This window comes from Exiguobacterium abrahamii (genome assembly GCF_015645365.1).
In the GTDB taxonomy this organism is placed as follows: Bacteria; Bacillota; Bacilli; order Exiguobacteriales; family Exiguobacteriaceae; genus Exiguobacterium_A; species Exiguobacterium_A abrahamii.
On sequence record NZ_JADOYC010000001.1, the window covers coordinates 112262 to 573634 of the forward strand.

Sequence of the window (461373 nt, forward strand, 5' to 3'; positions counted from 1 at the left end):
AACTCGAAGCAGTCGACGTCAAGACGATGCCACACCCAGGCTTCCCGACAGATGTTCAAGCACAAATGATGGCACTCGTCCTCAAAGCAGGCGGCACATCAGTCATCACGGAAACAGTCTTCGAAAACCGCTTCATGCACGTTGAAGAATTCCGTCGCATGAACGCTGATATCAAGATTGAAGGTCGTTCATCGATCATCAACGGTGGCGTACAGTTGCAAGGTGCAGAAGTTCTTTCGACGGACCTTCGCTCAGGTGCAGCACTCGTCACAGCAGGATTGATTGCTGAAGGCGAAACACGCGTTGGGGCGCTTCACCACATCGACCGTGGATACGTTGACTTCCACTTGAAATTACAAGCACTTGGTGCAGACGTAGAACGTGTGACAGAAGAAGCGGCAGTCGTTGAAGAAACAGCTGCAACAAAACTGTAAGCACTTCGATAAGAGCATCATCCCATTTTACGGGATGGTGCTCTTTTTGTCGTCTTTTGAAAATGACGACAATGAAATCCGAAAAGCAGAAAAAGAAAGTCGTTTCATGAGGGGGCATATGCTAGAATTGAAAGGTATGTATACATAAATGGGTTAGACGTCCAAACGACGTTCTATATTTTGGAAGAATAGCCAGTGGGTAAAGGAGAGCACACGAGATGTTTTCAAGAGATATCGGAATCGACTTAGGGACGGCGAATGTCGTCATTCATGTCAAAGGAAGAGGCATCGTCCTCGATGAGCCATCGGTCGTCGCGATTGATAAGGCAACAGGTAAGATTCATGCGGTAGGTACGGAAGCACACTTGATGGTAGGGCGGACACCGGGGAACATCGTGGCCATTCGACCACTTCAAGACGGTGTCATTGCTGATTTTGAAATGACGGAAGCAATGCTTCGCCATTTCATCGATAAGATTGAAGTCCGTAAGATGTTCGGTGGAGTCCGGATGTTGATCTGTACACCAGCGAGCATCACGACGGTTGAAGCGAAGGCAATTCGTCAAGCCGGTGAAAAATCAGGCGCAAAGACGGTCTTCCTCGAAGTCGAGCCGAAGGTCGCAGCAGTTGGTGCCGGTATGGACATTTGGATGCCAGCAGGGCACATGGTCATTGATATCGGTGGCGGAACGACGGATGTTGCCGTACTTTCAATGGGTGATATCGTATGCGGGGAGACGATCAAGGTCGCAGGAGATCGCTTCGACCACGACATCATCCGTTCGATCAAGGATACACATAAGCTCATCATCGGGGAACGGACGGCACAAGCTGTCAAGACGACGGTTGCCACTGTATCAGAAGATGGACGGAGCGAGCAGATGGACATTCGCGGACGCAATCTCGTGACGGGTTTACCACACAACATCACGGTGACATCGGAAGAGATGCACGATGCGCTGGCGGAAGCAGCGATGGAGATCGTCGAGGCAACGAAGCGTGTGCTCGAGAAGACACCACCGGAACTTGCGGCAGACATCATCGATCGTGGCATCATCTTAACAGGTGGGGGCGCGTTGCTGGACGGAATCGATCAACTGCTTGCAAAAGAACTTGGTCTACCAGTTCTGATTGCAGAAGATCCGATGTTATGTGTCGCACGCGGTACAGGAATCATGCTCGATAATCTCGGGAAGTAAGAGCGTGTCAGCGTAAAGGGCATGATCACTCGTAAAAGTTCATTCCTATAACGACTGTCTTGTCCTTCTCGCTTTCCACAGGCGGGAGGTAAGCCGCGACAGCGCACATTTCATGCGAGTTGTCGGGTCTTACCTATCCCTGACGAAAGTGCTGCTTGCACTTTCTTTTCCTGCAGGAGTCGAGAATGGACAAGTTCGTTCGATATGAATCAAACCAATAGGGAGTCCGGTTTCCGAAGTACGTATCGGAAACTGGACTCCCTTTGTTTTAAACATAATGCAATGCCATGGTACTAAATGATCATGTGCCTCCTTGTGCTTCATCCGACTCCTACAGGGAAAAGCGCGATTTTGCGCTGTCAGAGACAAACAAGACCAGTCTTCACTGTTATACGAACAGTGAAGACTGGCTTGTGTCTCGCCTGAGGAAAGCGGATGAAAAGCAAAGGGGGCAGACAGATGAAGATAGTTCACTGCGTACTACGCATGAATGTTTGGTATGCCTCAAAGTCATGATAGACGATCGCACTTGGCGGCAGTGAACTAGCCATCGTTTGATTGACGAGCTGATTCAACTGCGTCCGCGTCTTACCATAGAACGTGATGTCCGATGTCTCCGGGAGTTCGGTGAACTCGATCGCATACGATAACGTGTGATTGTTGCTTGCGGCATAGAGTGCGTCCGTCATTGTAATGGCACCAAGTCCATTCCCACCACCATAGACAGTCCGGTAACTCATCAACGTGACTTCATCGGCGAGGTCCATTGCCCACTCGCTAAGAGGGCGATCGCTTTCATCCTGTACGGTATGGAACCAGAACGGAAGAAACAGTTGCAGCGGTAATCCTTCAAAAGATGCTTTCTCGCGAAAGGCGAGTAAGATGCGTTTGTAGGAGGCAATGACACGTGGTTGGTCCGTCTCCCATTCCGGTAAGGCATACGGTTCGAGATCAACGCTGATGCCGTCCGGATGACTGATCGTTTCTTGCTGATAGGTCGAGATCCAGGCGAGTGGATCTTCAACGTTTGGTCGAGCTGTCGTTCCTTCGTTTGTGATCCAGCGCGGCTGTCCGAATAGAAAATAGACTTCGATTCCGACAGCGTGCGCTTTTTCAACGAATGTTCGGTAGAGAGTACGATCACCCTCGACAGCGACATGCAGATAGACACGTTTCATCTGTCTGTTTGCCAGCTGATTGATCTTCGTTGAAATGGATTTTGCCTCTGGGATGGACCAGAGGACCGTGTGACGAGTGACGGAAACGGCAGCTGAACTCTTGAGTGGTAGTCCGAATTGAAGCAACGACAGGCAGACTACGCCAATCAAAAAGCGTTTCATTTCAATTTCACTCCTTCGTGTGGATTACCTTACTATCGACCGTCAAGCAGTTGCTTATATGCATCAAAGGTCCTGTTCTACACTTGGACAGTTCAAATCCTAGACATTTCACAATGTGAAGTGTATATTAAAAGTTGTTGCATTGAAACGAACTGTCAAATAAAAGGAAGTGATGCCACAATGCCATTGTGGAAAAGAAATTTAGTCGTCGTTTGGTTTGGTAGTTTTTTGACCGCCGCCGCCCTCAGTCTTGTATTACCGTTTTTGCCCTTATTCATTGAAGAACTCGGTGTCGACAGCCGACAAGATATTACGACCTGGTCTGGTATCGCCTTTGGTGCAACCTTCCTCGTCGCTGCAATCGTCTCACCGATCTGGGGACGTCTCGCCGATCGAAAAGGACGGAAGCTGATGTTGCTTCGTGCAAGTCTTGGTATGTCGATCGTCATGTTCTTGATTAGTTTTGTTCAAGACGTCTATCAACTCGTCTTTCTACGTCTTGTCATGGGAGCCGTATCCGGATTCATCTCAGCCGGTATCACACTCGTTGCTTCCCAAACCCCAAAAGAGAAAAGTGGCTGGGCGCTCGGCACCCTGTCGACCGGCGGGATTGCCGGTGGATTGCTAGGACCTCTCATTGGAGGATTCCTCGCCGACGTTGTTGGGCTTCGACCCGTTTTTCTCTTTACGAGCGTACCGCTCTTCATTACCTTCCTCGTGACCTACTTCTTAGTTAAAGAAGAATTCGTCCCAATGGAAGTCAAAAAGATGGCGTCCGCGAAGGAAATCATCCAGTCGCTCCGTCATCCGGAACTCATCTTGAGCCTCTTTTTGACGACGTTCCTGATTCAGTTCGCGGCACAATCGATCAGTCCGATCCTGTCGCTCTACGTCCGGGAACTCAGTCCGGGTACAGAACGTCTGGCGTTATTATCCGGGATCGTCGCTTCGGCACCTGGTATCGCGGCCTTGATCGCAGCGCAACGACTCGGTCGTCTGTCAGATAAGATCGGGGCAGAGCGTGTCTTGTTCTTTGCATTACTCGTCTTTGCTGCTTTCTTGATTCCGCAAGCGTTCGTCACGGATACAAGTCAATTGATCGTCTTACGGATGGGAATCGGTTTTGCGACAGCAGCACTGATGCCGTCGGTACAAGCACTGCTTCGGAAGAACACACCAGCCAATGCGTCAGGACGTATCTTCGGGTACAACCAGTCCGCGCAGTTCATGGGGAACTTCCTCGGACCACTCGCGGGTGGACAGATTGCTGGTCACTTTGGTTTTGAAGCCTTATTCCTCTTCACCGGCTTGATTGTCATCACGAATGCCGTACTCGAGCGGACGCAGACCGCTGTCTTGAAAAAGAATCCGAATAACTAAGGAAAGCTTCCATTCCCGTTTGATTAAGGGGATGGAAGCTTTTTTCATATAGTCGATTGTTCGAAGAAGTCGTCGACGCGAGAATGATGGGAATGATTCAACTGTTCTTGGACGATGAGAGACAAGGCGCGGACTTGGAAGTCAGCGACATAGTAGAAGAGACCGTTATCGAGTTCCGAAATCGACGTCGGTTCAATGAAGATGTCGGGATGTGTCAGGTGATGCAGTTGCAGGGAGAGTTCCAGTTTATGCTTCACCGGTAGACGAATCGAGGAATAGAAAGAAATCGTTCGATTCGTACAACGATTGATTAAAATCGGAGACGATCCTACTTGAATCGGCTGTCCATTCAGCTTCGAAATCGTCACCTTCGCATGGAGACTGAGAATCGGCTCCTTCGGTGGAGCGGTGCCCGTATCTTTCGGATAAAGAGTACCGTTCTCAAGCAGTTGCTTAAATGTCTCGATATCGACGGGTTTACTGAAAAGATAGCCTTGGATCATGTCACATTCTAGATCTCGATACAGATTCAGTTGTTGCATATTCTCGATACCTTCCGCAACGACGGTCAAACCGAATTCCTTCGCCATGTAGATGACACTTTTAATGACAGAGAGACTCTTTGGATCGTGTTCGGCATGGATCGCGAACGATCGATCAATCTTCAGGCAATGCACCGGATAACGCTGGACATAAGAAATCGATGAATAAGCCGTTCCGAAATCATCGAGTGATAGTTTGACACCGAGATCAACGAGACGCTCGAGTGTCTCGAGGACTTGTCCGCCTTCGAGTAGTACATCGGACTCAAGCAGTTCAATCTCTAACAGATGTCCAGGAACACCGTGTTTTTTTAAGTGTCGTTCGACGATACTCGCAAAATCACCGTAGAACAATCGTTTCGGTGATAAGTTGATCGATAGCGGAACGACATGTTCCGGTTGTTCATCGAGTAAATCACGAATCAATCGACAGGCTTGATCAAGTACCCAGTCACCGATGTGGATGTAGAGATCACTTTCTTCTGACAGAGATAAGAAATCCTTTGGAGCCAGTCGCCCCCACTCCGGATGTTCCCAACGAATTAACGCTTCCGCACCAACGATACGTCCGCTCCAACTATCGACTTTCGGTTGATACTCAAGGAAGAGCTGGTTTTTTTTGATGACATGACGCAAATCGCGTTCGAGTTGATAACGGCGGTACATCGTGATGTCAAGTTTCGATGAATAGAACTGGAAGTTACTCTTTGAGATCGACTTGGCACGGCGGAGTGCCGTGTATGTCTGTTTAATCAACTCTTCTGCCGTATGATCGTGATGGACGGAATAGGTGATGCCGATGAAGACCTTCGAAAACAGTTCATAGGACAAGACGTCGAACCGATGATGAGTCAGCTCGAGTAATTGATTAGCAAGTCCGATTGCCCGTGTTTCGTCAATCTTACCTTTTAAGATGATAAGGAATTTATCCCCGAATAGATGACCGATGAATACTTCTTTTTTGATAAGCTTTTTCACGGCTGCACTCGTCTGACGGATCCATTCTTCCCCGATTTCGTGACCGAATCGCTCAGCGAGACGGCTGTGTTGATTAAACGTGACCGTTAATAAAGTGAAAGGGGAACGATGGGTCAACAACTCGCGAACCTGTTCTAACGTGAAAGCATGATTGGGTAAATCAGTGATCGGGTCATGCATCGACAAGTGCCAAATCTCATGCTGTTGTTCCTTTAGACGCGTGATATCGGTTGAGACACCATAGTGACCGAGAACTTCCCCATGTGCATCGATGATCGGGATACACGTCTCTTCGACCCAGAATTGGCGGTCGGGATAGTTTAAACGATAGACGAGTCGAACGACTTCCCCTTGACGAATTTTCGGATATGCCTCTTTCATAAGAACGAGATCTTCGGATGAGACGAGTTTCGTCCACAGTTGATGATCTTGCTCAATTCGCCGGAGATAATCGGTATACGGTTCAAGGAATCCGGCAGCATGAAATGTCACGGTATTGTCTTTATAACGATGCTCATAAGCGGTCGTATGCAACGACGTGAAGAACTTTTTAAGAGAGGCAATCGCAAGATCCCGTTCTTGCTCGAGTTGGATGAGCGGTGTCGCATCCTGAAGAATAAAGAGGAGTGAACTCGGGAGCGTATCCGTCTGAACGACCCCTTCACAGTGGACGATCTTTTGGAATTGACCTCTGCGACCCATCCGTAACTGCATCGAGAAGGTTGGAATTTGTCCCATATGCAACGCAAGAGTTTGTTCGCGAAAAATCGTTCGATCCTCTGGGTGGAGTTCTTCCAGAAAGTCGTAGGTGTCCATCTTCGCTATATGTTTCTTAGAAAGTTGTAATAGTGTAGCGAGAGAGGGGGATGCGACGATTTCTTTTGACGTTGGGAAGTATTCAACGAAACTGACCCCTTCGATCGCATCCGTTAATCGATCTTTCATCAATAAGCGCTGATAATCGGTTCGGAGTTCCTGTTGCTGTGATACATCACGGGCAATCCCATAAAGACCGATGATGACACGTTGATCGTAAATCGGGATGTTCGTGACGTTCAACGTCAACCAATGCCCATCTTTATGACGAACCGTCGTCGTGAAGTGGACAGTTTCACCCGAATAGACGCGTTTCTTGAACTGCTTGACTTCCTCTACATCATGGGACTTTAAAAACGTTTCGAAATGGAGTTGCTTAAGACTATCCCGATCGTAACCGAGCATTAGTGGGAATTTATTGTTGAAGGAAATGAAGTGACCTTTTGTATCCATCGTATAAACGGCATCCGGATGGTTCTCCAAAAAATAAGTGACGTCGGACAGTGTGTGTAAATCTAAAGACCCAGGCACAGTTCGTTCAGTGGCACGTTTTTTAAAGAAGCTCATAGGTTTCACCTCGAGGATCATGTTTTTGTTAGCTACAGCATAACAATTTTTGTCAATTTTGAATATGTAATCTATTGAAAAAAAGGAGAACGTGATTCTAATAGGTCTTTTGATTCATCTCTGTCGGATATTACCTTTTTGTTCAAAAAAACTCATAATTCAAATCAAGTCGACCGATATACTGAGAGGAAAGAATTGAACATGAAGTCAATGAGGAGATGAACGCATGCTACGAGGAATGTATACGGCGTCGAATGCGATGCAGGCATTACAACGCCAACAGGAAATGCTCAGTAACAACTTGGCGAATGCGCGGACGCCGGGATTCCGCGCTGATCAAGCGTCACTCCGGACGTTTCCGGAGATGCTGATCCAGCAGACAGCAAACAATGAACGGACAGGTGTGCGGGGAGTCGCGACGGTCGGAAAGCTTGCGACCGGTGTCTTCATGCAGGCAGCGACACCGAACTTCACGCAAGGTTCAATCACGGAGACGGGCAATGCGACGGACTTGCAGATTAGTTCGCTTGAAGGGGCACCCCTCTTTACGATTCGTCACCAGGATCCGTTGACGGGAGAGGAAGAAACCCTTTATACGACGAACGGACAGTTCGCAGTCGGACAAGACGGGTTACTCCGGACGACGGAGAATGATCTCGTCCTCGATACGAACGGTCAACCACTCGACGTTGTCAATGAAGATTTCCTCGTTGACGCGAACGGTGCCGTCACGGACGGAAACGGTCAAGCGATTGGTAACCTCGGTCTCGTCGTGACCGATCAACCGGAGACGCTCGAGCGGACAGGCAACGGCTTGTTCCGATCAGCTAATCCGTTGAACGCTGGAAACGTCCGGGTCGATCAAGGTGTACTCGAACTTGGGAACGTCGAGGTCGAACAGACGATGGCGGAGATGAACGCCGGTCTACGCCAGTTCGAAGCCAATCAAAAAGTCATTCAAGCGTACGACCGGACAGCGGAGAAGGCTGTTTCCGAAATCGGACGCGTTCGCTAATAGGAGGATACGATGCAATCAATCTATACATCCGCAAGTACGATGGGACAGTTGCAAAAACAACTCGACACGACTGGTCAAAACCTGGCTAACGTCGATACGAACGGTTACAAACGCCGAGATGCCCAGTTCAATGAATTGCTCGTCCGTAACATCAACAACCAAGCGACAGGTTTTACGCCAGGTCCGTTGACGACACCAGAAGGACTTCGACTCGGTGTCGGAGGTTACGTCGCAAACGAAGCGACGCGCTTTGGCGTCGGAACGTTCCGGACGACGGATCGGAAACTCGACGCAGCACTTGGGAATCCACATCATTTCTTCGGTGTCATCGATACGGATGGCGTAACGAAGTTCACGCGCGACGGAAACTTCCAGTTATCACCGCAAGCAAACGGACAAGTCCTGCTGACGGATGATGCCGGACGTTCTGTCATCAACCAGGCGAATGATCCGATCGTCTTGCCGGCGAACGCGACGGAGATTGAACTGAACAAGGATGGCAACATCACGGGGATCATAAACGGGGATCGACGTGTCCTCGCTCGAGTGGGTGTCGCAGACATCCCGAACTACGGTGAATTGACGGAAGTCGGTGGTGGTTTGTTCACAGCAACCGGACAATACCAGAATGCAGCGGGCAATCCGTTGACGGTCGGTCGGCTTGAGACATCAAACGTCGATATGGCGCTTGAGATGACCAACTTGACGCAGCTACAGCGGGCGTATCAGTTTAACTCGAAAGCCTTGATGACGAGTGATCAGATGATGGGAATCGTCACGTCTCTTAAATAATCTCATAGCAAAAGGGTGATGCTTCTCATATCGAGAGGCATCACCCTTTTCATCATTTTTCTTGTAACGCGAGATAAATTGCTGCCATGTCCGCATCGCCGTAAGTCGGTTTTGCTTCAGCGTAGCTAGCGTCCGTCGCTTGCGCAAGTGGCAGCTTGAGCTGTTGGCGTCTCGCTTCAGTCGTAATCAGACCGAGATCCTTTGCCATCAGACGGAGTGGGAAGGCTGACGGGAAGTCATTCTTCCGGTACATGTCGCGTTTTCCGGTAAATAGCGGGGTATTCATCCCGGAAGCACTGATCATCTGAATCAGCTTCTCTTTCTCGAGCCCCGCACCTTCTCCAAGCAACAACGTCTCCGCGACCCCTTGCCCGACGACGGCAAGCAATAAATTAATAGCGAGCTTCGCTGCACTGCCTGAGCCATGTGGTCCGAAATGAATCGTTTCTTTGCCGAGTAGGTCGAGATAGGGCTGACAGGTCGCGATGACTTCTGTGTCACCACCGGCAAGTAAGACGAGCTGACCGTTTTCAGCGACCGGAACGGATCCCGAGACCGGTGATTCCAAGTAGGTGCCACCGCTTTTTTCGACGACACGCGCCATGTCCTTCGTTTCTTCCGGTGAGATCGTACTTAAGTTGACGATCATTTTACCGCTAAGAGCGGGTGTGATGTCTTCGATGACGGATGCGACAGCTGGTCCGTCCGCGAGCATGACGAAGATAATATCGCTTTGACGCACGACGTCCTGTGCTTCTTTGACAGCGGTTGCTCCTCGTTCAGTCAGCGGGGCTGTCTTTTCATACGTCCGATTGTAGACGGTCAAGCCATGACCACCGTCAAGTAGACGTGTTGCCATCGGTACCCCCATATGTCCTAACCCAATCCATCCAAGTTGCATGTCGATTCCTCCTTAAAATAATGCGCTTTTGACTATACCCCGCGCCTAACCGAATCTAACGACAAAAAAGACCGTCCACATGATATGAACGGTCGAATGATTAATCTTCATACGTGAGAATCGTCGAGATGACAGCGATCGGGAAACGAATCGTAAAGGTTGATCCGACACCGACGACAGATTCGACGTCAATCGTTCCGTTGTGGTGTTTGACGATTTCCTTACAGATCGAGAGACCAAGACCAGTTCCACCGATTTTTCGCGTCTCGGAGTTATCGACACGATAGAACTTATCGAACAATTTCGGAAGCGCGTCTTGCGGAATCCCGATACCCTCATCTTGGATCCGGATTTGAGCGAAACCGAGTTCATTTGTAATCCGTATCAAGACCGTACCACCGCTCGGGGAGTACTTGACGGCATTACTGAGTAGATTGTTCAGCAACTGCTTCATCTTTTCCGCATCACCGTCAATCATGATCGGTCCACGGGCTTCGAAATCAATTTGATGCGTCTCGTGCGAGACATCATAGAACTCGATCAAGTCCTGGGCGAGTTCGACGACATCGAACGTCGTCATCTCATAGCGATGTTCACTCGACTCCATGCGCTGAACGTCGAGGAAGTCATTGACGAGCGTCGTCAGGCGACCGGTCTCGGAGTGAATCGTCTGCAGATATTTCCGTTGTCGTTCTTCCTCGAACCGTTTGTTGAGCATCAGCTCCGTGAAGCCATAAATCGAAGAGAGTGGTGTCCGCAATTCATGCGAGACAGTCGAGACGAACTCTTCCTTCATCCGCTCGGCTTCTGTTTCTTTCGTCACGTCGCGAAGAACGAGCATCGTACCGACCCATGTGCCGTCGACTTCGATCTTCTCAGCGTAAATCTGGATATAGGTACTGTGCTTACGGATCGAGACGATCAAGCTATCTTTCGGTAAATCGAGTTCAACGATCTGTTCGATGTAGCGTTCGAATGCTGCCGGTTCATCAATGATGTCAGCTAATGACTGCATCGCTTGCTCGAAGGCAGAGCGTTCTTCGTCTTCGAACGATGTCGGAACTTCCGGGAACAACGTCATCAACGGTTCGTTGACGAGTAACGCATCTGTCTCATGTTCGATGTAGACGACAGCTTCCCGAATCGAGTTCAATAGTTGCGTCGTCTTGTTTTTCTCACGGATCATTTCTTCGTAGATCCCCATCCGGAGGAGGGAGAGCGACAGTTGATGCGAGAACGACAGGATGTCATTCATCTGTTCCGTCGTGAAGGCATCACGATAACGAACGAGATAAATGCAGGCAATCATATGCTCTTTTGACGGATCCATGACCGGAACTGCGACCTCATACATATAGTACGGATACGGCAGTGGACTCTCGTGTGCGACCTGTTTTGATGAATGGACGGGACGCTTCAAGAGACGTGCCCGGTGCAAGAGGGACTGATCGTCAGAGACAAGACGACCGACCATCTCTTCGGTCATTCCGTAATCGATCGTCGAGCGGACTTCTTGTTGATCGAGGAACAACAGGGCACCGATTTCGGAATGCGTGATGGAGACGAGCTTTTCGATGATTTCCGGATAAGCCGTCAACGTCTCACGAGAAGCGAGCGTCTCCGTCAATTCATTGCGATACTTCAGGTGTTGTTCACTGCGAAGTGTAATATCGAGTGCTTCTTCGAGTTCCTCCTGCTGCGCTTGCAATTCTTCTTGCTGGGCGACGAGTTCTTCTTGTTGTGCTTGAAGTTCTTCGTTCTTCGCCAGCATATGGACCTTGTTATCGGCAATCGATGCCGCCATCTGATTGAACGATGTCGTCAGCGTATGCAGCTCGTCCTTCCGTTTAGGCAAGGGGATTGCTTGGATGTCTTCCCCTGTCGCAAGTAAGGCGCTGTCGCGAGACAGTGTGTTGACCTGCTTCGTGACGCGGCTGATGAACGGGCGTACAAGCGAGAAGAGAACAAGAATCAAGACGACGAGATTCGAGAGCCAGATGAACTGAGCAACGCGCATTTCGCCTAGAAGATCGTTCTTCGCATCGACTTCTTTCCCTTGGATCAGTGTCAGATAATCAGCAAGTAACGTATCAATCCGTGTCATGTCGACATCAGCGTCTGATAAACTAACCGATCCGCGTAACGTACCGTTTTCAGTGAACAAATCTTTTCCGTTCGATAGGGCTGCGAGTGTATTCGGATCAACAAAATCTTCGTTGATTTTCCCTTCTTTTTTTCCTTCGACGTATTCGTTGAGGAGCGGAAGCGACGTTCCGAAATAATCGTCATACATTTGACGTGTCGCGGTTGCATATTCTTGACCTTGCTCATATACCGCATATTTCTCAAACCATGTCGTCAAACGGTTGATCTCCTGTTGGTTTGTCTTGACGGCATCAAGTGTTTCCTGTGAGCCGGTCAATAAGTAAGATTTGACATTACTTTGCGCGACGGTCCACTCATTCGCGAGCGCATTCGCATTCGTCCGTCGTTCACGTAAATCATCAAATGTCGCATTCGCCTGATCGATCTTTTGTTCCGTGTAGAAATAAACGATTCCGGACGTGATGCTGAGAGCGACGAACACCATATAGAAGGCGAACATCAATTGGCGACCGATGGTATGATTGATCCATTTCACTGGGGTATCCTCCGTATTCTATTTTTACATGTATGAAAAAGATTGCTTAAATGCCGAATAATCTTATCTTACGCAGATTCGATGGTCTCGGCAAATCTGAATCTGCAAAATTGACTAAAACAAATATATCATATATGTGTTAAACGATAACGAACTATATATTTTCTAAGAATAAGGATTAAGAAGTATCGTTTTAAGGAAAACTATAGAGGATATTGAACTTCATTTTTTAAGTAGGGAAGTGGTTAGATGCAAAAAATGTTTGAAAACAAATGGTACCGATTCGCCTGGTGGGTCATGACGTTACTGATCATCGTATGGATTGGCGATCACGTTACGTTCCTGTTCCGACCAGTTGCGATTCTGCTTCAAATGGTCGTACCACCCCTTGCGATCGCCGGGATTCTCTATTATGTCCTGCTACCGATCGTCGAGTTACTTGAGAAGAAGATGAAACGTCGCCCGGCCGTCTTGATCGTCCTCGTCGGACTGATCGGGATTTTGACGACACTCGGCTTCATCTTTGGTCCGATGCTGTCGGAGCAAATCACGCAGTTCGTCAATTCGATTCCGACGCTCGCGACACAGTTTCAGCGCCAATTGATTGATGTCCGGGATCAACTGGAAAATAGTAAAGCTTTTTCACGATTCTTGTCAGGACCAGACAACTTGTTCAATAAGTTCTCTGGTAACATCTCGGAATATGCGACGACGTTCCTCAAGAACATCGGTACGGGTGTCGGCGGTTTCGTCAGTGTTCTGACGACGACGGTCGTGACGATCGTCATCATTCCGATCATGTTGATTTATATGTTGCTTGATGGGGATAAGCTGAAAGGCAATCTCGTTAAATTGATGCCGTATGAGTATCATAAGGAAACGAAGAAAATCCTCGGGGACGTTCACTTGACGATCATGAGCTATATCCGCGGGCAAGTCATCGTCAGCATTGGTGTCGGAATCATCGCCTATATCGGGTATTTGATCATCGGGATTGATTATGCGTTGTTGCTAGCGCTGTTTGCGACATTGACGAATATCATTCCGTTCCTCGGACCGGTACTCGGTGTCATTCCGGCATTGATCGTCGGGTTCATTCAGGATCCGATTCTTGCGATTTATGCAATCATCGTCATGACAGTCGCGCAACAGATTGATTCGCATATCATGTCACCACTCGTGCAAGGGAAGACGCTTGACGTTCATCCGCTAACGATCATCATCGTCTTACTCGTCGCGGGGAACATCGCTGGTTTCTTCGGCGTCTTGCTCGGTGTTCCGTTCTACGCTGTCATGAAGGTCGTCATCTTGAACATCCGTCGTCTCTATCATCTTCGGTCGCAAAAGAAGATGGTCATCACGGAGGAAGAGAAGACGTTCGATACGATCGTCACGGAGCGCGATTGAGTTTTGAAATTCACGTAAAAGTGCGTCATACTGAAGAGGTAGTTAAGAAAAGGGGGCAGGAATCAGATGGATTCACGTCATACCGAAGAACAAGCCGATTTACTCGCATTACAGAAATTCCAGCACAACTTCGAGAACAGTCTGAAGTCGAGCATCATTTATCTTTTGCGTGATGGTGCCTTGACGATTGGGGAACTCGAGCAACGAATCGATCAATCGCACGGTCAGATCCTCGAGCAATTACAGGAATTAATCGAAGATGGACTCGTCGTCCAGCAAATGTCCGAGAAAGTACACGGACTGGCTTATTATTTGACGGCACCGGCTGAAGATCTCGTTCGACAGTTCAAGGAATCAATCCGCTGGAGTAAACAGCACATTCGATACTAACAAGCAGGTTTCTAGACCTACGAGCAGACGCTCGTAGGTCTTTTTACTTTTTTTAAAATTATGGTCATATAAAATTGAATTAAGTCGTTTTTACACAAAATGGATAGAACTAGTATGAAATAAAATTACAATATATTTTAGTGGTTGATTATTGGTAATATATATTATTTATATTTTTATGGTAAATTAATATCTAAAATACTGGTTAATAATAACTATTTAACCATTGTTTTTGTAAAAAATTGTATATTTTTATGGGAATTGCATGCATAATAATAGGTGTACGATTATTTTTTCCGTAGAAAAGGAGTGTTGAAATGAAGAAAAAAGCACCTGATTTTCGAAAGAAGATGAATCGACACCATAGAAACCACACACGAAGACTAGTGAAACTGCTGGCAGCGTCCTCTCTCGCCCTCTCTCCGATCTCATTCACCTATACAAAAACCGAAGCAGCTGAGAATTCTGAAAAGAAATTTCAGACGCAACAAAGTCAATTCGCAAACTCGGTTCGAAACTCGCTTGTCCAAGGACCGAATCGAGTCAGCTTAGCTGAAGTTCAACTATTGACGGATGTCGCGGTCAATGCAAATCTGACGGAACAACCGGATAACTATGATTTAGCCCTTAATTTAACCGGAGTCGGATTAGCCGATGCGGAAGTATTGAACCCGGACCGGGTGGCCGTCTTCAACATTCCAGATTTAGCGGGAAAAATGCAGGCGAACGGTAATGCGTCAGTCAGTGTTGAACTATTACCGATTACACTTGAAGATTTACCGACGCTGAAAGGTCAACTCGATCCTCTGACGGGAACAGTAGCAGATACTGTGACTGACCTATTAGCGGGTATCGATCGATTACAACGTACTCCAGTCGTAGGTAGTTTATTGAGAGTAGAAGGGCTCACAGAATTAACCGATGCACTCGATAATCTACAGAATTTAGATACGGCATTGTCGAGCCTTTTGGATTACGAAGGCTCCGCTGATGTTGTTGTTAATCCAGATGGCTCAATCGTCATCGATTTTAGTGATGGTTTAGGGCAACATCTGGATGAGTTAACGCAACAAGTCGTTCAAGACGCCTTGACTGATTTGGTCAATGCCATCACGAATTTAAAGTTATCCGGAATAGCAGGAAATTTAATTGATCCTGTTTTAAACCCGGTTAAAGCTCTTTTACCAGGTGTAAATAATGTTCTGACTGCTGTAACGAACGATACGGTGAACTTATCGAATGAACTCGCAGGTGTACAAGTACTTGGACCAACTTCTGTTAGTGCCAATATCATCGTTGATAAACCGGCTGGGGTTGCTCAAGACGAAGTTATTGTTACAGGATCCGTCGTCAATACGTCTGCAATCGATGCACAACTGCTGGCTGATCTAGATGGTCAAGATACGATCGTCTTTGATGAAGAGGCAGATGGAGATGCGGATGCCGACGCGGACGCTGATGCGGATGCCGACGCGGATGCAGATGCTGACGCCGATGCCGATGCTGACGCTGACGCGGATGCCGATGCCGATGCCGATGCGGATGCCGACGCCGACGCGGATGCTGACGCTGATGCGGATGCCGACGCCGATGCTGATGCGGATGCTGACGCCGACGCTGATGCGGATGCCGATGCGGATGCTGACGCCGACGCTGATGCGGATGCCGATGCCGATGCCGACGCTGATGCTGACGCCGATGCCGACGCGGATGCTGACGCCGATGCGGATGCCGACGCTGATGCGGATGCCGACGCCGATGCGGATGCAGACGCCGACGCTGATGCGGATGCCGATGCGGACGCCGATGCTGACGCTGATGCGGATGCCGACGCCGACGCCGACGCGGATGCGGATGCGGATGCGGACGCGGATGCGGATGCGGATGCCGATGCTGACGCCGACGCTGATGCCGACGCTGATGCGGATGCCGATGCGGATGCCGACGCCGATGCGGATGCGGATGCCGATGCGGATGCTGATGCGGATGCGGATGCCGATGCGGATGCCGATGCGGATGCCGACGCTGATGCGGATGCGGATGCCGACGCCGATGCCGACGCTGATGCGGATGCGGATGCCGATGCCGATGCGGATGCGGACGCCGATGCCGATGCTGACGCTGATGCGGACGCTGATGCGGACGCTGATGCCGATGCGGATGCCGATGCGGATGCGGATGCCGATGCGGATGCTGACGCCGATGCGGATGCTGACGCGGATGCGGACGCTGACGCTGATGCTGACGCGGATGCCGACGCCGATGCGGATGCAGATGCGGATGCAGATGCGGATGCTGACGCAGACGCGGATGCTGACGCCGACGCGGATGCAGATGCCGACGCTGATGCCGATGCTGACGCTGATGCAGATGCTGACGCTGATGCCGACGCAGACGCCGATGCGGATGCCGATGCTGACGCCGATGCTGACGCCGATGCAGATGCCGACGCCGATGCGGATGCAGATGCAGATGCCGATGCGGATCAAGATAATGATGGTGACAATGATAATAACAATGGTGGAGACAAGGATAGCGACAATGATGGGAAAGAGGATCCAGACAACGTCTCGAATCCGAACGATGATAACGACAATGACAATGTCATCATCCCAATCCCGGTCGTCACACCACCAACGACTCCACCAGGAAATGGACCAGGTGTCACACCAACTCCTGGAACGAGCCCTGTCTCAGGTCCGAACGTCAAACCAGCTCCTTCGACTGGCGCTGTAAATGGACCAAGCGTCAAGCCGACATTGCCAGCGAACACAGTCGGTGCACCGATTAATAAATCGCCACTCGTCTCAAAACCAATCACTCAACCTGTTAAACGAATCGTTGGTGGTACGTTACCGAACACTTCGGAAAATCTGTTCTTGATCACCCTCATGGGAATGCTTGCGACAGCTGCCGGATTGTTCACGAAACTGTTCCGCCGCCGTCCACAAGAGTAAGTCATGCTGTAGTTGATCGTAGTGGGGCCATCTGTGCCTCACTGCGATTCATCCTTTTAGAATAGGAGTGAAGCTGAACATGGATCTGCTCAATCGATTCACCACTGCCATCGATGTACTGGAACAACATATGAAAACCGATGATATCTATTACTGGAATCGTCAGATGATGTTATTCGTCTCACTCGGACAAGCATCAGAGCGGGCTCGTGTCGTTCGATTTCAAGGCAAAGGGCTACAATCCGTAAAAGATCAAGCACGCAATTGGCTCCGTAAACAACCAGAGATGGAGTGGTTAAAACTCGATATTGCCCGAAACTTTGAGGCACTCTCATTTGAGACCTTAAACGAGCGGGTGAAAGACACTCGGAAAAATTACTTCCGACACGGAATCGCATTTGATCGGAAGATGCAATGTGCTTATCTAGAAGAAGAATTAAATGGCAATGCCGTTTTGACACAAGATCCGACGCATCAAGAACTACACATCAATCTAACGAACTTGAGCAATTATGCGCACCAACAAGGGCGGACGGAGCGGATGGACTTTCATCCGACAAGTCCATGCCTCCTCTTTGATACACTCGGTGTTTTCGCAGACGAAACACCATATGTACTTGAAGTCATACGTGATGTCGAAAAAATACGTGAGACGACAAGCCCACTTCCTTCTGAAATCAAGACGATCGTCGCCCAGTCGAGTGAGTATCTTGCTCGCCAAGTCCGGGCGAATGGTCGCTTCCAATATGGTTACTTCCCATGCTTTGATAAACCGATCAAGTTCTACAACAGCTTACGTCATGCAAGCACACTCTATTCAATGATTGAAGCCTATCGACTGACATCAAGCGAACGATTACGCCAAGCAATCGATCGAGCAAAACGCTATTTGATCGAGGAATTGATCGTACATGAAGGGGAGCGTTCCTTCGTGCTTGATCGTGAATCGAACGAAATCAAGCTCGGCGCGAATGCTGCAGCGATCTTAGCATTGACGGAATACATGCAGACGTTTCAGATGACGGAGGATCTACGACTCAGTCAACGACTCGCAGCCGGCATTCTTTCACTGCAACAACCATCAGGTCAATACCTGCATGTACTCGAGTACCCGTCGTTTGCGTTGAAGGATGCCTTTCGGATCATCTACTACGAAGGAGAAGCGACGTACGCCTTGATGCGGTTATACGCACTCGATTCCAATCCACGTTGGCTCGACAGTGTCGTCCAGTCATTCGAGCATTTCATCGCTAAATCGTACTGGAAGTTCCACGATCACTGGTTGAGCTACAGTGCGAATGAGTTGACGAAATGGTTGCCGGAAGCGCGGTATTTCCAGTTCGGTCTCCAGAATGTCTCCCCGAAACTCGACTTCATTCATCACCGGGAGACGACGTACCCGACGTTCCTTGAACTGATGCTTGCGGCACGCGAGATGATTGACCGGATCGAAGCGCTCGGACGAGCCGACTTGTTAGCTGATTTTCCGCTCGACTGGCTCGACCAGACGATTGAACGACGGATGATTTATCAGCGAAACGGCTTTTTCTATCCGGAAGTCGCAATGTATATGAAGAAACCCGGTCGGATTCTCGGAAGTTTTTATATCCGGCACCATTCGATGCGGGTCCGGATCGATGACGTCGAGCATAATTTATCTGGGTATTGCCGGGCATGGACACGAATGCTGAAGGAGGTGCCGTCATGATGCGACGCGTATCCACGCTGTTACTCGTCATCGGACTTGCCTTACTTGGATACGTCGGGTATCAAAAACTGACGGTCCAGCAAACCTTGACGACGGAACTCGCAAAAGCAAAAGATGTCGTGCAGGCGGAAGGAACGTCTTCGACGACATCAAAATCAGCAGCAACGAGCAAACCATCAAAGGAGAAGACGGAGGATGTCCTCTTCCAAACCGGTGAGACGGTTGGTTATTTAAAAGTGCCGTCACTTGAAATGGAGTTACCGGTGCTTGAAGGCGTCGATGATGCGACACTCGCAAAAGGCGTCGGACATCATCCGGAGACTGCCTTTCCAGGTCAAGGCGACCGGATTTTCCTCGCCGGGCATAACGATACGACATTCTCGAAAATCAGTAAGTTGAAGAAGGGCGATGAGGTCGTCCTCTATCTGGCGAACGGATCCTATCGCTACGTCATGCAATCGAGCGAGATTGTCGATTACAAAGACACGCGGGTCCTTGAGTCAACGAAGCAGGAGTCGCTCGTCGTCTCGACCTGTTATCCGTTTTATAACGTCACGGACAGTACGGAACGTTATTTGATCTACTTTGAACCCGTCGAGGAGGATGCGTCATGACACGAATCGGAATTTTACGCTTGAACGAGAATCCGCAGTTTCGCGATAAGATTGCCTGCGTCATCGGTGCCTCGATGGGCGTTGACATCTTCTTTTTCCGACCACGCGATGTCGATTTTGAAAATCGGACGATCCGCGGACTCTTCTTTGACGAAGATGCCTGGCATCCAAGCATGTATGAATTTCCGGACGTCATCTACAATCATTTGCCGCTCAGTGATGCAGACAAGGAATTGTTTAATCGTCTCGCAGCCGAGATTCCGTTTACGACGCACCGAATCGGTAATAAAAATGTCGTCTTACGTCAACTCGCGCAAGAAGGATCGTTTCAGGATGTCTTGATTCCGATGCACCGGGTAAAGAAAGGGAAGGCGATTTTCCCGCTGATTGAGAAGTACGGAAAAATCGTCTTCAAGCCGGCGAACGGAAAACAAGGGCAACGGATTTATACGATCGAACCGGAGGGAGACCAGTACCGGTTCAGCCATCTGCTCGAGTCGATCGTCTGTTCGACAGGGGAATTGATTAGCCGCATCGAAGAAGAGACGAGACGGAATCCGATGATCGTCCAGCCGTTCATTGCCTCACAAACGATCCATGGGCATTCGTATTGCATGCGGATCCATGTCGCGAAGGGAGCGAACGGTCGATGGAAACTCGTCAAATATTTTCCGTTCGTCAGCAACAATCACCAAGAATCGGTCAGCCATCTCAGTCACGGAGCATTCTCGACGACGCGGATGGACATCTTCATGAAGCAGAACTATCCGGATCAACATGAAGCGATTTCGCGACGGATCGTTGACTTTGCGCGACGATTCCCCGTTTATTTCGAATCGTTTTATGCCTACCCGCTCGATGCGCTCGGGATCGATGTCGGGATCGGGGCGGATGGGAAAATCTATCTCTATGAGGTCAACAGCTTGCCTGGTACGCGCTACGTCGAGTTTCAGGCAGAGTATCTCGCAGTCCAGTATTGCCAGTACCTTGCGACACATGGGCGTCCCGGTGTACATGGGCTCGATCAGGGATGGATGAAGGAACGGATCGAGGCTTAGAAAAGAGGCGACGTGTGAAGACAGTATTGTTTTATGTGATGTCGGGCTTGCTCGTCCTCATCATCGTAACGAAATTCATGGTCCCGCTCTTCGGTTGGTTTCAGGCAGAGGAGCCGGTAAAAGAAACGAAACCACGGACATCGATCCGACTCGATGAAGCACAGCTGAAGCAGTTCGATCGCGAAGATCGACTCGGTGTCGTCTATGAGATGGCAGGATTGAAGCTGAAGACGCTGGACGTCGATACGACGGAAAAAACGCGACAAACACCACTCGTTCAGATGAAGGTCGAAAAACAAAAGCTCCTCCAAGTGATGGGGGAGCCGGGGCGGTTGCTTGCGATCACGGTCAAAGTGACGAATCAGTCGGCGGACGAGATTGAAATCTTACCAAAGATCGGGGAGTATGAGACAGAGGACGAAATCGTGACGATTGCAGATCAATTTAATGCCTTGAACGGTAAATATAAACCGGATGAGAGCCGGATTGGAATCGTCTTCATCCCTTCGGAGCAACTCCGTGTGACGGAAGGACGACTCAGTCTGTTCTATGAGACGATGTCCGGTAAGAAAGAACTCCGGATTGCGTTACCGGCAGCAAAATAAAGAACGGGATGCCTCCGACTTGGAGACATCCCGTCTTGTCATTTCTGGACGGCGCTGAACGCGTCTTCTGATTCGATACCTGCTTTACTGACTGCTGTGACGACGAAACGACCTGTTGCATCTTCAGGAAGTGGGAACGCTTTACGCTCGATCGATTCTGTCGTACCGAGTTTTTTGCGTTTTCCATCCTTCTCTTGATAGATGTTGTACTTGACGACATCTTCATCGGTTGACGCATACCAGTTGATGAATCCACCACTGACGCGAATGTTCGTCGCCGGTTTTGGTGGTGTCTTGACTGGATCCGATGCTTTTTCGTCAAGTTCCGTGAAGACGACGAGTCGATCGTCGTACGTGCCTTGGTTCTGATCATACGTTCCGATACAGGTGATCAAGTTCAAGTTCCGGGTATCGGCTGGACCGAAGATTTTCTTCAGTGGTGCCTTTAAGTGATCGTACTGGACGAGCTCTTTGACGCGGAAGACGAGCTTCCGTCCGGACGCATCGGTGATTTCGACCGGATCACCTTTCTTCAGTTCATGTAATTTATAGAAGATCGCTGGACCGGTCTTCGTATCAGTGTGACCATCGATGACGGCGTTGCCGACGTCACCCGGACGCGGACCGAACTTATACCAGCCAGCTTGTTGTTCGTTTTTAGGTGTCGCCATCGCACCATCCTTATCGAGCCCGACCTGTTCGACTTTCGTCTTGATGTCGTGCTTCGGGATGACGAGTTGTTTCGGAAGCTCGACCTCCGTTGCCGAGAGGTCCTTGAACTCCTTCTTGAAGATTTCAGACGGCTTGAGCGGATCTTCTTCCTTCGTCTCGGAAGAGGCCGCGGATTCTGTTTTTGGATCACCTTGCGTGATGTTTGATGTATCCGGTTTTGTTTGACCGAACAAGAGGAACAATAACGTTCCGACCGATGCGACCATTAAGATGATGCTCGCCGGTAATAACCAACGTTTCATAAACGCGTATCTCCTTTCCGAGAGAAGGGATTCCCTCTATGTACAAAAATAACAGGATAGCATGTCGCTATCCTGTTATTGATTATACCCAATTTCTTAGGCGTTTTGACGTTTACGTGCGAGGACAAGACCGACTGCTCCGAGTGCAAGACCGAATACTGCGATCGCACCAGTTGTTGCAGCTGAGTTGTTGTCGCTCATTCCACCATTACCTGTGTTAGGCATTGATCCTGGTGTACCATCCATGAATTTCTCTGGTGATTGTTTAACGATTGCATCACCGAGGTTAGCTCCTACGCCGTACATGTAAGCGTAAGACTCACGGAATGTGTCGACAGAACCTTTGTAGTCGCCTTCAACATACTGCATGAACGTATCTTGGACGTAAGTCTCGTGACCTGATACCGCTTCTTGTGCTGCTTTTGTTGGAAGGTTTTCTTCTGTCGCTGCACCGAGGAATGCACCGAAGTCGTTCGAGAACATTTTGAGCATGTCTTGTGCGTCACCCATCAATTTCTTGTCGTCATTGATTGCTGCTGTGACGAGGTTCGCTTGTGCTTCGATGTGGTTTTTCGTCCAAACTTGCTCGAATTGATCTGCACCGGCTTGACCGTAGATCGATTTGATGGCTGCTTTGAAGTCAGCTGTGTGCATGTCTTCAGCCCAGTTTGCTGCATCGTAGTCTTTCGCTTGGTCGACGCCAGCTGTCATGCTGAGGTTTGCAAGAGCAACGTGTTCAGCTGCAAGGCTGTTGAGTGTTGAACGAAGATCTGCTGCTTTTGAGTCAGCTTTCGTGTTGTCGAATTTCTCAGGCATCTGTGTTGTGATTGCAACAGAGAGAGCTTTTGAGATATCGTACATGCGGCTGTAACCTTCACGGAACGTGTTGTACGATCCTTCGTAGTCACCAGCTGCATATTGCTGGAATGTTTTGTAGACGTCTGCTTCGTGAGCACGGAGGACTTCTTCAGCTGCTGCTTTCGGGAGTTTACCTTCCGTAGCTGTATCGAGGAAACTTGAGAGATCTTGAACGAACTCTTCTGTTTCTTTCTTCGAAGCGTTGATACCGTCTTGGTCGTCTGCTTTTACAGCTTTGACGAGGTCTGTCGTATATTTGTTGTGATCAACGAAGATTTTCTCGAACTGTTTTGCGCCTTCGTCGCCGTAGACTGAAGCGATTGCTGGAGTCATGTCGAGTGCGTTTTGTTTGAGTGCTGCTTCGTAGTACTGTGCGTCTTTTGAGCCGTCATATTGTTTCTTCATGTCCATGACTGCGAGGACGAAGTGCTCAGAGAGTAATTGATCGAGTGTGGCACGAAGGTCAGCGGCTTTCGTTTTGACCGTGACGTTTTTCGGTGCATCTTGTTTCATGTCTTCTCCGCCACCGGAAGCGAATGCTGCCGTTCCTGGTAGTACGAGTGCTGCTGCCATTGCTGATGCTGCGAATTTTTTCGTGTGTTTCATCTTAAATCATTCCTCTCATTTTTTGGTTTATTTGGTAGGTGTTTCTTGCCTGTTCTGAATAGCTTACGCAACGTCGGGTGATTTGGATTGCATAAAGTTTTAAATTTTTTAAAAAGTTATTGAAGTGATGTTTCGTGCCATCCAAGGACCGTTGTTGCGTCGTTCTGGAAAGCTTACGCCGGACAGTTTCATTTGGATTTAAAAAAGTGTAAAAAAACCGCAGAACGTGGGAAACTGTTTTTCGCCTTCCTTATATACACAAACTAAAATTTTTTAGAGGAATTGCCTGTCTCATCGTGTTACACTAGTTGCGGAACACGTTTTGTAGCGAATTTGGAACTATTTAATACCAGGTACTAATATGCTATACTGTTCTCAGACTGAATCAATGAAAGGTGATCAAGATGGTACAAAACCAAACAGGCACGGATCAGCCAACGCGTGAACGCCTGAAGAAGAAGCAACAGGCTTCAAACCAGGAAACCGGCAATCCGGAGCACAAATCAGAGCGACGTCTTCGTGCATATTCGACACGCCGAGTTCCGATCATCGTACGTGTACTGATCGTTCTCGTTCTTATCGTCGTAGCACTGATCGTCGGCGCAATGGTGGGTTATGCGACGTTTGGTGGTGGCGAGGCAATGGATGTGTTAAAGCTCGACACATGGACCCGCATCACCGATTTTTGGATGAAATCTTAATTTAATCAGTGATGGGAGCTGTCGAATATGTATACGATCGAACAAATCAAGGAAGTCATTCCGCATCGGTATCCGTTTTTACTCGTTGACCGCATTTTGGAAGTCGAAGAGGGAAAACGTGCCGTTGGAATCAAGAACGTCACGGCGAACGAAGAATTCTTCAATGGCCATTTCCCAGAATACAATGTCATGCCCGGCGTCTTGATCGTCGAAGCACTCGCCCAAGTCGGTGCCTTCGCCGTATTGAAGATGGAAGAGAACCAAGGAAAGCTCGCCTTCTTCGCAGGAATTGAAGGATGCCGCTTTAAACGTCAAGTCGTGCCCGGGGATCAGCTCCGCCTCGAAGTCGAATTGACGAAGGTCCGCGGACCAATCGGTAAAGGTCGTGCCACAGCCACAGTCGATGGGGAAGTCGCCTGTGTCGCTGAACTGACGTTTGCTATGAAGTGATGCGAACATGAAACGCTGGCTTCTCCCCCTCGCGATTTCCTTACTCATCGTTCCTGGTTGTCAGCGCGCAGAACAAGCGAAGACCGCTTCCCCGACGGTCATCGTGGATCCTGTTAAGCGTGCAGGACAGACCGAGAACATTTCCGCGCAGGTCACCCTGACGGAAAATGACCGGATGCGTCTCGTCATCCGGACAGCGAATGACATTCGACTCGATGACCAACAGGTCGATATCCGACTCGAAGTCGCCAACCAATCGATTCCGTTTCCGTTCGTCTCCTTCGAAGCGAAGAAGATGGGGGAAATCCGGACCTATACGTCCAATACGACGATCGAAAAAGAAGTCTTCGATGACCAGCGTCTTCCGGTCCTCATCATTGATGCAGGAGCAGGGCGTGGAATCGAGATTCCGCTTGAAATCGTCAAATAAGACAGCATAGTGAGCGTTTCGCTCCATGTGCTGTCTTATTTTTGTTTGATTTCGGCTCGTGAGGGAACAGTAAATAGATAAAAAGGAGGAATCAATATGGATCACACTGTACAGCAACGACTAACAGATTGTATTCTTGCTTGTAATCATTGTTTTGATGCCTGTCTGAAGGAAGAACATGTCGGGCATATGGCGGATTGTATTCGACTTGACCGGGATTGTGCTGATATTTGTAGCCTTTTGCTACAAGCAATCGCTCGAAACAGCTCGAATGTCGCAGTCCTCGCAAAAGCATGCCAGGAAATTTGTGAAGCATGCGCCGATGAGTGTAGTAAACACGATCACGATCACTGCCAAGAGTGCGCGAAAGCGTGTACGGCATGCGCGGAAGCGTGCAGTCAGCTCGTCTAAGACCTTGTCTTTCGACAAGGCTTTTTTATTATAAAAAAATAGCAGGAATTCAAGAATTCTTCTGGTTATTTTTGGCGGATTTGTTTACTATTTAGGGAGGTAATATTAAATCACGATAGGAGCATACATACACTCATGAAAAAACTTAGTTTACTTTTGATGGCACTCGTCGTCGCGTTCGGTCTGAAGTTACCGGTCTACGCAGAAACCGTCGAGTGGGACGTCACCGGAACGGGCACGGGTCCGTATACGTTAACGTTTGAAGGCACAGGCATCGTTGATATCACGTCGGAGACGGCACTCGTCTTTGAGGATGGCGTGACAGGGGAAGACGTCAACATCGAAGAAACACCTGTCGTGACGTTCACGGCAGAGACGGCACCTGTCGTCAAGGTCGTTTCAGCAGATGGACAACGGACGATTCTCGTCCAGTTCGGTAAAGTCGTCACACCAGAAGAGCCGACGACAGAAGAACCAACGCCAGAGACACCGGTAACAGAAGAGCCGGTTAAAGAAGATCCGGCAACGGATGAACCGACGACAGACGAACCGACACCGGAAGAGCCTGTGACGGAAGAACCGGTCAAGGAAGAGCCGACGACAGACGAGCCAGAGACGGGTGATGATGCGACACCGACACCGGTCGAAGCACCAACGACGGCAACGATCGAAGGAACGATCTGGTTTGATGAGAACGAAGATGGCATTCGCCAAGAGAAAGAAACACGTCTCGATGATGTCGTCGTTTATTTGATGGACCGGAATGAAGATGTCATCGACGAAGCCTACACGAAGAATGGTCTATATAGCTTCAAGGACTTAAAACCAGGAACATATGAAGTCGAAGTCGACGGATATGATATGGGGTACTACTTCTATGCCGAGCAAAACGTCGGTGACGACCGGACGATCGACTCCGATGTCGATGAAGACTTTGGGATGAAGAAAGTCCGTCTCGTCGCAGGACAGACGGAAGTGATTGACGCCGGGATTTATGGCGGTGAAGACCTCGACGGTGCGTTCGAGCATTGGTTAGCCGTCGTTAACTTCTTTGATGCGAACGGCAACCAAAAGCCAGATTTTGACGAATCAACGGTTCCTGCGACGTATACGGTGACGGATGCGATCACAGGAAAAGACGTCTATCAGGAAAAAGTCGCGAAAGATGATTCGATGGAAATCCAACTCGAGCCAGGGACGTACACGATCAAGACAGAAGTCGCAAAAGGCTATACGGTCAAAGCGATGCACCATCTTGACATGGATGCCTTACTGGAAGACATGGAAGAAGAGATGTTTGAAGAATATGAGTCATTCGCTAAGCAAACGAAAGCGATGAAACTGATGGCGAGTGACGAAGAAGCCTTATCGCCAGAAGAGCAAGAGATGATTGATGAGTTGTTAAAATACGTCGTGCGGAAATCACCGGAAGCGGGTGTAACGATCGAAGAAGGTAGCATCGGTACAATCGTGTTCGCAGAAATCGCGAAAGCAGCACCGGTCGCGAAACCGACGCCAACTCCAACATCAACAGAAACACCAGTCAAAGCAGTTGATGCTGCGACGAAACAGTCGACGACATCAACAGCAACGGACACATTACCACAAGCAGGTGAAGACAAGCCGTTCCCATATGCAGCAACGGGAGCAGGACTTGCCATCGTCGGTCTTTGGTTACTCGTTCGTCGGGGAGCATAACAATCAGAGAGACCTTCTATACGAGGGTCTCTTTTTTGATGTGTGTATACTTTGACACACACGCACACATGTGTGTATAGTAAAGATACTACTAGAGGGAAAGAGGGATGACGATGTTAACGACAAAACAGATCAGTGAATTGTTACGTGTCTCAGAAGAAACGGTCCGTCGCTGGATTCGGACAGGCGAATTGCATGCCGAACAGGACGGAAAAGGCTATCTCGTCGATGAATTGGCGCTCAAACGTCTCGTCGATGAAAAGTCGCAGATTCCAGGAACCGCGATGAACAAGATTCTCCCACTCATCCAAGACATGTTCGGACCGGAAGCGGCTCAGTTCGCGAAATCGAACTTGTTTGATCCACTCCGTCAATCGATGGAGCAAGCCCCACCGAAGCCGGAAGCATCGAACGAGTCACTCGCAGAAGAACTCGATCGTCTCAAACGCAAAAAACGTCGTCTCGAACTCGAGCACGAACTGAAGTTGCTTGAGATCGAAGAGAAAATCGCAGCAATCGAACGGAAAGTTCAGTCCTGAATACGAAAAGCGATGTCCCCAATTAAGGAGACATCGCTTTTTTCGTTCGACCATAAGAAAAACCCACTTCACGAGTCGGAAGGGGTTTTGTCGTTTGCTTGTTTCTTTTTACGGTACCAGTACCAGTAAGCAAGTCCCAGTCCAATCGGGATTGCAGCCAGGTACGGGTTAGCTTCGATGAAGCTGATCATCTCAAAGAGCGCGAACCATCCACTGATTAAACCGAGGATGAGTAAAATCGTCCGTAGTGCTTCGGGAAGCTTGCGGATCCGATACGCAATGAGACAGACGAGGCAAAAGATAATGATAGCCACGAGCATTCCTCCCATTCCCGTAATTCAGTATAGCGTATTCGGAAAGCTTTTTCGATGCACAAATCTTCTGCTCTCCCGTATAGTGGAGACAGAGAAACTATCGAAGGACGTGATGAAATGCAACTGACAGTGATTGGAACAGGATATGTTGGTCTTGTGACCGCAATTGGACTAGCGGAAAACGGACACGACGTAACGTGCGTTGACTTGAATGCAGAACGAATGGCGCAACTGACACGAGGTATCCCGCCGATTAAAGAAGAGGGCATCGAAGAAGCGCTAGTCGCGAATCAACAACGAATGACGTTCACGACGGAGTACCCAGTCGCAAAGGCATATCTTGTCGCTGTCGGAACACCGGAAAAGGTGGACGGGAGCTGTGACTTATCGGCAGTAGAAGCCGTCGTAGCCCATATTGAGAGAATCGCACCAACTGCAGCAGTCATCATTAAATCAACAGTTCCACCTGGTACGACGATGCAACTTGCTGAACAGTATCCGGGACTACGCTTTGCGATGGTCCCTGAGTTTTTACGGGAGGGTACGGCTCTCGCTGATATGCGGAATCCTCATCGGGTCGTCATTGGAACGAATGATGATGAGTTGTCAAAAGAACTTGCAACATTATTTGCGACGACAGCACCTCTTGTTGAAGTCGACCCGACGACGGCTGAGTTAACGAAATATGCAGCGAATAGTTTTCTGGCAGTGAAAATCAGTTTTATCAATGAGATCGCGCGACTAGCGGATGCTGTTGGGGCTGATGTATCGGACGTCGCAAAAGGAATCGGTCTTGATCCACGGATCGGTTCCTCGTTTTTACGAGCTGGAGCCGGATACGGGGGGTCTTGTTTCCCGAAAGATATCGCAGCGCTTACGACGCTTGCCCGTGAGCATGAGCAACAACTTCATGTCATTGAAGCAGCAGATAAAACGAATGAAGCCCAGCTGGATTATGTCTTACAAAAAATCCAACCGCGGATGGGAATGCGCGTGGCGCTACTCGGTCTAGCCTTTAAGCCAGGAACGGATGATTTACGAGACGCGCCAGCACTCCGCCTCGCAACACGTCTGGAGCAACTTGGTGTCAGCGTAACCGGATATGATCCAGTTGCCCGGACGTTACTCGATCAAAAACAAACGGTAGAAGAAGCATTGAAGGATGCAGATGTTGCAGTTATTATGACGGAATGGGAAGAGCTCCGTAATATTAAACCAGAGCAATTCGTTCGTCAGATGCGTCAACCACGTGTCGTTGATGGACGTAACTGTTGGTCATTCACGGAACAACCGGGAGATGTTCAATACGAAAGTATTGGAAGACCGGCTAAATCATTTTCGAACAATCGAACCGTTTGACCTGTCATGATAGGTGAGCCCTTTGCGGACTCACCTATTTTTGATGAAAAGGAGCAGATACATGGTCATTGATTATTTCGCAGTTTTACCGAGTGGAAAAAAAGGCGCACTAGAGCCACACTGTCTGACTCAAGGAACATGGTATCAGCGCATCAATGAGGAATTGTTTCGAGCCATTCATTATGGGGCCGGGATCATCCGAATCCGTGATAAAGGAGCGGAACTGAGGATTCCGATCGAGTTCGGATTCGGTTATGTCTTGCAGTACCTGCGTCAGTTCACGGAGGCGGAACGACAGGAAGGACGAAAACGTCATGTTTTGCAACGACAGCTCGATTGGATTGGTCGCGGATTACCGATTGAATTAAAGCGACGCGGAACGAAGATCGAAATGTGGGCTGATGATGTCCATCGCCTGCATCGGGAATCATTTCTTCGAGCAATCGAAAAAGCAGATCATTTCATCTCATAAAATCGAAACTTTATTTTAGTAAAATGAAAACGAGACAAAAACTTAGTGAAATGTAAGCGTTTTCTTAGAAAGGGTAAATCCAAAAATTAATTTCCATGCACAGCCTATGTAAATATATTTAGATTTACTACTATTCACCTATTTTTTACAAAAAATCTATTGTGGCGTCCTTCCCAGTTTTGTATATTTGACCTGTAGCGTTCTTACCGATTCTCAAAAACGAAACGGTGGAGCGCACGAATCTACAATCAGAAATGGCTTCTTGAAGCGATTTTGGCAGTTTCTTTAGTTCATCCCAATCGGATACATAATGGCTCACGAATGGATCGTCTTGATGATAGACGAAAAGTCGCACGTGAAACAGAACGTACTCCTCCTAAGACGACTAAAGAATTTTTTAACTGCTTTAAAGTAAAATATTTCTATATTTTACTTATATTGTAGATTTAAAATTGGGATTTGCGCTTTTGATTTGTTAGAAAAGAGGAGGAATAGTAAACATGGGTTATTCGAAGAAAACGAACAAATTGTACGCTGCTGCAGCTGCGCTCGCAGTCACGGCGTCTGTCGTAGCACCGGTTGCTGCTGATGCAGCATCGAAGGTCTCGGTTAAATACATCTCTCCAATCTTGATGAAACACGCTGGTGGTTCGAAATATGCAGTCAAGAAATTGACGCTTCCGACGAAAGTCAAAGTCAAACTCTCAAACGGAAAGTACGAAATGCGCTCAGTCAAATGGAGCGGTTCTGTCAAATTCGAAAAGAAATACATCAACAAATACCAAGTCCTTTACGGTAAGGTAGCAGGTACGACGAAGAAAGCAATCCTCAAGGTCGAACTTCAAAACTACCCAGTTGATGTCCTCGAACCAGTCCTCGAGCCGGTCGCTGTTGGCGAAAAAGTTCAATTGCCAAGCACGATCAGCATCCGGTACAAATCAGGGATCATCGTGAAGCGTCCAATCAGCAAGTTCAACCTCAAAACACCATCGACTTCAAAAGCAGGCAAATATAAACTGGCGTATTCGTATAAGGGTGCGAACTCTGTCGTTAAAGGGTACATCAACTACGAAGTCAAAGCAGCGGACATCTCGAACGTCATGGGAAGCGTCGATGATCAGATGCTTTCAGTCAAAGCGGACGTCATGTACCCAGCAGTGGGCGCAATGGCAGAACTCTTGATCTACCCAGGCAAAGACATGTCAGCAACTCCAATCGTTGCAAAAGGAACGCTCTCGAAAGGGAAGTTCATGGCATCACAAGGTGGCATTCCAGAAGGAACACACAGCTACGTCGTCAAAGTCGGCGATGTCAAATCAGCTCCGATGGACTTCACGATTGCCAATACGGTTCTCGCTTCAGCAAAAGCAATCGGCAAAGAGAAAGTTGAAGTCTCATTCTCGCGTGCAGTTGACTCTGTCTCAGCAGACAACTTCAAAATCGCAGGTGCGACAGTCAAGTCAGCGACACTCAGCGCAGACAAGAAGTCAGCAGTTCTTGAAGTCGAAGGACTTGAGTACGGTATGGACTACTCAGTTGACGCAAAAGGCATCTTAATCGGTGGCGTTGCGAAAGACCTCGGTTCACTCAGCTTCATGACGCAAAGCGTCGAAAACATCTGGATGCTTGAAGTGACACCAAAAGCGTCTTCGATCCTTGCAAACGGATCAGACAACACGGAAGTCACATTCCAGTTGAAAAACAAAGCAACAGGTGAAGTCGATACGAAAGCAGACGATATCGTCTTGAAATTATCGACATCATTCGGATCACTCGCGAAAGAACGCGTCACGATCCAAGATGGTAAAGCGACGGTTCTCTTGACGTCTGAGTTCAGCAACACAGACATCGAAGCAACAATCGACGCGCAAATCATCGAGACAGTCAACGGTGAGTACAAAGACTTGATCGGTAAAATCGATGGACAAGCGAAAGTCAAGTTCAGCACGGTCATGGTTACGCCAGCACCAGTTGAATTGATCAACGTACTTGCAGCGGAATCGAACCAAGCGGATCGTGTGACGATCTTCCTCGATAAAGCTGTCTCGCGTGATCTTCTCTTGAAATCGTTCGGTCTCGATAAGAAATTACCGACGGTTGACGAGAGCGAATACCTCGCAAACGACAACATCCAAATCGAGCAATTCGATGGTTCGAAACGCGTCATCGGTATCAAATCGATTCCTTCGAATCCAAAAGCATTCGAATTGATCCTTGATAAAGAAACACCACTCCAAGACAACGCAACTGTTAAAGTGCTTGCGAAAATCACAAGCAGCACGGATACAGAAGTGAAGTCAAAAGCAAGCTTCAAGTTGACAGATGCTCGTCAGCCGGAAGTCACTTCGGTCAAACCAGTTGGTCTGAACCAACTTGAAGTGAAATTCTCTGAAGCAATCGCAGATGCGAAGTTCAAAATCGATGGTCAATACGGCGAGAAGTACTTCAAAGTCGAATACCTCGGATTTGATAACAAAACAGGTGTCGATCGTCGTGATACAGTCATCATTGCGTTGAACGATGAGCAGATGATGATGGGTGCAAAAGCAGAAGAAGCTTACCCAGGACCGAAGAAAGGCTACTTCACACCTGGTAAACACTCACTCCAAATCTGGAATGCGATGGACTTCGCAGCCCTTTCGGATGAGTCGAACATCGGAACGACACAAAACCTCGACTTCACAGTTGCTGCTGATACAGTCAAGCCAACTGCAGGCGTCGTTGTTGAGTCACCAGAACAATTCCGTATCATGTTCAGCAAACAGCTCAAAGGTCTCGACCTCGATGCAGTCAAAGCATTGCTTGCTTCGAAAAAGCTGAAACTCGAGCGTTACAACTCGAACACGAAGTTGTACGAAGACTTCAGCCAGTATGCTGATGTCACGTACTACGATGAAGAGACAGGTGAAGTTCTCCTCGAACTCAACCAAGACTGGACAGCAATCTACGACACAGTCAACACGAAAGAGAACTACTACAACGATAAGTTCAAACTTTCGCTCGCAAAAGATTCTGTCAAAGCAGAAGCAAACGGCGAGAAAAACGACGCGTTGTCGCTTGACCTCAACTATGCTGGTTCACCGCTCAACTCTCCAGATCTGAAGAGTGCGGAAATCACGACGATTGACCGTTACCTCATGACGAATGACTTCACAGTCATGATGAGTGAGCCGGTTAAACTCCGTGGTATGGATGAGGCAGATACGCCACTCATCAACGCAGAAGGTACAGTACTTCCACCGAAAACAACAGTTGAGTTCATCGGTAAAGACAAAAACGGTAAAACCGTTACAATCGATGGATCAGTCGTTGAATACACGGATAGCTCAGATATGAACTTCCGCGTTAAAGCGAACGAAAGCCTTCAGTATCTCGTCGACAAAGACGGTTACGGAGAAGAGTGGAAAGTCGTCGTCAAGTCACTCTCTGACGATGTCGGTAACACTGTCGCTACAGCGACACACGACTTTAAAGTTTCGAAAACGCCAGTCACACCAGTGGCTTCGCCATTCAAAATCGATAAAGTCACTGCAAACGCAAAAGATGAAAAAGACGTCATCCGTATCAAGTTCACAGAAGGTGTTCAATACACTGGAATGTACGATGCAACGAACACTGCTCAGTACACGTTGAACGGAAAAAATCTTCCAGTCGGCACAAGCATCTCGCTTGCAGACTCGGATGATGATATCATGAACGGTCTCGACATCGTTAAGATCAAAGTTCCAGAAGGAACACTCAAAACATTGTCGAACGTCATCACGGTCAACAAAGAGCTTCAGTCGTATGACAACTCTGTCTTGACTGGTGGTTATGAGAAAGCAGTTCTTCTCGGACTATAAGATACGCTAAAGCCTCTTCCTACTTTGGTAGGGAGAGGTTTTTTTGATTCACATCAATGTTTCTCTATATCCCACATAATTCCATATAATCCGGGTATTAGTAAGAAAGACCTAGAGGGAGGAACAATGATGCGAACATGGATAGCAGGGAGCTTAGCGCTTGGTTTGATCTGTAGTACGGTACCGGTCAATGCGTTTGAAAAGCAAGAAACGATTCGTCCGGCAACACTAATGAAAGCAAAGGAAGTTCCAGCGTTTTCGAAACAAGCCGGCAGTGCCTTGACAGGTCGCTTTGACTCGGATGGATTTGCCGTCTGGTATTTTGATGCGAAGGATTTCGTCGCAAAAGGAACGCACTTTGAGTTTGAGCTCGACTACGATACGTACGGAACGATGTTCGCCAGTAAAGCTGACGCGGAAGCAGGTCGCGTCTACAACCGCTACTATCAAGTCACGGATGATACACTCTACTTCCCACTCAGTTGGAGCGGACGGCAGTACTTAGTTCTCGAAGGCTATCCGGGCGATCGTTATTCTGTTCCCGCCTACATCTCGCGTTATGAACCGATTGAGGAATCAATGACAGCTGCCGTCAAAGCAGTCAAACCGGCGTTACTCGTGCAGACACGTCCTGGTGCAATGCGGGCGCAGTCGTTCGGTGCCTCCAAAGTCGAATCACTAGCGTCCGAGCTCCGCATCGAACGACTCGTCTATGAATCCTATGCTGACGCTGAAGCAGCGAAGAAAAAGTTCGAGCGATCGAATAGTGTTGCGTTCGCAGAGTTTGACGCACCGATCCAAGCCTTCGGTGTCGACGCCTATCAAAAACATCAATGGTCCTTGCAGAACACGGGACAAAAGAAGGGACTGAAGGGAGCAGACATCGGCTTCGTCGCCATGCAAAAACGCATCAAAGGCAAGAAGCTGTCTGCAACGAAAGTCGCAGTCCTCGACTCCGGCATTAATCCGACGTATGCGGACTTCGCAGGTAAAGTCCGGATGGATCTCGGCTATGATTTCATCAATGGCGATAAGACAGCGTGGGATGATAACGGACACGGTTCACACGTCGCCGGGATCATTGCTGCAGGTGGAAATAATACGTACGGGATGACCGGTATCAATCCGATGACGACGTTGATTCCGATCAAGGTGCTTGATGAGTCAGGGGCTGGTTCAGTCTCGGGACTCGTCAAAGGCATCCAGCATGCGACAAAACAAGGTGCCCGAGTCATCAATATGAGTCTCGGCGGTAGTTCTTCTTCGAAATCGATCGAGTCGGCATTAGCCGCGGCGGTCAAGAAGAACATCCTGATCGTCGCTGCTTCCGGGAACGAAGGACGCGGAACGATTGCATACCCGGCCCGTTCGAAATATGTCTTGTCGGTTGGTGCAACCGGACGAAAAGATACGAAAGCGTCGTTCTCGAATTACGGGACGGGACTGGACCTCGTCGCTCCAGGCGTCTCGATCCCAAGCTACCTCGCAGATGGGGAGCTGTTATATGGAAGTGGTACTTCGATGGCGACACCACACGTCGCAGGTGTCGCGAGTCTCTTGATTAGTCTGAAGCCGTCCTTGAAGGCGAGCAGTGTGGAAAGCATCCTCAAGAAATCAGCGAAGGATCTCGGTAAAAAAGGCTATGATACGAGTTATGGTGCCGGTCGTTTGAATGCCGATAACGCCGTCAAACTAATCCCTTAATGCAGTCAAGAAGTCCTGTGCGAACAGGGCTTCTTTTTTTCAGTCAATTCATTGATTGATAGAGGTAAAAAGAACTAGGAAAATCAATTTTTTCCATTATAATGAAAAAGGATACAACGAAAAGGAGTGAAACCAAATGAAAAAGGTCATCGTCAGTGCTCTCCTCGTGAGTGCATTTGGTACATATACATGGGATACGACAGAAGCTGCGACAACGGCGAAAAAAGTGCCGACCATCGAAGCCGAAACGAAAAAAGGCTACATTAAGGGAACGTTCGATGCGAGCGGGAAAGCCTTATTCTATTTTGATACGAAGACGTATCTGTCAGGTGGAACACACTTGAAGTTCGCCTTTGACGCTTCCAAAAAAGCGACCGTTTATACGTCGCAGACGGAATACAAACAAAAAGATCCATATGCGCGGTATGCGAATAGTAAAAAGACACTCTTTTTTCCACTGACATGGAGTGGGCGACAATACATCGAAGTAACGGGAACGAAGAATAAAGCATTTACGATTCCCTATAAACTCGAACGCCTTGAACCCATTCGCGAATACGCGACAAAATCAACGACAACCGGACAAGCGACGAGTCTCGTCGTTCGTCTGAACGGGGCGACGAAAGCGAGTACGTTGTCACAGACGTCACGGGCCACTGATCGCGAAACAATCGACAGTACGTTACGTCTTGAAAAGTTCTCCTACAACAGCTTCATCCAAGCGATGGCAGCTAAACGGCAACTCGAAAAAACGAAGGGCGTCCGGTACGTCGAACTCGATCAACCGATGAAGTTACTCAGCACCGATCCATTCCAGTCCGTCCAGTGGGCATTAAAAAACACGGGACAACGCGGAGGCGTCAAGGGAGCGGACATCGGTTATCACGCGATGGTCAAACGGATTGCCAACAAGTCACGTTCGACCGTTCGTGTGGCAGTCGTCGATACGGGGATCAATCCGACCTATGCGGATTTCGCCGGACGCGTCCGGATGGATCTCGGATATGATTTTGTTCATAAACGTCAACTTGCTTATGACGATCACGGACACGGAACACATGTCGCCGGTGTGATCGCTGCAACATCAAACAATGGGTACGGGATGACGGGGATCAACGATCGAGCAAGCATCATTCCAATCAAGGTCATCTCGCGCAATAACTATGCGTCGAACTCGAATATCGCTAAAGGCATTCTGTTCGCCGTGAAACAAAAGGCAAAAGTCATCAACTTGAGTCTTGGTGGTGGCGGTGTTTCCTTAGCGATTGAAGATGCGCTAGCGGAAGCACGCAAGAAAGGAATCTTCGTTGCAGCAGCAACTGGTAACGAAGGCGCATCGAAACTGTCCTATCCGGCACGCTCGAAATATGCGTTCTCGGTCGGGGCGACGAACCGATTCGATAAACGAGCGTCGTTCTCGAACTACGGCGAAGGACTGGATCTCGTTGCACCGGGACAAGACATCGCGAGTTACCTGCAAGATGGCGAATCGATCTTTTGGAGTGGTACATCGATGGCGACACCGCATGTCGCTGGCGTCGCGAGTGTCCTCTATAGCTTAAAGCCAAGTATCAAAGTGACGGACGTCGAATCGATCCTCCGCAAGTCAGCAAAGGACCTCGGCAAAAAAGGTCGTGACACGACGTACGGATACGGTCGCTTGAATGCTGATCGTGCCGTTCAGCTCGTGAAATAAGGAAAGTAGGTAGAACGATGAAACGTATCCTATGTGTCTTCCTCATTGGTGTTCTCTGTATAAGCGGGACACTCGAAGGACAAGCAGCATCAAAGGAAGCACTGCAGATCAAACAAGCGTACAAAGCACTCAAGTTCGGTATGACGCTGACGGAAATCGCGAAGACAATATACGGAAAAGAGTATCGAAAATACATCAAGACACAAAATGGTAGAGTCGTCTTTACGAAAAAACCGGGAACGACCGATAACGAACAAGGGTATCGGTCCCTCGGATACGTACTGGATCGCCCCTCCAAAAACCTTCCAACGACAACGCTTCTTGAATTTAGTACGAAACAGCACCAGAAGACATATTATCTGACACAAAAAGCGCTGTACTACCAAGCCGATACAGAAAATGGGTTGTATGAAAATAGCCGGACACTCATGAAGCCGGCGTCATTACGCCACGGGATGACGGAGAAACAACTCGACCAACTGGTGTCCGGCAAAAAGCTCGGACAGGTGTCAATGTATTGGAGTTGGAACGTTTCGTCCGTCATCAAAAAAAGTCCGATGAAAACGGGACGCTACAAAATCTATCAATTCCACCGGTCGCATTCGAAAAAGATGCAGGTCGTCACCTTGTCCTATAACAAGCAGAAAAAGCGATATGATGTGGATACAGAAATCGGGATTTCATTGAAATACGAAAAATGAATAAAGATGATTCATGGAGTCATCGAGGAGAGTAGGAAACAGGTATGAAACGCATCATGATATGGTCACTCTGTTTAGTACTGTTGTTTGGTCTGTTTGTTCCAGGAACAGTATCTGCAGCAACAAAAGCAGAAACGCTTGCGACGACACAGTACAAGGGCTTGAAAAATGGAATGACGATGCAACAAGTCGCTCAAGTGTTGTATGGCAAGTCGTATCAGAAACACCTGAAGAAAAGAAACGGATCGACTGTCTTGAAACTTTCAATCAACTTCGAAGGGGACGAAGACGGACATAAGCAATTAATCCACGTCCTCTCCGATTCGGCAACAAAACATTCTCCGACTGAACTAGTCTTACAATTCATGACGAAACAGAAGAGTACGAAGTACCGCTTGGTGACGAAAGGCTTGTTTATCGAACGGAAGACGAAGACAGGGTATCGCGAAAGTACACGATCGCTCGTCAAAGGTGCCGCGCTTCAGAACGGGATGACGGAAAAAGAGCTCGATGCGAAATTGACGGGGAAGGGTCTTGGCAACTGGACGATGCTCGGTCATATGGATACAGCGTCTGCTTATACGCTGGACGAACAAAAACGAGGATTTGCTGAAGTGTCTCGGATCAAGGAATACATCTTTAAATCGACGACAGACAAATGGAAACATGTCGAACTGACGTATAACGAACAAAAAAGAACCTATCAGGTCAGTAATATTCGGACGATTAAGACAAAAAAGTAAAGCACGTGCAACAGAAAGTGAGTGAAATGGATGCATAAGTGGAACGTAAAACGATGGCTTCTCATGGTACTTGTCGCAATAGTTTCTTTACATCCAATAACGGCGGGTGCTGCAACGAAGGCTGAGACGATCGCCACGAAACAATATCGTGCTTTAAAGCATGGGATGACGGTGGAACAAGTCGCCAAAGTCCTCTATGGAAAGACATATAAGAAGCAACTGAAGATGAAAAACGGTTCACAAGTTTTACGATTGAACACAGAAATCGAGATGGAGGAATGGGATCGGAACGTCCTACTTTATGATCTCGTGAATCGAAAAGTAGAATTCCCGTCAGCGATCGGTGTCCTGATGTTCATGACGGAGACAGGTGGAACGAAGTATCGGCTGACGATGAAACAAATGGAGTTCAAGCGTGACTCGGCAGCCGGATTCCGGACGAGTGATCGCAAACTGATTAAGAGTGCGAAAATCAAGAACGGGATGACGGAGCAACAAGTCGATCGATTACTGACGGGGAAAGGGCTCGGGGAATTCGGGACACTCGGTCAAGTCGATACGACATCCGTTCTTCGAAAAAAAGAAGTCAAAGCAGGGAAAGTGACGATCATTCATACGAAATCATACGTTTTTCCGACAGCAACAAACAAATGGCAATACATCTTTTTCATCTATGATACGAAAAAGAAAGCGTATCGTGTCGAAGATCATAGTCAGTATTAAAAAGGAGAGTAGAGTATGAACACGACATTCATGAAAATCACAGTGGCGACAATCATCGCGGGATCAACACTCTTTAGTGGAACGGCATCGGCGGCGACGAAAGTCGAGACAACAGCGACAAATCAATACACAGCACTCAAAGCGGGTATGACGATGGAGCAAGTCGCAAAAGTCTTATACGGCAAAGACTACAAAAAACAATTAACGACGAAAAGCGGTTCACAAGTATTGAAGACGAAAGAAGAGTTTAAGGACGTTGAAGATAAGCGTAAAGAAATTTATTACGAAATCTATGATCGGAAGGCAAAGATTCCTCCGACTTTGATGTCGTTCGGTTTCATGACGAAAAAGAACGATTCCGTGTATCGTCTTATTTCGAAACAAGTCGAAATGGGACGGAATACATATTCTGAATACCGCGAGAGTACACGGAAATTAAGAGCGGGCGCTAAAATCAAGACGGGAATGACGGAGAAACAACTCGATGGTGTGCTTTCGGGGTCTGGTCTTGGTGAATGGGCTGGACTAAGTGAGGGAGATGCGCGGAGCGTCTTCAGTACAAAGGAAATCAAAGAGTATAAGATCGAGACGCATAAAGGAAAGCTTTATGTTTTCCAAAAATCAACGAAATCACGGATTTATGTTGATTTGGCCTATGATGCAAAAAAGAAAACGTACGTCGTTGTGGATCACGAGACAGCGACATTCTAAAAGGGGGATTTACAGATGAAAACAACATTCACAAAGATTGCTGTAGCGACGGTCATCGCAGGATCAACACTTTTTAGTGGTACGGCTTCTGCAGCGACGAAAGTCGAAATCACGGCAACGAACCAATTTGAGGCACTCAAAACCGGTATGACGATGGAGCAGGTTGCAAAAGTCCTCTACGGTAAAAGCTATAAAACGCAGCTAACGAAAAAAGATGGATCAACAATTTTAAAGAAAAAGCCAGAGTTTGCGGATAAAGAAGACGGTCAGAAGTTCGCAACTTACAATTTTTACGATACGAAAGTGAAAGTAGCGCCAACCTATACGGCGTTATCATTTACGACGAAAGCGAAGGACTCGGTTTACCGTCTGACTTCAAAAGTAATTAACATAACGGCTAAAACAAAATTGGGTGCCCGGGAAAGCAAAATGCAACTAGTAAAAGGTGCGAAACTGTCGGAAGGCATGACAGAACAACAACTCGATGCCGTTTTGACTGGTAAAGGGCTAGGTGACTGGATGGATTGGGCAAACTTTGATTATTCAATGGTCGCTTCAAAAGTGGAAATCAAGCAGGGACTCGCTGATCCGATCATGATGAAAACATATGTTTTCCAGACGACAGATCCAAAAAAACGGATGCTTGTCAGCCTGGATTACAACTTTAAGAAAAAAATCTATGAAGTCTTTCTGTTTGAGAAAGTATCGGCAACAGAATCGTTGCTATGATGCGCCGCAGTAAGAGCTTACAAGATTGATGTGAAGCAAAAAAGAGTCTGCCAATTGGAAGACTCTTTTTTTCATCTTTTCCCGTTTTTGACAAATCACCCTTAAATTTCGTTATACTCGGACTGTAAGTCTTGTCATACACGACCGATATTAACGAGAAGCAAAACACAGAAGGGAATGGACGCAGTTGGAACGAGTTAAAAAAAGACGTAAGGTAAAAAAACGTTGGACGCCACTTAAAATTATGCTATTGATTGCACTTGTCCTCGTCGTCGGTGTCGGCGGATTCATCGGCTATACATACTATCAAGTCGACCAGACGGTCAAAAAAATTCAGTCACCCGTCAAGAATACGGGAGACAAAGTCGTCGAAGAGCAAAAGCCGGTTTCGGTTTTATTACTTGGTGTCGACCAACGACCAGGAGAGCGAGGACGTAGTGACTCGATCATGGTCATGACATTGAACCCGACACGAAACGAAAGCCGATTGATCAGTATTCCCCGGGACACGAAGGTTGATATCGTCGGAAAAGGAACAAACGATAAGATTAACCACGCCTATTCATTCGGTGGACCAGAGATGGCAATCAAGACAGTCGAGAAATTCCTCGATATCCCGATCAACTACTATGCAGAAATCAACATGGAAGGATTTACGTCTCTGGTTGATGCGGTCGGTGGGGTAACGGTCAATAATGATTTGGACTTTACCGTCAGTGGGACACATTTCCCAGTCGGTAAAGTCAACTTAGACGGAAAATCTGCGTTGAAGTTCACACGGATGCGTTATGAAGATCCACGAGGTGACTTTGGTCGTCAAATGCGGCAACGGGAAGTCATTGCCCAAGTCGCGAACAAATTGTCGTCCGACGTTTCAGTCAGTAACTTTAACGCCATCATGGACGTCGTTGGCAAAAATGCACAGACAAATGTTTCGTTCAAACCAATGCGGACACTGGCCTTTGATTACATGGATGCTTTCCGTAATCAAAAGAACCTCAAGCTTGAAGGAACGGGTGGAAAAGAAGGCGACGGGATTTATTACTGGCATCCGACAGAAGATTCATTAAAAGAGACACAAACGGCATTACGCTATTCACTCGATATGGAATGATAAAAAGCACCGACTCCACTATGAGTCGGTGCTTTTGTTTAAAACGATTGTTCCGCTAGACGAATCCGACTGATCGTTCCGTCTTTTGCAAAACGTTGGAGACGATACGAGTTACTCGTGACGAGTCCTGTCGATTCCGTTTCTAGTTGAAGTGGGGAGAGTGAGGCTAATTGCTCATTCGTAATAGTCGTCTCCGTCCAGTCAATGGCGATGACCTTGTTGTCCTTCAAGACAAAAAAGTGATTTCCGTAAAACAGGTAGTCATGCAATTCATCATTGAAAGTCCGATCGGCTGGTCCATAAAGACTATTCAGTTCTTCACTACTTTTGCCGATAAGGTCAATGAGGGTGCCGGTCACAAAACTCGTATCGAGGTTATCATTCGCCCACGTCAAGAGTGTCTCGTCAGCAAGCGCTTCACCTTCGAGTCGTTTTGTCGTATCAGACGTTTTAATAAATCCTGTTAAATCATCGGATAATTCAATTTCGGTCACGCCGTCTGTTTTCTTGACGATGCGATACCCGTCTCCGAAGTCTGCTTCATAAAGTAATGTCGTCATCGCTTCTTCTCGATAGATATTGCTTGAGCGTGTTTTAACATACAATACATCATCAACAGCTGCAGTCTCTTCTGCTGCTTTTGGTTTCTTTTCCTTTGTTTTCTCCACCGTGACTGGTTTTTCGACAGTGGCTTTTGGGGTCGTATCTGCAGAACCTGCGAAGTAAGTCGAGTAAACATAGGTTCCACTGGCGCCAAGTAAGAAGCAAAGAATCAACAGAGCGATCCAACCCCAAGGTAATGGTCGTTTTGCTCCAGCATGCTTAAATTCTTTCACTTTTTTTCGGCGTTTTGGTTCCGGTTCGCGATGACTACGTGAAAGTGTCGGTAATGGTTCTTTTTCCTTATCTGGAAGCGGACCATCTTCATCGAGAATGGGGCGTGCGACCAACGTACCATAAAAGTCAGCTAACGTTTCATGATGTTTTCCGGCGAGGAATGCATTCCATTCGTCGACCGTCACAGTATCTTCGTCATAAGGAATCAGTGGGGGCTGCCCGGTGATTCGGATCATCGTATCCGTCAAGGATTCAGTTGAAGCAAGACTCGAACGAACCCGTTCATGAAGTCGAGCAATATCCTCTTTTGAGTGAGACGTATAAAATTGAAGCGCTTGTAGCGAGCGATGCATAAAGAAATTCCTCCTATGTCGAGATACGGAAATGAATGTAAAAAGTAACAATTCATCTTTTATTATACGCAATGTTTTTCAATAAACGTATGACATTTCCTAAAAAAACATCAACCATTTCCCAAAATTTTGTTATACTGAGTCCTAGTTGATGTAGGAAGTCACTGAATTAGACAAATAAAGGAGAATAATTAGACCATGAATGAAACGATTAGCTTGCAGGAATTATTTTCGATTTTACGTAAATCGTTCTGGCGCATCTTGGCGTTGACGATTGTCGCCGCTCTCATCTCATTTGCCGTCAGTAGCTTTTTAATTAAACCAACGTATCAAGCAGGAACACAAATTCTCGTCACACCAAAGAAACAAGAAAACGAAGTTATCGATGCACAGTCCGTCCAGTCGTCTGTCACATTAGTTAATACATACCGGGTCATCATCAAAAGCCCAGCGATTTTAGAACAGGTTCAGAAGGAAGTGCCGAACGCACCAACAAACGTAGATGCTTTGAACAAGATGGTCACAGTCGAAAGTGAACAAAACTCACAGGTCATTAACGTGTCAGTCCAAAGTACGGATGCGGCACTTGCATCAAACTTGGCAAACTCGATCGCAGAAGTCTTTAGTTCAGATGTGCAAAAATTAATGAGCGTCGATAACGTTACCGTCTTGTCGACATCCGGCATCCCAACTTCACCTGTTAGTCCGAATATCATTTTAAACACAGCGATCGCAGCAGTCGTCGGATTCTTACTCGGTGTCGGTCTTGCTTTCTTACGTGAAGTACTCGATCGTCGCATCCGAACAGAGGATCAGGTCCAACAAATTCTTGATCTCCCGGTGCTCGGTAGTATCCCGGATATCGACAGTAAAGTATTCAAGTCATCGTCAAAAGCAGCAAAACGAGAGGCGGTCCAACAACATGGCTAAGAAGAGTAAAATGAATAAAGACGCACGGAAGCTGATTACGGTCACGCAACCGAAGTCACCTGTCGCTGAACAGTACCGGACGATCCGGACGAATATCGAGTTCATGGCCGTTGATCGTGAGATTCAAGCAATTCTCGTTACGTCAGCAACACAGGGTGAAGGAAAATCAACGACGTCATCGAACTTAGCTGTCGCTTACGCCCAACAAGGGAAAAAAGTTTTGATTATCGATACCGATATGCGTCGTCCGACGGTCCACTATACGTTCCGTGTAGCGAATGGTCTTGGACTTTCGAGTCTCTTGACACGTCAAGCGGAAAAAGAAAAAGCCATCTTACCGACAAAGGTCGATAACTTATCGATTTTGACAGCGGGTCCGATTCCGCCGAACCCAGCGGAGCTTTTGTCGTCACGTGCGATGGAGCATCTTGTTGCACAACTCCGTGAAGAGTTCGACGTTATCATTTTTGACGCACCACCACTTTTGCAAGTCGCCGATAGTCGCATTACTTCGAAACTAACAGACGGTGTTGTCCTGGTCGTCGGTTGTACGACATCTGATCGTCAACGGGTCTTGAAAGCGAAAGAACAGCTTGAACTGGCGGAAGCAAAAATACTCGGCGTCGTCTTAAACCGTCGTGAACTGACGGATGATTCAGCATATCAATACTACTATTCTTATGAGTGAGGGACATCCACATGGTTGATATCCATTGTCATATCTTGCCGCTCGTCGATGACGGTCCGGCTAGTGTCGAACATGCCTTACAGTTGGCTGAGCAAGCTGTCGCAGAAGGGGTGTCGCGAGTCATCGCGACACCGCACCTCTATCATCCGCAATTCGAGACAGAAGATGTCGATGTAAAGCTGACGGTCAACGAGTTCAATGTTTTGTTGAAACAACGTGATATTCCATTGACTATCTATCCAGGACATGAGATTCGCTTGATTGGTGAGTTGGTGGAAGCATTAGAAGCAGGACAAGCACTGACACTTAACGAGTCACGTTACATCTTGATTGAGTTTCCATCAAGCGGAATTCCATCGTATGCACGCCAAGTCTTTGCGGAATTGATTTCCGATGGCTATATTCCGATCGTGGCCCATCCGGAAAAGAACAAGGCAATCATTCAGAATCCATCGTTACTGTTTGAATTGATTTCAAACGGTGCGATCAGTCAGGTGACGTGTGCCAGTTTAATCGGTAAATACGGGAAGGATGTTCAGCGGTTTGCGATTGCTTTACTCGAAAATGGGTTAGCCCATCTTATTGCAAGTGATGCCCATCACTTTGAGAAACGTCCGTTCTACTGGAAGCAATGTGAACGAATGCTTGAGAAAACATTCGAAAATTGGTTGATCGATGAGATTTATGAAAATAATGAAGCCGTTCTCTTGAACCAACTCGTGACAATCAATCCCCCGAGTCCTGTCGAGAAGAATTGGAAAGGACAATGGGTATAACATTTTTTGTCAAGGTAAGGGAAAGAGAGTGAAATAGCACTCTCTTTTTTCTATGTTAACGCTTACATTATTAAAATATGGAAAACTTTATGGAAAATGACATGCGTCCTATGTTATTGTATTTTACATAAAGAATGGAACTATAAATATAAATTTCCAAAATAAAAATCTTTCAGATGAAGTTACTGAATTTATGTTTAGGTTATTAGATGACAGAAAGGAAGATTACTGTTTGGAAAATAGTATTTTAAATATTAGTTGAGAGGAGTCAAGTTGCTATGAAAAAGTATTATTATTATCGTACTATTTTACTCGCGTGGATGGACGCTTGTGCATTAGTTGCAGCAATGAGCTTTACATATTTTTTCTTATACCCAAAAGAATTATTTTTATTAATTGACGGTCGTATGCTAATTCAATCTGCACTATTTTTTGCTTTGTTATTTATATCAGTAGCCTTTTTAATGAAGCTTTATCGTGTGAACTGGAAATATGCAAGCGTTCAAGAAGCGATAACATTATCTTTATCATTAGGAATTAGTTCATTAGGCTTAATAGTGTATCAAGTTCTATTCTTTGAACAAGTATTAGAGCGAATTGTACTATTAAGCTTTTGTATTGCTTTGTTGTTACTAGGAGCAATCCGAGTAGGGCTACGCTTGTTAGGAATTGGTCAAAACTGGCGCAAGTATTCGACTTCGAGACGATCGATAAAGAATAGAAAAAGGACACTAATCATTGGTGCAGGAAGCGCTGGAAGAGCACTCGTCCGTCAATTATATGCTTCTCCTTTCCATGAATTAAAACCAGTAGCCTTTGTTGACGACGATCCTAAGAATAGACACTTTTTAATCCAAGGATTAGAAGTGTCTGGAACAACAGCTGATTTAAAAGATGTAATTGAAAGACACAAAATTGAAGCAATTGTATTAGCCATTCCTTCACTCTCTCGGCAAAGACGTATTGAATTAATTACCGAATCAAAAGCTTTATGCAAAAATGTACAAACACTTCCAATGATTGAAGAACTAGTGACTGGAAAGGTATCGGTCAACGCGATTCGAGAGGTATCGATTGAAGACTTACTTGGTCGAGAAGCAGTGGAACTTGATATCTCTGGAATTAATAACGAAATTAAGGGGCGCACTGTACTAGTTACAGGTGCAGGTGGTTCAATAGGATCAGAAATATGTAGACAAATTGTACAGTTTTCTCCTGATAGATTGCTGTTATTAGGACACGGAGAAAACAGTATTTATTTGATCGAACGTGAATTGAATTTATTGAAAACTTCCATAGAATTTATACCTATTATTGCAGATGTTCAAGATATCGATCGATTAAAAGAAATTTTTAGGTTGTATAGACCAGATGTTGTGTTCCACGCTGCTGCACATAAACATGTTCCATTAATGGAAGCTAATCCATATGAATCTGTTAAAAATAATATTTATGGCACAAAAAATGTTGCTGAAGTATCAGATATGTATAAGGTAGAACGATTTGTGATGATTTCAACGGATAAAGCTGTTAATCCGACAAATGTAATGGGATCGACAAAGCGTATTGCTGAGATGATTGTTCAAGACTTTGGACACAAGAGTTGCACAAAATTTGCAGTTGTTCGATTTGGTAATGTGTTAGGAAGTCGTGGGTCGGTCATTCCATTGTTTAAATCTCAGATTGCAACGGGAGGACCGTTGACAGTAACACATCCAGAAATGACACGGTTCTTTATGACAATTCCAGAAGCTAGTCGCCTTGTAATTCAGGCTGGAATTTTAGCAGACGGTGGAGAAGTGTTTGTTCTAGATATGGGAGAACCAGTAAAAATTGTTGATTTGGCGAAAAACATGATCAAGTTAAGTGGATTTACGGAAGAGGAGATGCCGATCACATTCACAGGCATTCGACCAGGAGAAAAAATGTACGAAGAATTGTTGAAAGAAGGCGAAGTTGATTCAAAATCAATAGCACCTGGTATTTTTGTAGGTCGATCTTCGTATAATCCTATTTTATTTCAAAAGTTAAAAGAAATTGAAGAACGAACTAATAGTAACGATTTAAAGAATTTCTTGATTGGATGGGCGAACGAAGAATACGTAAATAACGTCGAGGAGATTAATGCTTAATGAAGCGACTATTTGATTGTGTAGTAAGTTTACTGGCATTGATTATCTTATCTCCAATAATTGTGATAACTGCAATGATTGTTCGTGTGTTTATAGGTAATCCAATTATTTTTAAGCAACAGAGACCGGGTTTATTTTCAAAACCTATTTATGTTTACAAGTTTAGAACCATGACAAACGAAACGAATGACGAAGGTGAGCTATTACCAGATCAATTGAGATTAAAAAAATCTGGAATCATCATTCGAAAGCTAAGTTTGGATGAGCTTCCTCAACTTATAAATGTAATTAAAGGTGATTTAAGTTTAGTTGGTCCAAGACCCTTATTAATGGAATACTTACCTTTGTATAACACTAAACAATTAAAACGGCATGAAGTACGTCCAGGTATTACAGGTTGGGCACAAATTAATGGAAGAAATGCGATTGGGTGGACTGAGAAGTTTGATCTTGATGTTTGGTATGTAGAAAACCAGTCCTTTTTATTAGATATAAAAATACTTCTGCTTACAGTAAAAAAAGTTTTATTGAGCAAAGACATATCTAGTGATACATCCGTAACGATGGAAAAATTCACTGGAAATAATTAATAAAAGGATGTGCCGATATTGAAAAAACTTCTTATTTTAATTGGTGATTCTGGTCATGCGAAAGTCATTGAGCATATTGCTATAAGAAGTGGATGGACTATCTTAGCCAAACTTGATGATCGACATCATGAAATGAGAGTTGCTCAAAACGGAATAATTTTAGGGAATACAGATTTATTACATAAATTAATGAGTGATTATGAAGATGTCAAAGTGTTCATCGCCATTGGTGCGAATCGAGTTAGAGATTTAATTTTTAATAAGTTGAATCTTCCTCATGAATCTTACGCAACTCTAATTGATCCATCTGCGATTATTTCTGATGATGTTGAAATTGGCTATGGAACTTGCATTATGCCAAATAGCGTGATTAATCCATCATCTTTAATAGGGAATCAGGTCATCATTAATACAAGGGCTGTCGTAGAGCACGATAATATCATTAATGATTATGTTCATCTTTCACCTGGTTGCGTGTTGACTGGAAATGTTCAGGTTGAAATGGGATGTCATATTGGAGCAGGTGCTACATTAATTCCAGGGATTCAAGTTGGTTCATGGTCTATTGTCGGCGCTGGAAGTACAGTTATTAGAAATGTAGATAGTGATGTTACAGTAGTTGGTTCCCCTTCGCGCGTACTATTAAATGTAAATGGAGGAAGATAAGATGGAAGAACGTATATTATTATCATCTCCTCATATGAGTGGTAGAGAAAAGAAGTATATCGATGAGGCGTTCGATACGAATTGGATTGCTCCACTCGGAGCCAATGTAGATAATTTCGAGAAAGAGTTGGCTGAATATGTCGATGTAAAAGCTGCTACAGCAGTTTCATCTGGTACAGCAGCTTTACATTTAGCTCTAAAATTAATTGATGTGAAAGAAGAAGACTACGTCTTTTGCTCCACATTTACTTTTGTTGCAAGTGCAAATCCAATTCTGTATGAAAAGGCGACTCCAATCTTTATAGATTCAGATCCGGAGACGTGGAATATGTCACCGAAAGCACTTCAAGCAGCATTTGATTATGCAAAGAGTATTAATAAACTTCCTAAAGCTGTGATTGTAGTTCACTTATATGGTCAAAGTGCACAAATGGATGAAATCTTAGAGATTTGCTACGAATATAACGTACCAGTGATTGAAGATTCAGCTGAATCACTAGGGTCAATATATAAAGGTAAAAAAAGTGGAACCCATGGGCTTTTCGGTATTTACTCGTTCAATGGAAATAAAATCATTACGACATCTGGTGGTGGAATGCTTGTATCTAATCATTCAGAAATGATTCAAAAAGCTCAGTTTTTAGCGACACAGGCAAGAGATCGCGCTTTGCACTATGAGCACTCGGAAATCGGATTCAACTATCGAATGAGCAATATTTCAGCTGGGATTGGTAGAGGTCAATTAGAGGTTCTCGATCAGCGAGTGCAAGAAAGACGGAAAAATTTTGAGTTGTACGAAAAGCATTTATCAGAAATTGAAGCTATTGAATTTGCACCAGAGTTGAAAGGTACAACTTCAAATAGATGGTTGACTGCACTGATTCTAAATCCTGAAAAAACTAACGTTTCTTCAAACGATATTATTACCGTATTAGCTCAAAATAATATCGAAGCAAGACCTCTTTGGAAACCAATGCATCAACAACCCCTTTTCGAGGGTGCATTGTATTTCAATCATTTTGAAAAGGAAAACTTTGCAGAATATTTATTTGAGAATGGATTATGTTTGCCTTCTGGATCGAATCTGAGTAAAGCCGATGTAATCAAAGTTATTAATACCATCCGTTCCCTTTTTCACTTAAGCAAAGTTGAAGAGAAAGAGCTAACAGTAAATTGATGAAAAAAATTATTCAGGTCACAGCAATTGATATGAGTATGTATAAGTTATTAGGTGAATTAAACCGGACAACTGTGAAAAAGGGGATTGAAACAATTGCGGTGTGCTCTAAAGGTAATTATCAAAAGGAAATAGAGCATGATGGTGTGATTTATAAACCTGTTGAAATCAATCGATCTATTGGATTAGCTAATATAAAAACTGTTTTTAACTTAGTAAAAGTATTTCGCGCAGAAAAGCCAGATGTAGTACATGTTCATACGCCAATTGCTGCCGTTTTAGGGCGTATTGCTGCCAAAATTACTCGTGTGCCCGTTGTTGTATACACTGCACATGGTTTTTATTTTCATGAAAACATGTCTAAATTAACCTATTCTTGTTGCTATTTGATTGAAAAAACAATGGGTCGGTATTTTACGGACTTAATTTTTACACAGTCGCAGGAAGATGCTGATGTAGCAATTAAGGGTGGTTTTTTAGATAAAAAAAATATTCGTTGTATTAGTAACGGAATTGATGTGCAAAAAACATTCAATCCCTTATTAAAAACAGATGAAGACTTAGAAACTTCACGGAGTGAATGGGGCATTAAAGAAGAAGATGTTGTTTTAACTTTTATCGGTCGTTTGGTGGAAGAAAAAGGGATCTTAGATTTGTTAGAAGCAATTAAACTTGTGAACAACGAAAATTTAAAGGTTATATTGATTGGAGACGTCATTCAAGGAGATCGAACTAAAAGTGAATTATACAAAAAATTGGAATACTATAAAGAAACGTTATCAAATGTATTTTTTGTAGGGAATCGAAAAGACATTCCAGACTTGTTACATATAAGTGATATTTTTTGTCTCCCTTCCTATAGAGAAGGTATGCCCCGATCTATTATTGAAGCAATGGCGATGGGAAATGCAGTCATTGCAACCGACATAAGAGGCTCCAGGGAAGAGGTTGTAGAAAATGAGACAGGTTTTCTTGTCCCGTTAAATGAACCAAAGAAAATTGCAGAAAGAATTTCGTTATTGATTCATGACCGTGCTTTAATGAGTCGCTTCAAAGCAAATGGGCGAAAACGTGCTGAACAACTTTTTAATGAAGAAAAAGTTGTTGAAAAGCAATTACTGTATATCGATCAAAAGATAAGGGAGAAAATAAATTGAAAATATTAGTTACCGGAAGTGCAGGATTTATTGGGTTTCATGTTTCAAAGCGGTTATTGAAAGAAGGAAATGAAGTAGTTGGTCTAGATAATATTAACGATTACTATTCCGTACAACTAAAAGAAGATCGACTGAAACAACTTCTGGATCATCATAATTTTACATTTTATAAAAATGACTTAGAAGACTTAGCTTCTATGCAAAACATTTTTACGAAAGAAAAATTTGACGTTGTCATTAACTTAGCCGCACAAGCTGGTGTACGGTATAGTCTAGAAAATCCACATGCCTATATTAATAGTAACATTGTCGGATTCACGAACATTTTAGAATGTTCACGTCATCATAACATTCAACACTTAATCTATGCTTCAAGTAGCTCGGTATATGGCGCAAATGAGTCGTTGCCATTCTCGATTCACGATAATATTGATCATCCAATGAGTTTGTACGCGGCAACAAAAAAGTCTAACGAATTAATGGCACACACATATAGCCAACTATTTAATTTACCAACAACTGGATTGCGATTCTTTACAGTATATGGACCGTGGGGACGACCGGATATGGCATTGTTCCTATTCACTAAAGCTATTTTAGAAGGAAAAGAAATTGATGTTTTCAATAATGGTGATATGCTACGTGACTTCACATTTGTAGATGACATTGTAGAGTCAATTTTCCGATTGACACAACGACCTGCGAAGAGTAATCCGGAATGGAGCGGGTTGAATCCGGATCCTGGAACAAGCTATGCACCATACCGTGTCTATAACATTGGAAATAATAGTCCTGTAAAACTATTAGATTTCATTGAAGCGATTGAGAAAAAGCTAGGAATTGCTGCAAAGAAGAACTTCTTGCCCCTTCAAGCTGGTGATGTTCCGCAAACCTTTGCTAACGTAGACGATTTAATCAATGATATTCAGTTTAAGCCAGAAACAAAAATTCAAGATGGAATTGACCAATTCATCGAGTGGTATATTAGCTATTACAAAAAAACTATCGAATCAGGAGTGACACAATAATGAATACCTTGAATAATACAAGTACGGTTGTTCCTTTATTACCAGCAAAAGATCGTTCAATCGGAATTGTTGGATTAGGATATGTAGGATTACCTGTTGCAGTGGAATTTGGAATGAGTAAGCAAGTTGTAGGCTTTGATATTAATGAATCAAGATTGAATGAATTAAAGAATGGGCTAGATCAAACAAACGAAGTAGAAAGCGATTATCTGAAAAAATCTGAAGTAATATATACAAATGAAATCAGTAAGTTAAGTGAATGTGACTTTATTATTGTAGCAGTTCCAACACCAGTAGATGATAGTAAGAAACCAGATTTGACACCATTATTAAAAGCTTCGGAAACGGTCGGAAAAGCACTTAAAAAAGGAACAATTGTAGTATACGAGTCAACAGTATACCCAGGTGCAACAGAAGAAGAATGTGTACCTGTTCTTGAGAAAATGTCTGGATTAAAGAGTGGAGAAGATTTCTTTGTTGGTTATTCACCAGAGCGTATCAATCCGGGTGATAAAATACATACGTTTAAATCAATCATCAAAGTTGTTTCAGGGCAAACTCCAGAAGTACTTGAAATTGTGGCAGAAGTCTATGAAAGTGTTGTAGAAGCAGGTGTACATCGTGCTCCTTCAATTAAAGTTGCAGAAGCAGCAAAGGTTATTGAAAATTCACAACGTGATATCAACATTGCATTTATGAATGAGTTATCTATTATCTTTAATAAAATGAATATTGAAACGAAAGACGTGCTAGAAGCGGCGTCAACAAAATGGAACTTTTTGAACTTCTCACCAGGTTTAGTCGGCGGTCACTGTATCGGAGTTGATCCCTATTACTTGACGCATAAAGCAGAGCAACTCGGATACCGTTCTCAAATCATTTTATCCGGACGCCGAATCAACGATGATATGGGTAAATACGTAGTTGAAAATTTAGTGAAAAAATTAATTCAGCAAGATGTATCAGTCAAAGATGCAAAAGTAGGAATTTTAGGATTTACGTTCAAAGAAAATTGTCCAGATACACGTAATACAAAAGTTATTGATATTGTAGAAGAACTAAAAGAGTATGGAATTAATCCATTGATTTCAGATCCAGTAGCAGATCAAAGCGAGGCGGAGCATGAATATGGAATTTCTTTCGTTGACTTAAACTATCTAAAAGAATTAGATGCTTTGATAGTTGCCGTTTCACATGATGAATTCAAATGTTTAAATTCGAAGCAATTAAAAGAAATGTATGCTAATGAAAATAAGACAATACTTATTGATATTAAATCAACAATTCCATCACAAGTGACAAAAGAAATGAGCGGTATTGTTTGGAGTTTGTGAAAAGGTAACATTAAACCATTTATTATAATAATAAATGGTTTAATGGTTTAAAGGAGGAATTTACATTGAGAGGTAGAGATAAATTTAAAAAGTATAAAAAGTTAATAGCAATGCTAACTCTTTTAAATAGTAAAGTACCTAAGCGATTAAATAAAAGTTTATTTAATATGATTCGTCCTCTGGACGGAAAGATTATTATGCTGATCAGGTATATTTTATTAAAAAATCTAGCAAAATCTTGTGGAGATAATGTATCTATTCATTCCAATGTTTATTTGAACAACATTGAAACTATTTCGATTGGAGAGAATGTGTCTATTCATCCCATGTGCTATCTAGAGTGTTTAGGTGGTATCGAAATAAAAGATAATGTTTCAATTGCTCATGGTGTAACGATTATGAGTACAGAGCATAAGCATTCTGATGTCGAAAATGATATTAATAGCCAAGGGGTATATTTGGATCGCGTTCTAATTAAAGAAAATGTTTGGATCGGAGCTAAAGCTACTATTTTATCTGGTGTAACAATTCACAGCGGAGCCATAGTTGCTGCTGGAGCAGTTGTAAATAGCTCAATACAAGAAAATGTGATAGTAGGAGGTGTTCCTGCAAAAGTGTTAAAGTTCAGAACAGAAAATTATGTCACGAGTAAAATGGATAAGGAATTGGTACACAGTCATACTTAAATAAGAAAGAAAGGAGGTTTAATATGAAAGAACTTATTGTCTTAACTCCTACCTATAATCGTTCCCATACACTTTTTAAGTTGTATGAATCTTTAATAAAACAGACTTTTAAAAACTTTACTTGGCTAATCATTGATGATGGAAGTACAGATAACACAGAATTACAAGTTGAAAGTCTGGTTAAGGAGAACTTAATTGATATTCAGTACGTTAAGCAAGAAAATGGAGGCAAAGCAAGAGCTTTAAATAAAGGATTTAATCATATTAAGCATGATTGCCTATTCGTCATTGTAGACAGTGATGATCATTTGTTATCCGAAGGATTGATGAAAGTTAAATCGACTCGAGATAAGTATCGTAATATTAATAAGGCAGGTGGATATTTCTTTCATTACCAAGAGCAATCAAAGGGATTAATTACTGCAAAGCAAAAACTTGAGAAAGAATTGATGCTATCACCTTTTGAATATTTTAAGGTCTATGGAAAAAATGATGGATGTCTTTGTTATGAAAAAAAAGTAGTGCTTAAATATCAGTATCCAGAATTTGAAGGGGAAAAATATGTTGGACCAACTGTGCTACAAATGAGTATGGCGAACGAATTCAACATAGTGTATTCACCTAGTGTAGTGGGAGTTGCAGAATATCAAGAAAACGGATTAACAAGATCCGGTCGAAAACTAAGAATGAATAATCCCAATGGAATGATTGTTTACAATGAATTAAAGTTGAAGAAGGAAGAAAAGTTAATAGAAAAATTAAAATTTGCTATTTCAATTTGGGCTTATTATCTTCAATTAGACAAATCAGCAAAATATTTAATTCGAGACAGTGATAATCCATTTTTATTAATGTTCACGTATTTTCCAGGACTATATTTGAATTTAAAATGGATGAGACAGTAATTCACATTTACTTTTAATAAGAAAAAGGTGATTTTTTTGGAAATTGCTAGAAAAAATCCTGTAAGTTATTTTGGACTGCAAATTATTTTAACTATATTTGTAATTTTAAGTATTGTTATCTATAAAGAGTATGTAGTAGGTTTTTCAGCTGTTACACTGGATAATTTAAAAGTTTTATCAATAATTAGTATAGCTTTTTTTGTAATACAACTAACGTTATTAATTTCTATTTTGAATGGACTGAACAATCCGCTAGTTTATTTTTCAATAATTTTATACTTGTTTTCTTCAGGACAGACCTTTTTATTAGTACTTAATTTAGATTTTGCTAATTACAATGTTTTTGAGAGAATAAACAACAATTTAATAGTAAGTGACTCCATTATTTTCTATTCTATTTCATATGTATTTTTTCATTTTGGTGTTTTAACTTATGTATTTACTAAAGATAAAGTCAGAAGTTATAACTTATTGAGTAGTATTAATTTTGATGATGATAATTTTGTGAAAACTCTTAAATTAACAGGTTTAATTATGGTCTTAATCGGAATAGTGCCTTTTTTAACCACTTTATATAATAACATAAATGTATTTATTAATTATGGTTATAGCGGTTACTATAAAATGGATGATGTTAGGGTGTCTAACTTATTCGGTGGTTTTCTTTATTATGTATATACAGGTGTTGTTTTTTTAATATTATCATCATCACGAAACATCAAAAAAATACTAATTTTTTTAATGATATTATTTTCAGTAATAAAATTCCTTTTAGGGGATCGTGGGGATGGAATTGTTTTCGCGTTAGGGAGCTACTTATTATATTTAAATTTTGTTCAATTAGATAAAGAGAAAAAGAAAGTTAAAAACTTTTTTATGGTATTCATACTCTCAATGGTATTAATGACACTAATCCCATTAGTTTCAATATATAGACATGGTAATATGACATCGAGTTTATTTATAAATACTCTGATTAATGAGAATCCAATAATTAGTACTCTTCAAAATTTGGGTTCCACATTGTATCCTCTCGCTAAAACGATGGAAATAGTGAATAACTTTCAAGATCCGATTTATGGCAGTTCATATCTCACTGCATTTCTTTTATTAATACCTAGTATTTTTAGAGTCGGAATAATTAGTGATATTACGTCTAATTTAATAAACTACTCACCTGCAAATTGGTTGATGGAAACAATGAATATGAGTTATGGACCAGGTTTTACCCCTTTTGCAGAAGCATATTTAAATTTTGGTTGGTATGGTATTGTATTTATGATTTTATACGGTTATTTAATGGGTAAAATGTTAATGATAACAGTTTCAGAAAATCAAAAAAAATCTGTGAAGACAAATTTCTTCACAGGATTAAATATTTTATGTTTTTTATTTTTTGCTATGTCTTCCAGAGGATCATTTAACTTTATTATTTCATATTACTTTAGATACATAATTGTGCCCATTTTAATTTTATATCTTCTATATATATATGCTAAAAGAAAAGGTAAGAGGTGATATTTTGAAAAAAATATTATTTGTTTTAAGTAATGATAATATCGGAGGTCCACAAAAAAGTCTAATCGCATTATTGGATAAAATTGATTACTCAATTTTTGAAGTAGATTTATACACTATTGATTCCGGAGGGCATCTTAATTCTTATTTTAATGAAAACGTATGTGTACTAAAAAGTAGTCCGTTAATTTTATCATATACACTTCCGAGTAAAAATATATTAAAGCATTTAGCATGCATGATTTCAAATTTAAAGTATAATGCAGCAAAAGACTATATATTATCAATCTTTAATAATAAAATTTTGAAAAAAAATATGAGTTATCAAAGGCAAGAATTTTGGAGAAAACATAAAGAGGAGCTATCAAGCTTCTCTAAAGAATATGATATTGCTTTTGGAATACTTGGTATGTCAACTTATCTCATTACTGATTTAGTTAATTCCTCTAAAAAATACCATTGGGTGAGAAGTGATAGTAGGATCCTTAAACGCAATCAAAAAATAGAGGCCGAGTACTTCAGGAAATTGAATGGCTCTTTATCGGTATCAGATGAGTGTACAAAAGTCTTTGTGCAAATGTATCCTTTTATGAAAGAAAAAACATATACCTTTTTAAATCATATACCTACGAGTTTTTATTCAAAACTAGAACATGATGATACACTTATGAAGAAAAATGATGAGACGCAAATCAATATTTTAACTGTCACACGATTAGATCCATTAAAAGGAATTGAGATGGCGATTGATGCCTGCGAAGTGTTAATTAGAAAAGGATATAATATTAAGTGGTATGTATTAGGCGGGGGGAAATTCAAAACAGAAATTGATAAGTTAATCAGCGATAAAAATTTGAAAATGAATTTTGTTTTATTAGGGTTTCAGTTAAATACTTTATCATTTATTAAACAATCTGATATATTTGTTCATCCTTCCAGAACAGAAGGGAAATCAAATGCAGTTGATGAAGCTAAGTATATTGGTAAACCAATTGTTGTGACCAATTACGATACAGTTGGAGATCAAATTGAGCATGGAAATACTGGCTTGATTTGCGATATGAATGGTGTAGCTATCGCAACTGAAATTGAAAAGCTAATAAACGATAAGCGATTGTCTGAACAATTATCAAAAAATTGTAAGGGACAGTTAGATGGTAGTGAAGTTAATGAATTTTTCTTAGGTCTTTAAAACGGAATGGAGTATGGAGATTGAAGTTCTTAATGAAGAATGATTACATATTTAATTTACTTAATAAAGTTTATGTTATTTTGATGGGACTAATAACGTCCATATTTATTACAAGATATTTAGGAGTAAGTGATCGAGGAAACTATGCTTACATAATCCAAGTGGTTTCAATTGCTGCTATCGTACTAAATTTAGGCATTCATCAATCTTATTCTTTTTACTATAGAATGCTTAAAGAAGAAACATTTAATAAATATGTTCAAGTAGTTATAATACAGTTTTTTTTGTATACGTTAATAAGTATAATTTGTATGAATTTTGTTAATGATCAATTAATTGTATTTATGATTATTCTAATTCCTATTAGTGTACTTTCACAGCAATTGGAAAGCATAATGGCAGTTGAAAATATTAGATTGAAAATTAAATTGCATATTTTTAACGGGACATTAAGAACAATCGGTTTTGGTTTTTTGTTTTTTTCTGTCAAAAGTAATCTAATATTTCCTATCATAATTACGTTAATTTTAAATATTATTACTATAGTTTCGTTTTTATTATTTTCTTTAAAAAAAGTTAAATTTAAGGAAGAGAAACTAAACTTAAAGTTTGCAAGTGAAATTATAAAGTTTGGTTGGTTACCAATGTTAACTGCGCTTTTAATCACTATAAATTATAGTGCTGACGTCATATTTTTAAAACATCTAGGCACTTCGTATGATTTAGGGATTTATTCTACTGCTGCTGGGTTAATTACATATTTTTGGTTGATACCAGATTCATTTAAAGAGGTACTCGTTTCAAGAGTGGCGAGAAGCAATAATATTCATTCAACTATTTTTGTTATTAAGGTTTCTTTAATAATAATTTGTGGAGTTATAATCGCGTTTATTATAGTAGGGGAATATGCAATTCAAATTATGTATGGAATGAAGTTTTTAGAAGCTTACAATATAACTTTAATTTTATCAATAGGAGCAATCAGCATGATCTTTTATAAGATGATTGGTACTGTCTTGCTTGCTGAAGGAAGAAGGTGGGTTTATTTTATAACTTTATTAGTGAGTGCTATTACTAACTGTATAGGTAATGTAGTTTTAATACCTGAGTATGGAATGTATGGATCGGCTATTTCTTCAGTCATTTCCTATAGTATTTGTGGTTTAGCATTTTTAATATACTTTTCAAAAATTAAAAATGTTTCGTTATTATCATTTTTTTATATAACTAAAGATGAGATTGGTGTATTAAAAAAGATAGTTATGAAAGGAAAATAAAAAAGATATGACAAACATTAGAACTTACGACATAGCAAGATTTTTATATAATAAAAAGATACCTTTGCTCCCTAAAGTCTTCAGCAGGTTAACTCGAATTATATATTCTTGCGAAATTCCTTATACAGCTAATATACACTCTAGTGTAAAATTTGCTCATAAAGGCTTAGGAGTAGTAATTGGACACGATACGATTATAGGTAAAAATACTAAGATTCTACAAAATGTAACTATCGGTGGCAGAAGTGGCATTAGAGCAAATCCGGTTATTGGAGAAAATGTATTAGTAGGGGCCAATTCAAGTATTTTGGGTAAAGTTGTTATCGGTAATAATGCTCAAATAGGTGCACATGCACTTGTTTTAAGTGATGTACCTCCAAATGCAACATTTGTAGGAGCACCAGCGAAAGCAATAAAGAAAAAGTAAACAATTTATATTGTAAGGCACTTTAAATCTTAGTAAAAATATCAAAAGTTGACTTAAAAACTAATTATCTATTCTATATTTTTAAATAAGATAAATTGTAACATTATGTGCAACACCCAACTGAAAACACGATGCTTGGTTGATTTAATTGCAAGTATTGGAGAGCACTTGGATCCATGAATCCAAGTGTTTTCTTTATTTTTAAAGTTAGGTGATTATCAAAATTGTTCAACTATGGAATTCATGGCGAAAAATTAGATACTTCTGCTCGATCGTAATAGATTTAAATATCCAAAAAGATCTTCTTCCTTTAGCGGTCGACTGAAATAATAGCCCTGGAAATAATCGCAACCTTCTTGCGCGAGCCAATCTGCCTGCTCCATCGTTTCGACCCCTTCAATTAAGACCTCCATCTCGAGATTATGTCCAAGTTGAATCATCGATTGAACGATGGCTTGTTGATTCTTGCCGTCAAATAACGAACTGATGAACGAGCGATCAATCTTTAACAACTGAATCGGTAATGAACGAAGCTGCTTGAAGGACGAGTATCCGGTACCAAAGTCGTCGAGGGAAACACGGATACCGAGTTCTTGCAGTCGTGCTAATTTTTCATAGGTCGCTGTCTCGTAGGATAAGGCGGCGGACTCCGTGATTTCGAGCTCCAGGTATGCGGGATTCATCCCTGTCTCGTCAATAATCGTTTCGACGCGACGTAAGAATTTTTGACTCGCGAACTGAAGTGACGAGACGTTAACGGCAATCGAGAACGGTTCCGGAGTCAGGTCTTGCCACGCGACCCAGCGTAGGCAAGCGGTACGTAACACCCAGTCACCTAAGGCATGAATTGCTCCCGTATTTTCAGCGACGGGAATGAACTCGGCTGGTGAGACGAAGCCAAGCTCATCATGCGTCCAGCGTGCCAACACTTCAACACCGGTCATGCGTTTCGTAGCCACTGCAATCTTTGGTTGATAGACAAGCTCGAACGCTTCTGCTTCGAGTGCCTCCGTCATGAATTTTTCAATCTGAACGGTTCGTAAGATATCGTTTCGATTCTCGACCTTAAATTCCTTGATCGTATTTTGCGCTTCAGTAAACGAAGCGTGTAGTGCCAGTTTTGCATACTCGATCAGTTCTTCTGCTATTGTGGCGTCTTCCGGGTAATGACTAATCCCGGCGCGCATCGTCAGCGTAATGACCGTTCCATCGATATCAAATGGTTGCGATAAGGCAGCGTAACACTTCTCGGCTTTTTGTGTCGCCAGTTGACTGCGTTCGTCAACGAGGAGAACAAGGAATTCAGATGAGTCGAGTCGTGCTAGGACATCACGCGCGTGAATCGTCGCTTGCAAACGCTCTGCGATCTGCAGCAACAGACTCTCGACGCCTTTATGTCCGAGCATATCACTCAGCGAACGCCAACGATCCATACTGAGCGCGAGGCACGAAATCGGAATTCCTTGTCTGATCTGTTCTTCGATGAACAGCGTAATTTTGTCTCGATTCGGTAAATTCGTCAACCGGTCATGAAAGGCAAGGTGTTCGAGTTGTTGCTGGGACGAGACTTGATCAGTGACGTTGCGGAAGAACCACAATGTCTGATTCAAGTTCTCGCCTTTTAGCGGGTGATTGACGACTTCAAGGATACGTTCGTCGACGTGTAGCATTTGTTTCGTATGATCGGGCACATCAAGACGTAACGTCGCGTCATGCTCCGTTAAGTATGGATGACGTTCCGGGAAAAAATCATGGAACAGCGAGTTCGCATATTGGATCAGACCGTCAGGATTCGTCGTCACGACACCATCTTCGGTTGATTCAAGAATCGTCGCTTGGATGAAGTCGCGTTTACGTAACTGGAGGTCAAACAAGACGGAAGCGAAGAAAACGATGAACAAAAAGAGCGTGACGATTGAGACAAGTGTCAACAGCATCGTTGGTTCGATGACTTGATTGTTCGTGAACGATGGAATCATCTGAAACTCTAAGCCGAGCATCCCAACATGATGCATTCCGGAGATCGCGATGCCCATGATGAGAGCAAAGAAGACTTTCGTCTGCACCAACATCTGTTGCTTTGCGTAACGCGAAAAGAAACCGATCCAGAGTGCGGTCCAAGAAGCAGCAATCGCAATCAAGATTGAGAGCAACACATATCCTGTATGATACTGCAGAGTCATCCCCTGTAAAGCAGCAATCCCAACATAATGCATGCCGGCAATCGCACTTCCCATCAAAAAACCGCCGAGAACGAATGATTCACGGGACATGCGGCGGGCGACGAGATAAAAGCCAAGGATACATCCCGTCATCGCGATGAGAACCGATAGAAAGACGAGCGAGAACGAGTAGGTCGCATCCTTTAAGGTACCGTGACCAAGCATCGCGACGAAATGCATCGACCAGATGCCGAGACCTAAAATCGATCCACCGGCAATCAACCAAAGATGTTTCGAACGATCGGTCGCCGTTTTGACGCGTCCCGCGAGTTCAATCGCGATGTAGGCAGATGTTGCGGCAATCAGATAAGATAACGTGACAAGTAAAAAGTCAGTATGAGCATGCATCGTATGGTTTGGCATGATAGATGGAGTCACCTCGGCAGAGTGGAATGTTTAATCGAATGGTAAAGGTGTAATCTAGATACCCTTTTTCATTCAATCATATACATTTTTTTCAAATAACATCTGCCTGGTGCGGAAAAATCAAAGCATATTGATTATAGGTGGAGACCGACGAGGATTTTATGGTCCATTAATTTCGTATACTGGAGCGTATGAAAAAACGGATTTCCGAAGTCGCATGGTTGAAGATGGACATGAATCATGTGATAACTGTAGGACAAGTTGGGGTTTGCCTTTAGCAGATTCAAAATCGTCTGTTCTTGGGATGCTGGGCTGATGTCATAGATATGAAACGAGATGATGTTATGACGGATGCGAAACGGGGCAATCGTGAGGGTGAACGATTTATGATGGGCAAATCGATGTTCTTTTGAGACGGTCGATCCGGTAATCACGAGCTCATGTGGCGTGATGCGTAGTTTCGGGTGCCAAAAATCTTTAAATTCGGTTGCGATGATGTCGCGCAAGTCTTCTTCCGTCACATACGTCGTGACGAGAATATCTGATGGATTGCCAAGGTAGTCGTTATCCGTATTCATATGTAAGCTCCTTTATCGATTAGTGGAGGGAATCAATGCGCTGTCGTTCAGGGTAAAGAAAGGTATGCTTTTTCTGCTCTACAGAACATCGATTCAATATGATTGTAACTTTTTTCCTTATTTTTGTTTTTCGTGCATTGATTGTTTAGGGAAAGCGATTCTTGATATTTCATCGAAAATCAATCATGTACTCCATCGGCTGTCACGTCAGTCCCTATAAGAAGGAGGAACCAGCTATGACCCACTATGACTATCTCGATCAGTATTTATTGACCGACTTCTCGCGGTCAGCCCATACGATCAAGGCATACCGGAGTGATCTTCGGCAAATGCGTTTGCATCAAATCGATTGGTCAGTCGCGTCCTTACGACGCTACTTCCACTGGATGAAAGCACATTATAAGCCGTCGACGATCCTTCGACGGTATCACGTCTTACGCCGGCTCGGAAATGTCCTCGTCGAGCGACGACGGATCAAAAAGAATCCGATGGTCGAAATCCGTCCGATTGTCCATCAACGTCTTCAAGATGAGACCTATCATGATAGTGAAGAGTTGATCCCGGTGATTCGACAGATTCAAGATCCAACCTATCGCCTCTTCTTCGAGGTGCTCAGCCAAACGGGCCTCCGCTTCATGGAGGCCCGTTTGTTGACGGTGCAAGATTTTGATCTGGCGAAGAATGAACTGTACGTGCGTCACGGCAAAGGTGGGCGGACACGGACCGTTCCAATCGGGGAAGCTCTTCGCGAAAAGATCGTTCTGTTTCTTACAGGTCGCACGACCGGCTATTTGTTTCAATCCGTCACGGGACGGATGATCAATGAACATGCGGCAAGGAAGGCACTTCGCGAGGTCGGATTTACGTCCTTGAAGCGTCACGTCCGTCCGCATATGTTACGGATCGCCTATGCGACCTATCTCTATCAGCAGGCAGGATTGAAGTTACTCGATATAAAGCGTCTGCTTGGTCACGCCAGCATCTCAACGACGGAAGGATATATCCGTAGCCAGACGAATCACGTCCGGGACGTTCTTAATCGTCTGTCCGCTTGAGGCGATTGACTGACGTATGGGCAATATCGTGCAATGGTAGGACGTAGTGCTGGGTCGTCCGGACATCGCTGTGACCGAGTAAACGCATGATGGTCAGAATGTCCGTCTGGTGCACGTGATAGAGCGTCGTTGCGAACGTGACCCGGATGTCATGCGGTCGCAGGATCCGTCCGAGACATCGTTCACTTGCTTCTTTTAAGACACGGCGAAACTTTGCCGGATTGACCGGTCGTCCACTATCTTCACAAAACAGCGGCAGGACATCAGGACGAATCGTCTCGATATAACGCGTCAGGACATCACGCAACGCATGATGCAGCGGAACTTGACGGGATTGATCGCCTTTACCACTTCGGACGAGCAACTGATCGCGCGCAAAGTCGACATCTGCGAGCTGTAAGTCACGGGCTTCCGAAAACCGCAGTCCCGTGTGCAGGAGAAGAAAGCTAAAGGCGTAGACGGTCTCATCACGAATCGTCTCGAAGACACGGTGGACGTCGTCGTACGTGAAGGCAAGTCGTCGGTAGGGTGCAGGAATCGGTTTTTTGACGCGAACAAACGGATTCGCCCCGAGCGAACGTTCGGCGACCAGTTGATCGAACAGGATGGAGAGCGCATGTAGTCGTCGAGCGGCAGTTGCTGGAGCGTACGTGTCGCGCAGGAACTTACCATAGCGTTGCAGCGACGGAAAATCGATTCGTTCGACGTGGCGACAGAGATGCCGAACGTCCGAGCGATAGGCTTTTTTCGTCAAGGGACGATAGTCCGCCTGTTCGATGATCGCGAGTAAGCGTTCTTGATAGTAGGTCATCATCCGAGGAGGAACTGGACTTTCTGCCGGAGTTCCGACTTTAATGAACGGAGTCGCGCCGGGGAGTAACCGAGCGTCTCTTCCGTACCGTGCATCAAGGCTTCGAGAAACGTGTACTCTTTATTCGACAGATCCCGTTTGAGTTCGCTGAGGAGATAATGAAAGGAGACGTTCGGTGTCCGAGGGAGTTCCGGCATCGTCTCGACCGCGACTTCAGTCGCAAGCGTTCGGTTACGGGTCGCTAAGTAGTCGAGCATCGCGCCTTTTGCCCGGATCCGGGCGAAGGTGACAGTCATGACCTTTCCTTCTTCAATTGATTTCCAAAGTCGGAGGAGGGCAGCTTGCCGGCATTCATCATGTTCATTCGGGTGGATCGAGAGGCGGGACAGGAGGGAGTTGACGAGGGGAATCCAGTTACGTAGTAAATCGTTCATGAGTATCCGTTTCTTCAGATATGCATATCTGTTATGTATTCCGCGGTAGTTTTAGTATAAGTAGAGTTATCCTGAAAGCGATCGCGCTAGAATGCGGGTTTATCTGAAGCGAATGGACGGAAGGATGGAAAATCATACGGCTTACGCTCATCGAAAGTTAAAGAAACCGTTGGTATGATTGAAGAAATGGAGCGTTGCGCTCGGCGGATAACTCTACTTATCCGCTAGGGTGTTCGGGATAATCGGACATCAAATTCCAGAAAATAAATTTCAAAAATAGATTGATGTTTTTTGAAATAGAATGATGAAATAAAAATGGATAAATGTTACAGTAAGCGTAATCCGTGACAAAGGAGGAATCGTCAAATGAAATGGATGAAAGGGCTCGTCGTGCTTGTCATGATGCTGGTGTTGCTCGTCCCGACTTCGATTGATGCCAAAACCATGTCAAACGCCAAGTACTTAAAGAAACAATTCGCAGCAGCAGAAAAAGGAACATTGCTGGATGCGAAAGCAAAACTGTATGATCGCTTCACCATCAAAGGAAAAGACGCCAGTTATGGGGTCGACGAAACGGACTGCTGTGTGTTCGGGAAGTTGAAAGGAAAGAATCTGTACTCGGATTTTCGTTTTAGCGCGAAGTATCCGGAGCATGTCGGTGTCTTGATGACGTTACCGAAGCTCGACGATCGGAAGATCAAGTTAAGTGAGGTCAAGAAAGCACTCGGTAAACCGGATGAGCATGAGAAGCTGAAAAAAGGCGAAGTTCCGACGAAGATGATTTTCCTGATCAAAAAAGAAAAGTATCTCAACTTCAAGCAAGAAGGTACCTACTATTATAACGTCAGCAAAAAAGCACTGCTTTGGTTCGACTACGATACAAAAGGATATGTCCGCGCAATTGGTGTTTCTGCGACGGATCGATGATTCATCTTTAACCTTTGCTCCCTCAGGAGTAAAGGTTTTTTTATATTTACAGACTATTAGGAAAATATAAACAAAATAATTTTTACAATAAATAGTAAATGAAGAAGAATCGTGTTAGAATTTTCTATGGTTATTTTTTACTAATTGAAATTGAAAAATAGAGAGGGAGGCTTATCATGGCATGTATGAATTGTTCGGATGCTGCAAAGCGTGGATTGAAATTCTGTCCGAGTTGCGGTGATGCCTTAGAACAGCATGTAGAACCTGCAGAACATGTAGAGAAAGAACGCGATGTCAGAGCAATTCGTTCTAAGAAAATGAGTAAATCTGCAAAAGCGATTCTATTGACGGTCGGATTGTTGGTCGTTGCCGGTGGTGCCTATTATGGACTCGCGACACAATGGTTCACGGTCGAAGCGACGACGAATCAGGTCCGTGATGCGATTCAATCTGGTGACGCTAGGCTACTCGCTGAGCATACAGAGTTCAACGGAAAACCGATTGATCAGAAGATGGCGCAACGCTTTTTAGATGCCCTGAAAGAGACGCCGGAGCAAAAGGAATCATTCATGGATTATTTATTGATGGCCGGTGCATCGATTCAAGCAGAAAACGATAGTGATGTTCCTGGTCAAATCGTAGCAAGTGGTCGTCAACTCGGAATCTTCAAAGATTATCGTTTACGCCTCGATAGCGTCAAAACGGAAGTCATCAGTAATTTTAAAGGAACGAAGGTCACGCTCGTGAATCCGGTCGGAACGGAAAGTAGTAAGGCATCGGCGGAAGGTATCATGATGGACGGTGTCTATCCGGGATTAACGGATGCGAAGATTGCCTACGATGGCGAATACGGTAAAGAGTCGAGTGATGTCACGATCAATCCATTGACGCTCGACGCTGCGGACCGAAAATTCGAAATCACATTAAAAGGAAATGCGATTGAGATCGATCAAACGTATCCGGATGCCTTTTTAATCGTCGACGGAAAATCGACATCGAAACAAGTATCCGATTTGAAGAACTACGGACCAATTCCGAAGAACGGCATCAAACTGTCGATTGAGAATTCATTCCCATGGGGAGAGGAAACGTCGGATGAGATCGTCGTCAAACCAGATACGAAAAAAGCGACGTTCACGTTTGAACCGTCTGAAGCTGTTTTGAATCAACTTCAAGGCGTCGTTGAACAGCATGCTGCTCAGTGGGTAGAAGCCGCAAAATTCCAAGATACTTCTAACTTCTATTTGATTGATGATGCTTCATATATTGCGAAGCAACAAAAAAACTATGACGAGTGGTATAGAAAAGACATGGCTTGGGATGGAGAGTTCATGAATGCATCGATTGATCGTTCTTCAGCGAAATTCGTCGAGTATGGGGATACGACCGGTATTGAAGTCATGGCGACGACCTATATTCGTGGAGAACTCTACACCTATGGAAGTGAGTATCCAGGTAAAACAACCTCCAAATCACTTTTCCGTTATCTCTTCACATATGGTAGTACACCAGATTCTGATAGCTACGAGGAAAGTTTCCGGATTCAACAGGCAACGAGTATTAAATAAGAACAAGGGAGGCTACACAGATGATGGATTGGCAATCAGTCAAATCACTTTTTCAAGGGATGACAGCAAAAGAATTACAGGAGCAGGCGGAGCAAGCACGACGTGAAAAAGGACGCTTGCTGTACGAAATCGGAGAGCGTCATTATATGAAGCTGCGGAGCGAAGGGCGTCGTCAAGAAATCGAGGACATTCTTGCACAAGAAGTACTCGTATTCGGTGCCTTATCACGGATTGATGAGATGGAAGTCGAAGCTGCGCAAAAGCAATGTAAGTCATGCCGGACGCCACTTGAGCCAGGCGCGAAGTTTTGTGGGAAATGCGGCACGTCCGTTCCACGCGAGAACGAACAAGCAAAAGTCGCCTGTACGACATGCCATACGCCACAACGTAATGATCAGCATTTTTGTACATGCTGTGGATCAGAAATGGGGCAACGCGTATGAAGTATTGTTCGACCTGTGGTCAAGTACATGCTCCGCACGCCCAGTATTGCGAAGTAGACGGAACGTCACTCGATAAGCAAGCCCGTCCGATCCGCTTCGAACAAGCTGCGCATTTTTGTGTCGGGTGTGGTACACAGATGGATGGTCGTGCGTCGTACTGTCCGAATTGTGGACATTCGCGCCTCGTCGCAGCGACGTCAGAAGGCTCACTTGTAGACCGTCTTCCGGGTATGGACGACATTCGTAAGAAGTGGAAGTCACAGGATTGGAACGTGAATCTCCCGTTGAAAGAGCGGGGACGCGCATTTATATCACGATTCGATTTCTCGCTTGAGAATCCGAGCCTTGCGATCGGTAGTATTGCTGCCGTCATCTGTTTTGCTGCAATCATCGTTTTATTGTTCGTCATGCTTGGTCTACTCAGTGATAACCCGGCATTAGAAGGAATCAAAACTGTTCAACAAAACATGGGGGATGATTTTAGTACGTTCGGTATGTTCTTCTTCCTTGCTTTCGTCGCTCTTGCTGGTCTAAATCTCACATCCAGTGAAGACTTGAAATCACGTTTCCTGACCGAAGTGGTAGGCAACGATGCGGAACAGTTCTCTGATATTCAAAAAGCAATCGATCAACTTGATTTTCATATTTTCTCAGGACACTTCTTGCTGTCTTTACCAGGGTTAATTTTATTAATCGGTAGTGCCTGGTTACTGGAACGAGGTGGTGTCATCGGAATCAAGGCGATATCGTGGAATGAACGGATCGAACGTGCTGTTGTCTTTGCCCTGACGTTATCGGTGATCACACTGGTCGTCGGATTGTTTGCGACGGATTTTGGCATTTTCAATCTACATCTGATCACGGGGATGCTTCGAATTTTCCTTCTAGCGCTCGCTGGTGTTCTGTTATTCCAATTCATCGGTCAAACGAATCTAAGCGGTTCTTGGCAAGTCGGACGGGTCGCTGCGACAACATTGATGAGCGTTTATTTGTTCGGCGTCCTACTGACGTCATTTGGACAAGTGTATTATCTAAACGAGCTCGATGAAATGGACGAAGTCGAATTTGGTGAATCGGCCAGTCTCGTTCTCTTAAGCGGTGCATCTCCGCTTTACGCGATGTCACAAGCAGGACAAGTCGATTTCAAGATGACCGTTTTGACGGAAGACTTCCGTTTAGGTGCGGCCTTATATGGTGAAGATCGTTTGAATGATCTACAACGACCAGTCGAAGAAGCGGGAGAAGCTTCGAATCTGAGTCGGATTCAAGGAATCATCGGGAACCAGATTGAAAACGGAGAAGATCCAACACTTGATCCGAAAGTAACGCGTTTTGATGAGACGGTGGATATTGGACTCTTGACACGCTTCGCGCAAATCGCGAATGCCTCCACTTCATTTGAAGAAGAACAATTGCTTAGTTCAAGTGTTGCTCCGTACGGCTTGATTGCTCTTATTTGGATGTTCGTCATCCATGTCGGAATCGGATTCCGCTGGATTCGGACGTTACCGAATGTCGCGATCTATGCTGGAGTCTTCATGATTGGTGGACTCATTCTAGCGTACTTCACACAAACGCGGTTTGAACTGCAATGGGATAACGATGTCCTAGCCGGTGTCGTCGTTTCTACTTTGACATGGTGGAATGCGTTCATGCTGTTCCTCTTCCCGTTCCTCGGTGGATTAGTGGGATACGGATTGAACCGCTTTAAAGATACAAAAGGATGATTCCCAAAAAAACGCTTGTCTCCGGTTTCGAAGACAAGCGTTTTATCATAAGGACTGTTTGGTCGTCTGTTCAAAGTCGACCGTCGAATCTTTTTCAACGCCGGAATTGCGGAATGTCAGACCGCCGTCGTCATTAAACTGGATTTCTAAAGAAGACTCATAAAAGTAAAGCATCAAGCTATTGTCGGAATTAAAGCGTCCACTATACGTAAAGTCATCAAGTGGTTGTCCTTCATAATCTCGAGCATCATGGATTGTCAGTGTCGCCTCACGATTCGGATGCGTCACGACATCAATCGTCGCATCGCTATAATCTTGCTCGTACTCGCCTTGATCACTCGTCGAGTATGTGTAGGTACCCGCCACGTCACGAAACGCTTTTTCGACCTTACCAAGTGTGCGGTGGTAACGAGCCGCTTCATCCGCGAGTGCTTTGTCACCGAACGTTTGATTCATAACTCGTTCCGCATGACGAAGGGCGTCCGTCGTCTGATTCATGAACAAGGCAGCTTTCAAATCGTGAAACGCCTCTTGTTGTTGCGCTAGGGCGATCAGGCGTTTGTCTGTCGCGCCTTCCGTCCGAGCTTTTTCGCGCCATTGTTGTTCTTCGAACAGGTCTCCGGCGAGCGAGCTTTGAGCACTTTGCTTTAAGTAGAGATCCGCTGAGTCGTTACTACAGCCACCTAGTATGAGAGCTGTCAAAAGAAAAGGCAGTATGCGTGGCATCATGATGTCGTCTCCTTCTTGAAGGTTCGTTTCACAGAGGTGATGCTGTATCGGTCGTCATCGAACGTAACCTCATATTCGACGATGGCGCGATAAAGTAGTTTCTTTTCTTCATCATTACTAAAATGAACGCGAGCGTATGTCTCGGTCGTTTCTACTTTGAATTCACTTTCACTGATGGCTTCCATACGATCGAAGGTCATATCCTTTAATGTGAGGTAACTATACGGATCCTCTTCAGACACCTTCAGTCGATCACCGAAACGATCTCGCTCATCTTCAGATAAATCGTCTTCACCGTAGAATAAATCAGCATAGGAACTATAATCCTCAATCGTGGAGTCATAATAATCCCAACCACCATCTTCTCCATTGTTGAGCAAGGGGAGGCGCTGGGCATAACTATTTAGGAATTCGTACAAGGAATCGGGTGAGGCAGCATCAAAAATGAGGTAATCCTCAAGGTCCTCATCAGCTAGTTGATTAAGTTGTGTCGCTGAAGCACCTTCTGGCAAGACTTGATCGATGTCAGCCGCTGCATGCGTCAGTTGACTCGTCTTAAATAATGGTTGTGCCGCTTGATATTTGAGATAACCGAACGTACCTCCACCAATGCAAAGCATCACGATCACCAATCCGATGAACCAGGATTTTTTGACGGAACGGGATTGCGATGAACGATTTTTTTGACCGCAGACCGGACAATAAATCATCTGGTCATTCATCGGGGTTCGACAATTCGAACAATGTGACATTAAAAAGCACTCCTTTCTTAACTTCGCTATTATAATGTAAAATAAAGATAAAAAATAACAAATTTTTGAACAAAAGGAGAGGGAATCATGGATCCATATGAACGATTAGGGATATCGCGGACCTCATCGATGAAAGAGCTCGAGCGAGCGTATGCTGAGAAGCTAGAAGCACATCCGGAGGAATCCGAGGAGCGGACAGAAATCGAACGAGCATACGTCGTCATCAAGTACGAAAAGAAACAAAAGAACAAACGCAATAAGCGAACGGTCGGGATTAGCGCAATTGTTCTCTTACTCGCTGCTGGCGGTGGAACGTATTTCTTTTTGAATCAGGAAGAGACGCCTCAAGCGGTCGAACAAAAGAAGCAGAATGCTTCATTCGTCATTGGTGAAGAAGAGAAGACGAGTCAGGACAAATCGGAATCGAAACCAACGGAAGCGACGAAAAAGTCAGATTCAAAGGAAGTGTCCCATCAGGATTATAAGAATATCCAGGATATTTCGACGCTCTTTTTCCGAGAACTCGAAGATGCTCTGACGGAGCGGAGCGTCAAAGGGCTGTCTGTCAGTACGAACACTTATAATCAAAACTTCCAAAGCAGTTTGAACGATCTTGTCACAGGGGGTTATATCTTTGACGGTGAGCTGACGGTCAACGATATTCCTCAAAACGATATTACGATTAAAGGAGATAAGGCGACGGTCAAAGTAAAGGTCGACTACTCCTCACGGTCTTATCAGCCGTATCTACACGAACGTCCGGATGGCAGCACGATTGTCTGGGAACTAAATCTTGTGAAATCGGGACAAGACTGGCTCGTCGATCAACGGAAGTCGCTCTCAGATTCAGCGACAGGCAGAGGCATGGAAGTCCGAGAATCGGTTAAAGAAGATATCGTTAATACCGTATATCAACATGCAAAAGAATGGGAGCAAGCATATATCGATAAGGATACATCTGCTTTCACGTTGTTCACATCTTCTGCTTATTTGAGTAAGCAACAAAGTTATTACGCAAGCATGAACAAGAAAGGTGTTTATTGGGAAGGGTACTTGGATGATGTCGAATATTCACCTTCATCTATTAATGTCAGTGAAATAGCAACTGATTTGACGGCGACCGTAGAAGCCATTTGCTACTACGAAGGTGACTATTACAAAGAAGATGACGGTTCACTCGATGAGCGTGATCCTGGAGATGACGTTCCCTTCAAGTATTACCTGAAGTACAACTTAGATGATGAACGATGGTACATCGTTGATTCGGAACAACTGAAAAGCTTTAGTCATAACGATACGACGATGTATTAATCATAAGGAGGAATTCAAATGAAAAAAGTAGTTGTAGCAACAGCACTCGGTCTCATTATCAGCACACTACCAGTAGCGAGTGACTCGGTAGCAGCACTCAGTAAAACAGAGAAATCAATCGTTGATCGCCAAATCGCGGCGTTAAAGAAAAGTAAACTATCTGGTGGTTATAAACCAATCGATGTCCGGTCCGTCTATATACTTGGTGGCAAGTATCCTGAAACGTTTACGCTGTATGAACGATTCAACACGAAGACGTATATGAACGATGTCATCGGTAAAGCGCAGAAGTATGATGCGAAGAAGAAAAAATGGACGACGATCTATACGTATACGGATCGAGATACAGCTTATTATGATGTGTGGGCTAAAGGAAAATTAGTCGATACGAAAAAAGAACAACTCGTCATCGGACCAGTCGAGGGGAGCGGTAGCTTTCTAACACCAATTCTGATTGGATCAACGGATGGTAAGGCAATCAAGAAGGTGTTTGAAGCAAAAGAAGCGTATCCATTCGGTCGCGCGTTGATTAAAGACAAAAAACTCTACCTCGGTTCGATGACAATCGTCCATGATGTCTACTCTTATAAAGGGAAGACGTTAAAACATCGCGTCGGTACGGGGGCGGATGATCGAGCTGCTGTTGGAAAAGTCTCAAAATACATGACGCTCGATGAATACGGCGGATCTACACATCTGACGAGTGGTAAATCGATGACGCTCAAAAAAGGACAACGTTTCGGAATCGTTCGTAAGTCGACGAAGGATACGAATCCATATGTCTACCGGGCGCTCTCATCAGGAGAAAGTAAACTGAAACTTGATGGCTATGGCTTCAAAGCAATCAAGACGGGTGTCGAGAAATGGCATTTCGAACCAGAAGCATACGGTAATTCTGTCACAGTGAAATTTACGGTGAAATAAGTAAAAGCCAGTTCCTGATTATTTTAGGAACTGGCTTTTTCATTTGTCCCGCTGGTGTGATTGCAAACGATTTCATGATACGCTAGGGAACAGAAAAACTTGTTCAGAAAGAAGGAATTCCCATGCATATTCTTGTCATTGATGATGAGGCGAGCATCCGGCATCTCGTCAAATTGCAACTCGAACTTGATGGTCAGACGGTCGAGACGGCAGCCGATGGAGCAGCAGCACTCGCCTTGCAGGCAAGACAAACCTTTGATTTGATCGTCCTCGATTTGATGCTACCGGATACGACCGGTTTCGATTTGATTCCAAAACTGCGACAGACGACGCCTGACTTACCGATTTTGATGCTGACAGCGCGTGATCAGATGAACGATAAAATCATCGGTCTGCAGCTCGGAGCGGATGACTATATGACGAAGCCGTTCAATGGAACAGAGCTCGTCTTGCGCATCAAAAACCTGTTGAAACGCACGAAGACGGTCGCGCCACCCGTACCTGTCGCAAGTGATCCATTCTTATCGGTTGATCCCGAAGAACGGGTCATTCGGCTCGACGGTCAACCATTACCACTGACGTACCGGGAGTATGCATTGCTTGCACTTTTCCTGACGCATCCGAAACGGGTCTTTGAGCGAGACGAGCTGCTCGAACAAGTCTGGGGTTTTGACTTCTCCGGTCAGACCCGCGCCGTCGATATCATGGTCCAGCGCTTACGGAAAAAACTTGGAGCGCAAGGCGAACGGATCAAGACGATTTACGGTGTTGGCTACAAGTGGGTCGACGCATGAAGCTACGCCAGGTCATCACGGAAAACTTCGTCTTGCTCCTCGTTCCGGCATTGCTCGTCCTCTTCTTGATTCTCTATGCCTTCATCCAATCGAATCTCTACGAGAACGCCGTCGAGTCCGTCCAAAAACTGAGTCGGGAAGCGGAGCTCTACACGATGAACTACCTCGCAAGTGAAGAGACGGACTCGCTCGCCGATACGGCAGTCCCGATCGCTTCCTATCTTGCAGACCGCTTCGATGCGCGCGTCCAATTATTCGGACCAAATGCGGAACTACTCGCTGATTCGGAACGCGATCAATTGCCGCTCCTCGCGGGAGACATCGATCAAGCGTTAAAAGGGAAGTCGAGTTATCTCTTTCTGAAAGAAACCGATGTTCCGGTGCTGTTCTTCTCGAGTCCGCTGTATGGCAAAACGGACGTCATCGGCTCGGTCCGTTTTCTTGTTGATCTGCGGACAGAAGCCGAACTGCTGCGACAATTCACCTATGTCTTCACGGGCGTCTTTCTGATCTTGATCGTAATTGCCGTTTGGACAGCACGGCGGATGGCAAAGACATTAATCGGACCGATCGATGATTTACGGAGTGTCTCGCACGCCTTGACGAAAGGACACTATGCGCATGCGCTACCGGCGTATCCATATGAGGAATTGAACCGACTGGCAGCGGACTTCTCGACGCTTGCTGACGCAATTCAGCACAATATCGGACAGCTCGAACAACAACGAAGCGACCAACAGACGTTCATCGATCACATCACTCATGAACTTCGGACACCGATGACGGCGATCATGGGCTATGTCGAATTGATCCCTAAGCTACCCCCAGATGAAGCGGCGCATTGTTATCACTACATCGAAGTCGAGAGTCGGCGCTTGTTACGACTCGTCTCGCATAATCTCGAACAGGCGAAACAACAACGCAACGAACGTCACGTGACGTCGACAATGTTTGCGCTCGATGCCTTGCTCGCCGATGTCTTATTCATCATGCAATTGCGTCTTGATGGACAAGGAATTGAAGTTGAACAGGATGTTCCGCCCATCTATGTGCTCGGTCAACCCGACCAGACGAAACAAGTCTTGTTGAACCTTCTCGAGAATGCCGTCAAATACAGTGACGCGATGACGGTGACGTTTTCGAGCGTCAGTACGGATACGACCCTACAACTCCTCATGACGGATGACGGGATCGGTGTTGATCCAGCCGTGCTTGCCGAATGGAAGAAGGAGCAACATAGTCTGACGACGGCGAGTGGGAATGGACTCGGTCTACCGCTCTGTCGGCGTCTGATGCAGGAACAAGGTGGCGATTTTGCACTGGATAGCGATGTAAGCGGCACACGTATCACACTCACCTTCCGATTAGCCGACCAAATGTGATGTAATCGCTTACAAATGATACATTTACGAAACAATTCGACCGGATTTACGAAACAATTGCCCCGTAATCTAAGAATCAAGCAAGGAGAGGAATCATGAAAGCATCGACCATCGCTTATCTCTTCCTAATGGGCATCTTGTTTGCCCTCGGTCTTCTTTTGCTTCAGCAGACGGTCTTCGGACGCTTACACGTCCTCGATGGACCGAAGCGACTGAATGCTTCCGATGACTCGCTCCCGACCGAGTTGACGTTACGTCACCGGGCATGGGGGGAGCAGACGGTAGAAGACGGAACGGAAGTCCAGCGCATCACGACGCTATTGAAGCAAATGAAGACGGTGACAAACGGGACTTGTCCGGCGGGTACGGCGACGTTTACCGGAACGCTCCGTTTCTTGAACGGAACGACATGGACGTTCTCGCTCGGAGAAAGTATGACGCTGAATGGAAAATGTGTCGCGCAACGTCCCAGCACCCAGACGACGACATTAAAAGCACGCTTCTTGAACGCGTATCACGAACCAGAGCAGCTCGCGCGTCAGTTCGCTGAGGCGGAAGTCGTGACCGTGTATGCAGCAGGACGATCTCGTTCTTTGACTGCACGCGAGCGAGAAGACGTCAAGCGTCGCCTGGCGCAGGCGGAGCCGATGACGGACTATGAAGAAGTCGGTCAGGCACTCGATGCGAGTCAGCGGCAGCCGCGCATTCTCAAGCTTCAGCGATTCAAGAATGAGCAGAATACGCGTGCCAACTTAATGAATATTACCGTGTATGAGACATTGTTCAGCGTCCAGTACATGGATGATGACAATGGAAACACCTTCTATTTAAAAGGACAACTCCTGCCGACCGGGAAGGAGGCAAATCGATGAGAAAAGGAATGCTCTTCTTGCTGAGTATCATTTGTCTCATGAGCATTTGGATCGTCCGCAACAATGAACAGACGAAGCAGGGAACAGCCGCGCGGGAAACCGTTCCGCATTTGACGGCGTATGTCTCTGCGAAAGAGGATATCGGTCGCGCCTTGCTGTCGTCATATTGTGAGCAGGCGGGTTGTACGTATGAGTTCGTGCGCCTGTCGACGGAAGAACTCGTCCGGCGTGTGACGAAGGAAGCAGATCATCCGCGAGCCGACGTCATCATTGGCGGAACGTGGGATGCCCACCAGACGCTTAAGCAACGCGGATTGTCGACACCGTTCCCGAGCGACATGGATCAAGCGGAACTACAAGATCCGGACCGCTACTGGATCGGCTATGAAGTCGAACGCCTCGCGATTGTTATCAATACGGACGTCTGGAATGAGCGGTTCGGGGCAGCAACTTATCCGAAAACGCTCGCTGACTTGACGGCGAAGCGATATCAGAACGAGTTGATTTTGCCGGATCCGAATCATTCCGGTACCGGTGCGACGATCCTGCAAGCGGTCTTTGACGGATACGGAACGAAGGCGGAAGATGTCTTACGCCAGCTAATCGAGCGAACACGACTATTCACGGCGAACGGCTTTGCACCGACGTCGTATGTCGCCAGTGGGGAAGCGATGCTTGGGGTCAATTTCATCGGAGATCAACAATCGCTGCGTGAAAAGTATTATCCGGTCAAAAGCATTCCACTCGATACGTACTCGATCAACGCGATTTCAAAGCTGAAAGGACGGACGCAACAAAAGCAGGCGAATGACTTCATGCGTTTCGTACTCTCGGCGGACGGTCAGGCTATCTTGCGGAAAGTCTCATTCGGTACGCCGACCTATGCGATCGCGAAGACACAACCGATTCAGCAGAACGTCGGGCAGGACATCGTCGCCGATTACCGCGACTATCTCCGTCGATTCAATCAGCTCCAGGACAAATGATGCGAAGACTCTGATTCAGATAGGGGAAATGGAAGATGGGCTTCTTCAGCATCAAAAAATTGCCGAATGCCGGCATACCAATCGAAGTACAACGGAAACAATGGTTACAACAATTCTTAAAGGCCTTCTTAGTCGTCTTCTTCTCATATATGGCGATGTATCTCATCCGAAACAACTTCAAGGCAGCGCAACCGCTCTTGAAAGAGGAACTGGGCTTTACGACGACGGAACTTGGTTATATCGGCTTCGCCTTCTCGATTACATACGGAATCGGAAAAACGTTGCTCGGCTACTTCGTTGACGGAAAAAATACGAAACGTGTCATCTCGTTCTTATTGATCTTATCTTCTCTAATTGTCACTGCGATGGGACTGTTGATGAGTGCCGGCGGAAGTCCAGTCGGTTTATTGATGGTTTTATGGGGACTCAGTGGGTTCTTCCAATCGGTCGGGGGACCATCATCGTATTCGACAATCGCTCGCTGGACACCGTTTGAAAAACGTGGGCGTTACCTTGGCTTCTGGAACGTTTCGCACAACATCGGTGGAGCAATTGCCGGTGGTCTCGCACTGTGGGGAGCGAACGTCTTCTTTAACGGAAGTGTCGTCGGGATGTTCATCTTCCCAGCTGCAATCGCGCTCATCATCGGAATCGTCGGTCTATTCATCGGGAAGGATGATCCGGAGGAACTCGGGTGGAATCGGAGTGAAGAAATCTTCGAGGAACCGATCGAACCGGAAAACATCGCTGCTGAAAGTATGACGAAGTGGCAAATCTTCAAAACGTACGTCATCTCGAACCCCTGGATCTGGACGCTCTGTATCGCGAACGTCTTCGTTTATATCGTCCGGATCGGGATTGATAACTGGGCGCCGCTCTATGTCACTGAACACTTGCACTTCAGCACAGAGAGTGCAGTCAATACGATCTTCTTCTTTGAGATCGGCGCCTTATGTGGCAGTATGATTTGGGGTTACGTGTCCGATTTACTGAAAGGACGCCGGGCGCTCGTCGCAGCGATCTGTCTTTTACTGACGGCCGTCGCGGTCCTCGGTTATCGTTACGGTACGAGTGAACTTATGATTTACGCGTCACTATTTGCACTCGGTGCGCTTATCTACGGACCACAGCTCTTGATCGGTGTCTCGGTCATCAGCTTCGCACCAAAACAAGCGACGACGGTCACGAACGGGATGGTCGGTACGTTCGGTTACTTGTTCGGTGATTCAATCGCAAAAGTCGGTCTAGCGAAAATCGCTGACCCGGAAACGAACGGTCTAACGATTGGTTCGGTTACGTTACACGGCTGGAGTGATACATTTGTCATCTTCAATGCGGCGTTACTATTCGGTTTGATCGCCCTTGCGATCGTCGCCGTCGTCGAGGAGAAAAAGATTCGTCGCCTCGGACTGTTAGAGCGTCAAGCGGATAAGTTGAGTTCGTAACAAACATGAGCACCCTCGCCTAATGTAGGAGAGGGTGCTCTATTAATGAGACAAATAAGCAAGCAGAAAACCTTCTTCCAGTTTAACGTGACGAATCGAACGGTAACGAGCATGACGGAAAGGAAAATAGAAGGAAAGATCGACGGTCAGAAGTCGATTTGCATAACGCAGATAAGGTGGACGAATGAGATAGGTTTCATTAAAGGATTCGGTATCATGAGGACAGACATCAAAGACTTCGAACGTGATGGTGCGTTTATCGACTGCCCGCAATCGGAGCGTCAATTCGACCGGTAAGTCACGCTCTAGACCATAACGTGTCAACGGTACAGCGGCTTGAAGGTGAAGGTGCGTCGGTCGAATCGTGACGCAGATATCTGTCAGTTCTGGAATTTCCTTTGTCAGCACACTTGCAAGGTCGTATTCATCAATACTTGCTGCAAGCGTAAAACGACGAAAGGTCTCAATTATATGGCGCCCCAGTTTCATGAAGTAAACTCCTCTCTTATACTTATTAACTGTAGTATAAACAATAATAAACCTAATTATTCCATATTATTTTTCATTAAAGTAAATTAATTCCTTTGAATTAGAGCTTCTTTTTAAAACAATATGATTTATGCATGTTTTTGCGTCGTTCAGGGAACGATTAACCATGTCGATCTGTCGTATTTTTTCGAAAGGAGTTTTTTGATGCCTTACTTATCTGGATTTCCCTCGTCTTATTGGAAACAAAGCGCACCTGTTACTTCCTATCCTGCTTTAAATCAAGATACTAAGCATGATGTCGTCATCATTGGGGCTGGGATTGCTGGACTCATCACGGCCATGCAATTGACGGAATGGGGATATGATGTCGCTGTGATTGAAGCAGGTGACGTTGCTGCCGGTACGACAGGTTATACGACAGCTAAAGTTTCCTCGCAACACGGTTTGATTTACGACACGCTAATCCAAACCGTTGGCGAGGAGTCAGCGCGACTGTATTATGAAGCGAATGAAGAAGCAATCACGTTTTTACGTCATCAAGTGGAACGGCTCGATATTGATTGTGAACTTGAAAGCCAAGACGCCTATCTCTACGTTGCGAACTCAAAAGAGCAAGCGATGGAACGGGAAGTCCGTGCCTATGAACGATTAGGATTAAACGGTGGTGAAGCGACGGAAGAGGTCCGAAGTAAGTTGCCGTACGATATCAAACGAGCTGTCGTTCTGCGCGATCAAGCGCAGTTCCATCCCGTCAAATATCTTCAAGGACTTGCGCAACAAATCGTTCATCAAGGTGGAAAATTGTATGAACAGACACGTGCCGTATCGCTCGAATCGAATCGGACGCCAACGGTCATCCTGGAGAACGGTCACCGAATCGAGGCGAAGAAGGTCGTCATCGCGACCCATTTTCCGTTTCATGACTTCAAGGGCTTATACTTCTCAAAACTCGAAGTCCATCGCTCGTATATCGTGTCGGGTCAGGTTGATGAGACGTTTCCAGACGGGATGTTCATGAGTGCCGATCAACCGAGTCGTTCTCTGCGTCACACGCGAACAGAAGACGGGCGTCTGCTTGGTCTGTTTGGCGGCGAGAATCATTTGTCCGGTCACGAGACGGAGACGATGCAGCGCTATGAACATCTTGCTGACTTTGCACGTAGTGAATTTCATGTCGAGTCGTTCGAGCAGTTTTGGTCAGCGCAAGACTTGATTACGCTCGACAAGATCCCCTATATCGGACAGATGACAGCGGATGACCCGAACGTGTTCGTTGCGACCGGCTTTGCGAAGTGGGGGATGACGAACGGTATCGCAGCCGGATTGTTGCTGAGCGATTTGTTGACGGGAACACCTAATCGTTTTCGTCATTTATTTGACCCGACCCGTTCGAAACTTAAAACGAAAGATGCAACACAGTTCGTCAAGAACAACGCGGACGTCGCCATCGAGCTTGTCAAAGGGAAGCTGACGAAAGCACGTCGTCGTGCTGACGAATTACAGCCGGACGAAGGTGGACTCGTCACCCATCACGGCAAGACGGTCGGTGGATACCGCGATTCGGAAGGGAACCTTCATCTCGTCTCGACGACATGTACCCATATGGGATGTGATACGAAATGGAATGAGGCGGAACGATCATGGGATTGTCCGTGTCATGGTTCACGATTTGGTCCGACAGGAAAGGTGCTAGAAGGACCAGCTGTCAATCCACTTAAATCAATCGAGTAAGCAGAGGCACTTGTCTCTGCTTTTTAAATTTTAAAAAAATATTCCGTAGACAATTTGTTATATGTGCTATAATTACCTGGTATTAAAAATATTTTAGCGCTAAACAATTAGAGTGCCGCTTTTGAATCGTGTTGTAGAGGCACCGTCACGACCACCGCTCACTGGTTTCATATTTTAGTTTCACTATTTTACTTAGCGTCGTGAACGCTGAAACAACCCGAGGAGGAAGCACCACTATGAGTAAAGAAAAGATTGCCCAGCTGCGCAAACATGTGTCGCCGTTTGAAAAGGCGGACATCAAAGCCAGCGTCCGGCAGATGATCAACACGATTCTGCCATTTCTCGTCCTATGGTTTCTGGCATATCAGGCCCTGAAGCTATCTGTGTTTCTCGCGATTCCTTTGGCGATCCTCGCCGCTGGATTCGTCGTCCGGATGTTCATCATCTTCCATGACTGTACGCACGGTTCATTCTTCAAGAATAAGAAAGCGAATGCGATCGTCGGAACGATCACTGGTATTTTGACGTTATTCCCGTATGAGAAATGGAAGCGAGAGCATTCAATCCATCATGCATCAAGTGGAAATCTTGATAAGCGCGGTGTCGGTGACATCTGGGTCATGACGATTGAGGAATACATCGAAGCGTCACGCTTCACACGCCTCAAGTATCGTCTGTACCGGAATCCACTCGTCATGTTCGGTCTTGGACCGCTCTTGTTGATTCTCGTCTCGAGCCGCTTCAATCGGAAGGATGCTCGCAAAAAAGAACGCATCAACACACATGTCATCAATGCGTCGCTGATCGTCCTGTACGGTATCCTGATTTACTTCATCGGCTGGCAAGCCTTCTTGATCATCCAAGGAACGACGATGTTCACAGCAGGCGTCCTTGGAATCTGGTTATTCTACGTTCAACATACGTTCGAAGACTCGTACTTCGAGGATGAGAGTGAATGGGATTACGTCAAGGCGGCAATCGAAGGTAGTTCGTATTACGAGTTGCCGAAGGTCTTGCAATGGGTGACAGGAAACATCGGCTTCCACCATGTTCACCATCTCAGCCCACGTGTCCCGAACTATCATCTCGAAAAAGCACATGTCTCGACACCACCACTTCAGAAGGCGACGAAGATCGGTTTATTCTCGAGCCTGAAGTCGCTTCGCTATAAACTATACGATGCGAAGAACAGAACGTTCGTGACGTTCCACGACATCAAACACCTCTTACGCGAACCAAAGACGTCATCGTTGTAAGGAACTGCACCTCGTCCACTTGGATGGGGTGTTTTTTGTTGTGGTGGAAGCAAAAGAGGGAATCAACAGGTAACGAGAGTAAGATAAGTCCGCCTTTTGGCGTATGTTCACGATGAGCATCCATGATAGGATGTACTAATAGAAAGGAGAGTGCAGGATGCGCCGGATACCCATTTCCGTTTATATAGGAGGAGCCATCTTACTTTCCTTATTCGTCTTCAGTTCGATGACGTACCAGCAACAATCCTTGATTCCGTTTTTGACGCAGCATATCCCACTCGACTGGGTGTATGCATTTTCCTTCGTATCGTTCCATTACGAAGTTCCGATCAGCGTCGCATCACTTGGACCTGCAGCGTTCCTTGAGTTTTTCGTTCGGAAGGGGATGCACGCCGGATTGTTCTTCATCCTTGGGATCAGTATCGTTCATTTCTTACGTGGACGAGGCTACGCGGCATTACCAGCTGCCTTTTTTTCCTTCACGACAGCGATGACGATTGGTGTCATGGATGAATTTCATCAACAATTGACGGGTGGACGAACGCCACTTGTCGGTGATGTGTTGATTGATGGCAGTGGAGCATTGATTGGTATCGTATTGTACACAGCGATCCGTCTTTATTTGAAAGCTGATCAGATTGTGCGAGAGCAAGAACAAAGACGTGCATGAAAATAACCCATCGTCTCAATCACATGACTGAGGCGATGGGTTATTTTAGCGATTAGAATCGTTGTACCCATTCAATTTTATACTGAGTGCGTCCAAATTCTTTTCTTAACATGTTGTCGGCTTTTTTTCGTGCTGTCGTGTGATCGCCTGCGCGTACGTTCAATCGATCTGTATCGATGATCTCATCACCGCGTAAAACTTGATATTGGACAGTATAGTCCTTTTTCGTAAAATTAAATAATCCCAAGAATTTCACTCCCATAATCTTCTTCCTGTTAGTTATTATATGGTATCCCAAATATTTCTGCAATCAAAAAAAGTGACTTTTGTCCTACCTATCAATAAAAAGATAGTGGTCCGAACGACGGGTTGCTTTATTATGAGAATTGCGTATGAATGCTGAAAAATCAATAAAAATCGCTCTAAAATAGAATAAATGAAATTTTATTCCATATATAATAAATAATCAGGGAAAAAAGTTACGTTATCAAAGGATAGGTGAAAATATAAGTTATCTGAATATTCTTTTGGTATGTCAGGAAAGGATTCCCTTGGAACTTCGAGGGAATAACCGTTAAGATAAGAAGGAAGAGAACACGGTGAATTACGTGATAGATGAGGGAGATGACGCATGGAGCAGGAGACGAACGAACGGATTGATCCCGCGCACCGGATCAGACGAGCGGTGACCCGTAAGGAGACCACCTACTTTAGTTTGTTGTTAGGCATCGCCATCGTGACGGTCGGTACGATCATTGGATTAGTCTTTGAAACAGGGCAGCCTGGTATTTATGTGATGGTGGGTCTTGTGATCCTATTGTTAATACTCTGGCTACGACAATGGCAACGGGTCTCCCGAATTCGAAGTGAAGGAGTTCGCTTGAGTGCCGAGCAGTTTCCAGAGTTGTTCGAGCAAATCCGTATACATACAGAACAGTTGCAACTATGGCGGATGCCAGAAATCTATTTCCAAGATGACGTGAAACGACCGCACGTCATTGGTCTATTCCAAAAATATTTGATTGTCTTACCGACATCGTATCTAGAATTGACAGAGATTCGTCGTTTCCGATTGTTACTTGAACTGGCACGAATCAAACGGAATCATCAGGAAAAGCAAATCTTACTATGGATTGGCAGCTGGATTCCGTTTTTACGTCCGGCTTACATGCGGGCATGTGCTCGGACCCGTCACCAGATGGTCCTACCACTTGTTTCGCCTGTATACGCGCAACAAGCCATGTTTGAGGATGTGCTCGGACCAACACTTCTAGCAACGACAGATACAGCTATCTATGTCGAGGAGAAACGGCAACAACGGACGTTTTCCATCTTATTGTATGAAGCGTTACGAACCGAACTTTCTTTACTCGAACGGTTGCACTTAACGGGTGAGTCAATCGAACGTCCGCGACCACTCTTTCGATATAGTCAAGGTTTCGTCGTCGCAGGTAGTGTTCTACTCGCAATATTCCTCGTTAGCACGACGGCAGGTATGCTGTTAGACGGAGGGGCGATTGAGGCTAAAAAAGAAGCGAGTGACGAGAATGTCACGGCGAAGACGGGCGGTCAAGATCTCAACGAGACGGAGTTGATGGTAGCGATTCAAAAAGGGAAACTCGAAGACATTCATCGATTGATTCCGGAAAGTGATATGAAGGCAGTCGATGCCGATGGCGATACGGCGTTGCATTATCTCGGGTACCGGAAATCCAGCACAGGACTCGAATCGGTCTTTAAGGAGTTGCTTGCAGCGGGCAGTGATGTCGATGCTGTTAATGAGTTCGGCGAACGACCGTTCATTACGGCAGTCTTCAGTAACAACGATGAGCTCGTCGACCTGTACCTAAAGCGAGGCGAAAAGGTCAATCAACAAGATGCCGACAAGTTCACGCCTCTTCATCATGCTGTTGAAGGGGAAGGGAAAGAGACCGTCAAGCTCTTACTCGACCATGGTGCCGATCCGTCGATCAAAAATGCGGATGGCTTTACGCCACTTATGTTGGCACAAGAGTATGAACTCGATGAAATCATTGAGCTGTTGAAGCAAAACTCAGCGCAGACATTATAAAACAACAACCGCAGGCGTTCTCGAACGAATCGAGAAGACCTGCGGTTGTTTGTTGTGTCTAATTAGTTTGGTAATTTTGAAGTGTCGACGATGCGACCTTCGATTTTGTAGTCGACTTGACCGAGTGATTTCGTGAAATCACGTAGGTTTTCCCAGTCCGAGAGACCGAGGTCTGTGACGCGACCAGCTTTGTAAGCCGTCTCGAATGGCGTGAGACCATCGCCACCTTTAGCTGTGAAGGCATTCGTTGCGATGACATACGTCTTCGCTGGATCGATGACTTCGAATGTGCCGTTGTTGTTGACTTCCATCTTCGTGACGCGTTCGCCTTTAGCTTTTGTGCTATCGTATTCGAACTTCATCCCAGAGACGTGGAGGAAACCACCGTTTTCGACCGGTGCCACGCCAACACTGATTTCGAGGAGAGCCTTAATTTCTTCTCCTGTCATTTTCGCTGTCGCAAGCGTGTTACCGAATGGAAGCGTCGTTAAGACTTCACCGACTGTGAGTGGTCCGGCATCGATAGCAGCACGGATACCACCACCGTTTTGCATCGCGATGACTGTATCTTTATTGTATTCTTTTGCTTTTTTGAGCATCCCGTCCGTGATCAAGTTTCCGAGAGCTGTTTCGCTGTTACGGACACTGACTTCACCACGTGGGTTTGGAAGAGCATTGACGATGTTCGCACCGACTTCTTCGTTTTTCAATTCAGCGATTTGATCGGCATATGGTTTAAGGATTTCAGCTGCACGGACGTCTTCAGCTGCTTTTGAGACGTCGATCAGTGATCCGTTGTACTCCGTCAACTTCCCTTTGTAGTCGAACGTCAAATCAAGATTTCCGAGGAAATCACCGTATTGGTATGCTTGCGCGATGATCGTTGGTTCTGATTTGCCTGGTACGACTGTTTCGTCGACAACGACTGGTTTTTCAAGTTTCGTATGCGAGTGACCACCGACGATGACGTCGATGCCGTCGACGTTACGTGCGAGCAATTGATCGTTATCGATCGCTTCGTTGTCATCGAATCCGATATGTGTCAAGGCAACGATTTTATTGACGCCACGATCTTCGAGCTTTTTCACGGCCGCTTTCGCACTCGTGATGTAGTTCGCGAACGCCACCGTACCTGGGCTTGCGATATCAGCTGTTTCTTCTGTCGTCAAACCGAAGAAGCCGATTTTTTGTCCTTTGTATTCCTTGATGATGCCTTGATAGATTTTGCCACGCTCTGGTCCGGCTGTGATCGTTTTCTTTTGTAGACCGTTGAAGAGTTCGTTTTTACTGAAATCGACGTTCGCCGTGATGAACGGGAATTTTGCTTTCGTGACGAAGTTTTTCAAAGCGATGTTGTTGTCTGTATCGCCGAGATCGAACTCGTGGTTACCGAATGTCATCATGTCGTACTTCATGTAGTTCATCAGTTCAAGATCCGCTTGGCCAAGGAACTTGTTGAAGTAAAGTGATCCTGAGAAGACGTCACCAGCATCTAAAAGAAGCGATGGTTTACCTTCTGCGCGGTAAGCAGAGCGAAGTTCTTTAATGACAGTGGCCCGCTTCGGTGCTTTATCGAGGTTCGCATGCGTGTCGTTCGTATGCATTAAACCAATTGAGAAGTCATCCGTATTGACGTCGAGCACCGTGATTTTTGCTTTTAATGTAATCGTCTTGCCAAGACGCGTATAACTTGCGACCGCATATTTCACACCCGCTTCGCTCGTATCCACCTTCGACCAACGGACTGGTTTGTCATAGATGCGACCTGTCGCATAAAGAACAGCTAGTGTTTTCGGCAATTCTGGTTTTTGATCGACATAGATCGTCTGATCCGCGACCTTCTCGACGAACTTCACGGCGTAGTTCTGAATGTAAATCTTGATTTCGATTGGATTCTTTTTCTTGCCGTATGTGCCTTTGACCGTTTGATAACGGTTGAACGCATGGCGATCGTACGATTTCCACGTGATCTTCTCACCCTTATATGTAGCAGGGAGTTTGACCGAAGCACCTTTCGTGAAGACGAGTGACTTGAGTTTGACCGTTTTGACTTTGACATGCGTTGCAGCCGAAACTGTCGTTTGAGCAACTGGCACGATTGCCGATGTCGTCAGGGCGACAGCCACAGCTGCCGCGTAAAGCGGTTTTGATTTGTACATACGTAAAAATCCTCCTTCAAGAGTGGGGTATGAATGCAAGGTCGCGATGCGATCGTTGACCTCTTCTTCTACTATAAAGGGTTCGGAAAGCTTCGTGGGATGAACCTTTTGTAAATAACGTAAATTCTTAGGTCCGACGACAAGACAACCCACGGAAGTCGTTTGCTCGTAAGCTTTAGAATCCGAACGTTCGCCTTCCTAAGAAAATGATAACGCTTTCATTATATCTTGTCTTAAATAAAAATGAAACGAAATAATATTACCAATCGTTAAACATTCCCATTTAATGTCGATTTTTTAGTAGTCCTGAATTGCTAAATATTGTATGATATCAGTATACAGACAGTTCGGATGAAAAGAGGCAACGATAGATGAATGATACGATTCGAGGCAGTGTCCTCGTCGGCATTATTTGTGTGATCACCGTCCTCCTCGTATGGGGGCTCGCATCACCACCGACGACGATTGAGTTTCCACATTTTAATCATGCGTAAGGAAACAAACTAGGAGATGACCGGTGGTGGACCCGCCGGTTTTTGTCGTGCCTGAAAAACTACAGTTTGGTGTCGGTTCGTCCAATACATTGACACGCTTTTTCACGATAGCTAGAATTGATTAAGTGTATATAGGAAGTATTGCTTCTGCCATGCACGAATGAGTGGACAAAGGAGGCGAGTCGGAATCGACCGGGCAAGGACCCGTTCACGCGGAGAGAGCGTTCGTTTGAGCAATCGCGGACGGCATCTGTCTTTTTTTGAGTGGAATCAACGAATATGAAAATAAAATACATGTATCATGAATCGGAAGGAACTTACACTTATGCTGAAAGAAATGAGAAGTATCATCCGGGAACAGGTGGAGAATTTTCCACTGATTCGCCGGTTGGCGCGATATGAAATCAAATCAGCGCATGCAGAGCAACGCCTTGGCCTTTTATGGGAGCTCCTCAATCCGGGTCTCCAAATCTTCATCTATTGGTTCGTCTTCGGGGTCGGTCTTAAAGGAAATAAGAACGTAGATGGCGACATTCCATTCATCGTTTGGCTCCTTTGTGGGATCGTCGTCTGGTTCTTCATCAATGACGCCTTGCTCCGTGGCTCGAACTCGATTAACAGTCGTCTCGCAATGGTGACGAAGATGCGTTTCCCGATGAGTGCGATTCCATCGTATGTCATTCTATCGCGGATGTACCAACATTTTGCGATGCTCTTGATCGTCTTCATCGTCATTATTGCAAACGGTATTCCGATCACATGGAAGTTACTCCAGTTGCCGTATTATATGATCGCGACGTACATTTTCGTCTATGCGTTCTCACTTTGTTTTTCAACACTCATCACACTCGTCAAGGACATCCAGCTCTTCTTGCAATCAATGATGCGGATGCTCTTTTATATGACACCGATCCTCTGGAACATTGAACGGTTCCCGGACTTCTTACACGGCGTCCTTCGTTTGAACCCGGTCTTTTATCTCGTCGAGGGATACCGAGCAAGCTTGCTCGGAGGGCATTGGGTCTGGCAGGAGTGGCCGACCGGTCTGTATTTCTGGAGTGTGACGCTCCTGTTGTTCACAGCGGGAACATTCTTGCACATCAAGTTCCGTAAATCATTCACAGAGCTCGTTTAAGGGAAGGAAATCGCCATGTCTATGATTAAACTCGACCATGTCACGAAACGCTTCGACATGGTCACGACTACGAAAGAAAAATTCAAGCTCTTGTTCAAGAATCAAAGCAAGAGCGTTAAAACATTCACTGCACTACGCGATGTCTCGCTCGAGATCGGATCGGGAGAAGTCGTCGGACTCGTCGGTATCAACGGATCCGGTAAATCAACGTTATCGAACTTGATCTCAGGCATCATCTATGCAAACGAAGGAGACGTCGCAATCAATGGTGAAGTTGCGATCATCGCCGTCTCACAAGGGTTGAAGAACGTCCTGACGGGGCGGGAGAACATTCGTTTGAAGTGTCTCATGCTCGGAATGGATGATGCAGAAATCGAGCGTCGGATGCCTGGCATCATCGATTTCGCGGATATCGGGGACTTCATCGATCAGCCGATCAAGAAGTACTCGAGTGGGATGAAGTCGCGTCTCGGCTTCGCGATCGCGGTCAATGTCGACGCCGACATCCTGATCGTCGATGAAGCGTTATCGGTCGGGGACCAAACCTTCTACAACCGCTGTATTGATAAGATGAACGAATTCAAGGAAGAAGGAAAGACAATCATCTTCGTCAGTCACTCGCTCTCGCAAATCAAGAGCTTTTGTGAGCGGGTCGTCTGGCTCGAGTACGGTCAAGTCCGCCTCGACGGAACGACGAAGGATGTCTTGCCGGAGTATAAGAAGTTCCTCGCTGAATATAAGAAGTGGTCGAAAGAGGAACAACATCAATACCGTCGCGATCGCTTGAAAGAACAAGCAGCGAATGCGCGGTCGGGTAAAGAGAACGCGGATTCAGCGGACACAGTCAAGCATCCAGGTTGGATTTTGTCGGGTCTTGGTCTCATCGTCCTCGCAGCAGGGAGTTTGATGGTCATTGACGAGACACCGTCTTTGACGAACCTCAGCGACGCGATCTTGAAGTTCTTTTAATGTTAAGCCAGATGCATGCGCATCTGGTTTTTTTGTGCAATAAAGTAGGATTCTTACGTCAGTGTAGAGAACATGAGTAACGAGAGAGAAGTAGAATCGGAAGAGCTAGGGCATCCATACAAAAAACGGAGTCGAGGACTCCGTTTGCATCAGGTTTGTGAGCGATCCATATAGGTTTTGACGTGTGGAGCTTCATACGTCGCGAAGCGTTCAAGAAGACGATCAGGATCTGACTCGACGATCAGCATCGCACGGTGCTCCGGAATCAGGAACCCTTGACGTTCCATCGTGTCAAATAGGGCGATCAAGGGATCATAGTATCCGTCGATATTGAGTACACCACACGGTTTTTCGTGTAGACCGAGTTGTGCCCACGTAAAGACTTCAAAAAATTCCTCCATCGTACCGGGACCACCCGGAAGAATGATGAAGCCGTCAGCGAGTTCCGACATCTTCGCTTTTCGCTCGTGCATCGAGTGAACGAGATGCAATTCAGTCAGTCCGGGGTGGGCAAGTTCCTTTTCTTGTAGAAAATGAGGCAAGACACCGATTGCCTGACCTTGAGCAGCAAGCGTAGCGTCCGCGACAGCCCCCATCGTTCCAACACGGGAACCGCCGTATACGAGGCTGATGCCGCGCGCGGCGAGCGCTTGACCAAGCGTACCCGCGGCCTCGCGAAAGACTGGGCTAGCACCATCTTTGGAACCACAAAATACAGCAAGTCTATTCATGAAACAGAACCTCCTTCGTTATCTTCACCATAGCATATTCGGTGATCGGACGGCAGAGTAGACCAGAAAGGAGATCGATATGCGACCACGTACGATTGTTTGGCTCGTCCTAATTATCGCAGCAATCAATTTAGGACTTGGGATATGGATGCCGGATACGTCGACGCGAACGACGATTAGTTCAATACTACTAGGTGTGATCGTCGTCCTCGGTATCTTTTACGTCATCGCGTTACGACAATCCTCAAAATAAAGAGAGCTCGTTCGACTCGTAGGAGTTGGACGGGCTCTCTTTTTATCTGTTATAGAATTTCATTGTGATGGAATATTCAAAAAAATCTATTTTCATACACAAGTTCGACACATTGATGGATGATTTGTAAAAAACACACAGTATTCAGGACATATGACTCGAGTCAAAAGTCATATAAAATGAAAATAATGTGTAAAATACCATAATTATTCGTATTCGAATATTCAGAGGGGGTCTAAGGTTATATGATGTTGTTACGAAGCCATACGAAAAATAATAGGAGGTAATTTAAATGAACTTGAAAAATAAATTAGTCGTAGCTAGCGCCAGTGCTGTATTAGTATTAGGACTTGGTGTATCGGTATCAAATAGTACTGTACAAATTGCAAAGAACGATCTTCCAGCAGAGTTTTCAGTGAAGCAAGTCGCGAAGAACGATCTTCCAGCAGAGTTTTCAGTGAAGCAAGTCGCGAAGAACGATCTTCCAGCAGAGTTTTCAGTGAAACAAGTCGCAAAGAACGATCTTCCAGCAGAATTTTCAGTGAAGCAAGTCGCAAAGAACGATCTTCCAGCAGAATTTTCAGTGAAGCAAGTCGCAAAGAACGATCTTCCAGCAGAGTTTTCAGTGAAGCAAGTCGCGAAGAACGATCTTCCAGCAGAGTTTTCAGTAAAACCATTTGCTTAATCTGTTATTGCTCAATGAATTGACCTTTTCCAGTTAAAAGAATTTGTTTATACTCATTCATTTGCAGTATGTCAAATAGAAGATAAGCTTTTTGATACGAGTCTTTTATCAAGCTTAGTTCTTCTTCCATGAGTTCTAAGGCATAAGCTTTTTGATAATAGAGTTGACCTAGTAATGACATATCTTTAAATCGTAAACATTGTAAGATACCATCATTGATGTATTTTAAAGCATCAGTTGGTCTTCTTAAATCAATCAAGACTTTTGAAGTGTTGTATAAAATTCGTATTTTTTCTACCAGTAGTTCGTCACTATCAAACTTCAAATTAATTAATTCTTCATATACTTTAAGACCATACAAATAATTCTTTTTTTCATAATAGAGAGTAGCGATTGCTGATTTTAATCGAACTAACATTTTAGGTGAAAAATAGATAGTTGAATATTTTTCTGCGAGTAATTGCAATTCTACTATACAAGTTCGGTAATCTATTTTATTCATACGATATGCACTTATGTGGAGATAGTATGAGTAAAGTGATCTTAATTCTTCGTCAAAACTGATTGTATTTACTTTTTCTTGAGCTTCTCGATAGATCATTTCGTACTCTTGATTTTGAAAAGCAGTCAATAATCGATCATCCGTTAAACGGAGAGAGTCGACATGAGAACTATTATTAAGAAATGCAGTGATTGGCACCTGTAATCGACGCGATAACGCATACAGCAATTCGACTGTCGGTGAATGCGTGCCACTCTCGATCTTACTGATCTCTGCTTGACTGCAAATTCCGTTCGCTAAATCCTTTTGTGTCAGATTATGTTTCTTCCGCAGTCGGCGTAATGCTAAGCCGATTTGCGGTGACATGAATTGATCCATCGGCTCCTCGTCCTTTCGTGGAGATTGAACTGGTATAGGGTACCAACTTCTATTATAGAAGCGAACCAAACTAGATACTACTGATTTACTCGATTTCGTATCAATGTTTCAACGACCATCTCACTTGATTCAGAAAGGGGTACACCCATGACACTCATCCTAAAAGAAACGCGACGTAACATGACTTCATGCGCTTGGTGTCTCAATCCTGCTACCGTCTCCGTCGCCCCCCTCGCTCATCGGGAAATGGATCGGACTGCTACGAAACCTAAGGCAAACGTTAAATCGGCTTAATCCACACAAAAGGACTTCATTCGGCTATTAGAATGAAGCCCTTTTTTCAATCATTTGATAAGAAAGGAGAGAGGACATGATCGGATTATCGCTTTTATCGGAACAAGATGGCTGGCTGCAACGTTCTCTACCATCGCTTGATCTGCAAACGTTTTGTGAGACGCACCGTATTTCGCTCGACGCGTTTGATTACGACACACACACGTTCCATGATTTACTCGATTATATGGATTTTCAGGAGTATGAGCATTACGTCTTCGTCCTCCAAGGGGAAGGCGAACGGACGTTACGACTCGTCGCGTATTTGCAACACGAGATGTTGCATGTCCAGTTCCACTTGATTCGTCCAAATGGAGAAGTCTTGTTCGGACAACCGGATTTCCTGAATGGTCTCTTCTTACCGCCGGAAGACATGCCTGCTTCTGCATCCGTTCCAGCTGTTCATCATGCGCTCCTCTCATTGATGACGGGTGTGTACCCAGCGTCGGTGCCACATCATCCGCAACCGTTACGTCATGTCTACATCGAGGACAGCTCATTACTGGAGAAGATTCCGGCAAGCAATTTCCATGCGATGACGATCAACAGTGTCATCTATTTTGATCATCCGATGCGTCACGATCTACCGATCATCGAACTGATGAGCCGGACACCGATTCTGTTGACATTTTCAGATCATATTTCTCCCTCGCTTGATTCGCAACTAACGGTCTTATCGCGTGACGCGCTAGCAGAGCGATTAGTGAACTGTCAACAAACGGGACGGATTCAAAACGATCAATCGATGGGGATCCTCGATTATGCGACGTTAAGTGGATTACGCGTCTCGCATCGACTGTTCTTCTTTGCGGACGGAATTTACGCTGATCGACAGAAGACGATTCAATTGAGCGCAGACTTATCTGTTGATATCGAGTCTTTCCGGGAACAGCAACCTCAACCTGACGCGCTGGCATCACAAACTGAATTAGAGCTGTTTCCGTTGCTGTATCAACTTGCCGGAACGTTTCAAGGAACGAGTCGTTTCATCACACCGTACTCTGATCTCGAATTGCCTCGGACATCCGGGCGAATCGGACCGTTGACGTTGATCGGCATTCAAAACGAGGAAGGCTGTTTTGCTTTTGACCGGACGACGTTACGTCTATTTGAGACGAACGAAGCGTTCCTTTGGATTCTCGAAGCGGATCAAAAGGAGCAGTTCGACGTATTACCGGAACGACTCGGCGCAGATTATGCAGAAGCGATTCAGCACTACAAGGAGTTGATGTATCATGGGTGATGTCTTATTTGGTCCATTCTTGCGTAAAGGGAGCTACTCGCGCGTCGAGGTGCTGAATCATGTTCAGGCGGATGAACGATTCGGTCAACTGTATCAGGAAGCGCAACAGTTAACTGAGGTCGATGAGCTGATGCTGTATCGGCGTTATTTACGAAAAGGGGAGCGGATCCTGTTTCATGGAACGTTTGATCCATCGCTTTTTAATCTCTTGTCGGATGAAGGATACGATCTTTATCTGATCGAACCGGAAGCTGCGCGGACGAAACAGATTTCGGAGAAGTATCAGCATAAGATTTACGGCTGGAGTCATGACGTGACGGACGTCGTCGGACCTGAGTACTTTGACCGGATCATCTTACCGGGAACGACGATTTTACGTTATACACGCGGGGAGCTGCTGTTGTTCTTCCGCAACATCCGTCAATTGTTACGACCAAGTGGACGACTGCTCGTATCCTTGTATCGTGTCGATCATCTAAAATCGATCGCGCATCCGATCGCGACGCGACGTTTTCAAAAGACGTTGCTGTTTTATGGCTATCAAGTCGACGGTGAACGTTTATTGTTCAACGCTTACCTCAAATCGGGGAAAGAGGAAAAAGTCAGTTATGCGGTCGAGTACTTGTATGAGCCGAACACACTGTTTGAATTTGCGACGTTATCACGCTATCAAGGACAATTTCTTTATGAAGGAAAAACGATGCTGGTACTGGAATTCGAAAAACAGTAGTCAAATAATATAATGTAACGATATAATTAAAAACATATGTAATATATTGGTTTGGATAGGTCTAAAGACTGGGTAATGTGATAGAGTAGTTTCCTTTTCACGATTCGAAGTACATCATGAGAAAGAGGAGCCGGACACATCATGGAAAATCAGAGCGGAAGTACCTTTCAGCAAAGCTGTTTATCGTTCATTGAGACCTTGTTTCCAGATGAATCTTTTTACTTCTTAGAAGAATCGAAAGCAATGGACGCCTTTGGGCATCCCGGTCGACAATTGTTCTTCTCTTCACCGGTCCGTACCCTGAAATTCAGCGTACTCGCGCAGGCGCATCAGCGCTACGCACGCGTATTCGTATCCGAGAAAACAAGTGAAAATACGTTTTTTCGTCAGTTACTAGAAGCGACATATGAAGACGGACAATTGTACATTGACCATATCGTTCAAACGGAATAAGAAAAAGGAATCAAAATCAACTGATTTTGATTCCTTTTTTTACGCCTCGATGGAGGAAAGCCCTCGTTTTAGTGCCTGATCAATGGACGTCGCCATCTCACCTCGGACGTCCGCTGAGACGAGGCGACCATCGAAATAGATTTCCTTTGATAGACTGAGGTGAACGAGTAAGTCCTCGAGAATGAGCTTCAGATCAAGCGGTTGCGAGGGTTCAAGCGCTTGTTGCATGAATTCATTCAACGAAGGATGCTGTACATACTTCGGATCGATGAGATCAATGACCGTCGTGTCTAAGGCAAGAGCCAAGCGTTCCAGGACTTGAGGAGAGGGCATGCGCTGACCACGTTCGTAAGCGGAGATGTCCGTTGCTGATTCACCACATCGTTCAGCTAAAAACTTTTGAGTGTACTTGTGTTGTTTGCGCAGTTGCATGATTTTTTTACCTAGTGCACGATTCATGGCACTCCACTCCTATTCTTCAGGTCATCGTGTATAGTACTAATTAACCACTTTCATTATAAAAGAAACCTTCGAAATGTAAAATATCGTTTTTCAAGGAAACTAAAAAATTAATTTGGGTTAAACTAGAAATTGAATTTTAGAAAGAATCCGCCAATTTTTTGAGGTCCATGCTATTCTAAAGTGATATTAAAAAAGGAGTGTCTTCATGAAAAAAATCACGTGGTCCGGCTACGTCGTCCTTGCCGTTCTATTGATCCTCTTCATCTCGAGTTCGATGCCGTATCAAGCGCAATCCATCAAACCAGGGTTATCCCGATTCATTCCGTTAGGATTCGTCGATCATCTGCGCTTCATCTCTTTTTCCTATCATGGAGAAGTCAGTGTCGCCGCCCTTGGACGAAGTGGCTTCATTGAGTTTTTCATCCGAAAAGCAGCCCATGTCTCGACATTTCTTGTATTAGGGATCGGATTGATCGATTTGACACGTCGTCGTCTGACACCAGGACTTGCCATCTTGTTCGCCTATTCGTTAGCGATCATGGTCGCTGTCTTTGATGAATTCCATCAAATCTTGACAGGAGACCGGACGGGACTCATCCAAGATGTCTTACTCGATGGAACGGGTGCCTTAATTGGAATCGGATGTTATGTACTCATCTATAGGAAAAAAGTACGACGCCAAGCAGGAAGTCTTTCTTTCCAGCACGAAAAGAACAGGCATCACTTTTAACGAAGGAGACTGCCTTATGAAGACTTCCCATTTGTTGATGACGAGCGTTGGTCGCCGGACGAAGCTGGTCGAGTATTTCGTCCGTGAGATGCCGGACGGTCACGTCATTACCGCGGACTGTAGTCCACTCGCACCGGGTCTCTATATGACAGAACGCCACCATCTCGTTCCTCGCATCGATGCACCGGATTATATCGATCACTTACTGGAATTGTGTCAGCGCGAACAAGTGACGGCGCTCTTGTCATTGATTGATCCTGAACTGGAATTGCTGGCAGCGGCGACGGAACGATTTGAAGCGATCGGTGTCACAGTCCTTGTCTCACCGATGGATGCCTGTCGTCTCTGTTTCGACAAATACGCGATGTATACGTATTGTGTCGCGGAAGGAATCGCGCATGCGCGGACATACGTGACGCTTGAGGCTTTCCGAAATGCACTTGCGCAAAAAGAGGTCCAGTTCCCGGTCTTAGTCAAACCACGCAATGGGAGTGCCAGTCTCCATGTCCAGGCAGTTTCTTCACTTGAGGTCGTCGAAGGATTATTCGCTACCTATCCCGATTTATTGATTCAAGAATACTTAAGGGGACAAGAGCTCGGTGTCGATGTCTATGTCGACTGGTTGACGCATGAAGTGACCGATATCTTCATTAAGGAGAAACTCGTCATGCGTGCAGGGGAAACCGATAAGAGTCGCTCCGTTAAACGCGACGATGTCTTTGAACTGGTCGAGCAGGTCTTAGATGGAACCGGTCTCGTCGGACCGCTTGATTTCGACCTGTTCGATGTCGAAGGAACGCTCTACCTATCGGAGATCAATCCGCGATTCGGTGGTGGGTATCCGCATGCCTATGAATGCGGCGTCAATTTTCCGAAAGCGATTCGAAACAATCTGCAGGGACGACGTAATCCTCGACGGATCGGAGCATATGCGGAAGACATCTATCTATTGAAGCACGACACGGTGACGCTGTTGCCTGCGTCTCTGCTTGAGCAAATCAAAAAACCATAAGCATACGAAAAGGAGTGACTCGGTAGTGATACCGGGTCACTCCTTTTAGGTAGAAGAGCAGAATCAAGAAAGAGAGACGCGTGCACGCTTGAGGCATTGCACGGCGGAGGTCCAGCTACCGAAGAGAGCGTTGATCGTCGAGGTGCTCGGAACCGAGCGACCTTCTGCCCATTTCCGGTAATGAATGATACTGAGGGAAGGTAATTCTTCTTGTGCCTGCCGCAATGCTTCAAGGACATCTTCTTCGACCCATTTCCGGCGAGGCGGTGCGATGTCGAGGCAAGCGAGGGCATCTGCCCATGAACCGTATTTACGGGCAATCGTCGCGACTGTCGGATGACCATTTTCCTGTGCCCAAATTGCATACGTCTGTGTTGTCAGACGGGGGAGGACATCAGAAGCTTCGAGTAAGGCTGTGATGATCCGTTCTTCCGTCATCGAGATGGAGCGTGTCATCTCGATTTGTGCTTCTTCGAGCGCACGTGACCAAGAACCGAAACGTAAGTTGATCAATGTCAAGGAGGGTCCATGTTTCGCCTTTGCCCATTCCCGGTAGCTGTTGCTATGGAACGGGTGTAAGCGTGTCGATGCTTCCTTGATGAAAGCAAGGATCTCTTCATCTGAAAAGTACGGACGGATCGATGAGAGACCGGCCGCTTGGAGTGCTTCACGCCAAGAGCCAAATACATTGATGATCGTCGTGATCGATGGAATGTCTTTTCCGACCGACCAGCGTGCATACGTCTTTGCGTCGAGAGCGGGATATTCGATACTAGCTTCGATTAGGCTATCGATGACTTGTTGTTCTGTCCATTTCTTCATGATGTCATACCCCTTTCATGTAGGTGCTCTAGGTGTGGGTACTGTCGTGAGGTGGAAGTCGACGAAGCGACGTATAAGCGAGAAGACTGAGCCAAATGAAATAAAATCCACTCGGTCTGACGAGAATGCTTTCCGTGAATTGAAGTAGTCCGAGCCAGCTAGCAAGCAACAGTGCGAGAAAAGCGAGATCCGTCGTCTGAATCCGAAACAGTCGATAGAACAGATACAGAAAGACTGCACCGTACAGCAAACAACCGATGAGTCCGAATTCATAAAGATAGGTGATCGGTGTGCTGTGGAACGTATAAAGAACTTGTTCGTTCAGTTGTTCCTGCAGTCCGCGTGGGGCACTTCCGATTCCGTGACCGAACCAAAGTGAATCAGCGGAAGCGCGCCATCCTGCTTGCCAGAGCGTAAATCGTCCGTTGAGACTGAGCAAACGGGGAAGCAGTCCTTGAAACGCAAAGACAGCTAGGAGGATCAAGCCGCCCATGACGTAACACGCCGTCACCTGCAACCGTCGTCTCGTTCCCGGAACCATTCGAATACTCGTCAGCAGAGCAAGGAGGAGAAAAGAATAGATACCTGTCTGCGAACCGCTTCTGAGTAACGCGATGATGATGAGAAGGAGAAGTACGGCGTGCAGAAAGCTTTGCCGACGCGGGAACTGTCTGAGCAGATAGAACCAAGCAAACAGTCCGCCTGGAACAAGCCACGCTGCAAACGTATTCGGATTGTTCATCAGACCAGCGAGACGAAGGAACGAGCCTTGTTCCCCGACGTACAGTTGAGGAAATGACAAAGGACCGATTCGAAGCCATTGCAGGTTTTCGACCGGAACATAATCTGAACCAAATGAGACGATGAGGGCGTAGGAAGCGAGAAAGACGGCTTGTCCATAAAGAAAGTGACACAACAGCCGTTGCCATTGTTCGATCGATGTACGCGAGAGCGAAGAGACGATGCCAACGAACAGCCAAGTCGAGATGAGGTAAAGCGAAGCAAGAATACGATCCGTATTCGCGTTAAAAAAGAAAAAAACGATATGAAATGTCAGATAAATCAGAAAAATAAATGCAATTTGATGTCCAGTCGCTCGGTTGGTGCGATAGAACGGTCGTAAGATGAGCCAACAGACGCTGAATAGAAGGATATAGACGGGAAGCAACCACAGAGACCACTGTTTCGGCAACACTTCGTCCGTGAAGGATAAGGGACGAATCCAAGCATCGAGCATGATCCAAACGACTAGGATGGATAAGGCAAACGATGTGGGTATATTGGCTGATTTTAACATGATTTCTAAAGACTATCCACCCTTCATATAGGACTTATTACCGATTTACATACTTTTTAATCATCAAATTGGTATTTACCCTTATCTTTCAAAACATCATGCAGATAAATGAAAAAATATTAAGGAAAACGTGATCATTTTTTCGTGAATCGCGTTTTTTTTCGTGACATGAATTCATGCTGTGAACTAGTGTCACGCAAGCGAGATAGCTACCGAAAAAAATATAATCATTTCCACCAAGCTCTAATTGTTTTGGGAGTCGATTGGAAATAAGGTGTAGACATAACCAATGTCCATCCATTCGGTCAAGCCAGAAAGAGGTGAACAACAGTGAGCTCGATGCATCAAAGAAAAACCTTCGGAGATCATTTGACGACACTCCGACGCGGCTGGTGGTTACTCGCACTCTTCATGATTCTCTTTGCGGGAGCCGGATATGCGCTTAGCACGTATGTCATCCCGAAGACATACGAGGCGACGGCCTACATCCTCGTCGTTCCTCAAGCGAACGCAGAGACGACATCGACGCCGACACTCGTCAGTACCTATCAAGATATCCTACGAAGCCCAGAGGTCGTCGATCAGGTCGCCCAAAAAATGGACGTCACCGACAAGCGGTTATTCGATTTGACGGATCGTCTGACGGTCTCGAGCAATCTGGATTCGCAAGTCATCGCCTTATCCGTCACGGATCGTTCGGCGGAGCAGGCAGCCATCCAGGCGAATACGATGACGGAAGTCTTCCAGGATTATCTCCCAAAACTGATCAACACGAGTAAGACGGAAGTATTCTCGAGTGCACGGATTCCAACGAACCCCGTATCACCGAACATTCTGATGAACACAGGAATCGGTGGTGTCCTTGGTCTGATGCTCGGACTCCTGATCGTCTATTCTCGCTCGTTAAGCAAAAAGGAAGCGACACGTGAATCCACTGATAATTATCCGAAAGCGATTCCCCGCAGTCATTCATGAGAGAGGAGAGGAGACACCGTCATGCAGCATTCCCCGCTCACCCCGTATCGTCGACAGTTGAAAATCGGACTCCTTCGCCTGATCGACGCCGGAGTCATCGCACTCGCGACTGTCGTTACGTTCTACTTCTTTAATCCGCTCCATCTCACTGTCAACTTCGAATTGCAGGACGCACTCGAAATCGCTCTCATCCAGTGGGTCGCCCTCACGTTCGTCGCACACTGGATGCGCTTCTATCAAATCATCTGGCGTTACGCAAGCCTTCGTGATCTCGCCGTTCTCCTCGTCGTCGTCCTCGCCAGTAGCTTCGTCTTACTTGGTCTTGAATACGCATTGTTCGACTTCGCGGTCGAACGAGCGATCTTCTTACAGACCGGACTCGTTTTAAACGGTATCTTATTCGTCCGGTTGTTGATTCGTGGACGTAGCTTAAGACTCGTGCCTGACAATAAGACGCTCGGTAAACGAACGTTGATCATCGGTGCCGGTGCCTCCGGTCAGATGATCACAAAAGAGCTGAAACAAAAAAAATCGCACATCTTAAACGTCGTCGGATTACTTGATGATTCGCTCGAACTACGCGGGATGCGGGTTCACGGTGTTCCCGTCATCGGAGCGATCGAACAACTCGAATGCATCATCGAGGAACAAAAGATTGAAGCAGTCGTCCTCGCAATCCCATCGTTACCGTATCCGCAGCGGGTTGAATTGCTGAACCGGATCAAACAAACCCAAGTCGAAGCGCATACGTTACCGATGCTCGTCGAACTGGCATCCGGAAAGGTCTCAATCAAACAAATCCGTGAAGTCTCGATCGCTGACTTACTCGGTCGGGAACCGGTCGAACTCGATATTACGGAAATCGAACGAAGCGTTCATGGCGCGACCGTCCTTGTCACCGGTGCTGGTGGTTCGATTGGTTCCGAAATTTGCAGGCAACTGATTCGCTTCCGTCCTGAACGGCTCATCCTTCTCGGACACGGTGAAAACAGCATCTACCTGATCCGCCGGGAGCTCGAATGTCTCAGCCGGGACATCCAGTTCGAATCCGTCATCGCCGATGTGCAGGACAGTGACCGGATGCTTGAAGTCATGCGACGGTTCGAACCGGATCTCGTCTATCACGCGGCAGCTCACAAGCACGTGCCACTGATGGAGGATAACCCGAGCGAAGCCGTCAAGAACAACATCTACGGTACACGCAACGTCGCTCGAGCGGCGGAAGCAGCTGGTGTCAAACGCTTCGTCATGATTTCGACCGATAAGGCCGTCAACCCGACGAGTGTGATGGGGGCGACGAAACGAATCGCCGAGATGGTCATCCAGCAGATGGCGCGTAACAGCGAGACGACGTTCGCCGTCGTCCGGTTCGGAAACGTCCTCGGGAGCCGCGGTTCCGTCATTCCACTGTTCAAGGAACAAATCGCCAAAGGCGGACCGATCACAATCACCGATCCCCGGATGACACGCTACTTCATGACGATCCCGGAAGCGAGTCGTCTCGTCATCCAAGCGAGTGTTCTCGCAAAAGGTGGCGAAGTGTTCGTTCTCGATATGGGTGAACCGGTTCACATCACGACACTAGCGAAGAACTTGATTCACTTGAGTGGCTTCACGGAAGAGCAGATCCCGATCGTCTATAGCGGCATTCGAAAAGGCGAGAAACTCTACGAGGAACTGCTCGCCCGTGATGAAGTGCATGATGAACTCGTCTTTGACAAGATCCTCGTCGGTAAGACACGACCTTTTGGATCCGTCGACCCGTACTTGCGGGAGATCGCCCAAGCGCTCGACCAAGATGAGGCACTCCGCCAGTATTTATTAGACGTCACGAACGAAACCGAATCGGATCCAGTCGCACCAACGATGCGGATCGCGCGCAAATAGAGAGGAGGGGAAACGATGAAAACGGCCCGGCTGTCCCGCTTCAATCTCATCTTCATTGCCGATACGGCGTATTCGCTCCATCAATGGATGATTTTGACGCTCCTGATCAAATGGAGCACACCGCTCAACATCGGTTATTTCAACTACGCCCTTGCCATCACCGCACCGATCGTCATGTTCTGTTGGCTGAACGCCAGTACGATCCTGACGGCAGAACGGGCTGGACTGACGAACTTCTGGCTCTTCATCAAGACTCGTTTTTCACTCCTCTCGGCAGGTGTGTTCGTCCTCCTTGGAGTCTATTATTTCTTCGGTGAAGCGGACATCTTACTCCTGACACTGCTTGTCTATCTCAACAAGTACATGGAGTCATTCGCTGATCTCGCTTATGGTTTTCTGCAAGGACACACTGCCTTCAAGGAAGTCGCTGTCTCGAAAATCTTCCGGAGTCTCTTGAACGTGTCGGGTGCAGCACTCGTCCTCTTTACGACCCATTCGATTCACGGGTTCGTGCTCGCCTTGATCGCCGGAAACTTGATCATGCTACTCGCATACGACTTACCGACGATTCGCCGCGTCGGTCGCGGCTTTGACAATCAAGCACTCGACTTACGGTACCGGTCAGGCAAGGAGTTGTTCCTTAAAGCGATGCCGCTCGGATTCGTTGCTCTCCTGATCGCCTTGAATGCAAACATCCCACGATTGTTCGTCGGTCACGCAATCGGAACGGAAGAGCTTGGTTACTACGCCAGTATCGCTTATCTACTCGTACTTGGCAGCCTGTTCATCCACTCCTTGATTGCCGTCTTGCTGCCGAACTTCTCATCTGAGACGGGCGAACGCCAAAGTTTACCGGAACTGCGCAAGCTGACCCGCTCGATGTTACTGATGACGAACATCGTCGGCATCCTGTTGATTGTCGGAGCGATCTTCTTCGGCAAGTGGGGCTTGACGATTTTCTACAACGCATCGTTCGTTCAATACCATCTGATTTTCGTCTTGATGATGGTCGCCTCACTCTTTTTCTACAACTCGACCGTCATTCAGGCACTCTTGACCGGCTTCCAGCAGTTCCGGATCCAGACGATCTCGATCTTCGGCAGTGTCGTCGTCAACCTGATTGCCTGCAGCCTGTTGATTCCGCTGTATGGTCTGTACGGTGCGACGATCGCTTACACCCTCTGCGCTGTCACTCAGATCGTCCTATTGTTACCGGCACTGTATCGGTCCTTATATCCACGGGACGTCACGCTCGTCGTCGAACAAAGCAGTTAAGGAGGGAAGAAGATGCGACCAATCCTACTACTCATCGTCATCGAAGCGCTCGTTTGTCAATTCGCCCGGTCGCTCTTCCCGGACACCTACGTGACCGCCTTGCTGCTCATCAACTCGGTGTTGTTTCTCTATTATCTGCTCCGTCAAGCAAAGACGACGCCACTCTTTCTCGTCTTCATCACCGCTTTCTTCGTCCGACTGGTCCTGATGTTCATCGATCTCGAGTTATTTCGTTTACCGCCACACAGCGGGGACGATACGGAAGCCTTTCATCTCGAAGGTGTCCAAATCTTTACTGATCCGTCGACCTTCAATGATGTCGTTCGCGGCACCTATTCCAAGTTTCTCGGAATCTTCTACCTGATGTTCGGTCCGGAACGAATTCTCGCTCAGTTCTTCAACGTCATCCTCGGCGTCGTCGCCGTCGTCATTCTAGCGAAGACGCTGCAACGGTTACGCTTACCGGAACGTTATGTGTTCGCAGCAACACTGATCTTCGCATTTTTCCCACAAGGATTGTTACTCTCACCGATTCTCTTGCGTGACCAGATCGTCGCCCTGGGCATCGTCTACACACTCTACTACATGGTGCGCTGGACGGAAGAGAAGTCCGGATGGTATATGACGCTCGCGTATCTCGGCTACTTCGTCAGTACGATGTTCCACTCCGGTCTTGCTGTCGGCATCATCGTCTTACTCGTCTACTTCTCGTTTTACAGTCATGAGACACGACGAATGGACTTTGAACCGACGAAGGTGCAACGACTGATCTTTCAAGTACTGATCGTCGGCTTCATCGTCTACAGCTTCCAGGACGTCTTGTTCGCGAAGTTCACTCACGTCTCAGAAAACGGACAGTTGTTCAGCGGAATGAGTTACGACCGTGGCGGTTCCGCTTATCTGAACGGATTGACGGTGACGGGTCCAGGTGACATGATTCTCTACTCACCGATCCGGACGATTTACTTCCTGTTCTCACCGTTCCCGTGGCAATGGTCGAGCGTCATGAACATTCTGATTTTCTTCCTTGATGCCATCTTCTACTTCATTGCCTGTTTTGCGATCGTCCGGTCCTTTAAACTGATCCGTCAGCATCCATTCGGCAGCGTTCTCTTCTTCTTTTTCCTTCTCTTTGCGCTTAACGCGGTCATCTTCGGTCTAGGAACCGGCAATGTCGGAACGGCCATCCGACACCGGTATAAGTTGTTCCCGATGTTACTCATCGTCTACACATCCGTTCACTACATGCGCTGGCAAGCGCGCCACTACTTCGAGGAGGTCGAACACCGTGCCGAATAAAACGATCTTAATTACAGGTATCGCAGGCTTCATTGGATTTCACGCCGCACGTCGTTTCATCCGGGAGGGTTACCGGGTCATTGGACTCGATGAAGTAAACGACTATTACGACCCGACGTTAAAAGAAGCCCGGCTCGCTGAACTCGGAACGAACTACACGTTTTACAGGGTCTCACTCGAAGAGACGGCAGCCGTCGCACGGATCTTCGAACAGGAATCGATTGATCTTGTTCTCCACCTGGCAGCACAAGCAGGGGTACGGTACAGCATCGATCGACCGGACGTCTACATGACGTCAAACATCGTCGGCTTTCTCTCGATTCTAGAGGCGTGTCGGCATTACCCAGTCGAACAATTGATTTACGCTTCCTCCAGTTCCGTCTACGGATCGAATACGAAGATGCCGTTCGCGACGACGGATGCCGTCGATCATCCGCTAAGCCTTTACGCCGCTTCAAAGAAAGCGAACGAACTGATGGCTCACACTTACAGCAGTCTCTACGGGATCAAGACGACAGGCCTTCGCTTCTTCAGTGTCTACGGTCCTTGGGGACGCCCGGATATGGCACTGTTCAAGTTCACAGAGGCGATTGCGAAGGGCGAGCCGATCGATCTTTACAACTACGGCGAGATGGGGCGGGACTTCACTTACGTCGACGATATCATCGAAAGCATCTATCGCCTGTTCCAGACCGAACCGGAAGTCGATGAAGCGTTCGATGCCTCGAATCCCTTACCGGACCGCAGCAACGTTCCGTATCGTGTCTACAACATCGGCAGTCACAGCCCGATTCGACTGAACGAATTTGTTGCCTTGATCGAACGCCGCCTCGGCAAGACGGCAATTAAAAATGGCATGCCGCTTCAACCAGGCGACGTTCCCGAAAGCTTTGCTGACGTCTCCTCACTGTTCGAGACGATCGGCTACCGTCCACAGACGACGGTCGAAGCCGGTGTCAACGCATTCATCGACTGGTATGAGAGTCACTACTTGCTGAAGGAGGAAATCCAAGATGGCGCTTAAGGAGGAATTCTACTACCGCTCTCCGATCTTCATCCAAAATTGGCTGACATCGTTATACGGGCGTAAGTTGATGCAAGAACGGTACGGTCCCTTTTACGAACAGAAGATGAGGGAGCTCCGGATGAAGGATCGGACGCAGGATTATAAAGCGGAACAACTCGATCGCCTGAATGCCTTTCTCGCCTTCGTCGTGACGCATACACCGTACTACACGAAACTCTTTTACGAACATGACATCCAGTTACCGTTGACATCACTCGAGCAGCTGAAGACAATCCCGATCCTTGAAAAAGAGACGCTTCGCCAAAATAACGATGCATTCATGTCCCGCGTCGATGCGCCGGTAAGAGGACGGACGGGCGGAACGAGCGGAAAGTCGCTCCAAGTCGCATTCATGCGCGAGGATGTCCAGGAACGGATGGCGCATCTCGACTACTTCAAGGAACGTCACGGCTTTCACGCCGGGATGCGGCGGGCGAGCTTCACCGGTCGGACGCTGACAGCCGTCGATCAAAAGAAACCAATCTTCTGGCGGATGAACCGACCACTCAATCAGTTATTGCTTTCAATCTTTCACATGAAGGAAGAGAATTTCCCAGCCTATATCGAGGAGCTGAATCGCTTCCAGCCACGAGCGCTCGACGGTACACCGACAGCGATGGTCGAAATCGCCCGCTACATGCTGAAGCATCACATTCGACTGGAGAGTCCGCTGATTGCGATCTTCCCAACATCGGAAACGGTGACGGAGGAGATGCGCTCAATCCTTGAGGAAGCGTTCGGTGTTCCAGTTTTCGATCAATACGGTTCCTCAGAAGGCGCACCGATCATCTCAGAATGCAGTCATCGAAAACTTCATCTGCATCATGAGACGGGCATCATCGAACCATATGGAGAGGACGGCGAAGTCGTCGTCACGTGTTTTACGACACGGGGAACACCGCTGATTCGTTACCGGATCGGTGACCGGATGACGCTCAGTGACGAGACCTGCAGCTGCGGCTTAAACGGACCGGTCATCGCTTCAATCGATGGACGGGGAACGAGTTATATCGTCAGTGAAAAACGGGGCAAAGTGTTCGAAGGAGACATTACAACGATTGCCCGTGAACTACCGAATTCGGTCTTACGACTCCAAGTCGAGCAGCACGCGCTCAATCACGTGACACTCCGGTATATTCCGGATGCGAAACGTTTCCATCCGAAACACGAACAAATCCTTTTGAACGAGATGCGTAAGTTACTCGGCTCCGAGATGAAAATCGTCCTTGAGCCAGTCGAACAAGTCAAACAAGAGCCTAACGGAAAAACGTTGATCGTCAAACAGTCGATGAAATAGGAGGAACCCACCATGAACAAGGCAGTCAAACACATCGTAGATACGACAGCAGCCCAAACTGGTTCACTTCCCATTGCCAACCGTTCGATTGCCGTCGTCGGACTCGGATACGTCGGTCTTCCCGTCGCCGTCGCCTTTGGCGAAAAAACAGACGTCGTCGGCTTTGACATCAAGGAACAACGTGTTCAAGAACTGCAAGAAGGTATCGATGCAACACTCGAACTGAGTCCGTTCACACTGAAGAATGCAACCGTCGATTATGTCTCGGATCCAGCAGCACTGCAAGCAAGCGACTTCATCATCATCGCTGTTCCAACACCGATCAATGCGCAGAATCAACCGGATTTAACGCCACTTTTACGGGCCTCACACCTTGTTGGTCGCCAGCTCAATAAAGGCGACATCGTCGTCTACGAGTCGACGGTCTACCCAGGGGCGACGGAAGAAGATTGTATCCCCGTTCTTGAAGAAGCATCCGGCTTACGCGCTGGCGTCGACTTCTTCGTCGGCTACTCACCAGAGCGGATCAACCCGGGCGACCACGAGCACACGTTCAAGACGATCAAAAAAATCGTCTCTGCCCAGGATGAACAGACACTCGACATCGTCGCAGAAGTCTACGAAGCGGTCGTCGAAGCCGGTGTCCACCGTGCTTCATCGATCAAGGTCGCAGAAGCGGCAAAAATCATCGAAAATACACAACGCGATCTCAACATCGCCTTGATGAATGAACTGGCGATCATCTTCGACCGGATGGACATCGATACGCTCGAAGTCCTCGAAGCAGCCGGTACGAAATGGAACTTCCTTCCGTTCCGTCCGGGTCTCGTCGGTGGTCACTGTATCGGCGTCGATCCATTCTATCTGACGATGAAAGCTGAGTCACTCGGCTATCATCCGGAAGTCATTCTCGCTGGACGCCGTATCAACGATACGATGGGACGCTTCATCGCAACAGCGCTCGTCAAGAACTTGATTAAACAGAACATGCCGGTCCTCGGCGCTCGCGTCACGATCCTTGGCTTATCGTTCAAGGAGAACGTCAGCGATATCCGCAACTCGAAAGTCGCGAACCTCGTCCGCGAAATCGAAGAGTTCGGCATCGACGTTCAGGTGACGGATCGACTCGTCGAAAAGAGTGAAGCAAAACGCGAGTACGGCATCGACTTGCTCGAGATGAGCGAACTCAAACCAGCCGACGTCGTCATCTTCGCTGTCTCACATGAAGAATACGTCGAAGGCGGTTGGAATCTTGCACAACATCTACTCAAAGTCGGACGCGGCATCGTCGTCGACATCAAAGGGATGTTGCCACGGTCAGAACAGCCAGAGGGGGTCCACGTATGGCGCCTCTAAAGATTCTTCAAGTCTGTGCTCTCGATACGACGGCAGAGACGATGTTGCAGCCGCTCTTACTTGCTTTACAAAACGCCGGGCACGACGTCGGCATCGCTTGTGCCGACACTGGTGCCTCGGCAAAACTGGCAGCGAAAGGCTTCCGGATGCACGACATTCCGATCGAGCGCCGGATCGACTGGACGAGTAACTGGCGGACGATCCGGGAAATCACACGAATCTTGAAGGAGGATGGCTACGATGCCGTCCATGTCCACACACCGGTCGCCGCCGCCCTCGGACGTGTTGCCGCGAAGCGGGCCGGAACGAAGCATATCGTCTATACGGCACACGGCTTTTATTTCCACGAGAAGATGGGGCGGATGACCTACCAGCTGACATACTCCGTCGAGAAGTGGCTGGCGCGTTTCGCAACTGATTATCTGCTCCTCCAAAGCGAGGAGGATTATCAACTCGCCCAGCGCAAACGCTTCAAAGCGAATACGCGCCTGATGCACCTTGGAAATGGAATCGACTTAACCCGCTTCTATCCACGCCCGCGTGAAGCAGGCGCACCGTTTACGTTCTTGTTCATCGGTCGGATTGTCGAAGAAAAGGGGATTCTCGAACTGCTCGATGCGTTCGAGGATGTCGTCTATCGTCATCCGGAAGCCCGTCTCGTCATTGCCGGTGAGATGATGGCAAGCGAGCGCGATCAGACGACGAAGCATCTCTTCTTACGACGGATCCGTGAGATTCCGAATGTCGATTACCTCGGATTCGTCGAAGATGTACCAAGCTTGTTCCAACAAGTCGATGCCTTCGTCTTACCGTCGCATCGCGAAGGCGTCCCACGATCGATCATTGAAGCGATGGCGAGTGCAAAACCGGTCATTGCGACAAACATCCGCGGCTGCCGCGAAGAGGTTGTCGAGGGAAAAACGGGGTATCTCGTCGAAGTCCGCGACATCGCGAAGCTCGCCAAACGAATGAACACGCTTGTCGAACATCCGGACCGTGCCAACGAGATGGGACGGAATGGATTTGACCGTGCCATGAAACATTTCAACGAAGCCGACGTCATCAAACGACAACTTGATCTCTTTTCAGCTATGTAAAAGGAGGACGTCATCATGAAACGCCTATTCGACTTCACGGTTAGTCTTATCGCCATCCTGATTCTACTTCCTGTTTATGCCGTCGTCGCTTTAGTCATCTATACGAAACTCGGACGACCAATCTTCTTCAATCAAGTCCGCCCCGGTTACAAGGGCGAGTTATTCAAAATCTATAAATTCCGCACGATGACGAATGAAACGGATGCCGAGGGGAATCTTCTTCCGGATGCTGACCGGATTCCAGCATCGCTTGAATGGATCCGTCGCTTAAGCCTTGATGAGATCCCGCAGTTCGTTAACATCCTTCGCGGACAGATGAGTTTCGTCGGACCGCGTCCGTTGCTCGTCAGTTATCTTAATCACTATACGAAGGAGCAGATGACACGGCACGACGTCTTGCCTGGTCTGACAGGATGGGCACAGATTCACGGTCGCAATGCAACGACGTGGCAGCAACGCCTCGAGCAAGATCAATGGTATGCAGCCAATCATACGTTCCGACTCGATCTCTACATCCTGTTTAAGACGTTCAAGATGGTCATCTCGTCAGAAGGGAACTCGACGGCTCACCAGACCGGTATGGGTGAGTTCAAGGGTCTCGACGGAGGTGTTCCCCATGATGTCGCTAAGCGATGAACGATTGATTCGGGATCCGCGCGAATGGGATGCGCTCGTCGCAACCTATCAACTCGATTGTTATTACGAACATGCTTACTTCGAACTTGCGAAGGAGCACGATGAGATTCCTGAATTATTTTATTATCCGACGGAGTTCGGAACGTTGATCTATCCGTACTTGCGGCGACCGATTCCAGGAACACGCTTTGAGGACATCACGACACCTTACGGCTATGGTGGTCCTTACTTCACAGGCATCTGGTCACTCGATCAGATTCGCGAAGCCCGCGCGCGATTCGAACAATACTGTAGTGAAACCGGAATCGTCACCGAGACAGTTCGTTTCCACCCCTTGCTACACAACCAGGAACTTGGTCAATACTGGTGCCATCAAACGAATATTTTGCAACCGACCGTGACACTTGAGCTGACGGATCCGTTCGAGACGATCGAAAATGGATTCTCGCAAATGACACGGCGCAACATCCGGAAGGCACGCCGCGAAGGGGTCACGATTCGCCTCGGACGTCCGGAAGAGTACTCGGACTTCGCCCGTCTCTACCAGATGACGATGGATAAACATCAAGCCGATGCGCGGTATTACTTTGATCAGACCTACTTCGATCACTTCGCCGAAGGACGAATCAAAAATGTCCTGTTGCTTGCCGAACAAGAGGGGCGGATCGTCGCTGGATGCATCGTCTTGACGGGTCGCCAGTTCGCACATTATCATCTCGGTGCTTCAGATCCTGCTTACTTGTCGCTTCGCCCGAATCACCTCTTATTCGCGGAGATGATTCGCTGGGCAAAACAAGCTGGTCTGCAAGCGTTGCATCTCGGTGGCGGAACGACACGATCCGATGCAGATAGCTTACTCGCCTACAAACGATCCTTTGGTGAAGCGAATCGAACGTTTTTCGGACTCGGGACATCGATTCTTGATTCAACGATTTATGACCGGCTCGTACGACAAATGAAACGACAACATCCGGAAGTCGAGACAGGACAGTGGTTCCCGATCTACCGGACGCCGCTCCGTCAGCTGTCACCTCGAAGGGAGGAAACATCATGAAACACATCCCGCTCTCCATCCCGCACTTAAGTGGTCAAGAAGCACGTTACGTCACGGAAGCACTCGAGACGAATTGGGTCGCACCGCTTGGACCGAACGTCGACGCCTTTGAACGAGAGATGCGCGCCTACACGGCAGCTCGCGCAGCGCTTGCGACGAGCAGTGGTACGGCAGCGATTCACTTGGCACTCGCGACGCTTGGTGTCACGACGGGGGATGACGTCTTCTGTCAGTCCTTGACGTTCATCGCTTCGACGAATCCGATTCGCTACGTCGGTGCCCGTCCCGTCCTGATTGATTCGGAAGAGGAGACATGGAACATGTCACCCGTCGCACTCCGACGCGCGTTGATCCAGGCGGCAACGCGAGGAAAACTTCCGAAAGCCGTCATCGTCGTTCATCTATACGGGGTCGCGGCACAAATCGAGGAGATCGCTGCACTCTGTGAAGAGTACGATGTTCCGTTGATCGAAGACGCGGCAGAATCACTCGGAACACGCGTCAACGGACGGATGACGGGGACATTCGGGACGTTCGGGATCTATTCCTTCAACGGTAACAAGATCATCACGACGTCAGGCGGCGGAATGCTCGTCGCAAATGATCCAGCCTTGATCGAACGCGCCTTCTATCTTGGAACACAGGCACGACAACCTTTCCTCCATTACGAGCATACGGAAGTCGGCTACAACTACCGGATGAGCAATGTCGCTGCTGGAATCGGACGCGGACAACTCGAAGTGATTGATCAACGCGTCGACGCACGGCGAAAAATCTTTGATCGTTACGTTCGTGCCTTTGCGCCGGACGGCGTCACGTCGCAAGTCGAGCAGACCGGAACGTTCGCCAACCGTTGGCTCAGTGCTTTTCTTTTACCAGGCGGTCAAGTGCAACGCGACGAAATGATTCAGACGCTCCAACAAGCGAACGCCGAATCCCGTCCGGTCTGGAAACCGATGCACTTACAGCCCGTCTATCGCGACGTACCATTCGTCACAGCAGAAGGAGATGATATCAGTCGTCGCCTATTTGAAGACGGAATCTGCCTCCCGTCTGCTTCACAAATGACGTTCACCGAACAAGCCGTCGTCATCCGAAACGTTCGTCACGCCTTGCAGACGAACGTACGCCGGAACGTCCAGTCATGAATATATGGGAAGGGGACATCGTCATGCGCGATATGGAGGAAGCGATCCACGCACTCCGTCTCGCTGCGAACGGGAAAAATGAATTGACGGCCAATACCTATTTCCGCTGGCAATTGAACACCACTCATCCAAGCGTCGCGGAAATCCTGATGCTGTTTGGGTCGTGGCAAATCGCCTTGGAACGAGCTGGCATCGGACATGCCCGCTTGACGTTCACGAAGTCGGAAATCATTGACGCCTTGCGTCAGGCACGGGAGGAACTCGATCCTTTCACGAGCGCGACGTACCGCGAATGGGCGCAACAAAAGCAAGCACCTAGCCTGACGGATATCGTCCATCAATTCAACTCGTGGCAGCAGGCATTGTCAGAAGCGGATATCTTGAAGGAACGCGTCCAGGAAATGGAACAACGGATCATCGAGTCATTACTTGAAGCGCAAGGTGCCTTGCCGGTCTTGACGAGCCAGACCTACACGAAGTGGGCGGCTGGTCAAAATCGTCCGACCGTCGCAACGATTGCCCGCCGGTACGGCTCTTGGTCAAACGCCCTTGAAATCATCGGCATCGAATTCCCGCGGAAACGTTGGCGAGAAGAGGAAGTACTCGACGTACTTGCTGCAGCCGCAAAAGAAACGGAACATCTGACGATTGCAAGTTACCAACGGTTCAGCATCGGGCGTGATGCACCAAGCATCGGTGTCATCACCGCCTTGTTCGGTAGCTGGCGTAATGCGTTGCTCGTACTTGAAGCACAACGACCGTCCTGAATTCAGATCGAAGAAAAGGAGAATGGATGATGAAGAAGTGGAAATGGATCGTGTTGACACTGACGGGGATATGCCTGCTCCTTCTCTTCGGTTCAGGCGGATACGTTTATCAAAAAGCGAGTCGGACGATGCAAGAAGTCCAAGTACAGGTCCCCGTCAAAGCGAGCGTCGAGACAGAGAAAGCCGTCGAACAGAAAAAAGGACTCTCCTTCCTCTTACTCGGGGTGGATCAACGAAAAAACGAGACGGGACGCAGTGATACGATCATCGTCGTGACGATTGATCCGAAGACGAATAAGAGCCAGATGATCAGTATCCCGCGTGATTTGAAGACCGAAATCATCGGCAATGGATCGAACGATAAGATCAATCACGCGTATGCGTTTGGTGGTCCACAGATGGCACTCGATACAGTCGGTCATCTGCTAAAGATTCGTATCGACTATTTCGCAGAAATCAATCTAGCTGGCTTTACGGATCTCGTTAATGCCGTCGATGGGGTCAGGGTTAATAACGATATCAATTTTTCGTACTATGAGATGCAGTTTCCAAAAGGGGAACTATCGCTGAACGGGAAGGAAGCACTTGCCTATGCGCGGATGCGGCATGATGATCCACGCGGAGATTTCGGACGACAGATTCGTCAACGGCAAGTCGTTCAGGCGGTCGCTGATAAGATGACGGAGGACTTTTCGATTCGTCGCTTCAATGCTGTCCTGGAAGCACTCGGGAAAAACGTCAAGACGAACGTGCCGTTTTCCGTTGCCCGGACCGTCGCGACGGATTACCGGGATGCCTTACGCAACGTCGAGACCTTATCACTCGACGGAAAAGGTGGGATCGAATCGGACGGGATCTACTACTGGCATCCGACAGACAAGTCGTTGAAAGAAGTTCAAGCTCAACTGCAGGAAGCATTGGAATGACATGAGGGAAGAACGAGCGTACGCTTTGTTCGTCTCGCATCGTTTTCCTGGGACAAGCATCGTGCCGCTTCGCTACGCTGCAGGGTCACTCTTGCTTGTATTTCCCTAGGAAGCGATGTCGAGCGAACAAATTACTTTGCTTTTCGTTTGTCGTGTACTGCAAATAGAACAAAAAAGATGTCCATCTCCGATTCATAACCGAAAATGGACATCTTTTTTTGATGGATCGATTAACACGTTACGACGAGCGAATCGTCCGAAGCATCGAGAATTTCATCATCGTATAGAGGAAATAGACAGCAGTCAGAACAGCAGCACCGCTCCATAACCACTGGTATGCCGAACTGAAGTAGCCGAATCGAAGCCCGATCAGTGCCGGTACGATCAACGTCAACCAGCTCAAGACGAGGGCAACACGGGCAGTGATTGCATCAATCGGGCGATTCATCCCCATGCCGAGGAAGAACAGGCTCCAGAGCAATGCCCAGAACAACCAGGTTACACCACCGATGATATCATTTGTCGTGAAACTGACGAACGCATAAAACAATGCAGCAATCGCAACGAACAAGGAAAACCAACCGACCCCGCTCCCGTCGAGATTGAACAAGAACGTGATCCCGACGTAAACGTACGTAAAGGCAAACAGATAGATGCTCGCGTATCCGAACGTCAACGCCGGATCACCAGCGGCACCGATGACGAGATAGGTCGCGATGAACGTCTGCAATAAACCGGTGATGAGACTGAAGACACCCGCGCTACGGAGATCGACTTTTCCGAACAAGGTCAAACTATTTAAAAAGAGCGCGACGCCCCCAAATAACAAACTGACATTTCCCACGTAAAACTCTCCTTCATTAAGACGTCAGACGTCTGATTCTAAACTTAACTCTAAGATGAATTCGTTTTCAGCGCAAGCATAATTTTAGAGGCAAAACGAAAAACAACCTGACTCCCGGAAAGGGAATCAGGTTGTTGATTAAAAGATCATTGGTTCAAGACAGAGCGGAGTGTCGTCTCGGTTTGAGACAACGATCCTTTCAGTGTGACAAGACCATATCGCGTCGAGCCTTTTTTGATGAAGAAGACACGTGTGTAGCCAGATTCCGGAGTGTAACCGGTCTTGCTCGCATAAACACGTGTATCACCTGGAAGTGACGTGTTCGTGTGATACCACGTCAACGTCCGTGCATACGGTCCTTTGACAGTCGTCTGGTATGATTTTCGTCCACTGATCGTCATGAGCGCGCTGTACTTCGCATATGTATTCGCGAGTTTTTGCATATCAGCAGCCGTCGTGTAATGACTTGGATGATAGAAGCCGTGTGGGTTCATGAAATGGCTCGCACTCATCCCGATCGAACGGGCGCGACTGTTCATGTATGAGACGAACTTCGATTCAGAACCTGCTGTCCGGACAGCAATCGATTTTGCTGCATCATTACCAGAGCGGATTAGCATCCCGTTCAAGAGTTGACGCATCGTGACTTTATCGCCAGCACGGAAGCCGGCGACACTGCTACCTGCAGGAACGGATAACATCGAAGACGTCAGGGTGAACGTTTGATCAAGCGTGCCTTTACGTGCCGCTTCGTCGTACGCGACGATTCCCGTCAACAGTTTCGTCGTACTCGCTGGATAACGGCGGACGAAGCTTTCTTTCGTCAATTGATAACTTGACGATCCAAGCTTGAAATACCGCATCGAGGCAACCGGATAACTGCCACTCGATGGTTTAGGGCTGCTCGTCGTCACTTTTCGGGCAACTTGGCTAGAGACGTAATAATAATTGACTTTCCCTTTGACCTTATACCAACCGTTCGAGTACGAGACTGCATTAAACTTCGAATTGTAGGATGCGAGTCGTTTGATGTTCTTTGATGAGGCCGTGCTTGGTGATGTCCGGACGTTCGCTCCAGCTTTCGAGTAGACGACGATTTTGTACGTCTTTACGGAACTACTCGACACTTTTTTAGCGACTTGGTTCGATAGATAACGATATGTACCTCCGTCCTTGATCTTATACCAGCCATTCGTATACGAGACGGCTGTGAATTTTGCCTTGTACGCGGCACGTCGGACGATCGTCGCAGACGAGGCTGTACTCGGTTTTGAGCGGATGTTCGCTCCAATCGTCGAAGTGACGACGACTTGGTAACTGGCTGCCTTTGCAGGTATGGCAGGAAGACATAAAGCGAACAATAATAAGAGCGTAAGACTAGTACGGAGCAAGCGCTTCATAAAAACTCATTCCCTCCTTGTTCAAATATGGTTTTATCATAAAACAAAAAAAGGAAATTCACTTCTTTTCAAAAAAAGGAATTCGAATCCTGTAACGAGCTGATTTCCATCTTTTCGTGTCAATTGACGTATCATAGGGAATGTAAGCAACAGAGGAAAAGGAGGAGTTCACATGAAATTAGCAGTCATCGGTCTAGGGGACATCGCACAAAAAGCCTACTTACCCGTCTATGCCGAACGATCCGATATCGAGGTGTATCTGATCTCGCGAGATGAAGAGAAAGCAAAACGATTGCAAGCAGCCTATCGCTTTGCAGGAACATACGCGACGTTTGCTGACGCCGTACAGGAGGGGATCGATGCGGTCATGATTCATTCAGCGACTGTCGTCCATGCGGAGCAGGCACGGCAAGCGCTTGAAGCAGGAATCGCCGTCTACGTGGATAAGCCGGTCTCGATGGAAATCGAAGAGATTCGTGAACTGACACGTCTGTCAGAGGAGAAACAGTTACCATTCATCACGGGATTCAATCGACGCTTCGCTTCAGCGCATCAGCGCTTGCTTGAGGTCAACGATCCGAATCTCGTCCTCATGCAAAAGAATCGGACGTCGTTCATCGAGGACGCTAAGCCGTTTCTGTTCGACGACTTCATTCATGTCGCGGATACGCTGCGTTTCTTGACAGGACGCGGTGAGATTGAAGACCTACATGTCAAGAGTAAGCAAGACGCAAGCGGTCTGCATCACGTAACGATTCAATTCGTCTCAAACGGTATCACGGCAATCGGTGTCATGAACCGCAATAACGGCATCACGGAAGAACGCGTCGAAGTGATGGGACCGGAAGAAAAACGAATCGCAACGGATGTGACGACACTCGATCAATTGACGAAACAAGGTACGCTTCGGTATCCGCTCGATAACTGGGAAGCGACGCTAAAGCGTCGTGGATTCGTTGATATGCTGGATGCGTTCCTTCGGACAGTCAAAGGGGAACCGTCCGAGTCGGTCGTAGCTTCTGACAGCCTCGCGACACATGAATTATGTCAACAGGTGTATGAGCAGGTTCAAGCAACACGTTAAATTAAAATCATAAAAAAACGCCGCTTCGCTCGAGAATCGTCTCAAGTAAAGCGGCGTTTTTACTGGTTATTTATCTGACATTTGTTTGAGTTGATAGATTCGCTTACCGCCTGGTCCTTCGAACGTCACGCGGAGTGTCGAACGGACGAAGCGATAGCTGACTTGTCCTCCAGATAAATTGACACGAGCAGAGAAATCCGGTTCAAAACGAATGATTTCTTCGTCGTTTCGGAGTGCATCCGGGAGACCGAACTGATCAAAGCGAAGCGTCGCGATGAACGTATCTTGCTCGTCAAAAGAGACATGGATGCGCCCGGTTCCATCGAACGGCTCGTCTTCGAGCGTACTTCGTTCGACTTCATACGTACCTTCGAACTGTTTGACCTGTTGTAACATTTCTCTTGCACTGAGAGCAATGGCTTCTGCTCGTTTTCGGACAGGGTGATCCGTTGCGAGTTGAAGACGTTCGATCGCCTCCGCCGTTTTTAAGACATCACGCAGTTGATAACCGGCAAGCTGTCGCTCAAGCTGAACCATCAGCCGAGCAGCCGGTTCGTCGATGTCTTGTTTCGATTGTTCGACGGCGCGGGTGTAAGTTTGCTGTTCGAGCTGTTCTTGAATCTTGGATGTTTCGGGCGAACATGCCATCAGGAGACAAAGGGGCAGACAGAGGAGCACTCGTTTCATGAAGTCACCTCCGTTCGATTGACATCAATGATTTGCAGATGATCCGTATGCACTTTCAAACGATAATGGACGCGGTAGGTCACAGGCGTTGCACCCGTTGCTGTCGCGATTTGATACGTTTCCTGTGTACGCAAGTGATACGTGGTGCCTTTTGACGTGAATTTTTGGAATGTCACGGCAAGAACACTTGGAGCGACAGGAGCATCAACGGCATTCGTCAACCGCTCGAGATGATCGAACTCGGATTCGAACACCTTCAAGGTCGTAAACTGGATGGCGGAAAACGTCTCGATGGAATCGTATTTCTTGGAATACGTCGCAAGCTCTGGAATCGTTCGTGTGTATTGGCGGACGAAACGAAGGACATCATAGGATGTCGGAGGCCGATCTTTCGAATACGTTTGATTGTAAGCCGTTTGTTCATCGGACCATTCAGAAAGAGCGAGTGCTTCGACGCTAGGCGTCTGACCGGCTTCCGGCGAAGCAGGATCTTTTAACGAATACCACAGGAAACCCGCCCCTCCGACGAGAAAGAGCAAAAGACAGGTGCTGATGAGCCAAGTCCGTGAAGAGGACGGAGCGGGTGGTTCAGCTGGTCGTTCTTTCTTGATGACAGGATGTTGGCAATGAGAACAAGTCGTATCGTGTTGACGAAGTGGTGTACCACATAACGAACAGCGTTCCATGAAATAAGACCTCCTGTGTATGTAAAATGAAATGTCAAATAAGGTAATGGTAATTTGAAATTAGTATCATCGTAACATTAATTGGAAACGCAATCAAAACTTGATATGAGTTTTTTAGGGGGAATGTACAGATGGGACGTCACTTGATTTTGATGGATGCATTCAAAGGGAGTATTTCTTCGAAAGAGGCGGCAGAAGCGGTCGCCTCCGGAATCCGAGCGTATGATCCGACAGCGATCATCGATTCTTCGCCTGTTGCGGACGGCGGGGAGGGAACGCTCGATGTCTATCTCGCACTCGGATATGACGTGAAGACGGCGATGACGATGGATTTGGCAGGTCGTCCGTGTGAAGTAGAGTACGCTGTCAAGGGTACTGACGCCGTCATCGAAGTCGCGCGTATTTGTGGACTGCCGATGCGGCGAAGAGAGGATGATCCCGTTCGAATGAATACGCGTGGTGTCGGTCGTTTGATTGCTCAGTTACGCGATCAGGGGATCACGCAGATCCGACTGGCTTTAGGCGGGACGGGTACGACGGATGGCGGACTCGGTTTGCTCGCGGAAGTCGGTTGTCGGCTTGAAGATGCCTCAGGTGTTCCGATTTCGTTTCAAACGAATCCGTTACTTGAGACGCATGCTATTCAATGCCCGGCGTATCCTGTTCAACTGGAAGCGCTCGTCGATGTGACAGCTCTTTATCATGGTCCAGATGGTCCAGCGTATCTGTTCGGTCCCCAAAAAGGACTGCTTTTAGAAGACATCGTAAAGCTTGATCAGCAACTTGAACGGATCGGACGGTTACTTGGACTGGAAAATGTTAAAGGAGCTGGAGCAGCCGGTGGACTCGGGGGAGCGGTCTATGCGCTGGGCGGCACGATCGTTCCGGGAGCCAAGACGATCTTGCAACATCTTCGCGTAGCAGAGCGGATGAAACAAGTCGATTATGTTTGGACGGGAGAAGGACGCGTTGACCGTCAAAGCCAAATCGGTAAGTTACCAGGTGAGGTCACGCGGATGGCGAAAGCAGCTGACGTTCCTTGTCTGATCCTTGCTGGAATCGTCGAAGAAAACATGCCGCAGGCACTCGATTGTCGCTCGATCCATGCCGGACAAGCAATCACGCTCGAGCGAGAACAGACGATGGCTCGTATGAGCGAACAAGCACGTAAGTGGCTCGGGGAACTTTCACTGAAACAGGGATGAAGTCGGAAAAGTTTGGGTAAATAACTGTATATTGCCATACTTTTAGAGAAGGTAGGTCATCGTATGATCAATCAATCGATTCAATTATCGTTTCGCCAAGTCCGAGCACTGGTCGAACATACCCTGCTATTATTCAAAGAGCTCGATCAACAATTAGCAAATCGTGGATACGAACCGATTCTCCCGGAAGTCGTCCAAACGGAACATGGTCTGAGCATCCATCAGACGAAGGAGAGTGCGGAGTCACTCGTGCCGCACTTTTTAACACGGACGTATGTCCGGCAACAAGAAAAAACGAACCAACATGGATTGCTGATCTCTGTTCAATATACGCATCCGCTCCATGAACGATTCGATCCGGTCGTCCTCGTCGGCGATGTTGCGTTCAAGCAAGCAAAACATGCGCAAAAAATCTTAAGTGAAAAGTCGTGGCTCCTGAAATACGCAGCTTTTGAATCTACGATTGCGCAAGAGTTCGTTGCCGATGGTACACGCTATACGACGCAACCGATTGAAGAAATCGAAGAGCTGATCGTCTGGGGGCATCCGTTCACGGAAATGCGCGACATCGATGACGTCAAACGATTGGCGGAAGAGATGATCAGCCGTCATCTTGAGCCGGGGACAACATAAAAAATAAGCTTCCGTTCCTTCAAGAGAGAAGGAAGGAAGCTTGTTTTTTAGACTTGAACGAGTAATCGTTCGATTGCTGCCGTCAAATCAGTTGGATTCGTTTTTGGTGAGAACCGCGTCACTTCTCCATCACGGGTCACGAGGAATTTCGTGAAATTCCACTCGACGTCTGTTGCACCGTCCGTCGTTGGTGCTTGTGCTTTCAGTTCCTCAAATAGGGGATGTGCTTGCTCACCGTTGACATCGATTTTTGAGAAGACGGGGAATGTCACGCCGTAGTTGACTTGGCAGAACGACTGAATCTCCTCGTCCGTTCCCGGATCTTGATTCGCGAACTGATTACATGGGAAACCAAGTACAGTCAATCCTTGCGAACGATAGTCTTGATGCAATTGCTCGAGTCCTTCGAACTGTGGCGTTAAGCCACATTTGCTGGCTGTATTGACGATCAACCATGCTTGAGCTGGGTAGTCACTTAAGGATGCCGACGTTCCGTCGACGCGTTGAAATGAATGATCTTGTAACATATCGATTCCCCCTTTTTAAGTACTTCTCCAGTGTAACAAATCCGTTTTCTCGTCGTCTTCTCTCGTTACTTGCGAGATGACAGAAACATCACAATCGGGTGTCATCGACGCTTTTTCGATGAATCTTTGTTACGATAAAAAGGAATATGGAAGGAAAGGAGAGATGCCACATGAGAAAAATGTTGAAACAATCGCGGTTCGTCATGATCGCGACGCTTTGTCTCGTCCTGGTCAGTAGTTGTATTACCTTACTGACGCTTGGGTTCGAACGCGATATTGTGATTCTTGTTTCTGGAGTGGTTGCCCTATGGGTGACGATGCTAGCTCCTTTGACGGTCCATGCCAAAATGAATCAGCAATCATAATCATTGTTTGTTCATGAAACCGCGGAACGATTCTCGCTAAAATGGAGCTCCTCCATTTTAGATGAAGGAATCGATTTCTGCGGTTTTTTTTCTTCTATAGCATAGAGGTGAAAAACGCTATTTTTCGAAAGTAAGTCATTAAAAAATCAGACTATTTTTTTTTCAACTTTTCTATTTACAACCTGAAAAAATCGGAGTAATATCCATCTCATCAACGAACACTAACATGTTAATGCTTCGATCTCAAAGTACGCCGAATTCATGATTGAAGCGGGGGACCCAACCGTCACGACACGTGACACGGGGTGAATCCTTTCCGAACGGGAAAGGTAGGGCGAATTCCTAGGTATGCCCGAATCCGACAGCTAACCTCGCAGGCGTTTTTAGGAGGGAACGACTCTTTTTCAGTATGCCAAAGTATAAAGGCGATGCTGGGGCCGTTTATTGCCTCACATCGTCTTTTTGTCGTATTTAATTGTAAAAATATTGAATAATATGGGGGTATTTTCATAATGGGAGAGCTGTGGAGTATCGTATTGCTTGCTTTCTTCTTCGGTACGACGTTCGGGATGATTCATCTAATCGAGCGTGTCCAGTGGAGAGCAGGTGACCGCAAATGACATGGTTTTTACTGGCGACGGGCTGCCTCGTCTTCTTGTATCTCGGTTATTGTCTGATGTATCCAGAAAAATTCTAATCGCATAGGGAGAAAAGAAAAACATGTGGACTCAATTCATGATCCAATTTTGGATCCTACTCGTCATCGCACTTTGCGCGGCGGTCTTGCTTGGTCGCTACATCGGGATATACTTCGCACCTGTCGCAGAACGTCGGGTCGATAAAATCGGTAAGGTCGAACGACGACTGTTGTTGTTACTCGGCGTTGATGAAAAGAAACACGATCAATCGTGGGTCGGCTATTCGAAAAGTTTGTTGCTTGTAAATATTTTCTTCTTCATCGGTGGTTATTTGCTACTTCGTTTCCAAGGCAGTCTACCCTTGAATCCGAACGGTGCTGTGAATCTCGATTGGTCGACAGCGCTCCATACGACGATCAGTTTCATGACGAACACCGATCAACAACACTATTCAGGCGAGGCACTCTCATATCTCTCGCAAACGTTCGTCCTTGGAACGATGTTGTTCGTCGCTCCAACGATGGCGTTCACGGTCTGTATCGCTGTCATTCGTGGTCTTGCGAACAAACCGCTCGGTAACTTCTATGCCGACTTCGTTCGCTTCATCTTGCGGGTCCTGATTCCGATTTCACTCGTGTTCGGGATGGTCATGATCGTCTTCGGTGTACCACAGACATTTGGTGGTGCGGTCAGCGTCACGACGCTCGAAGGAGCGAAGCAGTTGATTTACCGTGGACCGGTTGCTGCGTTTGAAGTCATCAAACAACTCGGGAACAACGGTGGTGGTTTCTTTGGTGTCAATGGTGCTCATCCATTCGAGAACCCGAACCAATTCGTCAACTTCATCCAGATGTTCTTGATGCTACTGATTCCGATGTCTCTTCCAATCGCATACGGAAAAATCATCGGTTTCGCGAAACAAGGGCGACTGTTCCTTGGTGTCATGACGCTTCTCTTCATCATGATGACGGTCGGGATGGCAGGGAGCTTACTTGCGAATCCAACGGCGCATGGTCAGGAATTACGATTTGGTCAAATCGGAACGGCGCTCTACAGTTCGATCACGACAGCAGCTGAAACCGGTGCGGTCAACGCGATGCATGACTCACTGCATCCACTTGCTGGATTGATCCAGCTCGGTAATATGATGCTCAACGTCGTTTACGGTGGAGCAGGTGCAGGATTCCTGAACGTTTTGCTTTACGCCTTCGTCGCAGTCTTCCTGACAGGTCTCTTGATCGGTCGGACACCGACGTTCCTCGGGAAGAAAATTGAAACGTTCGAAGTAAAGATGATCGCGATCGCGCTACTCGTGCCGCCCTTCCTGATTCTCGTCGGAACGGCAATCTCGATGTACGCTGCACCAGGCGTCGCCGGCATCTCGAACCCAGGCTATCATGGACTGTCGCAAGTCTTGTATGAGTTCACGTCCGCGACAGCGAACAACGGATCCGGTTTTGAAGGACTCGGCGACGCAAACGTCTACTGGAACGTCTCGACGTCATTCGCATTGTTCTTCGGACGCTACATCCCATTGATCTTGATGCTTGCAATCGTAGGTTCGCTTAAAGCGAAGCAATCGGTTCCGCAAGATGAATTTTCGTTTAAGACAGACACACCACTCTTCGGAACAGTCTTCCTCGGTACGGTCGTACTCGTCGGTGCATTGACATTCTTGCCAGTGCTCGTACTTGGACCGGTCGCGGATTGGCTGACGATGTGAACAGGAGATAAAAGCATATGATGGAACGAATCATGCATCCGACGCCCGAGGAACACCAACCGAACGGGGAGCCGGAACACCAAACGAAGTCAGCAATCAGTGGCTCGATCGCGCGTCAAGCGACGATCGATGCCTTTAAAAAATTAAATCCCATCAATATGGTCAAACAACCGATCATGTTCGTCGTCTGGATCGGCTGCTTGCTCGCAATCGGCTATACGATCTTCATTGATGAGATGCGTGGCTTTAACTTAACGGTCAGCATCATCCTTTTCCTGACGGTCTTGTTCGCAAACTTCGCGGAATCGATCGCGGAAGGACGCGGGAAAGCCCAGGCGGACTCATTGAAAGCGTCAAAAGCAGATGTCATGGCACGCAAACGTGTCGGACAACTGATTCAAAGCGTTTCGTCGGCGACTCTCCGCAAAGGCGATATCGTCTTCGTCCGAGCAGGAGAGTATGTACCGGGTGACGGTGAAATCATCAAAGGACTTGCTTCGATTGATGAATCAGCGATCACCGGTGAATCCGCACCGGTCATCAAGGAAGCGGGCGGTGATTTCTCCTCGGTCATCGGCGGAACACTCGTCGTCAGTGACGAGATCGAAGTTCGAATCACGAGCAATCCAGGTGAGTCATTCCTCGATCAGATGATTGCCCTCGTCGAAGGCGCAAGTCGTCAAAAGACACCAAACGAACTCGCGTTATCAACGCTCTTGACGAGCTTGACATTGATTTTCTTACTTGTCGTCATGACATTACCGGTCTTTACGAACTACCTTGGATTTGATCTGTCAGGTCCAATCTTGATCGCCTTACTCGTCTGTTTGATCCCGACGACGATCGGTGGCTTGCTGTCAGCAATCGGAATCGCCGGAATGGACCGAGTCACCCGCTTCAACGTCATCGCGATGAGCGGGAAGGCGGTCGAAGCAGCAGGCGATATCCAAACGATCATCCTGGACAAAACAGGAACGATCACGTTCGGGAACCGGATGGCGTCGGAGATCACGCCGGTCGGCGGGCGTACTGCTGAGCAGGCGTTTGAGGGGGCGATCCTCGCCTCACTCGCTGATGAGACACCAGAAGGACGTTCCGTTCTTGAACTCGCGGAACTTCGCGCGATGCTGGTGGAACAACACTGGTTAGATGGAGCGGAAATCGTACCGTTTCGAGCAGAGACACGGATGTCCGGACTCGACTTAAGAGATGGTCGCCGCGTACGCAAAGGGGCAGGGCAAGCGATTCAAGAATGGGTCAAGGAACAAGGCGGCGCCATTCCGAATGATTTGCAAGAGAAAGTAGATGCAGTCTCTCGTCTTGGCGGCACACCACTTGTCGTAGCGATCGACGCAACGATCCTTGGCGTCATCTATTTGAAAGATACGGTGAAACCGGGCATGCGCGAACGATTCGATCGGTTGCGTGAGATGGGAATCAAGACGGTCATGTGTACGGGTGACAACCCGTTGACGGCAGCAACGATTGCCCGCGAAGCAGGCGTCGATGATTTCGTTGCCGAATGTAAGCCGGAAGATAAGATTCGTGTCATCCAGCAAGAACAAGCAGCCGGTCACCTCGTCGCGATGACAGGAGACGGTACGAATGACGCACCAGCACTCGCTCAAGCTGATGTCGGTCTCGCGATGAACAGTGGGACACAAGCCGCAAAAGAAGCGGCGAACATGATCGATCTTGATTCGAACCCGACGAAGATCATCGAAGTCGTCGAAATCGGGAAACAGCTCTTGATGACACGAGGGGCATTGACGACATTCTCGATCGCAAACGATGTCGCGAAATATTTCGCGATCATCCCGGCAATGTTCATGGTGGCGATTCCACAGATGGAAGTGCTCAATATCATGCGTCTTGATTCCCCGACGAGTGCAATCTTGTCTGCCTTGATCTTCAATGCGATCATCATTCCGATGTTGATTCCGCTTGCGATGCGGGGGGTTACCTACAAACCGATGACGGCGGATCAATTACTCGGTCGTAACTTACTGATCTACGGTCTTGGCGGTGTCGTCGTTCCATTCATTGGGATTAAAATCATCGATGTCTTGCTTGCAAGCATCCTCTAAGGAGAAAACGAATCATGAAACAAGCCATTCGTGTGACGGTCTTCGTCGCAGCGTTATGCGGGATCGTCTTTCCCGCTTTATTGACTCTGTTCGGTCAACTACTCGTACCGGATAAAGCTGAAGGTTCTTTAGTACAAGAAAACGGAAAATTCATCGGATCGGAATTGATTGCCCAGCCGTTCACGTCGAAACAGTATTTTCACGGACGTCCATCAGCGGTCGATCAATTAGCGGGAGCGTCTGCTGGGGATAACCTAGCAGCATCGAACCCGGAGCTTGGCACGAAGATGGCGGAATTACAGAAACAGAACCAAGAGGACGGCGCTTCGCTTCCGGACGATGCCCTCGTGACATCCGGTTCTGGCTTCGATCCGCACATCTCAGTCGATTATGCTTTGGTTCAGGCGAAGCGTATCGCAACCGCGCGCGACCTGTCACGTGAAGAAGTACGGAAATTGATCACGAAGGAAGCGGGAACCCATGATTACGTTAATGTACTGCGCTTGAACTTAGCACTTGATCGGAGTAAGTCATGACACGAGGAAAGCTGAAGCTGTACATCGGCTCAGCTCCTGGTGTCGGAAAGACGTATAAGATGCTTGCCGATGCACGAACATTGACGCTTGAGGGCAAGGATGTCGTCATCGGTCTGATTGAGACGCATGGTCGAAAAGAGACGGCGGAGATGGTCGGGCAACTCGAACAAGTCCCGCTACTTGAAGTCGTCTATAAGGACAAGACATTCCCCGAGGTGAACGTGGACGCGATCATTGCCCGTCGCCCGGATATCGTACTGATCGATGAACTGGCGCATACGAATGCGCCAGGATCGGTACGAAAGAAACGCTATCAAGATGTCGCAGCATTGCTTGAAGCGGGAATCAATGTCTATTCGGCCGTCAACATCCAGCATTTCGAAAGCTTGCTCTTTAAAGTCAAAGAAGTGACGGGTGTCGAAGTGCGGGAACGCATCCCGGATCCGTTTCTCGGGGAAGCCGATGAGATTCTACTCGTCGATGTCACGCCACAGACGTTACGGGAACGACTCGAGCAAGGAAAGATCTATAAGAAGGAAAAGATTGAACAGAGCTTGAATTCGTTCTTTTCGCTTCAGAATCTTGCGAGCTTACGTGAGTTATCGCTACGTCAGGTCGCAGACGAAGTCGACGATCAAGTCTATCAATCACGCTTGTTGATTGAAAAGGATCCGGCGTCGCTACAAGAACGGATTCTCGTCTGCATCCAGCTCAACGACAACGCACGGAAGTTGATCTATCGCGGCTTTCGCATGGCAAGTCGTCTAAAAGCGGATCTTTATGTGCTGACGATTTTACCAGCAGCGGAAAATCAATTGAATGCGAAACAAAAAGAAGTCTTAGCGATGGTACGCGAGAGTGGTTCCTTGTTCGGAGCAGAGGTGCTGATCCGAATCCAAGGGGAGCGCTCGATCGCCCAAGCGATCACGGCAGCTGCCAAGCATCATCGCATCACCCAAATCGTCCTCGGTCAATCTGCGCGGACCCGTTGGCAGGAAGTCCGGCGTGGATCGATCATCAATGAAATCATGCGTCATGTTCGCGGGATTGATATTCAAATCGTTGCCGATGACATGGAACGCTAGGGGAGCCCTTCCGCGTAAATGCAGGGGTTCTCTTCGAAGTTTGTCGTTTCACAAGACGAACGAGTCGGTCATTCTCCCTTTCCTCAGGCGGGAGGTAAGCCGCGGCATCCCCGCATTTGATGCGGTCTGCCGGGTCTTACCTAACCCTGACGAAAGTGCTGAGCGCGCTTTCTCATCCTGTAGGAGTGGAGGATGACTTTTTTCGTTCTACATCAATCAAAAAGGAAAGACCGTTCCAGTGAAGTCACTAGAACGGTCTTTCCTTTTTTGTTGGAATCATTTCGTTGATTCAAATACTCAGCTTCATCGTCTCCTTAACGAGCGAAGACCGGAATATCGAAGGTTGCCGTATAGCTATCCATCTGTTGATAGAGTGAATAGATCCGTGACGTCTGTTTGACGGCCCATCCCATGTCTGTTGCGTACTGATGGCTGCCAGGGCGCATCGGACTCCAACGCATTTTGTAAAGCGTATTTTGTCCATAGACATTGTGGATGTACTTCGTACTGATGAATTCAGCACCACCGACAATCGCGGCTTCTGGAGTGAACCAACCTTGACTGTACGCATAAGCAGCACCGGTGTTGATTGCATCGTAATCATACGCACCAATGCCGTACATGTTGTAGACTTTGCGTCCCTTCCATGTCACACCCATCGCAAGTGTCGATTTTCCGTTACCTGTCTCAAGCAAAGCGTGGGAGATCAAGTAAGCTTCGTTGACGCTGTACTTTTGACCAGCATCGATGAACGCTTGACCACAACTACCATTGCTACACTTGTTAAAGATTCCTTCACCTTTCGTCACGTTCGCTAACATCTTATCGAGTGTCGCAGGTGTTGCACCTGTTGTTTTCGATAAATCAAGGAACTGATAGAAGTCTGAAGAATTTCGGTCGACCTTGAGTGGATCAGCAGCGTTACGGACGTCTGTTTCGAGTGCATTTAACCACTGGATCGTCGAATAATTCGTTGCGTTCGAATAGACACGTGGATACGTCGTATAGAAGCCACTGACGGATTGATAGACACGAATCATTCGACCAGGCTGGAACTGACCATAGACGTGACTGGCTGTCGAAGCGCCTGAACGAATGTTGAGCGGTGTCGTCGCTGTGACAGTCGCAATCGTTCCATTGACGGGATCGAGTGCACCACCGAGACGGACGTAACCCGTACTGACGTACATCAATTTGTTTTTGTAGATATCCGTTTGCGGTGGTGGATTCAGTTTCATCTGTGCGCTGATGAAGTTATCGAACGTATATGGTGTCGCGACGGAGTTATAGACGTTTAATTTAGAAGAAGTCGTCACGAACGCCCCCTTATACGCATATCCACTTTTGCCATCGTAGGAAATCTTATACCAATCACCGATTTGACCAGAGACGGTGACGACGAGATTTTGAGGAATCGTCTTGATGACATTGTATGAGCTACCGACGTAAGAGCGTAAAGCAACGTTTGATGTAGCCCGTACGTACAATTTTTGTTTTGCTTCGTATTTGATTGATGAGGTATTTTGTCCGGTGCGGATATAACCCGTTTTGCCATCAATCGTTACTTTGTGCCACGAGGTGTTCGTGTACGACGTGATCAAAGAAGATGTGTAATAGACATTTCCGAACGAAAGTGTTGTTACAGTTGCTGCTTGATCGTCCGGTGCTTGTTTGACGACAAGTGATTGATTCGCCAAGAATCGTGCACCCGTAATCTTTTTCGTTTCCGTGTACGGTGTCAGTGTTGATTTTAAGACATAGCCGTTTTTACCAGCGTAGCTGATTTTTAACCACTGATCGAGACTACCTGTTACTTGAACGACGGCTGCTTTTGGCAGCTTCGTCACCGTCGCATAAGCTGAACCGGCATCCGACTGGAGTGTCGTATCCGTCGTCGCTTGATAGCGGTGGTTATTGACGCTTTCGTATGTGACAGGTGAACCTTGATTGATTTGGATGTAACCGGTTTTCCCATCAACCGTCAGGCGATGCCATTGCTCTGAACGACCAGTCGTGACGACTTGATTCGTCGTGTAGACATCTCCAGAAGAGAGGCGAACAAGAGTGTCAGCTGTCGCTTGGTGCGACGTTTTTACTTCGACGGTACGTCCAAGGCGATAAGAAGAAGATGGAATCGATTGCGTCATGACTTTTTCCTTAGCGTAACGTGAAGCGATATAACCTGTTTTCCCGTTGTACGTCACACGATACCAATCATCGATCATTCCAGTGACCGTGATGCTCGTACCAGAAGGAATCGTTTTGACGGTCGCGTAAGTGTTTCCAGCATATGAACGTAGAGGCGTCGAAGTCGTCGTCTGCATGACGATCCGGTCCGATTGATAACGAACGCTCTTCCCTTGACCGACAGGAATGTAGCCGGTCTTTCCATCCTTGCTCACACGATGCCATTGCTGACCGTTTGACGTCACGAGTTGTGTCGTGTAGTAGATATCACCGCTCTGTAGTGTTTCAAGCGTGGATGCTTTTGCATCTGGTGAAGATTTGATCGAAACCGCTTTTTCAAGCTCAAAGCGTGCACCTGCAATTTTCTGCTTCGTTGCAAGCGTCGTAAAGGTGCTAGAAGCAGCATATCCCGTTTTACCGTTATAACTGACCCGGTACCAATTGCCGATCCGTCCGGAAATCTTGATGATCGTATTGCTCGGGATCGTTTGTACTGTTGCATATGATGGACCTGCATACGAGCGGATCGTTGTTGCGGCTGTCGTTTTCAATGAAAGGTTTGATTGTGACTCGTAAGCGATAGGTGTTGCCTGATTCGCTAATACGAAGCCGGTTTTACCTTCCTTCGATACTTGATACCATGTTTCACCGAGTGGATTCGTCACACGTGTCTTCGTGTAGTAGACGTTTCCGGCACTTAGTGTCGCAAGTGTTTTTCCATTAGTTGCAGGTGTCGTCTTGATGGCGAGTGATGCTGTCAACAGGAAGCGTGAAGACGGAAGCTTCGTCTTTTCTGTGTACTCTGCCAATGTAGCGGATAAGACATAACCCGTCTTACCAGCGTATGTGACTTGATGATACGTTGCTGTCTTAGCGCTTGATGTGACAATCGTGCCTTTCGGAAGACTGGCTAAGCTGTTCTTCGCTTCCGCTTGGCTGTAAAGGGGTGTCACACTTTTCGTCTGATACCGTGTTTTTGGGATCAGGGTCACACTTTGCTTTTCAGAAGAGGCGAACGCATCTTGGTGCATGTAGCCTTTTTTCCCATCGTACTGGACGCTGACCCAGTCCTCGATCCGACCGACGATTTTGACGTCTTTTCCAGATGGAATGGTCTGAACTTTTGGATAACCAGTTCCAGCGTATTGGCGCAAGATATAAGCGTCGACCGTTCTTGACGTCGTGTTCGTCACCTTTTTATAGGCAACTGCTTTTGCACCGGCAGCGACATAGCCCGTCTTCCCATCATATTTGACGCGGTACCATGTTTCGCCATATGGATTCGTCACACGTTGTGACGTGTAGTACACATCCTCTTCGTTCAACGTACCGATCGTCGCTGCAGTATCCACTGCCGTCTTTTTGATCGGTGTTTTTTTGAGGACGAGGTAGCGCTGCCCAGAAACGGTTTGTTTCTTTTCGTACAGCGTGAGGTATTTCGACGCGACATATCCCGTTTTACCAGCGTACGTCACTCTTCTGAAATAGCCAGAAGCAGAGGTGTACGTGGATGAAACGACAGTTCCGGTCTTGATCGTCAACAAGCGTTTCCGAGAAGATGCCGTCTTGTCGTACAGATAACTATCGGTAGACAGACGGTAGGTCGTTGCTTTCGTCGTCGCTGCTTCAGCTACAGGTAAAGATGTTAAAACGATGCTGAAAACGATGAGAAAGCTCGCGAACACCTTCAAGGTCTTCGAGAATGATGTCGTGTTCAAAGTATCTTTCCTCCTAGTAGATATTCGTCCGGATGGACGGAATCGGCTTCTAGGATGTCTAAGTCTAAGTTGTGGAATCTATTGCCTATCCTTACTATCGACAATATCGGATTTTTATGAATAAGATATTGAATTATTTTGAAAAAAGGGGTCTGGTTTTTTGAAAAACCCTCCTGTTTGTTTAAACAAGAGGGGATAAGGTCAGATGTTGAGACGAGCGAGGAGTTCTGTCAGGTTCGTCGTTGGTCGTTCACATGAAAAATCATGACAGAGATAAGCGGTAGGTACGTTGGGTTCAGGATAATCTGCGAGCAGCGGTACAAGCGGTAGAAGGTCACACTTCGTCCCAATCAACAAGGCGACTTCCGGTAAGCGCATCTGTTGCAGATGATTGATTTCAATTGGGATCTCCGACTCTTCAGGAATCAAGATGATCAATTCCTTCGGTTCCATCTGCCGATAGGTGAACGTACTGACGAGTGAGGCAAAGCCCGTTGGTTGTTGCTCGACTTCTTCGACTAATGCCGCAAGAGCCCGTTCGGCACTTTCCTGATAGACGAGATTTCCGGTGAGGCGACTGAGCGTGAAGAAGGCATGTAAGGCAACGCTGTTTCCGGCAGGTGTAACCCCATCATACAGATCAAGTGGACGAACGAGTAGCTCGTCGGAGCGTGAAGATGTCAGATAAAAATAGCCATCTGCTGTCTGGAACTGATCTTGTAGCACATCTGCAAGTGCTAAAGCTTCCTCTAGATGAAGCGCCCGTCGTGTTGATTGAAACAGTTCAAGATGTGCGTCAATCAAATAAGCGTAGTCATCGAGGAATCCGTGTCCGGTCGCTTGTCCTTCGCGGTAATGAACGGCAAGTTGCTGTTCGGTACGAACGAATCGTTCAAGTGATGCCATCGCACGCGTTGCGATGCGTGTATAATACGGTTCATTAAAGATGCGACCAGCTTTAGCGAACGTCGAGATCATCATCGCGTTCCACGATGTCAAGCGCTTATCGTCACGAAACGGACGCGGACGTTCATTTCGCGCACGAAGAAGAATTTGTCGCTCGCGTTCGAGTTGCGCCGCTGTCTCAGCAGGCGACAAGTGAACAGAACGTGCGAATGTCTCGAGTGTTCGTCCCGTCCGGTAAAAGACGTTTCGTCCTTCGAAATTTCCTGACGGTGAAGCATGATAGAAGCGCGGGAACAGTGCGCCTGATCCGAGTAAGTCCGTCAGTTCAGTTGCTGTGAACGTATAATAATGCCCTTCGCCCCCATCGCTGTCCGCATCCAGTGCGGCGTAGAAGGTACCGTCCGGGGCAGTCATCTCATGCTCTGTGAACGATAGGACTTCTTCCGCGTAACGTCGGAAGCGGATTTGTCCAGTCACTTGATACGTCTCGATGCATAAGGTCGCGAACCAAGCATTGTCGTACAGCATTTTCTCAAAATGAGGAATCAGCCATTCGGCATCGACCGTATAGCGGAATAAACCGTAGCCGACTTGATCGGTCATCCCACCGTCACGCATCGCGATCAATGATCGCATGACCATATGGAGCGCCGTCTCGTCTTCCGCGAATTGATAATAATCAAGCAAGAAACGAAGCAGGGCGGGCGACGGAAATTTCGGTGCCTCGCCAAATCCACCATGTTGACGGTCGAATTGACGCATCGCCTGATCAAAGGTCTCGTGAATGATGGATTCATTCCAAGTATGGGTAGACGTCGCAGGCTGCAATACGTCGCGAAGTGTTTGCGACATGTTCTGACCGACTTGTGCGATTTTCTCTGGTGAACGGCGGAATTGTTCGCTGAGTTGAAGTGTCACTTGACGAAAACTCGGACGGTTGAACTGAGGCGTCTTCGGAAAATACGTACCGATATAAAACGGTTGCTGGTCCGCTGTCATGAAGACACTCAGTGGCCAGCCGCCTTGTCCGTTCATGACTTGAGCCGCCGTCATATACAAGTGGTCGATGTCAGGACGTTCTTCCCGGTCGACCTTGATTGCGATGTAGCGTTCGTTCAAGAGGCGTGCCGTTTCTTCATCCTCAAAGCTTTCGTGAGACAGCACATGGCACCAATGGCACGTCGAATAACCAATTGATAAAAAGATCGGCTTGCCGCTTTCCCGAGCGGCAGTGAAGGCATCTTCGCCCCACGGGTACCAATCGACAGGCTGATGAGCGTGTTGCAATAGGTAGGGACTCGTTTCATGGATAAGTCGATTCGACATGATGGATTTCCCTCGTTTCTTCTATAGTAATGAGTCCTCTTCACGATACTCGGCTTTTACGGCAGGTGCAACTCCAATTCTAAGACAGGAGAAAACGATTTTTAAAAAGAAAGATTGACTTTATAAAAGAAAGTGTGATAGATTGGTATAAGTCATGAATCGGGGATGATCACTCATGTGAGAATCTTCAATCCATATCATACAATTAAATCGACAGGTCAGGATTTTTAGACCGCTACTGACAAATGAGTCAGACATAAGTCATCGCTTTTATTTTGTCCTTCTTCATACTACGAGGAGAAGTTGACCCAGCAAGATAAACCTTCCAATCGATACTTTTCCGCTCATTCCCGAGCTATTTCTAAAAATCCCAGTATCATGCGTCCGTTGCAGACGCATCACGATTCTTGCTAAAATGCTTGATTCAGCTGGCGCGGCCAAGGAGCCGTAACAACGAAAGAGAGGTAGGGCTTTCGTCGTTTCAGGTGTTTTGATCACCTGTAATCCTCGATTCTCATGACAACCAAAAACAACGACACGCTGATGAGGCGTTTTTTTTGTGCCTTTTTTCGGGTAATGCTGAAATAAGGGGGTGACGACATGCCATGGAGTGAGAACGACTATCCAGAGTCATTCAAGAACTTTGATCCGCCGCTTCGAAAGAAAGCGATTGAGATCGCGAACGCATTATTAAAAGACGGATATGAAGAGGGACGCGCCATTCCGATCGCGACATCGCAAGCTGAAAAATGGTACGAAAGTCACAAAGACGAACAATAAAAAGTTGTAAGCGATACCATTTCTTTCATTTACGAAGGATGGTATCTTTTTTTACGAAAAATATACACTATTGAGAATATAATCTGATATTATTAAGAAGTGTCAGAAAATTCAATAGGGGGTCTCATCATGAAATACGGCAGTACGTTTGGAAAGTGGGCATTGGCCGGAGTGTTAACAGCAGGAATCCTTCCACAAGCGGGTCTTGTCGGGGCAGAAGGCGAAGGCGTCATCTTGTCTGAATACATAGAAGGAACAAGTAACAACAAGGCGATCGAGCTGTACAATGGGTCGGGGCAAATCATTGATTTAGCGGACTATACCCTCGTTCAATATACGAACGGTGGACCGTCAGAAGCGAAAATTACACTATCAGGGAAAGTAGATCCAGGAAAGACATTCGTCATCGCGAATTCAAATGCGAATGCGGACATCAAAGCAAAAGCACAATTGACGACGGGATCATTGAACTTCAACGGGAATGATCCCATCGCACTGAAAAAGGGCGATGTCGTTCTTGATATCATCGGACCACTCGGTTCATCAACGGATTTCGCAAAAGATACGACACTCGTGCGAAATGCGGGCGTCACGTCTGGTGCTAAAACGTACGAACCATCACAGTGGACGAGCTTCCCGGTCGATACACTGACGAATCTCGGCAGTCATCAGACAGAAGCGGGCGACGTTCTTGCAGCACCTACAGCTTCTCCGGTCGGTGAAGTCGAACGTGGAGATCAAGTGACATTATCAGGTGAAGGAACGATTCATTACACGGTCGATGGCACGACACCGACTGTCGACAGTCCGGTGTATACGTCACCGATCACGATCAACGATGAAGTGACGATTCAAGCAGTTGCCGTCAAGGACGGTAAAACGTCAGCTGTTTCGACATTCAAGTACTATATCGCACCACCAATCACGAAAATCAGCAGTATCCAAGGCGTTGCGCATACGTCGCCTTACGCAGATCAACTCGTCCGGACGACAGGTGTCGTCACGTACGTCGTCGATGCGAACAACTTCTACATGCAAGATCCGAATCCGGATAACGACAGCCGGACATCGGAAGGGATTCTCGTCTATGCGAAAAACCACGGTGCTGCCGTTGGACAAAAAGTTGCGACGACAGGATATGTCAAAGAATGGTTACTCGGAGGCTACAGCGATAAGTTCGATACAGACTTAGCGGTCACGGAAATCAGTACAGTCAATCTCGTAAAAGGTGCGCTCAACGAAGGATTACCAGCAAGCATCGTTCTTGGCGATGAAGGCGTCTTGATTCCAACACAAGTCGTCGACAACGATTCGTTCGCTCAGTTTGATCCAGAAGAAGATGCAATCGACTTATACGAAAGCTTAGAAGGTATGCGTGTCGCTTTACCAAACGCGATCGTCACAGGACCACAAGCGAACCGGACGATTCCAGTTCGGACGCAGACAGCGGATAAGGTCTATACGAAACGTGGAACGCCGATCCTGACGAAAGACAACGTCAATCCGGAGCGTCTCTTCGTCGAGATGGGAAGCTCGTCGTACCGTGCAAAAGCTGGTGATACGTTCAACGGAACGATTGAAGGTGTCATGAGCTATAACTATTCGGCGTATAAAGTCCTTTCAAAAGCAGCTGATCTTCCGCCACTCGTCACGCGCGAAGCAGATCGTCAACCAACGAACATCGAAACAGGTAAATCACGTTTGACTGTTGCTTCGTACAACGTCGAGAACTTTGCTTCAACAGCAGACGAAGGAAAAGTCGATCGCGTCTCAGAAGGAATTGCAACGTTCTTGAAGACACCGGACATCGTCGGTTTGACAGAGATGCAGGATAATGATGGCGCAACGGATAGTGGCACAGTCGATGCTTCGAAATCATTCGAGACATTGATCGCGGCAATCGAAGCGAAAACAGGTGTCCGCTATGCCTATACGGACATCGCACCAGAAGACAAGAAGGATGGTGGACAGCCGGGCGGAAATATCCGTGTCGGATTCCTCTACAATCCAGCACGCGTATCACTCGCACCAGGTGAAAAAGGTGGCGCAACGGAAGCTGTTGCGGTTGAGAACGGCAAGCTGACGAAAAACCCAGGTCGCATTCAGCCGACGGATCCGAACTTCGCGAGTTCACGGAAACCGCTCGTCGCGGAATTCCTCTTCAATGGTGATTCGTACCATGTCATCGTCAACCACTTCAACTCAAAAGGTGGCGACGGAGCTGACTTCGGTAAGAACCAACCGGTTGTACGTAAGAGTGAAGTCCAGCGTCATGCGATTGCGAACATCGTCCAAGATTTCGTCTCTGAATTGAAAACGGAAGTCAAAGACTCGAACGTCGTCGTTCTCGGTGACTTGAACGACTTCCAGTTCTCAGAAACACTTGATATCCTGAAAGGGAAAAATCTCTGGAACACGGTCGATGATCTTCCTGAGTCTGAGCGCTACTCGTACGTCTATAACGGAAATGCCCAAGTACTCGACCATATCCTGATTTCAAACAACTTAAAACGTTACACGTCTTCAGATATCGTCAATATCAACTCAGAGTATATGGAAGCAGATGGTAGTGCGAGTGATCACGATCCAGCGATCATCTCGATTCAAGGTGCAGAGACGGCCGTACCGGTCAAAGGAAAAGCAGAAGTCGGCATCTGGCGTGCTGTCCAAAAAGGAAAGCATATCTTCATTGAGCGTAAATTAGGTCGTCACTGGTTAAAAGCCAGTGAAACGCATAAAGATCAACAAGGCGAATTACTTGCCCTCCGTGTTTCGCAAGGACGTCCGTACATTCAAGTGAAAGTTAAAAAAGGCAAAACCATCTGGCTTGAATTATCGAACAAGTATAAGTTGAAAGAAACAACAAAATATCAATGAAATTAAAAAGCGGACTTAGCGGTCCGCTTGAGACTGAAGACAAAGTGCAATTTTTCTCTAACGAGAAGGATTGCGCTTTTTTGTTCTTCTCGCATCGTTTTCCTGGGACAAGCATCGCGCCGCTTCGCTGTAGGGTCGCTCTTGCTTGTTTTTCCCTAGGAAGCGATGTCGAGTGAACAAAACGCTCCTCAAATCCTTCGGTATAAAAAGAATGACGTGTCACACGCCACTCCTACAGGAAAAAGCGCCATTTTGCGCTGTCAGAGACAAATAAGACCCGTTTTCCTGCTCGAATGGAGCGGGAAAACTGGCTTGTGTCTCGCCTGAGGAAAGGGTGTGAAAAGGCGCGTCATTTTTTTGAGTCAGCCAGCCCATTCGTCTACAATCTGAAGCGGACTTAGCGGTCCGCTTTTTTGCGTGCTGGAATAAAGAGCGAAAGAAGTGAGAGTGTACTGATCGAGAGTGTCGAAATTAAAGCAATCGGTAGAGGAATAACGCGGAACATATACGTGAAGTGGATCAAGATTAGAAAAAGGATGATAGCAAGACCAGGGATGAATTTCTTAGAGAGTAGCATACCTGATCCAGGTACGAGCAACTCAAAACCGAGCCGTTGATTCAGCCGAACATCTTCATGTGCATTAGCCAAGCTAAACGATACGGTCAACGCGACGAGAATCATCCAGCCGGAAAATAAGTATTGTTGAATCGGTAAAAAAGCAATGGATTCATAAATGAAATACAGTAAAACCATAGGTCAACTCCTTCATATCATTATGTTATTTGGAAAAGCATTGAAAGTTTGGCTTACGAATTCTAATGATACCGAGTCGAGAATCGGAGAGCAATCAAAAATCGTTTAGAATGAAATAAAAGAATGTTCACACATTTTAATAAAAGGGAAAAATCATTTAGTAAGTATATTAAATACTTTCAAGAATCGTTTAAACAAAAGCTTTTTTAAGATGAGAGCGTTCTCACCAAATGTGTCGGATTTATGGACGAAAGATGTGATTTAGACAAATGAGAGCCGATGACTGTTCGAAGGAATGATTTTCTTTTAAAATAAAGGTAATGAAGTAGAAGGAGGCGAAACGAGGACATGAAAAAATGGCTAATCATCGGAGTAGCAGCAGTAGCCTTTTTCGGCTACGAAAACATTCCAATGGAACAAGCAGAAGCCGATTATCCGAAAAGTGGCGGCAAGCTGATTGATCGATATAGCAGTGAGTATCCAGGATACGACTGGGAAGTCAGACGGACATCAACGGAGGAATTCGTCGCCTTGACGAAGGACGGCAAGGATTACGGGAAGTATCGTTTCAAGAACGGGGTGACGACGCAAGGCGCGGTCTTGAATAAGGATACGGAATCTTCCTTGAAGAAAAAAGGGTGGACCGCAGTGAAGTCCTACCGTAAAGGCAACACGAACTACATGTTGAATCTGGATCATGCCGCCGTCTACGAGAAGAAAGGCAATTACGTGACGTATTTCTTCGATCAACATGACGGCAATAAAGTCAAAGCAACGCTTGCGATTCCAAAAGACGTCGAAGCGAAGAAAAAGGGCTTCTACGGTACTGCATCGAATGCGTTACGAACGACAGATGAGAAACTGATGCTTCGGTTGATGAACTGGGAACGGGCCGACTATAAGTTGAATCCGTTAGCACCGTACACAGCACTGAAGCCGGTCACACGTGGTCACAGCGAAAACATGGCGAAGAATAATTTCTTCTCGCATACGGATCCACAAGGGCGTGACCCGTTCGATCGGATGGAACAAGGGGGTATCAAGTTCATGGGAGCCGGTGAGAATCTCTCAATGGGCTATCCGAACGTCTTTGCGGCGCATTGGGGCTTGATGAACTCGAAAGGACACCGCGATAACATCCTTCAAAAGAGCTTTAAGCAGGCGGATGTCGGTGTAGCATTCCGAGACAACGCACCGTACTTCACGATTAATTTCCGAACACCTTAAATAGAAGAATAGAGGACGATATCGCTCGATGTCGTCCTCTTTTTTACGAGTAAGTTCGTTCTATACTACAGGTAGGGGGTGGAGCAGTTGAAAATACGTCAATTGACGGCAGAAGATGCAACTCGTTACAAAGCATTGCGGTTAGAAGCCTTACGAAACCATCCGGAGGCATTCGGCTCTGATTATGAAGCAGAAAAAGATCGACCCATCGAACGGTACGCAACTCGTCTTGAAAGCGAACAGTCGATGACGTTCGGTGCGTTTCATGAAAATGAACTCGTCGGTGTCGTCACGATTGTCAACTTAGAACCAGTTAAGGTGAAACATCGAGCGAATTTGTTTGCGATGTACGTCACGCCACACGTCCGAAAACAACAGGTCGGACGACAACTCGTAGAAGAGGCATTACGTACATTAAAGCAGCATCCTGTGATTGAGCAAGTCCATCTCTCGGTCGTCCGGACGAATGAAGCTGCTAAAGCGTTGTATCGATCACTTGGTTTTGAATCATACGCGATTGAACCACGGGCGCTGAAAATCGATGATACCTATCATGATGAAGAACTGATGTGGTATCGGTTCTAACACAAAACGACCGGAATTCAAAGAGATGATCTCTCCTTGGAATCCGGTCATTTTTTACATCAGTTTGCCCATTCAGGCTTGCTGAAGCCTTTGAATGATTTTTCGATGACTGTATTGAAGGCGTCCGATTCGACGGCTGCCTTCAAATCTTTTGCGACTTGCTTGTCCGCATCTTTCGTTTGGACAGCGACGAGGTTGCGGTATTGTTCGTCCATCGTCTCAAGCGCTAGCGCATCGAGTAAGTCGAATTTCGCAGCAAGTGCGAAGTTCCCTGGAACGGCTGAGATGTCGACACTTTCAACAGCGCGTGGCAGTTGAGCCGCTTCGAGTGGTTTGATGACGAGTTTCTTCGGATTCTTGACGATATCTTTTTCTGAAACGGTTAGTGGATCAGCGTCCGGCTTGAGTTCAATCCAGCCTTGTTCTGCCAAGAGGTTCAGTGCCCGTGCTTGGTTCGTTGGATCATTCGGCGTCGCAACTTCAGCACCTGTCTTGACGTCGTCAAGCGTCTTCGCTGTCTTGCTGTATAGTCCCATCGGTGCTGTCGGAACCGTGATCAGTCCTTTTAAATCGAGGTTCTTTTCTTTAGAGAACGTCTTCAGATAGATCGAGTGTTGGAACAAGTTGGCGTCGATGTTCCCACTACCGAGGGCGATGTTCGGTTGGATGTAATCGCTGAACTCGACGATTTCGACTTTATAGCCTTTCTTCTCGAGTTGTGGCTGGATCGCTTGTTTGACCATGTCGCTATACGGACCGCTCGTCGCACCAATCTTGATCGTCTTTTCTTTTTCATCAGCACTGCTGTCTCCACATCCCGCGAGGACTCCTGCACCGAGTAAGGCTGTTGCTAAAAAGGCATATCGTTTTTTCATGATTCCACTCTCCCTTTGTATGTATGATTAGCGTTTATCTGTTTTTCGCGCCAGTTGATTGCCAAGTGCTTGAATACTTTGAACGATGACGATGAGAACGACGATCGTCACGATCATGATGAGATTATCGTAGCGATAGTACCCGAAACGGATCGCGAGGTCACCAACACCACCGCCGCCGACGATACCAGCCATCGCTGAGAAGCCGATCAAGCTGATCGTCGTTAATGTGATGCCCTGAATGATGCCAGGAAGTGCTTCCGGTAAGAGGACACTGACGATGATCCGCAATGGTTTCGCCCCACAGGCTTCCGCTGCTTCGATTAGACCAGGCGGAATTTCGCGGAGTGATGTTTCGACGAGGCGTGCGAGAAATGGAATCGCTGCGACACTAAGGCTGACGGACGCTGCCGTCGGACCGATCGTATTGTCGAGTAAGAACTTCGTCAACGGAATGAGGGCAACGAGCAAGATGATGAACGGTAGCGACCGGACGATGTTGACGACGAAGTCAAGAACACGGCGGACGGCAAGGTTTTGAAAAAATAATCCGCGGTCGGTGACGAACAAGAGAATCCCGAGCGGAATCCCGACGACCAATGCGAAGGCAAGTGAAATTCCGACCATCCACGCCGTCTCACCGAGCGCCTTCAAGAGCTCCGGTAACATCGTTTGAATACGATCAAGCCACATCCTGAATCACCTCGAGTGCATGAAGTTCCGTCGCGAGCCAGTCGAGGGCAGGAGCGATTTGGTCGGATGAGCCCGTCAAGCTGACAATCAGGACACCGAAGGCGACGTCTTGAATGTAGTCGACCTTACCGTGCAAGATGCTGACCGAGATATCGTAACGGCGTATCGCTTCTGATAACGTACTCTCACCGGTCTTCTCGCCCGTGAACTGTAAGCGGATGATCTTACCCGGCGTTGCCTGTAAGATGCGTTCCGGCAATTCGATTTGTAGTGCCGTATCGACATAATGTTGCGTCACCGGATGCTTGGCTTGACTGAACAAGTCATAGGTTGAGGCGACTTCAACGACTTCACCTTGCGACATGACCGCGACGCGATGGCAAATCTGTTTGACGACATCAATCTCATGCGTGATGAGGACGATCGTCAATCCGAGTCGTTCATTCAAATCCTTCAGCAGTTCAAGGATCTGAAGTGTCGTAACAGGGTCAAGAGCGGATGTCGCTTCATCACATAACAAGACGGTCGGATTGTTTGCGAGTGCCCGGGCAATCCCGACGCGCTGTTTCTGTCCACCGCTTAATTGACTCGGGAAGTTCGTCTCAAATCCTTCAAGTCCGACGAGCGAGACGAGCTCGCGAATTCGCTCCGGGAAATCTGCTCGTTTGACGCCAGCGGCCTTGAGCGCAAAAGCGATGTTATCCGCGACGTTGCGCGACTGGATCAATTGGAAATGCTGAAAGATCATTCCTGTCCGCAAGCGAAGTTGACGCAAATCTGCTTTTGACATCCCACCGAGCGAGACACCGTCGACCTTGACGGTTCCTTGTGTCGGATGCTCAAGCCCGTTGATCAGGCGAAGTAATGTACTTTTACCGGCACCGGACTCACCGATGATTCCGAAGATTTCTCCTTTTTGAATCGTCAAATCGACATCCCGTAAGGCAAAAATCGGGGTCCGATCTCGAACGAACCGTTTTGTAATGTGTTTGAATTCAATCATCCGCTCATCTCCTCATACAAAAAAAGTCGCTTTTTCCTAGTAGCGGAGCAACCAGAAAAAAAGCGACGAAAGTGTAAGATTTCGTAACTTATCTCTCAGAATGAAGATCATTCTGTAGGATGTGGCACCGTTCCTTACAGGTGGTTGCCGGACGTCGTTGGGCCTAATCCCTCGGTCGCTCTCGATAAGTAGTTATGCTGTTGGGATTTACTTTAACGGAAATGATTCCCATCTGTCAAATGTTTTTTCAGAATTATTCCGCAACAGGTGTCCGGAACAGGTTGAGCGTTCCGATTCGATCGACGGCTTCTTCTAGACGTTCGACGTCAGCAATTAAGCTGATTCGCACGTAACCTTCACCGTATTCGCCGAAGAAGGATCCAGGGGTCACGGCGACGTGTGCTTCGTCAAGCAGGTGATCGGTGAAGCTTTGGGACGTGTAACCTTCCGGAACAGGAAGCCAGACGAAGAAGGAACCGCCCGGGCGTGGACCACTCCAACCAATCGCATCGAGTTTTGCGAACAACGCATCGCGTCGTGTTTCATACAAGCTACTTAACTCACGGACGCACGTTTGGTCACTCGTCAGAGCGACGGTCGCCGCATGCTGAATCGGTGTGAAGGCACTGACGTAGAGATGTTCTTGGTATGTTTCGATGCTTGAGATGACGGACGGATTTCCGATCGCGAAGGCAATCCGGAAGCCGGACATGTTGAAGCGTTTTGAGAGTGAGAATAGCTCAATCCCGACGTCTTTCGCCCCTTCCGTCTGCAGGAAGCTACGTGTCGGACCATCGAAACTGATGCCACCGTATGCTAAGTCATGGACGACGCAGATATCATGGGCATCGGCGAAAGCGACTGTCTGTTCGAAGGCTTCTGCCGTTGCGGTCGCACCCGTCGGATTACTCGGATAGTTGAGGAACAACATCCGGGCACGCTCGACGTCCGTCGTATCAAGTAAGTCGTAATCCGGTAAGAAGTTATTTTTCTCAAGCAACGGAAGCGTGATCGGGTAAGCACCAGCAAGTGCGGCGCCAGACAGGTAATCCGGGTATCCTGGATCCGGAACGATGACACCCTCTCCAGGGTTGACGATCGTCTGCGGTAAGGCGACGATGCCGGCTTTACTGCCGAGGAGAATTGCGACTTCCGTTGCCGGATCGATCGTGACACCGAATTCAGTCGCATAAAAGCGCGCGACGGCTTGTTTTAGAAAATCATGTCCACGAAACGGTGGATATTGAAGGTTCGTCGGTTCATCGATCGCCTGTTTCAGTGCGTCGAGAATATGTACGGGCGTCGTTTGATCGGGTGTTCCTTGACCAAGTGTGATGACATCGTGACCTGCTGCTTTGACAGCGCCAATTCGATTCGCAAGTTCAGCGAAGACGGGTGCAGGAAGCCGGTCGATGGCGATGGATGGAGCGAAATGTTTCATGGATGCGTGCCTCCTTCGTGGTATTGTCGTCAAGGATAACGAATATTCAGTCAAAAGAAAAGAACTTTTTCGAAATTCAAAAAAATTGTCGGATAAACAGGTACAGATAAGTGGAGCGGGAATAAAGAGTAGGGAGAGGAGTGGGAAGATGAAGCGAGCTAAATGGAAAGAGTCAGTCGTCTATCAAGTCTACTGGCGTAGCTTTAAAGATTCGAACGGGGATGGGATTGGTGATTTACGAGGTGTCATCGACAAGCTTGATTACATCGCTTCACTTGGTGTCGATGTCGTGTGGTTGAATCCGTGTTATCGTTCCCCAGACGTCGATAACGGCTATGATATTGCCGATTATTACGAGATCATGGAAAAAGCGGGAACGATGGGAGATCTAAAGGAGTTGATCACGGCCGCTCATGCCCGTGGATTAAAGGTCATTCTCGATTTAGTCGTGAACCATACGAGTGACCAGCATGACTGGTTCCGTCAGTCGCGAGAGCGGATCAACGATAAGGATGACTGGTACATCTGGCAGGAAGGCACGAAAGAGACGCCTCCGAACAACTGGCGCTCGTACTTTGCGCCAAGCCCGTGGACGTGGAGTGAAGAACGCGGGCAGTATTATTTTCATTCCTTCGCCAAAGAGCAGCCCGACTTAAATTGGGAGCACCCAGCTGTGAGGCAAGCGATCTACGACATGATGAACTGGTGGATCGCTCAAGGAATCGACGGCTTCCGAATGGATGTCATCAACTTGATCAAAAAACGATCGCTTGAGGATGTCGCCAATCCGTTTGATCTCTCGTACCTTGGAAATCAGCCCGGCGTGCATGACTTTTTGCAGGAGATGCATGCGAATGTTCTCGCTGGTAAAGACTTGTTTACAGTCGGTGAGATTCCGTTCGTTGGTCCAGAAGACGGACTGTTATATGTCAGTGAAGACCGAAAAGAACTTCGGACGCTATTTCACTTCGAAATCGCGGATGACATGGAGGCGATGGATCTCTTACGATTCAAGGAGATTCAAAAACGCTGGTACGACGTCTTATACCCATTAGGTGTCAATTCACAGTTCCTCAACAACCATGATCATACACGACAAGTGACGCGCTTCGGCAGTGAACGATACCGCGTCGAGAGCGCGAAACTACTCGGTTTGATGTTGCATACGTTACCGGGCATTCCATATGTGTATCAAGGAGAAGAAATCGGGATGACGGGGATTCGTTTCTCGGATCCGTCGCTTTATCAAGACGTCGCCTTTCGAAATCGATACGAAGAGCGCGTCGCTGGTGGAGAGGACCCAGAGGTCGTACTCTCGTCGATGCAGTTACTCGCGCGTGATAATTCCCGTACGCCGATGCAGTGGGACGATACACATGCAGCTGGCTTTACGAGTGGTAAACCGTGGTTAGCGGTCAATCCGAATTATACGGACATCAATGTCGCGCAAGCAGAAGCCGATCCATCGTCCGTGCTTGCTTTTTACAAGTCGCTGATTCAGATGCGAAAGGATCATCCGATCATGGTCTACGGTACGTACCGCGACTTAGCACTCCATGATCCGTATCTCTATATCTATGAGCGGGAATTAGAGGGAGAAGTCTGGCGGATCGTCCTCAACGTACATGATGAACCGATGCAGACCGCCCTTGTCTTACCGCGGGAGAAGTTGCTCGTATCAAATTATCCGGATAGCCCGGATATCTTGCGTCCCTACGAAGCACGCGTCTATCGTTATTCTGTTGCAGAACAGACATGAGTCGTCTGTAGAAAAAAACATCCGCGGACATGTCAGGAACACGTTCGCGGATGTTTTTTCATATGCGTCCATTACTTGAAAGGTGATGATTTTTTCGTCTGCAAGACCTGAGTGAATCGATCGACGGCTTGTCGCATCTCGTAACTTGGTCCAAGGATTAGTGGACCATGTCCGACGGCAAGAATATCTGGAGACAGTTCCGTCAATTGATCAGCCGAGCGAAGGGCGACGTCAGGATCCCATGTTGCAAGTGCAGGAAACGGGAATTGCCAGCGGACGTCACCGGAGACAGCGAGTCCTCCTTGCGTCTGAAAAGCATCGCCAGCAATCAACGTCCGGCTTCCTTCATGCCAAAGCGAGATCGAACCAGGTGTATGCCCGGGTGAGGCGATGACACTGAGACTACCGACTTGTTGACCACTCTCGAGCAAGCGATCCGGTCGTGTTTTGATGTTTTTTGGAATACCCCCTTTTAAGGGTGTCGTTTCGCCTTCGCGTAGCGTCTCATCCCCACTGAGTAGGGCGGCATCGCGATAACTGATACAGACTTGAGCAAGTGGGAAGGCGTTTGCAAGGAAATCCAGTGAGCCGACATGATCGGCGTGCGCATGAGTCAGGATGATTGCGCCGAGTGGTTTCTCTTGCTGTCGAATATAGTGATAGAGCGCCTTTGCGTTAATTCCGAGTCCAGCATCAATCAATGTTAAACTGTCTGCTTCTTCAAACAGGTAGCAGTTGACCGGGAAAAAGGATGGGGTCGTCTGCAGTTGATGTAAACGTTCGATTGTCGTGACACGCATCGGCTTCACTCCTTCAAAAAATGAATAGTCTTCTTCTTTAGTATCGTCTGTTTTTTTAGAGGCGTCTAGACGAATTGTGTGGAAAAAGAGGCATCACCTCTAAAAAAGATGATCCCTCCTCTACGAATCATTCAAATGTTACAGCGAAGACGGCACCGGCGTGTGGCGCATCATCTCCGTTTGCAGCTGTCGTGACGAGCAATCGATCTTCGTAGAAAATCGGGCACGTCGGATTTGCTACTGGGAAGTCGACATGATTGAGTTTTTCACCAGTCGCAAGATTCCAACGGGTGATGCATGACCCAGCATAATGCGCGATCCAAGCATGACCTTCCGCGTCCTTCGTCATACCATCCGGGAACCCTTCTTCTTCTTCAAGGTCAACGGCGACACGCTTGTTCGAAAGTGGTGCGTCCGGAGCATAATCAAAGGCATAGACTTTTTTCGTCGGTGTATCGATGTGATAGAGCGTATTGCCATCTTCTGACCAGACGAGTCCATTCGAGTTCGTCAAGTCTTCGTGCAAGACATCGATGGAACCATCGTGACGCAGACGGAACAATCCAGCGGTCTTACCGTCTTCTTCATTAATGCTACCGGCGACATATTGTCCGGTTGGATCAAGCTTTCCGTCATTCATCCGGTCGGAATCGGGTAGCGACAGTTGATGCTCAAGAGACAGATGTCCTTCTTTGAGATCAAACGTTCCGAATCCGTGTTCTGCCGTGACACGCAATAAATCGGGTGCATCCGTTAAGGCAATCGACGTGATGGCACTTGGTAACGTGTACGGCTTGAGTGCTTCTGTGACGAGATCATATGAAAAGAGAAGTTGATTCGGAATATCAACGAAATAAAAGCGCTTTGTTTTTGCGTCGTAAACAGGAGATTCGCCTGTCTTACATGCGACATCAATGAATAGGGAAACGGTCATAAGTACTCTTCCTCCTAAGTGGACGTCTTTTACGAGCAGTCCAGATAATAACAATTTAGTATACCTGTTTTGACGCGCAATCAAACCTGGATCAAACAGCTGATATACTAAAATAAACGTTTAAAAAATAGTCTGCTATCCAAGCAGACTATCCGTACGAGCGTTATATCAGCGGCTCTTAACGAGCAAGTTTACCGCTTCCTTGACGAGTTCTTCGGTTTGTCCATCGCCGTTTTGTTCGGCGTCCTTGACGCACTCAATTAGATTCGAACTGACGACGACGCCGATCGTCCGGTCAATCGCAGAACGGGCAGCGGAGAGCTGGGTGATGACATCGCGGCAATCTTGCCCTTCTTCCATCATCCGTAAAATGCCTCGTAGCTGTCCTTCGATCCGACTAACACGGTTCTTCATCTTCCGATCATAATCCATTTTTATTCCTCCGATTCCCGTTGACCTGACGTCATGTAGTATCTTTATGCTATGCCCATTACGGTATAACTGTCAATTCAACAGAATTTTAAGCTATACTTTTATTAGAATTAGGGAATATGGATGTGGTGAAGTTTTTACTTAGAAAATGAATAAAATAGAAAACGATTTGGTGTCAGCTTGCGTATACTATATGATAAGGCTGACATCAGAAGGAGGAGAAGGATGCACACTCAATCCGATGAATCGCTTTATCACCTGATGCGTAGCGGTGATGAGCAAGCCCTCGAGACGTTGTACGATAAGTACGAGAGGCTGTTGTTCTCATTCGCCCATCGCTTTACGAATAATGACCGGTTGTCCGAAGAAGTCATACAAGAAGTGTGGATGAAGATTTGGAATGGTCGTGTTGATTTTGATACACAAAAAGGCAAGTTTTCATCGTGGATTTTAACGATTACACGTAACGCGGCACTGGATTGTCTCCGTCGTGAAAAACGACAGCCGACGATCGAAGTCGAGGAGCGAGATGGTGGATATGACGAGCCGGTCGAGCGGACGGTCATGCAGCGGGAAACGGCTGCTGAAGTGCGCGGGGCGGTCAGTGAACTGAAGCCCGAGCAGCAAGAGCTGATTGAACTCGTTTACTTCCAGGGTATGACGCAGCAACAGATTTCAGAGCGACTCGATTTACCTCTTGGAACGGTCAAGACGCGAATCAGGAGCGCGATTCAAGCATTACGAAAACGAATGGATGGGAGGGAACGAGATGGAAGAACGTTGTCATGACTTAATCGATTATTTCAATGGAACATTATCCGCAGCAGATCGCGACGCGTTCGAAGCGCATCTTGCGACGTGTGAAGAATGTCGCGAAGCGCTTTTAGAAATGGAAGAACTCATGCTTCCCATCGCTGAATCGCTTCCGGAGCGACCCGTTCCTGCAGGTATGAAAGCACGGATTCTTGGAGAAGTCCTTGGTTCAGCAGAGACGGCGTCTCCGAAGGAAGCACCGATGACTACTCCGGTAGACATCAAACAAGCACGCCAGCAACAAACGAAGAAAAAGAGTGTCCCACTCGGCTGGTTGATGAGTATCGCCGCCGCCTTGATTCTCTCACTTGGTGCGAACGCCTACTTCCTCTCACAGGAAGAAAGCACGGATACACCCGAGACGTTAGCCATGGATGAGATCAAAGGGATGGGGAACTTCGAAAGTACCGAAGCGATCAAAGGATCAAGTATGATTTTCACGCAAAACGATAAATCGTACATGCTGGTTCAGTTGAAAGATTTACCGCCACTTCAAGAAGGGCAACTTTATCAGTTATGGACGATCGAAGGCGAAACACCTACTGCGAACGGTGTCATCGAAAAAGATGGAGAGGCAGCAGCTGTCTTCCCACTTAAAGGAGACGGCAAGGTGGACGCGGTCGCCATCACGGTCGAACCCGAACCAGATTTAGAAAAACCGACGGGCGAAATCGTCGCATCGGTCGCATTATAAGAACGAAGTTTAGCGGATCCGTCTCGTACGGATTCGCTTTTTTTTGTGCAAGGTGCTCAATGGAATAAGTAAATGCGCGTTGAAATGATAAGAAATCGAATGAATTTCTAATTTTTACTGAAGAAATGAGACCGAGCAGACGATAGTTAGGAGAATGACAGTCTATTAAGGAGAGGCCTCATACAATGAATGAATGGATCATCTTAACGAAACATTATGAAGTGACACTCGTCGTAGTGTCGGTGCTCGTTGCCATCATCGGATCATATGGTTCACTAGAGTTAAATCGGCGTCTCGCGAAGGCGACTTCCTTGAAGAAGCGTGCCTTGTTCCTCTCATCATTGACGATGGGATTATCAATCTGGGGAATGCATTTCGTCGGGATGGGGGCATTCGCCCTGTCGGTTACGGTTCGCTATGATTGGTTTTTAATGTTCTTATCCGTCATTCCTGCCATTTTGGCTGCTTTCATTGCCTTCCATCTCTTGTATTCGTCGACGATTACGAGAAATAAGGTGATTTTAGCGGGGGCACTGATGGGAGGCGGAATCGCCACGATGCATTATCTGGGGATGATGGCGATGCAGTTCGGTGGAACCGTCCGATATGAGACAGGATTATTCCTCTTATCGGTTCTGATTGCCGTCACGGTCGCGTATATCGCATTGCTACTGCTTCATCGCTTAAGACATGTCAATCAGAAACGGATCTTGATTCCCATCGCGGTCGTGATGGGGTTTGCCATCTCGTCGATGCATTATGTCGGAATGCTCGGTACATCGTTTTGTATCCCAGCTTCCAATGCCGGGATCATCGGTGATGCTCCCATCACGTCGAACATCTTAAACGAAGTCGCCATCCCCGTCTTCTTGATCGTCATCTTGATTGCTGGACTCTATATTCATTTGGAGCGACGTGCTTTACAAATGATGGCGTATACCGATCATTTGACCGGACTGCACAATCGCCGGTGGCTCGATCATCATATGGCGAAGGTCGATACCCATTACGGTCGAGCGAAACAAGAGATGGCGATGGCCTTGCTTGATCTGGATGGATACAAGTGGGTCAATGACACATTCGGTTTTGATAAGGGGGATGCCGTCATCCGCCAGTTCGCAGAACGGATGCTACGGACGCTAAAGGAAGATGAAGCATGTATCCGTTACAATGGTACGCAGTTCTTCCTGATCAAACGTGTCTCGCAGGAAGATATGACGGAGGTCTTCGAACAGATTTTAGAGGACGTGCGTCAACCGATCGACCTCGAAGATCAGGCAGTCCATCTGACAGCGACGATGGGCGTCATCTTACCGGATACGAAGGAATCGCTTGAGATGCGGATCGGTCAGATGGAGAGTGCGCTGCGTGCTGGTAAGAACGAGGGACGCGATCGTTTCATCGTATATGATGATGCGCTACACTCTGATCGTAGAGAGCAATTGATCGTTGGCTCCTTACGCCGGGCGATGACGGATTTCAAGGAGTTCGCTCTTGTCTATCAACCGAAGATCGCACTCGCGACAGGAAAGGTGGATCAGGCGGAAGTTCTGATTCGCTGGAATCATCCGAAGTTCGGTTTCATCTCACCGGCGGAGTTTATCCCGCTGGCTGAGAAATATAGTCTAATTCATCGTTTAACGGAGTGGGTACTAAAAGAGACTGTCGCACAGATGGAGATTTGGAAGAAGGAAGATTATTTCATTCGCCAAGTTTCTGTCAACTTGTCCGCGATGCATTTCCGGTCCGAGTCGCACAACGTAATGATCAAAGAAATCGTTCACCATTCCTTAAAGAATGGAAGTGAATTGCAACTACAGCTCGAAATCACGGAAACGTCCGTCATGGAGAATCTGGACCGAGCGATGACGATGCTTGGTGAATTGAAACAGCTTAGTCTGACGATTGCACTTGACGACTTTGGAACCGGTCTATCATCGCTAACGCACCTGAAGCATTTGCCGATCGATATCCTGAAAATCGACAAGTCGTTCATCGATGAAGTCCCACATGACGAACGGGGAACAGCGATCACGGAAATGATCATCCAGCTGGCGAAGAGTCTTGGGATCGAAGTCGTCGCGGAAGGTGTCGAGACACTCGAACAGCATCTCTTCTTGAAACGCCTCGGTTGTGATTATGGACAAGGCTACTACTATAGTAGACCGATGCATGTGAAGGATTTGAATCAGCAAGCGATCGAAGAAACGGTTCTAAATGTCGGATGAGGCAATCCAAACATGATTTTCGTTCGTATACTAGATAAGCATGCGAGGATGATGCATGCGACGTCTGGGGGGACGCAAAGCGCTGGAGTTTTTCACCAGCTCGTGCACGATGCAGACAGACATCCAGTACATTCGACTATACTCAGGCAATCCAGCTTTCAACGCAGCACCTGTCTGTTCGAACACAAACAAAGGCAACTTCCACGACGGAAGTTGCCTTTTTCATTTGTGCTTATGAACGAACCGTCAGAACGCAGCCTGTTTGATCCGTCACGAGCACATTCGTATTGAAGTATTGGCCATCACTCTTTAGGATGAGCGCTTTTTTCTCCGCGTTGTAATCGAGTGTCATTTCTTGATCGAGGAAATGACTCGACCACCGCTTGACGAGAACGGGACCGACGTTCGAATCAATCGTCATGTCTTCCGGTGTCGCTTCATCAACGATGCGAATACTGAAAATACCAGAGTTTCCGCAACCACAACCCTCTGTATCGTAATAGAGATGCAGTTGACCGGATACTTCACCGCGTAATTGGCGGATTCGCTCCTGAGCAGACGGTGTAAATGTGATGTTCATGGTCATTCACTCCTTTTCTTTAGTATACGCCGTTTGAACGAGAAAGGAACGTCACTTGCTCACGCTGACTTGACGGCGCATCCGGACGAGAAGGAAGATATAACCGGCTAACAATAAGACAACGCTACCGAGAACCGTCGTATCAACGAGACCATTATCGGACTCGAAATTGATCGCGATATACGCCCAGACGAAGACAAGCGGATAAATCGGATCACGGTTCGCAAACATGAAGAGAAGAGCGATGATGACTCCGACGACGAGTATGATCATCGTCCAACCCGCATCTCCAATTCCAAGCCAAGATGTCACGCCTTCTGCGTTGATCGTCAGGAAGATGTCGGCAATCGTCGCGACTGATACCCAGCCGAGATAAAGCGAGAACGGTAGCTTGAAGCGTAATCCTTTCGTCTCACGATCAATTTTTGAGTAGATGACGATCAAGGACAACAAGAGACCAACGATGACGACGACGGAGACAACGAACAGTTCAAACGTGAAGGAAACAATCCAGCCAGCATTAAACAGACAGCTGATCAAGAACCACGGTCCGATTTTCTTCGCCAGTTCGTGTTCCTTAAATTTCGGAATCGATTGTAAAATCAACCAGATGAGTAGAATCGTATAAATTAATCCCCAAATCGAGAACGCATACCCAGCCGGTTTGAACAATGTGATGATTGAATCAGAGATTCGTCCTGTCTTTCCACCATCAAGGGCGTTCACAGCAATCGTGAAGATGAAGCCGACCCAGTTGAGCCAAATCCATTTATTATTTTTCAAACAAAAAACCTCCTTTATTCTCTAAAGAAGGTTTACCCAAAAATCAAATTCATTATTCATCACGGTCGGCGTGTCGGGTTCAAAAAGGACATACCGATTGCTGGATTCCCTGTATGCGAACCGAGAACCGGCGTTAAGTCATCGATTCGGACACGCACATCGTATTGCGATTCGAGGCGTTGTTTCCACTCGAGTGCAAGATCATACGCTGTCGCGTGGAATAGTGAAATATCCGTGACCTGCCCCCGTTCAATGATTGCGACAAGATGATCAAAAATCTTTGAATGCGCTTTTTTAAACGTCCGGACGGTTTGGTAAGGAACGATCTTTCCTTCTTCGAAGTGGAACAACGGGCGAAGTTGCAACAAGTTACCGACGAATGCCTTCGTCGAAGAGATGCGTCCGCCTGCTTGTAATTGATCGAGGTTCGCGACCGTGAATTCAATGTGATGGTCGAAACGACGCTCGAGAATGATCTGTTCGACGGATTCGATCGAGTGTCCCGCTTCGACGAGTTCAATCGCTTCTGCCAGAAGTTGACCAGCCGGATAAATCCCACAACGGGAATCAATCGCAATCAGACGAAAGCCAGCAATCTCTGCCCCTTGAACGGAAGCGCTGTACGTGCCACTCAGTTCACTCGATAAGTGAACAGCGAAGCCGACGTCGTAATCCTCTTTCAACCGTTCATAGTGCTCGGTGAAACTCCCGATCGAAGGTTGGCTCGTCGTTACCTTGTGTTTTGAGTCAATCCAGCTATAGACGGTCTCCGCATCAACGTCGACACCATCGACGAAACTTTCGCCATCCTTCATGACAAGTAAAGGGACGACCGAAAGATCATCGCGCTGAGCGATCGTATCCGGTAAAATCGTTGTACTATCAGTGATCCAAGCGATCCGCATAACAAGTTCCTCCTTAAATTAGTACCTGATATTAATTGTAGGTGTAAGCGTTCTTACTGTCAAATGAACATTAAAAAATATTGAACGTTTTAGTTGATTAAATAATGAAATACGCTATAATCGGTACGTGATTAGTAAACTTTTAGTCATCTTATACTAAACTAAGCCGATGAGAGGAGGACGTCGATTGTACTCAATCGGACAAAAAATCAAGAACCTCCGTCTTCAAAAGGGATTGACGCAAGAGGAACTAGGGGAAAGAACAGACCTGAGTAAAGGGTACATCTCGCAACTCGAACGGGAACTCAGTTCACCGTCGATCGAGACGCTGTTTCATCTCCTCGAAGTTCTTGGCATCTCACCGAAGGATTTCTTTGATGAGGATACACTCAATCAAAAAGTCATCTACGGTGAAGAGGATGTCACGACGTATGCCGATGAGGAACAAGGGTATCATGTCACATGGCTCATTCCGGAATCGAACGAGAAAGAGATGGAACCGGTCCTATTGACACTCGCGCCAGGGGGAGCATTCAAGACATATGAGCCATCGGGTGCTGAGACGTTCGTCTATGTGCTTGCAGGAAACGTCACATTGACGCTCGGACGTCAGTCTTTTGTAGCAAAACAAGGAGAGACACTTTACTATAAGGCTTCAGAAATCCATCAACTACGCAATGAGTCAACACAAGAGACGAAGGTCCTCGTGACCGCGACTGACTCATACTTATAAAGGAGGAACTAGATTGGCAGATACTACGATTATTCAATTCAAGGACGTCACGAAACGATACGACGATCAGACCGTCCTCGACCAAGTCAGCTTTGAAATCGAACGCGGGAAGTTCTATACGTTACTCGGACCATCGGGTTGTGGGAAAACGACGATCTTACGACTGATTGCCGGCTTTTCGGAAGCGACAGAAGGAGACATCATCTTCAACGGAAAACGGATCAACGATGTACCGGCGAACAAACGTCAAGTCAATACGGTTTTCCAAGACTACGCACTCTTCCCGCACTTGAACGTCTTCGAAAACATTGCCTTCGGTCTTCGCATCAAGAAGGTGAAAGAAGCAGAGATCGCAAAACGTGTGACGGATGCATTGAAGTTCGTCAACTTGTCCGGTTATGAGAAACGAGAAATTACCGAGATGTCAGGTGGACAGCGGCAACGTGTCGCGATTGCCCGGGCAATCGTCAATGAGCCGGAAGTCATCTTGCTCGATGAACCACTGTCAGCGCTCGACTTGAAATTACGGACAGAGATGCAGTATGAGCTCCGCGACTTGCAACGTCGTCTTGGCATCACGTTCATCTTCGTCACGCACGACCAAGAAGAGGCACTGGCGATGTCAGATGAAATCTTCGTCCTCAATCACGGTGTCATTCAACAATCGGGCACACCGACGGATATCTATGATGAACCGATCAACCGCTTTGTCGCGGACTTCATCGGTGAGTCGAACATCATTCCAGGACGCATGGTGGAAGACTATCGGGTCTGGTTCGCCGAGAAGGAATTCGAATGTGTCGACCGTGGTCTTGAATTGAACGAACCGGTCGAGATCGTCATTCGTCCGGAGGACCTTGAAATCACGAACGTGGCACAAGGGAAACTGCAAGTCACCGTCGATTCGCAACTTTTCCGTGGCGTGCACTACGAAATCGCTTGTATGGATGAAGTCGGTAACGAATGGCTCGTCCACAGTACGAAAAAGGCGACGGTTGGTGAGCAGATCGGACTGACATTTGATCCGGAAGCGATTCACGTCATGCGACTGAACGAGACGGAAGAAGAATTCGATAAGCGTCTGGAATCCTACGACGGGGTGTTATGATGCAAAAATCACGTAACTGGTATCTCATCCCGTATCTATTCTGGATTGCCTTGTTCGTCATCGCACCAATCGTACTCGTCGTCTACTATTCATTCCTTGATTTGGACGGCAACTTCTCATTTGAGAACTACCAGAACTTCTTTACGTCGACCTATTTGACGATGACACTCAGCTCGTTCTGGTATGCGTTTTTGATTACGGTGTTTTCGCTCTTGATCGGTTATCCGACTGCTTACTTGTTGACGAAAACGAAGCATAAACAGCTGTGGCTACTTTTGATCATCTTACCGACGTGGATCAACTTGTTGTTGAAAGCTTATGCCTTCATCGGGTTGTTCAGTACGTATGGTCTTGCGAACCAAACGCTTGAAGCGATTGGGATTGGACGACAACAGATTCTCTTTACCGATTTCAGTTTCGTCTTCGTCTCGGTGTACATCTTCATTCCGTTCATGATCCTTCCGATCTTCAATGCGATTGAAAAATTGAGTCCGTCACTCGTCTTCGCTGCACGTGATCTTGGAGCGTCGAACTTCACGACGTTCCGACGTGTCGTCTTCCCGTTGACGCTCGATGGTGTGAAGTCAGGCTGTCAGCTCGTCTTCATTCCGGCATTATCGCTGTTCATGATTACGCGTCTGATTGCCGGAAACCGCGTCATCACGCTCGGTACAGCGATTGAACAACAGTTCCTCGTGACACAGAACTGGGGCATGGGAGCGACGATCGCTGTCTTCCTCATCATCGCGATGGCGATCATCCTTGCCTTGACGAGTACAAAACGGAAGAAAGGAGCGACGACTTGATGAAACGTCTGAAACTAGCAAATCTTTATCTGATCGGAGTCTTCATCATTTTGTATGCTCCGATATTCTACTTGGCATTCTATTCGTTCAACAGCGCTGACAATATGACGAACTTCGATTCGTTCACGTGGGATTGGTACAAGGAAGTCTTCCAAGATTCACGCTTGTTGATCATCGTCTTGAACACACTCGTCATTGCCTTGTTATCCGCCGCAATCTCGACGATCCTTGGCGTATTCGGAGCAATCGGGATTCAAGCCGTTCGCAAAAAACGGGTCGAGACGTCATTACTAACACTGAACAGCATCTTGATCGTCAGTCCGGATGTCATCATCGGAGCATCGTTCTTGATCTTCTTCACGCTACTTGGCATCCAGCTCGGTTTTACGTCGGTCTTACTGTCCCACATTGCGTTCTCGGTACCGATCGTCGTCATTCTCGTCCTGCCGAAGTTGCAGGAGATGAGTCCAACGCTCGTTGATGCGGCGCGTGACTTAGGCGCAAGCCGTTGGGACGTTCTGACGAAAGTCATCTTGCCGTACATCACTCCCGGTATCTTTGCTGGATTCTTCACGGCATTGACGTACTCACTGGATGATTTTGCGGTGACGTTCTTCGTGACAGGAAACGGCTTTACGACATTGTCCGTTGAGATCTACTCACTTGCCCGTCAAGGGATTTCGATGAAAATCAACGCCTTGTCGACTGTCATCTTCTTGTTTACGTTCCTGCTCGTCATCGGCTACTACTTCTTGAACCAACGAGCTGCTACGAAGCTTTCGCGACCGGAGGTGAAATGACCGTTGAAAAAATTGATTCAATTATTCGCCGCGATTTTCTTGATTTCAGGTGTCATCCTATTCACCTTGAATCAGTTGAACGAGACACAAGGGTATTCGGGTAAAAATGTCCTGAATATCTACAACTGGGGCGATTATATCGACCCGGCACTGATCAAACAGTTTGAAAAAGAGAGCGGCATCAAGGTCGTCTATCAAACGTTCGATTCAAACGAAGCGATGTTGACGAAAATCGAGCAGGGAGGAACGACGTACGATATCGCCGTTCCGTCTGACTATGCGATTGCGAAGATGATCGATGAGAAGCTCGTCGTTCCAATCGATCATCAAAAGATTCCGAATCTCAAGAACATCGATTCGCGCTTTTTAGATTTGTCGTTTGATCCGAACAACAAGTACTCGATTCCGTATTTCTGGGGAACGGTCGGTATCGTCTACAACAAAGACCTGATTGATGGGAAGAAACCGACGAGCTGGAAGGATCTCTGGGATCCGAAGCTGAAGAATCAGATTCTACTCGCTGACGGTGCCCGTGAAGTCATGGGGATGAGCTTGAATAGTCTCGGTTATTCGTTAAATGAAACGGATGAGTCGAAACTGCAAGAAGCAAAAGCGAACTTGATGCGCCTGACGCCAAACGTCAAGGCGATCGTCGGGGACGAGATTAAGTTATTGCTCGCGAATGAAGAAGCAGGACTCGGTGTTGTCTGGTCGGGTGATGCAAACGAGATCATGAGCGAAAACGAAAATCTCGACTACGTCATTCCAAAAGAAGGATCAAATGTCTGGTTCGACAATGTCGTCATTCCGAAGACCGCGAAAAACGTCGAGGGGGCACACGAGTTCATCAACTTCATGTTGCGTCCTGATATTTCAGCGAAGAATGCGGACTACGTCGGCTATTCGACACCAAACAAAGAAGGTTTGAAATTGCTCGATAAGTCGGTTCGGACCGATGAGCGATTCTATCCTGATAAACAAGTTACCGATACGCTTGAAGTCTATGAGAACCTCGGAAAGAAAATGCTCGCGCATTACAATGAGTTGTTCCTAGAGTTTAAGATGCATAAGAAATGAGGTAGAACCTAGTGTCATGCGACACTGGGTTCTTTTTTTATTTCTCATCAAAAAAATAAATATAAGTTCCCAGAAAAAAACTATAAAAACTGAATAATTTTTTGAAATAGGGGAATCAGTTTATTATTAACGCTTTTTATAGGCGCCGAGGAGGACATCATCATGAAACAAGTCTTAGGAATTATCTTAACTGCCGCACTCACTGTCAGCATCGTGTCAGGCACTTCATATAACCAACCGGTCGAAGCAACAAAACAGACAGACGTCAAATGGCTGCAAGAAATTCAAGCACAAGCGAAAAAAGCACGTTCACTCGATGGAAAAGTTGTTCTTGAAAAAACAACACTTGCCCAAGTACATAAATCCTATAAGGGGGAAAAGAACTCAAATTGGTGTCAAAGCGGAAATGGTCTTGCCTCAGCGGATCGTGCCCTTCATTACTGCTCCACGTATGGAGTGAAGGACACAAAAGCGAAAGTCAGTGCTATCGTTTATGATCCGAAACAGGTCAAGCGAACTGTGACAGTCAAGGAAGTCAAAAAAGCGTATCCGACAGCGAAACTCGATAAAACATTCAACGTCATGACCGTTTCCTCAAAACAGGTCAACATTTATCTAAATTTGAATTCCGACCGTACACAAGTCATGTCAATTCTAGTAAAATATAACTAATGTAAAAAGGATGACCGATTCGGCCATCCTTTTTATTTAATCGTTTTATAGAGTGGTACGAGATGCGAATAGGTATTTCGAATCATTTCCAGTAATTCTTCGCGTGACAGGTGATGCACTTGTTCTGCCGGAATGTGGCGACCAACAAGGAATTCTGCCTTTTTGACGTCGTGGAAACGTTGTAATCCTTTTTCGATATCCGTCTCATGAACGGAGACGGCGTCTTTTTTCATATGATCGTATGAGACGACGAAGTCATCCGGAAGGGATGTCAGCAGTTCTGTATGCTGTAACAGTTTCGATGCGTATTGTTGTTTATTCGGCAACTCATAGATGTAGGCGAGCCAAATGAACAGATGATCATCAAACAGACCGACTTGGAAATGCGGATGTTTTTTGTATCCACGTTTATCGGGGGAGAATGCCATCCATGTATCCTTCGGAGGGTTGACCTTCCGGCGGGCGTGTTGCGCGATATGAACATGGACATCTTCTGCTGTTGCGACCGTTAAATCAGGTGCGACTTCCTGACCGATGTCTCGAAAGACCGGCTGGATGCGTTCGCGAATCGCTTCCATCCGTGGTTCTAGTCCATCAATCTGAAATGTATCAAATGCGTGTTGCGTGAATGTATTTGTCATAAAAAATCACCTCGCGTCAATTGTATCAAAGGAAACCATCGAAGTTCGACTTTTTGCTCGAAAAGTAGAATAATAGACATATCGATTTCCAGTAATATACAACTACATAATTTAAAGGAAGGGGAATGTTTTGTGCGTCGTTTTCAACAATATCTCCTTCGAAGCTGGGTCGTTTTTTTCGTAATCGTCATAGGCATCGATCTTTTTGCGAAGTCGAGAGATTATAGTCTCAGCGTCGATTTGTTTACGTTCTTATTGATTGCCGCCTTATCGACGATTTTCGTCGTCGATCCTGTCCGTCGTCGTCATATGAGTTTTACTTTCCATTTTGGATTCGTCCTCTTTACATTCTTGACGTATGGATTACTATCAGCGATTTGTGTCGGGCAGTTGACGATGCTCATCTATCAGTTGCGAACGATTCATACACCAATCGGACGTCGGCGGATGTTACATAACTATCCCTTCAACGTCGCACTCGAATTGTTTTTAATCGTTCCAGCAGGTCTTGCCTATAATGCACTCGGCGGGACACATGGCGAAGCATTCGTGCTGACAGAAAACATCGTGCCGTTACTGGCGATGGTCGCGATCCTCTGGATCGTCCTCTTATTGCAATATCAGTTATCTCGATTTCTTCTTGGAGAAAACATTCCAAATGATGTCATGTTCCAGCTGCTACGTTTCGAAGCGGTCGTCATCACGGCAGAATTGTTATACGGAATCTTCAGCACACTCGTTGTTCAAGGAAACGGGAATAGCGGACTCGTCATGGCGGCGTTTGCCTTATTCATCATCAAGCGTGCACTGGGAAGTTCCGTTGAGGCGACAGACCGGATCGAACATTGGGAGCAGATTGAGCGATTAAAAGAGGCGGCTTGGAAAGACGGTGATGCCCAGTTCATCATTGAGCGGTATTTACGACAGCTCAATCAATTCGTCAAACCGGATATCGCTTGGATTAAATTTGATTTCAAAGAAGGAAAGCAGAGCGTCTACTATTCGTTGAAGGACGGACGAAAGTTAAAAGCCGATCATGTCGAAGGGCGAATCATTGAAGATATCATCGAGAAAGAAGAAGTCCTTCTTTACGGGATGCAACAGGAGTGGGATATTCGTCTTTACGATAGCTTGCCGGAAGAGACACAGTCGGTCCTTTTTATTCAACCGGAAGCGACGGAGACGATCAACTGCTCGTTGCTCCTTGCCTCGAATGCAAGTGGTGAGTTCACGCAGGATTTTGGTTATGAGCTATATCGTGCCCTACGTGTTCTGTCGTGGGCAGTGGAACGGGCACACGAGCGAGAGCGCTTGTTGACCGACAGCCGGACGGATGCGATGACGAAACTACCGAACTATCGTGCCTTGCAAGAGTGGGGCGATCGTCGTATTAAACAACGCGATCTTTATCCGTTCTCAGCCTTAATGATCGACTTAGATCACTTCAAACAAATCAATGATACGTACGGTCATGAAGTCGGAGACGTCGTCTTATTTGAAGTGGCGAAGTTACTAATGCAAGCAACACGCATCACGGATCTTGTCGCGCGTTACGGAGGAGAGGAGTTCGTCATCTTACTACCGAATACGGATCTTGATTCAGCCCAAATCGTCGCAGAACGAATCCGCGAGACGTTGCATGCGAATCCGATCTTAGTCGAAGGGCATACGCTCCGGATCACGGCTAGCATCGGCATCGATACATTAAAGGAACTTGGTGATCTCGCGAGTTTGATTCGAAATGCCGATCGTGCGATGTACGTCGGAGCGAAGTTCCAAGGGCGCGATCGTGTGGCATCGTATCAGGAGTGGAAAGAGAAGGTCATTTAAATCAAGTAGAAGAAGGTAGCAGAGACGCTATCTTCTTTTTTGGTGAAAAAAATCCTCCCAGTTCAGATGAACGAGAAGGATCGAAAAAGAATAAGTTCATTGTGCTTGTTGTTTGCTGAGACGAATCTCATTTTCAATCGCATGGATCGCGGCTGACCAAGAACCGTAACGATGAAGTAAGGCTTTCGTCGATGGTTTGTTGTTCCGTTTTGCCCATTCCCGGTACGCTTCAAAAGAGAGGGCAAAGCCGACCTCCTCGATGGCTTGACGCAGAGAAGCAGCAAGTTCAGCTTTCGAATAAGTGACGCTTGCTTCAAGTCCTGCAGCGGTACACGCATCGTGCCACGAACCGAACATCTTGACGATGTGATAGTGACTCGGTGCATGATGGACAGATTTACGCCACATCTGGTACTTCTTGAGTGTGATCGTAGAGCCGACGTCTTGTGCGTACCGTTCGAATGACTTTAAGATTTCGTCTTTCGTATATTTCGGTGCCCGCTCGAGCTCCTCCGGCTGTTGATCGACATTCCACTCATACCCAGCAGCAGACAAGGCTTCCGGCCATGATCCGAATTGACGAATGATGTTTTCCGGTTGAGGCCAGTCATTAACTAAAGCATAACGGCGATAGACAGTACGGCGTGGACGGTCCTGGATGAGTTCACCGACCGCACGGATGGCTTCAATCATCTCAAGCTGCTCTTCTGTATAACTCTGTTGACTCGTAAGTACACGTTGCTTCATGAGTGAGTCCTCCTTCCTAGTTCGATGTAGTATTGAGGCAAAAGTCCTCTGTATTAGATATATCGGTACATTTCCATTAATTATGAATAATTCCCGCAAAATATTGTAAATAAAGTGAATCGGATTCTTTGCTTAGTATAAATGGAAGTCATGGAAATGAAAACAGAATGACACGAAATTTTAATTCTATTCAGAAAAATAGGACAAACGGCTCATATGGAAAAAAAGACCAGACACGCTCGTCAGCGAATCTGGTCTTTTGATATAACTTATTTTCCTTCGATGTAAGCCCATTTGTACGAAGTATCGGCACCGACTTTGTGGTTAACGATTCCTTTGACGTATGGTTTACGAAGAGAAGAAACACCTTTTTGGTACATGACGGAGATTGCTTGATCGTCTTCAAGGAGTACTTTTTCAGCATCTTTGAGGGACTGCCAACGTTTTGCTGCGTCAGTCTCTTTTTGAGCTGATTTGATGAGTGAATCATACTTATCGCTTGTGTATTTACCGCGGTTGTATGGTCCACCAGTTACCCACATATCGAGGAATGTCATCGGATCCTGATAGTCAGGTCCCCATCCTGCGAATGACAGTTCGAACTCACCTTTCGATTCGAGCTCTAGCTTGTTCTTGAACGGTTGTTGTTTGATCGTGACTTCAAGACCTGGAAGGTTTTTCTCCCACTCGCCTTTGAGGTACTCTGAGATTTTCTTCGAGTTGTCATCATCATATGAGAGTAGCTCAAGTTTGAATGATTTCTTACCAACTTCTTTAAGTCCTTTTTCGAATGATGCTTTTGCAGCAGAAGCATCGAATGAACCGAAGCCTTCGTTTCCATCACGGAAGTCTTTACCGTCTGGACCTTTCGCAAAGTCTTTTGGTACATAGTAGTAAGCAGGGATCGAACCGTTGTTCAAGAGAACCTTTGCCATCTGCTCTTTATCGTACCCAGAGTCGATCGCTTTACGGATATCCTTGTTCTTCAAGAGTTCATTCTTGAAGTTCATTTGGACGTAGAACATGTTCGCATCGAGACGAGTTATGAAATCGTCATCATCTTTATATTGATCGACAAATTCACTCGTTAAGCCAGCTAAATCAACATCGCCTTTTTCATACAAGTTGACACCTGTAGAGACTTCTTTAACGATTTTCGTGTTGATTTCTTCAAGTTTGACGTTATCTTTATCCCAATACTCATTGTTCTTTTTGTAACTCCAGCCGACATCGGTCTTCCAATCCGAGAGGACGAACGGACCGTTGTAAAGGAAAGTATCTGCATTCGATGCGAAGTTCTTGCCTTGTTTTTCGACGAATTCTTGTTTCAATGGCATGAATGAACCGAAACCAGTCAACGATTTGAAGTATTCAGCCGGTTGTGTCAACTTGACTTCAAGTGTCTTGTCATCGACCGCTTTGACTGCGACATCTTCTGCTTTCCCTTTACCTGTGTTGTATGCTTCTGCACCCTCGATGAGGTACATGATGTATGCATACTGCGAACCACTCTTCGGATCAAGGACGCGTTTCCATGCGTATTCGAAGTCTTTTGCTGTGACATCACTGCCGTCCGACCATTTCGAATCACGAAGTTTAAATGTGTATGTAAGTTTATCTTCTGAAATGTCAACACTTTCTGCGACACCCGGTGTTGCTTCTTGTTTGTCGTCAAGGCGGAACAGTCCTTCTTGAACGTTGTTCAAGACTGTAAACGATACTGAGTCCGTTGCGACGGTTGGGCTAAGTGCCGGGATATCCGAACCGTTGATCAAATTCAAGACTTGCTTGTCTGAGGCTTTCTCTCCTGACGTCGAACTGCCTTCTTTTGAACCTTCATCTGTCGTCGAACATGCCGCAAGACTTGATCCAGCGATTGTCAGTGCTCCGACGAGTGCAAGTGCCTTTTTCTTCTTCATAAAGTAAATCCCTCCCAAAAGAAATAGATATATCTGGTGAAACGATAAGAACCGATAGGATAGCGATCCGGTGTCCGACTAAAAATAAGAGGGGTCATCGCCTTTTATTCTTAAGCTGTGGAAAGCACCGGATCAACTTGTTATCAATAATAAATACAATATTCAGAAAAATCAATAGAATATTTTCAGATTATTTCAAAATCATTAAATTTATGTGTGATACCAACGTTTTTCTCGCGAATTTATTTTTATGTAAGGATAAAATTAGGAATTATTAGAAGTATTTAATACAAAAAGAACCAGTTGTATGAAACAACTGGTTCTTGAACTTATTTCTTTTCTTGGACGTACTGAAGTGCTTCTGCGACATGATCTTTTACTTTCACACTGCGCCATTCTTTAACGATTTCACCAGATTCATCGATTAAGAAAGTTGAGCGAACAATTCCATAATATTCCTTACCATAGTTCTTTTTCAGTTGCCAGACACCATATTGCTCACACACTTCGTGATCGACATCTGATAACAATTGAAACGGTAATTCGTATTTTGCGATAAAATTTTGATGCCGTTTCTGACTATCAGCAGAAACACCGAGAATGACGGTGTTGTTCTCTTCGAACGCTTGCGTCGCATCACGGAAATCACATGCCTCGGTCGTACAACCAGGCGTTGAATCCTTCGGATAGAAATAGAGTACGACTTTTTTTCCACGATAATCCTCGAGGGAAATTGATTCTCCTCGTGCATTCGGAAGGGTGAATGTAGGTGCTTGCATGAAAATTCCTCCTTATCCTAATTCCATGTTTAATTGATCCGCATATTTCTCAAGCTTCTTTTGAAGACTTTCTTTTAATGGATCGAGTGCGATCAAGTACTTCTCATAATCCGTACCAGCTTTCGCCGTCTTCATGAGGAGTGGCTGTTCTTCTTCATACCAGTCTGCGTAGTCTTGATAGTAATCAACGAGCGTCTCAGGGTTTCCTTCGTTCTTGAGCGCCTCACCGTAAATCATCAGAATGTTACTGTTCATCTCGAGCGCCATATAATCGGTTTGTGCATTGACGCGAGAAAAGACGGCATCCTGCTCTTTTTCATCCGTTTTTCCAATCTCGTCAGCTGCCTTCGCATTGACACCATACTCATCAGCGTTGAATCCGGTGAACATATCGCCAAGCGTCGAGAAGACGGCTGGGTCGAAGGTCGTCGGTGTCAGAACGACCTTCCACTCGTCGTCTTTCTTCAATAACAGCTTCGATCCTCGGTTCGGGAGAATCGATCCTTTTGCATCCTTGAATTCGTGGATGATATAGGCGACGTCGCCCTTTTGGAACGACTTGACGACCTTACCGGGAACGACATTCAAGTTTTTCGCACCAACGGCAAGCGGTTCAAGTTGTTTTTCGTCACCCGTATATTCAATCGATGCGAGATCCTTCGCATCTGCTCGTCCGGATTGACCGAGCGTTTTTTCGTATGTTTGATAGACGTCAAGAACGGCTTGTTCAGCCTTCTGTTGTTTCGTTTCCGTCGTCTTCGGGGATTTGGTATCTGTAGAAGACGGAGAATCGTTTCCGCAACCGACGAGTACGAGACTGGTCGCAAGCAGCACTACGAGCGATCGTTTCATTCGAATTCCTCCTAAGATGAATGTTTCATGGTGATTCCATAGCTAATCTTGTCTCTACCATACAGGAAATTCGCTTTTTTGAGTAGGATATCGGTACACTAAACGAAAGGGGAGTGATAGATATGAAAATTCATATTACAGATGAGGCATTGCAATACTTTAAAGATGAGATGGAAGCAAAATCAGGCGATACGATTCGCTTCTTCGCAAAATATGGTGGCTCAACGGATTTAACACAAGGTTTCTCGGTTGGTGTTCATATGGAAGAAGTCGAACGGGCAGCAGTCGAAGAAGTCGTCGACGGCATCCACTTCGTCGTCTCGGATCAAGATGATTGGTTATTCCAAGGGCAAGACGTTAAAGTTTCAATTGAACACGAAGAGATCGTCTTTTCACAAGCGAAGGAATAATTGAGAACGGAGGAGCGACCAAATCGGTCGCTCCTCTATTTTTTTGACTAGAATAATTGTAAGCGGACTCATGCTTCTGTACAATGGAGAATGTAAGCGATTTAAAGTAGAGATTAAAGGGGGAATAGAGATGATTCCGTACAAACACGAACCATTCACGGACTTCTCACAAGAAGCAAACAAGAAAGCGTTCGAAGAGGCACTTGCACTCGTCACGCAAGAACTCGGCAAAGATTATCCGCTCGTCATCGGTGGAAAACATGTGACGACGGAAGATAAAATCGTCTCCGTCAATCCGGCTAACAAAGAAGAAATCGTCGGACGTGTCTCGAAAGCGACACAGGAACATGCAGAAGAAGCGATGCAAGCAGCAGTCACAGCTTTCGAAACATGGAAATTCGTCAATCCGTCTGTACGTGCGGACGTCCTATTCAAAGCAGCGAACATCATCCGCAAGCGGAAGCATGAGTTCTCTGCCTACCTCGTCAAAGAAGCAGGGAAGCCTTGGAACGAAGCCGATGCCGATACAGCAGAAGCAATCGACTTCCTCGAATACTACGCACGTCAGATGCTCGTCTTAAAAGACGGCAAAAAAGTCGAGAGTCGTCCAGGCGAATACAACCGTTACGATTACATTCCACTCGGTGTTGGTGTCATCATCTCACCATGGAACTTCCCACTCGCGATCATGGCTGGAACAGCTGTCGCAGCAATCGTGGCAGGGAATCCGATCCTCTTGAAACCCGCATCGACGACACCGGTCGTCGCAGCGAAATTCGTCGAAGTGATGGAGCAGGCTGGTCTTCCAGCTGGTGTCTTGAACTTCGTACCCGGTTCAGGAGCAGAAGTTGGTGACTACCTCGTCGATCATCCGAAAACACGTTTCATCAGCTTCACGGGATCACGTGATGTCGGTCTTCGCATCAACGAGCGGGCATCGAAACTAAACGAAGGTCAAATCTGGCTCAAACGCGTCATTGCGGAAATGGGCGGAAAAGATACGATGGTCATCGATGAGTCGGCTGACCTCGATTACGCAGCGGACATGATCACGAAAGCGGCATTCGGATTCTCGGGTCAAAAATGTTCAGCTTGTTCACGTGTCGTCGCACTCGACTCTGTCTATGACGAGTTGCTCGAAAAAGTTGTCGCGAACACGAACAAACTGAGCATCGGTAACCCGACAGATGTCTCGAACAATGTCGGACCGGTCATTGACGCAGCAGCATTCAAGAAAATCACGTCGTACTTCGACGTCGCAAAAGAAGAAGGACGTATCGTCGCAGGTGGTACGGCAGATGATTCAACAGGATTCTTCGTCTCACCGACAGTCGTCGCTGACGTTCAACCAACGGATCGTTTGATGCAAGAAGAGATCTTCGGACCAGTCGTCGCCTTCACGAAAGCGAAAGATTTCAAAGAAGCAATCGACATCGCGAACAACACGGAATACGGATTGACAGGTGCTGTCATCACGCAAGACCGGACGAACCAAGAGTACGCGCGTGCGAACTTCCACGTTGGTAACCTCTACTTCAACCGTGGGTGCACAGGCGCAATCGTCGGCTACCAACCATTCGGTGGATTCAACATGTCTGGAACGGATTCAAAAGCAGGCGGACCGGATTACTTGACTTTACATCTTCAAGCAAAAACAACTTCAGAAATGTTCTGAAATGGTGTTTAATAGATGAAACGGGTGTGCGACCTGCATGCCCGTTTTTCTTATATCACGAAAAAAGGGGGAGCAAGGATGAACGGAATGTGGTTCGCGATTTTGCTGTATCTCGGACTGATGGTCGCACTAGGCGTCATTGCGTATTATCGGACGAAGAACATGAATGACTACATGCTTGGGGGACGTACGATTGGTCCCGTCGTCACGGCGCTCTCTGCAGGGGCAAGTGACATGAGTGGCTGGCTGTTGATGGGATTACCGGGTGCGATGTATGCAACTGGTCTGTCCAGTGGATGGATCGTCGTTGGTTTATTGCTTGGCGCATACGCCAACTGGTTACTCGTTGCGCCGCGTCTGCGTGCGTATACGGCACATGCAGGAGATGCGATCACGATTCCCGATTACTTTGAAAAACGATTCCACGATAAAAGTGGTGTCTTGCGTACTGTTTCAGCTGGAGTTATCTTAATATTCTTTATAATGTACGCATCAAGTGGTTTTGTCGCTGGTGGTCGTTTGTTCGAAGCCGTCTTTGGTCTCGAGTACACGAAGGGTCTTTGGATTCTTGCGGGCGTCGTCATTGCATATGTCTTCCTCGGCGGTTTCCTTGCTGTCAGTTGGACGGACGTCGTCCAAGGGATGATCATGGTCATCGCGCTGTTGATCGTACCTGCTATTGCATTGACTTTAAGTGGTGGGATCAACGACACACTCGAGACGATCCGGTCGACGGACGGCTCTAAATTGGAACTCTTCAAAGGGACGACGACGATCGGTATCATCTCGCTCCTCGCTTGGGGACTCGGGTATTTCGGTCAACCGCATATCATCGTCCGTTTCATGGCAATCCGGAACTTACACGAGATGAAGTCGGCACGTCGCGTCGGAATGATTTGGATGACATTCTCGATTGTTGGTGCGATGGTGACAGGTTTGATTGGTTATGCCTACTTCACGCAACAAAGTGCTGGACTAAAAAATCCAGAGAATGTCTTCATTCAACTATCACGTGATCTCTTCCCAGGATTCATTACGGGACTGTTGCTGGCAGCCTTACTCGCTGCGATCATGTCGACGATTTCGACGCAACTCCTCGTCTCTTCGAGTGCGGCGACGAATGATTTCTATCACCGTTTCTTTAAACGGAGTGCCTCAGACCGCGAACTGATGATCATGGGTCGCGTCATGGTTCTCGTCGTTGCGGTTCTCGCGATTCTCTTATCGTTTGGCGCGCAGAAGTCGATTCTGACGCTCGTCGGATATGCGTGGGCTGGTTTTGGTTCAGCGTTCGGACCAGTCGTGCTGTTCAGCTTACTATGGCGCCGGATGAACAAGACTGGAGCACTTGCTTCGATGATCACGGGATCCGTCGTCGTCATCGCTTGGATTCTCATCAATCAGAACGTTGCTGGATTACCATCCTACATTTCGGAAATGTACGAGATGATTCCGGCGTTCATCGCTTCTACGATTGCGCTCGTCATCGGCAGTCTCGTGACGAAGGAACCGAGTCAAGCCATCTATGACGAATTCGATCAGGTACAAGCGCAACTAAAAGGTGCAGAACCTGAGCGGAAAATCGTCTAATTAACCAAAAGGGGTGTTTCCTGATTACAGGAGACATCCCTTTTTAATTCACTTCATATGTTGTTATTTACCATAAACATATTTGTTGCACTTGCGCAATATGAGCGTATAATGAAAACAAAAAGTGAGGTGAACGAGATGGCGACACAGCCACTTACACAAGATTTACCGAAAAAACGGACATATATCGGACCGGCGTTCGTTGCTGCCGTCGCGTATCTCGATCCGGGAAACTTCGCGACGAACATGACGGCAGGCGCCCAGTATGGCTATTTGCTGCTCTGGGTCATCGTTGCCTCGAACTTGATGGCGGTCGTCATTCAGTTCCTGTCAGCCAAGCTTGGAATCGTCAGCAATCTCAGTTTAGCGGAAGTAATCCGGGAAGAGTTATCGCCGGTCACGCGCTTCTTCTACTGGGTCCAAGCGGAACTTGTAGCGATGGCAACCGATCTCGCGGAGTTCGTCGGCGCGGCACTCGGATTTCATTTACTGTTCGCGATCGATTTACGGATGGCGGCGCTGTTGACGGCAATCCTATCATTCGTCATCCTCGGCTTCGAGCAAAAAGGGCTTCGACATTTCGAAGCCGTCATTGCCGTTCTTGTTTTAATCATCGCCGCTGCTTTTGCGATTGAAGTATTTGAAGTCCATCCGGTCTTTCGTGATCTATCGGCAGGGTTGTTACCGGGATTCGAAGGTACGTCGAGTATCGTCCTCGCTGCCGGAATGCTCGGAGCGACCGTCATGCCGCACGCGATCTATCTCCATTCCGATTTAACGAAACGACGGATGGGGCACGTTGCGAATAAATTGTCGATGTTACGCATCCAGCGTTTCGACATCTGGGGAGCGATGTTGATTGCTGGAGCGGTCAACGGAGCGATGCTCGTCATCGCCGCCAGTGTGTTTTACGGCACGACGTATCAAGCGGGTTCGCTTGAAGCAATCTACGAGGGACTTCATGTCACGCTCGGTGGTAGCGCACCGTATCTGTTTGCGATTGCTTTACTCGTCTCGGGTCTTGCTTCTTCAAGCGTCGGAACGATGTCAGGGGACGCGATCATGCGTGGCTTCCTCCATCTTCAACTGCCATTGTTCGTTCGACGGACCGTGACGATGTTGCCGGCGATTGTGTTGCTGTTCTCCGGTTTTGATCCGACACGGGCACTTGTCCTCAGTCAGGTCGCCTTATCGTTCGGGATTCCGTTCGCGCTCATTCCCTTGATTCGGGCGACAGCGAGTGAACGGTACATGGGGGAACATCGGAACAGTCGGTTCATGAACACGTTGGCCTGGATCATCGTCTCGATCGTCATCGTCTTCAATGTCTACTTGCTCGTCGATGTATTAGTATGAATATTCAGTATTTTTGTTTCGTCTGATTTAAAGCGGGTATTTCATAACTAGAAGCTTTCCGCCCGGAAGCTTTGCTACCCCTATAGGACGATGGTGCGGACCTCCCCCCGATGCACCATCGTCTTTTTTGTCTGGACGAAAAGTGCTATGATTAGAAATAGTGTAAAATATATCGCAAAAGTTCCGGAGGTGGAATGACATGGCAAAGATTAATGAGGAGCAAGTCCGCCACGTGGCGCATTTGGCACGCCTTGCCGTGACAGATGAAGAAGTAGCACAATTCACAGGACAACTCGAGAAGATTCTCGGGTTCGCTGAACAATTAAATGAACTCGATACGACAGGCGTCGAACCGACGACTCACGTCCTCGATTTAAAGAACGTCCTACGTAAGGACGAAGTACGTCCATCACTTCCGCGTACGGAAGTAGAACGACTCGCACCTGATTGGGAAGACGGACAAGTCCGCGTCCCAGCGGTGTTCGAATAAGGAGGAAATGACCCGATGTCACTTTTTGAACATGGTGTCAAAACACTACACACACTCATTCAGGATGGCGAAGTCAAAGTTTCTGAACTCGTCCAAGAATCCTTTGATCAAATCGACCGCGTCGATGGAAAAATCGGTGCGTTTCTTTCATTGAACGAAGAAGCATTCGAGCAAGCAAAACGAATGGATGATGTCGCGAAACATGAAGCAAATCCATTGTTTGGTCTTCCAATCGGCGTCAAGGATAACATCGTCACGAAAGGGATGACGACGACATGTGGTTCGAAATTCCTCGAGAACTTCGTACCAGCGCATGACGCGACGGTCGTCGAGCGTCTGCATGAAGCAGGGGCGATCACAATCGGGAAATTGAACATGGATGAGTTCGCGATGGGTTCTTCAAACGAGAATTCAGCGTACAAACCGGTTCGCAACCCATGGAATACGAAACACGTTCCAGGTGGTTCTTCGGGTGGTTCAGCAGCAGCTGTCGCAGCAGGCGAAGTCTTGTTCAGCCTTGGTTCGGATACAGGTGGTTCGATTCGTCAACCGGCTGCCTATTGTGGTGTCGTCGGGTTGAAACCGACATACGGTCTCGTCTCACGCTTCGGTCTCGTGGCGTTCGCGTCGTCGCTTGACCAAATCGGTCCGTTGACACGAACAGTCGAAGACAACGCATATCTCTTGAGCGCGATCGCAGGACACTGTGAGATGGATTCGACGTCTGCGAACGTCGCAGCAACGGATTACACACAAGCGTTGACAGGTGATATCAAAGGTCTGAAGATTGCTGTTCCGAAAGAATACTTCGGTGAGGGTGTCAGTGAAGGTGTCAAAACCAACATTCGTGAAGCGATCCAAAAACTCGAAGCACTCGGTGCGACGGTCGATGAAGTGTCACTCCCGAACTCGAAATATGCGCTTGCGACGTACTACTTACTCGCTTCATCCGAAGCATCCTCGAACCTTGCGCGCTTTGACGGTATTCGTTACGGAGTTCGTGCGGAAGCAGATGCACTTGAAGATGTCTTCAAGTATTCCCGCTCACAAGGATTCGGAGACGAAGTCAAACGCCGGATCATGCTCGGAACGTATGCGCTCAGCTCAGGTTACTACGATGCCTACTATAAAAAAGCACAACAAGCGCGAACGTTGATCAAAAAGGATTTCGACGATGTCCTCGCGAACTATGACGTCATCATCGGACCAACAGCACCGACACCAGCATTCGAACTCGGTGCACAGCTCGATGATCCGGTCACGATGTATGCGAATGACATCCTGACGATTCCAATCAACTTGGCAGGTGTCCCAGCCATCTCGGTTCCAGCTGGATTCGTCGACGGTCTTCCGGTCGGCTTACAAATCATTGGAAAACATTTCGATGAGGCGACGATCTATCGCGCTGCGCATGCGTTTGAGCTTGCGACAGGTGGATTCGCGCTTCCGAAGTTATAAGGAGCGAATGTATCATGAACTTTGAAACGATCATCGGGATCGAGGTCCACGCCGAGCTGAGCACGAACACGAAGATGTTCTGTGGTTGTGCGCGGGAATATGGCGCGGAGACGAACACGAAAACGTGCCCAATTTGTCTTGGACATCCGGGCGTCTTGCCGAAAATCAACGAAAAAGCCGTTGAGCTCGCTGTGCGTGCAGCAATGGCACTCAACTGCCAAGTGGCCGATCAAACGAAATTCGACCGGAAGAACTACTTCTATCCAGATACGCCAAAAGCGTATCAAATCTCACAGTTCGATCAACCGATCGGCTTCGATGGCTACATTGATGCGGAAGTCGATGGCGAAACAAAACGCTTCCGGATCGAACGTGTCCATCTGGAAGAAGATGCTGGTAAGATGAACCACACGGGTGCGAATCACTCAGTCGTCGACTTCAACCGGACAGGCGCACCGCTGATTGAGATCGTCAGTGAAGCGGACATGCGCTCACCGAAAGATGCGGTCGCCTACCTCGAACGTCTCAAGGAAGTCTTGCAATATGCAGGCGTCTCGGACGTCAAGATGGAAGAAGGATCACTTCGTTGTGACTGTAATATCTCCGTTCGCCCATACGGACAAGAGAAGTTCGGTACGAAAACAGAACTTAAAAACTTGAACTCGTTCGGAAACGTCTTAAAAGGTCTTGAGTTCGAAGAAGATCGTCACCGCAAATTGTTGCTTGCGGGTGGTGTAATGCGTCAAGAAACACTCCGTTTCGATGAGACGAAAAAACAAACCGTCCTCATGCGTGTCAAAGAAGGGGCGTCGGATTATCGTTACTTCCCAGAGCCTGACCTCGTCAAGCTCGTGTTGGATCACGATTGGAAAGAAGCGATCCGTGCCGGTATCCCGGAACTTCCGGATGCACGTCGCGTCCGTTACCAAGAAGAACTTGGTCTTTCGGCGTATGATGCGAAACAACTGACGGTCACACGTGAGATGGCAGAGTATTTCGAAGCGACTCTCGCAGCAGGCGCAGAGCCAAAAGCAGCAGCCAACTGGACGATCGGTGAGATCCAAGGTCACTTGAATAAATCGACGGAAACGTTCGAAACAGTCAAGATGACACCAGCTCGTCTGGCAGAGATGATCGACTTGATCGCAAGCGGCACGATTTCTTCAAAAATCGCCAAACAAGTCTTCACGGCCGTCATCGAAGAAGGTGTCGAGCCACGTGCATACGTCGAAGCAAACGGTCTTGCACAAATTTCAGACGAAGGATTGCTACGTGGTCTCATCGTCGAGATGTTCGAAGCGAACCCAGCCGTCGTCGAGGAATTACTCGGTGGACGTGACCGGAAGAAAGGTTTCGTCATCGGTCAAATCATGAAGAAAACAAAAGGAATGGCGAACCCTGCTCTCCTTGATCAACTCTTCTATGAAGAGCTTGAAAAATTAAAATAAGTAGCTGATCGAACAGCGTCCGTTTCTCCTTTACTTCTGCGAGGAAACGGACGCTGTCTTTTTTGGCTTTGTAATGTCTCGAGAGTTCATGTAAAATAAAACAGTTATGTATCAAATGAACGGTTGAGTCAAAAAGGAGAAAATCTTATGAGACCTAGAGCGCGCGTGATTTATAACCCGACTTCCGGGAAAGAGATGGTTAAACGAAATTTACCGTATATCCTCGACCGACTCGAAGCAGCGGGTTATGAGACATCTGTCTACTCGACGAAAGCGGTCGGCGATGCGACGTATGAAGCAGCACGAGCATGCGAAGCAGACTTTGATCTCGTCGTCGCAGCAGGCGGCGATGGTACGTTGAACGAAGTGATCAGCGGAATGGCAGCTTATAGCAAACGTCCAAAGCTTGGTGTATTACCTGTTGGAACGACGAATGACTTTGGTCGGGCGATGCGTATTCCATTGACGATCGAAGGAGCGATGGATGTCATTTGCACAGGACATACGATGCCGGTCGATATCGGTAAGATCGAAGGGTCGGCAGGCGTCCATTACTTCATCAACATCGCTGGTGGTGGCATCATGACAGAACTGTCGTACGAAGTGCCTTCGAAGCTGAAGACGGCACTCGGACAGCTCGCGTACTACGTCAAAGGGATGGAGAAACTTCCGCAAATCCGACCGACATATGTCGAACTGGAGCATGAAAAGGGTATATTCAAAGGAGAAGTCATGCTGTTCTTGACATCGAACACGAACTCCGTCGGTGGATTCGAAAAGCTGTCACCGAACGCGTCACTCAATGACGGTCGGTTCGATCTCTTCATTCTGAAGAAATGTAACCTCGTCGAATTGATTCGTGTCATGCGCCTTGCCTTAAAAGGGGATCATTTCTCAGACCCTTGCATCGAGCATGTCACGACCTCATTCGTCCGCATGAAGAATACATCAGAGATGAGTTTGAACATCGATGGTGAGTTTGGCGGCATTTGCGAAGGCGAGATGACGAATCTTCGCTCTCATTTCGAAGTCATGACACCAAAGTTCCGGATCGAAGAGATGGAACAAATCAATACACAACTACAAGAAGCAGAAACGAACCTCGCGTGAAGCGAGGTTTTTAAGGAGGATATTCATGATTCCAGTACAAAAGAACGATGAACACGTCGTCGAGATCGTCGACCTGACACATGAAGGGTCAGGGGTCGCGCGCATCGATGGGTACACGGTCTTCATCCCGGGCGCATTGCCGACGGAGCAGGTCAAGATCAAAATCACGAAAACGACGAAGTCTTACGGGTTCGGTCGTATCATCCGTCAAAAGACGAAGAGTGTCGATCGTGTCGAGCCGCCTTGTCCGGTTTACAACCAGTGTGGCGGTTGCCAATTGCAACACTTGTCATACGATGCAGAACTCAAGTTCAAGCACAACCGTGTCCGTGACGCTTTCGCGCGCCTGGCAGGTCTTGAAATTCCCGTCCACGAGACGATCGGGATGGAAGATCCTTGGGGTTACCGCAACAAAGCACAAGTACCGGTCGCCTTCCAATCGAACAAATTGATGGCTGGCTTCTATCAAAAACGAAGTCACCGGATCATCGATATGGACTACTGCTTGATCCAAAATAAAGAAAACGACGAAGCTGTCCAAGCGGTGCGTAAAGTCCTCGCTGATTTAAAAGTTCCAGCGTACGACGAGAAGAAAAAAGCGGGCGTCATCCGTCATATCATGGCACGTCATGGGTACCACACGAACGAGTTGATGGTCGTGCTCGTCACGAAGGTCAAACAATTGCGTGGGATCGATAAAATCGTTGAAGGAATCTTAAAGGCGTTACCAAATGTCACATCGATCCAGCACAACATCAACCCGGATGATACGAACGTCATCCTTGGGAAAAAGAACGTCGTCTTGTACGGACCGTCCGTCATCCGCGATCAAATCGCTGGATTGACGTATGAGATCTCACCGCATTCGTTCTTCCAAGTCAACCCGCTGCAAACAGAGAAACTCTACGCGAAAGCGCTCGAGTACGCTCAGTTGACAGGCGATGAGACTGTCGTCGATGCTTACTGTGGTATCGGTTCGATTTCCTTGTCACTCGCGAAACAAGCGAAGCACGTCTACGGCATCGAAATCGTACCGCAAGCAATCGATGATGCACGCCGGAACGCACAAGCGAACGGCATTGAGAACGTGACGTTCGAGTATGGTGCAGCTGAGAAGGTCATGCCGGATCTCGTTAAAGCCGGTATTCAACCGGACGTCATCGTCGTCGATCCACCACGTAAAGGCTGTGACGAAGAATTCTTGCGTGCTGCTGCGGGTGTTGCACCGAAGCGAATCGTCTACGTCTCATGTAACGCGTCGACTCAAGCGCGTGACGCGAAGTTGTTGACGGAGCTCGGTTATACACTCGTCGAAGTGACGCCGGTCGATATGTTCCCACATACGACACACGTCGAGAGCGTTGCCTTGTTCGTCCGTAACTAAAAACGTTCATATGACTGACTAAAAAAAGAATGACGCGTCTTTTCACGCCCTTTCCTCAGACGAGACACAAGCCAGTTTTCCTGCTTCATTTCAAGCAGGAAAGCGGGTCTTGTTCGTCTCTGACAGCGCATCAATGCGCTTTTCCTGTAGGAGTGGCGTGTGACGCGTCATTCTTTTTATTATGAGATAGGGGTGGCAGATCATCATTCTGCCACCCCTATCTTTGTAGAGATGGACTTTTGAGTCAGCTCCATTTTTTGATTGACCTAATGTATAAATGAAAGTAAATAAGAACCTCTATATGGTAAAATAATCAAGTTGTATATAAAAGTATAGGAGGGTTCATGATGACGACTAACGGTGTTCAAGTGTATGCGACATTCCGGCTAGAGCAAGACGTATTGTATCGCTATCATACATATATCCAGTGGGGTGAGAGTGAGACGTCTCTCGGTGCGTGCCTGATGTTGAATCCAGGTTCTGCGACGGTGGATCCTACATTACGTCAGCAACTTGATACGGCAGGGCAAGCGACGGGTCAAATTGGTCGATTGGATGAGACGATGCGACAAATCATCCGGATCGTAGAAGGTATCTACGAAGGACAAGCCTTATCGGGACGCTTCCATCTATACAATCTATTCCCGATGCAACATGGCAATGATGTCACATCGATCAATCGTTTCGAAGAACTCTGTCAGGAAACCTCTTTTGAAAAGCAGACGTTGTTTGCGTCAGTCGAAGAATTGCGTCGACATCCTTTCGTGATTACAGGATGGAGCGTCCGAAGTCATCTTGTTCGCTGGACACATCTGCGACAAGCGAAAGAAGAATGGTTGAAGCGTCTTGAAGCGTCGGGTATTCCGCACTTTGGTATCAAGCATCCACGAACAGATGATTTTTATCATCTGTGTCCGAATCTCGTTGCTAGCCGGGAAACAATCAAAGAGCAAATCATCGCGCGACATCATGAAGTCATGGTACCGAGTCGGAAGCGTCAATGGGAGCGAATCCTTCTATACCGGATGGAAGGTGGACGTATCACCCTGATGGGGCGCAAACGATCTGATGATACGTGGGTCTTCATGAGAACGACGGATGAGACAGCATTACTCGAAGAGGGGGATGTATCTGCGAAGACCTCTTCTGAGATCGTCGAACGATGGGACGACGTGGTAGAACATCTCCTCGGTGAGGTCGTCTTATCGTTACGCCCTAGTTTCGTTCACCCTGAATTTGAAGAGCGGATTGCACCGTATCGTAGACGATGATACGAAAAAGGAGAAAGAGCGCAAAAGCGCATCTTTCTCCTTTTTCATTGTGTCTCCTTATTCAGCATCTTCAGCATCTGCTGAGCTTGCATTCGGGAACAACTCAGCAAGAACACGTTCACTTGCCGTACCATCGTCAAGACTACAGAATCGCTCGAGGAAGCGATCGTATTTTTCTTGGTAAGCGACGGATTTCGTATCGATCTGTTCGATATAATCGATGACTTGGTCCGTCTCTTTCAAGAGTGGTCCTGGAACGACTTCTTCGAAATCGAAATAGAATCCACGTAACGTCGACGCATATTTCTCCAGGTCGTACGTAAAGAAGATCATTGGACGTTGTAAGTGGGCGTAATCGAAGAAGATAGACGAGTAGTCAGTGATCAAGACGTCACTGATCAAATACAACTCTGCGATATCGCCATACGAAGAGACGTCGTAAGCGAAGCCTTCGTGTCCACTGATGTCCATATTTTGCGCAATCAAGTAATGCATCCGGAGCAAGACGACATAATCGTCACCGAGTCGGGCCTGCATCTCATTCAAGTCAAGTTGGAGATCGAAGCGGTATTTTCCGCGCGCGATGAACTCATCATCCCGCCATGTCGGTGCGTACAAGACGACTTTCTTGTCAGCCGGGATATCAAGACGTGCTTTGATTTCGCTGATGAGACCAGCTTGATCGTCCGCATACAAGAGATCGTTTCGTGGATAACCCGTCTCAAGCATCGTGTTTTGGAAACCGAACGCACTCTTGAAAATTTCGCTCGAATAGGCATTCGGAGAAATCAAGTAGTTCCATTCCTGTGCTTGATTGTAGAAGTTTCGTTTGTAGCGTGTCGCGTTCGTTCCTGCCATATGGACTTCTTCCATGTCGAGACCTAGTCGTTTTAATGGTGTGCCGTGCCACGTTTGAAGGTAGATCGTTTCTTCGCGTTTCGTTAAGCTGAGCGGTTGACGTGTATTGAAGATCCAGTACTTCGCACGTGCCATCGCTTGGTAATACGCGAAGCTGTTTTTGAGCACCCAGTTTGGGCAAGCTTCCTTGACGTCATCTGAAGGCTCATTCGCGAAAATCCAGACGAGCTCAAGTTCAGGGCGTTGTTCTTTTAATTTCAGATAAAGAGCCTTCGGATTATCGGAGTAGCTTCGTCCAAGGAAACTCTCGAATAAGACAAGGTTCTCTTTGACCGGCATCTTTTGGAACAGACGATAGAGCATGAGACCGTTCTTGATTTTTTTACGTCGTGCCGTCCGTAATGTCTGTTTAGTCTTAACAGCAGTGATATATGAACGGAACATGATATACGAACCCGTTGACCATGCTTGCAGATACTTGCTTTGTGTCTTCGCCCGTCTCAAGTCGTAAGCGACATGACGGAAGACGTCGGTCTGCTGGCTTTTTGATGTACTGCGCTCAAGCAATGCTCGACCACGTTTTGAGATGAAACGTTTGTACCATGTATTTAAGAATTTTTGAACGTCGTTATCCTTCGTATGGGCAGATAACATACCGTAAATCCGTGAGATATCGGACAATGTCGTGATATCACGCGCTTGGTAGAGCGATTGTCCTTCAAGTGGCGTACTACGTGAGTTTCGACCATAGACGACATAACTGACCGATGTCAGGTTCGTCAGTTTCGAAATGATGGTATGGGCGATGATCGTATCAGCGAACCATCGTGTCTCAAGAACAGGTAGATCATTGAGCAAGTCCTTTTTAATCATCCAGCCATGAATCGTCGTCAAATGACGCGAATTGAACTTCGTACGAGTATAGAAGAAATAACGATCATCATCGATCGGCATGAGCCATTTTTTCTTGTTGTAGACAGGTGAGACCTTACCGATGATGACTTCACCGCGTGATTTCTCATAGGCTTTGATATACGTATAGAGTGCACGTGGTGCGAGGATATCATCACTATCGAGGAAGGTAACGTAGTCACCTGTTGCAACTTCAAGACCGCGTCGACGTGCTGCGTACGTTCCTTGATGCGCCTGTTCTACGATCGTACATGTCGGATAGAGAGAACGGAGCTCATCGATGTATGTGCTTGGTCCGTCAAAGACGACGACGATTTCCACCGGGATCGACACCTTCTGGTCGAGAACGGATTGAATGGCTGCCTTCGTTTGTGATTCAGTTTGATAGACAGGAATGATGACACTAATTGAGTTCATGTTGATTCTCCTTTTTGATGAAAGAATCCGTCAAAAACGGATTCACGAAAATAGTTCCTGTTGAATAGGATATCACAAAACGAAAAAAAGGCACGACTCTCTTAAAATTCACTTCGTTGCCGGTAATGCGTCGGCGTCTCGCCAGTCGTCTGTTTGAAGGCTTGACTGAAATGGCTTTGACTTGAGAAGTGTAACTTATTTGAGATCGTCAGCAACGAGTCGTCGGACGAGCGCAGGAGACGCTTCGCTTCCCGAATGCGTTCCCGGATGACATACCGGGCGAGTGGCAAACCGGTCTCATCCTTAAACAGAACGGACAAGTAATTGGACGAGACATGAATGGCTTGGCTGATGGATGAGACGGACAACGGTTCATACAAATGTTGCTGAATATAGCGAATCGCAGCGAGTACATGAGGCGAGTGACGCAGCGCTTGGAGTTCCTTGACGGCCTCTGCGAACGAGACCGTGATGCGGACATGACGATTCCGGAGTTCGGCAATGCTCGTCGCGGCTTCGATCGTCTCAATCATCCGGTCGCTTAGAGAGAACGCTTCGTCCGGTTCTAGTCCACCGCGAATCGCGGCGCGTGCGCTCAATAGGACGGTTCCGAGCAACAGGTTCTTTTCTGCGCGTAACGGTTGATGCCGTGCGAGTGTGCCGAACTCACCGTAGGCAGGTAATGAATAAGTCGTTGCGAGTCGCTCGCTTTGACCCGTCGCGATCCAGTCGATGATTTGTTGCTCCCGTTGCCATGCTTTTCGGTACGCGGTCACCCCTGTATGGGACGGTGCATCCGCAACGAGTGGGATTTCAGCTTCCTGAATATCAGACAGTTGTTCGATTTCTCGTTTCGGCAATGCTTCCCCGTGCAACAAGCGATACATCAGGTGAGCACAGTCAATCAATCGGTTCTCCGTCGTACGCGGCAAGACTTTATAAAACTGATGATAGGCTTCATCCTGGATATGCGCCCGAAAGAGAGCGGATTGTAATAAAACAGGACCAATTCGATACATACCTTGTTCCGGAACGTCCAAAAAGAGGTAGGCTGTACCATCTTTCAGGGTATAGAGTAAAGGAGTCTTTTTAAGGACGGGCCATTCATTCTCAATCGGCAGGGTTCCCGGATGAGGTGGAGCTTCTGGGCGTAGTGCAAGCGGAGTACCATGACGATCTCGATACGTGACGAAAAAACCGGTCATCCCGTAAAGGTGCTCTGCGACTTGCGTCAAGTCGGATGTCGACAAGCGATTCATGACACGACTCCTTTCGAAATAAAGTGGATTGCTTCTAGTGTATGTCCTCTTTCACGGATAGTCGAGAACGAACCAAGAAAAACCGAAGTCTTCCGAAAAAGGCTTCGCTACAAAATCAACCGTGTGGCACTGGAGAGTCTTTCGAATCGGAATCGTGTCGTTCAATGATCAGTAACGTGTTAGTTGCTCCTTCATACTTCTGCACAGATGATATCTGCAGGGCGTTCATCCGCTTATCAGTACGTAAACGTCAACGGTCAGTTCTTTTCTCTATTTGGAATAGCGGGATATGGCATAACTAAATATGAAGGAATTATGTAGAGATTTTCATCATTTGAGAAATGAATCAACGCGGGGTTCATGATAAAATGAAAAGGGTGTCACAGAGTGGCTAGGGAGGAACAGAAATGAATATTGCTTTTTTCTTATTACCTAAAGATGAGGTGAAATATTTAGATCCTGAGTCAACGGTCAGACAAGCACTGGAAAAGATGAAACATCATCGTTTTACGTCGGTCCCACTCGTTGACAATAAAGGGAAATACGCAGGAACGCTGACGGAAGGCGATATCTTGTGGGCACTCGAAGCAAATCTCGAGCATGCCGATTACGACCACGTCTTACAGACACGATTAACTGATATTAAACAACGTGTCCGTTATAAACCGGTTTCAATTACAGCGCAGATGGAAGAGATGATTGAAGTCATCACGGATCAAAACTTCGTGCCCGTCATTGATGATGGCAAACATTTTATCGGCATCATCCGACGGCGTGATATCATCGATTATTTTGCTAAAAAAGTAGCGCGGGAGAACGTCAGTTATTAAAAATGAATAAAACTAGTAAAAAAAGCACTGATTTTCACAGAAATGTGGGAAGAAGTGCTTTTTATTGACCCAAAACGACTTCACGAAATGGGAGGAGGCGACGATATAGAAGCATAATGACAATTTAGGGAGGACGATGTGTTGCGACGTTTATCACCAGTCTTCATCGTAGAAGCCTTTCGAAGACGCTCCTACTATAAAACGTTCTCATGGATGATTGCGATCATCGGTCTGGTAGCGTTGATCGTCGCGTGTCAGCATTTGACGAAAACGTTGGATGAGGGGTATCGCTTCAAGGCATCGGGTAAAACGATTGCCGAAGTGACACCTTTTAATCATGCCGAACAGGAAGTGACGCGCTACTATCTTTCGTCTTTGAATGGCGATGCCGATTTGACGCAAGCTTCAGAGCAAGCGAATCGATCGCTTGAACAATTGACGGACCGGCTTCCGAATATGAAAGCGACCGAGTCGACACGCGAAGAAGTCCTGACAGAAATCAAAAAACTGCAACGTCAAGGATACGAATCGAATCATCGTTTTTTCACGACGATGACGAACTTCAAAAGTGAAATCATCTTCAATCAGCTCGTGCTGAGTAAAGAAACAGGGTCTTATTATAATGTGTTCTCCAATCTGATTTTAATGGAAGAACAACTGGGTAAATCCGCTGAAATCTTGAAGGATGCTCGACAAAAAGAAGAACCTAGTTCCATTGATCAGTTACGGATTCAACAGATGCGGATTGATTTACCTTTGCGACAAGACTCGCTCATCAAATCCTTGTATGACGTGATTCCGCTTCAAAATGACACAGGACGTCAGGATATCGCAATCATGCGGGAACAGATGGATGCCTACACACAAACGCTCGATGACCTATTGCGTGCTCCGAAAGATTCGACGTACGTTGCGTTAGCGAATCAAGCCGAACAGTATGAATCCAGCATGTATCGTCTATACGATCAAGAACTTAAGCAAGTCGCGCAAGAAATGCAAGATCGAGGCAATCAAATCATTCGTAATGCCTGGCTTCTGTTTGGCGCGACCGGTATCTTGATTCTTGGATTGTTGATGTTGACCTTATCGTTATTACGCGCGTTTCGCCAAGATCTTTCTTTATTGAAGGGAGAAGCGAATACCTTTGCGGAAGACCGTCGACAATCCGGTTATCACGTACCGGCGCGAAATGATTTCCAACCCGTCGTCCAAGCCTTTCGGACGATGACGGCCATCATCGCCGGGTTGCTCGATTACAATGACGCGAAGACGAAAGAAATCAAACAGAAAAAAGCGGAAATCGAATCGCTCTTTTCCCAAAATACCGATCCAATCCTTGCGATGTCATCGGATTACACGATCGTGAACGGAAATGAACGTTTTCGACAATTAACGAACGCAACAGTGGGGTGGACGATTGAAGAACTGATTCATCCGGCTGATTTGAACCGAATGCGCCGAGCGTTGAGACGATCGCTGGAAGGGCAGAGTCAGACGATTCGTTGTAAGATGCTCTTTGATGAAAAGATTTTGAACATGTTCGTCAATATCATCCACGTCGCAAACAAAGAGGATGATACAGGCGTCGCACTCTACTTATCCTGTCATGATGAGACGGATCAGTTCCGACGGGAAGAACGGATCACACAACTCGCACTCTTCGATATGTTGACGGGCTTGTTGAACCGGAATGGTTTCGAGCAAAAGATGGCAGATGCCCTAAAAGCACCTCAACCGGGAGAACTCGTCACGATCAGCGTCCGGCAATTCCGACGAATCAATGACATCTACGGACATGGGGCGGGAGATCAGATTCTAAAAGATCTCGCAAATCGCCTCAAACACCATTTCATCGGAACTGGACAAGCGGCGCGGATTGGTGGAGATGAATTCGCTGTGTTGGTCGCACAACAGGATATCGTCGATTACCAGAAATTAAAGCAAGTCATCGAACATGTCTATGAAATCAACGGAGAATACGTCAATGTCAGCATCAGCATGAGTATGGTCCGTTACCCGGATGATGCGGTGGCCGTCACCTCCTTATTATCCTCAGTCGATATCGCGATGCAGCATGCGAAACAACAGACAGAGGGGGGACCGGTCTGGTTCGAGTCCTGGATGAGTGCGGAATATCTTGAATCGGTCGCCCTCGAAGCGGAATTACGAGAAGCGATCGAGAAGAACGAGCTACAATTGTTCTATCAACCACAGATTAATCTCGCAACAGGTCAAGTCGATGGCTGTGAAGCACTCTTGCGTTGGTTCCATCCTGAACGAGGAATGATTAGTCCAGCAATCTTCATTCCGATTGCTGAACGATCGATGTTGATTGAAGAGATCGGGATGTGGGTCGTTGCCGAGACGGTCCGACAAGTCGAAGAGTGGAAGGATACGGAGCTCGGAGTACTACGTGTCTCAGCGAATTTATCCGTCAAAGAACTCGTCTCTGGTCGGATCGTCGATTATCTGACCGATGTCCGAGAGATTCATCCAGGGATTGAACAACGGATGGAACTTGAAATTACGGAATCATTCGGTGTCTTTTCAGACACACGCGTATTTGATGCGTTACAGACGTTGCACCAGATGGGATATCGTCTTGCGATCGACGACTTTGGTACGGGGTATTCTTCGTTGTCGTACTTAAGTCGATTACCGATCCAGCGGTTGAAAATTGATCGTTCGTTCATCAGTGGTCCGGATGCCTGTTCAAACGCACCGCTCATCGAGACGATCATCAAGCTTGCTCATACGTTGAAGTATGACGTCGTCGCTGAAGGAATTGAGGAACTTGAACAAGCGGATCATTTACGAGTGCTTGACTGTGAGTATGCGCAAGGATTCTATTATTCAAGACCGATTCCAGCCGACGAGTTTCGGGTCTGGTACGGGAAGTATCATGAAAAGCTTCTATCTGAATGACATGAGTTTACTATGCTTGATGTGTATGTGTCTTAAAATGAAAAAGGGGCTGACTCAAAAAAGAATGACGCGTCTTTTCACGCCCTTTCCTTAGGCGAGACACAAGCCAGTTTTCCTGCTTTATTTAAGCAGGAAAGCGGGTCTTGTTTGTCTCTGACAGCGCATAATGCGCTTTTTCCTGTAGGAGTGGCGTGTGACGCGTCATTTTTTTACGAGAAAAGGGTGGCAGATCATCATTCTGCCACCCTTTTCTTTATAGAGACTGACTTTTGAGTCAGCTCCTTTTATTTGATAGATAGAGAACGTGAATGTTCATCCTCGACTCCTACAGGAAAAGAAAGCGCGATTTCCGCTTTCGTCAGGGTTAGATAAGACCCGGCAGACCGCATGAAATGCGAGGTGCCGCGGCTTATCTCCCGCCTGTGGAAAGCGAGGATGACAGAAACGTTCGTTGTAAGCGTGACCTTACACGCGAAGAATTAAACGCGATCGAGCACGAGGTCGTCTGCTTGTTCAAGATACGCTTTGACCGGTGCGACTGCTGCCTCGACCGTACCTGGAGCGAACGGAGACTTCAATCCAGCGCGTTCGACGAGCGTGAGGAAGCTTTCCGATCCGCCGGCACGACAGAGATCGAGATACGACTTCCAAGCCGCTTCCCGGTCTTGTTCCATCCATGCATAGAACTGGAAGGCACAGACTTGAGCGAGCGTGTAATCGATATAGTAGAACGGACTTCCGAAGACGTGTCCTTGCTGATGCCACCATGCGCCTGAGTCGAGATAATCGTTCGCTTCGTAATCACGATGCGGCAGGTATTTCTTCTCAATCGTCCGCCATGCTTCGCGACGCTCAGCTGGTGTCAATTCCGGTTGATTGTAGATGACGTGTTGGAACTCGTCAATCGCAACGCCGTACGGAAGGAATGTGACGCTTCCTGCGAGGTGATTGAACTTGTATTTCGCTGTCTCTTCACCGAAGAACTCTTCCATCCACGGATAAGCGAAGAATTCCATCGACATCGAGTGAATCTCACACGCCTCATACGTCGGGAAAGCACTCTCTGGAGCTGTCAGGTGACGGCTCTCATAGACTTGGAAGGCATGTCCGACTTCATGCGTCAGGACATCGATGTCGCCTGCCGTTCCATTGAAGTTCGAGAAGATGAACGGGAGTTTTTCGTCTGCGATGTAGGTACAATACCCACCGCCGGCTTTCCCAGGCTTCGCCGTCAAATCGAGTGCTTCCCGGTCGAGCATGTAGTTGAAGAACTCGTTCGTCTCCGGTGACATCTCTGCGTACATCTTTTTGCCGCCTTCGATGATGAACGACTCTTCGCCTTTCGGTGTCGCATTCCCAGACTTGAAGGCAAATCCTTCATCGTAGTAATACAACTGATCGACGCCAATCCGTCGTTGCTGGCGCTCTTTGAGTTGTGTCGCGAGTGGAACGATCGTCTCGCGGATTTGTTCGCGGTACTGTTCGACCATCGATTGGTTATAATCGACGCGGAGCATCCGTGCGTATCCGAGCTCGACGAACGATGGGAAGCCGAGTGTCTTCGCGATGTCGGTCCGGATGCGGACGAGTTTGTCGTAGATTGCATCGATTGCTTCACCTTGTTCTTTTAAATAGCCGTAGCGTGCCTCTGAAGCTGCTTTACGGACATCACGATCAGGTGATTGAAGATAGGGACCGAACTGCGACAAGTTGAGCGTTTTGCCATCGAACTCGATTTGAGCAGAAGACATCAGCTTCGTATATTCACTCGAGAGACGGTTCTCTTCTTGGAGTTTTGGAATGATTTCTTCTGAGAACGTCTTCAGACTCGCTTCCGCAATCAGGAATAACTGTTTACCTTGCGTCTGTTCGAGTTCACTGCGGAGTGGGTGTGTCGTCAATGCTTGATAATAGCTTGAGACATATCCTTGATAGATCGCACTCGCTTCATCAAAGAATCCTTGTTCCGTCTCATAGAACGTATCGCGTGTATCGATCGTGTGACGGATCTCGACGAGCTGGCTTGCCGTTTCAAATTGATTTCTGAGGGTATTAATCTCAGTGATGGCTGCGTTTGCTTCATCTACCTGTGTGGCTTCCGTCAGTCGAGCGATCGCTTGATTCATGGATGTTTCAAGCAAGGCAAGGTCAGGACGGACATATGTAATTTCTGAAAATGGTAACATGTAAGCGCCTCCTTATGATTTCTAACTATTATCACACAAAAATACTTGCAAAACCAGAGGGACAAACGTATGCTTTTTGTGAGAACGTGAGCGAGCTGTCTGACAGCTTACTCCTATAAAAAATCGAAACTTCCATTTGGAAGAAAAACGATCGAGAAAGTAGAGGGATAGTATCATGGGATTCTTAAAAAAATTGTTTGGTGGTAACGACGCAGGAAACGCGAAAATCGCTTCTGCACTTACAGGTAAAATCGTCAACATCGAAAACGTACCCGATCAAGTTTTCTCTCAAAAAATGATGGGCGACGGTGTCGCGATCGAACCGACTGAAGGTAAAGTCGTCTCTCCGATCAACGCAACGGTTGAAACGATCTTCCCAACAAAACACGCAATCGGTCTAAAAGGTGAAGATGGTCTTGAACTTTTGATTCACGTTGGTCTTGATACTGTTAACCTTAAAGGTGAAGGCTTCACGGCTCATGTCCAGTCAGGTGACAAAGTCAAAGCAGGAGACGTCCTCGTCGAGTTCGACCTTGACTACATCCGTGCGAACGCACCATCGACGATCACACCGATCATCGTGACAAACCACGATCAATTTACGCTTTCAGCTGTACCAGCGGAAGGAACTTCTGTTGTCGCAGGCGACACAGAGCTCTTCAAAGCAACACATAAATAAGATACGACACGCCTCCATTCCTTGCGGATGGAGGCTTTTTTGTCGTCTCCTCCCTTGCCTTACCGTTTTGTAAGAGAAGTGAAAGCAAAGTCCATTTTGAGAAAAGCAGGGAAGGACTAGACTGAGTGTAACGAATCAAACACAGGAGGCATTACAGATGAAAGCAATCTTACAAGCAGAACAGATTTCAAAAACGTATCAAACGAAAACGGCGCGCCACGAAGCACTGCGTCCGACGACGCTCCGTGTCCACGAAGGAGAATTCGTCAGCATCATGGGTCCATCCGGTGCCGGGAAATCGACATTACTCAACCTGCTGTCGACGATCGATCAGCCGACGGACGGCTCGATTTTAATCAACGGAGCAGACGTGACGGCGATGAAGGAAAAACAATTAGCCCGCTTCCGCCGGGAACAACTCGGCTTCATCTTCCAGGATTTCAATCTCCTCGATACGATGACGGTCCGGGAAAACATCGCCTTACCGCTATCGCTCGCAAACGTCGATAAAAAAACGATTTTAGAACGTGTCGATCGTGTGGCGCGTCAACTTGGTATTCACGACTTAATCGATAAACGTCCCGTCGAACTATCGGGTGGACAAAAACAGCGGACGGCTGCCGCTCGTGCGATCATTCATGATCCGTCACTCATTTTAGCCGACGAGCCAACTGGTGCGCTGGATTCGAAGTCAGCGACAGGGTTACTCGAAGCGATGCAATCACTCAACGATGAAGGCGCGACGATCCTGATGGTGACACACGATCCGATGACGGCGTCTTATGCGGAACGGATTTTGTTCGTCAAGGACGGGGAGCTGTTCAAGGAAGTCCATCGCTTCGGTTCGCAGAAAGAATTCTTCGAACAGATCATGGAAGTCCAGCGCGAACTCGGAGGTGCCGTCCGTGAGCTTGTCTAAACTGGCGTTTCAAAATTTGAAGAACATCCGTCAAAACGTGATGTACCTCGGTGCGGTCACGTTTGCGATTCTCATTTACTATACGTTCCTCGCGATTCGATCGAATGAAGCGATGCTTCAGGCGAACGAATTGTACGGAAAACTGGGAACGGTCTTTACCGGAGCAAGTGTCATTCTAGCGCTTTTCTCTGCTATCTTCATCTGGTATTCAAGTGACTTTTTCTTACGTCGTCGTAAGAAGGAAATCGGACTTTATGCATTACTCGGTTTAGAACGAGGGCAGATCGCCCGACTGATTTTCCTTGAGACGATGGGGTACGGAGTGATTGGTTTGGTTCTCGGAATTGCGATCGGTACTGTCGCTTCGAAATACTTCGTGCAGTTGCTTGCTTCCGTCATGGCGATGCAAGTCGATGCGACCTTTACGATCAGCGGATCTTCCGTCCTGCAGACGATCGGTGTCTTCCTGTTGATTTTCTTGATCATTGCCTTACGTTCGGCTCGGACGATTTATCGTTTTACATTAATCGAATTGTTCAAGGCAGAACAACAAGCGGAATCGCTTCCGAAAGTCCATCCGATCCTAGCTGTCCTTTCGGTCATCTTGATCGGTGTCGGTTACTATTTGACAGGACAACCGTTGATGGATCACTTTACGATCGTCGCCCCGCTCTTGATGCTCTGTGTCATTCTTGGGACGTTCGGAACGATGAGTTACTTTACGATCTTCTTATTGCGCGTCTTAAGTAATCAAGCGCGACATTTCAAAGGAACGAATTTGATTTTGCACGGGCAATTGTTGTCACGAATCAAATCGAATGCCGTCATGCTGTCGACGATCACAGTCATCACTGCCGTCACCTTGACGACGGTCGGTACAGCGACATCGATTTATTATTTCATCGATCAGACCGTCGAGGAACAAGTTCCGTACAGTCTATCGATTGCGAGCAAACAAGCAGAAGCGGAACAGCTGATTGCAAAGTCCGACCAGAAAATCGACAGCCGGACGATGGTCAACGTCAAGAACGTCGACCATGAGATGACCGATCTGCCGAACCCGCTGACGTTCACACGTTACTACGCGACGTATGCGTATGAAGACCAGCCGGGACAATTCAGCTACGTCAACTATTCGGACTACGTCAAGCTTGCGAAAGCGAACGGGAAAACGGTCATCAAAGAACCGAAACAAGGCGAAGCAATCGTCCTTGAGACATTCAAAGGAAACGATTTGTTGAAGATGAAAGTCAAATCGCCGGTCGGTGTTGAAATCAAGGACGTTCATGAGTCCTTTCGCATCACCGCTGCGACGAATCTACCGATCGCTCAACTTTATGAGAAACAGCGGCTCGCTTTCGTCGTAAACGATGATGCGTTCGCGAAGATGCCGGAAAAAGGCTTCACGCTGACGAATTATCAGTTCTCAGATGAACGTCATGACGATGGATTGATGAAACAGTTGACGCAATTATATGGAAAACAAGCGGACACGGAGATGGCGGCGTATTATCCTGTCTACGCGATGACGACGGCAACGACAGGCTTACTCGCGTTTGCTGCCGGCTTCCTCGGTCTCGTCTTCTTGCTTGCGACGGGTTCAATCATCTACTTCAAGATGCTCGCGGAAGCAGAAGAATCGAAACAACGGTTTGCCATCATCCAGAAAATCGGTGTCGATGAGAAAGAACAGACGGGTATCATCCGTCGCCTTGTCGGATTCGTCTTCTCCTTACCGTATGTACTCGGACTTGTTCATAGTTTAGTTGCGATGCAAGTCTTGCAGAAACTGTTGAACTACAACATCGTTCGTCCGACATTACTTGCGATTGTTTGTTATACGATCGTCTATCTGATCTACTATATCGTCACGGTTCGTGCGTATCGCCGCATCGTCACGTGATGAACTAAATAGGAGTACACAGAACTGGAAACGGAATAATCGTTTCCAGTCCTTTTTGAGTTCGTTATGATAAAGGGAGAAGGAGTTGAGAGGAACGATGCATACGATTTTATTAGTCGAAGATGACATGAAGATTGCTACTTTATTAAAAGAACTACTTGAACGCTATGATTTTAGAGTCGTCGTTGAAGATGGGCGAGGAGATGTCGTCGCGGTCTTTGAAGAGACGAATCCGGACGTCATTCTATTAGATGTCAATTTACCGAAGTTTGACGGTTTCTATTGGTGTCGGCAATTGCGGATGAAGACACGGGCACCCATCCTGTTCATCTCAGCACGGGTCGGGGAGATGGATCAAGTCATGGCGCTTGAATACGGAGCGGATGATTACATCGTCAAGCCGTTCCAAGGAGCGGTCGTCATCGCGAAGATTAAAAGTCAGATTCGCCGGGCCTATGGCACACTCTCGAACGAGACGGATGAGCGGACAGTGACGAAAGAAGGGGTCACGCTGTACTTGGACCGTTATATCGTCGAGTACGGGGAACAGTCGATCGAGCTGTCAAAAAAAGAGGGGCTGATCCTTGAGATGTTGCTGACGGCAAGTCCACGAATCGTCAGTCGGGGCGATCTACTCGAACGGATTTGGGACGACGAAGCGTTCGTCGATGAGAATACATTGAACGTCAACATCACGCGTGTCCGTAAACGGCTTGCCGAGATTGGTGTCGCTGGACTTGAGACGGTGCGAGGCGTCGGTTATAAACTGGTCCTTGAACCATGAAGCTCTTTTTACGGCACGCGATACCAGGCATCCTCTTTTTTACCGGACAAATGCTCATTTTATATGCCGTCTTATGGCTCTATGATCTTTATCGTCCAGCAGCCTTCTTTTATATCGTGCTCCTGAACAGTATCGGTCTCTTGATTTATCTCAGTTATCGTTTCTTCAGCATGCTTCCGTTGCTACGACGGATGCAACAGCCGGTTCAATCGGTCGCAGAACCAATTCGCAGTGATAGTGAAGAACCGATTTCCGTGGCCGTCGAACAATTTTTAGAGCGACAACAGACTTTGTTTCGAAACAGTCTGTTTGCTGAGCGACGAAAGGAAAAGGAACGCCATCGGTATGTCGATCAATGGATTCACCAGATGAAGACACCGTTGTCCGTCATCGAGCTGATCCTCGAACATCCAGGAGAACACTATCAGGCTGATTTACGGCAAGAGGTCGATCGATTGCGCAGTGGACTCGACCAGATGCTCTATTCGTCACGTTTAGAAGCAATCGAGACGGATTTGAAGGCAGAACGATTGGCACTGAAGCCGCTCGTCACGAGCATCATCAATCAAGAAAAACGATTATTCGTCAAAAATCAGGTCTTTCCGAAACTCGATATCGCTGAAGACGTGTATGTCTACACGGATGCGAAGTGGTTTCGTTTCCTCGTCTTACAGCTTGTGACGAACGCCATCAAATACACGACGGGACATGGTCGTGAAGTCGCTCTGACGGCAGAAGTGACAAAGGGGCAAGTCGTCCTTTCCGTTCAAGACGACGGTGTCGGAATCCCAAGACGAGACGTCCCACGTGTCTTTAATGCATTCTTCACTGGTGAAAACGGACGACGATACGGGGAATCGACCGGAATGGGATTGTATTTCGTCCAGCAGGTCTGCTTGAAGCTTGGGCATGAGATTGAGCTCGAGAGTGAAGAAGGAGTCGGTACGACATGCCGGATTCGATTAGTAGGAGGTCGCGCACATGATTGAGGTTAAACAATTAGGGAAGGTCTATCCCGGAAAGGTGACGGAACAACCGCTGACGGATGTGAATTTCCGAGTCGAAGAAGGTGAGATGGTCGCGGTCATGGGACCGTCCGGTAGTGGCAAATCGACGCTGATCAACTTGCTTGCGACACTCGACGAACCAAGTTGGGGATCAATTCTGATTGACGGCGTCGACACAGCGACGTTCAAACGAAAAGAGATGACACGTTTTCGGCGCGAGACGCTCGGCATCATCTTTCAGGAATTCAATTTACTCGATTCGTTGACACTTGGTGAGAACATGCTCGTCCCGTTGATGCTGTCAGGGAAAAAAGCAAAGCTCGCGCGGGAAGAGATGGAAGAGTTGGCACGCCGTCTACAAATTGATGATCTGCTTGATAAACAGGTCGATGAGGTCAGTGGTGGACAGCGACAACGGACAGCGATCGGTCGTGCCCTGATCCATACACCACGTCTGATGCTTGCGGATGAACCGACGGGAGCACTCGACTTCCAAGCGACGAAACACGTCATGGATGTCCTAGCCGAGTTGAATGCGACGGGGATGACGATGGTCATCGTGACACACGATCCGCAAGTCGCGTCGTATTGTAATCATGTCTTATTCCTAAAAGACGGTAGTATTCAAACGGAGTTGTTCCGCGATGAGCCACGCCGTGTCTTTTTCCAACGGGTCATCGAATCGCTATCGTTGTTAGGAGGGGATGAGCATCAATTATCTGCAATACGCCCTACGTAACATCCGGCGCTATCAGCGCTTGTATTACGGCTATGCCTTGACGATCATCATCGCGATGACGATCGTGACAAGTTATTGGAACTTGTTGACGAATGGATCATTCCAAAACGTCGCCAAAATCCTCAGTCAATTGAACCAAGTCATCGAGATGACGATCTTCTTCGTCTTCATCGCGGAGCTGATCATCCTATTTTTCAGTGTACTGTTCATTTATTCGACGACCTATACGATGCTAGAGCACCGTAAGAACGATTTACGGACGATGCGGACGCTCGGCAGTGGACTGTCACACTTCTTAAAGTATTTTTTAATTGAAGTCTTGATCGTTGGTGGTCTGGCGATCACTGCAGGAATGATTCTAGGTAATGTCTTGACGAAGATGCTGTTGCTGTCCGTTGTCAAAGTCATGTTCTTACCAGCAATCGAATTCGAATTATCCTTTTATGCGATTCTTGCGTTGATCGGTGGCGCCTTCCTTGTGTTGCTGACAGCAACGGTCCTTGCGATCTACCGCTTTCGTCCCGATCGACCGACACGTTCCCGTTCGCTATTTCGAAAACGAGCCTGGATTCTGACGCAAATCGGAGCGTTACTCCTGTTGATCTATGGTTATGCCTTAGCCTTTGTTCGGACGGAAGGATTTTATATATTTTTCCCGCTTGTCATCTTCATCGGATCGTTTTTTATTTGCCGATATGTCTTACCGTGGTTGACCAAGTTATATCGACCACGTCGCTTGTCGCTGCGGAAACTGATCGTCTCGGAAATCGCCAATCAATTGCGAACGAATAGTACGCTCATTGCCCTCGGAACGATTTTGACGTCGTGTGCGCTGACAGCAGTCGGACTCGTCTTCTTGTTTCAATTGATTGGACTCGACTTATCATCACAGAACCAATTCGGGCTCGTCTATTACGAAGAATCCGCTCAACCGACGAAACGATTAAAGGATATCAAGCAGACGATGACAGAGGCATTCCCGGATCGCTACCAGCAGGATATCCAAGTGAAGGCAGAAGGAACACGCGTCCTCCTACCGATCTCGTCGTACAACAAGATGATGCGGCAACTGGATATTAAGGAGCGGACAGCGACGGGACGCCAAAGTTTCTTTGTACCTGCACGCCCGGTACAACTCGAAGAGAACACACCGACGATGAAAAAAGCGAAACAGGCGATGGAGAAAGAAGACTTTGAATTACTTCCCGCTGCTTCTCACGATTTAGTATTTGGTTACAATTATCAAATCGAGACGATCTTCGTCGTCAGTGATGCCGTCTTTCAGACACTCAAGCAACCCGTCCGGCAAATCGTCGTCTTCGATACGCCAGCCTACCATGATTACGGGACGAAGGACTGGAAACAGTGGATGAAAATCGTTCGCAACATCCAGTCAGCAGCAAAGCTCGATGAGAAGCAACCGGTTCCCTATCAATTGATCAATGAGACGGAAGATGAGATTGACGGGATCCGAATCGTACGACTCGTCACGTTCGTCGTCGTTCTCCTGACAATCTGGTTGTTCGTCATCAATGCCAGTTTTCTGCATGTATGGATGCAGATGACAGCGGAACAGGAGCAAAAACGGATGAAGACGCTGTTTGCGTTAGGATTCGGTTCCGGGAACATCCGCCGCTACTTATTAATGAAATATGGCGCTGTTTTGCTCATCCCGTACTTGATTTCTGTCTTTCATGCTTTCTTATTGTTCCAAGTCGTCGTCACACAAGCCGGACTACAGACGGGATCATTTCTTAACTTAGCTGTCTTTTGGATCAGTATCGTCACGGTCGGCTACTTCTTGAGTGTCCTACCGATTTGGTTGCGTTACCCACGGCATCTGTTTCGGAATTCATCCGAAAGTTCGATGTATCCGACACCGGATTCAAGGGTATGATGATACCATAGGAATAAGGGAGGGAATCGTATGCTAGACCATTCACCATATCGGGGTTACGGTGACCGGATTCGTATTTTACGGGAGCGTGCCGGGATTACGATCGAACAGTTGGCTGAACGACTCGGCGTCGCACCATACTTCATCCGCCGGACGGAGCTCAGCGAAGTCTATCCAACCAAACCCTACATCGAAGCATTGGCGGACGTCCTGAACATCGACGCTAGTTATTTGGCACGGCATATCTGGACGGGGGAGTCATTGAAGTTCATCATGCAACAGAACACACCGCTCGAAGAGATGAAACTTGCCTATGAACAGACGCTCGGACAAGACGGGTCGTGGGTCGAAGAACAGCTCGAAGAACGGATGCGTCTGTTTGATTTAATGTATGATGAGGACGTCAAACGGATCGAGCAGACGATGAGTGCGACCGAGCAACGGATCTTCCATGAGCTCGTCGAAGCTGTGATGGAAGCCGGGGAATTGCAACGCGATCAAGCGGAAGAGACGTATGAGTTGTTTGAGGATAAATTACCATCGATGATGCAACTGGATGAATACCTCGATCGCATGACGGACGGTGTTTCTTTATCGAGTTCCACCTATTATGCGGATTACAGCGACCGGAAAAGTCGTTCCCGCTATCATCGCAAATAAAAAAAAGTCGCTGTCTTCTGATTGACGTTCAGAAGACAGCGACTTTTTATTAACGTTGTGGCATCGGGCGTGGACGACGCGTCTTTTGACGGATCCGACCGATGATGAAACCAATGATCGCATTTGCAATGACGAGTACCCAACCGACATAGCCGAAATTGAGAGTTAAGCTACCGAGCATCGCTTGCCATTTGAAAATCATCATCACATCACCACGCAAGACGAATCGCGCGATACAGACGAGTAAGACAGTCAGTCCGGCGATGAAGACACCAACCCAGCTTCCGTATAAACGAGAAGAGTGGCGGCGCACCGCAACGAAGGACCAGCAAAAGAGGCTAGAGACGAACGCCATGCCTCCATAGGCAAGGACGAGTTCCCATGTCGCACTCGCTTGCGGGAATTTCGTGAACATGACAAGTGACGAGACCATGGCAGCAGCTGTGAAAAGGATCGCTGCCCAAAAACGAGACCGCATAACGTAGTTCCTCCTAAAGGCTTTTTCTCACCTAACGATAGCGGAAACGATTCGTCTTGTAAACTGTTACCGGCGACCGCTTAAGATCCGGCGCAACTGTTTGAGTGGATTCGATCCATAGAACAGAACACCACCCCGGTAGAATTTTGTTCCGACGAACAAGGCAAGCGAGATGCTGATCAGCATCAAGATGAGCGAAATTGACACTTGCCATAGCGGTACATCGGTCAACATGACGCGCAGGAACATGACCATCGGTGTGAAGAACGGCACGAACGACAGGACGACGACAGCTTGGTTCGTCGGTGCATTCAGACTAAACATCGAAATCATGAAGGCTGCGACGATCAACAAGATGACTGGTAACGTCACTTGCTGCGCGTCCTCGACCCGACTGACGAGCGAACCGAGTGCCGCGAGTAACGTTGCGTACAGGAAGTATCCGAGCAGGAAGAAGACGAATAGATAAATGATCGTCCGGGCACTCAAGGAATCAAGTGATAACTGATCGAATAAACTGCTGTTTTGAGCACTGTAGTAGCCGACACCGACGAGAATCGATAATTGTACGAGACTGACCGTCGCGATCGAGAGGATCTTCGCCAACATATGTTGAATCGGACTCGCTGCTGAAATCAGCAATTCCATGACGCGTGATGACTTTTCGTTCGCGATTTCCGTGACGATCATCCCGCCGTAAATCGCAATCGTGAAGTACATCAAGAACAGCAACACATAGACGAGCGCCGAGGCAGCAAAGAGTTCATCCTCACTTTTCCCACCCGTCGACGTCAACTCTTGTTTAACAGGAACAGGTTCAGCGAGAGAGGCAAGGACGTTCGGATCGATTTCAGCATCCGTGATGACGGCCTGGTCACGGACTTGTTTGACGACCGTTGCGACCTGTGTCTGTAACTCAGACTCAGGACTAGCACTGACGAGTGTCACGTCATATGAATCCTGAACGATTGCCACGGCATCGAATGTACCGCGGTCGACGGCCTTTCGTGCTTGTGCGACCGTATAGTCCTTCGTCGTGATGTCTGAAGTGACACCGGCCTTCTTCAAGGCAGGACGAAGATCGGTCGACAATTCACTAACGAGAGCAACTTTCGGATCGTCACCCGAAAACCAGTCGAGAATCCGTTCGATATTACCGAAGCCGACGAGGAACAGGACCATCAGGACCGTCGAAATCAAAAAGCTTTTAGCACGCAATTTTTGTAGTAGATTGAAGCGATATAAAGTCAGGAATTTACGGTTCATAACGTTTGCCGACCTCCTCGATGAAGATATCCTGCAGGGATAACTGATCCCAGACGAAACGATCGACATGGTGTCCTTGACTGACGATATGTTGAAGAAGTTGATCAGCCGTTTCTTTTGAAGAGACTTGAACGATATGTCCATTATTGTCTGACTCGACTTGTAGAACACCTGGCAAGCTATCCCACAAAAGTGGTGGGGCATCTGTCGTCAAGAGGACACGTGTTTTTCCGTATCCCGCCTTGATGTCAGGGAGATAGCCAGCAACGACGGGTTTTCCGTGATCAAGGATCGCGACGTGTTCGCAGAGTTCTTCGACGTGATCCATCCGGTGACTTGAGAAGACGATCGTCGTTCCGTCGACGGTTAACTTTTTGACAGCACGTTTTAATTGTTCAGCATTGACCGGATCGAGTCCGCTGAATGGTTCATCTAAAATCAGCAGTTCAGGTTTATGTAGGACGGCAGAGATCAACTGAATCTTTTGTTGATTTCCTTTTGAGAGTTGTTCGACGCGCATTTTTTCATACTGCGGAATTTGGAAATACTCGAGCCATTCCTTCAGTGCTCGTTTCGCATCCTTCCGTTTCATATCGCGGAGTTCTGCGAGGAACAAAAGTTGTTCGTCGACGCGGACTTTTGGATACAGCCCCCGTTCTTCCGGAAGGTATCCGATTTTTGAAGTCGGGATGCGCTCTCCGTTCCAGGTGATCGATCCTTCAGTCGGTTGCAGTAGACCGAGCAGCATTCGGAACGTCGTCGTCTTCCCGGCACCGTTCGCACCAAGCAAACCAAAGATTTGCCCGCGTGGCACCTCAATCGTCAGAGCATCTACGGCTGTAAAATCGCCGAAACGCTTCGTGATGTGTTTGATTTCTAACATATGAACCTCCTTTAAAGACGTCTGTTGCACGACAAGTGTACCATTGTTACCTAGTGTCCTACGGTTTAAATTGGATAAAGGTTCCAGAAAAAACGAGGAAAGGCTTATTAGTTTACTTTTTGTTCTTTAGTTACTATTATTGTGTTAATAGATACGACTGAAGGAGGAACGCATCATATGAAAACGCAAGGCATCCATCATATCTCAGCAATGGTCGGCGATCCACAAGAAAATCTCGATTTTTACGGAACCATTCTCGGACTACGATTCGTTAAAAAAACGGTCAACTTTGATGATCCAGGAACATACCACTTCTATTTTGGAAACGAATCCGGAGCACCGGGAACGATCATCACGTTCTTTCCGTTTAAAGGCATGGCAAAAGGGAAAGTAGGTGCCGGACAAGTCGGAACGACAGCGTACGCGATTCCGGTCGGTGCAGCAGATTTTTGGAAAGCGCGGCTGACAGAAAAAAACGTCTTGTTTGTAGAGACGGTTCGATTCGGAGAGCAGCAGATCGCCTTCGAAGATCCACATGGTCTCCAGATTGAACTCGTCGAACGCAAGGGACCAGACAGTCGCTATGAAATCGACGGCATCACACGTGAAGTCGCGATCAAAGGATTCGCGGGAGCGACGTTACTGTCGCGGGATCCATCAGATACAGCAAAATTACTGACAGACACATTTGGACTAGTACTCAGCAAACGGACGGAAACCGTTGACCGGTACATCGCAGAAGGCGAGTTCGGAAATGTCGTTGACGTCGTTCATGGTCAAATGCCAGTCGGTCGTCCGGGAACGGGAACGGTTCACCATATCGCGTGGCGGGCGACGGATCAAAAGGAACAACTCGACTGGATGAAAGAGATCAACGCGTTCGGTTTACTGACGACTGAAGTGAAGGACCGCAATTACTTCACATCGATCTATTTCCATGACCGCGGTCGGATCCTCCATGAAATTGCGACCGACAATCCAGGATTCGCGATCGATGAAGCGTTCGAGATGCTCGGAGAAGACTTGAAGTTACCGGAACAATTCGAAGCACATCGCAGTGCGATCACAAATCATGTAACACCTATTACTGTACCGAAGGGGAGACTCGTATGATTCATTTATACCAAGCACCAAAAACAGCAGACGCACCGATCTTTTTATTCTTACATGGCACAGGCGGAACGGAACAAGATCTCGTCGGACTTGTCTCATTGCTCGATTCGGAAGCAGGCTACTTGTCCGTCCGCGGGGAGGTCTCGGAAAACGGGATGCCACGATTCTTCAAACGACTCGCGGAAGGCGTCTTCGATGAAGAAGACCTCGCTTTACGGACAGCGCGTTTAATTCAGTTTTTACGTGAACAGGCAGCGGAGCGTGACTTTGCGCTCGATCGTCTGATTCCAGTCGGATACTCGAACGGGGCGAACATCGCGGCGAATATGTTGTTTGAAGAAGCTTTGTTCAAACAAGCGATTCTGTTGCATCCGATGGTACCACGTCGTGGTGTGACGTTACCTGATTTATCGGACGTGCGCGTTTTCATCGGCGCCGGCAGCAATGACCCGATCTGTCCGGCTCAGGAAACGGAAGAATTATCAGCACTCTTGAAACAAGCCGGTGCATCAGTCGACGTCACGTGGTCGAATTATGGTCACCAACTCGTCATGCCAACGATTGAAGCGGCAACGGATTGGTTAAAACACTAAAAAAGGGCTGTCCCATCTGCTTCTTTCATAGAAGATGATGGGGCAGTCCTCTTTTCGTTTCAAGCGGGATGATCACTTTTTGGTCGAGAATAGACGATGAGCACACCACGCTCGACGAGCTGGAGGGCGAGCGTCTGTTTCACTTCTTCCGATGCTTTCGTCTTGGCAAGTTGCCGGTAGAGCAGGCGAAGTTCACGGCGCATCGTCTTACGGATCAGCCACATGCTATCAATCGTCGTACACCACCCGGTCACGGTCTCGTGTCCGATGTAATACTGCGTCTGACGTTCGAGATAACGAATCCACCACTCGTCCCGCGCCATTTTCAGTACGACACCCGTGAGGCCAAGTACAAGGATGGCGAGGGGAATGCTTTCATATAAAGGAAGACGACCAAGAACGGTACCAACATTCGTGACGAGGGCAAGCATCACCCATCCTATGCATCCGATGACAAGCCAATATCCAAAGTTGAGAGTACTTCGATGTCGTAACGTCACTTTCGGCGTAAGCAATGAAGTGGCCATCAGAAACACCTCCTTGTTAAATAATCGAATTTTCTGACAATTTGTAGTTGTCCTTCTACTATAGTTACTTTTTCCCGAATCGTCTAGTCATTAGACATGGAAAATGTGTTTCTTTCTTGACGAAATTCGTGTACGCTAAATGTAGAAGTGAGCGGTTACATAAAGGGGGATATAAAGAAATGATGGATCAAGTGATTTGGATTGCTGTCGGTATCGTTGCCGTTGCAGTTTTCTCAGCATCGAGCGTCGCAGCGTACATGGGTGTCAAAAACCAAGAAGACTAATAATCGAAAGCGGCTCATCCCGGAAATCGGGATGAGCCGCTTTTTCATTTAGTTATTTGCTGTCAAATCGGTTTTGAGCGCATAGGGTTTCAGCGCATCACTCCAGCGCAGATAACCGCCACCGACGAGATGGAGTCCATCGTACGTCATCCGATTTTGCAGGTAACCCTGTTTATTCGTCAAGACGGGTCGCAGATCAACGAATGGAACATCCACCGATTGAGCAAGGTTTTGTAAATTCCGGTTCAACGCTTCGACGTCCCGATTGATTCGGACGGAGTCCGAATATTTCGGTGCGACAGGAACGGTTGACTGAATGACGACGTCGATGTTATTTTTTCGAAGTGTCGTCACGATTGTCGTCATGTTCTCAGTGATTTGCGGAATCGGTGTATAGTGACGAATATCATTGATACCACCCATCAAGAAGACGCGTTTTGGTTTCATCTCGATGATCAAGTCGAGTCGGGTCAAAAAGCCTTCTGTCGTATCACCTGGAATCCCGAAATTGACGATCGTCGGGTCTTCCATCAAGATACGCCAATCGGCAAAATTCGTCATCGAGTCGCCTAACATGACAGCGTTCGCTGATTTTGGGTATTGATAAGTATGGAATAGACTATTCAGACGGACATAGTTCGGGTTCTTATCGTATTGGAAGGTCGTGACTGGAGTCGTACTCGTTGCAGGTAAGACGCTTTCGAATAGTTCGAGCGGTTTACGTCCCAGTAACAATGCAAGGAGAACGACGTTCAAGACGACAGATAGAATCAGGAGTGTCTTTTTCATAAACATTCGTTCCTTTCGAGGGAGTATAAGGGGTAGTGTAACATGAATCGGAATCCGTGGTTTGATAATATCAAAGGTTTTCTTGTCATTTTCGTCGTCATCGGTCACATGCTGACGGATTTACGGTTTGAATATGACGGAAAATTGCTTGAGACGGTTTATCTGTTGATTTACTCGTTTCATATGCCATTATTCATTATTTTAAGCGGTTATTTCTTCCGCGAAAACAAGTATTTACGTGTCATTCAACTATTTGCCGTCTACTGTGTCTGGCAAATCTTAATTGGATCTTGGGCGACGCTTGGGGAAGGATTGCCGCTCTTTTCTGGTGAAAACATCGGCACGCATCTCCTACGTCCCTACTGGGCACTTTGGTACTTGTTCGTCATGGTCGTCTGGTATATCGTGACGCCATATGTCGTTCACTTGCGTGGATATGTCTGGTTCGGTCTTGCCTTCGCCTTGCTGTATGGATTCGAACTCGAGAACACGGGATTCTTGGCGCTTCGGAAGCTGATCATGTTCTATCCTTATTTCTTGCTCGGGAACTATCTATCGGAACACGAATTCATCCGCATCTTCGAGATGCCGAAGAACTTCAAGCGCCGAATGAACGTCCGCTTGATTGGTGGTGTGACGTTCGCAGCCGTCATGGGCTTCTTATTGTTTGAGGCGTGGCGTGACACACCGCAAGAGATTGTCGATTTCGCGAATGCCTTCAAGCATCGTTTCCCGTACGCTGAACAGTATGACAGTGATACGTGGATTGGGGTACTCAAGCATAGCGTCATCTATGTCTTGTCGATCGCGGCCTCGCTCGGTTTCATGATGTTGATTCCGATGCGTCGCCTTCCGCTCATCACACGGGCTGGGGAACTCAGCCTCTACGTCTATCTACTCCATGTCTTCTTCGTCATGGCGTGGCGTCAATACGTGACGGATGCATTCGTACCGCAACCATGGCTCGCCTTACTGATCATGATTGGCGTCGCCTTGTTGATCGTTGGTATCATCATACACCCGCTCGTCGTCCGTGTCCTCCGTCCTTTGATTGAGATCGACATTCGCCCGATCGTCGAGAAACGGGAAGACCTTTCAAAATAAGGCGGAATGCATTACACTTTAAGATAGATGGATTACTAGACGAAGGGCGTGGAAGGTATGTCATATAATTTAAATAATGCGGACGGTGTCGTGAACGTCTCGCAACAAGTCATCGAGGTCATCGCAGGGGTAGCCGTTCAAGAAACGGAAGGCATCGCCTTTACAGCAGATGATTCGAAACTGCAGGAAAAACAGATGGTCAAACTCGTAAAAGTCGAAGATGTCGGCGGCGACATCACGGTCAGTCTGTCCGTGCATATCAAATACGGTATGTCGATCATCAAGACAGCTGGAAAAGTCCAAGAACGGATTGCACAAGACATGGAAAACATGCTCGCGTTCCAACCAAAAGCGATCAACGTCCGCGTCATCGGACTCTTAAAAGGATAAGCAAAACGTCTCGGCATCTTGTGCCGAGACGTTTTTTTTAGGAAGAGGGAGGAAGATAACGGAGACCGAATGCAGGGACATCTGTTACGGTGCAGGCGAAACGGAGACGAATCGCATGTTGGCTATGAGCAGGTAAAGACAATCCAGGATGATTGACGTCTGCGAGTGGCGTCTCGCCATCCATCAGTTCGAACGCTAGCGCCTCGAGCGTCAGTGTCTGATCGCTGGCATTACGGACGAGGACGGTCGCCGTCACAGTATCCGGCTCGCGCATGATCGAGACCGGTAAGAGAGACCAGCCATCTGCTGGAGGTGTCGGATGCGAATAAGCGACTTGACGAATCATCCGTTGCTCGGGTTCCGTGAAGTCATCGTCGATGAACAGCTCAGTCAGCGTCTCGCTTGAGAAGACGAGTTGCAGCGGTTCCGTTAACTGTTCGAGGTCGACGAAACAGTCATCTTCTTCAAACGTCAACCAGAGCGGCAACATCGCCATCGGGAGTATGACGGGAACTTCTTCGATACTGAGGACTTTGCGAGCGACGAGTTCATCACCGGAGAGCGCAAGGACGACAAGATCATTCAGATGGAACGACCGAGACAACGTGTTTTGGAATAATGCGATGACTTGAAGCGGACGACGCGATAAGACTTGAAACAGATGGATCGCCATCTGATTGACCTGTAACTCAGGTAGTTGTTTCGCGACGTGACGAAAGACGTATTCATCTTCCTTGACGATCGGCATGTCCTCCGTGAAGTAGAGCGGGGGACGGAACACTTCATTCGACGTGTGCATGATGCAGTTCTCCTTCGCTATCGTGTGTCTGTTCGGCGCGGCAAATGCCAGAAAGGACCTGCTTTTCGAAACTCGCAATGGCATATTCGAAGTAATCCATTCCTTCCCGCTCAAAGATGCGGACTGGTTGCTCTTGTCCGTAACTTCGGAGGTGGATTCCCTCTTTTAAACTGTTCATGGCTGTTAAGTGGCGCGTCCATTGCTCATCCAGTGCAAGGAGGATGAAGCGTTTGACGGTCTCTTTTTCAGCCGCAACATGGGCAACGAGTAAGGCTTCAGTGTCAGCAATCAGCGGCTCAAGTTGGCGTTTCATCTCGTCGATCGTTTCCAGTCGTTCCAACGTGACCGGTTGATGCAACAGTTGCTCGAGTTCCGTCGTGACGAGAGCCAGTGGCCATTCTTCCGGGACGAGATCGTCAGAAAGTGTTTGGTCGATGAGCGACGGCAAGACACGTCCGGCAAACGGTTGGACGATGTCTTCAAGTGACGTCGCATCAACGATTCTGTTGCGGAGATGATAGATTGCTTGCCGTTGTTCGCTGATGACTTCTTCGAGCTGGACGAGTTCATCCCGAACACTTCGATTGACGGATTCACACGTCGACTGAGCGAACTGCAATAGATCCCGAACGTCACGTGAAGCCAGTGGACCGGAAGCATCTCGTACTTTTTGTTGCACGCGTGCGAGACGATCGCGCGCGAAACGACGAGGCAGTTCATCTTCGAGCGAGAGATAAAATTGCGTCAATCCGGGATCGCCTTGGCGACCTGCCCGACCACGGAGTTGGTTGTCGATCCGGATCGATTCATGGCGTTCGGTTCCGATGACGAACAAGCCGCCTTGTTGTTGTGCCGTTTCATCAAGTAAAATATCCGTTCCACGACCTGCCATGTTCGTTGCGATCGTGATTCGACCGGCTTGTCCGGCTGAAGCGATGATCCGGACTTCCTGATCGACGGTTTTTGCGTTCAGGATCTCGTAGGTGAGTCCGTGTGTATCAAGTGTCTTCGCGACGCGTAAGGACTGTTCAATCGACGAAGTACCGATCAGAACTGGTCGTCCCGTGACGTGTGCCGATTTCGTCGCCAGCGCGATCGCTTCTAATTTTTCGTCACGCGTCGCAAAGAGGACGTCCTCCGCATCGATCCGGATTTTCGGACGATTTGATGGAATCGTCACGACATCCATCCCGTACGTCTTTTGGAACTCCTCCCGTGACGTCGCCGCTGTACCCGTCATTCCTGCCACCTGATGATAAAGACGGAAATAATGCTGAATCGTGATTTGTGCCGTCGTCCGGTTCTCTTCCGTGACGGGAACACCTTCTTTTGCTTCAAGTGCCTGATGTAACCCGTCGGATAGACTGCGTCCTTCCATCAGACGACCCGTGAAGAGGTCGACGAGCGCGATTTTTTGATCCTTGACGATATAGTCGACATCTCGCTTGAGAACGACATGAGCACGTAAGGCTTGAATGACGTAATGGAAGAGGACGGAGTGCTCAGCAGCAAACAGATGATCGATTGCGAATGCTTCTTCGATCGTCTCGATCCCCTGGTCAGTCAAGGCGACCGCTTTAATCTCTTCGTCGAACGTATAATCCCGCTCGTCTTCGAAGGTCTGGACGACATGACGGACGAGTTGCTGTAACCCTTCGTGGACACTGTCTCGTTCCGCCATGATTAGTGGCGTTTTCGCTTCATCGATTAAAATGCTATCGACTTCGTCGATCAAGGCGAAATGAAGCGGACGTTGCAGACGCTCCGTCGGCTCCATGATCAGATGATCGCGCAGGTAATCGAACCCGAATTCAGTCCCGACACCGTATGTAATGTCTGCTGCGTAGGCGATCCGTTTTTCCTCAAACGTAGCTTCAGCGGAATTGATTCCGACCTGCAACCCTAAAAATCGGTGAATCTGACCGATTTGCTCCGCATCACGTTGTGCCAGATACTCATTGACGGTAATGACGTGGACACCTTTTCCGTGAAGCGCCTGAGTGAAGCTCGCGAGTGAAGCAACGAGCGTCTTTCCTTCACCGGTCGCCATCTCGGCGATTTGTCCTTCAAGTAATGCCAGACCGCCCATGAGCTGCACGTCGTAATGCCGTAAGCCAAGCGTTCGTTTACTCGCTTCTCGGACAAGGGCGAATGCCATTGGTGTGATCGCATCGATTCGTTCCCCGGCTTGTAGCCGCCCACGTAATGAGGCGGTCAATTCACGTAACGCTTGATCGGATGTTTGTTCCATTTCTCGTTCTAGGCTATTGATCGTCGTTACGATTTTTTCATAACGATGAATTCTTCGACTTTGATCATTCAACAACTGTTTAACACGTTGAAACATCTTCGTCACTCCCTCATATGCTATGAGATTCATTATAGCAGTTAAAAAATGTAAAACGAATAGTAAAGAACGAAATAAGTAAAACATTCCCTTAAAATTGAAAGCGTTATCAAAATTAATGTGTTTCGCGCTTAAAAATAGAAAATCAGAAATATTTGATAACGCTTGCAAAGATTCGGAAGAACCAGTAAAATTATTCATAAGGCAAGTGCAATCGTTTGCGCAAAGTCATTCGATTTCTTGCCTTTCATGGACGATGGAAGAAAGGATGGATGTCGGATGGCACCAACGATCGAAGCGGTCATTTTTGATTTAGACGGCGTAATTACCGATACAGCAGAGTATCATTACTTAGCGTGGAAACAACTTGGAGAGGATTTGGATATCCCGTTCGACCGGGAATTCAATGAGACATTAAAAGGTGTCAGCCGGATGGATTCACTCGAGCGTATCCTTTCGCTTGGTGGGAAACAGAACGCTTTTTCGGAGGAAGAGAAGCTAGCACTTGCTGCGAAGAAAAACGAACACTACGTCACATTGATCCAACATATTTCTGAACAGGATCTTCTTCCTGGAATCACTGCATTCCTCGATGAAATCCGAAACGCTGGGCTGAAGATCGGAATGGCGTCCGCCTCTAAAAATGCGCTGATGGTCGTCGAGGCACTAAAGGTCCGACACTATTTCGATGACATCGTAGACGCTGCGACCGTTGCACAATCGAAACCACACCCTGAAGTGTTTCTCCGTGCTGCAGAAGCACTCGACGTCGAACCGAGCCGTTGCATCGGTGTAGAAGATGCGACAGCTGGCATCACTGCCATCCACGCTGCCGGCATGTATGCCGTCGGAGTTGGACCGGAGTCGGCGCTCCATGAGGCAGACTATCGTGTCGATTCGACAGATTTGCTATCCCTTGAGCAAATCCTCGCTAGTCGCTCCCTTGTCTGAACCATTCCCTGATGGTGAAGGACATTCCTTGAAAGTTATGTGTATGCAAAAAGGATCGCTTCCCTGAGCGATCCTTTTTGATATGGCGTTGATTTAAAGTGAGGCGAGAATGCCGTCTGCGATCGCTTGCGCGTAACGTGACTGATACGATACGTTCGTCAGTTTCGCGCGATCTGCGCTGTTCGAGAGGAAACCGAGTTCCGCTAGAATCGACGGTGCTTTCGTACCACGAATGACAGCGTAGTTCGCATAGTGGACGCTTCGATCGCGCATGCCCGCGTAGGAGACGAGGCGTTGTTGGACGTTACGAGCGAGGTTGATCGAAGAGGCGCCTTTATAGTAGAAGGTCTCTGCTCCGTATGCTTGCGTACTCGTTGAAGCATTGATGTGGACACTGACGAAAGCAGTCGTCGCATGACTGTTCGCAAGGGCACTCCGCTCTCCAAGTGACGGATAGTAGTCGTTCGTATAGCGTGACATCGTCACATCGACTTTTCCGGCAAGACGCTCGGCAACTTGTTTCGTGACAGCAAGGACGATGTCGCGTTCAGCAACGCCGTAACGAACTGCACCTGCGTCGTGTCCGCCGTGACCCGGATCAAGGACGAGAAGTGGACGGTTCGATGGTGCCGGTTGGAACAACGTCAGATATGTCGCATCGACATAACCGCTTTGACCACTTGCTGTCCGGACAGCAACGAACCCTTTTGTTTGATGACGCGAATTCGTGACAACGACAGGAGTACCGCGTCCAAGACGAGCGATTTGACCACTGAGCGTCGACGCGCTCGCACGAAGCGCGACACTATTGCCTGACGGGATCAACACATACATCTTTGATCCACTATAATCAACGTTTCCAGTCGTCGAGGCAGGAACGGAAGTCCCTTTTTTCAGGTACGTTCCCATGACATACCCCGTTTTCCCTTGGTACTGGACCGTGTGCCAGTTTGCTTTAACGGCGAGGGAATGGACGGCAGTTCCACTTGGAATCGTCGTCAGGACTTTTCCGGATGTCGAAGGAGATGAACGGAAATTCAAACGATCCGTCGTCGTATAGACAGTCGTTTTGACTGGTGTGGTCACTTTCTTTAAATAAGAACCAGAAACATAACCCGTCTTATTTGCATAGGTCACTTTATACCAATTCCCGCTTTTGAAACTCGATTGTACACCGGCTCCTTTAGGAATCGTCAGTAATCGAGTAGAAGATGTCGTTGCCGCACTGCGTAAAGATAGCGCATCCGTTGTCTTATAAGACGTCTTCGAAAAAGAAGAGCCACTCTCGATTTTTTTCAGATAAGATCCGGTCACATATCCCGTCTTTCCTTTATATGACAACTTATACCAAGAGCCTTTTCGATAGCTCGACGTGACTTTCGTCGTCTTCGGGATCGTCAGTAATTTTTTAGAAGACGTCGAGTTCGAACTGCGTAGATTCAAGGCATCCGTCGTCTGATACGAGGTTTTCGTAAAGGTTGTACCAGAAGCAGCCGATACAGTAGAAGAAGTAGAGGCGAAGCAACCGGATACCAACGAAAGTACTAGAGCGGTCCGAAGTGTTTTAGGTAATTTGCCCATTAAATTTCCAGTCTCCTTTTCGGTAAAATAAGAAAGATATATATTGAATTAGTAGAACTTAAGTATTATTAAAATAGTTAAATGTCGAAATTATATGTTCCGTTTTCATTCCTTTCTGTTAATATGAGGTGTAGCCAATTTATCGGTAAGGATATGAAAATATTACAGGATAATTAAATAATTAAAGAAATTATATATTATCAAGACAAATTATAGTTTAAAATATTTCAAAATACATACAATTGAAACATGATTGAAACATTAATGTATAAAAAAGGAAAGAGGGGCAAGGAATGGGTAACAGTGAACATATCTACCGCGAACTAATGGAAATCGAAGAGGAGTACCGTCGTCTGCAACGACGTGCCGAGTATCTGATCTCGGAATTAAGCCGTGGAACGGGAGAACATTCGCAAGAAGTCGCCGTCACGCATGAGCGTCCGTTAAAACAACGTCGTGTCAACCAACGATACCCGCTAGAAGTCTACGTGCACCAAATCAGCGATTTGATGCGCGAGCGTGAATCGATGACAGCACGTGACATCCAAATGGAACTTGAATTGCGTTATCGTCATCAAATTAGTAACATCTACCAATTAATGGCGAAAGTCGAACAGGCAAACCCTGCCATCAAAAAAGTCGGGCGCGGTATCTATACATATGATCCAGCTGCTGAAGTACCGATCTTCATGTAAGAGCCGCTCGTCGGCTCTTTTTTTTTATGATATAATTCGCGCAGGAGCGTGATGTTACTATGTTATGGACTGCGTCCATCGTCTGTTTTATCGCCGCTTTACTGATCACACCCGTCGTGAAACGCTTTGCGATTGCAGTCGGTGCCGTTGACAGTCCAGACGCGCGAAAAGTACACGTCCGAATCATGCCGCGACTTGGCGGATTAGCGATCTATATCGCCTTCATGATCGGTTATTTCATCTTACAACCTTCGAGTCCGTACGCGACGCACATTTTAGTCGGTGGGTTCGTTATCATTTTGACCGGTGCACTGGATGATCGATTCCAACTCAATGCCCGTTTGAAGCTGATGGGGCAAATCGTTGCTGCCGTCATCGTCCTAAACGGTGGGATCCGGATCGAGTTCATCAATCTACCGTTCGACCAGCAGTTATATCTCGGATGGTGGAGTGTTCCGCTGACGTTCCTTTGGGTCATCGGGATCACGAATGCCGTCAACTTGATTGATGGACTAGACGGATTAGCAGCGGGTGTCTCGAGTATCGTCTTGTTGACATTGATCAGTCTTGCCGTCATTCAAGGAAACGTCTACGTGACGATCGTCGCGATTCTCTTATTGATGAGTACGTTCGGTTTTCTGTTTCATAACTTCTACCCAGCGAAGATTTTCATGGGTGATACCGGTGCCTTGTTCCTCGGCTATATGCTCGGTGTGTTATCGCTCCTTGGATTCAAGAACGTGACGTTGTTCTCGCTTGCCGTTCCGGTCATTTTGCTTGGGATCCCGATTTCCGACACGTTGTTTGCGATCGTTAGACGGGTATTGCAAGGAAAACCACCATTTGCGCCGGATAAGGCCCATCTGCATCACCGATTGCTTGATCTCGGCTTTACGATGCGCCAAGCCGTGCTCGTCATCTATGGACTCTGTGCCATCTTCGGCATGACGGCGATTCTGTTCTCGCAGACGAATTCGCTCGGTGCCCTCGTCTCACTCGTCATGTTATTGCTCGTTCTTGACATTCTCGTCGAGTCGCTCGGTTTGCTTGGCGAACGTTATCGACCATTGTTGAATTTGTTGGAACGTTTTACATCGAAATAACGTATATCAAAAAAGACCGCTCATCCGTGTGAGCGGTCTTTTTTCAGAAAGGGGAGTGTTGGAATGAATCAATCATTGAATCAACGCATCGTCTATTTGGATGTGTTGCGTGGTTTTGCATTATGCGGGATTTTATTCGTCAACATGCCGAGTTTTCTCGGTGATCGACCGAATGCGATGATGGGGGAGATGGATCAAGCGATTCGTCTCATTTTCGATCTCTTCATCCAGACGAAATTCTATACCCTGTTTAGTGTTCTATTTGGAGCCGGTTTTTATCTGTTCATCAATCGGTTGCGACAACGTGGTCTACCGATGACGATCTTCGCAAGGCGTCTCGGAATTCTGCTCATCATTGGTCTTTTGCATCTGCTCGTCTGGCAGGGAGATATCTTACATACGTATGCGTTGACGGGCTTCATTTTGTTATTGTTCGCTAAAACAAAGCCAATCACGAAGCTCTTGTTTGCGATAGCATTTCAAATCTATGCCATTTTTCTCTACCTGCTTATTTTCTTTGGGGCTCGTCAACTCGGCGACGCTCCCGTCGTCGAGCTGGATAAGACACTTCAGTCGTTCGTCGCATCGCGCGATCTTCTCGGATTTTTATCGCATCACGCGACAGTTCAATTGCCGGAAGCCCTCATGAATTCTGGTGTCATTTGGCCAGAAATTTTATCCCTGTTCTTGATCGGAGCGTATTTGATGGAACGCTTCAGCGCAACGCCTCCAACGAATCGTTTCCTGTGGTGGACGCTCGGGATTAGCTTATTACTGACACTTCCATCGTTCGCCGGAATCATGCAGGCGCATGCTGACGTACCAGACGGATCAATCAATCTATTTTACGTCTGGCTCTCAGGACGCACGCTTGCAATTACCTATGCTTGTGCCGTCGCGTTACTCGTTCGTGCTGGACGTATGCAATGGTTTGCTGGACTGGGGCGGATGGCATTGACGAATTATTTGATGCATACACTCGTCTTTACCGTATTTGTCTTTTTCAGTGGACAACATGGAACGACACCGTTATGGCAAGGACTGTTACTCGTTTTCCTGCTTTTGATCGCACAAGGGGTTGCATCAAACAGATATCTCCAGTCTCATCCACAAGGTCCCATGGAGAAATTGTGGCGAAAAGGGACTTATGGAAAGAAAAACCGTTGAAGTTCACAAGAACTTAACAAATGTTTTATATAATGAGAGATGGAGGTGAAGCATGCATCGTCTAATCGAAATCTTTCTTGTATCGTTCAAGCTCGGACTGACGTCGTTCGGAGGTCCGGTCGCCCATCTCGGGTATTTTTATGAAGAATATGTCAAACGGAAAAAATGGATTGATGAGAAAGCGTATGCTGACTTAGTTGCGCTCTGTCAATTCCTCCCGGGTCCCGCTTCGAGTCAGGTCGGAATGGGAATCGGTCTGATCCGTGGAGGAGTAGCAGGCGCGATCATTTCCTTCGTCGGCTTCACGTTACCGTCGAGTATCGCTTTGATTCTATTCGCGATTCTTGCGACACAATTCGATGTCGCGGAAGCCGGATTCATTCATGGCTTGAAACTCGTCGCTGTCGCGATCGTTGCTGACGCCGTCCTTGGCATGGGAATGAAACTTGCGACAGGCGTCAAACGGATGACGTTGATGCTACTAGCGCTAGCAGGGGTACTGTTGATCGCACATCCACTGGCGCAAGTCGGTGTCTTGTTGCTCGCAGGTCTTCTTGCGTTCTTCTGGTTCAAAGAAGAGACGGAGACGGGTGGATCCTTGTCGATTCGCGTACCACGTCTACTTAGCATCACAGCACTCGTCTTATTCTTCGTCTTACTTGCCGTCACACCGTTTCTCGCGCAATCTGCGACGGGAACCGTCCAACTGACGAGTATCATGTACAGTGCTGGTGCCCTTGTCTTTGGTGGCGGACATGTCGTCTTGCCATTCCTTGAGCAGACACTCGTACCTGGATTGATGAACACGGATACGTTCCTTGCTGGTTACGCTGCTGCACAGGCGGTACCGGGACCACTCTTTACGTTCGCGACGTATCTCGGTACGATCGTCTCTGGTGTATCCGGTGGTCTTCTTGCGACGCTCGCCATCTTCCTGCCAGGATTCCTACTCGTCATCGGTGTTTTACCGTACTGGGATCGTATTCGGAAGAATCAAGCAGTCGGACGCATGTTGATCGGCGTCAATGCTGCCGTCGTCGGTATCTTGCTTGCTGCTCTTTATGATCCAATCTTTACGTCAAGTATCAAGAGTGGTCTTGATTTCTTGATTGCCTTCGGTTTGTTCTGTTTACTTCGTTTTTATAAACAGTCGCCGTTACGAATCGTGTTAATCGGAGCCGCTCTCGGATTTCTTTTCTTCTAAACAACAAAGAAGCAGTAGACCCGGTGTCTACTGCTTCTTTGTTGTTCCTAAAAGTCAGGTGCGTGTTAAAAAGATAAGTTCGATCCCGCTACGCCACTCGCGCCGGACTTCCGTGAAGCCGAAACGAGTGTAGAGCGAAAGCGCTGGCAGATTACGTGCACCGGTCATGACGTGTCTTGTCTGATGTTGCTCCATCACGTGATGCAGCAAGGACTGTGCGATTCCTTGACGGAAGTATGGCGGATCCACGACGAGTCGAGTGATCGTCTCGTCATTAATCGTAACAGCACCAACAATGTCGTCATCAATGACGTAAACGAAACCGATTGGCGCTTCAACGTCAATCTCATCGATCGTTTCGCGTAAGGGCGGGAAATCAGTCGCATTGAGTAATGCGGCTTCTATCTGATAAGCGCGACGTTGTACTTCCAGTAGTGACGCATGATCAGTTGCTTGGAGTGAACGAATCATCTGCAGCCTCCGACGTGATGCTGTCTGTCGTCTCATCAATTGGCAAATTGAGTTGTTCCTTCAATGTCGTCTTCGCGTCAGCCAATGAAGTTTGATCAAGCTGGTAGTAATAGACCCCGTTAATTTTCGTGTCCGTTCCTTTAAGATCGATCCGGTTGATGGAACCGATTTTTTTGATGAACGGTTGCAGTTGGAACGCTTCCGTCAACGACATGTTCGTCCGGAAATTGTCTCCCGTCGCGTCCATCAGCGTATTTAGTTTGGTGATTGAACCGAACGATGTCGACTGATCAACGATGGCTTCGACAATCTGTTGTTGACGTTTTGTCCGACCAATATCTCCTTCAGGATCTTGATAACGCATTCGGGCATAGGCGAGTGCTTCCTCGCCGTTCAACGTCTGTGGACCCGGTTCCAATTTAACGCCATTGCGCTTATCGGATGAGTCGAGTGTATCGATCGGTAACTTGACGTCGACATCGATGCCGCCTAATGCGTCGACGATCGCGACGACACCATTGAAGTTGATCGATGCATAATAATCGATTGGAATATCGAGCAACGTCTCGACCGTTTCAATCGTTGAATCGATGCCACCAAAGGCATAAGAGTGATTGATTTTATCCTCGTAACCGACAGAAGGGATCTCGACGAGTGAATCACGGGGAATGCTGACCATATCAACGGTTTGATCGTCCTTGTTGAATGTCGCGACAATCATCGTATCAGCACGGGATGAGGTGTCGCCAGGTCGTTCATCCGTCCCGACGAGCAGAACGGAAAAGTGATCTTTCGTCAAATCAATGGCTGCTTCTCGTTTCTCGGACTTGTCACCGCGCGCTAAATCGACATTCGCATCATTTGCAGTCTGGAACGTCTTATACGCGACGTAAGCGAAGGTCGCACCTCCACCGACGAGCACGACCAGAAAACTGATCACGAACACCTTGAACCACGAACGTTTTTTCTTTATCTTTTTTTTATTACTGCGGGTTCGCTCTTCCACCTTTATTAACTCCTAACTTTAACTGAATTTTTAAAAAACTTTAAAATTCTTTACAATCAGTATAGCAGGTCAGGAAATAATGTCACGTTCGAGGTAACGAGTAGAGCCGCTTGACAAATTGGCTTGACCGTTCGTCATGTTCGTCATCCAGTCGAGAAAATCGGGGACATCGGCTGTCTTGACGAGGACGTCGATCTGGACTTGATCGAGGTAATGGATCTGATCAATCGGATGAACACTCGCTCGCAATTCGTTCTCGAGCTTTCCGAGCCATGTATAGTCGACATTGACGGAAACGACGGTATGTTCGATCCGTTCGACGACACCGACTGCGTTCAGTGCTTCAGAGACACTTGAACCATACGCGCGAATCAATCCACCACCACCGAGCTTGATGCCGCCGAAATACCGTGTCACGACGACGACCGTATCGCGCAAGTCACGCTTCTTCAAGACTTCAAGCATCGGAACACCAGCTGTTCCGCTTGGTTCACCGTCATCATTCGCTTTTTGGATCTCATTACGCTCACCGATGACGTAGGCGGAGCAGTTATGGTTCGCATCGTGATGTTTTTTTTTCAGCTCGGAAATGAACGTCTGGGCTTGTTCTTCCGTCGTTGCGCGAGCCAAATAAGTGATGAATCGAGACTTTTGGATAATGATTTCGTGGAAACCGTTTTCTTTTACTGTATAATAATTAGATAATGTCATAATCAAAAATGTCCTCCTCGTTAACTAGTTCTTTCTAGCATAACGACGTTCCAAGAGAGAGACAACCGTAGACGACTGGCAAGGAATGGAGGGAATACCATGACGAATGAGATGAGGGAGCGGCTATCCTTGAATGATATCGTACAGAACATCATCGGCGTCGTAGAAGAGAGTCGGGAAGAAATCGTCCGGATCACGGAAAGTTCTCGCGAACAATATGCCGAAATCCAGCAAGAACTGCGCGACCTGAAAATTCGGGTGCACGACTATATAAAAGAAGCAGAACGACTCGAACGCCATATCAAGGATGCAAAGGCGCGACTCGTCGTCGTCAGTAAGAACTTCGACAGCTACTCGGAACAGGATGTCCGGTCGGCCTATGAGACAGCGAACGCGTTGCAACTCGAATCGTTCATCAATCAACGAGATGAGATGAATTGCCGAAAGCGCCGCGATGAGCTCGAACGCCGATTGATTCAGCTCGATGAGACGATTGAACGGGCAGATCAATTGATTGGACGTGTCTCGGTCGTCCTCAACTTCTTGACGGACGATATGCAGATGATGAATGAAAAATATGAAAAGGCGATGCAAAAACAGGAGATGGGTCTAAAAGTCTTCCAGTCCGCCGAAAATGAACGCCGCCGCTTGTCGCGCGACATGCACGATGGTCCGGCGCAGACGCTTGCCCACGTCTTGATCCGGGCCGATTTGATTGAAAAGATTCACCAGCATAATGGGGCAGAGGCAGCTTTTGAAGAGATTCACCGTTTACGGACGTTGATTCGGGATGGGCTTGCCGATATCCGCCGTATCATATACGATTTACGTCCGATGACGCTTGACGATCTCGGATTCGTTCCGACGCTCGAACGTTATCTTCGCCATATTCAAGAAATTTCGAATATTCCGGTTCACTTCAATTATCTAGGAGGCGGTGAACGGATCGATTCGACGTATGAAGTTGCCGTCTTCCGAATCGTCCAAGAAGCCGTCCAAAATGCAGTTAAGCATTCCAAAGCGAGTGACATTCGTATTATCATAGAACAATATCAACATTCCGTACGAATCCATGTGAAGGATAATGGCGTTGGATTTGATTTCGATTCCATCGTCGCATCGTGCGACGAGTCATTCGGACTCGTTGGTATGCGTGAACGGATCGAATTGATCGATGGTGAATTCGATATCGAGACGCAGCCCGGAAAAGGTACGGTCATCAAGGTCAAGATTCCAATCGAGGAATCCGAAGCGAGAGGGGAAACACTGTGAACAACGAGCAAGTGAAAGTAGTCATCGTCGACGATCATCAGTTATTCCGCGAAGGTGTTAAACGAATTCTTGATTTCGAAGAAGAATTCGTCGTCGTAGCGGAAGGGGAAAGCGGAGCAGAAGTCATCTCGCTCGTCGAAACCCATCAACCGGATATCGTCTTAATGGATATCAACATGCCGCAAGTCAACGGTGTTGAAGCAACAAAACGTCTGATGGAAGTCTATCCGGACGTACGTGTCATCATCTTATCGATTCATGATGATGAGACGTATGTCATGCACGCCCTAGGTGCCGGCGCAGTCGGTTATCTCTTAAAGGAAATGGCGACGGACGAACTCGTCAATGCGATTCGTTCCGTGTACCGCGAAGGTGGATATGTCCACCCGAAAGTCACACCGAACTTATTGCAGGAATACCGTCGTTTGATGAAGATGAAACAAACGATGGCGTCACAACCTGTTGAAAAACGAGTCGCGGAAGCACCACTCCACGTCTTGACGCGTCGCGAATGTGAAGTCTTGCAATTGTTAGCGGACGGTTTCTCGAACCGTGCAATCAGCGATACGTTATACATCAGTGAAAAGACGGTCAAAAACCACGTTTCATCGATCCTCCGGAAGATGAATGTGCCGGACCGGACCGGTGCTGTCGTCGAATCCATCCGTCGTGGATGGGTCGTCGTTTAATATCTCGAAAGACAGGAGCTCCCGCTTCCGTCTTTCTTTTTTTATCCAGTAAAAAATGCTACACTTAAAAGCGATTGTGGCGTGTCACATTTGGCAGCGTCACGACGGAACTATAAAAGCGAGGAAATTCACGGATGAGCCAGATTGTGATCTTAACGGATAGCACAGCCTATCTGCCAACTACCTATTGTGAAGAACATCAAGTGCACGTCGCACCACTTAGTGTCATCTTCGACGGTGACGCCTACCGGGAAGGGTTTGATATCTCGGTAGCGGAATTTTATGAACGCATCCAGACGGGCAGTCTCCCAACGACCTCACAACCGAACATCGGTGATCTCGTGTCGTCGTTCGAGCAGTTGCCAGAAGGAACGGATATCATTGGTATTACACTATCAAGTGGGATCAGCGGAACGTACCAAGCGTTACATACGATCAACATGATGGTGGATCATGTCAACGTCCATCCAGTCGATTCACGTATTTCCTGTATGCCGCAAGCGTTTCTCGTCCAAGAAGCCGTTCGTTTGCGAGATGCAGGAGCGACGGCAGAGACGATCGTCCAGCGTCTTGAGACGTTAAAAGAACAGATTCGTGCTTATTTCGTCGTCGACGATCTCGAACACCTCCAGCGTGGAGGACGTTTAAGTGTCGCGCAAGCATTCGTCGGTTCGTTTCTGAAAATCAAGCCGGTCCTTCATTTCGTTGACGGAAAAATCGTTCCGTTTGAAAAGATTCGAACGTTTAAGCGGGCAGTCAATCGGATTGAGGAAATGATGAAGGAAGATATTCGCGGTGACGGTACCGGTTATGTCATCGGTGTCATCCATGCCGAGGATTCTGCGAAAGCAGAAGCAGAGATTGCTGAACTGAAGGCACTTTTCCCGCAGGCACGCATCGAGATGAGTGTTTTTGGACCCGTCATCGGTACACACCTCGGACCAGGGGCAATCGGTGTCACATGGTATCACGCAGCAGAATAAGATAAGAGCGAAAGCAGTAGGGATTCTCTTCATGAGGATACCTGCTGCTTTTGTTTTGTCAAAATCCTCAAAAATCATAGATGACTATATGGAAACGCTTGTTGAAACCGTACCGTATGACGTTACCTCGAATTCAGCGAGTCAAAAGCTCAAGTTGAGTAGTGGAACGCTCACAAGGAGATGACGGACGTCCGCGAGAAAGAGACGAAACAGAAAAGGAGAGATGACGATGGATCTTCGAGGACGACTCGTACCTGTTGAATGGATCGACACACCACAAGTGACATACCGATTCAGACCAGCTGTGACATGGCGTTGCCAACGATGTGGCGCGCTTCCAGTGCGAGGAGACTGTACATGTGGTAAAGCCTGTTATTATTGTCGGAAATGTCTTGCTTACGGCAAACTACGAAGCTGTGGACGACTCGTGACGGATCAGCGGGCACTTGATCCGGTGACACCGGCACAACATGGACCATTGACGTTGACGCCGGCACAACTACGTGTTGCTCAAGCGATCCAACGAACGGTTCTAACTAACAAGCGGCTTCTCGTCCATGCCGTATGTGGTGCCGGGAAGACACCGATGCTTTTCCCGGGAATCGCAGACGCTCTCGCTAGCGGACGTCGTGTCCTTGTCGCAGCACCACGGGCAGACGTCGTCCGGGAATTGACGGGACATTTGAAGCGGGCATTCGCTGACACTTCCATCGTCTCCTTGTACGGTGGTTCATCGGACCGTCTTGAACTGGGGGACATCACGGTCAGTACGACACATCAATTGATTCATTACCGGAATTGTTTTGACGTCGTCTTTTTAGATGAGGTCGATGCGTTTCCGTACCGGCTCGATCGGACGTTACATCGATACGTCAAGCACGCGATGACGAAAGATGCCGCGCTGATTTTATTGAGCGCCACCCCTTCGTTTTGGCATCGACGGTTTCCGACGGTTCGGCTGATGCGACGCTATCATGGTTATCCGTTACCGGTCCCAAAGCTCGTCGTACCGTATAGCGAACAGATCGTGTTCGATTGGTTGGCGCGTCATAGCACTGTACCCCGGCTCGTCTTCGTCTCACGGATCGCGGAGCTCGAGCGATGGCAAAACCGATTCGCGACAGCGGGCTATGACGTCGAGACCGTCCATGCTGCAGACTCGGAACGAGTCGAGAAGGTCCAGCGTTTTCGACAGTCGACAGGAATCTTACTGACGACGACGATTCTTGAGCGGGGTGTGACGATCGAAAACGTTCAAGTCGCGATTCTGGATGCGGATCAAGGATTCAGTACGGCAGCCCTGATTCAAATCAGCGGACGAGTCGGACGATCGGCGGCATACCCGGATGGTGACATTTTATTTTGCGCCAATGACCGGAGTGATGCGATGTACGAAGCGATCCATCACATCAAGAAAGCGAACGCTGTACGATCATGAATCGATGTCTATTCTGTCAAGAGGTCTATTTACCTAGTTGGGAACTCGGAAATCTCTGGACTAGGCAAGTGACCTGTCCGACCTGTAAAATAAAGTTTGTAAAAAGAGGGGAATGCGTCGATTGCGGAAAGCCGGGTCCAGTGTGCTGTTCAGACTGCGCAGAATGGCGAAGACAAGGGCTGACGCTCCAAACAGCACCTCTTTATCTATACAATGATGCAGCGAAGGAGTTCATGCATCGCTTCAAGTTTCTCGGTGATAGTGCGTTGCTTGAGATGTTTACCGATGACTTGAAGAAGGTAAAAATCAAGCAAGCAGTTCTTGTGCCGATTCCGTTAAGCGCGGAACGTCTCTCAGACCGCCGTTTCAATCAAGCGGAGCTGATCGCACGTCGGATGCGCGGAAAGATCGTTCCGTGTTTAAGTCGTTTGGATGGTCCAGAACAAAGTAAGGCAGGGCGACAAGCGCGACTTGCGCGTAGCAATCCGTTTTGCGTAACGAGTGACGTCAAAGGGAAGAACATCGTACTTGTCGATGATGTCTATACGACAGGTGCGACGCTTCGCCAAGCGATGTTTCGACTCAAGGAAGCGGGAGCAAAAGAAATTTCTGCTGTAACTTTATTTCGAAGTGTTTAAGAAAGCAACATTCCTGCCGATACTCTATGTGAGGTGAAGGAAATGGATGTCATCAATTGTAAATCTTGCGGGAAGTTAGTCGTGCGTCAATCTTCAGAACTGTGTATTGATTGCATACGAAAGGATCATACGGATTTTGAGAAGGTACGCGAATTTCTGCGAGAACGACGAAAAATCCGGACTTCACCTAAAGATGTCGAGATCGGAACGGGTGTTAGTCGAGATACCGTCTTCCGTTACATCAAGGAAGGGCGCTTATTGATCTCCGAGATTTCCCAAATGGAAATCATGTGTGAGAGTTGCGGGAAGCCCTCCCGTGAAGGCACGATTTGTGCCGCATGTCGTGATCGTTTACGACGTGACCTCGCCCAGGCGATGCTTGACTCTTCTGACTCTTCGAAACCAAGGACGTATCGGACTTGAACTAAGAATCTTGTAGTCTAGAAAGCAGGTGTTCACATGCGAATTGATTCTACGAAATGGGTGAACATGCCCAAAACGTACGAAAGAACTCAATCAGTAGAAGGAACAAAAAACCAACGTACGAATCGTCCGGACGAAGTCAGTATCTCTACAGAAGCGCGTGCGCGTTTCAACGAGACACAGTCGTCACGGACTGAAAAGATTGAATCCCTCAAACAGGCGATCCAGGATGGAACCTATAAACCGGATGCGAAAAAAATCGCGGAACGTTTCTTGAACCTGTAAGTTGGACATCGTAGACAATGGAGGCGACTCGGGGCACGGATGCGCGGGTCGTTTTTTATATGAATGGAACCTTTTCAATTCGGAAGGAGAAACCGAATGCAACTCATCAATCAACTCAACGAGGCGCATGCTCATTTACTTGCGCTCGCAGAAGAAAAGAAGCAGGTCTTGATTGCAAATGACATGCGTCGTTTATCTGAAATCGTTAAAGAAGAACCGGTACATATCAAGCGGATCGAAGCACTAGAACAAGAACGGCTCGCACTGATGGGGAGTGTGACGATGACGGAATGGATTGCGACGCATCCGGAAGATGTCGACTCACTCCGAACGTTGTTGCAGACGATCGGTCAATTGCGACAGCTCAACACACTAAACGCGGAGTTGCTAGAGCAATCCCTGCATTATTTGGATTGGCATCTCCAACTCTTGATTCCAGAAGCGGATGACTTCACATACGGACAGTCCGCACTAAACCAGACACACTTCAATCGAAACGCGTAAGGAGGAATACGGATGGGATCGACTTTCATGGGGCTTGAGACAGGACGTCGGGCATTAACGACGAACCAGTGGGCTCTGCAATCGACTGGAAATAACATTGCGAACGCCGGCACGGAAGGATTCTCTCGTCAGCGTCTCGTCATGGGAACAACGGAACAACTTTCGATTTCACTTGGATCTGGACGAAATGGACAAGTCGGAACCGGAGTCCGCGGAGAAATGCTCGAGCGAATTCGGGACGTCATGCTCGATAAGCAGTACCGGGATGAAGTGACGAAGGTGTCTTACTACGGTACGAAACAAGCGGCATTCGGACGGATGGAAGATATCATCAATGAACCGTCGGAAACGGGTCTTTCGAAAGCGTTCGACGGATTCTGGGAATCCTTGCAGACTTTATCGACGAATCCGCAAGATTCAGGTGCACGCAGTGTCGTTCGTCAAAAAGCGGAGACTCTCACGCAGACCTTCAATTACATGGCGAAAGCAATCAATCAAGTCAAAGCGGACTTGAAGAGTGAAGTTGAGGTCTCGACGAAAAAAGTCAACGACCTGTTAAAGAAAATCAATAACATCAACGTCGAGATTCATACGGTCGAACCGCTCGGTGCCCTTCCGAATGCGCTCTACGATGAACGTGATCGCTATTTGGATGAGCTTTCGCAATATGTTGACTTCGAGAAAGTATCCATCGACGCGCAGGCAATCGGGAGCGGAGATATGGGAAATGCGTTACGCAACGCAGAAGGACGGATTGATATTGAACTAAAGATGCCTGACGGAACGAAAATCAAGGCCGTTGATGGAAAAGCCTCGACAGCCGTGACGCTTCGTTTCACCGAAAATGCGGACGGAATCTACAATGGTCTTGAAGTGAACGGAGTAGCGCAGACACTTGATAAAACAAATGGTTTTACGACGGGTCGCTTATCCGGATTACTCGAGATGTATGGGCAAGAACGAAATGGTCAAGCCGTCGGGGAATATGTCAAGATGGAAAGTCAACTCGATGAGATGGCAAAGACATTCGCTGATGCGTTTAATATCGCCCACGCAAAGAACTCAAAAAAAGACGGCACAAATGGCACAAATGCTTTCTTCACGTCAACCAGTGTAGAAATCACGGCAGCAACGATCTCCGTCGGTTCAGAGATCAAGGCGAGTCTTGATAACATTGCGACGTCAACGGACGGCAACATCGGAGATAGCCAAGGGGCGTTGAATCTAGCGAAGATGAAGACAGCGAGCATCACGTTCGTGAAGTCGAACACGACGACGACAATCGGTTCGTTCTATCAGAACGTCATCGGCGACATGGCAGTCTCGACCGATCAGGTCGGACGCCTGGGTAAGAGTGCTGCTGTCTTGATGGAAAGTGCGGATCAGCGCCGGATGTCGATGTCTGCCGTCTCGATTGATGAAGAGATGACGATGATGATTCAGTATCAACACGCTTATAATGCAGCAGCACGAAATATTACGACCGTCGATGAAATGCTTGATAAAATCATCAACGGTATGGGACTCGTAGGACGGTGATGAATAGATGAGAGTAACACAAACGATGTTGACGAAAACGAATATCGGGCACTTATCCTCAAGCTATCAGCGCTTGAGCACGCTTCAGGAACAATTGATCAGCGGCAAGAAGATTCAGCGTCCGTCCGAAGATCCAGTCGTTGCGATGCAAGGCGTGCGTTACCGGACGGAAGTACGAGAAGTCGAACAGTTCAAGAAAAATGCCAGTGAAGCAACCGGCTGGATGGACTTGACGGATTCGGCCCTTAACGAGGTCACGTCAGCGATGAGTCGGATTCGTGAGTTGACGACGCAAGCGGCGACGGATACGTATGATGCGACACAACGTAAAGCAATCCAGAGTGAGGTCGGTCAATTGATTGAACACATCGGGACGCTCGCGAACACGAAATACAATGAAAAAGGAATTTTCAACGGAACGAAGACGGATACACCATTCGTCTCGATGGACGGATTGCGTAATTATTTGGCAAGTACAGCGGGACCGATCGAAGGCGTCTTCACGGATGGTGATCCAACAGGGAAAGAGACGGAAGCGATTCAGTATGAAGTCTCTTCCGGTATCGAGGTCCAAGTCAACATTTCACCACTCAGCGTCTTTGGACCGGGAACGTTCCAAACGTTGAAAACAGTCTATGACGCACTCGGGACGAACGCTGACAACAATGGAGCTACCTTATCCGGGATGTTAAAGGATATTGATGCGATGCTCAACGGAGCGGTCGAGACACGCGCTGATCTCGGGGCACGGGTCAACCGGATGGATTTGAACACATCACGTCTCGAGGACCAGGAAATCATCGCGAAGACGGTCATGTCGGATAACGAAGACATCGAGGCAGAAAAAGTCATTATGGAGCTGAAGTCATACGAGACGTTACACCGCGCAGCGCTCAGCGCCGGGGCACGAATCATTCAGCCGACATTACTCGATTTCCTACGATAAGGGGTGAAGGCAGATGAATCTTCCGCATCTTGAAATGCGTCAGACGGCGGCACGAATCGGAATGAACATCACGCGTCCGCAAATCGAGCAGAAGCAGACACCTGCCTCCCTATCGATCGAACAACCACGTGGGGAATTATCGATTGAAACCGTCGCGGCACGCCTTGAGATCGATTCGACGCAAGCCTGGATCGAGATGGGGCGCGTTCCTGCGCTTGAATCCGTTCGGCAGTATGCTACTTATGGACGACAAAAAGGACAGGAAGCTGTCGCAAAAGGAGCTTCCGAAGGCGATCAACTGATGCGGATCGAGCAGGGCGGGGGAACTGTCGCGCGAATTGCGAAAGCCAATGATACACCTCCTGCTGAAGTGACGACCCTCGGATTCATTCCGCGGAGCCTCGATCGAGTCAAGACGACCTATACACCGGCTGAGGTACGGTTAAGTTATACCGCGAATCGTCCGAAGATCGATGTCGAAACGCATCGACCGGAACTGACCGTAAAAGAAGGTCAGGTCGAGATTTATCTACAAGAACAAAATCAACTGAATATGTGGCCGGTTGGCGGCATATTCGATGGGGAAGGATAACGACATGCAGATCGAAACGGATTTTTTTGGAACCATTACGATTGACGAGACGGAAATCATCACCTTCGCGTCTGAATTACCAGGTTTTCCGGAAGCAAAACGCTTCATCTTGCTCCCGTTCGGAGAAGGCGTCCCGTTCTGGTCGTTTCAATCGATTGATCAGCCGGAGTGTGCCTTCGTCGTGACGAACCCGTTCTGGATTGATCCGGAATATGTTTTCGAGTTACCAGAGGCAGCAAAAGAGCAACTCGGAATCGAGGATACGGCGCAAGTCGCTGTCTACACGACGGTCACATTACGGGATCCGTTCACGACGTCGACGACGAACTTACGAGCACCTTTCGTCATGGAGACGAAACAACGGCTCGCGAAACAAATCATCCTGGACGATACATACGCGAATCGTCATCTGATTGGTAGTCTGACGGAAGTAGGTGGTCGCTGATGCTCGTACTGAAACGAAAGACGGGAGAAGCGATTCAAATCGGTGACGACATCGAACTGACGATTCTTGCAATCGAAGGCGATCAAATCAAGATTGGTATCAAGGCGCCACGGCAAGTCGATATCCACCGGAAGGAAGTCTACTTGTCGATCCAAGAAGAGAACACGGAAGCGTCCCGTAGTACTGGATTGATTGGACAACTCTTGAAACAACAGGAAAAATGATTCCATTTGAATGTCATCGGAACGTATCTTTTTAACGAACGAGGCACTTCAAACGAGGACGAAAAGACTCCCTTTGCCCGAATGTGCTGCAAAGGGAGTCTTTCTTATCATGAAACAAATGCTGAAACGCGTTGAATCGTGTATAGTAATGAAGAGAAAAGAAACCTTTTGAGCCAAAGAGGGAGTTGTCAGGAATGAATGAGACGAAGCAGCTGAAAAAAGACGCGAACCGTGTATTAAAAGCGACGAGTCGCACCTTCTATATCCCGATTAGTCGACTATCGCAAGACTTACAGGAAGCGGTCGGTGCTGCTTATCTATGCATGCGTGCCATCGATGAGATTGAAGACCATGAGGACTTGGCGACGGACGTCAAGACGATGTTGCTTCGCGAGACGGCGTTATTGATGCGGGGCACGTTCTCCGCTACGACCTATCTCGAGTTGATTGCGCCTTACACGGCGTATCTCCCTGAAGTGACACTCCGTCTACCGGAGTGGATCGCCTATTGTCCGGCCGCGATTCGTCCGAAGGTCCTCGATTCGACGGCGGAGATGGCAGAAGGGATGGCGGTCTGGGCAGAGCGTGACTGGACGGTCGAGACGGAAGCGGATCTTGACGAGTATACGTATTATGTCGCCGGACTCGTCGGTGTCATGTTATCCGACATTTGGTACTGGAAGGCTGGTATCGTCACTGATAAACAGCAAGCGATCGGATTTGGTCGTGGTTTACAAGCCGTCAACATCCTGCGTAACCAACAGGAGGATGCGGAGCGTGGTGTCGGTTACTTCCCACCTGGTTGGACGACGGATACGATGTTTGCTTATGCGCGTGAGAATCTCGCAGAAGCCGATGCCTACCTTGCGTCCATTCCAAAGGAAACGACGATTTATGAATTCTGTCACATTCCACTTGCACTCGCACATGGAACGCTGGATGCCCTTGCAAAAGGGAAAGAGAAACTTAGTCGTCCGGAAGTCTTGAAGATTGTCGGCGCTGCCGTACTAAAACGATAAGCACACACAACAGCCGCTCGTTTCCATCAAGGAAGCGGGCGGCTGTTCGTTTAACGTAATAAGTAAAGGGCTAGTCCGATCAGGGCGGAACCCGTCCAAATCAAGGCGATCGTTCGTCCGTACGGCAAACGATAGCCGGCACGGCGGGAGACGAGCAGTCCGATCGTCATGACTGTCAGTGCGACGAAAAAGGTCAGGAACAACGATAACTGTTGCATGTCAATCTCCTTTCATCAATGCAGATCTGACAAGTACGTCATGACTTTCTCTTCATACGCTTTTCGGTCGTGCGCATACGACTGGACGTGCCCACCGTTTTCCGTCACATAGAGCTCGGAGCGCGGCGCCGCCTTTTGAATTTTCATGCTTTCCGTGACCGGAATCGCATCGTCGTCTTTCCCGTGGATTAACAGGATTGGATACTCAATCCGTCGAACCGCTTCAATCGGTTTCACCCGTTCTGGATTGAGACCCGTCAGAGGTGGCGTGATCTCCAGAATGATCGGGGTGAACGGGAAGTTCGGTAATCCGCTCCAGACAGGCAGGTTCGTTGCGAGATAGTTCTCGAGATCGCTAAACGGGCTGTCGGCGATGACACCGACGACGTCCGCCTTTGGAGCGGTCACGAGTGATGTTGCAGCGCCCATCGAGATACCGTAGAGGACGACTGGTTTTGAAGACCGTGACTTCGCGTAGCGAACGGCCGTCAGCAAATCATCTTGTTCCTTTGCACCGACTGTGACACGTTTTCCGTCCGATTCACCGGACCCGCGGAAATCAAACGTCAGGACGTTATAGCCCGCGTCGTGGAACTTCTTGAATAACGGGAAGATCGGAACATCTTCTTGTTCCCGGTTCTTGCCGTAACCGTGGGCGAAGACGACCGTCAGTTTTGCGTCCTCGCTAGGCATCCACCAGCCAGACAAACGTGTCCGGTCTTTATAGGAGCGGAAGGTGACGTCTTCATAGTCGAGTCCTTCCGCTTTTTTTGGTGTTGTCGTCAAGGCTTCCCGTTCCGGTTGCGTCAACGAGGAGCCGACATAACCGGAAATCCCGATGACGACGATGACAGCAAGCGTCACGATGACGATCACGCCACCGATGATTTTCTTACGATGTTTTTTCCACACCCGTGTTCCTTCCTTTCGTTCGGTTAATGGATATCTTTTTTCTTGAAGCGACCGCCATGGACATCATGGATATTGCCGATCGCAATGAAGGCTTGTTCATCGAAGTCACGGACGATGTCTTTGAGTTTTGATTCCTCGAGGCGACTGATGACGCAAAAGATGACTTTTTTACCGTCGCCGGTGAAGGCACCTTCTCCGTTTAAGTACGTCATGCTTCGACCGAGTCGATCCATGATTGCAAGACCGATCTCTTCGTAATTCTCCGAAATGATCCAGACACTCTTCGACTGATCGAGTCCATCGATGACGACATCAATCGTCTTGAAGGCAACGAAATAGGTGATCAACGAGTACATCGCCCGGTCCCAACCGAAGACGAAGCCAGCGGCGCCGAGGATGAAGACGTTGAAGAACATGACGATCTCGCCGACTGAAAACGGCGTCGAGCGGCTGAAGGAGACAGCAAGAATCTCGGTTCCGTCGAGTGATCCACTCGAGCGAATGACGATGCCAACGCCGATTCCAAGAATCAAGCCACCGAAGACGGTCGCGAGCAAATCCACGCTCGTCAGCGGACCGATGTGTTCGAGGAGTTTCGTTGCGATCGCCATGACGAAGATGGCGTATAACGTCGACAGGGCGAACGTCTTTCCGATTTGTTTGTAGCCAAAGAAGATGAATGGAATGTTCAAGAAGAACAACCATAAGGCGAGCGTCGTATCGGTCACTTTTGAACCGATGATCGAGATTCCGACGATTCCGCCATCGATGATGTTATTTGGAACAAGGAATCCTTTTAGTCCAAGCGCGAAGATGATGGCACCGATCGTCAGCATTAATAATCGTCGGAAAAGCTGACCTTTCGTAGAGCGGCGATGATGTTTCGTAGGTAGTGGTGACTGCATGCCATTCCTCCCTTCTGAAGTAAAACGCTTTACGATTACTATAACAAAAAAGCACGAAGACGTGTGTGAACGTCTTCGTGGAGAGGTCAAGGGCGATAGCGTAACGACTGGAAGAAGCGCATGATCTGTTCCGCTTCTGTCGGATTCGTGTATTCGCCGATATATTGTTCATCTTCCTGTCCGGTGATCGTCACCGTACACGTGACGAGTTGTAATCCTTCACTTAAGCGAATCTCAAACGTCGCATCCGACAACGGTAACGGTGTCTTCGTTGAAAAGTAGAGCGCCCGCGTACTCGTCTGATGGGCTTCGATGTCCGAAAAAGGCAGTTCGAACGGGCGTTCATGATGCGTTAACATGCGAACCTTTCCTGAGACAGAGAAGCGAGGAACCGTATCGCTCGACAAGGAACAGGCTTCGATCGGATACAAGATCTCGCGCAGGAGGAACGATTCCATGACGTCCGCTGGAACCGGGCGACTAAACAGGTAGCCTTGGATACTCGGACAATTGAGCGTTCGGAACGTATCGAGCTGACGAAGCGTCTCGATGCCTTCTGCGACGACCGTTAGATTGAACTCACCTGCCATGTAGAGAATGCTTTTGACGATCGCTTGGGCTTTGGCGTCATCCGTGATGTGGGTCGCGAACTGTCGGTCAATCTTGATGACGTTGATCGGATACCGTTGCAGATAGACCATCGAGGAGTAGCCTTTCCCGAAGTCGTCAAGTGCGATTCGAACACCGATCCGACTGACGTATTCAAGTGTCCGACTCGTCATCGGGTCATCCATGATCAAGGCCGCTTCCGTGATTTCGAGTTCGAGTAATTCAGGTGCAAGCTGATACGTTGAGAGCATCCGCTCGATATGATGTTCAAAACCAGGAATCAAGAATCGTTTTGGTGAGACGTTGACGGAAATCGGAACGAGCTCTGCGCCTGTTGCTTTCCAGTGCTGCATCGAACGACACGCCGTCTCGACGACCCAGTCCCCGATTGCGACATGTAAGGCACTCTCTTCAGCAAGCGGAATGAAATCATTTGGTGGAATCCGTCCCCATTCCGGGTGTTGCCAGCGAATCAATGCCTCGAGACCGACGATTTTTCCGGTCCAGCTATCGACTTTCGGCTGATATTCGAGGAACAGTTGATTGCGCTCGATCGCATAATGCAAGTCCTGCTCAAGACGATAGCGTCGGTAGTAATCGATATCAAGATTCGATGCGTAGTGGTGCATCGTGCTGTGGTTTTCACGACGTGAGCGACGTAAGGCAGTGTAGGAATGCTTCAATAATTCGACAGCGTCCGTACTGTCTTCCGGATACCGGCTGACCCCGACCGAGATTCGCGCGAACAAGGCATACGGTTCGATCGAGATCGGTGTTTCTGATAAGTCGAGTAGTGCCTCAGCACATGTCGTCACGTCCTGTTTATAGCTCGTCGGTACGAGCAAGGCGTACTCATCGCCACCAAGGTGCCCGAGAAACGTCTCGTCCGGTTTTGTTTGTTGTAATAAGGCTGCCGTTCCTTGTAGCCACTGGTCACCGGAACCGTGTCCGAAGGCGTTGTTGATCTCAGCGATCCGGTTGAAGGAGACAGTGAGAACGAAGAACGATTGATTCTTTTCTTGCCATGCGTCGATCGTTTCGATGAGTGCCTGCCGGTTCGGCAGATGTGTCACGGCGTCACGCAAAGCAAGCTGGCGTAATTGTTCTTCGTACGCTTTTTGAAGCGTGATGTCATGCATGATGCTATTCGTGTAAGCAATCGTGCCGTCCAGTTGGAAGACCGGGATCTGTTGGTCCTCGATCCATTTGACGCGACCATCCGGGAAGTGAAGGCGGTACTGGATCGTGCCAGCCTGACCGTCGACCAACCGTCTAATGAACTGTTTCATCGCCGCGTGATCGCGGACGTCCAACCGCTCGAACAACCACTCACGACTGAGAATTAAATCCTTCGGTAATTCTTCAAAGATGTGCAGAAACCCTTGAGAGTGAAACAGGATTCGTCCTGAGAACAAGTCGATTTGTGAGATCGCGGCATTAACGGCTTCATAGATTTCACGTGCCTGTGCCCGTTCGGTGACAAGTTGACGTCGTGCTTCGTCGACTTCCGATAAATCATAGAGGACGACCGATAGATGATCTGGATGATGTGGACGGTGGAATGCTTTCAAACGCAACAGCTGATAGGTATCATCAGCGGTCAGCAGGGAGACTTCCATTTCAAAACGTTCCTTTTCACCTGCAATCAAACGTTCCATCTCGAACCGGAGCGGATCGAAGTCACGTGGATGAATCCGACTAAATAACTGTTCTTGGTCGAGCGTCGTCGCGTCGACTTCTGAAAGACCTAAAAAATGCAGTAAGGCAGGGGAGAATTCAATCGTTTGCTTTTGAACATCGAAGTGAAAGACGACGAGTTCCGGAATCTGTTCCGTCAGTTCAAGTTGAGAACGAATCGACGAGACATCTTCTTCGAGTTGTTTCTCACGTGTGATATCGCGCGCAACTCCGTAGACACCGATGACTTGTCCGTCTTGTTCAACCGGCATGTTCGTAATCTTCAATGTGACCCGGTGTTGGTCAGCATGAAGTCCTTGCGCCGTATAATGAACGGTCTCACCGCTTAAGGCACGCGTGAAAAAGGCAGTCACCGCTTCAATCTGATCTGGCGGATTGAACACGGCGAAATGCTCATAGAGCGTCTCAGCGGAATAGCCGAGCATGTCTGGTAACTGTTCATTGAAATAGATGATCGTTCCAGAGGCATCGAATAAAAAGATTGCATCTGTCTGTTGCTGAAAGAAGGCTTCCGCCGTTTCCGGACGGGACACTTCCAGTCCACCGATATAGAGTGGGGCTGTGTCGGATTGACGAATCCGATTCATCGCTTCATGAAAAGCCATCCACGTCACCTCCTTGCAATACTAGCGTTCTCTTTACTAGTATCGGGTGTAGGAAATGGAAATTGCAACCTTCGTTCAAGGAATAGACTTATTTTTCAAAAAAGTAAACCAGTATATAAAAATCATGATTAAAAGACATCTGTCCTAAATCGAACACAAAAAAGCCGAAACTCTCATGAAAGAGCTTCGGTTTCATCCTTAAATCGCTAAATCGACGGACGTATCACTGGCATTGGGATCCGTATCCGTTCCTTGGTCCGGTGCGCCCGGCATGTCACCGTCCGGACCAGGTCCGTGTCCGCGACCATGACCACCATCGCGTGCTGGACCTTTCTTGAGATCAGCGTAGCTTGAAGCTTCATCCGCGCGGGACTGGATGTGTTCCTTGATCTGCTTCGCTTGTTTTTCTGTCAGCTTACCATCTTTGACTTGTTGATCAATCGCAGCAGTTTGTGCTGTCAGGACGGCTTTCTCGAAATCGGCATAAGCGATCTTGTTCGCTTCTGCGAACTCAGGCAGGGATTGCTCTGCAGCTTCGAATTTCGCTTCATCGAGTCCAAGTGCTTTTAAAATCGCGGATGTCGAATCACCGAAGACACCACCCGGTCCATGGTCACCACGCTTGCCGTGTTCGCCGCGATCCGGAAGATTGTCGTAGCTCTTCGCGTCCTTATATTCTTCGGTCAGACGAGACTTGATTTCCGTTGCTTGCTTTTTCGTCATCTTCCCGTCTTTGACGAGTTGATTAAGTTCGCTTGTTTGCGCCGCAAGCAATGCTTTTTTATAGTCGGCGAACTTGATCGACTGTGCCTTCGCATAAGCAGCAAGCGATTGATTCGCTGCATCGAACTTCGACTGGCTCAGTCCGAGTGCCTTCAGAACGTCAGCAATCAATGATTCATTGAAGAAACCTGGTCCACCGTGGCGACCCATCGGCATCTTGTCTTTGAGTTCAGCGTAGCTCTTAACGTTACTGAACCGTTCCGTTTGGCGCTTCAACATGTCGTCTGCTTGCGTTTGCGTTAAGTCGCCTGATTTGACGAGACTTGCGAGTTGTTCCTTCGCTGCTGCGAGTTCTGCCTTCTTGTAATCAGCGAACGAGATCCCTTTTGCTTTTGCGAGATCAGCGATCGATTGTCCTTTCTCCCGGGCAGCATCTGCCTCGGCTTGTGTCAGGTTCAATTTTTTCAAGAGTAACGTCATGTCGTGCTTTTTCATACCTTCGAAGTGGTGCCCGTGTTTCGCTTGTTTTGTTGTGTTCGAGTCGTCGTTCGTCGCAGCGTATGCTGATGCGCCTCCGACTGTTAATGCGCTAATTGTCAATGCAGTGATCCATTGTTTTTTGAATGTCATGGGTTGATCACTCCTTTCACCTTTTATGGTAGAGGGTGACGAAAGAGAAGTTGTGAGGAAGTTGCAAAGAAACTGCGAAGAAAGGCAAATGTAGGCAAAAAGGCGCTACACTAAGAGTGGAGGGATGACCATGAACGTACTATTGATTGAAGATGAACAAAAATTAGCGCAGGTGACGGCACGTTTCCTCCGGCACCATGCGTATGAGGTGACGATTGCCGGTTCATTAGCAGAGGCGAAACAGTGCCTGACGAGGGCATTTGATGCCGTTTTGATCGACGTCCGCTTACCGGACGGAGACGGTTGGTCACTTGTACCAAGTATCAAATCACAAGTTCAGCCGCCGGTCGTCTTCATGATGACGTCGCGCGGCGAGGCCGATGATCGCGTCTTCGGACTTGAACTCGGTGCCGATGACTATCTCGTCAAACCAGTCGTCCTGAAGGAGTTGACGATTCGGCTTGAACGGGCATTAAAAGTCCGTCCGGTCGCTCGCCATACGTTCGGTGACTTGACGATCGATGAAAAGGGACGCCAAGTCAAAGCGGGAGAGCAGGCGGTCAATCTCGCAAAGATGGAATTCGAACTGTTGCTCTATTTCATTGAACATCTTGGTGAGGCACTCAGTCGGGATCAGATTCTCGACGACGTCTGGGGCTATGCATTCGGTGGTGATACACGGACCGTCGACACGCACGTCAAACAATTGCGGGATAAGTTACCCGTCATTAAACAACAGTTGAAGACGGTCCACCGGGTCGGCTATCGATTGGAGGCGATTGAATGAAACGACGTCCTTTGATGCGGAAGTTCTTATACGCTGTCGTCGGTCCCTTGCTGGTGATGGGGATTCTCAGTTTCGTCTTGACGGCGTTTCTCGTCAATCGGTTCGCAGAAAATGAACGGTACGATCAACTTGCCCGGGAAGCGAACATCATTAAACAAGCGATTGAAGCCGACACGCCGATACCGCGTGACATCCAAGGATTTTTGACGACCGACGGGTTGACGCAACGGATCGGGGCGCGCGGACCGGCGGGGCGGTTGCCACTTCTTGATAATCTCAAGAAGGAAGATGTCATTGAAGTGCAAGACGAACGGTTGCTGACGTATCAGTTGACGGTTGACGGAACGCGCATCACGACGGTCCGGCAAGCACCACTAGCGAGTAGTGCCCTGAGTGGTGTTTATCTCGCGATCGGACTCGCGTTACTCGTGACCCTATTACTCGCATCGTTACTCGCTTACTATATGGGACGACACCTGACACGACCGATCGTCACGCTTCGATCCGTTGCTCAAAAGATTGGTGCTGGCGAAACGGACGTCGTCCTGCCGGCGCGACCGAAGGATGAAGTCGGGGAGTTGATTGACGCGGTCGACGAGATGCAGACGCAACTCAAGCAGAAGGATCATCTACAGAAGACGTTCATTGCCGGCATCACCCATGACTTGCGGACGCCGCTCGCGATTATTCGAAACGAGACCGAAGCACTTGCGGCAGGTGTCATTCCCGTCGCTGAACTGCCCGACGTGACGACGAGTATCATCGAGGAGACGGATCGACTCGGTCATCTGATTGATGAGACGTTGCTTTATTCGAAGCTTGCCGGTGGACGGATGCCGCTTGAAAAAACGGATGTGGCACTCGATGAACTCGTGCTTGCGACAGTTGAACGCCTGCGCGGGACGTTCACACAAGCAGGACTGACGTTGGCGACGGAGCTACAACCGGTTAGGCAGTCCCTTGATCCACGCATGTTCGAACGTGTCTTGATCAACTTTCTGATGAACGCCCGTTTCGCTTCACCCGTCGGCGGGGCGGTCACGGTTCGCTTAACGCATGACGAATTGACGGTCGAGGATGAAGGAGCGGGAGTCCGAGCAGAAGACCGGGCGACGATCTGGGATGTCTACGTCAAACAAGAAGGCAGTGCCGGGCATGGACTCGGTCTTGCGATCAGTCGGATGATTCTCGATAGTCATCAATTCGATTATGGTGTTCGCGACCGAAGTGGTGGGGGAGCAGTGTTCTACGTTCGGTTTTGATGGCATAGAATGGTAGAGGATTCTGACGAACGATTCCGTCATCCTTGTTTTCCGCAGGCGGGAGTAAGCCGTGGCATCTTGCACTCCGTGCCATCTGCCGGGTCTGACTAATCCCTGACGAAAGTGCTATTGGCACTTTCTTTTCCTGTAGGAGTCGCGGATAAGCTACTTCGTTCTGGAATAGGTACACGAAAAAGGAGAACAGTTTCCGTATCACACAGAAACTGTTCTCCTATTAATGTTGGTAGAATTTAAAAATCATTCGCCTTCGTTCGCATGAACAAGACTTGGTTTGACGAGCGTATAGAACTCATCGCTCATCCCGACACGGCTACCCATCTGGCACGCGAGTTCGAGTGTTTCTTTATAGAAGTTCGCGACGAGATCGTGATTCTTGATGTGCTCATCTTGCATCGCCTTTTTGACCCCAAGGACGACCTTGTCGATTTGCTCATCGGCATCATTACGGACCGGGACGACGTTTTCCGGAAGATCGACTTCCTTATCATGACCGTTGAAGCGGAACGAGGCCCCGAATCCGAGGTGCTCGAGGAAGAAGTGTGGTAACAGTTTACTCGCGAAGAACTGATGCCATTCCGTCTCTTTCATCGCTTCCATGTCACGCTTGAATGACGTCGTTGCGAGTGCATAACGATCGTGTGTATCCTTCATGAACTTCTCGAGGATCGGAACCTGCATTGCAAACGCATTCTTGAGCAAGTTATCGAGCTGTTCTTGCGTTAATTGTTCTTGTTCAGTCATCGCTTTAACCCCATTTCGTTTCGTTATCCCTATCGTAAGAAATTTAGACAATTCCGTCAAATCTTTTTCGAGAATAGAGTTTACCTATTTCACAAAAGGGAATCCATTACTATCGATCATTTTAAGGGGGAGTCAGCATGAAACGAATCGCAATGACAGGAGTCTTACTCGGAGCATGTCTGACTCCGGTGACGGGCTTTTCTGCAAGTAACGTGACATACAGTAAAGGGGTTGTCGCGAACGAATCGTTCGGCTATACCGTCAAAACGACGGACGCGTTAAAAAAGGCGATCCAACAAGATAAAGTCGAGCTCGTCAAAAACAAGACGGTCAAATCGAAATACGGTGTCGTCACGCGGAGCGGCACGTTCGCGTTGTACTATAAAGTCAAAGGAGCGGATCAGTTGCTCGTCAACTTGAACTACGAGCCGAAGAAGCTCTCGAAAAAACAGTTCGACCGTGAAATCGGATATGGTACATATCTCGGGACGAAAGGTAGCAAAACGTACTACTACGTCTTACCGACGGAAGCCGTCAAAGGCGCTGTCGGCAAAAAAGCGATCGAAAACTTGATCGTCAAGGACGTCCCGCAGATGATGAAGACATTCAAACTGCAATGAGCACTAGCTTTTGCTAGTGCTTCTTTTGTTCGTTCGGTATAGTTGAAAATGAGGTGAATGAATATGGAATGGAACGTCACAGACGTCAAACAAACAACAGATGTATTACAACTCGAAAAATGTGTCAACGATCATGATGGCATTGAATTAAAGGTCGCAGCCGATTGGGTCGGCGAGAACGATTTCGCAATCTATGATGGCGAGCAATTGATTGGATATTTACAAGCATTCGCGTACTTACCGACGGAGTGGGAATTGAATGTCTTCGTTGATCCAGATTACCGGAAACAAGGCATCTTCACGGCACTCGTTGAAGCAGCACGGGCGCGGGCAACGGAAGCAGGCGTTGAAGCATTTATGTTCGTTATTGACGATGCAAGTGAGTCAGGTCAAGCTGTCCTCGAAGGATTAGGTGCTGAGTACCGGATGACGGAGTACAATATGATTTTGAAAAAGGCGCAGTTGTTCTTAAAAGCCGATCCGGATTTCGAATTACGAGAAGCGACAGCGGACGATCGTCCGTTCATCGTCGAGACGCTTGGTAAATCGTTCGGCAATACGGACGAAGAAGCGGAGTCAATCTATCAAGCGATTGAATCTGACGACCGGATTACGTTCATCGGTGTCGCAAACGGCAAACCGGTCGGTGTCATCCGTGCTTACCTTGCTTCCGATACACAAGCGAGCATCCATGCGTTTGCGGTTCGTCCAGAAGCGCAAGGTAATGGTTACGGCAAAAAGATGCTGAAGTTGATGGTTCAAGCGTTGTTCCGGACAGGTCGGACACAACTTGAGCTCGACGTCGAGACGGATAATGATCGTGCGCTTGATCTTTACAAAGAAGCGGGATTTGTCGTACATCGTGGCTATCAGTTCCACGTATTGGCGGTCTAAAATAATGAGCGATTGACGGATATTCCAGTGCATGCTGGACACTCAAGGTGCTCCACTCCTACAGGAAAAAGCGCAGTTGCGCTGTCAGAGACAAACAAGACCCGGCTCTTTGCTTGAAGCGAAAGAGTCGCGGCTTGTGTCTCGCCTGAGGAAAGGGAGCAAGACTTGAGTACATTCGTCGATTGCTTTTTTTTTATGATTACTATTACAGAAACTAAACAAAAACGTTGGAACCTTTTCTGCAATCCGTCGTATACTAGACATATGGAAAAAAAGAGGAGGCGACGTCATGGAGAGTCGACAGGATTCATTGCGGACGTTGAAGTGGGTATCAGGTGGAATGGAAGCGGTGCTCGGGATTCCGCTCTTAGGTGGTTCAATCGTCATTTTCTCAGGTTACAATGCCCTGTGGTTGATGCTCGCGTTTCACATCGTCGTCGTCGTATTGACGGCACGTGCCGGGAATGTCTCAAAAGGGAACATCGTCGGGATTGTCGCATCAACGGTCGGTGTCATTCCGGTCGTCGGGATGCTCTTACACATGGCAGCAGCAATCACGATTCTCGTCGATGCAGCACTCGGTAACCGAATCGTTACACGAACACATGTCAAACATGTCGAACCGATTCGACCACGTCCGGTCCGTCGGGAGCAAGAAAAACAAGAAGATCATCCGTTCTGAGTTTTTTTTCGTTGACAGCGAAAAACAAGCCGTGTAAAGTAAACAACAAGTTAAGCCATATCAATTACATCGACGACGCGGAGTAAGTATCGTCAACACTGCCGACCAAGCGAGTCAGGAATGGTGAGAGCCTGACACGGTAAGCTGAACGAGAATGGACCGCTGAGAGCCTGTTGAACCTTCGAGTAGACAGGACGGTTGCCCCCGTTACCGGGCTAGCTGGTTGTTGGACCAGCGACAAGTGGAGACGATTTTTCGTCTCAATCAGAGGTGGCACCGCGCGGATACAGGCGTCCTCTATGCATTAGCTGTTAGCTATGCGTAGAGGGCGCCTTTTGTTGTACGTCAAGGTATGCCGAATCATCCAACGCTCATCATATTTCTCAGGAGGCACTACACATGAAAAAGACATTGATCGCAGCGGCGAGTACGGCAGTCCTATTAGCAGGATGTGCAACGACAGAACCAGCAGAAGACAAACAGGCGGACAAAAAGGTCCTGCATACGATGGAGAGTTACGACCTCCTGTCGGTCGACCCGGCAGACGCCATCACATCAAATATCTTCAACCAAATCTACGAAGGACTCTATCGCTTCGATGCGAACAACGAACTTGTTCCGGCGGCAGCGAAATCACATAGCGTGTCTGAAGACGGAAAAGTCTATACGTTCAAGCTTGACCCGAATGCGAAATGGTCTGACGGAAAGCCCGTCACAGCAGAGAACTTCCGTTATGCGTTCGAGCGTGTCATTAAAACGAACTCACCGTTCGCTTACTTGCTCGAGCCAGTCGAAAAAACGACAGCGGTCGACGATGAGACGCTCCGAATCGAATTGAAACGTCCGACACCATATTTCCTCAGCATGACGACGTTCGGCACGTACATGCCGGTCCGGGAAGACATCGTCAAAGCTGAAGGCGACCAGTTCGGAACGGATCCAAAGACGAACGTCTACAACGGACCATTTACATTCAAGAAATATCAAGCCGAGCAAGGCTATACGCTCGCGAAAAACGCTGAGTACGCAGACCGGAAGAACGTCAAAATCGACGAAGTCGACGTGAAAATCATCAAGGATCCGATGCTTGCGATCAACTTGTTCGAGTCAGGTGAACTCGATGTCGCGCCACTCAACTCGGAGAACGTCGTGACGTACAAGGATCAAAAAGAGTACAACACGTTCAGTGATTCGCGGATGTTCTTCATCCGGATGAACGAAAAGACGGATGCCTTAAAAGATAAACAGACACGCCAAGCAATCGACGCGGCATATGATAAAAAAGCGATAACGGAAACGTTGCTCGGAAACGGATCACTCCCTGCTGACTACATCGTGCCAAAAGAACTTGATCCGAAATACGATAGTGCGCGTCAAATCGAATCGTCATATGATGTAGCAGCGGCAAACAAAGTGCTGGCGAAGCAAAATCTTGAGTTGACGATGTTGATCGAAGATGACGACGTCTCGAAAAAAATCGGGGAGTATATCCAAGGCGCGTTGAAGAAGCAGAATGTCGACGTGAAACTGTTGTCGCTTCCGAAGAAAGAGCGTCTCGCCCGTGAAGGACGAGGGGACTACGATCTGTCACTTGCGAGCTGGGCTCCGGACTATCAGGATGCGACGACATACCTGAACTTGTTCACGACCGGTAACCCGTTCAACATGATGGACTACTCGAACAAGCAGTATGACCGTCTCTTGAAACAGGCTGAAAGTGAACTCGATCAAGACAAACGTCTTGCGTTACTCAGTAAAGCGGAAAGCTTGTTGCTCGACGATCAAGCGATCTCACCGGTCTACCAACGGAAGAACGCCTTCTTGCAAAACACGGAAGTCAAAAATCTCGCCCGTCACAATGTCGGAACGGATATCTCGTATAAGTATGTTGAGATTGAGCGGAAATAAGAAAGAGAGAGTGATGGACGATTTGGTCCATCACTCTTTTTGATGTATTTTTGTCATCTCGCTGGGAATCGTTTTTGAAAATCGGGTCAACTGACTTAAAACGGTTACAAAAGAAACCGATAGAGAGGACGGTGAAAGAAGATACAGGAAAGGGAGTTTCGGTTATGCGTAAATTACGAAGCAACTTGAAGGTACGGTTATTCTTTTGGGTCTTGGCCATCTCAGTCGTCACGAGTGGTATCTCAGCCCAGCTTGTGCTTTATCTCCACCGGGGACTTGATGTCGCGGATACGAACGCGATTTGGATTGGAGCAGGGATTGGCTTATTGTTATCGTTGATTGGAACGTCGTTGACGCAATTAATCCTACGTCAACCAATCAAAGCGATCGAAAAGGCAACAGAGACGGCACGCGAAGTCGCAAACGGCAACTTCAACGTCGATTTCGAGGAAGCGAAGCGCGGCGATGAAGTCGACCAATTGATGCATGAACTCGAAGTCATGGTTCTACATATTCGCAAACAAGCGACACAGATGGGCAATTCAAGCGATAAGCTGACAGCGTCCGCACAAGAAATCGCAGCAGCAGTCCAGGAAGGTAATGCGTCAGGTGAAAGCATTCGTTCAGCAATGGCAGAGTTATCCGCGAAGATGAACGAAAATGTCGATCAAGCCTACTTGTCGATGGATGCCCTTGGTGCCGTCAAACGGACGATGGATGAAGTCGCAAAAGAGATGAACGAAGCGTTGAAATCAGCGACGGTCATGCAGACGGAAGCCCAGAACGGGAAGACGCTTGCGACAGATTCTGTCGAGGCGATGCATATGATTTCGAAGAAGATGGAACAATCAGCGACACTGAACGGTCGACTGACGGATATGACAGGTGAGATCTCACGAATCACGGATGTCATCAGTGACATTTCGGCACAGACGAACTTGCTCAGCTTGAACGCATCGATTGAAGCGGCACGCGCAGGCGAAGCGGGACGTGGTTTTGCCGTTGTTGCAGCAGAAGTCAAAAAACTTGCGGAACAGACGGCGACCTCTGCAAAAGAGATCACCGATTTGATTTCTGGCGTCAAGCGTCTTGTTAACGATACTGCGAATGCAATGACCGATGTTCAAAGTGAAGTCGCAACAGGTGTCGGACTCGTTGAGCAGGCAGGATCGTCGTTCGAAGAGATTCATCATTCGACAGAGAACGTCTACTCACGAGTTAAATCGGTTGACCAGCTCGTCGTCAAATCGGATCAAGAAATTGATCAGGTCGGTTTAACGACAGCAAATATCCTTGCAATGGTTGAGGAAGCATCGAAGCACGCAGAGCAAGTCTTGCAGGCGTCAAGCCATCAAGCGGCATCGCTTGGTGAAGTCAATGGAGCAATGGAAGAGCTTGTAGCAGTAGCAGAACAATTACAGGAAGAGACTGGAGCGACACGTCTCTAAACTATAGGGAAATCGTACATCCAAACCAGATGTGCGATTTTTTTGTATTTTTTTGAAGAAAGTTGTTAAACATTTCGAGTGGACGACGATATATAAGGTGGAAGCAGTCATCGACTAATTCTACCGTGTCACCCTTGGGCCGGCCAGGGGACACATCTCGGAGAAGACGGATCTTCAAAGAGACAAAAAACTTATCCTATGGAGGGAAATTACAATGATTATCAATCACAACGTAACTGCGCTTAACACGCACAACAAATTGTCTGCAGCTTCTGCAGCACAAAGCAAGTCAATGGAGAAACTCGCTTCAGGTCTTCGCATCAACAAAGCAGGAGATGATGCAGCTGGTCTTGCAATATCTGAAAAAATGCGTGCTCAGGTTCGTGGTTTAGACCAAGCTGGACGTAACGCACAAGACGGAATTTCATTGATTCAAACAGCTGAAGGTGCATTGAATGAAACGCATGACATTCTTCAACGGATGCGCGAACTAGCAGTTCAGTCTTCCAACGATACTAATACATCGACTGATCGTGGTGAAATTCAAAAAGAAGTTGACCAACTTGCTAAAGAAGTTACACGTATTGCAAATAATACAGAGTTCAACACTAAAAAATTGCTAACTGGAGCTGCTGATGGTTCTAGTACTGCTGTTACTGGTAGTGATTCTTTAACTTTCCATATTGGTGCAAATACAGATCAAAATATTGAACTAGAAATTAAAGCTATGGATGCAAAAACTCTAGGTGTTGCTGGTTCTGCAACGTCGAACGTTGCTGCTTCGGGTACTTCTTTAGCTGCTACGACTTCTGGAATTGATGTATCTACACAAAGTACTGCAAACTCTGCAATTACTTCAATCAATACTGCAATCGAAACTGTATCAGCTGAACGCTCTAAACTTGGTGCTAACCAAAATCGATTAGACCATACAATTAACAACTTAAAAACATCTTCAGAAAACTTAACAGCTGCAGAATCACGAGTGCGTGATGTTGACATGGCTAAAGAAATGATGAACCAAACGAAAAATTCAATTTTAGCTCAAGCAGCACAAGCAATGCTTGCACAAGCGAATCAGCAACCCCAAGGTGTACTCCAGTTACTCCGTTAATAGCTGAATTTATAATCAAAAAGTAAAATATTTAGGACTCTCTAAAATTTAAAGGGAAAGTATTTTTATACTTAAACACTTTAATTCTTTAGAGAGTTTTTTTATTGATATTTGAGGAGAAAGAAATCATGGAGAAAAATAGTATTTCAGCATGTATGATTGTTAAAAATGAAGAAAAACATATTGAAAAATGCTTAAAAAGTTTAATAAATCAAGTTGATGAAATTGTAATTATAGATACTGGTTCTACAGATAAAACAATTGAAATATCTAAACAGTATACACAAAAAATTTATAAAATTAGATGGGAAAACAATTTTTCAAAAGCAAGAAACTATTCACTCAAGTTTGCTTTAAAAAAATATATTTTGATTATAGATGCAGATGAATTTTTGGATGAAAAAATAAATATAAAAGAGAATTTAAATGCTAGAAATGCTGACATTTATAAGGTAAAAATAAATAATGAATTATCAAACGGAGGATCATACAGTCACTTTGCTTATAGAATATTTAAAAATAGCATTGGATTAAAATTTGAGAACGCACTTCATGAACAATTAAACTTAAGAAATAATCAGTATACTATAGATGAAATACCGATTTGTATTACTCATACAGGATATTTGCATGAAACTCAAATAGAAAAACGAAAAAATGAAAGAAATCTAAAAATTTTAAAAGAGGATATCTTACGCGAGGAGAATGATTATAATACTTATAATTTAGGAAGAGAATATTTAATTTCAGGAAATTATAATTTAGCATATAAGTTATTTGAAATATCATGTAAATTGAACAGTCAATCACTTTTTATGCCGGACTTATTAAACAAAAAAGCAATTTGTCTTATAGAAATGAACAAGAAAGATGAATTTTGTAATTTAATAGAAAGTTCTATTGAAAAATTCCCAAATGAAACAGAATTATACTATACAGCTGGAAATGGTTATTTAATATTTAAAGACTATGAAAAAGCAAAAGAAAAGTATTTAAATTGCATACAAAAAGGTGAAAATGGTTATCAAACGACAAGAGGTATAAGTAATTACATATCTTATTTTAAACTAGCAGAAATTGCTTATCAGGAAGAAAATTTAATTGAAGCGTTTGATTATATTGTCATGTCACTAAAAATTGAAAATAATTATATACCATCAATTATTAAATATTTCGAAATTACTGACAAAGCGAAAATTCCTAATGAGAATATAATTTTGACTTTTGAAATTTTATATAAAATAAATAGTAAAAATGATTTAAAAAAAATTATAGAAATTTTATATCATATTCGTAATATAAATCTAATTCATTATCTAGAAAAATATAATGTAAAAGTCGAAAAAAATATAAAAGCTGTAGCTTTGTTACTTAATAGAAAAATTGATTGTGCGTACAAAATTTTTATGGATGAAAAAAAAATTCCAAATGATAATTTAATCGATATATTTGTACTATGTTTAATTTATAAAAATTACGATTTACTTAAACAAGTAGATATTGATCAAAACAATAAATCGAAAAAAATATTAAATTCAATCTTATCTGATTCTGCAAAAAGTAATTTTAAAAATGAAAACTATAAAAAAATAAGTGATTTAGAAATTGTTAGTGATAGTGTTTCATATATTTTGAAATTGAATCAGGTAACTGTATTAGAAGAGTTGATTAGAGTATGTAGGCATTCATCGATTTTAATAAATACCATTACTCAGCAGTTAATCAAAATTAATGAATTAAATATAGCCAAAATTTTAATGGATGAATATGTTTTAAAATTTGAGATGGATCATAATACTAACCTTACCATCGAGCAATGGAAATATAAAATCAGTAAAAGGACGTGACGAATGTATGCCAACAAGTTGGTATCAAGCAGTACCAAATATTTTAGACAATGTTCAAATGGAAATGCCGCAAAGTATTTTAGACATTGGGATAGGATTTGGTAAATATGGACTATTACTTCGAGAAATTGTAGATGTAGCATACGAAAGATACTTTCCGGAAGAATGGATTATTAAAATTGATGGCGTTGAAGCTTTTTCAAATTATATAAATCCGGTTCATAAGCATATTTATAATAACGTAATTCAAGGTGATATTGCTCATGTAATACACAATGTACAGAATTATGATGTAATCCTACTGATTGATGTTCTTGAACATTTTTCTAAAAATGAAGGGAAAAAGTTAATTGAAAATATACTTTTGCGTACAAATAAAGCTTTAATAATTTCTACTCCAATATATCCCGAACCACAAGAAGAATATCAAGGCAATAAATTTGAAGAACATAAAAGTAGATGGTATCTTACTGATTTTTTAGAATTTGATTTTACTTATCAAGAAATAAAAATAGGTGATAATGGAGCAAATATATTTAAGTTATATCCCAAAAATAAAGAGGAGAATCTTATATCTATCAACAAAAATGATAATTCGCCTTTAGAATTACCTTCATCATTTACAATTGCTTACTATCTTCCCCATACAAATCTTACTGGTGGAGTAAAAATGCTTTTACAACAAATGTTTTATCTAAAGAAAAGAGGACACAAAGTAATTGCTGTTATAAAAGGGAATAAAGATCAAAAAGCGATACCTGATTGGAGCAATTTTGGGGAATTTGATGAGATTATCGTTCCTGAAGATGAATCGGTAACTTCTTATCTTAATAATGTGGATATCATTGTAGCTGGATGGATAAACCAGTTGACAGAATTAGAAAATAAAAAAATACCTGTATTTTATTGGGAACAAGGTCATGAGTGGCTTTTTGGAGATATAGCAAATATAACTCAAGAAAAACAAATTCGAAATATGCTATATAATAATTACCGTAAAGATGTTAAAATCGCTAGCGTTTCTCCGATTGTCAGCAATATTATTCAAACAAAATACAATCGGGAAACTATAGTATTACCAAATTTTATTGACACCAATTTTTATTTCCCAAACATAGAATATACTGAAAATGATGTTCCATCCATATTAATTATGGGCAATCCTTCTTTAAGGTTTAAAGGTATGGATGTTAGTTTGAAAGTTTTAGAATTGGTATGGAATTTAGGTTATAGATTTAAAGTAAAGTGGGTTTCTCAAATCCCAATAACATTGAATATGATATATCCATTAGAAGTGATAATCAGTCCATCACAGGAAAATCTCGCGAGTATTTATAGAGAATCTGAAATATTCTTATCTACAAGTTGGTATGAAGGTTTTTCTATGCCACCACTTGAAGCGATGAGTTCTGGAGTGGCTGTTGTGTCAACATTATCAGGAGGAATTCAAACTTTTGCGACTCATTATGAAAATTCATTGCTCTTTGAACCAGGAGATATAGAAGGTTTAGCTACAGGAATAATATATCTAATAAAAAATCCCGAAGTTCGAAAACAACTGAGTCAAAAGGGGAGAAAAACTGCAGAAGTTTTTGAATATACGATAGGTATTAGTTTTATTGAGCAATTGTTACAAAAAACATATTTAGAATATAAAACTCAAATTGTTAATAAATTTTAATGAATAACTAAAATAAGTAAACAAAAGATGGTTCCATTTTTTCTGGAATCATCTTTTGTTTACTTATTTATTATGTAATTACCCTGTTACGTATTTATAGAAATTATAATAACTTATAATGACTTTTGAATTTTTCGTTTCTTTGAAAATAGAAAGAATAGAATTAATAAAACAGAACTATCTACCGATATAACTAATAGAGTAATAGGAGGAGTGAACAATTATGAATTCTATTAATACGGAAATTCGCCTTCATCTACCTTCGAACGTCCTACCGTACGAAGCAACACGCAATGTGTTTGTGGAAGCGAATCAGGAAGCACTAGCAGAAGAAGGTGTCGTGGTCCTACCGACACCGCAACATATTACGAAGCTCGAAACAGCGATGGAACAGGCAAATATTAAACTTGAACTGCAACGAACAGGATTGAAATTCGTCAAACATGAACAGTTGAATGAATACTATATTCAAGTCGTCGATACGAATAATAACGTCGTCCAAGAAATTCCGAGTAAAAAGGAACTCGATTTCTTTGCGGCATTCATGGAATTTAATCAACTAATCGATAAACGGATTTAACGGAAGGGATTGATTGGATGGCAGGCATTCGACTGAGTGGTCTTGCGAGTGGAATTGATACCGAAACGATGATCAAACAATTGATGCAGGCGGAACGAGCGCCGGTTGATCGGTTATCGCAAAAGAAACAGACACTGACATGGCAACGCGATGCGTATCGAGAGATGAATCGAGCATTGCTTGATTTTCGGACAGCAGCAAGTGACATGCTGTTATCAAAGAACTATCAATCGAAGACTGTTACTAGTTCTAATCCGACTGCATTGACGGTAACGGCAAGTCCAGTTGCGGCAGCAGGTAGTGTGACGATTGACAGCATTGATCAACTGGCTAGTGCGGCTTCGGTGACTATGGTCGCAGCAAGTGGGAAGAAAAGTGATGCCACACTTGAAGAGAGTGGATTGTTCACGAAAGACGCAGATGGAAAAATCAACGTCCAAATCAATACCTTCGATGCAACAGGCAAAGCGGTGACGGAAACTTTACAACTGGATGCAACACAAAAAATCTCGGATTTGACAGTAGCAATCAACGGTAAAACAAGTCTCGGGATGAACGCCGTGTTCAATGATTTAACAGGAAAACTCGTTTTAACGAAAACGAGTACTGGAAATTTGAATCCAAACGGTGCCGACATCTTGATTGTTGATGCTTCAAATAACACCGCAAAGATTAACTCAGAGGACAAAATCTTTGGTCGTGAAGGACAGAACGCCAAATATACGATAGGTGGACAACAACTTGAGCAGACAACGAATACTTTCACGCAAAGCGGTCTGACGATCACGTTAAACAACGTCGCGACGACGACAACGACGATCAATACGACACTCGACACACAGAAAAACTTTGATTCGATCAAGAACTTCGTTGATAAGTATAACGACGTCATTGATAAGATGAATAAAAAAGTTCGTGAAGAAAAGTATCGTGATTATCAACCATTGACGGATGCTCAGCGCAAAGAATTGAGTGAGGACGAAGTCAAGAAGTGGGAAGAAAAAGCGATGAGTGGTGTGCTGAAGAACGATAGCTACTTACAGGACGGTCTCAATCAGTTCCGCAGCGCGATCTCATCAAAAATCGACACTGGTTACTCGTATACGTCAGGTACGGATACGATTCAACTTCAGTACATGTCGCAAATCGGAATTACTTCAACGAGTGATTTTCGGGATGGTGGAAAGCTGAAAATCGATGAGACGAAACTGAAGAAGATGCTCGAAGAACAGCCAGAAGGTGTCTTTAAACTGTTCACAGCTGATGCACCCGAACCACCGAAGGATGCTCAAGGTAATCCGGTTCCAAGTCAAAATGGAATCGATGGATTTGTCCGTCAGATTCAAGGTTTTGCGACAACGCTACGCGATAAGATTTCCGGAGTTGCCGGACGTGAAGGAGCAGTTGGTACCACCTATCGACTAGGGAAGTCTTTGGCGGATCTCGATAAGAGCATGCTGTCATGGGAAGACAAGCTAAAACGAAAAGAAGATAGTTACTATCGCCGATTTGCGGCGATGGAACAAGCAATGAACCAGGCGAACAGTCAGTCGGCGACGCTTGCTGGTTATCTCGGACAAGGACAATAAAAAGGAGGAAACGCGATGAACCCTTATGCTACGTATCAAACGAACTCGGTAACGACAGCGTTACCTCAAGACTTAACACTGATGTTATACGAAGGACTGATCAAGTTCTCTATGCTCGGAAAACGTGCCATTGAACAAGGCTTGATTGAACAAAAAAATACTAACATCCAAAAAGCGCAAGCCATCATCAGTGAGTTACAATTGACGCTTAATCAATCGATTGCCCTGTCAAAAGACTTGAACAGTTTGTATGACTACATGCGAACACGCTTGATTGATGCCAACGTCAAAAATGATCTTGTTGCAATTGATGAAGTGATCGGTTTTGCCGAAGAATTCCGCGAGACGTGGAAAGAAGCGATGAAACTCGCGCGGCAACGATGAGTCCGCTCGATCCGCTTCGCCTGAAGACGAAACGATTGATTGAACTGCTTGATCAAACGCCAAATGAAGAGACGTATGACGAATGGATTGAGAAGATTCAAGGTCTGCTGAACGAACGGGAAGCATTCATTGCGGCACACTCGAATCTGCTTGCTGGTGCCAATCAAGCCGTCATCCAGGAACTCGTCGCTGATAGTCGGAAAATCGACTTGAAATTATCAGCAGAAACGGCTAAATTAGGGGTACAAATCAGTCAGTTGCGTCAGACGCAAACGAGTCGTAAATCGTACGTTGATCCGTACAAGGAAGTCGATCATAGTTTTTCACCGTATTTTGATTCTCGTCAGTAACTTTCTTGTGTGAGGGAGGGATCTTTCGTGACTAAGCGGGAAGACAAGAAGCGTCCCGTACCGCAGCCGTATTTCCAATCGGACGGCTCGTACGATCAGTTCATTGAACCGGACGTCGAATCGGAATCATGGGAAGAGTTCGAACGCCCTGTCTCCGATGCACCGGATGCCTATGAAGAAGAAAAATATCGTCGTGAGTCGTAAGCTCATGAAAAAAATGCCCTGTCCATTTGTTTGGACGGGGCATTTTGCCGTTCATTTAAAGCGGTAGGCATTCTTCTCTTCTTGCTTAACGGTGTACATCGCTTCATCAGCTCGAATCAAGAGCAGACTCGTCGTCCGTCCATCCTCAGGATAACGAGCGATACCGATTGACGGCGTGACCTGCATCGCTGTTGCGTCAAAGAAGAACGGATCGTTCAAGCGAAGGAGGACATTCTCAGCGTAGGTGATCGTCTCCGTGCGACTGCGGGCGAGGAAAACGATGAACTCATCTCCACCGAGTCGCGCTGCTACATCATCCTGCGTTAAATCGAGCTGCAAGCGACGTGCTGTCTCCTGCAAGACATAGTCTCCAGCGTCATGTCCGTAGCGGTCATTGATCTGCTTAAAGCCATCGAGGTCGATGAATAGTAGTGATCCTTCAGTTAAGGTTGCGAGCTGTGGTCCAAGGTGATCCTCAAAGTAACGGCGATTCGGAAGTGCTGTTAAGGCGTCGTGATAGCCAAGCTCTTGAAGCCACTTTTCTTGCAATAAGGCTTCCGTCAAATCGGACAGGATGACGTACAAATCCGCTTCACCCGGAATCGGAATCAACGTCACTTCGAACGTCCGTCCGTCGACGGGACGCATTAGCAATTGTTTTTCACCATTCTCCAGTTTCAGAAATGCCGCAATCAATTGATCGACCAAGGCATCAGGAACATAGCCGTGCGGGAAGTAACGTTCTGCTGCCGGGTTCATCGCTTTCTCATGCCCATTGCCGTCGAAACGAATGATCGGTTGTGGGTGGGCGAGGAACAGGCGGCGATACTCTTCCTTCCGGAGTTCGAGTTGTGTGGTATGGCGGTCAATTCGGTGTGTCAGATCGACTTCGAACGTCTCGAGTTCCGTTAGTAATTGACGATTGAGACGTTCGGAGAAAAATTGCCGGAACATAAATAACGAGAACAAGATGATTAGCGTCGGGAAGTAGACATCTTGCGCCATCGGAAGGAACGTGATGCCCGTCAACAGAACGAGCAGACTGATATACGGCAAATACGGTCTTCCGAGCCGATCGCGTGCCGGTTGTTTCGGTGGCACGTCCTTAAAGTAGACAGCTAGCTCAAACAAACTGACCGCATAGAGCGGGAAGAAGCAGGCGGCGAACGTCAACTCATCACGAATAAAGAACGTGTAATAGCCGAAGTTCGCCAAGATGAATAGCATCATCGCCTGAATCAGTCGTCTGTGTGCCGATCCACGGAGTCCTGTCGCATACAAAATCAAAAAGAAGAACAACTGCGCAATGAAACTGATCGCGTAGCCGAGCATGGCGACGAATTCGATGTCAGAGCGGGCGAACGTTGGTAAGTGTCGCAAGATAACCGTATAACCGAAAACGAAGACCATTCCGAACAAGAGCACACCATCAATATAGAGTAGCCGCGCATGACGAATCGAAGACCAGTCGATCAATCGGGCAAAGGCGATAGCGGTCAATATCAAAAAGGCAGTTAACGTCAAGTTGGCAGCAGAGTCGACTTCCGGTGGGTGCGGGAAGAAGGTCAGGACAAAGTTGATCCAGAGACCACTTGTGAATAAGAGAATCGCGATGCCGACCGAGCGTTCCGGGTGCTTCGGGAAGAACCAACGCCTGGCTTGAATCGCGACGAACGTCACAGCAAGTAGCGTCGCAAGAACAGCGACCAGCGGAACGAACGTTGTTCCACCGACAAGTAGCATCAGCCCATAGGTGATGAGTAAATAGAGAAGCGGTAACGTCGGTCGCATCGCGGACCTCCTTTCCTAAAACAGTGTGTTGGCTCTTTTCGACGAGCGGTGAAAAAAATCCTTGTCCCGTCTGATGACGAACAAGGATCAGTCCTGCTCTTGCACCCATTCCCAGTGAATACGTGCGTCTTTTTTGATTTTGTCGGTCGCCGTCTTACTTTGGAATAAACGGCTGTACCAGAGACGGGCCGTGTCTTTCTCTTTCGTCACAGCGTATAGGTCCGCGATCCGAAGCAGGAGGACGTCTTCTGGAATCCCGCTCTCCTTAACGGACGTGTAGTTGTCGTATAGGGGTACATATTTTTCAATCGCTCGACTCGCCCAGAGTTGTTCTTCGTCTTGTTGACCAGTTAAGCGATGCAACCAGGACAGACGAACGCCGAGCATCGCTTGGATTGCTGGCTTTTGCTCCGCCACTTGAGCCGTGTAGAGACAAAGCTTATAGAGCTGAATCGCCTGCTCGATCGTCCGCTCCGTGCCAGCAAACGGTAAGACAGGAAGCGTCGGTAGGATATGATCTTGTAAGGTCGCTCGAACGTCCGGCGATAACTTTCCAAACGACTCGTGGAAGAAAAACCGACAATGGCTACACTGGACCGGTTCATACAGGTAGACATTAACGCCTTGATGGCGGATGAAGCCATCAAAGTCGGTCGAGGCAACACGGATATGTCGCGACAGGACACGTTTCGTCTCCGTCGTTTTCAAGCAGTAGGGGCAGGTGCATTTTTTAAGATATAAGTCTGGCATGTAGGGGAACTCCTCTAATTCTAGATTACACGAAGACGTTGACAAGCATCCCTTTGATTTCGCCGACTTGGTCGAGGATATCGAGCCGGCGCGATTCACCAGAGATGACCGTATCCGTCAACTGAAGGAGCTTCGCATCAACTTGCTCGACGACCTTATAGATCTTCGTCCGACCACGGCGATTGAAGCCACGCTTCTCTTCGAGTTGTTGCGATTGGTCGAGGGCGTCTTTTAAGAAGTCCTTGATTTTTTCTTTGTAGCTTTCGAGGTGCTCGATCGTCTGACTCTCAGCGAGCAGTTGTCCGTGTTCTTCAACGAGTGCGAGCTTCTGTTGTAACCGTTCATAGCCTTTGTGGTCCCGTTTCTCCTGCATCAAGGCAGAGAAGGTCGTCGACGCCTGGACTTCACGTGGACCGCCTTTTAAGGACTGGAGTCGTTGCGTTTCTTGGATGCGGCGGATATCCATCGGGTCTGCCTCCTTAATTGAGTAATTGTAAGACGCCTTGCGGTAGGGCGTTCGCTTGAGCAATCATTGCCATCCCGGATTGATTGAGGATGTTGTATTTTGCATATTCCATCATCTCACGCGCCATATCGGTATCGCGAATCCGTGATTCCGATGCTGTTAAGTTCTCAACACTGACACTGAGGACGGATGATGTCGCTTCGAAGCGATTCTGGATCGCCCCGAGTTGTGCTCGTTGCTGGGAGATTGTATCGATTGCTTTCGTGTACCGGCTGATCGCGTCGTTCGCGTCCGTTGCTGTCATCACGCTAAGAGCATACTCGGGTGCATCGCCACTCGGGAAATCAAGCGGACGGATTGACGTATCAGCTTGTGTCGTTGAACTGACTCCGATCGCGAGAGCTTGCATATCGTCAATCGTAATCGAGATCCCTTCGTTAGCTCCCGCATTCGTTTGGATGAACAGAGCACTGTCAGCATCGTTGAACTTCCCACTTAACAATTCTTTGCCGTTGAACTGCGTCGTCTGTGCGATCCGCGAAACTTCGTTCGTCAGCTGGTTGATCTCTTCTTGGATTGCTGTCCGGTCTTCCGTCGCGAGTGTCCCGTTACCTGCTTGGACAGCGAGTTCCCGCATCCGTTGCAATAGGTTGTGTGTCTCACTGAGTCCACCTTCGATCGTTTGGACCATCGAAATACCATCAAGGACGTTTTGTTCCGCTTTATCAAGTGCCTTCAAGCGATTACGCATCTTCTCTGAGATCGCGAGACCAGCGGCATCATCCGCACCCCGGTTGATCTTCTGACCGCTCGATAGTTTATCCATCGTCGTCTTGACGTTCGTCTGGTTGATGCTGAGATTGCGATAAGCCTTTAAGGCTTGAACGTTATTCGTGATTCTCATTCGTATTCCATCCCTTCGTATCGTTGATGATGTGCGGCGCGCACGAGTGGTCGATCGACGGTTTGTGCCGCTTGCCAAGTGACGCGTAAGTCTTCTGCCAGTTCCAGTAGTTCGTCTAAGATACTTGGTGTTTTGTAGACCTGTAACGTCTGCTCGGCGAGGTAGTGGTAGAGCGCGTCGAGTTGTGCGGTGATGATGCCGCCGTCGTCGTGCAGTCCTGCCTGCAGTTTGTCGAGTAACTGATAAGCTTTTTGTAAGCGTGCGTTCACCTCATCAAAGCGATTTGCGTCACGTGCGAGAATGGCACGGTCATATTGGAGGACGAGTCCCGTCAACATCACTTCCGTCAGCTGTTGCGGGGTCATCGCGTAAAGTTCTTGTTCTGTCATGTTTGTCGTCCTTTCGCGTTGTCGAGTTCTTCGATCAATAAGAGCAGTTCTGCCATCACGTCGTACAGTTGCGGGGGAATCGCTGTTCCGAGATCAAGATCAAGTAAATGACCGAGCAGGGACGTATCGTGTTCGATCGCGACGCCGTTCGCCCGTGCTTCTTGCAGAATTCGGTCGGCGGCTTGACCACTTGCTCGAGCGACGACGACCGGTGCTTGACCGGATGCTTCATCATAGCGGAGGACGGCAGCCGTCTTACGTCCGGTTAAATCGATTTTCTGATACATAACGGTCTCTCCTTTTTAGATACGGTAGTCGTAGCCACGTGGCGTCTCGTCTTGTTTGACGGTCTCCGTCACTTGCTCGCGCGTGAATGGACGGAACTGGATCCGGACGTCCTGGTAACCAGTTGCTTGCAAGGCCTCCGTCGTTCGGTCGAGGAACGGGGTCGCCAGTTGTTCAAGAACGGGAAAATCATTTTCAATCGTGATCTGCATCTTTCGGTTGACGGTCTCAACGCGGACACCGATCTCACCGAGGCGCGGCGTGTTGAGCTGGACATATAACGTATTGTTTTCCCAGTCGATCACTTCGTCCGGACGTTTATTTTGCAAGTGAACGTGGAGTCCTGCCGTCGCTTCGACGAGTTGGACCGGTAAGGCGAGTAAAATTTGGTTCAACTGTTGCTGGTTGTCCGGTTTATTGACTTGCTGTTGTGCCGCGAGAAACGTCTGCAGTTTGGCGGCTTCCGGATTCGCTGCCGGCGTATTCAGTTTCAGTTCCGCCGTCTGTAGCTGAAGCGTCTTTTGGACGGTCTCTTGCAAGAGGCGCGGGCTGTTCTGTTGCGGCTCATATGGAACAGCTTTTGTTGCGACCTGTGCTGGTAGCGTTGGTGCTTGCGGTGGCAGTCCTTGCATCTCCGGTAAATAGGTCGGACGAACGTTCGCTGGCGCATAGCGGAAGGCTTCGAAGGCGATCCGGACTTCTTGTAAGACGGCTTTAGCTTCCGTACCGCGTCCGAGTAATGCCAGTTCCGCACCCCGCTCGAGTTTCGATAAGAAGTGGATCAATTGTTTTTCATCCTTCATCGAGGTATGCAGTAAAGCATCCGTTTGCTGGAAGACTTGTTTTAAGCGTTGCGCTGTGCTCTCGATGACGGCGACCATCTGAATCGGACGTGTCTCGACGAGCGGTTCGATTTGTCGGAGTTGCGAGACGATCGTTCGCTGTTGGCTCTTGAAATCGTTCGTAATCTCAGCGAGGCGTGGCGTCACTTCACGGACAAGCGTCAAGGCAGAGCGGACCGGTGCCGTTTGCCCTGTTGGTTCCGGTTGACTTGCCCGTGCCGTCAGACCGATCAGTTGCTCACGGACGCTCGTCTTCGGCTCAAGCGGCGCTTGCGGGAAGTATGGCGCCAGTTGTTTACGAACGGTTTCGACATCGCCTCGTTCGAGCGTAGCGACGAGTGCCGGGCGTTTTTCCGCTGGTAGGTGTTCAATGTATTGCCGCATATGGAGTGGCGACGCTGTCTCGATCTCGCGTTGCGTCGGTAGCGTCACGCGGGCGACGTCAAGCGCGACGGCTTTTTCGAACGTCGGCTGCTCCATTAAGGCGTCTCGTTCCGGCAGAACGTCCGGATAATCCTCTGTCGTCGCAAGGAGACTCGCGATCAAGACGTCGGCGTCAACTGGCAGTGCCGTGTCTGGTCGCGACACGAGCTCGAGTGCTAAGTTCTTGTACGTGCCTTGCAATGCCGTCACGAGCTGAGCGACGATTTCCGGTGTCTGCGGCAGTTGACCGCTTGCAAGTAACTTCGCAACGGCTTGCTTTAGTTCAGCCGGCACGCCTTCTAGCAAAGCAGGATTAACATTTGATGGAACGGACAGTACAGGTGGGGTTTCCGCATCCGATGTCGCCGGTGTCAGTTGTTCGATCAAGTAACCTTCTGCGGTCTGTCCTTTGACCTTGAACTGGAAATCACCCGTCGGAACGTCGCCCGTGAAGGTCATCTCGATCTTATCCCGACCGACCTGGACGAGAGCCGTATGCGGACCGGTCTGCTCAAGGACCGTTCCCTTATAGGTCTTCGTCTCAGAAAGCGGCGTCTGACCAGGGGATTGCGCCGGACGTGCCGGGTTCAATTGGATGTTCATCGAGAAGCCTCCTTGTTTTTTAAAACTATCATCTCATTATATATCGGCAGAAACCAAAAAGGATTGAGCGAATTCATCGCCCAACCCTGATTTTTTTACGGTCACTGCTTAAGATTTGATTGCATTAAAGCGTTCCTCTAATGTCATCGCGTTCAATTGTTGATAACGAGCCATCAGCTCGCCAGTTGCTTTCATTTGGTTGCGGACGATGTAAGGAGAGGCGTTTACGGGAAGGATCATGCCATTACGAGTCTTGAGCTTCGTCTGTCCGTCTTCCTCGATGACTTCGGACATGTGGCTCCAAGCATACCACTCGCAATCATCACGTTTCGGTGATTTCGTTGGGAAAAACACGAGGCCAAGTGTCGGTTCAATGACGACTGGGACTTTTCCTTTTACGGATGCGACACGTTTTGCTGTCACGATGCGTTCCTCGATGGAACTGTTGTATTGCCTGCAGGAAAGCTGCAGTAGTTGATACGGTCGAAGCGGTGTCATGATGGTCGAGCCATCCTCGAGTACGATGATGGATTGCTTCATCATGTCGTAGCACGGGAGAATCGCCACCGTCCGTTTCGTGATTCGATACTTTTCGTCATTATGGAATGGTCGCATTCGACTACATCCTCCTTAAGATAGGACAATGGATAAAATAGGTAATTACTAACGATATAATACAATAATACAACTGTAATGACAACGAAATTTTTTAAAATATAGACCAATAAGTAGGGAATATTATTCATTTTTCGGAATGAATTCAAATTAATCAGAATTTTTAATTGTCAATAATTCCTTCTTTTGATAGACTAAGCCGTAGAGAGCTTGCTCTCGAACTCTGGTTTGCGAAGGGAACGTGAATTCGAATGGAACAAGGTAAAGTAAAATGGTTTAATGCTGAAAAGGGTTATGGTTTCATCGAGACGTCTGACGCGAAAGACGTATTCGTACACTTCTCAGCGATTCAAGTCGATGGTTACAAATCACTTGAAGAAGGCGAAGAAGTGGAATTTGAAATCGTTGAAGGCGATCGTGGTCCACAAGCTGCGAACGTTTCAAAGATCTAATCCAATAGCAGCCGCCACCGTTTTTAGGCTATTCGCCTAAAAGCGGTTTTTTGTTTTGAGTTCAATCAAAACGGGTATATACGTTAACATCAACATGCTTCAATATTATTGTACGCTAAGGACGGAAGGGAACGTTCACGACAATGTCATCGTTTTCATGGTCTTCCTTCACTTATCGTGCTATAATAAAAACGAACCAAAGAATTTCGAATATTCAGAAGGAAACGACTGAAGCATCTCGAATTCATAGGTTCAACCGGTTACTTAAGGAGGAGTTTACATGATCTACAACATTCGCGGTGAAAACTTGGACGTCACAGATGCTCTCAAGGATTACGTCGAGAAAAAGCTTGAAAAGTTAACTCGTTATTTTACAACTCCTACGGAAGCGCAAACGGCTTATGTCAATCTCAAAGTCAACAATGAGAAGCAAAAAGTCGAAGTGACGATTCCAATGCCAAACCTCCTGCTCCGTGCAGAGGATATCAATGGCGATATGTATGCAGCAATCGACCTCGTCGTCGATAAGCTCGAACGTCAGATCCGGAAACACAAAACGAAGTTGAACCGGAGAGGACGCGCTAAAGAAGGCGGCATCGGAGAGTACTTCAAAACGCTCGAAGGACCGGAAGCGGAAGCGCCAGTCTATGAAGAGGACGAGGCAGAACTCGAACTCGTTCGGACGAAGCGTTTCACACTCAAACCAATGGACACGGAAGAAGCGATTCTTCAGATGGACATGCTCGGACACGCATTCTTCGTCTTCTCAGACGCAGAAACGGGCAACACGAACGTCGTCTACCGTCGTAAGGATGGTCGTTACGGTTTGATTGAACCAGAATAATGAATGCAACAGGGACTCGCTCTTACGGGCGAGTCCCTTTTTGATATGATGGAAAACTATTTTTAAACAAGGTACGTTTGCTCTATGACGAAAGACCGAGACCGCTACTCGGTCCGCTTGTTGAAATTTGACGTCGTATTCGGTACACTGAATAAAGGAAAAATCTCGGAATTCTGTTCGTTCAAAGAATCGTTCGAAGTAAGGGGACTGTAAGGCATGGCTAATTTTCTAAAAGAATTATTTGCACCAACGAAACGTGTCCTGAAGAAAGCCGAAAAAGCAGCAGACGCTGTGGAAGCATTCGAGGCACAAATCGGTGCGTTATCGGATCAAGAACTCGAAGGAAAAGTCGTTGAATTCCGTGAGCGTCTCGCTAACGGAGAAGACTTAGATGATATTTTACCGGAAGCTTTCGCGGTCTGTCGCGAAGTTTCGACACGCGTTCTCGGCATGCGCCACTACCGCGTTCAGTTGATCGGTGGATATGTCCTGCACAACGGGGACATCGCTGAAATGAAGACCGGGGAAGGTAAAACGCTTGTTGCAACACTCCCTGTGTATTTGAATGCCCTCGCTGGCAACGGCGTTCACGTCGTTACCGTCAACGAATATCTCGCAAAACGTGACCGTGACATCATGGAGCCTCTTTATGCGGCACTTGGTCTATCGGTCGGCTTGAATCTCTCAAGCATGTCGCGTCAGGAAAAACAAGCAGCCTATAGCTGTGACATTACGTACGGAACGAACAATGAGTTCGGTTTCGACTACTTGCGTGACAACATGGTCCTGTATAAAGAAGACCGTGTCCAACGACCGCTCCATTACGCTGTCGTCGATGAAGTCGACTCGATTCTCGTCGATGAAGCACGGACACCACTCATCATCTCAGGGTCTGCCGAGAAATCGACAGCACTCTATTCGCAAGCGGATGCATTCGCGAAAATCATGAAAGCAGATGAAGACTACACAGTCGACATCAAGACGAAGAGTGTCCTGTTGACAGAGCAAGGGATCGACCGCGCTGAGAAATATTTCGGCATCGATAACCTGTTTGGTCTCGAGCACGTCTCACTCAACCATCACTTGAGCCTCGCACTGCGGGCGAATGCCGTCATGCATCGCGACGTCGACTATATGGTTCGTGAAGACGAAGTCATGATCATCGACCAGTTCACAGGTCGTGTCATGGAAGGACGTCGTTACTCAGAAGGTCTGCACCAAGCGATCGAAGCGAAGGAAGGCGTCGAGATTCAACGCGAATCAATGACGCTCGCGACGATCACGTACCAAAACTTCTTCCGGATGTACACAAAGCTTGCCGGGATGACGGGTACAGCGAAGACGGAGGAAGAAGAATTCCGTAACATCTACAACATGCACGTCGTACCGGTTCCGACGAACAAACCAGTCGTCCGAAACGATATGCCGGACTTAATCTTCAAGACGATGAACGGGAAGTTCGCTGCCGTCGCAGACGAAATCGAACGTGCCCATCGCGAAGGACAGCCGGTCCTCGTCGGTACGGTTGCCGTTGAGACGTCAGAGTTGCTCAGCAACATCCTCAAGAAACGTGGCATCCGTCACGAAGTCTTGAATGCGAAAAACCACGCACGTGAAGCGGAAATCATCGAGAACGCCGGTCAAGCGAACTCGGTCACGATCGCAACGAACATGGCCGGTCGTGGTACCGACATCAAGCTCGGTCAAGGTGTATTGGAAAAAGGCGGTCTCTACATCCTCGGAACAGAGCGTCATGAATCACGCCGTATTGATAACCAGCTCCGTGGTCGTGCTGGTCGTCAAGGGGATCCAGGGGCATCACAATTCTATCTCTCACTTGAAGATGAATTGATGCGCCGTTTCGGTTCTGATTCGTTGCAATCGATGATGGATCGTCTCGGGATGGATGATTCGCAACCAATCGAGAGCCGGATGGTGTCTCGTGCCGTTGAATCGGCTCAAAAACGCGTCGAAGGCAACAACTTTGATGCGCGAAAACAAGTCCTCGGCTACGATAACGTCATGGCGGACCAACGGAAAGTCATGTACGCGGACCGGGCAGCGATCCTCGATGCGGGCTCAGTGTCAGATATCGTCCGTCCGATGATCGAGCAGACGATTGAAGCAGGCGTCCATCAGTACACGCCGGTCGAGTTCGTTCCGGAAGAGTGGAGCATCGGTGCGCTTGCAGAGTGGGCGAACCAGACGCTTGCGATCGAAGAGAAGGTCACGGAAAGCGACCTCTTCGGAAAAGAACGCGAAGAAATCATCGAGTTGCTCAAAGAGCGGACATTCGCACACTACGAGCACAAACGGTCAGAAGTACCAGCCGAAGCATTCGATGAGTTCGAAAAAGTCATCGTTCTTCGTGCCGTCGACCAACACTGGATGAACCACATCGATCAAATGGATCAACTCCGTGAAGGGATTCACCTCCGGGCATATGGTCAAAACGATCCGCTCCGTGAATACCAATCGGAAGGTTCGATGATGTTTGATGCGATGAACGCTGCGATCGCTGAAGAAGTGACGCAATTCGTTCTTCGTGCAGATCTCGATCCAAACCTCAAACGCGAAAAAGTCGTTCAAGACGAAGTCGCCGTTTCGGGTAAGGAAGACAAAGCGGTCAAGAAAAAACCGGTCCGGAAAAATCCAAACGATCAAATCGGACGCAACGATCCGTGCTGGTGTGGCTCCGGTAAGAAATATAAGAACTGTCACGGCCGTCAGGCATAAGTGATGAATCGACTGAAAGAGAGGCAGGAGATTCCTGCCTCTTTTCACGGAAAGAGAAGGTGGAACACATGGAATTAGCAGAAATTCGCAACACCGCCGAGTGGATGGAAAAGAAACTCGACGAATATAAGGCATCACTCGACCTCGAGTCGAAGATTGCCCGAATTGAAGAACTTGAAAACGAGATGACGTACCCAGACTTCTGGAACAACCAGGAATCGGCACAAAAAGTCATCGATGAGTCGAACGGCTTAAAAGCGATGGTCGACAAATACAAAGAACTCGAAGCAGGTCACGAGAACGTCGCTTTGACGTACGAATTGATCAAGGAAGAGCCGGATGCGGATCTTCAAGAAGAGCTCGAGTCAGAACTTGGCGACCTCAAGAAGAAGTTCGAAGACTTCGAACTTCAAATCCTCTTGAACGGCGAGTATGACGCAAACAACGCGATTCTCGAGTTACACCCAGGTGCAGGTGGTACCGAGTCGCAAGACTGGGCATCGATGTTATTGCGGATGTACCAACGTTTCTGCGACAAGCAAGGCTGGAAAGTCGAAACGATGGACTATCAACCAGGTGATGAAGCAGGTGTTAAATCGGTCACGCTCCGTATTCAAGGGCATAATGCCTATGGATACTTAAAAGCCGAAAAAGGGATCCATCGTTTAGTCCGGATCTCACCGTTTGACTCGTCAGGTCGCCGTCATACATCGTTCGTCTCGTGTGACGTCATGCCGGAATTCAACGATGACATCGACATCGAAGTCCGTACGGAAGATTTACGGATCGATACGTACCGTGCCTCTGGTGCCGGTGGTCAGCACATCAATACGACAGACTCGGCTGTCCGGATCACCCACGTTCCGACAGGCGTCGTCGTCTCTTGTCAACAAGAACGGTCGCAGATCAAAAACCGTGAAGCAGCAATGAAAATGTTGAAAGCGAAACTCTACCAACGCGAAATCGAAGAGCAACAAAAGAAACTCGACGAGATCCGTGGTGAAAAATCGGATATCGCATGGGGTAGCCAAATCCGTTCGTACGTCTTCCACCCATACAGCATGGTCAAGGATCACCGGACGAACTATGAAGTCGGGAACACGCAAGGAGCAATGGATGGCGACATCATGGGCTTCATCGATGCGTACCTCCGTCTGATGAATATGTAAGACAACCAACCAGTCGGACGATGTTCGACTGGTTTTTTGACCGTCAAAGGGGGAACAGTGATGCAGGAGCAAAGTCGGATCAACAAACAAGCGTGGGAGTACCGGGCGTATGAATTTTGGGAGAAACGCGACGGAACACCGGCGGAATATGCGGCGATCATCAAACAAGATCCAGCCGCATGTTTGAAGAAACATCGTCGTCATTTCGAAGACGTCGCCGGGAAGACAATCGCGAACATCTGTGGTTCGAACGGACGCAAGGCGGTGCCGTTGGCGTTACTCGGGGCGGACGTCACCGTGTTTGATATCTCAGAGGAGAATGCCAAGTATGCGCTTGAACTAGCGCACCATGCTGAGACATCAATTCAATATGTCGTCGGCGATCTTTATGCGATCGATCTTGAACGATATCGTGATACGTTTGATCTTCTCTACTTAGAAGGCGGGATTTTGCATTATTTTGCTGATCTCGAGCGTTTTCTGCAGATTCTCTTTACGATCTTGCGACCCGGTGGACAGTTGATCCTTAGCGATTTCCATCCGGTCGGACGCTGGATTGATGCGGATTTGACGTATCGACCGCGTTATTTCGATCAAGCGTTGCAAGCGGGTGACCTGGCGTACAAGACACACTTTACGGACGCGGAACAAATCGAGTTTCCGGACGTCTCCGTCCGTTACTTTACGCTGAGCGAAATCTTTAACGGGATCATCGCGACGCGATTCACATTAGACCGGTTCGACGAGCATCGTGGCTGGAACGGCGAGAACATCCCGTCCGAGTTCACGCTACTCGCAACGAAACCACTCGAAGGGAGCAATAGCTGATGATTATTCGGAAAGAAGGCTTCAAGGATGCAGCGGGAATCCGGCTTGTCCATGAAGCAGCGTTCGAGCAACCAAACGAAGCGAACCTCGTTGATGCGTTACGCGAGGACGGTGCGGCGCAACCAGTCTTCGGTCGCGTCGCCGTGACCGACAAAGGGGAAATCGTCGGTCATATTCTCTTGAGCCGGATCCATATCGATGACATTCCGTCACTTGCCTTAGCACCAGTCGGCGTCCTGCCGGTCTGGCAACGAAAGGGGATTGGCTCTGAGTTGATCCGTCAAGTGATTGAGGATGCGCGGGATGCGGGCGAATCACACATTGTCGTGCTTGGTCACGACAGCTACTATCCACAGTTCGGTTTCGAAAGGGCGATTGACTACGGCATTGCGCCACCGTTCCCCGTTCCGCCAGAGGTCTTTCTCGTCCTTGCACTTGAACGGAATGGGTTGCGTGGTGTTAGTGGCATTGTCCGCTACAGTCCGCCCTTTAGTGCGGTATAAAGGGAACACTGTGAGTTGTTCCGCCTCTCTAGTCGTTGTCTGACTTTTCCGCTAAAATGAAACACGAGAATCAATCGATAAGGGGAAATGGAATGTCATGACATCGACGCGTCAGGAAGTCGTGCGCGATTATGCGTATTTGTTAATCGGGTCCTTGTTCGTCGCAAGTGCCTTTAGTTTATTTTTAGCACCAAATCAACTCGCCTCAGGAGGCGTCAGTGGCTTATCAATCGTCTTGAACGATTTGTTCGGGATCTCGCCAGGCTTGTTCCAGCTCGTCGCAAACGTCGTCTTGCTCGCGATCGGGTGGATGATCCTCGGGATGGGCTTTGGTGTCAAATCACTCGTCGGTTCAATCTTTTTACCGGTCGTCATCCTCGTCTACGAACGGTTCGATGTTCCGGCTGCGACGATGAATCCGATGCTTGCCGCGATTTTCGGCGGCGCCGGTGTCGGGATCGGGCTCGGTCTGATTTTCCGGGGACGGGCGTCGACCGGAGGAATGGATTTGATCGCGCAAATTCTACATCGTTTCACGAAATTGCCGCTTCATCTCTGTATCGCCTTGCTCGACGGAACGATTGTCATCAGTGCAGCTACGATTTTCTCGCTCGAGATTGGACTGTATGCGCTCGTCGCCTTATTCATCACCATCAAGATGATCGACGTCGTCCAGCTCGGGATCACGAACGACAAGCTCGCCTATATCATCTCCGATCAACGGGAAGCGTTAGTGAAGGAAATCTTCGAGACGCTTGATCGTGGGGCGACGGAGATCGAGGCGGCAGGTGCGTTCACACGGACACGGAAACCGATGCTGATGGTCGTAGTCCGTCAAGGGGAAATCACGACATTAAAAGAAATCGTCAAGCACATCGATCCGTCAGCGTTCCTGGTCGTCAGCGAGGCGCATGAGGTACTCGGACTCGGCTTCACGGATGATAAACGCTACCGAAATGTGCCGTAATTGTTCCGAACTCGTGAAGTTTTTGTGAAATCACGATTAACTCTTCCGGATAACGGTTATACTCTAACTAGGTCAGAAGCGTTTACTTAGATACTTACAAGAGGGGGATATCCGGATGAAGCTGAAAAACTTGTTACTCGCGTTAGGGTTAGGAACGACACTTGCGCTCGCAGCATGTGGTGGCAGTGACGACTCAAGCTCTAGCGATTCATCAAGTACGAAGGAAGAGTCGACGATGAACGATGATTCGTCGAAGACGGAGACAGCTGTTGATGCGGAAAAAATCTTCGCGAACAACTGTGCATCGTGTCACGGGAACAACCTTGAAGGAAATGTCGGACCGAACCTGACGAAGGTCGGCTCGAAGTACTCTTCAGAAGAGATCCAAGAGATCATCAAGAACGGGAAAGGGCAAATGCCTGCTGGAATCCTCAAAGAGGATGAAGAAATCGTTGCCGTTGCTGACTGGCTCGCGGATAAAAAGTAATTATGGGATATGATGGGGTACGAGATGACACACACGACATGTGTTCGTCATTCGTGCCTCTTTTTTGTGGTATAATCGCCTGAAATGACATTTGATTGTAATGTGCGTTCAATTTTGTCCCTGTTATAATGGTGGTCGGTAGGTTTTTGGACCTATCCATTCAGCATCAGTAAATAAGTAAGGATGTGAAGTACGTGATCAAGATGCAACGAATCAGTAAGATTTATCCGAACGGCGTCACGGCACTCCGTGAGGTCGATTTGACGATCAATCAAGGCGAATTCGTCTATATCGTCGGTCCGTCGGGTGCGGGTAAATCAACATTCATGAAAATGATGTACCGCGAAGAGAAACCAACGAGCGGTTCATTTTTATTTAAAGGAATCGAAGTCGGTAAGCTGAAGAACCGTCAAATCCCCGAACTTCGTCGCCAAATCGGCGTCATCTTCCAAGATTTCAAATTACTCCCGTCATTGACGGTTTATGAAAATGTCGCCTTCGCGCTAGAAGTCGTAGGAGAAGACAAATCGCAAATCCGGAAGAAAGTTCTCGAGGTCCTCGATCTCGTGAAGCTCAAGCATAAAGAGCGCAACTATCCGGATGAATTATCTGGGGGCGAACAACAACGGATCTCGATCGCGAGAGCCATCGTCAATCGTCCGTCACTCGTCATCGCCGATGAGCCGACTGGGAACCTGGACCCGGATACAGCATGGGAGATCATGGAAGTATTCGAAGAAATCTATCGCCGTGGGACAACGGTCGTAATGGCGACACACAACCGAGACATCGTTAACAAGATGCGTCATCGTGTCTTAGCGATCGACGGAGGAAAAATCGTCCGAGACGAAGAGAAAGGAATGTACGGCTATGAAGTTTAATGGATTCCGTCATTTACGGGAAGGGGCAAAAGGTCTCGTCCGGAACGGCTGGATGACATTCGCTTCTGTCAGTGCTGTTACCGTCACTTTACTTCTCGTAGGAATATTCGCAATGCTCATGTTCAACGTCAACAAGATTTCCGATAACGTCGAAAAAGACGTTGAAATCCAAGTGTTCGTCGAACGGGAAGCAGACCAGTCGAAGATTGATGCAGTGGGTGACTCCCTCAAGCAGATGCCGGGTGTCAACTCTGTTCGTTATAGTTCGAAAGAAGAAGAACTGGACCGCTTCAAGGAGCAACTTGGCGAAGGCTCACAGGCCTATCAGTCGGTTGAAAAGGATAATCCACTTCACGACCGATATATCGTCAAAGCTACCTCACCAAAAGAGACAGAAACACTTGCAAATTCCATCAAAAAAATGGAAAATGTAGATAGTGTCGAATATGGTAAGGACTATGTTAAAAAGATGTTTAACTTCCTTGAAGGAGTTCGGATCGGTGGAATCATCCTGATCGTCGGCTTGACATTCATGGCAATGTTCCTCATTTCGAACACGATCAAAGTCACGATCTTCTCCCGTCGCCGGGAAATCGAGATCATGCGCCTCGTCGGAGCGAAAAACGGATTCATCCGTGCACCGTTCTTCGTCGAAGGATTATTGATGGGTATATTAGGTGCCATCATCCCGATCGTTGTCGTCTACTTCGGTTACGAAGTCTCATACAACGCGATCCAACCTCAACTTGCTACCGTGAATGCGGGAATCTTCTCGCTGATTCCACCAGGTGAACTGTCGGCACAAGTCGTCTTGATCCTGCTCGGACTCGGTGCATTCATCGGTGTATGGGGATCAACGACATCACTCGGTCGTTTCTTGAAGATTTAAGGGATTCACTCAAAAATAAAATAGAGGAGAGATGCTTCTCATGAAAGTCCGATTCTATTCTGCCGTCCTGAGCTTAGCTTTGATTGGAACTAGTGTGTCCGTTGATGCCACGTCGAAAGAAGATTTGCTGAAGGAACAACAGGAGGTCGAAAGCCGTCTGAAAGAGACGGAACGATCACAGAATCAGACATCAGAGAAGTTGATCTTGACGAAACAGGAGCGCAAGGAAGCCCGTGCGCAACTGGATGAAGTCAACAGCCGTTTGGATGATTTAGCGCTTAAAATAGCCGATCAACAAGCGGCTGTTGCTGCATCTAAGGAACAATTGCGTCTGACGGAAGAAGCGATTTCCGAGACGTTGAAGGAACTGCATCAGCAAGAAGAGTTGCTCGGAAGCCGATTGCGTGCCGTCCAGCAAAAAGGAGACGTCAAATACATCGAGGTCCTGCTCGACGCAAAGGATTTTGGTGATTTGATTTCGCGTTTTAGTACGGTCAGTGAGATCATCAAGCAAGATGATAATGTCTTGCAATCCTATAAGGCGAACGTCAAGCAGCTGAACGAACAACGCTCGGAACAAGCGTTATTACTGGAGAGCATGAAACAGGAACAACGGAAGTTGCTCGTGCTTCAGACACGGATCATCGCGGAGTCTGATTTGAAACGAAAGCTCGTCGTCCAGTTGAACACGAAGGTCAAGGAACTACAACAAGAGCAGTTCTCGAAAGCCGAAGAGGCGGAAATCCTCGCAGATCAGCGTCGTCTGATCCAAAACGAATTGATTGCCCTACAAGAAGCAGAACGGAAAGCAAAAGAAGAGGCGAAACGCAAAGCCGAAGAAGCGGCACGGGCAGCAGAAGCCAAACGTCAAGCGGAAGCCGCAGAAGCTGCGCGAGAGGCAGCGGCGCAACAGGAACAGAAACAAGGAGAGACATCGAAAGCAGAGACACCTAAAACAGAAACGTCGGTTCCTAAGACCGAGACGCCAAGTGCAACACCGGATACGAGTGTTGATGTCGACGTCAGTCGACCATTCCACTTACCGGTCAAAGGTTATGTGTCGTCACCATTCGGTCCGCGGAACAATCCGTTGACAGGGAAACCGGAGTTGCATACGGGCATCGATCTCGTCAATGCGAAAGGGACGCCGATTCATGCGGCAGCCGGTGGGATCGTCCTCCGTGCCGGTAGTGCGACCGGTTACGGAAATGTCGTCATGGTGACGCATTTGATCGATAGACAGGTCTATACGACCGTCTATGCGCATCTAGACTCGATCAGTGTGTCGGCAGGTCAAACGGTCATGCCAGGTCAAACGGTTGGGACGCTTGGCTCAACCGGCTGGTCGACAGGACCGCATCTGCATTTCGAATTGCATAAGGGAGAGTGGGCGGTCGGACAACCGAATGCAGTGGACCCGGCACCGTACATCTTTTGACATCCCATAGAATACCGAAAAGATAGGGTAACCTATCTTTTTTTGCTATACTGAAAAAAATACTGCGTTTTTTAACGGAAGTGGGGAATCAAGCGTGAAAAAATCTACAACAGCAGTCATCGCGGTCAGTACCTTCGGGCTTGGTTTAGGGGCAGGCGCCGTCGGGATGTTAGCGGCTGGCGGAACGGATTCTGTCTCGACGTCATCGTCGTCGGCGAATGCGACGGGTGATTGGAAAAAAGTCGATCAGGTCCGTCAAATGATCGAACAGAACTATTTAGAGGACGTAACGGATAAAGAACTGCTGGACGGTGCGTTATCCGGTATGGCGGAAGTGCTTGACGATCCGTATTCCGTCTATATGGATGAGTCAGAGACGGCATCGTTCAATACGAATCTATCGTCTTCGTTCGAAGGGATCGGCGCAACGCTTGAACAAAAGGGCGAGTCAATTGTCATCGTCTCACCGATTAAGGGATCACCCGCTGAAAAAGCCGGGATCAAACCGGGTGACGTCATCTTAGAAATCGACGGCAAGTCGACGAAAGGGCAAAAGACGGATCAGGCGGTCAAGAAAATCCGTGGTGAAAAAGGAACGAACGTCGTCCTGACGATTCAACGTAGTGGACAAGACGCGATGGACATCACGATCAAACGGGATACGATTCCGATCGAGACGGTCTATACGTCGACCGAGGACGTCAACGGGAAGAAGATTGGTGTCTTGCAAGTGACGCAGTTCTCAGAACCGACGGCTAAAGAGTTCGAGAAGGGGCTCGCGAAACTCGAGAGTCAAAACATCGATGGACTCGTCATCGACGTTCGCGGAAATCCGGGCGGTCTCTTGACGGCTGTCTCAAGCATGATTGCACCGTTCATTCCGAAGGACGTTCCGATTTATCAAGTCGAGAACAATAAAGGGGAGCGGCAGCAGGAATTCGGGAAGGCAGACGAGAAGAAACCGTATAACATCGTCGTGCTCGAAGACGGCGGATCAGCGTCAGCCTCTGAGATTCTGGCAGCCGGTCTGAAGGAAGGTGCCGGGGCTGAGGTCGTCGGTACGAAATCGTTCGGTAAAGGCATCGTCCAAAGTGCGTATGATCTGAAGGACGGTAGTGATTTGAAGTTGACGACGAACAAATGGCTGACGCCGGACGGCAACTGGATCCACAAAAAAGGGGTCGAACCGACAATCGAAGTCAAGCAACCAGCATACTTCAACGTCACGAAGATCCTGACTGATCAGAAGTCACTTGCAGTCGGTGACTACGGTAAATCGGTCGAAAACGCTCACCTGGTCCTTGAAGCAATCGGTTACGAGCCAAAAGGACAGGATGGGTATTTCGGTGACACGATGAAGCAAGCCGTCGAAGCTTTGCAAAAGGATGCGAAACTCGACGTCACTGGAAAAATCGATCAGCAGACAGCGGGTGAGATGGAGACGCGTCTCCTGAAGAAACTCGAGGACGACAAGAATGACGTCCAGCGGAAAAAAGCACTCGAGGTCGCTGCTCAATAATAAGGAATGGAAAGAGGTCTGAATGCGCGTGGAATTACTCGATGAAATTGGTTGGACCGCGATTAGTCTCATCGCCAGTCCGACCTTGTGGTTAGCACTCCTTGTCAGTTGGGTCATCGGCATCCGGCGTGTCAAACGGGAACGCGGATTGTTCCGCTCCCGAACACACGGTAAACGAAGCGATGTTCTTGAAACACTTTTACCTGGGTTACTGATTGGTCTCGTCTTATCCGTCGTCAGTGGTTGGCTCGGATTGACGCTGACGCCGCAATACGCTCTGTTGTTACTCGGACTCTCGAGCGTCCTGCTGTTGGTCGGGATCGTTCGCTTGAACGTACCGCTTTGGCCGATCGTCTTGCTTGGACTTGCCGGCTGGTTCCTAATGGATGCACGTCTTGATCCGGTTCGAGCGGTTGAGCCGAAAATGATTTTATTGCTTGCGACGTTAACGCTCGTCGCGGAATGTCTCCTCGTCTGGTGGCGCGGAAAGCGACGCCTGTCACCGTCACTCGTCGTTTCGAAGCGTGGTCGCTTCATCGGTGGGCTGTCAGCGAATAAACTTTGGCTATTGCCTTTGCTCGTCTTTGTTCCGGGTGACGTGCTTGAAGCCTGGTGGCCACGTTACAGCTTCCCAGAGCTCGTTCCGATCGTGCTTTGGTTACCGATCGGCTTCAGCTTCCTCTTTACGGGTAAGTTGCCGAAAGAATTGATGCGTCCGCTCGTTCAAGGACGTTTGATCACGAGTCTCGTCGCGATTCTATTGACGGTTCTTGCATACGTCACCGGGCAAGCTGAATGGCTGTACGGGATCGTCCTGTTGCTCGTCCTGCACATCCTATTGCATCAGCGGGTCAAACGCTTGAACCGGGCACAGACACCATTGTTCCTCAATGGAACGCGTGGTGCCGTCATACTCGGAACGCTACCTGATAAACCAGCTGCCGAGATGGGCTTGATTCCGGGTGAAGCGATCTATAAGGTCAATGGTGAGAAGGTCGATTCGGAAACATCGTTCTACGAAGCCATCCAAAAACACAAACCGTATCTGCGTCTTGAAGTCATGAACCATAACGGCGACATCCGGTTTGCGCAGCGTGCCTTCTATGAACAAGATCATCATGAACTTGGTATTCTGTTCGTCAACGAGCCGGTCCATGGTCGCACTAAAGTGCGGTCCTTGCATTAAATTAGTACATCCCTGTCACGGAACAGCCGTGACGGGGATTTTTTTGAGCAGAAAAATCGAGGATCAACACTCGAAGCAAAAAGAAACTTTTGCATTTTCGAAAAAAAGGGTAACTTCCTAAAAGGAGCACTTCATAATCGAATGTTTGTTCGTAAAGTGGTACAATAAAAATAGATTTTTTACGTGATGAGGGGGAAGCAAACGATGGATTTTGAACTCGTTTCACCATTTGAGCCAGGCGGTGATCAGCCGACGGCAATCGAAAAATTGGTGACTGGGCTAAAGCAAGGCGAACGACATCAGACGTTGCTTGGGGCGACCGGTACCGGGAAGACGTTCACGGTCTCGAACGTCATCAAGGAAATCAAGAAACCGACGCTCGTCCTTGCCCACAACAAAACACTAGCGGGACAACTCTACTCGGAGTTCAAGGAATTCTTCCCGAACAATGCGGTCGAGTACTTCGTTAGTTTTTATGATTATTACCAACCGGAAGCGTATGTTCCATCGACGGATACGTTCATTGAGAAGGACTCTTCGATCAACGATGAGATTGATAAACTACGCCACTCGGCGACGTCCGCCCTGTTCGAACGGGAGGACGTCTTGATCGTTGCTTCTGTCTCGTGTATCTATGGTCTCGGTAACCCGGAAGAGTACAACAACCACGTCTTGTCACTGCGTGTCGGCAATGAGATGGGGCGTAACGAGATGCTCCGTCGTCTAATCGACATCCAGTATGAGCGTAACGACATCGACTTCCAGCGCGGACGGTTCCGCGTCCGCGGAGACGTCGTCGAAATCTTCCCGGCGTCACGCGACGAACAGTGTGTCCGGGTCGAGTTCTTCGGTGACGAGATCGAACGGATCCGTGACATGGATCCGCTGACAGGTGAGATCGTCGCGGACCGTGAGCACATCTCGATCTTTCCGGCGTCCCACTTCGTGACGGGGGATACCCGTCTGCAGAAGGCGATCGCGAACATCGAGAAGGAACTGGAGGTCCAGCTTGCGAAGCTACGCGAAGACAATCAGTTGCTTGAAGCGCAACGGCTCGAACAACGGACGAACTACGATCTCGAGATGATGCGTGAGATGGGCTATTGTTCCGGAATCGAGAACTACTCGCGTCACTTGAACTTGATGCCGGAAGGGGCAACACCGTATACGTTGCTTGATTACTTCCCGAAGGACTTCTTACTCGTTGCCGATGAGTCGCACGTCACACTGCCGCAAATTCGCGGGATGTATAACGGAGACCAGGCGCGGAAACAAGTCCTCGTCGATCACGGTTTCCGTCTTCCGTCGGCAAAAGACAACCGTCCGTTACGGTTTGAGGAGTTTGAGGAAAAAGTCAGTCAGGCGATCTATATCTCGGCGACACCAGGACCGTATGAACTCGAACATTCGAAAGAGATGGTCGAGCAAATCATCCGTCCGACCGGTCTCGTCGATCCGACGATTGAGATTCATCCGATCACGGGACAAATCGATTACTTGATGGATAATATCCGTGACCGGGTCGCGAAGAACGAACGTGTTCTCGTGACGACACTGACGAAGAAGATGGCAGAAGATTTGACTGATTACTTGAAAGAGAATGGTGTCAAGGTCAACTATATGCACTCGGAGATTAAGACGCTAGAACGGATTGAAATTATTCGTGACTTACGACTTGGGAAATATGATGTCCTTGTCGGGATCAACTTGTTACGAGAAGGACTCGATATTCCGGAAGTCTCACTCGTGACGATTCTTGATGCCGATAAGGAAGGTTTCCTCCGTTCGGACCGTTCGCTGATTCAAACGATTGGTCGGGCTGCGCGGAACTCGGAAGGACACGTCATCTTGTTTGCTGATAAAGTCACCGATTCGATGCAACGCGCGATCGATGAGACGGAACGCCGTCGCGCGATCCAGATGGCGTTCAACGAAGAACATGGCATCACGCCGCAGACAATCAAAAAGGATGTCCGTGGTGTCATCAGTACGACGATCGAGAGCGACGACACCGTCGAAAAACTCGAGAAGTTCAACAAACTCAAAAAACCGGAGCGCGAAACGTTGCTTGAGCAGCTCGACCAAGAGATGCGTCAAGCGGCGAAAGATATGCAGTTCGAAAGAGCTGCTGAGCTCCGCGACCTCATATTAGAATTGAAAGCAGGTGCCTAAGTTGGGAGAAAAGAAGAATCAGATTATCATCAAAGGCGCTCGCGTCAATAATCTACAAAACATCGATGTCGAAATCCCCCGCGATCAGCTCGTCGTCTTGACGGGCTTGTCCGGGTCAGGGAAATCGTCGCTTGCCTTCGACACGATTTACGCGGAAGGACAACGACGTTATGTCGAAAGTTTATCAGCCTATGCCCGTCAGTTCCTCGGACAGATGGATAAACCGGATGTCGACACGATCGAAGGACTGAGTCCGGCAATTTCAATCGACCAGAAGACGACGAGTAAAAACCCACGTTCGACGGTCGGAACGGTCACAGAGATTTATGACTATTTGCGTCTCTTGTACGCACGGATCGGTAAACCGATTTGTCCAAATCACGGAATCGAGATTTCGAGCCAGACGATCAGTCAGATGGTCGACCAAGTGATGGAGTTACCGGAGCGGACGCGTCTGCAAATTCTCGCGCCAATCGTTTCCGGACGAAAAGGAACGCACGTCAAGGTGCTCGACGATTTGAAGAAGGAAGGCTTCGTCCGCGTCCGTGTCAACGGAGAGACGATGGATCTCGCCGAAGAGATCACGCTTGAGAAAAACAAGAAACACTCGATTGAAGTCGTCGTCGACCGTGTCGTCGTGCGACCAGATGTCGAAGCCCGTCTTGCGGACTCACTCGAGACTGCACTTCGCCTCGCGGACGGTCGGGTCATCGTCGATACGATGGACGGCAACGAATTGTTGTTCAGTGAACATCATGCTTGTCCAATCTGTGGCTTCTCGATCGGTGAACTTGAACCACGGATGTTCTCGTTCAACTCACCATTTGGTGCTTGTACGTCATGTGACGGTCTCGGAACGAAGCTTGAGGTCGATGTTGATCTCGTCGTACCGCATCCCGATAAGTCATTGAACGAAGGAGCAATCGTAGCGTGGGAACCGACAAGTTCGCAGTATTATCCACAATTGCTTAAAGCGGTCTGTGATCACTTCAAGATCGATATGGATACACCGTTCGAACAATTGTCAGAAGAACACCGTGAAACGATCTTGAACGGAAACACGAAGGAAGAGATCCACTTCCGGTATGAGAACGACTTCGGGATGGTCCGGAACACGAACCTCTACTTCGAAGGGGTCCTCAATAACTTACAGCGTCGCTTCAAGGAGACATCGTCTGATTATATCCGGGAACAGATGGAAGGCTACATGGCGAAGAAAGCATGCCCGACGTGTAAAGGACACCGCTTGAAACGGGAATCACTCGCCGTCAAAGTATCCGATCACCATATCGGTGAAGTGACGAAGATGTCTGTCAAACAAGCGGTCATGTTCTTCGACGAACTGCCGGAGAAATTAAGTGAGAAGGATCAGACGATTTCGCGGATGATCGTCCGTGAGATTCACGAACGGGCGTCGTTCCTTGAGAACGTCGGTCTCGATTACCTGACGATCTCACGCGCAGCGGGGACGTTGTCCGGTGGGGAAGCGCAACGGATTCGTCTTGCGACACAAATCGGTTCGCGTCTGACGGGTGTTCTCTACGTTCTGGATGAACCATCAATCGGTTTGCATCAACGTGATAATGATCGCTTGATCAATACGCTGAAGGCGATGCGTGACCTCGGCAATACGCTGATCGTCGTCGAGCATGATGAAGACACGATGATGGCAGCCGACTACTTGATCGATATCGGACCTGGTGCCGGCGATCACGGTGGATTCGTCACGGCAGCCGGGAAGCCGGAGGAGTTGATGCAGGATGCGAACTCGTTGACGGGTCAATACTTGTCCGGGAAGAAGTTCATTCCTGTTCCGTCGACACGCAAAGAGCCAGACGGTCGGATGCTTCATATCCATAAAGCATCGGAAAACAACTTGAAGAACGTCGATGTCGATATTCCACTGGGTCTGTTCGTCGCCGTCACCGGTGTCTCGGGCTCCGGGAAATCGACGTTGATCAATGAAATTCTCTATAAGACGATTGCGCACGAGATGAACCGGGCGAAGGAAAAACCGGGTGCCCATAAAGGGATCACCGGTCTGGATCAAATCGATAAGGTCATCGATATCGATCAGTCACCAATCGGTCGGACACCGCGCTCGAACCCAGCAACGTATACGGGTGTCTTCGATGACATTCGGGACGTCTTTGCTTCGACGAACGAAGCGAAACTCCGCGGCTATAAAAAAGGACGCTTCAGTTTCAACATCAAGGGTGGACGCTGTGAAGCGTGTCGTGGCGACGGAATCATCAAAATCGAGATGCACTTCTTACCGGACGTCTATGTCCCGTGTGAAGTCTGTCACGGGAAACGTTACAACCGCGAAACACTCGAAGTGAAATATAAAGGTAAAACGATTGCTGACGTTCTTGAAATGACGGTCGAAGATGCGCTCGCCTTCTTCGAGAACATTCCGAAGATCACGCGGAAATTGCAGACGATCGCTGACGTCGGTCTGACGTACATGCGTCTCGGTCAACCCGCGACGGAACTGTCCGGTGGGGAAGCGCAGCGCGTTAAATTAGCATCCGAGTTGCATAAACGTTCGACGGGTAAGACGATCTATATCCTCGATGAGCCGACGACAGGACTCCACGTTCACGATATCGCGCGTCTCCTGAAAGTGTTGCAACGTCTTGTCGACAATGGTGATACGGTGCTCGTCATCGAACACAACTTGGACGTCATCAAGACGGCCGACTACTTGATTGATCTCGGACCTGAAGGGGGCGACGGTGGTGGAACGATCGTTGCTGCCGGGACACCGGAACACATCGCTGAAGTTGAAGCATCTTATACGGGACGATACCTCGCACCTGTCCTTGAACGCGACGCGGCACGAATTGAATCGTGAAACTTTTGTGGATGAGGATTCGTAGGAAGGAACTAAGGGAACTTAAACGAAAGTATCATGTAACACACGTTTGAGGTTCAAGAATAGGAGGGAACGGTTCATGAAGCAAGATATGCGTCAATTGATATTGGAGCAAGTCAAAGAAGGAAAGTTAACGATTGATGAGGCACTCGATAAACTCGAGCGACTCGAATCAATCGACGAACGTGCTACTTCTGCAAGTGAACATAAGTACGTCGATGAACCAGAACAATATGATCGGGTCGACCAGTATTCCGTCGATTCACTGACGACGAAAGTCATGTCAGCGTTCGATAATCTCGTCAGCCGGATCAAGGACAGTGATCTTTCGCTTAATCAGGCGTCCGGTCCGAACGTCACCTACGTCAAACAATTCCCGTTCAGCGGTGAGACGGTTCACGTCGATCTGTTCAATGCGAACTTGGTCGTTGAACCGAGTGATCTTGAAGAATGCGAATTGACGGTGACAGGACGTCCACTCCGCCGCCAACAGGTGACGGAAGAACAGGCGCTTGAGCAACTCCAAGCTGCTGTCCAACATGCGGTCTCAGCGAACACACTCTCAATCCGCTTGAAGGATAAGAGTGTCCGTGCGACAGTCCACCTGAAAGTACCACGCCGTCATTACGAATCCTTCGTCTTACAGACGCTGAACGGGGAAATTTCGTTGACGTCACTTGATACGACATCTGCTCAACTGATGACAGCAAACGGTCGAGTCAACGTCCGTGATCTGTTCAGTGAGGATGTCAAAGTATCGACAGCGAACGGTTCGATTGAAATCGAAGAGTCGGAGTTGAAAGTCTTGAAGGCGAAGACAGCCAACGGACAAATCATCACGACAGGTGTCTTCGAACGTTCAGAACTGAAAACAGCGAACGGAAACGTCCGCTGTGAACTGAAGACCGTGCAAAACGCGAAGGTCAAAGCGTCGTCGCTTGCCGGAAGCATCGCTTTGATGTTGCCGCATGGCGCAGAAGTTTACGGGGAGCTTGAGACGAACTTCGGTGGTCTCAACTGCAACCTCGATGACATGGAATTAATCCGGGATCAAAAAGAGATCGTCAACCGGAAATTACATTTCGTATCAGGTCGCGGTCGCTCACCAAAAATCGAGGTTGAAGCCGATACGAAGACAGGTACGATTTCGGTCACACACGGTGTTCACCTCAGTCCACAAGCGTTATAAGCATACCAGCGCAACTTCTTGAAAAAGAGGTTGCGCTTTTCTTATGACATCGCATCCGCTTTGCGTGTTTTCCTCAGGCGAGACACAAACCGCGGCTACATCGTTCTAGGAACGAGTAGCCGGGTCTCGTTTGTCTCTGACAGCGCGGATGTCCGCGCTTTTTCCTATAGGAGTCACGCGAGTGGGGCTTCGTCAGCTGCATAGACAAAAACACCCATCCTCATAAGAAGATGGGTGTAGCTTACATCAATAATTGTAATCCTGATCCATCATCGGCTCGTCGAAGTTCATGTTCTCGATATTATTCATATCGTAACCGAACGAGAGTAAGGCAATGACACCAATGATTGCAAGAACGATCGAAACGAGAATCAGACCGATTCCGAGCCAACTCTTTCCGCGTGCGCGATTCCAATAGAAGATGATCGCGAGGACGTAGGAGATGAATGAACCACTAATGAAGATTCCGATGATTGAGATGATAAAGAATAAGAGAGCAGTTTGATCTTGATTACGCGAATATGCTTTCCACATATCAATCAGTGAGATGATGAGATAGACGAAACCAGCAATCGCTAGAACCGCAAATAAGATAATGACTAAAATCAATCCGATACCACCGCCTGACATCACGGCAAAACCTCCTTCAAAATATTAACTCTTTATTCCATTCCCAAGAAATCATGCTTCTAATCCAATTCCATGAATCGAATAAAAATATGGTACAATACTTCAAGTGAAAGGGGCTGACGAAGCGTGCAACCAAAAGTGCGAACAGCTGAAATCGTAAAACAATTCAATCTCCACATCGTCACGGGAGAAGAGGGCTTACATCGTCCGATTCTGACGGCTGATTTGTGCCGACCTGGCCTTGTGCTTGCCGGTTATTATGCCTATTACCCGGCAGAACGTCTCCAGATTCTCGGAAAAACAGAATTGACGTTCTTCAATAATTTAACGTACGAGGAACAACGCGAACGAGCGAATGTCCTCTGTACGGATGAAACACCTGGTATCTTGATCACACGTGGATTTGAAGTACCGGAAGCGATCATCCAAGCCGCAGACGAGACGAACGTGCCACTGTTGACGACAAAAGGGCATACGACATCGGTCGAGTCACAGATCACGAACTTCCTCGAAGCGGAACTTGCGCCAACGACGGCGATGCATGGTGTCCTCGTCGATATCTATGGTGTCGGTGTCTTCATCAAAGGGGCAAGTGGTGTTGGTAAATCGGAAACGGCACTCGAACTCGTTAAGCGAGGTCACCGCCTAGTGGCAGATGACTCAGTTGAGATTCGTCAAACGGGTGACGGGATTCTCGTTGGGACAGCACCGAAGTTGATTCAACATCTGCTTGAGATTCGTGGAATCGGGATCATCGATGTGATGACGTTGTTCGGTGCAGGTGCGGTTCGCTCGCATAAGAAGATCAGCCTCGTCTGTAACCTCGAGATTTGGGATCAATCGAAAGTCTATGACCGCGTCGGTCTGGACCAAGAGACACTCCAAATCATCGATACGGAAATTCCGTTCCTGACGATTCCGGTTCGTCCCGGACGAAACCTTGCTGTCATCATCGAAGTCGCAGCGATGAACTATCGTCTGAAGAACATGGGCATCAACACAGCAGAAGAATTCGCGGGACGTCTCGCGCAAGCAATTGAAGATGGGAATGGTGGTCTTTGATGGGAACTTTAGCCTCTGTACAACCAACGTTTGACCGCGTGGCGATTGAACTCGGTCCTGTACCGATTTACTGGTACGGCATCGTCATCGCACTCGGTGCGGTCGTCGGTCTCCTGATTGCGATCTTCGAGTCGAAGCGGATCGGCTTCAACGAAGAGTACGCGGTCGATGTCGTCATCTGGTCGATTCCGATCAGTATCATCTGTGCCCGGATTTACTACGTCGCGTTCGAGTGGAACTACTATAGTCAACATCTTGACCAAATCATCAACATCCGCCAAGGTGGGATCGCGATCCACGGTGCAATCATCGGGGCGATTTTGACGGTCATCATCTATACGCGTAAGAAAAAAATCTCGTTCTGGCAAATCGCTGATATCTTGGCACCATCGCTCTTGTTCGGGCAAGCTGTCGGACGCTGGGGTAACTTCTTCAACCAAGAAGCACACGGTGGTGAGACGACATGGTCGTACTTACAAGATACGCTCCACTTACCGAACTGGATCGTCAATCAGATGTACATTGACGGAACATACTACTTACCGACGTTCCTCTATGAAAGCATCTGGAACATCATCGGTGTCATTCTGTTGATCGTCTGGCGGATGAAGTTCAATCCACGTCGTGGGTATGTCTTCCTCGGTTATCTCGTGTGGTACTCGATCGGACGCTACTATATCGAAGGACTCCGGACGGACAGTCTCTTGATGGGAGATGGACTCCGGACGGCGCAAATCGTCTCAATCTGTTTGATCATCTTCGGTGTGATCATGATGGTCGTTCGCCGCAACGCCGTTCGTTACTTGAACGGTTCGAAAAAGGAGGCGAAGTAATCGATGATTCGCACGCTACTGTTTGATTTAGATGGAACGTTGATCGACACGAATCCATTGATCTTAAAAAGCTTCGAGCATACGCTCAGTTACTATTATCCGGACCGGACGTTCACGGAAGCGGAACTGCTTCCGTTCATCGGTCCGACGCTAGAAAAATCGTTCTCGGCGATGAATGCAGAACAGTGGAAAGAGATGGTCGCTTTTTACCGGAGCTACAACATCGCGATGCATGACGCGCTCGTGCTCGAGTATCCAGGTGTGCTTGACGGCTTACGTCGTCTGCATGAAGCAGGATACAAGATGGCGGTCGTCACGTCGAAGAGTCGTCGTGTCGCTCTTCGCGGTATCGAGTTATTCGGATTGACGTCACTCTTTGACGCGGTCATCGCAGCCGACGACGTAACGGAAGAAAAACCAGCCGTCGAGCCGTTCGAAAAAGCGATGCAGTTGCTTGAATCAACGGCAGACGAAACGATCATGGTCGGCGACAACGATACGGACATTCTCGGTGGTAAGAACGCGGGACTGAAGACAGTCGCGGTCGGTTGGGCGATCAAAGGACGCGCGTACTTAGAAGCCCTCGAGCCGGACGTCATCATTGATTCGATGGATCATCTTGCGGCTTGGCTGGAGGAACAAAATGGCGCGGCGAACTGATCGGTTTCAGGTCGGCACGACGAATCCACTCTGGCACATGTACCGGACGGTGTCGTTCTTTAAAGTGATGTGGTGCTTTACGATCATCACGATCGGACGGTTCGCTCCGTCGCTACGTTTTAAGAACGCGCTCTACCGGACATGTCTTCGGATGAAGATCGGGGAGAAGACGGCGCTTGCCTTGATGGTGATGCCGGATACGATGTTCCCGGAGCGGATTACGATTGGTGACAATACGATCATCGGCTTCAATACGACGATTCTCTGTCATGAATATTTGACGACGGAGTATCGTTTAGGTGACGTCGTCATCGGAAGCAATGTTTTGATCGGTGCGAACGTGACGATCCTACCGGGCGTAACGATCGGAGATGGTGCCGTCGTTGGTGCCGGATCAGTCGTTCACCGAGACATTGCACCGAACGAACGCGTCTCGAGTCAGCCGCTTCGCCGGCACGAAATGTGACAAAACTGTGAGAAGGAAGAAGGAAAAAAGATGACGCACATCCGCTTTACGTATAAGACAGGAAAGTATTTCGGAAGATTATTCGCCGAACGTCCACAAGGTCTCGTCGTTGAGGTGTTGGCTGTTGAGAAGCATCCGGTTCAAGGGGATCTTCACCAACCGAACCAAGTCGATGTTCCACTCTTCCATATCCGGACCGCCTTGCATAAGCAAGAAAAGATCACGGTTTCGCCCGCAGTCGTCTATGCGTATGACGGAGAGATTCCCGATTATGCGACGAGCTTACGGCAGGCATATGACAAGGACGTGGCACGTCTTGAAGGACTGAATCCAGAGACGGATGCTTTTGTACGAAAATGCTTAGAGAATTACAAAGAACTGGAATCGATTTATGCGAAACGCTGGGGATGAACTCCGGCGTTTTTTTCTGTTGCATGCCTCCTAGAGATAGGGTATTCTTGTGTCTGCAACTACGAAACCAGTTTACTATTTATGGGGGCTTGAATCATGATGGAATTAACCAAATACAAAGCAGACCCCTTTGCGATAACAGCGCGCCAAGCGGAACTTTTTTATTTCCGCGGACGGAAGGCGCACCGGGAAGGGCGACTGGACGAAGCCGTCTATCATTTAGATGAGGCGACGACACTTCAGCCGGCGGACATCCGTTATTTGCTCCGTTATGCCCGTGTCTTATTCGAGACAGGAGAAATCAATCATGCGAATGATGTCTTGAAACAAGTACGCGCACTCGACGCATCAAATACGGAAGCACTCTTTTATTTAGCGAATAACTACGCACACGTCTCACTTTATGAAGAAGCGCGACAGCATGCGATGGAATATTTAGAGCAAGCACCAAACGGCAAACACGCGGAGGCATCGGCCGCACTCGTGGAACTGATTGATCTCGAACAAGAGATGGAAGACGACGAAGAGGACGAATTGATTCGTCTGCACGGTCAGGCACAACGCCAGATCGATAAAGGAATGCTGTTCGCGGCACAGGAGACGCTGACTGGACTGATTGCCCAGTACCCGACGTTCTGGCCTGCCTACAACAACCTCGCAATCGTCGAGTTCTATTTAGGAGAGAATGATCAGGCATTCGCTTCCCTTGAACGGGTCCTTGAAGGGAATCCGGGGAATTTGCATGCCCTTTGTAACACGCTCGTCTTGTTACACGAGATGGGACAGGACGAAGAGGCGCACCGTCTCTCCCGTCAGCTCGAACACGTTCGTTCCGTGCACCTTGAGACACGTTATAAGGTCGCATCGACTTTAGCGATCATCGGACGATATGATATCGCCTATGAAGAGTTGAAGTTGCTTGAGCGTCGCGGATACCGGGGAGACCCACTCTTTGGGCACTGGTTATCGATCTCTGCCTATAAGACGGGACACGTCGAAGAAGCAGCCGCTTTCTTGAAGTCGGACGAAGCACAAGCGTTAAAGGAAGAGACGGATACATATGACATCCGGCACAACCTGCAGTTTCGCTCGGCACTCATCCAAGCGCTGAAGACGGAAGACGATGTCTCACGGATCTTTACGGCACTTCTCCTTGGTAAACTGAACGATGCTGAAGCACGGCTTGCATTGTCGATGATGCCGGAAGTGACAGACCAGGAAGATGTCCTCTTATTGACGGAACAGATTGTCATCGAGATGGAAGGACGGACCGATGTCGTAGATGAACGCATTCACCGGGCATTGCAGACGATCCGTCTTGCGGAACGGTTCGTTTCAGACGAAGAACGGATGAGTCTCGAAGGGGATTTTTATGAACGCTTCGCACAGCTCGTCTTAAGTGGGGAGTCGTTCGATTCGATTGAAGCATCTGCGGCATCACTGCTTTATCTGTTCCATGATTTACGGGACGGGATGTTGATCGAGGAATGTGCATCACTCGTCGATTGTTCGTTCGATCACGTCGCATCGATGATCCGGACACATGAACGGATGTTGGCACCGCTACAAGCAAAGTGTTAGACGTTTAGGCGATTCTCACCTATACTCAAACTACAACGATTACGATAAATGGGGTGGAATCATGGCGGAAACAGAACAAAAAATTTATGACGTCATCATCATCGGGGCAGGACCTGCTGGGATGACAGCCGCACTTTATGCATCACGTGCGAACCTTTCGACATTGATGATCGAACGCGGGATTCCGGGCGGTCAGATGGCGAACACAGAAGATATCGAGAACTACCCAGGATACGACAGCATCCTCGGACCCGATCTCTCGCAAAAAATGTTCGACCACTCGAAAGCATTCGGCGCAGAATATGCGTACGGAGACGTTCGAAGCATCGAAGACGGTAAAGCATACAAAACGATTCATGCACACAACAAAGATTATTACGCACGGGCGATCATCATCGCGTCTGGTGCACAATATAAGAAAATCGGCGTACCGGGTGAAGAAGAGCTCGGCGGTCGTGGTGTCTCGTACTGTGCTGTCTGTGACGGCGCGTTCTTCAAAGAAAAAGAACTTTTCGTCATCGGTGGAGGCGACTCTGCGGTGGAAGAAGGCGTCTACTTGACACGCTTCGCGAAAAAAGTCACGATCGTACACCGTCGTGATGAGCTCCGCGCTCAAAAAATTCTTCAAAAACGTGCGTTCGACAACCCGAAAATCGACTTCATCTGGAACCATACGGTTAAACAGATTAACGAACAAGATGGGAAAGTCGGCGGTATTGAGCTAATCAATACAAAAACAGCTGACGTGACGACGCATCCAATCGATGGTGTTTTCATCTACATCGGGATGAACCCAATTACAGGTTACGTCCAAGATCTCGGCATCTTGAACGACCAAGGCTACGTCGTGACGAACGAAGCGATGGAAACGAACATCAAAGGGATCTTTGCTGCTGGTGACGTGCGTGAAAAAACATTGCGCCAAGTTGTTACAGCAACAAATGATGGTTCGATCGCAGCGCAAAATGCACAGCATTTCATCGAAGCGTTGCTTGAAGAATTACAAGAATCCTCACACGCATAATATCGAACCAGTTTCATTGAAGGACACTTCAGTGAAGCTGGCTCTTTTTTTATGATATACTGAGAAAGAAGTGAAAAATACACACGGAACTGTTGTCTGGAGGGCGAAAAGATGGAACAGAATCAACCGCAACTTGTCATCATCACGGGTATGAGTGGGGCTGGGAAGACTGTCGCAATGAACAGCTTTGAGGACTTAGGCTATTTTTGTGTCGACAATCTACCCCCGACGTTACTGCCGCATCTCATCGAAGTCATCGGACAAGTGCGTCCTAAAATCGCCGTTGCCATCGATACCCGCGCGCGTGATTTCATCGACAGCTTTTTTGTCGTCTATGAGGATTTAAAGAAAACGGACTTACAAATCCGGATGCTGTATCTTGATGCACGAAACGATGTCCTCGTACGTCGTTATAAGGAATCGCGTCGTTCGCATCCGCTCGCACCGACGGATTCCCCATTGATCGGGATCGAACGGGAGCGGACGTTGCTCGAAGGATTCCGGGATAAGGCACAGATGCTGATTGATACGAGTGACATCAAGCCGCTTGCACTGAAAGAACGTCTCTTGAAGGAGTTCACGGAAGGTACGCGAATTCCGTTCACGGTCAACGTCATGTCGTTCGGTTTCAAACACGGCTTACCGCTTGATGCCGATCTCGTCTTTGACCTGCGCTTCTTACCGAATCCGTTCTACATTCCAGAGCTGCGTCCAAAGACGGGACTCGACGAGGAAGTCGCGTCATACGTGATGCAATGGCCGGAAGCGAAGCTGTTCTATAAAAAACTCGTCGACTTGCTCGAGTTCCTGATTCCACAATACGAGCGGGAAGGGAAGTCGCAACTCGTCATCGCCCTCGGTTGTACAGGCGGGAAACACCGCTCGATTACGTTCGCGGAAGCAATCAGTAAAGAATTTGCGACGCAGTATCACATCGAGACGAATCACCGGGATTATGTGCATGCGAAGGAGGAGAAGTGATGAAATGGGAACGTAAAGTCGTCGCCGTCGGTGGCGGGACAGGACTCTCGACGCTTCTTCGTGGACTAAAACATTATCCGCTCGACATCACAGCCATCGTCACGGTCGCCGATGACGGGGGCAGTTCTGGTCGTCTGCGGACGGAATTCAACATGTTGCCGCCGGGCGATATCCGAAACGTCATCGTCTCCTTATCGAAGTCGGAGACGTTGATGGACCGGATCATGCAGTACCGGTTCGAGACCGGTGAAGGATTACACGGTCATTCGCTCGGAAACTTGATGTTGACGGCAGCAACCCAGCTCTGTAACGGTTCGTTCGTCGAAGCGATTGGCGTCATGGGACAACTGTTGAACGCGGAAGGAAAAGTCTATCCGGCGACGGAGCGGACGATCACGTTATGTGCTGAGTTCGAGGACGGAACGATCGTCAAAGGTGAGTCGTTGATCCCGAAGGTCGGCAAGAAGATCGAACGGATTTTCCTCGAGGAACAAGACGTCCGTCCGGTACCAGAAGCGATCCAGGCGATTCTTGACGCCGATGTCATCGTCCTTGGTCCGGGTAGTCTCTATACGAGTATCATCCCGAACGTCCTGATCGACGAGATCCGGGAAGCGATCCAACAATCGCTGGCTCCGGTCGTCTATATTTGTAACGTCATGACGCAACCCGGTGAGACGACGGCGTTCACGGCGAATGAACATTTAGCGGCACTCGAACGCTTCCTCGGACAAGGCGTCGTTGATACGATCATCGTCAACAACGAATCGATCGATGCGAGTTACCTGAAGAAATACCAGAAGGATCACGCTGACATCGTCACCTATAATGAAAAACAATTCGAGCTCGCTGGCGTTGAAGTGCTGGCAGACGATATCGTCGATTACAATCATCATTTCATCCGTCATGACTCAGATGCCGTCGCAAGCCTCGTCATGCGAAAAGTGTTGTCGATTCGACGGATGCGTCAACTCGAAGGAAAGGAGGAGCTGACATGAGCTTTGCCTCAGAAGTCAAAAAAGAATTAACGCAAATTCCGATCACCGATCACGAGATGAAGGCGGAACTCGCGGCGCTCGCCCGGATGAACGGTGCGATCTCGTTCGGTCTCGGACGTGGTCTGACACTCGATATCTCGACCGAGAATGCCTCGATTGCCCGTCGGATCTATTCACTTTTGAAAAAAGCATACGGAGTTCATCTCGATCTGCTCGTGCGGAAGAAAATGCGTCTGAAAAAGAATAATGTCTACATCGTCCGTGTTAAACAACAGGCGGATAAGATTTTGCAAGATCTCGGAATCCTCGGAGAAGGATTCACGATGATTCGTTCAATCAGTGACACGATCCTTAACGATGAACGAAAAGCGCGTGCTTATTTACGAGGGGCGTTCCTCGCCGGAGGTTCGCTCAACAATCCGGCAACGTCGTCGTATCACTTGGAAATCTTCAGCTTATATGAAGAACACAATGCGGCGCTCCGTGGTCTATCGAACGTCTTTGATTTGAACGCGAAAGCAATCGAACGGAAAAAGGGACACATCCTCTACATCAAGGAGAGCGAGAAGATTTCCGATTTCCTCAAGCTCGTTGATGCGACACAATCGATGCTGCGGTTCGAGGACGTCCGGATCTTAAAAGATATGCGTAACTCGGTCAACCGTCTCGTCAACTGTGAGACAGCGAACCTCAACAAGACGGTCGGTGCGGCATTACGCCAAGTCGAGAACATCAAGTTCCTTGAGCGGACGGTCGGACTCGATGTCTTACCGGATAAGTTGAAGGAGATCGCGATCTTGCGCGTGACACATCAAGACGTCACGTTACAAGAGCTTGGTGAGATGGTCGAAAGCGGCTCCATCTCAAAATCAGGGATCAATCACCGGTTGCGGAAAATTGATCAAATCGCTGAAAAAGTACGGAATGGAGAGTCGATGACAGGGGCCTTATAAGAGGGTCGCTTGCGGGATGAACCATAGTCTACTATAATATATAGTCGATGCAACTAAATGTTCGAATTAAGGAGTTTTTGAAATGGCTAACGAAAAGAAACGTATTTCGCTGACAGTCGATGCGAAGTTTGATGAAGTGTTAACAAAAAAAGCAAAATCAATCGGTGTACCGAAAAGCACACTCGTTGCTTTCGCAACATCTTTATTCCTGAAACAATTACAAGCAGAAGAAGAGCTTTCGCCACATGCGAATGCGATCTACTCGCTGATTCGTGAAAACCACGATATCGTTTCAGACATCACAGACTTGATCGACTGATCATCGACCTCTCGTTCTATAAGGAACGGGAGGTTTTTTTGTATGTAACGATAACAGACAGGGCTTTGCTTTTCTATGGATACAAAAAAGTGCCTCCCGAAGGAGACACTCTGGATGACTTAGGCACGTTCCATGACGCGGTCGATGAGACCGTAATCAGCAGCAGCTTGTGCTGACATGAAGTTGTCACGCTCTGTATCGCGTTCGATGACTTCAAGTGGTTGTCCTGTGTTTTCAGCCATGATTTTGTTGAGGTGCTCACGCATTTTGATGATACGCTCCGCATGGATTTTGATATCTGATGCTTGACCTTGTGTACCACCGAGTGGTTGGTGGATCATGATTTCAGCGTTTGGTAACGCGAAACGTTTTCCTTTTGCGCCTGCTTGGAGCAAGAACGCACCCATCGATGCTGCCATACCGATACAAATCGTTGAGACTTGTGGCTTGATGAAGTTCATTGTATCGTAAATCGCCATACCGGCAGTGATCGAACCACCTGGGCTGTTGATGTAAAGCGAGATTTCTTTATCTGGATCTTCTGCTGCTAAGAACAGAAGTTGGGCAACGACTGAGTTGGCGACGTTGTCGTCAATCGCGCTCCCGAGAAGAATGATGCGGTCTTTTAGCAAACGTGAGTAGATATCGTAAGCACGTTCCCCGCGGTTTGTTTGTTCGATGACTGTTGGAATTAACATAGTCTTTGCCTCCTTATAGTTGGTATGTAGCTTCCTATTCGACTTATCCTTATCATAATCCTTTGGTCAATATTGGTCAAAAGATACGATGCGACTTTTAGGTATTTTTCCATTACAAGGGCAAATGAAACATATCAATATAGAAAAAAGGCAACGCCATTGCTGGCATTGCCTTGTGGTTGAATAAATGGTACACCCGGAGAGATTCGAACTCCCGACACCTGGTACCGGAAACCAGTGCTCTATCCCCTGAGCTACGGGTGCATCTGATGTACTGAACAATTAATAGTATAGCGACATTTTTTCAGAAAAGCAATAGGGAAGGATGACTTTTCTTTTCCTGAGCGATTCGAGAAAGGTTCAGAGCACGTTTTTCAAAACGTTTCTTCTATAATAAGAAGTGGAGGAGGGGGAATCGATGGATCAACGCCAGGAACAGACGCAACAGATGACGTTATCGGCGTCACAACAATATCAGTTACATGTACTTGAGCAACCAGCAGCCGAGCTCGAGGAGGAATGGCGACGGTTGAAACGACGGTTGCATCGTCATTACCCGAATCAGGTTTCGCTAGAGGTCGAGCAGATGGCAGGACATTTGGCATCCTATGAAGACGAGCTTCTTGCACAAATACGTTTAGAATCAGTCAGACAGGAAATAGGATATATGGCGGAACAACTCATCGTGTATTTAGAAGCGGACGGTTTATTGCGGACATCGGACGAGCAGCTCGCTGCATCCTTCTCGACCGATGTCGCAACGATTACAGAAGCACGGACACTCTTACAACAATGTGAACCAGTCGGCATCGCTGCCCGCTCGGAGCGCGAGTGCCAATGGTTACAGGCGATCGAGCTAGACGACGCGGAATTGATCGGACTGACGGATCAGCTGCGACATGAACCGGCGAGTCAGGTATTCGCTCAATTCAGTGAACAGGATCGAGCGCGGTTGCGAAAACGATTGACGCGGCTGAGCCGGACACCGGATCTTCCAAAAGAAGAACGATTGGTCATGGCAGAAGCACGGATTCACCTGTTAGATGGAAAACTTCAGATCGACTGGATGACACTCGACACGGATCAGACGTGGCTCGGATTAAAAGAGGCAACGCCTTTTTTGCGCGCGTACGAACGACGCCGTGTCACGATGCATGCCATCCTCTCGATCTTGCTTGAGCGACAAGAACGCTGGTTCAAGGGAGAGCTGCATCTTGAGCCATTGACGAAAAAACAAGTCGCTGAGGCGACGGGACATCATCCGTCAACGATTGGTCGAGCGATTGCTGCGAAGTATGTCGAGACGGTCCATGGTCTCGTTGCTTTAGAAGACTTGTTCGTCTCACGGACGACAACCGGAGATTCGAGTTTTTTGATTAAAAGGCGGATCGCCGAATACATTCAACACAGCGATCGTCCGTTAAGTGATCAGCAATTGACGGATCGCCTGCAAGCAGACGGTCTGACAGTCGCGCGACGGACGGTCGCGAAGTACCGGGCAGCGCTTGGTTTAACGAAAAAAACGATGCAGCAAAGGAAGGCGCAATCAGAATGGGATTAAAACGACACAGACACTTAACACTCTATTCACGTCCGGGATGTACGCTATGTGAAGAGGCCGCCATCTTACTCGACTTCGTACTCGATGAGTTTCCGGAATGGACGTTCGAGGAAGTCAACATTGATCAGGATGAAGCGCTCAGTCTACGGTTTTTATATGAGATTCCGGTCGTCATGCATGACGAGGAAATCTGGAGTTATGGCAAATTCGAGACGGAAACGATAAGAAACCGCTTACTTCAAAAAACTTGAGAAACGAGACTTGCAAGGCGAGAAACGGACTGTTATGATAACGGTGTACCAAGTGGGACACGTTATGACATGCGGGACAGAAAGCGTCCAGCTACTTGAGAGGAGAGGGAAATACATGATTCGGCAGTTAGTCCAGATCCAAAAACGAATCGTGCCTGATCTGATCGAAGAAATGCAGACACGCTACGACATCCTTCATTACGTACGACTGATGCAACCGATCGGACGACGTACGCTTGCGACAAGCCTTGGCTTGACGGAACGCGTCTTACGGCGGGAAGTCGACTTCTTGAAGCAGCAAGACCTCCTAGAGGTCGCGACGCAAGGGATGTCCTTGACGGATGAAGGACGAAACGTTCTTCGCAGCATGCACAGCATCATGGGAGAACTCGCAGGGATCTCAGACATGGCGAAAGCTCTGAAAGAGAGGCTCGGAGTACGGGACGTCGTCATCGTACCGGGTGATTCCGATGAGACTTTCTGGGTACAACGAGACATGGGGCGGGCGACCGTCGCACGACTCAAACGAGAGCTTTCTTCAGACCATCACAATACGATCGCTGTCACAGGCGGTACGACGATGGCTTCCGTCGCGGCGATGATGTCGCCAGACAAGGAACACCGTCCGATGACGTTCGTTCCGGCACGCGGAGGACTGGGAGAAACGCTCGAACTACAAGCGAACACAGTATGCTCACGGATGGCATCACGCGCTCAAAGTGATTATCATCTGCTTCACATCCCGGACATGGTCAGCACAGAGACGTTCGTCAAGATGATCGAAGAGCCGAGCATAAAAAATGTGCTTCAAATGATTAAAGGTGCTTCAATCGTGGTACATGGAATTGGTGAGGCGAAAACGATGGCAAAACGTCGTCGCGCGTCTGAAGATCTCCTGACCCGACTGGAACATGAACAGGCAGTAGCGGAAGCATTCGGATATTACTTCGACCGAGACGGGAACATCGTGCACCGGGTCAAGACGGTTGGTCTCCAACTGGCTGACTTGAAGCAAGTCGAACACGTCATCGTCGTCGCAGGTGGTCATTCGAAGGCAGAAGCGATCAACGCCTATGTCAAACAGTCGCCGGACATCATCCTGATTACGGATGAAGGCGCAGCAGCTTCGATTTTGAAAGGGTAACCCCCTTTTGAATAATAGATAACTCGCTTTACATTAAAAGGAGGAAAATTATCATGGCAGTAAAAGTTGGTATTAACGGATTTGGACGTATCGGACGTTTGGCACTTCGTCAAATTCTTCAATTCGATGGAATCGAAGTAGTCGCGATCAACGACCTTACAGACACTAAAATGCTTGCACACCTTCTCAAATATGATACGACTCAAGGTCGTTTCGACGGCGAAGTTGAAGTACACGACGGTTACTTCCTCGTCAACGGTAAAGAAATCAAAACACTTGCTAACCGCAACCCAGAAGAACTCCCATGGGGCGAGCTCGGTGTTGACATCGTTCTCGAATGTACTGGTTTCTTCACAGACAAAGAAAAAGCTGAGCTTCACTTGAAAGCTGGCGCTAAAAAAGTCGTTATCTCTGCACCTGCAACTGGCGACATGAAAACAGTCGTCTTCAACACGAACCACGAAATCCTTGACGGAACTGAAACAGTTATCTCTGGTGCTTCTTGTACTACAAACTGTCTCGCGCCAATGGCTAAAGTTCTCCAAGATCAGTTCGGAATCGTTGAAGGTCTCATGACTACGATCCACGCTTACACTGGTGACCAAAACACACTCGACGCTCCACACCCTAAAGGTGACTTCCGTCGTGCACGTGCGGCAGCAGCAAACATCGTTCCTAACTCAACTGGTGCTGCAAAAGCAATCGGTCTCGTTCTTCCAGAACTTCAAGGTAAACTTGACGGATCTGCACAACGTGTACCAGTCGCTACAGGTTCACTCACTGAGCTCGTAACTGTACTCGACAAAAAAGTTTCTGTAGAAGAAGTCAACGCAGCAATGAAAGCAGCTGCTAACGAGTCTTACGGTTACACTGAAGACGAAATCGTTTCTTCTGACATCGTTGGTATCTCTTACGGATCACTCTTTGATGCAACACAAACTAAAGTCATGACAGTCGGCGACAAACAACTCGTTAAAACAGTTGCTTGGTATGACAACGAAATGTCTTACACTAGCCAACTCGTTCGTACACTCAAACACTTCGCAGAAATCGCTAAGTAATTCGAGCAATTAAATAGCAATTGAATAAGAGCGGAAACGATATCAGTCTCCGCTCTTATTGCGGAAAAAAGCGGGAGGGGCATTCGCCCCTCACTATACGTAAGAGACGGAGGACGAATGTATGAATAAGAAATCGATTCGCGACATCGATGTACAAGGAAAACGCGTATTTACACGCGTAGATTTCAACGTACCGTTGGAAGACGGTAAAATCACGGATGACACACGGATCCGTGCTGCACTCCCAACGATCAAACACTTGATCGACGGTGGAGCAAAAGTCATTCTCGCTAGCCACATGGGTCGTCCAAAAGGCGAAAAGAACCCTGAGTTCTCACTTGCACCAGTCGTAGCACGCCTCAGCGAATTGCTTGGTAAAGACATCAAGCTCGTTGAAGAAGCATACGGTCCAGTTGCAGAAGAAGCAGTCAGCAAACTCGAAAACGGCGATGTCGTCGTCTTAGAGAACGTTCGCTTCTACCCTGGTGAAACGAAAAATGACGAAGAGCTCGCTAAAGGATTCGCGAAACTCGCTGACGTCTTCGTCAACGACGCATTCGGCGCAGCACACCGTGCACACGCATCGACAGAAGGTATCGCACACCATGTCGACACAGCAGTTGCCGGTCTTCTCATCGAAAAAGAACTTCAAGTTCTCGGTAAAGCTCTTTCTAACCCGGATCGCCCGTTCACGGCAATCATCGGCGGTTCGAAAGTTGCGGATAAAATCGGTGTCATCGATCACTTACTCGACATCGTCGATACGTTGATCATCGGTGGCGGCTTATCGTACACGTTCCTCACAGCTCGTGGTATCGAAGTCGGTACTTCACTTCTTGAGGTCGACAAAATCGACCAAGCGAAGGAATTCATGAAGAAAGCAGAAGAAAAAGGCGTTAAGTTCCTTATGCCAATCGACTGCGTCATCACGAAGGAATTCGGAGAAGAAACATATGTCGGACCACGTGACATCACAGAGATCCCAGCCGATCACATGTCACTTGATATCGGTCCAAAAACGGTTGAACTCTATGCAGAGGCAATCAAGAACTCGAAACTCGTCGTCTGGAACGGACCGATGGGCGTATTCGAACTTGATAAATACGCAAACGGTACAAAAGGTGTCGCGCAAGCTCTTGCGGACAGCGATGCATACTCAATCATCGGCGGTGGCGACTCAGCTGCTGCGGCAGAGAAATTCGGTCTTGCTGACCAAATGAGCCACATCTCTACAGGTGGTGGAGCAAGTCTCGAATTCATGGAAGGGAAAGCTCTTCCTGGTGTCGAAGCGCTAAACGACAAGTAATCTAAGTTCACAAGGGAGTGTTTCTCAATGCGTAAACCAATTATCGCAGGTAACTGGAAGATGAATCTGACACTCAAGGATGCAGTCGCATTCGTTGAGGAAGTCAAAGGAGCTGTACCTGCTTCGACGACAGTCGACGCAGCCGTCTGTGCGCCAGCAGTATTCTTGGCACACTTGACAGAAGCAGCAGCTGGTACGGATCTTAAGATCGGTGCTCAAAACATGTACGACAAAGAGAGCGGTGCGTTCACTGGTGAAATCAGCCCGCTCATGCTCAAAGAACTCGATGTGACATACGTCATCCTCGGTCACTCTGAGCGTCGTGAGTACTTCGGCGAAACAGATGCGTTCATCAACAGCAAAGCGAAAAAAGCGTTCGAGCACGGTCTCGTTCCAATCGTTTGTGTAGGTGAAACACTGGAAGAGCGTGAAGGCGGCAAGTTCGAAGACGTCATCCGCGAACAGACAGCAAACAGCCTCAAAGGTCTTACTGTCGACCAAGTGAAAAATCTTGTCGTCGCTTACGAGCCTGTCTGGGCAATCGGAACAGGTAAATCAGCGACAGAACAAGATGCACAAGATTCTTGTAAATTCGTCCGTGACGTCGTTGCAGCTGAATTCGGTGCTGAAGCAGCAGAAGCTGTCCGCATCCAATACGGTGGTAGCGTCAAACCGGAAAACATCAAAGAATATATGGCTCAACCAGACATCGACGGCGCGCTCGTCGGCGGTGCAAGTCTTGAGACAGGATCGTTCCTCAAACTGTTGGAGGCGATTTAAATGAAAAAACGTCCAGTCGCACTGATCATCCTTGATGGTTTTGGTATGCGTGACGAGGAGTTCGGAAATGCCGTTACGGCGGCAAACAAACCGAACTTCGACCGTTACTGGGGTCAATACCCGCATACGTTGTTGAATGCGAAAGGCGAATACGTCGGTTTGCCTGAAGGTCAAATGGGGAACTCAGAAGTGGGTCACCTGAACATCGGTGCAGGTCGCGTCGTCTATCAATCGCTATCCCGAATCAACAACGCGGTCAAGGATCGCTCGTTCTTCTCGCGTCAAGCGATGAACGATGCGGCAGGTCACGTGAAGAAATACGGTTCAGCGCTTCATATCTTCGGTTTGGTCTCTGACGGTGGAATCCACAGTCACATTAACCACTTATATGCGGTGCTCGAATTCGCGAAACTTCACGAAATCGAAAAAGTCTACCTCCATGCTTTCACGGACGGTCGTGACTGCGACCCACAATCGGGCGCTGGTTTCCTCCGTGACGCGCAAGCGAAGATGGATGAATTGAATGTTGGACAATTCGCGAGTATCTCTGGTCGCTACTATGCGATGGACCGCGATAACCGTTGGGAACGCGTCAAGAAAGTCTATGACGCCATCACGTTCGGTGAAGGTCCAACGACGAAGGATCCAATCGGCATGGTTGAAGCTTCGTACAAACAAGACGTAACGGATGAGTTCATCGAACCAACTGTTGTCGTGCAGGAAGACGGTACGCCAGTCGCACCGATCCACGATAACGATGCGATCGTGTTCTTCAACTATCGTCCTGACCGTGCGATTCAGCTTTCGAAAGTCTACAAAGAAAAGGGTGGCTTCGACGGATTCGAAATTCCGGACAACGCACCGAAGAACCTGCTACTCGTCTCAATGACGAAGTACTCGGATGCGATTGATACGGATATCGTCTTCCCGCCTGAAGACATCAAGAACACGCTTGGTGAGACATTGTCAAAACAAGGTCTCAAACAGCTACGCATCGCGGAAACGGAAAAGTATCCGCACGTCACGTTCTTCTTCAACGGACAACGTGAAGAACCATACGAAGGGGAAGATCGGATCTTGATCCCTTCACCAAAAGTCGCGACATACGACTTGAAACCGGAGATGAGCGTCTATGAAGTCACAGATGCCCTCGTCGACGCAATCAACTCGGACAAACACGACGCGATCATCCTCAACTTCGCTAACCCGGATATGGTCGGTCACTCGGGTATGCTCGAGCCGACGAAAAAGGCGATCGAAGCTGTCGATGAGTGTCTTGGGAAAGTCGTTGACTTGATTCTCAGCAAAGGCGGCGCGGCAGTCATCACGGCTGACCACGGGAACGCGGATAAAGTCCTCAATGCGGACGGCAGTAAGATGACGGCGCATACGACAGAACCAGTTCCATGTATCGTGACGGTCGAGGACGTTGAACTCCTTGAACCACTCACAGGTGCACTCGCTGACCTCGCACCAACGGTTCTTGATCTCCTCGGAGCGGACCAACCAGCAGAGATGACTGGTAAATCGATCGTATTGAAGAAATAATCCCGTCGATCGAAGTAGCTACACCACATATTTCTTACACACAAAAGGAGCGAATTTAAATGTCAATGATTACAGAGATTTACGCACGCGAGATTCTTGATTCACGCGGTAACCCAACAGTAGAAGTAGAAGTTTATACAGAAGATGGCGGTTTCGGTCGCGCACTCGTACCATCAGGTGCATCAACTGGTGAGCACGAAGCAGTCGAACTCCGTGATGGCGACAAAGCACGTTACCTCGGAAAAGGTGTTTTGAAAGCTGTTGACAACGTCAACGAAAAAATCGCACCAGAAATCATCGGTTACGATGTCTTCGACCAAGCTGGAATCGACAAAAAGATGATCGATCTCGACGGTACGAAAAACAAAGGTAACTTCGGCGCTAACGCAATCCTTGGTGTTTCTATGGCTGCTGCACGTGCTGCTGCTGATGAGCTTGGTCTTCCACTTTACACATACCTCGGTGGATTCAACGCGAAAACATTACCAACACCAATGATGAACATCATCAACGGTGGATCACACGCAGACAACAACGTGGACTTCCAAGAGTTCATGATCATGCCTGTCGGTGCTCCAACATTCAAAGAAGCACTTCGTATGGGTGCTGAAATCTTCCACGCGTTAAAATCAGTTCTTAGCGGAATGGGTCTTAACACAGCAGTTGGTGACGAGGGTGGATTCGCTCCAAACTTGAAATCAAACGAAGAAGCAATCACAGTTATCCTTGAAGCAATCGAAAAAGCTGGCTACAAAGCAGGCGAAGATGTTTACCTTGCAATGGACGTCGCTTCTTCTGAGTTCTACGATAAAGCAGCTGGAAAATACAACCTCGCTGGCGAAGGCAAAGTCCTCTCAACAGAAGAGCTTGTTGAATTCTACGCACAACTCGTTGACAAATACCCAATCATCTCAATCGAAGATGGCTGTGACGAAAACGACTGGGATGGTCACAAACTCCTTACAGATCGTATCGGACACAAAGTTCAACTCGTTGGGGATGACTTGTTCGTAACAAATACTGAGAAACTTGCTGAAGGTATCGAAAAAGGCATCGCGAACTCGATCCTCATCAAAGTTAACCAAATCGGTACGTTGACTGAAACATTCGACGCAATCGAAATGGCTAAAAAAGCTGGTTACACAGCTGTCGTTTCTCACCGTTCTGGTGAAACTGAAGATTCAACGATCGCTGACATCGCTGTTGCGACAAACGCTGGTCAAATCAAAACGGGTTCACTTTCACGTACAGACCGTATCGCGAAATACAACCAACTTCTCCGCATCGAAGACATGCTTTCAGACGTTGCTGTCTACGACGGAATCAAATCATTCTACAACCTCAAGAAGTAATTTCAGGTTGATCGTTTGAACAAGCTATAAGGAAAACCTCCTATTCGTGTGATACGTACACACGGATAGGAGGTTTTTTTGTGTATCAAGCGATGTCAAACATGAAAACCACTTTTGTCATTAAAACTATACTGAACTGTCAAAAAATTGATTCATCTTAGTAGATGACTAAAATGTTATACTCATAAATAAGTGCAAATCAAATAGTTATAGGCATTAATTACATCTTGCTCGATACAGATGACAAATACGTCTAAAGGAGATACGATCATGTTAAATTCAGATTTAGATATCCGTTTAGAACCACGCATTCAAGAGTTATATCGACTTCACAAGGAGCGTTCAGCCAACATCGACTGGAGCTACCACGAGTTCATTCCGTGGGATAAGGCGATGTCTTTCAAACGCGTTCCTTGGGACGAAAGCCAAGTCACGCTTCCGGAAGGTGTCATCGTCGCGATCGAGACAGCATTACTGACAGAAGTCAACTTACCGTGGTATACGTCGCACTTAGACTATACATTCAAGAACTCGATGGAAGTCATCAATGACTTCGTCCGGACATGGACAGCAGAAGAAGATCAGCACTCGAACTTACTCGAGACGTATTTACTCGTCACGCGAAACGTCAATCCAACGCGACTTCATCAATTAAGAAGACGCGTCGTTGAGAACGGCTGGTTCCCGGACTTTACGAACCCGTTAGCGACAATGGCATATACGTCATTGCAAGAGTTAGCGACACTCGTCTTCTATAACAACGTCGCGAAAATCGCAGGGGCACACGACAAAGACTTAGCAACGCTACTCCGTCGTCTAGCGAAGGATGAAGCGCTGCATTATGCATTCTATCGTGACACGGTCAAAGCACATCTAGAGCTTGACCCGAACTTCATCGTCTTCTTCGAAGACGTCATCATCAACTTCTCGATGCCAGGTGCTGTTATGCCTGACTTCACGGAACGCATGAAGACGATTGCTGTTGATACGAACTATGGACCACTCCAATACTTCGACCAAGTATTAGACGTCGTCGTCAAATTCTGGGGCATCGCTGATTTAGAACCGACAAGCGAAGAGGCGAAACAATCTCAAGCGAACATCATGAAGTATCATGGACGTTTGAAGCGCATCAAGGAACGTCAGGAACGCCAACTCGAAAAAGCGAAGATTGACGCGTAAGGGGGAATGAAGATGAAGTGTGAAATCTGTGGAACTGAAACGAACAACCAAGTCAGTTACTTGGAACTCGACACGTGGGAATTCAATTCTCTGAATAAAGAAGCCAAAGACTTCTATCCGATCTGCTTTGATTGCTTCGACAAGCATACGAACCAGTTCATCGATCAGGAGATGGATCTCGAATTACGTAAAAAACGTTCGCAAATGGTCAACAAAGAAGTAGAAGCTGAAATCGAAGCGATTCTTGAGGTTGAGAATTAAGTCGTCTTTACCATACGTGAAGGGAAGCAAAACCGGTAGTGCTTTGGCGCTATCGGTTTTTTGTAGTTAGACAAGATTAAATAATTATGTGAGAATTATTGTTGTAAAATATTTCTAAATAAAACATGTAGGGAGAAATATTATGACCAATTATCTTATTTCTTATTTAGACCCAAAGAAAAATGACGGTGAAGAAGATCCTCTGTTTTCTGAATATACTTACGGTGATAAAGGAGTAGGCGGACGTAGGTTAAAAAATAATGTAAAGAAAGATGATTACTTGTTTTTTCACACTAGCCAAAAAAACAAACGTGTCATTACTGCATTTTATAAAGTTGAAGAAATTATGGATATACAAAGTGCAAGAGCTGATAAAATAATTAAGTTAAAGTATCAGAATCCACATCTACTAAGTGACATCACAAATAAAGATGAAATGATTGTATTTGGAAATCCAATAAAATCTTTAATTCTTAAAAATCCGCTAGAAATCAATAAGGATTTATTGAATCAGTTAGGTATAAAATATGCTCCTTCAAGTAATCAAACTGAATTGCAAGCATTGTCTTCGAAATTTAGAAACTGGTCTGAGTTAAGTAAAAAACAAGTAGAAATTTTGATAAAAAAAATAGAAGAAGAACAGAGCAACAGTTATTTAAGTAAAAAGCAATTAACAAGTGATGAGATTAGGCAATTAAGAGAAGTAGATATTGAACAATTTATCGCAAATAACCCTAGTGAGTTAGGTGACGAATTTAAATTAGTAAGTCGTCAATTTCAATTTCAAGATGGAAAAAGATTAGATTTATTAGTGCAAAGTACAAAAACGATGAAGTATCATATTGTTGAAATTAAGAAAGGGTATATTGGATTAGAGGTTTTAAAGCAGATAAAAGGATATATTAGACGATTTGAAAGTGAAAGAAATGAAACTGGGATTAAAGGAATTATAGTCTGCCAGGGTATTCTCCCTCATTTTGAAGATGACGTATTAAAAAAAGCATTTAATGATAACGTAGAAATTTTTCAATATGGTTGGATGTTTTCTCTTCAAAAAATTTAGTCTATGATCCGACATTTTTTAGATAAAAAGATATTAAAAATATTATATGTTTACTATACTTAGCAATCGTAAAAATGTTAAATTGATAAATACTGTACAAGAATTTTTATATTGTAATTTATTTTATAATAACTATAAGGGACAGTCTTTTAGTCACATATAAGTGATCAAAAGACTGTCCCTTATTTACTTGATGAATAAAAAGAACAACAAATATCAATCTTCAATGAATGTAACGAGATAATGATGGGCAGAATGAAGCGGTGCACGGGTCACGAAAAAGTCCGGGAGATCGACGTCGATTCCCAATTCGCGCAGTGTATCGGGATCCAAACATTCCTGAATCAAACGTTTGATGTCTTGTAACAGTTCATCGTGCAAGTTCGCTTCCTTCGGAAAGGCACGTTTCGCGTCATCGCGCAACAATAGCACGATAGGTGGTAGACCTCGTAAGAGATCGACCTGAAGGGGTTGCTGATGACGTTCGAAATAATCATTCAGACAACTGACGACCCTCATCGAGTGTTCTTCTTTCATCCGATCCCAACTCTCTGTATGTGACTGTAACTCTCTAGCTATTCCCTAATTAAAGCGAGGATATGCAGGGAAACTGGAAATGAAGCATTACGAGGACGCTGTTCGGGGTAGAACTAGAGGGAAGGGGGAATCGACATGCTATTTCGGTTTTTGTTTTTAGGGCTTGATACGTCGATTGGTGACATCCCGTTGCGCCTCATCTATTTTACGGAACTCATACTATTCATCGGTTTGTATCAAATCACGAGCCGATTTTCGCGTCAGAGTCTGATTTTTGGAACGGTGCTCGGAATTGGTGGACTGATTGCCATCTTACCTGGTGCGCTCTATATCATCCGTTATAATCCGGAGGATGCCGTCATCGATGTCACGTTCCTACTGATTTATTTGTTTGAGCCGCTGGCAATCGTTGCGTTCGTTGTTGCTTTGATTCGACGTTTGTATACAGAGAAGAAAAATAAAAAGAATCAAAGCGAAGATATTCATTGATTTTCGTCCAAGACGTCGCTTTCCGCGGGCGGAAGGCAAGCCTCCTCGTCGCGTGTGCTCCTGCGGGGTCTTACCTATTCCGCTATTCCCGCAGGAGTCTCCGTCTTCCCTAAAAATCAATCGTCTAGTGCTATCTAATCTGACAATCAATACACTGTAAGATGGCGTGACGCTGTCTTGCGGTGTATTTGCGTATGCATCCAATTACTTTCTTTCAATAGTGTAAGGAAGAGTAACTGGAAGAATATTCTATAATGAAGGAGAAGCGAAATTAGATAGTATTCGGTTTCGTAAGATCCTGGTGATTATAGGAGTGACTTGCATGCATAAAATACTGTTCGGATTGTCCGTCTTAAACAGTGCCTACATTACGAATAACTTTTTTACGTACTCCGATAGTTTTCTCAATGCACCACTCGGCATCACGACCGTTATTGCTGTGACATTGATGTTTCTAAACGATAGCGTTAAAAAAGATAAACCGTCGTTGTATACGAAAGCGACGGATGGGCTAGGATTCATTAATATTCTGATTGGTCTCTCGCTGATCGTCTTTATTTAAGACATGATTCAGAGTGTTCAAGTGCATGATCATACGGAATGATCGTAAGTCTGACGCCGTGTCAGGCTTCTTTTTTATGGTTCAATCCAAAAACTCGAAAAAAAATAAAATATATTTTAAAGAAAAAAGATTGATGTGTAACCGGTTACACAATATGATGATTCTTGTAAGCGTTATCAAAAGAAAGAGGTGGCGAAACATGTCGACCATCCGGGAAGTAGCGAAAGCGGCACATGTCTCCGTTGCGACGGTCTCACGCGTCATGAACGAAAAGGGTTATGTCAGTGAGAAATCGCGTAAGGCGGTGCTTCAGGCAATCAAACAGTTGGATTATCGACCAAACCGGGTCGCGCGATCGTTGTTCCAAAAACGGTCCGGACTGATCGGATTGATCGTTCCAGACATCACGAACCCGTTCTTCCCACAACTCGCACGGGCTGTGGAAGATATGGCACATCAACATGGTTTTCAGGTCATTTTGTGTAACACAGACGAACAGTTTCAGAAAGAACGCGAATATATCAAGTCACTCGAGGCGATGCATGTCGACGGATTGATCATCACGACGAACTACTCGAACAATCCGAACTATGAAGAACTCGAAGTGCCGGTCGTAGCGTTAGACCGTGTGTTACAAGGAGCGATTCCGACGGTGACCTCAAACGGCTACGAAGGCGGGAAGAAGGCAGCATCATTTTTACTTGCATCTGGTGCGACGGAGCTCGCTGTCATCAGCGGTCCTTCGAAACTCCCGACGATCAAGAAACGACGGGACGGCTTTGAGGAAGTCGCCGGAACGCATCTCGTCGCAAGCATTGAGTCACCGTTCCATTTTCAAGGAGCGCTTGATGCCGCGAACTATCTCTTTGATCACTATCATTGCAACGGCATTTTTGCCGCGAGTGATGTCATCGCCGCAGCAACGGTGCAAGTCGCTGCAGAGCGCGGGATCACGATTCCGGACGAGCTCCAAGTGATCGGCTATGACGGGATTGAACTCGGACAAATGATTTCACCACCGTTGACGACGATTGCGCAGCCGATCTACCAAATGGGAGAGCTGGCCGCGAAACTCTTGATTCAGCGGATTGAAGGCACACCGATTGCCGCCGTTCATCATGAGTTGACGGTTGAGATCATCGAACGGGAAACGACGAAACGGAAGGATGAGGAAGCATGAAACAAATCAGTGTCATCGGCAGTATCTCGATGGATCTCGTCGTCGAAAGTAAACGCCGACCAGGCGCAGGAGAAACGGTCATCGGGGATGCTTTTCATACCGTACCGGGTGGGAAGGGTGCGAACCAAGCGGTCGCAGTCGCGCGTCTCGGCAGTACGGTCGAAATGATCGGTTGCGTCGGTAGTGACGCGAACGGTGAAGCGATCCGCGAAAACTTTAAAACGCAAGGAGTGCAGACGACGCACTTGCAAACGATTGAAGGCGAACGGACGGGAACGGCACACATCACGCTCGCTGAAGGCGATAACTCGATCGTCGTCGTTCAGTCTGCCAATCAACATGTCCAATTTGCGGATGATACACTCGCACCGATTCTCGCAGACAGTGAAATCATCTTACTCCAGCTTGAGATTCCGATCGAAACGGTCGAGACCGTTGCTCGCGAAGCACATGCAACCGGCATTCCAGTCGTCTTGAATCCAGCACCGGCGATGTCACTCAGTCCGGAATTGATTAAACACGTCACCTACTTAACGCCAAACGAACATGAATGTGGTTTGATCTTCGGACAAGACCAACCGATCGAACATTGGTTGATGGAATACCCGAATAAATTGATCGTGACGGAAGGTAGTCGCGGGGCACGCTTCTACGACGGAGAGGCAATCGTGACGATTCCCGCGATCGAGACGACCGTCGTCGATACGACAGGAGCAGGGGATACGTTCAACGGAGCCTTAGCCGTCGCGTTAACGGAAGGACAACCGCTTGTTGAGGCGATTCGTTTTGCGAACCGGGCAGCCGGCTTATCCATCCGTGCGCTTGGCGCTCAAGGCGGCATGCCGACACGGGAACAGATGGAGGGAGACGCATGAAGAAGCACGGTATCTTAAACAGTCATATCAGCAAAGTCCTGACCGATCTCGGTCATACCGATACGATCGTCATCGCCGATTGCGGCTTACCGATTCCAGGCGGAGTCGCTCGAATCGATTTAGCACTGGAACTCGGCACACCATCATTCCTCGACGTCGTCCGTGTCGTCGCCGGTGACATGGCGATTGAACAGCTGACACTTGCGACAGAAATCAAGGAAGCGAATCCGGACGTCCTCGAGCAACTCGAGGCCATGCAGATCGAAACGACGTTCGTCACGCATGAGGAATTCAAGAAACAGACACAGCAGGCGAAGGTCATCATCCGGACCGGAGAAGCGACACCGTACGCAAATGTCATCTTCCATTCCGGCGTAATCTTTTAAGGGGGTCATGCGATGCGTATCGAGATGACAGGTATCAAAAAAGCATTCGGGCCTGTTCCCGTCCTCAAAGGGGTCGACTTCGAACTCGCGGCGGGTGAGATCCATGCCTTGATGGGAGAAAACGGTGCCGGGAAATCGACGCTGATGAAGATTTTGACCGGTGTTCATAAAGCGGACGCAGGTACAATCCGCGTCGATGGACAGGACGTCGAATATAAGAATCCGAAGCTTGCCGAAGAAGCGGGGATCGCTTTCATTCACCAGGAACTGAACATCCTCCCCGATTTGACGGTAACGGAGAACCTGTTCCTCGGACGGGAGCTGAAGTCACGCTTCGGGATTCTCAAGCAAGGGGAGATGAAGCGGCAGGCAGAACGTGAACTCGCTGAATTAAATGTATTCATGGACGTCGATCAACTCGCCCGGACGTTATCGGTTGGTCAGCAACAGATGATCGAGATCGCAAAAGCTTTGATGACGGACGCAAAGGTCATCATCATGGATGAACCGACAGCCGCACTGACGGAGCGGGAAATTCGCGCCTTATTCAGCGTCGCGACGGCACTGCGCAACCAAGGTGTCTCGATCGTCTATATCTCACACCGGATGGAGGAAATCTTCGAGCTTTGCGACCGGATCACCGTCTTACGGGACGGGATCTCCGTCTCGACACACGCGATTCCCGAGACATCGTTCGAACAAATCGTCCGGGAGATGGTTGGTCGTGAGATGGGCGAACGGTATCCGGATCGTGACGTGTCAATCGGTGCAACTGTCCTTGAGGTCAAACAGGCGAGCGGGAAACGATTCGACGATGTCTCGTTCTCCGTCAAGGCGGGTGAAATCATCGGCTTCTCGGGTTTGATGGGTGCTGGGCGGACGGAAGTCATGCGCGGATTATTCGGGGTCGATCGCCTGAAAGAAGGAACGATCGAACTGAACGGACAGTCGCTGAAGATTAAGACGCCGTACGACGCGATCCGCCAGGGCATCGGCTTTTTGACCGAGGACCGTAAAGGCGAAGGCTTGTTCCTCGACTTTTCATTGCGTGAGAACATCTCGCTGCCGACAATTCGTTCGTTATCCCGCTCTGGTGTCATCAAGGATCAGGCAGAACGTGATTTTGCAGAAGGGTATTTGAAGTCGCTCTCGGTCCGGCACAGCTCGATGGACCAACCGGCGAAGTCACTGTCCGGGGGGAACCAACAGAAGGTCGTCCTCGCGAAGTGGCTCGGGACACAACCGAAAGTCTTGATCCTCGACGAACCGACACGTGGTGTCGACGTCGGGGCGAAGAAAGAGATTTACCTCATCATGAATGAACTCGCTGCGGCGGGTGTCGCAATCATCATGGTCAGCTCGGACCTCCCGGAGATTCTCGGGATGAGCGACCGGGTCTACGTCATGCGCGAAGGCAAGATGAGCGGCATGTTGACACGACAGGAAGCGACGCAAGAAAGCATCATGACACTTGCGACAGGAGGACAATGATATGGAATTGATGCAAGGCAAGGTAACGGAAGCAAAACCGAGACGTCTTGGGATCGGACAAAAGCTTGGACCACTCGCAGGATTGTTCGCGATCGTCCTTGTCGTCTCGATCATGGAACCGGACTTTTTAACACTGAATAATTTATTTAACATCTTACGGCAAGTCTCGATCAATGCCTTGATTGCCTTCGGGATGACGTTCGTCATTCTGACGGGTGGAATTGATTTATCGGTCGGCTCGATTCTCGCCCTCTCGTCCGCCTTCGTCGCGGGTCTGATGACGGATGGAACGTCAGCGTTGATTGCTGTTCTCGCAGGATTGATCGTCGGAGCTGTCATGGGTGCCTTGAACGGAATGGTCATCTCACTCGGGAAAGTGGCACCGTTCATCGCGACACTTGCAACGATGACGATCTTCCGGGGATTGACGCTCGTCTATACGGACGGTAAACCAATCACTGGTCTGAGCCAAGGTGGCTGGTTCGAATTGTTCGGGCGCGGTTACTTCTGGATTTTCCCGGTACCAGTTCTGACGATGTTGATCGCCTTCGCGGTCCTCTACTTCATCTTGAAGAAGACGACGTTCGGTCGCTATACGTATGCGATCGGTGGCAACGAAGAAGCAGCGAAGTTGATGGGGATTCAAGTCAATAAAGTCAAAATCATGATCTACTCACTCTCAGGTTTGATGGCAGCACTTGCCGGCATCATCCTGACGTCCCGTCTGAACTCGGCGCAGCCGACGGCGGGGACATCGTACGAACTCGACGCCATCGCAGCGGTCGTCCTCGGTGGGACGAGCCTGTCAGGTGGTCGTGGCTGGATTGTCGGTACCTTGATTGGTGCCTTGATCATCGGAACACTGAACAATGGTCTTAACTTGCTAGGTGTCTCCTCGTTCTTCCAACTTGTCGTCAAAGGTTTAGTCATTCTGTTCGCGGTACTCGCGGACCGGAAACAAGCAGCGTAACCCACACTCAAAAAGGAGGATTTACAGATGAAAAAACTACTTGCAGTCGTCATGATGGCATTAATGGTCTTCGCAGCAGCCTGTTCGACGGAACAGCCGGGCAGCAGCAACGGTGATACGAAGAAGAAGACGAAAGACTTCAAGATTGGTCTTTCGATTTCAACCCTCAACAACCCATTCTTCGTCTCGTTAAAAGAAGGGGCAGAACAAGAAGCAAAAGCACAAGGCGCAACGCTTCAAGTCGCGGATGCACAAGATGATGCGGCAAAACAAGCAAGCGACATCGAAGACATGGTTCAAAAGAAAGTCGATTTGATCTTGATCAACCCAACGGATTCAGCAGCAGTTGGCGCAGCCGTCCAAACAGCAAACGATGCGAACATTCCCGTCATCACAGTTGACCGGAACGCAGAAGCAGGCGACGTCGTCGCACACATCGCGTCAGATAACGTCGCGGGTGGGAAACAAGCAGGTGAGTTCATGATCGAACTCGTCGGCGATAAAGCAAAAGTCGTGGAGCTCGAAGGGATTCCAGGAGCATCCGCAACACGCGACCGTGGTAAAGGGTTCCATGAAGCAGTCGACGGTAAACTCGACGTCGTCGCAAAACAAGCAGCGAACTTCGACCGGGCAAAAGGTTTGTCGGTCATGGAGAACATCCTCCAAAATAACAAAGACATCAAAGCCGTCTTCGCGCACAATGACGAAATGGCACTGGGTGCGGTCGAAGCATTAAAAGCAGCGGGTCTCAATGATGTTAAAGTCATCGGCTTCGATGCGACGGATGATGCCGTCAAAGCCGTCAAAGACGGAAAAATGGCAGGAACGATCGCTCAAAAACCGACGGAGATCGGGAAGATGGGTGTCGAGACAGCAATCAAGCACTTAAAAGGTGAAACAGTCGAGAAGAACATCCCAGTTGATCTCGAATTGATCAAACAATAAGGAGACGAGACACCTGAGTCGACGATTCAGGTGTCTCTTTTTCATCAGGTGGAGCAGGCAGGAAAAAGTTCCTAAATCTATTCCTTGTTCCCGTACTTGTTTTTCTCTATAATGAAAGAAGCGTATATTACTGAAGGAGGATCATCGATGATCATTCATAACGTGGCTCTTGTCGGCCTCATCGTCGTTTCCGTTCTTCTCATCATCGTCGTTCTATTGATGTCAGGTCGTACGACCGGACTCGGAGCATTGACGGGTGGAGCAGAACAATTATTTGGTCGCCAAAAAGCTCGTGGCTTGGATGCGGTCCTAAATCGTGTGGCGTCTATCTTAGGGGCATTACTCTTCATCTTGGCGTTACTCGTCGCTTTTTATAAGTGAGCATTGAAACGACAGCCGTATGATCGCGCTGTCGTTTTTTGTATTTCTCGATATTCATTTTTTCCGGATATGGGGTATAGAGTTAGAGGGGGAATCATTTTATGAAAATCACTTTACCGAAACCATTCTTTTTCGAAGCCGGCCCACGTGCCGTTTTACTATTACACGGATTCACGGGATCGAGCGCGGATGTCCGCATCCTCGGTCGCTATTTGCAAAAGCAGGGCTATACGTCCCTCGCACCACAATATAAAGGGCACGCTGCCCCACCCGAAGAGCTGACGAAGACCGGGCCAGCCGACTGGTGGCAGGATGTCCTTGCCGGATATCAAGAACTCGTCGATAAAGGTTATGACGAAATCGCCGTTTGCGGACTATCGCTCGGTGGCGTCATGTCGCTGAAGCTATCGATGAACCGTCCGGTCAAAGCGGTCATCCCGATGTGTGCACCCGCCTACATCAAAAGTGAAGAAGTCATGTATGCAGGAGTCACCGAGTACGCACGAGAATTCAAGAAGCGAGAAGGCAAATCGCAAGAAGAGATCGACCAAGAGATGGCGTCCTTCGAACCGATGCCGACCTTGAAGGACTTACAGGAACTGCTGCGCGAGACACGCGATTCGCTCGAGGACGTCTACGCACCGACGCTCGTCGTCCAAGCGCGCAATGATCACATGATCAACACCGACTCCGCGAACATCATCCATGATGGAGTCAGTGCCTTCCAAAAAGAGCTGATCTGGTATGAGAACTCAGGTCACGTCATTACGCTCGACAAAGAAAAAGACCAGCTCCACTCTGACATCTTGGACTTCCTGGAGTCATTGAACTGGAGCAAGTAACTGGAGGTGTCACGTTGGAATTACGTGAACGAATACTAACGGTCATCACGACGGAAGAACGTCCGTTGTCGATTGATCAATTAACGAAAAAACTAGAACTAGCGGATACGGAAGCATTCAAGGAATTGATCCGGACGCTGAACGCAATGGAAGACGAAGCATTGATCGCCCGGACACGCTCGAACAAGTACGGAACGCTCGCGCAAATCGGTCAAGTCGCAGGGAAGATTTCCGTCCACCAACGCGGGTTCGGTTTCGTCTCACCGGAAGACGGTTCAGAAGGCGATATTTTCTTACCGGCACCAGAACTAAAGAACGTCTATAACGGCGACCGTGTCCTCGTCAAAGTGTTTGCCGAGTCAAACGGCGGCGACCGTCGTGAAGGGAAACTGCTCAAGATTCTCTCACGCGGACCAGCTGATTTCGTCGGCACGTTCGTCAGTCCAAAAGGACGAATCGAATCGATCGCTTACATCGAACCGGATGATACGAAGCTGACGTTCTTACCGGTCGTCGCGAACGACGATACACTTGGTGCCGTCGATGGCCACAAAGTCCTCGCCCGCATCACGAAGTATCCGGATGGTCGCTACGCCGGAACGGCGAAAGTCTTAAAAATCATCGGTCACAAAAATGATCCAGGCGTCGATATCTTGTCGATCGTCCATAAGCACGGCATCAACGTCGACTTCTCACCGGAAGCGATCGCTGAGGCGAATGCTGTACCGGATCAAATCGATGAGAAAGATCTAGTCGGACGCGTCGATCTACGGAACGAATTGACGGTGACGATTGACGGGGCGGACGCAAAAGACCTCGATGATGCGGTTCACGTCAAAAAGCTAGCGAACGGTAACTTCGAGCTTGGTGTTCACATCGCCGACGTCTCGCATTACGTCAAAGAAGATTCCGCACTCGACGAAGAAGCGCGTGAGCGCGGAACGAGTGTTTATCTCGTTGACCGCGTCATCCCGATGATCCCGCACCGTCTATCGAACGGGATCTGCTCACTCAATCCGCACGTTGATCGTCTGACGCTCAGCTGTATCATGGAAATCGATGCGAACGGTGCTGTCGTCAACCATGAAATCTTCCAGAGTGTCATCAAGACGACGGAACGGATGACGTACACGGACGTCCGGAAAATCATCGAACGTGAAGACGAAGAAGTGATTGCGAAGTATCAGGATCTCGTCGAGTACTTTGACAAGATGGCGGAACTCGCAGCAATTCTCCGCGAACGCCGCTCACGTCGTGGGGCGATCAACTTCGACTTCCCAGAAGCGAAGGTTCTCGTCAACGAAGAAGGCAAGACGAGCGAGATCATCCTCCGGGAACGGTCAGTCGCCGAGAAGCTGATCGAAGAGTTCATGCTCGCAGCGAACGAAACGGTCGCCGAGCACATCCAGCGTCAAAAACTGCCGTTCATGTACCGGATTCACGATGAGCCAAAAGCTGAACGTCTCGATACGTTCTTCAAGTTCATCGGTAACTTCGGGATCAACGTCGAACGTAAGGGTGAGTCAGTTGCACCGAAAACGTTGCAATCGATCCTCAACGCCGTCGAAGGTGAGCCGGAAGAAGCCGTCGTCAGTACGGTCATGCTCCGTTCGCTCCAACAAGCGAAATACGACATCGAACCAATTGGTCACTTCGGTCTGTCGACGGACTACTACACGCACTTCACGTCACCGATCCGTCGTTATCCGGACTTAATGGTTCACCGTCTGTTGCGTGAATATGTCATCTACAATGACAAATCGCAAAAGACGCAAGACCGTTACTCGGAGATCCTCCCGGAAATCGCCGATCACTCGTCAAAACGCGAGCGTCGTGCGGTTGATGCGGAGCGGGAAACGAACGCCTTGAAAAAAGCCGAGTATATGGAGCAACACATCGGCGAGACGTTCGAAGGCGTCGTCAGTGGTGTGACGAACTTCGGAATGTTCGTCGAATTGCCGAACACGATCGAAGGACTCGTTCACATCCAAGCGATGACAGATGACTTCTATCGCTACGATGAAGCGAACTATCAGCTAATCGGCGAGCGGACGAAGCAACAGTTCCGGATCGGTGATGTCGTTGAAATTAAGGTCACGAACGTCAACATCGATGAACGGACGATCGACTTTAGCGTCGTCGGAATGCCAGAGCGGCAACCGAAGAAACGGTTCGAGTCGAAGACGATCCGTTCAAGCGGTGGACGTCCGGGACAAAAACGCGACGACAAGAAGAAAGACGATCGTCGCGGCAAGAAACGGTCAGGTAAGAGCGACCAAAGCAAGGGAAAAGGATTCTCGTTAAAGAATAAGAAAGATAAACCGCCATTCCATAAGGCGGTCTCGAATAAGAAACGGAAGCGCAAATAAGCGCTTCCGCATCGGAAATGTGGTGAACGAACATGCCAAAGGGAACAGATTCGAAAGTCTTAGCGAACAACAAACGGGCCTCGTTCGATTATGCGATCGAGGATACGATTGAAGCCGGTCTCGTCTTGACGGGAACGGAAATCAAATCGATCCGTAAAGGAAAAATCAGCATCGGGGACGCGTTCGTCCGGTTCGATGGGGGAGAAGCGATTCTCTGGAACTCGAACATCGCCCACTTCGAGCAGGGGAACCGCTACAACCATGAACAGCTCCGCCCGCGGAAACTGTTGTTGCACAAGAAACAGATTGCGAACTTGATCGGGGCGGTCTCACGGGACGGTTATACGATCGTTCCGCTGAAGGTCTACATCAAGAATGGTTACGCGAAATGCTTGATCGGACTCGGACGCGGGAAGAAGAAATTTGATAAACGCGATGATCTGAAGAAGAAGGATGCGAAGCGTGATATCGAACGAGCACTACGCGATAAGCAAAAGTATTGAACCCGTAACACTTTTCTGCTAGAATATTAGTATTCGGAAAGCCCCAATTTATTATCTTGGGGACGTTACGGATTCGACGGGGGTAGTTCGGTCTTCTGTGGCGTGTCGAGGGGTCGGCCTCGTTAAAACGCACCAGCCATAACTGGCAAAACTAACACACAACTCGCAGCAGCGTAATAGCAACTGCGGATCCTAGCAGCTGTCGCCTGGTCGGCTGATTTCTAGGGTCTCACTTTAAACAGGCTACGCTTGGACCCTTCCGTCTGGAGGGAAAGAGAAGAGATGGAATCAGACTGGTCGGACGGACGCCTGTCAATTGGCAGCCTGACGACGAGATCCCAATAAATTGACTACACACGTAGAAGCTTAAGTATACGATGCCTTCGGACGTGGGTTCGACTCCCACCGTCTCCATACGACGAAATCAGTGGATTTCAAAAAACCACCAAACCTCATGTACAAGGGGTTGGTGGTTTTTTTATGGATTTTTAAAAATATTAAAAAATGGTCGGATATCTCCTCGTTCATAGATATAATTAAAAAATCTATTCAACTTTATCAATCTTTTTTGTTTTTGCTTTTTCGTTACGTATACAAAAATAATTAAAGTTGATTTAAAATTAGACGATATTGAATTTTTTATTGGAATATACTTTGAGAAGAAAACAATTTATATGGAATAAGTTATAAGTTAATTTTAAATCCAATTTATATCTTTAGTTCGTTGTACTTATACATAATTTTTATTGTATTTGTGCATTTAAATTTTTTAATTATGTACTTCGAAAAATTGAAAATAAGAATGTACAGTTGTGTGAAATCCAATTAATGGATATAATTTTTTATGAAGGAATTAGTGATTGTGTGTTATAAATGCTATTAATTCTTGCCATAGCTATCTTAATGGTCTTTTCATGGAGGAAAAAAATGAATGTTTTTGAAAACTTAAAATCTCTTAGGTCTGACATGCAGAAGAACGGATGGATAATTGATTCTTTTTTATTTAAATATAAGAATCAAAATTTTGTTGTTTTAATTAAATTGTATGAAGAGTCTGCAAGAAAGCCAGAATACGCTCTTCTAAAACTCGAGTTTTTAAGGAATGGAAAATTTAGTGATAGTTTAGATGTACCTGCTAATTCAGCAGGACTCTTAATTGATACCAAAGAATTAAGAGCTTATTTCAACATTGAATATAGCGAAAATCTAGGTGATCTTCTTCGGCAATTTAATGCAAATCTTGCAACTTTCATTCCTGATACTATAAATGAACACAAATCAATTAGTGAAATAGAAGCTATATCAAATTCATTAAGCAAAAGCGACTCTGATGATCCGCAAAAAGTTTACTGTTACGCTGTTAAACGAAATAGTTTAAAAGCTAATGGATCATTTGGAGAGCGCAGTATTTTTAATGATAATAAAGCACGAATTTTACGTGAAGAACTATACAATAAGTTAAACTGCAAAAATGAAAAGCATTTAAGTTTTTGCTTTTCAAAGTTTCCAAAGCATGAAAAAACAGATGAGATAATTATCTATAATTGGACTAATAACAGAAAAGTTAAATGAAAAATATGTTTCTTTCTGAATTATGCTGAAGTTGACTATAAATAATATATATTAATATATTATATGTTAATTTTTAAATAAATTAGATTTCCACCTAAAAAATAAAACGGAAAATCAGACTTAAAAATGACAAAAGAGTTTTATGAGAAAGTAATTCTATGCATTGCTTAGATATACATAAAGTAATGCTAATATTAATTTGAAAGGATGATTAAAAATGACAGATGAAAAAAGAGCAGCTGATTTTCTTGAAGAAAACGGTTATTTAGTAGTAGATGGTGCAAAAAGTATTTATACTAAATTCCCAGAGTTGTCTGAAGCAAGCGGAGTAACTTCATCGATAATGAAAGTGTCTTTTCCAAAGATAGAAAAAGCATTAAAAAATAGAGCAGAGTTCAATCATAAGATAAATTATCTTCAACTGCCTACCGGTGAACATGTAATCTATTGTGTATCACTTGGTCAAAAGGGTTTAAATATAGTTAAAGATAAAGCTATTAAATGGATAAAAGATCAGGGTATTAAATAAGCTTAAAATTTTTCGGAATTTATCAATACTGTAAAGAGATTTTCTAAAGTTGAGTTGGCGTAAATTCATTTTGTTTAGTTTCGTAAATTTAGAAAAACATTAATCTATCGGATTCAAAGTAACTAACTTGTTCGAAATAGCGCAAAATTGCATTTTTGTAGTCAGTTTATTTAATAATTTTTATTAAATTTGGAAAGAATCAATTGCTTAATTGTTAGAGTTTGAATTTAGCATTATCTAAAATGAACTTTTTGAAAGCTTTAAATTTATCTTAGATAGCATAACGTGGCTTTTTTAGAGGCTGCTTGATAAAGGGATAGAAGAAATTTGCTGAAGCATATATCTTCTATCTTTTTTCTGTATTTGAATAAAAAATAATGAATAAATGAAAAGAGGAATAAAAAGTGAACATTTCAGAATTAACTTTAAGTAACTTTAAATCTTTTGGCGAAGAACTACAAATTGTTTCTTTTGATAAATTGACGGCACTGATAGGGTCGAATAGTACTGGGAAAACCAGTTTGATAATAGCACTATTAAGATTGTTTGGACAAAAAAATATTGATCGGAACCTAATTAAAAGTGACTTTCATTTATCTCCTTTCAAAGACCCTAAAAGTGTAGATGAGATTAAATTACTAATTGAAGCTAAAGTTGAATTTCCAGAATTGATGGATAAAACACTTGAAGAAGTAGATACAATACCAGATTTTATTAAACATATAATTATTGAAGCTCCAGGTAGAGTACCTTACATAAGAATTAGATTGATAGGAAAATGGATCCAAGGTCAAAATCCAGAAGGAAATATTGAGCAAGAAATATGTTATGTGACAGTTCCTGAGGGTGAAAATGAAGATGATGCCTTGCACCCGGTGCCACTCCATCACAGAAACTTAATTCAAATGATGTATGTACCAGCAATGAGAGATCCAGCAGTGCAATTAAAAAATGCGACGGGAACCTTACTTTGGCGAATATTTAATAGTATCGTTTGGCCGGAGAAATTTGATGAGAATATCAAAGAAGCCACAGAACCAGTGATACAATTATTTAAAAATATAGAAGATGTTAATTCAATAAGAGATGTTTTGAATCTAGAATGGAATAAATTTCATAAAGAAGAACGGTATAAAAATGCTGAAATTATCTTTAATAGTAGCGATTTAGATAATATATTGAAGAAAATTGAAATTGGATTTTCTCCTACTGAAGAAGGCGGGATGACGAATATTAGAGAATTAGGAGATGGATTAAAATCTCTTTTTTATATCACATTAGTTTCATCACTGCTTGAAATTGAACAGAATATTGAGAGCGATAATAAACCATTATTAAATATATTAGCTGTGGAAGAACCTGAAAATCATATTTCTCCTCATCTGTTAGGCAGAGTTGTATCAAATTTAAATAAGATATCACAAAAGACGAATTCCCAAGTTATTTTGTCGTCTCATAATTCCTCCATCATTAAACGAGTAAATCCTGAACAGATTAGACATTTACAAATCAGCGAAGGCCATACTAATGTGAATAATATTAAATTACCTGAAAAGACAAGTGCCGCCTATACGTACATTAAAGAAGCAGTAACTGCATATCCAGATCTTTATTTTTCAAAATTAGTAATTCTTGGAGAGGGAGATAGCGAAGAAATTATTTTACCTAAAATTCTAAATGCACTCGATATCTATCCTGATGATACTAGCATTTCTATCGTCCCGTTAGGAGGAAGACATGTAAATCACATGTGGAAATTATTGAATCAGTTATCCATTTCGCACGTTACACTATTAGATTTGGATAAAGAAAGAAATGGTGGTGGCTGGGGAAGAATAAAATATGTTTTAAATCAATTACAAGAGAATGGTAAATCTTCAAAAAAATTAAGAAGCGTGATAAAAACTAACGGAGGCAATAAAACTATCTATACATATTCTTTAAGCGAAATACAGAGTTTTCATGAAAGGAACATTAAGGCTAAGGGGGATATGGACACCTGGATAAATAAATTAGAAAAAGAAAATATCTTTTTCTCATACCCGTTAGATATTGATTTTTCGATGTTAAAATCCTTTGAATCAAATTATAAGGATGTTATGACAAGCGGTCCTAGATTTCCTAAAAAAGATAGTGAAGAATATAGAGAGAAAATTAAAAGTTCAATAAAAGCAACTCTTAAAAATGAAAAAGCTGTGGGGGAAACTTATGATGAGGAAGAACATGAATTAATGGTTTGGTATAATTCTTTATTTTTAGGAAGAGGTAAACCTAGTACTCATATTGAGGCATTAATGAAAGTTAAAAATGAAGATCTTCTAAAGGATGTACCTGCAGAATTATTAAGATTAGCGAAAAAAATTAAAAGCTTGATTTGACAAAGAAAGCAGGAGGATAAATGAAATTTATTAATGTTAATGATTGGATGCCTGCTGACGGAATTATATTAGAAGAGTCCGCTTTATGTGCTATTAAGCAATCAGGAAATGTGTCAGTTATGGCAGGACCAGGAGCAGGAAAAACAGAGTTATTAGCTCAAAAAGCTGGTTTTTTATTTGAAACTGGCGAATGCAAGCCTCGAAAGAAAATATTAGCAATTAGCTTTAAAGTTGATGCGGCAAAAAATTTAGAAGAAAGAGTGAAAAAAAGGTACGGTAAAGAAATATCCATGCGTTTTGAGTCTAAAACTTTTGATTCTTTTGCTAAGGGTTTATTAGATCAATTTAAGTTGGCGATTCCAGAAGATTATCGACCGAAGAAAAACTATGATTTGATTTTAACGGAGAAAGAGATTAATAGAATAATTAAAGAAAATTTGGTGGAACAAAATCCTTACCATCCCAATTGGAAATACGAGTACTCCGAAACAGTTTTAAATAAAAAACTTACAGAAGAAAGATTGCCAATAGGCTTAATTGAATCTGATCTGTATTCTTGGCTTGTAAACAAGTCCTGGTCAATATTGACCAAAGGAACTAACTTTTTAAATAGCTCATTAACTTTTCCAATGATTTCAATTATTGTAGATTACTTGTTGAGGAGCAATTTACAACTCATAAAAGCTATTAGGTCAACATATACTCATATTTTTTTAGACGAATTTCAAGATACTACACATATTCAATATAACTTGCTTAAGACCTTATTCTCTAATTCAAATGTCTCTATTACAGCAGTAGGTGACGAGAAGCAACGGATTATGGGATGGGCAGGAGCAATTGATAATGCATTTAAATCTTTCAAAGAAGATTTTAGTTCAAAAGAATATATATTAATAAATAATTTTAGATCTGCGCCAGAATTAGTTAGAATTCAAAATATTTTTTCACAAACAATTAGCGAACATACCTTAAATGTGAATTCAGCTGGAAAATGGGACAAAACAGATGGGATTTGCGAAGTATGGGTTTCAGAGAATCATGTTAAAGAAGGAGAAACCATTGCGCATTCTATTCAAAATTGGATGGAAGAAGATAAGTTGATGCCTAAAGATTTCTGTATAATTGTTAAGCAACAAGAGCATGTGTATGGTAAAGCAATAATATCGTCTTTAGACAAATTAGGGATTCATTCACGACTAGAAAAAGAATACCAAGATTTATTAGCGGACGAATGTATTAGAATAATCATGTCTATTATAGAGCTATCTTTTTCAGAGAAAAATCTAAAATTATGGTTATCAACTTTGGATTTTCTCATAAAAATAAAAGGAAAATCATTAGATGGAAGAGATACCGTAGTTTTAAATAAACTAGAGAATTCTTTATTAGAATTGACTTTAGAAGTTAAAAAGAATTTGAAAATGGTTGAAGCAGAAAATTGTGAGCATAAAATTAATGAAATAATTGAATCTATTTTAGAATTTATAGATTTAAAGGATTTAAAATCAAGCTTTCCAAAGTATAATCAGTCCGGTTTATTAAAGCGAAATATTGAAAAATTCTTTGGGAAAATAGTAATGTCATACAAAAGGCAAGGTGATTGGATAAAAGCTATAAATGATTTGAATGGGAAATATAGCATTCCAATCATGACCATTCACAAAAGTAAAGGCTTAGAATATAACACTGTGTTGTTTGTTGGCCTAGAAGATAGCGCCTTTTGGAGTTTTAAATCTCAAGCAGAATCAGATAAAAAAGCTTTTTTTGTAGCACTTTCTAGAGCTAAAAAACGTATTATCTTCACTTTTAGTAGAAATCGCGAAGTTTTGAACTATGGAACTTTAACGACTAAAAAACAATCCTTAAATAACATTTCTGAAGTTTATTACATATTGGAAAGTGCAGGAGTTCCAATAAAAGAATTTTAATATTAATAAAAATAACCTTCTTCTCTACTAAGTTAAATTGATTTTATTTAAAAATTAAAATAAGATTTACACTTGGAAAAATGCAAATTTAATGGAAACGGAGCTGACACCTATGATACGACGTGCCACGTTGATGGACGGAAAAGCCTTATCGGACTTAATGCGACGCATTGATCGGGAAACGAAATATATGTTGTATGAGCCGGAGGAACGCGTCCTGTCAACAGAACAGGCGGAGGCGTTCATCGAGAAGTTCGGTCAGGCTGCCAACTCGGATATCTTCGTCGTGGACGTCGATGACCAACTTGTCGGATATGTGCTCGTCGTTGGTGGTGAGCCGAGTCGGATTCGTCACCGCGCGAATCTCGTCATCGGCTTGCTCGATGCCTATACGGGTCGTGGACTCGGTGCAGGGCTGCTTGAAGCCGTTGATGCCTTTGCCATTGAAGCAGGACTCGTCCGACTCGAGTTGACGGTTCGCAAGGACAACCTGCGGGCAATCGAGCTCTATCATAAGTTTGGCTTTAACATTGAAGGGACACGAATTGCCTCGCTGTTTATTGACGGCGAATACGTCGATGAACTTGCGATGTCAAAAATCTATACAATAGAAGAATCCTAAAAAAGATGCTCAGTGGACTTACCTCTAAAAAGAGACGAGACCGCGAGCATTTTTTTTATGGTGATACTTTTTGTTGTTCAAAATCAATCTTCAAGACATTTTTCGCATAATCCTTACCCCAGTCATACATCGCGTCTAAAATCGGCATTAAGCTATGACCGTGTGGTGTCAACGAGTATTCGACCTTCGGTGGTACGACCGGATAGACTTCCCGGTGAATGATGTGGTGATCTTCTAATTCACGCAGTTGATTGACGAGCATCCGTTGCGTGATGCCGGGCATCAGACTTTTTAGTTCCCCGAAGCGTTTCGTGCCTTCCTTACCTAAGTGCCAAAGAATCAGCATCTTCCATTTTCCCCCGATGATCGAGAGGGTCAATTCCTTCTCGCAGTTAAACTGACGGTCTTCAAAATGTGGCATCGTTCCACCTCCTGCTCCAGTATAGTCTTTCTTCCAGTCGACAGTATACTTTTCCGCACTATGTATGAAAAACCGCACTATGTAAATTAAAAGTGCGTACTTCTCAAGATTGATACTGCAGATTATATTTAGTCCTGTTCCTTCTTGAACGTCGGAAGGAAGTGTCAGGTACGACAATACAGAGAAGAATGGGAGAGATACAAAATGAAATTACAACTCGCAATTGATTTAGTCGATACAGCAGGTGCGATTGCTTTGGTCAAAGAAATCGGGGAAGACAATTTAGATATCGTTGAGATCGGCACACCGGTCATCATCAACGAAGGGCTCCGCGCCGTCAAAGAAATGAAAGCCGCGTTCCCGAACTTAACGGTCCTCGCTGACTTGAAGATCATGGATGCTGCCGGCTACGAAGTCAGCCAAGCTGTCGCACACGGTGCCGACATCGTGACGATCCTTGGTGCAGCGGAAGATATGTCGATCAAAGGGGCAGTCGAAGAAGCAAAAAAATCAGGCAAACAGATTCTCGTCGACATGATTGCAGTTAAAGATATCGCAACACGGGCGAAAGAACTGGATGCGTTAGGCGTCGACTACATCTGTGTCCACACAGGGTACGATTTGCAAGCAGTCGGTCAAAATTCATTCGAGGATCTCGCGACAATCAAATCGGTTGTGACAAATGCAAAAACAGCTGTTGCGGGTGGCATCAAGATGGAGACGTTACCGGAAGTCATCGCGGCACGGCCTGATCTGATCATCGTCGGTGGCGGCATCACGGGACAAGACGATAAACAAGAGACAGCGTCAACAATGCACCGGATGATACAAGAGGCGTAAATGATACACATTCAAACGATTATCGAAGAGCTGACTTCGACGGTCGAAGCGATCGATGCGACGGAGACGAAAGAACTGGCAGACGCTGTCTTGCAAGCGAACCGGATTTTTCTTGCAGGAGCCGGTCGCTCCGGCTTGATGGGGAAAGCGTTCGTCATGCGGTTGATGCACATGGGACTCGACGCGTATGTCGTCGGTGAGACGGTCACGGCGAATTTACGCGAGGGTGACTTGTTAATCGTCGGTTCCGGATCGGGTGAGACGAAGACGTTGATTCCAATCGTCGAGAAAGCACAGCAACTCGGTGGAACGGTTGCCGTCGTCACGATCAATCCGACGTCGAAGTTAGCACTACTTGCAGACTTAGTCGTCAAACTGCCCGGAGTTCCGAAAGAACAAACGGCATCAGCGGACGAGACGGTGCAACCGATGGGTTCGTTGTTTGAACAGACGATGTTGTTGTTCTATGATGCCTTGATTCTGCAGATCATGGAAGACAAGCAGCTTGATTCGCAAACGATGTACGGGAAACATGCTAACTTAGAATGAAACACACGAAACAGATTAGTTCTCTTCTTCAATAGAAGGGGCTAGTCTGTTTTTGTCTGTAGATCTTTTCATGTATGAATACGTATAATCAGGAATTCTCCTTTCCTTCTTTTCGTAATTTTCTTAAAGGCGTAGTCCCGCAACGTGAGATACTCAAAGAAAGGAAAAAAGAGGAAAAGGAGATTGTCATGCGATTTCAACGGATTGGTGTAATCAGTGTTTTACTCGCTGCAAGTATCTTGACCGGTTGTGCAGAACCAGACCAAGTTCCGCCTTTGAATCAGCTTCACACGCGATGGATTGATGATAACACTGCTGAGGATGGTGCTGAGCCCGATGCCATCGTACAACGTATTAAAGCAGAAGACTTTTCAGAACAGGATTCGTTTGAAGCGGATTTCCGTCGTCACGTGACGTTTTACTTTAAAGATGGAACAAAAGCGCACCCGACTGAAAGTGATATCTGGAGCAGTGTCGCTCTCGGGAATCATGCTTACGTGACGCTGCATTATCCAAAAGGAGCAGATCGTCTTGCTGTATTAGAGTATACCAAGCAAGAGAAGAACTGGATGTTAGGAGGCGTCTCATATGACGACGTTCAAAACATTAAGAAGAGTAGTTCTGCTCGCGGTTTGAATTTACCGTTCTCGACATTCCAAGCGATTGCCAGTAGTTCAAGTCCTAATGGGGATGATAGAATCTGGTTCTTCCACACGAAGTCACAAACGATTCTGCTAACTGTTGTTCCGAAGCAAGACGTTCAAGGAAAGGACTGGAAGCAAACGACGCTTGCAAACGGACAGACAGCTTATTTCGAGCAGAAACAAGAGAGAACGAACCTCTATTACGTCGAGGACAATCAAATCGTCCTCCTGTCCGGTAACGTGTCGCTAAAGCAATTAAAAAAGATGGCACGATCGATTGCTCCTGTCGACGCTGCTGATTTCCCGTATTCTTAAACAAAAAAATCCGGACGCTGCGGCATCCGGATTTTTGTTTACCATTTGAAATCAAAATCAGCACCGACATCTTTTGCGAGATGGGCATCTGATCCATAGACGAGCGGAATCGATAACGACTGCGTGACTTGCAAGAGTTCCGGGTAAGGATAGGAAAGACCGCATAACGGCTTCCGGAGTCCTGCCGTGTTGACGTCGAGTGTGAAGTTCGATTGTCGGATCTTCCGTAACGTGTCGTCGAGGTTCGTTGGGTTCGACTCGAGCGGATAGGCTTGGATGAACTTCGTCGGTAATGTCAAGTGACCGAGGCGCTTCGGCTGGTGTGCACCGAGGTCCGTCATGACGAGGGCTTGGATGCCTTCATAATAGCGTTCGTGGACCGCCGTGACGCTTCCGAGTTTCGTGACGATCTCACCGAAGCTTTCCTTGCTGAAGTCGACGCCGTAATATTGCTCATCGATGTATAAGTAATGCAATGAGAGAATGCCGTCAGTCAAGACGTCAGCGTAGCGGGCGATGATGTCACGCGTGCCGTCGACATGTCCTTCCCAGTAGTCGAACTCCATCCCAATCCGGATGTCGATCTGATTCTTGTATGTCTCGCGGAGTTGCGTTAATTCCTTCAGGTAGGCATCGGCTGTCGCGAACGACATTCCGGAATCGTTATCTGGCGCAGGATCCGTCAGACCTTCAGGTAAAGGGGCATGTTCCGTGAAGCTGATCCGTTCTAAGCCTTGTTCTAACGCCCGCTCGATGTAGGCTTCGAGTGGATCCTTCGTACCGTGTGGACAATATGGACTGTGGACGTGACCGTCCCATTTCAATAATTGCATGAGTAACCCTCCGATTTTTTAGAATTGGCAAGCAAAGCGATTGACAATGTGCCCGAAACGCGGTATCTTATCGTTAAATAATTTAGCGTGGTACAGTGATAATAAGATAAAGGAGTGGGAGTATGCAATCATTTTCTACGATTCGACTCAAGGATGGAGCGACGGATTACGTTGGTGCCTCGGCAACGCGGCTCCAGCAGGTCATCCGTCAGCTCGAAGATGGACTCGAACAATCTAACTATACCCGATTAATCACCCCCTTAATTGAGGAAATCGGTGGACGGGAACAGATTCGAATGGATTTTACGACTAGTGTCGCGCGTGCCCTCAGCGAACGGGGTCGCGAACAATATAAACGTGTCTTCTACAGTGGCTCGGTCTTTCAACCAGAAGAGAAGTTCCAGGTCGGATTCGAGGAACGAGGACAAATCGCAGAAGTCGAAGCAATTCAACTCGCGGTCCGACTTGTCGAAGAACTGACAGGAAAAGAAGTCACACTCTCGATCGGCGATGCCGGTTTGATCGAGCATTTGATCGAGACGCGCGTCGGTGATCACCACTTACGCGACCAAGTGACACAGATGCTTCGTTTACGTAACGTCATCGAACTGAAGCGTATCGCGGGTCAACTCGATGATGCCTTGCTTGCAAAACTACCTTTATTATTCGGACGTGAAGGGGCAGAGACGATCCTACCGTACGTCGACGAGACACGACTCAATGCCGTGCTTGATCTCGCGGAAGCCGTCAATGCCGATCTCGACTTCGGTCAAATGGGTTTACAGACGTACTACGACGGGATCACGATCCACGGTTTCATCGAAGGTGTGACGGAACCCGTCCTCGTCGGTGGACGCTACGACCGGCTTTATGAACAATTCGGACAAGAACAACAGGCGTTCGGCATCGGATTCTCGGTCGAACGGTTGGCGGAGGTGCTCTAAATGCGAATCGGAATTACAAAAGGACGGCTGTCGAAAGCGACAGAACGTTATCTGAAAGAAGCTGGCGTCGAGACATGGGGAGCCATTGAACGCGAACTAATCGTCAAACGGGGCGAGCACGAATTCGTCTTCATGAAAGGATCGGATTTGATTCCGTACGTTGCTCAAGGCGTCCTTGACGTCGCGATCACGGGGAGCGACATCTTACTCGAATCGGATCAAGAACTATCGGAACTCGCGGAATTACCGTTCGGTGTCTGCCGGATGTCGGTCTGTGCGAAGGAACCGCTACAATTCGAAGGCGGACGCCGCGTCCGGATTGCGACGAAGTATCCGGTCATCGCCAAACGCTACTTCAGCGAACTCGGTGTCGACGTCGACATCGTACCGTTGAACGGTTCCGTCGAGTTGGCACCGTTACTCGGACTTGCTGACGCGATCGTCGATATCGTCGAGACGGGTGAGACGTTACGGGCGAACGGACTAAACGAATACGAAAAAATCATCGATATCAGCGCTCGGTTCTTTACGAGCGAATGGACGTTAAAACGGAAGCGGGTTGAAGTCATCCGCTTGCTGGAGCAATTGACAGAAGGAGTGACACGATCATGACACCGACAAAACCTTTCAGCATCGATCGCGACACGGAGCTCGCGGTCCGCGCGATCCTCGAACGCGTCGCAACAGACGGTGACGCTGCTGTCCGCGATTACACGAACCAATTCGATCAGGTCGATCTCGAAGATTTCCGTCTCAGTGAAACACGGATCACGCAAGCCTTTGAACAGGCAGACGCTAACTTGATCGACTCGTTGAAGTTGATGGCGACACGACTCGTCGAATGGCACGAACAAGAACTGCCGTCGGACATCGAACTCGTCGAAGCAGACGTGACACGACGTCAACGGTTCGTTCCTGTTGATTCGGTCGGGATCTACGTTCCAGGTGGAGCAGCCAGTTATCCGTCGACGGTCTTGATGAACGCCATTCCAGCGAAAGTCGCTGGTGTCGAACGGGTCGTCATGGTGACGCCGATGACGAACTTAAGTGACGAGGTGCTCGTTGCGGCACGGATCGCTGGTGTGACAGAAATCTATACGATTGGTGGAGCGCAAGCCGTCGCCGCGCTGACATTCGGAACAGAAAGCATCCAAGCCGTCGATTTGATCGTCGGACCCGGGAACCGCTTCGTCGCTGAAGCCAAACGCCAAGTCTACGGCATCGTTGGCATCGACTCGGTTGCCGGTCCATCGGAAGTCGTCGTTATCGCTGACGAAACAGCGCATCCAGACCGGATCGCAGCCGACCTCCTTGCGCAAGCCGAACACGACCGTGACGCTGTCGCGATCGCCTTCGTGCCAACAGAAGAGATGAAACAAGCGGTGGATGCAGAAATCGAGCGGCGCTTACAGCAATTGCCGCGTCAAGAGATTGCCCGTCGTGCGATGGAAAACGGTGGCGTATTCGTCGCTCCACTCGAAACAGCGATTGAAGAAGCGAATCGTTTGGCAGCGGAACACTTGGAACTTGCCGTTGCCAATCCGCAAGAGGTCGTCAAATCGATCCGTCACGCCGGGATGATTTTCCTCGGTCACGAGACACCGGAAACGCTCGGTGATTACGTCGCTGGAACGAACCACGTCTTACCAACGTCCGGTACAGCTCGTTTTGCGTCTGGATTATCAGCGCGGACATTCTTGCGTCACCAGACGATGCTCGAAGCCACACGCGCAGGCGTACAACGTCTCGCGAACGCAGCGAAGACCGTTGCCCGGGTCGAAGGACTCGAAGCACACGCACAAGCCATCGAAGTGAGGGAAGACTAATGCGATTACACCAAAACGAACGATTCACGACCCACAGTCCAGTCGGGATCGAAGCGATCCAGGAATTGATCGCAACGTTCCCTTTAAATGAATATCCTGTCGAAATCATCGATCAAGTCAAAGCATCATACGCGACGTACGCTGGTGTCCGTCCGACGCAACTCGTCGCCGGAAACGGCTCGGATGAGTTGATCGGCTACTTATGTGCCCGCTACGGTGGACCTGGCATGCCAGTCATCGCCTCAGAACCGGACTTCGTCATGTATCAGTTTTATGCTGACCGGGCACGGGCACCGTTTGAACGCGTGCCGTTACTCGACGAGATGGCGCTTGACGTCGACGGATTGATCGCAGCACCGGGGGAGATCATCTTCTTGAGTCACCCGCATAATCCGTCTGGTGTCCTCCGCAAGGAAGCGGACATCCGTCGCTTGCTCGACAGTGGCAAATACGTCGTCATCGATGAGGCGTACATCGACTTCGCGCTTGAACAGTCAATGCTTCACTTACTCGAGGAATATCCGAAAGCGATCATCTTACGGACGCTCTCGAAAGCGTTCGGACTCGCATCGCTCCGACTTGGTTTTGTCATCGCGAGCGAACAAATCATTCAAGAAATCGAACAGATTAAATCACCGTATAACGTCTCTGGTCTATCAGCAGCTGTCGGTATCGCCATCATGGCAGAACCGGAACTCGATCGGGTCTTAGAAGAAACGTATGCGAGCCGTGAAGCAATCGAACGGATTCTTGCCCCAATCGGCAAGACATATCCGAGTGCAGCAAACTTCGTCTACGTCGAGTATCCAGAAGCCGAACGCTTTACGCAGCGTTGTGCCGATGCCGGATTACGGATCCGCTTGTTTAACCAAGCCTTCCGTGTCAGCTGTGGATCACCAGAAGCAATGCAAGTATTAGAAACGTGTGTAGAGGAGGAATTACGATGCGGCGTGGCGCAAGCGAACGAGTAAGTGCAGAATCAGACATCAAGGTCGAGGTCGATCTCGCAGGAGGTCCGATTGAGATCAAAACCGGTGTCGGCTTCTTTGATCATATGTTGACGTTATTTGCCTTCCAGGCCCGGATCGGTCTGAAGGTAACCGCAAAAGGTGATACGTGGATCGATGCCCACCACACGGTCGAAGATACCGCGATCGTTCTCGGGGCAGCGTTGACGGAAGCGCTCGGCGATAAAGCGGGGATTGAACGCTACGGTGAATCGCGTGTGCCGATGGACGAGACACTCGCATCGGTCGTCCTTGACTTCAGCGGTCGTCCGTTCACGGTCTTCCGTGCTAGTTTCAAGAATCCGAAGCTCGGTGACTTTGATACGGAACTCGCAGAAGAGTTCTTCCAAGGCTTATCACGGAGTGCCCGGATGACGATTCATGCCGAAGTCTTATATGGCTCGAACACACACCACATGATCGAAGGGTTGTTCAAAGCACTCGGTCGGGCCGTCCGTCAGGCAGTTGCCGTGACGAGCGAAGGCGTACCGTCTACGAAAGGGTTGATTGATCAATGATAGCAATCGTCGATTATGGCGTCGGGAATATCGCGAACGTCGAGCGGGCGTTAAAGGAGCTCGGTGAGGCAGTCATCGTCACGAGTGACACGGAGTTGCTCGACCAAGCAGAAGCACTTGTCTTACCGGGTGTCGGTGCCTATGCACCGGCAATGGAGCGCTTGAAGGAAACGGGACTGGTCGACTTCTTAAAAGAACAAGCCGAAAAGAAACCGTTCCTCGGGATTTGCCTCGGGATGCAACTGCTCTTTGAATCGAGTGACGAAGATGGACTGACAGAAGGTCTCGGGATTTTACCGGGAACGATCGAAAAACTACCGAGTGACGTCCGCTTACCACACATGGGCTGGCACCAACTGACGAATCACGGCGAAGCCGTTTATTTCGTCCACTCGTACGGCGCTGTCTGTGATCCAGAATGGATTGTCGACGCGGTTGAATACGGACGCCTCGTCCCAGCAATCGTCCAAAAAGGACAAGTCACGGGAATGCAGTTCCACCCGGAAAAGAGTGGCGAAGTCGGATTGAAACTACTGAAGGAATGGAGAGAGACGACATGCAACTCTACCCAGCAATCGATTTAATGAGCGGACAGGCCGTACGCCTGAAGCAAGGAGATTTTGACCAACAGACATTCTTCGGCGATGCGCTGACGATCGCGAAGCGCTTCAAGGAAGATGGTGCGACGGCGATTCACTTGATCGATCTTGACGGTGCGAAAGCCGGTGAACCGTTACACTTGAACTTGATCGCCGACATCAAAAAGGAGACCGGTTTGTTTGTCGAAGCTGGTGGTGGTGTCCGTAACATCGAGACCGTCGAAGCATACGTAGGTGCCGGAATCGACCGGATTCTCGTCGGCACGGTTGCCCTAGAAGACGAAGCGTTGCTCGAGCAGATGATAGCTCTTGCTGGTGATAAACTGGCTGTTGCCCTAGATGCCAAAGAAGGTATCGTTCAAACACGCGGCTGGCTCGAAGCGAGCGGTTGGACGCTTGAAGAGGCAATGACACACCTGATCGGCAAAGGCATCAAGACGTTCCTGTATACAGACATTTCGCGTGACGGAATGATGATGGGACCGGACGTTGATGGACTCGATCGGTTGAAGCGGGAAGGGGTCGAATTGATTGCTTCCGGTGGTGTGACGACAGTCGATGACGTCGCGCGCCTCAAAGAAATCGGGATGGACGGAGCCGTCGTCGGTCGGGCGTTGCTCGACGGATCCCTCGCCTTAAAAGAGGTGTTACGCGTATGTTGATGAAACGAATCATTCCCTGTCTTGACGTGAAGGAAGGGCGTGTCGTCAAAGGGGTTAAATTCCAAAACTTACGTGATCTCGGTGACCCGGTCGCCGTCGCAAAGTACTATTACGAGCAAGGGGCGGACGAACTCGTCCTGCTCGATATCTCAGCAACGCAAGAAGGGCGCGAGACGATGCTTGATATCGTCGAACGTGTCGCAGAAGTCATCTACATGCCATTTACGGTTGGTGGCGGAATCAAGACGATTGAAGACGCAAAACGCTTGATTCGTGCCGGTGCTGATAAAGTTTCATTGAACTCGTCAGCGCTTCAAAATCCGCAATTGATTCAAGAAGTCAGCCGCCTGTTCGGTGTCCAGGCGACAGTCGTCGCAATCGATGCGAAACAGACCGGCGACTCGTGGGGTGTCTTCTCACACGGTGGCACACAACCGGTCGGACGTGACGCGATCGAGTGGGCACAGGAAGCCGTTGCGCTTGGTGCCGGTGAATTACTCGTCACGTCGATGGACGCTGACGGCACGAAGGATGGCTATGATCTCGCTTTGATCCGTCGTCTGCGTGAAGTCGTCAACGTGCCGATTATTGCTTCCGGTGGTGTCGGAACACTCGATCATTTAGCGGAAGGACTAGAGGCAGGCGCTGACGCGGCCCTTGCTGCTTCGATCTTCCATGAAGCGACGTACACGATGCCAGAAACAAAAGCCTACCTCAAAGAACGAGGAGTCGAAGTCCGATGACGACATTGAATTTTTCAAAAGGACTTGTCGCTGCCGTCGTCGTCGACGAGCAGACGAACGATGTCTTGATGGTCGGCTTCATGGACCAAGCCGCCTATGATAAGACGCTTGCGACCGGTCTTGTCACCTTCTTCTCGCGGACGAAGAATCGTCTCTGGACGAAAGGTGAGACGAGCGGGAACACACTTGAACTCAAACGGATGTGGATTGATTGTGATCAGGATAGTCTCTTGATCGCAGTCAAAGCGAACGGTCCGACATGCCATACCGGAAATCGCAGTTGTTTCTATACGGAAGTGGAGGTGCCCGATGTTATATGAACTGGAACAGACCGTCAAAGCGAAGATTGAGGCAAAGGAAGCAGAATCCTATACGAACTATTTGATTGCTTCCGGATACGAGAAGATCGCGAAGAAGTTCGGTGAAGAGGCGTTTGAAGTCGTCCTCGCCGGTAACGATACGTTAGCCGAAGAGACAGCAGACTTGTTGTACCATTTAACGGTCTTGCTTGCTGAACGCGGTGTCTCCTTCAAAGAAGTCGAAGCCGTCCTGAACGAACGCCACGGAACAAAATCGACGTTCAAGGATCGCCCGGATATTGAACAGTGGTAAGGCATATCCACATCGCCTAGGCGGTGTGGATTTTTGTATGGGCGGGAAAAGACAATCAGATGACAGTTGTCATCAAATCGACAGAATGTTTCGATAGGCACGCTGTCGCATGAGGGCGTATAATCAAAAGCATAGTCCTTTGTTTTTAGAAAGTAGGTGTTCGATTGGTTACGAAAAAAGAAATCAAGCAAACGATCAAGCAACAATCCAAGGAAACGATCGAAGAGCTGCTCGCAAAAGGTGATTCCTTGAAAGAGGAGATCGCCAGTGCCATTACACATGGTCTCGGTGTCATCTTCAGTATCGTCGCGCTCGTGATGCTGATCCTGCAGGCGACGAAATCCGGGAGTGCTTGGAACGTCACGGCTGTCAGTATCTTCGGGGCAACGATGATTCTCCTTTATCTGTTCTCGACCTTGATGCATTCGCTGATGCATACGAAAGCGAACAAGGTCTTGCAAATTTTAGATCACGCCGGTATCTATCTCTTGATTGCCGGTAGCTATACACCGTTCGCTTTGATCACACTCCGTGGTCCGCTCGGCTGGACGTTGCTTGGCATCGTCTGGGGTGTCGGCACGCTCGGCATCATCTGGAAACTCTATTCGACCGGTAAATACGTCTGGATCTCGAATGCGTCTTATCTGATTCTCGGTTGGTGTTGTCTGTTTGCGATCAAGCCGATCTATGAAGCGCTTGGGTTCCAAGGATTCTTACTGCTCCTCGGTGGGGGACTTGCGTATTCTCTTGGCGTCATCTTCTACGTTTGGGCACGCTTGCCGTATAACCATGCGATTTGGCATCTGTTCGTCCTTGCGGGCAGTGTTCTGATCTTTCTCTCGATTTTCTACTACGTTGCTCCGGCGACGATGTCATGAAGAAATTACGGCTCCGGGACTGGCTCCCGCTTACGCTGTATTTTATGTTTGGTCTTGGGTTGCTCCTGTACTTCCGGATGTCTGGAATGCTGGAGCAATTCGACATTCAGGCATTATCGGATTGGGTACGGGATCAAGGTCTGACCGGGATGTTGCTTTACGTGCTCGCCTACACCGTCCGACCACTCGTCTTTTTCCCGGCGAGCTTGTTGACGTTATTTGGTGGGTATACGTACGGACCGTGGCTCGGGACACTACTTGATGTTATTGGTGCTGGTACTGGCGGGTTGCTCAGCTTTTGGATCGCCCGGTTGCTCGGTCGCCGCGGTGTCGAGAAATTGATTGGCAAAGGGAAGCTGAACGTACTCGACGAACGGATTGCAACGAACGGCTTTCTCGTTGTGCTTGTCGTTCGATTGATTCCACTGTTTCCGTTTGACGCGATCAGCTACGCGTCCGGATTATCAAAAATCCGCTTTAAACAGTTCGCTATCGCCAACTATCTCGGAATCATTCCCGGTGCGTTCGTTTACAACAATATCGGCTCAAGCCTGCGCGATCCGTTCTCCTGGCAATTTTTCGTTGCGATCGGACTATATGTCCTATTCTTTGCCGTAGGACTTGTTGCTCAACGGATTCTCAAAAATAAACGAAATAAAGAGCGTATGTAAGCGCTTTATGGCATAATATGAGTGCAGAGATGTGAACCGATACGGTAAAACAGCCTAGCATTTATTTAGGGGGAATCATGAGTGATGGAAAAAGTACTACGGGATGGTTTTATCTTCTTATCGCAAAACAAGACATTGAACGGTCTCGCCAAGCGATACGGGCTTAAATTCGGAGCAAGTCGCTTCGTGGCAGGGGATTCATTGGAAGCATCGAAACGGGCGATCCAGGAATTGAACGCAAAAGGGTTATGCGTCACGATGGACCATTTAGGGGAGTTCATCTCGACGGTAGCGGAAGCAGAGATGATGACACAAGAATGTATTCGTGCGGTTGAGATGATTGCGGAAGAAAAATTAGACTCGCAACTCTCGTTGAAACTGACATCACTCGGACTCGATATCTCGGACGACTTGATTCGCTCGAACATGGAGCGGATCTTAACACGGGCGAAAGAACTCGGTGTCTTCGTCACGATCGATATGGAAGATGAGCCACGTTGTGAAAAGACGATTCAATTGTTTGAAGAATTGCGCCAATCTTTCGATAACATCGGAACAGTCATCCAGTCATACCTCTACCGGTCGGAAGATGACATCAAACGTGTCGGACGCTTCGAGACGAATCTCCGGATTGTCAAAGGGGCTTACAAAGAGCCGGCAACGGTGGCGTTCCCAGAGAAGGAAGACGTCGACCACAACTACATCAAGCTCGTGAAGTTACAATTATCACTCGGAAACTATGCTGCCGTTGCAACGCATGACGATGCGATGATCGAGCAAGTCATCCGTCACGCTAAAGAAAACGGGATCGAAAAAGACCAGTTCGAGTTCCAGATGTTATTCGGCATCCGGGTCGAGCGTCAACTCGAACTCGTCAAACAAGGTTATAAAGTCCGTGTCTACGTCCCTTATGGACGTGACTGGTACGGTTACTTCATGCGCCGCTTAGCAGAACGGCCGGCAAACGTTGCCTTCGTTCTCAAAGGAATGGTCAAGGGATAAGTGGAGAAGGCGATGCAACGTTGCATCGTCTTTTTTTGATTCAGGGAGGAGAGGACGGAATGATGCGAACAGAACAAGAGTTAAAGGAACTGCTACAACAAAACGCGAGTGTAACGCCTGCATTACTCGACGAGTTACTTCTACATATCGGTTCGACAGATTCTGAGTTACGGGATGGATTGATCTATCCGCAGTTAGCGACCTACATCGCATCAGAGTCCTTTACGATAGAAGACACCAATCGAATTTTCGATTTTATTTTAAGCGGGCATGGATTGATGTATAGAATGGGAACAGCGGACACAACAGCTGTTCTGACGCGATCATTTTCAGCATTAGCACTCGCTGAATTGTTAGTGATGGACAAAACCCGACACTTATTGACGCAAAGTCAGTTGGATCGGCTGTCCACTTACTTACAAACTTATCTGGAGCAAGAAAAGGATGTCCGTGGATTCATTGACGGAATGGGGTGGGCACACAGCATGGCACATATCGCTGATGTCTATGCGGTTTGGTTTACGCATCCAGCGAGTCGTTCAGAGGAGGAACTCGGAGCGATTGATGCAATGATTCGTCAGTTGATCCGATCCAATTATCTCTATGTCGATGAAGAAGCGGACCGGATGGTGACAGCATGGTTGCAAGCTTGTCGCCATGGACTGTCGGAAGATGTCCTATTACAACGAATGACGTGGGGAGATGCGGAGTGGACGACGCATCGTAACGTCAAACAGATGCTACAGACACTCTATTTCCGACTGAAATGGGAAGAACAATCGGATCTCGTCTTAATTGAAGAGTGGTTGCGACAGGTACATCAGCGAACGCACGGAGGATAAAGACATAGAGTATATTGGACGTCTTCGAATTCTTCGCTGTCCTCAGGTAGGAAGTATGCTCATAAATGAAAGGACGATTTTATTATGCATTTGGAAGTTAAGAGTTTCATTAAAATTCCTCCTGAAAAAAAAGAACTAGATATTAATCAAGAATACCCAGGGTTCATAAAGATGACCGATTTAAAAGATAACGATGTATTTAATTATGCATTTGGTCGAGGTGACGGGTATCCTTCTGGAAAAGTTGTTTTTTATATAAATGATGAACAGCTCCCTTTTAATGAACATGAAAGTGAGCTATACATGTTTTGGCACGCTTTAATAAAAAGTGTATCGACAAGTGAACTAAATGACGTTGAAGAATCAAACTGGTCTTTACAATATGAGAGCGAGGAAGTCTCTTCTAACTTTATCATTCGATTTTTTTATCAAAAAAAAGTAGTAGAGTTTTATTATAAAAATAAAATCTTGTCTACTTTTCCACTAGATATATATAAAAAAGCAGTTCTACAAGGATTTTTAGATTTTATGTGGCATACGAATTTAGAGTTTGAAACGATTATGTATGATTCGCTAGGTGAAGAAATTGATTATGCTTCGATGAGAGAAGACACTGGAGATGATTTATATACGTGCCGCTACATTTTCTTACAATTCATGAAAGAGATCTATCGGCAAAAGAAATTCGATGTAAGTACTCTTATTGATTTCGATTTTAAGGTAAGTCGTTCTTTTTCTCGTTTGAAATATGACTTGGAGGATTGAAACTGTAAAAAGTACTTTTTAAAATACTAAGCGAATTTTCCTTAAATGGACGATCTTGAGTCACAATGCTCATTACCGATACTAGTGTGATGAACACAGCATGGCTTGTAGTTTCGAACTGGATGAACTAACTAAAAACGGTCTCTTACCGCCTGGTAAGAGACCGTTTATTATATTTAAGCTACCTCACAAGTCTTCACCCGACTCCTACAGGAAAAAGCGCGATGTTTCATTTCGCGCTGTCAGAGACAAACAAGACCCGAATTCGTCATCCGAGGGATGAGGAAGACTGGCTTGTGTCTCGCCTGAGGAAAGCGGGTGAAAAGACAGTGAGGTTTTTGATGATGGAGTTTCATCGATCATTACGGCAAAATGATATTTCCTAAAAACAGCATGCCTGCAAATACTAGAATGACAAGAAAGATAGAGGTCTGCGGGTGGAATCGTTTTTCTTGATAGCGTCGAAAAATGCGTCTTCCGAGTTCAGGTATACCCATCAGAAAAACCATGTACAATAAGAAATATTGCCACCGCTCTAAAACATCAAGTGAATCGATATAAAATAAGAGATTGATACCTAACGCAATCAAAATAAATGTATAAAAGGTTGTGTATGACATACTTATCTTTCCCTCACAGCTGTCGTCTGAAAAGCAAACAAACATGAGAAGGCATGGGCTTGATCCAGTAACCGATGCCCCGTCATGACGGCACCTTCTTTTTGGATGACCGCTTCATCGAGTAACGTCCAGCCTCGTTCTTTTGCTAGCTGCAACAGTTCCCACGGCATCATCGTATTCCCCATCGCAACTTCCTCACCGTAGAGACGACGGTAAGCAAGTTGCCGTGGTGCTGCTGTCGGACCAAGTAGACTGATGACGACAAGCGGGGCGACACGTTCGATTTCTTGCAGCACTTGAACAGGACGTGTCGACCATTCAAGTGAGTTAACGGCGAGGACGACATCAAACGCATGATCGGCGAACGGCAATGCTTCACCCGTTCCAACGATGAACGTCTGCTCGGGTGACTTCTCACGCGCGATTCGGATCATCTCGTCTGAGACATCGAGTCCGACTGTCTGAAAGTCCGGTGTCAGCAAGCGACAGGCTGCCCCATCACCGCAACCGAGATCAAGCAAGCGACCACCGGTGATTGTTTTTCGTAAGAACGGCAAAACGGTTTTCCGACTGCCGTTTGTCCACATATTGTCAGCGCGATCCGCCCAGTCAGCGGCTTTTTGATTCCATACATGCTCGGTTTGACTCATTTCCATCCACTCCTTTTTATCAGTCTAACAGGAAAATTTGTCCATTGACTGATTTTTTATTGCTACTGAATCATTATTCATTTATGATGAAGATGTAGAAGAAGCACACCAAAGTCGTTCGGCTTCTTTTTTTGTCAGTATAATGAATGGTTGTTCATTCAATTTAAACTCAGGGGGTATATCATGGCGAGTCAAATCGGTCAGCCGACCACAATCCAGTTGACGAAACACATCCAATTCGCCGTCATCATCGGTTCAGGGGTGATGGGTGCAGGCATCGCAGCACATCTTGCGAATGCTGGCATACGGACATTGATGCTTGATATCGTACCAAAAGAACTTACGGCACAAGAAGAGAAGCAGGGCTTGACGCTAAGTGATCCGCGCGTCCGTTCCCGCATCGCGCGCGATAACCGCGAAAAACTCTTGAAACAAAATCCAGCACCACTCGCGTCGAAAAAATTGATCGACTTCATCGAGGTCGGAAACTTAGAAGACGACTTAGAGCGTCTGAAAGAAGCGGACTGGATCGTTGAAGTCGTCGTTGAACGACTCGATGTTAAACAGCAATTGTTTAAAACGATTGAACCGTTCATTCGGGAAGACGCGATCGTCAGCTCGAATACATCGGGTATCTCGATCGAAGCGATGCGTGAAGGGCGTTCGGAGTCGTTCAATCGTCGTTTCCTCGGAACACACTTCTTTAACCCACCACGTTATCTGAAGTTACTTGAGTTGATTCCGACGTCAGACACGGATCCGAGTGTCGTCGACTTCATGAAGCAATTCGCAGAGGAACGACTCGGGAAAGGCGTCGTCATTGCGAAGGACACACCGAACTTCATCGGTAACCGAATCGGGACATACGGTCTCCTCGTGACGATGGATGAGATGAAAAAAGGTGGCTATTCGATCGGGGAGGTCGATTCGGTCACAGGTCCACTCCTTGGTCGCCCAGGGTCAGCGACGTTCCGGACACTCGACGTCGTCGGCATCGACACGTTCGTTCACGTCGCAAACAACGTCTATGACTTGTTGCCAGAAGGCGAAGAGAAGGAGACGTTCGCGGTTCCGGCTGAAATGCGTCGCCTTGTCGAACAAGGAGCACTCGGTGCGAAGACGGGTCAAGGATTCTATAAGAAAGTCGGAAAACAGATCCTTGAACTTGACCTCGAGACATTTGAGTACGTTGAAAAGAAAGCGCTTACTGAACCGTCAATCGGACAAGCTAAAGCACTTCCGGGCGCAAAAAACAAACTGAAAGCCGTCGTCTTCGCGCAAGATCGTGTCGGTGCCTTACTCTGGCCGATCCATGCGAAAACATTACTCTACTCGGCTCAGCTGACTGGTGAGATCGCAGACGACATCAAAGCGATCGACGAAGCAATGAAATGGGGCTTCGGTTGGAAGATGGGACCGTTCGAGACATGGGACGCACTCGGTGTCGAGAAGACGGTCGCGAAGATGAAACAAGATGGTTACGCAGTACCGGCATGGGTCGATGAGATGCTCGCAGCAGGAAAGACAAGTTTCTATGATGCGTCAGGTCGTCATTATGACGCAACGACACAAGACTACGTCGGAGCAACGGTCAATCCGAAGGAAATCCGCCTCCGTGATGTCCGGAAGTCAAACGGTGTTCTCCTTGAGAACAATGGGGCACGCTTGCTTGATATCGGTGACGATGTCGCAGTCCTCGAGTTCACATCGAAGAGCAATGCAATCGGTGTCGACATCATGCAGATGATCGAACAGTCGGTCGATCTCGTTGAGAAAAACCACCGTGGTCTCGTCATCGCGAACGATGGCAAGAACTTCTGTGTCGGTGCAAACCTAGCGATGATGCTGATGGAAGCGGAAGATGAGAACTGGTTCGAGCTCGACTGGATCATCAACAAGTTCCAACAATCGATTCAAAAGATTCGTTACGCATCACGTCCGATCGTCGCTGCGCCACAAGGAATGACGCTTGGTGGCGGTACGGAGATCTCGCTTCCGGCAGCTCGTCTGCAAGCCGGGCTTGAAACGTACATGGGTCTCGTCGAAGTCGGTGTCGGTCTGATTCCGGGAGGCGGCGGAAACGTCAATACGTATCGTCGACTGTTAGAAAACACACCAGACGGACTTGTCAATATCGAGAAAGCAGCACAAAAGACGTTCGAAAACGTCGCAATGGCAAAAGTCTCAAAATCAGCCTTTGAAGCACGCGAACTCGGATATGTCCGCTCTGTTGATCAGATCTCGATGAACCGAGATCACTTGACGTATGATGCGAAACAACTCGTCCTTGAACTCGACCGGACCGGCTACACGGCACCAGCGAAAGCGAAGATTCCGGTCGTCGGTCGTGCTGGGAAAGCGACGCTTGAACTCGCGACACGCGAAATGTTCTACGGCGGCTATATCTCGGAACACGATTTGAAAATCGCTAGTAAACTCGCACACGTCATCGCCGGCGGAAACGTCGCCTTCGGTAGCCACGTCGATGAACAATATATGCTCGACATCGAACGGGAAGCATTCTTGAGCCTGATCGGTGAGATGAAGACACAACAACGGATGCAGCACATGCTCGTCAAAGGCAAGCCGCTTCGTAACTGAGGACTGGGGGGATTCGGATGAAGGAAGCAGTAATCGTCGCCGGTGCACGGACACCGGTCGGAAAAGCAAAAAAGGGCGCATTCAAGTCGATGCGCTCGGATGAATTAGCAGGCATCGCCATCCAGGAAACATTGAAACGGTCTGGTTACACGGGAGCGGTCGATGACGTCATTCTCGGATGTGCCTTACCGGAAGCAGAGCAGGGGATGAACATCGCTCGCTATGCTTCAGTCCTCGGTGGATTATCACATGAGGTACCGGCGATCACGATCAACCGGTATTGCTCAAGTGGATTACAATCGATCGCTGACGCGGCAATGAAGATCATGACGGGGCAAGCAACTGCGGTCGTCGCTGGTGGACTTGAATCAATGAGCCAAGTCCCGATGCCGGGTCACGTCGTCCGACCTAATCCGTCGATCGTCGACACGGCACCGGAATACTACATGAGCATGGGGCATACAGCGGAGCAAGTCGCTGCGACCTACAATGTCTCACGGGAAGATCAAGATGCGTTTGCGTTGAAGAGTCACCAAAAAGCAGCAGCAGCCATCGCGGCTGGTAAGTTTGCTGACGAGATCGTCCCGGTAACGGTGACGGAACAATTCGTCAATGATGAACTGAAAATCGAAGAGAAGACATTCATCGTCGAACACGATGAAGGCGTTCGTCCGGATTCGTCACCGGAAGGTCTTGCGAAACTTCGCCCAGCGTTCCGCCTCGGCGGTAGCGTCACAGCAGGAAACTCTTCGCAGACGTCAGACGGTGCCGCTGCCGTCCTCGTCATGGAACGAGAAGAAGCAGAACGCCAAGGGTTACCGATTCTCGGCAAGTTCAAGTCGTTTGCGGTCGGTGGTGTCCGTCCGGAAGTGATGGGAATCGGACCAGTCGTCGCGATTCCGAAGGCACTGGACCTCGCAGGCATCACGCTTGAGGACGTCGGATTGATCGAGTTGAACGAAGCGTTCGCTTCGCAGTCACTCGGTGTCATCCGCGAGCTTGGATTAAACGAAGACATCGTCAACGTCAACGGTGGAGCGATCGCCCTCGGTCACCCACTCGGTTGTACAGGAACAAAACTCACATTGACGCTCTTGCATGAAATGAAACGCCGAAATGTCCAGTACGGTGTCGTCTCGATGTGTATCGGTGGCGGAATGGGCGCAGCAGGTGTATTCGAACTAGTTGAAGGAGGAACAGGACAATGAGCCAAACGACAAACGAATTAATCAAAGGTGGCAGTTTCGTATTAGATGAGTTAGCACCAGAACGTCTCTTCACACCAGAGGATTTCTCGGAAGAACACAAAATGGTCGGTGACATGACAGCGAAGTTCGTCGAAGATCGTGTCGTTCCAGTCCTTGATCGAATCGAAAAACACGAGTTCGAATTATCAGTCGGTCTACTCCGCGAAGCAGGCGAGCTTGGTCTACTCGGTGCAGACGTTCCGGAAGCATACGGCGGCTATCAGATGGATAAGATTTCGTCTTCGATCATCACAGAGAAGTTCGCACGTGGCCGTTCATTCGCCCTCAGTTACGGCGCACACGTCGGAATCGGTTCGTTGCCGATCGTCTTCTTCGGTAACGAAGAGCAAAAGCATAAATACTTGCCGAAACTCGCTTCAGGGGAGTGGATTGCTTCGTACGCGTTGACGGAGCCGGGCTCTGGTTCGGATGCTCTTGGTGCCAAAACGACGGCTGTCTTGAACGAAGCTGGTACGCACTACATCTTGAATGGTGAAAAACAATGGATCACGAACGCTGGTTTTGCAAGCTTGTTCGTCGTCTACGCAAAAATCGACGGTGACAAGTTCACAGCCTTCCTCGTCGAAGGATCGTATCCAGGCGTCTCGACAGGCGTCGAGGAACAGAAGATGGGAATCAAAGGATCATCGACACGGACGTTGATCTTACAAGATGCAGAAGTACCAGTCGATAACGTTCTTGGTGAGATCGGACGCGGTCACGTCATCGCTTTCAACATCTTGAACGTCGGTCGTTACAAATTAGCTGTCGGTGCTGTCGGTTCATCAAAACGGGCGATTGATCTCGCAGTCCAGTACTCGAACGAACGAAAACAGTTCAAGACACCAATCAGCTCGTTCCCATTGATTCAAGAAAAACTCGCGACGATGGCAGCACAGACGTATGCGATGGAAAGTTCGGTCTACCGGACAGGTGGTCTGTTCCAAGACAGCCTCGATCAGTTGTCAGAAGAAGAGAGCAAGGACGGTAAGAAAATCGCCGATGCAATCGCGGAGTACGCGATTGAATGCTCAATGAACAAAGTCTTTGCTTCGGAAACATTTGATTATGTCATTGATGAAGCGGTTCAGATCCATGGTGGTTACGGCTTCATGGTAGAATATGAAGTCGAGAACATGTACCGTGATTCACGGATCAACCGGATCTTCGAAGGAACGAACGAAATCAATCGTCTTCTCGTCCCAGGAACATTGCTGAAGAAAGCGATGAAAGGCGAGTTGCCGTTGCTTGCGGAAGCACAGCGTCTGCAACAAGAAGTGATGAGCTTCATGCCGACAGAAATCGGAACAGCACCACTTGATCGCGAACGCCACTTACTCGCGATGATGAAGAAGATCTTCTTGTTGACTGCCGGAACAGCGGTTCAGAAATACCAGGACAAACTCCAAGGCGAGCAAGAGATTTTAGCGAATACAGCCGACATCATGAGTGCGATCTATGCGCTCGAGTCAGCGATCGTCCGGACGGACAAAGCGATTGCCGACAAAGGAATCGAGAAGAGCGAACTGAAAGTCCGTTACACGGAAGTCTTCGCACAACAAGCGTTCGAAGCTGTTGAGCGTGACGCGAAAGAGACACTCTACGCGGCAGCAAGCGGCGACGAACTCCGGATGTTGCTCTCAGCGCTGAAAAAATTCAGCCGTTACCAGCCAATCAATGTCATCGGTACGAAACGCGACATCGCAAAACGTCTCATCGAGTCAAACAAATATACGGTCTAAGTCAGGTTTACCGCTTCGCCTTTGCAGGGAAAATCTCTGTAAAGGCGAAGTTTTTGGTTGGAGGAGGAAAACGAGATGCGCCAAGAATTGGTTGAACTGCAATTTGCGATTGCCTACTATCAATCCCTTGAACGTTTGTCGCCGGAAGAATGGGATCTGCCGCTTGCGCTTAATAAGTGGACCGTCCTTGAGTGCGTCAGTCATCTGTATTTATGGGACCGGTTTTATTACGATCATGCCATCTCGAAGTTACCGGATGAACCGTTGACGCTCGTCGAGACGGATTTTGATCAGTTCAATCGACTGGCGGTCGAATATGCGCATCATATCGATCCGCTCGCCTTGTTGAAGAAAGCAATCAGCGTCCGGCGTGACATCGTCAATCACCTCGATCGTCTGTCTGACGAGCAATTTGAAGCGACCTATGAGGATTTCCGACCGCAAGCCTTCGTCGAGTCGTTCGTTGCCCATGACGCGCATCATCAAGATCAGATTGACGGGGCGCTCGCACGCTTGAAGCAGAAGTGATCCATCTGCTACTCTTGAAGGTGAGGTGAGGAACATGACAAAAACAGTCACGATGTACGGCTATCCGAAATGTAGTACGTGCGTCAAAGCAAAAAAAGCACTCGAACAGCACGGTGTCGAAGTGGATTACAAACATATTGTCGAGGAGACACCGTCTGCAACGACAATCCAGGAACTTCATCAAAAGAGTGGAGAGCCACTGAAGAAATTCTTCAACACGAGCGGTCAATCGTATCGTTCACAAGGGATCAAGGACAAACTTCCAGGCTTATCGGAAGACGAGCAATACAAGTTGCTCGCAAGTGACGGCATGTTGTTGAAGCGTCCGATCGTCACAGACGGGAAAGACGTCACAATCGGCTTCAAGGAAGAAATGTATCAAGGAAAATGGTATTAAGTTCAGAGTCGATTTTGGTATACTGAACACGTTAGTCCAAATTAGTCCACAGGGGGAATCGGAAATGAGTCAAGTAAAAGACAACTTACGCTATTCGGAAGAACATGAATGGGTCGAAGTATCAGGAAACAAGGCGCGCATCGGAATCACGGATTTCGCGCAACACGAACTCGGGGATATCGTCTTCGTCGAATTGCCTGAAGTCGGAGATACGATCTCAGCAAACGAGCCATTCGGTTCAGTCGAGTCGGTCAAGACAGTCTCGGAGTTATACGCACCGATCTCTGGTAAAGTCGTTGCCATCAACGAAAACCTTTCGGATTCCCCAGAACTCGTCAACGAGTCACCATTCGAAGGCGCTTGGATGGTTGACATCGAAATCGAAGATGCTTCACAAGTCGAGGCATTGATGGACGCTGCGGCGTACAAATCGATGATCAACGAGTAATACTTAACGAAAAGAGAGTGAACGAGGCGCTTGCGTTTCGTCCGCTCTCTTTTTTTTGTATACTGACGACAGATACCACGAAGAAAGGAGCGACCGTCATGCAAGAGGTCACGACCGTCCCAGAAAACGGGCTATTGTATGTCTATGCACCGATGTGCGGGACATGCGCCATCGCGGAGCGTATGCTCGATATCGTCGAAGCGACGGAATCAGGTCAATCGATTCAGAAGGCGAACGGGAATTTCATTCCGGATTTCTTAGAAGAAGCCCGTGTCATGAGTGTTCCCGCGTTGTTGCGAATTGAAGAAAATCAAGTCGTAGAGCGACTTTATGCTTTCCAGTCCGTTCAAAACGTCTTTGCTTTCTGTCAAGAACGGTAAGAAAAGTCCGATTGGATTTTTCTCTTTGTTAAATTGTCGGAATATTTACAATAATCCGTTGACAACGCAGAAATATGAATGGTATATTCATAACAACTTCTAGAAATGCATTATAGGAAGTCTAGCAGAGATGATCGTTCAATACGATTCAAGTCCTGAACCCTTTCTCCCATCCTAAGCCGGTGTATTGTTTCCCCTTAAGTCGTCCCCCAAAGACGAAGCGGTGCAATGAACGGGTGGTGGATCGAAAGGACCGATCAGGAAGTGAACGTAAGCTGGCGACCATGTCGAACAGGCGCCGTCCTCCACGCGGAAGAGCGAACAATTCCGAATGGAGCTGGGTTTTCCTTCGTAGCATTTCTAACCACATTATTCGTGTTGTCGGTTCGCCGGCAACGCCTTTTTTTGTTTTCTGGAAGTTTTTCGAGCCGGTCGCTTGCCAGGATAGAATCTCCTTGCTACAATGCGAATAAGGAAAATTACTTTAATTCATATCCGATTACTCGGAATTAACTGGTGAGATGGAGGACGACAAGGCATGACAGTACGTTTTATGGATGTTTTCACAGAATGGGCATCGACGTATGACGAGACAGTAACCGGACACGATCCGGAGTATAAAGAGGTCTTTCGTCGATACGATGAGATTTTGGATACAGTAGCGGATAAAGCGCAGTCGCCGGTCATTGAATTCGGAGCAGGCACAGGGAACCTGACACAACGTCTTCTGGCACGTCACGACGCCGTACTCGCCGTCGAACCAAGTCCGGAGATGCGGACAATCCTGACGGAAAAGATTCCGTCGCTTGATGTACAGGATGGTCACTTCCTCTCGTTCGAGGCGAAGGAAGCACGCAGTTTCGTTTCGACGTATGCGTTTCATCATCTAACAGATGAGGAAAAGGGAGAAGCAATCGAACTGATGGCATCACATTTGCCGGCAGACGGAAAAATCGTCTACGCGGATACGATGTTCGTCTCAGAAGAGGCACGCCTGCAAACGATTCGTGAAGCACGTGCTCAAGGGTTCGACGCGTTAGCGGAAGATCTCGAACGCGAGTTCTACCCGTTGATTCCAGTTATGGAAGAATTGTTTACAGCACGGGGATTCACTGTTAAATTTATACAATACAATCACTTCGTCTGGCTCGTAGAAGCCGAGAAAATGGGGGAATAAATCATGGCACTTCAAAAAATGAACGTCGAAAGCTTTAACCTGGATCACACGAAAGTCAAAGCACCTTATATCCGCGTCGCGGGTTATAAAGAAGGTAAAGTCGACCAAGTCGTCAAATACGATATCCGTTTCACACAACCAAACGTTGAGCAAATGCCGATGCGTGCGATGCACACACTCGAGCACTTACTTGCTGAAAACATCCGTAACTACTCGGATGATGTCATCGATGTCTCGCCAATGGGATGCCAAACAGGTTTCTACATGGCGATGATGAACTTCGACTCGGTCGAAAAAATGAGCGAACTCGTTGAGAAGACGTTGAAAGACGTCCTCGCAGCAGAAGAGATTCCAGCGCAAAACGAAGTCCAATGTGGATTTGCGAGTGCACATGACCTCAAAGGAGCGAAGCACTATGCCGAGAAAATGCTTGCCGGTCGTGATGAATGGGACATCGTCTTCGGATGATCGCGAACAACGTCCGCGACCTCGTCGGAAACACACCACTCTACGAGATCACTTCATTCGATTTGCCTGCTGGTACGCGCATTTTGGCGAAGCTCGAATGGATGAACCCTGGGGGCAGCGTCAAAGACCGCCTTGGCATTCAACTCGTTGATGCAGCAATCGAAAACGGACATGTGACACCAGGCGGTACGATCATCGAGCCGACAGCCGGAAATACCGGCATCGGCTTGGTGCTCGCCGCTAAAAAATATGATCTTCAAGTCATCTGTGTCGTTCCGGAAAAATTCAGTCAGGAAAAACAGACGTTGATGCGGGCACTCGGCGCAACCGTCGTCAACACGCCGACTGAACTCGATATGCAAGGGGCGATTGACCGGGCTAAAGAACTCGGTCAGGAAATTCCGAACAGTTACGTTCCGTTACAATTCGAAAACGAAGAGAACCCAGTCACGTATCAGCGGACACTCGGTCCTGAGCTGATTGCGGACTTGTCGCACATCGACTGGTTCGTTGCCGGTTGTGGTTCAGGTGGCACGTTCGCCGGAACAGCGGACTTCTTAAAACAACGTCTAGGTACAAAAGCAGCAATCGTCGAACCGGAAGGCTCCGTCTTAAATGGTGGTCCAGCCGGTCCGCATAAGACAGAAGGCATTGGAACAGCGAAATGGCCAAGTCTCGTTCCGCGTGAACTCGTCGACGAGATTCATACGATTTCTGACCGCGATGCATTTGACGCGGTTCATACACTCGCTGCTCGCGAAGGATTACTCGTTGGTAGTTCAGCAGGTGCAGCGCTCGTTGCTGCGCTTGATATCGCGAAGCGTCACCCCGGCAGTACGATCGTCACCGTCTTCGCAGACAGTGCCGAACGCTACTTAAGCCAACAAATATTTGAAAAGGTGGACGAAACTCATGCGTAAGAAGACAGCATTGATTCATGGAGGAACAGGTGTCGACCGGGCAACAGGAGCCGTCACACCACCAATCTATCAAACAAGCACATACAAGCAGGATAAAATCGGTCAACTCAAGGACGGATACGAATACTCACGGACAGCGAACCCGACACGGACGAGCATCGAACGATTGATTGCGGATCTTGAGGGCGGCGCACGTGGTTTTGCCTTCGGTTCTGGGATGGCAGCGATTCATGCCGTCTTCCACTTACTTGAGTCTGGCGACCACATCGTCATGACGGATGATGTCTACGGTGGTACGTTCCGCTTGATGCAACGCGTCTTACCGAAGTTCAACATCCAAGTAACATTCGTCGATACGACGGACCTTGCGGCGACGGAAGCAGCGATCCAAGACAACACGAAGATCGTCTACGTCGAAACACCGACGAACCCGTTGTTGAAAGTAACGGACATCGAAGCGATCGCAACAATCGCCAAACGTCACGATCTTAAACTCGTCGTCGACAACACGTTTGCGACTCCATACCATCAACAACCACTCGCGCTCGGTGCAGATATCGTCTTGCACAGTGCGACGAAATACATCGGCGGACACTCGGATGTCGTCGCTGGACTTGTCGTCGTCAAAGATGATGCGCTCGGCGAAGAGTTGCACTTCATCCAAAACTCGACAGGCGGCGTGCTTGGACCGCAAGACAGCTTCTTGCTCGTCCGTGGTCTTCGTACACTCGGTATCCGGATGGATGCGATCGAAGAGACAGCCCATGATCTCGTTGAGTTCCTACAAGCGCAAGATATCGTCTCGAACATTTTCTACCCGGGACTTGCATCGCATCCTGGTCACGAGATCCAAGCGAAACAAGCGACTGGATTTGGTGGGATGATCAGCTTTGATGTCGGTTCAGCAGCGAACGCAGAAAAACTCGTCGAGGCGACACACTTCTTCACACTTGCTGAAAGTCTTGGTGCCGTCGAGAGTCTGATTTCCGTTCCTGCACGGATGACGCACGCGTCGATCCCAGCAGAACGTCGGGCAGAACTTGGCATCACGGACGGTCTCGTTCGGATTTCAGTTGGACTTGAAGACGCGGAAGATTTGAAAGAAGACTTAACACGTGCTTTCACGTTCCTCGAAAAAGTTTCTGAAAAAACTGTTTGACAACAAAAATAACCCCTGCTAATATTCAGAATATATTCTACAAACTTAATACCGAAACTCTTATCGAGAGTGGTGGAGGGACTGGCCCGATGAAACCCGGCAACCGCGGATTTAATCCGAAGTGGTGCTAATTCCAGCAGACAAAAGTCTGGGAGATGAGAGCAAATGGTTTTGTGTACTGAAAAAGTGCGCGCGTTTGCTCTAAAACGCGCGCACTTTTTTTATTTTAGGAGGGACAGTTGTGATTCGTTTACAAGACGTAGGAAAGATTTATCGCTCAAAGCGCGGAGCGGTCGAAGCCGTCGCGAATGTCGATCTGACAATCGAGCGCGGTGAAATTTTTGGAATAATCGGTTATTCCGGAGCAGGGAAATCGACCTTGATCCGATTGCTGAATATGCTTGAGGCACCAACGAGTGGTTCGATCCAAATCGATGGTGTTGAAATGACATCACTGAAACCAAAAGAATTACGAGGCGTCCGCAAGAATGTCTCGATGGTCTTTCAGCACTTCAACTTACTATGGTCACGGACGGTTGAAGAGAACATCATGTTCCCACTCGAACTCGGTGGCTTCCCGAAGGCACACCGAAAGGAACGGGTTGCGGAACTGATCCAACTCGTTGGTTTGGACGGACGCGAAAAAGCTTATCCGTCGCAATTATCCGGTGGTCAAAAGCAACGTGTCGGTATCGCTCGGGCACTGGCATCGAACCCGGATGTTCTCTTATGTGACGAGGCAACAAGTGCACTCGACCCGAAGACGACGGACTCGATTCTTGAGTTACTTGTCGATATCAACGAAAAACTGAAACTGACGATTGTCTTGATCACACACGAGATGCACGTCATTCAAAAAATCTGTCACCGGGTCGCCGTCATGGAAGCCGGTAAAATCGTCGAGCAAGGACCGGTCGCAGAGGTCTTCCGTCATCCGAAGCAAGCGATGACGAAGGAGTTCGTCAAACAATTGACGTCGCCGTCGGAAAACGAGTTGACGTTCGCGAAACTACGCGAACGGTACCCAACCGGAAAGATCGTTCAGTTGACGTTCGTCGGATCGACAGCGGAAAGCCCGATCCTCGCGGAAGTCATGAAGGATTCACCGGTCCTGTTCAATATCATCGGCGGAAACGTCGGTCAATCACAGGAAGGGGCACTCGGTACACTGTTCATTCAGTTGATTGGGGAAACAGCAGCAACACAAGCGGTCATCACGAAGCTTCAAGCCAGTGATGTTGAAGTGGAGGTGGATCACCGATGATTTCATTCTTTGACAACCTAGACTGGGACATGGTGTGGGAAGCGACAGGCAGTACCGTCTATATGACGGCAATCGCTGGGGTTTCGACATTCGTTCTCGGTTTGATCATTGGTTTACTATTGTATGCGACAAACGAAGAGTTGTTGTTCAAGAATCGGGCGTTCTATTCAGTGTTGAGCTTGGTCGTCAACGTCTTCCGTTCGATTCCGTTCATCATCTTACTGATCTTATTGATTCCATTTACGACAGCAATCGTCGGTTCGTTCCTCGGACCAACGGCAGCATTACCGGCACTGATTTTCGGTGCTGCACCATTTTACGGTCGGATGGTTGAACTCGCGTTACGTGAAGTCGATAAAGGTGTCATCGAGGCAGCTGAATCGATGGGCGCGACGAAGTTCCAAATCATCTATAAAGTCTTAATCCCGGAAGCGTTGCCTGCCATCGTTTCTGGTATCACGGTCACACTCGTCTCACTTGTCGGTTATACGGCAATGGCCGGAGTAGTCGGCGGAGGTGGACTTGGGGACATGGCCTTCATCGAAGGATTCCAGCGTTCTCAAAACGATGTCATCGTCATTGCGACACTCTTAATCTTAGCGATCGTCTTCGTCATCCAAATCATTGGTGATTTGCTGATCCGTGCGATCGATAAACGTTAATTCAAATTTTATTCATATTGGAGGAATCATTCATGAAAGTTTGGAAAAAATTCGTAGGTACTGCCGCTGTATCCGTTTTAGCAATCAGCCTTGCTGCATGTGGCGAAAAATCATCAGGATCAGGTAGCGACGACAAAACACTCGTCATCGGTGCTTCAAACGTACCGCACGCTGAGATTCTTGAGCACGTCAAAAAAGAATACGAAGCAAAAGGCTACAAGCTTGAAATCAAGAAGTTCCAAGATTACGTACTTCCGAACAAAGCACTCGCTTCAAAAGAAATCGATGCGAACTACTTCCAGCATGTACCGTATCTTGAGCAACAAGAGAAAGAAAACAAATCGTATAAGTTCGCGAACGCAGGTGGCGTTCACGTTGAACCACTCGGTATCTACTCGAAGAAATACAAGTCACTCGATAAGTTGCCAAACGGTGCAACGATCCTGACGAGCTCAAACGTCGCGGAACGCGGTCGTGTCTTGACGTTCCTTCAAAATGAAGGATTGATTAAACTCAAAGACGGTAAAACGACAGATGCACAACTCGGTGATATCGCAGAGAACCCGAAGAAACTCAAGTTCAAGACGAACATCGAAGCATCACTTCTTCCGCAAGCTTACAAAAACAATGAAGGTGACGCTGTCCTCATCAACACGAACTATGCGATTGATAACGGTCTGAACCCGTTGAAAGACGCGATCGCATCAGAAGATGAGTCGTCACCATACGTCAACATCATCGTCACACGTGACGGCGATGAGAAAGACAAGCGTGTCACAGCACTTCTTGACGTTCTGCACGAGAAGAAAAACCAAGATTGGATCCTCGACAAGTACAAAGGTGCGGTCGTTCCAGTCAGCAAATAAGTTCACCGAAACCGGCATCCTTCCTATATAATGGAAGGATGCTTTTCATTTGTCTGAAACAGGGGTTAGGGGGAATCATATGCAACGCATTCGTCAACTGCATCCGTTGACACTCGGGGTCTTGTTCGGGACGTTTTTCTCGCGTCTCGGAACGTTCATCACGATGCCGTTCTTCGCCATCTACATGACGACCGTTTTGAAATTCGATCCGGTCGATGTCGGCTGGGTCCTCAGTATCTCAGCGATCGCCAGTCTTGTCATGAGCTTCATCGGCGGTACCTTGTCGGACCGGTATGGACGGCGGGCGATGATGCTTGCCGGAACGATCGGGTTCGCAATCGTCTTCATTGCGCTGGCACAAGTCGAGACGTTCTGGGCATTCTTTACGCTCAGTGCCTTAAACGGGGTCTGTCGTTCGATTTTCGAACCATCCGCTCGTGCCTTGATCAGTGATACGACGGACGAAGCGAACCGGTTGTTCGTCTTCAATATCCGTTACGCGATGATCAACATCGCAGCAGCGATCGGACCGGGAATCGCTTTACTGCTGAGTGCAGGGAACACGTCCGCGACGTTTTACATCACGGCGTTCGTCTATATCGTGTACGGGGTGATGATTGGTATCTTATTCAAACGCCATCCGATCATCGAGACGCATGGTGGGAAAAAGGTGTCGTTTGGAGCAACGGTTCGTCTGTTGCGGACGGATATCGCCTTTACGCTGGCACTCGCCGGTATCATCTTCGGCGTCTTCGGCTACAGCCAGTTCAACTCGACCTTGCCACAGTTCTTGACGGAAACGTCACTCCTTGAAGGAGGGAAGACGCTCTATGCGATCTTAATCACGATCAATGCGATCACCGTCTTGGTTGTGCAATATCCGATCATGAAGTTTGGTGTCAAGACGTCACCGCTCGTCTCGATCACGACCGGGATTGCGACTGTTGCGATCGGATTGTTCATCATGGGAAATGCGAACGCGATCTGGTTGATGATCGTCGCGATGTTCATCTTCACGTGCGGGGAAGTCATGATGTTCACGATGACTGATATCTTGACCGATCGATTCGCGAAGCCGGAATTACGGGGCAGCTATTTCGGGGCGATGGGCTTAACATCGATCGGACAATCCATCGGTCCGATCGCCGGAGGACATTTGTTAAGTTTATATGGAGCGGACCGTCCGTTACCGATTTTCGGGATATTAGCGGGCTTGACATTATTCGGAATACCACTGCTCTTACTGTCACAACGGATTCATCGGGCTTCGACGATCGAGGAACTCGAGGAACCGGTGAAACTTTCGAATGATTCTCAACAAAACGCATGATTTTGAGAAAAATCAACGAGCGATGACGCTTGAATAATACGCGATGTTTCTTTAAGATTAGAATGATACTAAATTAGTAACGCTCGTGTTCTGAATCGTCAGTCACGAAATGAATAGATGGAGGGATTCTAACATGAAGGCTTCACACTTGAAGATTGAAGATCTACACGTCGCGATCGACGGCAAGGAAATCTTGAAAGGCGTCAACTTGGAAATCAAAGGCGGGGAAATCCACGCGGTCATGGGACCAAACGGGACAGGTAAATCAACACTCGCATCAGCATTGATGGGTCACCCATCGTACGAAGTAACATCTGGTTCAGTCACACTCGACGGCGAAGACGTCCTCGACATGGAAGTTGATGAGCGCGCACAAGCGGGAATGTTCCTCGCAATGCAGTACCCAAGCGAAATCAGTGGTGTCACGAACTCCGACTTCCTTCGTTCAGCGATCAACTCGCGTCGTGAAGAAGGCGATGAAATCTCACTCATGAAGTTCATCCGTGAGCTTGATTCACAAATGGGTCTTCTCGAGATGCCTTCAGAAATGGCACACCGTTACCTCAACGAAGGTTTCTCTGGTGGAGAAAAGAAACGTAACGAAATTCTTCAGATGATGATGCTTAAACCAGCAATCGCGATTCTTGATGAAATCGATTCAGGTCTTGATATCGATGCATTGAAAGTCGTCGCAAAAGGTGTCAACGAAATGCGTTCACCTGAATTCGGCTGCTTAATCATCACGCACTACCAACGTCTCTTGAACTATATCGAGCCAGACTTCATCCACATCATGATGGGCGGAAAAATCGTCATGTCTGGTGGTAAAGAACTCGCACACCGTCTCGAAGCAGAAGGTTATGACTGGGTTAAAAAAGAACTCGGCATCGAAGACGTCGAAATCGAAACAAAAGCGTAAGACGAGGGAGGAAGCATGATGACTGTAGAACTGAATCTTGCAGTAAATCGCGAGGCAGTGGCAGAACGTGCGACTCGCTTAGGGGAACCATCTTGGATGGTCGCAAAGCGTCAAGACGCACTTGATCTTGCCCCAACGCTCGCATTGCCAAAAGTAGAAAAAATCAAGATCGAAGGCTGGAACTTCACAGAAGGTACGACGGAACTCGAAACCGTCACTGGTCTTTCTTCAGATATCGAAGCATTGATCGGCGAAAACCGTGATCACATGCTCGTCACGCGTAACGGACAACTCGTCCACGCGCAAAACAGTGAAGCGGCAAACGGCGTCATCTTCACGACGCTCGAAGACGCATTAAAACAACACCCAGAACTCGTCGAGAAGTACTTCATGACGGAAGGTGTTCAAGTTAACGAAGATCGTCTTGCGGCATTAAACGCAGCACTTCGTAACGGCGGTACGTTCCTTTATGTACCAAAAGGCGTCAAGCTTTCTGTACCGATGCAAGCGATCTACACGCTTGAGCAATCAGGCGCAGCGCTTTACCATCACGCGATCATCGTCGCAGATGCGGACAGCGAACTGACGTATATCGAAAACTTCGTCTCTTATGGTGACGAAGCGCATAACGTCAACGTCGTCACAGAAGTCTTCGTTGAAGACAACGCAAAAGTCCTCTTCGGTGGTGTCGATACGCTATCGAAAGGTGCCATCACGTATATGAACCGTCGTGGTGTCGTCAAACAAGGCGCGAAGCTCGAATGGGCACTCGGTCACATGAATGACGGTCACACGGTTACAGAAACAAAAACACACCTCGTCGGAAACGATTCGTTCTCAGATACGAAAGCCGTTACGGTCGGTCGTGGAGAGCAAAAACAAAACTTCAACGTCCGGACGGACCACTTCGGTAAAGGATCAGAAGGTTTCATCTTGATCCACGGTGTCCAAAAAGACGCAGCAACATCGATCTTCAACGGAACGTCGATGATCCATCACGGCGCTTCGAAATCAAACGGCGTTCAAACGGAACGTGTCCTCATGTTGTCTGAAAAGGCACGTGGTGATGCGAACCCGATCCTCTTGATCGATGAGGATGACGTTATGGCAGGACACGCGGCATCTGTCGGTCGTGTCGATGAACTACAACTCTACTACTTGATGAGCCGTGGCCTTTCACGGAAGGAAGCAGAACGCCTTGTCGTTCACGGATTCCTCCAGCCAGTCGTCTCGGAACTTGCGATTGACTCGGTGAAAGAACGTCTCGTTCAAGTCATCGAAGGGAAAGTAAACTAATATGGGAATCGATGCATCCATCCGCAATCAGTTTCCGATCCTCGACCAACAGGTCAACGACCGGAAACTCGTCTATCTCGATAGTGCGGCCTCTTCGCAGAAGCCGCTCGTCGTCATCAATGCGATTGACGACTACTATAAGACGATTCATTCGAATGTGCACCGTGGCGTCCATACGCTCGGAACACGAGCGACGGATGCGTACGAAGGTGCGCGTGAGAACGTTCGTCGTTTCATCCAGGCGCAACACCATGAAGAAATTATCTTTACCCGCGGCACGACGACGGCGATCAACATCGTCGCGTCTAGCTACGGTATGGAGCATGTCGAAGAAGGCGACGAAATCGTCGTCACGTACCTCGAACACCATGCGAATCTCATTCCGTGGCAACAAGTCGCTAAACGCAAAAAAGCGAAGTTGAAATACGTTGATTTGACAGCGGATGGTCGCGTGACGGTCGAAGCGGTCGAAGCACAACTGTCTGACCGGACGAAGATCGTCGCGATGGCGCACGTCTCGAACGTTCTCGGTACAATCAATCCGATCAAAGAAGTCGCTCGTCTTGCGCACGCTCGCGGTGCCGTCATGGTCGTCGATGCTGCGCAAAGTGCGCCGCACCAACGGATTAATGTCACGGATCTCGATTGTGACTTCCTCGCTTTCTCCGCACACAAGATGTGTGGTCCGACAGGCGTTGGTGTCTTTTACGGGAAAAAGGCATTACTCAATGCGATGGAACCGGTTGAATTCGGTGGTGAGATGATTGATTACGTTGGTCTTGAAGAGTCGACGTTCAAACCGTCTCCATATCGTTTCGAAGCGGGTACACCGATTATCGCAGGTGCCGTTGGTTTATCGGCAGCGATTGATTTCTTAGAAGAGATTGGTTTAGAGAACGTCGAAGCACACGAACGTGAACTCGCGCAGTACGCGATGGCACAAATGCGTGACATCGACGGACTAACGATTTACGGTCCGGAAGAACGCGTTGGACTCGTCACGTTCAATCTCGGTGATGTCCATGCACATGACGTCGCAACCGTCCTTGATATGCAGGGAATCGCGGTTCGCGCCGGTCACCATTGTGCACAACCCCTGATGCGTTGGCTCGGAGCGAGCTCGACGGCTCGCGCTAGCTTCTATCTCTACAACACGAAAGAAGAGGTTGACGCACTCGTGACAGGACTTCGCCAAACGAAGGAGTATTTCAGTCATGGATTTTAACAATCTCGATCACTTGTATCGTCAAGTGATCATGGATCACTATAAAACTCCCCGAAATCGCGGTGCGATCGAGGGGGGCGTCACGATCGACATGAACAATCCGACGTGCGGCGATACGATTCGTCTCCAGCTCGCGATTGAAGACGATGTCGTCCGTGATGCGAAATTTGACGGGGAGGGCTGCTCGATCAGCATGGCGTCTGCTTCAATGATGACGCAACTCGTCAAAGGTAAGACTATCGAAGAAGCCTTACGACTCGCGGATATCTTTTCGGACATGGTCCAAGGAAAAGACTATGATGACGAATCGTTCGACCTCGGGGACGTCGAGGCACTCTCGGGTGTCACGAAATTCCCGGCACGGATCAAATGTGCGACACTTGCCTGGAAGGCGCTCGAACGCGGCGTAGAAGAAGGGAAGTAAACTTCGGTCACAAGCAAGTAAGAGGAGGAAATGAACATGGCAAAGAACATGCCGGAAATTGGCGATTATAAATATGGTTTCCACGATCGCGATATCTCGATCTTCCGTTCTGGACGTGGCTTGACGACTGAAGTCGTCGAAACGATCTCGAAAATGAAGGAAGAACCACAATGGATGCTTGATTTCCGTTTGAAATCACTCAAGATCTTCAACGAACAAGCAATGCCAGCGTGGGGTGGCGATCTCTCAGAATTGAACTTCGACGACATCACGTACTACGTCAAGCCGTCTGAACGGGCAGAGAAATCGTGGGATGAAGTACCGGAAGAAATCAAACGTACGTTTGATAAGCTCGGTATCCCTGAAGCAGAGCAAAAATACTTGGCAGGTGTCTCGGCTCAGTACGAGTCAGAGGTTGTCTACCACAACATGAAAGAAGACCTCGAAGAAATCGGTGTCGTCTTCAAAGATACAGATACAGCCTTAAAAGAGAACGAAGATATCTTCCGTGAGTACTTCGGAAAATTAATCCCGCCAACAGACAACAAGTTCGCAGCCTTGAACACAGCAGTCTGGTCAGGTGGATCGTTCATCTACGTACCAAAAGGCGTCAAAGTCGACACTCCGCTTCAAGCCTACTTCCGCATTAACTCGGAAAACATGGGTCAATTCGAGCGGACGTTGATCATCGTTGATGACGAAGCATCGGTTCACTACGTCGAAGGATGTACAGCACCGGTCTACACGACGAACTCGCTTCACTCAGCGGTCGTTGAGATCTTCATCAACAAAAACGCTTACTGCCGTTACACGACGATCCAAAACTGGGCGAACAACGTCTACAACCTCGTTACGAAGCGTGCGATCTGTGAAGCTGGCGCAACGATGGAATGGGTCGATGGTAACATCGGTTCGAAACTGACGATGAAATACCCAGCCGTCATCCTCAAAGGTGAAGGTTCACGTGGTATGACATTGTCAATCGCAATCGCTGGTAAAGGTCAACACCAAGATGCGGGTGCGAAGATGATTCACTTAGCACCAAACACATCGTCGACGATCGTCTCGAAGTCGATCTCAAAACACGGTGGTAAAGTCACGTATCGCGGTATCGTCCACTTCGGACGGAAAGCGACAGGCGCACGTTCGAACATCGAATGTGATACACTCATCATGGATAACCAATCGACGTCGGATACGATTCCGTACAACGAAATCCTCAACGATAACATTTCGCTCGAGCACGAAGCGAAAGTCTCGAAGGTCTCGGAAGAGCAATTGTTCTACCTCATGAGCCGCGGGATCTCAGAAGAGGAAGCAACGGAAATGATCGTCATGGGCTTCATCGAGCCATTCACAAAAGAACTTCCAATGGAATATGCGGTCGAAATGAACCGTCTCATCAAGTTCGAGATGGAAGGTTCAATCGGATAATTCGTCTTACTCTCTCATCTACGGATGAGGGAGTTTTTTCATGAAATGGTTATTGGGGTAAAGAGTGAAAAAGGAGGGATTACTATGCGTGACATCGTCTATTCCTTTCAAGTCTCGCTTGACGGTTATATCGAAGATGCGTCAGGCAGGATCGATTTCGCTTCACCGGACGCAGAATTACATCAGTATTTCAATGACTATGAGAAAGCGTTTGATACCCATGTCTACGGACGTCGTTTGTACGAGATGATGCAATACTGGGAGACAGCAGATCAGGAAGACGAGCCGATTATCGTTGAGTATGCGAAAACCTGGCTGGCGCTTGAGAAGGTCGTCTTCTCGCGGACGCTTGATTCCGTCACAGGAAATGCACGTCTAGCGACTCAGTCACTTGCGGAAGAACTTCAAGCTCTAAAAGCCTTACCTGGAAAACAGATTGCGATTGGTGGGGCGACACTTGCTGCTGAAGCGATTGAGCTCGGACTCGTCGATCGTTATCATATCGTGATTTATCCTATTCTGCTCGGTAGTGGAAAACGGATGTTTCCGGTGTTCAATCAACCGCAGGCGCTACGGTTAGTCGAAACACGCGTCTTTACTTCCGGATGTATCGCGTTATCTTACAAAAAAATCTAGTCTTCATAAAAAGAGTCTCTTATTTCAAAAGGGATTCTTTCAGATTAAAGACAACGTGTAATTTTTCTCTAACGAGAAGGATTGCGCTTTTTTGTTCGTCTCGCATCGTTTTCCTGGGACAAGCATCGCGCCGCTTCGCTTCGCTGCAGGGTCGCTCTTGCTTGTTTTTCCCTAGGAAGCGATTTCGAGCGAACAAAATACTTCTCTTTTTTACAAGCTATTAAGTACAGAAAAGCAGCATGATGTTTCAGCAGATAGCTATAAGACGAATCCTCATTTCAAAATAGATTCTTTTTCGTTACATCCGATAAAATTTGGATATTATCATTTAATTTGGACGAAAATAGATTATAATAACTTTTGTGAAAAAATATATAAACATGATTAAGGTGTGAAAAAATGAAATTTTATCAAGAAATTCCTGTCATTCGATCGATTGCGGCAATCATGGTCGTCGCTGTCCATGTCATCGCTGGTCTGTATCATTCGAAAGGGGAATTCGAAAATGAAGCGATTGGTTACATCGATCAATTTTCTCGGATTGGTACGCCGATCTTTGCCATCATCAGTGCGTTTCTGTTGATGTCGATGGTCCAGCGCAAAGGATTCGATTTCGGAACATTCGTCAAGTCACGTTTCTCTAAAATCTTTATTCCTTACCTGATTTGGAGCACGATCTACCTCGTGTATCGTTATCATGTAGAAGATAGTCTAAAACCAGGTGTACCACTATCGAATTACTTCCTATACGGAACGGCAAACTTCCATCTGTACTTCATTTTGACGGTACTTCAGTTTTATGTCGTATTTCCGGTGCTTGCACGACTTAAGAAAGGAACATTGCTGCTTGTCGCGACAGTGGCGGCGATGGGCGTCAACTACTTCTGGCTGACTTCAGGAAGCTTAACGACAGACATCGAGTTTCTTGATCGACTCGTCAACAGCCGATCTTTCTTACTCAATTGGATTGCCTATTTCATGATGGGGATTACATATGCCGTCTATTATGAAGAGATTCAACAGATTCTAAAGCGTCATCGGACAATCTTATTGCTGATCAGTGGATTGATCATCCTTGATATTTGGGTCAGCATCGACTTAGAGCGGACGTACACGTCGACGAATCTCTCGAATCTGGTCTACATCCCGTTCGTCCTTGTCGTCTTGAACTACGTCTTCCGTCGTGTCCAGACGGATGCGACAGCGATGCGCATCTTCCAGACGATCGGAACGCATTCGATGGGGATTTACCTGATTCATCCGCTCGTCATTCGCGGAATCGGTCGGACGGATCTCTTCGCTTACTTCGACTCTGCGAGTATGTTCATTTGTGCGATGATCGTCACGCTTGCGGCTTCGATTTCTGTCTCTTTCGTGATCAGTTTATTGCCGTACGGCAACTATATCGTTCCGGTTCCAAAACGAAGAGCTCCCGCTCCGAAAATCGTCGAGGCACAGTCTACTGCTTCATGATGAGAACGGTGACTAGGCATCCTTTTCCTTCCTGCATGAGTAGGGAGGAGAGGGATGTCTTTTTTCTGAAAAAAGAGTGTTTGCTTAGGAAGCATCGAAGAAGAAATCCCGGATTCTGCTATGCTATGATGAATAGGTAGAATAGAACACACGAGGGGGAAGAGAGCATGATATATATCGGTGTCACGGGCTGGGGAGATCATGATAGTCTCTACTTGACCCCGCAAGATCGTAAAGAGAAACTGGCTGCCTATGCCGGTCATTTTCCAGCGGTCGAGGTCGACTCGACATTCTATGCAATTCAACCGGAACGAAACTATGAGAAATGGACATCCGAGACGCCGGACGGGTTTCGCTTCATCGTCAAGGTTCACCGGGCGATGAGTGGGCACGACCGGGATAACAAAGATCCGCTCGGTCCGATTTTTGAACAATATATCGCGTCGATCGAACCGATGCGAAAGAGTGGAAAGATTGCGGCGATCCTCGTGCAGTTACCGCCCTGGTTCGATGTCAGCAAAATGCACTTGGAATATTTGCAAACGATCCGAAAATCACTTGCCGGACTGCCGGTCGCGATCGAGTTCCGAAATCCATCGTGGTATTCGGAAGCTTATCGTGAGCGAACGCTCCGTTTTCTGAAGGAACATCAGTTCATTCATACGATTTGTGACGAACCGCAGACGGAAGATGGTTCCGTACCATTCGTACCGGTCGTGACGCAGGAGACGGCATTCATCCGCCTCCACGGACGAAATAAAGCCGGTTGGTTAAAGAAACCCGGTCAAAGCAGCGAAGATTGGCGAAAAGTCCGCTGTCTCTATCGGTATTCGGAAGACGAGCTACAAGAACTCGCGAGTCACGTCCGCGACGTTGCAGCGGAAGCAAAGGATGTCTATGTCTTTTTTAATAACAACTCAGCAGGAGATGCTGCCCCGAATGCGAAACGATTAATCGAGATTCTCGATCTCGACTATGAACTCGCGCCGCGACAAATCTCTTTGTTCTAAATCATCAAGGGGGGCTTCTGCATGAAGTTACACATCATTCACTATAATGATTTGCACTCACACTTCGATATGTGGCCTCGCTACATGTCCTTCGTCAAGGAACACCGGACGTACGATTCGCTCGTTTTTGATCTCGGTGATCATGCTGACCGTGTGGATCCAGCGACGGAAGCAACAAAAGGAAAGATCAATACGCATCTACTGAATGCGTTGATGCCGACCGCTGTGACGATCGGGAACAATGAAGGCATCACGTTTCCACATGACTGGTTAGCGAATCTCTACACGGAAGCGGACTTTCCAGTGCTCGTCTCGAATTTAGAAGCACCGTTTGCGAAGCAAGGGGTCATTCACGAATTACCGACCGGCAAAGTCGGCGTCTTTGGTCTGACGGCACCGTATATTGAACTATACGGTTTACTTGGTTGGACGATCGAAGAACCGTTTGACGTCGCAGCGCGTGAAATCGAGCGGTTGCGTCAAGAAGTCGACGTCTTGATTTGCTTAAGTCACCTTGGTTTCTATCAAGACGAAGAACTGGCGATGCGCTTTCCGGAGCTTGATTTGATCATCGGTGCGCATACGCATCATATCCTTGATGACGGGGTCGTCAAGAACGGTGTCTTGATCACGCAAGCGGGAAAACATGGGCAATATGCAGGTGAGATCTACATGAATACGGATACGGGCGAGAAGGAAGCAGTCCTTCACTCCTTACACGATTACGCCGAGGATGAAGCGACGGCAAAATTGCTCGACCGGGAACAATATCTCGCGGAACAACAGATGAAGGAGCCGATTGGCGAGACAGCGGGTCTAGCCAATGATTGGTTCAGCGAGTCGCCATTCTCACAATTGCTTGTCGAGACGATGCGCGACTGGTGTGATGCGGATATCGCTTGTGTCCCGGCAGGCATTCTGCTTGGGTCACTTCCACCAGGTCCTGTCTCTGCCTTTGATTTACATCGACTCTGCCCGCACCCGATCAATCCCTGTAAGGTGACGATGACCGGAGTGGAATTACAAACCTTCCTCGACGAAGTCAAGACAGATCAGTTCGAACAACTAAAGGTTCGGGGTCTCGGTTTCCGTGGTAAGTTGATGGGACGGATGCATTATGCTGGTTTGGCGGCACATCAACCGCTGGAGCCAACGCGAAACTATACGGTCGTCTTGCCGGATATGTTCACGTTCGGTCCACTCTTCCCAGCGATCAAAGAAATGCCAAAAGAATACTTCATGCCGGAATTGTTACGGGATTTATTGTTTGAACGCTTATCGGAGAAGTCGGAATATAATGAATTGCATGTTCGCAAACCCTGATTGTTTGTTATACTAAAGCAGACATTAATTGACTTTTTGGGGATGAAGGGGGAAGCGAAACCATGGGACGCGGAGAAATCCAACGTAAACCGGAATGGTTGAAAATCAAGCTGAATACGAATGAAACCTACACAGAATTAAAAAGTATGATGCGCGAGAAAAAGCTACATACTGTCTGTGAGGAAGCAAAGTGTCCGAATATCCACGAGTGTTGGGCGGTACGCCGGACGGCGACGTTCATGATTCTCGGAAGTATCTGCACACGTGCGTGCCGTTTTTGCGCCGTGACGACAGGACGTCCAAACGAACTCGATCTCGAAGAACCAAAACGTGTCGCGGAATCCGTTCGTTTGATGAACCTGAAGCACGCGGTCATCACAGCGGTTGCCCGTGACGATCTGAATGATTTCGGAGCAGGCGTTTACGCTGAAACGGTCCGTGAAGTCCGTCGGATGAACCCAGAGACATCAATCGAAGTCTTGCCTTCAGATATGGGTGGGAACTTTGAAGCGTTGAAAACGCTGATTGATGCACAGCCAGACATCATGAACCACAACATCGAGACGGTCCGCCGTCTGACACCGACCGTTCGTGCGAAAGCCACTTACGACCGGACGCTTGAATTCCTTCGTCGTTCGAAGGAACTCGCACCTGAAATTCCAACGAAGTCGAGCTTGATGCTTGGTCTTGGTGAGACATGGGAAGAGATTCTTGAAACGATGGATGATCTTCGCGCAAATAACGTCGACATCATGACGATCGGTCAGTATCTCCAACCGACGAAAAAACACCTCGACGTCATCAAATACTATACACCGCAAGAGTTCGCTGAACTGAAGCAGATCGCCCTCAGCAAAGGGTTCTCGCACTGTGAGGCAGGTCCACTCGTTCGTTCGTCGTATCACGCGGATGAGCAAGTCAACGCAGCGAAAAAGAATAAAACAGCACTTCCGATCGACTAACGATCAAAAACCGTTCGAGCAGTTGCTCGGACGGTTTTTCATCTGCCAGGCGAAATGGAATATGCTATGATAAGAACAGCAGGAGGTGGGAATAATGATACAAGTCAATCGGGAACGTTATGAGGTCATCGAAGAGAAGCGCGAAGGTTTTAATGAGGAAGCCTTCATCGGTCGTTTTAGCGATGTCCTTGAGAAATATGATTATATCGTGGGGGACTGGGGGCACGGTCAATTACGGCTACGTGGCTTCTATGAGGATCAACACGAGAAAGCGACATTCGATACGAAGATTTCGCATGTGGCGGATTATCTCTACGAATACTGTAACTTCGGATGTGCCTACTTCATCGTCAAGAAGATCGGATTGGTAGAAGGAGAAGAAGCACCACCTCGCTTCGACGGTTCTTCATCCAATACGTTGAAGTTAAAGCGGAAGTTCGCACCTGCACCAGAGAAGACGGAAGGCGAGTAATCAAACTGTCATACAGAAAAGCGTTTCTAGTGGACGGAATTCGGCTATTACTATAAGTATCATGTACCTATAGGGGGAACCATCCATGCGAATCGTTGGAATTTACTCATCCGTACCAGAAGTCGTCAGTGCCGTGCACGATCTCCGTGTTGCCGGTGTCGTCTCGACTGATTTAAAAGTCTTAGCACACGACAAATATGATCTCGAACAAATCGAGGAATTGGCGGATTTGAACAACCAACAGACATCTACGCGCCTGTCGCAGGAAGACCATCGCAATCTCTGGCAGGAAATCAAAAGCATCTTCAAAAAGGATGATACGGTCTCTCATGGAGACGCCATCCAAGGAAGTGGCTTGACGAAGGAAGACGTCGATCGTGCGAATCATGCGGTCGAAAGTGGTCAATTCGTATTACTCGTCGGTGATGAAGCGGATCAGCATTCAGAACGCCGTGCCCATGACGAGTCAGATAATACGAACGTCTTCAGTGGACCAAACACACTAAATGAGCGAAACGATCGTCTCTTATAAGAAAAAGCCTTCGTCCGCGGACGAAGGCTTTTTTTCATAGACCGATATAAGCGCGCAGATACATCTCGAGTTCCGTTGCCGCATCGTCTTCGACGTCAAACGCCGTCGCGATGTAGCCAGGTTCATCAAAATCGTCCGCACCGATGATCGCATAGCGATTCGATAAGAGATTCAAGACGAGAATCTTACCGTAAAAATGCTCCGAGTGGGTGATGGCGAGATCAAACCGACTGGCTTCTCCAATCCAACTGACGAAGCGTGTCTTCGTTTGTTCAACATCATCATATAAAAAATCACGTTCTTCCATCATTCAGCTTCCCTCATTTCCCTAACATCTGTTTCAGATTAAAGGGTTTGGGGGACTTTTTGCAAGTATGGTTTACGCGATAAGCTATGCTCGGCGATGACTTTTCGAATCGTCCGTGTCTTTGAACGCATGACGAGGGATGTCGTCTCAACGATATCATCCGTCAAGAACTTAACGCCATCGAGCATTTCGCCCGTCGTGACGCCTGTCGCGGCAAAGATACAATCGTCGCTTTTAATAAGGTCATCAAGCGTCAAGAGTTGAAGCGGATCTTCAAGCCCCATCCGGATGACACGAGCGGTTTCTTCTTCGTTCATCGGATGTAAACGTGCCTGCATGTCGCCGCCCATCGCTTTGACGGCAGCAGCCGTGATGACACCTTCAGGAGCACCGCCTGTACCAATGAAGATATCGATTCCTGTCGCAGGAGAGAGTGGTGCGATCCCAGCCGAGACGTCGCCGTCTTCAAACAGACGAACCCGTGCGCCCATCCGCATCGCAGCTTCGCGGAAGTGATCGTGACGCGGGCGATCTTGCATGATGACCGTGACGTCCTCAATCCGTTTATTGTTGTATTGAGCTGCTTTTTCAATGATGACTTCAAGTGGATCGTCGAGCGAGACGTGCCCTTTTAAGTTCGGTCCAACTGTTAATTTATCCATATACATATCGGGTGCGTGGAGCAGGGCACCTTGATCGGCGACGGCGATGACGACCATCGCATTACCGAGACCTTTGGCGACGATGTTCGTACCTTCGAGCGGGTCGACGGCGATGTCAACGATTGGACCGTTCGCTGTTCCGACACGTTCGCCGATGAAGAGCATCGGTGCTTCGTCGAGTTCGCCTTCGCCGATGACGACCGTTCCGTTCATGTTGACCGTGTTCAAGACTTCGCGCATCGCAGTCGTTGCTGCATCATCCGCTTCATTTTTCTTACCGCGACCAATCCATTGAGCAGAAGCTAGTGCTGCTGCTTCCGTAGCGCGTACGATTTCCAATGCGAGTTCCCGTTCCATGTATATAACCTCCACGTCACCAATGTGACATACTATTTTCAGCAAAAATCTAAATTGAGGATAACACATTGGGGAATGTGATGCAAATGACCTTTCTGCTTTTCAGGATTGCCGGATAACGATAAAATGGAGGATGTGAGGGGGAATGAAGATGTATTTCATCAATCGTCAAAAAATCGAAGAGACGGTCGTCTGTTATGAGACGGCACTTCGACAAAGTAAGGAAGTTACGGGGGATCCGGTGACGACGGCACTGGCTATGGAGCGGATCGGTTTTTTAGTCATCGAGAGTGTCATCGACATCGGAAACAGTATGATTGATGGATTCATCATGCGGGATCCGGGAAGTTATGAAGATATCATTCTCATCTTAGAAGATGAGAAGGTCATCGATGGACCGCTCGCGACGAGTCTGAAGAAGCTCGTTGCGTTACGTACGTTGATCGTCCGGTCATTCACACAGTCGAGTATGGCGGAGATTCGGGCGGTACTTGAGACAGAGGAAGCAGAACTACGTCGTTTCCCGGAAGCGATTCGCCGGTATATCGAGACAGAACTCGGACCGGTGTCTGCATTTTTACCAAACGAGGAGTGAGTCAGGATGAAGGCAAAAGGCTATTTATTTGATTTAGATGGAACGATGTATAACGGAACGGAACCGGTAAAAGAAGCGGTCGATTTCGTCAATCGTCTGCAAGCAGAAGGCATTCCGTATTTGTTCGTGACGAATAATGCGTCGATGACGGCAGAAGCCGTGGCGGAGAAATTACGCGGGATGGGTGTTCATTCCGATGCGAAACACGTCTTGACGAGTGCGATGGCGACTGGTCGTTATATCGCTGATCTATCACCGAAAGCACGCGTCTATGCGATCGGAGAAACAGGACTGATTGATGCGCTTGAACGGGAAGGGTTGGACGTCGTCGCAACGGAAGCAGCAGATTACGTCGTCATCGGTCTTGACCGTCAGATCACGTATGAAAAACTCGCTGTCGGTGCCCTCGCAATTCGTGCCGGTGCCCGGTTCATCTCGACGAACGGAGACATCGCCATTCCGACAGAACGTGGTTTCTTGCCAGGTAACGGTGCCTTGACGTCCGTCCTGCGCGTGACGACGGAGAAGGAACCGTTCTTCATCGGTAAACCGGAACCGGTCATGGTCGATATCGCAACGGAGATGATTGGTCTGTCAAAAGAAGACGTCATCATGGTCGGGGATAACTACCATACGGATATCCTGTTCGGAATCAATGGAGGCATCCGGACGATGCACGTCAATTCTGGCGTCCATACACCGGTCTTCATTCAAGGTCAGAATCGTCAACCGACATACATGGTCGATACGTTAGCCGAATGGATTCTATAAATCAAAAAATCCCGAACGAGATTTCGTTCGGGATTTCATGTATTAGAAGACTTGTTCGACTTCAACGACGCCAGCGACTTCTTCAAGAAGGGCACGTTCGATACCGGCCTTCAATGTGATCGTTGAACTTGGGCAGCTACCACAAGCTCCCATCAAACGGAGTTTTACGATTCCGTCTTCTACATCTACGAGTTCAACGTCTCCTCCATCACGAAGAAGGAACGGACGCAATTTTTCAAGAACTTCATTCACTTGATCAAACATTTCCATGCGTAAACACATCCTTTCGTATAGTTTCATTGTAACAGGGTTGAAAAATGTTCTCAATCTGGAAAACTTGTATACTAAAGAGGAGAGAATTGAAAAGGGGGACTTCAAGATGGAAATCACGGTTTACGGGACAGCGGTCACTTGTCCGAGTTGTGTCGGGGCACCCAGCTCGGAAGAGACGTTCAGTTGGCTACAGGCCGTCCTCGGGCGAAAATATGAGCAAGCGATGACGCTACGCTATGTCGATTTCGAGACAGCAACAGCGGATCAATGGACGGAAGCCTTGAAAGAGGATGTCTATTTTTATCCATTGATCGTGCTTGATGATGAGATGATTGACGAGGGGTACGTCAAGCTGAAGACGATTACGGCAGCGATTGATGCGAAGTTAAGTCAGACGGGGTAATGAAGAAGAGGTATCCCAAAGATCGGGACACCTCTTTTGCTCATTTAATCTTTTTGTGTTTCCATAAGACACCGGACTTTAAGAGACGTGGGACTTTCCCCGTCAGCGCTTGCTTGCCCATGACGATCCCGAAACCATCTGATTTCCCGAGCGATCCGAGCATTCCGCGCAGTTTGATTTCTGGCAGTTTCGGCAATTTCTTCCCTTGCCACTTCGCTTGCAAGACGTCGACGACTTGTTCTGCCTGATGTTCTGCGAGTTGACCGCTTGGTGCATACGGCAAGCTGGCACAATCGCCGATGACGAAGACGTTATCGTATTCTGGTACATGGTGATGTTCCGTCAATTTGATCCGACCGCCACTGTCTGCAGCAAAGCCGAGATCACGAACGACCTTGACCGGCTGCGTACCTGCCGTCCAAATCGTCAAGTCCGACGGGTACGTATCGTCGCCGTTTCGCACGTCGTCCGCTGTGACGAGCGTGACGTTCGAATTGTTGATGACTTCCACGTCATGCTCCTCGAACCATTCCTGGACGTAAGACGAGACTTTGTCGGATAAGAACGACAAGACGGATGGACCGCGGTCGAACAGACGAATCGTTAAATCCTTCCGGCTCTCGTGCAGTTCACTGGCAAGTTCGACACCGGATAGACCAGCACCGACGATCGAGACGACGGACCCCGGCGACAGACCACAGATCGCTTGCTGTGTCTTACGCGATTCTTCAAGTGTCTGGATGCTGTATGTAAACTCTTGAGCACCCGGAATGTTGTGGTATTTATCCTCACAACCGAGAGCGATGATCAAGTCATCATAGAATAATTCTGATCCGTCCTGCAGGTGGACCGTATTCGTCTCTGGTGAGATTTTAATGACATGTCCATATTTATAAGTAAGATGTTTCCCCTCCGGAAATTCAATCCGGACATCCCGATCTGATAATGTACCTGCTGCGAGTGCGTAATATTCCGTTTTGAGTGCGTGGTACGGTAGACGGTCAACGAGCGTGACGGCAACTTCCTCGTCCTTGAATCGCTCACAAATCCGCATTCCACCATATCCTCCGCCGAGTACAACCAATTGCTTCATAACGTAAAATCCCCCTTAGTTCCCCTAAATCAGTCTGACCTTGTATAATACGACATGAGGCAGGTCGTTTCCTGCTTGAAGGAGGAAAAAAAGTGAATCCGATTATTGAATTTTGTATCAGTAACTTAGCGGCTGGTACACAGGTCGTCATGGAGCAACTCGAACGTGATCCGAACGTCGACGTCGTCGAATACGGTTGCCTCGGTTATTGCGGCATTTGTTCGCTTGATCATTTTTGTCTCGTCGATGGTGAGACCGTCGTAGGCGAGACGCCGGAAGAGTTGCTTGAAAAGATTTACCTAAAAATCGAAGAGAATGAGCTGTGAGCACGGACAGCCAAAAAATCCCCTCGTTCGTCTGAGCGAGGGGATTCGTGTCCGTCAGCGGGCGCAGCTTTTCGGATCAGGCAGATTGTTGACGGCGCATCATCCATGGTCGTAGTTTCAAGAACAACGGAATGAAGAGTGCCGAGATGAACAACGCCTTGATGACGTTAAACGGTAAGATACCGGCTGTGATCGCTGTCCATTTGACAGCTGGATCCGCCATGTAATCCATACCGAGGAACCATGCATACGCTGGAAGGATCAAGATATAGTTGAGGATCGCAAGACCGAGTGCCATCGTGATCGTACCAGCGACGAGACCAGTTGCGAGACCTTGTGTTGATTTCTTTTTATGGTAGAACCAGCTGACAGGAAGCACGAATGCGACGCCAGCAGCAAAGTTTGCGAATTCTCCAACTGGAACACCACTTCCGCGGAAGATGTAATATAACACGTTCTTCAATGCTTCGACGATGACTCCTGCGACCGGTGAGAACATGATCGCTGCGACGAGAGCAGGAACATCACTGAAGTCGATCTTCAGATAGTTCGGTAAGAACGGTAGTGGAAAATTGATAAGCATAAGAACAAATGAGATTGAACCTAACATTGACAGAGTGACCATTTTTTGTGTGCGTTTCATACGAGTATTGTCTCCTTTTGCTCGTTCCTCTCGATGAAGTATTGGCATGACTGCGTCCATAAAGAAACCCCTATTGATGAGATCAACAGGGGAGAAGTCCGCATTAAATAAACCTAATCGATTATTGCAAAAATCGATCAAATTCAAACTCATGCCGCCATCTTCTCCCATCCAGACTATACTGTCGGCTCCTGAATTACACAGAATCAGCAAATAGCGCCCTATTCGCTCGCGGGCTTCAACTCATAATAGTTGTTTACCGCCGGTCGGGAATTTCACCCTGCCCTGAAGATGGAACGATTATTTTGTTGTACATACCATTTATACAACGAATTCAAGATAGTTTCAAGCAACTAGGTTTCGATTCACTCAGAAGTTGCGTATACTAAAGAAAAGGAAGGTGATGACATGATCCATTTAACGGAGGCAGCAGCGCTACAAGTCCAGGACATGATGGCGCAGGCACCAGCAGATGAACGGAATCTTCGGATGCTCGTCCAAGGTGGTGGATGTAGTGGTCTGTCGTACGGAATGGGATTCGACCAACAGAAAGAAACGGATCTCGTTTTCGAACAGCACGGCGTGACCGTCATCGTGGACGAAAAAGATTACCCGGTCGTCAAAGGACTGGAGATCGATTATAAACAGTCGATGCTTGGCGGCGGATTCACGATCACGAATCCAAATGCCATCGCAACATGCGGTTGCGGGACTTCGTTCCGGACGGCAACGAATGCCGGGACACCGGGTGGCTGTTAATGAATCCAATCGTGGACATCGTCCACGATTTTTTTATTGTCCGTATACAGGAGACCTGTTCCGTTGACTCGAAATATTAAGAGAGTGAATGCTACTACGAACAGGGAGGGCTTCAGGATGAGAAAAGTATTGATCTTCGGGGGAACACGCTACTTCGGACGCCGGCTTGCGATTCGTTTAGCCGATTCGGGGGATGACGTGACAATCGTCACACGCGGCGAGCATACGCCACCGGTCGCGAAGGGCTTGACATTCTTTAAAGGGGACCGGACGTCAAGTAGTACGATGAAGGACTTAAGCCAGCAGCACTGGGATGTCATCTATGACAATATCTGTTTCACGCCGTATCAAGCAAAGCTTGCGATTGACGCGTTTGAAGGGAAAGTCGGACGCTACGTGTTGACGTCGACGATGTCTGTCTATGAAGACGGTGGTGCGAATATCACGGAGCGTGCCTATAATCCGTTTCCCGGGAAATATGACCTCGAGAAAGAACATGGATATGGCGAAGGGAAACGCCAAGCGGAGAGTTATTTCTTCCAACGGGCGACGTTCCCAGTCGTTGCTGTCCGTTTCCCGGTCGTTCTCGGACCAGATGACTACACGGAGCGACTCGTCTTTCATATTAAGCGGGCGCTTGACGGGCGTCCGATTGTTGCTGAAAACAGTTATGCGAAGATGGGCTATATCTCCAGTTATGAAGCCGCTGCCTTTCTTGAGTGGTGTGGTCGTTCGGAACTGACAGGACCGATCAACGCTGCGAGTGACGGTGTCTTATCGATTCAAGACCTGATGGATAAAATCGACCGCGTTGCGGGAACGACAAGTCAACTCGTCGCAAAAGGAGAGGATGAATCGCCTCTTGCGCCGGAACGTGATTTTTATATGGATACGACAGCCGCAAAACAAGCGGGCTATCTGTTCCAGCACATCGATGACTGGCTCGATCGTTTGATTGAAGAGGAGGTGCGCAATCACCAATGATGCAGTTGATGAAACCAACCCTCGCATGGGAGACAGAATACCGCGCCTTTTTAGAAGACTGGCGAGAGTCGGGCGAAACGATCGTGCCGGAAGCAGTCGGAGACACATATGAGCCGCTCGGCGCTTATTTTGCGGAACTGAAGGAAATGGAGACAACGGTCAGACCGGGTCTTGTCACCCATTCGACGTACTGGATGGTCGACGGACAACGAATCGTCGGCGCGTTGAACTTCCGGCATGAGTTGACGGAGAACTTGAAGTTGTACGGTGGACACATCGGATACGGCATCCGACCATCCGAGCGTCAGAAAGGATATGCGACGACCGGGCTCCGTTTAGCGCTAGAAGAAGCACGGCAACGTGGACTCGATCAAGTGCTGTTGACGTGTGGCGTTGATAATCTAGCATCTCTCCGTGTCATCTTGGCGAACGGCGGACGAGAAATTGAGCCGACTGTTCGTAATGGACGCGAGACACGTCGCTTCATCATTGCGTTATGAATATTCGTGAAGCACGTCTTGAAGATGCGTCAGCTATCGCGCGCGTTCATATTGACGCCTGGCGGGAGACGTATCAAGGTATCATTCCAGATCCGTATTTAGCACAGTTGTCGCACGAAAAACGGACGAAACAATGGGGGCAGACGTTAGTTGATCAACGCGTGTATGTTGCCCTGTCAGGAGAAGAAGTCGTTGGCTTTGCGCAAGGTGGAGCGAATCGAAGTGATGCGCGTGAAGGGGAGTTGTATGCGATTTATGTCTTGCAAGCGTCGCAAGGACAAGGACTCGGTAAAGCGTTGTTTCAACGCATCGCTGAGGACTTAGCTGAGTATGAGACGATGCAGGTTTCTGTCTTGCGGGATAATCCAGCGTGCCAGTTTTACGAGCGATTCGGTGGTCAGGTCTTCGAAGAATCGATGATTGAGCGAGGTGGGGTCGAACTCGTGCAACGGGTTTACCGGATACCGGTTAAAAGATCATCTGTATGAAATCGGACTTTTCAACATCTTCGCTTTCCTCAGGCGGGATGTAAGCCGCGCCAGTTCCCATTTCATGTGATCTGTCGGGTCTTACCTCTCCCTGACGGAAGCACACATCGTGCTTCCTTTTCCTGTAGGAGTCGAAGATGTTTGTTCACGTCCTCGATGCGATTCCATCAAAATAAGAGGTCGGACTCCGGTATGTCATCCGGAATTCGACCTCTTATTTGTTTACAGGCATTCAGTTATCTCAAGAATGATTCGTTACTTTTTCGAACAGACTCGTCGAGTGTTGCGGGTGACGAGCAGATGGATCAACGAGAAGTTTCGCTTGGTTAACGGCGATCGGTGCTTCACCGAAGCCCGTTGCGATTAGTTTGACGCGTCCTTCGTAAGTCGCGATATCACCACAAGCGAAGACGCCTGGAATCGCAGTCTCCATCTTCGAATTGACACGAATCGAATTGCGTTCGAATTCGACTTCCCATTCTTTGAGCGGTCCGAGTGACGAGACGAAACCGAAGTTACAGACGACATCGTCCGCAGCGACGACGACGACTTCACCACTTTCAGCATGTTTGAACGTCAGCGTCTCGATGTGTGTCTCACCTGTGACCGATTCAAGTGTATACGGCGTCATGACGTTGACGGATGAATCGTGTAACAGTTCGACCGAATGTTCATGGGCACGGAACTTATCACGACGGTGGATGAGCGTGACGGATTTTGCAATCGGCTCAAGCATCAATGACCAGTCAACGGCAGAGTCACCACCACCCAGTAAGACGACTTGGCGATCCTTGAAACGTTCCATGTCGTTGACGAAATAGTGTAAGTTTGTTTCTTCGAAGCGTTCTGCATCCGCCACTCCGAGTGGACGCGCGGCGAACGAGCCGTTTCCTGCCGTCAAAATGACGGTCTTCGTATAATGCTCGCCTTTATTCGTGATGAGGCGGATGATTCCGTCATCCATCCGTTCGTAAGCGATGACAGTCTCACCGAGCACGTATGTCGGATCGAATTCATTTGCTTGTTCAAGCAACCGATCGACCAGTTCCTGTGCTTTTACTTTCGGAAAACCGGCAATATCGTATATATATTTTTCAGGATAAAGCGTAGCGAGTTGACCACCTAATTGAGGTAGACTCTCGATGACCTTCGTCTTCATCTGGCGCATCCCTGAATAAAACGCGGTGAACAGTCCGACCGGACCGCCGCCGATGATCGTGACATCATATGGTTGGTGCATCTGATTCCCTCCTAGCGTTGGATAGGTCTATTATATAGGAAGTAGGGGGTGAAGGTGCAAGTACGGAACATCTCACATTTTTTTAAGGGAAATTACATTTTTCTTTTGCAATCATTCCTGAAAAGTGTTTCAATAGGCTTATAGACATGTGAACATTATTTGAACAAAATTTTTGAGCATTCGTCTGTAATTGAATGTGAAGAAAATCACAACAAAACTACGATTCGTAAGGAGTATCAGAACATGAACACACCTAACATTGTTATTCTTGGAGCGGGCTACGGTGGATTGATCACAGCAGTCAACCTTCAAAAGAAACTCGGCGTCGATCAAGCGAACATCACGTTGATTAACAAACACGACTATCATTACCAAACAACTTGGTTGCATGAACCAGCTGCAGGTACGATGTCTGCGGAGCAAGCGCGCATCTACATCAATGATGTCATCAACCCGTCACGCGTCAAACTTGTCAAAGGCATCGTTGAGAAAGTCGACACGGCTGCTAAAACGGTTCTTTTACAAGATGGCGGAACAGTTCCTTACGATTACGTCGTCGTTGCTCTCGGTGGCGTTCCTGAAACATTCGGCATCAAAGGATTGAAGGAACACGCGCTGACAATCAGCTCGTTGAACAGCGTCCGTAAAATCAAGGAACATATCGATTACTCATTCGCACAGTACAAAACAACAGGATCACAAGATCGTTCACTCTTGACGATCGTCGTTGGTGGTGCTGGATTCACAGGAATCGAGTTCATGGGTGAGCTCGTCAACCGTATCCCAGAACTGTGCAAACAATATGACATTCCACGCGAACTCGTTCGTGTCGTCAACATCGAGGCAGCACCGACAGTCCTTCCAGGATTCGATGCAGATCTCGTCAACTATGCACACAAATGGCTTGAGCGCCAGGGTATCGAGTTCAAACTCGGTAACGGCATCAAGGAATGTGGACCAGGAAGCGTCACATTCGGTCCGCTTCAAGGCGACACGACTGAGACAATCGAAGCGAACACGATCATCTGGACAGGTGGCGTCAGCGGTAACCCTGTCGTTGCAGCATCTGGTTTCGAAGCGATGCGTAACCGTGTCGTCGTTGAAGAAGATCTCCGTGTTCCAGGACACGACAACGTCTTCATGATCGGTGACTGTTCAGCAGTCATGGATCCAAGTTCGAACCGTCCGTACCCACCGACTGCACAAATCGCGACACAACAAGCACACAAAGTCGCTGAGAACATCGCAGCACTCATCGCGGGTCGTCAAACATCGACGTTCACGTACGAGAACAAAGGAACGGTCGCTTCACTTGGTCACAAAGACGGCATCGGCATGGTCTTCGGTAAGAAGATTTACGGCCGTAACGCATCGTTCATGAAAAAAGTCATCGACAACAAACACTTCTTCGAACTGAAAAAACTTGGTCTTGCGATCAAAAAAGGGAAGTTCTAAGTTCACGTTTTAGGCAAATGTACACTCGTGCATTTGCCTTTTTTGTCGGTTATACTAGAAGAGATTCAAAGGGGGAACAGTATGCATATCATTCAAGCCGTGATCGGGAGTGTGCTTTATCTCGTCATGTTCTTTAGTATCGGATTCATCTTAAACATGTTGTTGCGGAGTACGTGGGTGATGCTCGTACTCTATCCGGTCATCATCATCATGATGATCGACAACCAATCGACGCTCGAATACTTCACGAATGCTCGTGAAGCGATTCCGAATCTCGGAGACCGGATTGCTGGTCTACAGACAGCGGATATCACGATGTTCGCGGCTGGTCTTGCCGGAATCATCATCGCCGGTCTATCGATTCGCTTCTTGCGTAAGAGCGGTTACCAAATGTTTTAAAGTCTACTTGAGTAAGTAGGCTTTTTTCGTGTCTGAAAAACCGTTATAATAAAAACAATGTCTTTAAATAAATGTGTAAGAGCAGATTGGGTTGAGAGCGAATGGATAAACAAATGTACCACGTTATCAAGGTATTGAATAATAATGTCGTCATTTGTTCGACTGGTGCGAATCAGGAAGTCATTATCCTCGCGAAAGGGATTGGCTTCGGTCGGAAGCCAGGCGATCAACTGACAGATCTCGACAAGTTGGAAAAAGTCTACACGTTGAAGGATAAAGAAGAACAGGATCAATATAAGGCGCTCGTCGGTCATCTAGATGAAAATTTCATCGCGTTGATGAACGAGATCGTCTCGATGATCGAGACACGCTTCGGAAAAAAGGTCGACGAACATATCCATATTGGATTGACGGATCATTTGACGTTTACGTTCAAGCGACTCGAACAAGGAATGGAAGTCACAAATCCGTTTCTTGCTGAAACGGAAGCCTTGTATCCGGAAGAGTACGCCCTTGCAGAAGAAATCGTCGAGTTCATCAGTGCCGAGATGAATTTTTACCTGCCTCCAGCGGAGACAGGATTCATCGCACTTCATATTCATTCGGCGACGAACTTCAAAGACGTACTCGAAGTTAACCGCCATCATCAACTCGTCGGTTTAATTGCTAGTCATATCGAACAGCGACTGGAGATTAAAATCGATCGAAAATCGCTTGATTACAAGCGTCTGATTCGGCATCTTCGTTCAGCGATTGAAAGGGTTTCCAATGGGGAGTATCTAGAGGCTCCAGAAAAAGTAGAAAAGCTATTGCGTGAAGAATATCCGCTATGCTATGATACTGCTTGGGAGCTGATGTCCATCATGGAACGTCAGTTGAAGAAAGCGGTACCGCGCGGTGAGGCGACGTATCTTACGATGCATCTGCAACGCTTAGTGCAGTACGATTCAGGTAAATGACCGCACGGACTACGTGTTACTGATACGATCAGGCATGAGTGGGATGTCGGGCAAGAAGCTTTATTTCCGTTATTCAACGGGATAAGTCTATTGTCTACAATCCGCTCGTGCCTGATTTTTTTCTGTAAAAAATCGGTCAGATGTCTGACTTTTTTCGTCTCAATCATTGGCATTATTCATCATACTTCGCTCTTAACAGGAAAAGGAGGAAACACACATGTTCAAACAGATTTTTGCTGTTCTTCAACGTGTCGGTAAAGCGTTGATGCTTCCTGTAGCGATTTTGCCAGCTGCCGGTATCCTACTCGGATTCGGTAACGCGATGCAAAATCCGAACTTGACGTCAAAACTCGAGTTCTTGAAAAATGATGCAATCATCAAGGTTGCAAAATTGATGGAAGCAGCTGGGGATATCATCTTCGGTAACTTAGCACTCTTATTCGCGGTCGGTGTCGCGATTGGTCTTGCAGGGGACGGCGCAGCCGGACTTGCGGCAATCGTCGGATTCTTGATCATGAACAAAACAATGAGCGTTTGGCTCGGCGTTACACCAGAAATGGTTGCTAACGGTCAAGGATATGCAAACGTACTCGGTATCCCAACACTTCAAACTGGGGTATTCGGTGGTATCATCATCGGTCTGATCGCAGCTTGGGCGTACGGGAAGTACCATAATCTCGAATTGCCACAGTTCCTTGGATTCTTTGCTGGTAAACGTTTCGTTCCAATCGTCACTGCTGTCGTTTCATTGTTCGCAGGTCTTGTACTTGTATTCGTTTGGCCGTTCGCACAGGACGGATTGAACACATTCTCCCACTTCATGATGGAGAAAAACCCAACACTCGCAGCATTCGTCTTCGGTCTCATCGAACGTTCGTTGATTCCATTCGGTCTTCACCACATCTTCTATGCACCATTCTGGTTCGAATTCGGTTCGTACACGAATGCAGCAGGTGATGTCGTTCGTGGTGACCAAGCGATCTTCTTCGCTCAATTGAAAGATAACGTTGAATTGACTGCAGGTACATTCATGACTGGTAAATTCCCGTTCATGATGTTCGGTCTTCCAGCAGCAGCTCTTGCTATGTACCACGAAGCTCGTCCTGAGCGCCGTGCAGTCGTTGGTGGTCTTCTTGGATCAGCAGCACTTACAGCATTCTTGACAGGTATCACAGAGCCAATCGAATTCGCATTCTTGTTCGTTGCTCCAATCTTGTTCGCAGTTCACGCAGTCTTCGCAGGTCTCTCGTTCATGACGATGCAATTGTTGAACGTTAAGATCGGTATGACATTCTCTGGTGGTTTGATTGACTTCCTTCTCTTCGGTGTTCTTCCAGGACGCACGCAGTGGTGGCTCGTCATCGTCGTCGGTCTTGCACTCTCTGTCATCTACTATGTTGGATTCCGTTTCGCAATCCGCAAATTCAACCTGAAAACTCCAGGTCGTGAAGATGCAGCGCAAGAGACTTCATCTGCTCAAGGTTCTGAACTTGCTGAAGGTATTCTTGATGCACTCGGTTCAGAGTCGAACATCAAACACTTGGATGCATGTATCACACGTCTTCGTGTCGAAGTTCTCGACAAATCGAAAGTCAACAAAGATGAGTTGAAAAAATTAGGTGCTGCTGGTGTCCTTGAAGTTGGTAACAACGTTCAAGCAATCTACGGACCGAAATCAGACAACATCAAGTCTGAAATCCAAGCCGTCATCGCATCACGTAAACAAGAAAAAACAGTCTAATGTTTAAGAAATGAGTCCTTCTGCGGAAGGGCTCATTTTTTTTGGAAAAATCTTTTAGAATCGTTTTGCGCTAGAATATTTTAGGGTATGAACTAAGTAGTTTGTTTAAAAAAAGGAGGGAATATACGCATGTGGAAAAACGTGTTTGGTGTCTTACAGCGGATCGGTAAGGCCCTGATGTTACCGGTAGCGATTTTGCCGGCAGCGGGGCTGTTGCTCGCGTTCGGGACAGCGTTCCAAAATCCGAACTTGACGCAATATTTACCGTTCCTCGAGAACGATTCGCTAGTCGTCATCTGGCGAGTCATGCAGGATGCGGGTGATATCATCTTTGCGAACCTCGGGTTACTGTTTGCCGTCGGGGTCGCGATTGGTCTTGCGAATGGGGAAGGGGTTGCCGGTCTAGCAGCGATCGTCGGTTTCTTGATCATGAACAAGGTCATCAGTTCATTCTTACAGATCACACCAGAAAAAATCACGGAAGCACAGAAAGCGAGTGACTTGTCGTATGCGACGGTCCTCGGGATACCGACCTTGCAAATGGGGGTATTCGGAGGGATCATTGCCGGTTTGATAGCAGCGTACAGTTATAATAAATTCTTTAAAATCAAACTGCCTGATTTCCTCGGATTCTTCGCAGGGAAACGTTTTGTTCCGATTGCAACTGCCTTATTTAGTCTTGTCGCCGGGTTTGCCTTATCGTACATTTGGCCACCGATTGGAACAGGTATCAATACGTTCTCGAAAACAATCATCGAAGCGAACGAACCGTTGTCTGCGTTCATCTTTGGACTCGTCGAACGTTCGTTGATTCCGTTTGGTCTTCACCATATCTGGTACTCAAGCTTCTGGTTCCAGTTCGGGGAATATACGGATAAAGCCGGAACGATCATCAACGGGGATCAGCGGATCTTCTTCGCACAGTTGAAGGACGGTGTACCATTTACGGCAGGGACATATATGACCGGGAAATATCCATTCATGATGTTCGGTCTGCCAGCAGCCTGTCTTGCGATGTACCACACCGTTGCAAAAGATCGTCGTAAAGCCGTCGAAGGTCTCTATTTCTCAGCTGCGTTGACTTCTTTCTTGACTGGGATCACGGAGCCAGTCGAGTTCTCCTTCGTATTCGTTGCACCACTCTTGTTTGCCGTTCACGCCGTCTTTGCTGGTCTTTCATTCATGATCATGGATTTACTGAACGTCAAGATCGGGATGACGTTCTCCGGTGGATTGATTGACTACACGTTATTCGGGATTCTACCGAACCGCACCTCGTGGTGGCTCGTCATTCCAGTCGGTCTTGTCTTCGCCGTCATCTATTACTTCGGATTCCGTTTCGTCATTACGAAGTTTGATCTAAAGATTCCGGGACGAGAAGCGATTAAAGAAGGTGCCGCTACCTCCACGGCACAAGCAGGCGATCTACCGTATGAAATTCTACAAGCATTCGGTGGTCCATCAAACATTAAACACTTAGATGCTTGTATCACACGACTTCGGATTACGGTCAATGATAAATCAGGCGTCAACAAGGACCGCTTGAAAGAACTTGGCGCTGCCGGTGTTCTTGAAGTCGGAGATAACGTCCAGGCGATCTTTGGACCGAAATCCGACGGGATCAAGACAGAGATGGCAGACATCATGAAAGATCCAAACTATAAACCAAAAGAAACACCGGAAGCCGATCCAATTCCACAAGTACCAACGGGAGACGAAGCGCGCACTTCTGGAACTACAGCAGATACCGGTCCACTCGCTGGGGATCGTGGCGGGGCTTACGTGCCTGAAGATGGATATGTTGCACCACTAAGCGGTATCATTCGTTCTCTCGATGATGTACCGGACCAAGTCTTCTCCGGTCGCATGATGGGTGACGGATATGCAATCGAACCAACGGAAGGATATGTCGTCTCTCCGGTTTCTGGTGAGATTACGACGTTCTTCCCAACGAAACACGCGATCGGTATTCTTGCGGATAATGGAGATGAGATCCTGATCCACATCGGTATTGATACGGTGTCACTCGAAGGAAAAGGATTCGAGGCGTTGGCGAAAGCCGGCGATCGTGTCGAACCGGGTACACCACTTCTCAATGTCGACCTTGAACAAGTACGACCACTCGTACCATCATTACTGACGCCAATCATCGTCACGAACAGCGGCGATCGAAAAGTCGACGTTGATGTCGGACGGACGGTCGAAGCCGGAGAAGCGATTTCGTATCGAGTAGAGTAAAGAAGAAAAGCGACGGATCGCCCTGAGCGATCCGTCTTTTTTGTATGAAATGATCATAGAGCACATTTGATAATGAGATTTTGCACATATGATGATACAATGAGTTAGCTATTATAAGAGTTAGCTAATTTTTTGAGAAATGAGGTGCGTCGATGTCTTCGACTACAACAAAAACGAATACGACACCTGTCGTCATCGGATTATTGATTGGGATTTTAGTCGCGGCGATGGATAACACGATCGTTGCGACAGCGATGCCGACGATCGTCAGTGAACTGAATGGGTTTGATCAGTATGCATGGGTCACGTCGGCTTACATGATCGCAACCGTTGCTGGGATGCCGATCTTCGGTAAACTGAGTGACATGTATGGAAGAAAACGCTTCTTCCTCTTTGGAATGCTCCTCTTCATGGTAGGGAGTATCTTGTGTGGAATGGCAGACTCGATCATTGAATTGTCTGCCTATCGTGCCTTGCAAGGGCTTGGTGGTGGGGCGTTGATGCCGATTGCCTTTACGATCATCTTTGATATCTTCCCACCGGAAAAACGGGGGAAAGTCAGTGGGTTGTTCGGAGCAGTCTTCGGTATCTCGAGTATCTTCGGACCATTGCTTGGGGCGTTATTGACGGACTCCCTCGACTGGCGCTGGGTGTTTTACATTAATATTCCACTTGGTTTGATTGCCCTTGGTCTCGTGACGGTCTTCTATCAGGAATCACCGGTGCACCGGACGCAGAAAATCGACTATGTCGGTGCCTTGACGCTTGTCGCTGGACTAGTGTTATTCTTACTCGCACTTGAAATGGGTGGAAAAGAATATGCGTGGTCTTCGCCACAAATTCTTGGTCTGTTCGGAGCAGCACTCGTCGCGTTCGTTGCCTTCGCATTTGCTGAACGACGTGCTGCAGATCCCGTCATTACGTTCAGCCTGTTCCGCCGTCGTTTATTTGCAGCAACACAGGGCGTTGCGTTCTTTTATGGATTCGTCTTCATCTCGGCGAGTGTGTTCATTCCAATTTTCGTGCAAGGTGTCTTTGGTGGCAGTGCGACGAACTCCGGTCTGATCCTGATGCCGATGTTGATCGCTTCAGTCATCTCGGCGCAACTTGGTGGACAGTTGCCGAACAAGTTTGGATTCCGGAACGTCATGATCGTCTCAGCGGTCTTCTTCCTACTCGGTGTCTATCTCCTTAGTACGATGACGCTTGAGACATCGCGGACAGCGGTAACGATTTATATGATCATTCTTGGCTTCGGTGTCGGGTTTAGTTTCTCTCTGTTGAATCTAGCGAGTATCAATGGCATCGAGATGCAACGTCGGGGCGCAGCGACCTCGATGGGCTCGACATTCCGGACAATCGGGATGACGCTTGGTGTCACGGTTCTCGGAATCATTCAATCACGGACGTTCACGTCGGCTGTAACGGATCGGTTGCCGCAAGGCGGAGCGCCGTCCGGTGGACAGTTCCCAACGGCTGATGCGTTTGCGAAGATGCCACCAGAAGTTGCGACAGCAATCAAGACGTCGCTTGCAGAATCAATCTCAACCGTCTATTTCTGGGCGTTGATTCCAGCAGTACTCGGTGTCATCTTTATCTTCTTGATGGGGAACGAGCGTCCGATTCTGTCGGAACAAGCAACGCCAGCGAAGAAGAAACAAGCTCAATAACCACTGTTTTAACAACGTCTTCTTTCTTATTAAAAAGGGGCGTTGTTTTTTGTTGAATTAGACAAAAAAAGACGAACCTGGATTGCTCCAGATTCGTCTGACAGAACTTATTTTTTGATATCGAAAGTCGTGCTGAGGAAGTCGACGACTTCTTCTGCCGTATCCATATCGAGTACTTGCTCAACGATTGCTTCACACTCTGATTTGTTGAGGCGTGTCATCAAGCTACGTGCGCGAAGGACAGATGATGCTGACATCGAGAACTCATCGAGACCAAGACCAAGAAGGATTGGAAGTGCCAATTCTTCTCCTGCCATCTCACCACACATGCCGACCCATTTGCCTGCTTTGTGTGCTTCAGTGATGACGTTGTTCAAGAGGTTCAAGATCGCTGGGTTGAACGGTTGGTACAGGTATGATACTTTTTCGTTCATCCGGTCTGCTGCCATCGTGTATTGAATCAAATCGTTCGTTCCGACAGAGAAGAAGTCGACTTCTTTTGCGAACTGACGAGCCATGACCGCTGTTGCTGGGATTTCGACCATCATACCGACTTCGATGTCTTCTGATACCGTAACGCCTTCAGCTTGAAGGTTTGCTTTCTCTTCAAGGAGAAGTGCTTTTGCAGCACGGAACTCTTCGATCGTTGCGATCATCGGGAACATGACAGCGAGTTTGCCGTATGCACTCGCACGAAGAAGTGCGCGTAATTGTGTACGGAACAAGTCTGTTTGATCGAGACAGAGACGAATCGCACGGTAACCGAGGAACGGGTTCATCTCGTGTGGGAGATCAAGGTACGACAATTCTTTATCGCCACCGATATCGAGTGTCCGGATGACGACTTTTTTATCGCCCATTGATTCGAGAACCGTTTTGTAAGCTGTGAACTGCTCGTCTTCCGTTGGGAATGTCTCTGCATCCATGTAGAGGAATTCCGTACGGTAGAGACCGACTGCTTCTGCGCCGTTATCCAAAACGCCTTTGACATCGTTTGGTGTACCGATGTTTGCAGCGAGCTCGACGTGATGACCGTCAGCTGTCATTGTTTTTTCGTTCTTGAGTTTTTTCCACTCTTCTTTTTGTGCGATGTATGCTGCACGTTTTGCTTCATACTCAGCCACTTGCTCTTCGCTTGGGTTGACGATGACGTCACCTTCAGCACCGTCAAGGATGAGAAGATCGCCGTGTTTCACGTCTGTCAAGACGACTTTTGTACCGACGACTGCTGGGATTTCGAGTGAACGTGACATGATGGCAGAGTGCGATGTCCGGCCACCAATGTTCGTTGCGAAACCTTTAGCATATTTACGGTTCAATTGAGCTGTATCTGAAGGAGTCAAGTCTTCTGCGATGATGATGACTTCTTCATTGATTTGAGCTGGAGTGACGAACGTGATACCGAGAAGGTGAGCCATCGTCCGTTTTGTGACGTCACGAACGTCTGCTGCACGCTCGCGCATGTATTCGTTATCCATTGATTCGAAAATCATGACCATCATGTTCGCGACTTCATCGAGTGCTTTTGCAGCATTTGCTTGCTCATCCTCGATTTTTGCGTTCACCTGACTGACGATTTCCGGATCTTCTAAGATGAGAAGGTGAGCCGAGAAGATCTCCGCTTTATCTGGACCTAATTCTTGTAAGGTATTTTCACGAATGACTTCGAGTTCCGTCTTCGATTTTGCGATTGCTGCTTGGAAACGTTCTTTTTCCGCAGCTGCATCCTCGATTTTGTGCGATGGAATCTCAAAGACCGGTGTTTCCATCACGAATGCTTTTGCAATCGCGATCCCTGCAGAAGCGCCAATTCCCTTGATATGTTGTGCCATGTGCATTACCCTCTTTTCAGTAAGTTTTTTTAACGCGACGACTTCGTTTCTTAGCTATCTATAGATACCCATAAACGCCTCTCTCTTAACGAGCCTTCTGCGCACTCTCCCTTGAATGAAAACGTAGACATTTCCCGGAACAGCAAACGCATCGTTTCTTGAAGTGTCTCAACATTTCACCCGTTTAATCCTATCATATTGTGAAACGGGCAACAATTGTTTGAAACCAAGCATTTCGACAAATTGTCGAACAGAAGCAGTGAAAGCGTTTGCGGTCAGTCGAGAGGCTATCAGTTGGAAAATGACTGAAAACACTTCATACTAATAGATACTAGTCAAAGGGGGAGTTTTATATGCAAACGAATCAATCCGTAGACGTACTCGTTGTCGGGATTTCTGGAAATCAACCGCTCGATGAACGGTTACAAGCACTGTATGGTGACAAATTAGAAGAGTGGGTTCGCCAAGGTGATATCTCAACGAAACGCGGAGAACTCCGACTGTTGCCGACATTATCGGGAGACGTGGCACGTGTCTTGTTCGTCGGGCTCGGGAAAGTCGATCAACTCTCGCAAGATGAGTTACGTCGCTTACTCGGAAAAGCAGCACAACACGTCAAAGCGCGTCGCTTAGAACATGTCACAGTTGATGCAACGACATTCCCAGGACAACCAGTCGAGCTGATTGCTGAGACATTCACCCTCGCTACATATGAGGTCAAACATTATAAGACGTCGCCTTCGAAAGCGTATACGTTACATCTGACGGTCTTACCTTCTGAAGACGAAGCCGTCCTTCGTGGAACAGCTTTAGGCGAAGCGACGAACTTAGCGCGTCGTCTCGTAACGATGCCAGGGAATCTCTTGACGGCGCCAGCGCTTGCGGACGAAGCACGTTTCATCGCGGAGCGTCATGGGCATGATCTCCGGATCATCGATAAGGAAGAGATGGAAGCGCTCGGGATGGGCGCCTTGCTTGCCGTCAACCAAGGATCCGTCATTCCACCGAAATTGATCGTCCTTGAATATAAAGGATCAGCAGAAGCACCGATCGCGGTCGTCGGGAAGGGCGTCACATTCGATACAGGTGGTTATTCCATCAAACCGAAAGATGGGATCGTTGGGATGAAAGGCGACATGGGGGGAGCGGCAGCGGTTCTCGGCTTATTCGAAGCACTCGGTCAACTGAAGCCAGATGTTCACGTAATCGGTGTCATTCCGGCAACGGACAATATGATTTCCGGGGATGCCTTCAAACCGGACGACGTCATCACATCGATGGCAGGAAAAACGATCGAAGTCTTGAACACGGATGCGGAAGGACGGCTTGTCCTTGCTGACGCAGTCACGTACGTCAAAGAGTATCAACCTAAAGCGATCATCGATCTCGCAACGTTGACAGGTGGTGTCCTTGTCGCGCTTGGAACAGAAATCACTGGTGCGTTGACGAACGATGTGTCACTTTACGAACGCTTTGAACAGGTGACGAAAGAAACGAATGAGATGGTTTGGCAAATGCCATATGTTGATGCGTTCATCAAACAAGTCCGCCGTTCGGAAGTCGCAGACTTGAACAACTCACCGGGACGCATGGGACATATGATCTTCGGTGGTGCGTTCGTCGGAGAATTCGTCGGTGACACACCTTGGCTACATCTCGATATCGCGGGAACATCGGAACAGAATCAAGCGTCTGAGATTGGTCCAAAAGGAGCGACAGGCGTTATGGTTCGTAGTCTGTATCGATTCGTCGAGCAAGAAAAATGAGACGCTGGAATCTACTCGGCGTCTTGTTGACGATTCTTGCCGTCGTCTGGTATTTGGATGCACGCGATCGTCTATCGCTCGGTCTCGCGACGTTCATTGGTATCTTCACCGTCTTATCACTACTCCGTTCTTTCCGGGAGAAGACGAATGATCGTCATCGGAATTGATGCGGCAAAGGCAGGCTGGGTCGTCGTTATGTACGAAAACGGTCGTTATACGGGATCGGTCGAACCGACACTTGCCAATATTCCTAGAGCTGACCGGATTTGGGTAGATATGCCGATTGGTTTAACGGAAGGACGACGCGAAACGGATCAACTGTTGCGACAGGAATTACGCCCTGGGCGAACGAGCAGTGTCTTTAATGCCCCGTTTCTCAGTGCGCTGACAGCCTCAACCTATATGGAAGCAAATGATTTAGCGAAACAACATGCGGGGATCGGGCTTTCAAAACAAGCGTGGTATCTATTACCGAAAATTCGAGAAGTCCGTCATGCCTATCGGAGTGAGATGATTGAAGCCCATCCGGAAGTCTGTTTCGCGCGACTCGCCGGTCATCCGGCACGTTTTTCAAAGAAGACGACCGAAGGCATTGCGGAACGAATCGAATTGCTTAAGCGTTTTGATTGTCCACCGTTATGGGAACAGCGTCAGTCGCATGTTGCGATCGATGATTGGCTCGACGCTTGTTTGCTTGCGACGGGCGCCCGTTTTCCGTGTGATTACTTACCGGCGAGTCGACCGGTGGACACGGAAGGATATCCGTTATATGCAGCTCTACCCAAAAAATCACCCTCACCGAAATGGTGTGGGTGATCCTTTGACGAAGTCCCAAATATAATGGAAAATCTGGGCGTTGTAGAGTGCTTTTAAGATGACAGCGATCAATGGTCCGAGAATCAGTCCGAAGACACCGAAGAATTTGATCCCGACGAACAGTGCGATCAATGCCGTGATGGGTTGAATCCCGATGTTGTCGCCGACGATTTTCGGTTCCATGATGTTGCGCTGGAGAATGACGAGCGCGTATAGAATCCCGAGACCAATCGCAAGTGTCGTATCTCCGGTAATCAAGGAGTAAGCGATCCAAGGCAGGAAGACGGAACCTGTACCGAGATACGGTAAAATGTCGAAGAAGGCAGCGATAAACGCGACTGCAAATGGATGCTCGACACCAATGATGAACAAACCGATCAGGACGATGAAGAACGTGATTGTAATCAAAGTGAATTGTGCTTTGATATAGCCGAACAAGGCGGAGCGTAAACTCAAGAAGACGGATTCGAAACGAGCGAACCAAGGAAGCATCTCGTAGCGTTTCAACCGCATCTCATACTGGTGCCAATCCTTTGCGATGAAAAACCAAGCGAGTAAGACGATGACAAAAATCAACGCGATCGACGGTAGGGTCGCGAGAACGGCTTGAAGCATCATCGCAACACTTTTTGAGCCCTCTCCAATCGCACTCGCAAGTGAACTACCGAGCGATTGAATACTGTTTTGAACCGTATTTTGTTGGGATGGTTCTAGTGAACGTAAAGCTTCAGACGCATCGTTCCAAATCGGTGCCAGTTTTTCGTTGTACAGCTTTTGAAAATACAGACTCAATTCTTGAATTTGTGCGGGTAATTGATTGGCGACAAATACAAGACCGCGAATCAACTGCATGATGATCAAGGCGAGGGAACCGATCAATAGACCACTGATCAAAATGATCGACAATAACGCACCCCATCCACGATTAATCCGTAACCGCTTTTGAAAGAAATCGACGAGCGGACGGCTGAAAAGAGCAAGCAGAAACGCAAAGACAAACGGGTACAAAATGGACGAGAGGCGGATGAGTAACCATCCAACAGCTACGAAGGCGAAGATCACCGTCAAGAACCGGGCCATTTGCCAAAGACGTTCAGTCGACACAAGCAACACCTCTTACTGGATTATGTAGAATTGATATCATCATATCATGTTTAGGTAGGGAACGAGTCATTCAAAAGGAGGAGAAAGCGATGCGTAAAAGAGAAATCGGATTATTTGCTGCGTTGATTGCTGTGACATCTGTCGGAATTCGAGAATGGAAGAAAAATCAGGCGTTTACGCAACGCGTCAAACAAGAGACAGAAATGCACGTACGCCAAGCAATCGTGGAGGGTCAGACAGATGGAACAGATGAAGACACTGCAACAAAAGGTTGATGCGACGATCCGCTCACTCGGCGGTTATTTTCGACCACTATCTGGTCTCGCACGCCTGACGGAAGAAGTCGGTGAGGTCGGAGAAGCACTGGAACAAAATGATTTAGAAGCCCTTCGCTCAGAGCTTGTTGATGTCTTGATGATCTCGACCTGCCTTGCGAATCAATACGTGGCGGATCTTGCAGCACAGCACGAGACGCTCGGGACAGCAAATGATGATCAGGACGGTTCGTTTTATCGACTCGTGCATGAGGCCGGACAAATCGCACGTGTCATGAACGGGTATGAAGGCGATAAACCGCCGAAAGCGAAAGACACGATTGTTCCGATTGGCCATTCCTTAGCACGTCTGCAACGCGAACTGTTTCGGTTAGCACGACCACTTCAACTTGATTTGCTGGCAGAAATCGATCGGACGAATGAAAAGAATCTGAAGCGGGATAAAACACGCTTCGCGTTGACGCGTGATCCCATCACGGAAGAGACGATTGATCATTTCCGGAGTGCGACAGGAAGTGAGGCGCGCCTCTGGGGAGCCCCTGTGTACGAGGATAACCAAACGATCGAGGACAACATGGAAGCAGCATTGCCGTCACTCCGGCGTTTCCTCCGATGTGCGTCGATTGAGGGAATCGAGGCATTCGTCTTCGAAGCACCGATGGAACGCTCACGTAGTTTGGTTGAAGTGAAAGAACTAGCGGACGAAATGGGACGCTTGATCAAAGAGCGGACACCGCTTGACTTCAAGGATTCACCGTATCGGTTGGAAGTCTTTGCGCCACAACTCGGTCCAATCTCGCCGTATCACGCAGAAGACGATCATCGGATGTTCCTCGTTCTTTATGTCGATTAAATAAATAAGCCGCTTGCTCAAACGAGCAGGCGGCTTATTTTTAGTGTGAATGAGACGATGCCGTTTCATCCTGAGTCTGCCATTTTTTCATGAAGCGCTGAATCCGAGCGATCGCTTCTTGCAGTTGCTCAATCGAACTCGCGTAACTTGCCCGAACGTAGCCTTCACCGCTTGCTCCGAAGACGGATCCTGGCACGACGGCGACGCGTTCAGCCAGTAACAACTGTTCTGCGAATTCTTCACTCGTTAATCCAGTGTGACCGATGTACGGGAAGGCATAAAAAGCACCGCCCGGCAGATGTGTCGGAAGTCCCGCATCATTTAACGCCTTGACGAAGTAGTTTCGGCGTTGGCGATAACTCGTCACCATATCAGGGACCGTCTTATGACGTGAACGGAGTGCTTCAATTCCCGCGAACTGGACAAGGGTCGGGGCACACATCATTCCGTATTGATGCACTTTCAGCATGGATTGCGTGATGGCAGGTGGCGCACAAGTGAAACCAAGCCGCCAGCCTGTCATCGCGAAGGCTTTCGAGAAGCCGTTGATGATGATCGTCCGCTCTCGCATTCCGGGAAGGGTCGCAAAGCAAATCGCTTCCGTTTCGTAGGATAGTTCGGCATAGATCTCGTCACTGATGACATATAGATCATGCTTTTGGACGAGTAACGCTAGGTCCGCTAATTGATCGCGCGACATCGTCGAGCCTGTCGGATTCGAAGGGAAACAGAAAATGATCGCTTTCGTTTTATCTGTCAGCAGTTGCTCAATCGTCTCCGGTTGAATCGCAAAACCGTCTTCTGCATGACACGCAGCGGCGACAGGAATGCCTCCAGCGAGTTCAATCAAAGGGGCATACGAGACGAACGCCGGTTCAACGACGATGACTTCATCTCCTGGATTGATCAAACTACGAAAAGCGAGATCAAGTCCTTCCGAGGCTCCGGTCGTGACGATGATTTCTTCCGTCGTCGAATAGGAGATGGCGAACTTTTCTTGCATGTAAAGCGCGATTTCCTGGCGTAACTCGAGTAAACCGGCGTTGGCACTATACGCTGTATAGCCTTGCTCGAGTGCTGCGAAGCTCGCTTCGCGAACATTCCATGGCGTGACGAAATCAGGTTCGCCGACACCAAGGGAGATGACGTCTTCCATCGATCCTGCTAAATCAAAGAAACGACGGATGCCGGATGGGGCTAGCTGTTCGACACGTTCAGATAGAGACTTCATGGAGACACCTTCAATCGTTTGTCGTCATCATCCTGACTGAAGAGGACACCATCGTGCTTGTAGGTCTTCAAGCGGAAATGGGTCGTCGTCGAGATGACGGAGTCGAGCGTTGATAATTTTTCAGAAACGAATTGAGAGACTTCTTGTAACGACTTGCCATCTAAGACGACTTGCAAGTCGTATGCACCTGACATCAGATAAAGGGACGTTACTTCCGGGAAACGATGGATCCGCTCCGCGACTTCATCAAAGCCGCGTCCCCGTTTTGGTGTGACTTTGACATCGATGAAAGCTGTCACGCCATGATGGGCATGAATCTTTTGCCAGTCAATAACGGCGGTATAGCCGAGTAGGACACCGTCACGTTTGAATGTCTCGATTGAAGCCGCTACTTCTGACGCTTCCCAGTCGAGCATTTGAGCGAGCAAGTTCACATCCATCGGACCGTTCTGTGTCAATAATGCTAATAATTCGAGTTGTTTTTCAGTGTACATGGGATCACTCACTTTCTGTCAATTGACCGTTGAAGGTACGGCGGGTCTGGCGCAATCGTGCGCGTCGCTCAGCCTGGACGATATGGAAGTTCTTCATTTCAGTTGTCGGAAGTTGGTGTTTTTCAACGAGGCGTTCGAAAAAGACGCGTCGCGCTGCATCCTGACGCGCGGACTCATGATTACCCGACGGATTAAAAGCATATAAGACGGTCGCGCGCGCTGGGTGCAGTATTAAATGATCCTTGCCGACGCGTAAGATCCAGTCCCAGTCCCAATAGTTGAAGACGTCTTCGTCAAACGAACCAAGTTGATCGTGGAGCGATTTACGATAGAGCGACCCGGACGGAATATACGTCGAGTCTTCTCGAATCGTCTCCGGATCGTACGGATACGCGAACGGCTCAGAATCAAGTGCGATCCGGTGATCGCCTTCCCAGCGATACGTAAAGAGCTCCGCGTCCATATAGGTGAGATCGGCACCAGCTTCGAGATCGCCGACCGCTTCTTCGAGGTGACTCGGTAATAAGAGGTCGTCATCGTCATGAAGTAAGATATACCGACCGGAAGCGAGCGTGACACCATGATTTCGAGCACGAACATGATGGTTTTCAGGTAACTCGACATAGGTCAGTTGAAGACGGTCCTGATACGCAGCCGTCACTGTTGAGACATCGTCTCCATTATTGTTTAAGACGATGACTTCGAAGTCTTGATAGTGTTGACGCGTCAATGCTTCTAGCGCTTCTGCTAGTTCACGAGGACGATTGTACGTCGGAATGATGATGGATACGGTTGGCATCAGTGATCGCTCCTTGAACAAAGACACCTGTCCAGGAACAGGTGTCTTCTTGTTTTTTACATGTTTGCTTCAATGCGTGGTAGCAGTTCGTTCCATTCTGCTTCTGGTTCTTTCGTAACCGTCACGAAGTCGCCGTAAGCGAATAGATTGTCGATGCCATCAAGGGCGATCAATGATGCGAGCAACGCATCTTCAGGTGTATCTTCTTTTTTGACACTCGTACTTTTAGCACCGAAGCGCTGTTCTTCGAGCGTAATTTTGACGGAATTCGGATTTGGTGTGTAATCGACTTGCATGAGGTAAGCTCCTTTCAACGTACATACGTATATGCCGTCTTTTCGTGATAGATGGATGGAATCCTTCTTCCTGATAGACGGAAGATCGATACGTTCAGTATATCAGAAAATTCGAAGAGAATATTTTTCTTCTAGTAGGAGAAATGGACCATCTTTATTTTAACGGTTCATTTGACCTTATAATGCATTTTACTCGCTATCTCAATATATCTCAAAAGGCGTCATGATGCCTTTTTCAAATTGTTTGACCTGAATTTCAAAGCAAGGGGTTATTTTTTTGAATTTCAGTGATAACCTATATCTTGTACATTAACAGGTTTAAAAACGGCTAAAACGTCTATATATAGAGTGATACTTGTAGAGTCCTTTCTATATGTAGGACGTCTTTTTTTAGTTTAGCGTATTTCATCGTCTAATGCGAACCTGTTTAACGATAGAGAATGGGAGTGGTTCATAGTGGCATCTCCACTGAATACAGCACGCATCTTTAAGGGTGCAATGACAATAGAAGACGTATATGTCGTGATTAGACAAGCAACGGAATCGTATCCGGAACTTGATATCGACCGCTATACTGAACGTGCCATCCGAGCGCTTGAAGGAAAATCCCTACAAGCCGATCAAGTCTATGAACTGTTAACGATGCACGCACTCGATATGTTGAAGGCAGAAGAGCCGAACTGGACATTCGTAGCGACAGCGACTTACTTAAATCGTTTATACCTTGAAGCAGGTGAAAATCGCGGATATGCAGCAGAAGAACGGTATGGTTCGCTGTATACGCTGATTGAAAAACTGACAGAAATCGGCATCTTCACGAAACATTTACTAGATGCGTATTCGAAGGAAGACATCAACGAACTGTCGGCAACGATCGATCCATCCCGCGACCACTTGTTCACATACATTGGTCTTCGAACACTGGCAGACCGGTACCTCGCACGTGATCACGTCAAAAACTTGTACGAGCTACCGCAAGAACGATTCATGGTCATCGCGATGACACTGATGCAAAACGAACCGAAAGAACGTCGTTTAGAACTCGTCAAAGAGTCTTACTGGGCATTGTCGAATCTTTACATGACAGTTGCGACTCCGACACTTTCAAACGCTGGTAAGTCTTACGGTCAACTTTCTTCATGTTTCATCGATACAGTCGATGATTCGTTACGCGGTATCTACGACTCGAACACGGACGTGGCGACACTTTCTAAAGGTGGCGGCGGAATCGGTGTCTACATGGGTAAGATTCGCTCACGCGGTTCAGATATCAAAGGATTTAAAGGTGTCTCAAGCGGTGTCATTCCGTGGATGAAACAGTTGAACAACACGGCAGTCAGCGTCGATCAGCTCGGTATGCGTCAAGGATCGATTGCGGTTTATCTCGACATCTGGCATAAAGACATTCTCGAATTCCTAGACGCGAAGCTCAACAATGGGGATGAGCGACTTCGGACACATGACTTGTTCACAGGTGTTAACTTACCGGATCGCTTCATGCGTGCCGTCGAAGCACGAGAAGACTGGCATCTGTTTGACCCACATGAAATTCGGACGGTCATGGGCTTCAGTCTCGAAGATTACTTCGATGAGACGGAACAAGGTGGCAGCTTCACAGAACGATACGAAGCGTGTGTCAACGAACCACGTCTCAGTAAAAAAACAGTTCCAGCGATCGATCTCGTCAAACGCTACATGCGTTCGCAACTCGAGACCGGGACGCCATACATGTTCTTCCGTGACGCCGTTAACCGTGCGAATCCGAATAAACATGCAGGGATGATCTACTCGTCAAACCTTTGCTCGGAAATCATGCAGAACATGAGCCCGACGACCGTGACGGAAGAGTACACGGAAGACGGTAAAATCATCGTCACGAAGACACCAGGAGACTTCGTCGTCTGTAACTTGTCATCGATTGCACTTGCACGTGCAGTTCGTTCTGACGTCCTCGAGCGATTGATTCCGATTCAGATGCGGATGCTTGATAACGTCATCGACTTGAACACGATCGATGTTCCGCAAGCACAATTGACGAATCAAAAATACCGTGCCGTTGGTCTTGGCACGTTCGGTTGGCACCATCTGCTTGCACTCGAAGGCATCCGTTGGGAATCGGTCGAAGCGGTACAATATGCAGACCGTCTCTACGAAAAAATCGCTTACTTGACGATCGATGCGTCGATGCAACTTGCGAAAGAGAAGGGCGCGTATCGTCTCTTCGAAGGTTCAGAATGGCAAACAGGAGAGTACATCAAACGTCGCCACTATAAAACGACGGATGAACTCGATTGGGATCGTCTCCAAGCCGACATCACGGCGTACGGAATGCGTAATGCTTACTTGATGGCAGTCGCACCGAACTCATCGACGGCGATCATTGCGGGTAGTACGGCATCGATTGATCCAATCTACAAAAAAGTCTACTCGGAAGAGAAGAAAAACTATAAGATTCCAGTCACTGTTCCAGATTTAACACCGGAAACGAACTGGTTCTATAAATCAGCGTTTGAGATTGACCAGCTATGGAGTATTCGTCAAAATGCTTCGCGTCAGCGTCACATCGACCAAGCGATCAGTTTCAATTTATACGTGAAAAATAACGTCAAGGCGAAAGAATTACTCGAGATGCACATGGAAGCATGGCAACTCGGGATGAAGACGATCTACTACACGCGTTCGACGACGGTTGAGATCGACGAATGTGAATCGTGTTCATCATAAGATAAGGAGGACGATATCATGAAGGCAGCAATCGTATATGCGTCATTGAGTGGAAACACAGAGGAGGTGGCAGAACTCGTCGCGAAGACGTGTTCTGAGATGGGAATCGAGCCGACGATGTTGTTTGCGGACGAAGTGACGACGTATCAGTTAATGCCTTATGATATCGTCTATTTTGGTTCGTATACGTGGGGAGATGGGCAATTACCCGACGATATGCGCGACTGCCTTAGAACCGTTCTGAAGGAGAGTTCGCATGCGATTCCGCAGGCAGCTGTTTTTGGAACAGGGGACAAGATGTTCGTCAAATATTGTCGCGCCGTGGATGAGATGGCCTATCATCTCTCGAAATTCGGGGTACCGCTTGCCGGAGAACTGTTGAAAATCGAACAGTCACCACGCAATCGCCCACATCTCGTCAAGGAATGGACGAAACGGACCATTCTTCAATTACAGCAAGAAGGAGTCGAAGCACATGGAACAGCTACAAAAAATCAAACTGCTTGATGCACGTCATCCGAATCGCGCGACAGCGATCATCGGTGGCGAAACGAGTGCCATCGTCAACTGGAACGACATTGCGTATCCACAGTTTTATTCGATCTACAAACAACTATTATCGAACTTCTGGATTCCAGATGAGATCTCAATGTCGAAGGACATGCAACAGTGGAATCAACTGAGCGAACGGGAACAGGATGCCTTCAAACGAATCATCGGGCTACTCTCGATTCTTGACTCGGTTCAGACACGTTATATCTTGGAATCGGCAATGTTCACATCGGATTCATCGGTTCATGCGATTCTTGCGATCGTTGCGCAACAGGAAGTCGTTCATAATCAATCGTACAGCTACGTCTTATCCAGCTTAGTTCCATTGGCTGAACAAAACCGGATTTTCGATATCGCGAAAGACGATGACATGGTCATGAAGCGTAATGCATTCATTCTTGATTTATATGAAGATTTCCAAAATGACCGGACTCCAGAAAACTTTGCGAAATCGCTCGTTGCTTCGATCGTTCTTGAAGGAATCAACTTCTATTCAGGCTTTGCCTTCTTCTATAACTTAGCGCGCCACCAAAAGATGGTCGGAACATCGACGATGATCAGCTACATTCAACGGGATGAATTACAACACTCGTACTTCATCAGTCAATTGTTACGTGCTGTCCTGTCGGAGCATCCAGAAATCGATGCCGATGGTTCCTTCACACAATTCGTCTACGACACGTTCAAGCGTGCCGTTGATCTTGAAATCGAGTGGAGCGAATATGTCTTGCGTGATGTAGACGGTCTTGATGTCAGTGAAATGCGTGACTACGTTAAATATCTCGCAAACAAACGTCTTCGCGTCATCGGTTTGTCGGATCTCTATGAAGGGCACGACGAAGACGTCATGCCATGGATTCGTGCGTATTCGGATGATTCGATGAACGCGACGAAATCGGACTTCTTCGAACAAAAATCACGTTCGTATGCGAAAGTAACGGATGCAAATGGATTCGACGATCTGTAAGTAATCAATTGATGATTGCTTCTACTCTATATTTCCTTTACGCTAGGACAGGTGAGGTTCTGCTCGACTCCTGCGGAAAAACAAGTCGGCATGACCCTGGAAGATGCGAAGCATCTGAAGCGGCATGAGGGCTTGTCCGCGGAAAGCGAGCAGACCGAGACTGTCCGTTTTTATTAGAGCGTTGTGAAAGTCGCTCACATCACTTTTCGGTATCTGTTTTTTAGATCAATTGAGTAAAAGAACAAAAAAAGGGCCGAACTCGGAAAGTTCGGCAGAATCAGGGGGAATACTTGAAGTCTTGCTACTAAAATGTTCCCTCGTGAAATAAAAAATAAACAAATTCCAAAAATATTTTTTACGATACAAGAAAAGTGTGTTATTATAAGTTGATGAATTTAGTTAGGGAGTGTATACATTATGGCAAACTTTGAAAAAGACCAAGTCGTTACTGGTAAAGTAACTGGTATTCAAAACTTCGGTGCTTTCGTAGCACTTGACGAGCAAACACAAGGTCTCGTCCACATCTCAGAAATCTCACACGATTACGTAAAAGACATCAACGATTACGTAAAAGTTGGCGATGAAGTAACTGTTAAAGTTCTCGACATCGACGAAGCTAACAAAAAAATGAAGCTTTCGATCAAAGCAACTCAGGAAGCTCCAAAACGTGAAGCACGCGCGAAAGGTCCACGCAAAAACGCTGGACGTCGCGATGCAGGTCCTGCTTTCAAACAAGAAGAAGCACCTGGATTCAACGTTCTTAAAGGTAAATTGGAAGAATGGATTGAAAAATCAAACTTCCAAAAATAAGCCACATGAGAGAATCGACATCGGTCGGTTCTCTTTTTTTATGCGATTTTTACATAGAATAAGCATTAAATTAGATGCGAAAGGGGAATGTGTGGATAATGTAAGGTGTTCATTACTTATTGAGGAGGCAACACAGATGGAAAACTTTGAATATCGCAATCCAACAAGACTTATTTTTGGTGACGGTCAAGTCAGCCAACTGAAACCACAACTCGAAGCACTCGGTGCAAAGAAAGTCATGCTCGTCTTCGGTGGCGGCAGTATTAAACGTAATGGCGTCTATGATGATGTCACACGTGAACTCAACGCGGCAGGAATCGAGTACGTCGAATGCGACGGTGTCGAACCGAACCCGCGTATCGAGACAGCAGAGCGCGGTATCAAAATCGCACGGGAAGCAGGCGTTGACGCATTGCTTGCACTCGGTGGCGGTTCTGTCATCGACTGCACGAAATTGATTGCTGCTGGTATTCCTTATGAAGGCGAAGCGTGGGATCTCGTTATCGGCAAAGCAACACCAGAGACAGTCATCCCATTCGGAACAGTCTTGACGCTTGCAGCAACAGGTTCTGAGATGAACTCAGGATCCGTCATCACGAACTGGAAGACACAAGAGAAATACGGTTGGGGTAGCCCGCTTACGTTCCCGACATTCTCAATCCTTGATCCGAAGTACACAGTCAGTGTGCCAAAAGATCAAACAATCTACGGTATCGTCGATATGATGAGCCACTGCCTCGAGCAATACTTCCACCCTGCACATGCGCCGGTTCAAGAACGCATGACTGAAGGTGTTATGAAAGCAGTCGTCGAAGCAGCACCAAAACTCGTCAACGATCTCGAGAACGTTGAACTTCGTGGCACGATTCTCTTCGCTGGTACGATGGCACTCAACGGTGTCCTTCAAATGGGCGCACGTGGCGACTGGGCATCACACAACATCGAACACGCTGTCTCAGCTGTTCACGATATCCCGCACGCAGGTGGACTCGCGATCCTCTTCCCGAACTGGATGCGTCACGTACTCGACGAATCAAATGCACATCGCTTCGTGACACTCGGTGAGAACGTCTTTAACGTTGATACGGAAGGTAAATCAGAGATGGAAGCAGCACACGCGACAATCGACGCAATCAGTGCTTTCTGGACATCACTCGGTGCACCGAATCGTCTCGCTGATTACGACATCAAAGAAGATACAGTTGACGCAATCGTCAAGTCAGCAATGACACGCGGCGACTTCGGAAACTTCAAATCACTTGGAAACGAAGACGTTCGTCAAATCGTGACAGCTGCCCTATAACAATCTGTAACATTTGCTACTCATTTCACAAAAGACTTGAACGACCTTCCTTCTTGCGTTTTAATGAAAAGGAAGGTCGCATTTCGTTGCGAATGAATAAGGAGGACGATGGCATGTCAACAGTACGTTTTGATTATTCGAAAGCCCTACAATTCGTAGGTCAACATGAAGTAGATCATATGGCGGAAACGGTAAAGACGCTTCACCATGCGATTCATGCAGGAACAGGCGCAGGAAGTGATTTCTTAGGATGGGTGGATCTTCCGACGAATTACGATCAAGCGGAATTTGCACGTATTCAAGCGTCTGCAGAAAAAATCAAGTCGGATTCTGATGTGTTGTTAGTCGTCGGAATCGGCGGTTCGTATCTCGGAGCGCGCGCTGCGATCGAGATGCTCGGACACTCATTCCATAACTTGTTATCAAAAGAAGATCGCAAAGCACCACAAATCATCTATGCAGGTCACAATATCTCATCAACGTATCTGCATGATTTGTTCGAAGTCCTCGAAGGAAAAGATGTATCAGTCAACATCATCTCGAAATCGGGTACGACGACAGAACCAGCAATTTCGTTCCGTCTCTTGAAAGCGTTCATGGAAGAGAAATACGGTAAAGCAGAAGCCAAACACCGGATTTATGCAACGACGGATAAAGCGCGTGGTGCATTAAAAACACTCGCAGACTCTGAAGGATACGAAACATTCGTCATTCCGGATGATGTCGGCGGCCGTTTCTCTGTGTTGACACCGGTTGGTCTCTTACCAATCGCAGCAGCTGGTATTTCAATCGAAGAGTTGATGCAGGGTGCCCGTGACGCGCAAGAGCGCTATGCGAGCGAAAACCTAGCTGACAACGAAGCGTATCAGTACGCGGTCGTTCGAAATGCGCTTTATGCGAAAGGGAAGACGATCGAGCTTCTCGTCAACTACGAACCAGCACTTCATTATGTATCAGAGTGGTGGAAACAATTATACGGCGAGTCAGAAGGAAAAGACTTCAAAGGGATCTTCCCAGCAGCGGTTGACTTCTCGACGGATCTTCACTCGATGGGACAATACGTCCAAGAAGGTCGTCGTGACCTGTTCGAGACAGTTATCAAAGTCGGTCAAGCGCGTCATGCGTTGACTGTTGAAGAAGACGCTCAGGATCTCGATGGATTGAACTTCCTTGCAGGGAAGTCGATTCAATTCGTCAACGATAAAGCAGCAGAAGGTACGTTGCTTGCGCACACGGACGGACAAGTACCGAACTTGACAGTCGAACTTCCGGAGATGACACCGTATCACCTCGGATTCCTGTTCTACTTCTTCGAAAAAGCTTGTGCGATGAGTGGTTACCTCCTCGGAGTGAACCCATTTGATCAGCCAGGCGTCGAAGCGTACAAGAAAAATATGTTCGCGCTTCTTGGGAAACCAGGATTCGAATCAGAAAAAGCAGAACTCGAAGCACGTTTGAAGTAATGTGAAACGACAGTCGATCGTTCCCTAGTGGAACATCGGCTGTTTTTTTGTCTTTAGCGGATGATAGTAGGCTATCATTTTCCAGATTTACAGGTAATCCTAGCGTTTTCACTTTTAGAATACCCGTGAAACAGGTAAAGTGAAGTTAGAAGAAGAAATGAGGTGCACGTACGTGATTACATTCTTGGATTATTATCAAAATCAAGTGGAGTTAAGTTTTGATGACCATCCGTTCTCGGATCGTCCCTTGCACGTGTGGGTCATTGCCGTGTACGAAGGAAAATGGTTGCTGACCCATCATAAGCAGCGGGGGTATGAATTTCCTGGTGGAAAGGTTGAACCAGGGGAAACGGCAGAAGAAGCCGCACGTCGCGAAGTGATGGAAGAGACGGGTGGGGAAATCGATTCTCTCTCATATGTCGGACAGTATCGGGTTGCTGGAAAAGGTGATACGATCATCAAAAACATCTATTTTGCGCAAATCGGGTCATTGTCGTCTCATCTTGCCGTGGATGAAACAGATGGTGCTTTTCTATTCGAGGAACTCCCTGATCGTCTCGATACGAATCGACAATACAGCTTTATGATGAAGGACCGTGTCCTTCCGGAGACACTCCGTGTACTTAGCGAACGCCGATTGGTTTGAACTTCCGCGGCAAGGTCCGTTTCGGACGTTTCGGATGTTTTATACCACAGCGGACGGAGAACGGGTCGGTGCCTATATCGTACTCCCGCAAGTCGCGAACGGTCAGGGAATTCTCTACTTGCGTGGTGGAACGCGTTCGATCGGAATGGTCCGACCGACACGACTGCTCGCGTTCGCACAGGCAGGCTTTTTTGTCATGGCACCTTTCTATCGAGGGAATCTAGGCGGTACGGGAAAAGAAGACTTCGGTCATCACGATATCGAAGACGCCTGCAGTGCCTTTGACTGGTTGCAGCAACGTGTCTCGCATGTGCACGCATTTGGATTTTCACGTGGTGGACAGATGGCATTGCTCCTTGCGCATCACCGTCCAGTCGCCCGAACGGTGTCCTGGGCAGGGGTGACGGAGTTGACGTGGACGTATGAAGAGCAGAAGACGATGCAAAAGATGCTGCGGCGATACACGGGAGGTACACCAGACACGGTTCCTGATGAATACGCGGTTCGCTCGCCGCTCCATGTCGAACCTCAAGGTGAAGTATTATTGATTCACGGTGCATACGACGAGAACGTTCGTTTACGACACGCGACGGCTTATGCCGCGCGTCATTCCGAAAAAACGATGCTTCAGACTTATGCCTATGCCCATCAATTTCCGATTCATGACAAGTTGCGTGTGACACGGAATGTGTTGAATTGGTTTGAGACTGGTATCTATAATCGATGATGCAACCGGTACGATGAATGTCGTATCGGTTTTTTTGTCATCTGAAGAATTGAACTTACATACATAATGGGAAAAAAAGAATATTGATTCGTTGTAAAAAACAATAAACTTCCTGAAAAATAAATTTTGATATAATTAGAACCATATGAGTAATGTAGAGGGGGATGGAGGACGATGGATATCTTACTAGCACGTCAACCCATCGTTGACCGAATCGGAGCAGTTGATGCATTCGAGTTACTGTATCGTTCCGTCAAACAAATGAACGTATTCGACGGTGATCTAGCGACGATGGATGTATTAACGAATACACTCGTTCATATGGGTGTAGAGCATGTCGCTGAAGGTAAAAAACTTTTCGTCAACTTTACAGCGGATCTCTTAAAAAGTGATCTGATTCACTATTTAGATCCAAAACGGTTCGTTATCGAAATTTTAGAAACTGTTGATATCGATACAGAGATGTTATCTGTGTTGCACAGTTGGAAAGAAGCAGGTTTTACACTAGCACTCGATGATTTTGTGACCGATTTACTTCGTCAACATGGAACAGAATTATTTGCACTAATTGATTTAATTAAAATCGACATCGAAGCGATTCCCATTCGCGAGCAAAGTGCGATCCTGCATATCGTCCGTCGTAATTATCCCCATATCAAGATGCTTGCCGAACGAGTCGAGACACATGAAGATCACACACGTTGTCTTGAAATGGGATATGACTGGTTCCAAGGCTATTTTTATGCTAAGCCGATGTTGATGAAGGGAAAAGCTGTCCCTCCTCAATTGCCGGTATTGCTGAAGATGCTAAAATGGCTCGATACGGATGAGAAATACGATGAAGTCATTGATGAGATTGAAGCAAATCCGTATATCAGCATTCAAGTACTGCAACTGATCAATTCTCCAGGAATGGGATTACGAAATACAGTCAGCTCTGTTCGTCAAGCCATCTCACTACTTGGCTTCTCACAACTCAAAAGCTGGATTTCGTTAATCGTCTTGCGTGAGATGAAGCTTGCTAGTCCTTACGAATGGTCAAATGAGTTACTCCGGTCTTCTTTACATTGTGCTAAGCTCTGCGAGTTGTTCGCAACGGAAACACGGACGCTGCAACCAGAGAGTGCCTATATGATTGGCTTATTATCGCATATCGATGCGTTATTATCCGTTGATATCGACGACATCATCGGTCAATTACCAATCGAAGATTCTTTGAAGGTTGTCCTACAAGGAAAAGATCATCCATTCCGTGATTGTTTAGTGCTTGCGATCAGTGCAGATCGCGGTGATTTTGATCAGTTCGAACTGCTCAGTCAACGTTTAGGTGTCTCACTTCCACGAGCCTATGCGCTACTAGCAGAAAGTCAAGAATGGCTTAAACAAAAAGAAACACATCTTCAAGAAAGAACGGATTCTATCCTATAAAATAAAAAAAGAGCCCGAGGGCTCTTTTTTTATAGGCGTGGACCAGCTGACTTGATTGCATCCGTCGCACTTTCGAAGCGAAGGAAATTGTGTTGGAATTTCTCAGCAAGCGAACGCGCTTGTGTGTCGTATTCGTCCGGATTTGACCAGACGCGTACCGGGTTGAGTAACTCGCTTGGAACACCTGGAACTTCAAGTGGCATGTGAAGTCCGAAAATCGGGTGTTCTTCTGTTGGAATCGTTGCAAGTGTACCGTTGACGGCAGCGTTGACCATCGTCCGTGTATAGGATAGCTTCATGCGGCTACCTGTTCCGTAAGCACCGCCTGTCCAACCTGTGTTGACGAGATAAACAGTGACACCGTGACGATCAATCAATTCGCCGAGCATCGTCGCATATTTTTCAGGCATCAGTGGAAGGAACGGTGAACCAAAGCATGTCGAGAACGTTGCTTCCGGTTCCGTGACACCGCGTTCTGTTCCAGCGAGTTTTGATGTATATCCTGATAGGAAGTGATACATCGCTTGTTCTTTCGTCAATTTACTGATCGGAGGCAAGACACCGTACGCATCAGCCGTCAAGAAGACGATCGTCTTCGGATGACCAGCACGTGACGGAACAGCGATGTTATCGATCGCTGTAATCGGATAAGCAGCACGCGTATTTTCCGTCAACGATGTGTCATCGTAATCAGGATGACGGGCTTCGTCGAGCACGACGTTTTCAAGGACGGTTCCGAAACGGATTGCGTCAAAGATTTGCGGTTCTTTTTCACGCGATAGATTGACCGTCTTCGCATAACATCCCCCTTCGATGTTGAAGACACCGTCGTGCGACCAACCATGTTCATCGTCACCGATCAATTGGCGACTATCATCTGCTGACAGGGTGGTCTTACCAGTACCGGATAGACCGAAGAACAAGGCGACGTCGCCTTCGTGTCCGACGTTTGCCGAGCAGTGCATCGAAAGGACATTTTCTTGTGGCAAGAGATAGTTCATGACGGAAAAGATCGATTTTTTGATTTCTCCCGCGTATTCCGTTCCACCGATTAAGACGATCCGGTGTTCGAACGACATCGCGATGAACGTCTCGGAGTTCGTTCCGTCAACGGCAGGATCTGCTTTGAAATGTGGCGCATAGACGACCGTGAACGGTTCGAAGGCAGCCACTTCAGGATACTCGCGTAAAAAGAGTTGTTTGGCAAACAGGTTATGCCAAGCGTATTGTGTGAGCACACGGACCGGAAGGGTGAAGTGCGTATCTGCTCCAGCAGCAGCTTCTGTGTAGTAGAGCTGATCGGCTTCGTTCATGTAACGAAGAACCTTTTGCAACAATTGTTCAAATTTGTCTCCATCCATTGGTTGGTTGACATGACCCCAATCAATGTGAGACTCGCAGGAAGAATCACGGACGATGAACTTATCTTTTGGTGAACGACCTGTAAATTTCCCCGTTTCTACAGATAATGCGCCGTTCTCAGCAAGGACACCTTCTTCGTTTCGAATCGCATGTTCGACAAGTTCAGCAACAGATAGTTGTTTGAACACATGCTCTTTCTTGAGTAGTTCTTCGATATTCAGGACCGTCATCGGCATCCTGACCCCACCTTTCCCCTACGTTGGTTTTGGCTCACTGCATTTAGTATGACACATTTATTATATATGACATACTAAAGAGAGAGCAATCATTTTCTGGTGCTGATTTCTATTTATCTGGAAACGCTTTCAGCATTAACAGTTTAACATCTCTTTCAAAAAGTTTCGACTAGAATTTGAAACCTTGCTTGACAGAGTAGGTACAACTTTATATCATGTAATTCGTAACGGATACTCTTATTCTGAGCAGGTGGAGGGAACAAGGCCCGAAGAAACCCGGCAACCGTCCTACATTAATTCACATATTAATGAGGGAAAAGGTGCTCTCCTGAAGCGAAGTAAACACTTCGAACGATAAGAGGGTAAAGGAAGAACGCACAACCTTTCCCTGACCATTTTTTGGACTTGGAAAGGTTTTTTTCATTTTACCGTCCCACTCAACTAGGGGAAATGAGTACACCGTCAAATTCTTTTTTGGGAGGGTCATACATGACAAACCTTAATCGCCGACTATTCACGTCGGAGTCAGTCACTGAAGGTCATCCAGATAAAATCTGTGACCAAATTTCGGATTCAATTCTTGATGCGATCCTCGCAGCGGATCCAAACGCGCGTGTTGCGGCAGAAACTTCTGTTACAACAGGTCTCGTTCTCGTTGCAGGTGAGATCACGACATCAACTTACGTCGACATTCCAAAAGTCGTTCGTGAGACAATTCGTGAAATCGGCTACACACGCGCGAAATACGGTTTCGACGCAGATACGTGTGCTGTATTGACATCAATCGATGAGCAATCAGCAGACATCGCTCTTGGTGTCGACCAAGCGCTTGAAGCACGTGAAGGTAGCATGTCTGATGCAGAAATCGATGCAATCGGTGCAGGAGACCAAGGTCTCATGTTCGGTTACGCAACGAAAGAAACACCAGAACTCATGCCACTTCCAATCTCGCTCTCGCACCGTCTCGCACGCCGTTTGGCAGAAGTGCGTAAAAACGGTCAACTCGACTACCTTCGTCCGGACGGAAAAACACAAGTCACGGTCGAATACAACGAGAACAACGAGCCGGTTCGTGTCGATACGATTGTCATCTCGACACAACACGCAGAAGAAGTCACGCTTGAGCAAATCCAAGCTGACTTGAAAGAACACGTCATCACACCGGTCATTCCGGCTGAATACATCGACGCAGCAACGAAATTCTTCATCAACCCAACTGGTCGTTTCGTCATCGGCGGACCACAAGGAGATGCTGGATTAACTGGTCGTAAGATTATCGTTGATACGTATGGTGGATACGCACGCCACGGCGGTGGAGCATTCTCAGGTAAAGATCCAACAAAAGTCGATCGTTCAGCTGCATACGCAGCACGTTACGTCGCGAAGAACCTCGTTGCTGCAGGTCTTGCAGACAAAGCAGAAGTTCAACTCGCGTACGCAATCGGTGTCGCGCACCCAGTATCAATCGCGGTTGACACATTCGGTACAGGAAAACTTCCTGAAGCGCAACTCGTCGAATTGGTTGCTGAAAACTTCGATCTTCGTCCGGCTGGAATCATCAACATGCTTGATCTCCGTCGTCCGATCTATCGTCAAACAGCTGCATACGGTCACTTCGGTCGTACAGATGTTGAGCTTCCATGGGAGCAAACAGATAAAGCAGCAGTTCTTGAAGAGCAGGCAAAACGTTTCGCATAATCAAAAAGTCCGAGAACCCTTCGTGGGTTTTCGGACTTTTTTGTTTACGGGGAACTTTGCAGGAAACGAATGTTTTTTCTAGAAGAGGGTAAAAGTACATGAGTCGATTCGTATGAATACAAAGGGGGGTTCCGATTATGGAAATACGCGAAGCTATTCCAGCTGATGCAGGACGTATTCATGACATTGCTGTTACATCTTGGTTGGATACGTATGCAGAAATCTATTCCGAACGTTCGAAAGCGCATTTCGTGCAGGAGGCGTATCCGCAAGAAGAAGTCGTTCGTGCGATTCGGACGGCGGAAGAAGCACGGGGAGAGTATTTTTATGTCGGAATCATCGATGAGGAAATCGTCGGTTTCATTCATGCTGTTGATGTTGAGGGAACGTGGGAGATCGTTCGTTTGTACGTCTTGCCGAAATATCAGCAAAACGGCATCGGGCGACGACTGATCCGTGAACTCGAACGACAAGGAGCCGTCCCACTCGAAGTATACGTGGAAGCACGTAACTATAAAGCACGTCAGTTCTTGACCTCATTCGGTTTTGAAGAACTCAGTGAGATGACGGAAGAAGTCTTTGGGCAAGTAGAATCTGTCATTCGTCTTCGCCATGTCGCCTCGTGAAATCCGTCTTGGGACGGTTTCGTGTGCGTTTGAAATAAGGTATCGTAAAAAAGAAGTATGAAGTGAAGAGGTGAGTTTGTGGTTGAACAACCAACAGGAATCATCGTATTAGTCTACCCGTTACAACTGCGTGCCCGTCCGAGTGAAGCCTTGATTCGGGTACTCGAACGAGAGTATGAAGTATTGCTCGTCGACGCACCACGTCGCATCTCGTTTGAAGAACATGGTCAACTGTTAAAAGAAGCATTACGTGAAGCCGGGAAACGCAAGCTACCGATTCATATCGTCGCCTGTAGCATGGGCGCACTCGTCGTCAATCGTCTGTTGCAAGAATATGAATTACCGGTCGCAAGCCTTGCGTTCATTTCACCGTTATTTGATTGGCACCCTTCGAAACAACTCGGAGGCGTCAAACAAGTCTTCGCAAGTGCATTCGATCGTTTCCGGCCCGATGCGCCACTCGGTACGTTGCCGTTTGGTCAAAGTACGGAAGATACCGTTCGCATCGGTGAACTGACCTATGCACAGTACCGGGAAATCGAAGAAGAGATCGTCGTACATGACGAAGAACGAAAAAAACTGCCGCGTGTGAACTTGGCTTGTTTTTATGCGCCGGACGATCAGTTCGCAGACGTCAAGTTGACGCTTGAAGTATGCCGGAAAATGGGTGGCGATCAGATTTACTTACAACGTCTACACGGTTTTCCGCATTTTAGTTTCGAACGGTTGAACACACGGTTTGCAGAAAAATTAATGTTGTTCTTTAAGCTTGTTGAAGAATGAAATAACAAAAGTGATGCCTCTAAAAAAAGGCATCACTTGAGACTGAAGATAAAGTGCAATTTTTCTCTAACGAGAAGGATTGCGCTTTTTTGTTCGTTTCGCATCGTTTTCCTGGGACAAGCATCTCGCCGCTTCGCTTCGCTGCAGGGTCGCTCTGCTTGTTTTTCCCTAGGAAGCGATGTCGAGGGAACAAAACGCTTCTCTGATCCTTCTTCCCGGTATAAAAAGAATGACGCGTTACACGTCACTCTTACAGGAAAAAACAATTTTGCGCTGTCAGAGACAAACGAGACCCGTTTTCTTGCTCGAATGGAGCGGGAAAACGGGCTTGTGTTTCATCATCCGCGTACTTTTTTCTCGATCGCGATGATGAACGGGGGATGATTTTGTTGGTTCAAGAAGCGATACTGGAGAACGGCATAATCTTGCTGATCAAGGGCTGTGACGTAATCGAGGACAGCGTCACGTTCTCGTTTTCCTTCCAGGTGACCATGATATACGACGAGGACGACAAGACCGCCGGGAGCGAGGACCGGGAGGAGGGCATCGAGTGCTTCAAGCGTCTCTTCTCCGGTCGTCGTGATCGATTTGTCGCTTCCAGGCAGGTATCCGAGATTGAAGACACCAGCGCGGACCGGACGTTGTTCGTCCGAAAGACGGGCACCGACATGGATGTGGCTTTCATGATAAAGGTCGACGCGTGCTAACATTCCGGCTTCGTCGAGACGTCGCGTCGATTCCTCGATGGCTTGTGCCTGGACGTCGAACGCAAGAACCCTTCCTTCTGGACCGACGCGTTCTGCTAAAAACTGTGTATCATGTCCATTTCCGGCAGTCATATCGACGACGCAGTCTCCGGGTTCGATAACGGACTCGAGTAATTGTTTCGTATAAGGTAGTACACGGGCAAGTGACATGGCATAGACTCCTGTTCCTATAGTCTGTTTTTCTAGTAATGGTTCAGTATGTGCAAGATTCTTTCTGCATTATATCATTTTTTGATTCGTTGACGAAAAGCGAAGTGGCTTGACAGTTAGGGGACGGATTGCGTAAAGTGGCAAGGTTGAGAATGAAATAGGAGGACCACAGGTATGCCAAAATTACCAAAAGCGGTCTGGATCCTCGTCCTTGCGATGGCCATCAATACGACGGGATCCTCTTTTTTATGGCCGTTTAATACATTATATATTCATGAATATCTAGGAGAGTCGATGACAAAAGCAGGGATGGCATTGTTCGTCAACTCGGCCTTAGCAATCGTCGGAAACTACTTAGGTGGAAAAGCGTTTGACCGTCTCGGTGGCAAGAAGACGCTTGTCATCAGTGTCATCGGACTTGTCCTGTCTTCCGTCGGCTTGTTGCTGTTTCATCAGACGTACCTCGGATACGTCGCGATGCTTGGATTGATTGGATTCGTCGGTGGGATGGTTTTTCCGACGATCTACGCGATGACGGGTGTGATCTGGCCGGAAGGCGGACGCCGTGCCTTTAATGCGATCTATGTCGCCCAAAACGTCGGTGTAGCGCTCGGGACAGCCGTCAGTGGTCAAATCGCTGCCTTTTCGATTCAGTACATCTTCATCGCCAATCTCGTCCTCTACATCGCCTTTGCCATCATTTTGTTCGTCGGTTTGTCCTGGATTCAGGCACCGGCGCGGATGCATGCGGCGCATGACGAGATCGAAACGACACGCACACCCCTTGCACGCGGTGCGGCACGGACGATGTTGCTCGTCTCGATCGGTTATGCCTTACTTTGGTTCGTTTATGTGCAATGGCAAGGAACTTTTGCCGTACACACGAAATCGCTCGGTGTCACGATTTCCGAGTACTCGATTCTTTGGACGATCAACGGAGCACTCATCGTGTTCGCACAACCTTTACTAACACCAATTCTTCGTTGGTTTGGAGATGACTTAAAGCGACAATTGATGACCGGTACAGGAATCTTCCTCTTGTCTTATCTGATCGTTCCGTTCGCAGGCGGCTTCAAGATGTTCCTCGTCGCGATGATCATCTTGACGATTGGTGAGATGTTCATCTGGCCAGCAGTTCCTGCCATGGCAGCGAGACTCGCGCCGATCGGAAAAGAAGGAGAATTCCAAGGGTACGTCAATATTGCTGCTTCAGCGGGGCGGATGATCAGTCCGACCGTTGGAGGGTTGATCTACGATGTATCCGGTATGTCAGCGGTCTTCTTGACATTGATTGGATTGATCCTGTTAGCGGGCGTCGTCTTCCTTCGTGCCATTCCTAAAATCACATCATGAGCATCATCTGTAAGACAGCGGACATTATGACCGCTGTCTTTTGTTACGTCATTCGTTTGAAAATCATAAAATAAACATTTAATAATATGGAATATTTCGGCAGGTAAACGGGTACTTTCTAATCAAGAACTTGAAAAAGAAAGGTCATATGAACGTTGCTTCTTTTTGACTGGAGGTGCACGAATGGAAAGGTGTCAATTCATCACAGATGCCGCAACTTGGACGACACACGTACAGCAACAGCCTCTTGATATCTTCTACAGTCACCAATACGTCACGCTCAACGCTAGACCGTCTGAGCAAGCGGTGCTATTCCGTTATGAAGGTGATGCAGGAACCATGTTCTACCCCTTTTTAAAGCGCCGGATTTTTGATACGCCTTATTCAGATCTCATCACGCCGTATGGCTATGGTGGACCGGAAATCATCGGTCAACTGACGGCGGCTGAAATGCAGCATGCACGCTTATTGTTTGAAAGGTGGGCAAAGCGAGAAGCGATCGTCTCAGAAATGATTCGCTTTAATCCATTGACGGGGAATGAACGCTTCATGCGGGATTGGACGAAAGTCTCCTTCATCCGTCATACGACGAGTATCGATTTACGCCCTTCACTAGAGGACATCATGCAGACATTTCATAAGAAGACGAGAAGTATGATTCGCAAATCGCTTGCCTCTCCTTTAACCGTTAGAACAGGAACACGAAACGACCTACCTGTTTTTGTAGCGTTGTATCATGAAACGATGGACCGGAAGAATGCTTCGGCTCATTACTATTTTACGGCAAGTTATTTTGAGCAATTATTTGAAGCAAATCCACTCTGTGAGCCATTGTTACTGATTGCGGAAATCGACGGAGAACCTGTTGGTGGATACTTCGTATTACTTGGGAAAGAATATGCTCACGGTCATTTGATTGGGTGTAAGCGGGACGAAGCGAAGATGTTTCCGAATCAGCGACTCGAGTACGAAGCGATTCTTCAGGCGAAAGCACGCGGTCTCGTCGAACAACATCTCGGGGGTGGATATCAAGAACGGGATAGTCTCTTTGAGAGTAAATGCCGTTACACCGGGTATCGTTTATTTGAGTATCATCAAGGAAAATCGATTCTTCAACCAGCCGTATACGATCAGTTATGTGTACGATACGGGTCAGATGCTGATTCGGATTATTTTCCAGCTTACCGACAAACAAGTGTCCAAATGGCGACAAGTTAAACAGTAACTAAATGAAGAAGGCGAAACGACTACATCGTGTAGTCGTTTTTTTGATATGCTGAAATCATGATAGATCAATTGAGGGGGATGTGTCTTGAAAAAACGAGGTCTTATTTTTGATATGGATGGGGTCATTTTAGATAGTGAAATTCGCTACTTTGAGGTCCATCAGCAAATGTTCAAAACGTTATCGATTCCGCTCGATCCGGTTCAGTATGCGACGTTCATGGGAAAAACAGGAGATGAGATGTGGGAAGAACTTGTCGCGCAACACGATCTCCTAGAAACAGCGAGTGCGTTACTTGAGGAAGAACATCGCTTGTTTCAAATTCATGCAAAACCGGAGGAATGTGGGTTAAAAGAGGGAGTCAAACAAGTCATCGAACAAGCGGCGTCTCTTGGTTACGATATCGGGATCGCCTCCTCGAGTTCGCTTCAAAAAATCGAACGCGTCATCCGTCATTATGAGCTTCCCATCACGCATTACGTCAGTGGGGAAGAAGTCGTGCGTTCAAAGCCTGATCCTGCGATTTTTCATCTTGCGGCATCACGAATCGGGCACATACCTGAAGATTGTCTCGTCATTGAAGACGCTGCGAACGGGATGATCGGCGCTAAAGCAGCAGGCATGGAAGTGATTGCGCTTCTCGATGATCGGATGCCGATGCAACGTCTAGAACAAGCGGATCATGTAGCGCGATCGCATGCAGAAATCGAGGAAATTTTACGGAAGCGTTGACGCTTGAGGAAGAAACAGATTACACTAGGAAAAGATAGTCAATTGCATGGAGCTGAAGTAGTAGGGGAAAGGTGCCGTTAAGAGAGCTGGTGGAAGGTGCGAACCAGTCGGTAACAACCGTGAACTCGTCAGGGAGCACGATTCGTGAAGTCGTAGTAGCGAATCCGGTCTTTCACACCGTTATCCGTGAATCAAGCGGTCTGTCATAGACAGACAACGTGGGTGGTACCGCGGAAGCCAAACCGGTCTTTCGTCCCTATTCCTAGGGGCGGAGGACCGGTTTTTTTAGATTAGAGGAGGAAAAGACATGCCGTACAATCATCGCGAAATCGAACCAAAATGGCAGGCGCGTTGGGATCAAGACAACGCCTTCGTCACAACAGAAGATCCAGAAAAAGAAGGGTTTTATGCCCTTGATATGTTCCCGTATCCGTCAGGTGCCGGACTCCACGTCGGTCACCCGGAAGGCTACACAGCAACCGATATCCTCGCACGGATGAAACGGATGCAAGGATACAACGTCTTGCACCCGATGGGATGGGATGCGTTCGGATTACCAGCAGAACAATACGCCCTCGATACAGGGAATGACCCACGTGAATTCACAGCGAAAAACATCGAGACGTTCAAGCGTCAGTTGAAAGAACTTGGATTCTCTTATGACTGGGATCGTGAAATCAACACGACGGATCCGAAGTATTACAAATGGACACAGTGGATCTTTACGAAGTTGTATGAAAAAGGACTTGCGTTCGTGGACGAAGTCGCGGTCAACTGGTGCCCAGCACTTGGAACCGTTCTTGCGAATGAAGAAGTCATCGACGGATTATCGGAACGCGGAAATCATCCAGTCGTGCGTGTCCCGATGCGTCAATGGGTCTTGAAAATCACGGAATATGCGGATCGTCTTCTTGAAGATCTCGATGACCTCGATTGGCCGGATTCTGTCAAAGAGATGCAACGGAACTGGATCGGGAAATCAGAAGGTGCTGAGATCGATTTCACGATTGATGGACACAAAAAACAAGTCACGGTCTTTACGACACGTCCGGACACAATCTTTGGTGCGACGTACCTCGTGCTTGCGCCGGAGCATCCATTCGTCGCTGACATCACGACAGCGGATCACAAGGATGCCGTCGATACGTACATTTCGCAAGTCCAAACGAAGTCGGACCTCGAACGGACGGATTTAGCGAAGGAAAAAACAGGCGTCTTCACGGGTGCTTTCGCCGTCAATCCAATCTCAGGTGATCGTCTGCCGATCTGGATCGCTGATTATGTCCTTGCTTCGTACGGAACGGGTGCAATCATGGCGGTTCCAGGACACGATGAGCGCGACCATGAATTCGCGAAACAATTCGACTTGCCAATCGTTGAAGTCGTCGCGGGTGGAAACGTTGATGAAGCAGCCTATACAGGAGAGGGCGAACACGTCAACTCGCATATGCTTGATGGTCTTGGAAAACAAGAAGCAATCGAGACGATGATTGCTGAACTCGAAACGAATCAAGTCGGACGTAAGAAAATCACGTATCGTCTCCGCGACTGGTTGTTCAGTCGTCAACGGTATTGGGGCGAGCCGATTCCAGTCGTTCATATGGAAGATGGTTCGATGAAGACGCTCAGCCAAGAGGAATTACCGCTCGAACTTCCAATCATTCCGGAAATCAAACCGTCTGGTACAGGCGAATCACCACTTGCGCTTGCGGAAGACTGGTTGGATTATACGGATCCTGAAACAGGAATGAAAGGGCGTCGCGAGACGAATACGATGCCACAATGGGGCGGAAGCTGCTGGTATTATCTTCGTTTCATCGATCCGCACAATGAAGAGGCGATCGCGGATCCAGAAAAATTAAAATACTGGCTTCCAGTCGATATTTACATCGGTGGTGCGGAACACGCCGTTCTCCACTTATTGTATGCACGCTTCTGGCATAAAGTCTTGTATGATGCAGGTGTCGTACCAACAAAAGAACCATTCCAGAAGTTGTACAACCAAGGGATGATTCTTGGAGAGAACAACGAGAAGATGTCGAAATCACGCGGTAACGTCATTAATCCGGATGAAATCGTTAAATCGCATGGTGCGGATACGTTACGCTTGTACGAAATGTTCATGGGACCACTCGATGCATCAGTTGCCTGGTCGGAGAACGGTCTTGACGGGGCGCGTCGTTTCCTCGATCGTGTCTGGCGCTTGTTCGAACGGACAGCAGACATTCAGGACGTCACGGAAGTCGATGCTGACTTCGAGCGGACATACCACCAGACGGTCAAGAAGGTCACGGAAGACTTCGCGAACATCCAGTTCAACACCGGAATTTCGCAACTCATGGTCTTCGTCAACGAAGCAAACAAACAGCCGGTTCTTCCGCGTCACTTCCTTCGTGGATTCATCCAATTGTTAACACCAGTTGCACCACACCTTGGTGAAGAACTCTGGGAACAACTTGGATTTGAAGAGACGTTGACGTATGCGGCATGGCCAACATTCGATGAATCGAAACTCGTCAGCGATACGATGGAATTCGTCATTCAAGTGAACGGAAAGGTTCGCTCGAAAATCGAAATCAATATCGATGCGACAAAAGAAGAAATCGAAGCACTTGCCTTTGCTGATGAAAAGACACAAGAATGGATCGGCGACAAAACAGTTCGTAAAGTCATCGTCGTACCGAAAAAATTAATCAACATCGTGGCAAACTAAGCCATAGCCCCTTTCATTCGCTTGACGTGAATGGAGGGGGTTTCTTCATTTCCGTCGCAAGTCCGCTTTTTTTTTCAACGACCTTCTGCTACACTGAATCAGAAACCGAGAAAGAAAGGCGAGTACCATCAATGAAACGATCTTATATAGTCTACACAACGATTTTTGCTGTCGTTTCGGGGTTGATCCTTTGCGTACTGCTCGTCTTCTCGAAGCCGGAGACGTTGTTACGTATTCAGGAAACGTTCGCGAAAATCGAGACGCAATCGAAGCATCAGGCAGCCGTTAAACAGGTGCCACCGAAAACGCCTTCAGCTATTCCGAACCCGGAAGAGCCGTTAATCAAAAATGTCCAACACATGTTATATGATGATTCCATTGGTTCGTACCTCGTCGTCACAGACGATTATCGTTTCTTTGAAATCAGTGGAACCGGAGAACGCATCAACGCATCCTTCCAGTTAGAAGAAGGAAAGTTGTTGCTCGCTGGTCTTGACGGTATGACCCTCGTTGACGGGGAGACCGTCGCGTTATTGACGTCGAATCAGATTCTGGTCACGATTACGCGAAAAGACGGTGTCTGGAGCGAAGAAAAACGTGAAAAAGTACAGGGAACGACAATACGGGATAGTTTCCATGGTCTTGGATATGATGCGAAGAAAAAAGAATTCTATACGATTAATCATATTCGAGCACTGGGACGAGTCGAGGTGACTTATTTCGCGATGAAAGAGGATAAGATCAAGATTGATCCTGACGCCTCGGAAAAGAAAAAACGTGCATTGAAGAAAAAACAGAAACCGCCTTATCTGTCAGTCATCAAACGTGAGAAGATTGAAGCGGCGAGTGGGATGCGAAGTGATGCGAAGAAATCGTTCGAGTCCGAGTTCCGTCCGATTGGTCTTGCTGAACGACAAGGTCGGATCTACACACTCGATTCAGAAGCGCTCTATCTCTATTCGATCGATCGAAAGGACAAAACGATCACGGGCGAGACAGCCAGTCCGAAAGTATATGGTTCGAAAGGGATTTTCGTGCAAGATAATGAGTTGTTCGCGTTAGTCGTCACGGATAAATTCTCAAGCCGATCGTTTACACCGATTGATTAAATCCTGACATAATAAGACCCGATTCCTCTGCTAAGCAGAAGAATCGGGTCTTGTTCATATTAAAAGACAGTATCACGTGCCATCTCTGCGGCGTGACTACCGGCGCAATGACCCGTCACGAATGCAGCGGTGATATTGTAACCACCTGTATAGCCATGGATATCAAGAATCTCCCCGGCAAAGAATAACCGCTCCGCTTTTTTCGACATCATCGTCTTTGGATCAATCTCTTTGATTGAGACGCCACCACCCGTGACGAAAGCTTTATCAAAGTCGAGCGTTCCCGTTGCTTTAAGTGGGAATCGCTTTAATTTTTGCAAGAAGTCCGTCCAGTCCTGTTTCTTGACTTGTGTGCAGACTTCATCGCCAAAGCCGATTTGAGCAAATAGAAGTTCAAGCAGACGTTCCGGCACGAAGCCGCGGAGGGCATTGCGTACCGTTTTCTTAGGATTGGCTGCAAGCGCGGCTTGGAAGCGTTCTGTTAACGCACCGAGTGATTCGTCCGGGAAGAGATCGATTGATAAATGAACGATCGTCTCCTTGGAACGTTTGCGCTCCTTGATCGTGTACTGGCTACAGCGTAAAGCAATCGGACCGCTTAAACCGAAGTGGGTAAAGAGTAAGTCACCCGTGTGTGTTTTAATTGCTTTATCTTTTTTGCCGTGGACCGTTAAGGCGACGTCACGTAGCGACAGCCCTTGTAATGTTTTTTCATGAATGAACGTATCACCTAACAAAATCGGAACTTCCGTTGGGAAGAGCTCCGTGATCGTATGACCCGCTTTTTCAGCCCATGGATAGCCGTCACCTGTCGAACCGGTATGTGGAACGGATTGTCCGCCGACTGCAACGATACAACTTTTTGCTTCAAGACGCATACCGTTCTCTAAGATGACAGCAGCAAAAGCACCGTCTGGATGGAAGTCGAGCGTAGCGACTTGCGCGTCTGTTTGAATCTCGGCACCATGCGCGCGGATTTGATCGATCAACACACGGACGACATCTGCTGCTTTATCCGAGACAGGAAACATCCGTCCATTGTCCTCTTCTTTGAGGGCTACACCAAACCCTTCGAAGAGCTCGATGATCGATTCATTATTGAACTGAGAGAAAGCGCTATAGAGGAAACGTCCGTTTCCTGGAATCGACTGGACGAGTTCGTCGAGTGGTTTTCGGTTCGTGACGTTACAACGTCCGCCGCCAGAGATCGCAAGCTTCCGACCTAATTTATTTCCTTTATCGAGCAGGAGCGTTCGAGCTCCGGCCTGTAAAGAGGCGAGCGTTGCCATCAAGCCGCTCGGTCCGCCTCCGATTACGATTACATCGTACATAAGGTCACCTCATTCATAGAATTCTGCTTGTTTCACTTTAGCAGAAGTTGCGACTGTAAACAAACCGTCTCTTTCAATTCAAGATAGACAGCGGTATAATGATTTGCAATTGTGTACGAGAGAACTTGTATAATGAGACAGTCACGATCAGAGTGTCGAGTTTAAAAATTAGAAAGCGTGAGGGATGTTACCATGTCCACAGTCAGTAATAAGCAGTCTACTTCTTCCGGCAATTCAGGATTCGTTCGTGGAACGATGCTCCTGTCCGGTGCGTCACTGATTTCCCGCGCACTGGGTTTGATTTATCTCTTTCCATTTCAGTTCATGGTCGGCGCGACAGGCATCATGTTCTATACCTATGCCTACAACTATTATGCGATCATGATCGGACTCGCGACAGCGGGGATTCCTGTTGCCGTCTCGAAATTCGTCGCCAAATACAATGCATTAGGAGAGTATGATACGAGTGAACGATTATATCGGTCTGGTCTGAAAATCATGTCCTTGACCGGGATTGTTTCCTTCCTCGCTTTATTCTTTCTCGCACCGTATTTAGCACACCGTGCCATTCCAGGTGGTGACGTTGATTCAGCAGCCTACGTTGATGCCGTCACGATGACGATTCGTGGCGTGAGTTTCGCTTTACTCTTGATTCCACCGATGAGTATGACCCGAGGTTACTTCCAAGGGTATCAATCGATGGGACCAACAGCGATTTCGCAAATCTTGGAACAAATCGTCCGGATCATCTTCCTGCTTGCAGGAGTCAGCATCGCGATTTACCTATTTGATTCAGGCGTGGCATTTGCTGCAACGATTGCGACGTTCAGCGCCTTCATTGGCGCAATCGGTAGTGTTGCGGTTCTGATCTATTATTTCCGCAAACGTGCCAGCGGCTTGCAGGAACTACGTGCTACTCAAACCGTCCGTTCGCCGGATCGCCCGTTAACGGATTTGTATAAGGAATTATTGACGTATGCGATTCCAATCGTCATGGTCGGTCTTTCGACACCGCTTTATCAAGTCATCGACCAGAATACGATGAATGCCGCATTACAAAGTATCGGTTACACGCTCGAAGCGGCCGGAAACGCGACTGCCTATCTGATTGCGGATAGTCATAAGATCGTCTTGATTCCGGTGTCGGTCGCAACAGGATTGTCGCTATCTGCGACTCCGCTGTTAACCGCCTCCTTTACGCAAGGGGATATGCGGAAAGTACGGGCTCAAATTTCACAGATTTATCAACTCGTCTTCTTCGTGACGATTCCGGCAGTCGTCGGGATGATTCTCCTCAGTGAAGAAACGTTCCATGTGCTCTTCCCGAAAGATCAAGCGGCCTGGGTCTATCTATTAAGTTATGCGCCGAGTGCGTTGTTCCTTGCCTTGTATTCTGTTACGGCAGCCGTCCTTCAAGGGATTAACCGTCAGTACTTCACGATCATCGCAACACTTGCTGGACTACTTGCGAAGTATCTCTTGAATGCGCCGTTGATTCATTTGACGGGTGATGGAACGGGTGCTGGTTATGCGACGATCATCGGTTATCTCGTTGCGACGGGATTGATGTTCTTCCGGATCACACAAACGGTGAAGTTCCCATTCAGTACCGTCTTGCGCCGGACATCATTGATTCTAATCATCAGTGCTTTGATGGGAGCAGGTGTTGCACTCGTGAAGTGGGGAATGGTGTCCTTCTTACCAGAAACGACATGGGCATCTCTGTTGATCCTGATCATTGGTGCGGCAGTTGGAATCGTGATTTTCGCTGGACTCTCGATTTGGAGTGGATTAGCAGAAGTCGTATTAGGACGTAAAATTTCATTGAAACGAGGACGAGGCCATGCGTCTAGATAAACTATTATCCAACATGGGGGCAGGCTCCCGAAAAGAAGTAAAACTTTTGCTCAAGGCAGGGGCAATTCAAGTCGATGGTGAAATCGTACGTGATCCGAAACAACATGTCGATGTCGAGACGCAACAGGTTCTGATGTACGGCGAACCGGTCACGTATCAAAAATACATCTATTTAATGATGAATAAACCACCTGGTGTCATTAGTGCGACGGAGGATAAACGAGATGAGACCGTCATCGATCTGTTGTTTGAAGACGTGACGTATTTCAAACCGTTTCCGGTCGGACGACTTGATAAGGATACTGAAGGCTTATTGTTACTGACAAACGATGGAGCGTTCAATCATGCTTTGATGTCTCCGAAGAAACACGTCGAAAAAACGTATTACGCGGAAGTGACAGGTGTATTGACGCAAGAAGACGTCGAGGCAATTGCGGCAGGCGTCACCTTAGAAGACGGTTATCAGGCAAAGCCAGGAAAACTCGTCATCTTATCGACGACAGAAACAGATTCAACGCTTGAATTGACGATCACGGAAGGGAAGTTCCATCAAGTCAAACGGATGATGCTTGCCCTCGGTAAAGAGGTCACATTCTTGAAACGGCGTTCGATTGGTCGCTTGGAGCTTGATCCGGCACTTGCACTCGGGGACTACCGTGAACTGACACCGGATGAATTATCCTTGTTTGATTGGCAACCTGAATAAGCAAGACGAAAGAGGTTGACTCAAAAAAGAATGAGATAAGGGTGGCAGATCATTATTCTGCCACCCTTATCCTTGTGGAAACTGACTTTTGAGTCAGCCCCTTTTTTATTGTGGGATTCAATTATTGGTTACGTAGTGCTTCTGCGATCGGATAAGGACCGCTGAGTACTTCGAACACACGAGATTGTGTCGGATGATCAATCAAGTGAACGAACAGCGCTGCCACATCGTCACGAGACACCTTACGATCTTCGTATGAATCAAAATGCTCTTTCGTTTCAACAGTACCTGCTGGGTCATCGTAGCTGAGTGGACCAGGACGGACGATCGTATAATCAAGTCCGCTTTCTTTTAGGTGAGCATCTGCTGCTGCTTTCGATTCGAGATATACTTTCAGTTCGCCTTTCGGTTCTTCCGTACCGACTGAACTGAGCATCAGGAAACGATTGATTTCGTTCGCTTTTGCTGCATCGATGACTTTGATCGCACCTTCTTTGTCGACGGCACGTGTCAATTCGTCCGATGCGCCACCAGCACCAGCTGCAAAGATGACGACGTCCGCGTTACTGACGACGCCACTGACATCCTTCGTCAAATCCCCAAGTCTGACTTCAGATGCACCGAGTGCAATCAAATCGTTGATTTGATTTTCTTCCCGTACGACCGCGATCGCTTGGTGATCTCCTTGTTTAGCGATCAATTCGACCATTTTGCGTCCCGTCGTTCCGTTTGCTCCAATGATTAAAATATTCATTCTTATCATCTCCTTCTCCCAATAGCTATACCCCACGTTTTAAAAAAGATAACAAAAAAAGACGCGAAGAATCGCGTCATCGAAAGATATACATAGTGAAACAGTGGATCAACCCGCTTGCTTTTGTTTCTTACTCGACGTCCATGTACCGCGTCGAGGGCTCACAATGAGATTGTTGTATTCGAGCACGTTCAAATCCCGCTGGACGGTCCTTGAAGTGATGCCAAACTCTTCAACCAACTCTGCTGTCGTAGTAGCTCCGTTCTCTTGGATGTAGAGATAGATCGATTTAATCCGGGTCAACATACGGTCTGTAGAATCTTTCATTGGTATAACCACTCCCCCAATGGATAGAATAGTGTTCTAAAGCTTCGGGTGACAAAAGACAATGCAATATCCAGTTGTTTCGCCTTTAGTATAACGTTTTGATATTAAAATGCAAGTAATTTAACCGAACGTTTTCATAAAAAACATATTCAAATGGTTTGTAAAGTCGATGATTAATGTTTTATTTCAGATTAATGTTCGTCATTTCAATAAATAAAAAAGAAAACAGAATTTGGATGTTCGTATCTGAACGAATATTCGCTATACTAGGAAGGTGTATAGGAAACGAATCCAAAACCCGTAATGAAGGAGCGAAATCAGATGGTGAATTGGAAAGAGGAAGTACTCGCACGTCGCGAGGACTTATTAGAAGATTTAAAAGAACTATTACGGATTCCGAGTGTACTCGACGAATCCACGATCGAAGAGGGCGCACCGTTTGGTCATGAAGTCAAACGTGCCCTCGATTGGATGCTCGCGACAGGGGAACGCGATGGGTTCACGTCAAAAAATGTCGATGGGTATGCAGGACATTTGGAGTATGGTCAAGGGGAAGAGTTACTCGGTATTCTTTGTCACTTAGACGTCGTACCAGCTGGTGGCGATCACTGGACATACGGTCCATTCAACCCGACGCTTGTAGATGGAAAACTGTATGCGCGTGGAGCAATCGATGATAAAGGACCGACGATGGCAGCTTATTATGCTTTGAAAATCGTCAAAGAGCTTGGCTTACCACTCTCGAAGCGCATCCGTCTGATTGCAGGAGGGGATGAGGAGAGTGAATGGCGTTGTGTCAATCATTACTTCAAACATGAAGAGATGCCAACACTCGGTTTTGCACCAGATGCCGACTTCCCGATCATCAATGCGGAAAAAGGACTTTATGACGGATTATTGATTCAAGGGAAACCAGCGCAAGCATCTGATACAGGCTACCATCTCGTTCGCTTTGAAGGTGGCGAACGTCCGAACATGGTTCCGGGCCACGCCCAAGCGCTTCTTCGTGTCGTCGAAGTAGGAACGCTTGAAACGGATTTCCATGCTTATCTTGAAGAACAAGGTTTGACGGGAACAGTCAAGCAAGAAACGGAAGGTCTCGTACTTGATGTCAATGGTGTCGCAGCCCATGCGATGGAGCCGGACAATGGTAAAAATGCTGCTTTACATTTGGCACGTTTCCTCAATACGCTTCACTTGGATTATAACGGTCGTCGTTACATTCAACTCGTGACGCATATGTTCCGGGATTCTCGCGGTGTAGCGATTGGTGTCGCTGCTTCAGACGAGACAGGTGACTTAACGATCAATGGCGGTGTATTCCGTTACGCCGAAGAGCAAGGAACGGCATCGATCAATATCCGTTACCCGTATACAGCAGACTTCACGGAACGTCTGCAAATCATCAAGGAAGCTGCGGCAGGATATGGTTTTGAATTGCAGACGCGGACGCATATGACACCGCACCATGTTGATCCAAACCATGAATTGATCAAGACGCTAAGTGCCGTTTATGAGCGCCATACGAACCAATCAGCTGATTTGATAGCAATTGGTGGCGGCACATATGCGCGTTCGTTGACGGCGGGAGTTGCTTTTGGCCCAGTCTTCCCGGGTGGTCCTGAAGTTGCCCACCAAGTCGATGAATATGTTGATTTTGATGAACTATTGCTTGCTGTCGCAATCTATGCAGAAGCGATTTATGAGCTCGCAAAATAATGATTGATGATCCCCGCATCGTAAAGATGGGGGGATTGCTTCTTGAAAGGAAGTTCCGTGTGAAAAATCGTCAAACCTATCATTTCCAAGCTTTATATTTCTTTATTTTCTTTGGGCAAGGAGCACTCATTCCGTATCTCGCACTCTATTTCTCAAACGACGCGTTCGGACTGTCGGCTTCAGAGATTGGAACAATCGTTGCGATTGGACCGATTCTCTCCATTTTTCTACAACCCGTCTGGGGAATCGCGGCGGATCGACTCGGGAAACCGAAACGACTCTTACTCGTCGCGATGCTTGCTGCCGGTATTTTTACACTCAGTTACTTACTGACGTCTGCTTATCTGCTTTTATTGTTGATTTCTTGTGTCTGGGCGTTGTTCCAGTGTGCGCATATTCCGCTCGTGGATACATTAGCGATCGAGTACACGCGAAAGCGTAAAGTGGATTACGGCGCTTTACGTCTTTTCGGCTCAGCAGGGTTCGCTTTAGCTGTTTTCATTCTTGGGCAAATCACTGAGGGTGGCGGACTAAATCTGATTTTTTATGCAACTGGCGCAGCGTGGGTTCTCGGTTTCCTTGTGCTGATCGGTATTGAAGAGACGGGCAGCGTCCATGTTTCACATCAGCAACCCGTACCGTTAAAACAGCTCTTTTCGAATCGGCGTTTCCTGTTGTTCCTAGCAGGGGGAAGTTTGATTTTTGGCCCCATCTTCGCCAATAATTATTACTTTGGCAGCTATGTCACGATTCGTGGCGAGACGACGGCACTCGTCGGAACATTATTCTTTGTCGCCGTTCTGTGCGAAATTCCGTTCATGCGCATCGCCACGCGTCTGTTATTACGATTCGGAGCGATTCCGGTTCTTGTATTCGTCTCCTTGTTGTCGGCTGCGCGGACGGCAATGATTGCTTTAGAACTTCCGATCGTCATGCTGTGGGTATTATCTGCGATGCAAGGAATGATCGTAGGTCTGTTGATCCCTGTCGCCTTAGACTATGTCCGATCGCTCGTTCCAGAGACGATGGTCGCAACAGCCGTCAGTACATATATGGCAACGACGACGGGACTCGCGACAGCGTTGTTCAATCTGATGAGTGGTTTTGTACTCGAGAAGAGTACAATCTATATCGTCTTTTGGGTATATACAAGTAGTAGTATCCTAGGCGCGATTCTGTATGGTATCAGTGGTCGTATGAAGGAGTGAACGCGACGATGAGACAAGAACGACACTTTTTCATTGCCTTACCGATTCCTTCTAAAGATTTAGCGAATCTTGCTGAACGGTTATCGCTACCTGAGCACTTTCGTAACGTTTATACATTAGAAGAGTATCATCTAACACTTCGTTTTTTCGGTCCATTAGAGGAAAAAGAACAGCAGTCGTGGAAACAGCAGTTACAGCAGATCTCACGTACGAAGGAACCCTTCGTGCTACGATTCGATCGTTTAATCACGTTTGGTCGGGATGAACGACCACGCGTCGTAGGATTTGGAACGGAATCGGAGGAGCTGTTTCAATTAGTGGAACTGATTGATCCGAATTCGACCAGACCATTCGTACCGCATGTCACGATCGCGAAAAAATGGCGGACTGAGGCAGCTGAATGGGAGACGAGTCCGATGCAATCGGTAGAGTGGACTGTTCGTGAACTCGTTCTATTTGAAGTACGACCAGAGGTTTCACCGCGATATGAGCCGGTTTACCGGATTCATCTAGGTGAAGAGGAATGAGGTGATCCCCATCGCAATTTTGATGAAACTATATGACTTAGATAGTCGATTTGAAAAAAATCCGCTAGAGATGACGAAACGATTCGGTGAACACCAGGCACTTGATTATGCCCATGTCTACCGCAGATGGGAGGCAGGAGAGTTGTTTCCAGGGGAGACGCTCATTCGTCCGAAAAAGTGGTGGCAAGTGATGAAAAAAAGTGAAGTCATTCAACTTCCAGGTAAACAATTATCTCGAAGAGCGTTTGATAAATGGTACAAAAAACGTCTCGAATTACAAAAGCTCTTGAACGTCACTGGCGGAGCAGGGGAGGAGGACATTTGGCGGATTCCATTGAAACGTCATTTAGACTTCTATCAGATGCTGCATCTACTAAATGAACAATATGCGATGTTTTATCGAGCGGTCATCCAATATCAAGTCGGAGAAGTCGAGTTGAGTCCATTTGTCGTCGGTCCGTCCGCGATCTATATCATGGAATGGCTCGATGGCGACGAAAGTATTTATCATATCCGGCGAGATAAGTTATGGCGGGAGCAGCCGTTTAAGGCTTCTGCGAAACAAATTTTGAATCCGAACATCGGTTTAAAGCGAACAGAAGATATTTTACGGGTCGTACTCGGCCGGGATTACGTCTTGCCGATCGAACGGGTCATCCTCGCCCCTTCAGGTTATTTTGATCAAATTCCAAAAGAAACGACGACGACGTATGTCAATAAAGTCGATTTTCCGAACTGGGTGCAACGAATGAATGCGAATGCGACACATACAAAGGCATTTCAGATGCGGGTGTGTGAAAAAATCCTAAAAGAGACAGTATCGATTCCGTTTCACATGGCGATTCAAAGTGAGGGACAGTCTCGAATTCAAGAGTAAGGGAGGGAGCGACGGCATTGTCGTTGCGAAAGAGATGACGAATCAAGAAGTAGCGATACCAGTGATCCGGGCGGAGTTCTTATCGTTCCAAAGCATCCGGGTCGAGGTCGAAGGCAATCCGTCAATCCACTGGTCGCTTGAATGTGATGGACAATCACTTGCGATCCAGCAAGTCGAGACACACCGTGAGGAACAACTGGTGATTTATGAATTGACGGTTCTGGAACCGGTCGAGCTAGAATGCCGATATGAGGTATTTGGAGCAGGGCGGTCGATCCGTGTCGTTCCCGATCGGTTAGTCCGGACGGAAGCATTCGAGCGTAAGTACCGTTACGAAGGGAAGCTTGGTGTCTGGGAAGAAGAGGGCGCATTTCATTTTGCTGTTTGGTCACCGGTCGCAGAACGGATCATGTGTGTCGTGTACGATCAAGATGAACGGTTACTCAAAAAGCACGAAATGGAGCGACAAGAGCAAGGCGCCTATTATCTACAACTGGAACAAGATATCGCAGAGTGCTGGTATCGGTATGAAGTGACGACCTATCTTGGCACACAAGAGGTCGTTGATCCGTACGCTAGTGCGATATCGGAGAATGGTCGATACGGCGTCATCGTTGACGTCGAACGGACGATGACCAAGTGGTTCCCGAAGCGCGTCGCGCGTCCTTTGTTCGTCAAACCGTCAGACGCTGTCATCTACGAAGCGAATATCCGTGATTTCACGATCGATCACTCAGCTGGTTCAAGTCATCCGGGTCAATACGCAGGGATGACGGAACGAGGAACAGTTTCTCCTCGAGGTCATGCGACGGGACTTGATTATCTCCTAGATCTCGGGATTACCCATCTGCAATTGCTACCAGTCCACTTTTTTGAGACGACCGATGAACGAACGCGGTCTCCATATAACTGGGGATACGACCCAATGCTTTGGTTCGGACTAGCTGGGAGTTATGCGAGTTCGGTTGAACCACTCGTTCGCATCAGAGAATACGCGGAAATGGTAGAGCGACTCCATGAAGCAGGCATTCGTGTCACATTCGATGTCGTCATGAATCACGTCTTCATTCGAGAACGCTCCTCTCTCGAACAACTTGTCCCTGGTTATTATTTCCGCTACGAAGTAGACGGAACACTATCGAACGGAACAGGTGTCGGAAATGATACCGCATCCGAGCGATTCATGATGCGCCGCCTGATCGTTGACTGTTTGACGTACTTTGCTCGAGTCTACCGGATTGATGCCTTTCGATTTGATTTGATGGGGATTCATGACATTGAGACGATGAACGATGTTCGTGCGGCGCTCGATGCGATTGATCCAACGATTCTGGTGTATGGAGAAGGATGGGATCTTGCGACAGCGTTACCGGAACGATTAAAGGCGATGAGTGCCTCCGCTGCGCAAATGCCGCGGATCGCCCATTTTAATGATGTGTTCCGTGACGCGTTAAAAGGATCGACGTTCAGTGAATTCGACCGAGGATTCGTTGCGGGAGATGGCTGGAAGGAAGGGGAAGTCCGAAACGGGATTGCGGGAAGTATCCACATCGACAATCAAACGTACGGACGTTTTCCGGAACCTACCTATTCCATCAATTACGTCGAAGCGCACGACAATCACACGTTATACGATAAATTAAAGTTATCTTGTCCAGAGGCAGATGAACAAGAGTTATTGCGGATGAGTCGCCTGGCTCAGACGATTGCCTTGTTTGCGCAAGGAATTCCGTTTCTTCACGCAGGTCAAGAGTTCTTGCGCACGAAACAAGGTGTTGAAAACAGCTATAACGCACCAGACGAGATCAATCGAATGGACTGGGAACGGCGGGATGATCATTTGTCCCTTGTCACATACATCAGGACGATTTTGCAGATTCGTAGAATGCATGGCGGATTCCGGTTGCACCGAGCGAATCAGATTCGCGAACTGCTTCATTTCATCGACTTACGTCCGGGTGTCATTGCTTATGAACTTGGAGCGGTCCACTCGTATGATGCATGGCAACGCACGCTCATCGTTTACAATACGACGCGCGAAATCGTTGAAGTCTCACTTGATCATTCGCGCTGGAATGTGCATGTACAAGGGGATGAGGCCTCGGTCGACCCGCTTCTGAAAGGTGTCGACAGGATTCAGGTCCTTCCGTTGTCAACGACGATCGCAACGTGTTAAGATAAGCATTGTGCCTTAGGCAAATCTACTAAAAAAGTTGAGCGGATTATAATGGAATTAGATATTTTAGATGCGCTTGGCGAAGGCTGGACCCTTACGCCAGCAGGTGGAATCACAGGAGAAGCGTACATCGCTTCAACCGGACAATCGAAGTTGTTCTTAAAACGAAATTCATCGCCGTTTTTGGCGATTTTATCCGCAGACGGAATCGTTCCGAAGTTATTATGGACGAAACGGATTTATAGTGGGGACGTCATCAGCGCCCAACAGTTCATTGAAGGCGACGAGTTAGAGCCTGAAATGATGGAACGTCCTGAAGTAGCACGTTTGCTTGGGAAAATCCATGATTCGAAGGAATTACTGTTCATGCTACAACAGCTTGACCAGCGTCCGATCGAACCTGATGAGTTATTGCGACAATGTCGTTTGTACTTTCAACCGGATGATTTAGAGGATCCGGAGCTCGTGGAACATGCGATGGTTTACCTCGAACAAAATCTGGAGCAGGTCAGAACGGATGAGCAGGTCGTTTGTCATTCAGATTTGAACCATAATAACTGGTTGACGGGAGCAGACGGTCAACTCTATCTGAACGATTGGGATGATGCAATCATTGCTGACCGTGCGTACGATCTTGGAATGATGTTATACAGTTATGTCGACGAAGCGGCTTGGCCAGAATGGTTCGAACATTATGGACATCCTTTAACGAGTGATTTGAAGCGACGCATGCACTGGTATGTCGTAGCGCAAGCGGTATTATCACTCTACTGGTATGAAGATACGCGTCATCCGGATGTCGACGACAGTTATCATTTTCTTGAACAGCTACTTGAATACTCAAACGACTAAAAAGCGTGTCATTCCGAAAAGGAACGACACGCTTTTTGCTTAACCTTCTGCGATTTTAATCTCTTTTTCAATATCGTGACTTTCGAGATCTGCCGATCGATAAGCCTCTGTCGTCGGTAGACGTAAATCAAGTTGAGGCTTTTCTTCGAATGTGACGGTGACGTTCTTAACTGTGTAGTCAAAGACGTGACCACCACCTGCGCGGGCAGCATCGATGAAATGAAGATGATATCCGGCGACGGCGATACCGTGACCGAATCGTGGTGTATAGTATCCGGCAAGCGTTCCTTCCGTGTGCTCGAATGTACGAGCGCTTTGAGAAGCGACAGCTTCCGTGATTGGAACGAACGGTTTTTCCTGGCGTGCGACGGTGCGTGTCTGAACCTCCGTGAATGTTCCGTCAATCCGGATAGCATAAAAGCTATTGATCGTTGGGAGTTGTTCGTTCAGCCAGTGCTCAAACGTCGCTTTTGACATCTCTTCCGTCACGGTCAGGGTTTGTTCCGGCTCGAAACGGGTTAATGTCGCGAAAGGTGTCGTCGTCTCAGGTTGAAGCGGTCGAGCACTACCATCTGAGCGGAGTTGATAGAATTGACCATCGAATCCAATCATCTCACCGTCTAAGTGGTCAAACGTTCCGATACCGAAATCACGTTGATCAAGGACGGAAGCATACGTGACTTCACTCTCAAATACGCCGTCAAGCAGTGCCATCATCGTTGAAATCTGGACGAGTGTTTTATCGTGTGCCATGTGAATCCTCCTTAGTTCAATTGATCGAGATGAACTTGTTCTCCAAGCGCGATGTTGTCACGGTAATCGATCGGTACATCGACGATGACGGGACCGTCTGTCGCGAGTGCTTCATCCATGATTGCTGCGAGTTCCGAAGGATGATTGACGCGGAGTCCTTTTGCTCCAAAGCTTTCCGCATATTTGACGAGGTCGACGTCACCAAATGACGTACCGGATTTCCGTTTGTACTTCATCTCTTGTTGGAACGCGACCATATCGAATCCGCTGTCGCGCCAGACGAAGTGGACAAGTGGTGAGTTCAAACGGACAGCTGTCTCAAGTTCCATTGCAGAGAAGAGGAATCCGCCGTCACCTGAAATCGAGACAGCTTTCTTTCCGGGACGAACGAGTGTAGCTGCGATTGCCCATGGAAGTGCGACGCCGAGCGTTTGCATCCCGTTACTAAAGAGGAGGTGGCGCGGTTCGTACGAACGGAAGTGACGTGCCATCCAAATATAGTGTGAGCCGACATCGACCGTGACGGTGACATCGTCCGCAATTTTTTCACGCAACGTCTTCATGAAATAAAGTGGATGCGTCAACGGAGAATCCGCGACAGGAGGAACATCACGATCGACAAGACGTTGATGCAATCCTTCAAGGAACTGAACAGAGCTTTCAGGTAATGTGAGTGGTCGTAGGCGTTCAGCGATCGCATCGACGGTTTTCGCCATATCACCAACAAGCTCATGATCTGGACGATAGAAATGATCGATTTCAGCACGCATTTGATCGATATGAACAAGCGTCCGGTCGTGCGTTGGTTGGTTCCAGAATTTCGGGTCATAACCGATTGGGTCATATCCGATTGAGAGGACAAGATCCGCTTCTGCAAGTAACGCATCTCCCGGCTGATTACGGAACAATCCAACACGTCCGTAGAAATTCGATTCAAGCTCCCGTGATAATGTGCCGGCTGCTTGGAATGTCTGAACGACAGGAATCGAGACGTTTTTGAGTAACGAACGAATCGCGTGTACGACGTCTGGTTGACTCGCACGCATACCGAGTAACAAGACAGGGAGTTTTGCCTCTTGAATCAGACGGGCTGTTTCATCGACCCATGCTTCTGGTGCAACACCAAGCTTTGGTGCTTCAACTGCACGGAACGCCGTGACGTTCGCTTCGCTTAGCCCGACGTCTTGCGGGATACTGACGAAAGCAGCTCCAGCTGTCGTTTCAGCTGTTCGGAAAGCATTCGATAATACTTCTGGAATGTTGTCGGCATCTTGCACTTCAGCACTAAAATTCGTAATCGGTGTAAAGAGTGCCTGATTGTCCATCGACTGATGTGTTCGTTTTAAACGATCGGCTCGCGTGACAGCTCCGGCAATTGCGACAACAGGGTCACCTTCAGAGTTCGCCGTCACAAGACCAGTCGCTAAATTTGATGCCCCGGGACCAGATGTCACAAGGACGACACCCGGTTTGTCCGTTAAGCGTCCGATGGCTTGAGCCATGAATGCAGCATTTTGTTCGTGCCGTGCAACAATCAGTTCAGGTCCCCGGTCCTGTAACACATTGAAGACGGAATCGATTTTGGCGCCGGGAATACCGAAGATGTAATCGACACCCTGCTCGATGAGTGAATCGACAACTAGATCCGCACCTGTTTTCTTCTGTATTAGTTCTTTTGAATCACTGTTTTTATTTTCGTTCATTACAATTCTCCTTTTTACCAACGTTTTTGGTGTTCGATAGCTGTAATAAATTATCTGTTTCAAAAAAATTATACATCTGTTTCATGGTAAAACCAACCTAAAATCGTTTAGAAAATAAAAAAAGTACCTTGTGTACGATTACACAAGGTACAGAGATTGCCCTTATTCGACGTCGACTTTTCCGAAAGTCGCCCAGACGAACAAAGCAGTGATTCCCAAGACGAGAACGATGGGAGATGCCCAACTAATCAAGAAATCATCCACAGTATAGCCCTCCTTTTCGGTTCTTACGTACCTTAAGTGTATTAGAATGCTCACTATTTCTCAAGTGACGAACTGCTGAACATTCTTCGACGGGAAACGAAGAAGTTCTTATATAATTACCCGAATCATGATAAACTTATCTGCGGATAATTTAAGTTTGGAAAGGATGAACGATAGTGCGTTTACGACATAAACCATGGGCGCAGGATTATATGAAGGAACAATCCTCGATCTATATAGCAGAACCAGCATCTCTTAAAGGAGCATGGGCTAGCGAGTTCAAGAATGATAACCCGATCTACATCGAAGTGGGATCAGGCAAAGGAGCCTTCATTACCGGAATGGCGCACCAACACCCGGATATCAACTTCATCGCAATCGAATTATTCGAAAGCGTTGCCGTGACGATCGTTCAAAAATTGGTCGAAACACCACAATCGAACGTTCGCGTCTTGACGGTCGATGCAAAAGATCTACGTGATTACTTTGAAAAAGGCGAAGTGTCCCGCGTATATTTGAACTTCTCTGATCCATGGCCAAAGACACGTCATGCGAAACGTCGCTTGACGTATAAAACATTCCTCTCGACATATGAAGATATTTTACCGGCGAAAGGTCAAATCCACTTTAAGACAGATAATCGGAAGTTGTTCGAATCGAGTTTGATGACGATGTCAGCATACGGCATGCGCTTCGACTGGATGTCACTTGATTTACATGCGAATGAACCGGAAGATAACGTTCGGACAGAGTACGAAGAGCGTTTTTCATCAATGGGTCAACCGATTTATCGGATGGAAGCAACGTACCAAAATTAATTTAGACAAAAAGTTTTCTTATTTTCCTGGTATTTCTTTCACACTTTTTTCTTATTAATTGGTACAATGTTGTTGACTGAAGAACTTGTACTTATAGGTAAAGGGGGAATTTGGGGATGTGGCAGAAAAGCTTAGCCTTCGTAACGGCGCTCTTTCTCGCATTAAGTATCGGTCAATCGGTACTTGCTGCGGTTGATACCTCAGAAATGACGAAAGCATTAAATGAGGAATTACCAACGACGCATTACGATTATAAAAAAGGTTCGGTCGAAATCGAGGATCCGAAGACGTTCACGAATGAAAAAGGAGAAGAAGTCATCGGCGGGATCGCTGTCATCGAGACAGTCCGTGACGGCATCTTCATCACAATCAAACGTGAAATCCACTTCTTCAATGCCGATAGCGGTAAATTGTTGACGAGTGCCGATGCTGCAAAAGTTGATGGTGTAAAAGAATACATCGACAGCAACTCGGATAATCTTCATCAAAAAGTTGTTTACTGGTTACCGGTACTCTTGATGTTGTTGATCATCGCTGTACCAGCGGTCATCTTATACATCGTTGTTCCACGTCTATACTCGACGACGGAATACATGAACCCGATCTACGAACGCAACGACAACCCGCGTTAATTAAGAAAAAAGCCTCTATCCAATCGGATAGGGGCTTTTCTCATGCAAGCAATACGAAGATGAAAGCAAATATGGCAGGCAGGCCTTGTTTGAGTAAAATGGAGCGATTGGCAGTCACGGCGCCATAAAGCGCAGCGATGATGACGCACGCTAAAAAGAATAATTGGATGGCAACATCCTCCCGAATCAGACCAAATACTAGTCCGGCTGCTAAAAATCCGTTATATAAGCCTTGATTCGCAAAAAGTGTCCGAATTTGTTGTGATGCAACAGCTTCGTCCGTTAAACCGAACGTTCGACGAGCCGCTTTGGAAGAAAGAAAGAACATTTCAAGTGCTAAAATATAAAAGTGTTCCAAAGCAACGAGGATAACGAACAGCGTAGCAAGAATCGACATGAATCATACCTCCTTCAGATGAACGTGGAAAAAAGACCGTACTTCGTCGATCGAAGCACGGTCTTTTGATTAAGCGTATTCGAGTAAAGCGCCAGTTTCGGCATCAACTGTGAATTGATACGTTTTTTCGTCATCACCTTCAAGGACCGAGATGCCACCTTTGTAGCTTTGGTAGTCACGTGACTCATATGCGTAAGCCTCTGGTGTTGCAGAGATCCATGCACCTTGGACACGTCCTTTTGCTGAAAATGTGCGTTTCGTGATTTCGAGCGCTTCCTCGGCAGAAAGTTGTTTGTTATCAACGGCTTTCTTCACTGCGAAAGCGGCGACGACAGCTGCTGCCAATCCGATAATCCAATAGCGTTTTTTCATTAAAATTCCCCTCCTTACAGGTTCTATTCCTACTGTACCAAATAATTCGTTCAGAGAGAAACAAAAGGTTAAGTGATAGAAGCAATTTTTTGTATAATGAGAAGCAGGAGGCGATACATATGAATGAAAAAACGAGAGAGTTATTTCGAACACTGACGGAATTGAATGGGGCACCGGGGTTTGAACACGACGTTCGTCAGTTCGTTCGCGAGCGCATCACACCTGTCACGGATGAGATCGTAACGGATGGACTCGGTTCGATTTTCGGAAAACGAACAGGCGATGCGACAGGACCGAAAGTCATGGTTGCCGGGCACATGGACGAAGTGGCATTCATGGTGACGCAAATCACGAAGAACGGAATGTTGCGGATTCAACCGCTCGGTGGTTGGTGGAGCCAAGTGTTGCTTGCGCAACGCTTCTCGATCTGTACGGACAACGGTGTCATCCCTGGTGTCATCGCATCGATTCCACCACATTTGTTGACAGAAGAAGTACGCAATAAGCCGATGGCGATCAAAGACATGTTCATTGATATCGGTGCGGACTCAAAAGAAGAGGCGGAATCGTTTGGAGTACGTCCAGGTATTCCTGCCGTACCATTTTTCCCGTTCACACCGATGGCGAATCCGAAAAAGATCATGGCAAAAGCATGGGATAACCGCTACGGTGTCGGAATGGCGATTGAATTGTTGGAAGAGACAACAGCGGCGGATCATCCGAACATTTTGTTCTCGGGTGCAACGGTTCAAGAAGAAGTTGGATTGCGCGGAGCACAAACAGCGACAGCACTCATCGATCCCGACGTCGCGTTCGTCGTCGACGCTTCTCCTGCCAATGATGCATCAGGAGACAAAACGGAATTCGGTCAACTCGGACAAGGACCATTGCTTCGAATTAAAGACAGTGTCATGATCCTCTCAAAAGAGATGACGGATTACGTCCTCGATACGGCAGAATCGAACAAGATTCCGTACCAATATTATGTCGGTGCAGGTGGAACCGATGGTGGTGTCATCCATCGTTCGAATAATGGGATTCCAACGACAGTCGTTGGTTTACCAGCACGCTACATCCATACGCATGCATCGATCATGCATACAGATGATTATGATGCGGCGAAGGAATTGCTTCGGAAACTCGTCACGAACCTCGATACGACGACGCTCGCGACGCTACAAGTTAAGTAAATGACATGACAGACAGTGGATGTGAATCCGCTGTCTGTTTTTGTTTAATAAGAACGATGTAAGTATGAACTGTCTTGTCAGTTGAAAAAACAGTGTAGTCGGATAGAAAGGAGATTTGATATAATGATACGCGATGTTAAGAAAAGGACGTGACAAGATGTTCAAACAAAAAGGGATTTCACTTAGCCCTAAAGTATATTTCATCACCGTATTAAGTTATATGGCACTTGGATTGTTTAGTTCGTTGATCATGGGACTCATCATCCGGACGATTGGTGAAGGATTGGTCGATCGTGGTGTAGAGGCGAAGTTTCTCATTCAGTTAGGAGAGCAGGCAATCGCGCTGACCGGGCCAGCAATCGGTGTGGCCGTAGCATTTGCACTTGAGGCACCACCGCTGATCTTGTTCGCAGCAGTTGCCGTTGGTGCGTTCGGATATGAAGCAGGAGGACCAGCAGGGAGTTACATTGCAACGCTTCTTGCGACAGAGGTCGGAAAACTCGTTTCAAAGACGACGCGACTCGATATTTTAGTGACGCCGTTTGTTACGTTACTAGCCGGATTCGTTGCCGGACGTTATGCGGGAAAGTGGATTGGGAAAGGCATGACGGATCTCGGCGAGTTGATTCGTTGGGGTACGGAACGCGAACCGTTATTCATGGGAATTTTCGTTGCTACCGTCATGGGTCTTGCATTGACGGCACCGATTTCGAGTGCTGCGCTTGGAATCATGCTTGGTTTGGATGGACTTGCTGCAGGGGCAGCGACGATCGGTTGTGCGGCACAGATGATTGGATTTGGCGTCATCAGTTACCGTGATAACGGAATCGGTGGTGTGGTTGCTCAAGGGATTGGAACATCGATGTTACAAGTAGGAAATATCATTCGAAATCCTTGGATTCTTCTACCGCCGACTGTAGCCGGTGCTATACTAGCGCCATTTGCGACTGTTTTGTTAATGCTTGAGAGTAACCCGGAAGGTTCCGGTATGGGCACGAGCGGATTCGTTGGTCCGTTGATGTTATTAAAAACAATGGGGTTCGAAATGGAGTATTATCTAGCAGTCGCTGTCCTCTGTTTCCTTGCGCCTGGCATCATCAGTTATTTCATTTATCGCCTATTACGACGTCTCGGTCGGATTCAAGATGGCGATTTAAAAATCGAATATTAAATACAAAAAGCTGATTCTAAAGGATACGCCTGTTTGACCAGATGGTGGACGAACAAGCATATGACTTTTTGAATCAGCTTTTTTCATAAAGAGAATCCGAATGAACTTGAATAAAAACTCGTAAAGAAAACGTAGAGGTAAATGAGGTAAAGTGGAGTCAAATACCGCATGCGTACGACGGGCAATTTTCGAGCGAGTCGTTTTCCGAGTGCTTCGAGTAAAATGATGATCGCAAAACCGACGACCAAATACAAAAAGATTTCGGGTAAGCTTCGTTCGGAATCAATGAAGGAATAGCCGTAACGTAAACAACTCGTCATGCCAACGAAGCCGACGAAGCGTTCGAACGGATGTTTGATTGGTTGATCTGCCATAGTGAAGTCCTTTCCAGGTGTTTTCTAGTTGCAGTATAGCAAACCAAGCACGAAAACGCACAGCCACAATTGAATATGCTATGATGAGGGCAATGACTTCTAGGGAAATCAAAGGAGGAAATCATCATGAAAACATTACAATCCAAACAAGAATTCGATACAGCAAAACAAGGAAATGCCGTCTTTTTATTCTCAGCAAACTGGTGCCCGGATTGCCGCTTCTTAGATCCGTTCATGCCGGAAATCGAGCAAACATTTAACGGCTTCGAGTTTTACTACGTCGATCGCGACGATCATATTGAAATTGCCCAGGAAATGGACATCTTCGGAATTCCAAGTTTTGTTGCGTTCCGCGATGGTGAAGAGACAGGGCGTTATGTCGGGAAAGAGCGGAAGACTCCAGAACAGGTGACAGCATTTTTAGAGACGGTTTAAGAAAAAAGCGAGCGCTGACTCGCTTTTTTTCATGATAGAAAGGATGAATTCGAATGGAACTACAACAAATCCGAAGAATGATGACACAAACATTTGAAGAAGAAGGGTACACGACATATTTCGATCGTGAAAAGTCTGTATTACGAATTGAGCGAAAGCACGATAAATCAGGCGTTGATGTCGGATTGAATCCGCTTGTCGCAAAAGCAAAACGAAGAGGTGTCATCGCAGTCGAAGAGACGATCGAATATATCCGTGCTGTACTCGGACAAACGGATCAAATCTCACTCGTTGGACAAGAGCAAAAAATCTTTCCTGTCATTCGTGCTAAATCGTTTGCCGATACGACAAAAGAAGGAAAGACGCTTGTCAGTACACCACATACAGGTGAGACGAAAATCATGTACGCACTTGATTTAGGGGCGACGTATCGTTTGATTGATGAGGAGTTACTGGCGTCTGCTGAATGGACAGCTGAACAGCTATCAGAAGCAGCGCGTTTTAATGTGAAATCGCTTGATGCGCCATTTAAACAAGATGAAGTAGCGGGGAATATCTTTTATTTCTTGAGTCTCGGTGACGGATATGAGGCGAGTCGTGTTTTGAACAAGACGTTATTAGCAGATTATGCGGCGCAAATCGAAGGAGAATTCGCTGTCGGGATTCCGCATCAGGATGTGCTGATTTTCGCGGATATTCGGAATGACGCCGGATATGATGTCTTACAGCAACTGATGTTTGACTTCTTCTCGAACGGTCGTGTACCGGTCACGGCATTACCATTCTTATATGAAGATGGTAATCTGGAACCGGTCTTCGTCCTTGCGAAAAACAAGCAGCCGAAAGAGTGAAGAATCTGATACAATAGGCATTGTGAGAAAGACGGAAGGGAGTCATGGATTGAATGAATGTGTTTTATAATAAAGAGGGCGTCGGCGACGTCTTAATGATCATTTTGGAAGACGCACCACGTGCGGAAGTGACAGCGACTCGTGAAAGAGACGTAGCAACAATCAAGCATGGTGATCGTGTCGTCGGTTACAACCTGTTTGATGCTTCGACTACGTTTACGATCGAGACACAAGGACCGGTTGAATTGACGGAAGAATTGGCAACACGCATCCAGAAGGAACTGGCGAATCGAGATATCGAATTGTCACTCGAACAAGTGGATTATTCTCCGAAATTCGTTGTTGGGTTCGTTGCTTCTTGCGAGAAGCATCCGGATGCTGATAAATTATCGGTCTGTCAGGTAGAAGTAGATAACGGAACTTTACAAATCGTTTGTGGAGCACCGAATGTAGCGGCGGGTCAAAAAGTAGTCGTTGCTAAACCGGGAGCGGTCATGCCGTCTGGGTTAATCATTCGTCCTTCGGCGTTACGCGGCGTACCATCAAGCGGTATGCTCTGCTCAGCGCGTGAGCTCGGACTTGTCGATGCACCACAAGAAAAAGGGATTCTTGTACTCGATGATACAAAAGCAGTAGGGGAAGCATTCTCAATCGGTCGATGATTCGACCGATTTTTTAACAAGATGGAGGGGTGAACGTATGAGTAATCGTTATGAACAGTCACTAAAAGAGCAGGCTGCCCGGATTCGTCGAGAGCTTGCAGGGGAACGTGAGACAAAGCCGGTGGAACGTCCGAAAAAAGAGGAGCGTGAAGATCGCTTCGTTTTAACGGATGTGCCTTCACCGATTTATGGATTCCAACGTCCGAAACAATCTGCATCGGAAACCGTAAAAGCTGCGGAAGAAACGGAAACGAGTGAGCAGGTTTCGGAAACAGTCGAAGAGGGAAACACTGATGAGGTTACTTTGACGGATCAAGAACTAATCGCGCCAGAAGTCGTATTAGACGAAGCGGAAGCAGATGCTGGTCTTGTACCAGTGACGGACGTCGAATTACTCGTACCGGAACCTCACACAAGTGAAGAACTCGTAAGAGAAGAAGTGCTGACCGTAACCGAAGTAGAAGAAACGGACGAAACTGAAACATCTTCCGACAGTGAGACGGTGGAACAATCAGCTGATCCGACGGAAGTCGTTTTAGACGAAGCGGAAGCAGATGCTGGTCTTGTACCGGTGACGGACGTCGAATTACTCGTACCGGAACCTCACACAAGTGAAGAGCTCGTAAGAGAAGAAGTGCCGACCGTAACCGAAGTAGAAGAAACGGACGAAACTGAAACATCTTCCAACAGTGAGACGGTGGAACAATCAGTTGTTCCGACAGAGACATCAAGTGAAGAGTCTGCTGATGAAAAAGAAGCTGAGCAACAAGTAGAGAGCTTCGCACCGACTTTTGATACATCTGCTATTGAAGTAGATCAAGATCCATCTGTTACCGAGGTCGATAAGCCTGTTCAGCCGGAAGTGAAAAAACCGGTCGGACCGCCTGTTAACGTCGTTATGACGACGAAAGACTTGATGGCGATGTATCGTGCACGTCGAGAACAAAATAATTTACATGGTAAAAAATAAATCGGTTTGCTATAATGGTACAGGTTTTGTACCCGAGCCCGATGGTACGGACCGGAACGTGAATTGGAGGGCTTTTATATGACAAAGTATCATTTTGTTGGAATCAAAGGAACAGGGATGAGTGCGCTCGCCCAAGTACTACATGAGATGAATCATGAGGTGCAAGGTTCAGACATCGAAAAGCACATTTTTACTGAAGACGCGTTACGGGCTAAGGGAATTCCATTTTTCCCGTTCAATGCGGATAACATCAAAGAAGATTATGTCATCATCCAAGGGAATGCTTTTGGAGATGATCACCCAGAAATCGCACGGGCAAATGAACTTGGTTTAACCATCCATCATTATTACGATTTCTTAGGACACCTAGCAAATGAATATCGTTCGGTCGCCATTACAGGCTCACACGGAAAAACGTCGACGACAGGTTTGCTTTCACACGTCTTGAGCGGTATCACACCGACAGCTTTCTTGATCGGAGACGGGACAGGGGCAGGAGTAGAGGATGCGAAAGCATTCGTCTTCGAGGCATGTGAATACAAACGTCACTTCTTATATTACAAGCCGGACTACGCTATCATGACGAATATCGACTTCGATCATTCGGATTATTTCACAGGAATCGATGACGTCGTTTCGGCATTCCAAGAAATGGCGATGCAGGTTAAGCAAGCGATCGTTGCTTGTGGAGATGATGAGCATCTTCAAAACATTCAAGCGAATGTACCTGTTCTCTATTATGGATTTGGAGAAAACAATGATTTCCGCGCGGAAAACGCGACGTCAACGCCAGATGGTACATCATTTGATGTCTATTTACGTGATGATTTCTACGGCACGTTCCTCATTCCAGGATTCGGTCGTCATCATGTCTTGAATGCACTCTCTGTCATTGCGATCTGTCAGTACGAAGGATTGAGCAAAGACGACGTTGCTGAACGTTTAGCCACATTTGGTGGTGTAAAACGTCGCTTCAGTGAGTCGGAATTCGGCACACAAATCCTAGTAGATGACTACGCGCACCATCCGAAGGAAATCAGCGCGACGATTGAGTCGGCACGGAAAAAATATCCGGACCGTGAAGTTATTGCGATTTTCCAACCGCATACGTACACACGCTTGAAATCATTCATGGATGATTTCGCGACTTCTTTACGTGAAGCAGATGCGACATATTTATGCGAAATCTTTGGATCGGCACGTGAGCAGGAAGGGCAAGTTCGCGTCGAAGATCTGCAGGAGAAAATCCCGCAAGCTTCTATTCTGACGCGTGACAACGTTTCTGTTCTACGTCAACATGAAAATGCAGTGCTTCTGTTTATGGGAGCGGGCGACATTCAAACGTATCAGCATCAGTATCAAAGTGTGAAATAAGCGAGAATCAAAAGTGTCACTCGACCGGAGTGGCACTTTTTTTGTCGTAATTTTGAATTATGATAGTAATTTCAAAAAACCGATGAGGAAAATCTAAAATAGGATTGCATCTTGAAAAAAAGTTTGAAATAGTGTTTATGTGTTGAAGTTATTATCAGAAAGGAAAGACACCATGGGACAGATTTTACTCATCTTATTGCTCCAGTTGATTTACGTTCCTGTTTTGACATTACGGACAATCATGCTCGTCAAAGGGCGGACTGTCATTGCCGGATTATTTGGCACAGTCGAAACATTGATTTACATTTTTGCACTAGGAATCGTATTCCAAGACTTAACGACACTCGGCATGGTCGTTTACGCGCTTGGATTTGGTCTAGGAATACTCGTCGGTGGATATGTCGAGCGAAAACTCGCCATCGGTTACAATATGATTCAAGTGCATACGCAAGAATTTCCAGCGGAACTGATTCAAGTCATTCGCGATAATGGTTTTGGTGTGACACATTATCAAGGTCAAGGACGAGACGGTGTCCGTTATCGGTTAGATGTGCTTGCGGCTCGAACACGTATGAAAGTGCTTCGTAATCTCGTCGAAGAATACGAACCGAAAGCATTCCTCGTCGCATTCGATTCCGTCGACTTCAAAGGTGGGTATATGTTGAAAGGATTAAAGCGTCCTCGATAGAGCACTTTTCCTGAGAATGATGTTTATTCTTTGTTATTTAAGGATAAAGATGAAATAGAACGTCATTTGAAATCAGGAAAGGGGAATATCAGATGATTAGTAATCATGCAAAATCAGCTTTGAATCAACAGGTAGCAAACTATGGAGTACTGTTCGTCAAACTCCACAATTATCATTGGTACATTAAAGGACCAGACTTCTTAACGCTTCACGAGAAGCTTGAAGAACTTTATACATGGGTGTCTGAACAATATGATGTTGTTGCAGAACGTCTATTGATGAATAACGGAACACCTTCTGCGACACTGAAAGAGTATTTAGAGCAAACGACGCTTGAAGAAGCGAAATCGGGGTTATCGGCAGATGAGATGATTGATTCCGTCATCAAAGACTTCCAACAAGTCCGAAAAGAGATGCTCGATGCGATTGAACATCTTGAGGCACAAGACGTGACGGTTGAAGATGATTTACTTGGTCAAGCGAAGGAAATCGAAAAACAAATTTGGATGCTTCGTGCGACATTGAAAAAATAAGATAAAGAAAACGGATGACCCCGTCCTATGTAGGACGAGCCATCCGCTTTTTCTTATTTCAGGTTTTCAGGATTGAGGACTTCGAGTTCTGGAAGGACGAAACGACCGTCTTTACGGATCAATACGTCGTCGAACCAGATTTCTCCACCACCGTAATCGGGACGTTGGATGTTGACGAGATCCCAGTGAACGGATGAGTCATTACCGTTGTAGGCTTCTTCGTAAGCTTGACCTGGTGTGAAGTGGAAGCTACCATCGATTTTTTCATCGAATAGAATATCCTTCATCGGATGCTGAATGAAGGGATTGACGCCGATCGCGAATTCGCCGACGAAACGGGAACCAGCATCTGTATCGAAGACTTGATTGATCCGATCTGTATCGTTCGCTGTTGCTTCGACGATTTTACCGTCTTTGAACGTCAGTTTGACGTTTTCAAACGTGAACCCTTGATACGGAGACGGTGTGTTATATGAGATGACACCGTTGACCGAATCCTTGACGGGTGCCGTAAAGACTTCACCGTCTGGAATGTTGGCATTTCCGGCGCATTTGATGGCTGGGATGTCTTTGATTGAAAACGTTAGATCCGTTCCTGGTCCGACGAGACGAACACGATCCGTCCGGTTCATCAAGTCAACGAGTGGTTCCATCGCTTGTCCCATTTTTTCATAATCAAGCGTACAGACATCGAAGTAGAAGTCTTCGAACGCTTCTGTCGATTGGTTGGCAAGTTGCGCCATCGATGCAGTTGGGAAACGAAGAACGACCCATTTCGTTCCTTTGACACGATCTTGTGTGTGCATCTTACCAATCGTTTGACCGTACAGTTTCATCTGTTCAGCCGGCACATCTGATAATTCATTGATGTTGTCACCAGCACGTAGTCCGATGTATGCATCCATCGCTTGCATTTGCTTGCGTTCGATGTCTGCCATCAATTGGAGTTGCTCTTCTGAAGCATTTCGGTATAATTTTCGTAGGATACGATTATCCTTAAGTAAAACGAACGGATGACCGCCAGCCGCGTAGGCAGCTTCAACGAGTGCCTCGACCAGTTCGCGTTCGATGCCGAAGTTTTCAATCAATACTTTTTCACCAGGTTCAAGGGCAACCGAATAGTTAATGAGATTCGTTGCCAGTTGAGTAAGACGTGGGTCACGCATGAAATTTCCCCCTCGAAATGGATTATGTAGGTTTCATTTATCATTGTAACGGAAATAAACCATTTGGAGTAGCAGGAACGACTTGCTACATGTCGAACTATCAACAAAAGACTATGCAAAAAAATTGGAGGCAAGAACCATGGAAATCACATTAGGCGGAATCGCCGGATTAGTCGCTGCGATCGCATTCGTAGTGCTCGTCATTTTCCTTGCCCGTGTATTAGGTGCTGCGAGTAAGACGCTCAACAATGTAGCCAACACGACAGCAGGACTTGAACGTCAATTAGACGGTATCATGATGGAGACGACAGCGTTGTTACATAAGACGAATCGTCTGGTCGATACGATTGAAGAAAAAACAGAATTGCTTGCACCTGTCGCAAACTCGATCGAAGAACTCGGTACGTCATTAAACAAAGTGACAGATTCTGTCCGGACAGTATCCGATACGGTTGCTGGTGCGGCGGATACGAATAAAGAACAGATTGCGCAAGCAGTCCGTTGGGGCTCAGTCGCTGTAGAGTTATTTAAGAAAAATAAACCGGCAGAGACTACGGTTCAAAATCATTCGACGGCAACGACGACGGTTGAGAAAAAGCCACGTCGTCGATTCCGGAAAAAGGCAGAGGCACCGGTTACACCGGAAGTCGTGTCAGTACCGGACGTCGAAAGTATTCCAGATGAGTTGAAGGGAGATCGTAAATCATGACGAAACAACACCCATATCAAGCACAAGATTCTTCTAAAGGAGGAGGCTTCCTTGCCGGAGTCATCGTTGGTGGATTGATTGGTGCTGCAGCAGCTCTCCTTTCTAGCCCAAAGTCAGGTCGTGAAGTACGCAATCTGATTGACGAGCGTACGGCTCCTGCGCGTCAACGTTTGACGGAACAGACACAAGTTGTCCGCGAAAAAGCGGAGCCACTCGTAGGTGAGTGGATTCAACTAGCAAAAGATAAGGCAGCACCTGTCATTGAAAAAGCGAAGAACAATTCAACGGTTCAAGAAGCGGCACAATATGCGGGCTTTGAGAAGGATCAGGCAAGCATCGATGCTGCTCTCGCAGAAGCAGAACAGCTCGTGCGGGACATCGAACGTGAAATCGGCGACGAAGTGGATGGGGCGTCTGTTGCAGAAGAAATCGACACAGAGACGGTCGTTGAACTTTCGGAGTTACGTGAACAGTTAGCAGACGAACAAGAGGAAGACAATGATCCGCAGTCTGATGTGAACCATAAGAAATAATCAATACATGAAGAGCTCTCATCATGAAGGCTCAAGACTGAAGACAAAGTGCAATTTTTCTCTAACGAGAAGGATTGCGCTTTTTTGTTCATCTCGCATCGTTTTCCTGGAATAAGCATCGCGCCGCTTCGCTTCGCTGCAGGGTCGCTCTTGCTTGTTTTTCCCTAGGAAGCGATGTCGAGTGAACAAAACGCTCCTCGGATAAAATGACGCGTCACACGCCACTCCTACAGGAAAAAGCGCATTATGCGCTGTCAGAGACAAATAAGACCCGATTTCCTGCTTGAATGAAGCAGGAAAACTGGCTTGTGTCTCGCCTGAGGAAAGGGCGTGAAAAGACACGTCATTCTTTTTTTGAGTCAGCCCATTTGTCTACAATCTGGAGCTCTCATCATGAGGGCTCTTTTTCTATGTTTCCTTATAGAGAGAAAACATCAAAAAATTATATGAAAAAACGTAATTTATTTTCATATTTTAAGAAATCATGCAGCTTCTTTATGTACAACAGGTAAAGAGTTCGCTATAATTAGTTGCTATTACGAGCTATATGCTGATTAGGGAGTGGTAGGACATGGATCAACATGCAGAATTAAAAAGATTACGTGATGAACTCGATTTAGTGAATGCAGAATTATTGGAATTGATGAACAGACGAGGTCAAATTGCCGTTGAAATCGGAAAAGTCAAACGAGCACAAGGACTTGATCGATACGACCCTGTTCGAGAACGTCAAATGCTCGAATCAATTGCCGCTAATAACCATGGACCTTTTGAAACAGGACGCCTTCAGCATGTATTTAAAGAAATTTTCAAAGCTTCTCTCGAATTACAAGGAGAAGATCGGACTCGGAAATTACTCGTATCACGGAAACAAAAACCGACGAATACGATCATTCGGATCGGAGATGCCGTCATCGGAGACGGTTCACAACAATTGATCGCTGGACCGTGTGCGGTCGAGAGCGAAGAACAAGTATTTGAGGTCGCGGAACAGCTCGCGAAACATGGCGTGAAGTTCATGCGAGGCGGAGCGTACAAACCACGTACATCGCCTTACGACTTCCAAGGTCTAGGACTCGAAGGTCTAAAGATGTTGAAAAAAGCAGCGGACGCGCACGGTTTGCATGTCATCACTGAAATCATGACACCGAGCGCCGTTGAATCTGCTTTACCATATGTCGACATCATCCAGGTCGGCGCACGCAACATGCAAAACTTCGATTTACTCAAAGAAGTCGGTCGTACGAATAAACCGGTTCTTTTAAAACGAGGTCTTTCTGCAACGCTCGAGGAATTCATGTACGCGGCTGAGTACATCATGGCGAGTGGTAACGATCAAGTCATCTTATGTGAGCGTGGTATTCGGACGTATGAACGTGCAACGCGGAACACGCTTGATATCTCAGCAGTTCCGATTCTGAAGCAAGAGACGCATCTCCCTGTCATGGTCGATGTCACGCACTCGACAGGACGTAAGGATTTACTCTTGCCAACAGCAAAAGCGGCATATGCGATCGGGGCAGACGCTGTCATGGTCGAAGTCCATCCGTTCCCAGCACTTGCGTTGTCTGATGCGAACCAACAACTCGATTTCCAAGAATTCGATACGTTCATCGAAAACTTGACGACTACCTTTCCGGCACTAAACGTTCAATGATTTCCGAAAAAGGGTAACCTAAAGCGAATGAAAACGTTTTACAATGAAGGAAGAATGGGAAAAGAAAAGTATCTTTTCCTGTCTTCCTTTCGTGTTGCCTAAAAATGAAAACGAAATGAAAACACTTGAGATGGATCATACTAAAGGAGGAATTTGTTTTGAATAGTAATATTACGATTTACGATGTCGCGCGAGAGGCTGCTGTTTCGATGGCGACCGTATCGCGTGTCGTCAACGGAAACCCGAATGTTAAACCATCTACACGAAAGAAGGTCCAAGACGCGATCGAACAGCTTGGTTATCGTCCGAACGCTGTTGCCCGTGGACTGGCAAGTAAAAAAACAACGACGGTCGGTGTCATCGTGCCCGATATCTCGAACATCTTCTTTGCGGATTTAGCACGAGGGATCGAAGATGTCGCGACGATGTATAAATACAATATCATTCTTTGCAACTCCGACCAAAATCGTGAAAAAGAAATTCATCTTTTGAATACATTGCTTGGGAAACAGGTCGACGGGATCATCTTCATGGGCGGACGTCTGCACGAGGATCTCGTTCGTGAGTTCAAAACATCACCGGTTCCGATCGTTCTTGCTGCGACGTTGAATCAAGATTATGATCTTCCTGCCGTCAACATCGATTATGAGAGTGCTGCGCACGATGCTGTTAAGTCTTTGATCGACCGTGGACATGAACGGATTGGATTCATCACTGGACCACTCGAACAGCAAATCAATGGTGAAAAGAAATTTGCGGGTTATCGCCGAGCACTCGAAGAAGCAAATCTTCCGTTTAACGAGCAAAATGTCGTTCTTGGAAACTATACGTATGATTCAGGAATGAAGGCGATGAATCAATTGCTTGAACTTGGAGAAGATTGTCCACGCGCGATTTTTGCTGGAACGGATGAGATGGCTCTTGGTGTCATCCATGCCTTACAGGATGCGGGACACCGTGTACCGGAAGACTTCGAAGTCATCGGACACGATAACACACGTCTTGCAACGATGATTCGTCCGAAACTGACGACTGTCGTTCAACCGATGTATGATATCGGAGCAGTCTCGATGCGTCTATTGACGAAAATCTTGAACAAAGAAGAAATTGAAACGAACGATGTCACGTTACCACACCGGATCGAACAACGGGATTCGACACGTCCTTAATCGAAAAAACGTCTCTTCTCTCAAGCAAGCTGCTTGAAAAAAGAGACGTTTTTTTTATTTCGCGACAGTGATAAGTTCATCTTGATGATGATGGAGTTGATCATTTTCGACATGGAGTCGAACCGTCGTCTGACCAGGTGCAGTCAATGTCACTTTCCCGCTGTAGGCATCGCCCTTTTTTTCTAAAGGAACGTAGTTATGCTTTTCAATGCCCGTTTCAATGACTTCCACTTGTACGTTCGCCTTTAGCGGTTTCCCATCAAGGAAAATATGAAAAGAGACGGGAAGTTCAGCACCAGCTTTCGCTTTTGTTGCGCCCATGTAATGAACAGACAGACCGTCGACAGCTTCGTGATCATGTCCATGTTCGTGAGATGCTTCCTCTTTTTCATGTGAATGATCCATGACAACAAATGAGATCTTATCCATATGATGGAGTCCTTTTTTATCATTGATATGATACAGTCCTTCATACTCACCTTCAGCAAGTTTAGCTTCTGCTTGATAAGAACCCGTCTTTTTCAAGGTTGCCTTGAACTTTTGATGGGCACCGTCTTGTTTTCCGGCTTCCCAAACTTCAAATGTCACGTCCTCAAGATTGACTGGTTTCTTTTGTTCGACAGCTGACGCTTTAAAAACAACTTTATCTTCTTCCATTGTCTTGGCTGGAACATTGACGTTGACTTCGACCGTCGGTTTTCCTGACCCTTGCATGTTATCGTGATCCATTGCCTGTTTTTCATTGCCACACCCTGCGAGTACGATCCCCGTCGACAGAATAAGACCGGAATATAGCCATGCCTTTTTCATGATGATTCCCCCAACTATTATTCATTTACTAAGTAAAAATTCCATATTTAGTATAGCAACAAGTTGTGAACTCCGAACGAAATAAATGTGAAGATACAAAGTCAATTAATCAATGGAGTAAGGGGAAGTCGCAGTCAATTGTTTCTTACGCTCATCGCTCACGAACGGCCAAATTAATCGTTTAACAGTCTCCCAATTTTTTTCTTCGATTTCAGGTCGTCGCGGAATGGCGGGGTAGAGTGGTGTTGGATCATGCCAGTGTGTTGGTGGGGGTGTTTCTTGTCCACTCCAACGTTTTTGCCATGAAGTAGGAATCTCTCCACGAAACGGAGCTTGTCCGGTCATGGCAGCAAAAACTTGACTCCACGCGCGGGGGACGACACGATACCAGTCATAGCCGCCTCCTCCTAAAGCAACGATTTTTCCATTCGTATATTTATTTGCTGCAGCGACGGCGATTTGAGGGATCTGCTCATAACTTTTCATCGTTAAGGATAAATGAGTCAATGGATCAAGCGCGTGTGCATCGGCACCATTTTGCGTAATGATGAGATCCGGTTGGAACAATTCACAGGCTTCAAAGAGTGCCGTCTCATACGCGAGTAAAAACGAATCATCTTCCGTAAAGGCGTCCAGTGGCACGTTCCAGCTAAATCCATACCCTTCTTCAGACCCCCGTTCCGTCACCATTCCCGTTCCTGGAAACAAGTAGCGACCCGTCTCATGGAGAGACAATGTCATGACGTCCTTTCGATTATAAAAGGCCCATTGTACACCATCACCGTGATGGGCGTCTGTATCGACATAAAGAATTTTACAGTGATATTTTTCAATCATGGCTGCCATGGCGACAGCGGTATCGTTATAGACACAAAAACCAGAGGCACGTCCACGGAATCCGTGATGCAATCCGCCACCGATATGAAAGGTCCGTTTATATTGACCAGATAAGACGAGGTCACACGCTTCGATCGTGCCGCCGACAAGGAGAGAAGCGCCCGAATGCATCCCTTGGAACAAAGGGGTGTCTTCTGTCCCAAGACCATACATCTGTGCCTTGAGAGGTGTTAATGTTCCGGTTCCAGCTGCTTTGACGGCAGCAATATAATCTTGATCATGAACGAGTGCTAATTCTTCATCAGTCGCATGACGTGGCGCGATACAAGGAATGTCATCTAATTGATGCATCGCTTCAAGCAAGGAAACCGTTAACTCGAGGCGAATCGGATTGAATGGATGTGTCTCTGAAAACCGATAAGTCGCTTCCTCCGGACTGTACAGATAAGCAAAATCCTTCATCTGCTCACATCCGGTCCAAGTACATCGAATCCTTCTTTGCGCAACTTTTCGATGATCCGGATTGGATTCATCGTCTGGACACGAAATGCAACGATCCGGACATACGGATCGTCTGTTGGATAGACGAGTACATTTAAGATATTGATATTCGTTTTGGCAAGCAGTGCGGCAATCTTTGCTAATGTTCCAGCAGTGTTCTCAACACGGATTTCGATTTGAGAACTTGGTTCGAGTGCACCCGTCAATTGAACGAATGTCCGTAACAAATCCGTTTCCGTGACGACACCGACAAGGCGTCGACCGCGGACGATTGGCAGACACGTCAATCGATATTCATAAAACAGCACAGCCGCATCTTCGAGAAAATCGAGCGGATGAGCCGTGACAGGACTTTCAATCATGATGCTTGAGACCGGATACTGTAGGTCTTGTTTTGCTGTATCCGGATGAAAGATACTACTTGCGCTTTGAATTTCCTTTAATCCGACAAGACCGACGAGTTCATGGCGGGCATTGACGACAAGAACATGACGAATCTGATGACGTTGCATGAGTTCGACCGCATACGCGATGGAATTCGTCGGTTGCATCGTGATGCACGTCGTATTCATGATTTGTTCGATTAACATGACGATTCCTCCTCGAGCTCAGTCATACATGAAGCGTCTTCTCAAGCGTAGCGCATCAAAATGAGCGACGACTTCAGGTGAGACGTGTTTTCCGATACGTGCCATCAGACAGTTGGCAGGATGGGAGGCGATTTCCGGATCGTCGGTCGGGAAGAAGACAAGACCACCATGATTCATCATCTTCTCCATGATCTTTCGGTAATCCCAGACCGATAGTCCGCTCCCTTTTAGGTCCCAATGCCAATAATATTCAGTCGTTAAAATCAAATAGTGTTCCATAGCGGGATCGAGCATAGAGATTTCAAGCAATTTTTTACCGATCTGTTGTCCGCGGAACCGAGAGGAGACTTCGATCGCTCCGAGTTCCAAGATGTACGGATTGTTTCCTTCGCTCCACGTTTCGTAAGGGTCAGGGTATAAGTAAGTCACATAACCGATGATTTCCGTTCCTTGACGAGCGACGATGATCCGTCCTTCCTCAAGGTCTGCAATCTCAACGAGTGCTTGATGTTGTTCAGCAGGTGGACGAAAAGCCGTCAACCCTGAATCGAGTGTATACGTTGCTAGTGTTTGACTCGGTACGGGACCTTCGATGTCAACAGGACCGAGTGATGTTTCATGCGTCCGATGATTGAATTGTTTTTCAAACATGTAAGCGTCACCACCTTCCTATTCATTATAGACGAAAGCGCTTGAGCAAAGAGAGGGATTTTTTAACAAATTGACGGCAAATGGATTGAACTGACGGATAACTAGCTTATAATAAAGAGGAAAACATAGAAGGGGAGGAACGAGACATGAAAGTTTTGAAAGCGCTTCCGGGGAAGCATTGGTTAGCAGAGTATGATGAAGCAAACACGTACGACTGGAAAGATGCTGAGCAGTACTTTTCATGGGCGACAACGGGGAAAGTCAACATGGCTCATGAAGCAATCGACCGCCACGCAGAAGGCGAGCGAGCGAACAAGGATGCGCTGATCTATTTCGATGGAACGACGGAACAACGATTCACATATGCAGATATGAAACGATTGACGAATAAAGCGGCAAACGTATTAGTCGATGCAGGGGTCAAAACGGGTGACCGTATTTTCATCTTCATGCCACGTTCACCGGAATTGTATTTTGCCTTGCTTGGCGCACTGAAGGTAGGCGCAATCGTCGGTCCGTTATTTGAAGCATTCATGGAACAAGCGGTCCGTGATCGTCTGCTTGATTCTGAAGCGAAGTTACTCGTGACGACGAAGGCACTGCTCCCACGTGTTCCAGTTGGGGAACTGGAATCACTTGAAAAGGTAGTACTTGTCGACGAAGATGTCGAAGAATCGGACACATTACTCGATTTCCGCAAAGCGTTCGAGCAAGCATCCGATGTATTCGAACCGGTCTGGTTGGATCGTGAAGACGGATTGATCCTGCACTACACTTCAGGATCGACAGGGAAGCCGAAAGGTGTGCTCCACGTTCAAAATGCGATGATTCAGCACTTAATGACAGGTCGCTGGGTACTTGATCTCCAAGAAGATGATGTCTACTGGTGTACGGCTGACCCGGGGTGGGTCACAGGAACAAGTTACGGTATTTTTGCACCATTCTTAAATGGCGCGACGAACATCGTCGTCGGTGGACGCTTCAATCCGGATTTCTGGTACAGTGTTATCGAGAAGTACAAGGTAACGGTCTGGTATAGCGCACCAACGGCTTTCCGGATGTTGATGGGAGCAGGAGCGGATGTTGCAAATCATCATGATCTCTCAAGTCTTCGTCATGTATTGTCTGTCGGCGAACCGTTGAACCCAGAAGTCATTCGTTGGGGGAAAGAAGCCTTTGATCAACGGATTCATGATACATGGTGGATGACGGAGACAGGCGCGATGATGATTTGTAATTACAAGTCGATGGACATCAAACCGGGATCGATGGGGAAACCGATTCCAGGAACTCAGGCTGCGATCATTGATGATCAAGGAAATGAGTTACCGCCATTCCGAATGGGGAACCTTGCTTTAAAAACACCATGGCCATCGATGATGCGTCAAATTTGGAACAACCCGCAGAAATATGAATCGTATTTCTTTAAAGGATGGTATGTCTCAGGGGATTCTGCCTATATGGATGACGAAGGTTACTTCTGGTTCCAAGGACGTGTCGATGACGTCATCATGACGGCTGGAGAACGGGTTGGTCCGTTTGAAGTCGAAAGTCGTCTCGTCGAGCACCCAGCTGTCGCGGAAGCTGGTGTCATCGGGAAACCAGATCCAGTCCGCGGTGAAATCATCAAGGCATTCATTGCCTTGCGTGATGGTTACGAGCCAACGGATGAGTTAAAACAAGAAATCCAAGCATTCGTCAAAGAGGGGCTTGCTGCTCACGCGGCACCGAGAGAAATCGATTTCCGGGATAAATTGCCGAAGACACGAAGTGGTAAAATCATGCGCCGTGTTCTAAAAGCATGGGAGTTGAATCTTGAAACAGGTGATCTGTCGACGATGGAAGATTGAACAAAAAAAGGATGAATCACCGCAACAGGTGATTCATCCTTTTTGTTAGTTTTCAGAAGCAGCATCGTTTTTCTTTTCATCTTGTTTCTTCTGTTGTTCTTGCTGTTTCTTAGCGTCCGCTTCTTTTTTCTTAGCGTCCGCTTCGGCTTTCTTTTTTGCCTCTGCTTCGGCTTTTGCTTTTGCATCGGCAGCGCGTTTGGCGTCGTCGGCTGCTTTTTTCTTAGCATCAGCTTCCGCTTTTTCTTTAGCTTGATCTTGTTCTTTTTGTTGCTTTTCTTTCTTCTGAGCGTCCGCTTCTTTTTTCTTTTCTTCTGCTTCTTTCTTTTTCTTCGCTTCGGCTTTTTTCTTTGCCTCTTCCGCTTTCTTCTTCTTATCTTCTTCTTTGAAGCGACCACTGTTCTTAAAGTCGTTTGCTGTTACAGAAGATGGTTGCGTAAAGCGGGCACCGGATTTGAAGTAACTACTGTTCGCGGCATACGTCGCATTCGCCATTTGTGACCATAGCGTTTGTGTTCGTTGGTAATACGTTGTTGGACCGATGAGCGAGTTGTTCTGATCGTGTCCTGTCCAAACGGCAAGCGTCACACCAGGAGTGGAACCGACAAGGTAAGAGTCTTTGACATCGTTCGTCGTACCTGTCTTACCAGCCCAATCTCCAGGAACGTTCAACCGATCTTTTGCAAACGTTGCTGTACCTTTTGAGAAGACGCCACGCATCATATCAAGCGTCAGGTAAGCTGTTCGTGGTTCATAAATTCGTTTTTTCTTCGGTTTTGCTTTATAGATATCTTTTCCGTCTTTCGTAATTTTCGAAATGACGTATGGTTGCACGAATTCACCATAGTTGGCGAGTGTCGCGTAAGCACCAGCAAGTTCGACCGGTGTGATCTCCATCGTTCCAAGTGCCGCCGAAGGAGCATAACGAATCGCATCCGGTACTTCAACACCCATATCGACGAGTTTTTGAATCGAGTTCGACATGTTCATCTTTTCGTAAATCTTAACGGCAGGTACGTTCAATGAGAGTTCGAGTGCTGTACGAACCGTCACGTTTCCACGATACCGTCCACCTTCGTTCTTGATCGGACGATCACCTGGTTGACGTGGTACGGTCTGATAGTAGTACTCTTCATCATTGACGGTAGATGCCGGAGTGATCAAACGATTTTCAATCCCGTTCGAGTAGACGAGAATTGGTTTTGCCGTTGACCCGATTTGTCGTTTCGCTTGGAATGCTCGGTTAAAATCATCGGCTTTTCCATCAAGGTAACGTCCACCAACGAATCCGAGGATACGCCCCGTCTCATTCTGAACCATGACTGCTGCTGTTTCTTCTGGATCTTGTTTCGAAACGGTTTTTTTCGTTTTCGGATCGACGACTTGTTTGTACTGCATGCCACCAGGGAAGTTCGCGTTGTTCTTCGCAGGTTGTTGCATCGATTCATGAATTTTTTTATCTAGCGTCATGTGAACCTTGTATCCACCTTGACGGAGTGCAACCAGTGCTTGATCTTGATAGTTTGCCCGGACTTCTGCCAGTTCAGACGGTTTGACTTCGTCTTCTTTCACACCATCTTGTTTCATCAAGTACTTCGTCATGATCTTCGTCGCTTCACGTTCTGCTAAATCATAGACGTACGGATACGTGTCACGCGAACGTTTCGACTGTTTCGCGAAGTCTTTCGTGATGTCGTGTTTGATTGCTTTTTCATATTGTTCTTTCGTAATGTTTTTTGCGACATACATTCGCTTCAACACGGTCTTCATCCGATTGACACTAGGCGTCAAGTCCTTTTTGACGACACCGCCTTGTAGATAAGGTGTGTAGTAGTAAGGGTTTTTCGGAATACCAGCGAGGAAAGCTGCTTGTGGTAACGTCAGTTTTTTCGCTGATTTGTTGAAGACCCCTTGGGAGGCAGCTTCGATACCAGCGATGTTACGCCCGAGTGAATTTCGTCCGAATGAGACGACATTCAAGTATGCCTGTAAAATTTCATCTTTTGACATCGCATTTTCGAGGCGGAGCGCTAAGATGATCTCTTTTGCTTTCCGTTCGAATGAAACTTCGTTCGTCAGGATTTGGTTTTTAATTAATTGTTGTGTCAGCGTACTTCCGCCGGTGCGTGACGCTGAATTCGTCAATTCTTGTAAGACTGCTCTTAAAGTCGCTTTTGGAACGACTCCATCATGTTGGTAAAAATCTACGTCTTCCGTTGATAGAAGCGCATCAATTAAATAAGGGGAGATGTTCTTGATATCGACCGGCTGACGTTCTTCATCCGTTGAGATGTTCGTCAGCTTTTCGCCACTTCCCCAATAAATTTGACTTGTCACCGCATAACTGTTCACTTCTTGTTTCATCTCAGTCAAAGGTGGAGCTTTCGTATCTTTGACGAGGGAAGCGAAATATCCTCCAGCCGCTCCGACAGAGAAGCTGCCGATGAGAAGGACCGTAATGATGAGGAATAAAATGATGTTCCACGAAACATCGTATGTGATATTCGACCAGTGCCGAACGGCTTTCGTCCGGGGGTGATTCCAAAACTTGAACCAGTTCTCGCGCATAAATGATCTCCTTTGCATCTTAAACTTAGGTGTAAATTAATATTAAATCACAGATAGACGTATTATACCATAAATCCACCAGTGAAATCGGACTTGACAGCGGATTCGTCTTCGACGTATCATGAAACCATCTTATTTTCATATACTACGTTAAACAGTGATCGGAATACAGTAGTAAGTCACTCCCTGTGACAGAGACCTAGTGGTGCTGCGAACTAGGACACAGTGAACTTACGAATTACGCTTCCAGGAGTTTCTTGAGAAATCAAGCGGTCCGTCCCGTTATCGACGAACCAAGTGGTCCTTTTATGTAAAGGGCAATCAGGGTGGTACCACGGAATCTTCCGTCCCTTCGTCTTAGACGAAGGGACGGTTTTTTATTGTTAAAAGTGAACTTTAGGAGGAGACACAATGACGTTATTAGAGGATTTAGAATTTCGCGGCTTAATTAACCAAATGACGGATGAAGAAGGATTGAAGACATTACTCGAGACACCAACGACGCTATACACGGGTTTCGATCCAACAGCTGATTCATTGCACATCGGACACCTGTTGCCGATCTTAGTCTTAAAACGATTCCAACAAGCAGGACACCATGTCGTAGGTCTCGTTGGTGGAGCAACGGGAATGATCGGAGACCCGAGTGGTCGCGCAACAGAACGTTCGTTGAACACATCGGATATCGTCGAAGAGTTCGCGAATCGGATTAAGGACCAGTTGTCACGTTTCTTACCACTTGAAGGAGAAAACCCGGTCACGATCGCCAATAACCTGGACTGGACGAAAGATTTGACGATCATCGATTTCTTACGCGATATCGGAAAACACTTCCCGGTCAGCTACATGCTTGCGAAAGATTCTGTTGACTCACGACTTCAAAACGGGATCTCATTCACTGAGTTCTCATACATGCTACTTCAATCGTTTGACTTTTTGAAACTTTACGAAGACAAAGGATGCCGCCTTCAAGTCGGAGGTAGTGACCAGTGGGGGAACATCACAGCAGGGATGGAATTGATTCGTCGTGCGGGTCATGAAGAAAAAGCATTCGGATTGACGGTACCGCTTGTTACAAAAGCAGACGGTCAAAAATTCGGTAAGACAGCAGGTGGTGCGGTTTGGTTAGACGCTGACAAAACGTCACCGTACGAGTTCTACCAATTCTGGTTCAACGTTGACGATCTTGACGTCATCAAGTTCTTGAAATACTTCACGTTCTTAACGCACGAAGAACTCGACGCGCTCGCAGAAGAAGTCAAGGCAGCACCAGAGAAGCGTGTCGCGCAACGTCGTCTCGCAGAAGAGATGACCGTTCTCGTCCATGGTGAAGAAGGGCTGACACAAGCGCAACGTATTACGACGGCACTCTTTAGTGGAGATATTAAATCGTTGCAAGTCGAAGATATCGAAGATGCGTTCAAAGGCATGCCGCGCTTTACACTCGGTGAAGCGACAAACCTCGTCGACGTTCTCGTTGAGGCGAAGATCAGTCCGTCAAAACGTCAAGCACGTGAAGACGTAACGAACGGTGCGATCTACCTGAACGGAGAACGCGAGCAAGATTTAACGAAAGAAATCACGGAAGCTGATGCAATCGGTCGCTTTACGATCGTACGTCGCGGAAAGAAAAAATACTTCGTCGTCGAGCATGCTTGATGATATACGAAACGCTCCCTGCACTTAGATGCAGAGAGCGTTTTTTTAAGCTGTCCGGAATAAACGGAGTGGCAACAAGCGAACGGCAATCGTCGTGGCAATGACAGCTTTGATCGTATCCCATAAGACGAAAGGATAGTTAATCGCAAAAGCATCTTTGAACGATAGATCGAGTACAGCCATTAGACCAAATGTTCCAAGCAAGTAGACTAAACCAAGACCAAAGACGATCATCCCGATGAAGAGGGGAACGAAGCGACGCGTTTTTTCAGCAACAAGACCGATGAAGAAACCGGCAATCGGAAAGGCAATCAAATAACCAACGGTTGGTCCGACGAAGGGGGCTAGTCCACCTTTTCCGCCAAGCACCGGTAGACCAGCTGCTGCGAGTAATAAGAAAATCAAGACAGCGAGTCCACCACGTTTGCCTCCGAGGATGGCACTGACCGTCATGATCGCGAGCATCTGGAGCGTGATTGGAACAGCGCCGACGAGTTGAATTTGTGGCAAAGAGCTGACGGCTGCGATGATGGCAGCACCAAGGGCAATGAATGTTAAATCTCTTGTTTTCATGAATGAAGTCCTCTTTTCTATTTGTGTTAACTATGTATATTTAAAGGTTAACACAAACGAATGAATGACGTCACTCTTTTTTTAAGACCAGGTATACATTTTAGTCATAGGCATAAAAAAAGCACCCACCGAAGTGAGTGCTGGAACAATCGATTAACGTGAGTAGTACTCGACGACGAGTTGTTCTTGGATTTGATCGTTCAATTCAGAACGCTCAGGAAGACGGACGAACGTTCCTTCGAGCTTCTCAGCATCGAAAGTAACGAAGTCTTTAGTTGCTGGAGCAACTTCGAGTGCTTCTTTGATAACGACAAAGTTCTTCGATTTTTCGCGAACTGAGATCGTTTGACCTGGTTTCACGCGGAATGATGGGATATCAACGCGTTGTCCATCAACTTGGATGTGACCGTGGTTGACGAGCTGACGAGCAGCACGACGTGTACGAGCCATACCCATACGGTAAACGACGTTATCAAGACGTGCTTCGAGTAAGAACATGAAGTTCTCACCGTGGATACCAGGCATTTTGCCAGCATCGTTGAAGATACGGTTGAATTGGCGTTCGTTTACTCCGTACATGTGACGAAGTGTTTGCTTCGCTTGAAGTTGAAGACCGTACTCAGATACTTTACGACGGCTGTTACCGTGTTGACCTGGTGCGTAAGGGCGTTTTGCGATTTCTTTTCCTGTTTCAGTAAGTGAGATACCGAGACGACGTGAGAGTTTCCAAGCTGGACCTGTATAGCGAGCCATAATAAGACTCCTCCTTATTGTTCGTTATTATTTGCATAAAAATAATAACGCCATCAAACCCACATTACGCCCATTTCATGATGTGGCACCCTCGCTTGATAGCAAAGTTACACGATGCCCCTCCGGTTATTCACCGAGTCATGAAATGTGATACGTAAGCGATTTGACCGCTATCGTTATCATTTCTGCACTTTTACAAGTATACGGTGTGGACAATCGACTGTCAATCAGAATTACAGATGGCGAAGCAGTGTCGTACAGAATGCTTCTAGACCAGCTTGATCGACTTCGTCGAAACGGTTGAATTCTGGGCTGTCGATATCGAGGACACCGATCGTTTGTCCGTCTTTGACGAGTGGAATGACGATTTCCGAATTCGAAGCCGCGTCACATGCGATGTGACCTGGGAACTGATGCACATCTTCGATTCGTTGTGTCGTCTGTTCTGCTGCGGACGTTCCGCAGACGCCACGACCGAATGGAATACGGACGCATGCTGGAAGTCCTTGGAACGGTCCGAGGACGAGTTGGTTTTGCTCCGTATCCGTCAAATAGAAGCCGACCCAGTTGATACGGTCGAGGAACTGGTTGAGCAACGCGCTCGCATTCGATAAGTTTGCAACTTGATTGTCTTCTCCCATTAATAGCGCATCGAGTTGTTTTGAAAGCATGTCATATTGTTTCGTCCGGTCACCTTCATATGTCTTTGTTTCGAACATAATAAAAATTCCTCCCGTGAAAAGCGTATTTTTTTTAGTTTAACGAGTTTTCGCGTAGCTGACAAACAATTGAATTTTGGAAAAAGGATTCAAAACAGCGGAAGAAATCAGGAAAAGCCCTTGTAAATCTATGCAAAACGGTTGCGCTATACTATTATAAGGATAAGATTATTGCGATTTAGAGAAAATCTAAAGTCGTAGGACAGAGTGGAGGTCGTGACAAATGTGGGCATGGGTGATCGGAGTCATCGTCATCGTATTACTCGTCATGCTGTTTAGCATGATCAGTCGAAAAAAATACTACACGAAAATCGATGAACTTGATATGCGCAAACAAGGCATCGTCAGTGCATCGATTCCAAAGGAGTTGCAGGACTTAAAGCAACTACCGATGGCGGGTGAGACGGAGACGAAGTTCAGCTCCTGGCATCAAGCGTGGGAAGAGTTATTAACGGTCCACGTCGCCCAAATCGATGAGACCCTTTACCGGGCAGAGGAAGCGCTCGATAAATATCGGTTCATCGCCGTCAAGAATGACCTCGAAGTAACGGAACAATTGATTGCAGAACTCGAAGGGTTGATCGATGAGATGCTCGTCGAGATGTCGACGTTCAAAACGAATCAATCGGTTCTAGCCGAACTGAAAGCGCAAGGGGAAGCCGATTCAGGGCAAGTTCGGAAATCATTATTGATTCAAGCGAACTCATTCGGTCCGGCGCTTGCGCGTCTGGAAGAACGAAGTGAACAAATCGACGCGCACTGGAATGAGATGTGTCAGTACGAAGCTTCAGGTGAAGTGACGAAAGCGTATGAAACAAGCTTGTTACTCGAGCAAGAAGTAGCAACGACGCGTCAACTCGTCGAACTTGTACCGAAACAATGGAAGATTCTCGCTCATGAATTGCGTCAACGGATTGATCAGCTCGGAGCAGGTTATAAGGAAATGTCGTTGGATGGGTATCCGCTTGAACCACTCGGTCTTCAATCCGAGATCAAACGGTTCGAAGAACAACGCCTGAGCCTTTCTGAAAAAATCGAAATGCTAGAAGTCGACGGTTTGGAAGAGGCGATTCAACAGTTATCGGCCGATGTGGATCAAATGTATGATACGTTCCGTCGTGAGGTCGATGCGCGTCATCAAGTGAAAAAAGAAAACCAATTCTTGAAACAAAAAGCGCTACGGATGCGTGAACGGATTCATCAGTTGGCACAAGAATTCAGTATCTTACGTGAAAAATATGAAATCTCAGCAGATCTAGGGATTCACTATGAGACGATCCAGCGTGACGAAGAGCTACTGTTTGAAGCAGCAAAAGATCTCGATGAGTCGATTGCTGGAAAAATCATCCCGTTCAGTATGCTTGAAGATCAGATGCGCGATGCGATTCGCCTTGAAGAACAGTTGATGATTCAGTACGAACGCTTTACGGTCGAACTCCAGGCACTTCGAAAAGAAGAGACGGAAGTTCGCGAACGAATCGTCGAATGGCGTCATCAACTGTCGCAGACACGTCTCCGTCTGAAACGACTCGGATTACCGAACTTACCAGCTGAGGTGGAAGAAGCGCTTCGAAATGCGAATCGTTCACTGCAGACGCTTGAAACACGGTTAGAGGAGTTACCGTTTAACGTTCGATCGATCGTCGCACAAAGTCAAGACGTCCAAGAAACGTTTAAACATGTGCAAGAACGGTTAGATACATTAGTGTTCGAAGTCACGTATGCCGAACGGCTCGTCCAGTATGCGAACCGGTACCGTCGCCACGACAACGAGATACATATGTCGCTGACGATCGCGGAAACGAAGTTCTTAGCGGGAGACTATGAACGAACGATTGTCTTAGCGGAACGTGTCCTAAATGAATACGATCCGGCCGCGATCGAACGTATTAAACGGTCGTGTGCACCAGAAGAAACATTGCACGTTTAAATCAGGATCGACAATTCAGGGTGACCGTCATGGTCACCCTATTTTTGTAAAAAGAGGAGTGAGTGGAATGGGAACACTATACGTAAACGGATTGATTCGAACGATGGCACACGAAGAGGATGTCCATTCAGCGATGTTCGTCGAGAAAACGCGGATCATCGCGATGGGGGAGGAAGGAAAGCTACGCCGCCGTTTCGGTAGACGTATTGATCAGATTCACGATTTGAACGGAAAAGCTGTATATCCAGCCTTTACGGATGCGCATATTCATCTGATCGGTTACGGGGAAGCGATCAATCGTGTTGATGCCTCGCGTTATACGACGCTTGAAGCGTTAGGACAAGCTTTTCTCAAGGCGGAACCAGTCAATGGGATCCATGTGGCAGAAGGCTATGACGAAACGAAGCTTGATCGTGCACCGACGAAAGCATGGCTCAATCAGTTGTTCCCTGATGCACCTGCCTTGTTGAAACGAACAGACCGGCATACAGCACTTGTCAACGATGTCTTGTTCCAACAGCTCGGATATAAAGCGTCGACTGTCATCGAAGGTGGGAAGGTCGGTTTATCGGATAATGGAGAAGCTGACGGATTCTTGTACGATGCGGCGCTTGAACCTTTATATGCGTTACAAGCTGGAAACTTGGAGCGGAATAAAGCGTCCCTTCGGTCAGCGATTAAGAGCTTATACCAATATGGCATCATTGCGGCACACACAGAAGACTTGTCGTATCACGGGGATGTCGCGGACATTTTGCAAGCTTATAAGGAAGTGACGCAAGAGACAGGCTTCCATACGCATCTGCTCGTGCATCATCTTGTCATCGATGAGTTCGTACAACAACAACCTACTTTACCGTCAACGATGTCAATCGGTGCGATGAAACTGTTCGTCGACGGCGCGCTCGGAGGACGAACAGCTCTTCTCGGTCGTGGTTATTCCGATGATCCGACGACACGTGGTATCGAAGTGCATACGCCAGAACAACTCGAACAACTCGTCAAACGCGCACGTAGTTACGGGTTCACAGTCGCGGCACATGTCATCGGTGATTTAGCGATCGAGCGGTTCGTACAGGTGCTCGAGAAGTATCCGGCACCAAAAGGGAAACGAGATCGCATCATTCATGCGACGGTCGTCCGACCAGAAACGCTTGCGCGAATTCGGAAGTTACCGGTCTTGATTGACGTTCAACCAGTCTTTTTACTAGATGACGCCGACTTCATCGTCGATCGACTCGGCTTGAACCGCTTAGACTGGAGTTATCGTTTACGTTCGTTAGCTGAGACCGGCGCACTGTTATGCGGCGGAGCAGATGCGCCGATCTCTGACCCTGATGTCCGACGGTCGCTTTATGCAGCGACGGAAGGAACGGCAGGGCGTGTCAATAAGACGAACGAGACGTTATCGATGTTTGAAGCTTTGTTACTCTTTACGAAAAATCCACATCTCGCGACGGAAACACACGGTCGAAAAGGATTGCTCTTACCAGGCTATGATGCCGACTTCGTCATCTTTGAAGAAGACTTCTATCGCTTGCGTGGGGAAGCCATCTTGAATAACCGTTTGGTCGAGACGGTCCAAGCTGGAAAAACCGTTTATCAGGCGGAAGCCGCGTTAGTGTGATGTTTGCGCATAGTGTGAAATAGCTTCCGAATAGAACGTCGAAAGTCCGGGTGCATACGCATCGTAATAGGCACGAAATCGTTCGTCAGACACATACATCTGACCGAGTGAGGCAAAGAGAGATAATGCGCACGGGTAATAGTACGTATCGATGAAATCATGTTGTTCTTTGACGACTTGTTGAACGTCCGGATCCGTCGTCGCGTGCCCGTCGCGGTAAAGGGTCGTCAAGCGCTGATCGAGTTGCTTATGCATGCTGCTCAGTTGTTCTTTCTCTTTCGGTGTTCGTTGTTGTTGTCTTTTTGCACTGATTCGATAGGCGTCAGTGTCACCGTAGTGTTGCTGGACTTCATCTGCATGTTGCTTTTCATACGTAACGATCTCTTCGTGACGCAAACCGCGGAATAATTGTTCGTCTTTCATCGGGAGTCCTCCTTTTAAGGTGAGTAATGTCTGTTCAGCGAGTCGAGCAAGCATTTGATAATGCGAAGCTTTTTCTTGAAGAAGTGCAATCTGCTTTTTCAGTGTCGTATGATGATTGGAATCAGATTGCGTGAGTAATCTTTGGATTTCTGACAGTGGGAAATCAAGAGAGCGGTAGAGCAGGATTTGTTGTAAACGTAAAAGATCCTCTCTGCTGTAACTTCGGTGACCGGCATTGGTACGCTTTGGCACGAGGAGACCGATCGTCTCATAATGATAGAGTGTTCGTTTTGTGACGCCAGTCAGTTTGGCGATTTCCTGAGTGGAATACATCATTTGTGTACCTCCTTTGATTGGAGTATAAAGGGTGACGTAACGGGAGACGCAATAAAAAAATCTGCCCCGAGGAGGCAGATTTTTTTATTGTCATAAGAACGAACGTTGAATCTTATGCCAAAATGTATTGTTCGTCAATTTGACGGTTTTCAGTTCTTTTTCAGAAAGCTGGATATCGACTGAATCTGTTCGTGTGAGACTGAGTGCTTCGTTATCCATCCCGATGATCGGATAGTCGTTTCCGTCCTCGATGATGCGTAACGAAAGTTTCCGTCCACGATTCAATAGGAAAGCAGAACCGAGTGTCCGGTACCGGTTGTTGTTGACGGAAGCAATTTCGCTGACTTGAAGACAATGGATCAACGGATCGACGATCGCACCAGAGAGTGACTTATTATAAGCCGTAGAACCCGTCGGTGTTGAGATGACCATTCCATCCCCACGGAATGTCTCAAACAGGAAGTCGTCGATATAGACTTCGATTGCGAGTGATTTGATGATGCTCGACTTCACGGAACATTCGTTCAGACAGAGCATCGGTGGTCCACCGTTGATGGATGCTTCGAGCAGTGGATAACGACGTACTTCGATTTCACCATCCGAGACACGGTTGCCTGTCTCTTTAAAGATCGCTTCGACCGCAGAAAGATCATTGATATCAAAATCACAGTAGAACGAGTTGGGTCCTTCAGCGAATCCAACATAGATCGCATCATCACGGAAACCTGTGAAGCGTGCCGCTTGCAAGAAAGCCCCATCTCCACCAATCGAGACGATGATGTTTGCTTGTCGGTGATCTTGGACGACGTTCAGTCCGTATCGTGTACCGACATCAATCAACTTTCGCACCTGCGTCTCGTGTCTTTGTGTATTTCGGTAGTACAGGTAGACATTATTTCGAGCCATGGTCAATTCCCCCTTGAAAGCGTTTCATGAACTCTTTCATTATACCTGTTTTTTGGAAAGACGGGTACTGAAGTCCATCAATTACGGCAGAATGCTTGCCATCTTCGCGGATCATTCCTATAGTTAAATAGAAAATACAGTATATCCATTCAGGGGAAAAGGGGAATTCATAATGGCAACGTTTAAAGGAAATCCAATCACACTTCAAGGTACAGCGGTTCAAGTCGGACAAACAGCACCTGACTTTCAAGTGTTAGCTAACGACTTATCACCGGTAACACGTGATACATATCAAGGCGTCCGGATCATCAGCGTCGTCCCATCGATCGATACAGGTGTTTGTGATGCGCAGACACGTAAATTCAATGAAGAAGCAGCAACAATCGAAGGTGTGACGGTCATGACGGTCTCAAACGACCTTCCGTTCGCACAACGTCGCTGGTGCGCATCAAGCGGTCTCGATCAAGTCGTGACGTTGTCTGATCACCGTGATCTTTCATTCGGTACACAGTATGGCGTAGCCATCGAAGAATTACGCCTGCTTGCCCGTTCTGTTTTCGTTCTTGATTCAAACAACGAGATTACGTACGTTGAATATCTTGAAGAATCAACAGACGAAGTCAATTTCGAAGCAGCACTCGCTGCAGCACGTGAAGCGAAGTAAGAATGGTTTACAAACGCCGCTGAAGCGTTACAATGGAACTAATGATAGAAACGGCTCCCGCTCTACGGGGGGCCGTTTCGTTTTGGAGAGGATGACGTACATGGAGCCGTTAGAAAAGTTATATAAGGAATTAACACGTCAAACAAAACAAATCGAACGTGATCTTGATATGCCCTATTTAGAAGCGTTGACGACGGTGATTGATCGATTGAACGATCGTCATACTGAAAATGTAGACAAAGAGGTCATTCGGAAGGCAGTATCGCTTGCTATTCTAGAAGGGATGAAACAAGCGCAACCGAACCATTTGCCGACGCCAGATAGCGTCGCTTTGTTTGCTGGTTATCTAATCGGGAAATTGGTAGGTAAGGAGGACATCCGACTACTTGAGTTGGGGAGTGGGACAGGTGGCATGTTACATGCTGTCTTAAGTCAGCTTTCGACAGGTACATCTGCTGAGGCGGTCGAGGTGGATGAGACATTGATTCGTTTATCGGCAGCGGTAACGGAATTACTCGACTATCCAGTCACGTATACCCATCAAGATGCGTTACGACCATTATTGTTAGATCCAGTTGATCTTGCGATGGCTGATCTTCCTGTCGGTTATTATCCGGATGAAGAGGCTGCTGCTTCTTACATCTTGAAACGAGATGAAGGCATGAGCTACAGTCATTTTTTATTGATTGAACAAGCGATGCAATACGTCAAACCAGGTGGATTCGGTGTCTTCGTCATTCCGAACGGTCTGTTCCAGCATGATACGGAAGGAAAGTTGAAACAGTACTTCGAATCAAAAGCGCATGTCATCGGTATTTTGCAGTTGCCGCTCACGATGTTCAAACAAGAACAGGCAGCAAAAAGTTATTTGATCGTCCGCAATCATTTAGCCGGTATGAAGATGCCAAAACAAGCATTGCTTGCTGAGTTGCCATCATTCACAGATGCCCGCGCGTTTGGCGGTATGGTGAAACAGATTGATGAATGGATTAACACAGAATTAAAATGAATTACGCAAAGTGATTGAAATCTGTCGTTAATTTGACTATTCTAGTTGTAGAACAGAAATAGAAGAAAACCTAAACAGATGTGAATGTTCATTGGATTCAAATGGAAAAGGGGAAAAATCATGGCAAAAATTATGGCGGTAAACGCAGGTAGTTCGTCTTTGAAGTTCCAATTGCTCGAAATGCCGAACGAAACGATGATCGCAGTCGGACTCGTTGAACGCGTCGGTAAAGACGATGCAATCTTTACGATCAAATATGGTGAAGGACAAAAGTATACAGATGTCCTCCCACTTGCAACACATAAAGAAGCAGTCGAGTTGTCACTCGAAAAATTAATGGAGTTCGGAATCATCTCGTCTTACGATGAGATTAAAGGTGTTGGACACCGTGTGCTTCATGGTAAAGAAAAATATGCAGACTCTGTATTGATTACAGATGAAGTCATGCACGATATCGAGTCGTACACAGAGCTCGGACCACTTCACATTCCACCAAACTTGATTGGAATCCGGGCATTCCAAGCATTGCTTCCGGAAGTACCACAAGTGGCAGTCTTCGATACGGCGTTCCACCAAACGATGCCAGAAGAAAACTTCCTTTACAGCTTGCCGTATGATTACTATACAGAATACGGTATCCGTAAATATGGTTTCCACGGTACGAGCCACAAATACGTTACAGAACGTGCATCTGAATTACTCGGTCGTCCGTTAAAAGACCTCCGTTTGATCTCGTGTCACTTAGGTAGCGGAGCATCGATCGCAGCAGTTTCGGGTGGCGAATCAATCGATACGACAATGGGCTTCACACCGCTTGAAGGGATCACAATGGGAACACGTTCTGGTTCACTTGACCCAGCGTTGATTCCATTCTTGATGGAGAAAACAGGGAAAACAGCAGAAGACGTCTTGAACGTCATGAACAAAGAGTCTGGAATCTATGGTCTTTCAGGTCTTTCAAGTGACTTGCGTGATGTCCAGACAGCTGCTAAAGAAGGAAACCATCGTTCAGAGATGGCACTCCGTATCTTTGCGAACCGTATCCACGGTTACATCGGGCAATATGCTGCTGAGATGAATGGTGTCGATGCGATCATCTTCACAGCCGGCGTCGGAGAAAACTCGGATTCAATCCGTGAGCGTGTCTTACGTGGTCTTGAATTCATGGGCGTTTACTGGGATCCATCACTCAACAACGGAGCTCGTGGAGAAGAACTCTTCATTAACTACCCACACTCACCAGTTAAAGTCATTATCATTCCAACGAATGAGGAATTGATGATTGCACGCGACACAGTTCGTGTTGGTGGATTAGTTGCTCAAAACGCATAATCGTTTCAAAAGGACTGAGTCGTTATTCCAACGATTCAGTCCTTTTTTTAATGAAATCTAAGAAAGGGAATATACGAACGTACGATCTATTGTTACGATGTTTGTCATATAACGAAAAATGAATCGTCATCTTTGTAAAA

Annotated in this window: 441 protein-coding genes, 1 tRNA gene, 1 other RNA gene, 2 pseudogenes, 5 riboswitches and 3 other annotated features (1 of these 453 running past the window's edge); of the genes and pseudogenes, 331 read left to right on the forward strand and 114 right to left on the reverse strand. The window is 47.4% G+C overall.

Annotated features, from left to right (window positions below; genetic code table 11):
- Together murA and mreB are read left to right on the forward strand one after the other, a co-directional pair.
- Window positions 1-434, forward strand: partial view of a UDP-N-acetylglucosamine 1-carboxyvinyltransferase gene (gene murA / locus ITJ88_RS00615; protein WP_195864360.1) — the final stretch only. 871 nt of this gene lie to the left of the window's left edge; the window shows 434 of its 1305 coding nt (coding positions 872-1305); its start codon lies off the left edge, out of view; it ends in the stop codon at window positions 432-434.
- 218 nt (window positions 435-652) lie between these two features.
- Window positions 653-1633 carry a rod shape-determining protein MreB gene (gene mreB, locus ITJ88_RS00620; RefSeq protein WP_029342734.1) on the forward strand — a complete coding sequence of 327 codons (981 nt, stop codon included), beginning with the start codon at window positions 653-655 and terminating at the stop codon, window positions 1631-1633.
- A 470-nt stretch (window positions 1634-2103) separates the two neighbouring features.
- On the opposite strand, the gene ITJ88_RS00625 is transcribed toward mreB, so the two are convergent.
- Complete coding sequence (locus ITJ88_RS00625) at window positions 2104-2973, reverse strand: hypothetical protein (protein ID WP_195864361.1); 870 nt, start codon at window positions 2971-2973, stop codon at window positions 2104-2106.
- Between the two features lie 180 nt (window positions 2974-3153).
- Between ITJ88_RS00625 and ITJ88_RS00630 the strand changes: the two genes are divergently transcribed.
- On the forward strand, window positions 3154-4353 hold the full coding sequence (locus tag ITJ88_RS00630; RefSeq protein ID WP_195864362.1) for a multidrug efflux MFS transporter: 1200 nt from the start codon (window positions 3154-3156) through the stop codon (window positions 4351-4353).
- Window positions 4354-4397: 44 nt separating this feature from the next.
- On the opposite strand, the gene ITJ88_RS00635 is transcribed toward ITJ88_RS00630, so the two are convergent.
- A complete protein-coding gene (locus ITJ88_RS00635) occupies window positions 4398-7277 on the reverse strand; it encodes a sensor domain-containing protein (RefSeq protein ID WP_370567746.1) in 2880 nt (959 codons plus the stop codon).
- Between the two features lie 205 nt (window positions 7278-7482).
- Here ITJ88_RS00635 and ITJ88_RS00640 point away from each other — a divergent pair, with 205 nt between their 5' ends.
- Together ITJ88_RS00640 and ITJ88_RS00645 are read left to right on the forward strand one after the other, a co-directional pair.
- Window positions 7483-8271, forward strand: coding sequence for a flagellar hook-basal body protein (locus ITJ88_RS00640; protein WP_064299249.1), 789 nt, complete (start codon window positions 7483-7485; stop codon window positions 8269-8271).
- Between the two features lie 12 nt (window positions 8272-8283).
- The gene (locus ITJ88_RS00645; protein ID WP_058704123.1) at window positions 8284-9066 is read left to right on the forward strand and encodes a flagellar hook-basal body protein; all 783 of its coding nucleotides are present in this window, start codon (window positions 8284-8286) and stop codon (window positions 9064-9066) included.
- 52 nt (window positions 9067-9118) lie between these two features.
- Here the strand turns inward: ITJ88_RS00645 and ITJ88_RS00650 are convergent, their stop codons facing one another.
- Both ITJ88_RS00650 and ITJ88_RS00655 read right to left on the reverse strand, forming a co-directional pair.
- Complete coding sequence (locus tag ITJ88_RS00650; RefSeq protein ID WP_195864364.1) at window positions 9119-9967, reverse strand: NAD(P)-dependent oxidoreductase; 849 nt, start codon at window positions 9965-9967, stop codon at window positions 9119-9121.
- 100 nt (window positions 9968-10067) lie between these two features.
- Window positions 10068-12608, reverse strand: coding sequence for a HAMP domain-containing sensor histidine kinase (locus tag ITJ88_RS00655; protein WP_195864365.1), 2541 nt, complete (start codon window positions 12606-12608; stop codon window positions 10068-10070).
- Between the two features lie 249 nt (window positions 12609-12857).
- Between ITJ88_RS00655 and ITJ88_RS00660 the strand changes: the two genes are divergently transcribed.
- From ITJ88_RS00660 to ITJ88_RS00690, 7 genes are all read left to right on the forward strand, one after another.
- Entirely contained in the window at window positions 12858-14015 is a 1158-nt protein-coding gene (locus ITJ88_RS00660; protein WP_195864366.1) for an AI-2E family transporter, read from the forward strand.
- A 66-nt stretch (window positions 14016-14081) separates the two neighbouring features.
- Entirely contained in the window at window positions 14082-14405 is a 324-nt protein-coding gene (locus tag ITJ88_RS00665) for a winged helix-turn-helix transcriptional regulator (RefSeq protein WP_023469481.1), read from the forward strand.
- A 317-nt stretch (window positions 14406-14722) separates the two neighbouring features.
- The gene (locus tag ITJ88_RS16415; protein WP_304999638.1) at window positions 14723-17362 is read left to right on the forward strand and encodes an adhesive domain-containing protein; all 2640 of its coding nucleotides are present in this window, start codon (window positions 14723-14725) and stop codon (window positions 17360-17362) included.
- A gap of 79 nt (window positions 17363-17441) precedes the next feature.
- Complete coding sequence (locus ITJ88_RS00675) at window positions 17442-19070, forward strand: hypothetical protein (RefSeq protein ID WP_195864367.1); 1629 nt, start codon at window positions 17442-17444, stop codon at window positions 19068-19070.
- Entirely contained in the window at window positions 19067-19684 is a 618-nt protein-coding gene (locus ITJ88_RS00680) for a class D sortase (protein ID WP_195864368.1), read from the forward strand. Before ITJ88_RS00675 ends, ITJ88_RS00680 begins: the two co-directional genes overlap by 4 nt.
- A complete protein-coding gene (locus ITJ88_RS00685) occupies window positions 19681-20742 on the forward strand; it encodes a YheC/YheD family protein (protein ID WP_195864369.1) in 1062 nt (353 codons plus the stop codon). The genes ITJ88_RS00680 and ITJ88_RS00685 overlap by 4 nt, the downstream gene beginning before the upstream one ends.
- A gap of 14 nt (window positions 20743-20756) precedes the next feature.
- On the forward strand, window positions 20757-21347 hold the full coding sequence (locus ITJ88_RS00690; RefSeq protein WP_195864370.1) for a hypothetical protein: 591 nt from the start codon (window positions 20757-20759) through the stop codon (window positions 21345-21347).
- A gap of 38 nt (window positions 21348-21385) precedes the next feature.
- On the opposite strand, the gene ITJ88_RS00695 is transcribed toward ITJ88_RS00690, so the two are convergent.
- Together ITJ88_RS00695 and ITJ88_RS00700 are read right to left on the reverse strand one after the other, a co-directional pair.
- A complete protein-coding gene (locus ITJ88_RS00695; protein ID WP_195864371.1) occupies window positions 21386-22321 on the reverse strand; it encodes a class F sortase in 936 nt (311 codons plus the stop codon).
- A gap of 96 nt (window positions 22322-22417) precedes the next feature.
- Window positions 22418-23785, reverse strand: coding sequence for a copper amine oxidase (locus ITJ88_RS00700; protein ID WP_195864372.1), 1368 nt, complete (start codon window positions 23783-23785; stop codon window positions 22418-22420).
- 404 nt (window positions 23786-24189) lie between these two features.
- Between ITJ88_RS00700 and ITJ88_RS00705 the strand changes: the two genes are divergently transcribed.
- From ITJ88_RS00705 to ITJ88_RS00730, 6 genes are all read left to right on the forward strand, one after another.
- Window positions 24190-24486, forward strand: a complete 297-nt coding sequence (locus ITJ88_RS00705) for a DNA-directed RNA polymerase subunit beta (RefSeq protein ID WP_029342717.1) — start codon at window positions 24190-24192, stop codon at window positions 24484-24486.
- A gap of 27 nt (window positions 24487-24513) precedes the next feature.
- Window positions 24514-24936: a 3-hydroxyacyl-ACP dehydratase FabZ gene (fabZ, locus tag ITJ88_RS00710; RefSeq protein WP_029342716.1), complete on the forward strand. Its 423-nt coding sequence runs from the start codon at window positions 24514-24516 to the stop codon at window positions 24934-24936.
- Between the two features lie 7 nt (window positions 24937-24943).
- The gene (locus ITJ88_RS00715) at window positions 24944-25366 is read left to right on the forward strand and encodes a hypothetical protein (RefSeq protein WP_195864373.1); all 423 of its coding nucleotides are present in this window, start codon (window positions 24944-24946) and stop codon (window positions 25364-25366) included.
- 96 nt (window positions 25367-25462) lie between these two features.
- A complete protein-coding gene (locus ITJ88_RS00720) occupies window positions 25463-25777 on the forward strand; it encodes a four-helix bundle copper-binding protein (protein ID WP_195864374.1) in 315 nt (104 codons plus the stop codon).
- 135 nt (window positions 25778-25912) lie between these two features.
- Window positions 25913-27475 (forward strand): SdrD B-like domain-containing protein, encoded by a 1563-nt coding sequence (locus ITJ88_RS00725; RefSeq protein WP_195864375.1) that lies wholly within the window; start codon window positions 25913-25915, stop codon window positions 27473-27475.
- Between the two features lie 113 nt (window positions 27476-27588).
- Window positions 27589-28014: a helix-turn-helix domain-containing protein gene (locus ITJ88_RS00730; protein WP_029342712.1), complete on the forward strand. Its 426-nt coding sequence runs from the start codon at window positions 27589-27591 to the stop codon at window positions 28012-28014.
- A gap of 68 nt (window positions 28015-28082) precedes the next feature.
- Here the strand turns inward: ITJ88_RS00730 and ITJ88_RS00735 are convergent, their stop codons facing one another.
- Window positions 28083-28334 carry a hypothetical protein gene (locus tag ITJ88_RS00735; RefSeq protein WP_230088487.1) on the reverse strand — a complete coding sequence of 84 codons (252 nt, stop codon included), beginning with the start codon at window positions 28332-28334 and terminating at the stop codon, window positions 28083-28085.
- 111 nt (window positions 28335-28445) lie between these two features.
- Here ITJ88_RS00735 and ITJ88_RS00740 point away from each other — a divergent pair, with 111 nt between their 5' ends.
- The 11 genes from ITJ88_RS00740 to ITJ88_RS00790 all read left to right on the forward strand — a co-directional run bounded on the left by ITJ88_RS00740 (window position 28446) and on the right by ITJ88_RS00790 (window position 42122).
- Complete coding sequence (locus ITJ88_RS00740) at window positions 28446-29687, forward strand: UDP-glucose dehydrogenase family protein (protein ID WP_195864376.1); 1242 nt, start codon at window positions 28446-28448, stop codon at window positions 29685-29687.
- 61 nt (window positions 29688-29748) lie between these two features.
- Entirely contained in the window at window positions 29749-30159 is a 411-nt protein-coding gene (locus ITJ88_RS00745; RefSeq protein ID WP_195864377.1) for a hypothetical protein, read from the forward strand.
- 500 nt (window positions 30160-30659) lie between these two features.
- Window positions 30660-34001: a hypothetical protein gene (locus ITJ88_RS00750; protein WP_195864378.1), complete on the forward strand. Its 3342-nt coding sequence runs from the start codon at window positions 30660-30662 to the stop codon at window positions 33999-34001.
- Window positions 34002-34130: 129 nt separating this feature from the next.
- The gene (locus ITJ88_RS00755; protein WP_195864379.1) at window positions 34131-35705 is read left to right on the forward strand and encodes a S8 family peptidase; all 1575 of its coding nucleotides are present in this window, start codon (window positions 34131-34133) and stop codon (window positions 35703-35705) included.
- A gap of 136 nt (window positions 35706-35841) precedes the next feature.
- Window positions 35842-37401: a S8 family peptidase gene (locus ITJ88_RS00760; RefSeq protein WP_195864380.1), complete on the forward strand. Its 1560-nt coding sequence runs from the start codon at window positions 35842-35844 to the stop codon at window positions 37399-37401.
- 17 nt (window positions 37402-37418) lie between these two features.
- Window positions 37419-38102, forward strand: coding sequence for a hypothetical protein (locus tag ITJ88_RS00765; protein WP_195864381.1), 684 nt, complete (start codon window positions 37419-37421; stop codon window positions 38100-38102).
- A 44-nt stretch (window positions 38103-38146) separates the two neighbouring features.
- Window positions 38147-38845 (forward strand): hypothetical protein, encoded by a 699-nt coding sequence (locus tag ITJ88_RS00770; RefSeq protein ID WP_195864382.1) that lies wholly within the window; start codon window positions 38147-38149, stop codon window positions 38843-38845.
- Between the two features lie 63 nt (window positions 38846-38908).
- A complete protein-coding gene (locus ITJ88_RS00775; RefSeq protein WP_195864383.1) occupies window positions 38909-39568 on the forward strand; it encodes a hypothetical protein in 660 nt (219 codons plus the stop codon).
- A gap of 15 nt (window positions 39569-39583) precedes the next feature.
- The gene (locus tag ITJ88_RS00780) at window positions 39584-40279 is read left to right on the forward strand and encodes a hypothetical protein (RefSeq protein ID WP_195864384.1); all 696 of its coding nucleotides are present in this window, start codon (window positions 39584-39586) and stop codon (window positions 40277-40279) included.
- A gap of 15 nt (window positions 40280-40294) precedes the next feature.
- A complete protein-coding gene (locus ITJ88_RS00785) occupies window positions 40295-41008 on the forward strand; it encodes a hypothetical protein (RefSeq protein WP_195864385.1) in 714 nt (237 codons plus the stop codon).
- Between the two features lie 244 nt (window positions 41009-41252).
- Entirely contained in the window at window positions 41253-42122 is an 870-nt protein-coding gene (locus tag ITJ88_RS00790) for an LCP family glycopolymer transferase (protein WP_230088488.1), read from the forward strand.
- 38 nt (window positions 42123-42160) lie between these two features.
- On the opposite strand, the gene ITJ88_RS00795 is transcribed toward ITJ88_RS00790, so the two are convergent.
- The gene (locus tag ITJ88_RS00795) at window positions 42161-43312 is read right to left on the reverse strand and encodes a hypothetical protein (protein ID WP_195864387.1); all 1152 of its coding nucleotides are present in this window, start codon (window positions 43310-43312) and stop codon (window positions 42161-42163) included.
- A gap of 198 nt (window positions 43313-43510) precedes the next feature.
- Here ITJ88_RS00795 and ITJ88_RS00800 point away from each other — a divergent pair, with 198 nt between their 5' ends.
- The 16 genes from ITJ88_RS00800 to ITJ88_RS00875 all read left to right on the forward strand — a co-directional run bounded on the left by ITJ88_RS00800 (window position 43511) and on the right by ITJ88_RS00875 (window position 59795).
- Window positions 43511-44242 carry a YveK family protein gene (locus tag ITJ88_RS00800; protein ID WP_195864388.1) on the forward strand — a complete coding sequence of 244 codons (732 nt, stop codon included), beginning with the start codon at window positions 43511-43513 and terminating at the stop codon, window positions 44240-44242.
- Complete coding sequence (locus ITJ88_RS00805; RefSeq protein ID WP_195864389.1) at window positions 44235-44930, forward strand: CpsD/CapB family tyrosine-protein kinase; 696 nt, start codon at window positions 44235-44237, stop codon at window positions 44928-44930. Before ITJ88_RS00800 ends, ITJ88_RS00805 begins: the two co-directional genes overlap by 8 nt.
- A gap of 11 nt (window positions 44931-44941) precedes the next feature.
- Complete coding sequence (locus ITJ88_RS00810) at window positions 44942-45706, forward strand: tyrosine-protein phosphatase (RefSeq protein WP_195864390.1); 765 nt, start codon at window positions 44942-44944, stop codon at window positions 45704-45706.
- 278 nt (window positions 45707-45984) lie between these two features.
- Window positions 45985-47838 carry a nucleoside-diphosphate sugar epimerase/dehydratase gene (locus ITJ88_RS00815; protein ID WP_195864391.1) on the forward strand — a complete coding sequence of 618 codons (1854 nt, stop codon included), beginning with the start codon at window positions 45985-45987 and terminating at the stop codon, window positions 47836-47838.
- On the forward strand, window positions 47838-48428 hold the full coding sequence (locus tag ITJ88_RS00820) for a sugar transferase (protein WP_195864392.1): 591 nt from the start codon (window positions 47838-47840) through the stop codon (window positions 48426-48428). Before ITJ88_RS00815 ends, ITJ88_RS00820 begins: the two co-directional genes overlap by 1 nt.
- An 18-nt stretch (window positions 48429-48446) precedes the next feature.
- The gene (locus tag ITJ88_RS00825) at window positions 48447-49094 is read left to right on the forward strand and encodes an acetyltransferase (protein WP_195864393.1); all 648 of its coding nucleotides are present in this window, start codon (window positions 48447-48449) and stop codon (window positions 49092-49094) included.
- Entirely contained in the window at window positions 49081-50271 is a 1191-nt protein-coding gene (locus ITJ88_RS00830; RefSeq protein WP_304999640.1) for an aminotransferase class I/II-fold pyridoxal phosphate-dependent enzyme, read from the forward strand. Before ITJ88_RS00825 ends, ITJ88_RS00830 begins: the two co-directional genes overlap by 14 nt.
- Window positions 50271-51428, forward strand: coding sequence for a glycosyltransferase family 4 protein (locus tag ITJ88_RS00835; RefSeq protein WP_195864395.1), 1158 nt, complete (start codon window positions 50271-50273; stop codon window positions 51426-51428). Before ITJ88_RS00830 ends, ITJ88_RS00835 begins: the two co-directional genes overlap by 1 nt.
- On the forward strand, window positions 51425-52456 hold the full coding sequence (locus tag ITJ88_RS00840) for an NAD-dependent epimerase (protein ID WP_195864396.1): 1032 nt from the start codon (window positions 51425-51427) through the stop codon (window positions 52454-52456). The genes ITJ88_RS00835 and ITJ88_RS00840 overlap by 4 nt, the downstream gene beginning before the upstream one ends.
- Window positions 52456-53790 (forward strand): nucleotide sugar dehydrogenase, encoded by a 1335-nt coding sequence (locus ITJ88_RS00845; RefSeq protein WP_195864397.1) that lies wholly within the window; start codon window positions 52456-52458, stop codon window positions 53788-53790. The genes ITJ88_RS00840 and ITJ88_RS00845 overlap by 1 nt, the downstream gene beginning before the upstream one ends.
- Before the next feature lie 65 nt (window positions 53791-53855).
- Window positions 53856-54476, forward strand: a complete 621-nt coding sequence (locus tag ITJ88_RS00850; protein WP_230088489.1) for an acyltransferase — start codon at window positions 53856-53858, stop codon at window positions 54474-54476.
- A 23-nt stretch (window positions 54477-54499) separates the two neighbouring features.
- Entirely contained in the window at window positions 54500-55381 is an 882-nt protein-coding gene (locus ITJ88_RS00855; RefSeq protein ID WP_195864398.1) for a glycosyltransferase family A protein, read from the forward strand.
- 27 nt (window positions 55382-55408) lie between these two features.
- Entirely contained in the window at window positions 55409-56899 is a 1491-nt protein-coding gene (gene wzy, locus ITJ88_RS00860; protein ID WP_195864399.1) for an O-antigen polysaccharide polymerase Wzy, read from the forward strand.
- A gap of 4 nt (window positions 56900-56903) precedes the next feature.
- Complete coding sequence (locus tag ITJ88_RS00865) at window positions 56904-58091, forward strand: glycosyltransferase (protein WP_195864400.1); 1188 nt, start codon at window positions 56904-56906, stop codon at window positions 58089-58091.
- Window positions 58092-58123: 32 nt separating this feature from the next.
- The gene (locus ITJ88_RS00870) at window positions 58124-59368 is read left to right on the forward strand and encodes an oligosaccharide flippase family protein (RefSeq protein ID WP_195864401.1); all 1245 of its coding nucleotides are present in this window, start codon (window positions 58124-58126) and stop codon (window positions 59366-59368) included.
- A 7-nt stretch (window positions 59369-59375) separates the two neighbouring features.
- The gene (locus ITJ88_RS00875) at window positions 59376-59795 is read left to right on the forward strand and encodes a serine O-acetyltransferase (protein WP_195864402.1); all 420 of its coding nucleotides are present in this window, start codon (window positions 59376-59378) and stop codon (window positions 59793-59795) included.
- A gap of 254 nt (window positions 59796-60049) precedes the next feature.
- Here the strand turns inward: ITJ88_RS00875 and ITJ88_RS00880 are convergent, their stop codons facing one another.
- Together ITJ88_RS00880 and ITJ88_RS00885 are read right to left on the reverse strand one after the other, a co-directional pair.
- Window positions 60050-62380 carry a bifunctional diguanylate cyclase/phosphodiesterase gene (locus tag ITJ88_RS00880; protein WP_230088490.1) on the reverse strand — a complete coding sequence of 777 codons (2331 nt, stop codon included), beginning with the start codon at window positions 62378-62380 and terminating at the stop codon, window positions 60050-60052.
- Between the two features lie 137 nt (window positions 62381-62517).
- Window positions 62518-62961 carry a hypothetical protein gene (locus tag ITJ88_RS00885; protein ID WP_064299290.1) on the reverse strand — a complete coding sequence of 148 codons (444 nt, stop codon included), beginning with the start codon at window positions 62959-62961 and terminating at the stop codon, window positions 62518-62520.
- A 236-nt stretch (window positions 62962-63197) separates the two neighbouring features.
- Between ITJ88_RS00885 and ITJ88_RS00890 the strand changes: the two genes are divergently transcribed.
- The gene (locus ITJ88_RS00890) at window positions 63198-64016 is read left to right on the forward strand and encodes a tyrosine-type recombinase/integrase (protein WP_195864403.1); all 819 of its coding nucleotides are present in this window, start codon (window positions 63198-63200) and stop codon (window positions 64014-64016) included.
- On the opposite strand, the gene ITJ88_RS00895 is transcribed toward ITJ88_RS00890, so the two are convergent.
- Window positions 63997-64827 (reverse strand): tyrosine-type recombinase/integrase, encoded by an 831-nt coding sequence (locus ITJ88_RS00895; protein WP_230088491.1) that lies wholly within the window; start codon window positions 64825-64827, stop codon window positions 63997-63999. The genes ITJ88_RS00890 and ITJ88_RS00895 overlap by 20 nt on opposite strands.
- Window positions 64827-65261, reverse strand: coding sequence for a sigma factor (locus tag ITJ88_RS00900; RefSeq protein ID WP_029342674.1), 435 nt, complete (start codon window positions 65259-65261; stop codon window positions 64827-64829). Before ITJ88_RS00900 ends, ITJ88_RS00895 begins: the two co-directional genes overlap by 1 nt.
- Before the next feature lie 366 nt (window positions 65262-65627).
- Between ITJ88_RS00900 and ITJ88_RS00905 the strand changes: the two genes are divergently transcribed.
- From ITJ88_RS00905 to ITJ88_RS00920, 4 genes are all read left to right on the forward strand, one after another.
- The gene (locus ITJ88_RS00905; protein ID WP_064299294.1) at window positions 65628-66188 is read left to right on the forward strand and encodes a hypothetical protein; all 561 of its coding nucleotides are present in this window, start codon (window positions 65628-65630) and stop codon (window positions 66186-66188) included.
- A gap of 176 nt (window positions 66189-66364) precedes the next feature.
- The gene (locus tag ITJ88_RS00910; RefSeq protein ID WP_195864405.1) at window positions 66365-67756 is read left to right on the forward strand and encodes a TcaA 3rd/4th domain-containing protein; all 1392 of its coding nucleotides are present in this window, start codon (window positions 66365-66367) and stop codon (window positions 67754-67756) included.
- A 20-nt stretch (window positions 67757-67776) separates the two neighbouring features.
- A complete protein-coding gene (locus ITJ88_RS00915; protein ID WP_195864406.1) occupies window positions 67777-68199 on the forward strand; it encodes a zinc ribbon domain-containing protein in 423 nt (140 codons plus the stop codon).
- On the forward strand, window positions 68196-69926 hold the full coding sequence (locus ITJ88_RS00920) for a zinc ribbon domain-containing protein (protein WP_195864407.1): 1731 nt from the start codon (window positions 68196-68198) through the stop codon (window positions 69924-69926). The genes ITJ88_RS00915 and ITJ88_RS00920 overlap by 4 nt, the downstream gene beginning before the upstream one ends.
- A 45-nt stretch (window positions 69927-69971) precedes the next feature.
- On the opposite strand, the gene ITJ88_RS00925 is transcribed toward ITJ88_RS00920, so the two are convergent.
- Together ITJ88_RS00925 and ITJ88_RS00930 are read right to left on the reverse strand one after the other, a co-directional pair.
- Window positions 69972-70655 (reverse strand): hypothetical protein, encoded by a 684-nt coding sequence (locus ITJ88_RS00925; RefSeq protein ID WP_195864408.1) that lies wholly within the window; start codon window positions 70653-70655, stop codon window positions 69972-69974.
- On the reverse strand, window positions 70652-71407 hold the full coding sequence (locus tag ITJ88_RS00930) for a zinc ribbon domain-containing protein (RefSeq protein WP_195864409.1): 756 nt from the start codon (window positions 71405-71407) through the stop codon (window positions 70652-70654). The genes ITJ88_RS00925 and ITJ88_RS00930 overlap by 4 nt, the downstream gene beginning before the upstream one ends.
- An 87-nt stretch (window positions 71408-71494) precedes the next feature.
- Between ITJ88_RS00930 and ITJ88_RS00935 the strand changes: the two genes are divergently transcribed.
- From ITJ88_RS00935 to uhpT, 7 genes are all read left to right on the forward strand, one after another.
- The gene (locus ITJ88_RS00935; RefSeq protein WP_195864410.1) at window positions 71495-72718 is read left to right on the forward strand and encodes a flagellar basal body-associated FliL family protein; all 1224 of its coding nucleotides are present in this window, start codon (window positions 71495-71497) and stop codon (window positions 72716-72718) included.
- An 18-nt stretch (window positions 72719-72736) separates the two neighbouring features.
- Complete coding sequence (locus ITJ88_RS00940) at window positions 72737-73642, forward strand: hypothetical protein (protein ID WP_195864411.1); 906 nt, start codon at window positions 72737-72739, stop codon at window positions 73640-73642.
- Between the two features lie 122 nt (window positions 73643-73764).
- Complete coding sequence (locus ITJ88_RS00945; protein ID WP_195864412.1) at window positions 73765-74436, forward strand: response regulator transcription factor; 672 nt, start codon at window positions 73765-73767, stop codon at window positions 74434-74436.
- The gene (locus ITJ88_RS00950) at window positions 74433-75818 is read left to right on the forward strand and encodes a sensor histidine kinase (RefSeq protein WP_195864413.1); all 1386 of its coding nucleotides are present in this window, start codon (window positions 74433-74435) and stop codon (window positions 75816-75818) included. The genes ITJ88_RS00945 and ITJ88_RS00950 overlap by 4 nt, the downstream gene beginning before the upstream one ends.
- A 95-nt stretch (window positions 75819-75913) precedes the next feature.
- The gene (locus ITJ88_RS00955; RefSeq protein ID WP_195864414.1) at window positions 75914-76690 is read left to right on the forward strand and encodes a DUF3919 family protein; all 777 of its coding nucleotides are present in this window, start codon (window positions 75914-75916) and stop codon (window positions 76688-76690) included.
- Window positions 76687-77676, forward strand: coding sequence for an ABC transporter substrate-binding protein (locus tag ITJ88_RS00960; RefSeq protein ID WP_195864415.1), 990 nt, complete (start codon window positions 76687-76689; stop codon window positions 77674-77676). The genes ITJ88_RS00955 and ITJ88_RS00960 overlap by 4 nt, the downstream gene beginning before the upstream one ends.
- A gap of 35 nt (window positions 77677-77711) precedes the next feature.
- Window positions 77712-79121, forward strand: coding sequence for a hexose-6-phosphate:phosphate antiporter UhpT (gene uhpT / locus ITJ88_RS00965; protein WP_195864416.1), 1410 nt, complete (start codon window positions 77712-77714; stop codon window positions 79119-79121).
- 42 nt (window positions 79122-79163) lie between these two features.
- Here uhpT and ITJ88_RS00970 read toward each other — a convergent pair whose 3' ends face one another.
- A complete protein-coding gene (locus ITJ88_RS00970; protein WP_195864417.1) occupies window positions 79164-79610 on the reverse strand; it encodes a hypothetical protein in 447 nt (148 codons plus the stop codon).
- 204 nt (window positions 79611-79814) lie between these two features.
- Between ITJ88_RS00970 and ITJ88_RS00975 the strand changes: the two genes are divergently transcribed.
- The 3 genes from ITJ88_RS00975 (at window position 79815) to ITJ88_RS00985 (ending at window position 83267) form a co-directional block, all read left to right on the forward strand.
- Window positions 79815-81341 carry an FAD-dependent oxidoreductase gene (locus ITJ88_RS00975; protein ID WP_195864418.1) on the forward strand — a complete coding sequence of 509 codons (1527 nt, stop codon included), beginning with the start codon at window positions 79815-79817 and terminating at the stop codon, window positions 81339-81341.
- Window positions 81342-81577: 236 nt separating this feature from the next.
- Window positions 81578-82597, forward strand: coding sequence for a Delta(5) desaturase DesA (gene desA, locus ITJ88_RS00980; protein WP_149427860.1), 1020 nt, complete (start codon window positions 81578-81580; stop codon window positions 82595-82597).
- A gap of 157 nt (window positions 82598-82754) precedes the next feature.
- Window positions 82755-83267 carry a VanZ family protein gene (locus ITJ88_RS00985; protein WP_195864419.1) on the forward strand — a complete coding sequence of 171 codons (513 nt, stop codon included), beginning with the start codon at window positions 82755-82757 and terminating at the stop codon, window positions 83265-83267.
- Window positions 83268-83319: 52 nt separating this feature from the next.
- On the opposite strand, the gene ITJ88_RS00990 is transcribed toward ITJ88_RS00985, so the two are convergent.
- The gene (locus ITJ88_RS00990; protein ID WP_195864420.1) at window positions 83320-83514 is read right to left on the reverse strand and encodes a hypothetical protein; all 195 of its coding nucleotides are present in this window, start codon (window positions 83512-83514) and stop codon (window positions 83320-83322) included.
- 384 nt (window positions 83515-83898) lie between these two features.
- On the opposite strand from ITJ88_RS00990, the gene ITJ88_RS00995 reads away from it, so the two are divergent.
- Window positions 83899-85338 carry an ankyrin repeat domain-containing protein gene (locus tag ITJ88_RS00995; RefSeq protein ID WP_195864421.1) on the forward strand — a complete coding sequence of 480 codons (1440 nt, stop codon included), beginning with the start codon at window positions 83899-83901 and terminating at the stop codon, window positions 85336-85338.
- Between the two features lie 62 nt (window positions 85339-85400).
- Here ITJ88_RS00995 and ITJ88_RS01000 read toward each other — a convergent pair whose 3' ends face one another.
- On the reverse strand, window positions 85401-87497 hold the full coding sequence (locus tag ITJ88_RS01000; RefSeq protein ID WP_195864422.1) for a 5'-nucleotidase C-terminal domain-containing protein: 2097 nt from the start codon (window positions 87495-87497) through the stop codon (window positions 85401-85403).
- Window positions 87498-87868: 371 nt separating this feature from the next.
- On the opposite strand from ITJ88_RS01000, the gene ITJ88_RS16370 reads away from it, so the two are divergent.
- From ITJ88_RS16370 to ITJ88_RS01010, 3 genes are all read left to right on the forward strand, one after another.
- Window positions 87869-87991, forward strand: coding sequence for a hypothetical protein (locus tag ITJ88_RS16370; RefSeq protein WP_255524852.1), 123 nt, complete (start codon window positions 87869-87871; stop codon window positions 87989-87991).
- A gap of 337 nt (window positions 87992-88328) precedes the next feature.
- Window positions 88329-89126: an ABC transporter permease gene (locus ITJ88_RS01005; protein ID WP_230088492.1), complete on the forward strand. Its 798-nt coding sequence runs from the start codon at window positions 88329-88331 to the stop codon at window positions 89124-89126.
- A 15-nt stretch (window positions 89127-89141) separates the two neighbouring features.
- Window positions 89142-90095 carry an ABC transporter ATP-binding protein gene (locus ITJ88_RS01010; RefSeq protein WP_058705433.1) on the forward strand — a complete coding sequence of 318 codons (954 nt, stop codon included), beginning with the start codon at window positions 89142-89144 and terminating at the stop codon, window positions 90093-90095.
- Between the two features lie 149 nt (window positions 90096-90244).
- Here the strand turns inward: ITJ88_RS01010 and ITJ88_RS01015 are convergent, their stop codons facing one another.
- Window positions 90245-90826, reverse strand: a complete 582-nt coding sequence (locus ITJ88_RS01015) for an LOG family protein (RefSeq protein ID WP_195864423.1) — start codon at window positions 90824-90826, stop codon at window positions 90245-90247.
- Between the two features lie 79 nt (window positions 90827-90905).
- Between ITJ88_RS01015 and ITJ88_RS01020 the strand changes: the two genes are divergently transcribed.
- Both ITJ88_RS01020 and ITJ88_RS01025 read left to right on the forward strand, forming a co-directional pair.
- Entirely contained in the window at window positions 90906-91079 is a 174-nt protein-coding gene (locus tag ITJ88_RS01020; protein ID WP_023469413.1) for a hypothetical protein, read from the forward strand.
- A gap of 292 nt (window positions 91080-91371) precedes the next feature.
- The gene (locus ITJ88_RS01025) at window positions 91372-91764 is read left to right on the forward strand and encodes a hypothetical protein (RefSeq protein ID WP_195864424.1); all 393 of its coding nucleotides are present in this window, start codon (window positions 91372-91374) and stop codon (window positions 91762-91764) included.
- Window positions 91765-91768: 4 nt separating this feature from the next.
- On the opposite strand, the gene ITJ88_RS01030 is transcribed toward ITJ88_RS01025, so the two are convergent.
- Window positions 91769-92632: a helix-turn-helix domain-containing protein gene (locus ITJ88_RS01030; RefSeq protein WP_230088493.1), complete on the reverse strand. Its 864-nt coding sequence runs from the start codon at window positions 92630-92632 to the stop codon at window positions 91769-91771.
- Between the two features lie 382 nt (window positions 92633-93014).
- Between ITJ88_RS01030 and ITJ88_RS01035 the strand changes: the two genes are divergently transcribed.
- The 3 genes from ITJ88_RS01035 (at window position 93015) to ITJ88_RS01045 (ending at window position 95403) form a co-directional block, all read left to right on the forward strand.
- Window positions 93015-94220, forward strand: a complete 1206-nt coding sequence (locus tag ITJ88_RS01035) for a hypothetical protein (protein ID WP_195864426.1) — start codon at window positions 93015-93017, stop codon at window positions 94218-94220.
- Complete coding sequence (locus tag ITJ88_RS01040) at window positions 94213-94950, forward strand: class I SAM-dependent methyltransferase (RefSeq protein WP_230088494.1); 738 nt, start codon at window positions 94213-94215, stop codon at window positions 94948-94950. Before ITJ88_RS01035 ends, ITJ88_RS01040 begins: the two co-directional genes overlap by 8 nt.
- 141 nt (window positions 94951-95091) lie before the next feature.
- Window positions 95092-95403 (forward strand): hypothetical protein, encoded by a 312-nt coding sequence (locus ITJ88_RS01045; RefSeq protein WP_195864427.1) that lies wholly within the window; start codon window positions 95092-95094, stop codon window positions 95401-95403.
- Between the two features lie 39 nt (window positions 95404-95442).
- On the opposite strand, the gene ITJ88_RS01050 is transcribed toward ITJ88_RS01045, so the two are convergent.
- Complete coding sequence (locus ITJ88_RS01050; protein WP_195864428.1) at window positions 95443-95862, reverse strand: helix-turn-helix domain-containing protein; 420 nt, start codon at window positions 95860-95862, stop codon at window positions 95443-95445.
- A 208-nt stretch (window positions 95863-96070) separates the two neighbouring features.
- Here ITJ88_RS01050 and ITJ88_RS01055 point away from each other — a divergent pair, with 208 nt between their 5' ends.
- Both ITJ88_RS01055 and ITJ88_RS01060 read left to right on the forward strand, forming a co-directional pair.
- Window positions 96071-96595: a VanZ family protein gene (locus tag ITJ88_RS01055; RefSeq protein WP_195864429.1), complete on the forward strand. Its 525-nt coding sequence runs from the start codon at window positions 96071-96073 to the stop codon at window positions 96593-96595.
- A gap of 16 nt (window positions 96596-96611) precedes the next feature.
- Entirely contained in the window at window positions 96612-97607 is a 996-nt protein-coding gene (locus ITJ88_RS01060; protein WP_195864430.1) for an ATP-grasp domain-containing protein, read from the forward strand.
- A 63-nt stretch (window positions 97608-97670) separates the two neighbouring features.
- On the opposite strand, the gene ITJ88_RS01065 is transcribed toward ITJ88_RS01060, so the two are convergent.
- Entirely contained in the window at window positions 97671-98429 is a 759-nt protein-coding gene (locus tag ITJ88_RS01065) for a homing endonuclease associated repeat-containing protein (RefSeq protein WP_087681443.1), read from the reverse strand.
- Between the two features lie 28 nt (window positions 98430-98457).
- The gene (locus ITJ88_RS01070; RefSeq protein WP_195864431.1) at window positions 98458-99726 is read right to left on the reverse strand and encodes an O-antigen ligase family protein; all 1269 of its coding nucleotides are present in this window, start codon (window positions 99724-99726) and stop codon (window positions 98458-98460) included.
- A 339-nt stretch (window positions 99727-100065) separates the two neighbouring features.
- Here ITJ88_RS01070 and ITJ88_RS01075 point away from each other — a divergent pair, with 339 nt between their 5' ends.
- The 13 genes from ITJ88_RS01075 to ITJ88_RS01135 are packed head-to-tail and all read left to right on the forward strand — an operon-like array spanning window position 100066 to window position 114509.
- On the forward strand, window positions 100066-100701 hold the full coding sequence (locus tag ITJ88_RS01075) for a YveK family protein (RefSeq protein ID WP_230088495.1): 636 nt from the start codon (window positions 100066-100068) through the stop codon (window positions 100699-100701).
- Between the two features lie 21 nt (window positions 100702-100722).
- Window positions 100723-102588 (forward strand): polysaccharide biosynthesis protein, encoded by a 1866-nt coding sequence (locus ITJ88_RS01080; RefSeq protein WP_195864433.1) that lies wholly within the window; start codon window positions 100723-100725, stop codon window positions 102586-102588.
- A 15-nt stretch (window positions 102589-102603) separates the two neighbouring features.
- Window positions 102604-103863: an oligosaccharide flippase family protein gene (locus ITJ88_RS01085; RefSeq protein WP_195864434.1), complete on the forward strand. Its 1260-nt coding sequence runs from the start codon at window positions 102604-102606 to the stop codon at window positions 103861-103863.
- Between the two features lie 12 nt (window positions 103864-103875).
- Window positions 103876-105162: a phospholipid carrier-dependent glycosyltransferase gene (locus ITJ88_RS01090; protein ID WP_195864435.1), complete on the forward strand. Its 1287-nt coding sequence runs from the start codon at window positions 103876-103878 to the stop codon at window positions 105160-105162.
- Window positions 105152-106186: an NAD-dependent epimerase gene (locus ITJ88_RS01095; protein ID WP_195864436.1), complete on the forward strand. Its 1035-nt coding sequence runs from the start codon at window positions 105152-105154 to the stop codon at window positions 106184-106186. The genes ITJ88_RS01090 and ITJ88_RS01095 overlap by 11 nt, the downstream gene beginning before the upstream one ends.
- The gene (locus ITJ88_RS01100; protein WP_195864437.1) at window positions 106176-107525 is read left to right on the forward strand and encodes a phenylacetate--CoA ligase family protein; all 1350 of its coding nucleotides are present in this window, start codon (window positions 106176-106178) and stop codon (window positions 107523-107525) included. Before ITJ88_RS01095 ends, ITJ88_RS01100 begins: the two co-directional genes overlap by 11 nt.
- A 12-nt stretch (window positions 107526-107537) precedes the next feature.
- On the forward strand, window positions 107538-108881 hold the full coding sequence (locus ITJ88_RS01105; protein ID WP_230088496.1) for a nucleotide sugar dehydrogenase: 1344 nt from the start codon (window positions 107538-107540) through the stop codon (window positions 108879-108881).
- Complete coding sequence (locus ITJ88_RS01110; protein WP_064299325.1) at window positions 108869-109978, forward strand: glycosyltransferase family 4 protein; 1110 nt, start codon at window positions 108869-108871, stop codon at window positions 109976-109978. The genes ITJ88_RS01105 and ITJ88_RS01110 overlap by 13 nt, the downstream gene beginning before the upstream one ends.
- Window positions 109979-109993: 15 nt before the next feature.
- A complete protein-coding gene (locus tag ITJ88_RS01115; RefSeq protein ID WP_149427845.1) occupies window positions 109994-110614 on the forward strand; it encodes a sugar transferase in 621 nt (206 codons plus the stop codon).
- Complete coding sequence (locus tag ITJ88_RS01120; RefSeq protein ID WP_195864438.1) at window positions 110595-111668, forward strand: lipid II:glycine glycyltransferase FemX; 1074 nt, start codon at window positions 110595-110597, stop codon at window positions 111666-111668. Before ITJ88_RS01115 ends, ITJ88_RS01120 begins: the two co-directional genes overlap by 20 nt.
- Window positions 111665-112816, forward strand: a complete 1152-nt coding sequence (locus ITJ88_RS01125; RefSeq protein ID WP_230088497.1) for an aminotransferase class I/II-fold pyridoxal phosphate-dependent enzyme — start codon at window positions 111665-111667, stop codon at window positions 112814-112816. Before ITJ88_RS01120 ends, ITJ88_RS01125 begins: the two co-directional genes overlap by 4 nt.
- Window positions 112813-113583, forward strand: a complete 771-nt coding sequence (locus tag ITJ88_RS01130; RefSeq protein WP_230088498.1) for a hypothetical protein — start codon at window positions 112813-112815, stop codon at window positions 113581-113583. The genes ITJ88_RS01125 and ITJ88_RS01130 overlap by 4 nt, the downstream gene beginning before the upstream one ends.
- 29 nt (window positions 113584-113612) lie before the next feature.
- On the forward strand, window positions 113613-114509 hold the full coding sequence (locus ITJ88_RS01135; RefSeq protein ID WP_195864439.1) for an LCP family glycopolymer transferase: 897 nt from the start codon (window positions 113613-113615) through the stop codon (window positions 114507-114509).
- Between the two features lie 238 nt (window positions 114510-114747).
- Here the strand turns inward: ITJ88_RS01135 and ITJ88_RS01140 are convergent, their stop codons facing one another.
- A complete protein-coding gene (locus ITJ88_RS01140; RefSeq protein ID WP_050678141.1) occupies window positions 114748-115353 on the reverse strand; it encodes an AmiS/UreI family transporter in 606 nt (201 codons plus the stop codon).
- A gap of 146 nt (window positions 115354-115499) precedes the next feature.
- Complete coding sequence (locus tag ITJ88_RS01145; RefSeq protein ID WP_195864440.1) at window positions 115500-116753, reverse strand: SH3 domain-containing protein; 1254 nt, start codon at window positions 116751-116753, stop codon at window positions 115500-115502.
- Between the two features lie 172 nt (window positions 116754-116925).
- On the opposite strand from ITJ88_RS01145, the gene ITJ88_RS01150 reads away from it, so the two are divergent.
- Window positions 116926-117837 carry a Gfo/Idh/MocA family protein gene (locus ITJ88_RS01150; RefSeq protein ID WP_195864441.1) on the forward strand — a complete coding sequence of 304 codons (912 nt, stop codon included), beginning with the start codon at window positions 116926-116928 and terminating at the stop codon, window positions 117835-117837.
- 66 nt (window positions 117838-117903) lie between these two features.
- On the opposite strand, the gene ITJ88_RS01155 is transcribed toward ITJ88_RS01150, so the two are convergent.
- Both ITJ88_RS01155 and ITJ88_RS01160 read right to left on the reverse strand, forming a co-directional pair.
- A complete protein-coding gene (locus ITJ88_RS01155; protein WP_230088499.1) occupies window positions 117904-118485 on the reverse strand; it encodes a hypothetical protein in 582 nt (193 codons plus the stop codon).
- A 35-nt stretch (window positions 118486-118520) separates the two neighbouring features.
- A complete protein-coding gene (locus tag ITJ88_RS01160; RefSeq protein ID WP_195864443.1) occupies window positions 118521-119210 on the reverse strand; it encodes a hypothetical protein in 690 nt (229 codons plus the stop codon).
- 131 nt (window positions 119211-119341) lie between these two features.
- Here ITJ88_RS01160 and ITJ88_RS01165 point away from each other — a divergent pair, with 131 nt between their 5' ends.
- Both ITJ88_RS01165 and ITJ88_RS01170 read left to right on the forward strand, forming a co-directional pair.
- Entirely contained in the window at window positions 119342-120415 is a 1074-nt protein-coding gene (locus ITJ88_RS01165) for a glycerate kinase (protein WP_195864444.1), read from the forward strand.
- 63 nt (window positions 120416-120478) lie between these two features.
- Window positions 120479-121048 (forward strand): hypothetical protein, encoded by a 570-nt coding sequence (locus tag ITJ88_RS01170; RefSeq protein WP_195864445.1) that lies wholly within the window; start codon window positions 120479-120481, stop codon window positions 121046-121048.
- 47 nt (window positions 121049-121095) lie between these two features.
- Here ITJ88_RS01170 and ITJ88_RS01175 read toward each other — a convergent pair whose 3' ends face one another.
- The gene (locus tag ITJ88_RS01175) at window positions 121096-121575 is read right to left on the reverse strand and encodes a glutathione peroxidase (protein ID WP_058704508.1); all 480 of its coding nucleotides are present in this window, start codon (window positions 121573-121575) and stop codon (window positions 121096-121098) included.
- 170 nt (window positions 121576-121745) lie between these two features.
- Between ITJ88_RS01175 and ITJ88_RS01180 the strand changes: the two genes are divergently transcribed.
- The 5 genes from ITJ88_RS01180 to ITJ88_RS01205 all read left to right on the forward strand — a co-directional run bounded on the left by ITJ88_RS01180 (window position 121746) and on the right by ITJ88_RS01205 (window position 128009).
- Window positions 121746-121940 carry a hypothetical protein gene (locus tag ITJ88_RS01180; RefSeq protein ID WP_029342614.1) on the forward strand — a complete coding sequence of 65 codons (195 nt, stop codon included), beginning with the start codon at window positions 121746-121748 and terminating at the stop codon, window positions 121938-121940.
- A gap of 241 nt (window positions 121941-122181) precedes the next feature.
- Window positions 122182-122335, forward strand: a riboswitch (cyclic di-AMP (ydaO/yuaA leader).
- A gap of 325 nt (window positions 122336-122660) precedes the next feature.
- Window positions 122661-124301, forward strand: coding sequence for a potassium-transporting ATPase subunit KdpA (gene kdpA, locus ITJ88_RS01190; RefSeq protein ID WP_195864446.1), 1641 nt, complete (start codon window positions 122661-122663; stop codon window positions 124299-124301).
- 20 nt (window positions 124302-124321) lie between these two features.
- A complete protein-coding gene (gene kdpB, locus ITJ88_RS01195) occupies window positions 124322-126388 on the forward strand; it encodes a potassium-transporting ATPase subunit KdpB (protein ID WP_370567787.1) in 2067 nt (688 codons plus the stop codon).
- Window positions 126389-126402: 14 nt separating this feature from the next.
- Window positions 126403-126924, forward strand: coding sequence for a K(+)-transporting ATPase subunit C (gene kdpC, locus ITJ88_RS01200; RefSeq protein ID WP_047392976.1), 522 nt, complete (start codon window positions 126403-126405; stop codon window positions 126922-126924).
- Window positions 126921-128009 (forward strand): universal stress protein, encoded by a 1089-nt coding sequence (locus tag ITJ88_RS01205; RefSeq protein ID WP_195864448.1) that lies wholly within the window; start codon window positions 126921-126923, stop codon window positions 128007-128009. The genes kdpC and ITJ88_RS01205 overlap by 4 nt, the downstream gene beginning before the upstream one ends.
- A gap of 314 nt (window positions 128010-128323) precedes the next feature.
- Here the strand turns inward: ITJ88_RS01205 and ITJ88_RS01210 are convergent, their stop codons facing one another.
- Both ITJ88_RS01210 and ITJ88_RS01215 read right to left on the reverse strand, forming a co-directional pair.
- Window positions 128324-131914: an SH3 domain-containing protein gene (locus ITJ88_RS01210; protein WP_195864449.1), complete on the reverse strand. Its 3591-nt coding sequence runs from the start codon at window positions 131912-131914 to the stop codon at window positions 128324-128326.
- A 201-nt stretch (window positions 131915-132115) separates the two neighbouring features.
- The gene (locus tag ITJ88_RS01215) at window positions 132116-134146 is read right to left on the reverse strand and encodes a thioredoxin domain-containing protein (protein ID WP_230088500.1); all 2031 of its coding nucleotides are present in this window, start codon (window positions 134144-134146) and stop codon (window positions 132116-132118) included.
- 600 nt (window positions 134147-134746) lie between these two features.
- Here ITJ88_RS01215 and ITJ88_RS01220 point away from each other — a divergent pair.
- Together ITJ88_RS01220 and ITJ88_RS01225 are read left to right on the forward strand one after the other, a co-directional pair.
- Window positions 134747-134926: a DUF2188 domain-containing protein gene (locus tag ITJ88_RS01220; RefSeq protein WP_195864450.1), complete on the forward strand. Its 180-nt coding sequence runs from the start codon at window positions 134747-134749 to the stop codon at window positions 134924-134926.
- Between the two features lie 129 nt (window positions 134927-135055).
- On the forward strand, window positions 135056-137803 hold the full coding sequence (locus ITJ88_RS01225) for a chitobiase/beta-hexosaminidase C-terminal domain-containing protein (protein WP_195864451.1): 2748 nt from the start codon (window positions 135056-135058) through the stop codon (window positions 137801-137803).
- Between the two features lie 397 nt (window positions 137804-138200).
- Here the strand turns inward: ITJ88_RS01225 and ITJ88_RS01230 are convergent, their stop codons facing one another.
- On the reverse strand, window positions 138201-138557 hold the full coding sequence (locus ITJ88_RS01230; RefSeq protein WP_195864452.1) for a hypothetical protein: 357 nt from the start codon (window positions 138555-138557) through the stop codon (window positions 138201-138203).
- A gap of 348 nt (window positions 138558-138905) precedes the next feature.
- On the opposite strand from ITJ88_RS01230, the gene ITJ88_RS01235 reads away from it, so the two are divergent.
- Both ITJ88_RS01235 and ITJ88_RS01240 read left to right on the forward strand, forming a co-directional pair.
- Entirely contained in the window at window positions 138906-139784 is an 879-nt protein-coding gene (locus ITJ88_RS01235) for a CAP domain-containing protein (protein WP_195864453.1), read from the forward strand.
- An 87-nt stretch (window positions 139785-139871) separates the two neighbouring features.
- Complete coding sequence (locus ITJ88_RS01240) at window positions 139872-140369, forward strand: GNAT family N-acetyltransferase (protein ID WP_195864454.1); 498 nt, start codon at window positions 139872-139874, stop codon at window positions 140367-140369.
- A gap of 59 nt (window positions 140370-140428) precedes the next feature.
- Here ITJ88_RS01240 and ITJ88_RS01245 read toward each other — a convergent pair whose 3' ends face one another.
- From ITJ88_RS01245 to ITJ88_RS01260, 4 genes are all read right to left on the reverse strand, one after another.
- Entirely contained in the window at window positions 140429-141244 is an 816-nt protein-coding gene (locus ITJ88_RS01245; RefSeq protein ID WP_195864455.1) for a MetQ/NlpA family ABC transporter substrate-binding protein, read from the reverse strand.
- Between the two features lie 27 nt (window positions 141245-141271).
- The gene (locus ITJ88_RS01250; RefSeq protein ID WP_023469366.1) at window positions 141272-141937 is read right to left on the reverse strand and encodes a methionine ABC transporter permease; all 666 of its coding nucleotides are present in this window, start codon (window positions 141935-141937) and stop codon (window positions 141272-141274) included.
- Window positions 141927-142940 carry a methionine ABC transporter ATP-binding protein gene (locus ITJ88_RS01255; protein ID WP_058712982.1) on the reverse strand — a complete coding sequence of 338 codons (1014 nt, stop codon included), beginning with the start codon at window positions 142938-142940 and terminating at the stop codon, window positions 141927-141929. The genes ITJ88_RS01250 and ITJ88_RS01255 overlap by 11 nt, the downstream gene beginning before the upstream one ends.
- A gap of 85 nt (window positions 142941-143025) precedes the next feature.
- Window positions 143026-143131: riboswitch (SAM riboswitch) on the reverse strand.
- A gap of 62 nt (window positions 143132-143193) precedes the next feature.
- Window positions 143194-144381 (reverse strand): aminotransferase class I/II-fold pyridoxal phosphate-dependent enzyme, encoded by a 1188-nt coding sequence (locus ITJ88_RS01260; protein WP_195864456.1) that lies wholly within the window; start codon window positions 144379-144381, stop codon window positions 143194-143196.
- A gap of 148 nt (window positions 144382-144529) precedes the next feature.
- Here ITJ88_RS01260 and ITJ88_RS01265 point away from each other — a divergent pair, with 148 nt between their 5' ends.
- A complete protein-coding gene (locus ITJ88_RS01265) occupies window positions 144530-146140 on the forward strand; it encodes a glycoside hydrolase family 13 protein (protein ID WP_195864457.1) in 1611 nt (536 codons plus the stop codon).
- A 71-nt stretch (window positions 146141-146211) separates the two neighbouring features.
- Here the strand turns inward: ITJ88_RS01265 and ITJ88_RS01270 are convergent, their stop codons facing one another.
- From ITJ88_RS01270 to ITJ88_RS01280, 3 genes are all read right to left on the reverse strand, one after another.
- Window positions 146212-146940, reverse strand: coding sequence for an MBL fold metallo-hydrolase (locus ITJ88_RS01270; protein ID WP_195864458.1), 729 nt, complete (start codon window positions 146938-146940; stop codon window positions 146212-146214).
- Between the two features lie 127 nt (window positions 146941-147067).
- Window positions 147068-147874 carry an SMP-30/gluconolactonase/LRE family protein gene (locus ITJ88_RS01275; RefSeq protein WP_195864459.1) on the reverse strand — a complete coding sequence of 269 codons (807 nt, stop codon included), beginning with the start codon at window positions 147872-147874 and terminating at the stop codon, window positions 147068-147070.
- A 168-nt stretch (window positions 147875-148042) separates the two neighbouring features.
- Window positions 148043-148306 carry a metal-sensitive transcriptional regulator gene (locus ITJ88_RS01280; RefSeq protein WP_023469359.1) on the reverse strand — a complete coding sequence of 88 codons (264 nt, stop codon included), beginning with the start codon at window positions 148304-148306 and terminating at the stop codon, window positions 148043-148045.
- A gap of 225 nt (window positions 148307-148531) precedes the next feature.
- Here ITJ88_RS01280 and ITJ88_RS01285 point away from each other — a divergent pair, with 225 nt between their 5' ends.
- The 3 genes from ITJ88_RS01285 (at window position 148532) to ITJ88_RS01295 (ending at window position 152041) form a co-directional block, all read left to right on the forward strand.
- A complete protein-coding gene (locus ITJ88_RS01285; protein ID WP_058703803.1) occupies window positions 148532-149095 on the forward strand; it encodes an RNA polymerase sigma factor in 564 nt (187 codons plus the stop codon).
- Window positions 149076-149813, forward strand: coding sequence for an anti-sigma factor (locus tag ITJ88_RS01290; RefSeq protein ID WP_195864460.1), 738 nt, complete (start codon window positions 149076-149078; stop codon window positions 149811-149813). The genes ITJ88_RS01285 and ITJ88_RS01290 overlap by 20 nt, the downstream gene beginning before the upstream one ends.
- Before the next feature lie 185 nt (window positions 149814-149998).
- A complete protein-coding gene (locus ITJ88_RS01295; protein WP_195864461.1) occupies window positions 149999-152041 on the forward strand; it encodes a bifunctional diguanylate cyclase/phosphodiesterase in 2043 nt (680 codons plus the stop codon).
- Window positions 152042-152273: 232 nt separating this feature from the next.
- On the opposite strand, the gene ITJ88_RS01300 is transcribed toward ITJ88_RS01295, so the two are convergent.
- The 3 genes from ITJ88_RS01300 to ITJ88_RS01310 are packed head-to-tail and all read right to left on the reverse strand — an operon-like array spanning window position 152274 to window position 154309.
- Complete coding sequence (locus ITJ88_RS01300; RefSeq protein ID WP_050678117.1) at window positions 152274-152621, reverse strand: iron-sulfur cluster biosynthesis family protein; 348 nt, start codon at window positions 152619-152621, stop codon at window positions 152274-152276.
- 51 nt (window positions 152622-152672) lie between these two features.
- Window positions 152673-153404, reverse strand: coding sequence for a tryptophan-rich sensory protein (locus ITJ88_RS01305; protein WP_023469354.1), 732 nt, complete (start codon window positions 153402-153404; stop codon window positions 152673-152675).
- A 59-nt stretch (window positions 153405-153463) separates the two neighbouring features.
- Window positions 153464-154309: a DegV family protein gene (locus tag ITJ88_RS01310; protein ID WP_195864462.1), complete on the reverse strand. Its 846-nt coding sequence runs from the start codon at window positions 154307-154309 to the stop codon at window positions 153464-153466.
- Window positions 154310-154478: 169 nt separating this feature from the next.
- Here ITJ88_RS01310 and ITJ88_RS01315 point away from each other — a divergent pair, with 169 nt between their 5' ends.
- The 6 genes from ITJ88_RS01315 to ITJ88_RS01340 all read left to right on the forward strand — a co-directional run bounded on the left by ITJ88_RS01315 (window position 154479) and on the right by ITJ88_RS01340 (window position 159505).
- Entirely contained in the window at window positions 154479-155042 is a 564-nt protein-coding gene (locus tag ITJ88_RS01315) for a helix-turn-helix domain-containing protein (protein ID WP_050678114.1), read from the forward strand.
- A gap of 13 nt (window positions 155043-155055) precedes the next feature.
- A complete protein-coding gene (locus ITJ88_RS01320) occupies window positions 155056-156150 on the forward strand; it encodes an ABC transporter ATP-binding protein (RefSeq protein WP_195864463.1) in 1095 nt (364 codons plus the stop codon).
- Entirely contained in the window at window positions 156147-156956 is an 810-nt protein-coding gene (locus tag ITJ88_RS01325; RefSeq protein WP_029342588.1) for an ABC transporter permease, read from the forward strand. The genes ITJ88_RS01320 and ITJ88_RS01325 overlap by 4 nt, the downstream gene beginning before the upstream one ends.
- Window positions 156956-157756: an ABC transporter permease gene (locus tag ITJ88_RS01330; protein ID WP_029342587.1), complete on the forward strand. Its 801-nt coding sequence runs from the start codon at window positions 156956-156958 to the stop codon at window positions 157754-157756. The genes ITJ88_RS01325 and ITJ88_RS01330 overlap by 1 nt, the downstream gene beginning before the upstream one ends.
- A gap of 3 nt (window positions 157757-157759) precedes the next feature.
- Window positions 157760-158833 (forward strand): ABC transporter substrate-binding protein, encoded by a 1074-nt coding sequence (locus tag ITJ88_RS01335; protein ID WP_195864464.1) that lies wholly within the window; start codon window positions 157760-157762, stop codon window positions 158831-158833.
- Window positions 158834-158995: 162 nt separating this feature from the next.
- Window positions 158996-159505: a hypothetical protein gene (locus ITJ88_RS01340; protein ID WP_195864465.1), complete on the forward strand. Its 510-nt coding sequence runs from the start codon at window positions 158996-158998 to the stop codon at window positions 159503-159505.
- A 32-nt stretch (window positions 159506-159537) separates the two neighbouring features.
- Here the strand turns inward: ITJ88_RS01340 and ITJ88_RS01345 are convergent, their stop codons facing one another.
- On the reverse strand, window positions 159538-160146 hold the full coding sequence (locus ITJ88_RS01345; protein ID WP_058703797.1) for a YktB family protein: 609 nt from the start codon (window positions 160144-160146) through the stop codon (window positions 159538-159540).
- 132 nt (window positions 160147-160278) lie between these two features.
- On the opposite strand from ITJ88_RS01345, the gene ITJ88_RS16445 reads away from it, so the two are divergent.
- Window positions 160279-161976 carry a GGDEF domain-containing protein gene (locus ITJ88_RS16445; RefSeq protein WP_058703796.1) on the forward strand — a complete coding sequence of 566 codons (1698 nt, stop codon included), beginning with the start codon at window positions 160279-160281 and terminating at the stop codon, window positions 161974-161976.
- A 96-nt stretch (window positions 161977-162072) separates the two neighbouring features.
- On the opposite strand, the gene ITJ88_RS01355 is transcribed toward ITJ88_RS16445, so the two are convergent.
- The 4 genes from ITJ88_RS01355 to ITJ88_RS01370 form a co-directional block, all read right to left on the reverse strand.
- Window positions 162073-162723, reverse strand: a complete 651-nt coding sequence (locus ITJ88_RS01355; protein ID WP_047393045.1) for a homing endonuclease associated repeat-containing protein — start codon at window positions 162721-162723, stop codon at window positions 162073-162075.
- 269 nt (window positions 162724-162992) lie between these two features.
- Complete coding sequence (locus tag ITJ88_RS01360) at window positions 162993-164642, reverse strand: peptide ABC transporter substrate-binding protein (RefSeq protein WP_195864466.1); 1650 nt, start codon at window positions 164640-164642, stop codon at window positions 162993-162995.
- A gap of 329 nt (window positions 164643-164971) precedes the next feature.
- Entirely contained in the window at window positions 164972-165421 is a 450-nt protein-coding gene (bcp, locus tag ITJ88_RS01365) for a thioredoxin-dependent thiol peroxidase (protein WP_195864467.1), read from the reverse strand.
- A gap of 12 nt (window positions 165422-165433) precedes the next feature.
- Window positions 165434-166273: a hypothetical protein gene (locus ITJ88_RS01370; RefSeq protein ID WP_195864468.1), complete on the reverse strand. Its 840-nt coding sequence runs from the start codon at window positions 166271-166273 to the stop codon at window positions 165434-165436.
- 122 nt (window positions 166274-166395) lie between these two features.
- Here ITJ88_RS01370 and ITJ88_RS01375 point away from each other — a divergent pair, with 122 nt between their 5' ends.
- From ITJ88_RS01375 to ITJ88_RS01420, 10 genes are all read left to right on the forward strand, one after another.
- Window positions 166396-166683: a HesB/YadR/YfhF family protein gene (locus tag ITJ88_RS01375; protein ID WP_023469340.1), complete on the forward strand. Its 288-nt coding sequence runs from the start codon at window positions 166396-166398 to the stop codon at window positions 166681-166683.
- 130 nt (window positions 166684-166813) lie between these two features.
- Complete coding sequence (gene pruA, locus ITJ88_RS01380) at window positions 166814-168358, forward strand: L-glutamate gamma-semialdehyde dehydrogenase (RefSeq protein WP_029342578.1); 1545 nt, start codon at window positions 166814-166816, stop codon at window positions 168356-168358.
- A 78-nt stretch (window positions 168359-168436) separates the two neighbouring features.
- A complete protein-coding gene (gene putP / locus ITJ88_RS01385) occupies window positions 168437-169948 on the forward strand; it encodes a sodium/proline symporter PutP (RefSeq protein ID WP_304999642.1) in 1512 nt (503 codons plus the stop codon).
- Window positions 169949-170059: 111 nt separating this feature from the next.
- Window positions 170060-171304, forward strand: coding sequence for an Nramp family divalent metal transporter (locus ITJ88_RS01390; RefSeq protein WP_195864469.1), 1245 nt, complete (start codon window positions 170060-170062; stop codon window positions 171302-171304).
- Window positions 171305-171503: 199 nt separating this feature from the next.
- The gene (gatC, locus tag ITJ88_RS01395) at window positions 171504-171794 is read left to right on the forward strand and encodes an Asp-tRNA(Asn)/Glu-tRNA(Gln) amidotransferase subunit GatC (RefSeq protein ID WP_023469336.1); all 291 of its coding nucleotides are present in this window, start codon (window positions 171504-171506) and stop codon (window positions 171792-171794) included.
- Between the two features lie 15 nt (window positions 171795-171809).
- On the forward strand, window positions 171810-173252 hold the full coding sequence (gene gatA, locus ITJ88_RS01400) for an Asp-tRNA(Asn)/Glu-tRNA(Gln) amidotransferase subunit GatA (RefSeq protein ID WP_195864470.1): 1443 nt from the start codon (window positions 171810-171812) through the stop codon (window positions 173250-173252).
- Window positions 173253-173266: 14 nt separating this feature from the next.
- Window positions 173267-174700, forward strand: coding sequence for an Asp-tRNA(Asn)/Glu-tRNA(Gln) amidotransferase subunit GatB (gene gatB, locus ITJ88_RS01405; RefSeq protein ID WP_035396151.1), 1434 nt, complete (start codon window positions 173267-173269; stop codon window positions 174698-174700).
- A gap of 147 nt (window positions 174701-174847) precedes the next feature.
- Window positions 174848-175810 (forward strand): diacylglycerol kinase, encoded by a 963-nt coding sequence (locus tag ITJ88_RS01410; RefSeq protein WP_087681390.1) that lies wholly within the window; start codon window positions 174848-174850, stop codon window positions 175808-175810.
- Between the two features lie 25 nt (window positions 175811-175835).
- A complete protein-coding gene (gene rlmD, locus ITJ88_RS01415; protein ID WP_195864471.1) occupies window positions 175836-177194 on the forward strand; it encodes a 23S rRNA (uracil(1939)-C(5))-methyltransferase RlmD in 1359 nt (452 codons plus the stop codon).
- A 347-nt stretch (window positions 177195-177541) separates the two neighbouring features.
- Window positions 177542-178465: a hypothetical protein gene (locus tag ITJ88_RS01420; protein ID WP_195864472.1), complete on the forward strand. Its 924-nt coding sequence runs from the start codon at window positions 177542-177544 to the stop codon at window positions 178463-178465.
- A gap of 57 nt (window positions 178466-178522) precedes the next feature.
- Here ITJ88_RS01420 and ITJ88_RS01425 read toward each other — a convergent pair whose 3' ends face one another.
- Window positions 178523-180652, reverse strand: a complete 2130-nt coding sequence (locus ITJ88_RS01425; protein WP_195864473.1) for a bifunctional glycosyltransferase/CDP-glycerol:glycerophosphate glycerophosphotransferase — start codon at window positions 180650-180652, stop codon at window positions 178523-178525.
- A 101-nt stretch (window positions 180653-180753) separates the two neighbouring features.
- Complete coding sequence (locus ITJ88_RS01430) at window positions 180754-181911, reverse strand: helix-turn-helix domain-containing protein (RefSeq protein ID WP_195864474.1); 1158 nt, start codon at window positions 181909-181911, stop codon at window positions 180754-180756.
- A 407-nt stretch (window positions 181912-182318) separates the two neighbouring features.
- Between ITJ88_RS01430 and ITJ88_RS01435 the strand changes: the two genes are divergently transcribed.
- Together ITJ88_RS01435 and ITJ88_RS01440 are read left to right on the forward strand one after the other, a co-directional pair.
- Window positions 182319-182741: a CBS domain-containing protein gene (locus tag ITJ88_RS01435; RefSeq protein WP_195864475.1), complete on the forward strand. Its 423-nt coding sequence runs from the start codon at window positions 182319-182321 to the stop codon at window positions 182739-182741.
- A gap of 138 nt (window positions 182742-182879) precedes the next feature.
- Window positions 182880-185666 (forward strand): putative bifunctional diguanylate cyclase/phosphodiesterase, encoded by a 2787-nt coding sequence (locus ITJ88_RS01440; protein WP_195864476.1) that lies wholly within the window; start codon window positions 182880-182882, stop codon window positions 185664-185666.
- A gap of 479 nt (window positions 185667-186145) precedes the next feature.
- Here the strand turns inward: ITJ88_RS01440 and ITJ88_RS01445 are convergent, their stop codons facing one another.
- Window positions 186146-187852 (reverse strand): M3 family oligoendopeptidase, encoded by a 1707-nt coding sequence (locus tag ITJ88_RS01445; RefSeq protein ID WP_195864477.1) that lies wholly within the window; start codon window positions 187850-187852, stop codon window positions 186146-186148.
- Between the two features lie 175 nt (window positions 187853-188027).
- Between ITJ88_RS01445 and ITJ88_RS01450 the strand changes: the two genes are divergently transcribed.
- The 8 genes from ITJ88_RS01450 (at window position 188028) to ITJ88_RS01485 (ending at window position 196440) form a co-directional block, all read left to right on the forward strand.
- Window positions 188028-188531: a PTS sugar transporter subunit IIA gene (locus ITJ88_RS01450; RefSeq protein ID WP_035396161.1), complete on the forward strand. Its 504-nt coding sequence runs from the start codon at window positions 188028-188030 to the stop codon at window positions 188529-188531.
- 157 nt (window positions 188532-188688) lie between these two features.
- Window positions 188689-189450, forward strand: coding sequence for an ABC transporter ATP-binding protein (locus ITJ88_RS01455; protein WP_195864478.1), 762 nt, complete (start codon window positions 188689-188691; stop codon window positions 189448-189450).
- A complete protein-coding gene (locus ITJ88_RS01460) occupies window positions 189437-191353 on the forward strand; it encodes an ABC transporter permease (RefSeq protein ID WP_195864479.1) in 1917 nt (638 codons plus the stop codon). Before ITJ88_RS01455 ends, ITJ88_RS01460 begins: the two co-directional genes overlap by 14 nt.
- Before the next feature lie 97 nt (window positions 191354-191450).
- On the forward strand, window positions 191451-192137 hold the full coding sequence (locus tag ITJ88_RS01465; RefSeq protein WP_023469323.1) for a response regulator transcription factor: 687 nt from the start codon (window positions 191451-191453) through the stop codon (window positions 192135-192137).
- Entirely contained in the window at window positions 192134-193126 is a 993-nt protein-coding gene (locus tag ITJ88_RS01470; protein WP_195864480.1) for a sensor histidine kinase, read from the forward strand. The genes ITJ88_RS01465 and ITJ88_RS01470 overlap by 4 nt, the downstream gene beginning before the upstream one ends.
- A complete protein-coding gene (locus ITJ88_RS01475) occupies window positions 193119-193883 on the forward strand; it encodes an ABC transporter ATP-binding protein (protein ID WP_064299373.1) in 765 nt (254 codons plus the stop codon). The genes ITJ88_RS01470 and ITJ88_RS01475 overlap by 8 nt, the downstream gene beginning before the upstream one ends.
- Window positions 193849-195780, forward strand: coding sequence for an ABC transporter permease (locus ITJ88_RS01480; protein ID WP_195864481.1), 1932 nt, complete (start codon window positions 193849-193851; stop codon window positions 195778-195780). The genes ITJ88_RS01475 and ITJ88_RS01480 overlap by 35 nt, the downstream gene beginning before the upstream one ends.
- A 30-nt stretch (window positions 195781-195810) precedes the next feature.
- Window positions 195811-196440: a helix-turn-helix domain-containing protein gene (locus tag ITJ88_RS01485; protein ID WP_195864482.1), complete on the forward strand. Its 630-nt coding sequence runs from the start codon at window positions 195811-195813 to the stop codon at window positions 196438-196440.
- 49 nt (window positions 196441-196489) lie between these two features.
- On the opposite strand, the gene ITJ88_RS01490 is transcribed toward ITJ88_RS01485, so the two are convergent.
- The 3 genes from ITJ88_RS01490 to ITJ88_RS01500 form a co-directional block, all read right to left on the reverse strand.
- Window positions 196490-196918: a hypothetical protein gene (locus tag ITJ88_RS01490; RefSeq protein ID WP_029342557.1), complete on the reverse strand. Its 429-nt coding sequence runs from the start codon at window positions 196916-196918 to the stop codon at window positions 196490-196492.
- 66 nt (window positions 196919-196984) lie between these two features.
- On the reverse strand, window positions 196985-198184 hold the full coding sequence (locus tag ITJ88_RS01495) for an ABC transporter permease (protein WP_195864483.1): 1200 nt from the start codon (window positions 198182-198184) through the stop codon (window positions 196985-196987).
- Window positions 198174-199067, reverse strand: a complete 894-nt coding sequence (locus ITJ88_RS01500) for an ABC transporter ATP-binding protein (RefSeq protein WP_195864484.1) — start codon at window positions 199065-199067, stop codon at window positions 198174-198176. The genes ITJ88_RS01495 and ITJ88_RS01500 overlap by 11 nt, the downstream gene beginning before the upstream one ends.
- A gap of 177 nt (window positions 199068-199244) precedes the next feature.
- Between ITJ88_RS01500 and ITJ88_RS01505 the strand changes: the two genes are divergently transcribed.
- Window positions 199245-200180, forward strand: coding sequence for a VOC family protein (locus ITJ88_RS01505; protein ID WP_195864485.1), 936 nt, complete (start codon window positions 199245-199247; stop codon window positions 200178-200180).
- The gene (locus ITJ88_RS01510) at window positions 200177-200773 is read left to right on the forward strand and encodes an alpha/beta hydrolase (protein WP_195864486.1); all 597 of its coding nucleotides are present in this window, start codon (window positions 200177-200179) and stop codon (window positions 200771-200773) included. Before ITJ88_RS01505 ends, ITJ88_RS01510 begins: the two co-directional genes overlap by 4 nt.
- Window positions 200774-200832: 59 nt before the next feature.
- Here ITJ88_RS01510 and ITJ88_RS01515 read toward each other — a convergent pair whose 3' ends face one another.
- Both ITJ88_RS01515 and ITJ88_RS01520 read right to left on the reverse strand, forming a co-directional pair.
- Window positions 200833-201300, reverse strand: a complete 468-nt coding sequence (locus ITJ88_RS01515; protein WP_133207725.1) for a hypothetical protein — start codon at window positions 201298-201300, stop codon at window positions 200833-200835.
- Window positions 201301-201632: 332 nt separating this feature from the next.
- Window positions 201633-202373 carry an SGNH/GDSL hydrolase family protein gene (locus tag ITJ88_RS01520; protein WP_050678748.1) on the reverse strand — a complete coding sequence of 247 codons (741 nt, stop codon included), beginning with the start codon at window positions 202371-202373 and terminating at the stop codon, window positions 201633-201635.
- 42 nt (window positions 202374-202415) lie between these two features.
- On the opposite strand from ITJ88_RS01520, the gene ITJ88_RS01525 reads away from it, so the two are divergent.
- On the forward strand, window positions 202416-203477 hold the full coding sequence (locus tag ITJ88_RS01525) for an acyltransferase family protein (RefSeq protein ID WP_195864487.1): 1062 nt from the start codon (window positions 202416-202418) through the stop codon (window positions 203475-203477).
- A gap of 57 nt (window positions 203478-203534) precedes the next feature.
- On the forward strand, window positions 203535-203867 hold the full coding sequence (locus ITJ88_RS01530; protein ID WP_029342549.1) for an Asp23/Gls24 family envelope stress response protein: 333 nt from the start codon (window positions 203535-203537) through the stop codon (window positions 203865-203867).
- A gap of 37 nt (window positions 203868-203904) precedes the next feature.
- On the opposite strand, the gene ITJ88_RS01535 is transcribed toward ITJ88_RS01530, so the two are convergent.
- Both ITJ88_RS01535 and secA2 read right to left on the reverse strand, forming a co-directional pair.
- On the reverse strand, window positions 203905-204666 hold the full coding sequence (locus tag ITJ88_RS01535; RefSeq protein ID WP_195864488.1) for an SLAP domain-containing protein: 762 nt from the start codon (window positions 204664-204666) through the stop codon (window positions 203905-203907).
- Window positions 204650-207013, reverse strand: coding sequence for an accessory Sec system translocase SecA2 (gene secA2 / locus ITJ88_RS01540; protein WP_195864489.1), 2364 nt, complete (start codon window positions 207011-207013; stop codon window positions 204650-204652). The genes ITJ88_RS01535 and secA2 overlap by 17 nt, the downstream gene beginning before the upstream one ends.
- Window positions 207014-207292: 279 nt before the next feature.
- Between secA2 and pgmB the strand changes: the two genes are divergently transcribed.
- Window positions 207293-207964 carry a beta-phosphoglucomutase gene (gene pgmB / locus ITJ88_RS01545; RefSeq protein WP_195864490.1) on the forward strand — a complete coding sequence of 224 codons (672 nt, stop codon included), beginning with the start codon at window positions 207293-207295 and terminating at the stop codon, window positions 207962-207964.
- A 93-nt stretch (window positions 207965-208057) separates the two neighbouring features.
- On the opposite strand, the gene ITJ88_RS01550 is transcribed toward pgmB, so the two are convergent.
- Complete coding sequence (locus ITJ88_RS01550; protein WP_195864491.1) at window positions 208058-209545, reverse strand: N-acetylmuramoyl-L-alanine amidase family protein; 1488 nt, start codon at window positions 209543-209545, stop codon at window positions 208058-208060.
- Window positions 209546-209838: 293 nt separating this feature from the next.
- Between ITJ88_RS01550 and ITJ88_RS01555 the strand changes: the two genes are divergently transcribed.
- The 4 genes from ITJ88_RS01555 (at window position 209839) to chrA (ending at window position 213714) form a co-directional block, all read left to right on the forward strand.
- Entirely contained in the window at window positions 209839-210240 is a 402-nt protein-coding gene (locus ITJ88_RS01555; protein WP_029342544.1) for a Rok-like winged helix domain-containing protein, read from the forward strand.
- A 59-nt stretch (window positions 210241-210299) separates the two neighbouring features.
- The gene (locus ITJ88_RS01560) at window positions 210300-211343 is read left to right on the forward strand and encodes a glycosyltransferase family 4 protein (RefSeq protein ID WP_058705407.1); all 1044 of its coding nucleotides are present in this window, start codon (window positions 210300-210302) and stop codon (window positions 211341-211343) included.
- 63 nt (window positions 211344-211406) lie between these two features.
- Entirely contained in the window at window positions 211407-212510 is a 1104-nt protein-coding gene (locus ITJ88_RS01565; RefSeq protein ID WP_195864492.1) for a DUF418 domain-containing protein, read from the forward strand.
- Between the two features lie 52 nt (window positions 212511-212562).
- Window positions 212563-213714 carry a chromate efflux transporter gene (gene chrA / locus ITJ88_RS01570; protein ID WP_195864493.1) on the forward strand — a complete coding sequence of 384 codons (1152 nt, stop codon included), beginning with the start codon at window positions 212563-212565 and terminating at the stop codon, window positions 213712-213714.
- A 54-nt stretch (window positions 213715-213768) separates the two neighbouring features.
- On the opposite strand, the gene ITJ88_RS01575 is transcribed toward chrA, so the two are convergent.
- The 3 genes from ITJ88_RS01575 to ITJ88_RS01585 all read right to left on the reverse strand — a co-directional run bounded on the left by ITJ88_RS01575 (window position 213769) and on the right by ITJ88_RS01585 (window position 215902).
- Window positions 213769-214185: a GNAT family N-acetyltransferase gene (locus ITJ88_RS01575; RefSeq protein ID WP_195864494.1), complete on the reverse strand. Its 417-nt coding sequence runs from the start codon at window positions 214183-214185 to the stop codon at window positions 213769-213771.
- Window positions 214160-215125 (reverse strand): LCP family protein, encoded by a 966-nt coding sequence (locus ITJ88_RS01580; RefSeq protein ID WP_370567749.1) that lies wholly within the window; start codon window positions 215123-215125, stop codon window positions 214160-214162. The genes ITJ88_RS01575 and ITJ88_RS01580 overlap by 26 nt, the downstream gene beginning before the upstream one ends.
- Window positions 215126-215260: 135 nt before the next feature.
- Entirely contained in the window at window positions 215261-215902 is a 642-nt protein-coding gene (locus ITJ88_RS01585) for a YigZ family protein (protein WP_195864496.1), read from the reverse strand.
- Between the two features lie 111 nt (window positions 215903-216013).
- On the opposite strand from ITJ88_RS01585, the gene ITJ88_RS01590 reads away from it, so the two are divergent.
- The 13 genes from ITJ88_RS01590 to ITJ88_RS01650 all read left to right on the forward strand — a co-directional run bounded on the left by ITJ88_RS01590 (window position 216014) and on the right by ITJ88_RS01650 (window position 226899).
- Entirely contained in the window at window positions 216014-217174 is a 1161-nt protein-coding gene (locus tag ITJ88_RS01590; RefSeq protein ID WP_230088503.1) for a sensor histidine kinase, read from the forward strand.
- On the forward strand, window positions 217171-217863 hold the full coding sequence (locus ITJ88_RS01595; protein WP_029342537.1) for a response regulator: 693 nt from the start codon (window positions 217171-217173) through the stop codon (window positions 217861-217863). Before ITJ88_RS01590 ends, ITJ88_RS01595 begins: the two co-directional genes overlap by 4 nt.
- A 134-nt stretch (window positions 217864-217997) precedes the next feature.
- Window positions 217998-218846, forward strand: a complete 849-nt coding sequence (locus ITJ88_RS01600; RefSeq protein WP_047393177.1) for a DegV family protein — start codon at window positions 217998-218000, stop codon at window positions 218844-218846.
- A 229-nt stretch (window positions 218847-219075) separates the two neighbouring features.
- Window positions 219076-220284, forward strand: a complete 1209-nt coding sequence (locus ITJ88_RS01605; protein WP_195864497.1) for a helicase-related protein — start codon at window positions 219076-219078, stop codon at window positions 220282-220284.
- A 233-nt stretch (window positions 220285-220517) separates the two neighbouring features.
- Entirely contained in the window at window positions 220518-220922 is a 405-nt protein-coding gene (locus tag ITJ88_RS16225) for a ComF family protein (protein WP_230088504.1), read from the forward strand.
- A 459-nt stretch (window positions 220923-221381) separates the two neighbouring features.
- Window positions 221382-221630 carry a flagellar biosynthesis anti-sigma factor FlgM gene (gene flgM, locus ITJ88_RS01615; protein ID WP_047393186.1) on the forward strand — a complete coding sequence of 83 codons (249 nt, stop codon included), beginning with the start codon at window positions 221382-221384 and terminating at the stop codon, window positions 221628-221630.
- A gap of 96 nt (window positions 221631-221726) precedes the next feature.
- Window positions 221727-222134: a flagellar protein FlgN gene (locus tag ITJ88_RS01620; protein WP_047393189.1), complete on the forward strand. Its 408-nt coding sequence runs from the start codon at window positions 221727-221729 to the stop codon at window positions 222132-222134.
- A gap of 12 nt (window positions 222135-222146) precedes the next feature.
- A complete protein-coding gene (flgK, locus tag ITJ88_RS01625; RefSeq protein ID WP_195864498.1) occupies window positions 222147-223673 on the forward strand; it encodes a flagellar hook-associated protein FlgK in 1527 nt (508 codons plus the stop codon).
- A gap of 7 nt (window positions 223674-223680) precedes the next feature.
- Window positions 223681-224619, forward strand: a complete 939-nt coding sequence (gene flgL, locus ITJ88_RS01630) for a flagellar hook-associated protein FlgL (RefSeq protein WP_195864499.1) — start codon at window positions 223681-223683, stop codon at window positions 224617-224619.
- Between the two features lie 13 nt (window positions 224620-224632).
- Complete coding sequence (locus ITJ88_RS01635) at window positions 224633-225211, forward strand: DUF6470 family protein (protein WP_058705008.1); 579 nt, start codon at window positions 224633-224635, stop codon at window positions 225209-225211.
- 4 nt (window positions 225212-225215) lie between these two features.
- On the forward strand, window positions 225216-225656 hold the full coding sequence (gene fliW / locus ITJ88_RS01640; RefSeq protein WP_058705009.1) for a flagellar assembly protein FliW: 441 nt from the start codon (window positions 225216-225218) through the stop codon (window positions 225654-225656).
- On the forward strand, window positions 225656-225880 hold the full coding sequence (gene csrA, locus ITJ88_RS01645; RefSeq protein WP_029342527.1) for a carbon storage regulator CsrA: 225 nt from the start codon (window positions 225656-225658) through the stop codon (window positions 225878-225880). The genes fliW and csrA overlap by 1 nt, the downstream gene beginning before the upstream one ends.
- Window positions 225881-226074: 194 nt before the next feature.
- Window positions 226075-226899 carry a squalene/phytoene synthase family protein gene (locus ITJ88_RS01650; protein WP_195864500.1) on the forward strand — a complete coding sequence of 275 codons (825 nt, stop codon included), beginning with the start codon at window positions 226075-226077 and terminating at the stop codon, window positions 226897-226899.
- Between the two features lie 50 nt (window positions 226900-226949).
- Here ITJ88_RS01650 and ITJ88_RS01655 read toward each other — a convergent pair whose 3' ends face one another.
- From ITJ88_RS01655 to ITJ88_RS01675, 5 genes are all read right to left on the reverse strand, one after another.
- Window positions 226950-227117, reverse strand: coding sequence for a hypothetical protein (locus ITJ88_RS01655; protein ID WP_156501817.1), 168 nt, complete (start codon window positions 227115-227117; stop codon window positions 226950-226952).
- 15 nt (window positions 227118-227132) lie between these two features.
- The gene (locus ITJ88_RS01660) at window positions 227133-228029 is read right to left on the reverse strand and encodes an alpha/beta hydrolase (protein WP_149427790.1); all 897 of its coding nucleotides are present in this window, start codon (window positions 228027-228029) and stop codon (window positions 227133-227135) included.
- A gap of 23 nt (window positions 228030-228052) precedes the next feature.
- Window positions 228053-228934 (reverse strand): YitT family protein, encoded by an 882-nt coding sequence (locus tag ITJ88_RS01665; RefSeq protein WP_035410093.1) that lies wholly within the window; start codon window positions 228932-228934, stop codon window positions 228053-228055.
- A gap of 86 nt (window positions 228935-229020) precedes the next feature.
- On the reverse strand, window positions 229021-231846 hold the full coding sequence (locus tag ITJ88_RS01670; protein WP_195864501.1) for a sensor domain-containing protein: 2826 nt from the start codon (window positions 231844-231846) through the stop codon (window positions 229021-229023).
- 198 nt (window positions 231847-232044) lie between these two features.
- The gene (locus ITJ88_RS01675; RefSeq protein WP_195864502.1) at window positions 232045-233199 is read right to left on the reverse strand and encodes a hypothetical protein; all 1155 of its coding nucleotides are present in this window, start codon (window positions 233197-233199) and stop codon (window positions 232045-232047) included.
- 130 nt (window positions 233200-233329) lie between these two features.
- On the opposite strand from ITJ88_RS01675, the gene ITJ88_RS01680 reads away from it, so the two are divergent.
- Both ITJ88_RS01680 and ITJ88_RS01685 read left to right on the forward strand, forming a co-directional pair.
- Window positions 233330-233986, forward strand: coding sequence for a response regulator transcription factor (locus ITJ88_RS01680; RefSeq protein ID WP_195864503.1), 657 nt, complete (start codon window positions 233330-233332; stop codon window positions 233984-233986).
- Window positions 233983-235248, forward strand: coding sequence for a HAMP domain-containing sensor histidine kinase (locus ITJ88_RS01685; RefSeq protein ID WP_195864504.1), 1266 nt, complete (start codon window positions 233983-233985; stop codon window positions 235246-235248). The genes ITJ88_RS01680 and ITJ88_RS01685 overlap by 4 nt, the downstream gene beginning before the upstream one ends.
- 258 nt (window positions 235249-235506) lie before the next feature.
- On the opposite strand, the gene ITJ88_RS01690 is transcribed toward ITJ88_RS01685, so the two are convergent.
- Window positions 235507-236010, reverse strand: coding sequence for a hypothetical protein (locus ITJ88_RS01690; protein ID WP_023469278.1), 504 nt, complete (start codon window positions 236008-236010; stop codon window positions 235507-235509).
- Window positions 236011-236147: 137 nt separating this feature from the next.
- On the opposite strand from ITJ88_RS01690, the gene ITJ88_RS01695 reads away from it, so the two are divergent.
- The 13 genes from ITJ88_RS01695 to ITJ88_RS01755 all read left to right on the forward strand — a co-directional run bounded on the left by ITJ88_RS01695 (window position 236148) and on the right by ITJ88_RS01755 (window position 249311).
- Entirely contained in the window at window positions 236148-236630 is a 483-nt protein-coding gene (locus ITJ88_RS01695) for a hypothetical protein (RefSeq protein WP_195864505.1), read from the forward strand.
- Window positions 236631-236693: 63 nt separating this feature from the next.
- Window positions 236694-237524, forward strand: a complete 831-nt coding sequence (locus tag ITJ88_RS01700) for a GNAT family N-acetyltransferase (protein WP_195864506.1) — start codon at window positions 236694-236696, stop codon at window positions 237522-237524.
- A 289-nt stretch (window positions 237525-237813) separates the two neighbouring features.
- Window positions 237814-238206, forward strand: a complete 393-nt coding sequence (locus ITJ88_RS01705) for a hypothetical protein (protein WP_195864507.1) — start codon at window positions 237814-237816, stop codon at window positions 238204-238206.
- 63 nt (window positions 238207-238269) lie between these two features.
- Window positions 238270-238507, forward strand: a binding site (T-box leader).
- A gap of 98 nt (window positions 238508-238605) precedes the next feature.
- The gene (locus tag ITJ88_RS01710; protein ID WP_195864508.1) at window positions 238606-240114 is read left to right on the forward strand and encodes a peptide ABC transporter substrate-binding protein; all 1509 of its coding nucleotides are present in this window, start codon (window positions 238606-238608) and stop codon (window positions 240112-240114) included.
- 164 nt (window positions 240115-240278) lie between these two features.
- Complete coding sequence (locus ITJ88_RS01715) at window positions 240279-241562, forward strand: methyl-accepting chemotaxis protein (protein WP_195864509.1); 1284 nt, start codon at window positions 240279-240281, stop codon at window positions 241560-241562.
- 214 nt (window positions 241563-241776) lie between these two features.
- Window positions 241777-242676: a flagellin Hag gene (gene hag, locus ITJ88_RS01720; protein WP_195864510.1), complete on the forward strand. Its 900-nt coding sequence runs from the start codon at window positions 241777-241779 to the stop codon at window positions 242674-242676.
- A gap of 128 nt (window positions 242677-242804) precedes the next feature.
- Window positions 242805-244523: a glycosyltransferase family 2 protein gene (locus tag ITJ88_RS01725; RefSeq protein WP_195864511.1), complete on the forward strand. Its 1719-nt coding sequence runs from the start codon at window positions 242805-242807 to the stop codon at window positions 244521-244523.
- A 7-nt stretch (window positions 244524-244530) separates the two neighbouring features.
- On the forward strand, window positions 244531-246204 hold the full coding sequence (locus ITJ88_RS01730; protein WP_195864512.1) for a glycosyltransferase: 1674 nt from the start codon (window positions 244531-244533) through the stop codon (window positions 246202-246204).
- A 223-nt stretch (window positions 246205-246427) separates the two neighbouring features.
- Window positions 246428-246784, forward strand: coding sequence for a flagellar protein FlaG (locus ITJ88_RS01735; RefSeq protein ID WP_029342512.1), 357 nt, complete (start codon window positions 246428-246430; stop codon window positions 246782-246784).
- A gap of 17 nt (window positions 246785-246801) precedes the next feature.
- Window positions 246802-248373: a flagellar filament capping protein FliD gene (fliD, locus tag ITJ88_RS01740; RefSeq protein ID WP_195864513.1), complete on the forward strand. Its 1572-nt coding sequence runs from the start codon at window positions 246802-246804 to the stop codon at window positions 248371-248373.
- 15 nt (window positions 248374-248388) lie between these two features.
- Window positions 248389-248757: a flagellar export chaperone FliS gene (gene fliS / locus ITJ88_RS01745; RefSeq protein WP_195864514.1), complete on the forward strand. Its 369-nt coding sequence runs from the start codon at window positions 248389-248391 to the stop codon at window positions 248755-248757.
- Complete coding sequence (locus ITJ88_RS01750) at window positions 248754-249107, forward strand: hypothetical protein (RefSeq protein ID WP_195864515.1); 354 nt, start codon at window positions 248754-248756, stop codon at window positions 249105-249107. The genes fliS and ITJ88_RS01750 overlap by 4 nt, the downstream gene beginning before the upstream one ends.
- Window positions 249108-249134: 27 nt before the next feature.
- Window positions 249135-249311, forward strand: a complete 177-nt coding sequence (locus ITJ88_RS01755) for a hypothetical protein (RefSeq protein WP_169738097.1) — start codon at window positions 249135-249137, stop codon at window positions 249309-249311.
- A 51-nt stretch (window positions 249312-249362) separates the two neighbouring features.
- On the opposite strand, the gene ITJ88_RS01760 is transcribed toward ITJ88_RS01755, so the two are convergent.
- The 8 genes from ITJ88_RS01760 to ITJ88_RS01795 all read right to left on the reverse strand — a co-directional run bounded on the left by ITJ88_RS01760 (window position 249363) and on the right by ITJ88_RS01795 (window position 256379).
- Window positions 249363-251102, reverse strand: a complete 1740-nt coding sequence (locus ITJ88_RS01760; RefSeq protein WP_195864516.1) for a sensor domain-containing diguanylate cyclase — start codon at window positions 251100-251102, stop codon at window positions 249363-249365.
- 87 nt (window positions 251103-251189) lie between these two features.
- Window positions 251190-251852 carry a DUF2225 domain-containing protein gene (locus ITJ88_RS01765; protein ID WP_195864517.1) on the reverse strand — a complete coding sequence of 221 codons (663 nt, stop codon included), beginning with the start codon at window positions 251850-251852 and terminating at the stop codon, window positions 251190-251192.
- Window positions 251853-251877: 25 nt separating this feature from the next.
- Entirely contained in the window at window positions 251878-252318 is a 441-nt protein-coding gene (locus ITJ88_RS01770; RefSeq protein WP_195864518.1) for a YaaR family protein, read from the reverse strand.
- 13 nt (window positions 252319-252331) lie between these two features.
- Window positions 252332-253222, reverse strand: a complete 891-nt coding sequence (locus tag ITJ88_RS01775; protein ID WP_195864519.1) for a flagellin N-terminal helical domain-containing protein — start codon at window positions 253220-253222, stop codon at window positions 252332-252334.
- Window positions 253219-253611: a flagellar export chaperone FliS gene (locus tag ITJ88_RS01780; protein ID WP_195864520.1), complete on the reverse strand. Its 393-nt coding sequence runs from the start codon at window positions 253609-253611 to the stop codon at window positions 253219-253221. The genes ITJ88_RS01775 and ITJ88_RS01780 overlap by 4 nt, the downstream gene beginning before the upstream one ends.
- Window positions 253608-253898 carry an EscU/YscU/HrcU family type III secretion system export apparatus switch protein gene (locus ITJ88_RS01785; RefSeq protein ID WP_029342503.1) on the reverse strand — a complete coding sequence of 97 codons (291 nt, stop codon included), beginning with the start codon at window positions 253896-253898 and terminating at the stop codon, window positions 253608-253610. Before ITJ88_RS01785 ends, ITJ88_RS01780 begins: the two co-directional genes overlap by 4 nt.
- 15 nt (window positions 253899-253913) lie before the next feature.
- Window positions 253914-255764: a hypothetical protein gene (locus ITJ88_RS01790; protein WP_195864521.1), complete on the reverse strand. Its 1851-nt coding sequence runs from the start codon at window positions 255762-255764 to the stop codon at window positions 253914-253916.
- A 108-nt stretch (window positions 255765-255872) separates the two neighbouring features.
- Window positions 255873-256379, reverse strand: coding sequence for a competence protein ComK (locus tag ITJ88_RS01795; RefSeq protein ID WP_029342501.1), 507 nt, complete (start codon window positions 256377-256379; stop codon window positions 255873-255875).
- Window positions 256380-256630: 251 nt separating this feature from the next.
- On the opposite strand from ITJ88_RS01795, the gene ITJ88_RS01800 reads away from it, so the two are divergent.
- From ITJ88_RS01800 to ITJ88_RS01875, 17 genes are all read left to right on the forward strand, one after another.
- Window positions 256631-256831 (forward strand): cold shock domain-containing protein, encoded by a 201-nt coding sequence (locus tag ITJ88_RS01800; protein ID WP_023469248.1) that lies wholly within the window; start codon window positions 256631-256633, stop codon window positions 256829-256831.
- A 280-nt stretch (window positions 256832-257111) separates the two neighbouring features.
- Window positions 257112-257675 carry a ribosome hibernation-promoting factor, HPF/YfiA family gene (gene hpf, locus ITJ88_RS01805; protein WP_023469247.1) on the forward strand — a complete coding sequence of 188 codons (564 nt, stop codon included), beginning with the start codon at window positions 257112-257114 and terminating at the stop codon, window positions 257673-257675.
- A gap of 84 nt (window positions 257676-257759) precedes the next feature.
- A complete protein-coding gene (locus tag ITJ88_RS16375; RefSeq protein ID WP_255343755.1) occupies window positions 257760-257888 on the forward strand; it encodes a hypothetical protein in 129 nt (42 codons plus the stop codon).
- Between the two features lie 3 nt (window positions 257889-257891).
- Complete coding sequence (gene secA, locus ITJ88_RS01810; protein WP_195864522.1) at window positions 257892-260411, forward strand: preprotein translocase subunit SecA; 2520 nt, start codon at window positions 257892-257894, stop codon at window positions 260409-260411.
- Window positions 260412-260479: 68 nt separating this feature from the next.
- Window positions 260480-261580, forward strand: a complete 1101-nt coding sequence (gene prfB / locus ITJ88_RS01815) for a peptide chain release factor 2 (protein ID WP_023469245.1) — start codon at window positions 260480-260482, stop codon at window positions 261578-261580.
- 60 nt (window positions 261581-261640) lie between these two features.
- The gene (locus tag ITJ88_RS01820; RefSeq protein ID WP_195864523.1) at window positions 261641-262408 is read left to right on the forward strand and encodes a class I SAM-dependent methyltransferase; all 768 of its coding nucleotides are present in this window, start codon (window positions 261641-261643) and stop codon (window positions 262406-262408) included.
- On the forward strand, window positions 262408-262911 hold the full coding sequence (locus tag ITJ88_RS01825) for a GNAT family N-acetyltransferase (RefSeq protein ID WP_195864524.1): 504 nt from the start codon (window positions 262408-262410) through the stop codon (window positions 262909-262911). Before ITJ88_RS01820 ends, ITJ88_RS01825 begins: the two co-directional genes overlap by 1 nt.
- 97 nt (window positions 262912-263008) lie before the next feature.
- Window positions 263009-263878 carry a YitT family protein gene (locus ITJ88_RS01830; protein WP_023469242.1) on the forward strand — a complete coding sequence of 290 codons (870 nt, stop codon included), beginning with the start codon at window positions 263009-263011 and terminating at the stop codon, window positions 263876-263878.
- Between the two features lie 115 nt (window positions 263879-263993).
- Entirely contained in the window at window positions 263994-264365 is a 372-nt protein-coding gene (gene cccB, locus ITJ88_RS01835) for a cytochrome c551 (protein WP_023469241.1), read from the forward strand.
- A 194-nt stretch (window positions 264366-264559) separates the two neighbouring features.
- A complete protein-coding gene (ftsE, locus tag ITJ88_RS01840; protein ID WP_029342495.1) occupies window positions 264560-265246 on the forward strand; it encodes a cell division ATP-binding protein FtsE in 687 nt (228 codons plus the stop codon).
- Entirely contained in the window at window positions 265236-266135 is a 900-nt protein-coding gene (gene ftsX, locus ITJ88_RS01845; RefSeq protein ID WP_058704575.1) for a permease-like cell division protein FtsX, read from the forward strand. The genes ftsE and ftsX overlap by 11 nt, the downstream gene beginning before the upstream one ends.
- Before the next feature lie 40 nt (window positions 266136-266175).
- Window positions 266176-267573 (forward strand): M23 family metallopeptidase, encoded by a 1398-nt coding sequence (locus ITJ88_RS01850; RefSeq protein WP_195864525.1) that lies wholly within the window; start codon window positions 266176-266178, stop codon window positions 267571-267573.
- 94 nt (window positions 267574-267667) lie between these two features.
- Window positions 267668-269092, forward strand: coding sequence for a S41 family peptidase (locus tag ITJ88_RS01855; protein WP_195864526.1), 1425 nt, complete (start codon window positions 267668-267670; stop codon window positions 269090-269092).
- 22 nt (window positions 269093-269114) lie between these two features.
- Window positions 269115-270278, forward strand: a complete 1164-nt coding sequence (locus ITJ88_RS01860) for a PDZ domain-containing protein (RefSeq protein ID WP_195864527.1) — start codon at window positions 269115-269117, stop codon at window positions 270276-270278.
- A gap of 204 nt (window positions 270279-270482) precedes the next feature.
- Window positions 270483-272450 carry an excinuclease ABC subunit UvrB gene (gene uvrB / locus ITJ88_RS01865; RefSeq protein ID WP_023469235.1) on the forward strand — a complete coding sequence of 656 codons (1968 nt, stop codon included), beginning with the start codon at window positions 270483-270485 and terminating at the stop codon, window positions 272448-272450.
- Between the two features lies 1 nt (window position 272451).
- On the forward strand, window positions 272452-275307 hold the full coding sequence (uvrA, locus tag ITJ88_RS01870; RefSeq protein WP_035396286.1) for an excinuclease ABC subunit UvrA: 2856 nt from the start codon (window positions 272452-272454) through the stop codon (window positions 275305-275307).
- A gap of 100 nt (window positions 275308-275407) precedes the next feature.
- The gene (locus ITJ88_RS01875; RefSeq protein WP_064299417.1) at window positions 275408-276517 is read left to right on the forward strand and encodes a DUF4097 family beta strand repeat-containing protein; all 1110 of its coding nucleotides are present in this window, start codon (window positions 275408-275410) and stop codon (window positions 276515-276517) included.
- Between the two features lie 246 nt (window positions 276518-276763).
- Here the strand turns inward: ITJ88_RS01875 and ITJ88_RS01880 are convergent, their stop codons facing one another.
- A complete protein-coding gene (locus ITJ88_RS01880; RefSeq protein WP_195864528.1) occupies window positions 276764-277147 on the reverse strand; it encodes a hypothetical protein in 384 nt (127 codons plus the stop codon).
- 126 nt (window positions 277148-277273) lie between these two features.
- Between ITJ88_RS01880 and hprK the strand changes: the two genes are divergently transcribed.
- The 11 genes from hprK (at window position 277274) to ITJ88_RS01935 (ending at window position 286435) form a co-directional block, all read left to right on the forward strand.
- On the forward strand, window positions 277274-278209 hold the full coding sequence (gene hprK, locus ITJ88_RS01885) for an HPr(Ser) kinase/phosphatase (RefSeq protein ID WP_035396292.1): 936 nt from the start codon (window positions 277274-277276) through the stop codon (window positions 278207-278209).
- Window positions 278209-279042 carry a prolipoprotein diacylglyceryl transferase gene (lgt, locus tag ITJ88_RS01890; protein ID WP_195864529.1) on the forward strand — a complete coding sequence of 278 codons (834 nt, stop codon included), beginning with the start codon at window positions 278209-278211 and terminating at the stop codon, window positions 279040-279042. The genes hprK and lgt overlap by 1 nt, the downstream gene beginning before the upstream one ends.
- Window positions 279043-279045: 3 nt before the next feature.
- The gene (ppaX, locus tag ITJ88_RS01895) at window positions 279046-279702 is read left to right on the forward strand and encodes a pyrophosphatase PpaX (RefSeq protein ID WP_195864530.1); all 657 of its coding nucleotides are present in this window, start codon (window positions 279046-279048) and stop codon (window positions 279700-279702) included.
- Window positions 279686-280168, forward strand: coding sequence for an acyltransferase (locus ITJ88_RS01900; RefSeq protein WP_035396297.1), 483 nt, complete (start codon window positions 279686-279688; stop codon window positions 280166-280168). The genes ppaX and ITJ88_RS01900 overlap by 17 nt, the downstream gene beginning before the upstream one ends.
- Before the next feature lie 30 nt (window positions 280169-280198).
- Window positions 280199-280579 (forward strand): sporulation phosphorelay system protein KapB, encoded by a 381-nt coding sequence (kapB, locus tag ITJ88_RS01905; protein WP_195864531.1) that lies wholly within the window; start codon window positions 280199-280201, stop codon window positions 280577-280579.
- 96 nt (window positions 280580-280675) lie between these two features.
- Complete coding sequence (locus tag ITJ88_RS01910) at window positions 280676-282160, forward strand: tetratricopeptide repeat protein (RefSeq protein ID WP_035396300.1); 1485 nt, start codon at window positions 280676-280678, stop codon at window positions 282158-282160.
- Between the two features lie 61 nt (window positions 282161-282221).
- Window positions 282222-283184: a thioredoxin-disulfide reductase gene (gene trxB, locus ITJ88_RS01915; RefSeq protein WP_023469225.1), complete on the forward strand. Its 963-nt coding sequence runs from the start codon at window positions 282222-282224 to the stop codon at window positions 283182-283184.
- Between the two features lie 111 nt (window positions 283185-283295).
- Complete coding sequence (gene rapZ / locus ITJ88_RS01920) at window positions 283296-284165, forward strand: RNase adapter RapZ (protein ID WP_050678698.1); 870 nt, start codon at window positions 283296-283298, stop codon at window positions 284163-284165.
- A complete protein-coding gene (locus ITJ88_RS01925; RefSeq protein WP_035409984.1) occupies window positions 284165-285163 on the forward strand; it encodes a gluconeogenesis factor YvcK family protein in 999 nt (332 codons plus the stop codon). Before rapZ ends, ITJ88_RS01925 begins: the two co-directional genes overlap by 1 nt.
- Entirely contained in the window at window positions 285160-286116 is a 957-nt protein-coding gene (gene whiA, locus ITJ88_RS01930; RefSeq protein ID WP_023469222.1) for a DNA-binding protein WhiA, read from the forward strand. The genes ITJ88_RS01925 and whiA overlap by 4 nt, the downstream gene beginning before the upstream one ends.
- Before the next feature lie 82 nt (window positions 286117-286198).
- On the forward strand, window positions 286199-286435 hold the full coding sequence (locus ITJ88_RS01935) for a hypothetical protein (protein WP_023469221.1): 237 nt from the start codon (window positions 286199-286201) through the stop codon (window positions 286433-286435).
- A gap of 119 nt (window positions 286436-286554) precedes the next feature.
- Here ITJ88_RS01935 and clpP read toward each other — a convergent pair.
- Window positions 286555-287139: pseudogene (clpP, locus tag ITJ88_RS01940) on the reverse strand (ATP-dependent Clp endopeptidase proteolytic subunit ClpP); the annotation flags it as partial.
- A 182-nt stretch (window positions 287140-287321) separates the two neighbouring features.
- Window positions 287322-287397 (reverse strand) — tRNA-Arg (locus ITJ88_RS01945).
- Window positions 287398-287551: 154 nt separating this feature from the next.
- Between ITJ88_RS01945 and ITJ88_RS01950 the strand changes: the two genes are divergently transcribed.
- The 11 genes from ITJ88_RS01950 to ITJ88_RS02000 all read left to right on the forward strand — a co-directional run bounded on the left by ITJ88_RS01950 (window position 287552) and on the right by ITJ88_RS02000 (window position 298642).
- Entirely contained in the window at window positions 287552-288694 is a 1143-nt protein-coding gene (locus tag ITJ88_RS01950) for an RNA polymerase factor sigma-54 (protein ID WP_195864532.1), read from the forward strand.
- On the forward strand, window positions 288685-288945 hold the full coding sequence (locus tag ITJ88_RS01955; RefSeq protein ID WP_023469219.1) for a glutaredoxin family protein: 261 nt from the start codon (window positions 288685-288687) through the stop codon (window positions 288943-288945). The genes ITJ88_RS01950 and ITJ88_RS01955 overlap by 10 nt, the downstream gene beginning before the upstream one ends.
- 115 nt (window positions 288946-289060) lie before the next feature.
- A complete protein-coding gene (locus tag ITJ88_RS01960; protein ID WP_023469218.1) occupies window positions 289061-290089 on the forward strand; it encodes a sugar-binding transcriptional regulator in 1029 nt (342 codons plus the stop codon).
- 53 nt (window positions 290090-290142) lie between these two features.
- Window positions 290143-291150 (forward strand): type I glyceraldehyde-3-phosphate dehydrogenase, encoded by a 1008-nt coding sequence (gene gap / locus ITJ88_RS01965; protein WP_023469217.1) that lies wholly within the window; start codon window positions 290143-290145, stop codon window positions 291148-291150.
- Between the two features lie 121 nt (window positions 291151-291271).
- Entirely contained in the window at window positions 291272-292456 is a 1185-nt protein-coding gene (locus ITJ88_RS01970) for a phosphoglycerate kinase (RefSeq protein WP_195864533.1), read from the forward strand.
- Between the two features lie 27 nt (window positions 292457-292483).
- Entirely contained in the window at window positions 292484-293236 is a 753-nt protein-coding gene (gene tpiA, locus ITJ88_RS01975; RefSeq protein WP_023469215.1) for a triose-phosphate isomerase, read from the forward strand.
- Window positions 293237-294784, forward strand: coding sequence for a 2,3-bisphosphoglycerate-independent phosphoglycerate mutase (gpmI, locus tag ITJ88_RS01980; protein ID WP_195864534.1), 1548 nt, complete (start codon window positions 293237-293239; stop codon window positions 294782-294784).
- A gap of 59 nt (window positions 294785-294843) precedes the next feature.
- A complete protein-coding gene (gene eno / locus ITJ88_RS01985) occupies window positions 294844-296136 on the forward strand; it encodes a phosphopyruvate hydratase (protein ID WP_087681330.1) in 1293 nt (430 codons plus the stop codon).
- A 270-nt stretch (window positions 296137-296406) separates the two neighbouring features.
- Window positions 296407-297318 (forward strand): acyl-ACP desaturase, encoded by a 912-nt coding sequence (locus ITJ88_RS01990; protein ID WP_195864535.1) that lies wholly within the window; start codon window positions 296407-296409, stop codon window positions 297316-297318.
- A gap of 12 nt (window positions 297319-297330) precedes the next feature.
- Window positions 297331-297579, forward strand: a complete 249-nt coding sequence (locus tag ITJ88_RS01995; protein WP_230088506.1) for a hypothetical protein — start codon at window positions 297331-297333, stop codon at window positions 297577-297579.
- A gap of 142 nt (window positions 297580-297721) precedes the next feature.
- Window positions 297722-298642 carry an endonuclease NucS domain-containing protein gene (locus ITJ88_RS02000; protein WP_195864536.1) on the forward strand — a complete coding sequence of 307 codons (921 nt, stop codon included), beginning with the start codon at window positions 297722-297724 and terminating at the stop codon, window positions 298640-298642.
- Window positions 298643-298858: 216 nt separating this feature from the next.
- Here ITJ88_RS02000 and ITJ88_RS02005 read toward each other — a convergent pair whose 3' ends face one another.
- Window positions 298859-299161 (reverse strand): hypothetical protein, encoded by a 303-nt coding sequence (locus ITJ88_RS02005; RefSeq protein ID WP_230088507.1) that lies wholly within the window; start codon window positions 299159-299161, stop codon window positions 298859-298861.
- A 153-nt stretch (window positions 299162-299314) separates the two neighbouring features.
- Between ITJ88_RS02005 and ITJ88_RS02010 the strand changes: the two genes are divergently transcribed.
- From ITJ88_RS02010 to ITJ88_RS02095, 18 genes are all read left to right on the forward strand, one after another.
- Window positions 299315-299668: a hypothetical protein gene (locus ITJ88_RS02010; protein WP_195864537.1), complete on the forward strand. Its 354-nt coding sequence runs from the start codon at window positions 299315-299317 to the stop codon at window positions 299666-299668.
- 322 nt (window positions 299669-299990) lie between these two features.
- A complete protein-coding gene (locus tag ITJ88_RS02015; protein ID WP_195864538.1) occupies window positions 299991-300230 on the forward strand; it encodes a hypothetical protein in 240 nt (79 codons plus the stop codon).
- Window positions 300231-300429: 199 nt separating this feature from the next.
- Window positions 300430-301410 carry a LacI family DNA-binding transcriptional regulator gene (locus ITJ88_RS02020; RefSeq protein ID WP_050678689.1) on the forward strand — a complete coding sequence of 327 codons (981 nt, stop codon included), beginning with the start codon at window positions 300430-300432 and terminating at the stop codon, window positions 301408-301410.
- Entirely contained in the window at window positions 301407-302285 is an 879-nt protein-coding gene (gene rbsK / locus ITJ88_RS02025) for a ribokinase (protein WP_195864539.1), read from the forward strand. The genes ITJ88_RS02020 and rbsK overlap by 4 nt, the downstream gene beginning before the upstream one ends.
- Window positions 302282-302671, forward strand: a complete 390-nt coding sequence (rbsD, locus tag ITJ88_RS02030; protein WP_195864540.1) for a D-ribose pyranase — start codon at window positions 302282-302284, stop codon at window positions 302669-302671. The genes rbsK and rbsD overlap by 4 nt, the downstream gene beginning before the upstream one ends.
- A gap of 12 nt (window positions 302672-302683) precedes the next feature.
- Entirely contained in the window at window positions 302684-304162 is a 1479-nt protein-coding gene (locus ITJ88_RS02035; protein ID WP_195864541.1) for a sugar ABC transporter ATP-binding protein, read from the forward strand.
- Between the two features lies 1 nt (window position 304163).
- Window positions 304164-305132 (forward strand): ribose ABC transporter permease, encoded by a 969-nt coding sequence (gene rbsC / locus ITJ88_RS02040; protein ID WP_050678685.1) that lies wholly within the window; start codon window positions 304164-304166, stop codon window positions 305130-305132.
- A gap of 27 nt (window positions 305133-305159) precedes the next feature.
- Window positions 305160-306077: a ribose ABC transporter substrate-binding protein RbsB gene (gene rbsB, locus ITJ88_RS02045; RefSeq protein WP_195864542.1), complete on the forward strand. Its 918-nt coding sequence runs from the start codon at window positions 305160-305162 to the stop codon at window positions 306075-306077.
- A 147-nt stretch (window positions 306078-306224) separates the two neighbouring features.
- Complete coding sequence (gene secG / locus ITJ88_RS02050) at window positions 306225-306458, forward strand: preprotein translocase subunit SecG (protein WP_023469201.1); 234 nt, start codon at window positions 306225-306227, stop codon at window positions 306456-306458.
- Window positions 306459-306559: 101 nt separating this feature from the next.
- Window positions 306560-307300 carry an alpha/beta hydrolase gene (locus ITJ88_RS02055; protein WP_035409936.1) on the forward strand — a complete coding sequence of 247 codons (741 nt, stop codon included), beginning with the start codon at window positions 306560-306562 and terminating at the stop codon, window positions 307298-307300.
- Between the two features lie 14 nt (window positions 307301-307314).
- Window positions 307315-309669 (forward strand): ribonuclease R, encoded by a 2355-nt coding sequence (rnr, locus tag ITJ88_RS02060; protein WP_023469199.1) that lies wholly within the window; start codon window positions 307315-307317, stop codon window positions 309667-309669.
- Between the two features lie 32 nt (window positions 309670-309701).
- Complete coding sequence (gene smpB / locus ITJ88_RS02065; protein ID WP_195864543.1) at window positions 309702-310172, forward strand: SsrA-binding protein SmpB; 471 nt, start codon at window positions 309702-309704, stop codon at window positions 310170-310172.
- 58 nt (window positions 310173-310230) lie between these two features.
- Window positions 310231-310589: a transfer-messenger RNA gene (gene ssrA / locus ITJ88_RS02070) on the forward strand.
- 456 nt (window positions 310590-311045) lie between these two features.
- On the forward strand, window positions 311046-311744 hold the full coding sequence (locus tag ITJ88_RS02075; protein WP_425589411.1) for a DUF6037 family protein: 699 nt from the start codon (window positions 311046-311048) through the stop codon (window positions 311742-311744).
- Between the two features lie 217 nt (window positions 311745-311961).
- On the forward strand, window positions 311962-312273 hold the full coding sequence (locus ITJ88_RS02080) for a hypothetical protein (protein WP_195864544.1): 312 nt from the start codon (window positions 311962-311964) through the stop codon (window positions 312271-312273).
- A 404-nt stretch (window positions 312274-312677) separates the two neighbouring features.
- A complete protein-coding gene (locus tag ITJ88_RS02085; RefSeq protein ID WP_195864545.1) occupies window positions 312678-314651 on the forward strand; it encodes an ATP-dependent nuclease in 1974 nt (657 codons plus the stop codon).
- A gap of 20 nt (window positions 314652-314671) precedes the next feature.
- Window positions 314672-316582, forward strand: coding sequence for a UvrD-helicase domain-containing protein (locus ITJ88_RS02090; protein ID WP_195864546.1), 1911 nt, complete (start codon window positions 314672-314674; stop codon window positions 316580-316582).
- Window positions 316583-316694: 112 nt separating this feature from the next.
- A complete protein-coding gene (locus tag ITJ88_RS02095; RefSeq protein ID WP_195864547.1) occupies window positions 316695-317204 on the forward strand; it encodes a GNAT family N-acetyltransferase in 510 nt (169 codons plus the stop codon).
- 55 nt (window positions 317205-317259) lie between these two features.
- On the opposite strand, the gene hxlR is transcribed toward ITJ88_RS02095, so the two are convergent.
- Window positions 317260-317625, reverse strand: coding sequence for a transcriptional activator HxlR (gene hxlR, locus ITJ88_RS02100; protein WP_195864548.1), 366 nt, complete (start codon window positions 317623-317625; stop codon window positions 317260-317262).
- A gap of 204 nt (window positions 317626-317829) precedes the next feature.
- On the opposite strand from hxlR, the gene hxlA reads away from it, so the two are divergent.
- The 3 genes from hxlA to ITJ88_RS02115 all read left to right on the forward strand — a co-directional run bounded on the left by hxlA (window position 317830) and on the right by ITJ88_RS02115 (window position 319973).
- Window positions 317830-318465, forward strand: a complete 636-nt coding sequence (gene hxlA / locus ITJ88_RS02105; RefSeq protein WP_195864549.1) for a 3-hexulose-6-phosphate synthase — start codon at window positions 317830-317832, stop codon at window positions 318463-318465.
- Window positions 318466-319014 (forward strand): 6-phospho-3-hexuloisomerase, encoded by a 549-nt coding sequence (hxlB, locus tag ITJ88_RS02110; protein WP_195864550.1) that lies wholly within the window; start codon window positions 318466-318468, stop codon window positions 319012-319014.
- A 188-nt stretch (window positions 319015-319202) separates the two neighbouring features.
- Complete coding sequence (locus ITJ88_RS02115; protein ID WP_195864551.1) at window positions 319203-319973, forward strand: hypothetical protein; 771 nt, start codon at window positions 319203-319205, stop codon at window positions 319971-319973.
- Between the two features lie 38 nt (window positions 319974-320011).
- On the opposite strand, the gene hisJ is transcribed toward ITJ88_RS02115, so the two are convergent.
- Window positions 320012-320806, reverse strand: coding sequence for a histidinol-phosphatase HisJ (gene hisJ, locus ITJ88_RS02120; RefSeq protein WP_195864552.1), 795 nt, complete (start codon window positions 320804-320806; stop codon window positions 320012-320014).
- Window positions 320807-320928: 122 nt separating this feature from the next.
- On the opposite strand from hisJ, the gene ITJ88_RS02125 reads away from it, so the two are divergent.
- From ITJ88_RS02125 to ITJ88_RS02195, 14 genes and pseudogenes are all read left to right on the forward strand, one after another.
- Entirely contained in the window at window positions 320929-321750 is an 822-nt protein-coding gene (locus tag ITJ88_RS02125) for an ATP phosphoribosyltransferase regulatory subunit (RefSeq protein ID WP_035396343.1), read from the forward strand.
- Window positions 321751-322362 (forward strand): ATP phosphoribosyltransferase, encoded by a 612-nt coding sequence (hisG, locus tag ITJ88_RS02130; RefSeq protein ID WP_023469189.1) that lies wholly within the window; start codon window positions 321751-321753, stop codon window positions 322360-322362.
- Window positions 322359-323576: a histidinol dehydrogenase gene (hisD, locus tag ITJ88_RS02135; protein ID WP_035405944.1), complete on the forward strand. Its 1218-nt coding sequence runs from the start codon at window positions 322359-322361 to the stop codon at window positions 323574-323576. The genes hisG and hisD overlap by 4 nt, the downstream gene beginning before the upstream one ends.
- A complete protein-coding gene (locus ITJ88_RS02140) occupies window positions 323576-324547 on the forward strand; it encodes a pyridoxal phosphate-dependent aminotransferase (RefSeq protein WP_195864553.1) in 972 nt (323 codons plus the stop codon). The genes hisD and ITJ88_RS02140 overlap by 1 nt, the downstream gene beginning before the upstream one ends.
- Entirely contained in the window at window positions 324520-325101 is a 582-nt protein-coding gene (hisB, locus tag ITJ88_RS02145; protein ID WP_195864554.1) for an imidazoleglycerol-phosphate dehydratase HisB, read from the forward strand. Before ITJ88_RS02140 ends, hisB begins: the two co-directional genes overlap by 28 nt.
- Window positions 325098-325685: an imidazole glycerol phosphate synthase subunit HisH gene (gene hisH / locus ITJ88_RS02150; protein ID WP_029342451.1), complete on the forward strand. Its 588-nt coding sequence runs from the start codon at window positions 325098-325100 to the stop codon at window positions 325683-325685. Before hisB ends, hisH begins: the two co-directional genes overlap by 4 nt.
- Window positions 325658-326362: a 1-(5-phosphoribosyl)-5-[(5-phosphoribosylamino)methylideneamino]imidazole-4-carboxamide isomerase gene (gene hisA, locus ITJ88_RS02155; RefSeq protein WP_029342450.1), complete on the forward strand. Its 705-nt coding sequence runs from the start codon at window positions 325658-325660 to the stop codon at window positions 326360-326362. The genes hisH and hisA overlap by 28 nt, the downstream gene beginning before the upstream one ends.
- Complete coding sequence (gene hisF, locus ITJ88_RS02160) at window positions 326356-327105, forward strand: imidazole glycerol phosphate synthase subunit HisF (protein ID WP_023469183.1); 750 nt, start codon at window positions 326356-326358, stop codon at window positions 327103-327105. The genes hisA and hisF overlap by 7 nt, the downstream gene beginning before the upstream one ends.
- A pseudogene (hisIE, locus tag ITJ88_RS16235) lies at window positions 327102-327717 on the forward strand (bifunctional phosphoribosyl-AMP cyclohydrolase/phosphoribosyl-ATP diphosphatase HisIE). The gene hisF and the pseudogene hisIE overlap by 4 nt, the downstream one beginning before the upstream one ends.
- 218 nt (window positions 327718-327935) lie before the next feature.
- Window positions 327936-328595: a PAQR family membrane homeostasis protein TrhA gene (gene trhA / locus ITJ88_RS02175; protein ID WP_195865500.1), complete on the forward strand. Its 660-nt coding sequence runs from the start codon at window positions 327936-327938 to the stop codon at window positions 328593-328595.
- On the forward strand, window positions 328592-329266 hold the full coding sequence (locus tag ITJ88_RS02180) for a TVP38/TMEM64 family protein (protein WP_047393377.1): 675 nt from the start codon (window positions 328592-328594) through the stop codon (window positions 329264-329266). The genes trhA and ITJ88_RS02180 overlap by 4 nt, the downstream gene beginning before the upstream one ends.
- An 84-nt stretch (window positions 329267-329350) precedes the next feature.
- Window positions 329351-330268, forward strand: a complete 918-nt coding sequence (locus tag ITJ88_RS02185; RefSeq protein ID WP_023469178.1) for a proline dehydrogenase family protein — start codon at window positions 329351-329353, stop codon at window positions 330266-330268.
- A 59-nt stretch (window positions 330269-330327) separates the two neighbouring features.
- Window positions 330328-331110, forward strand: coding sequence for a DUF2785 domain-containing protein (locus tag ITJ88_RS02190; protein ID WP_195864556.1), 783 nt, complete (start codon window positions 330328-330330; stop codon window positions 331108-331110).
- A gap of 84 nt (window positions 331111-331194) precedes the next feature.
- Window positions 331195-331875: a hypothetical protein gene (locus tag ITJ88_RS02195; RefSeq protein WP_195864557.1), complete on the forward strand. Its 681-nt coding sequence runs from the start codon at window positions 331195-331197 to the stop codon at window positions 331873-331875.
- 622 nt (window positions 331876-332497) lie between these two features.
- On the opposite strand, the gene ITJ88_RS02200 is transcribed toward ITJ88_RS02195, so the two are convergent.
- Window positions 332498-333145: a class I SAM-dependent methyltransferase gene (locus ITJ88_RS02200; RefSeq protein WP_195864558.1), complete on the reverse strand. Its 648-nt coding sequence runs from the start codon at window positions 333143-333145 to the stop codon at window positions 332498-332500.
- A gap of 183 nt (window positions 333146-333328) precedes the next feature.
- Here ITJ88_RS02200 and ITJ88_RS02205 point away from each other — a divergent pair, with 183 nt between their 5' ends.
- The 27 genes from ITJ88_RS02205 (at window position 333329) to ITJ88_RS02335 (ending at window position 360040) form a co-directional block, all read left to right on the forward strand.
- Window positions 333329-335746 carry a 3-hydroxyacyl-CoA dehydrogenase/enoyl-CoA hydratase family protein gene (locus ITJ88_RS02205; RefSeq protein WP_195864559.1) on the forward strand — a complete coding sequence of 806 codons (2418 nt, stop codon included), beginning with the start codon at window positions 333329-333331 and terminating at the stop codon, window positions 335744-335746.
- Window positions 335747-335763: 17 nt separating this feature from the next.
- Entirely contained in the window at window positions 335764-336954 is a 1191-nt protein-coding gene (locus tag ITJ88_RS02210) for an acetyl-CoA C-acetyltransferase (RefSeq protein ID WP_055968856.1), read from the forward strand.
- Window positions 336951-338735 carry an acyl-CoA dehydrogenase family protein gene (locus ITJ88_RS02215; protein ID WP_195864560.1) on the forward strand — a complete coding sequence of 595 codons (1785 nt, stop codon included), beginning with the start codon at window positions 336951-336953 and terminating at the stop codon, window positions 338733-338735. Before ITJ88_RS02210 ends, ITJ88_RS02215 begins: the two co-directional genes overlap by 4 nt.
- 75 nt (window positions 338736-338810) lie before the next feature.
- Entirely contained in the window at window positions 338811-339263 is a 453-nt protein-coding gene (locus ITJ88_RS02220; protein WP_023469170.1) for a DinB family protein, read from the forward strand.
- 34 nt (window positions 339264-339297) lie between these two features.
- Window positions 339298-339660 (forward strand): arsenate reductase family protein, encoded by a 363-nt coding sequence (locus tag ITJ88_RS02225; RefSeq protein ID WP_087681305.1) that lies wholly within the window; start codon window positions 339298-339300, stop codon window positions 339658-339660.
- A 64-nt stretch (window positions 339661-339724) separates the two neighbouring features.
- Window positions 339725-340108, forward strand: a complete 384-nt coding sequence (gcvH, locus tag ITJ88_RS02230; protein WP_029342437.1) for a glycine cleavage system protein GcvH — start codon at window positions 339725-339727, stop codon at window positions 340106-340108.
- 98 nt (window positions 340109-340206) lie between these two features.
- The gene (locus ITJ88_RS02235; RefSeq protein WP_023469167.1) at window positions 340207-340488 is read left to right on the forward strand and encodes a thioredoxin family protein; all 282 of its coding nucleotides are present in this window, start codon (window positions 340207-340209) and stop codon (window positions 340486-340488) included.
- 538 nt (window positions 340489-341026) lie between these two features.
- Window positions 341027-341665, forward strand: coding sequence for a class I SAM-dependent methyltransferase (locus ITJ88_RS02240; RefSeq protein WP_195864561.1), 639 nt, complete (start codon window positions 341027-341029; stop codon window positions 341663-341665).
- A gap of 3 nt (window positions 341666-341668) precedes the next feature.
- Window positions 341669-342133: an S-ribosylhomocysteine lyase gene (locus tag ITJ88_RS02245; protein ID WP_023469165.1), complete on the forward strand. Its 465-nt coding sequence runs from the start codon at window positions 341669-341671 to the stop codon at window positions 342131-342133.
- Window positions 342130-343053 carry a PLP-dependent cysteine synthase family protein gene (locus tag ITJ88_RS02250; protein WP_195865501.1) on the forward strand — a complete coding sequence of 308 codons (924 nt, stop codon included), beginning with the start codon at window positions 342130-342132 and terminating at the stop codon, window positions 343051-343053. Before ITJ88_RS02245 ends, ITJ88_RS02250 begins: the two co-directional genes overlap by 4 nt.
- The gene (locus ITJ88_RS02255; protein ID WP_195864562.1) at window positions 343046-344212 is read left to right on the forward strand and encodes a bifunctional cystathionine gamma-lyase/homocysteine desulfhydrase; all 1167 of its coding nucleotides are present in this window, start codon (window positions 343046-343048) and stop codon (window positions 344210-344212) included. The genes ITJ88_RS02250 and ITJ88_RS02255 overlap by 8 nt, the downstream gene beginning before the upstream one ends.
- Window positions 344213-344269: 57 nt before the next feature.
- Window positions 344270-344374: riboswitch (SAM riboswitch) on the forward strand.
- Between the two features lie 79 nt (window positions 344375-344453).
- Window positions 344454-345476 carry a methionine ABC transporter ATP-binding protein gene (locus ITJ88_RS02260; RefSeq protein ID WP_195864563.1) on the forward strand — a complete coding sequence of 341 codons (1023 nt, stop codon included), beginning with the start codon at window positions 344454-344456 and terminating at the stop codon, window positions 345474-345476.
- Complete coding sequence (locus tag ITJ88_RS02265) at window positions 345473-346138, forward strand: methionine ABC transporter permease (protein ID WP_023469161.1); 666 nt, start codon at window positions 345473-345475, stop codon at window positions 346136-346138. The genes ITJ88_RS02260 and ITJ88_RS02265 overlap by 4 nt, the downstream gene beginning before the upstream one ends.
- Before the next feature lie 32 nt (window positions 346139-346170).
- Complete coding sequence (locus ITJ88_RS02270; protein ID WP_195864564.1) at window positions 346171-347004, forward strand: MetQ/NlpA family ABC transporter substrate-binding protein; 834 nt, start codon at window positions 346171-346173, stop codon at window positions 347002-347004.
- Between the two features lie 79 nt (window positions 347005-347083).
- The gene (locus ITJ88_RS02275; RefSeq protein ID WP_195864565.1) at window positions 347084-348334 is read left to right on the forward strand and encodes an MDR family MFS transporter; all 1251 of its coding nucleotides are present in this window, start codon (window positions 347084-347086) and stop codon (window positions 348332-348334) included.
- Window positions 348335-348467: 133 nt separating this feature from the next.
- A complete protein-coding gene (sufC, locus tag ITJ88_RS02280; RefSeq protein ID WP_023469158.1) occupies window positions 348468-349253 on the forward strand; it encodes a Fe-S cluster assembly ATPase SufC in 786 nt (261 codons plus the stop codon).
- Between the two features lie 18 nt (window positions 349254-349271).
- Window positions 349272-350549, forward strand: a complete 1278-nt coding sequence (gene sufD, locus ITJ88_RS02285) for a Fe-S cluster assembly protein SufD (RefSeq protein ID WP_023469157.1) — start codon at window positions 349272-349274, stop codon at window positions 350547-350549.
- A 1-nt stretch (window position 350550) separates the two neighbouring features.
- Window positions 350551-351774, forward strand: a complete 1224-nt coding sequence (locus ITJ88_RS02290; RefSeq protein WP_195864566.1) for a cysteine desulfurase — start codon at window positions 350551-350553, stop codon at window positions 351772-351774.
- Window positions 351764-352198, forward strand: coding sequence for a Fe-S cluster assembly sulfur transfer protein SufU (sufU, locus tag ITJ88_RS02295; protein WP_023469155.1), 435 nt, complete (start codon window positions 351764-351766; stop codon window positions 352196-352198). Before ITJ88_RS02290 ends, sufU begins: the two co-directional genes overlap by 11 nt.
- A gap of 36 nt (window positions 352199-352234) precedes the next feature.
- Complete coding sequence (gene sufB / locus ITJ88_RS02300) at window positions 352235-353632, forward strand: Fe-S cluster assembly protein SufB (protein ID WP_087681298.1); 1398 nt, start codon at window positions 352235-352237, stop codon at window positions 353630-353632.
- 84 nt (window positions 353633-353716) lie between these two features.
- Entirely contained in the window at window positions 353717-354268 is a 552-nt protein-coding gene (locus ITJ88_RS02305) for a dihydrofolate reductase family protein (protein ID WP_195864567.1), read from the forward strand.
- A 399-nt stretch (window positions 354269-354667) separates the two neighbouring features.
- The gene (locus tag ITJ88_RS02310; RefSeq protein ID WP_195864568.1) at window positions 354668-355741 is read left to right on the forward strand and encodes an acyltransferase; all 1074 of its coding nucleotides are present in this window, start codon (window positions 354668-354670) and stop codon (window positions 355739-355741) included.
- Between the two features lie 167 nt (window positions 355742-355908).
- Window positions 355909-356751 (forward strand): DUF72 domain-containing protein, encoded by an 843-nt coding sequence (locus tag ITJ88_RS02315; RefSeq protein ID WP_064299457.1) that lies wholly within the window; start codon window positions 355909-355911, stop codon window positions 356749-356751.
- A gap of 21 nt (window positions 356752-356772) precedes the next feature.
- Window positions 356773-358074, forward strand: a complete 1302-nt coding sequence (locus ITJ88_RS02320) for a bifunctional metallophosphatase/5'-nucleotidase (RefSeq protein ID WP_195864569.1) — start codon at window positions 356773-356775, stop codon at window positions 358072-358074.
- A 62-nt stretch (window positions 358075-358136) separates the two neighbouring features.
- Window positions 358137-359036 carry a lipoyl synthase gene (lipA, locus tag ITJ88_RS02325; RefSeq protein ID WP_023469150.1) on the forward strand — a complete coding sequence of 300 codons (900 nt, stop codon included), beginning with the start codon at window positions 358137-358139 and terminating at the stop codon, window positions 359034-359036.
- A 94-nt stretch (window positions 359037-359130) separates the two neighbouring features.
- A complete protein-coding gene (locus ITJ88_RS02330) occupies window positions 359131-359508 on the forward strand; it encodes a YutD family protein (RefSeq protein WP_195864570.1) in 378 nt (125 codons plus the stop codon).
- Window positions 359509-359593: 85 nt separating this feature from the next.
- Window positions 359594-360040, forward strand: coding sequence for a general stress protein (locus tag ITJ88_RS02335; RefSeq protein WP_195864571.1), 447 nt, complete (start codon window positions 359594-359596; stop codon window positions 360038-360040).
- Window positions 360041-360074: 34 nt separating this feature from the next.
- Here ITJ88_RS02335 and ITJ88_RS02340 read toward each other — a convergent pair whose 3' ends face one another.
- Window positions 360075-360350, reverse strand: coding sequence for a DUF3055 domain-containing protein (locus tag ITJ88_RS02340; protein WP_023469147.1), 276 nt, complete (start codon window positions 360348-360350; stop codon window positions 360075-360077).
- A gap of 35 nt (window positions 360351-360385) precedes the next feature.
- Complete coding sequence (glpX, locus tag ITJ88_RS02345; RefSeq protein ID WP_029342420.1) at window positions 360386-361366, reverse strand: class II fructose-bisphosphatase; 981 nt, start codon at window positions 361364-361366, stop codon at window positions 360386-360388.
- 151 nt (window positions 361367-361517) lie between these two features.
- On the opposite strand from glpX, the gene ITJ88_RS02350 reads away from it, so the two are divergent.
- Together ITJ88_RS02350 and ITJ88_RS02355 are read left to right on the forward strand one after the other, a co-directional pair.
- Window positions 361518-361961 (forward strand): DUF86 domain-containing protein, encoded by a 444-nt coding sequence (locus ITJ88_RS02350; RefSeq protein ID WP_195864572.1) that lies wholly within the window; start codon window positions 361518-361520, stop codon window positions 361959-361961.
- Window positions 361962-361967: 6 nt separating this feature from the next.
- Complete coding sequence (locus tag ITJ88_RS02355) at window positions 361968-362732, forward strand: TIGR01457 family HAD-type hydrolase (RefSeq protein ID WP_195864573.1); 765 nt, start codon at window positions 361968-361970, stop codon at window positions 362730-362732.
- Window positions 362733-362774: 42 nt separating this feature from the next.
- Here the strand turns inward: ITJ88_RS02355 and ITJ88_RS02360 are convergent, their stop codons facing one another.
- The gene (locus ITJ88_RS02360) at window positions 362775-363002 is read right to left on the reverse strand and encodes a NifU family protein (RefSeq protein ID WP_012371190.1); all 228 of its coding nucleotides are present in this window, start codon (window positions 363000-363002) and stop codon (window positions 362775-362777) included.
- A 109-nt stretch (window positions 363003-363111) separates the two neighbouring features.
- Between ITJ88_RS02360 and ITJ88_RS02365 the strand changes: the two genes are divergently transcribed.
- Entirely contained in the window at window positions 363112-363408 is a 297-nt protein-coding gene (locus ITJ88_RS02365; protein WP_047393437.1) for a DUF1462 family protein, read from the forward strand.
- Window positions 363409-363448: 40 nt separating this feature from the next.
- On the opposite strand, the gene ITJ88_RS02370 is transcribed toward ITJ88_RS02365, so the two are convergent.
- Complete coding sequence (locus tag ITJ88_RS02370; protein ID WP_055968842.1) at window positions 363449-364501, reverse strand: NAD(P)/FAD-dependent oxidoreductase; 1053 nt, start codon at window positions 364499-364501, stop codon at window positions 363449-363451.
- Between the two features lie 92 nt (window positions 364502-364593).
- On the opposite strand from ITJ88_RS02370, the gene ITJ88_RS02375 reads away from it, so the two are divergent.
- Entirely contained in the window at window positions 364594-364827 is a 234-nt protein-coding gene (locus ITJ88_RS02375) for a YuzB family protein (protein WP_023469141.1), read from the forward strand.
- A gap of 76 nt (window positions 364828-364903) precedes the next feature.
- Here the strand turns inward: ITJ88_RS02375 and ITJ88_RS02380 are convergent, their stop codons facing one another.
- On the reverse strand, window positions 364904-365470 hold the full coding sequence (locus ITJ88_RS02380) for an ECF transporter S component (RefSeq protein ID WP_029342415.1): 567 nt from the start codon (window positions 365468-365470) through the stop codon (window positions 364904-364906).
- 155 nt (window positions 365471-365625) lie between these two features.
- A riboswitch (FMN riboswitch) is annotated at window positions 365626-365767 on the reverse strand.
- A gap of 111 nt (window positions 365768-365878) precedes the next feature.
- Here ITJ88_RS02380 and ITJ88_RS02385 point away from each other — a divergent pair.
- The 4 genes from ITJ88_RS02385 to ITJ88_RS02400 all read left to right on the forward strand — a co-directional run bounded on the left by ITJ88_RS02385 (window position 365879) and on the right by ITJ88_RS02400 (window position 368201).
- Window positions 365879-366229, forward strand: a complete 351-nt coding sequence (locus tag ITJ88_RS02385; RefSeq protein WP_029342414.1) for a HesB/IscA family protein — start codon at window positions 365879-365881, stop codon at window positions 366227-366229.
- A 117-nt stretch (window positions 366230-366346) separates the two neighbouring features.
- Window positions 366347-367213 (forward strand): NAD-dependent epimerase/dehydratase family protein, encoded by an 867-nt coding sequence (locus tag ITJ88_RS02390; protein ID WP_195864574.1) that lies wholly within the window; start codon window positions 366347-366349, stop codon window positions 367211-367213.
- Window positions 367210-367713, forward strand: a complete 504-nt coding sequence (locus ITJ88_RS02395; RefSeq protein ID WP_195864575.1) for a GNAT family N-acetyltransferase — start codon at window positions 367210-367212, stop codon at window positions 367711-367713. The genes ITJ88_RS02390 and ITJ88_RS02395 overlap by 4 nt, the downstream gene beginning before the upstream one ends.
- The gene (locus ITJ88_RS02400; protein ID WP_195864576.1) at window positions 367710-368201 is read left to right on the forward strand and encodes a GNAT family N-acetyltransferase; all 492 of its coding nucleotides are present in this window, start codon (window positions 367710-367712) and stop codon (window positions 368199-368201) included. Before ITJ88_RS02395 ends, ITJ88_RS02400 begins: the two co-directional genes overlap by 4 nt.
- Window positions 368202-368442: 241 nt before the next feature.
- Here ITJ88_RS02400 and ITJ88_RS02405 read toward each other — a convergent pair whose 3' ends face one another.
- Window positions 368443-369441: an NAD(P)/FAD-dependent oxidoreductase gene (locus tag ITJ88_RS02405; protein ID WP_195864577.1), complete on the reverse strand. Its 999-nt coding sequence runs from the start codon at window positions 369439-369441 to the stop codon at window positions 368443-368445.
- A 243-nt stretch (window positions 369442-369684) separates the two neighbouring features.
- On the opposite strand from ITJ88_RS02405, the gene ITJ88_RS02410 reads away from it, so the two are divergent.
- The 6 genes from ITJ88_RS02410 (at window position 369685) to ITJ88_RS02435 (ending at window position 377903) form a co-directional block, all read left to right on the forward strand.
- On the forward strand, window positions 369685-370896 hold the full coding sequence (locus ITJ88_RS02410) for an NAD(P)/FAD-dependent oxidoreductase (protein ID WP_029342410.1): 1212 nt from the start codon (window positions 369685-369687) through the stop codon (window positions 370894-370896).
- An 81-nt stretch (window positions 370897-370977) separates the two neighbouring features.
- A complete protein-coding gene (locus ITJ88_RS02415; protein ID WP_023469133.1) occupies window positions 370978-371295 on the forward strand; it encodes a YuiB family protein in 318 nt (105 codons plus the stop codon).
- A gap of 101 nt (window positions 371296-371396) precedes the next feature.
- Window positions 371397-372254 (forward strand): glucose PTS transporter transcription antiterminator GlcT, encoded by an 858-nt coding sequence (gene glcT / locus ITJ88_RS02420; RefSeq protein ID WP_023469132.1) that lies wholly within the window; start codon window positions 371397-371399, stop codon window positions 372252-372254.
- Between the two features lie 217 nt (window positions 372255-372471).
- On the forward strand, window positions 372472-373995 hold the full coding sequence (gene ptsG / locus ITJ88_RS02425) for a glucose-specific PTS transporter subunit IIBC (protein ID WP_029342409.1): 1524 nt from the start codon (window positions 372472-372474) through the stop codon (window positions 373993-373995).
- A gap of 129 nt (window positions 373996-374124) precedes the next feature.
- Window positions 374125-376233: a glucose-specific PTS transporter subunit IIBC gene (ptsG, locus tag ITJ88_RS02430; RefSeq protein WP_023469130.1), complete on the forward strand. Its 2109-nt coding sequence runs from the start codon at window positions 374125-374127 to the stop codon at window positions 376231-376233.
- Window positions 376234-376385: 152 nt separating this feature from the next.
- The gene (locus ITJ88_RS02435) at window positions 376386-377903 is read left to right on the forward strand and encodes an MDR family MFS transporter (RefSeq protein WP_195864578.1); all 1518 of its coding nucleotides are present in this window, start codon (window positions 376386-376388) and stop codon (window positions 377901-377903) included.
- 107 nt (window positions 377904-378010) lie between these two features.
- Here ITJ88_RS02435 and ptsP read toward each other — a convergent pair whose 3' ends face one another.
- Window positions 378011-379735 (reverse strand): phosphoenolpyruvate--protein phosphotransferase, encoded by a 1725-nt coding sequence (gene ptsP, locus ITJ88_RS02440; RefSeq protein ID WP_023469128.1) that lies wholly within the window; start codon window positions 379733-379735, stop codon window positions 378011-378013.
- A gap of 353 nt (window positions 379736-380088) precedes the next feature.
- Between ptsP and ITJ88_RS02445 the strand changes: the two genes are divergently transcribed.
- Genes ITJ88_RS02445 through ITJ88_RS02455 form a run of 3 tightly spaced genes read left to right on the forward strand, consistent with a single transcriptional unit; the run spans window position 380089 to window position 382317 of the window.
- Window positions 380089-381501 (forward strand): leucyl aminopeptidase, encoded by a 1413-nt coding sequence (locus tag ITJ88_RS02445; protein ID WP_195864579.1) that lies wholly within the window; start codon window positions 380089-380091, stop codon window positions 381499-381501.
- Window positions 381498-381668 (forward strand): hypothetical protein, encoded by a 171-nt coding sequence (locus ITJ88_RS02450; RefSeq protein ID WP_195864580.1) that lies wholly within the window; start codon window positions 381498-381500, stop codon window positions 381666-381668. Before ITJ88_RS02445 ends, ITJ88_RS02450 begins: the two co-directional genes overlap by 4 nt.
- Entirely contained in the window at window positions 381649-382317 is a 669-nt protein-coding gene (locus tag ITJ88_RS02455) for a DUF429 domain-containing protein (RefSeq protein ID WP_195864581.1), read from the forward strand. The genes ITJ88_RS02450 and ITJ88_RS02455 overlap by 20 nt, the downstream gene beginning before the upstream one ends.
- Here the strand turns inward: ITJ88_RS02455 and ytvI are convergent.
- The gene (gene ytvI, locus ITJ88_RS02460; protein ID WP_195864582.1) at window positions 382297-383421 is read right to left on the reverse strand and encodes a sporulation integral membrane protein YtvI; all 1125 of its coding nucleotides are present in this window, start codon (window positions 383419-383421) and stop codon (window positions 382297-382299) included. The two genes, ITJ88_RS02455 and ytvI, sit on opposite strands and share 21 nt — an antisense overlap.
- Before the next feature lie 89 nt (window positions 383422-383510).
- On the opposite strand from ytvI, the gene ITJ88_RS02465 reads away from it, so the two are divergent.
- Together ITJ88_RS02465 and ITJ88_RS02470 are read left to right on the forward strand one after the other, a co-directional pair.
- Window positions 383511-383696 (forward strand): hypothetical protein, encoded by a 186-nt coding sequence (locus ITJ88_RS02465; RefSeq protein WP_195864583.1) that lies wholly within the window; start codon window positions 383511-383513, stop codon window positions 383694-383696.
- Window positions 383662-384549: a MazG nucleotide pyrophosphohydrolase domain-containing protein gene (locus ITJ88_RS02470; RefSeq protein ID WP_230088508.1), complete on the forward strand. Its 888-nt coding sequence runs from the start codon at window positions 383662-383664 to the stop codon at window positions 384547-384549. The genes ITJ88_RS02465 and ITJ88_RS02470 overlap by 35 nt, the downstream gene beginning before the upstream one ends.
- Window positions 384550-384589: 40 nt before the next feature.
- On the opposite strand, the gene ITJ88_RS02475 is transcribed toward ITJ88_RS02470, so the two are convergent.
- From ITJ88_RS02475 to ITJ88_RS02490, 4 genes are read right to left on the reverse strand one after another with little or no spacing between them, the layout of a single operon-like run.
- Window positions 384590-385780, reverse strand: coding sequence for an aminotransferase (locus ITJ88_RS02475; RefSeq protein ID WP_195864584.1), 1191 nt, complete (start codon window positions 385778-385780; stop codon window positions 384590-384592).
- On the reverse strand, window positions 385777-386274 hold the full coding sequence (locus tag ITJ88_RS02480) for an Lrp/AsnC family transcriptional regulator (RefSeq protein ID WP_035406085.1): 498 nt from the start codon (window positions 386272-386274) through the stop codon (window positions 385777-385779). The genes ITJ88_RS02475 and ITJ88_RS02480 overlap by 4 nt, the downstream gene beginning before the upstream one ends.
- A 4-nt stretch (window positions 386275-386278) precedes the next feature.
- On the reverse strand, window positions 386279-387073 hold the full coding sequence (locus tag ITJ88_RS02485) for a glycosyltransferase family 2 protein (protein WP_195864585.1): 795 nt from the start codon (window positions 387071-387073) through the stop codon (window positions 386279-386281).
- A 56-nt stretch (window positions 387074-387129) separates the two neighbouring features.
- Window positions 387130-387369: a NifU N-terminal domain-containing protein gene (locus ITJ88_RS02490; RefSeq protein ID WP_023469118.1), complete on the reverse strand. Its 240-nt coding sequence runs from the start codon at window positions 387367-387369 to the stop codon at window positions 387130-387132.
- 456 nt (window positions 387370-387825) lie between these two features.
- Here ITJ88_RS02490 and ITJ88_RS02495 point away from each other — a divergent pair, with 456 nt between their 5' ends.
- The 9 genes from ITJ88_RS02495 to ITJ88_RS02535 all read left to right on the forward strand — a co-directional run bounded on the left by ITJ88_RS02495 (window position 387826) and on the right by ITJ88_RS02535 (window position 397989).
- Window positions 387826-390093: a ribonucleoside-diphosphate reductase subunit alpha gene (locus ITJ88_RS02495; RefSeq protein WP_195864586.1), complete on the forward strand. Its 2268-nt coding sequence runs from the start codon at window positions 387826-387828 to the stop codon at window positions 390091-390093.
- 18 nt (window positions 390094-390111) lie between these two features.
- Window positions 390112-390600: a flavodoxin domain-containing protein gene (locus tag ITJ88_RS02500; RefSeq protein ID WP_023469116.1), complete on the forward strand. Its 489-nt coding sequence runs from the start codon at window positions 390112-390114 to the stop codon at window positions 390598-390600.
- Window positions 390569-391612, forward strand: a complete 1044-nt coding sequence (locus tag ITJ88_RS02505) for a ribonucleotide-diphosphate reductase subunit beta (RefSeq protein WP_195864587.1) — start codon at window positions 390569-390571, stop codon at window positions 391610-391612. The genes ITJ88_RS02500 and ITJ88_RS02505 overlap by 32 nt, the downstream gene beginning before the upstream one ends.
- 417 nt (window positions 391613-392029) lie before the next feature.
- Window positions 392030-392422 (forward strand): S1 domain-containing post-transcriptional regulator GSP13, encoded by a 393-nt coding sequence (gene yugI, locus ITJ88_RS02510; protein WP_012371159.1) that lies wholly within the window; start codon window positions 392030-392032, stop codon window positions 392420-392422.
- Window positions 392423-392558: 136 nt separating this feature from the next.
- Window positions 392559-393725: an iron-containing alcohol dehydrogenase gene (locus ITJ88_RS02515; protein ID WP_023469114.1), complete on the forward strand. Its 1167-nt coding sequence runs from the start codon at window positions 392559-392561 to the stop codon at window positions 393723-393725.
- A 113-nt stretch (window positions 393726-393838) separates the two neighbouring features.
- Window positions 393839-395188, forward strand: a complete 1350-nt coding sequence (locus ITJ88_RS02520; protein ID WP_195864588.1) for a glucose-6-phosphate isomerase — start codon at window positions 393839-393841, stop codon at window positions 395186-395188.
- A gap of 172 nt (window positions 395189-395360) precedes the next feature.
- Window positions 395361-395834 (forward strand): RNA deprotection pyrophosphohydrolase, encoded by a 474-nt coding sequence (ytkD, locus tag ITJ88_RS02525; RefSeq protein WP_149427744.1) that lies wholly within the window; start codon window positions 395361-395363, stop codon window positions 395832-395834.
- Complete coding sequence (locus tag ITJ88_RS02530; protein WP_195864589.1) at window positions 395806-396561, forward strand: alpha/beta hydrolase family protein; 756 nt, start codon at window positions 395806-395808, stop codon at window positions 396559-396561. Before ytkD ends, ITJ88_RS02530 begins: the two co-directional genes overlap by 29 nt.
- A 174-nt stretch (window positions 396562-396735) precedes the next feature.
- Window positions 396736-397989, forward strand: a complete 1254-nt coding sequence (locus ITJ88_RS02535; protein WP_195864590.1) for an EAL and HDOD domain-containing protein — start codon at window positions 396736-396738, stop codon at window positions 397987-397989.
- Between the two features lie 29 nt (window positions 397990-398018).
- Here ITJ88_RS02535 and pckA read toward each other — a convergent pair whose 3' ends face one another.
- A complete protein-coding gene (gene pckA, locus ITJ88_RS02540; protein WP_195864591.1) occupies window positions 398019-399587 on the reverse strand; it encodes a phosphoenolpyruvate carboxykinase (ATP) in 1569 nt (522 codons plus the stop codon).
- A gap of 234 nt (window positions 399588-399821) precedes the next feature.
- Window positions 399822-399948, forward strand: a riboswitch (SAM riboswitch).
- Window positions 399949-400076: 128 nt separating this feature from the next.
- On the opposite strand from pckA, the gene metK reads away from it, so the two are divergent.
- From metK to ITJ88_RS02555, 3 genes are all read left to right on the forward strand, one after another.
- On the forward strand, window positions 400077-401285 hold the full coding sequence (metK, locus tag ITJ88_RS02545; RefSeq protein WP_023469108.1) for a methionine adenosyltransferase: 1209 nt from the start codon (window positions 400077-400079) through the stop codon (window positions 401283-401285).
- A gap of 137 nt (window positions 401286-401422) precedes the next feature.
- Entirely contained in the window at window positions 401423-401911 is a 489-nt protein-coding gene (locus ITJ88_RS02550) for a GNAT family N-acetyltransferase (RefSeq protein WP_069940898.1), read from the forward strand.
- 78 nt (window positions 401912-401989) lie between these two features.
- Window positions 401990-402694 carry a serine aminopeptidase domain-containing protein gene (locus ITJ88_RS02555; RefSeq protein WP_035396459.1) on the forward strand — a complete coding sequence of 235 codons (705 nt, stop codon included), beginning with the start codon at window positions 401990-401992 and terminating at the stop codon, window positions 402692-402694.
- A gap of 338 nt (window positions 402695-403032) precedes the next feature.
- Here the strand turns inward: ITJ88_RS02555 and mnmM are convergent, their stop codons facing one another.
- Complete coding sequence (gene mnmM, locus ITJ88_RS02560; RefSeq protein ID WP_255343803.1) at window positions 403033-403632, reverse strand: tRNA 5-(aminomethyl)-2-thiouridylate-methyltransferase MnmM; 600 nt, start codon at window positions 403630-403632, stop codon at window positions 403033-403035.
- A gap of 153 nt (window positions 403633-403785) precedes the next feature.
- On the opposite strand from mnmM, the gene ITJ88_RS02565 reads away from it, so the two are divergent.
- The 5 genes from ITJ88_RS02565 (at window position 403786) to ITJ88_RS02585 (ending at window position 410743) form a co-directional block, all read left to right on the forward strand.
- The gene (locus tag ITJ88_RS02565) at window positions 403786-404964 is read left to right on the forward strand and encodes an MDR family MFS transporter (protein WP_064299476.1); all 1179 of its coding nucleotides are present in this window, start codon (window positions 403786-403788) and stop codon (window positions 404962-404964) included.
- 183 nt (window positions 404965-405147) lie between these two features.
- The gene (locus ITJ88_RS02570; protein ID WP_195864592.1) at window positions 405148-406182 is read left to right on the forward strand and encodes a peptidoglycan bridge formation glycyltransferase FemA/FemB family protein; all 1035 of its coding nucleotides are present in this window, start codon (window positions 405148-405150) and stop codon (window positions 406180-406182) included.
- A 94-nt stretch (window positions 406183-406276) separates the two neighbouring features.
- Entirely contained in the window at window positions 406277-406921 is a 645-nt protein-coding gene (locus tag ITJ88_RS02575) for an HAD family hydrolase (RefSeq protein ID WP_195864593.1), read from the forward strand.
- 38 nt (window positions 406922-406959) lie between these two features.
- Window positions 406960-407182, forward strand: a binding site (T-box leader).
- Between the two features lie 46 nt (window positions 407183-407228).
- Entirely contained in the window at window positions 407229-409634 is a 2406-nt protein-coding gene (gene leuS, locus ITJ88_RS02580; protein WP_195864594.1) for a leucine--tRNA ligase, read from the forward strand.
- A gap of 131 nt (window positions 409635-409765) precedes the next feature.
- Entirely contained in the window at window positions 409766-410743 is a 978-nt protein-coding gene (locus tag ITJ88_RS02585; protein ID WP_195864595.1) for a hypothetical protein, read from the forward strand.
- A 59-nt stretch (window positions 410744-410802) separates the two neighbouring features.
- On the opposite strand, the gene ITJ88_RS02590 is transcribed toward ITJ88_RS02585, so the two are convergent.
- On the reverse strand, window positions 410803-412074 hold the full coding sequence (locus ITJ88_RS02590; protein ID WP_195864596.1) for a BaiN/RdsA family NAD(P)/FAD-dependent oxidoreductase: 1272 nt from the start codon (window positions 412072-412074) through the stop codon (window positions 410803-410805).
- A gap of 192 nt (window positions 412075-412266) precedes the next feature.
- Here ITJ88_RS02590 and ITJ88_RS02595 point away from each other — a divergent pair, with 192 nt between their 5' ends.
- On the forward strand, window positions 412267-413931 hold the full coding sequence (locus ITJ88_RS02595; RefSeq protein WP_133207630.1) for a putative polysaccharide biosynthesis protein: 1665 nt from the start codon (window positions 412267-412269) through the stop codon (window positions 413929-413931).
- Window positions 413918-414637: a pseudouridine synthase gene (locus ITJ88_RS02600; RefSeq protein WP_064299482.1), complete on the forward strand. Its 720-nt coding sequence runs from the start codon at window positions 413918-413920 to the stop codon at window positions 414635-414637. Before ITJ88_RS02595 ends, ITJ88_RS02600 begins: the two co-directional genes overlap by 14 nt.
- Window positions 414638-414758: 121 nt before the next feature.
- Here ITJ88_RS02600 and ITJ88_RS02605 read toward each other — a convergent pair whose 3' ends face one another.
- Complete coding sequence (locus ITJ88_RS02605; RefSeq protein WP_195864597.1) at window positions 414759-415391, reverse strand: SDR family oxidoreductase; 633 nt, start codon at window positions 415389-415391, stop codon at window positions 414759-414761.
- A 108-nt stretch (window positions 415392-415499) separates the two neighbouring features.
- Window positions 415500-415718, reverse strand: coding sequence for a DeoR family transcriptional regulator (locus tag ITJ88_RS02610; protein WP_023469095.1), 219 nt, complete (start codon window positions 415716-415718; stop codon window positions 415500-415502).
- Window positions 415719-416039: 321 nt separating this feature from the next.
- On the opposite strand from ITJ88_RS02610, the gene pepV reads away from it, so the two are divergent.
- Genes pepV through ITJ88_RS02640 form a run of 6 tightly spaced genes read left to right on the forward strand, consistent with a single transcriptional unit; the run spans window position 416040 to window position 423077 of the window.
- Window positions 416040-417437, forward strand: a complete 1398-nt coding sequence (gene pepV / locus ITJ88_RS02615; protein WP_064299484.1) for a dipeptidase PepV — start codon at window positions 416040-416042, stop codon at window positions 417435-417437.
- A 59-nt stretch (window positions 417438-417496) separates the two neighbouring features.
- Complete coding sequence (locus ITJ88_RS02620) at window positions 417497-418645, forward strand: MFS transporter (protein WP_064299485.1); 1149 nt, start codon at window positions 417497-417499, stop codon at window positions 418643-418645.
- Window positions 418646-418653: 8 nt separating this feature from the next.
- Window positions 418654-419172 carry an RNA 2',3'-cyclic phosphodiesterase gene (thpR, locus tag ITJ88_RS02625; RefSeq protein ID WP_195864598.1) on the forward strand — a complete coding sequence of 173 codons (519 nt, stop codon included), beginning with the start codon at window positions 418654-418656 and terminating at the stop codon, window positions 419170-419172.
- Between the two features lies 1 nt (window position 419173).
- On the forward strand, window positions 419174-420049 hold the full coding sequence (locus ITJ88_RS02630; RefSeq protein ID WP_231925647.1) for a hypothetical protein: 876 nt from the start codon (window positions 419174-419176) through the stop codon (window positions 420047-420049).
- A gap of 34 nt (window positions 420050-420083) precedes the next feature.
- On the forward strand, window positions 420084-422225 hold the full coding sequence (gene pulA, locus ITJ88_RS02635) for a type I pullulanase (protein ID WP_195864599.1): 2142 nt from the start codon (window positions 420084-420086) through the stop codon (window positions 422223-422225).
- Between the two features lie 51 nt (window positions 422226-422276).
- A complete protein-coding gene (locus ITJ88_RS02640; protein WP_087681261.1) occupies window positions 422277-423077 on the forward strand; it encodes a phosphotransferase family protein in 801 nt (266 codons plus the stop codon).
- A 39-nt stretch (window positions 423078-423116) separates the two neighbouring features.
- On the opposite strand, the gene budA is transcribed toward ITJ88_RS02640, so the two are convergent.
- The 3 genes from budA to cydS all read right to left on the reverse strand — a co-directional run bounded on the left by budA (window position 423117) and on the right by cydS (window position 425797).
- Complete coding sequence (budA, locus tag ITJ88_RS02645) at window positions 423117-423830, reverse strand: acetolactate decarboxylase (protein WP_195864600.1); 714 nt, start codon at window positions 423828-423830, stop codon at window positions 423117-423119.
- 11 nt (window positions 423831-423841) lie between these two features.
- Window positions 423842-425533 (reverse strand): acetolactate synthase AlsS, encoded by a 1692-nt coding sequence (alsS, locus tag ITJ88_RS02650; protein WP_195864601.1) that lies wholly within the window; start codon window positions 425531-425533, stop codon window positions 423842-423844.
- Between the two features lie 162 nt (window positions 425534-425695).
- Window positions 425696-425797 (reverse strand): cytochrome bd oxidase small subunit CydS family protein, encoded by a 102-nt coding sequence (gene cydS / locus ITJ88_RS16475; RefSeq protein WP_023469087.1) that lies wholly within the window; start codon window positions 425795-425797, stop codon window positions 425696-425698.
- A 176-nt stretch (window positions 425798-425973) separates the two neighbouring features.
- Between cydS and trmB the strand changes: the two genes are divergently transcribed.
- Both trmB and ITJ88_RS02660 read left to right on the forward strand, forming a co-directional pair.
- Complete coding sequence (gene trmB / locus ITJ88_RS02655; protein ID WP_023469086.1) at window positions 425974-426615, forward strand: tRNA (guanosine(46)-N7)-methyltransferase TrmB; 642 nt, start codon at window positions 425974-425976, stop codon at window positions 426613-426615.
- Between the two features lie 116 nt (window positions 426616-426731).
- Window positions 426732-427247 carry a hypothetical protein gene (locus ITJ88_RS02660; RefSeq protein ID WP_195864602.1) on the forward strand — a complete coding sequence of 172 codons (516 nt, stop codon included), beginning with the start codon at window positions 426732-426734 and terminating at the stop codon, window positions 427245-427247.
- 40 nt (window positions 427248-427287) lie between these two features.
- Here the strand turns inward: ITJ88_RS02660 and ITJ88_RS02665 are convergent, their stop codons facing one another.
- Together ITJ88_RS02665 and ITJ88_RS02670 are read right to left on the reverse strand one after the other, a co-directional pair.
- On the reverse strand, window positions 427288-427644 hold the full coding sequence (locus ITJ88_RS02665; protein ID WP_195864603.1) for a DUF1304 domain-containing protein: 357 nt from the start codon (window positions 427642-427644) through the stop codon (window positions 427288-427290).
- A gap of 69 nt (window positions 427645-427713) precedes the next feature.
- Entirely contained in the window at window positions 427714-428016 is a 303-nt protein-coding gene (locus ITJ88_RS02670) for a PepSY domain-containing protein (protein ID WP_012371126.1), read from the reverse strand.
- Window positions 428017-428135: 119 nt separating this feature from the next.
- On the opposite strand from ITJ88_RS02670, the gene ITJ88_RS02675 reads away from it, so the two are divergent.
- Together ITJ88_RS02675 and ITJ88_RS02680 are read left to right on the forward strand one after the other, a co-directional pair.
- Complete coding sequence (locus ITJ88_RS02675) at window positions 428136-429206, forward strand: M42 family metallopeptidase (RefSeq protein ID WP_035396484.1); 1071 nt, start codon at window positions 428136-428138, stop codon at window positions 429204-429206.
- A 157-nt stretch (window positions 429207-429363) separates the two neighbouring features.
- Window positions 429364-430377 (forward strand): PTS sugar transporter subunit IIC, encoded by a 1014-nt coding sequence (locus ITJ88_RS02680; RefSeq protein ID WP_195864604.1) that lies wholly within the window; start codon window positions 429364-429366, stop codon window positions 430375-430377.
- A gap of 83 nt (window positions 430378-430460) precedes the next feature.
- On the opposite strand, the gene ITJ88_RS02685 is transcribed toward ITJ88_RS02680, so the two are convergent.
- On the reverse strand, window positions 430461-430751 hold the full coding sequence (locus ITJ88_RS02685; protein WP_023469080.1) for a hypothetical protein: 291 nt from the start codon (window positions 430749-430751) through the stop codon (window positions 430461-430463).
- Between the two features lie 126 nt (window positions 430752-430877).
- Between ITJ88_RS02685 and ITJ88_RS02690 the strand changes: the two genes are divergently transcribed.
- The 7 genes from ITJ88_RS02690 (at window position 430878) to ITJ88_RS02720 (ending at window position 436264) form a co-directional block, all read left to right on the forward strand.
- Window positions 430878-431186, forward strand: coding sequence for a thioredoxin family protein (locus ITJ88_RS02690; RefSeq protein ID WP_023469079.1), 309 nt, complete (start codon window positions 430878-430880; stop codon window positions 431184-431186).
- 53 nt (window positions 431187-431239) lie between these two features.
- Window positions 431240-432037 (forward strand): DUF1444 domain-containing protein, encoded by a 798-nt coding sequence (locus ITJ88_RS02695; protein WP_029342364.1) that lies wholly within the window; start codon window positions 431240-431242, stop codon window positions 432035-432037.
- 53 nt (window positions 432038-432090) lie between these two features.
- The gene (gene ytpR, locus ITJ88_RS02700; RefSeq protein ID WP_195864605.1) at window positions 432091-432699 is read left to right on the forward strand and encodes a YtpR family tRNA-binding protein; all 609 of its coding nucleotides are present in this window, start codon (window positions 432091-432093) and stop codon (window positions 432697-432699) included.
- A 37-nt stretch (window positions 432700-432736) separates the two neighbouring features.
- Window positions 432737-433669, forward strand: a complete 933-nt coding sequence (locus ITJ88_RS02705) for a hypothetical protein (protein WP_195864606.1) — start codon at window positions 432737-432739, stop codon at window positions 433667-433669.
- A gap of 78 nt (window positions 433670-433747) precedes the next feature.
- Window positions 433748-435043 carry a UDP-N-acetylmuramate--L-alanine ligase gene (gene murC / locus ITJ88_RS02710; RefSeq protein WP_023469075.1) on the forward strand — a complete coding sequence of 432 codons (1296 nt, stop codon included), beginning with the start codon at window positions 433748-433750 and terminating at the stop codon, window positions 435041-435043.
- A 172-nt stretch (window positions 435044-435215) separates the two neighbouring features.
- Entirely contained in the window at window positions 435216-435731 is a 516-nt protein-coding gene (locus ITJ88_RS02715; RefSeq protein WP_023469074.1) for a DUF2179 domain-containing protein, read from the forward strand.
- Between the two features lie 92 nt (window positions 435732-435823).
- A complete protein-coding gene (locus ITJ88_RS02720) occupies window positions 435824-436264 on the forward strand; it encodes a Dps family protein (RefSeq protein WP_023469073.1) in 441 nt (146 codons plus the stop codon).
- A 53-nt stretch (window positions 436265-436317) separates the two neighbouring features.
- Here ITJ88_RS02720 and ITJ88_RS02725 read toward each other — a convergent pair whose 3' ends face one another.
- Window positions 436318-437430, reverse strand: coding sequence for an aminopeptidase (locus tag ITJ88_RS02725; RefSeq protein WP_029342360.1), 1113 nt, complete (start codon window positions 437428-437430; stop codon window positions 436318-436320).
- A gap of 139 nt (window positions 437431-437569) precedes the next feature.
- On the opposite strand from ITJ88_RS02725, the gene ITJ88_RS02730 reads away from it, so the two are divergent.
- The 4 genes from ITJ88_RS02730 to ccpA all read left to right on the forward strand — a co-directional run bounded on the left by ITJ88_RS02730 (window position 437570) and on the right by ccpA (window position 441498).
- Window positions 437570-438139, forward strand: coding sequence for a DUF948 domain-containing protein (locus ITJ88_RS02730; protein WP_029342359.1), 570 nt, complete (start codon window positions 437570-437572; stop codon window positions 438137-438139).
- Window positions 438136-438672, forward strand: a complete 537-nt coding sequence (locus ITJ88_RS02735; protein WP_064299494.1) for a YtxH domain-containing protein — start codon at window positions 438136-438138, stop codon at window positions 438670-438672. The genes ITJ88_RS02730 and ITJ88_RS02735 overlap by 4 nt, the downstream gene beginning before the upstream one ends.
- Window positions 438673-439243: 571 nt before the next feature.
- On the forward strand, window positions 439244-440329 hold the full coding sequence (locus tag ITJ88_RS02740; protein ID WP_023469069.1) for a bifunctional 3-deoxy-7-phosphoheptulonate synthase/chorismate mutase: 1086 nt from the start codon (window positions 439244-439246) through the stop codon (window positions 440327-440329).
- 158 nt (window positions 440330-440487) lie between these two features.
- Entirely contained in the window at window positions 440488-441498 is a 1011-nt protein-coding gene (gene ccpA / locus ITJ88_RS02745; protein WP_023469068.1) for a catabolite control protein A, read from the forward strand.
- A 54-nt stretch (window positions 441499-441552) separates the two neighbouring features.
- On the opposite strand, the gene ITJ88_RS02750 is transcribed toward ccpA, so the two are convergent.
- The 4 genes from ITJ88_RS02750 to ITJ88_RS02765 all read right to left on the reverse strand — a co-directional run bounded on the left by ITJ88_RS02750 (window position 441553) and on the right by ITJ88_RS02765 (window position 444887).
- Window positions 441553-442308 (reverse strand): maltotransferase domain-containing protein, encoded by a 756-nt coding sequence (locus tag ITJ88_RS02750; protein ID WP_195864607.1) that lies wholly within the window; start codon window positions 442306-442308, stop codon window positions 441553-441555.
- A gap of 105 nt (window positions 442309-442413) precedes the next feature.
- Window positions 442414-443607, reverse strand: coding sequence for an acetoin utilization protein AcuC (locus ITJ88_RS02755; RefSeq protein WP_195864608.1), 1194 nt, complete (start codon window positions 443605-443607; stop codon window positions 442414-442416).
- A complete protein-coding gene (locus ITJ88_RS02760; protein ID WP_195864609.1) occupies window positions 443604-444236 on the reverse strand; it encodes an acetoin utilization AcuB family protein in 633 nt (210 codons plus the stop codon). Before ITJ88_RS02760 ends, ITJ88_RS02755 begins: the two co-directional genes overlap by 4 nt.
- 18 nt (window positions 444237-444254) lie before the next feature.
- On the reverse strand, window positions 444255-444887 hold the full coding sequence (locus ITJ88_RS02765; protein ID WP_023469064.1) for a GNAT family N-acetyltransferase: 633 nt from the start codon (window positions 444885-444887) through the stop codon (window positions 444255-444257).
- Between the two features lie 146 nt (window positions 444888-445033).
- Between ITJ88_RS02765 and acsA the strand changes: the two genes are divergently transcribed.
- Complete coding sequence (gene acsA / locus ITJ88_RS02770; protein ID WP_047393518.1) at window positions 445034-446737, forward strand: acetate--CoA ligase; 1704 nt, start codon at window positions 445034-445036, stop codon at window positions 446735-446737.
- 45 nt (window positions 446738-446782) lie between these two features.
- Here the strand turns inward: acsA and ITJ88_RS02775 are convergent, their stop codons facing one another.
- Window positions 446783-449302, reverse strand: coding sequence for a transglycosylase domain-containing protein (locus tag ITJ88_RS02775; RefSeq protein ID WP_195864610.1), 2520 nt, complete (start codon window positions 449300-449302; stop codon window positions 446783-446785).
- 148 nt (window positions 449303-449450) lie between these two features.
- Window positions 449451-449657, forward strand: a binding site (T-box leader).
- A 56-nt stretch (window positions 449658-449713) separates the two neighbouring features.
- On the opposite strand from ITJ88_RS02775, the gene tyrS reads away from it, so the two are divergent.
- Window positions 449714-450961 carry a tyrosine--tRNA ligase gene (tyrS, locus tag ITJ88_RS02780; protein ID WP_029342350.1) on the forward strand — a complete coding sequence of 416 codons (1248 nt, stop codon included), beginning with the start codon at window positions 449714-449716 and terminating at the stop codon, window positions 450959-450961.
- Between the two features lie 45 nt (window positions 450962-451006).
- Here tyrS and ITJ88_RS02785 read toward each other — a convergent pair whose 3' ends face one another.
- From ITJ88_RS02785 to ITJ88_RS02795, 3 genes are all read right to left on the reverse strand, one after another.
- Window positions 451007-451534 (reverse strand): biotin transporter BioY, encoded by a 528-nt coding sequence (locus ITJ88_RS02785; RefSeq protein WP_023469060.1) that lies wholly within the window; start codon window positions 451532-451534, stop codon window positions 451007-451009.
- A gap of 153 nt (window positions 451535-451687) precedes the next feature.
- Window positions 451688-452287, reverse strand: a complete 600-nt coding sequence (gene rpsD / locus ITJ88_RS02790; protein WP_023469059.1) for a 30S ribosomal protein S4 — start codon at window positions 452285-452287, stop codon at window positions 451688-451690.
- A 233-nt stretch (window positions 452288-452520) separates the two neighbouring features.
- A complete protein-coding gene (locus tag ITJ88_RS02795) occupies window positions 452521-453006 on the reverse strand; it encodes a GAF domain-containing protein (protein WP_023469058.1) in 486 nt (161 codons plus the stop codon).
- A 223-nt stretch (window positions 453007-453229) separates the two neighbouring features.
- Here ITJ88_RS02795 and ezrA point away from each other — a divergent pair, with 223 nt between their 5' ends.
- Window positions 453230-454936, forward strand: a complete 1707-nt coding sequence (gene ezrA / locus ITJ88_RS02800; RefSeq protein ID WP_064299501.1) for a septation ring formation regulator EzrA — start codon at window positions 453230-453232, stop codon at window positions 454934-454936.
- A gap of 67 nt (window positions 454937-455003) precedes the next feature.
- Entirely contained in the window at window positions 455004-456563 is a 1560-nt protein-coding gene (locus tag ITJ88_RS02805; protein ID WP_195864611.1) for an amidohydrolase, read from the forward strand.
- Here the strand turns inward: ITJ88_RS02805 and ITJ88_RS02810 are convergent.
- Both ITJ88_RS02810 and ITJ88_RS02815 read right to left on the reverse strand, forming a co-directional pair.
- Window positions 456555-457322, reverse strand: a complete 768-nt coding sequence (locus ITJ88_RS02810; protein ID WP_195864612.1) for a MerR family transcriptional regulator — start codon at window positions 457320-457322, stop codon at window positions 456555-456557. The two genes, ITJ88_RS02805 and ITJ88_RS02810, sit on opposite strands and share 9 nt — an antisense overlap.
- A gap of 90 nt (window positions 457323-457412) precedes the next feature.
- Entirely contained in the window at window positions 457413-458228 is an 816-nt protein-coding gene (locus tag ITJ88_RS02815; protein ID WP_023469054.1) for an NAD kinase, read from the reverse strand.
- Between the two features lie 172 nt (window positions 458229-458400).
- Between ITJ88_RS02815 and tpx the strand changes: the two genes are divergently transcribed.
- From tpx to ITJ88_RS02830, 3 genes are all read left to right on the forward strand, one after another.
- The gene (gene tpx, locus ITJ88_RS02820) at window positions 458401-458892 is read left to right on the forward strand and encodes a thiol peroxidase (protein WP_035396538.1); all 492 of its coding nucleotides are present in this window, start codon (window positions 458401-458403) and stop codon (window positions 458890-458892) included.
- Between the two features lie 100 nt (window positions 458893-458992).
- The gene (locus ITJ88_RS02825) at window positions 458993-459901 is read left to right on the forward strand and encodes a class I SAM-dependent methyltransferase (protein ID WP_023469052.1); all 909 of its coding nucleotides are present in this window, start codon (window positions 458993-458995) and stop codon (window positions 459899-459901) included.
- A gap of 120 nt (window positions 459902-460021) precedes the next feature.
- Entirely contained in the window at window positions 460022-461233 is a 1212-nt protein-coding gene (locus tag ITJ88_RS02830; protein ID WP_023469051.1) for an acetate kinase, read from the forward strand.
- Window positions 461234-461373 lie beyond the last annotated feature (140 nt).

Coding starts and splice junctions, on each gene's coding strand:
- kapB (WP_195864531.1), top strand. CDS start 280,199: ATGACGCACATCCGCTTTACGTATAAGACAGGAAAGTATTTCGGAAGA.
- ITJ88_RS01270 (WP_195864458.1), bottom strand. CDS start 146,940: ATGCGTGTCACGACAATCGAACGTTTACATCAACTGCAGACGACCCCA.
- ITJ88_RS01560 (WP_058705407.1), top strand. CDS start 210,300: ATGTTATGGACTGCGTCCATCGTCTGTTTTATCGCCGCTTTACTGATC.
- sufD (WP_023469157.1), top strand. CDS start 349,272: ATGACTGTAGAACTGAATCTTGCAGTAAATCGCGAGGCAGTGGCAGAA.
- ITJ88_RS00730 (WP_029342712.1), top strand. CDS start 27,589: ATGTTAACGACAAAACAGATCAGTGAATTGTTACGTGTCTCAGAAGAA.
- ITJ88_RS02610 (WP_023469095.1), bottom strand. CDS start 415,718: ATGAAAGATTCTACAGACCGTATGTTGACCCGGATTAAATCGATCTAT.
- ITJ88_RS00870 (WP_195864401.1), top strand. CDS start 58,124: ATGAAGAATGATTACATATTTAATTTACTTAATAAAGTTTATGTTATT.
- ITJ88_RS01655 (WP_156501817.1), bottom strand. CDS start 227,117: ATGCAACAGTTATCGTTGTTCCTGACCTTTTTCGTCGCACTGACAGTC.
- kdpB (WP_370567787.1), top strand. CDS start 124,322: ATGGAACGAATCATGCATCCGACGCCCGAGGAACACCAACCGAACGGG.
- ITJ88_RS01475 (WP_064299373.1), top strand. CDS start 193,119: ATGATTGAGGTTAAACAATTAGGGAAGGTCTATCCCGGAAAGGTGACG.
- ITJ88_RS01520 (WP_050678748.1), bottom strand. CDS start 202,373: ATGAAAAAGACACTCCTGATTCTATCTGTCGTCTTGAACGTCGTTCTC.
- ITJ88_RS01155 (WP_230088499.1), bottom strand. CDS start 118,485: ATGGCATGTTCGCCCGAAACATCCAAGATTCAAGAACAGCTCGAACAG.
- ITJ88_RS00800 (WP_195864388.1), top strand. CDS start 43,511: ATGAATGAAACGATTAGCTTGCAGGAATTATTTTCGATTTTACGTAAA.
- gatA (WP_195864470.1), top strand. CDS start 171,810: ATGTCACTTTTTGAACATGGTGTCAAAACACTACACACACTCATTCAG.
- ITJ88_RS01325 (WP_029342588.1), top strand. CDS start 156,147: ATGATGCAAAAATCACGTAACTGGTATCTCATCCCGTATCTATTCTGG.
- ITJ88_RS01620 (WP_047393189.1), top strand. CDS start 221,727: ATGCAACTCATCAATCAACTCAACGAGGCGCATGCTCATTTACTTGCG.
- ITJ88_RS01525 (WP_195864487.1), top strand. CDS start 202,416: ATGAATCGGAATCCGTGGTTTGATAATATCAAAGGTTTTCTTGTCATT.
- ITJ88_RS02335 (WP_195864571.1), top strand. CDS start 359,594: ATGCGAATCGTTGGAATTTACTCATCCGTACCAGAAGTCGTCAGTGCC.
- ITJ88_RS01455 (WP_195864478.1), top strand. CDS start 188,689: ATGAAAGCAATCTTACAAGCAGAACAGATTTCAAAAACGTATCAAACG.
- ITJ88_RS00940 (WP_195864411.1), top strand. CDS start 72,737: ATGAAAAAAGTAGTTGTAGCAACAGCACTCGGTCTCATTATCAGCACA.
- ITJ88_RS01530 (WP_029342549.1), top strand. CDS start 203,535: ATGTCATATAATTTAAATAATGCGGACGGTGTCGTGAACGTCTCGCAA.
- ITJ88_RS01750 (WP_195864515.1), top strand. CDS start 248,754: ATGAGTCCGCTCGATCCGCTTCGCCTGAAGACGAAACGATTGATTGAA.
- ITJ88_RS01955 (WP_023469219.1), top strand. CDS start 288,685: ATGGGATTAAAACGACACAGACACTTAACACTCTATTCACGTCCGGGA.
- ITJ88_RS00660 (WP_195864366.1), top strand. CDS start 12,858: ATGCAAAAAATGTTTGAAAACAAATGGTACCGATTCGCCTGGTGGGTC.
- ITJ88_RS00935 (WP_195864410.1), top strand. CDS start 71,495: ATGGATCCATATGAACGATTAGGGATATCGCGGACCTCATCGATGAAA.
- ITJ88_RS00930 (WP_195864409.1), bottom strand. CDS start 71,407: ATGTCACATTGTTCGAATTGTCGAACCCCGATGAATGACCAGATGATT.
- ITJ88_RS00625 (WP_195864361.1), bottom strand. CDS start 2,973: ATGAAACGCTTTTTGATTGGCGTAGTCTGCCTGTCGTTGCTTCAATTC.
- pgmB (WP_195864490.1), top strand. CDS start 207,293: ATGGCACCAACGATCGAAGCGGTCATTTTTGATTTAGACGGCGTAATT.
- ITJ88_RS01230 (WP_195864452.1), bottom strand. CDS start 138,557: ATGGTTTTACTGTATTTCATTTATGAATCCATTGCTTTTTTACCGATT.
- ITJ88_RS02200 (WP_195864558.1), bottom strand. CDS start 333,145: ATGAGTCAAACCGAGCATGTATGGAATCAAAAAGCCGCTGACTGGGCG.
- ITJ88_RS00885 (WP_064299290.1), bottom strand. CDS start 62,961: ATGAATACGGATAACGACTACCTTGGCAATCCATCAGATATTCTCGTC.
- ITJ88_RS01065 (WP_087681443.1), bottom strand. CDS start 98,429: ATGAAGAAATGGACAGAACAACAAGTCATCGATAGCCTAATCGAAGCT.
- ITJ88_RS02210 (WP_055968856.1), top strand. CDS start 335,764: ATGAAGGAAGCAGTAATCGTCGCCGGTGCACGGACACCGGTCGGAAAA.
- ITJ88_RS02290 (WP_195864566.1), top strand. CDS start 350,551: ATGGGAATCGATGCATCCATCCGCAATCAGTTTCCGATCCTCGACCAA.
- rlmD (WP_195864471.1), top strand. CDS start 175,836: ATGATTCCAGTACAAAAGAACGATGAACACGTCGTCGAGATCGTCGAC.
- ITJ88_RS02725 (WP_029342360.1), bottom strand. CDS start 437,430: ATGCGTGACCCACGTCTTACTCAACTGGCAACGAATCTCATTAACTAT.
- ITJ88_RS02690 (WP_023469079.1), top strand. CDS start 430,878: ATGAAAACATTACAATCCAAACAAGAATTCGATACAGCAAAACAAGGA.
- ITJ88_RS01260 (WP_195864456.1), bottom strand. CDS start 144,381: ATGAAACATTTCGCTCCATCCATCGCCATCGACCGGCTTCCTGCACCC.
- flgL (WP_195864499.1), top strand. CDS start 223,681: ATGAGAGTAACACAAACGATGTTGACGAAAACGAATATCGGGCACTTA.
- hisF (WP_023469183.1), top strand. CDS start 326,356: ATGTTGATGAAACGAATCATTCCCTGTCTTGACGTGAAGGAAGGGCGT.
- ITJ88_RS01735 (WP_029342512.1), top strand. CDS start 246,428: ATGAATTCTATTAATACGGAAATTCGCCTTCATCTACCTTCGAACGTC.
- ITJ88_RS01970 (WP_195864533.1), top strand. CDS start 291,272: ATGAATAAGAAATCGATTCGCGACATCGATGTACAAGGAAAACGCGTA.
- ITJ88_RS02010 (WP_195864537.1), top strand. CDS start 299,315: ATGCTATTTCGGTTTTTGTTTTTAGGGCTTGATACGTCGATTGGTGAC.
- ITJ88_RS00855 (WP_195864398.1), top strand. CDS start 54,500: ATGAAAGAACTTATTGTCTTAACTCCTACCTATAATCGTTCCCATACA.
- ITJ88_RS02805 (WP_195864611.1), top strand. CDS start 455,004: ATGGGAACACTATACGTAAACGGATTGATTCGAACGATGGCACACGAA.
- ITJ88_RS01295 (WP_195864461.1), top strand. CDS start 149,999: ATGAATGAATGGATCATCTTAACGAAACATTATGAAGTGACACTCGTC.
- ITJ88_RS01035 (WP_195864426.1), top strand. CDS start 93,015: ATGATCGGATTATCGCTTTTATCGGAACAAGATGGCTGGCTGCAACGT.
- ITJ88_RS01665 (WP_035410093.1), bottom strand. CDS start 228,934: ATGCAGTCACCACTACCTACGAAACATCATCGCCGCTCTACGAAAGGT.
- ITJ88_RS02075 (WP_425589411.1), top strand. CDS start 311,046: ATGCTATTAATTCTTGCCATAGCTATCTTAATGGTCTTTTCATGGAGG.
- ITJ88_RS01450 (WP_035396161.1), top strand. CDS start 188,028: ATGGGATTCTTAAAAAAATTGTTTGGTGGTAACGACGCAGGAAACGCG.
- ITJ88_RS01355 (WP_047393045.1), bottom strand. CDS start 162,723: ATGAAGCAACGTGTACTTACGAGTCAACAGAGTTATACAGAAGAGCAG.
- ITJ88_RS02390 (WP_195864574.1), top strand. CDS start 366,347: ATGAGAAAAGTATTGATCTTCGGGGGAACACGCTACTTCGGACGCCGG.
- ITJ88_RS00970 (WP_195864417.1), bottom strand. CDS start 79,610: ATGAAACTGGGGCGCCATATAATTGAGACCTTTCGTCGTTTTACGCTT.
- whiA (WP_023469222.1), top strand. CDS start 285,160: ATGAGCTTTGCCTCAGAAGTCAAAAAAGAATTAACGCAAATTCCGATC.
- ITJ88_RS01205 (WP_195864448.1), top strand. CDS start 126,921: ATGACACGAGGAAAGCTGAAGCTGTACATCGGCTCAGCTCCTGGTGTC.
- tyrS (WP_029342350.1), top strand. CDS start 449,714: ATGACGTTATTAGAGGATTTAGAATTTCGCGGCTTAATTAACCAAATG.
- ITJ88_RS02195 (WP_195864557.1), top strand. CDS start 331,195: ATGCATTTGGAAGTTAAGAGTTTCATTAAAATTCCTCCTGAAAAAAAA.
- ITJ88_RS00960 (WP_195864415.1), top strand. CDS start 76,687: ATGAGAAAAGGAATGCTCTTCTTGCTGAGTATCATTTGTCTCATGAGC.
- ITJ88_RS02370 (WP_055968842.1), bottom strand. CDS start 364,501: ATGAAGCAATTGGTTGTACTCGGCGGAGGATATGGTGGAATGCGGATT.
- ITJ88_RS01575 (WP_195864494.1), bottom strand. CDS start 214,185: ATGATTCGTTCACTCCAAGCAACTGATCATGCGTCACTACTGGAAGTA.
- fliD (WP_195864513.1), top strand. CDS start 246,802: ATGGCAGGCATTCGACTGAGTGGTCTTGCGAGTGGAATTGATACCGAA.
- ITJ88_RS16415 (WP_304999638.1), top strand. CDS start 14,723: ATGAAGAAAAAAGCACCTGATTTTCGAAAGAAGATGAATCGACACCAT.
- ITJ88_RS01850 (WP_195864525.1), top strand. CDS start 266,176: ATGAAAGTCCGATTCTATTCTGCCGTCCTGAGCTTAGCTTTGATTGGA.
- ITJ88_RS02250 (WP_195865501.1), top strand. CDS start 342,130: ATGATCGCGAACAACGTCCGCGACCTCGTCGGAAACACACCACTCTAC.
- ITJ88_RS01535 (WP_195864488.1), bottom strand. CDS start 204,666: ATGCACACGTCGAATGAAGTGTTCCGTCCCCCGCTCTACTTCACGGAG.
- ITJ88_RS00910 (WP_195864405.1), top strand. CDS start 66,365: ATGGCATGTATGAATTGTTCGGATGCTGCAAAGCGTGGATTGAAATTC.
- ITJ88_RS01435 (WP_195864475.1), top strand. CDS start 182,319: ATGAATATTGCTTTTTTCTTATTACCTAAAGATGAGGTGAAATATTTA.
- ITJ88_RS02670 (WP_012371126.1), bottom strand. CDS start 428,016: ATGAAAAAACGCTATTGGATTATCGGATTGGCAGCAGCTGTCGTCGCC.
- ITJ88_RS01590 (WP_230088503.1), top strand. CDS start 216,014: ATGAGGGAGCGGCTATCCTTGAATGATATCGTACAGAACATCATCGGC.
- rpsD (WP_023469059.1), bottom strand. CDS start 452,287: ATGGCTCGCTATACAGGTCCAGCTTGGAAACTCTCACGTCGTCTCGGT.
- ITJ88_RS02400 (WP_195864576.1), top strand. CDS start 367,710: ATGAATATTCGTGAAGCACGTCTTGAAGATGCGTCAGCTATCGCGCGC.
- ITJ88_RS01700 (WP_195864506.1), top strand. CDS start 236,694: ATGGAATGGAACGTCACAGACGTCAAACAAACAACAGATGTATTACAA.
- ITJ88_RS00675 (WP_195864367.1), top strand. CDS start 17,442: ATGGATCTGCTCAATCGATTCACCACTGCCATCGATGTACTGGAACAA.
- ITJ88_RS02115 (WP_195864551.1), top strand. CDS start 319,203: ATGCGATTTCAACGGATTGGTGTAATCAGTGTTTTACTCGCTGCAAGT.
- ITJ88_RS01775 (WP_195864519.1), bottom strand. CDS start 253,222: ATGAGAATCACGAATAACGTTCAAGCCTTAAAGGCTTATCGCAATCTC.
- yugI (WP_012371159.1), top strand. CDS start 392,030: ATGGCAAACTTTGAAAAAGACCAAGTCGTTACTGGTAAAGTAACTGGT.
- ITJ88_RS00900 (WP_029342674.1), bottom strand. CDS start 65,261: ATGAACGATTTACTACGTAACTGGATTCCCCTCGTCAACTCCCTCCTG.
- rapZ (WP_050678698.1), top strand. CDS start 283,296: ATGGAACAGAATCAACCGCAACTTGTCATCATCACGGGTATGAGTGGG.
- ITJ88_RS01690 (WP_023469278.1), bottom strand. CDS start 236,010: ATGACTGAACAAGAACAATTAACGCAAGAACAGCTCGATAACTTGCTC.
- ptsP (WP_023469128.1), bottom strand. CDS start 379,735: ATGGCACAACATATCAAGGGAATTGGCGCTTCTGCAGGGATCGCGATT.
- fliS (WP_195864514.1), top strand. CDS start 248,389: ATGAACCCTTATGCTACGTATCAAACGAACTCGGTAACGACAGCGTTA.
- ITJ88_RS01505 (WP_195864485.1), top strand. CDS start 199,245: ATGAAAACGCAAGGCATCCATCATATCTCAGCAATGGTCGGCGATCCA.
- ITJ88_RS01330 (WP_029342587.1), top strand. CDS start 156,956: ATGAAACGTCTGAAACTAGCAAATCTTTATCTGATCGGAGTCTTCATC.
- ITJ88_RS01060 (WP_195864430.1), top strand. CDS start 96,612: ATGAAGACTTCCCATTTGTTGATGACGAGCGTTGGTCGCCGGACGAAG.
- ITJ88_RS00750 (WP_195864378.1), top strand. CDS start 30,660: ATGGGTTATTCGAAGAAAACGAACAAATTGTACGCTGCTGCAGCTGCG.
- ITJ88_RS02245 (WP_023469165.1), top strand. CDS start 341,669: ATGGCACTTCAAAAAATGAACGTCGAAAGCTTTAACCTGGATCACACG.
- ITJ88_RS01235 (WP_195864453.1), top strand. CDS start 138,906: ATGAAAAAATGGCTAATCATCGGAGTAGCAGCAGTAGCCTTTTTCGGC.
- ITJ88_RS02740 (WP_023469069.1), top strand. CDS start 439,244: ATGGATCAACATGCAGAATTAAAAAGATTACGTGATGAACTCGATTTA.
- flgK (WP_195864498.1), top strand. CDS start 222,147: ATGGGATCGACTTTCATGGGGCTTGAGACAGGACGTCGGGCATTAACG.
- ITJ88_RS01770 (WP_195864518.1), bottom strand. CDS start 252,318: ATGGATATCCGCCGCATCCAAGAAACGCAACGACTCCAGTCCTTAAAA.
- ITJ88_RS02270 (WP_195864564.1), top strand. CDS start 346,171: ATGAAAGTTTGGAAAAAATTCGTAGGTACTGCCGCTGTATCCGTTTTA.
- ITJ88_RS01760 (WP_195864516.1), bottom strand. CDS start 251,102: ATGCGACCGACGTTACCGCTTCTCTATTTACTCATCACCTATGGGCTG.
- gap (WP_023469217.1), top strand. CDS start 290,143: ATGGCAGTAAAAGTTGGTATTAACGGATTTGGACGTATCGGACGTTTG.
- hxlB (WP_195864550.1), top strand. CDS start 318,466: ATGATACACATTCAAACGATTATCGAAGAGCTGACTTCGACGGTCGAA.
- ITJ88_RS02215 (WP_195864560.1), top strand. CDS start 336,951: ATGAGCCAAACGACAAACGAATTAATCAAAGGTGGCAGTTTCGTATTA.
- ITJ88_RS00975 (WP_195864418.1), top strand. CDS start 79,815: ATGCCTTACTTATCTGGATTTCCCTCGTCTTATTGGAAACAAAGCGCA.
- ITJ88_RS02445 (WP_195864579.1), top strand. CDS start 380,089: ATGCAAACGAATCAATCCGTAGACGTACTCGTTGTCGGGATTTCTGGA.
- ITJ88_RS02595 (WP_133207630.1), top strand. CDS start 412,267: ATGTCCACAGTCAGTAATAAGCAGTCTACTTCTTCCGGCAATTCAGGA.
- ptsG (WP_023469130.1), top strand. CDS start 374,125: ATGTGGAAAAACGTGTTTGGTGTCTTACAGCGGATCGGTAAGGCCCTG.
- ITJ88_RS01340 (WP_195864465.1), top strand. CDS start 158,996: ATGAAACAAGTCTTAGGAATTATCTTAACTGCCGCACTCACTGTCAGC.
- ITJ88_RS00735 (WP_230088487.1), bottom strand. CDS start 28,334: ATGCTCGTGGCTATCATTATCTTTTGCCTCGTCTGTCTCATTGCGTAT.
- ITJ88_RS00830 (WP_304999640.1), top strand. CDS start 49,081: ATGGAGGAAGATAAGATGGAAGAACGTATATTATTATCATCTCCTCAT.
- ITJ88_RS01685 (WP_195864504.1), top strand. CDS start 233,983: ATGAAACGACGTCCTTTGATGCGGAAGTTCTTATACGCTGTCGTCGGT.
- ITJ88_RS01345 (WP_058703797.1), bottom strand. CDS start 160,146: ATGACAAATACATTCACGCAACACGCATTTGATACATTTCAGATTGAT.
- hisA (WP_029342450.1), top strand. CDS start 325,658: ATGCAACTCTACCCAGCAATCGATTTAATGAGCGGACAGGCCGTACGC.
- secG (WP_023469201.1), top strand. CDS start 306,225: ATGATCATTCATAACGTGGCTCTTGTCGGCCTCATCGTCGTTTCCGTT.
- ITJ88_RS02585 (WP_195864595.1), top strand. CDS start 409,766: ATGAAACGATCTTATATAGTCTACACAACGATTTTTGCTGTCGTTTCG.
- ITJ88_RS01315 (WP_050678114.1), top strand. CDS start 154,479: ATGAGAGGAGGACGTCGATTGTACTCAATCGGACAAAAAATCAAGAAC.
- ITJ88_RS02750 (WP_195864607.1), bottom strand. CDS start 442,308: ATGAAAAAGGCATGGCTATATTCCGGTCTTATTCTGTCGACGGGGATC.
- kdpC (WP_047392976.1), top strand. CDS start 126,403: ATGAAACAAGCCATTCGTGTGACGGTCTTCGTCGCAGCGTTATGCGGG.
- ITJ88_RS00645 (WP_058704123.1), top strand. CDS start 8,284: ATGCAATCAATCTATACATCCGCAAGTACGATGGGACAGTTGCAAAAA.
- ITJ88_RS02225 (WP_087681305.1), top strand. CDS start 339,298: ATGACAAAAACAGTCACGATGTACGGCTATCCGAAATGTAGTACGTGC.
- ITJ88_RS01220 (WP_195864450.1), top strand. CDS start 134,747: ATGCCATGGAGTGAGAACGACTATCCAGAGTCATTCAAGAACTTTGAT.
- tpiA (WP_023469215.1), top strand. CDS start 292,484: ATGCGTAAACCAATTATCGCAGGTAACTGGAAGATGAATCTGACACTC.
- csrA (WP_029342527.1), top strand. CDS start 225,656: ATGCTCGTACTGAAACGAAAGACGGGAGAAGCGATTCAAATCGGTGAC.
- ITJ88_RS00705 (WP_029342717.1), top strand. CDS start 24,190: ATGGTACAAAACCAAACAGGCACGGATCAGCCAACGCGTGAACGCCTG.
- chrA (WP_195864493.1), top strand. CDS start 212,563: ATGCATCGTCTAATCGAAATCTTTCTTGTATCGTTCAAGCTCGGACTG.
- ITJ88_RS00770 (WP_195864382.1), top strand. CDS start 38,147: ATGAAACGCATCATGATATGGTCACTCTGTTTAGTACTGTTGTTTGGT.
- uhpT (WP_195864416.1), top strand. CDS start 77,712: ATGGGCTTCTTCAGCATCAAAAAATTGCCGAATGCCGGCATACCAATC.
- ITJ88_RS02500 (WP_023469116.1), top strand. CDS start 390,112: ATGAAGGCAGCAATCGTATATGCGTCATTGAGTGGAAACACAGAGGAG.
- ITJ88_RS02775 (WP_195864610.1), bottom strand. CDS start 449,302: ATGCGCGAGAACTGGTTCAAGTTTTGGAATCACCCCCGGACGAAAGCC.
- ITJ88_RS01680 (WP_195864503.1), top strand. CDS start 233,330: ATGAACGTACTATTGATTGAAGATGAACAAAAATTAGCGCAGGTGACG.
- ITJ88_RS01500 (WP_195864484.1), bottom strand. CDS start 199,067: ATGTTAGAAATCAAACACATCACGAAGCGTTTCGGCGATTTTACAGCC.
- ITJ88_RS02570 (WP_195864592.1), top strand. CDS start 405,148: ATGGAAAGGTGTCAATTCATCACAGATGCCGCAACTTGGACGACACAC.
- ITJ88_RS02180 (WP_047393377.1), top strand. CDS start 328,592: ATGAAGAAATTACGGCTCCGGGACTGGCTCCCGCTTACGCTGTATTTT.
- ITJ88_RS02680 (WP_195864604.1), top strand. CDS start 429,364: ATGTTCAAACAAAAAGGGATTTCACTTAGCCCTAAAGTATATTTCATC.
- ITJ88_RS01360 (WP_195864466.1), bottom strand. CDS start 164,642: ATGAAGAAGAAAAAGGCACTTGCACTCGTCGGAGCACTGACAATCGCT.
- ITJ88_RS01070 (WP_195864431.1), bottom strand. CDS start 99,726: ATGTTAAAATCAGCCAATATACCCACATCGTTTGCCTTATCCATCCTA.
- sufC (WP_023469158.1), top strand. CDS start 348,468: ATGAAGGCTTCACACTTGAAGATTGAAGATCTACACGTCGCGATCGAC.
- ITJ88_RS02485 (WP_195864585.1), bottom strand. CDS start 387,073: ATGCCAACCGTATCCATCATCATTCCGACGTACAATCGTCCTCGTGAA.
- ITJ88_RS02665 (WP_195864603.1), bottom strand. CDS start 427,644: ATGTCGATTCTTGCTACGCTGTTCGTTATCCTCGTTGCTTTGGAACAC.
- flgM (WP_047393186.1), top strand. CDS start 221,382: ATGCGAATTGATTCTACGAAATGGGTGAACATGCCCAAAACGTACGAA.
- ITJ88_RS00665 (WP_023469481.1), top strand. CDS start 14,082: ATGGATTCACGTCATACCGAAGAACAAGCCGATTTACTCGCATTACAG.
- desA (WP_149427860.1), top strand. CDS start 81,578: ATGAGTAAAGAAAAGATTGCCCAGCTGCGCAAACATGTGTCGCCGTTT.
- ITJ88_RS01370 (WP_195864468.1), bottom strand. CDS start 166,273: ATGAAACGATCGCTCGTAGTGCTGCTTGCGACCAGTCTCGTACTCGTC.
- ITJ88_RS02760 (WP_195864609.1), bottom strand. CDS start 444,236: ATGTTAATCGAACAAATCATGAATACGACGTGCATCACGATGCAACCG.
- ITJ88_RS00895 (WP_230088491.1), bottom strand. CDS start 64,827: ATGACCTACTATCAAGAACGCTTACTCGCGATCATCGAACAGGCGGAC.
- ITJ88_RS01000 (WP_195864422.1), bottom strand. CDS start 87,497: ATGTACAAATCAAAACCGCTTTACGCGGCAGCTGTGGCTGTCGCCCTG.
- ITJ88_RS01170 (WP_195864445.1), top strand. CDS start 120,479: ATGATCAATCAATCGATTCAATTATCGTTTCGCCAAGTCCGAGCACTG.
- budA (WP_195864600.1), bottom strand. CDS start 423,830: ATGGCACACGATAAAACACTCGTCCAGATTTCAACGATGATGGCACTG.
- ITJ88_RS01040 (WP_230088494.1), top strand. CDS start 94,213: ATGGGTGATGTCTTATTTGGTCCATTCTTGCGTAAAGGGAGCTACTCG.
- ITJ88_RS01900 (WP_035396297.1), top strand. CDS start 279,686: ATGGCGCGGCGAACTGATCGGTTTCAGGTCGGCACGACGAATCCACTC.
- ITJ88_RS01045 (WP_195864427.1), top strand. CDS start 95,092: ATGGAAAATCAGAGCGGAAGTACCTTTCAGCAAAGCTGTTTATCGTTC.
- ITJ88_RS01175 (WP_058704508.1), bottom strand. CDS start 121,575: ATGTTACAAGATCATTCATTTCAACGCGTCGACGGAACGTCGGCATCC.
- ITJ88_RS02695 (WP_029342364.1), top strand. CDS start 431,240: ATGGAACTACAACAAATCCGAAGAATGATGACACAAACATTTGAAGAA.
- ITJ88_RS02305 (WP_195864567.1), top strand. CDS start 353,717: ATGCGTGACATCGTCTATTCCTTTCAAGTCTCGCTTGACGGTTATATC.
- ITJ88_RS02020 (WP_050678689.1), top strand. CDS start 300,430: ATGTCGACCATCCGGGAAGTAGCGAAAGCGGCACATGTCTCCGTTGCG.
- ITJ88_RS00755 (WP_195864379.1), top strand. CDS start 34,131: ATGCGAACATGGATAGCAGGGAGCTTAGCGCTTGGTTTGATCTGTAGT.
- ITJ88_RS00695 (WP_195864371.1), bottom strand. CDS start 22,321: ATGAAACGTTGGTTATTACCGGCGAGCATCATCTTAATGGTCGCATCG.
- hpf (WP_023469247.1), top strand. CDS start 257,112: ATGATCTACAACATTCGCGGTGAAAACTTGGACGTCACAGATGCTCTC.
- ITJ88_RS01710 (WP_195864508.1), top strand. CDS start 238,606: ATGAAAAAGACATTGATCGCAGCGGCGAGTACGGCAGTCCTATTAGCA.
- ITJ88_RS00795 (WP_195864387.1), bottom strand. CDS start 43,312: ATGCATCGCTCGCTACAAGCGCTTCAATTTTATACGTCTCACTCAAAA.
- ITJ88_RS01110 (WP_064299325.1), top strand. CDS start 108,869: ATGGCGCCTCTAAAGATTCTTCAAGTCTGTGCTCTCGATACGACGGCA.
- ITJ88_RS01150 (WP_195864441.1), top strand. CDS start 116,926: ATGAAATTAGCAGTCATCGGTCTAGGGGACATCGCACAAAAAGCCTAC.
- ITJ88_RS01550 (WP_195864491.1), bottom strand. CDS start 209,545: ATGGGCAAATTACCTAAAACACTTCGGACCGCTCTAGTACTTTCGTTG.
- ezrA (WP_064299501.1), top strand. CDS start 453,230: ATGTGGGCATGGGTGATCGGAGTCATCGTCATCGTATTACTCGTCATG.
- ITJ88_RS02565 (WP_064299476.1), top strand. CDS start 403,786: ATGCCAAAATTACCAAAAGCGGTCTGGATCCTCGTCCTTGCGATGGCC.
- ITJ88_RS01880 (WP_195864528.1), bottom strand. CDS start 277,147: ATGTCAGGCGGTGGTATCGGATTGATTTTAGTCATTATCTTATTTGCG.
- ITJ88_RS01020 (WP_023469413.1), top strand. CDS start 90,906: ATGCGACCACGTACGATTGTTTGGCTCGTCCTAATTATCGCAGCAATC.
- gpmI (WP_195864534.1), top strand. CDS start 293,237: ATGAAAAAACGTCCAGTCGCACTGATCATCCTTGATGGTTTTGGTATG.
- ITJ88_RS02275 (WP_195864565.1), top strand. CDS start 347,084: ATGCAACGCATTCGTCAACTGCATCCGTTGACACTCGGGGTCTTGTTC.
- ITJ88_RS01995 (WP_230088506.1), top strand. CDS start 297,331: ATGAAGTGTGAAATCTGTGGAACTGAAACGAACAACCAAGTCAGTTAC.
- fliW (WP_058705009.1), top strand. CDS start 225,216: ATGCAGATCGAAACGGATTTTTTTGGAACCATTACGATTGACGAGACG.
- ITJ88_RS02640 (WP_087681261.1), top strand. CDS start 422,277: ATGGAATTAGATATTTTAGATGCGCTTGGCGAAGGCTGGACCCTTACG.
- ITJ88_RS02395 (WP_195864575.1), top strand. CDS start 367,210: ATGATGCAGTTGATGAAACCAACCCTCGCATGGGAGACAGAATACCGC.
- ITJ88_RS02055 (WP_035409936.1), top strand. CDS start 306,560: ATGAAAATCACTTTACCGAAACCATTCTTTTTCGAAGCCGGCCCACGT.
- ITJ88_RS02090 (WP_195864546.1), top strand. CDS start 314,672: ATGAAATTTATTAATGTTAATGATTGGATGCCTGCTGACGGAATTATA.
- gatB (WP_035396151.1), top strand. CDS start 173,267: ATGAACTTTGAAACGATCATCGGGATCGAGGTCCACGCCGAGCTGAGC.
- ITJ88_RS02385 (WP_029342414.1), top strand. CDS start 365,879: ATGATCCATTTAACGGAGGCAGCAGCGCTACAAGTCCAGGACATGATG.
- ITJ88_RS02795 (WP_023469058.1), bottom strand. CDS start 453,006: ATGTTCGAAACAAAGACATATGAAGGTGACCGGACGAAACAATATGAC.
- ITJ88_RS02660 (WP_195864602.1), top strand. CDS start 426,732: ATGTGGCAGAAAAGCTTAGCCTTCGTAACGGCGCTCTTTCTCGCATTA.
- ITJ88_RS02535 (WP_195864590.1), top strand. CDS start 396,736: ATGGATATCTTACTAGCACGTCAACCCATCGTTGACCGAATCGGAGCA.
- ITJ88_RS01165 (WP_195864444.1), top strand. CDS start 119,342: ATGGGACGTCACTTGATTTTGATGGATGCATTCAAAGGGAGTATTTCT.
- acsA (WP_047393518.1), top strand. CDS start 445,034: ATGAAAGTTTTGAAAGCGCTTCCGGGGAAGCATTGGTTAGCAGAGTAT.
- ITJ88_RS01495 (WP_195864483.1), bottom strand. CDS start 198,184: ATGAACCGTAAATTCCTGACTTTATATCGCTTCAATCTACTACAAAAA.
- ITJ88_RS01215 (WP_230088500.1), bottom strand. CDS start 134,146: ATGTCGAATCGACTTATCCATGAAACGAGTCCCTACCTATTGCAACAC.
- ITJ88_RS01635 (WP_058705008.1), top strand. CDS start 224,633: ATGAATCTTCCGCATCTTGAAATGCGTCAGACGGCGGCACGAATCGGA.
- ITJ88_RS02550 (WP_069940898.1), top strand. CDS start 401,423: ATGGAAATACGCGAAGCTATTCCAGCTGATGCAGGACGTATTCATGAC.
- ITJ88_RS16370 (WP_255524852.1), top strand. CDS start 87,869: ATGAATGATACGATTCGAGGCAGTGTCCTCGTCGGCATTATTTGTGTG.
- ITJ88_RS00905 (WP_064299294.1), top strand. CDS start 65,628: ATGAAATGGATGAAAGGGCTCGTCGTGCTTGTCATGATGCTGGTGTTG.
- ITJ88_RS02600 (WP_064299482.1), top strand. CDS start 413,918: ATGCGTCTAGATAAACTATTATCCAACATGGGGGCAGGCTCCCGAAAA.
- ITJ88_RS02410 (WP_029342410.1), top strand. CDS start 369,685: ATGAACACACCTAACATTGTTATTCTTGGAGCGGGCTACGGTGGATTG.
- ITJ88_RS02340 (WP_023469147.1), bottom strand. CDS start 360,350: ATGATGGAAGAACGTGATTTTTTATATGATGATGTTGAACAAACGAAG.
- ITJ88_RS02220 (WP_023469170.1), top strand. CDS start 338,811: ATGCGCCAAGAATTGGTTGAACTGCAATTTGCGATTGCCTACTATCAA.
- ITJ88_RS02450 (WP_195864580.1), top strand. CDS start 381,498: ATGAGACGCTGGAATCTACTCGGCGTCTTGTTGACGATTCTTGCCGTC.
- smpB (WP_195864543.1), top strand. CDS start 309,702: ATGCCAAAGGGAACAGATTCGAAAGTCTTAGCGAACAACAAACGGGCC.
- ITJ88_RS00805 (WP_195864389.1), top strand. CDS start 44,235: ATGGCTAAGAAGAGTAAAATGAATAAAGACGCACGGAAGCTGATTACG.
- ITJ88_RS01875 (WP_064299417.1), top strand. CDS start 275,408: ATGAAGCAAGATATGCGTCAATTGATATTGGAGCAAGTCAAAGAAGGA.
- ITJ88_RS01005 (WP_230088492.1), top strand. CDS start 88,329: ATGAGAAGTATCATCCGGGAACAGGTGGAGAATTTTCCACTGATTCGC.
- ITJ88_RS01790 (WP_195864521.1), bottom strand. CDS start 255,764: ATGAACATCCAATTGAACCCGGCACGTCCGGCGCAATCCCCTGGTCAG.
- ITJ88_RS00640 (WP_064299249.1), top strand. CDS start 7,483: ATGCTACGAGGAATGTATACGGCGTCGAATGCGATGCAGGCATTACAA.
- fabZ (WP_029342716.1), top strand. CDS start 24,514: ATGTATACGATCGAACAAATCAAGGAAGTCATTCCGCATCGGTATCCG.
- ITJ88_RS00635 (WP_370567746.1), bottom strand. CDS start 7,277: ATGATCCTCGAGGTGAAACCTATGAGCTTCTTTAAAAAACGTGCCACT.
- ITJ88_RS01310 (WP_195864462.1), bottom strand. CDS start 154,309: ATGCGGATCGCTTGGATCACTGATAGTACAACGATTTTACCGGATACG.
- ITJ88_RS00740 (WP_195864376.1), top strand. CDS start 28,446: ATGCAACTGACAGTGATTGGAACAGGATATGTTGGTCTTGTGACCGCA.
- lipA (WP_023469150.1), top strand. CDS start 358,137: ATGGGACGCGGAGAAATCCAACGTAAACCGGAATGGTTGAAAATCAAG.
- ITJ88_RS01285 (WP_058703803.1), top strand. CDS start 148,532: ATGCACACTCAATCCGATGAATCGCTTTATCACCTGATGCGTAGCGGT.
- ITJ88_RS01420 (WP_195864472.1), top strand. CDS start 177,542: ATGACGACTAACGGTGTTCAAGTGTATGCGACATTCCGGCTAGAGCAA.
- ITJ88_RS01145 (WP_195864440.1), bottom strand. CDS start 116,753: ATGAAGCGCTTGCTCCGTACTAGTCTTACGCTCTTATTATTGTTCGCT.
- ITJ88_RS01795 (WP_029342501.1), bottom strand. CDS start 256,379: ATGCGACCATTCCATAATGACGAAAAGTATCGAATCACGAAACGGACG.
- ITJ88_RS02785 (WP_023469060.1), bottom strand. CDS start 451,534: ATGAAAACAAGAGATTTAACATTCATTGCCCTTGGTGCTGCCATCATC.
- ITJ88_RS01820 (WP_195864523.1), top strand. CDS start 261,641: ATGCAGGAGCAAAGTCGGATCAACAAACAAGCGTGGGAGTACCGGGCG.
- ITJ88_RS02380 (WP_029342415.1), bottom strand. CDS start 365,470: ATGAAACGCACACAAAAAATGGTCACTCTGTCAATGTTAGGTTCAATC.
- pepV (WP_064299484.1), top strand. CDS start 416,040: ATGGTGAATTGGAAAGAGGAAGTACTCGCACGTCGCGAGGACTTATTA.
- ITJ88_RS00765 (WP_195864381.1), top strand. CDS start 37,419: ATGAAACGTATCCTATGTGTCTTCCTCATTGGTGTTCTCTGTATAAGC.
- ITJ88_RS00815 (WP_195864391.1), top strand. CDS start 45,985: ATGAAAAAGTATTATTATTATCGTACTATTTTACTCGCGTGGATGGAC.
- ITJ88_RS02470 (WP_230088508.1), top strand. CDS start 383,662: ATGGAACAGATGAAGACACTGCAACAAAAGGTTGATGCGACGATCCGC.
- cccB (WP_023469241.1), top strand. CDS start 263,994: ATGAAGCTGAAAAACTTGTTACTCGCGTTAGGGTTAGGAACGACACTT.
- ITJ88_RS02015 (WP_195864538.1), top strand. CDS start 299,991: ATGCATAAAATACTGTTCGGATTGTCCGTCTTAAACAGTGCCTACATT.
- ITJ88_RS01490 (WP_029342557.1), bottom strand. CDS start 196,918: ATGCGGTCTCGTTTTTGGGCAGCGATCCTTTTCACAGCTGCTGCCATG.
- pruA (WP_029342578.1), top strand. CDS start 166,814: ATGATTCCGTACAAACACGAACCATTCACGGACTTCTCACAAGAAGCA.
- ITJ88_RS02825 (WP_023469052.1), top strand. CDS start 458,993: ATGGAGCCGTTAGAAAAGTTATATAAGGAATTAACACGTCAAACAAAA.
- ITJ88_RS00920 (WP_195864407.1), top strand. CDS start 68,196: ATGAAGTATTGTTCGACCTGTGGTCAAGTACATGCTCCGCACGCCCAG.
- ITJ88_RS01115 (WP_149427845.1), top strand. CDS start 109,994: ATGAAACGCCTATTCGACTTCACGGTTAGTCTTATCGCCATCCTGATT.
- ITJ88_RS01950 (WP_195864532.1), top strand. CDS start 287,552: ATGGATCAACGCCAGGAACAGACGCAACAGATGACGTTATCGGCGTCA.
- ITJ88_RS01515 (WP_133207725.1), bottom strand. CDS start 201,300: ATGGCCACTTCATTGCTTACGCCGAAAGTGACGTTACGACATCGAAGT.
- ITJ88_RS02480 (WP_035406085.1), bottom strand. CDS start 386,274: ATGTACACTGAAAAACAACTCGAATTATTAGCATTATTGACACAGAAC.
- ITJ88_RS16225 (WP_230088504.1), top strand. CDS start 220,518: ATGCATCGCTTCAAGTTTCTCGGTGATAGTGCGTTGCTTGAGATGTTT.
- ITJ88_RS00715 (WP_195864373.1), top strand. CDS start 24,944: ATGAAACGCTGGCTTCTCCCCCTCGCGATTTCCTTACTCATCGTTCCT.
- ITJ88_RS02310 (WP_195864568.1), top strand. CDS start 354,668: ATGAAATTTTATCAAGAAATTCCTGTCATTCGATCGATTGCGGCAATC.
- ITJ88_RS02360 (WP_012371190.1), bottom strand. CDS start 363,002: ATGGAAATGTTTGATCAAGTGAATGAAGTTCTTGAAAAATTGCGTCCG.
- ITJ88_RS00680 (WP_195864368.1), top strand. CDS start 19,067: ATGATGCGACGCGTATCCACGCTGTTACTCGTCATCGGACTTGCCTTA.
- ITJ88_RS02095 (WP_195864547.1), top strand. CDS start 316,695: ATGATACGACGTGCCACGTTGATGGACGGAAAAGCCTTATCGGACTTA.
- ITJ88_RS00760 (WP_195864380.1), top strand. CDS start 35,842: ATGAAAAAGGTCATCGTCAGTGCTCTCCTCGTGAGTGCATTTGGTACA.
- ITJ88_RS02185 (WP_023469178.1), top strand. CDS start 329,351: ATGGAAAAAGTACTACGGGATGGTTTTATCTTCTTATCGCAAAACAAG.
- ITJ88_RS00875 (WP_195864402.1), top strand. CDS start 59,376: ATGACAAACATTAGAACTTACGACATAGCAAGATTTTTATATAATAAA.
- ITJ88_RS01990 (WP_195864535.1), top strand. CDS start 296,407: ATGTTAAATTCAGATTTAGATATCCGTTTAGAACCACGCATTCAAGAG.
- ITJ88_RS01725 (WP_195864511.1), top strand. CDS start 242,805: ATGGAGAAAAATAGTATTTCAGCATGTATGATTGTTAAAAATGAAGAA.
- ITJ88_RS02490 (WP_023469118.1), bottom strand. CDS start 387,369: ATGCAAGTCGATTACACACCAAATCCGAATTCCGTCAAAATTACGCTC.
- ITJ88_RS02810 (WP_195864612.1), bottom strand. CDS start 457,322: ATGATGTATTCCACTCAGGAAATCGCCAAACTGACTGGCGTCACAAAA.
- ITJ88_RS16375 (WP_255343755.1), top strand. CDS start 257,760: ATGACGAAAGACCGAGACCGCTACTCGGTCCGCTTGTTGAAATTTGAC.
- ITJ88_RS01485 (WP_195864482.1), top strand. CDS start 195,811: ATGCTAGACCATTCACCATATCGGGGTTACGGTGACCGGATTCGTATT.
- ITJ88_RS01055 (WP_195864429.1), top strand. CDS start 96,071: ATGAAAAAAATCACGTGGTCCGGCTACGTCGTCCTTGCCGTTCTATTG.
- pckA (WP_195864591.1), bottom strand. CDS start 399,587: ATGCCGATGACGGTCCTGAATATCGAAGAACTACTCAAGAAAGAGCAT.
- ITJ88_RS02365 (WP_047393437.1), top strand. CDS start 363,112: ATGGAAATCACGGTTTACGGGACAGCGGTCACTTGTCCGAGTTGTGTC.
- putP (WP_304999642.1), top strand. CDS start 168,437: ATGAACGGAATGTGGTTCGCGATTTTGCTGTATCTCGGACTGATGGTC.
- ITJ88_RS01510 (WP_195864486.1), top strand. CDS start 200,177: ATGATTCATTTATACCAAGCACCAAAAACAGCAGACGCACCGATCTTT.
- lgt (WP_195864529.1), top strand. CDS start 278,209: ATGGGAACTTTAGCCTCTGTACAACCAACGTTTGACCGCGTGGCGATT.
- ITJ88_RS01565 (WP_195864492.1), top strand. CDS start 211,407: ATGAATCAATCATTGAATCAACGCATCGTCTATTTGGATGTGTTGCGT.
- ITJ88_RS02765 (WP_023469064.1), bottom strand. CDS start 444,887: ATGTTTGAAAAACAATTCAATCATCGGACGCATGAAACATCACTCGGT.
- prfB (WP_023469245.1), top strand. CDS start 260,480: ATGGAATTAGCAGAAATTCGCAACACCGCCGAGTGGATGGAAAAGAAA.
- ITJ88_RS02505 (WP_195864587.1), top strand. CDS start 390,569: ATGGAACAGCTACAAAAAATCAAACTGCTTGATGCACGTCATCCGAAT.
- ITJ88_RS01825 (WP_195864524.1), top strand. CDS start 262,408: ATGATTATTCGGAAAGAAGGCTTCAAGGATGCAGCGGGAATCCGGCTT.
- ITJ88_RS01105 (WP_230088496.1), top strand. CDS start 107,538: ATGAACAAGGCAGTCAAACACATCGTAGATACGACAGCAGCCCAAACT.
- sufB (WP_087681298.1), top strand. CDS start 352,235: ATGGCAAAGAACATGCCGGAAATTGGCGATTATAAATATGGTTTCCAC.
- ITJ88_RS01225 (WP_195864451.1), top strand. CDS start 135,056: ATGAAATACGGCAGTACGTTTGGAAAGTGGGCATTGGCCGGAGTGTTA.
- ITJ88_RS00945 (WP_195864412.1), top strand. CDS start 73,765: ATGCATATTCTTGTCATTGATGATGAGGCGAGCATCCGGCATCTCGTC.
- ITJ88_RS01075 (WP_230088495.1), top strand. CDS start 100,066: ATGCATCAAAGAAAAACCTTCGGAGATCATTTGACGACACTCCGACGC.
- ITJ88_RS02255 (WP_195864562.1), top strand. CDS start 343,046: ATGCGTAAGAAGACAGCATTGATTCATGGAGGAACAGGTGTCGACCGG.
- ITJ88_RS01010 (WP_058705433.1), top strand. CDS start 89,142: ATGTCTATGATTAAACTCGACCATGTCACGAAACGCTTCGACATGGTC.
- ITJ88_RS01180 (WP_029342614.1), top strand. CDS start 121,746: ATGAGAAAAATGTTGAAACAATCGCGGTTCGTCATGATCGCGACGCTT.
- ITJ88_RS02685 (WP_023469080.1), bottom strand. CDS start 430,751: ATGGCAGATCAACCAATCAAACATCCGTTCGAACGCTTCGTCGGCTTC.
- ITJ88_RS02000 (WP_195864536.1), top strand. CDS start 297,722: ATGACCAATTATCTTATTTCTTATTTAGACCCAAAGAAAAATGACGGT.
- ITJ88_RS02235 (WP_023469167.1), top strand. CDS start 340,207: ATGCAAGAGGTCACGACCGTCCCAGAAAACGGGCTATTGTATGTCTAT.
- ITJ88_RS02720 (WP_023469073.1), top strand. CDS start 435,824: ATGATTAGTAATCATGCAAAATCAGCTTTGAATCAACAGGTAGCAAAC.
- ITJ88_RS01255 (WP_058712982.1), bottom strand. CDS start 142,940: ATGATTGAATTCAAACACATTACAAAACGGTTCGTTCGAGATCGGACC.
- rbsC (WP_050678685.1), top strand. CDS start 304,164: ATGGAATTGATGCAAGGCAAGGTAACGGAAGCAAAACCGAGACGTCTT.
- ITJ88_RS00925 (WP_195864408.1), bottom strand. CDS start 70,655: ATGATGCCACGCATACTGCCTTTTCTTTTGACAGCTCTCATACTAGGT.
- kdpA (WP_195864446.1), top strand. CDS start 122,661: ATGTGGACTCAATTCATGATCCAATTTTGGATCCTACTCGTCATCGCA.
- ITJ88_RS01670 (WP_195864501.1), bottom strand. CDS start 231,846: ATGGCTTTTCATGAAGCGATGAATCGGATTCGTCAATCCGACACAGCC.
- ITJ88_RS01470 (WP_195864480.1), top strand. CDS start 192,134: ATGAAGCTCTTTTTACGGCACGCGATACCAGGCATCCTCTTTTTTACC.
- ITJ88_RS02830 (WP_023469051.1), top strand. CDS start 460,022: ATGGCAAAAATTATGGCGGTAAACGCAGGTAGTTCGTCTTTGAAGTTC.
- ITJ88_RS02755 (WP_195864608.1), bottom strand. CDS start 443,607: ATGAAGGATTTTGCTTATCTGTACAGTCCGGAGGAAGCGACTTATCGG.
- rbsD (WP_195864540.1), top strand. CDS start 302,282: ATGAAGAAGCACGGTATCTTAAACAGTCATATCAGCAAAGTCCTGACC.
- ITJ88_RS00890 (WP_195864403.1), top strand. CDS start 63,198: ATGACCCACTATGACTATCTCGATCAGTATTTATTGACCGACTTCTCG.
- ITJ88_RS02675 (WP_035396484.1), top strand. CDS start 428,136: ATGAATGAAAAAACGAGAGAGTTATTTCGAACACTGACGGAATTGAAT.
- ITJ88_RS00880 (WP_230088490.1), bottom strand. CDS start 62,380: ATGCCAAACCATACGATGCATGCTCATACTGACTTTTTACTTGTCACG.
- ITJ88_RS01480 (WP_195864481.1), top strand. CDS start 193,849: ATGAGCATCAATTATCTGCAATACGCCCTACGTAACATCCGGCGCTAT.
- ITJ88_RS01090 (WP_195864435.1), top strand. CDS start 103,876: ATGCGACCAATCCTACTACTCATCGTCATCGAAGCGCTCGTTTGTCAA.
- ITJ88_RS00745 (WP_195864377.1), top strand. CDS start 29,749: ATGGTCATTGATTATTTCGCAGTTTTACCGAGTGGAAAAAAAGGCGCA.
- ITJ88_RS00835 (WP_195864395.1), top strand. CDS start 50,271: ATGAAAAAAATTATTCAGGTCACAGCAATTGATATGAGTATGTATAAG.
- ITJ88_RS01960 (WP_023469218.1), top strand. CDS start 289,061: ATGATTCGGCAGTTAGTCCAGATCCAAAAACGAATCGTGCCTGATCTG.
- ITJ88_RS01830 (WP_023469242.1), top strand. CDS start 263,009: ATGACATCGACGCGTCAGGAAGTCGTGCGCGATTATGCGTATTTGTTA.
- ITJ88_RS02205 (WP_195864559.1), top strand. CDS start 333,329: ATGGCGAGTCAAATCGGTCAGCCGACCACAATCCAGTTGACGAAACAC.
- ITJ88_RS00775 (WP_195864383.1), top strand. CDS start 38,909: ATGGTACTTGTCGCAATAGTTTCTTTACATCCAATAACGGCGGGTGCT.
- ITJ88_RS02605 (WP_195864597.1), bottom strand. CDS start 415,391: ATGAATATTTTAATCATTGGAGCAAACGGAACGACGGGACGCAAAATG.
- ITJ88_RS01245 (WP_195864455.1), bottom strand. CDS start 141,244: ATGAAAAAACGATATGCCTTTTTAGCAACAGCCTTACTCGGTGCAGGA.
- alsS (WP_195864601.1), bottom strand. CDS start 425,533: ATGAACGAAAATAAAAACAGTGATTCAAAAGAACTAATACAGAAGAAA.
- ITJ88_RS00915 (WP_195864406.1), top strand. CDS start 67,777: ATGATGGATTGGCAATCAGTCAAATCACTTTTTCAAGGGATGACAGCA.
- ITJ88_RS02355 (WP_195864573.1), top strand. CDS start 361,968: ATGAAGGCAAAAGGCTATTTATTTGATTTAGATGGAACGATGTATAAC.
- gatC (WP_023469336.1), top strand. CDS start 171,504: ATGGCAAAGATTAATGAGGAGCAAGTCCGCCACGTGGCGCATTTGGCA.
- ITJ88_RS02730 (WP_029342359.1), top strand. CDS start 437,570: ATGGAAATCACATTAGGCGGAATCGCCGGATTAGTCGCTGCGATCGCA.
- ITJ88_RS00995 (WP_195864421.1), top strand. CDS start 83,899: ATGGAGCAGGAGACGAACGAACGGATTGATCCCGCGCACCGGATCAGA.
- hisJ (WP_195864552.1), bottom strand. CDS start 320,806: ATGCAATTATTGAAATGGGACGGTCACGTCCACAGTCCATATTGTCCA.
- ITJ88_RS01050 (WP_195864428.1), bottom strand. CDS start 95,862: ATGAATCGTGCACTAGGTAAAAAAATCATGCAACTGCGCAAACAACAC.
- ITJ88_RS01410 (WP_087681390.1), top strand. CDS start 174,848: ATGAGACCTAGAGCGCGCGTGATTTATAACCCGACTTCCGGGAAAGAG.
- mreB (WP_029342734.1), top strand. CDS start 653: ATGTTTTCAAGAGATATCGGAATCGACTTAGGGACGGCGAATGTCGTC.
- ITJ88_RS01605 (WP_195864497.1), top strand. CDS start 219,076: ATGGATCTTCGAGGACGACTCGTACCTGTTGAATGGATCGACACACCA.
- ITJ88_RS01015 (WP_195864423.1), bottom strand. CDS start 90,826: ATGAATAGACTTGCTGTATTTTGTGGTTCCAAAGATGGTGCTAGCCCA.
- hxlR (WP_195864548.1), bottom strand. CDS start 317,625: ATGCCACATTTTGAAGACCGTCAGTTTAACTGCGAGAAGGAATTGACC.
- ITJ88_RS01925 (WP_035409984.1), top strand. CDS start 284,165: ATGAAATGGGAACGTAAAGTCGTCGCCGTCGGTGGCGGGACAGGACTC.
- tpx (WP_035396538.1), top strand. CDS start 458,401: ATGGCAACGTTTAAAGGAAATCCAATCACACTTCAAGGTACAGCGGTT.
- ITJ88_RS00630 (WP_195864362.1), top strand. CDS start 3,154: ATGCCATTGTGGAAAAGAAATTTAGTCGTCGTTTGGTTTGGTAGTTTT.
- leuS (WP_195864594.1), top strand. CDS start 407,229: ATGCCGTACAATCATCGCGAAATCGAACCAAAATGGCAGGCGCGTTGG.
- ITJ88_RS00845 (WP_195864397.1), top strand. CDS start 52,456: ATGAATACCTTGAATAATACAAGTACGGTTGTTCCTTTATTACCAGCA.
- ITJ88_RS01375 (WP_023469340.1), top strand. CDS start 166,396: ATGAAAATTCATATTACAGATGAGGCATTGCAATACTTTAAAGATGAG.
- ITJ88_RS01730 (WP_195864512.1), top strand. CDS start 244,531: ATGCCAACAAGTTGGTATCAAGCAGTACCAAATATTTTAGACAATGTT.
- pulA (WP_195864599.1), top strand. CDS start 420,084: ATGACGAATCAAGAAGTAGCGATACCAGTGATCCGGGCGGAGTTCTTA.
- trxB (WP_023469225.1), top strand. CDS start 282,222: ATGGCGGAAACAGAACAAAAAATTTATGACGTCATCATCATCGGGGCA.
- ITJ88_RS01250 (WP_023469366.1), bottom strand. CDS start 141,937: ATGTGGCTTGATCGTATTCAAACGATGTTACCGGAGCTCTTGAAGGCG.
- ITJ88_RS02035 (WP_195864541.1), top strand. CDS start 302,684: ATGCGTATCGAGATGACAGGTATCAAAAAAGCATTCGGGCCTGTTCCC.
- ITJ88_RS02415 (WP_023469133.1), top strand. CDS start 370,978: ATGCATATCATTCAAGCCGTGATCGGGAGTGTGCTTTATCTCGTCATG.
- ITJ88_RS01555 (WP_029342544.1), top strand. CDS start 209,839: ATGGGTAACAGTGAACATATCTACCGCGAACTAATGGAAATCGAAGAG.
- ITJ88_RS01275 (WP_195864459.1), bottom strand. CDS start 147,874: ATGACCGTTTCCCTATTCATTGATGTCGCATGTAAGACAGGCGAATCT.
- gcvH (WP_029342437.1), top strand. CDS start 339,725: ATGAGTCAAGTAAAAGACAACTTACGCTATTCGGAAGAACATGAATGG.
- glpX (WP_029342420.1), bottom strand. CDS start 361,366: ATGGAACGGGAACTCGCATTGGAAATCGTACGCGCTACGGAAGCAGCA.
- ITJ88_RS00785 (WP_195864385.1), top strand. CDS start 40,295: ATGAAAACAACATTCACAAAGATTGCTGTAGCGACGGTCATCGCAGGA.
- ITJ88_RS00725 (WP_195864375.1), top strand. CDS start 25,913: ATGAAAAAACTTAGTTTACTTTTGATGGCACTCGTCGTCGCGTTCGGT.
- ITJ88_RS02590 (WP_195864596.1), bottom strand. CDS start 412,074: ATGTACGATGTAATCGTAATCGGAGGCGGACCGAGCGGCTTGATGGCA.
- ITJ88_RS02455 (WP_195864581.1), top strand. CDS start 381,649: ATGATCGTCATCGGAATTGATGCGGCAAAGGCAGGCTGGGTCGTCGTT.
- ITJ88_RS00780 (WP_195864384.1), top strand. CDS start 39,584: ATGAACACGACATTCATGAAAATCACAGTGGCGACAATCATCGCGGGA.
- ITJ88_RS01695 (WP_195864505.1), top strand. CDS start 236,148: ATGAAACGAATCGCAATGACAGGAGTCTTACTCGGAGCATGTCTGACT.
- ITJ88_RS01765 (WP_195864517.1), bottom strand. CDS start 251,852: ATGCCAGACTTATATCTTAAAAAATGCACCTGCCCCTACTGCTTGAAA.
- ITJ88_RS01135 (WP_195864439.1), top strand. CDS start 113,613: ATGAAGAAGTGGAAATGGATCGTGTTGACACTGACGGGGATATGCCTG.
- ITJ88_RS01390 (WP_195864469.1), top strand. CDS start 170,060: ATGAAAACAAAAAGTGAGGTGAACGAGATGGCGACACAGCCACTTACA.
- metK (WP_023469108.1), top strand. CDS start 400,077: ATGACAAACCTTAATCGCCGACTATTCACGTCGGAGTCAGTCACTGAA.
- ITJ88_RS02005 (WP_230088507.1), bottom strand. CDS start 299,161: ATGAGGGTCGTCAGTTGTCTGAATGATTATTTCGAACGTCATCAGCAA.
- secA (WP_195864522.1), top strand. CDS start 257,892: ATGGCTAATTTTCTAAAAGAATTATTTGCACCAACGAAACGTGTCCTG.
- ITJ88_RS02435 (WP_195864578.1), top strand. CDS start 376,386: ATGTCTTCGACTACAACAAAAACGAATACGACACCTGTCGTCATCGGA.
- ITJ88_RS02190 (WP_195864556.1), top strand. CDS start 330,328: ATGATGCGAACAGAACAAGAGTTAAAGGAACTGCTACAACAAAACGCG.
- ITJ88_RS02715 (WP_023469074.1), top strand. CDS start 435,216: ATGGGACAGATTTTACTCATCTTATTGCTCCAGTTGATTTACGTTCCT.
- ITJ88_RS01080 (WP_195864433.1), top strand. CDS start 100,723: ATGCAGCATTCCCCGCTCACCCCGTATCGTCGACAGTTGAAAATCGGA.
- ITJ88_RS00950 (WP_195864413.1), top strand. CDS start 74,433: ATGAAGCTACGCCAGGTCATCACGGAAAACTTCGTCTTGCTCCTCGTT.
- ITJ88_RS00820 (WP_195864392.1), top strand. CDS start 47,838: ATGAAGCGACTATTTGATTGTGTAGTAAGTTTACTGGCATTGATTATC.
- hisH (WP_029342451.1), top strand. CDS start 325,098: ATGATAGCAATCGTCGATTATGGCGTCGGGAATATCGCGAACGTCGAG.
- ITJ88_RS01265 (WP_195864457.1), top strand. CDS start 144,530: ATGAAGCGAGCTAAATGGAAAGAGTCAGTCGTCTATCAAGTCTACTGG.
- ITJ88_RS01465 (WP_023469323.1), top strand. CDS start 191,451: ATGCATACGATTTTATTAGTCGAAGATGACATGAAGATTGCTACTTTA.
- eno (WP_087681330.1), top strand. CDS start 294,844: ATGTCAATGATTACAGAGATTTACGCACGCGAGATTCTTGATTCACGC.
- ytpR (WP_195864605.1), top strand. CDS start 432,091: ATGAATGTGTTTTATAATAAAGAGGGCGTCGGCGACGTCTTAATGATC.
- ITJ88_RS00700 (WP_195864372.1), bottom strand. CDS start 23,785: ATGAAACACACGAAAAAATTCGCAGCATCAGCAATGGCAGCAGCACTC.
- ITJ88_RS01910 (WP_035396300.1), top strand. CDS start 280,676: ATGATGGAATTAACCAAATACAAAGCAGACCCCTTTGCGATAACAGCG.
- ITJ88_RS00955 (WP_195864414.1), top strand. CDS start 75,914: ATGAAAGCATCGACCATCGCTTATCTCTTCCTAATGGGCATCTTGTTT.
- ITJ88_RS01780 (WP_195864520.1), bottom strand. CDS start 253,611: ATGACAGAACAAGAACTTTACGCGATGACCCCGCAACAGCTGACGGAA.
- sufU (WP_023469155.1), top strand. CDS start 351,764: ATGGATTTTAACAATCTCGATCACTTGTATCGTCAAGTGATCATGGAT.
- ITJ88_RS01600 (WP_047393177.1), top strand. CDS start 217,998: ATGAGCCAGATTGTGATCTTAACGGATAGCACAGCCTATCTGCCAACT.
- ITJ88_RS02080 (WP_195864544.1), top strand. CDS start 311,962: ATGACAGATGAAAAAAGAGCAGCTGATTTTCTTGAAGAAAACGGTTAT.
- ITJ88_RS01280 (WP_023469359.1), bottom strand. CDS start 148,306: ATGGATTATGATCGGAAGATGAAGAACCGTGTTAGTCGGATCGAAGGA.
- murC (WP_023469075.1), top strand. CDS start 433,748: ATGACAAAGTATCATTTTGTTGGAATCAAAGGAACAGGGATGAGTGCG.
- hisB (WP_195864554.1), top strand. CDS start 324,520: ATGCGGCGTGGCGCAAGCGAACGAGTAAGTGCAGAATCAGACATCAAG.
- ITJ88_RS01160 (WP_195864443.1), bottom strand. CDS start 119,210: ATGGAACGCTGTTCGTTATGTGGTACACCACTTCGTCAACACGATACG.
- glcT (WP_023469132.1), top strand. CDS start 371,397: ATGGATAAACAAATGTACCACGTTATCAAGGTATTGAATAATAATGTC.
- ITJ88_RS00790 (WP_230088488.1), top strand. CDS start 41,253: ATGCTATTGATTGCACTTGTCCTCGTCGTCGGTGTCGGCGGATTCATC.
- ITJ88_RS01425 (WP_195864473.1), bottom strand. CDS start 180,652: ATGAACTCAATTAGTGTCATCATTCCTGTCTATCAAACTGAATCACAA.
- ITJ88_RS02475 (WP_195864584.1), bottom strand. CDS start 385,780: ATGAAGTCTCTATCTGAACGTGTCGAACAGCTAGCCCCATCCGGCATC.
- ITJ88_RS01300 (WP_050678117.1), bottom strand. CDS start 152,621: ATGAACATCACATTTACACCGTCTGCTCAGGAGCGAATCCGCCAATTA.
- ptsG (WP_029342409.1), top strand. CDS start 372,472: ATGTTCAAACAGATTTTTGCTGTTCTTCAACGTGTCGGTAAAGCGTTG.
- ITJ88_RS01100 (WP_195864437.1), top strand. CDS start 106,176: ATGGCGCTTAAGGAGGAATTCTACTACCGCTCTCCGATCTTCATCCAA.
- thpR (WP_195864598.1), top strand. CDS start 418,654: ATGAGACAAGAACGACACTTTTTCATTGCCTTACCGATTCCTTCTAAA.
- ITJ88_RS01125 (WP_230088497.1), top strand. CDS start 111,665: ATGAAACACATCCCGCTCTCCATCCCGCACTTAAGTGGTCAAGAAGCA.
- ITJ88_RS01030 (WP_230088493.1), bottom strand. CDS start 92,632: ATGTCACCGCAAATCGGCTTAGCATTACGCCGACTGCGGAAGAAACAT.
- ITJ88_RS01705 (WP_195864507.1), top strand. CDS start 237,814: ATGGAGAGTCGACAGGATTCATTGCGGACGTTGAAGTGGGTATCAGGT.
- ITJ88_RS00685 (WP_195864369.1), top strand. CDS start 19,681: ATGACACGAATCGGAATTTTACGCTTGAACGAGAATCCGCAGTTTCGC.
- ITJ88_RS01130 (WP_230088498.1), top strand. CDS start 112,813: ATGAATATATGGGAAGGGGACATCGTCATGCGCGATATGGAGGAAGCG.
- ITJ88_RS01445 (WP_195864477.1), bottom strand. CDS start 187,852: ATGTTACCATTTTCAGAAATTACATATGTCCGTCCTGACCTTGCCTTG.
- bcp (WP_195864467.1), bottom strand. CDS start 165,421: ATGCAAGCACCTACATTCACCCTTCCGAATGCACGAGGAGAATCAATT.
- ITJ88_RS02320 (WP_195864569.1), top strand. CDS start 356,773: ATGAAGTTACACATCATTCACTATAATGATTTGCACTCACACTTCGAT.
- ITJ88_RS00720 (WP_195864374.1), top strand. CDS start 25,463: ATGGATCACACTGTACAGCAACGACTAACAGATTGTATTCTTGCTTGT.
- ITJ88_RS00650 (WP_195864364.1), bottom strand. CDS start 9,967: ATGCAACTTGGATGGATTGGGTTAGGACATATGGGGGTACCGATGGCA.
- rbsK (WP_195864539.1), top strand. CDS start 301,407: ATGAAACAAATCAGTGTCATCGGCAGTATCTCGATGGATCTCGTCGTC.
- ITJ88_RS02520 (WP_195864588.1), top strand. CDS start 393,839: ATGTCAACAGTACGTTTTGATTATTCGAAAGCCCTACAATTCGTAGGT.
- ITJ88_RS02240 (WP_195864561.1), top strand. CDS start 341,027: ATGACAGTACGTTTTATGGATGTTTTCACAGAATGGGCATCGACGTAT.
- ITJ88_RS00810 (WP_195864390.1), top strand. CDS start 44,942: ATGGTTGATATCCATTGTCATATCTTGCCGCTCGTCGATGACGGTCCG.
- hisD (WP_035405944.1), top strand. CDS start 322,359: ATGACACCGACAAAACCTTTCAGCATCGATCGCGACACGGAGCTCGCG.
- ITJ88_RS01800 (WP_023469248.1), top strand. CDS start 256,631: ATGGAACAAGGTAAAGTAAAATGGTTTAATGCTGAAAAGGGTTATGGT.
- ITJ88_RS01675 (WP_195864502.1), bottom strand. CDS start 233,199: ATGACATTCAAAAAACAATGGATCACTGCATTGACAATTAGCGCATTA.
- ITJ88_RS02735 (WP_064299494.1), top strand. CDS start 438,136: ATGACGAAACAACACCCATATCAAGCACAAGATTCTTCTAAAGGAGGA.
- hag (WP_195864510.1), top strand. CDS start 241,777: ATGATTATCAATCACAACGTAACTGCGCTTAACACGCACAACAAATTG.
- hxlA (WP_195864549.1), top strand. CDS start 317,830: ATGAAATTACAACTCGCAATTGATTTAGTCGATACAGCAGGTGCGATT.
- ppaX (WP_195864530.1), top strand. CDS start 279,046: ATGATTCGCACGCTACTGTTTGATTTAGATGGAACGTTGATCGACACG.
- ITJ88_RS01585 (WP_195864496.1), bottom strand. CDS start 215,902: ATGACATTATCTAATTATTATACAGTAAAAGAAAACGGTTTCCACGAA.
- ITJ88_RS01430 (WP_195864474.1), bottom strand. CDS start 181,911: ATGAATCGCTTGTCGACATCCGACTTGACGCAAGTCGCAGAGCACCTT.
- ITJ88_RS01290 (WP_195864460.1), top strand. CDS start 149,076: ATGGAAGAACGTTGTCATGACTTAATCGATTATTTCAATGGAACATTA.
- ITJ88_RS02705 (WP_195864606.1), top strand. CDS start 432,737: ATGAGTAATCGTTATGAACAGTCACTAAAAGAGCAGGCTGCCCGGATT.
- rbsB (WP_195864542.1), top strand. CDS start 305,160: ATGAAAAAACTACTTGCAGTCGTCATGATGGCATTAATGGTCTTCGCA.
- ITJ88_RS01935 (WP_023469221.1), top strand. CDS start 286,199: ATGGCTAACGAAAAGAAACGTATTTCGCTGACAGTCGATGCGAAGTTT.
- secA2 (WP_195864489.1), bottom strand. CDS start 207,013: ATGTTTCAACGTGTTAAACAGTTGTTGAATGATCAAAGTCGAAGAATT.
- ITJ88_RS02350 (WP_195864572.1), top strand. CDS start 361,518: ATGTATTTCATCAATCGTCAAAAAATCGAAGAGACGGTCGTCTGTTAT.
- ITJ88_RS02465 (WP_195864583.1), top strand. CDS start 383,511: ATGCGTAAAAGAGAAATCGGATTATTTGCTGCGTTGATTGCTGTGACA.
- ITJ88_RS01860 (WP_195864527.1), top strand. CDS start 269,115: ATGCGCGTGGAATTACTCGATGAAATTGGTTGGACCGCGATTAGTCTC.
- hisG (WP_023469189.1), top strand. CDS start 321,751: ATGCGAATCGGAATTACAAAAGGACGGCTGTCGAAAGCGACAGAACGT.
- ITJ88_RS02815 (WP_023469054.1), bottom strand. CDS start 458,228: ATGGCTCGAAATAATGTCTACCTGTACTACCGAAATACACAAAGACAC.
- ITJ88_RS02265 (WP_023469161.1), top strand. CDS start 345,473: ATGATTTCATTCTTTGACAACCTAGACTGGGACATGGTGTGGGAAGCG.
- ftsX (WP_058704575.1), top strand. CDS start 265,236: ATGAAGTTTAATGGATTCCGTCATTTACGGGAAGGGGCAAAAGGTCTC.
- ITJ88_RS02315 (WP_064299457.1), top strand. CDS start 355,909: ATGATATATATCGGTGTCACGGGCTGGGGAGATCATGATAGTCTCTAC.
- ITJ88_RS01120 (WP_195864438.1), top strand. CDS start 110,595: ATGATGTCGCTAAGCGATGAACGATTGATTCGGGATCCGCGCGAATGG.
- ITJ88_RS01785 (WP_029342503.1), bottom strand. CDS start 253,898: ATGTATCAGAAAATCGATTTAACCGGACGTAAGACGGCTGCCGTCCTC.
- ITJ88_RS02405 (WP_195864577.1), bottom strand. CDS start 369,441: ATGCACCAACCATATGATGTCACGATCATCGGCGGCGGTCCGGTCGGA.
- ITJ88_RS01715 (WP_195864509.1), top strand. CDS start 240,279: ATGCGTAAATTACGAAGCAACTTGAAGGTACGGTTATTCTTTTGGGTC.
- ITJ88_RS02330 (WP_195864570.1), top strand. CDS start 359,131: ATGATACAAGTCAATCGGGAACGTTATGAGGTCATCGAAGAGAAGCGC.
- ITJ88_RS02140 (WP_195864553.1), top strand. CDS start 323,576: ATGCGATTACACCAAAACGAACGATTCACGACCCACAGTCCAGTCGGG.
- ITJ88_RS01085 (WP_195864434.1), top strand. CDS start 102,604: ATGAAAACGGCCCGGCTGTCCCGCTTCAATCTCATCTTCATTGCCGAT.
- ITJ88_RS01650 (WP_195864500.1), top strand. CDS start 226,075: ATGAATGAGACGAAGCAGCTGAAAAAAGACGCGAACCGTGTATTAAAA.
- ITJ88_RS01025 (WP_195864424.1), top strand. CDS start 91,372: ATGAACTTGAAAAATAAATTAGTCGTAGCTAGCGCCAGTGCTGTATTA.
- ITJ88_RS02125 (WP_035396343.1), top strand. CDS start 320,929: ATGCAATCATTTTCTACGATTCGACTCAAGGATGGAGCGACGGATTAC.
- ITJ88_RS02515 (WP_023469114.1), top strand. CDS start 392,559: ATGGAAAACTTTGAATATCGCAATCCAACAAGACTTATTTTTGGTGAC.
- uvrB (WP_023469235.1), top strand. CDS start 270,483: ATGGATTTTGAACTCGTTTCACCATTTGAGCCAGGCGGTGATCAGCCG.
- ITJ88_RS00985 (WP_195864419.1), top strand. CDS start 82,755: ATGCGCCGGATACCCATTTCCGTTTATATAGGAGGAGCCATCTTACTT.